A 348,401-nucleotide genomic window follows, 5' to 3' on the forward strand; every position below is an offset into this window, starting at 1 on the left:
TCCGGCTCCTGGCGGGCGACAACGACGACGGGCTGCGACGGGACCTTTCGGCCCTGATCCGGGCTTTGACGCCCTCGCCGGAGAGCGAACCGAAGAGCTAGCGGCGGCGCACAAATCAAAGTCAGCGGCCCCCAACGGCAGCGCACCCGCCGCCCCGAACGGGGCAGCGGCTGCGCCAATACTTCTTTACCCGGGCCTAATCTTCGCCCGGGCGGCTGTGCCTAAGCCACGGCTGTCGGGAAACGCTCCCAGACCCGGTGCGCTGCCAGCAGGCCCGTGAGGCTCGCTGTCACTTCGGTGGCACTGCCCACGACGACGCCGGGTGCCTGCGGGGAAACTCCGGCGGCCTCCAGCACGGCAGCTCCATCGCCCCAGGCCCCAATGGCCTTGGAGTGGCGGAATGCTTCGGTCAGGAGCAGGGTGATGCGCGGATCGAGGGCGAAATTCCCCTCGGGATTGCCGGCCTTGGCGTCAAGGCTGTCGACGGCGTCGGTCGCCGGAGCTCCGGAGGCCGCCACCACGATGGCGTCGAACTCGGTGGAGCGCGCGGTCAGGTAGGTCCGCTGAATGGTCACTTCGCCGCCCAGCTTTCCGCCGTGCGGTGCGATCACCAGCGGCACCATGCCCTCGGCGTCGACGGCGGCCAGGACCTCGGCGAGGGCGCCCAGGTCGGTGGCCTCGTCAGCTACGACACCGATGATGCGCCCGGCCACGGGCCAGGTTCCGCCCAGCTGGCTCAATGCCGGGCTCGGCTCGGTGTCCTCAACGGCAACGTTGGGTGCCGGTGCTTCCAGGCCCAGTCCGGTGGCTACTTCCGACGCCAGGCGCTCATCGATGTTGGCCAGCGCCTGCAGCTGGCGCAGCCGGATGTTCTCCTCGTAGCACTTGCCCAATTCAAATGTGTAGGCCTGGACCACGTGATCCTGCTCCACGGGCGTCAGGGAACGGAAGAACATCCGGACCTGGCTGTAGTGGTCGTCGAAGGTGGCCGGATTCTCGCGGACCTTGCGGGCCGCCGGGACCTCGGCGGGAACGTCAATGAAGGCACCCATGTCCGCGCCTGCCATGAACGGGCAGCCACCGTCGAGGGAGTTGGGCTGGTACGGAGCAACACCGGAGTGGTCGGCGTGCTGATGGAAACCCTCACGGAACATGTCGTTGACCGGCGCGTGCGGGCGGTTGATCGGAATCTGGCTGAAGTTCGGTCCGCCCAGCCGGGTCAGCTGGGTGTCGATGTAGGAGAACAGCCGGCCCTGGAGCAGCGGGTCGTTGGTGACATCGATGCCCGGCACCAGGTGTCCCGGGTGGAAGGCCACCTGCTCGGTTTCCGCGAAGAAGTTCGTGACGTTGGCGTTCAGGGTCATCGTGCCGATGAGCTGCACCGGTGCCAGTTCCTCGGGAACGAGCTTGGTCGGATCCAGCAGGTCGATCCCCTCGAACATTTCGTCCTCGGTATCCGGGAAGACCTGGATGCCCAGGTCCCACTGCGGAAAGGCGCCGGCTTCGATGGAATCGGCGAGGTCGCGCCGGTGGTAGTCAGGATCCATGCCATTGATGATCTGGGCTTCTTCCCAGACCAGGGAGTGCACGCCCTGGCGGGGCTTCCAGTGGAATTTCACCAGGGTGGTTTCACCCTTGGCGTTGACCAGGCGGAAGGTGTGGACGCCGAAGCCTTCCATGGTGCGGTAAGACCGCGGAATACCGCGGTCGGACATGTTCCACATGGTGTGGTGCTGGGCCTCGGTGTGCAGGGAGACAAAGTCCCAGAACGTGTCGTGGGCGCTCTGCGCCTGCGGGATTTCACGGTCCGGATGAGGCTTGCCGGCGTGGATCACGTCAGGGAACTTGATGGCGTCCTGAATGAAGAACACGGGAATGTTGTTGGCAACCAGGTCGTAGTTGCCCTCATCGGTGTAGAACTTGGTGCTGAAGCCGCGGGTATCCCGGACGGTGTCAGCTGAACCGCGGGATCCCAGGACCGTGGAGAAACGGACGAAGACCGGAGTTTCGGTGCCCTTGGCCAGGAAACCCGCACGCGTGACGCCCTCCGCCGCACCGTTGGCCACAAACACGCCGTGGGCAGCCGCGCCGCGGGCATGCACCACGCGCTCCGGGATGCGCTCGTGGTCGAAGTGGGTGATTTTCTCCCGAAGATGATGGTCCTGCAGGAGAATGGGACCGCGCCGGCCTGCCTTGAGGGAATGATCGGTATCCTGCAGCCGGACGCCCTGCGCGGTGGTCAGATACCGGCCGCTCTGGGCGTTGGAGACCTTGGGCGCCCCGGTGGGAACGCCGGTGGGAGAGACCGTTTCCGGTCCATCCTGATCCGGCTTGGGAGGCAGCGGCTCGCGCGGCTCGGTGGGTTCATTCAGCTCGGGCGCCAGCGGCGCCGGAGCCCCCGGGATGGGAAGGTCGGGCACGGATGAGCTGTTTTCGGACATGTAGCCTCCATCATTGTTAGGACCATGTGGCCGCCAAACCGCGGCGACAGTATCCCCACCCTACTAAATTAGTAAGCCTGCTGACACTCCGACTTTTCAGCCCTCGGAGGACCCCGTCACGGAGGCCACCAGACCGGTCCACCCGGCAATGATCCGGTCAAGGGACATTCCCGCCGTGCGGTGCAAATGCAGCAGCAGCCCGGCTTCAAGGAAGGCCTCCAGCTGATAGGCAGTCAGTTCGGGATCGCGGACGGCAGGAACGGCCGACAGCAGCATGGTGAGGTGCAGAAGTTCCAGTTGGCGCGTGGCATGCCGGTGGTGCGTAAAGCCGTCCACAGCAGCGGCGCGCCGGAGTTCGCCGGTAATTTCCAGAGCCCGGATCCGTGCCTGGCCGAAGGCATGCAGGCGCTCCAGCGGCTGCGCTCCCGGCCCAAGCGGAGCCGGTCCCCTCATATAGCTCTCCTGAAAGCCGCGCTGGGCGTGATCCAGGAGGGCCTGCATCAGCCCGGCCCGGCTGCCGAAGCGTCGGAAGACCGTGCCCTTGCCCACTCCGGCGCGGCGGGCCAGGTCATCCATGGTGAGAGCGTCGACGCCGGCTTCTGACACGATGGCCAAGGCGGTGCCCAGCAGCAGGCGCCGATTTCGGGCAGCGTCCAGGCGCTCCCATCCGCCGATGTCTTCTTCGCGCCCGCTGCCCTGCATGCGGGACAGTCTAACCCGCGCGGAATATAAGCGGACCACAGTCCGTTTATAGTATGAGAAGAGCAGACAGCGCCCGTTCCGGGCACGTCCCAAAGAGGAGTTCCCTTGAGCACCAAAGTACTAACCCTGGTCGGCAGCCTTCGCGCCGGCTCGGTCAACCGCCAGCTTGCCGACACCGCAGCCCTCACCGCCGGCGCCGACGTCGACATCGTGATCTTCGACGGGATTGGACAGGTCCCGTTCTACAACGAGGACATCGATGTCGAGGGATCCGTTCCCGAAGCTGCTGCCGCCCTGCGCGCCGCGGCAGCTTCCGCTGACGCCCTGCTGCTGGTCTGCCCGGAGTACAACGGCACCATGCCCGCCGTTCTGAAGAACGCCATCGACTGGCTTTCCCGCCCCTTCGGCACGAGCGCCATCTCCGGCACTCCTGCTGCCGTCATTGGCTCGGCCTTCGGCCAGTACGGCGGGGTCTGGGCGCACGACGACGCCCGCAAGGTCCTGGGCATCGCCGGCGCACGCGTCATTGACGACGTCCGCCTCTCCATCGGCGGCTCGGTTTCGCGTTTCGCGGAGATCCACCCGAAGGACGATTCCGAGATCGTGGAGCAGCTCCGCGGCGTCGTGTCGACGCTTGCCGGAGAAGCCGAGGCCTCCGCAGCCTAAGGCACGCAGGCAAACGGGGCCTCAGGCCTCAACGCCCGCAGCATCAGAGAGGGACGCCTTCACCCGGGTGAAGACGTCCCTCTCTTCGTCGGCGCTAGTCCCAAAATCCGCCGGCCCACGCCGCATCCCGCAGGTAGTCCCGTGCGGGGCCAACATCCCAGAGCTCTCCATGAGACTCCACCATGCCTTGGTCCCGAAGGACGTCGACAACGTCTTCGGAGCATCCCAGGACTTCAGAGAGATCCCGGGAGTTGGCCGCTACCACCAACTCATTGCGACTAGCCACTGCGGCTTCCTTCCTGATGTTGGGTCTTCGGCCGGCCTAATGCCTGTCGAGGAGTGCTGCTTCGCGTTCAACGCTCCAGCTCCGGGCATACAGTCCCAAAGCCGCTTCTTCACGGAGCGAAAGTCCCAGCCGGTTGAGAAGCATGTGTGCCTGGTAGACGGTGAGGTGCTGGGCGCTTCGGCTCAGCCGGGCTTTGTCGGCGCGGTACAGATACGTGTCTATGGTCCGAAACCAGCGTCGACGCCAGTTCTCCACTGCCGATTCAGCCGCCGTTGCCGCCATCAGCCGCTGGGTGGGCATGACCTTTGCCGCCACTTGGACCGTCATCGCCTGCCGCACGCTGGCGGCCCGCGAACCAAAGCCTGACGTGCAGCTGCGCAGATGGCTGTCCCAGTAATAGTCCCAGGAGATCCGCCGGCGGTCCGGCCAGCTGGCCGAGCGCGGGCCCTTCATCATTGCCCGTGCCGAATCAAAGAGCAGCAGGGAGCCGAGGGCCCACCTGTTCTGGACCTTGGGAAAGCGCGCCGTCGCCCATGCCCCGAGGTCGGATGAGAGCTCAAAAACTTCTTCGGCGAGGGCAAGGCCTTCGACCCCTCCGTACTTGGCCAAATCTGCTTCCATCCGCAGATTTTGCTGCTCTGTACCGCCGGGGTTCGGGCGGTCAGTTGCCGGTTCACTGTACTCGTGGGTCACCTCCAGGTGGCCGATGACTCCCGATGCCTGGTCCCGGAGCGCCGCCAGCAGGAATTTCAGCCGCTCCAAGACCTCGGGTTCCGCCAGGATCCTGAGCCGCACGTGCGCGTTTGCCGGCTCCATGCACCTCGTGTAATACCATCGGCGGGCTCCCTTGGCCTGTGCCTGGGCCGCCAGCGGGGTAACCAACTCTCCAATGATGCCGTCCGCTACATCGAAGCCCCCGGTGTAGAAGGAGAGCGTCCACCATTGTGCGGTTGAGTGAGTTCGTGAGGCGTTTCGAACTGCTGTCAGCTGACTCATGGCATGCATCCCCTCCGGGGTTGTTGCTTGGCTACCGCCGCTGGGCGGGGTCTTGCAGTTTTTCTCGTAGTGAAGGTGTTGTCGTAAAGGTGTTGATGCAGGCCCCCTAAGGGGCATCCCTTAGAGCCAGTCCCAAACCTTGCTGGTCATTTTCGTTCCCCCTCCTGTGCCTGCGGCTGATCCCCAGCCTGTGCGAGTGATTGACTCCGAAAGCTTCCCCCGCCCCGCAAGTCTTCGTCTACCCCTTCCGGTGCCCGGTTCCTGTCATGCCCCGTTTCACCCCCGGTGCCGCCGGCCCCCGCCCCCAGCCCAACGGAAACGCCCGAGATCAGCGCAGCAAACCGGCATTTTCCAGCCGTCAGCCGAGGCTCCGGGGTTAGTGGCATTAACTGGCCATGTCAGCCTTTCCATCTGTCGGACCGGAAGCCGGCCGCCACCGTGCGCGGACCGCCGATGGATAGGGTAGCCTCAGCACCACCGAAAGGAGCCGCTGCAGTGGATGATGTATGTCTGGCCGTGTACCGGTACGCCGTCAGCAGTCCCGGCTGGAGGGTTGACGAAGCCTCCGAGGCGCTGGGCTTCACCACGCGCTCCATCGAATCGGCCATCGAGCAGCTGATGGAGCGGCGCCTGCTGATGCGGGCCAACGAAGGCCCCCGGAGCAGGTTCGCGGCAGTCTCGCCGGACGTCGCACTGGCGGAACTCGTAGACCCGGACGAACGTGCGCTGCTCGATCTGCGCTCGAGGATCGCCGCGACCCGTCGGGAGCTGGCCGGCCTTGCCCATGTCTTTGCCGAAGCCAGCCGGCAGGCTTCCACCGATGCCGCCGTCGAAGTCCTGGAGGACCCGGACCAGGTGATGAGCGTCCTCATCGAGTACGGCCGCTCCGCATCCGACTGCGTCCTGATGGCGCGCCCCGGCCCGGGAGCCACTGCCGACGCGCAGGAGGAAAGCATCCAGAAGGATGTCGATCTGCTGCGGCAGGGGGTGCGGCGCCGGACGCTCTACCATTCCAGCATCCGGGACCACATGCCCACCCGCAGGGCAGTGGAGATTGTCACGGCAGCAGGCGGCGAATTCCGGACCCTCCCGCACATGCTGCTGCGGATCGTGATCTTCGACGGCAAGGTGGCCGTGGTTCCGCGCGCGCGGTGTGCTGATGACCGGGCCGGATTGGTCATCCGCGACCCCCACCTGATTCACCTCTTCGTGCGCATGTTCGATTTTGCCTGGGAACTTGGCGAGCCGTTCCTGGCAGAAGACCCGCAGCCAGGGCAGCTGAGCAGCCTGCAGCGGTCAATCCTCCGTGCCCTCGCCTCGGGGCAGTCAGATGAGGTCATCGCCCGGAGGTTGGGGATCAGCGTGCGGACCTGCCGCCGGCACATTGCCAAAATGCTGGAGGACCTTGGCGCGGAAAGCCGGTTTCAGGCCGGAGTGAAGGCGCACCGGGCAGGCTGGATTTAGACAACGAATGTTGTCTCCGCGTGAACTGAAGCGGCTAGGATATGGGGATGACTTTCGAGGAGACCTCCGCCACTGCCCTTAACGCGGAGACTCAGACTGCCCTGGAGCGGGCTGTCGCGTCGACCCACCGCCATGAAGCGCTGTTCTCGGACCGGGCGTTCCACATCAAGCAGTCGGCCGTGCGCGATGTTTTCGACATCTCCATCCGGCCCGGGCTGGTGTCCCTGGCAGGCGGCAGCCCCTACCTGCGCTCCCTGCCCCTCAAGGAGCTGGGCGAGTCGGCACGCAGCATCATTGCCGACCACGGCCTGGAATCGCTGCAGTACGGAGCCGGGCAGGGCATGGCCGAACTGCGGCGCCAGGCCTGTGAGGTGATGGCGGCCGAAGGGATCCCCGACGCCGATCCCGACGACGTCGTCATCACCACCGGATCACAGTCAGCACAGGATGTCGCCGCGAAGGTCTTTTGCAACCCCGGCGACGTGGTGCTCTGCGAGGACCCCACCTATGTGGGCGCCCTCAACGCATTCGAAGCCTATGAGGTGGATGTGCACGCCGTGCCGACGGACAGCGAGGGCCTGGTTCCCGAGGCCTTGGAGCAGAAGATCGCCGCGCTGCGCGGGCAGGGCAAGTCCATCAAGATGCTGTACACGATTCCCAGCTTCAACAACCCCAGCGGCGTCACCCTGGCGGCCGGCCGCCGGCAGCGGATCGTCGACATCTGCGCCGACGCGAACATCCTCATCCTCGAAGACAATCCGTACGGCATGCTGCGCTTTGACGGCCGGCCGCTGACGCCGCTGCGCGCCGGAAATCCGCACGACGTCCTGTATTTGGGCTCGTTCTCGAAGATCTTTGCGCCCGGCGTGCGCGTGGGTTGGGCACTGGTTCCCAAACACCTGCACCGCCGCTTTTACCTGGCCTGCGAAGCCGTGGTCCTCTGCCCGTCGCCGCTGACCCAAATGCTGGTCTCCGCTTACCTGCGGGACTATGACTGGATGCAGCACATCCGGAACTCGCGGGTACTGTATGCGGCTCGCTGCGCCGCCATGCTTTCGGCACTGTCAGAGCACCTGCCCGACGGCGTGAACTGGACGGTGCCCGACGGCGGGTTCTTCGTGTGGCTCAGCCTTCCGGAGGGCGTGGACACCTATCCCCTGCTGTACGAGGCCATCGACGCCGGCGTGGTCTTCATTCCGGGCGCTGCCTTCACCCCGTCGGATGAGCCCTCCAACAAGCTGCGCCTGGCGTTCAGCGCCGTGTCCGAGGAGGACATCCGTGAAGGAGTGCGGCGGCTGGCCCCGGTGCTGCGCCGGGCGCTGGATGCCGCTGCCGGTTAGCGGTTCCGCCGGCGCCGCTCCAGGAAGGGAAAGACGACGGCGAACAGGGCAATGATGATCAACAAGCGCCAAATCGTGCCCAGGCCCGGAAACAGGATGATGAGCAGGCTGGAGACGATAAACGCCACAGCGAGCAGCATGACCGTGCGTTTCCAGTCGATGTGCGGGGCGCCGCCTTGGCCCTGGGGGCTGCGAGGATTTGTCATGGTCCCCTGATCGTATCCGCCCGGACGCGGGACCGCAGCTCCCGGCGACCCGCGGCAGCGGCCAAACCGGCCAGTCCGCTGCCGCTGCCCGGCCAAGCGCATCCCCGGCAGCCCGCCCGGATTAGTCCAGCAGCAGCGCCGGTTCCTCGAGGATCGAGGCGACGTCGGCCATGAACCGTGCCGAAAGATCACCGTCCACCACGCGGTGGTCGAACGAGCCGCCCAGCGTGGTTATCCAGCGCGGGATGACTTCGCCGTCGAGCACCCAGGGCTTTTGCTTGATCGTGCCAAAGGCCACGATCGCGACTTCCCCGGGGTTGATGATCGGCGTTCCGGTGTCAATGCCGAGCGCGCCGATGTTGGTGATGGTCAGGGTGCCGCCCCGCATGTCGGCAGGCGGCGTCTTGCCGGCGCGTGCGGTGGTCGCCAGGGCGTTGAGCGCCACTGCCAGTTCCTTCAGGGACAGGTCCTGGGCATCCTTGATGTTCGGCACCATCAAGCCGCGCGGCGTGGCTGCAGCGATGCCGAGGTTCATGAAGTGCTTGACCAGGATCTCCTCGCCCCCCCAGGTCGCGTTGACCGAGGGGTTGCGGGCCGCCGCCCAGATGACCGCCTTGGCCAGGATCAGCAGCGGGGAAACCTTGATTCCTTCGAAATCGCGCGAGGCTTTCAGCCGCTTCACGAATTCCATGGTGCGGGAGGCATCCACGTCCACGAAAATACTCACGTGCGGAGCGGTAAACGCGCTTTCGACCATCGCCTTGGCGGTGGCCCGACGCACCCCCTTCACCGGAACGCGCTCAATCCGCTGATCCCGTGGCTGCTGGGCCCCGGCCCAGAAGGTGTCGGCCGAGTCCTGCTCGGAATCACGCTGTGCCTGATAGCTGATCAGGTCCTGCTTGGTCACTTCGCCGCTGGCACCGGTTGCCGGGACGTCGGCGAGGTTGATGCCCAGGTCCTTCGCCGCCTTGCGCACCGGCGGCTTCGCCAGCACCCGCTGGATCAGGCGGCTGAGGGTATCCTGCACGGCGGCGCCGGCAGAGGCGACGCTCTGCGGGCGGGGATCTTGGCCTGCCGGCTGCGAGGAGGGCGGCGCGGGCACGCCGGCGGTTTCACTCAAGGGAGCGGAGGGCGTGGCCTCGGCCGGGTTTGCAGTGGCCGCGGCAGGCTCAGCGGGGGTGGCGGCAGGCCGGCTGACCCGCGGCCGGCGCTTCACGGCGTCGGCCTTGGGACCGGTGCCGGTGAGCGAGGCGCTGGGCTGCTCGTCGTCGTGCGCTGCCGCCGGAACGGGCGCCGGAGTCATCGGAGCACCCGGCTGTTGGCCGCCGTCGTCCGCCGGGGAACCGGCAGTGACGCTGATGATCGGCGATCCGACGTCGACGGTCTGGCCTTCCTGCACCAACAGTGCCGAGACCGTGCCGGCGTAGGGCGAGGGCAGCTCCACCAGCGACTTGGCGGTTTCAATCTCAACGATCACATCGTTGACGGCAACCGTGTCTCCGGCCTTGACCTTCCACTCGACAATGTCAGCCTCGGTCAGGCCTTCTCCAACGTCGGGAAGGTGGAACGTTCTCTCAGTCATGGCTTCTCAATCTTCGTGTGCGGCAAGCTTCATGGATGGGCCTTCCGGCCGGCTGCCCGATCCGTCAGCGCGGGGAACGGGCTAAAAGGCGAAGGAGCGGTCCAGGGCATCCATCAGTTTGTCGATGTCCGGCAGGTAGTGCTCTTCGACCTTGGCCACGGGATAGGGCATGTGGAACCCGCCGACGCGGATGACCGGCGCCTCCAGCGACAGGAACGCGCGCTCGGTGACGCGGGCTGCAATCTCGCCGCCGATGCCGCCGAAGGTGGGGGCCTCGTGGGTCACAATCAGCCGGCCGGTCTTGCGGACCGACTCCGTTACGGTGTCGAAGTCGATGGGGGAAATCGAGCGCAGGTCCACCACTTCGACGCTCCGCCCGTCTTCCTCGGCGGCCTTCGCGGCGGCCAGGGCCACCGGCACCAGCGGTCCGTAGGTCACGATTGTGGCGTCGGTTCCCTTCCGCAGCACATGGGCAGCGAAGGGGTCTCCGGTGGGCTGTTCGGTGTCCACGTCGCCCTTGAGCCAGTAGCGCCGCTTCGGTTCGAAAACGATCACCGGATCCTGGCACGTCATGGCCTGCTGAATCATCCAGTAGGCGTCCTGCGGGTTCGACGGCGTCAGGATGCGCAGTCCCGCAGTGTGCGCAAACAGTGCTTCGGGGGATTCGGAGTGGTGTTCAATGGAACCGATTCCGCCGCCGTAGGGAATGCGGATGACCACCGGGGCACTGAGGGCGCCTTCGCTGCGCGAGTGCATCTTGGCCAACTGGGTGGTGATCTGGTTGAACCCCGGGAAGACGAACCCGTCGAACTGGATTTCACAGACCGGTCGGTAGCCGCGCAGCGCGAGTCCGATGGCGGTGCCGATGATGCCCGATTCCGCCAACGGCGTGTCCATGACCCTGCTGGCGCCGAAATCCGCCTTCAGCCCTTCGGTGACGCGGTACACGCCTCCGAGGTCGCCAATGTCTTCGCCCATGAGCAGGGACTTTGGGTTGGCCGCGAGACCGGCGCGCAGCCCGGCGTTGATGGCCTTGGCCATGGTCATGGTGCTCATGCGGTGGGCTCCTGGGAGTCGGCGAAGCCGGCCTCGTACCGGCGGTGGAAGTCCAGTTCCTCCTGGATCAGCGGGTGCGCTTCGGCATACACATCGGTGAAGGCGTCTTCGAATCCGGGTGCCTGCATGGCCAGGACGTCCTCGCGGAGCTTGTCGGCCATCGCCTGTCCGTCCTTGGCCAGCGTGTCGAAGAAGGCATCATCGGCAAGGCCCGCCGCGCGCAGGTGTTTCTCCAGCCTGGTCAGCGGATCGCGCGAAACCCAGGCTTCCTCATCGGCGCTGAGACGGTACTTGGTGGGGTCATCGGCGGTCGTGTGGGCGCTCATCCGGTAGGTGAAGGCCTCGATCAGCACCGGCCCCTTTCCGGAGCGGGCGTGTTCCAGCGCCCAGCGGGTCACCGCGTGGACAGCGACGACGTCGTTGCCGTCCACGCGGATGCCGGGGAAACCGTAGCCCTTGGCGCGGTTGGCGAGCGGAATCCTGGACTGCACTTCAGTGGGCACCGAGATGGCCCAGTGGTTGTTCTGGCAGAAGAAGACGACAGGGGCGTCATACGAGGCGGCGAAGACCATGGCCTCATGGACATCGCCCTCGGAGCTGGCGCCGTCACCGAAGTAGGCCACTGTGGCTGCCTCGGGGAGCTGCGGTTCCGCTGCCTGGTCCCGGGCCATTCCCATCGCGTAGCCGACGGCGTGCGGCACCTGTGCGGCCAGGACCAGGGTGTAGAGGTGGAAATTGGCCTCGCTGGGGTTCCAGCCGCCGTGCGAAATACCGCGGAAACGGCGCAGCAGGTGGGACAGTTCCAGGCCGCGGGTCAGCGCGACGCCGTGCTCGCGGTAGGTCGGGAACACATAGTCCTGGGGCTGCAGAGCGCGGCCCGATCCGATCTGCGCACCTTCCTGCCCGGTCATGGGCACCCACATCACGAGTTCGCCCTGCCGCTGGAGCGCCGTGGCTTCCTGGTCAAAGCGGCGAATCGTGAACATGTCCCGATACAGCCCGCGCAGCTCCTCAGCGCCCAGCTCGGCGGCATAGGCGCCGTAGCTGCTGTCGTCCAGCCACTCCCCTTCGGGGGTCAGCAGCTGCACCATGCCGGTGCCGTCGGCAGGGCCGGCGGCGGTCGGTGCAGCGGTGCCCGGGGCGGCGGTGCCGCTCTGGCCACGGCTGGTTATTGGGGCGCCGCCGGCGCTCGAGCCGGTGCCCACGGCGCCGCCGGCGCCGCCGGGCAGGCGGGAGCCATCACCGGCTGCCGTTCGGGCAGGCGAGTGTTTGAGGTCCATGCTTACTCCTCGCCGGGACAGCCACCTGGCCGACCCGTGCTAGATATATGCCCGCCGGGGAATAGATCACCCCGGGGAGCATATATGCGGAACTTACTTCCCTCAGCCTAACGAGCGCACAGGCCCGGACCGCACTTAGGACACGCTAGGAAACGCGTGGTCCCTTTGTATAGGTCGCACAGAGATCCAAGAATCGCGTATTGGCTTCCTCCTCACCGACGGTGACCCGAACCCCTTCGGTGCCGAAAGCCCGGACGGCGATGGCCCTCTGCTCCGCCAACGCTGCAAACTCGGGGGTATTGTCGCCGAGTGCCAGCCAGACAAAGTTTCCCTGCGCGTCCGGAATCCGCCACCCGAGCGCCCTGAGCCCGTTGACCACGCGTGCCCGCTCTTTCACCAGTTCTTGTATTCTTTCCACAAGTTCCCCGTGGTGCCGCAGCGACGTGACTGCTGCGGTTTCGGCGAGCTGGGAGACGGCAAACGGCACGGCAGCCACCCGCAGGTATTGCGTGATCGGCGGGTGTGAGACAGAGTACCCGACCCGAAGTCCGGCCAGTCCCGCCCCCTTCGAGAAGGTCCGCAGCACCACCACGTTGGGGTGCCGGCGGTACATGTCAATGCCGTTCACCGCCTCGGGGTCGCGGACAAAGTCTTCGTAGGCTTCATCGATCACGACAATCACGTCGGAAGGCACCTTGGACAGGAAATCCTCCACCTGGCGGGCGGTCAGTGCCGGACCGGTGGGGTTGTTGGGAGTGCAAAGCAGGACCACGCGGGTCCGCGGAGTGACGGCGGCGGCCATCGCCTCGAGATCATGCGTGCCGTCCTCCCGGAGCGGCACTTGGACGCTCTCGGCACCGGACAGCCCCACGCTGATGGGATACGCCTCAAAGGAACGCCACGGGTAGATGACCTGGTCCTGCACGCCGTTTTCGTCTTGGCCGGCGAAGGAGGCCAGCAGCTGGTTCAGTGCGCCAAGGCTTCCGCCGCCGGTGACGATGTCATCAGCCGGGACGTCCAGGAAAGAGGCCAGCTCGGTGCGCAGAGCGGTGGAGAGCGGATCCGGGTAGCGGTTAATGTCCTGCCGGCCGCTGATCGCCTCCAGGACCACCGGAAGCGGAGGAAAGGGGTTTTCGTTGGAGGAGAGCTTGTAACTTTCCAGTCCGTCGATGACGGCGGGCGGCTTTCCGGCCGTGTAGCGGGGCAATGCACCCATTACGCTGCGGGGACGGATCTCCGGGGCCGGAACGTCAGCTGCGTTGGTGTCATTCTCGGTAGTCGTCATCCCTCAACCCTAATAGCGTCCGCTTCCCGGCAGAGGCACGGCCGCGGCGTATGACACCACGACGCCACACAGGACCGCGGCCGGCCAGAACGGCAAACGCGGCGGACGGTGTGCCAGCATGTAGGCATGCGCTTTCTGATTCGGATCCTCATCAACGCCCTGGCAGTGTGGGTGGCAGGCCTGCTGCTGCCCGGCATCGCGGTCATCGAAACCGGCGGCGCCCTGACCGGCGATCCCACTGTCGATCTGGTGCTCGCCTACCTTTTCATCGGGTTGCTCTTCGGCCTCGTCAATGCCCTGATCCGTCCGGTCGTCAAGCTGCTGTCGCTGCCGCTGACCATCCTGACCCTGGGCCTCTTCACGATCGTCATCAATGCGGGGATGCTCATGCTCACCTCCTGGCTGAGCAGCTATACGCCGGTGGAACTGGCAGTGGACTCCTTCTTCTGGACGGGCATCCTGGCCTCGATCATTGTCAGCGTGGTGTCCCTGGTGGCGGGCTCACTGACCGGGACCCGCCGGTAACCAGAATCCCGGCGGCGCGGCTGGACCCACCGGCATCGGCAGCGGCGACACCGGTTTCGGCAGCGGCGGGACAGTTCCCTGCCGGGGCGGAGGCAGCGCCGGGACCGTGCCCTGCCGGGGCGGCCGCTGCGCAGGAGATTGAGAAGCCGGTTTCCTGGAGAGCTTGAACAGGCCCCGCGTGGCAATGGTTCCGGGCGCGATGACCTCGGCCAGGTGCGCCAGGGACTCCTTCAGCGACGGATCACCGCTGGCGTCCGCCTGTGCGGCAAGGTCCAGGTAAACATCAAGCTGATGCGCCGGACCCAGGCCGCCGTCGCCTCCCTCAGGCACCGGTGCAGTGCCCGTGACGGTGATGCGATCTCGCGTATCGGGGTTTGATGCCCCGTCGGCGCCGGTGGCCCAATCCTCGGCATGCTCCAAATGCAACGCCCTGACGCCCTCGGGAAGGTCCCGGCCCCCGCGCGGCGCGGCCGCAGTCAAAACCATTTCCATGGTGAACTCTCCGTCCTGCGCCAGTCGCGCAGCGATGTTGACCGCATGAATTCCGCCCTCGCTGTAGCCCGTCAGAATGACTGAATCCCCGGGTGATGCTCCGGACTGCCGCAGGGCTTGGGCAACGGCTTCGGCCACATACCGGCTGTCCCCGCCCATGCCTTCGACGTTCCCGAGACTATCGAACGGATTCGATATACCCAGTGCTGGATCGTCCTGCGTTCCGGGCAGCGTGACGATCTGCAGCCGCTGACCGCCGCGGACAACCGTGAGAATTTCGATGACGCCGGCGTCCTCCTCCTCCAGGAGGCGGACGCGTTCCAGGAGACTCCGGGCGGTGCCGCCCAGCCGGACCTTCCCGTGGTTTCCGGCCTGTTTGCTGACGGCGATCGGTCCGAGGAACCCGTGGCGGCTGAGCCTGGACTCCAGCTTTTCGGCGGCGCCCTCCGTGTCCGGAAGCATCAGTTCGCTGACTATCCGATCCGGGTATCCCCAGCCGTTGTGGCCCCATAGGTACAACGCCAGCCCCAGGGCGGGGACGCCGCGCTGAAGGGCTTTGAGCTCCTTTTCCACCCGTCCTTCAACCTCGAGATAGTTCTCGCCAGCTTTCCGAAGGCGCCGCGCCGCATCCTCCAGTTCCTCGATGCCCCGGAGGAGACCTTGAACTGCTGCATCCACCGCATCTGCAGCTCGGGCTGCCGCCTCAGGCAACGCGCTGAGCCCGCGCAATCGAAAGCAGAGATCCGTGCCGCGGAACCGCAGGTCCTGCAGCCGTTCGGAGGTGTCCTCCAGCTTTCCTCCGGTTGCTTCGAGCTCGCGGTATTCCACGGCAAGTCCCCTGGACCCGCCCTTGACTATGGGACCGCCGGGATCCTCGGTCGATGCGAGCGCCGGGGCCTTCATTTAGCTGTCCCCCGCGTTCAGCAGCCGCAGTTCGCCCGCATACCGGACGAGCACTTCCGCAGCGGCTTCAAAATCGCGCACGGTTGTGGCCATGCGGCTCACGCACCCGTGCAGAAATTCCGCGAACTCGTCGGCAGCTTCGGAGCGCCATTCCATCCTCTGCAGCTGTGGAAGGTCCCGTTCCAGCGACTCCAGCTCCTCAATCGCGGCCTGCACATATTCGGCTCCGGCTTCTGCTTCCGACATACCCGGCGGATTGTCCCCGTAGACCGGATCCATTTGTTTCCCCTATCCCGACTGCTTGCTCCGTTCCCTGCGCCTCTGTTCTCCCACGTAACCGCACGGGCCAGTGCCGTCCTCGGATCAGTTGTGGATAAAAGCGCGCAGAGGCGGCCGCAGGCGCCGCAGTGGAGGACAGGTCAGCGGACGCACAGCAGCGAAGCTTGAGCAGCTCTCATTGATGAGGAAACAGTGGGAAACACGGACGGGAGCCCGGCTGCCGCGACGCGGCCGGACTCCCGTTCCCGGTGGGGACCGGCCGCGCGGGCCGGTACTCCCGATGCTCCTCAGACCGTCGTTGCTTCTGTCTGGGCTCACCTACTGCTCGAAGGTGGCGGTGAGCACTCCCCTGCCGAGCGTGTGGCCGTACAGGTTGAACGCCAAGAAGGCCGGGGTGGCGTTCTCGGGGAGTCCGAGCGATTCCACATCCAGTGCATGAACCGCTATGTAGTACGTGTGCAGTCCGTTTCCGGGAGGAGGAGCGGCACCCAGGAACTGCTTGAGGGAGAGATCGTTGGCCAGTTGCCAGGCGCCGTCGGGCAGGCCGGCTCCCGTTGGCGAGCCGGCACCGGTCTCCAACTCGTTAACCGCGGCGGGGATGTCGGCCACGGCCCAGTGCCAAAACCCGGATCCCGTCGGCGCTTTGGGGTCGTAGACCGTGACGGCGTAGCTCTTGGTGCCCTCCGGGGCTCCGCTCCACGACAATTGGGGCGAGACATCAGCGCCTCCGGCGCCGAGGATGCCGCTGCGCTGAGGAACCGGCCATTCTCCGCCGTCGTCGACATCGGCGGACGTCACGGAGAATTCCGCAACCCCCGGGAGATCGGCAAAGGGATCACGCGGTTCGGTCATTGTTGCTGCCATGATTGCTCCTAAATGAATTGCTGGTGCATTTGGTCGACGATGTATTCCGCCTGCCGTGTCGCCAGGGCAACGATCGTCAGGGTCGGATTGGCCGCCGCGCCGGTGGTGAACACGGAACCGTCCGAGACAAAGAGATTGCTGATTTCATGGGACTGCCCGAAGGCATTGACCACGCCGTCCTCGGGGCGTGAGCTCATTCGGGCCGTGCCGAGGTTGTGGGTCGAGGGGTACGGCGGGGTGTGCGTGGTGTCATCCGAGCCGACGGCCGAGTACAGCAGGTCCGCCTGCTGGTAGGCGTGTTCCCGCATGGCCACGTCATTGGGATGGTCGTCGAAATGCACGTTGGGGACCGGCAGCCCGAGCGGATCCGTGACCGCACTGTTCAGTGTGATCCGGTTGGATTCCTGCGGCATGTCCTCCCCAACAATCCACATTCCGGCGGTGTTCAGGTACTCCGCCATCACATGGGCAAACGTCGGTCCCCAGGTACCCGGATCCACGAAGCTGGCGAGGAAGGCCGGCCCGAGGGAGAGCGTTTCCATGTAGTAGCCGCCGGAGAAACCCCGGCCGGTGTCATGCCGTGATTCATCCGCGATGATCCCGGCCATGGTCTCTCCGCGGTACATCCGGACCGGCTGGTCGAAGCGTGCGTAGACGGATCCGGTGGTGTGGCGCATGTAGTTGCGCCCGACCTGGCCGGAATAGTTGCTGAGGCCGTCCGGATGCCTGGAATCGGCGGACATGAGCAGCAGCCGCGGCGTTTCGATGGCGTTGCCGGCCACGCACACGGCCCGGGCCAGCTGGCGCTGCACCTGGCCGTCGGCGTCGATGTAGATGACCCCGTCCGCCTTTCCGAACGCATCCACGGTGATCTGCACGGCCTGCGAGTTCGGCCGCAGGTCCAGCAGCCCGGTTTTTTCCGCCTTGGGGATCTCGCTCACCAGGGTGGACCACTTGGACTTGTTTTTGTCTCCCTGGAAGTTGAAGCCGTCCTGGATGCTGGCGGGCCGGCCGTCGTAGGGTTCGGCATTGGTGGCGTAGGGGCCGGTGGCGTAATGCCGGTACCCGATCTTCTCGGCGCCGTTGGCAAAGACCTTGTAGTTGTTGTTGGCCGGAAGGGCCGGCCGCCCATGGCGGTGCGTGCTGCCCATCTTTTTCTCGGCCGCGTCATAGTACGGCTCAAGATCCGCCAGGGATATCGGCCAGTCTTCGAGGTTGGCCCCCTCGATCCGGCCGTAGGTGGAGCGTGCCGTGAACTCGTGAGCCTTGAACCGCGGTGTGGCGCCGGACCAGTGCGTGGTGCTGCCGCCCACTGCCTTGACGATCCAGGCCGGAAGGTTTGGGAAGTCGCGGGCCACCCGCCAGCTGCCGCTGGTGGTCCGGGGATCCAGCCAGGCCATCTGGTTGAAGGCCTCCCATTCATTGTTGACGTAGTCCTCGTTGAGGATGTGGCCGCCGGCCTCCAACGCCACCACCGGCACCCCGGACTTCGTCAGCTCATACAGGACCGTGCCCCCGCCCGCGCCGGTGCCGATAACCACCACTGCAGATTTGTCGTCAAACTCGATCTTGGCCACTATTCGCCCCTTGCTTCACGCCGGGCGAAGCCCGAACTGGGTCCAACACCTGACAGTTCATCCGGACCCGCCGCTGCGGCGGCAGCCGGAACGGCACCGCCGCCGGCCGCTTGGCCGGCCGCCGCGGGACGGGCTGACGCGACCGGCACCGCGGCCACACGGTAGGGCAGGGGGCCCTGGTCCGGCACCTGTTCCTCCGACTCGTCGATCCGGGGCTCCGGGAGCCAGTCCAGGTCGTTGAATCCCCGATGCAGATAGCCGCCCTGGTCAAAGGACGATCCCTCGTAGCCCAGCGCTTCCCAGACTTCGGGATCATCGTAGAAGTTCAGCACCGTGGTCCGCCGGATGAATCCGAAAAACACCGAGTCTTCGATGCGGCGCAGGACGCTCATCGCCTCCTCATCGGAGAGGTCGATGAAGCGGTGCTCGTCAGCGGCGGCGTTTAGGGTGGCCAGCCCCTGGACGAGCTCAATGCGGAACCAGGTGGAGGCGGCGGCTTCGGCAGCGATTTTCGCAGCCGTCCGGGCGTACGGCCCGTCCGGGAACCCGGGATGCGGGAACGCTACCCGGAGGATCCGGATGAGCGTGGACTGGGCCTCCTCGGACAGCTGCGTGGCGTTGAGGGATGGATACTTGGCTGGAAGTTTCATCGGATCTCCTTCGATCAAATGAGTCAAATGCGTTGAAAATCTGGGAACAGATGCCGTGCAACCTAGTAGATGTTGCTGGGGCGGACCATGCCTTCGGCCAGGTCGCCGAATCCCGGGGCGTAGATCTCCCCCGGATGGTTCAGGACCTCCTCCACCACGAGGGTCTCCGTGGTCAGCAGCAGCGCGGCAATGGACGCGGCGCTCTGCAGGGCCGAACGGGTGACCTTGAGCGGGTCAATCACGCCGGCTGCAAACATGTCCCCGTATTCGCCGGTCATGGCGTTGAAGCCGGTGCCTACGCTCGATTCCTGCACCGTCTTCACCGCCTCTTCACCGTCGTACCCGGCGTTGATGGCGATCCACCGCAGGGGTTCCTCCAGGGCGCTGTGCACAATGTCCCTGCCGATTCCGGCGTCCCCGGCCAGGTTGAGCCCGGCCAACGCGGGCTGCGCCTGCACCAGCGCGGTGCCGCCCCCGGCCACGATGCCTTCCTCCACCGCCGCCCGGGTGGCGGAGAGTGAGTCTTCGACCCGGTGCTGCTTTTCCTTCAGTTCGACGTCCGTCGCGGCACCGACCCGGATCACGGCCACGCTGCCGGAGAGCCGCGCGATCCGCAGCTGGAAATTGTCCTGGTCGTGATCGTTTTCCGCCCGGGCCAGCTCCCGTTCAATCTGCTGGATGCGGGCGGTTACCTCCTCCTCGGCCCCCGCCCCGCCGACTATCGTGGTGGAATGCTCGGTCACGGTGATCCGCCGCGCCCGGCCAAGGTGCTCAATCCGCACGTTTTCCAGCTTCACGCCGGAATCGGTGCTGACCACGGTGCCGCCCATGACGGCCGCAAGGTCCTCCAGCTCAGCGACCCGGCGGTGACCGAAGCCGGGTGCCCGCACGACAGCGGACCGGAACGTGTCATGGACGTTGTTGGTCACCAGCATGCTCAGCGCCGGTCCGTCCATGTTTTCGCAGAGAATCAGCAGCGGCTTGTTGGAGCGCTGGACCTGCTCCAGCACCGGCATCAGGGTTTGGACCGTGGTGATCTTCTGATTGGTCAGCAGGACGTAGGCGTCGTCCAGTACGGCCTCCATGCGGTTCTTGTCCGTGACGAAATACGGGGAGATGTAGCCGTGGTCAAACTCGACGCCGTCCACAAAGCTCAGCCCGAGCCCGAACTGCGGCCACTCCTCCACGGTCACCACCCCGGAGATCCCGACCTGAGCCATGGCGCTGGCCAGGACGTTGCCGATCTCCGGGTCGTTGTTGGCCGAGATGGTGGCAACCTGGCGCAGGTCCTCCTCCCCCGCCACCTTGCGGCTGCGCGCACCGAGGAGCTCGACGACGGCGGCCACCGACGTCTCGATGCCGCGCTTGATCTGCATCGGGTTGGCGCCGTCGTTCACTGCGGCCAGGCCCTCGCGGACCAGGGCCTGCGCGAGCACGGTGGCGGTGGTGGTGCCGTCCCCGGCGACGCCGTTGGTCTTGGTGGCCACCTCCTTGACCAGCTGCGCGCCCATGTTCGAGAACGGGTTGCGCAGCTGGATTTCCTTGGCGATGGTCACGCCGTCGTTGGTGATGGTGGGAGGGCCCGTCAGTTTTTCCAGCATCGCGTTGCGCCCCTTGGGGCCCAGCGTTACCTTGACCGCGTCGGCAAGGGCATTGACGCCCTCCTCCAGCAGCCGACGGGCTTCCGCATTGAATTTCAGGTCTTTTGCCATGTAGCACGCACCTTCTGTAGTTCGATGACTTCCCGTTGCTCGGTACCTTGGTTGGGCCGCTGTCGCGGCTGCGGATGAATGGGCGGGTTGGCGCTGTGGGCTTACGGGACCAGGATGGCCCTGCCGCGGACCCTCCCCTGGTCCAGGTCAGTCAGCGCCGTGTCGAATTCCGTCAGCGGATAAGTGGAGGTGTGCAGGGTGACCTTTCCGTCCGCCGCCAGGGACATCAGTTCCACGAGGTCGTTGTAGGAGCCGACCAGGTTGCCAATGAAGTTGATTTCGCTGGAAATGATGTCGATCGTGGGCACCTCCAACCGGCCGCCGTAGCCGATCACGAAATAGCTCCCCGCCTGGCGGAGCATCGCGATGCCATCCTCGATGGCACCGCCCTCCCCGACGAAGTCCAGCACCACCTCGGCGCCTTCTCCGCCGGTCAGAGCCAGCACGGCGTCGACCTGCCCGCCGTCGGCCACCACGGTGTGCCGGGCACCCAGATCCTTGGCCAGCTCCAGGGCCTCCGGGGAACGGTCCACGACGATCATTTCCGCTGCGGACAAAGCCGCCAGGACTTGAATGCCGATGTGGCCGAGCCCGCCGGCTCCGATGATGACCGCCCGATGGCCGGGCCTCAGGATCCGGGCTGCCTTGGCCACCGCGTGGTACGCGGTGAGGCCCGCGTCGGCGAGGGCTGCCACGTCCGCCGGCTGGAGGGACGGATCGAGTTTGACCACGGAACGGGCCGTCGTCTTGAGATACTCGGCGTAGCCGCCGTCGGAATCGATGCCCGGGAATTTGGAGTTGGCGCAGTGCACGTCGTCCCCGGCCCGGCAGGCCCGGCACAAGCCGCAGGTCGCCAGCGGATGCAGGATGACCGGGTCTCCGGGGGCGATGTTCGTGACGGCGCTGCCCACCTCCTCGACCCAGCCCGCGTTCTCGTGGCCGATGGTGTACGGCAGCTGCACACCGGATTTTTCCTCCCACTGGCCCTCGATGATGTGAAGGTCAGTCCGGCACACGCCCGCGCCGCCCACTCTGACAATCACGTCCATCGGCCCGTCGACCGTGGGCCGCGGCACCTCCACCAGCTCCGGCTTGGAGTTGTAGAGCCCCAGCTGCACGGCTTTCACGGCTGGACCGGCATCAGGTCAAAGCCGATGTACTCGGCTGCCTCTTCGGGGTTGGCGAAGAGCATGGTGCGGTCATCGAAATGCACCATGCGCCCGTAGTGCGTGGACATGATTTCCTCGAAATCCGTCTGGTCGAAATCCTGGCCGAGCTCTTCTCCGATCTCGGCGAAATCGAACGTCAGGGTCTCGGTGCTGTCGACCCGGATCATGGAGGGAAATTCCACCAGCTTCACCCCGGGCTTGCGGCCCATGACCTCGGCAACGACATATCCGTTCTGGTTGTTCATGAGGGTGACACCGCACATGTTCGAGGATCCGGCGACAGATCCAAATACCATTTCGTTCATCAGTTCAGCTCCTTCGGTACGTCGATTCCGAGGTCCTTCAACAACAGGGTGCGGAGGCCGTCCTTTGCCGCCTCGAACGATTCAGCGAACGGCATCACGCGTTCCAGCGGCTGGGACCAGATGGGCTGAAGGTCCTGTGCCGCCTTCAGGCTTCGGGGCACCCAGACCGCCAGCCACTCGGACAGCTTCGCTTTGTTGGCTTCACCGTGCGCTTCATCGCGCACCAGCATGGCGAACAGCGCCCTGGTGTAGGCCTGGTCGCGGCTGTAGTCGTGTTCCCCGGAGCCCACCAGGCTGGGGGTGACGTAGTCACCGTTGCGGGCAGCGATCTGCATGACCAGGTGGCTCCGGAACAGCACGCCGACGAGCTGCTCGTAAACCACGTTGGTGGCGAAGACTGCCTCGGCCCAGTCGCTGGCGGCGGTCAGGAGCTCGACGTTTTCCCGGACACCCTGCCAGACCGGATCGGTCTGCCACACCTCCCGGTGCACGTCGCCGTTGAACCCCTCGACCACCTCGCTCAGGTCAAGGTTGTACAGCGCCAGGTCCTGGGCGAAACGCAGCTTGTGAGCACTGTTGACGGCCACGGCGGTGTTGATCATGTTGGTGGGGCCCGAGCGCTGGACGGCGGTGAACACATGCAGGCCCAGACCGTGCTCTGCGTGCATCCACGCACCGAGGTTCCGTTCCACGAACCGGGTCCAGGCCGGCGTCCAGCTGTCATAGGCCTTGGCCAGCTGGGCGTTGGCCAGGTTCTGCTGCACCTGGCGGACCACATTGGCATTGTTGCGGAAAATGGTCTGTTCCCACTCGCCGTTCGGATCCCGGAACTGGTGCCAGTCACTGGATTTCAGCGCGGTCCATTCCTTGGGATAACCCCCGGGGCCGTCACGGAATCCGTAGATCCAGCCCTGATAAAGATGTCGTTCCGGATCAGGCTGCACGTCGAGAGTGACGTCTTCATACATGGTGGCCCGCAGCTTTTCGGGAGTGAAATAGCTGTACGACCGGCTGGTGGAGCTCGGGAATTCCAGCGCGCCGGCTTCGGCGTCAGTGAATTGCGGCTTGGGAAAGCTGCGCTCCGGATTTTCGGGCTTGGCCGCTGTGGGTGTGCTCATGGTGATGCTCGCTTTCCTCAGTCTTGCGGAACCGTGGTTGTGAATTTGTCGAAGAAGACCTGCTCGCGCGGGACATTTTGGCTGTCCAGGAAGGCCATGGCGGCGTCGACCATGGGAGTCGGCCCGCACAGGTACAGGTCGGTCCCGGTCAGGTCAGCTTCGCGGCGTTCGAGGACGTCGGTGACCCGGCCGACTTCGACCGCCATCCCCAGGTTGGTCCCGTCCGCCGCGCCGCCGTCGGAGAGGCAGGGAATGAACGTGAAGTCAGCGAGCCGGCTGCCCAGCTCGCTGATCTCGGCCAGATAAAAAAGATCCGCGGCGGCGCGGGCGCCAAAGTAGAAATGCACCGGCCGTGGATTCTGCGTCTTCGCCAAATGGCGCAGCAGGGACAGGATCGGCGCCAGCCCGGCGCCGCGGCCCACGCAGACGATGGGGCGCTCCGATTTGTCCCTGATGGTGAAGGATCCATAGGGGCCGGCCAGGTCGAGTTTGTCGCCGACCTTCAGCTCGGACTCCAGCAGGGCGGAGAACCTTCCGCCCGGATACCTCTTAATGATGAATTCGAGCTCCGGACCGTCGTCGGGAGTCATTGCCATGGAGAAGGAGCGGTGCTCCGGCGTGCCGGGGATCACCAGGTCCGCGTACTGGCCCGGTTTGAACTGGAACCGCGCGGATCCGGCCGGCAGCAGCTTCAGCGACACGATGTCAGCCGTCAGCGCAGTGATCGCCGTGACGGAGGTGGTCAGATTCTGCAGGGGAACCGCGTTGCGCAGCTCGTCCTCGTCAAAATTGATCAGTTCAACTTCGCAGTCACTGTAAACATGCGTCTTGCAGAGCAGGACGTACCCTTCCTCGCTTTCCGACTCGGCCAGCGCGAAAGTGGAATACCGGTCCATCTGGACATCGCCGTCGAGCAGGAAGGACTTGCAGGCGGAGCATTGGCCTTCCCGGCAACCGTGCATCAGGGAAACCCCCTGCCGGAACGCCGCATCCAGGACGGTTTCGTCCTCGTCGACGTCGATCTCAAGTTCAACCGGTTCGAAGCGGACTTTGTGGTTCCTGCCCATTCTTTCTCCTAGCAAGTGTCTTTCTCCGGCCAATGCGGACGGTGGCGGTGGCCTTGGCCGGCCGGCTGGCCCGGAAGCGGCGCCAGGCGCGTGCAATAACGCCGCTTCCGGGTGATCAAGGGGGTTCTTACCCCGTGGCCGCGAAGCGGCCTCCCGGTCCGCCTGCCTTGTAGGCCGCAATGTGGGCCTCCCGCTCCGAGTCGGACATTTCGTTCAAGGTCACGTTGGGGCTGGGGAAGGGGATGCCCTTGAAGTCGTCGAGTGTCCACAGCTTCTTGGGATCATCAAGGTCGAGGTGCGGTTGCGCGATGAGGGTCTTGCCGTCGTCGCGCACGTAGCCGAGCTTCTTGATGATGTGGGAAACCTCCTCGTTGTGGTTGAGGGTCTCCCATTCCCGGTCTCCGGTGAGCCGGCCCATGTTCGGCGTCGGCCTGCCCTCGTACTCGGGCCGGAAGGCCTTGATGTCGGTCCAGGCGCAGGTTTCGGAACAGTAGGTCCGCCACTGTCCGTCGACCTTTTCCGTCACCATGTCCTCGCGGATCAGGCACGGCACCATGCACGTCCAGCACCGGTGCGGGTACTGGTAGTCGACGTCTTCGAAGGCGATGGCCTTGTGCCCGCCCGGATAGCGCAGCCGGTTGTAGTTTTCCCACCATTTGCCGTACTTGCTGTACCAGCCGGGATACTTCTCCTCGAACCACTCGAAGTCCTGGTCAGTCATCGGATCGATCCGCCAGTAGTTCACCGGCCAGCCGGTGGCGAAGAACTGCGCCACCTCGTGGACGTATCCCTTGTTGACGATGCGGTTCCAGGCCTCTTCGACCAGGTCATGCGGGATTTTCAGGCCGTACTTTTCCAGCGGCAGCAGATAGCTGCGGTAATAGTCGTCGTAGATCCAGCGCCGCCACATTTCGGCGTAGCTGTCCCGGTCCTTCCGGCGGTCCTTGGTGCCGTACTCAATGAACGTGCCGATCGCGGCGTCGACGACGCAGTGGTTGTTCCACCAGGCGTACCGCAGGTCGCGTTCGAGCAGCACCCGGTTGTCCTCATCGGCCAGGGCCATCAGCAGGATGGAGTAGCCGTTGGAGATGTGCCGTGACTCGTCGGACTGGACCGAGTGGAAGACCGTCGGCAGCAGGTAGTCGCCGTTGGCTGCGGCCTCCGCAGGCATGGCGACGAACAAGGTGTTGGTGAACGCTGTTTCGGCCACCACCGTCAGGTAGATGTTGGCCGCGGTGATGGCATCACCGGTGATGAAGCCCTCGCCGAACTGGCGGCCGATGGTGCCGGCGTAGTTGTTGGCGAAGGCCTTCTCGCTGATGTCGAACCCTGCCGGGTCGATGTAGTGGTTCATGTACAGCTTTTTCAGGTTCATCTGGATCGTGGAGTGGCGGACCTCGTCGATCATCTGGACGGCCAGCCCGTTGTGCAGGTCCGGATTCGGAACGGCGTCAATGGCCATGGGCATGGCCCGGGCTGCCGAGATCTCCGGGAACGGAATGATGGACAGGAAGAGCTTCTGCCACTCCATCCAGCGCTCCTGCACCTGGCGGAACATGTTGCCGCGGATCGCGCCGTCCATGGCGCCGTACACGCGGTTGTCCTTCTCCTCCTCCATCGGGAAGTAGGAGCGCAGGATCTGCTTCAGCGGATCCTTCTTGGGGGATTTGGTGAAGTTGTAATCGGTGCCAAATCGGGTTGCCGGCGTGGCGAAGGTCGGTTCCCACGACAACTCGCTGATCTTCTTGTGAGCCTTGCTCAAGCTTTGCCTGCTCAACGCTGCCTCCTTGTTAGGGCTGGGGCACCCGCGGGGCCGTCATGGACCCGCGGGTCGGAGGCGGTCCGAAGTGCCGAAGCATCGGTGGCGCATCGGTTGGGTGCCGATTCGATTCGGCCGGCCCGCCTCTGTGATCCAATGACACCGGAACCGGGCTGGGGACGGCGTCTCATTTTGAGATGGGCTTCCGGAGCCGCGCCCGGTAAGCTCCAGAAACGAAGGCGGCCCTCGGCGCGCCCAAACGGACCTGGGGGAGGTCTTTCGGTAGTGCAGACTTCAATGCTGAAGGCGGTGTGGCGATGGGATCCCGGCCAACGGGCGCCAGCGAGCGCCAGCTGCATGAGGCAAGAGAACGATTCCTAACGGCTCAGGCGGCGGAGGCGGAAGCTGCGGTGCGGGAACCGATCCGGCAGTCCTGGCTTAGGTCCCGCGCACTGACGGTGCATCCCCACCGGGCGGAATCCCAATTCATCCGCGAACCCAACACCGAAGCCACGCTGATCCGGGCGGCCGCCCCGATTCTGGCGCAGCTGGCGGAAAACCTCGCCGCCGAACCCGTGGCCGTGATCCTGACAACCGCCGACGGCGTGATCACCCAGCGGATAACGGCTGACCGGACAATCAAGGCAGCCATGGACGATGTCCGGCTGGCCCGGGGGTACAGCTACTCGGAACAGTTTGTCGGCACCAACGGCATTGGCACTGCCGTGGAAATGCGAATGCCCGCCCTGGTGCTGGGCCGGGAACACTACACGGATGATCTGGCGGCCCTGTCCTGTGCCGGCGTGCCGATTCTCCATCCGGTGTCCGGGAAGCTGCTGGGCGTCCTCGACCTCACCACCTGGGCGGCCAACGGCGGCAGTCTCCTCATGACCCTGGCCAAAACCGCGGCCCGGCACATCCAGGACCGGATCCTGAGCCAGGCCCTCGAAGCGGAGACCGCCCCGTTCAACGGTTTCCTGCGAGCATCCAGGCGGACCTCGCAGGCAATCCTGGCTCTCGGCGGGGATCAGGTGCTGATGAACCGGAAGCTGCGGTCCTCCCTGGACGGACAGGACCTGGCCTCGCTGGCGGAGTACGCCCTGGAGTCCACGCATCCGGCCGGCCGGAACTTCATTGTGCCGCTGCCCAGCGGGCGGACCGTCCGACTGTCAACGGAGCCGCCGGATCACGACAGCACAAGCACCGTGTTCACCGTCCAGCTGCTGGAGCCGGCCCGCGCTGCCGCGGCAGGACATCCCGGCCGGCAGACCCTGCCCGGGCTCGTGGGCAGGAGCCCGTCCTGGCGCCGGAGCCAGCAGGAGGTTGACCGCTGCTACCGGGACGGCGGCTGGTTCCTGGTTGCCGGGGAACCCGGCAGCGGCCGCGCCGCGCTGCTCCGCTCGGTGGCTGCGCAGTTCCCTTCGGCCGCCCGCTTGGAGGTCCTGGGTCCGGGAGGGCACCGGACCAAGGAGGAATACCTCAATGCCGTGGCGGCGGCGGTGGAGGAGGAGAACTTCGAGCTGCTGCTTCGGGACGTTAATACCCTCCCGGCCGAGCTGGTGGAGCCGTTGTCCGGCCTGCTGCAGTCCGCGGAGGGCAGGGGGCGGCTGATGGCAACCGTCGACAGCACCGTGGATGATCCGGATTTCGAGGTCAGCATTCAACCGTTTTTCAAGCACACGGTGGCGGTTTCCGCGCTCCGCCACCGGATAGAGGATCTGGATGAGCTGGTGCCTCATCTGCTCGGCAAGGCGGCGCAGCAGCCCGGCAAGGGGCCCGGTGTCACGCTTTCGCCGGAGGCCATGCAGCACCTGGCCAAATTCAACTGGCCCGGCAACGTGGCGCAGCTGCGGGGAATCCTCCGCGATGTGACGCTGCGGCAGCGCTCCGGTGTGGCCGGGACTGACCAGCTGCCGGCCGAGGTGCGGGCCCTGAGCAAATACCGCCTCTCACCGTTGGAGGCGCTGCAGCGCGACGCGATTGTGCGGGCGCTGGAGGAGAACGACGGCAATATGACCCGGGCCGCGGCGGCGCTGGGCATGTCCCGCGCAACCATTTACCGGCGCAAACGCTCGTATGGCATCAGGTGACCCGCAAGTCACACAGCAGGGAGCGCGGCCGAGCCGTGAAAGAATTGCGGCATGGCTGACTCCGCTGCTTCCCGCGTCCCTCTTGCTTCCGTCACTCCCGCCATTGCGCTCGGTCCGTTGGACGGCCGCTACCGCGGCGTCACGGCCCCGCTGGTGGACTACCTGTCCGAGGCCGCGCTGAACCGCGACCGCACGCACGTCGAAGTCGAGTGGCTGATCCACCTCACGTCCAATGCTGTGCTTCCCGGCACTTCCCCGCTGAGCGCCGAGCAGCAGGCGCAGCTGCGCGAAATCGTCTCCGGTTTCGACGGCAACTCGATAGCCGAACTGGGTGAAATCGAGCAGGTCACGGTTCACGACGTCAAGGCCGTGGAGTACTACATCGGCCGCCGCCTGGCAGCCATCGGCATCGAAAACCTGACCTCGCTGGTGCACTTCGGCTGCACCTCTGAGGACATCAACAACCTCTCCTACGCCCTGGGCGTCAAGGGCGCCGTGGAGAATGTCTGGCTTCCCGCCGCGCACGACCTGGTCGACCGGATCACAGTCATGGCCGAGGAAACCCGCGCCGTGCCGATGCTCTCCCGGACGCACGGCCAGCCCGCCACCCCCACCACTCTGGGCAAGGAACTGGCCGTGACGGCCCACCGACTGTCCCGGCAGCTGCGCCGCATTGAGAAGACCGAATACCTGGGCAAAATCAACGGCGCCACCGGCACCTACGCGGCACACTACGCTTCGGTGCCCGACGCCGACTGGCAGCAGGTGGCGCGCAGCTTCGTCGAGGGCCTGGGCCTGCACTGGAATCCGCTGACCACGCAGATCGAATCCCACGACTGGCAGGCCGAGCTGTACGCCGACATGGCCCGGTTCAACCGGATCCTGCACAACTTCTGCACCGACGTGTGGAGCTACATCTCCATCGGCTACTTCAAGCAGATCCCGGTGGCCGGCGCCACGGGTTCCTCCACCATGCCGCACAAGGTCAACCCGATCCGCTTCGAAAACGCCGAAGCCAACCTGGAGATCTCCAACGGCCTGCTGGACACTCTGGCATCCACCCTGGTGACTTCCCGCTGGCAGCGCGACCTCACGGATTCCTCCTCACAGCGCAACATCGGCGTGGCGTTCGGCCACTCGGTGCTCGCCATCTCCAACGTGGCCAAGGGCCTGGAGCGCCTGGACGTGGCCGACGACGTCCTGGCCGCGGACCTGGACACCAACTGGGAGGTGCTCGGCGAAGCCATCCAGATGGTCATGCGCGCCGAGGCCATCGCCGGCGCCCCCGGCATGGAAAACCCGTACGAACGCCTCAAGGACCTGACCCGCGGGCAGCGCGTGGACGCCGAGCGGATGCGCGAATTCGTCTCCGGCCTGGGCCTGCCGGCCGACGCCGAAGCGCGCCTGCTGGACCTGACCCCGGCCAAGTACATCGGAATCGCCGACTCGCTGGTGGACCACGTCACCAAGTAGCCCTCTAAGCACGACGACGGCGGGAGGCCGGGTTTCGCAACCCGGTCCCCCGCCGTCGTCGTTTTACGGTCCGCCGCCGTTAGCGTTGGCCCATGACCGGTTTCCCGCAGCTGCCCCACACGGTTTTGGACACTACCGATTGCGCTTCGTAGCCCGAAGCGGACACGAGGCCCCGCATTTGGGCAGTGGCCCGTTCACAGGCAGACTGGCCCCATGGAATTCACGACAAAGATTCAGCGATACCTCGGCATGGAGCCGGTAAAGGTACTCGACCAGTATGAGAAAGCAACACGCGCAGCACATTTAACGTGCCTGAGGTGCGGGGCCTTTGTCGCAGCTGAGCACCAGATGTTGCACAACAACTGGCACGCGGCCCACGACGGGTAGGGGCTGATGCCCCCACCCGCTTCGGGGTACCGGGTTCCTAGTCCGCGGCAGCCAGCTGACCGCAGGCGCCGTCGATCTCCTTGCCGCGGGTATCGCGCAGCGTGGTGGGGATGCCGGCATCGATGAGGTGGTTGATGAAGTCGCGGGTCACGTGCGGCTCCGGCGAGGTCCAAATGGAACCCGGCGTGGGGTTCAGTGGAATCGGATTCACGTGCACCCAGCCGCGGCCGCGGGCGTTGAGCTTCTTCGCCAGCAGATCGGCGCGCCACGGATGGTCGTTCATGTCCTTGATCAGCGCATATTCGATGGACACGCGGCGGCCGGTGACGCGGTAGTAGTTGTACGCGGCGTCCAGAGCCTCGTCCACCTTCCAGCGGCTGTTGACCGGAATCAGTTCATCGCGCAGCTCATCATCGGGGGCGTGCAGGCTCAGCGCGAAGGTGACCGGGATGTTCTCCTCGGCCAGCTTGTTGATGGCCGGCACCAGGCCCACGGTGGACACGGTGATGTGCCGGGCGCTCATGCCCAGGCCTTCGGGAACGTCCGCTGCCATGCGGTGCACGGCGTTCATCACGCGCTTGTAGTTGGCCAGCGGCTCGCCCATGCCCATGAAGACAATGTTGGTGACGCGCTCGGCGTCGTGCCCGCCGTCGCGGCGCTTGCCGCCCAGGCCGCCCTCCTTGATCACGCGGTTGGCTTGGACAATCTGGTCCAGGATTTCCGCGGTGGACATGTTCCGGGTCAGGCCGGCCTGGCCGGTGGCGCAGAACGGGCAGTTCATGCCGCAGCCGCACTGGCTGGACACGCACAGGGTGATGCGGCCGGGGTAGCGCATCAGCACCGACTCCACGAGGGAACCGTCGAAGAGACGCCAGAGGAACTTGATGGTGTCGCCGTTGTCGGTGGTCAGGCGCTTGACCTCGGTCAGCAGCGTCGGGAACATCTCCTGCACCAGGTCATCGCGGCGCTCCTTGGGGAGGTCGCTCATGGTTTCCGGGTCCGTGGTGTAGTGCTGGAAGTAGTGCACCGAGAGCTGCTTGGCGCGGAACGCGGGCAGGCCCAGCTCCTTGAGCTTCGCCTGGCGCTCGGACAGGGTCAGGTCGGCCAGGTGCACCGGCGGCTGCGACACACGCGGGGACTTGAACTGCAGCAGCGGGCGGCCGTCCGGTTCCTTGGCCTGTTCCCAGCCCTCGGTGGCAGGGCGGACCTGCGCCTTCCGCGCCTGCAGCTGCGCCTTGGAGGTGCCGACCGGCTTGGACGGGGTTGCGGGGGAAGTATCGAGGGAAGTCATCCCTTCCATTTTTGCACGCATCCGCTATCTCTGCTTCCTGTTAGCCAACTGGCCACAGCACTGAAACACGGTTGAAACCGCCGGCGCCTAAGTTGGGGGAAAGCCCGCTCGGGTGCCCGCACAGGAGGTCCCACATGCTTGCCGACCAACCACCGCACCTCACCATCCGGGAAGTTCCCTGGACCAACCCGGTGGGTGCCGATTTGCGCGCGGCCCAGCAGTCGGAGCTGGACTTCCGGTTTGGCAGCGCGGACCGCGAGCCCTCACCTCCCACCGCGGAGGACACGGCCGTGTTCCTGGTGGCCTATGAAAAGAGCTCCGGACAGCCGCTGGGGTGCGGCGGGCTGCGAAGGATCGGCGACACCACGGCGGAGGTCAAACGGATTTACGTCCTGCCCTATGCCCGCGGCTCCGGGGTTGCCACGGCCATCCTCACCGCACTGGAGTACCGGGCCCGGGCCGCAGGCTACGACGTCATCACTGCCGAAGCAGGATCAGCACAGCCGGACGGGCGCCGGTTCTACCAGCACGGCGGATACACCGTGGTGCCCAACTTCGGTCCGTACGCCGGACGGGAGGACTCGGTCTGCTTTGCCAAGACCATCGGTCCGGTCCGCGTGAAAACGCGGGCCGGATATCAGTAGTCGGTGCGGCGTTCCGCGGCGTTCCAGGCGTCGAAGGGTGCCATGGCCGGACTGCCCTCAACAGCCAACTGTTCCACGGGGAGGGTCCGGCGCCCGGTCGGGGTCTCGAAGTACTCGTAGAAGGCGGCGTCGTCGAACCCTGCACCGGCGGCATCGTGCCGGTCGGCGGCGAACACCACCCGGCCCACGCGGGCCCAGAGCGACGCCGCAAGGCACATCGGGCAGGGTTCGCAGCTGGTGTAGAGAACCGCTCCGCTGAGGTCGAAGGTGCCCAGCGCCGCACAGGCATTGCGGATGGCACTCACTTCCGCGTGTGCGGTGGGGTCGTTGGCCGCGGTGACCCGGTTGACGCCCTCAAACGCCTGGCCGTCCGCGGTGACGATAACTGCCCCGAACGGGCCGCCGCTGTCGGCAACGTTGGCGGTGGCCAGGCTGACCGCCCGGCTGAGGAATTCGGCTTCGCTGGTAATCATGGGCGTCTCCTTGGAGCTTCGATTCCGGCGGCGCCCCGGAGGGAGCGGTTTGCCGGAACAATCGGAAGGGTCTGCCAGGTAGATAACGCACGCAGGCGCCCGCCTTCGGCAGCATGACACTAGCACCAATCCGCGGACGGCCGAAGCCGTGTTCGCCCTCCACGGCGGGGATTGCCAGTGCCTGCCGCCGAATGGCAATCTGAACAGCGTTGGACATTCTGTGTCGCAGGCCTCGAGCCGCCCCGGTGTGGAGGTGGAACAGCCGCCAGGAGGTCGACACCCTGCCGGCCAGCTGCCTGGGCACGCAACGGAGAATCAGATGCACTGACCACGGCGGACAGTGCAAGGGATGGAGACGCAGCATGGCGACAGGTACCGAGACCCCTGCAACGGCGCAGCACGCGGCGGACCAGCAGGATGCCATCCGGGTTCAGGGTGCCCGCGGCAACAACCTTAAAGACATCAGCATCGAGATCCCGAAGCGCCGCCTCACCGCCTTCACCGGCGTCTCCGGATCCGGCAAGAGTTCGCTGGTCTTCGGAACCATTGCAGCGGAATCCCAGCGGCTGATCAACGAGACCTACAGCGCCTTCGTGCAGGGCTTCATGCCGAACCTGGCCCGTCCGGACGTGGACCGGCTCGAGGGCCTGACCACGGCGATCATCGTTGACCAGGAGCGGATGGGCGCCAATCCCCGCTCCACGGTGGGCACCGCCACGGACGCCAACGCCATGCTGCGCATCGTTTTCAGCCGGCTCGGGGAGCCCCGCATCGGCTCCCCCAACGCCTACTCCTTCAACGTGCCCTCGGTAAAGGCCAGCGGCGCCATCACGGTTGAGCGCGGCGGCAAGACCAAGGCCGAAAAGGCAACGTTCAACCGGCTCGGCGGCATGTGCCCGCGCTGCGAGGGCATGGGCTCGGTCACCGACTTCGACTTGTCAGCGCTGTACGACGACGACAAGACGCTGCGTGAGGGCGCCCTCACGATCCCCGGCTACAGCATGGACGGCTGGTACGGGCGGATCTACACCGGCACCGGCTTCCTCGATCCGGACAAACCGATAGCCAAATTCACCAAGCGGGAACTGCACGACCTGCTGTACAAGGAGCCCACCAAGATCAAGGTCGAGGGCATCAACATCACCTACGAAGGCCTGATACCGAAGATCCAGAAGTCGATGCTCGCCAAGGACCCGGAGGCGATGCAGCCGCACATCCGCGCCTTCGTGGAGCGCGCCATCACCTTCACCACCTGCCCCGAGTGCGCGGGCACCCGGCTCAGCCCGGAGGCCCGCTCCTCGAAGATCAACGGCAAGAGCATTGCCGACGCCTGCTCGATGCAGATCACCGACCTGGCCGAGTGGGTCCGCGGCCTGGAGGAGCCGTCGGTGGCGCCCCTGCTGGCCGGGCTCCAGCACCTGCTGGACTCGTTTGCCGCCATCGGGCTCGGCTACCTGAGCCTGGACCGGCCCTCGGGCACCCTCTCGGGCGGTGAATCCCAGCGCACCAAGATGATCCGGCACCTCGGCTCCTCCCTCACCGACGTCACGTATGTGTTTGACGAGCCGACGATCGGCCTGCATCCGCACGACATTGAACGGATGAACGGACTGCTCCTGCAGCTGCGCGACAAGGGCAACACAGTGCTCGTCGTCGAGCACAAACCCGAGACCATCGCCATTGCCGACCACGTGATCGATCTGGGTCCCGGGGCCGGCATCGACGGCGGTGCCGTGTGCTTCCAGGGCACCGTGGAAGACCTGCGGACCAGCGGAACCATCACCGGGCGGCACCTCGACGACCGGGCGCGGCTGAAGGACACGGTCCGGTCACCCTCCGGCACGCTGGAGGTCCGCGGCGCCGCAACAAACAACCTGCAGGACGTCGACGTCGACCTGCCCCTTGGCGTGTTCTGTGTCCTCACGGGCGTGGCCGGCTCCGGAAAGAGCTCCCTCATCCATGGCTCGGTGGCGCGGCGGGACGGCGTGGTGGTGATCGACCAGGGCGCGATCAAGGGTTCCCGGCGCAGCAATCCGGCCACGTACACGGGGATGCTGGAGCCGATCCGCAAGGCGTTCGCCAAGGCCAACGGGGTCAAGCCGGCGCTGTTCAGTTCCAATTCGGAGGGCGCCTGCCCGGCCTGCAACGGAGCCGGCGTAATCTTCACGGATTTGGGTGTCATGGCCACCGTGGAGTCCACCTGCGAGGAGTGCGAGGGCCGGCGGTTCCAGGCCGCGGTGCTGGAATACACCCTGGGCGGGCGGAACATCGCCGAGGTGCTGGGAATGTCGGTGACGGAGGCCGAGGCGTTTTTCGCCGGCGCCGCCGCGGGCGCCGCCGGCAAGGGGACCGCCGAAGAGCTGACCGAAGGCTCAGCCCTGCCGGCCGCCCACAAGATCCTGGGCCGGCTGGCCGACGTCGGGCTCGGTTACCTTCACCTTGGCCAGCCGCTCACCACGCTGTCCGGCGGCGAGCGGCAGCGCCTGAAGCTGGCCACGCAAATGGCCGAAAAGGGCGGCGTCTATGTCCTGGACGAACCCACCACGGGACTGCACCTGGCCGATGTGGCGCAGCTGCTGGGGCTTCTGGACCGGCTGGTGGACTCCGGCAAGTCGGTCATTGTCATCGAGCACCATCAGGCAGTGATGGCGCACGCCGACTGGATCATCGACCTGGGTCCGGGGGCAGGGCACGACGGCGGCCGGATCGTTTTCGAGGGCACCCCGGCGGACCTGGTGGCCGGCCGCTCCACGCTGACCGGCGAGCATCTCGCCGCATACGTGGGCGCCTGACCGGCTATCCGGCGGGCTGCACGCAGATGGTGTCCATGGTCAGGGTCACCGCACCCTCGCCCGCGGCGGCGGTCAGCGTGACCTGAATGCCGCCGGCTTCCTTGAGGGATCCCACGTGGGTGCCGCCGCAGGGAATGGAAACCGTCCCGTCGGGCAGGTCCACGCTCCACCGCCGCAGGTCGGTCAGCCGATCGCCGTCGCACTCAATGCGCACGTCGGCTCCGCTGGCGGTCCAGTCGGCCAGGGTCGCGTTGATGCCCGCTTCCACGGCGGGCAGGTCCTCCAGCACCTCCGGCGAAAAACCCTTGCGGCGCAGCGACTTTCCGAGCCGGTACACGTCGGTGGAGCCGTGTTCGGTGATCGTGGAGGTTTCGATCGCCAGGGCGTCAAAGTTGGGGTTCCCGGCGGCGTCGGGCAGGACCTCCTTCTTCCAGGCACCGGCCAACTGCCGGTTCAGTGCCAGCGAGGCCAAGTGGCAGGCGGTGTGCCCGGCGGAGAGCGCGGCCCGGTACGCGGAGTCCACCTCGACCTGCACGGAGTCGCCCTCCTGCACCGAGGCATCCCCGGGCAGCACATGGGCAACGGTGAAAACCCATCCCTCGGTGCCCTTCTTCACCGGAATATCGGCGCCGAGGCAGAGCGCTGTTCCGTCGGTGGCGGCGACGACGGCGTCCAGCACGTCATGCGCGGTGCCGGCGGCGGTCCTCAGCACCGCCCGGTCGGCCCCCTGGTCGGGCCAGCCGGCATCCACCGGATGGACGGCGGTGGTGTCCAGCAGGACGGCCCGGGTGCCGTCGGCCAGATCCTGGACATGCAGGACCGTGCCGGCGGATTCCACGGCGCCGGAGGGATAAGTGACTGTTGCATCTACGGTGGGAAGGCTCACAAGGCCACCTTACCGAGGAAAATCGGGCCCGCATCGTGACGGCCGTCACTGGATTCTTCATCCGGGCTGACATGGGGGTACAGTTCTAAGTACGACGCGGGGTGGAGCAGTTCGGTAGCTCGCTGGGCTCATAACCCAGAGGTCGCAAGTTCAAATCTTGCCCCCGCAACCAAGAAGATGGTCCTGACCGGTGAAAACCGGTCGGGGCCGTTTTTGTTTAACCCCGCCCTCTTTCTCCGAAGTTACCCGGAACATGGTTGTCTCCCTGCATGGCCTCCGGTAGGTTTCAGCACCAATGGCATTAGGCAGAGGGCGGCCGGCACATGGAAGCTGAAATAACCCTGCAGGTGGACGGCGCTGAACGGACACTGAGGGTTGACACCCGCACCACAGTGTTGGACGCGCTGAGGGACAGGCTCGGGGTGACCTCCCCCAAGAAGGGCTGCGACCACGGCCAGTGCGGCGCCTGCACGGTGCTGCTCGACGGGCGGCGCACCAATTCCTGCCTCACCCTCGCGGTGGCGCACGACGGCGCTGAGGTCGTCACTGCCGAAGGCCTGGCCGGCGGCACCCCGGACGGCGGACTGCACCCCATCCAGCGTGCCTTCCTGGATCAGGACGCCTTCCAGTGCGGCTACTGCACCCCCGGACAGATCTGCTCCGCTGCAGGGGCCATCGAAGAGGCGGCCGCCGGCCACCCTTCCACGGCAACCGCCAACCTGCAGACCGACGGCGCCGTCGACCTCACCGACGCCGAAATCCGTGAGCGGCTGAGCGGCAACCTCTGCCGCTGCGGTGCCTACGTGAACATCGTTGCAGCCGTACGCCAGGCCGCCGAAGCCGCCCAGGACCGGCCATGATCCCTTTCGAATACCGGCGCGCCGACGACGCCGCGTCCGCCGTCGCGCTGGTCAGCGGCAACCCGAACGCCGCGTTCCTGGCCGGCGGCACCAACCTCGTGGACCGGATGAAGCTGGGTGTGGACAACCCGGGCATGCTGGTGGATGTCAGCAGGCTCCCGCTGGACGCCGTGGCTGTCCTCGAGGACGGCAGGGTGCGAATCGGCACGAATGTGCGCAACGCGGATCTGGCGGCCAACGCGGTGATCCGCCGCCGTTATCCGGTCCTGGCGCAGGCGTTGCTCTCCGGGGCGTCCGGCCAGCTGCGGAACATGGCCACGACCGGAGGAAACCTGCTCCAACGCACCCGCTGCGTGTATTTCCAGGATCCCACTACGCCATGCAACAAGCGCGAGCCCGGCACGGGCTGCTCCGCCGTGGGCGGCTACACCCGCTACCACGCCATCCTCGGCGCCTCGGAACACTGTGTCGCCACCCACCCCTCCGACATGGCCGTGGCGCTGGCCGCGCTCGATGCGGCGGTGGTGGTGCTGGGAAGCGACGGCGAGCGGACCATAGAGGTCAGCGAATTCCACCGACTGCCCGGCGACGAGCCGGAGAAGGACACCGTCCTTGGCCACGGGGAGCTGGTCACCGCCGTTGAGCTGCCCCCGGCGCCGCAGCGGTCCGCCTACCGCAAGGTCCGGGACCGCGCGTCGTACGCCTTTGCCCTGGTGTCGGTGGCCGTTGCGCTGGAGTTGGAAGACGACGACGCCGTCACGCCGGTGATCCGTGACCTGCGGATCGCCCTTGGCGGCGTGGCCCACAAGCCATGGCGGGCGCTGCAGGCCGAGGCCGTGCTGCGCGGAGCCCCTGCTACCGAAGAGAACTTCCGCGCCGCAGCCGATGCCGAACTGGCCGCCGCCGAACCGCTGCACGATAACGGCTTCAAACTGCCGATGACTCGAAATGCCCTGGCCGCGGTCCTGAGGGAGCTGACCGGCGCACCGGCCCCGGAGGCGGCAGCAGCGGGGACCGATCACCTCGAGGGTCCCGAGGGCCCTGTGGACGCCGGCTGGGAAGAGATGGGCTCATGAGCAGACTGCTGCCGGCTTCGGCCATCGGAGAATCCCTTGAGCGGCTTGACGGTGAGCTTAAGGTTACGGGGCGGGCCCCCTATGCCTATGAACAGCCGGTGAAAGACCCCGTTCACCTCTATCCGGTGCTTTCCACCATTGCCCGGGGCCGGGTGGAACGGGTGGAAACCGCGGCAGCCGAGGCCGTCGACGGCGTGCTGACCATCCTCACCTCGGAAACTGTGCCGCGCCTGGCGGATACATCCGACCGGGAACTGGCCGTCCTCCAGGATCCCGGCGTGGGCTATCGGGGCTGCATTGTCGCCGCAGTGCTGGCCGAAACCCCGGAGATTGCCCGGGAAGCAGCAGCAATGGTGTCAGTGAAATATGCCGAAGAGCCCTTCAACGCAGAACTGCGCAGCGACGACCCGGCACTCTATGCACCAGAGGAACTGAACGCCGGCACGCCTACGGACAGCAGCCAGGGCAATGTGGACGCCGCCTTGGAAACCGCTGTCCTTACTGTTGATGCCACGTATTCCACCCCTGCCGAGCACAACAACCCGTTGGAACCGCACACTACGGTGGCCCAGTGGGACGGACGGATCCTGACCCTGTGGGATTCCACCCAGGGCGTGCATTCGGTGAAGGACACGCTGGCACAAGTACTGGGGCTGGAGCAGGACCAGATCCGGGTCATCGCTCCGCATGTGGGCGGCGGATTCGGTTCCAAGGGAATGCCTCATGTGCACGTGGTGATGGCTGCCCTGGCCGCACAGTGCACCGACGGACGTCCGGTGAAGTTTCCGGTCAGCCGACAGCAGATGTATTCGCTCACCAGCCACCGCACCCCCACCGTTGCGCACATCCGGCTGGGCGCCGCCGACGACGGCCGCCTCACGGCGATGTCCATGGATACCCACGAGCACACCTCCAGGATCAAGGAATTCGCGGAGCAGACACCGGCACCGTTCCGGATGATGTATGCCTGTCCCAACCGCCGCACCACCACCCGCCTGGCTCCGCTGGATATCCCCGTGCCGTCCTGGATGCGCGCGCCGGGTGAGTGCCCGGGCATGTTCGGGCCGGAGGTGGCCATGGATGAACTGGCCGCCGCGGCAGGCCTGGATCCCCTCGAGCTGCGCCGGCGGAACGAGCCGGACGTCGATCCGGAAACCGGCAATCCGTTTTCCAGCCGACATCTGCTGGAATGCTTCGATCTCGGGGCCGAGCGGTTCGGCTGGGAGAACAGGGTCACCCGCCCCCGCTCGGTGGTGGAGGACGGCTGGCTGGTGGGCATGGGCACGGCCAGTGCGGTATATCCGTTTATGCGCCAGCCCGCCAACACCGCCCGAATCGGCTACGAGCAGGACGGAATCTATTCCGTGCAGATCGGTGCCGCGGATATCGGCACCGGCAGCTGGACCGCCCTGACGCAGATTGCCGCCGATGCCCTGCGGGTTCCGGTGGACCGGATCCGGCTCGGGATCGGTGACACACGGTTCCCCCCGGCCAGCGTCGCCGGCGGATCTTCGGGCACGGCGAGTTGGGGCGGCACCATCGTGGCCGCAGCACAGGTGTTCCGGGCCGACCATGGCGAGCACCCCTCGCCAGGGGCACAGACCGAGGCCGGGCCGCCCGCCGACCCCGAGGCGCAGAACCTCGCCCTCTATTCCTTCGGGGCGCACTTCGCGGAAGTGCGGATTTCGACCGATACCGGCGAAGTCCGGGTCAGCCGGATGCTGGGAGTTTTCTCTGCAGGGCGGATCATCAATCCCAGGACCGCCCGGTCCCAGCTCCTCGGGGGGATGACCATGGGCCTGGGCATGGCGCTGCACGAGCACAGCGTGCTGGATCCGCGGTTCGGTATTTTCGTCAATCACGACCTCGCCGAATACCACGTTCCCACGAATGCCGATGTGCTGGACATGGACGCGCTCTGGATCGAAGACCGGGACGAACATGCCGGTCCGCTGGGTGCGCGCGGACTCGGGGAGATAGGCATCGTGGGCAGCGCGGCGGCCATAACAAACGCCGCCTACAACGCCTCCGGCGTCCGCGTCAGGGACCTGCCGCTCACGCCGGATAAGTTTCTGGCCTAGGAGCACGGCCCCGGAGCACCTGGGGTTCAGCCTTGGGGAAAGCCGTCCCGGGGCCACCACGCCGGCAGCAGGTTCGGCAGCGACGCCAGCCAGGCTTCGACGTCGTCGTCGTCCCCCGCAACCCACTGCTCAATCCAGGAGGCGTAGGCGCCGCCCAGGAACGCCGCGGCCACCTCGCAGTCAAGGTCCGGCACCAGTCCGTAGCCCTCCCAGGCGTACACGGCCAACAGGAACCGCGGACGCAGCCCCTCGGCGAGCACCTCCTGGAAGGTGCCGGTGGAAAACAGCAGCCGATAGGTCCGCCGCTCCGACCGGGTGTGCTCCAGGATTCGCCGGAGGGCGTCGGCATACAGGACGCCGACTTCAGCTTGTGTCCGGCCGGTGCCCCGCTGGTCGACGTCCACGGCACCGAGCCGATTCACCACGTCGACGTAGACCGAGGCGGCGAAATCGAAAATATTGCGGTGATGCCCATAGAACGTGGTGCGGTGCACGCCGGCCTGCCGGCATAACCCGGCAACACTGATTTCCGCCAGGTCAGAGTCCCGCAGCAGCTCCCAGAGCCCGTTCTCAAGCGCCTCCCGGGTGCGGGCGCTCCGCGGCTCGTCCGGGACGGGTCGCCGAGGGGGAAGGGGTGTTTCCGGTCCGGGCATGGACTTATCTTCTCAGATATACGGAAGGGTCTTCTCGGATACACGGAAGGGCCCGCCGAAGCGAGGCCCTTTCATGCCGCCGCGCTGGGGGACGCGGCGAGGATGGTGTCCTAGTTATTCAACACCTGTAGAACAGACTCTAGCCGAGAGAAGGCCGTACAGCCGAACGGGCCGGGCGCGGCGTGTCGGATTGGCCGGCCGCGGTGGCCGGATTCCGGCGGTTAGCGCGGAACCGGACCGAAACCCCGTGGGCGCGGTCAGCTGGCTTCCGCGGGCCGCACCCGGTGGCGCGGCGGGAGCGGAATGACCGCAGAGGTCCGGCGCTGATACTGCACATAATCCGGATGCCGGGACCGGGAGATGCTCTCGGTGAAAAGCGCGGACCCCGTAAAGAGCAGGGTCAGCAGCGCCGCGCCCAGCACGGTCCAGTGCAGCCAGGCGCCGGTGGCCGCCACGGCGAAGCCGTAAAACAGCCACCACTGCACCTGCTCGAAGAAGAAATTGGGGTGACGCGAGAAGCGGAAGAGGCCGGTTTGCAGGAAGTCCGGCCGGGGCGTCCGGCCGGCGCGCCGTTCGGCGGCCTTCCACTGGTGAAAGTTCCACTGCTGCTGGTCGGCGACCGTCTCGCCGGCCAGCGCAGCGACAAACAGCACCGCCAGGGCCCAGTCTCCGGCGGTCAGCTGACCGGGATGCCGGTACACCGTGAGGGCCGGCAGCGTCATCGCGAAGATGATGACGTTCTGGTAGATGCTGATGAAGAGGAGGTTGAAGACGGCGAACTGCCACGGTTTCATGCGGTTTCTCAGAATGGCCCACCGGTAGTCTTCGCCGCCGGGCGCATATCCGCCCTTGCGCGCGAAGTTGAACGTCAGCCGGGCTCCCCACAGGCTCACCAGCGCAGCCATCAGCAGCAGGCGTCCCTCGAAGCCCGATGCCGCCGCGAAGACCCAGACGTAGGCGAGGGGAACCACCGACCAGATGCGGTCGGTCCAGGAATACTCCCGGGTGAGCAGGGAGAGCACCCACGTCCCGGCACAGACAGCGGTGAGGATCCACAGGTTGACCAGAACCGGATTCATCCTCGGAGCGTACGCGCGCGGCTCCCTGGGCGGAAGACGGACGACGGCGGCTGGTAGCCTCGGCGCATGACCTCGCTTTTACTGCGGCCCTGGCAGGCGGCCGACGCCGGCGCTCTGGCCAGTATTTACCGCGGCAGTCCCGACCTGGCGCGGCAGCTCGGTCCGGAGGCCGGCTCAGCCGCCGGAGCGCAGCGGATCATCCGGGAGGACCTCGGCTGGGATCCTGCGAACGCGGGCAACCTGGCCCTCGAAGCCGGCGGCACCGCCGTGGGCAACGCCGGCATCAGCAGCATCGACTTCCGCCACGGGACGGCCTGGACGTACTACTGGCTGGCCGCTCCGGTGCGCGGCAAAGGCCTGGCGGCGCGTGCGCTGGCCACGCTGAGCCGCTGGGCCCTGGAGGAACTGCACCTGCACCGGCTCGAGCTGGGCCACCGGACCAACAACCCTGCTTCCTGCCGGGTGGCGTTGGCCGCGGGCTTTGCGCCCGAGGGAATCCAGCGCGCAAAGCTGCGTTACGGCGTCGACCGCTTCGATGTGGAAACGCACGCTCGGCTGGCGACGGACCCTGCTCCGGGACTGCCGCCGATCGAGTTGCGCCTGCCCTAAGTAGACGGGGCGGGCCACAACCCCGCCAATCCGTTAGCGGCTGGTGGTGTTCCGGGCGGCTTGGGCGTTGAAGAGCGATGCCGCAGTGGCCGCGTCCTGGATTGTCACCGTGAGGCTTCGCCCGCCGGGACCATGGACACGCAGCGCTTCGCCATTGCGGAAGATCAGCCCGACCGAACCCGCTCCGCCGAACCGGATCCCCCACCCCAGGAACTCCGTGAGGCCGCGGACAGTGACCACCTCCGCTGTTGTGCCGTCGGCAGCCGGAATACGGAACCGACCCAGGCCTAACAGTGAGCTGCAGGTCAGCCCGCGGTGATCGACGGTGACGGTCCACCGTCCGGCGACAACGCCGAGCGCCAGCAGAACCGTTCCCACAATGGTGAGGAACCACAGCGGGCTAACCAGGCCGACGACGATCAGGGCCAGCCCGGCAATCCCCCCGCCGAGCAGGCAGACCCAGGCGGTGGTGACTTTGCTCCAGGCGGCGATTTCGCCCGGCGCAAGGTTCAGGCCCGGGGTAGGGACGCCGGCAGCATCGGGTGACGCGAGAGGACGACTGCCGGCGACGACGGCGGCGAGAATCCCGTACCCACCGCTCAGGAGCGCGGTTATCACCATCGAGGCACGCGGATCCGGAGCCAGCAATGGATCCGAGAGGCCAACCTGGCCGCTAAGCAGCACGGGAAGCGCTGAGGCCAGGAAGACTTCGATGCCGGCTAAGAGAGCAACGGACAGCCGGCGACCCCATCCGGTCAGTTTCCCGGACCACTTCATGAACGCCAGGACGGCCAACCCTGCGGCGGCCGGCGCCGCAAAGGACAGCACGATGAGCGACAACGGACCGACGGTGGTAACTTCTTGCGTGGACCAGCTCCATTGCTGGGCAACCTCCGCGGGAAGCCGCCCGCTCCATCCGGTGACAAGTGCGAGGGATCCCAGCAGAACCGCCGCCGCTGGAAGGAAGACCCCCAGCCAGAAGCGAGGGTCCGGATCCGACGGTGTGCGGCGGGCGGGCAGATTCGTCGTCATGAGGAAGTTTCCTTGTCGAGGCGTTGGCGGAAGAGCGCGAGGATCGATTCGGTGGACAGACCGAGCCCGGCCAGCTGCGAGGCGGCGTCGTCAAGGATGCGCAGGACGTGCTCGCGTGCGGCCGGTGCCGGAGCAATAACCACCGCTCCACGCCCGCGCCGCAACTCAATGAGTCCCTGATCGCGCAGGTCCTGATAGGCGTGCAGGACGGTGTGCAGGCTGACACCCAGAGACTGTCCCAGCACCTTCGCGGCGGGAAGGCGCTCCCCGTCGGGCAGCGAACCGTCCAGGATGCCCTGCCGAACCGCTCCTGCAATCTGTTCGTGCAGGGGCGAGTCATTGGCGGGGGCCAGGCGAATCAGCATTTGTTCATTCTATTGTTATAGGTGAAGCATAACAATAGGCCCGGACCCGACCCGTTCGTCTGCAGTTTGGGGCCGAGGGCTTGGCGGCCCGTGGGAAGGGTCGGGGCTAGGCGCTCTGCTCCGGGAGCGGATTGCTGTCCCGGTCGTGGAGAAGGTCAACACCCAGCGACGCGAGCGCCGTAGCCGCGGCCATCCAGAGACGGGGTGCTGCCACTCCGCGCCGGGACAACCAGTCTTCGGTTCCCGCATCCAGGCGAAGCGACAGCGCCTGCATGCCGGCTACCGCCGCTCCGGCGCCGGCCGCCACCGCCGCACGCACCGCCGCTGGCCGGGCCCGGCCCGGAAACAGCACCACCGCCACCCCGGCAGCAGTCAGGATCCCGGGCGCGAGGACATAGGCACGGCGGAGCGCGACTGGCCAGTCGGTCGGTCGCCGGAGCGTGAACGCTCCGGCGAGTGCGGAAACGCCCAGTGACAGGGGAAGATTCTTCATGCCCCCACGCTACCGGGCCCCGCGGCCGGGGTGATGGCGGAAGCGATCTCAACATCCCGGCACACCGCCAGCCGACCCGCTGCGGCGGCAGCCCCGATGCTGAGCGCCAGCACTCCCCCGAAAGGGTCGAATCCGAACACCGCCCACAACACCATGGAGGGCACCGCGAAGAACGCAACCACGTGAATCCACTGCCGGCGCACGGGACGCAGCAACAGTCCCAGCACCAGGCCCACCGGAACGCCCACCAGCAGGCAAAGCCCGCCGAAGATCGCCATCATAAACAGCCACATGCCGAAGGGGTTAAAATCCGATCCCGGCTGCACCGGCTCCTGAAAAAGCAGAACAACGTACAGCACCGTCCAGGCCGCCAGCCATAGTCCGGTGGCCACGGCTATCCCCTTGATCAAGCCGTAATTGCCCAGCACCACTCTGCCGTTCTGCGGTGAAAGTTTTGGTTTCCGCATGCATCCTCCCCTCGTCCTGGTGTGATCCTACCGGGACTGTTCTCCCGCGGACGGAGTCGAGGAAGCCGGATGCGAAGTCACCATGACCTGGACTGCAGCGGAACCGGCTACTCCTCGGAGCCGGTCAGGTTTACTTCCAGCTGGCCACCGCGGACCCGGGTGTGGAACACCGGCTGCGGAGCGGTCGCCGGGCCGCGCAGCACCTCGCCGCTCCTGAGTGAAAAGGTGCAGCCGTGCCAGGGGCAGACCACGCCCAACTCACCGCGGACTTCCTCCAGATGCCCCTCAAACAGCGGCCCGCCGAGGTGGGAGCAGGTGCCGGCGAGCACCGACACGCCGTCGTCGCCCGCACCGTCCCGCCGCAGCACCACCAGCGGAACGCTGCCCAGGGTCGCCGCGCGGAGCTGCCCGACGGCAAACCCTTGGATCAGACCCAGCGAGTGCCAGCCGCTGGGGACTTCCTCGGGCAGGTCCTCGTTGCGGTTCACACCCGCGCCCTGGCGGTAGGCCAGATGTGCTCCCAGGTACGCGCCGAAGCCGGAAAGGCCATACCCGCTGAACGACAGCAGCTTTCCGAGCCGATGGTTGCCGCGGATCCGGACCACCCAGGAGGCGGCATAGAGCCCGACGGCGATGCCGTTGGCGACCTCGTGCACAATACCGGTTCGCTGCTGCCGCGTTTCGAGCTGGGAAAAATCGGTCACTCCCGAGACGGCTGCGGGCACTGCCGCTAACACACCCACTCCCACCAGGATTTGGGCCGCCTGCTCGTTGCCGGGCAGCAGATCCAGCACGGCGGCGGAAGACCAGGCGCCCAGCGGCACGCTCACCAGCGCCGGATGCAGCGGATGGCCCAGCGGCACACCATGCAGGACATCCGTTACCGCCGGCCAAGGCAGGACTTTCTTGACGATGCCGGACACCGTGCCGGCAAGGGGGTCCAGCCAGGCGGCCCCTTCGAGTTTGTCGGCAGTGTCGGCCAACGGCAGACGTGGCATGTCGCTCTCCTTCGACGGTGCGGGCCGGGAATCCGGCCGCGAAACCGGTGGACGGTCAACAGGGTAGTCAGGGTGCCGTGAGCCGCACCACCCGCAACCGGCATATCCGCGCCCGAGGCGGTTATACGCCGGTTGCGGTCGTCGGCTAGTACCGGCCGCCCTCCGGCAAGGGAGCATTGTCCAGCATGGCCAGGTCCTCGCCGCTGAGCTGCAGCTCACCGGCCATCACATTGTCCCGCAGGTACTTCGGTGATTTGGTTCCGGGAATCGGGATCACCCGCCGGCCCTGGGCCACCACCCACGCCAGTGCCACCTGCGCCGGCGTAGCGCCCACCCGTTCGGCGACGTCGCGCACCCGCTGCACAATCGCCAGGTTGGCTTTCAGGTTGTCCTGCTGAAAGCGCGGGAGCCGGCGCCGCATGTCGTCGGCCGGTAAATCGTCAAACGAGGTGAAGCGGCCGGTCAGAAAACCGCGGCCCAGCGGGGAGAAGGGAAGGAAAGCCATCCCCTGTTCCTCGCAGTAGGGCACGACGTCGGACAGCCGGTCGCGGGTCCACAGCGACAGCTCGGACTGCACGGCGGTGACGGGGTGCACGGTCTGGGCCAGCCGGATCTGCTCCACGCTGGCCTCGGACAGGCCAATGGCACGGGCCTTGCCGTCCTGGACGGCCTGAGCCATCGCGCCCCAGGACTCCTCCAGCGGCACCTGCGGATCGACCCGGTGCAGCAGATACAGGTCCACGTGGTCGGTTCCCAACCGTTGAAGGCTGCCGTCGATGGACTCCCGGATGTGCCCGGGGCGGCCGTTGACCGTCAGGCCGGGCAGCGTGCCGCTTCCCCTGGACGCGGTGCTGACTTCCAGTCCCACCTTGGTGGAGAGCACCGCCCGGTCCCGGTAGCCGTCCTGCAGCGCCCGGCCCACGAGTTCCTCGTTGGTGTAGGGGCCATAGACGTCCGCCGTGTCGATCAGTGTTGCCCCGAATTCGATGGCTCCGCGGATGACCGCGACGGAGGTTGCGTCGTCGCGCTCCGCATCCATGTCATAGGCATAGCTCATACCCATGCAGCCCAGCCCTATGACACCGACGTCAGGCCCGTTGGTTCCCAGCGTGGTTGTGCGCATGTTGGCTCCTCCTGGTTGCTCTGAAGCATCTCTGCGGAAACCGGAAGCGGGCCTCCATGGGTCAAGGCTAGAAGGAGGGCCGCCCAAGCGGGAGGTGCGGCAGACTGGTGGGTATGACTTCGGGGGAAGAAAACCAAGCAGCCACCTTCCGCACAGCCATGCCGGCCCGCTACCGGGGAATCCTGGGCGGTCTGGGGTTCGCCACCGTAGCGGGAACCGTCATCGCCGCGCTGGAGGGGGGCCCCTCGCGTTAGGGGCCGGCCTGTTCATCGCGGTTATTTTTGTACCCGTGCTGCTGATGACCACCCGGATTTCGATTTCTGAGCAGGGCATCAGGATTCGGGTCGCCGCCGTCTTTGCGACGGAGATCCCCTACCGGGAGATCACGGGCGTCTCGGTGGGACCGGTTACGGGGCTGCGCGAGGGCATGGGGCTGCGCATCCTTCCGGACGGCACCGGCTACTTGGTGGGCGGTCCGTCCGTCCGGATCGAGTGCGGCAGGACGGCGGTCCTGGTGTCCTGCAGCAGCCCGGACCGGCTGCTGGATGCCCTCGCCCCGCATCTGAGCGCAGCATCCGGGAGTTAACCGACGGTGCCGCCCTCCTCCCTTGCGGGAGCAGAGCGGCACCTTTCAGTTAGCGGGACGTCAGCGCGTGGCGGCGCCGTCGTGCACGGTATCCCCGGGCGCTGTGCCCTTGGACGCGGTGCCCGCCGGGCCGGTTTCGCCGTCGACGGCCGGCTGGTCGGTGTGCGGATGGCGGCGCTCCAGGGAAGCGCCCTCGACGTCGACGTCGGGCAGGATCTTGTTCAGCCACTTCGGCAGCCACCAGGCCTTGTCGCCGGCCAGGTGCATCAGCGCCGGGATCAGCAGCATGCGCACCACGAAGGCGTCCAGGAGGACACCGAAGGCCAGCGCGAAGCCAATGGGCCGAATCATCGTGCTGTGCGAGAAGATGAATCCGCCGAACACTGCGGCCATGATGATCGCTGCCGCCGTGACCACCGAGCGGCCGGCGCGGACACCCTGCGCGACGGCGTCGCGTGCCGTCGCTCCGTGGGCATAGGCTTCGCGCATGCCGGAGCCCAGGAAGAGCATGTAGTCCATGGCCAGGCCGAACAGGATCCCCACGAGGATGGTCGGCAGGAAGCTCAGGATCGGACCAGGCGTCTCCACGCCGAAGACGCCGGAGAGCCAGCCCCACTGGTAGATGGCCACCACGCCGCCAAGGGCCGCGAAGTAGGACAGGATGAAGCCGAGGGTGGCGATGACCGGAACATAGATGGACCGGAACACCAGGATCAGGATCAGCAGCGAGAGCCCGACAACCACACTCAGGTAGATCGGCAGCGCCTCGGACAGCTTGTCCGAGATGTCGATGTTGCCGCTGGCGGAGCCGGCCACGCCGATCTCGTATTCGCCGTTCAGCGGTGACATGTCGCGCAGCGTGTGCACGAGGGTTTCAGTGGATTCACTGGTGGGGCCTTCGGTCGGAATGACCTGGAAGGCTGCCACGGTCCGGTCCTCGGAGGAGCCGATGGGGGCAACGGCCGCCACGTCCTCCTGGTCGAAGAGGGTCCGGGCGATCTCGGTCTGAGCTGTCAGGGCTTCCTCCTCGGAAGGCTCCCCGGGCAGCTCGGCGACCACCAGCAGCGAGCCGTTCTGGCCCTCGCCGAACTTTTCCGACACCGCTGAGTAAGCCTGGTACTGGCTCGAGTCGTGGGCCTCGGCTGAGCCGTCCGGCAGGTTCTGCCGCAGGTCCAGCGCCGGGATGGCGATCAGCAGCAGGCCGGCGATTGCCGCAACCACGGTGAGCACGGCACGGCCGGTGCCCATGGCCTTGACCGGCGCGGTCTCCGGGCGGCCGTTGCCGGCCGCAGCGGTGGCGGCAGCGCCGTGCGCATCAAGGGCCGCACGTTCCTTGCGGCTGAGGACGCGCCTGCCGGCGATCTTCAGCAGCGCCGGAGTCAGCGTGACAGCGATCAGCACGGCAACGGCCACGCAGGCGGCGCCCACGGTGCCCATCAGGCCCAGGAAGGGGATGCCCGTAACGTTCAGGGCCAGCAGGGCGATGAACACGGTGGCACCGGCGAACACCACGGCGTTGCCGGAGGTGCCGTTGGCCAGCGCGATGGATTCCTCGAGGGCGTAACCGGCCTTCAGCTGGCGCCGGTGCCGGTTGACGATGAACAGCGCGTAGTCAATGCCAACGGCGAGGCCCAGCATCAGTCCAAGGATGGGGGTGATCGAGGCCATTTCGACGACGCCGGAGAAGGCCAGCGCGCCCAGGGCGCCGATGCCGACGCCGATCAGCGCGGTCAGCAGGGGCAGACCGGCAGCGATCAGGCTGCCGAGCATGACGACCAGCACGACGGCGGCGACCACCAGGCCGACCACTTCACCGACACCGAAGAGGCTGGGGACGGCGGCGGAGATTTCCGCTGAGTAGTTGACCTTGACGCCGTCGACCCGGGAGTCCTCAAAGACGGCCACGACGGCGTCCTTCGTCTCCTGGGTGATTTCCATCTGCGTGTCGGAGAAGACCACGTTCAGTACAGCCGCGCTGCCGTCTTCGGAGACGGTGCGGATTCCCTCGGCCATCTCCAGCAGCTCGGCGCCCTGCTCGGCCGGCTGTGCCTGTGCTTCAAGTTCGGCGGCCTGGGTGTCCAGTTCGTCGCGGCCGGCGTCCAGTTCTGCCTGCTGCGTTTCCAGGCCGGCGAGCATTTCTGCCGGGGCTCCGGCGGCTTCAGCCTGCGCACGCGCGGCATCGAGCTGTTCCTGCCCGGCGTCGAGCTGTGCCCGGGCCTCCTCAAGCTGGGCGCGGCCGGCCTCAATCTGGGCCTGCCCCTCGGCCAGCTGCTGCCCCTGCGCCGCACGCTCGGCCTCGGTGGCAAAGGGATCAACAACGTTTTCCACGCCGTCGATCTCGGCGGCCTCGGTCACCAGCGCGGAGATCTCCTGCTGCTGCTCCGGGGTGAAGCGGGAGCCGTCCTCGGTCTGGACAATAACCGAACCCGATCCCCCGGATGCCTGCGGGAGCTTCTCCTGCAGACGCTCGGTGACCTGAGTGGTGGGGGTGTTGGGGATGGAAAATGCGGTGGCGAGCGTGCCGCCGAAGAGCGCGAACGCTATTCCGGCAACCGCAAGCACGGCAATCCAGACCGCGAGCACGGTGCGCGCCCGGCGCGCTGCCGCCCGACCTAGTCGGTAGAGGAATTCAGCCATGAGAGTCCTAACAGGGGTGGGTAAGGAAAATTTTGGAGGAAGCGGGTCTAGGCCGGAGCTCTTGCCGATGGTTCGGTGCCGTGGCCGTCCCGGACTGCTTCGATGAGGCGTTCCAGATGCCGCGCCCAGATCTGCCGCGACTCGGGGGTGTCAACAGCACCGGTTTCTGCGGCCCAGTGGTGGTAGAGCACACCAATGCCGCCGGCGAGGGACCCTACCAGCAGGTGAAGGGCGATCTTGTCCGCGTCCGGCCGGCGGCGGAGCATGGCGTCAAGGAGCCGGTCGCTCACATCGGTGAAAACGCGCAGCGTCATCAGGGCCTGATGCGGGGACGGGTCCTGATCAGGGCAGCCCAGCACCCGGGTCAGGTAAGACATGGGCCCCACGAGGTCGGCTGACCGGAACGCGGCGGCCATTTCCTCCATCATGGAGGCCTCGGGGCCGTCGCCGGCCGGCACTGCGGAAAGACTCTCGACGACGGAGCTCAGGACATTGCCGCACGCTTCGGTAACGACGTCGTCCACTGAGGCGAAATGGTTGAACACGGTGCGCCGGGACACATCGGCGCGTGCGGCGAGCTCGTCGACAGTGAAATCCGTGCCTGCACGCTCGCTCATGAGAGTTGCCGCGGCATCAACGATTGCCTGCCGGTGGCGGGATTTCAGCGCCGTGCGGCGGTCGGCGGGGTTACTGGTTAACACGTCATTACACTAAGTGCAGTGATGCACTAAGTGCAATTTGAAAGGCTGCACGCAGCCCCACCTCCCCCAGGAGGCAGCAGCTAGGTGCTGGGAACGATTAGGTACTGGGAACGATGTTGTGGTTCCGCCGGAACAGGTTCTGCGGATCGTACGCATTCTTCAGCGCCGTGAGGCGGGCCAGCTTGTCCTTCCCGTAGACGGACGGGGCGGTGCCCTGTGCCACCGGATCCTCGGCGCCCATAAAGTTCACGTACTGCGCGCCGGAGGAAAACGGTTCCACGGCCTTCGCCACCCCTCGGACAAAGGCCGTCCGGGCGGCATCGTCCGCCGGGTCCTGCCAGAAGCCGTAAATGTTCAGCCAGTAGGGGGCATCCCGGGTGGGAAAGGCGGTGGCGTCCTCCGACACACGGCCGTAGGCGCCGCCCAGATGGTGAATGTCGAAACCGGTCCCGCGCCAGGTCTGCTCACAGCCGGCGCGCACCAGGGCATCTATGGCGGCGTCATCAAGTCGGTCGATGTTGGCGTTTTTCCAGTAGGCGCGCGAGCCCGGCGGAAACGTCGAGTCCATGGCCGTCTGCCATTCGGACCAGGGCACCGCTTCCACTACCTCCATGTCAGGGGGAGCTGCCGCGGTAAGCTGCCGGATCAGCGCTGCCCCGGCCTCCTGATCCGGGTCCGCCCAGGCGAGTCCGATCACCAGCAGCGGCTGGTCCCCCATGTCCCATTCCTCGATCGGCACCAGGCAGCTGATGATGGTGGTCATCTCATCGGGCAGCCCGGCCGTCCACGCGTCATAGGCGTGCAGCGCCGAGCGCCAGTGCATGTTGCCGTACACCAGGTTCCCGGTGAGGACCTGCGCGGGCAGCGGATGTGCCGAAAACGTAAAAGAGGTCACCACGCCGAAGTTCCCGCCCCCGCCGTGCAGCCCCCAGAACAGCTCGGGGTGCTGGTCCGCGTCCGCGCGCACCTCCTCACCGTCGGAGGTGACGACGTCGGCCCCCAGCAGGTTGTCGATGCTCAGCCCGCCGGATCGGGTGAGCCAGCCGACGCCGCCGCCGAGCGTCAGCCCGGCGACTCCCGTGCCTGAGACCACACCCAGGGGAACCGCGAGCCCGTAAGGGGCGGTGGCGAGGTCCACGTCTCCGATGGTTGCCCCCGCCTGCACGGTGACCGTACCGGCGCCGGCGTCCACGCTGACGTCGTTCAGCGCACCCATGTCCAGGACCACGCCGTCGGCAACCGTGCCATTGCCGGCCACGTTGTGCCCTCCGCCGCGCACCGCCAGCGGCAGCCCCCACAGCTGGGCGAAGTCCAGCACGGGTGCAATGTCCTTCGCGGACCCGGCCCGGACAATCAGTGCCGGCCGGACATCGATCATCCCGTTCCAGACGTTGCGTGCCGTCTCGTAGGTTTCTTCATCCGGGAGAATAACGGTTCCGGCCACGGCTGTGCGCAAGTCTTCCACGGCGTCCGGAGGCAGCTCAGGCAACATCGGGTTCACCACCTTGTGGGCGGCTACCGCCGGGCCCGCGGGATGGTGCCCGAATCCATACGGCTCCTGCCGCTCTCGCTAAAAATTGTTCGCCGCGGCGCCGGGACAGTCAAGGGACGGAGGGGCGCCTCGCCCGCAGGACACGCCGCCGGAGCGGGCCCCTGCTCCACATCCGGCAGCACAGCGGTGAAGACCGTCCCTTTCCCCGGCGAACTTTTGAACGTCAGGGATCCACCGTGAAGTCTCGTCGCTGTGCCGTTCAGCGGAGGACATGGGTGGAGCGTGAGCGCACGCCCGGGCCCGGAGATAAGGAGCGGCGCTGCGGAGCTGCATCGAAATCCAGCAGGAAAAGGAAGAAGCCGACGCCGGCCGGGCCCGCCACGGTTGGCAAGCCGGCTGCGCCGCCGGCACTGCATATGCAAGGCTGGGGAAGTACCGAACGCCCATTCGCTTCCCGGAGAAGTTTCCACACCGGGCGTTACGCCAAGGACAGGAGCAGCACATGAGCGACCAGGATCAGAGCATCAACCCCGGAGCCGACGCCACGGACAACAATCTGGCCGGCACCCGGGATGAGTTCAACGACGAAGTAACTGCCCGCCTCGTCCAGGAGGCAAAGACGCAGGAGCACGAGGAGGAAGCCGGGAACGACGGCGAAGCCGAGCGGGAAGATCAGCCAGCCCTCGAAGTGGACGAGGACAGCCCCGCCTCGGAAGCAAAACCCTCGTCCTGATTTCTTCCTGATACCGAGTCCCCTTCACGGCACGCAGGCCGCCCCTGTAGGATTAGTAAGCACACTGTCTATTACGGTTCGTTCTTCAGATCCTAAATTGGTAAAGGGAGAATCCGATGAGCACGAGCGCAGGAGCGGCCGGAGAGCCGGCCCGCAAGCCAAACCCTGCGGGCACCGGCCAGCCAAGCCGGAATGCCGGCAGCACCAACCGCCGCCACGACGCCGCTGAAAGCCGCGAGCAGATTGTTGGACGGGAAAAAGATGAGTTTGGCGGCGTCAAGATCGGCTCCGCCTTCTTCGGCTGGTTGGCTGCCGCCGGAACCACAGTGCTGTTGAGCGCTATCGCCACTGCTTTCGGCGCGGCCTTGATCGCCAACAATAACGACGTCGCCGGCGAGGCCACAGCCAACCCCGAGGGCGCCGGGATCACCGGAATCATTATTCTCATGGTGATCCTGTTTGTTGCCTACTTCTGCGGCGGATACGTTGCCGGACGGATGGCACGGTTCAGCGGCATCAAGCAGGGCGTGGCGGTCTGGGCCTGGGGCATCGTCATCGCCGTCGTACTGGCCCTTATCGGAGCCATTGCCGGGAGCGAGCTGAACATCAACGCCCAGCTGAACACCTATCCGCAGCTCTCCGGAGACAATACGGGCGCCGCCATCATCTCAATCATCATTGCAGCCTTGGTTGCGCTCGCCGGAGCCATCTTGGGGGGTCTGGCCGGCATGCGCTTCCACCGCCGAGTGGACAAGGCCGGACTCGGAAACTGAGCGGCGTGCGAACCGCGTCGACCAGGCTCCGCGATTTCCCCTTAGCCCTCATCCCGTCGATCGAGTTCCTGCACCAGTTCCTCGTGCCGAAATTCGGTCTCCGGATGGATTTCACCATCCCGGAGGATCTCCACGTCCCGCTCCCGATGCACCTTGCTGTTGAGGATTTCCACGTCCGACAGTTCCAGGTCCTGCAAATCCTCGGGGTACGGATCGTCGGGGGTCAGCATGGTTTTCATGTTCACTCTCTTCATATCAGTGGAACCTCTGCCTACATATATTACGGCCGCGCACCCACAGTGCGTCCCAGTCGGGAGCATATCCGGCTGCCGCACCGAAGCGACACCGTGCCGTCCCTGGACTGGTGCCGATGAAGGCCTTACCGCGGTGGTTGCGCCGCGTGGGTATCGAGGTTGCCGGATGGGCGCTGATTGTCCTGGGACTGGCCGCCTTGGTGCTGCCCGGCCCCGGCCTCCTGGCCCTCGTGGCCGGCCTGGCCTTGCTCTCCCTGCGCTATCGGTGGGCCAACCGCTTCCTCCGCCCGGTCAAGGCCAAGGCCTTTGAAGCGGCCGAAAAGGGAGTGCAAACCTGGCCACGCATCGGCTTCAGTGCGAGCGGCGCCGTGTCAGTCATGGCAGCAGGTATTCTCTGGGGCGCCTGGGGCAAGACTCCGCCGTGGTGGCCCTACGGTGATGCCCTCTGGCTGCCCGGCGGCTGGGGCACCGGAACCGGACTCATCATCTCCGGGCTTATCGCCCTGGGGCTGATTGTTTACAGCTGCCGCAAATTCCGCGGACGGGCCACGCGCAATTCCGGCGCCGTGGAGACGGCCGATTCCCGACGGGCCCCGGGCAATCAGGCTTAGGCCGTCTGGTCGGACCGCAGCCGGGCATTGAGTGCCTGCAGCGCCTCGGCAGCAGCCGCGAGGGCTGCCGCTTCCTCGTCGCTCAGGTTGGCCAGGCCGTTTCGGATTGGTCCGGCCCATGCATCTTCGATGCCCTCATCCTCCGCCAGCGCCTGTTCAGTTGTGGCAGCCGCGTCCTACCTGACCCTGACCCGCGATTCCGGCACCGCCGCCGCCGAAGAGGGCGAGCTGCTGAACGACGACGCCGCACTGCCGGCTTCCCGGGCATAGCCGCCGCCAAACGTCGGCATAGCGGTTCAGGGGACAAAACCAGCAAGCCGCCGGTAACGGCCCGGTCTGCTTCCGGACGCTCCGGCGTCCGGAAGCAGACCTCGTTAAGGAAGCGGACGCCCCCGTGAGCCAGGCTCATGGACCGCTACGCACACAGGGTGCATCTGCACAGAAGCCCGCCCGGTTCGCGGCCACCTGCGTCCGGTTCCGCCGCATTCAATTCCGCGGCAGCAAAACTGGTGGCTTCAAACAGCATGTCCAGGAACTCCCGAACCGTGCCTTTTTCGGCGGAGTACCGCACTGAACCGAGGACGGGAGGCAGCGGATGGACCATTTCCATGTCGACCTGTCCGGCGTCCATCCCCATCTCGGAAGCCAGCACCTTCAGCAGCCTCTCCTCAACGGATGGACTCATCGTTCGCCGCTTGGAAATCCTGTCAATTCTTAACGTGCAGGGCGTGCCCCAGGAGTCCAGGTGAGCGCGCAGCACGAAGTCCAGTGCCACCTCATCCACTTCCTGCAGCGACGGCCCGTCAGTCCAGGCCACGTCCAGGGTCGTGATCTCGTACGCGGCCAGGGGGACAATTTGAAACCGCACACCGGTGAAGGCAGCGGCCAGGAGCTCACTCAGCCGCCCGGATACGTCAGTCGGCCACAGAAGTTCTGTCATTCGCCCTTCCCTGACCGCGGGCGGCCATGCGGAAACAGGAACTGCCCAAGTCGGCCTGCTCCTGCAGGGCTAAGGGTAATTGCCGTCGGCAACGAACTAGACTCTAAGGTCACGGACAACCGCTCCACCAGAGTGCACGCCCAAAGTTACGGAAACTTTTTCCGTACGCGCCCCCGAACGGCGCCGCACATCGGCTCTTTCGGGCCAGGGGACAACCCCGCCACTCCGCGAAGAATTTATACCCGATATTTCTGTGGGTGCAACTAGTAACTCGGATTCCGAGGGGTTTTTAAGATACCTCTAGAAAACGCGGCGTGTCTGCTGGAAGTATATGAGCCTGACGGCACCGCACACGCCGACAGGGAGCATCTGCACCATTATCCTCATCTGCCCCCAATCCTCCTCCGGCCTCCAGCGGCCGGACCGGCAGCAAAGGAAGCCGCGTTTCCGCGGAAGTCGAGATCCTAGGCTCCCCACCGGCCGCCAACCCAAAACTGCAGAGGGCAGCACAGCACATCAGTCCTACTTCTTTGCCTGAAATACTTGCCGGAATTTTTGCCGGTATGACATCAACGGGAGGGCTTCACATGAGCCAGTTAGCTGCGGCACAGCCAGTCAAGCCGTTATCCACAGGAGCCGAGTGGTGGTCATTGACCATCCAGCCCAATGAGAAGGATGTCTGTGACGCCGTAATCGGGGATGTCGTTACTCCGCTGGCCGCCCAAGCCCGATCATGGGGCGCACAGCGATGGTTCCACACACGCTGCATGGACCCGGCCCGTCCGTCCATCCAGGTCCGCATCCTCGGTGCACCCCGGGTTCTGGACCGCTTGGAATCCCTGATGCGCGCGCTGGTGGATCAAGCCGTTCCCAACTTGGGGGAGCTGCAGACGTCGGAGTACCGGGAGGATGCCATCCCGAGCCGCTGGGACTATGGGCCGGTGTCGCCGAGGGCCGAGTCCGACCTGGCGAAATACGGCGGAGCGGACGGGCTCTCACTGGCGGAAGAAGTTTTCGAGCTGTCGTCCGATCTGGCTGCTTGGGCCACTTCACGCTTCCCCAAGCCGAACAGCCGCTCGTCGCTGGCCGCGTTGCTCCTTTTCGATGCCAGCTACAGCATGATGCGCGGCCCGCGCTCCCCCGTCTGGGCAGACCGGCGGGCCATTTCCTGGGACTATTACTGGGACAGTCACCTGCGCAGCTGCACTGCCGGTTCGGGGCCCCAGGCCGCGCACGTGCGAAACGCGCTGACCTCGCAGCTGGCGCCGCGAATTGTGCCGGCCCACCGGCTAATGGCTGCCACAGCCTCGGAGCCGGCCGTGGATAACTGGCGCAAGCGCTGGTCCCGGGCCATTGACACCTATTTGTACCGCGCGGACAAGGTGCGGGCCAGCCGCAGCGCCCAGCAGTTGACCGTCTACCAAAGCCGGCTGATGCTGAACCGCCTCGGCATCTCCGTCCGCGACGAGGCCGGGCTTGGACTCTACGCGCGGTCCTGGAGCAAGGAACGGGAAGCCGACTTCCTCAAGATGGCCCCGTAGGCGGCCCGCGGAGGGGTCCGCTGCCAGCATCCTTTCAGGTCGATTGGTCCTGCTAATGGGGCAACGAGAGGGGCGCTTCCGGAAGTGAGACCACTGGAGGCGCCCCGCCTCATGTACCGGATTTCCGCTCAGCGTTTTTTGCCTTCCGCCGCTTCTTGACACAATATGAGCACAAGTACGACGGCGCTGCCGGACCTGCGTCGGCAGCGCAGCGCGTGCCGCGGCACACGCATTGAGCGGAATTCGGAAAGGCGGCTTCGGCGTGCAGTTTTCCTGTACCTGCATTTACCATCCCCATCCGGTTACTGCCCGGTTGGAGGTTGCGGTCCACGACCCCTTCTGCGGCCTGCGGGTACACCGCCTCACCGCGTCCACCAAATACGAGCCGAGCTACACCTTTCACCGCTAGGCCCCGAGAGGCCGCTGCCGGCCGGCTAGGCGGTGTCCGCCGACGCCTTGGCTGCAGCGGAAACGGGCTGGGGCAGTTCCTGACCATTGCTTGGCTCCGGAACGAATCCGCTGTCTGCTTCCGGCACCTTTCCGGACACGGCCGCGTTGGCCGAGGTCAGTGACTGGTCGCGCAGGTACCGCAGCACCACAATGGTGACGGCGGTTGCGGGGACCGCCAGGAACGCACCCACAATCCCGAAAAGAGTGCTGCCAACGGTAACGGATCCCAGCACCACCGCGGGGTGGAGCTTCAGTGTCTTGCCCACCAGCAGGGGCTGCAGGATGTTTGACTCGAGCTGCTGAACCACCAGCACGATGCCCAGGACAATCAGGGCCGTCACCCAGCCGTGGGCGACCAGCGTCACCATGGTGGCCAGGACTCCGGTGGCCACTGCTCCAACAATGGGAATGAAGCTGGCGAAGAAAATCAGGACCATCAGTGCCAGAGCCAGCGGAACGTCCAGCAGCAGCAGGGCCACCCCGATGAGTACGGCGTCGACCAGCGCGACGGCGGCCTGGGACAGGATGTAGGCGGACAGCGTCTGCCAGGCCTGTTCGGAGACCTTGACGGAGTGGACAAAGGCCCGGTTATTGGTCCAGCGGCTGGCCCAGGGCAGGAATTTGTCGCCGTCCTTGAGACAGAAAAAGGTGAACACCAGGGTAAGCAGGAACACCACGGTGACCGACGTGACCGTCCCGAGTCCGGCGGTGATGCCGGAGACAATGTCGCTGCTGTGTGCGCGCAGCTGGGCCACACCGGCGTCGAGCAGTTCATTGAAGTCGATTTCCGAAACAGCGAACGGCAGCCCGGCGACAAAATCGCTCAGGTCCTGCAGGTTCCGCCCGGCCATCTTGACCAGTTCCTTCGAACCGGAGGAAATGGAGGGCAGGACCAGCATGGCGACCGCGGCGATGGCGGCGAGCAGTCCCACGAGGGTGAGCAACGCGGCCAGGGCCTTGGGCAGCGCCTTGCGGAGCACCCGGTTGACCGGCCACAGGATGGACGACAGCAGCAGGGCGAGCAGGCCCGGAAGGGCGATCGACCAGAGCGACCGGATACCGAACCAGATGACCACGAGGCCCGCCAGGACTATCAGCGCCCGGGCAACCCAGACGGATGAAGCAGCCAGTCCGCGGGCGAAGGTCCCGCGCGGCTTGAGGCCGGAGGTTGTCCTTGGGCGTTTCCTGGCACCGCGGTCATCCGCGGGCGACTGGTCGCTGCGTTCGGGGGTTGCCGTCGAGGATGCGGATTCGGTCGTCTTCACCGCTCCATTTTGCCTCAAGAGCGAGGGCAGCTATTCCGCGAACTGCGGCTGCGCTTCGATGAACACCCAGTCCCGCTCCTCAAGGATGGGCTCCATCACAGGTCCGCCCGCCTCCGCGATGCGGTCCTGAACCTTTCCCGGAATCCCCTCGTCGCGGAGGTTTTCCCGAAGCCATGCCTTGGCCGAGCCGTCGAGATACGGCCACCAGCGCTCAATTTGTATGGGTTGCATAACGCCCCCTTCAAAGTGCGGTAGGTCAACGGTGCCACCGCTGTCCGGACCGCGCAAGGGGGCTCCGCCCGTACCGGCTTCGGTTATCAGGGCATCGTGGTGATGCCGTCTATGGCCGTGCGGGCCTGTTCCGCGAGGGACGCCGGGATCGGCGCGCTCTTGGCGGCATCCTCCGAGGCTGCCTGCCCCTCATCGCTGACAACATACAGCCCGAACTCCTTCACCAGTTCCACCGTCTCCGGATCCTCGTACGCGCTGCAGAAGATCTGGTACGACACCAGCACGAGGGGGTAAGCGCCGGGAGCAGTGGTCGTGCGGTCCAGATGGAGGGCAATGTCGTCGGCGCTGCGGTCCGGAACACGGCTTGCCTGTTCGACGGCGATCGAGGCGCCGTCGGCGCTGATCGGCACGTACTGGTCACCGACGCGCAGGTTTACGGTGCCCATGGAGTCGTCGATGACCGAATCGTCGGCGTACGTAACGGCTCCCTCGGTGCGTGTCACGGTGCTGACGACCCCGGAGTTGCCCTGCGCGTTTTCGCCGGCCAACCCTCCGGGCCAAGTTCCCGACGGGCCATCCGGCCAGGCCGCCGGAGCGGCATCATGCAGGTATTCGGTGAAGTTCTCCGTGGTGCCGGAATCATCGGCGCGGCTGACCGGTGTGACGGGAGTGGCCGGAAGCTGGATGCCGGGGTTCTGCGCGGCTATCGCCGGATCATTCCACGTCGTGATCTCGCCCCGGAAGACGGCGGCGATCGTTGCCGCGTCCATATTGAGGGAGTCAATGCCCGGCAGGTTGAAGGCAACAGCAATCGGCGAAATGTAGGCCGGGATATCCATGGCTCCGCCGGGACCGCACACTTCCTTGGCCTCGGCAATCTCCTCGTCCTGAAGGTAGGCGTCGGAGCCGGCAAAGTTCACGGCGCCCGCCAGCAGGGCATTGCGCCCGGCGCCGGAGCCGTCCGGGGAGTACTGGAGCTGAACGTCCGGATGCCGGATCCCGAAACCGGCAATCCACGCATCCATCGCCGGGCCCTGCGCGCTGGAGCCGGAGCCTGAGAGGATGCCGGACAGCGTGGAGGTGCTGTTTTCCGCTGCCTCGCGCTGTTCATCGCCGAGCGGATAGTCGGAGCCGCAGGCAGACAACGCCAGGGCAGCTGCGGCAACCAAGGCAAGCGTGCGGGCGGAACGGGGTTTCGGCACGGAGGCGGTCCTTCCGGGGACTGTGGCTGTGGGCATCGAGCAGCCCGTGAGGCTCCGGCAATAGACCGGACACCTCTTCAAGGCTAGCCGCCGTTCCGGGTCCATCGCCAACTCGAAAGGCCTGCCCGTCCTTGGCGGGACCACACACCAGGTGCAACGATTGTGTCCCCGGCAACGCCGCTTCCCCGGCGGCCGCCCATCTGCCGCAGACGGAGCAACTCTTTCCGCGGCGGCGGGCCCGCGGGGATTCAGGCGGAAGGAGTTCTTGTGCTCATTACCGCAGCCGTTTTTGCCGTCTTAGCGGCGGCCGTTCACCTGTACATCTTTGTCCTGGAATCCCTGCGCTGGACGGCGCCGGCCACGATGGCCATCTTTCGTGTTTCCACTCCGCAGGAAGCCGCCTCCACGCAGACGCTGGCCTACAACCAGGGTTTTTACAACCTGTTCCTGGCGGTTGGGATTGTGCTCGGGGTCGTTCTGCTCGGCGCCGGCAGCAGGGTGGCCGGGCTGACCCTGATGAGTTTTTCCTCAGCCTCAATGGTGCTTGCAGCGCTGGTCCTGGTGGTCAGCAACCGGAGCATGATCCGGCCGGCACTGATTCAGGGCGGGCCACCCGCCGTCTGCCTCGCATTCACGCTGCTCGGCGCCTGAGGGCACCGTTTCCATCCATCTGCCCTCCGGACGGGTTAGGCCAGGCCCGTCATCCGCAGAGTGATGTTGATCCGGCCGCCGGCCAGCCCGGTTTCCGGATCCGCCGTGCCGGGCAGGGTCTTCGGGACGCCGTGGTAAGCGAACCGCGACGGGCCGCCGAAGACGAACAAATCCCCGGAGTTCAGCTCAATATCGGTGTACGGCTTGGTCCTCGTGGATGTATTCCCGAAGCGGAATATGCAGGTGTCGCCGATGCTCAGGGAAACCACCGGGGCGCTGGACCGTTCATCCTTGTCCTGGTGCATGCCCATGTGGGCCCCATGCGCGTAGTAGTTGATCAGCGCGGTGTCCGGCGTGTAGTCCTCGGGCTTCCAGATGTCCGGAGCGTAGCCGGGCTGGCCGGGCTGCAGATACGCCGCGGCCAGGGCCCGCCGGCCCAGCTGCACCAGCCAGTCCGGAACGTCGGCCACCCGGCCGCCGCCGGCGTCGTCGGCCGTTCGGGTGTATTTGTACGGCTGCCAATGCCAGCCCAGGCAAACGGTCTGCACCGACATGGGATGCCCTCCGGGCAGGACCGCAGCCCGCATCGGCACCGGTCCGATGGCCCACTGTCGGCAGGCGGCGACAATGTCGCGCTGGGCCGCCGGGTCGAGCCACCCGGGAACATGGACGGCGCCGGGGCCCAGCGCGGCGCGGTTCGGAGGAAAGAGCGTGCCGGTCATGCCGCCGCCTCCAGCTTCAGGAGAAGACGCTTCGCGTCCGGACCCCCGCGGTAACCGCCGGTGGCGCCGTCCGAGCGCACCACCCGGTGGCAGGGCACGACCACGGGCAGCGGGTTCAGGGCGCAGGCGGTCCCGACGGCGCGCACTGCCCCGGGACTGCCGGCCAGCGCGGCCACGGCGGCGTAGGTTGCGGTGGATCCGTAGCCGATGCCGGAAAGGTGCTCCACGACCGAGCGGCGGAAGCCGGCGGTCAGCCGCAGGTCCAGCGGCAGGTCAAAGGAGCGGCGGATGCCGGCGAAGTACTCGGTGATCTGGGCTGCCGCGGCCTGCAGCCGGTCGGGGGCCTCGAGGATCCGGGGGCTGATGCGTTCCGCGAGGGTGGCGAGCACGGCATCGTGATCCTCGCGGGCAAAGGACACCCGGACCAGGCCGACGGGAGTCGCGGCCAGGAGCAGTTCTCCCACCGGGGTCTCGAGCACCATATACGCCACATCAAGCACGCCGGTTTCCACGGCGGCGGCGGTGAGGCGGGAATGCAGCCGCAACAGGGCGGCGTCGTCGGCGGTTTCCTGCCCGGGCGGCAGCCGCAGTTCCGGGGGCAGCTGTTCCAGCGGCTGTGTCATCGGTTGTCCTCCAGATTCAGGATGCGGAGTTTCTTCAGGCCGTCGGCGGCCGATCGGCGGCATGCGGCCGCGGTGCCGCCGAGCAGCACGGCCACCTCGGCATAGGGCAGTCCGGCGAGGTAGTGATAGGCGAGGGTTTCGCGCTGGCGCCGCGGCAGGGTTTTCAGCGCGGCCCAGAGCGGATCGGATCCGTCATCCCCGGGACGCCGCGGCGCCCCGGGTTCCGCGGCGGAGGGCGCCCCTCGGTCCGGTGTCTCGGGAAGCTCCTCGACCGGAACCGGCCGGCGGGCGGCCGCGCGGTGGGAGTCGATGGCCTTGTGCTTGGCGATGGTCACCAGCCAGGCCTCGATGTTGGCGCCGGGAGCAAGCGCAGGGTAGGCGCGCAGGGCGGCCAGGAAGGTCTCCGACCAGGCGTCCTCGGCGTCCTGCGGCCCCAGCACCGCACGGCAGACCCGCAGCACGGCCGGACCGTGTTCCCTGACGATGGCTTCGAACGGTTTCACTTCCACACCCGGTAGACGTTTCCGGGAGCGGCTTTGTGAGCTCCCGGTTTACGATCCCATGCTCTCACCCGAAGCTGCCAGCCACCCGCTCCCCGGGCCGGAGTCTTCGGCACCGGCGGCCGCCCCGAGCAGGCTGCGCGTGAGCTCTTCGCCCTGCCCCATCAGCTCCTCCACTGCCAGGAGCAGGTGGGCATCGCCGGGCTCCTCTCCTGCGGTCAAGGCACTGAGGATGGCCCGGCGCACCAGTTCACGGGCAAAGGATGCGGTGGCGCCCTCGCTCTGCTCCGCTGCCTGGCTCAGTGCCTGCGGCGAGAACATGCCGTCCGGTGAGTAGAGGGCCAGCAGCCGGGCGCGGCTGCCGGTGTCCGGCATGGGGATTTCGACGGCGAGATCCACGCGGCCGGGCCGCTGGGCCAGGGCACGCTCCAGTACATCCACCCGGTTGGTGGTCATGATGAAGGCGACGTCAGCATCGGAGTCCAGCCCGTCGAGAGCGTCAAGCACTTCAAAGAGCAGCGGCTGGGGTCCGTGGCCGAAGCTTCGGTCCTCGGCCACGAGGTCGATATCTTCGAGAATCACCAGGGATGGCGCCATGGCGCGCGCCAACTTGGCTGCCTCGGAAACGGCGGCCAGGGAGCCGCCGGAGAGGAGCACCGCCGTCGTCCCTTCGCTCGCACTGAGCAGTCGCCGGACGGTGTGCGTTTTTCCAGTGCCGGGAGGCCCGTACAGCAGCACCCCGCGTTTGAGGTGCTGGCCCCGGCTCTGCAGCTCGCTCCGGTGCCCTGCGATCCCCAGCACGTGGGCGGAGACCTTCCCCAGCACCCCCGGGGGCAGGATGACGTCCTTTTCGGCCAGCTGCGGCCGGACCAGGAACGACACACCGGCGGCCTCCTGGCCGTAGGGATTGTGCGTGAAGGACACCACCTGTCCGCGCAGAATGCTGCTGCGGCTCAGCTCCGTCTGGATTTCCGCGAGGAAGGCGGCCGCCACTGCGCGGTCGGCCGTAAGCACGGAGAGCGAGGGAGTGTTCCGGCCGGACTGGGGATCGGCGGCGCGCTGCATGACAGCCATTGGGCTGCCCCGGTAGCGGAAAAGCCGAATTCCCAGGGTCAACGCCTGACGGTAACTGTCCGGCCCGATGGGGAGATTGACATAGTCGGGCTGGCCGACCGGAATATACGAATACCCCTCATGGAAGATGTCCGCGAGGTCAACATGGTGCCGCTGCTGCCCGCCGCCCATTCCGAGCAGGGTTGCCTCAGGATCGGAGCCGGCGAGTTTTTCCAGTGCTATGTCCAGATCGGCGAAGCGGTGCGCCGGAAAATTCTCGGCCACCACGGGCAGCTCGCCGCCCGGCTGACTCATAAAGCCGGACAGGGCCGTGGCGATCCTTCGATGCTCGTCAGCGTGGCCCCTGTACTCCTGGGCAAGCGTCACTGCAGCGTTGAAGCTCGTGAGGAATTCCCCCAGTTTTTCATCCATGCGGGCAGAGCCTACCAGCGCTCTCCCGGCATCGGACCCAGGGGTCGGAACCTGCTCAGAACAGGGTTGCCTGCACCCGGCGCGGATCCTCCAGGCCGAGCAGGAACTGCTTGCGGTCCAGTCCCCCGGCGTATCCGGTGAGAGCTCCGGCCGCTCCAATCACCCGGTGGCAGGGAATGATGATGGAGGCCGGGTTGCGGCCGTTGGCCGAGGCTCCACCCGCGCACCGAGCAGCTCGGCTGCCGGAGCGCGCTTGTGGTTCTGCATGTGGACCGCGGTGAGGGCACCGCCGTCGGCCACCAGGGTCAGGGGCCCGATCGGCGGGGACACTACTGCATGCACGGCAGTCACAGACCCGAGCGTAACCCGATCAGCCGCCCAGTTGCCCGCTGAGCCGGGAGCGGATGCTTTCGGAGGAATCGTTCAGGCCGGTAATCCGCGCCGTCTTGCCGTGTGTGCGGTATTTCTCGGTGATTGAATCCAGCGCCGCCACGGTGGAGGCGTCCCAGACATGGGAGCCGCTCATGTCAATCAGCACGCGTTCGGGGTCCAGTGCGTAGTCGAACTGGGTGTAGAGGTCATTGGAGGAGGCGAAGAACAGCTCGCCCTGCACCGTATAGGTGACGGCGGCGCCGTCGTCGTCCACCGTGCGCTGAACCGTGACGAAGTGCGCCACCCGGCGGGCGAAGAGCACCATAGCCGCCAGCACGCCCGCTGCGACGCCGATCGCCAGGTTGGAGGTCAGGACCACCACGGCAATGGTGATGGCCATGACCGCGGTCTCGGATTTGGGCATCCGCTTCAGCGTGGCCGGCCGGATGCTGTGCCAGTCGAAGGTCGCCACGGACACGTAGATCATCACGGCCACCAGCGCGGCCATCGGAATCAGCGCCACCACATCGCCAAGCACCACCACCAGCAATAGCAGGAACACCCCGGCCAGGAAGGTGGAGATCCGGGTGCGGGCGCCGGAGGCCTTCACATTCATCATGGTCTGCCCGACGACGGCGCAGCCGCCCATGCCGCCGAAGAACCCGGTGATGATGTTGGCCACGCCCTGGCCCCAGGACTCGCGGACCTTTGAGGAGCGGGTATCGGTGATGTCATCCACGAGCTTGGCGGTCAGCAGGGATTCCAGCAGGCCCACAAACGCCATCGCCACCGCGTACGGGGCAATGATCTTCAGGGTGTCCAGGGTCAGCGGAATGTCGGGGAACAGCAGGGACGGCAGGGAGGCGGGCAGATCGCCCTTGTCCCCCACCGTCGGCACGTCCCAGGCCAGCAGGATGGTCGCGGCGGTGAGCACCACGATGGCCACCAGCGACGCGGGCACCGCCGTCGTCAGCTTCGGCAGGCCGAAAACGATGGCCAGGCCGACGGCGGTGATCGGATACACCAGCCAGGGCACACCCAGCAACTCCGGCACCTGGGAGGAAAAGACCAGGATGGCCAGGGCGTTCACGAAACCGACCATGACCGAGCGTGGAATGAAGCGCATCAGCTTCGCGACGCCGGCTCCCGCCAGCAGGATCTGGAAGAGGCCCGCCAGGATCACCGTCGGCACCAGGTATTGGGCGCCGTGTTCAGCCACCACCGGGGCGATGACCAGGGCGACGGCGCCGGTGGCGGCGGAGATCATCGCCGGGCGTCCGCCCACGAAGGAGATGGTGACGGCCATCGTGAAGGACGCGAAGAGTCCCACGCGCGGATCAACGCCGGCAATGACTGAGAAGGCGATGGCTTCGGGGATCAGTGCCAGCGCCACGACCAGACCGGCAAGGGCCTCGGTCTTGAGCAGGCGCGGAGACTTCAGGGTGGTCAGCACCGACTGCCGGGCGGCCGGCGTGAGGGCGGGTGCCGCGGAGGAGGGCATGGGAGTTCCTTACAAGCAACGGCTATGGGACGGACCGCGGCGCCGGCCGGAACCGGCCGAAGCTCCGTCGGATCCAATTCCAGAGTACCCGCGGCAAAAAAGTACCGCGTTCCCGCCCACAGCCGGGTTGCCGGCGCTAGACTGCCGCATACCGCGCGGTATGTGACGGGTGTCGTGTGCCGTGCCGCCGCCGGTTACCGCACTGTCTGCTTAATGTCTGCTGCCTGATCAAAGGAGATCTTCATGCAAAATCTTGCCGGCATCCTTACCGCTGCTGCGGCCCGGGTTCCGAACCGGACCGTCCTCAAGCTCGACGACGCCATCATTCCCTACGCGGCTCTCGACGCCATGAGCGCCAAGGTGGCCGGTGTTCTCGCGGACCGCGGCATCGTCCCGGGCGACCGGGTGGCGCTGATCATGCCCAACATTCCGCAGATGGCCTTCGTGTACTACGGTGTGCTGCGCTACGGCGCAGTGGTGGTGCCGATGAATCCGCTGCTGAAGGGCCGCGAGGTGGCGTATCACCTCTCCGATTCGGGGTCACGGCTGGTGTTCGCCTGGGAGGGCGTCGTGTCCGAAGCCCTGGCCGGCGCCGAGGAGGCCGGCGGCGTGCCGGTCATCCCGGTGGATTCCGGTGGATTCCTGCAGTTGCTGGCCGAAGCGGATCCGCTGACCGAGGTGCGCGAGGTCGACGGCGAGGATGTCGCCGTCATCCTCTACACCTCCGGCACCACCGGACGGCCCAAGGGCGCAGCGCTGACCCACCACAACCTGCGCAGCAACGCGGATATCTCCCGGAACCTGCTGCACACGGTGGAATCCGACGTGATCTTCGGCGGGCTGCCGTTCTTCCACGTGTTCGGCCAGACCTCGGCACTCAATTCGGCGGTGATGGCCGGCGCGTCCATCAGCCTGCTGCCGCGCTTTGACGCAGGCAAGGCCCTGGAAATCATTGAGCGCGACGGCGTGACCATCTTCGAAGGCGTGCCCACCATGTACGTGGGCATGCTGCGCCATCCGAACCTGGCGGCCACCGACGTGTCCACTCTGCGCGGCGCGATCACCGGGGGCTCGGCGATGCCGCTGGAGGTGCTGCATGAGTTTGAGCGCGTTTTCGGCACCCAACTGCTGGAGGGCTACGGCCTGTCCGAAACCTCCCCCGTGGTTTCGTTCAACCTGCCGGGCCCGGACCGCCGGGCCGGATCGATCGGCAAGCCGGTGGAGGGCATGCAGGTGCGCGTTGTGGATCCGGACGGCAAGGACGTGCCGGTGGGTGATGTAGGCGAGCTGGCCGTGCGCGGCACCGGGGTGATGAAGGAGTACTGGCACAATCCCGAAGCGACGCAGGCGGCTATTCCGGACGGCTGGTTCCGCACCGGCGACCTGGGCAGGTCCGACGACGACGGCAACCTCTACATCGTGGACCGGAAGAAGGATGTGATCCTGCGCGGCGGCTACAACGTCTATCCGCGCGAGGTCGAAGAAGTGCTGTACGAGCATCCGGCCGTTGCCGAGGCGGCGGTCATCGGGGTGGCCGATGACCTCCAGGGCCAGGAAATCGTGGCCGTGGTGGGACTGAAGGAGGACATGCAGCCCGCGGACGCCGCGGCCCGGGAGGCCCTGCTGGGCGAGATCCGGGACTTCGCCAAGGAGCGGCTGGCCGCTTACAAGTATCCGCGCCGGATCCTGCTGACCGATGCCCTGCCCAAGGGGCCGACGGGAAAGATCCTCAAGCGGGAAATCCGCGTGGATGCTGCCGCGGCGGATCCGGTAACTGCCCCTCCGGTGGAGCAGGTCGAGCCGCAGGGCTAGTCCGGGGGTCTTGGGCTAAGCGAACGGTTCGGGCTGCTCCGGGGCCTCGCCGGGCAGGCCGGCACGCTGGTCCGCGCGCACCAGCACCACACCCAGCACGATGAGCGCCCCGCCGAACAGCTGGACCGGGCGTGGCAGCTCCGCCAGGAGCAGCCACGCCCAGAGGACCGCAAAGAGCACCTCGGTCAGCGATACGAAGGAGGCGACCCGGGAGCCCAGTGTCCGGGCCGCGACGATCCCGGTGACGTAGGCCAGCACCGTGGAAAACAGCACGAGTCCGGCCAGCGGCACCCACCAGGACAGGGTCCGGCCGGCCAGGACGACGTCGTCGGTTGCAAAGCCGGTGGGCAGCACCCCGGTGAGACCGAGCAGCAGCATCGTGGCTGCCCCCACGAGCATGCCGCCGGTGGCCAGCACCAGCGGCGGCAGCGAATCATTCTGCTTGGCGGTGATAAAGAAGTAGATCGCCAGGCACACCGCCGCGGCCAACCCCCACAGGACACCGATGGGGTCAACCCGGACGTTGCCGGTGATGTCCAGGACAAGCACCAGGCCAGCGATCGCGGCCAGCGCTCCGCCGACGGTTTTCAGCCCGGGCCGGCGCCGGGTGGCGGCCCAAATCCACAGCACCATGAGCACCGGAGCCAGAAACTCCAGCAGCAGCGCCACACCAACGGACAGGCGTTCCACCGCATTAAAGAAGAAGAACTGGCATCCGGCGACTCCAATAAAGCCGAAGGCGACGATTGTTTTCCAGTTGTCGAGCACCTGATTCCAGCGGCCGCGCAGCGTGACCATGGCCGGAATCAGCAGCACCAGGGCAGCACCGCCCATCCGCACGGCGACGGCGGTGGTGGACGTCCATCCCGTTTCCAGCAGGGACTTGGCAAAGGAGCCGGACAGCCCGAAAACCGCCGAAGACAGCAGAGCCACGGCCAACGCCGCGCTGGTGTCCGGACCCGTGCGGTGAAAGCTGTTGAGGGTCCGGAAACGGGTCGGCATGAAGCGGGTCACGGGACCTCCTGGCATACAGTCTGGCTGTCCCGGCGGGACCTGTCATGACCATTATGGGCTGTAGCACCTTACACTGGGAAGACCACGCAATATATGTCAGGGGCAACATGGCTTTTACAGATGACACAGCAGTTGCACTGCAGACGGTGGCTGCACTGATCAACACGGGCGTTGACAGCCCGGACACGTTGCGAACTCCCGGGGACCTTGACGAGTTTCTTGCCGGACAGGGATTCAGCGGCTCCCGCACCCACACGGTCGGCGAGCTGAGGGCGGTCCGCCACTTGCGCAGCCGTTTGCTGCAACTCTGGACGGCTGACGAAAACACGCTGGCTTCCGGCGTCAATCAGTTGCTGCGAAACGCGCGGGCCCTGCCCCAGGTGGTGCGCCACGACAGCTGGGGCTGGCACCTGCACTGCACCTCACCGGCGGCTCCGCTGGAAGACCGGATGGCCACCGAGGCCGCCATGGCGCTGGCGGACGCCCTCCGTGCCGGCGAGCTGGACCGGCTGGGGCGGTGCGCCGCACCGGACTGTTCAGCGGTCCTGCTGGACCTGACACGGAACCGGTCCAAGCGCTACTGCGACACCGGCAACTGCGGGAACAGGGAACATGTCCGCTCTTACCGGAACCGGCAGCTGGGTTTGGCGTAACAAATCCGGAACTGACTCATGAAAACTAGTAAGGCCTCTTGTTAGATTCCTCACCTGCCGTTATGCTCTGGTTGAGCTTCGTCTGCCCTCTGGGCGGACGGCCATTCCACTCAGTCTCGACTTCGCATTTTCTCTTGGCCAGGTACTACTCCTGTGCCCGATGCGGGGATGGGGTCTGTGCCAGTACATAAATGGGGGTTTCAATGCAGGACAACTCGAGCGCGTTTTACAAACGCGTTGGCGCCTTAGGCGCCGCAACAGCACTGGCGGTGAGCGGAGCATTCATTGCTTCCCCGGCCATGGCTTCACCCACAGGAGAGCCGGATACCACGTCCACCGATGCTCCCGTCACCACCGCCACAGAGGCGCCGGCCAGTGAAACCACCGTTGACGAAACTGTCACCGAGGAAACCGCCCCGGAAGAAGCCGTCAACGCCGGGGCTGAAGTTTCCGAAGAAGCCGGAACGCTTCCTCCCGGCCTGGCCGAAGCCCTCCTCCGCGACCTGGGCATGACGGTCGAAGAGTTCGAGGCAGCCGGCGAGCTCGGCAAGAAGGCAGCGGACGCCCTTCCCGAACTCCAGGCCACCGAGGGCTTCGTCAGCGTCGCCATCGAAGACGAAAAGATTGTCATCACCGGCTCCGGTGAGGCCCTCGAGGCCCTGGCCCTCGAACTGGACGCCACCCTCGTGGCTCCCGCCGAAGAGGTCACCGACGAGGCTGAGGCCACGGAGGCCCCCGCTGAGGAAACAGCCGAAGCTCCGGCAGCCGAGGCCACCGAAGCCGCTGAAGAACCCGCCGCCGAGGAAGAAACTGCCGCTCCGGTCAGTCTTTCGGGTGACCCCCGCGAAATAATCAAGAACCTCCGCACTGAATACATTTCCAGTGTGGGCGTCGAGAGTCTGCAGTCCATCATGCTGACGGCCGACGGCTACGTCATCAGGGCGAAAAATGCTGCGCCTGCTGCGGTTGTGGATGGTTCGGTAGTCGCCGAGCGTCTGGCCGAAGCAGCTGGAACCACTCCGGCCGATGCCTTCGCCAAGAACAATCCCAGCGTTGCAGTCGTCGACGTATCCGGTCCGGCCAAGGCTCTCGAGGACGTTGTCAACGGTCAGGGTTACGCCACCTTCACCGGCAACAGCGGCGGATCATGTTCCATCGGTTTCAACGCCTTCAATGCATCCGGTGATGCTGCAGTTATCTCGGCAGGACACTGCGCCAATGACGGTGCGGCCACCGACACCATCCTGACAGTTCCCGCCAATGACACAGCCGGTGGCGGAAGCCAGCCGTCGCTCGCGTCACCATTGGGCACCTGGGGATTCTCCCAGTTCGGCGGCGAGAATAATTCACCGACCGAGTTCGGTTCCGGGGAAAACATCGGCACCGATATCGGTGTCATCAATGGCATCAACGGTGAGCTTGACCTGCTGCCCGAGGTCACTCAGTGGACCAATCCGGAGGACCTGACGGCCAACACCGTAAAGATCACCGGAACCACCGACGCTGTTGTCGGTGCTCCTATGTGCAAGTCCGGCCGCACCACCGGCTGGAGCTGCGGCGAGGTCAGCGCCCTCGGCGAGTTCTACGTCGGCGCAGCGGACGGCGACCGCGGGGTCTGGGGCTTTGAATCCACGCTCGACAAGAATGCAGCACCCGGTGACTCCGGCGGATCCGTCATTTCCGGTTCCAACGCCATGGGCCTCGTCAGTGCCGGGCCCGAGGGTGGAAACTACTTCTTCTCCACCTCCCTCTCGGACGGCATGACCCGCCTTGAGGGTTACTCCGTTGCCGTCTTCGTTGACGCTCCGCAGCTGACCTCGCACGAAAACAAGGGCACCGTCCTCACGGACGAGGCCATTAGCGGAACCACCACCGGCACTTCCGTCAAGCTCACCCGCGACGGTGAGACCGTTGACCTGGACGTTGTCGACGGCAAGTGGAGCTTCAACGCTCCGTCCACCGTTCCCGAAGGCGGAACGCTGGAATTCAAGGTTCAGGCGATCAACGGCTTCAACAAGTCCAAGACCGCCACCTACGAGCTGACCGTCAAGGAAGCTCCGCTGGCTGTCCCGGCTATCACAAACCCGGCCGATGGTGCAGCCATTGCCGATGCCGTCACGACCATCACCGGCACAGGCTTTGCCGGCGCCGAGGTCTCCCTGAACGTCACCGGCGACAACACCGTCACGGAAGACAACGCCTCTACCCTAGTGGCCGTTGAAGAATCCGGTACCGCAACGGTTGCAGCCGACGGAACCTGGGAATGGAAGCTGGACGAGGCACTCACCTACGGGAAGTACTCCGTGACCGCCAGCCAGGATGGCATCGCCGGCAAGGCAAAGTCCCCGACGGCGACCTCAACGTTCAGTGTCTTCCTTGAGACACCGGCCGTTACCTCGATCACCGAGGGGCAGGACTTCGCTGAAGGCGAGAACCCGGCAGATATCTCCGGTACCGGCACAGCCGGCGCCAAGGTGGACGTCACCATCGGCGAGAACACCCTTTCCGCAACCGTTGGCGACAACGGCGACTGGAAGGTCACGGGCTTCCCGGTCCTGGTTCCGGGCAGCTACACGGTCTCGGCCGTGCAGACCCTGGAGGGCGCGACCTCCGCACCCGCTGAGGTCACCTTCACGGTTACCGAGGTAGTCGTTGAAGAGGCGGCTCCGCCCGTTGTACCCCCGGCCCCTGCCCCGGACAACAACGGTGACGGCCTGCCCGACACCGGTGCTGCCGGCATGGGTCTGTTCGCCGGAGCAGGTCTTCTGCTCACCGCCGGTGGAATCAGCGCCCTGCTGATCAACCGCCGCCGCCAGCTGCAGGATGCATAATCTGCAACTAGCGTGACATCACCAAAGCAGGTCCCGGCCTTGTGCCGGGGCCCGCTTTGGTATTACGTGCATATTGGATCGATTCCAGGAGGCTCCATGTCCCCGCAACTCCGACCAACCGGCCGTACCGCTTCACCACACTTCTCTTTCCGGCCCCCGACCTTCGCGCACCGCGCCACGCCTCCGGTCCTTGCCCTGGCCACGGCCGCCCTGCTGGTCCTCAGCGGCTGCGGGCCGGACCCGCAGTCGAAGGACACTGCTCCCTCGGCCTCCACCGAGTCGCCAGCGCCGGCAGCGTCGAGCAGTGCCTCCGGCGACGTCATCGGACCCCCCGGCAACGAGCCCCCGGAGACCGTCGCCGCAACACCCTCGGACCCGGATCCAGCAACCTTAGCGGAGGACCGAATGACAGACCTTCTGCAGCTTCATGCCCGGCTCAAGACCGAGCTGGGCACCGCCTATTCCGATGCGTGGATCGAGGACAACCAGCTCCACGTCGCAGTCACCACACCGGAAGCAGAGGCACTCGTCTACGGTGCCGGAGCCCTTCCCTCCCGCACCGAGTTCACCGAGCAGCAGCTGCGCGAGGCCGCTGACGCCTTTAAGGCATGGCTCGCCACGGACGCCGCTCCATCCGTCCAGCTGCACTGGCTGGGGACGAGCGGGCGAACCGGCAGCATCACCGTCCGTGTTCCGGCTGAACAGGTCCAGCCGCTGGCCGATGCCGTGGCCGAGCAGAGTCCTGCCGGACCAGTCAAAATCATTGTGGAGGAGTCCAGCGGCCCGGCCACGCCGTTCGCCACAAACGCCCCCTAGAAGGGTGTCAAGCGGTCAAGGGCTGTCTGGCCGATGGACGGCTGCCTAGACTGGAGGGCGTCGAGCAAACGGCATTCCGGCCTCTTCCCAGGACCCCCACATGGAACAGAAGCTGCAGAGACTCCTGTATTCCCTTCCAACCCGGACCGCCTGGATCATCATCGGCTGCTGCGCCGCCTTCTGGCTCGTTTGCCTCACGGGGATCCTCACCCCGCCGGTGTCCATACCGCCTCATTTCACGCTCTTGTGGTTTTACGCCATGCTCATGCTGATACTGGCTTCCGGCATCGCAGTCATCGGCAGCACCGCTGTCCTGGTAGTGAAACGCGGCGGCCGGGCCCTGCCCGCCCGCCCGGTGCCCGAGTCGGCGGTGCCGTCGCCGGCAGCGGCACCGCCGCCGGCAGCGGCACCGCCGCCGGCACCACCGCCGCCGGCACCGGCAGAACCGGACGATGCCGCAGCAGACCAGCTGGCGGGATTGGGCCGGATGATGGACGATCCCGACAACCTCGATCCGCCGGACGCCGTGTCTGCCGAGGGTGCACGGCCGGAACCTGCGCAGTTGCGCAAGGCCTCAAAGCCCAAGCCCCGCAAGCCGCGGCGCTAGGATCTTCCGGGCGGCGCTAGTTCCGGGCGGTTGCTTGCCCATCGGACCGGAGAAGCGCCGTATACCTTCTGTTCCAGCGAGAAGTAAAGCCCCTTTTCACATTCCCCTATAACGCTCTTGAAAAGCAAAGGTGCTTCTGTTTTCCTGAGGTAGCGGTCCAGCAGGGGGCCAAGCAGTCACTACTGAAGAGCTGCCCATGACGCCTCCTGAGTCCGATGCCCTCATCCACTTTGCCGAAGCCCGCAGCGCGTGCGGCGACCTGCAGCAGGCCCTCCACAACGAGCTCGTCCTCCGGCACCGCAACCTGGCGGACAGCGTGGCCGGCGCCTACAGCGGACCGGGACGCGACCGGGCCGACCTCCGGCAAGTGGCCTACATCGGACTCATCAAGGCAGTGAAACGGTTCGATCCCGCCGTGGGACATCATTTTCCGGCGTTTGCCATTCCCACCATGCACGGCGAGATCAAGCGCTATCTGCGGGACCAGTCGTGGATGGTGCGCCCGCCGCGGGAAGTGCAGGACCTGCGCACCACCATCGCGAAGGTCTATCCGTCCCTGGTCCAGCGGCTGGTGCGCGAACCGTCCCTGCCGGAGTTGGCGCAGGAGCTGGGACAGGACGAAAAGATGGTGGCGGAGGCACTGAACTGCCAGAGCAGCCTCCAGCCCGACTCCCTCGATGCCCCCTTTGAAGGCGGCTATCTCGCTGACATCCACGGAAGCATCGACAGCAGGCTGGAACAGGCAGAAAACCTGGCGGTGTTGGCATTGGCTCTCCGGAAGCTGGAGGACAGCGAAAAGGACCTGCTCTTCCGCCGCTACTTTCACGAGGAGCCGCAGCACGTCATCGGCGAGCGCCTGGGCATGACCCAAATGCAGGTCTCGCGCAAGCTGGCCAAAATCCTGGTCAAACTTCAGCACGAAATCCTCGGCAGCCCGGGCGCGGGGTCGGCAGGCCGGGTGCCCGGTTCCGGCGCGGGGGCCGGTCCGGCTGCGGGGGCCGGTCCGGCTGCGGAAAGCGCAAGCGCCTAAGTCCGGGCGCCGCCCCCGGCCTGGAGGATCTCCAGTTTTTCGGCAGCCGCCAGCACATCCTGCACGGTCACCGCCAGCAGCGCCGGATCCGGCTCGGCGGCGAAGGTGTCCCCCACCCGCTGCGTCTCGTCGGTCAGGGCGATGTGCGGACCCGGGGGCGGGCCCCATTCCGCGACGGGTGCCGGACCGAAAATCACCACCGACGGCCGGGCATAGGCCGAGGCCAGATGGGCTGCCCCGGTATCGGCGGACACCACCAGCGACGCCGCGGCGACGGCTGCCGCAAACTCATCCAGTCCCAGTTCCCCGGCGACGACGGCACTTTGCCGGAGCCCGGCCAGCTCCGCTGCCGCGAGCGCCCGGGGGCGTTCACTCCGGCTCCCGGTGAACAGGATCTCCCGGCCGGTGCGGTGAAGTTCGGCGGCAACTGCGGCGAAGCGTTCCACCGGCCAAAGACGGCTGCCGTACGCCGCCCCCACATGAATGACCGCCGCACCCGGTGCCGGGCTGGCAGACCGCGGCGGCAGCAGGAGATAGTCCAGCGGATCGGCCGGAATCCCGTGCCAGTTCATCAGGCCCGCCCAGCGCTCCCGTTCATGGAGACCGTCCCGCCACTTCGGACCCGCCAGTCCCGGTCCGGCGTGCCCGAGCAGCCGGCGCGGTGCCAGAGCCTCCAGCCGTCCCGTGCTTTCCGGACCGCTGCCGTGCAGGTTCACCGCCACGTCAATGCGCCCGGGCTTCAGCGGAATGGGAACATCCAGCCCGTGCAGCGGCAGGAGCCCATCCACGCTGCCCACCAGCGCCACCACCGGAGCCAGCCATTCCTGCGCCGCATAGGAGATGCGATGGTCCGGAAACGCCCGGCGCAGAGCCCGCAGGGCCGGAACCGCCACCAGCAGGTCCCCCAGTTTCAGGGCCCGCAGGGCCAGGAGCTCAGGCTGTTCGCTGTTGCCGGTGCGTTTCATTCCACTCCCTCCGCCGCCGAGCCGTCCGCTGCGGCGGAACGAGTGGTCCTCATCCTGCCAGAGAGGCGTCTGCGGGCTAAGCAACGGAAGAAGAGCGAGAAGAAGTGGCAGCAAAACTGTTTAGGTGCGATACGGATGGGGAACAAGTTCGGTATGGGAGAACTGACCTTCGAAACGCCGCGCGCGGTGCTCTTCGACCGTGACGGCACACTGGTGCGCGATGTCCCGTACAACGGCAATCCGGACCTGGTGCAGCCCTTTCCCCAGGCCGCCGGGATCCTGCGGCAGCTGCGGCGGGAGGGCATCCGGACCGGCGTCATCAGCAATCAGTCCGGCGTGGCCCGCGGCCTGCTGACGCCCTCCCAGGTGGCGGCCGTCAACGCCCGGATCCAGTACCTGCTCGGCCGGTTCGACGTCTGGGAGGTCTGCCCGCACGGACCGGAGGACGGATGCGGGTGCCGCAAACCGCAGCCGGGCATGATCCACAGCGCCTGCGCCCGGCTGGGCCTGCGACCCGCAGAGGTGGCGGTGATCGGCGACATCGGCGCTGACATGGCGGCCGCCCAAGCCGCCGGTGCCCGGGCCGTCCTGGTGCCCACCGCCGTCACGCTGCCCGAGGAAACCGCCGCCGCCCCGCTGGTGGCCCGGGATCTGGCCGGCGCCGTCGCACTGCTGTTGGGCCGCCCGTGACGCGCCGCGTGCTGGTGGCCCGGCTGGACAGTGCCGGAGATGTGCTGCTCGCGGGGCCGGCCGTCCGTGCGGTCGCGGCCGGGCCGCAGACCCGGGTCACCCTGCTGTGCGGACCGCAGGGGGCCGACGCTGGCCGCCTCCTGCCCGGCGCCGAGAGCGTACTCACCTGGACCGCCGCCTGGATCACCGATCCTGCGCCGCCGGCAACCGCCGCCTCCCTTACCCGCCTGGAGGAGGAGGTGCGCCGCGCAGGCATCGAGGAAGCGGTGATCCTGACCTCGTTCCACCAATCCCCGCTGCCGCTGGCCCTGGTGCTGCGCCTGGCCGGCGTTGCCCGGATCACCGGGGCGTCGGTGGATTACGCCGGTTCGCTCCTGGACATCCGGCTGCGGCCCGGCGAGGACTTCCCCGAGGACCAGCCCGAAGCGGAGCGGGCGCTGCGGATCGCCGGGGCGGCCGGCTACCGGCTGCCGGCGGACGACGACGGACGCCTGCGCCTGCGCGAAACCCCCGACGTCGGGCATCTGGTGGGCAGCGGCCCCTACGTGGTGGTTCACCCGGGCGCGGCGGTTCCGGCCCGCGCCTGGCCGGCCCTGCACCACGCGGCGGTGGTGGAACTGCTGACCGCCGCCGGGCACCGGGTGGTCGTCACGGGCGGTCCCGGGGAAACCCGGCTGACCGCCACGGTGGCCGGCGTGGCAGGCCTGGATCTGGGCGGGCGCACCGACCTGCGGTCCCTGGCCGGCGTGCTGGCCGGAGCGTCGGCCGTCGTCGTCGGCAACACCGGTCCGGCCCATCTGGCCGCAGCCGTCGGAACGCCCGTGGTGAGCCTGTTCGCCCCCGTGGTGCCGGCCGTCCGGTGGGCGCCGTACCGGGTGCCCCTGGAACTGCTGGGGAACCAAAATGCTCCCTGCCGGCTGAGCCGGGCCCGGGACTGCCCGGTGCCGGGGCACCCCTGCCTTTCCGACATCATGCCGGAAGAGGTGGTGGAGGCAGTGCACCGCTTAACCGCCGGAGTGACCTCTTTGGGAACGCGCAGAGAAACGAGGACTGCATGAGGATCCTGCTGTGGCATGTGCACGGCGGCTGGATGGAAGCCTTCGTCCGCGGACCGCACGAGTACATCCTGCCGGCCACTGAGGAAGGCGGCCCGTGGGGCTTGGGCCGGGGCGGCCGGAACTGGCCGGCATCAGCGCTCGAATGCGCCCCCGGCGACCTGCGGGATGCGGAGATCGACGCCGTCGTGCTCCAGCGGCCGGAGGAGCTCGATGCCTGCGAGCGCCTGCTGGGCCGGCGCCCCGGAAGGGACCTTCCGGCCGTGTACCTGGAACACAACACCCCCCGGAACGGCGTCCCCGGCGGCAGCCATCCGCTCGCCGACCAGAGCAGCATCCCCATCATTCACGTCACGCACTTCAACAGCCTGTTCTGGGACAGCGGCCGGGCACCCACCCGGGTCATCGAACACGGCATTCCGGATCCCGGCTACCGGTACACCGGGGAGCGGGAACACCTTGGGGTGGTGATCAATGATCCGGTCCGCCGCTGGCGGGTCACCGGCACCGATCTGCTGCCGCGCTTCGCCCGCGCCGCCCGGCTGGAGGTTTTCGGCATGGGCGGCGAGGGGCTGGCCGCCGCCACCGGCCTGGGCCCGGATGACCTCAGCGTCCGCGGCGACCTGGCCATCGAAGCGCTGCATGCGGAACTGGCCGGATGCCGGGCCTACGTCCATCCCATGCGCTGGACGTCCCTGGGCCTGTCCCTGCTCGAAGCGATGCACCTGGGCCTGCCGGTGCTGGCGCTGGCTACCACCGAAGCCGTCCGCGCCGTCCCCCCGGAGGCCGGAGGGATTTCCGCCGACGTCGGGGAACTGGTCCAGCGGGCAGCGGACCTGGTCCGCGAGCCCGAGGAGGCACGGATGCGGGGCCGGGCCGCCCGGAACTTTGCCCTGCAGCACTACGGCCTGGCCGCGTTCCTGGCGGCCTGGGACACCACGCTGTCGGACGTGGCAACCCGGGGCGGCGGACGGCCGCCGGACCCGGGGTGCAGGGGAAACGCCGCGGAAACGCCGCCGAATCAGCGGCTCACGGAAGTGTCGGCAGCGGCCGGAGGGGGCAGGCAGTGAAAATCTCAATGGTGTCCGAACACGCCAGTCCGCTGGCGGCCCTGGGCGGAGTGGATGCCGGCGGGCAGAACGTGCACGTTGCAGCGCTGTCGGTGGCGCTGGCCCGCCGCGGGCATTCCGTGCGCGTCTACACCCGCCGCGACGATCCCGTCCTGCCCGCGGTGGTTCCGGTGTGCAGCGGCCTGGACGTGGTGCACGTGGACGCCGGCCCCGCACGGGTGCTGCCCAAGGATGCCCTGCTGCCCTATATGCATGAGCTGGCCGACGGCATCGCGGCGGACTGGGGCGGGACTCCGCCGGACGTGGTGCACGCGCACTTCTGGATGTCCGGAGTGGCCGCACTGGAGGCCGCCCGCCGATTCGAGGCGCCGGGCTATCCCGTTCCGGTGGTGCAGACCTTCCATGCCCTGGGCACCGTGAAAAAACGGCATCAGGGCACCGAAGACACCAGCCCGCCGGAGCGCGCCTGGCTTGAGCCCTCCGTCGGACGCAGCGCCGACCGGGTGATTGCCACCTGTTCGGACGAGGTCTTCGAACTGAAGGCGATGGGCATCCCGGGCGGCCGGATCTCCGTGGCGCCCTGCGGCGTGGATCTGGAACTCTTTGGAGCCGGCGGGCCCGCGGAGCCGCGCGGCCGGCGCCGGCGGATTGCCGCCGTCGGCCGGCTGGTTCCGCGCAAGGGCGTGGATCTGGCGGTGCAGGCACTGGCGCTGCTGGCGGAGGACGGAATCGACGACGTCGAACTTCTGATCGTGGGCGGCGCCTCCGACTCCGCCGGACTGGCATCCGATCCGGAGGCCCAGCGGCTGCTGGGCCTGGCCAGGGCCCTCGGCGTCGCGGACCGCGTACTGCTGCGCGGCCAGGTGCCGCGGGAACAAATGCCCGCGGTGCTGCGAAGTGCCGATGCCGTGGTCTGCGCCCCCTGGTACGAGCCGTTCGGTATTGTTCCGCTGGAGGCCATGGCCTGCGGGGTTCCGGTGGTGGTATCGGCCGTCGGCGGGCTGATCGACACCGTGGTGCACGGAAAAACCGGACTGCATGTGCCGCCCCGCGATGCCCCGGCCCTGGCCGCGGCGCTGGCCCAACTGCTGCGCAATCCCGAGTTGGGCCGCCGCCTCGGTGCTGCAGGCCGGCAGCGTGCCCGGGCGCGCTACTCCTGGGACCGGGTGGCCGCCGACACCGAAAAGGCCTACCAGGTAACCGCGGACGGCACGGCAGCGGCCCGGCAGGGCAGCCTGCAGCCGTTGGGGGGCAAGGCCCTGTGAAGCCCGAATCCGCAACCCCGGCCGCCGGCACACTGCTGGCCGACACCCTGCTGCCCGGCATCCAGACCGCCCACCGGGCCGTCCTGCAGCACCTGTCCGACCTGCGGCCGGCGGTCGCGTCGGTCGAAGCGCAGGCCCTGCGGCTCACCGGCTGGGGCGTGGAGCTCGCCGGCCGGCTGCTGGCCGGGCAGCGCCTGCTTGCCGCCGGCAACGGCGGGTCGGCGGCGGAGGCCCAGCACCTGACCGCGGAACTGGTGGGCAGGTTCGACGGCGAACGGCGGCCGTTCTCCGCCCTCGCCCTGCATGCCGAAACATCAGCCGTGACCGCGATCGCCAACGACTACGGCTTCGACCAGCTGTACGCCCGGCAGGTCCTGGCCCACGGCCGCCGCGGCGACGTGCTGATCCTGCTCTCCACCAGCGGCCGGAGCCCCAATCTGCTGCGCGCCGCCGAGGCTGCGCGGCACACCGGCATCACCACCTGGGCGCTGACCGGCCGCGGACCGAATCCGCTCAGCGAAGCCTGCGACGACTCAGTCAGCATCGAGGCCCGGGCCGCCAACGCGCAGGAAGCCCATCTGATTGCCCTGCACGCCCTGTGCCGGGCCTTTGACGCCGAGGTTTCCCGCCGCGGCGGAGAGGAGCAGCCGTGAGGATCGTAGTGGTTGGCGACGTCCTGCTGGACACCGACATCACCGGCAGCGCCCAGCGGTTGTCCCCCGACGCGCCGGTTCCGGTGGTGGACGTGGACAGCATCCGCAAGCGCGCCGGCGGAGCGGGCCTGGTGGCCCGGCTCCTGGCCCGCGACGGCCATGCCGTGCGCCTTGTCACTGCCCTGTCCGACGACGGCGCCGCCGCTGACCTGCGCGCCGCCCTCAGCGGCGTCGACGTCGTTGCCGGAGCTTCCGGGGCACCCACTCCGGTCAAGACCCGCATCCGCGCCGGAGCCCAGGCGGTGGTGCGTTTCGACGAGGCCTGCGGACCGCCGCCGGCGCCAGGCGTCACGGACGAGATGCTCTCGGTGCTGTTCGCCGCCGACGCGGTGGTCGTGGCTGATTACGGGCGCGGGCTGACCGCTGATCCCCGCCTGCGCGACGTCTTGGAGACCGTGGCGGCACGGGCGCCGGTGGTCTGGGACCCGCATCCGGCCGGCAGCGACCCGGTGCCCGGCGTGGCCGCCGTGACACCGAACCTGCCCGAAGCCCTGCGCAGCGCCGGCGGAACCGGCAGCGGAACCGGGGGCATTCCTGCGGCCCTGCACGCCGCCGAGCAGCTGCTGGACAGGTGGCAGAGCCGAGCCGTGGTGGTGACCCTCGGCGCCCTGGGAGCCCTGGTGCTGCCCGCCGCCGGCCTGCCGCAGGTGATTCCGGCGCCGGAGGTGTACGCCGGGGACACCTGCGGGGCAGGAGACCGGTTCTCCGCCACCCTGATCCTGGCCCTAGCCCGGGGAACGGCGCTGGAACCGGCCGCGGAACAGGCGGTGCAGGCCGCCGCCGGGTTCCTGGCCGCCGGCGGCGTGGCCGCCCTGCAGCGGGAAAAAGGGCCGGCCCAGCTGCGCAGCAGCAGCCTGGATGCCCTGGCTGCCGCCAAGGCGGTGCAGGAACGCGGCGGAACGGTGGTTGCCACCGGCGGCTGCTTCGACCTGCTCCATGCCGGTCACGCCAGGACCCTGTCAGCGGCCCGCCGACTGGGCGACTGCCTGATCGTGGTCCTGAATTCCGACAGCTCGGTCCGCCGGCTCAAAGGTGAGCAGCGCCCGATCATCGGCCAGGAGGACCGCACCGAGCTGCTGCTGTCCCTGGGCTGCGTGGACGGGGTGCTGGTGTTTGAGGAAGACACCCCGGAAGCGGCACTGGACCGGCTGCGGCCGGATATCTGGGTCAAGGGCGGAGACTACCGCGAGGACCAACTGCCCGAAGCCCGGCTGATCAAGGCGTGGGGCGGCGAAACCGTGACCGTGCCGTATCACCCGGCCCGCTCCACCACAGCCCTGGCCTCGGCCCTGGCCAGGGTCGGCTAAAGCGCATCTCATTCGGTTTGATCCCGGCACATTTGAAGCGCGGGACCCATGATGAAAGGAAAAACGCATGTCACTGCAACTCTCCAACCCCGGACGGGTGCTCGTTACCGGCGGCGGGTCAGGCCTGGGCGCCGCCGTAGTGCAGGCCGTGACCGCGGCCGGCGGAACCGCCGTCGTCCTCGACCGGGACATCAGCACGGTGGGCGCGGCAAAGGCCATCGAGGTGGACGTCGCGGACCGGGCCGCCGTTGAGGCCGCCGTCCGGGACGCTGCGGAATCCCTCGGCGGCCTGGATGCGGTGGTGACCGCCGCCGGCATCGACCGCTGCGGACGCCTCGAGGATGTTGCCGCCGAGGAATGGGAGAAGGTCATCGGCGTGAACCTGCTCGGCACCGTCTCGGTGGTCCGCGCCGCGCTTCCCTATCTGCTGGAAAGCCACGGCCGAGCCGTCACGGTGGCCTCCAGCCTGGGGATCAAAGCCGTCTCGGACGCCACGGCGTACTGCGCCTCGAAGTTCGCCGTGGTGGGTTTCAGCCGCGCGCTGGCCGCAGAAACCCGGGGCCGGATGGGTGTGACCACCATGATCCCCTCCGGCATGAAAACCTCCTTCTTCGACGACCGCACGGAGCAGTACAAGCCGCAGGACGATTCCCGGCTCAATGATCCGCTGCGCGTGGCCGAGGCGATCCTCTTCGCCCTGCACCAGCCGCGCGGATGCGAAATCCGGGAAATGGTCATCTGCCACGAGGAGGAGGACTCCTGGCCCTGACCGCCGGCCCGGCCTAGGTGCAACTCCTAGGCCGGCGGTGCCGTCCGCAGCTCGGCCACGTCGGCGTACACCGCCGCCGCGTCCACCGCGGCCACGAAGGAATCGTCGTGGGCGCAGCGTTCGGCGGTCCAGCCGACCTGGGTGACGTTGATCCCGCAGACCGGACAGGCGGACACCCAGGACATGTGCACCCGGTGCCGGGTGCGGCCCATGGCGCCGGCATTGATCACGTTTCCGAACCAGTAGATGCCCACCGTGGGGGTGCCAACGGCCTGCGCCAGGTGGCGGGGGCCGCTGTCGTTGCCGACCATCACGGTGCTGGCCTTCAGCAGGGCCGCCAGGGTGCCGATGTCCAGTTGTCCGGCCACGGAGGCGACGTCGGTTTCCGGCCCGGATTCGGCCAGGCTCAGCGCGACGATCTGCTCGGCGAGGCGCCGGTCGCCGTCGTCGTCCCCCACCACCAGGACCCGGCAGCCGTCGGCGGCCGCACGCACCGCAACCGCGGCGAAGGCCGACGCCGGCCAGCGGCGCCGCGGATCGGTCGCCCCGGGATGGAGGGTGACCAGGTCCCGGCCGGGCGCCAGGTACGCCTCGGCTTTCTCCTCCTCCACCGGAAGGACTTCCAGCTGCGGCTCCAGCGTGAGCGGAACGGCCCCCGCCAGGCCCGCCACCTCCAGCGCCCGCAGCACCTCATGCTGGTAGTAGATGTAGGGAATGGTGCGTTCCAGGGGTGCGGCGTCGGGCGTCCGGGTGCCAACCGTGTGCGCGGCGCCGAGCTGAAGCAGGAACGGATTGGAGTTGCGGCCGCCGCCGTGGACCTGCACGGCCAGATCGAAGCTGCGGGCCCGCATGGCGGCGTGGAACGCGGCCGCCGCCGCCGGATCGTCGGGGCCGGGTCGTATCCCCGATGCAAAGGGCAGCACTTCCACGCGGTGCACCGGACCGGGCCGGCCCGCCAACAGCGCCGCGTGCAGTGGCGCCCCCAGGAGGGTGATCTCGGCGTCCGGATACGCGGCGGCGAGGGCCTCGATGGCGGGCAGGGCAAACATCAGGTCCCCCAGGCCGCCGCCGCGCAGAACAGCGATCCGGGACACCCCCGGGAACGGCGCCAGGACCGGCCCCACCCCGCGCCGCAGGGCCGGCGCCGCCTCCCTTGCCTGCGCTGCCTCCCCTGCCTGCCCCGGATCGCCTGCCTGCCCGCCGATGTTCCCTGCTGCTGCCATGAACTCTTTCCTTCCGGACCGCTCCGAAGCCGCACCGCCCGGGTCGCCGCGGGGGCTGCACCGCTGCCGGCGCGGGCCGCCGCACGCGTCGGCGGATGTTTGCTGGCCCCACCCTAGGGCCTGGGGGCGCCGATCCCAACCGTTGCGGACGCAGAAAATCTTCCGCTGCCAAACCGTGTAAACCGGCGCCAAACGGGTAGGAAACCTAGACACGAGTTGCCACTCGATTCCGAGGAGTTCCATGTCAGCCAGCGCCGCTTCCGCCTCCGCCTCCGCTGCCGCCGGCTCCCCCATGGGCTCCCCCATGGGCTCCCCCGCCGGCATTCCGGGGGCGGCGTGAACACCGTGGCGGACCTGAGCGGGCTGCGCAGTTTGACCCCCTGGCTGCCCGCCCGGCTGGCAGCTGCGGCGCCGCGGATTGCCGTCATCGGGGACGTCATGCTGGACGGCTGGTGGTCAGGCACGACTGACCGGTTCTGCCGCGAAGCGCCGGCGCCCGTGGTCGACATCGCCCGCCGGGACTATTTCCCGGGCGGTGCCGCCAACACCGCAATGAATCTTCAGGCCCTGGGAGCCCGGGTCCGGCTGGCGGGGCTGGCGGGTGAGGACGACGCCGGCCGGCGGCTGCGCGTCCTGCTGGGGGCGGCAGGCGTGGACCAGCAGCAGTTGCTCGCCCATCCCGCCGCCCGGACGGCCACGAAATTCCGCGTCCTGGCCGGCGAGCAGGTGATGCTGCGGATGGACGACGGCGGCAGCCCGGTTCCGGCCGAGGCTGAGGAGCAGCTGGCCGCCTCGCTGGATGCGTGGCTCAGGGACGCGGACGCCGTGGTGGTGTGCGACTACGGCTCCGGGCTGCTGCACGGCCGGGTGCGCGACGCACTGATTGCTTCCCGCGGCAGCAGGCTCACCGTGGTTGATGCCCACGATCCGGGACTGTGGGCCGGACTGGCCGCCGACCTCGTCACCCCCAATTCGCAGGAAGCGGCACGCCTGCTGGGCGTCAGGCTGCGGCCGGGGACGGACCGCGCCGGGCAGATCGGCGGACTGGGCCCGGACCTGCTGCGCGCTTCGGGTGCCGCCTCCGCCGTCGTCACCCTGGACCGGGAAGGCACCGTACTGTTGACCGCCGACGGCGCAATGCACCGGACCTGGGCCCGCCCTGCCGCCGAGAAGCGGGCCTCCGGCGCCGGAGACACCTTCGTGGCGTGCCTGACCCTCGCCCGGGCCGCCGGGCTGCCGCTGAGCACGGCGGCGGACCTGGCGCAGAACGCCGCCGACGTCGTCGTTCAACGGGCCGGTACCTCCGTCTGCACGGCAGCGGATCTGGAGCTGCACCTGACGGCGCTGGCCGACACGGCGCTGTCGCCCGGGGACCTGGCGGCACGCGTGGCCGCCGACCGGGCCGCGGGGAAGCGGATAGTGCTCACCAACGGGTGCTTCGATGTGCTGCACCGCGGTCATACCCGCTATCTCCAGCAGGCGAAGGCGCTTGGCGACATCCTGGTGGTGGCGCTCAACGGCGATGCCTCGGTGACCCGCCTCAAGGGTCCGGGCCGGCCGATCAATCCCGTGCATGACCGCGCCGGGGTGATTGCGGCCCTGAGCTGTGTTGACTACGTGACCATCTTCGACACCGACACGCCAATACCGCTGATCGAGGCGCTGCGGCCGGACGTCTACGCGAAGGGCGGGGATTACTCCCCCGAGATGCTGCAGGAAACCCGGGTGGTTCGGGCCTGCGGCGGGCAGGTGCGGATTCTGGACTATGTCGCGGACCATTCCACCACCGCCGTCGTGGAGCGGATCCAGGCCGCATCGCTGCGGCCGGGGCCGGCGGAGGGCCGGCAGGCGGAGGGCCGGCAGGCGGAGGGCCGGCGGGAGGACGGCCGGCAGGCTGACGACCGGCAGCCGGCCGGGTCCGGGCCGGAGGATGAGGCCGGGGCGTGAAGCCGCTGCTGCTCCGCGGAGCGGGCGGCTAGGCTGTCGGGTCGGTGGGGCGGCCGCCGTCGGCCGCATCGGGGGCGGCCGCGTTCGCGGCCGGTCCGCCCGCCGCCGGCGCGGGGCCGGCACCGCCGCGGTTGGCGCCGCGGCCCTGGCCGCCGACGCTGCCTGCGCCGCCGGGAATCTTCGCCGAGCTGCGGTTGACGCCGGAGCCCTCGCTGAGGTGGTCCGGGTTGGGCTTTTCCGTCATCAGCAGCAGCGAGCAGATCAGCAGCGAGGCGATGAAGGCAATGCCGGCAGCAATGAAGGCGAGATCCAACCGCAGTTCCTTGTCAACGCCGCCGGTGGCGAAGATCATGGTGGCGACGCCCGCAACCACGGCCAGCACGGCCGAAAAAATGAGCGGGGCCTTCACGGAGTTCCGCTTCTGCGGCCCACCGGATGAGCTGTTCGCCACTGTTTTTCCTCCTGCTGTTGATGAGTGCACCGGTTCTACAGTAGGTAGAACCCGGAGTTGTTCAGTTTACGGGTTTTCCCGGCCTGCCGCTGCCGGATGTGACCGGCCCTGCGACCGGGCGTCCCAGCGGGCTCCCAGTCCGGAGGTGGCCAGGACAACCGCGAGGATGATCGCAGACCCGCCGGAAACTCCCAGCATGGCGTGCGAGCCCAGGTCCATGGCCAGAACCGCGACCAGGATGGCTGCCGTTCCTAGGCTCACCACGCCCGTGATCAGCCAGTCGCGCGCCGGCAGGAACGCTCCGCGGGCCTTGGCCCAGAGGTAGAGTTCCACGGCGCCGCCGATCAGCAGCGCTGCACCTGCCGCCGCGCAGAAGGCCTCCACGGATCGGAGCGCGAGGACGGCGAGGCCGGCCACGGCGTACACCGCTGCCTCAAGCAGCTGCAGGCTGCGGACCTGCGCCAGCCCCTGCCCGCCGGCCAGGCTGGACACCCGCCAGACTGTGACGGCGGTGAGCAGGAGGTACAGTCCGCCGGCGATCGACAGCACGTTCACTCCCGGGGACTGCCAGAAGACGGTCAGAATCCCGAAGGCAGCCGCCGTGACGGAACGCAGGAGGATGGGTACCCACGGGGTGCCGTGGTTCGAATCTCCCACTGCTGAGCCTCCGCTTTCGTCATAACGAATCATCTGGCCGGTTGGCCACCCACCAGCTTAGTCGCTTGCGGTGCCCGGTGCCGCCCCGGTGACCATCCAGGCGTCCTGCCGGATGCGCCAGGTGAGCGTGGCAGCGCGTGCACTCATGTATCCCAAGGCAAAGGCGGCCCACAGCCAGGCGATTCCGCCGGGGCCTTCCAGACCCGCGGCGTGGACCCACCACAGCAGCGGCAGGTACGCCAGCAGGTTCAGCACACCGGTGACGGCAAGGTAGCGGGCATCGCCGGCACCGATGAGGACACCGTCAAGCACGAACACCAGTCCGCAGATCGGCTGGGAGGCGGCCAGCACCCACAGTCCGGCGGTCAGCGCCGCCTGGACCCCGGCGTCGGGCGTAAAAATCCAGCCGGCGAAGGGCGCAGCGGCGGCCAGCAGCAGGCCGGTGACCACGCCGAATCCGACCCCCCAGCGGATCATCCGCCGGGTCAGTTCCCGGGCCAATGACCGGTTGCCCGCCCCCAGCTCCTTGCCGATGAGCGCCTGCGCGGCGATCGCCAGGGCGTCGAGGGCAAAGGCCAGGAAGGTGAAGACCGTCATCACCAGCTGATGGGCGGCCAGGGACTGCGGTCCCTGCGCGGTGGCCACCAACACGGCGGCCAGCACGGCCAGGCGCAGGCTCAGCGTGCGCAGCATCAGCCATGACCCCACATGCGCGGTGGCCAGGATCCCCGCGGGTGATGGCCGCAGGGAGACCCCGGCCTGCCGCGCCATCCGGCCGACCAGCACCAGGTAGACCGCCGCCATGCCCCACTGCGTGATGCTGGTGCCCAGAGCTGACCCGGCCACCGACAGGTCAAAGCCGTAGACCAGCAGGTAGTTCAGGCCAATGTTCACTCCGAAACCGATGCCGGCCACGGCGAGCGGCGTGCGGGTGTCCTGCAGTCCGCGCAGTACGCCGGTGGCGGCAAGCACCACCAGCATGGCGGTCAGCCCGGGCATTGAATACTGCAGATAGTCCACCGCGAACCGGTGCACCTCCCCGGTGGCGCCCAGTGCGGAGGCCAGCCGCGGCGCGGCCAGGATGCCGACGGTGGAAAGCACGACGCCGAGGATCAGTGCCAGCCCCATCCCGTCGCGGCCGGCGGCCACGGCGTCGCGGTGGCGGTCTCCGCCCAGATAGCGTGCCACGGTCCCCGTGGTGGAATACGCCAGGAAAACCATGAGGCCGACGGCGGTCTGCAGCACGGTGGACGCCAGGCCCACCCCGGCGAGCTCGTTGACGCCCAGGTGCCCCACGATGGCGGAATCGGCGATCAGGAACAGCGGTTCGGCGATCAGCGCGCCCAGCGCCGGCACGGCCAGGGCCAGGATGCGCCGGCCCAGGACCGGGTTGGAAGTCTGCGACGAAGAAGTGCCCACGGGAACAGCCTACGGTTTTTTCAGGGCCGGATTGGCCGGCGCCGCCAGGGGCTCGGGGGCGAGCGCCGCCGCAGCCACGGCGGCCGACACGGCCAGCAGCGTTGCCACGAAGGCACTGAGCCCGGACCAGCCCCAGGCCTGGAAGAACAAGCCGCCGGCCCAGCCGAGCACGCTGGAGCCGGCGTAGTAGAACAGGTTGTACAGGGACGAGGCCTGGGCCCGTCCGGAGGTGGCCAGGAAGGGCGTCCAGCCGGAGGCAATGGAGTGAGCGGCGAAGAAGCCGGCGGTGAACACGACCAGGCCGGCGATCACCGCGGGCAGCCAGGCGGCCAGCGTGAGCGCCAATCCGCCGGCCATGACGGCTATCGAGCCCAGCAGGACGGTTTTGCGCCCGCCGTGCCCGGCGAGCCTGCCGGCCAGGGTTCCGGCGGCACGGGAGGACCAGGTGCCGGCCAGATAGGCGAGGAACAGGAAGCTGGCAACACCCTGCGGCAACGAAAACGGTGCCTCACCCAGCCGAAAGCCCAAATAGTTGTAGACCGCGACGAATCCGCCCATCAGCAGGAACCCCTGCAGGTACAGGCTCAGCTGCCGCGGATTGCGCAGATTCAGGAGCAGCCGCCCGCCGAGGCCCGGCCCGGGATCGGTCCGCCGCAGCGGCGAGAATCCCTGCTGCTTCGGTGCGGTGAGCATAAACACCACGGCTGCCACGGCAGCCAGCAGGCTGACGGCGCCGACGCCGACCCGCCAGTTCGCGGCGTCGCTCAGCGGAGCGGCCACGATGCGGCCGGCCAGCCCGCCGATCGTGGTGCCCGACACGTAGCTGCCGGCGGCAACGGCAGCATGCACCCGGGACACCTCTTCGCTCAGGTAAGCCAGGGCGACGGCGGGAATTCCCCCCATCGCCGCACCTTCGGCGAAGCGCAGCACCAGCAGGACGGGCAGGTTGGGGCTGAAGGGCACCACCAGGCCCAGCACGACGGCGGCGAGGATGGCCAGCCGCATCACCGGCAGCCGGCCGAAGCGGTCGGCAGCGGCGGACCACGGGATCACTGCCGCGGCCAGGCCCAGGGTTGCCGCGGAAACCGTGAGGGCTGCGGAAGAGGCGGAGATGTCCAGGTCCGCCGCCAGCCCGGGCAGGACGCCCTGCACCGAATACAGCTGGGCGAAAGTGGCCACGCCTGCCGCGGTCAGGCCGATGAGCACGCCGCGGTAGCCCCGGCTGCCCTTGGCATGCCCCGCCCACGGCTTCCGGCTGCCGTTCACGCTCGTGTTTCCCTGGTCACACTAGAACTCTAGGGCTTTTTCGCCGCCCGCCCCTTCGTCAGCGCTGATCCCGGGCGCCAATTCGGACAACAGGTTCCGGCGTGCCTGCTCCGCCCAGCGGTGCCGCGCAGCGGAGGTGCGAAAGAGCGGCTCCAGGGCCAGCAGCCCGCGGACCACCCGCCCGCGGCCGGCCGCGAAGGCCGCATCGTCCAGGTGCCGATACTCACTCCGCACGTCGGCAAGGTAACGGCGGTAGGCCTCCGGCTCCCGGCCCAGCACCGAGAGGTCGGCGTCGCAGAGCACCTGCCCCGCGAGGTCTCCTGGGGCGGGATCGTGTCCGGCGGTCAGCCGGACCAGTCGTGAGGTTTCACGGATCTCCTGCGCCGGAAGGTTCGCCTCGGCCAGCAGGTCCTCGGCCAGGCGGGCGGACTGTTCCTCGTCGTCAGCGGCGCCCCGGTAGACGGCGTCATGGAACCAGGCGGCCAGGAGGACCGTCCGCGGCTGCCGGCCGCCGCAGAGCAGCTCGGCGGCTTCCAGGACTGCCAGCAGATGGCGGCGGTCGTGGTAGCGGCGGTGCGGTTCGCCCCAGCGGTTCAGCAGCTCCGCCCCCAGCTCACGGCGGCCCGGCAGCAGGGCCTCCCAGCGGGCGAGCAGCGGATGCACCAGGGAGGCGCTGCGCTCCCGGGCCTTGATCCGCAGCCCGCTGCCGATGAGCAGGCGCACCAGGGTGCCGCCGTCGACCTCCACCGCTCCCCGCGCCACCAGGTCGCGGTAGCGGCCGGCCGGCACGTCGTAGTGGTCCAGGTCGAAGGCCCGGACGGCGATGGACGCGTCAGCGGCAAAGCTGTGCAGCTCGGCCAGCGAGGTGTCGGAAACCAAATGGGAGAACAGTGTGTTGTGCGCGGGCCACAGCGGCGGGTCAATGTAAATCACCGGAACGGCCCCTCATGCAAGAAGGACATCCTTCATACCTACCGGACGGAGGGCAGTATTTCCATGCGGGCCCGGCGGCCCGCCCTTGTCCGGGGCCCCGCCGCGTGGTCGAATACTGGCATGAAAAACGGGGACACCGCCGTCCTGACCATCGGCACCAAAAAGGGCCTGTGGCTGGCCACCAGCACCGACCGGCATGCCTGGACAGTGGCCGGCCCGCACTTCCTGATGGACGAAGTCGCCTCGCTGGCGGTTGATACGCGCGGCGGAACACCCCGCATCCTCGCGGGCATCATGAACTGGCACTGGGGGCCGTGCGTCGTCCACTCCGATGACCTCGGCGCAACGTGGAGCGAACCCGAAGACGGTGCCGTCCGGTTCCCGGAGGAGACCGGCGAGGCACTGGCGCGGGTGTGGCAGCTGCAGCCGGACAGCGATGCGCGCCCGGGCGTGGTGTGGGCCGGCGCCGAGCCCATTTCCGTATGGAAGTCCACCGACGGCGGTGAGCACTTCGAGATTAACCAGCCGTTTTGGGATCATCCGCACCGCAGCGAGTGGGGCGCCGGGTTCGGCGGCGCGGCCGCGCACACAGTGCTGCCCAGCCCGGCCGATGACACCGTTCATGTGGCCATCAGCACGGCCGGGGTGTACCGGACGGACGACGGCGGTGCGTCCTGGGTTCCGCGCAACAACGGCATCAGCGCCTATTTCCTGCCGGATCCGAATCCTGAGTTCGGCCAGTGCGTGCACAAGGCGGCCCGCGACGCCGGTGATCCGCAGCGGCTCTACGTGCAGAACCACCACGGCGTGTACCGCTCCGACGACGGCGGGGACTCGTGGATCTCGATTGCCGGCGGGCTGCCGGCCGATTTCGGTTTTGTCATGCTGTCCCATCCCACCCGGCCGGGCGCCATCTGGACCGTGCCGCTGAAGGCCGACGGCGAGCGGATTCCGCCGGACGGCCACCTCGCCGTGTACCGCAGCACCGACGCCGGGGAGAGCTGGACCCGGCTCGACGACGGCTTGCCCGAAACCGACTACAACGCGGTCCTCCGCGACGCCGCAGCCGTGGACACCGCCGAACCCGCCGGAATCTACTTCGGCACGCGCGGCGGCCAGGTGTTCGGCAGCGCGGACGAGGGAGACACCTTCTCGCTCGTGGCCGGCAACCTTCCCGATGTGCTGTGCGTGCGGGCCGGCATCGTGCCGGCAGGATTCGGCGCATGATCCCGGAGCCGGTTCATCTGGTCCTGCCGGCAGGGCTGTTCGCCGCCGCCGGAGGGAACCGAGAGCTGGAGCGGGCCGCCGGGGCCGGACTGACTGCCGCTCAGCTCCTGGACGGCTTGGCGGTTGACTACCCCCGGCTGGAACGCCGGATCCGGGATGAGGCCGGCCGGCTGCGGCGCTACGTGAACGTCTATATCGACGGCGAGGAGCTGCGGGCGCTGGACGGGCTGGCCAGCCCGGTGCGTCCGGGCGCGCAGGTCCTGATCCTGCAATCCGTGGCAGGCGGTTAGCTCACGGCCGGGCCTTGGCTTAACGCAGCAGGCGCCCCGCCTTTCGGCGGAGCGCCTGCTGCTTTTGGGTCCCGCGGTTCCGCGGATCCCCAGCTGTTCTGCCCGGTTGTTAGGCCGGGAGCTGCAGCACCTGGCCGGTGAAGATCAGGTCCGCGTGGATGATGGTGTCGGCGTTGGCGTTGTACAGTGCCGGCCAGCCACCTTCGATACCCAGCTTCTCGGCAATGGCGGAGAGCGTGTCGCCGGACTGGACGGTGTAGGTTTCACCGCTCAGGGCCGGGGCCGGGGTCTGCACCGGAGCCGGTGCAGGGGCCGGAGCCTCAGGCAGGACCTGTACCGGGGTCTGCGGCACTGCGGCCTCCGGTACCACCGGGGTCTCGGGGACGGCGTAGGTCTCCACCGGAACAGTTTCCTGAACCGGCGCCTCGGCGACGTACTCAGTGGTCTGTTCGGGGGCAACATACTGCTGCGTGGTCTGCTCCGGGGCCACGTATTCCGGCGTGGCCGGGGCAACGGCCTGGCTCTCGGTGCTCACCGAACCGGTGGCACCGCCGGACAGACCGAGCTTGGCGGAGCAGGCGGGCCATGCGCCCCAGCCCTGGCCGGCAAGAACACGCTCGGCCACGGCAATCTGCTGTTCCCGGCTAGCGGAGGACGGATCACCGGTGCCGCCGAAGGCAGCCCAGGTGCTCGGCGTGAACTGAAGTCCGCCGGAGAATCCGTTGCCGGTGTTGATGCTCCAGTCACCGCCGCTTTCGCACTGTGCCAGTGCATCCCATGTGCTCGCGTCAGCAGCCTGAGACGGTACTGCGGTCAGGGCGAGGCCTGCACCTGAGATGGCTGCAACAGCGAGTCCCCGGCGCACGTTTCGGCTGATCTTAGACTTGGTCATTAGTAGTGGCTGCTCCCAAGGGCCCACCTGCGTTCCACCCTTCCCAGGGCTTCTCTACGCTGCCGCCAGCCCCATGTGAAAATAGAGGGCATGGATACGGTGCCTGACGAAGTGGCGACATCTGGTGGCTCGAGGCACCGAGCGTGCGGCTGCACCTGGAACGGTGCCAGCCTGATCGCCGGACACCATGGGTCCGACTGCGGTCCGGACCTTTGCCGAACCGTTAACTACCGTAAGACATGTTGGCTCCGAGTCCAACTGATTCCAAAATGGTATCGATCACAGCGGATCGTTATGCTTCTGATACCCGTATCAACACGCGGATCGGGTATGGGACGCCGCGTCAGCTGTGCCGAAGCTCATAGAGCGTGCACCCTTGCGCTGTGGACAGCCAAGGGTCCCGGGTCTAGGGTTTGACCACGTGCTCACCTTCCTCAATGCGTTGAAACGCATTCTTGTCGGGCGTCCCTACGGCAACGAACAGCTCTCGCGCACGCTTCTTCCCAAGCGCATTGCCCTTCCCGTGTATGCATCCGACGCCCTCTCGTCCGCGGCCTACGCCCCGGACGAAATCCTGCTGACCCTGGCCCTGGCCGGAGTAACCGCCGTCACCCTTTCGCCCTGGGTCGGGCTGGCCGTCATCGTGGTCCTCCTGACCGTCGTCGCGTCCTATCGGCAGAACGTGCACGCCTATCCTTCCGGCGGGGGAGACTACGAGATCGCCAACGCCAACCTCGGCAAACCCGCGGGGATGACGGTCGCCTCCGCCCTGCTGGTGGACTACGTGCTCACGGTCGCAGTTTCCATGTCGTCGGCCTCCCACTATCTGGTGACGGCCGCGCCGGCGCTCAACGGGCTTCAGGCTCCGATAGCCGCCGTTGGCGTGGCCACTTTGGTCCTGGTCAACCTGCGCGGCATCCGGGAAGCGGGCACCCTCTTCGCGGTTCCCACCTACCTCTTCATGGCATCGGTGCTGGGCATGTGTGCCTACGGCGCGTTCCAGGCAGCCGCGGGAAACCTGGCCGACGCTCCGTCCGCGGCGTTTGACCTGGTCCCGGAGTCGGGGCTGGACAGCGGACTGGTGGGCCTGGCCGGAGCCTTTCTGCTGCTGAGGGCCTTCTCCTCGGGGGCCGCCGCCCTGACCGGTGTGGAGGCCATCAGCAACGGGGTGCCGAACTTCCGCAAGCCCAAGAGCACCAACGCCGCCACCACCCTGCTCCTGCTGGGCGTGGTGAGTGCGTCCATGCTGGCCGGCATCATGGCGCTGGCCCGCGCCACCGGGGTCCGCGTGGTTCAGGACCCGGCCACCCAGCTGACCCTGAACGGAGCCCCCGTGGGCCCGGATTACGTGCAGCATCCGGTCATCAGCCAACTTGCGGAAAGCGTCTTCGGCGACGGCAGCCTCCCGTTCTACATTGTGGTGGCCGCAACCGGCCTGATCCTGGTGTTCGCCTCGAACACTGCGTTCAACGGCTTTCCGGTGCTGGCCTCGATCCTGGCCAAGGACGGCTTCCTGCCCCGGCAGATGCGCACGCGCGGCGACCGGCTCGCCTTCAGCAACGGCATCATCGCCTTGGGCCTCGCCGCCCTGGTGCTGATCCTCGTTTTCAACGCCGACGTTACCCGGCTGATCCAGCTGTACATTGTCGGCGTGTTCGTCTCGTTTACCGTCAGCCAGCTGGGCATGATCCGGCACTGGACGGCCAAGCTGCGCACCGAACGGAAAAGGGACGCCCGGCGCCGGATGCAGCGCTCCCGGGTGATCAACGCCGTCGGCTTCGGCATGACCGCACTGGTGCTGCTGATTGTCCTGATCACCAAGTTCACCCACGGCGCCTGGATTGCCCTGCTGGCAATGGGCGCACTGTATCTGCTGATGTTCGCCATCCGGACGCACTACGACTCCGTGGCCCGGGAACTCTCGGTGGAGGACAACGTCCAGGGCCTGGCCCTGCCCTCGCGGGTGAACGCCGTCATCCTGGTTTCCAAGGTGCACAAGCCGTCCCTGCGGGCGCTGGCCTACGCCCGGGCTTCGCGGCCGTCCAGCCTGAACGCGATCGTCGTGGACATTGACTCCGAGGACACTGAGCGCGTCCTGGAGGAGTGGGAGCGCCTGCAGATTCCGGTGCCGCTGACGGTCCTGTCCTCCCCGTACCGGGAGACCGTCTCCCCGGTGCTCGCGTACCTGCGCGAGGCGCGGCGGACCGCCCCGCGGGACCTGTTTGTGGTCTACATCCCCGAGTACGTCGTCGGGCGCTGGTGGGAGCAGCTGGTCCACAACCAAACCGCACTGCGGATCAAGGCCCGGCTGCACTTCGAGCCCGGCATCATGGTGGCCAGCGTTCCCTGGCAGCTCGCCTCCAGCCGGGACCGCAACGCCACGCCGACGCCCGGTTCCGGGCTCTAGCGGCGCACGCGCCCCGGCGCCGCCGTCGTCACCGTCCCGGGCGACGACGGCCTCCGGCTAGTCGTCCGGGTTGGTGACGGCGGGAACGGGCAGTCCGCGGCCGGCGAGGACCGACCGGTAGGCGTACTCCGTCAGCCGCCCTTCGCCGTGCGCCTGCTCCACGGCCTCAAATGACCGCGGACCCGGCTCATTGCTGTACGGGAAGTGAATCAGCTCGGCAACGAGCTCCCATTCCTCGGCGATGGTGTCAATGAGCTCGCCCGGGGTCTCGTCCTTGCCGGGCCCGCCGCCCAGGACGGTCCAGGATTCTTCCGGAACCCGGTAGGCCTCCAGCCGTTCCAGGTCCGCCTCGAGTTCCTCGAGGGAGGCATACTCGGTCTGGGCCTCGGCCGGAACCGAGCCGTCCGCCGTCGCCAGCTGGCTGACGAATCCGGTTTCCAGGGGATAGACGGAGGTGGGCACAGGCTCGCCCTCTTCCAGGTAGGCGGGCAGCTGCGACGGCATCCAGTACCAGGCGTCGCCCTGGTCTGCCCCGCCGGGCTGGCTCCGCTCGCTGATCCAGCCGCGGGCCGTGAGCAGCGCCTCGCCCTCGTCACTGACGAACGTTGGCGTGTTGCCGAAGAGCAGATTGGTTTCGTGCTCGGTGCGGCGGGCCTGCTTCTTCTTGGCGGCGGCCTTCTTGCGGGGTTTGGACTTGGGCACGGGTACTCCTTGGGAACGAACTGGTCAGGGGACGGCTGGCGAAGAACCCTCGGGCTGCAGACCGGCAGTACCGATTCTAGTCGTCGGGGCGGTCCCGGCCCGCGGAGCAGGCTCCGGGCGGCAGGCCTAGAAGCCCGAGCCGCCCTCCACCGCCATGTTGGAGAAGCGGGAGTAATGGCCTTGGAAGCCCACGGTGATGGTCTTGGTGGGACCGTTACGGTGCTTGGCCACAATCACGTCAGCTTCGCCGGCGCGCGGGGACTCCTTGTCGTAGATGTCCTCGCGGTGCAGCAGGATGACCATGTCGGCGTCCTGCTCGATGGAACCGGATTCACGCAGGTCGGAGATCATCGGCTTCTTGTCGGTGCGCTGCTCGGAACCACGGTTCAGCTGCGACAGGGCGATGACCGGGACTTCCAGCTCCTTGGCCAGCAGCTTCAGGGCACGGGAGAACTCGGAAACTTCCTGCTGGCGTGACTCCACTTTCTTGCCGGAAGACATCAGCTGCAGGTAGTCAAGGACCACGAGCTTCAGGTCGTGGCGCTGCTTCAGGCGCCGGCATTTTGCGCGGATTTCCATCAGCGACATATTGGGGCTGTCGTCGATGAACAGCGGAGCCTCATTCATCCGGCCCATGGTGGTGGCGATCTTGCCCCACTGCTCGTCCTTGATGGTTCCCTTGCGCAGGTCCTGCAGGGCGATCGTGGCCTCCGCGGAGAGCAGGCGCATGGCAATCTCGTTGCGGCCCATTTCCAGCGAGAAGAAGACGGTGGTCATGTTGTTCTTGATGGCGGCCGAGCGGGCGAAGTCCAGGGCGAAGGTTGACTTACCCACGGCGGGGCGGGCGGCGATCACGATCATCTGGCCGGGGTGCAGCCCCTGCGTCAGTTCATCAAGTTCGTAGAAACCGGTCGGCACGCCGGTCATCCCCTCGCCCTTGTGCTGGGCGGCTTCAATTTCGTCCACCGTGCCCTCGATGATGTCCTTCAGGGGCACGTAGTCCTCGGCGGTGCGCCGTTCCGCGACGGCGTAGACCTCGGCCTGGGCGGCGTTGACGATGTCGTCAACCTCCATGCCGTCGCTGGAGTAACCCAGCTGGACGATCTTGGTCCCGGCATCCACGAGGCGGCGCAGAACGGCCCGCTCACGGACAATTTCCGCGTAGAAACCGGCGTTGGCCGCGGTGGGCACCGACTGGATGAGCGTGTGGAGGTACGCCGGGCCGCCGATGCGACCAATCTCGCCGCGCTTGGTGAGCTCATCGGAGATGGTGACGGCGTCGGCCGGTTCGCCCCGGCCATACAGGTCAATGATGGCTTCAAAAATGGATTCGTGTGCCGGGCGGTAGAAGTCGATGCCGCGGAGCACCTCGACCACGTCAGCAATGGCGTCCTTGGAGAGCATCATGCCGCCCAGAACTGACTGCTCGGCAACCAGATCCTGCGGCGGTGTCCGTGCGAAGTCGGAGCTGGAGCTGGATGCCGGTGCGTCAGTATGCATGAGCGACACTGTGTAACCCTTTCCCAAGGTACTGCTGAGTTGCGATCCCTGCCCGGTGGCAGCTGATTCAGGTCTATCCCGCCGCGGTGACACTTTTGCGGGCGGCGGCCGCCGGTCAAACGGCACCGTCTTCGGTGACGGGGCAAGGAGTCGATTAGAAGGGATTCACCCGCAACCGTAGTCCCGAAAACCTCTGCTCCCAAACGAGTTATCCACAGCCCTTGTGGACAAGATGTTGATAACTGGGCGTGTCTTGTGCACAGGTTGGGCATAAGGGTGTGGATAAACTATTGATTTTGCGGCAAATAGCTCTCTGACTAGGGGAAACACTCGTCCACACCTGTGTATAGCGACTATTTTTTCTCAACATTCACCCCCTGCTTTCAGGTTGACAGATGGCCTCAAGGGGCATACGGCCCGGGTTATCCCCCGATCCGCGGCGATTGTCCACAGCTAATATCCACAGGAGCTCCCTCCGGCCCGTGAGGGGCGCGTGCGGGATGCTCCCGGTGGGTCCGCAGGGTCGTACGCCACTGCCACTCCGGGGCCCGCAGAAGGCCGTGCACGCCGGAGGGCGGTTGCGGCTGCCCCGTTTCCGTGCGTCCGGAGGTTCGCCGGACGCACGGAAACGGACACAAAAGCGCCCCCCGCCACAAGGGCGGAGGGCGCTCGGCACACGCCCGAGGGCGTGCTGGTGGACGTGCTAGCCGGCTACGACGTTGAGGTCGATGACAGCAGCGACGTCGTCGTGCAGACGAACGTTGGCCTGGAAGGAACCAACCGACTTGATGTGAGCCGGCAGTTCAACCTTGCGCTTGTCGATGGTGCCAAGACCGGCAGCTTCGACAGCAGCAGCAACATCGGCAGCCTTGACCGTGCCGAAGAGGCGTCCGGACTCGCCGGCCTTGACGGCCAGAGTGACCGGCTTGGCGGAGAGTGCAGCAGCCTGCTTCTGAGCATCTTCCAGGGAAGCGTGCTCGCGGGCGGCGCGGGCAGCCTTGATGGATTCAACCTGCTTCTCGCCACCCTTGGTCCAGGTCAGAGCGAAGCCGCGGGGCAGAAGGAAGTTACGTGCGTAACCATCCTTTACCTCGATGACGTCGCCGGCAGCGCCGAGACCGGTTACTTCGTGGGTCAGAATGAGCTTTGCCATGAGTTAGGTTCCTTTCCTTAGCCGCGGCCAGCGCCGGAGTACGGCAGGAGAGCAACTTCACGGGCATTCTTGATTGCCTGAGCGATTTTGCGCTGTTCCTGCACGGTTACGCCAGTTACGCGACGGGCGCGGATCTTTCCGCGGTCGGAAATGAACTTGCGCAGCAATGCTACGTCCTTGTAGTCGATGACAGTGATGTCAGCGGCCTTCAAGGGATTGGACTTTGGTTTGGGCTTGCGAAGTTCAGCCTTAGCCATCGTGGAGCTCCTTATGTCTAGTGGAGCCCGTGGATCATTCCACGGGATGGGCTCGACGGCGAGTGCCGTCTGAGGTTGCGCCCGAAGGCGCAGGGGTGAAGAAGGGCAGGCTTCCCGTGAGGGCAGACACCGGTCTTCGGTGGAGATTTAGAAGGGCGGGTCGTTGGAATCCGGTCCGTTGCCCCAGCCGCCGGCGTTGCCGCCGCCTGCGGGAGCACCCCAGGGATCTTCGGCCGGCGCAGCCTGTGGCTGCTGCTGGCCTCCGCCCCATGCGGGGTTGGAATTGCCGCCGAAGCCGCTGTTTCCGGAGTTTCCGCTGTTGCCGCCGAAGTTGCCGCCACCGCCGCCGGAGCGCTGGGTGCGGGTAACCTTCGCGGAAGCGTACCGAAGCGAGGGGCCGATCTCGTCGACCTCAAGCTCCATGACGGTGCGCTTTTCGCCTTCTTTGGTTTCGTACGAACGCGACTTCAGGCGGCCCTGGCAAACAACACGCGTCCCCTTGGTCAGGGATTCGGCCACGTTCTCAGCGGCTTCGCGCCAGACAGATGCCCGAAGGAACAGCGTTTCGCCGTCCTTCCAGTCATTTGACGTGCGGTCGAAGGTCCGCGGAGTCGAGGCAATGGTGAAGTTAGCCACTGCCGAACCTGACGGCGTGAACCGGAGTTCCGGATCATTCGTTAGGTTGCCGACGACGGTAATAGTTGTCTCGCCTGCCATGGTGTCTCCTGATTTCGGTTTGGTTTGCAGAAATTACTCTGCGGAAACCTTTGCAGCTTCAGCCTTTGCGGCCTTCTTGGCATCCTTTTTCGAGATCTTCTGCTCTTCCGGGCGGATGATCTTGGTGCGCATGATGGTTTCGTTCAGGCTCAGCTGGCGGTCAAGCTCAGCAGCAGCTGCAGGCGTCGCGGTGAAGTTAACCACTGCGTAGATGCCTTCAGCCTTCTTCTGGATTTCGTAGGCGAGGCGGCGACGGCCCCAGATGTCGACCTTGTCGATGGTTCCACCATCGTTGCGGACTACATTGAGGAACTTGTCGAGCGAAGGCTCGACTGTACGCTCTTCTACCTCGGGGTCGATGATAACCATCAGTTCATAAGCACGCATTTGTGAACCCACCTCCTTTGGGCTATACGGTCACGGCATTTCCGTAACAGGAGGTTCTTTTGCGTTGTCGTCCTGCCGATCCTGGGTGACCAGGCGGCGGGAAAGCAGTCGGCGTAGCCGATAGCACAGACTTAGCTAGTCTACCGGACGCCGGAAGGTGATCCGGACGGGACGGGACGCTGCACCCGCAGGGCACCCCGCCCGGGCCGCCCCTCCCGGGTCCTTCCACCGGGAGGCTGCCCCGGGTCAGCCGGCGAAAAACACTTCGGTCACCTTCGCCAGGTGGTGCGGATCCTGGACGCCGGCCATCTCGCGGGCCGAATGCATGGACAGGAGCGGAATCCCGACGTCGACGGTGCGGATGCCCAGCCTCGTGGCGGTGAGCGGCCCGATCGTGGAGCCGCAGGGCATCGAGTTGTGCGAGACGAATTCCTGATAGGGAATGCCCGCCCGCCGGCACAGTCCGGCCCAGCGGGCCGCGCCCGGCGCGTCAGTGGTGTACCGCTGGTTCGCATTGATCTTCAGCAGCGGACCGCCGTTGAGCACCGGGTGGTTGGCCGGGTCGTGGCGCTCGGCGTAGTTCGGGTGGACGGCGTGGCCGGCGTCGGCCGAGATGCAGAAGGAGGCCGCGAACGCCCGCTGCCGATCCAGCGCGGATCCGCCGAGGCCGCCGGAAATCCGGTTCAGCACGTCCTCCAGGAACGGCCCGGCAGCCCCGGAACGGCTGCCGCTGCCCACTTCCTCGTGGTCGAAGGCCGCCAGGACGGCGATGGACCCGCCAGTCTTGTTCTCCGACGCGGCGATCAGGGCGGCCAGTCCGGCGTGGACCGAGGACAGGTTGTCCAGCCGTCCGGAGGCAAAGAACTCGTGGTCGGCACCGAAGGTGCGGGGTTCCTGGGTGTCAGCGGCAACGATGTCGTACCCGCCCACCTCGGCGGCGGACAGTCCGGCACGGGCGGCCAGGAGTTCCAGCAGATCCGCGGTGGAGGGATCCCCCAGCCCCCAGACCGGGTTCATGTGCTGCTGTTTGTCCAGTTTCAGGCCCTCATTGACGGACCGGTCCAGGTGAATGGCCAGCTGCGGGAAACGCAGCAGCGGACCGGTTTTCACCAGGTGCTCCTCGCCGTCCAGGGTGACCAGGCGCCCGGCCAGCTGCAGCTCGCGGTCCAGCCAGGAGTTCAGCAGCGGTCCGCCGTAAACTTCGACCCCGGCCTGCAGCCAGCCGAGCCGGCCGGTGGTGGACCGCGGCTTGAGCTTGAAGGACGGGGAATCGGTGTGGCTGCCCAGAATCGAGAATCCGGTCGCGGCGCCGGCGCCCGGCGGAACGATCCAGGCGATCAGGGCGCCGTCGCGCACCACCGAGTATTTTCCGGGCTCCGCCGGCCATTCCAGGCTTTCATCAAGTTCGGTGAAGCCCGCCGCCGCCAGGCGGCGCGCGCCCTCGCGGGCCGCGTGGAAGCTGGAGGGTGAGGCGCTGACAAAAGCACCGAGGTCTTGGATGTGATCCATTGCATCAGACATACACCGATTCAACCAGAGCCTGCTCCCCGTGCGTAATGGCTCCGCCGAATGCGGGAAAACAGGCCGGTTAACGACGGAAACTCCCCGCTGTGGAGGAGTTTCCGGCCCTCGAAAGGGCATCCGGTGGAGACAGCGGCAGCCGTTCATCCGCCGCTGCCGGCACCAAACTTCCTGCGGCCCGCTGTTTCAGCGGGGCCTGTCCCGGACACCGTCCTTAGACGTCCCGGCGCTTGGTCACCAGCAGGGAAGCGAGCAGCAGCACCACTGCCCAGGCGGCCATCACCAGGCCGCCTTCGAGCGGAGTGAGCTGTCCTTCGGTGGTGGACAGCGCCAGCATCATGTCGCCGGCGTTGGTGGGCAGGAAGCGTGCGGCGTCGGGAATCCAGTCCGCCAGGCCCTGGATCAGGTTCACCACGATCACCGGAACCACGAAGAACAGACCGATGGCGGTCACCACGCCGCCGGCGGTGTTGCGCAGCAGGGTGCCGATGGCCATCGAAATCACCGCGATGAGCGCCAGATAGGTTCCGGTGTTCAGGATGGACCGCCACACGCCCTCGTCCGACAGGGCGAACTCCAGGTCTTCGGCGGCCAGAATGGGCTGGGCGATGAAGTAGGAGACCAGCGCTGCGCCGGCACCGAGGACAAACGCGACGACGGCAATCACCAGATTCTTCGCCAGCAGCGCCGGAATGCGCTTGGGCACGGCGACCATGGTGGAGCGGATCATTCCCGTGCCCCATTCCGAGGCGATCAGGACCACGGCCAGGGAGGCAATGAGCAGCTGTCCGAAGATGTAGCCGCTGGCGGGTGCAAGCTTGGCGTCCTCCCGCATGTCTTCCATGGTGACGCCACCCATCTGCGCCTGCATTTCGGGCGATGCGTCGGCGATGAAGCCAACGGAGACGGCCATCTGCCAGGCGTACAGGGCGCTGAGCCCCACCATGACCACCAGCGTGATGATCAAAAGGATCACGGTGGAGGGAACGGTGGTGACCTTGATCCATTCCGACCGCAGGACCCGGCCGAAGGTGAGGCCGGAGCCGTCTCGGCGGCGGGCCGGGGCAGGTGTGGGTAATGTCTGGCTGCTCATGCTGATTCTCCTCCGCGCGCGGCGTGGACGCCGGCCATGCGGGCCGGCACCGGGTCCTGCTGGATGGACTGTGACTGGTATTCGACCTGATCGCGGGTCAGCTCCATGTAGGCGTCCTCCAGCGATACCTGCCGCGGCGTGAGCTCGTAGATCAGGATCCGGCGGTCCAGCGCTGCCTCGGCAATGCTGCGCGGCTCCCGCCCGGTGACCTCCAAAAGGTCCGGTTCCAGTTGCGCGAAGGACGTTTCACGGTTTTCCAGTGCCCGGCGCAGCTCGTCGGGCTGGTCGGTCCGGACCAGGGTGCGCAGCCGGCCACCGCCGTCAATGATGTCGGCAATGGGCGCATCGGCAATGATGCGGCCGCGGCCGATGACGATCAGATGGTCGGCGGTAACTGCCATTTCACTCATCAGGTGCGAGGACAGGAAGACTGTCCGCCCTTCGGCGGCCAGTCCCTTGGCCAGGTTGCGCACCCACAGCACGCCCTCCGGATCGAGGCCGTTGACCGGTTCGTCGAAGATCAGGGTCTGCGGGTCGCCGAGGAGGGCGACGGCGATGCCCAGCCGCTGCCCCATGCCCAGCGAGAAGCCGCCCACCCGGCGCCGGGCGACCGACCCGAGTCCGGTCAGCTCAATGACATCGTTGACCCGCTTGTTGGAAATCCCGTGCGTGGCGGCCATGGCGCGCAGGTGGTTGTAGGCCGAACGCTTGGTGTGGACGGCTTTCGCGTCAAGGAGTGCCCCCACCTCGTGCAGCGGTGCCTTGTGCTGGGCATAGGGTTTGCCGTTGACCGTGACCCCGCCGGCGGAGGGCCGGTCCAGGCCGACAATCATGCGCATAGTGGTGGATTTTCCGGCGCCGTTGGGGCCCAGGAACCCGGTCACCCTGCCGGGCTTGACGGTGAAGGAAATGCCGTCGACGGCATGCTTGCTGCCGAAGGTCTTGGCGAGGCCGTGTGCCTCAATCATGGTGCGTTCCTCACTTTGGAGTGGAAGCGGACAGCCGGGACTTTTCGGTTCCGACGCCCGGTGACGGGCAACTCCGAAGCGTTCAGCTTCCCCAGCTCTCCCTTAGCCTACGGGTCAGCCCCGGCGCTGGCCCGGCACCGAGGGATGATGTTGCGCATAAAAATCTCCGCCTTAGGGATGACACCCGGCGGGAACGGCACACGCGCCGCGTCTCAGGTCCCGGGCGCCGCTGGCCCGTCCCCGGCGGTCCGGGACCGGTCGATCTCCTGCGACTGGTACTCGACCTGTCCGCGGGTCAGCTCCATGTAGGCGTCCTCGAGGGAGAGCTGCTGGGGCGTGAGCTCGGTGAGGAGAATGCCGCGGGACAGCGCCGCCTCCGCAATGCTGCGGGACGACAACCCGAGGATGTCCAGGTGGTCCGCCGCCAATCGGCGCACCTCAACCCCGGCCGAGCCGATCGCCGCCGTCAGGGCATCGGCGTCGTCGGTGCGCACCAGGATGCGTTCCTGTGCACTGCCGGCAAGGACTTCGTCCATCGGCGCGTCAGCCAGGATCCTGCCGCGGCCGATCACGAGCAGGTGGTCGGCGGTCACTGCCATCTCGCTCATCAGGTGCGAGGAGATGAACACGGTGCGGCCCTCGGCGGCGAGGCCGCGGACCAGGTGGCGGACCCACAGCACCCCCGCGGGGTCCAGGCCGTTGACCGGCTCGTCGAAGATCAGGGTCTGCGGGTCCCCCAGCATCGCCGCGGCGATGCCCAGGCGCTGCCCCATTCCCAGCGAAAAGCCGCCCACGCGCTTCCTGGCCACCGGACCGAGGCCGGTCAGCTCAATGACCTCGTTGATCCGGCCGGAGGAAATGCCGTGGGTGGCAGCCAGCGCCCGCAGGTGGTTGTACGCGGTGCGTTTGGGATGCACGGCCTTGGCCTCGAGCAGGGCGCCGACCTCGTGCAGGGGTGCCCGGTGGCTGGCATACGGGCTCCCATTGACAATGACGGTGCCGGCGGTGGGACGGTCCAGGCCCACGATCATGCGCATGGTGGTGGATTTCCCGGCACCGTTGGGACCCAGGAACCCGGTCACCTTTCCCGGCCGGACCGAAAAGGTGATGCCGTCGACGGCGGTCGTGTCACCGAAACGCTTGGCAAGCCGTTGTGCCTCAATCATGATGTGCCCTTCGCTGGAGCGGACAGGGGCTGCACGGGAAACCGGTCCGCTGCCTAGCGGGAGCTTACCGACTCAAACTTCCGCACCGCCAGAGGAACAAAGACCAGCAGCATCGCCGCCGACCCGATCAGGACCGTCGCGGTCGCATGCTGCATGGGCCAGGTGTCCGGCACCGGGGTGTCACCCAGGTTGCCGAACAGCTCCCGCGCGGCCTGCACCAGGGCCGACACCGGATTCCAGTTCGCGAAGACCTCCAGCGGCGCCGGCAGGGTGGAGCTCTGCACAAATGCGTTGGAGATGAACGTGATGGGAAACAGGATCATGAAGGACGCGTTGTTGATGGTCTCCGGTGAGCGGACGCTCATGCCGAGCAGGGCCATCACCCAGCTGAAGGCATAGGAAAAGAGCAGCAGCAGCCCCACCCCGGCCAGGAAGGAGGCGAAGGAGGTGTTGACCCGCCAGCCCACCAGCAGACCGGTCGCCATCATGATGAGCATGGAAATCGCGTTGAGCACCAGGTCCGAGTTGGTCCTCCCGATCAGCACCGCCGAGGGGCTCATCGGGAGGGTGCGGAACCGGTCGACGATTCCCTCCTTCAGGTCTTGGGCCATCGCCGCCCCGGAGAACGTGGAACCGAAAACCACTGTCTGGGCGAAGATTCCCGCCATCAGATACTGCGTGTAGTCGGTGCCGGCCACTGAAATCGAACCGCCGTAGACCTGGCTGAACAGCAGCACGAACATGATGGGCTGCAGGACGGCGAAGATGATCATGTCCGGCGAGCGCTTGATTTTGATCAGGTTGCGCCAGGTGACGGTCCAGCCGTCAGCGGCCCAGTTGGCTGTGGCCGCTTTGCCGCGGGTGGTCACGACGGGCAGTCGGGTTGCTGCGGCACTCATCGGCGGGCTCCTTCCTTGTCATCTGCATCCGCTGCAGCCCCGGCTTCCGGTTCCTCCTCGGCGGGTCGGCCGGTGAGCTGCAGGAAAACGTCGTCCAGCGTGGGCCGGCGGATGCCGGCGTCGTGCAGTCCGATGCCCTGCGCCTGCAAATCCGAGAGCACGAGCTGCAGGGAGGCCGGGCCGTTCTGGACGCTCACTTCCAGGGCGCGCCCGTCGTCGGCCGTGTGCGGCTGGCCGGAGCCGTGGCGGGCGAGAACGGCCTCGGCCGCGGCGGCGTCGTTTCCGTCCACCAGCGCCACGGCGACACTGTGTCCGCCAATCCGGGACTTCAGCTGATCCGAGGTGCCCTCGGCGATCACTGTCCCGTGGTCGATCACGGCCACCGTGTCCGCCAGCTGGTCCGCTTCTTCCAGGTACTGCGTGGTCAGCAGCAGCGTGGTGCCTCCGGCAACGAGGTCCTTGATGACTTGCCACAGCGCGAGGCGGCTGCGCGGGTCAAGGCCGCTGGTCGGTTCGTCCAGGAACAGCACCCGCGGGCTGTTCACCAGGGCTCCGGCCAGGTCCAGGCGCCGCCGCATGCCGCCGGAATAGCCCTTAACCGGGCGGTTGCCGGCCTCGGCGAGGTCGAACATGTCGATCAGTTCGGCTGCGCGGGCCCGGGCCTGCCTGTCCGGAAGGTGGTACAGCCGGCCGACCATCCGCAGGTTTTCCATGCCGGTCAGGTTTTCATCGACCGCGGCGTACTGGCCGGAAACGCCGATGATCCTCCGGACCTCCTTGGGATGGGCGAGCACGTTGATGCCGTCGATGGTGACGGTTCCGGCGTCGGGCTTGATCAGCGTGGTGAGGACCTTGACGGCGGTGGTCTTTCCCGCGCCGTTCGGTCCCAGCAGTGCCATGACGGCGCCTTCGGGCACCGCAATGTCCAGTCCGGCCAGCGCATGGACCGGCCCCGACTTGGACTTATAGGTTTTCGCGACTCCGTGCGCCTCTATCAGCGGAGAGCCAGGGGCGCTCGGTTCTTCAGACGAGGTTGGGGAAATGAACATTGGTCGAAGATAGGCCGGGCACTGCGGGTCCGGCACCCCCATTGCGGACACATGCGGTCCGCTGGTTTTGGTGCCGGTTCGGACCGGGAGCTTTACGGAGCGGCCTCGGAAATTCTGTTCCGTTCCGCCGCGGCGGGGGCGAACAGGATGGAGAGCAGCATGGCCGCGCCCACCAGCAGCAGCGCGTTGCGGATACCCCAGTGCTCGCCCAGGAATCCCAGCACCGGCGGGCCGACAAAGAACGCCAGGTAGCCGATGGTGGACACCACCGACACCCGGCTGGCCGCATGGGCCGGGTCTTCGCCGGCCGCAGACATGCCCATGGGGAAGCCCAGGGCCGCGCCGATTCCCCACAGGACGGCCCCGATCCCGGCCAGCACCAGATTGGGGGCCAGGACAAACAGCAGCAGCCCGGCCAGTGACGCGCCCATGCAGATCCGCAGCGCCGGAACCCGTCCCCACTGGTCGATCAGCTGCGCGCCGAACCAGCGGGTGGCGGTCATGGCGGCCACGAAGATGCCGAACATCACCGCGCCGGCGGTTTCACTGGTGCCGAGGCCGTCCACGGTGGCCTTGGCCACCCAGTCGTTGGCGGCGCCCTCGGTCAGCGCGGCGCCCAAAACCACCACGCCGATCAGCAGGGTGCGCCCCTCCTTCCACGCGGCGAACCGCGACCGCGGAGCAGCGGGTGCGCCGTCGTCGTCGTGCGCCGGCACCGGGTCGGGCAGGAAGTTCCGCGGCACGGCCAGCACCAGCACCGTGGCAATCGCCACGATGCCCAGCAGATGCAGGGACAGCGAAATTCCGACGGCCGAGAGCACGGCGCCGATCATAGCGCCCACAAATGCGCCGCCGCTGAACGCGGCATGGAACCTGGGCATCACCGTGCGGCCGAGGTGGCGTTCCACCTCGGTGCCCTCCAGGTTCATGGCCACGTCCCAGAGGCCGATGCCGGCGCCGAAGAGCAGCAGGCCTCCTGCGGCCAGCGGCACATTGGGCCAAAACAGGGAGGCGGCGATGATCAGGGACGCGGCCGACGTCGTCAGTCCGCCGGCGCGCACGGCACCGGCGGTGCCGATCCGCTGGGCGATGGATCCGGCCAGCGGCAGTGAACAGATCGAGCCGACGGCGGAAAACAACAGCAGCAGCCCGACCCCCGCCGCGCCGATCCCGAGGGATTCGGCGGCGGCGGGAATGCGGGCGGCCCAGCTGGCAAAAATGAGGCCGTTGAGGCCAAAGATCACGAAGACGGAAATCAGGGCACGGTCCAGAGAGCTCTTCACGCCTATATTGTGCAGCCAGTCCGCGCCGCGGCGGAAACGGACCTTGCTCACACCGGCGGCAGCCGCAGCCCTGTGAGCCCACGATCTGCACACTGGATGGGCCCTGGCCATCGAGTGTGCAGATATAGCGGGCAGGATTCCCCGAGTGCGCACGTATGGCGGGCTCGGCGGCGCGGAAGTCACCCGATCTGCACACTCGGCGAGCGTGGGCCGACGAAAGCGGCTCGAAGTCGGCAGAGCTGCACACTCGGCATCAGGGGCGGCGGTGAGGCCCCTTGCGCACTAGCCGATTGACTTGCCCGGCCGGCGGCCTGGCACACACAAAGGGGCCGGCCGGCGGTCCGGTCAGCGGGCCCGGACCACGCGTTTCTCGTCCCAGACCGGGGTCTCGGATTCGTAGACTTTGCCGTCGGAGCCGAAGACCAGGAACCGGTCGAAGCTGCGGGCGAACCAGCGGTCGTGAGTGACGGCCAGGACGGTGCCTTCGAACGCGTCGATGGCCTTTTCCAGCGCCTCGGCGGAATGCAGGTCCAGGTTGTCGGTCGGTTCATCCAGCAGCAGCAGCGTGGCGCCGGAGAGTTCCAGCAGCAGGATCTGCAGCCGGGCCTGCTGCCCGCCGGAGAGCGAATCGTATTTCTGCTCCGAGGACGCCGCCAGCCCGTAGCGGTCCAGTGCGCCGGCCGCAGCCTCGCGGCCCAGCCCGGAGCGGTGGTCGTCGCCGCGGTGCAGGATGTCCAGCAGGGTTTTGCCGAGCAGGTCCGGGCGCATCATGGTCTGCGCGAAGAAGCCGGGCCGGATCCGGGCGCCGAGCTTCACCGATCCCTCGTGCGGCACCGGAGCGATCTCCACCTCGGACACCGGTTCGTGTTCCTTTTCCGGATCGGTGCCGCCGGCGGCCAGCAGCCGCAGGAAGTGCGATTTGCCCGAGCCGTTGGCGCCAAGCACGCCCACCCGGTCGCCGAACCAGATTTCGGTGCTGAAGGGCTTCATCAGGCCGGTGAGTTCCAGCTTCTGCGCGACGACGGCGCGCTTGGCCGTCCGTCCGCCGCGCAGCCGCATCTTCACGTTCTGTTCGATGGGCAGCGCCTCGGGCGGGCCGGCCTCAAGGAATTTGGCCAGCCGGGTCTGCGCGGCCTGGTAACGGTTGGCCATGTCGGAGCGGAACGCAGCCTTGTTCTTGTACATGTTGACGAGTTCCTTGAGCTTCAGGTGCTCCTCGTCCCAGCGCCGCCGCAGTTCCTCGAACCGGGCGTTGCGGTCCTCGCGGGCAGTGACGTAGCTGCTGAACCCGCCGCCGTGGATCCAGGCGGAAGCACCGTTGATGCCGGGCTCCAGGGTGACGATGCGGGTCGCGGCGTTGTCCAGCAGCTCGCGGTCGTGGCTGACAAACAGCACTGATTTTTTCGATTCCGCGAGTTTCGCTTCCAGCCAGCGCTTGCCGGGAACGTCGAGGTAGTTGTCCGGTTCATCCAGGAGCAGCAGCTCGTCCGGGCCGGAGAACAGGGCCTCCAGGACCAGGCGCTTCTGCTCGCCGCCGGACAGCGTGGAGGCCTTGCGGTACTGCGCCCGGTCAAACGGCACACCCAGGGCGGCCATGGTGACCTCGTCCCAGACGGTTTCCTGCTCGTAGCCGCCGGCATCTCCCCAGTCGGCGATGGCTGTGGCGTACCGCATCTGGGTGGGTTCGTCGTCGCGCTCCATCATGGCCAGCTCGGCGTCGTCCACTGCCTTGGCGGCGGCGGCGAGCGCCGGCGGGGCGGCCGAGACCAGCAGGTCACGGACGGTGCTGTCGTCGCGGACCTGGCCCACGAACTGGCGCATGATGCCCATGGATCCGGACTTCGCCACGGTGCCTTCGTCGGCCTTGATGTCCTCCGCAATGATCCGCAGCAGCGTGGTCTTGCCGGTGCCGTTGGGGCCGATCAGGGCAGTCTTGTGCCCGTCCCCCACCTTGAAGCTGACGCCGTTGAGCAGCTGCCGGCCGTCGGAGAGGAAATAGTCAATGTTGGATACGTCGAGGTGAGCCACGCTCCTATCCTCCCATCCGGCGCGCTGCCGGCCGCATGGCTGCCGTGCGTGGACAGGCTGCGTGGAGCGGCTATGTGGACAGCGGCTGGCGGGATCTGTCTACGATGAAGCTCCCAACACCGGGGCCGACCAAGGAGCACACGTGATCTTCATAACCGTCAAATTCAACGTCAAGCCCGAATGGGCCGACCGCTGGCCGGAACTGACTGCCGATTTCACGGCCGCCACCCGCGCCGAGCCGGGCAATCTGTGGTTCGACTGGTCGCGCAGCCTGGAGAACCCCAACGAGTTTGTCCTGGTCGAAGCCTTCAAGGACGACGCCGCTGCCGCCCACGTCCAGAGCGATCACTTCCAGCAGGCCATGAAGGACATGGTGCAGGCGCTGGTGGAGACTCCGAAGATCATCAACACCGTGATCGACGGCGAAGACTGGTCGCGCATGGGCGAGTTGACGGTCGAGTAATTCGGGCTGGCGGCCCGGCCGGTTCCGCGACACCAAGTAGCCCCGGGCCGCCCGGGACTACTTGGTGTCGAGGGTGTATCCGGCGCGGGTCAGCATCTTTCGCAGGTCAACCACTGTCTGCTCGTCGATGTCCTTGCCCCGCGGCGGCTCCAGGAAGTCCGTCTGCCCGCCGAGGGTGACCTCGTACTTGCCGTTGTGCTCCCGGGTGGTGTCGGCCACCGCTTCGAGCAGTGACACGACGTTCTTCCACTCAATGTTTGAGCTGGTGGGATGCCGCAGGATCTGATCCAGCGTGTCCCGGTGGTGATTGTTCAGGTGTTCGGTCATCGGAAACCTCCTGTTTCCAGTTCCCCACGACCGCGCCCGGAGCGCAAGGGACGGCGGCCTCCGCACCCTCCCGGCCACTACGTCCGGCCGCTACTTGGCGGCGGTGCCTGCCAATCGTGCGGCCACCCGCGCCGGTACGAGGTGGGCCACATGGCCCGCCATGGTTCGTGAGCCTAGCTCGATCACCAGTCCCCAGGCGGCCATGACCAGGAAGGTCCACGGCGCTGGCCCCACGGTTCCGAACCCTTGTCCGCCGCCGCTGCCGCCGGCCAGGGTTTGGCCGGCAGCGACGACGCCGAGCACGGATACCGCTGCGCCGGCAAACCCGAAGACCGCCGGCAGGGTCAGCCATCCGGAGCGCCGGCCCAGCGATTCGGGGCGCCGGTCCCGGGCCAGGAACCAGGCCACGGATGCGGCTGCGGACAGCAGCAGGGTCAGCGCACCGGCTGCCGCGCTGGCCCAGACCGGCAGGTCAACAACGGAGCCCGGAAGTTGTGCCGCCGCGGGCAGTCCTTGTTCCGCCACTGCTGAGAGATGACCGGCGGCGTAGGCCCAGGCCGAGGCCGTTGGCAGCCACAACGGCGCGGCAAACATCACGGCCACACCGCCCTTGACCAGGGCGGTGACTGCCAGGGCCGCTCCGGCCACTGCCGTGTAGGCCAGGTAATGGGCTCCGGCCAGGCGAAGCGCTGCGCGGACCCCGGGGAGGGACCGCTCCGCCCGGGTCACCCAGTGCGGTGCCGTTCCGGTCTCGTGCTTTCGCCCCGCCCAGCTGGCTACCGTGCCAAGCAGCACCGCGCCGGCGACCAGGCCCGGGGAGGCTGCGGTCAGGAACATGGCTCCGGTTTCGGTGTCTTCACGCAGCGAGAACGCCAGGCTCAGCAGCACTGAAACGGCGGCCAACGCCAGTCCGGTCAGCGCCGAATACAGCCAGCGCTGGCCCTCGGACGCCGACGGTGAGCTCCTCTCGGCCCGGCGGCCCAGCCGCCACAGCGAGGCGACCGACACCACGGTCAGGAGCAGGGGAAGGGCGCCTGCCCAGAGGCTGACAAGCGGGGCGGGAAGGTCTGCGTACCCGGCGGCGGAGACGGTCAGCACCGGAGTGCCGCCCAGCGCCATCGCGGCGAGGAAAAACGGATAAATCAACAGCGCCGACGGACCGTCCAGCCGGGCGCCCATGTTCCCGGCGGAATCATTCATGCCGTTCAGGGCTCCGGTGCCGCCCACAAAAAATCCCAGGACCAGCAGCGCCATCATCACCAGCGCGGCCCCAAGGGTCAGTCCATAGGCAAACAAGGCTGACTGCAGTGCCAGCCACCACTGCGGGGGCCGGCGGTCGGATTCGGCAGGCAGAGCAAGGGTGTCCGGGTTTCCCGGAATCCCGTTGTCCTGGTTGTCCATTTATCCATTCCCCCTGCAGAGCATGAGCAGCCTTGCGTCGGATTTAAACATACAAGCTTCCGGCGGTATCGCCTGCGACGTCCCCCGCGGCCCAGCACGGCAGCAGCGGCGGCGGTCAGTTTTCCGCACCCAGGTCCGGGACGTCCATTCCGTGGTCCCGGCGCAGGGCCAGCGCCGCCGCGTGCCAGCCGCCCATCCCGTGGACTCCCGGCCCGGGCGGAGTGGAGGCTGAGCACAGGTAAACCCCGGGCAGCGGTGTCTGCCACGGATTCACTGCGGGCACCGGCCGGGCGGCCATCTGCCACAAGTTCACCGCGCCGCCGCCGAAGTCCCCGCCGACATAGTTCTCATTGTAGCGCTCCAGATCCGCCGCCGTCGTTGCCTGCGAGCGCACGACGACGTCACGGAAGCCGGGTGCGAAGCGCTCGATCTGCGCGGTGACGGCCTCCGTCATGTCCACCGTGGATCCGGCCGGGACGTGGCAGTAGGTCCAGAGGATGTGGCGGTCCGCCGGTGCCCGGGAGGAGTCAAAGCTGCTCGGTTGGGACAGCAGGACGTACGGCCGCTCCGGATGCCGGCCCGCCGCCACCTGCGCCTCGGCCCGGGCCAGCTCTTCACGGCGGCCTCCCACATGCACCGTCCCGGCCCGGCGCACGCCCTCGTTGGCCCACGGAACCGGCCCCGAAAGAATGAAGTCCACCTTGCAGGCAGCGTTGCCGTAGCGGAACCGGGCCAGGGCCCGCGCATACGGCCCCGGCAGCTCCGGGCCGGCCAGATCGAGCAGGGTCGCCGGCGACACATCGAGCAGGACGGTGGGAGAACTCCTTACCTCGTTCAGCGACGCCACCCGGTGACCGGTCACCAATTCACCGCCGTGCGCCAACAGGTCACTGACCATGGCATCGGCGATGGCCTGCGATCCTCCCTCCGGAATGGGCCAGCCCACGGTGTGCGCCAGCAGCGACAGCAGCAGCCCTCCTCCGGCCGAGGGCAGCGAAGGCATCCGCCCCACGGGATGCGCGGCGACCCCGGTGAGCAGTGCGGGGGCCTTCGCCTCGGAGAACCGCCGGTTCCACAGCGGAGTGCCCTGCTCCAGGGCCGCCCGTCCAAAGGCCAGCGCCGCCGCCGGCTCGCGGTAACCGCGGAGCAGCGGGGACATCAGCAGGCTGGTGATGTCTTCGCTGCGCCGCACCAGGGGCTGCATCAGGCGGCGGAAGGCGGCGCCGTCGGGCCCCAGGCCCTGAACCGTGCGTTCCAGGTCCCGGTAGGCCAGGCCGGCGTCCCCGCCGTCGAGCGGGTGGGCGTAGGAAATGTCCGGCACGGTGAGCTTGATCCGCTCCGCCAGCTCAAACCGGCGGAAAAAGGGCGAGGCCAAAGCCATGGGATGCACGGCGGAGCAGACGTCGTACCGGTGGCCGGGTTCCAGCAGCTCCTTGGTCCGGCTGCCGCCGCCGGCCGTGGGTCCGGCTTCAAAGACCCGGACCGACAACCCGGCGCGGGCCATGATGACCGCAGCGGCCAGCCCGTTGGGTCCTGCGCCGACCACTGAAACATCGGTCATGGGGTTCCTGCTTCCTGTGCTGCGGGCTGAACCGGGTCCGCACGCCGGGGTCCGCGCGGGAGCCGGAGCCGGTGGTCCGGCGCATGGTCAAAGGGGCCGCCCTGGGGATCGTCGACGTCGAGCCGGCGCACCGGATCACCCGCGGGGTTCAGGATGTCGGCGACAACCCGCGCCACGAGCCAGGCCGTTGCCGCGACATGGCCTCCCACGGCCCAGACGTAGTACGCGGCCTCGATGTTGTTCCGGGGGTCGCCGCCGGAGGTCTGGGCGCCCAGGTACATCCAGACGGCCCACCAGTGCAGCACCTCAAAGAACTGCCACACCAGGAAGTCCCTCCACCGCGGGCGGGCGAGGGCAACCAGCGGGATCAGCCACAGGACAAACTGGGGCGAATAGACCTTGTTGGTCAGGATGAAGGCCGCCACGATCAGGAACGCCAGCTGGGCCAGCCGGGGGCGGCGGGGCGCGGCAAGCGCGAGCAGGGCTATTCCGGCGCACGCGGCGGCGAAGAGGGCGTACGCCCAGACATTGATGAAGGCCGGCTCCGCTTCCGCCAGGCCGAGCCGCCCGGACATCAGGTTCCAGGCAAACCACACCGAGGAATATCCGGCCGGACGCTCCCCGGTGAAGCTGAGGAAGAATTTCCAGCCGGTGAAGTCGGAGACCATGAAGGGAACATTCACCGCGAGCCAGGTGGCGGCGGCCGCGCCCACGGCCGCGAAGGCCGGCCGCAGCCGCAGCGTCCGCAAGGCCAGGACCAGCACCGCGCCCAGGATCAGCACCGGATACAGCTTCAGCGCCGTGCCCAACCCCAGGAACACCCCCGCCAGGACCGGCTGGCTGCGGGCGAAGGCCAGCATGCCCAGGGCGGCCAGCAGCACGGCCCAGATGTCCCAGTTGATGAACACGGACAGGATCATCGCCGGAGCCAGGGCCACCATGGCAGCGTCCCAGGGCCGGCGGTTGGTCATGCGCAGCGTGGCCACCACGGTGGCGATCCAGGCCAGGGCGGCCAGCGCGGCGTTGATGTCGAAGTAGGCCAGCGCCCGCTCCGCCGAGACACCGTCGCCCGGCACGAGCAGGGCGACGGCCCCGGCCAGCAGGCCCAGCAGCACCGGATATTCAAAGCCGACACCGGGCGTCAGGAAGGGAAAGACGCCCTCGGCCAGCCCGCGCGAGTCAAACAGCACCGGCCAGTCCGAGTAGCAGGCCTTGTAGAAATGGTCCGGAGAGGTCCAGCCGCCGGTCCGGCAGGGCATTTTCACCAGCACGGCCAGGAGGGCGGCGGCAGTGGTGAGCAGGATCAGCACCCGTTCCACCGTGAAAAACCCCGGCGTCACGATCCCCGGCGCGGTGTGTCGGCCCAGCGGCCCGCCGATGACTTCGGTAAGCGTTTTGAGCAACGGATCGTTGCGGCTGGGGACCACTGTGCGCAGCGGCCGCCGTCGGGGCTTGGGCTCCATGCTTACCAGTATGACGCCGGCAACGGGCCGCATCGGCCTCGAATACCGGCCGCGCGGTGGCCGTCGCGGGCGGTCCGCATGTGATGCTTCACACGGAACTTACGGGCTGAGGCCGTAGACTGGGCCGATCTTGCCGCGTTTGGCGCGGCAACAGTAAAATTTTTGTCTTCAAAGGAGAACCGTGGCAAAGAACCCCATTCGGGTCGCAATCGTCGGTGTTGGAAACTGCGCAGCGTCGCTGGTCCAGGGCGTCCAGTACTACCGTGACGCTGACCCGGACCTGACCGTTCCCGGCCTGATGCACGTGAAGTTCGGCCAGTACCACGTCAACGACGTGCAGTTCGTGGCAGCCTTTGACGTGGACAGCAAGAAAGTCGGTCTGGACCTGGCCGACGCCATTGGGGCCAGCGAGAACAACACCATCAAGATTGCCGACGTCCCGCAGACCGGCATCACCGTCCAGCGCGGCCACACCCTCGACGGCTTGGGCAAGTACTACCGGGAAACGATCGTAGAGTCCGACGCCGAACTTGTGGACATTGTTGCCTCGCTTCGGGAGAACAACGTGGATGTCATGGTCTGCTACCTGCCGGTCGGCTCCGAGCAGGCTGCGAAGTTCTACGCCCAGTGCGCCATTGACGCCGGCGTCGCTTTCGTGAACGCGCTGCCCGTGTTCATTGCCGGGACCAAGGAATGGGCCGACAAGTTCACCGCCGCCGGGGTTCCGATCATCGGCGACGACATCAAGAGCCAGATCGGCGCCACCATCACCCACCGGGTCATGGCCAAGCTGTTCGAGGACCGCGGCGTCATCCTGGACCGCACCTACCAGCTCAACGTCGGCGGAAACATGGACTTCAAGAACATGCTCGAGCGCGAGCGCCTGGAGTCCAAGAAGATTTCCAAGACCCAGGCGGTCACCTCCAACACGTCGGCGGACCTGAAGGCAGACGACGTGCACATCGGCCCGTCGGACTACGTGGCCTGGCTCGATGACCGCAAGTGGGCCTTTGTCCGCTTGGAGGGCCGCAACTTCGGCGACGCTCCGGTGTCGCTGGAATACAAGCTTGAGGTCTGGGACTCCCCCAACTCCGCCGGCGTGATCATCGATGCCATCCGTGCCGCCAAGATCGCCCTGGACCGGGGCGTCGGCGGACCCATCCTCTCGGCGTCGAGCTACTTCATGAAGTCCCCGCCGGAGCAGTACAACGATGACGTTGCCAAGGAAAAGGTGGAGCAGTTCATCCGCGGCGAGGTCGAGCGCTAACCTCCCTCCCCCGCTCAGCCTCCCCGCCGTCCCGCGAGATGGCAGAAGGTGCGCTTCCCAGTGCCGGGAAGGGCATCTTCTGCCATCTCGGCACGGGCCGGGCGCCGCTTAGAACAAACCCTGCGGCGTGCCGTCAGCGGCCACGTCCATGCGCAGCGCCGCGGGGGACTTCGGCAGCCCGGGCATGGTCATCACGGCCCCGGTGAGCGCGACCACGAAGCCGGCGCCGGTCTTGAGGATCAGGTCCCGCACGTGCACGGTGAAACCGGTGGGCGCGCCAAGCAGGGCCGCGTTGTCGGAGAACGAGTACTGCGTCTTGGCCATGCACACCGGCAGCGAATCCCATCCCCCGGCCCGGATCTCCTCCAGCCGGCGCCGCGCCGAAACTGAGAATTCGACGTCGTCGGCCCCGTAAATCTCCCGGGCCACCGTGCGGATCTTCTCCTCCACCGGCAGCTCCAGCGGATACAGGTGCCGGAAAGACGCCGGCTCCGCCAGCGCCGCCCGGACACGCACCGCCAGGGCGTCGCCGCCGGTCCCGCCGCCGCCCTGCGCCCAGACGTCTGCCGCGGCAACCGGCACGCCCTCGGCTGCGCACCAGCGCAGCAGCCACTCGAGCTCCTCCGGCGTGTCGGTGCTGAACGTATTGATGGCCACCACCGGATTCAGGCCAAACTTCCGGATGTTTCCGATGTGGCGAAGCAGGTTGGGGGTTCCGGCCTCAAGCGCGGCCCGGTCCGCGCGGTCCAGTTCGCTCCGGGGCACGCCACCCTGCATCTTGAGCGCCCGGATCGTGGCCACCAGAACGACGGCGTCCGGTGCCACGTCCGCGGCCCGCGCCGTGATGTCCATGTACTTTTCGGCGCCCAGGTCCGCTCCGAATCCGGCTTCCGTGACCACCACGTCAGCGACGGTGCGCGCCAGTTCGGTGGCGATCACCGAGTTGCAGCCGTGCGCAATGTTCGCGAACGGCCCGCCGTGGACCAATGCCGGGGTGCCGGCAAGGGTCTGCACCAGGTTCGGTTTGACCGCGTCCTTCAGCAGCAGCGTCAGGGCTCCCTCCGCGCCGAGGTCCCGCACGGTCACCGGCCGCCGGTCGTAGGTGTAGCCCACGGTGATCCGCGCCAGCCGGGCCTTGAGGTCAGCCAGGTCCCGGGCGAGGCAGAACACGGCCATGATTTCGGAGGCGACGGTGATGTCGAAGCCGTCCTGGCGCGGCGTGCCCTGGACCGGTCCGCCCAGTCCGATCACGATGTCGCGCAGCGAGCGGTCATTCATGTCCATGACGCGGCGGAACGTGATGCGCCGCGGATCGATGCCCAGGGTATTGCCCTGGTAAATGGAGTTGTCCAGCAGCGCGGCGAGGGCGTTGTTGGCCGTGGTGATGGCATGGAAGTCCCCGGTGAAGTGCAGGTTGATGTCCTCCATCGGCGCCACCTGGGAGTAGCCGCCGCCGGTGGCGCCGCCCTTCATGCCCAGGACCGGTCCCAGCGAGGGCTCCCGCAGGGCGATGACAGTGCTGACTCCCGCCTTGGCCAGGGCATCCCCGAGCCCCACGGTGACGGTGGACTTTCCCTCACCGGCCGGGGTGGGGCTCATGGCGGTAACCAGCACCACCTTGCCGCGGGTGCCGCGCGGAGGCACCCGCAGCGGGTCGATCTTGGCCTTGTAGCGCCCGTACAGTTCAAGGGCGTCTTCAGGAATGCCGGCGGCGGCGGCAACCTCCGTGACGGGTTTCAGCACCGCCCGGCGGGAGATTTCCAAATCACTGGACATGTCAGCGGCAGTGCGCATCGACGCGTTCCTTCCGTTCCCGACGCCGGTGGCCACCGGCGGTGGTACGGACCAAGCTATCAGCGGACGGACTGCGCCGAGAACTGTTCCGCGGCCTGCAGATAACTCTCGGCCGTAAGCGACGCAGTGCGCTTCCAGCCGAAGGCCGACGCATGCACGGCGGCGCCGTAGCCCAGCGCCCGGCGCAGCCCGGCGTCGTCGTGCAGCCGCTCCAGCTCGGCTGACCACCGGCCGCTGTCATGCCCGTCCACCAGCAGGCCGGTGCGGCCGTGTCCGACGGCCTTGGGCAGCCCGCCGACATTGGCCGCCAGCACGGGCGTTCCGCAGGCCTGGGCTTCCAGGGCAACCAGCCCGAAGGACTCGCTGAAGGAGGGGACGGCGACGACGTCGGCGGCACGGAACCAGTCAGCCAGCGCAGCTGCGCCCACGGGCGGATGCAGGGAGACGTGGGCGTGCAGCCCCAGCGAGTCGATCAGCGGTTGCAGGTCCAGCACCTCGGAACCGCTCCCGGCGCCGAGGATGCTGATCTGCAGCGGGATGTCGGGACGGCGGGCATGCAGTTCCGCGGCGGCACGCACCAGTACCTGGGGGCCCTTCATGCGCTGGATGCGGCCGGCAAAGACAACGTGGAACACCTCCCGGGGAACGCCCAGGCGGGCACGGGCGGCGTGGGAGTTCCGGCTGGAGAAGATCTGCAGGTCCACGCCGGGAGCCACCACGTCCACCTCCAGCGGGTCGGCTCCGTACAGCGCTTCCAGCTCGGCGGCTTCGGTGCTCGTATTGGCGATCAGCCGGGTGGCGCCGTCGACGATGTCCTGCTCCCCGTCAATCCGGACCTGGGGCTCGGGCTTCTCCCCGGCCTGGAGGCGCAGGTTCTTCACCCGCGCCATGGTGTGCATGGTGTGCACCAGCGGCAGGTCCCACGCCCTGGCGACGGCCAGCCCGGCCGTGCCGGACACCCAATAGTGCGAGTGGATGACGTCGAACCGGCGGCCCGCCGGGAAGGGATGGATGTCGCTGACGCCCAGTGCCAGGGCGTCGGCCAGTCCGGGCAGTGCTTCCTTCGCGATTTTGCGGCGCGGTCCTGCAGTGATGTGGCGGACAGTGACGCCGGGAACGAGTTCCACGGCTGGCTGCTGACGCGGGTCCGAGGAACGGGTGAAAATATCCACTTCGACGCCGGATCTGGCCAGTTCCACTGCGACCGAGCGGACGTAGACGTTCATTCCGCCGGCATCGCCGGAACCTGGCTGCTCCAGGGGTGACGTATGCAACGAGAGCATGGCCACACGCTTTACCTGAAGCAACAGCACTCCCTTCTTGGCCGGCCGCAGTGCTAATCCCCTAATGACTTTATAACGCCGAGGGGCGGAGCATGGTTTCCGGGACGGTTGCCCTTGTCACTTCTGCTGCGGCGCGTCAAAGCCGGAACCCCATCCGGCGGGGAGTCCACGCGGTACAGCGCGGACTCCCCGGGATTTGTTCCCGGTGGGCAGTTCCTACTTGGCGGAACAGATGACGTGAGCCAGCAAATGGCGCTCCGGTCCGTTCCAGCACGCATCAAGCCGCGCCTGGTGGACTGCTTCGGACCGTGCGAAGGAAGCGCGAACGCGGGCAATCAGGGTTAACGCCCTCCGCCAGGCAGGAGCGGGCGCCGCCCCCGGTGTCGGAACGCCCGACGGCGGTCGGTCCGGCGGCAGGGCCGGCGCTGACGGAGGGGGGATGGTTTCCGGGTGCTCCGGGTTTTCCCGGGGGTCGCTGGAGAGGGACGAGGGCAGGTTGAAAGAACGCACAATAAACTCCGAAAGAATGGCACACCTGTTTTTGGGTGCGCGAAAGGTACGTGGGAGAAAAAGGAAAGAAATCCCTCAAGGCAGGGAGAAGAAAAGGCGGTTAAAAAGGCAGGGTATTCAGAAGGCAGGCTGCCGCAGCAAACAACAGTGCGGTCGAATTACCGGCAGGTTATTAGCCGATAAAACAATGCCGAGCCAGGGAGGAGTGCCGCAGGGCGTGCCGGGAACGGAGCTCCGCGACCGAAGAAAGGAACAGTGCCAAGAGGGAACCCTCCCGGGAGGAACCATGTCGCCGCTGGGCCGGTGGCCACCGGAGGACGGAGGCAACCGCAGGGAGGTGTCCATCCCAGGACACTGCCCACCCGAGGACGCTGCCCCTCAGGGGCAGGTCGTTCCCGGAACAGAGCCGCCGGGCGGCCGGTGCGAGGCTACCCGCGGCCCCCAAGGCCAAACGGGTAGCGTGAACGCCGTCCGGTTCCGCCCTGCCGGCCTGTTCCGCCGGCCATCCGCCGTCCGGTGGGCCGGAGAGCCGGCCACGCAGTCGAAGGGGTGGACGTGCGGGCCTGCGGGCAGGCATCCGTCGTGGCAGTGAGGAATACATGGATGGTCATTACCCCACCTCCCTTTCATGAGTGCGTGGATTGCCGGAATGGCTGGTGCGGCCCGCTTATCAGAAAGCTGGCCGCAGGAAAAACATACAACAGGTTTCAGTTCCGTGCCAAGCATTTCCTGAAACTTTTTCATTTCTTTGCTGCTAATAGTTCCAGCGCACTATTGCGGGCGTGTGTTTGTCCCAGCCCAGCAGGCAGACGGCAGCGGTTCCGAGCACGAAATGCCGGCCGTGGTCTGCCGGAAGCCCCAACCAGCGGGCGGCGAGAATCCGCAGGAAGTGGCCGTGCGCCACAAGGAGGACCTTCTCCACCGGGGTTGCTCCCGGATCCCGGTCCATCGGTGTGCCGCAGCCGGCCTGCACGAGGGAGACGATGCGGTCGGCGCGCTCCGCCACCTGGTCCAGGGTCTCCCCCTGGGGAACGCCGTCGTTCCAGATGAGGTAGCCGGGGTTCTCGGCCCGCACCTGCGTGCTCTTGCGGCCCTCGTTGGCTCCGTAGTCCCACTCGTGCGCATGGGGCAGGATCCGCGGCTCGGGGTATCCCACCAGCTCCGCGGTGCGCCGGGCGCGGATCAGCGGGGAGGACAGCACCAGGTCAAAGTCGACCTGCCCGATCTTCTCCTTCGCGGCGACCGCCTGGGCCTCCCCGGCCGCGGTCAGCGGAATGTCCGTCAGGCCGGTGTAGTTTCCCTCGCGGGACCACTCCGTCTCGCCGTGGCGCAGCAGCCACAGCCGCGGCAGCCGCGTTCCCGCCGGCGTCGTATCCGGAACCGCCGGACCGAAGTCCTCAGCGTCGCTCATTTACTTCCTTCCACTGTTGCCGACGGGTTTGTGCCCGCCTCTGTTTTGTCACCGGCGCCGGCCTCCGGGGCCGCCGCCGGCGGGCCGGGGACGTCCCGGCTTTCGGGCTGCTCGGCCCACCACCCGCGGAGCAGGGCGGCCGCTTCAGCCTCGCCGGAAGGCCCGTTTTCCATGCGCTCTTCGAGCAGGAACCGGTAGGCGCGGCCAACCACGGGGCCCGGGCGGATGCCCAGCAGCGCCATGATTGCCTCTCCGTCCAGATCCGGACGAATGGCCGCGAGCTCCTCCTGCTCGGCCAGCGCGGCGATCCGGAGCTCAAGGTCGTCGTAGGCGAAAGCCAGCCGTTCGGCCTTCCGCCGGTTGCGGGTGGTGACATCCGAGCGGGTGAGCCGGTGCAGCCGCTGCAGCAGCGGGCCGGCGTCGTTGACGTAACGGCGGACGGCGGAGTCCGTCCAGCCGGCATCACCGTAGCCGTAGAAGCGCATGTGCAGCTCCACCAGCCGCGACACCGCCTTGATGGTGTCGTTGTCGAAACGCAGCGCCTTCATCCGCTTCGCGGTCAGCTTCGACCCGACGGCGTCATGGTGCAGGAAGCTGACGGAACCATTGGGCTCGAAGCGGCGGGTGGCGGGCTTTCCGACGTCGTGCATCAGGGCCGCGAACCGCAGGACGAAGTCCGGGGCGGGAACATCGCCGTCGGCGCCGGTCTCATGCCCGCAGGCCTGGCGCAGCACCGTCAGCGAATGCTGGTAGACGTCCTTGTGCCGGTGATGCTCGTCGATTTCCAGTTTCAGGGCGGAGACCTCCGGCAGCACATGCTCGGCCAGTCCGCTTTCCACGAGCAGGTCGATGCCGGTCCACGGCGCCTTGCCGTTGATCAGTTTCACGAGCTCATCGCGGACACGCTCGGCGGAAATAATCGTGATCCGGCCGGCCATGTCCTTCATCGCCTCAAACACATCCGGGGCCACATCCACTTCCAGCTGGGACGCGAACCGGGCGGCGCGCATCATCCGCAGCGGATCGTCGGAGAACGACGTCGACGGGGCGCCCGGGGTGCGGACGAGGCCGGCCTGCAGGTCCTGCGCTCCCCCGAACGGATCCACCAACTCCATGGAGGGCAGCCGCAGCGCCATCGCATTCATGGTGAAATCACGGCGGAACAGATCATCCTCAAGCTTGTCGCCGAAGGCCACGGCCGGCTTCCGCGACTCCGGGTCATAGGCATCGGCCCGGTAAGTGGTGATTTCGATCTGGAACCCGGCCTTGCGCAAACCGATGGTGCCGAACGCCCGGCCGATCTCCCAATACGTGTCGCACCAGCGGCGGATGACGTTGATGATGTCATCCGGGCGGGCGTTGGTGGTGAAGTCCAGGTCCGGAGACACCCGCCCCAGGAAAAGATCACGCACGGGACCGCCGACGAGGGAAAGCTCGTAGCCGGCGTTCTCGAACAGCGTTCCGAGCTCACCGACAACGGAGGGCAGGGGAGTCTTCAGGGCCGAACTATCAAAAAGGTGCACCATAGTGCTTTAAGCGTGCCAGATAAAAGGTCCGAAGACGCACAGCGGGGTCCCTTCGGTGCCCGGACACGCCGAGCGTTCCCGCGTCCTCCCCGGGCCTCCCCCGGACAGTCATCATCCCCGGACAAAGATCGTTAGAGTGGTCCTATGGCCCATCCTGTACCGAGCGCACCCAAGCGAACCCCATTGACGGCGTCAATGGGCGGGGTCGGTGCGCATCCGGTGCATGCCTCACTGCCCACGGTGGAAGAGGTCTCGGCCGGCGGAATTGTGGTTGACTCCTCATCCTCGGAGCTGCCGGTGGCGATCATTGCCCGGCTGAACCGCGGCGGACGGCTGGAATGGTGCCTGCCCAAAGGCCATCCCGAGAATGATGAAGACAGCCGCGAAGCAGCCATCCGGGAGATCGCCGAGGAGACCGGAATCGACGGGCGCATCCTGACCGCCCTGGGCAGCATCGACTATTGGTTTACGGTCAGCGGCCACCGGGTGCACAAGACGGTCCACCACTTCCTGCTGGCCGCCACCGGCGGAAACCTCACGATCGAGAACGATCCGGACCACGAGGCCGTGGACGTTGCCTGGGTTCCCCTGGCCGAGCTCGGCAAACGGCTCTCCTTTCCCAACGAGCGGCGCATCGCCGACCTCGCCCGGGAAATCCTCCCCCGCTACCTCTGAGCGCCCGGCGAGCGGGTGCACCCGCTTCGCCCGCCACGCCCGGCCCGCCTCAGACCTTCAGGCGCTGCCCCCCCCGGTTTAAGCCCTGCCCGGTCGAGGTGAGAGCATAGGGACACCATGGCCGAAAAGAATATTGCTCCCAGCACGGCGCGCTCCAGCGCGGTAATGGCAGCTGGAACCCTGTTATCCCGCGTCCTTGGCCTTGTCCGGACCGCACTCCTGGCCGTGGCAATTGGCAATGCCGGCTTGGTGTCTGACATTTTCAGCAACGCCAACGTGCTGCCCAACTTCATCTATCTGCTGCTGGCCGGCGGCGTGTTCAACGCCGTCCTGGTCCCGCAGATCATCAAGGCCAGCAAACGGCCGGACCGCGGCCGGGAGTATGTCTCCTCGATCATGACCCTGAGCCTGGTCGGGCTGGGCATCCTGACCGTGGCCGCCACCGTCGCGGCACCGTGGATCCTGCCCGTGGTCACCCGGCTGGACGAGTCCCAGCTCCCCCTGGCCACCACGTTTGCCTACTGGCTGTTTCCGCAGATCTTCTTCTACGGCGCCTACGCCATCATTGGCCAGACGCTCAACGCCAACGGTCGGTTCGGTGCCTACATGTGGGCTCCGGTGGTCAACAACCTGGTGGCCATTGCCGGCGTGGTCCTGTTCATCACGCTGATGGGAACCGAGGAAGCCAACCAGTTCTCGCCCGAGAACTGGACGTCGTCCGCCACCTTGATCCTGGCCGGCAGCACGACGCTGGGCATTGTCGCGCAGGCAGCCGTGCTGCTTATTCCGCTGAAGAAGCTGGGGCTGGGCCTGCGTCCCACCTTCCGGCTGCGCGGCATCGGCCTGCGGCAGACCGGCAAGGTCGCCAAGTGGACCATCATCACCATGGTGGTGGGCAACGGCGCCTACCTGATTTACAACAACGTTGCCACGATCGCCACGGCCGCGCGTCCTGCCTATGCAGCCATGAATCCGCCGCAGATCATTGCCGGCCAGGTGAACCTGGAAACTGCTTCCATGTTCTACATGATTCCGCACTCGGTGATCACGCTTTCCCTGGCCACGGTGCTGTTCAACCAGATGTCCCATGCCTTCACCGAAGGCAACCTGGCCCAGGTCCGCGACACCATCGCCACCGGGCTGCGGACCATTGGAGTGGCCACCGTCTTCTGCTCTGCTGTGCTGGTGGTGCTCGCAGGCCCCATCAGCATGTGGCTCAGCGGCGGGTCCACTGCCTCGGCCGCCGTCCAGGGACAGGTGCTGGTGCTGCTCTCCGTCAGCGCGCCGTTCCTGAGCGCCACCTTCCTCATGAACCGCGCTTTCTACGCCGATGAAGACAGCAAAACGCCCATGGTCATGCAGATCATGCTCTCCGTCTTCGGCGTTCTGCTTGCCTTCGGCGCCTCCGTCCTGCCCCCCAACCGGGTCATCTTCGGCCTGGCCATTGCCTATTCTCTGGGGAACATTGCCGGCGTGCTGGTCAGCCACATTTTCCTCACCCGCAAACTGGGACACTACGGCGCCGGGGAGGTCTTCGACGTGCATGTCCGCCTGACCGTTGCGGCTCTGGGCTGTGCGGCACTCGGATCCGCGGCACTCGGCATGCTGGGCGGCTACTCGGCGGACGGCTTCGCCTGGCAGTCGCTGACCGGCTCCCTGGTCACCCTGCTGATCTGCGGCTCACTCATGGCCGTGTCCTACTACTTCATGCTGCGCGCCCTGAAGGTCAGGGAACTGGATGCTTTCCTCGGCCCCATCCTCGCAAAGGTCCGGCGGTAGGCGCCCGCTCCAAGCGGTGCAGGTCCCGGCACCCGCAGGGCGCGGCTTTCGCTTGACAGACAGGCGGGCGCCAACTCCGGGTTTGCCAATCCGCGCAGGTAGCATGGGGGAAGAAGCATGCTTTGGAGTCTCTTCGTTACCAGGCAGTGTTGAACCAGCAGTAGTCAAACAAGCGGCAGGCCAGTTCACAGCACTCTGATTATTTGCACTACCTTGAATATTTCGCATTACCTTGAATGCAGTAATTGCCGTTTCCATGGGAGGAACACGTGCCACAGCCGGTAGACGTAGGCTCAACACTGGGGGGCCGCTACAAAGTGACCGCCCAGGTTTTGTCCTCAGCGGAGAACGATCTGGTCCTTGACGGCGTGGACCAGGTACTTAACCGTGCCGTGAGCATCCTCCTCGCAGCTCCCGAGAACACCGCACAGGTCAGTGCCAGCGCCCGTGAGGTTGCCACCGGCGAACGGGCCAGCAACGTGCAGATCCTGGATCTCGGCGTCAGCGATGGCCGCACCTACCTGGTCACCAACAACGCCAACGCGGCCGACCTCCTGGACCTGGTGATCGAACGGGACGCTCCGTTCGTCGAACCCTTCTTCACAGACACGCTCGGCTCCGAGATCTTTGGGATGCCCCGCTCCCGTGAGCCGGAGACCACTGAGGACGACCGGTACGTCGAAGAGCCCGCGGAGCGCGCTCCCCGCAAGCCCCTGATGGCCGGCCGCCCCCTGCCGAGACTGCCCAAGTTTGGGCGTGCGGGTGCTGCCGCCGGCGCCGGCGGCGGTGTGCTCTCGGGTGCCGAGGAAGCTGCTGCTGCCCGTGATCTGGAGTTCGGCGACGCCGCGGATGCTCCTGCCGAAGCAGCCACCGGAGCGGCGAACATGCCGCCTCCCTCCGCCGCCCGGCCCACCAGCGGCGCGGCGCCGGCCACCGGCCCGACGCCCAAGGTCTCCCGCTGGACGGAAACCGATTACGCCTCGGAAGCCGACTCCGTCCCCGAGGAGCACCCGGCCGCCGATGAGCCCGCGGCTCCTTCCGCGACTGCGCGCCAGGCTCCCGGCCGCGGTTCCGAGCGGCTTCCCTCCAATTTCCCGAAGTCCGCCGTTGCAGCGACCGCTGCCGCCGAGGACGATTACGAGGCCTACGAGGACGATGACGACGACGCGGCCCCCGGCGGACGCCGCACCTGGGGTCGGGTGCTCGTGGGTGCGGTCCTGACGCTGGTCCTGGTTGTCGCCGTCGTCCTGGCTGTTGGACAGCTGGGCAAGCAGGGCAACGACGCTCCGCAGGCGGCTGATGAGCCCACCGCTGCGGCCAGCGCTCCCGCGGAAGCTCCGCCGGTAGCCGCACCGGTGCAGACCGCAGCCGCACCCGTGCCGGCAGGCATCAGCCGCCTGGTGCCCGGCAACCCCGCCCTCGATGCGGAAAACGACGGGGCGCTGCCGCAGATCCTCGACGGCAACCCGGCCACCTACTGGTCCAGCTATGTCTACGCCAACGACACCTTCGGCGGCTTGGCACCCAACCTCGCCCTCGTCGTCGAACTGGAAGAGGAATCGGCGATCAACAAGATCGACATCAGCCAGCTCAACGGAACCGGCGGCAGCTTCTCCGTGCTGCTGAATGATTCCCCGAGCCTGGAGGGTGCCTCCTCCGTGGCCGAGAGCGGCTTCACCGGTCCGACCACCAGCATCCAGGTGCCCAAGGTGGAAGGTGAAGCGGCTACGGCCAAGTATGTAATCGTGAACTTCACCCAGTTGCCGCGCCTGAGCGGTGGCCTCCAGGCCACTTATCCGTGGGGCCTGCGCATCGCGGAAATCGGCGTCTCCTAGCATTGGAGCCCGCACCGGACCCGGCATCCGCCGGGTTCGGTGCCGCATCCGCCTGGATCGGTGCAGCGGGATCGGCCCCGACGGCCCCGTACCGGGCCGCTGCCGTGTCCGGTAACGCGCAGCCCGGAATAAGCTTGAGGCTGTAACGGTTGTGCCCAGTGGTCCCGGAGTAAGCAAACGGCATCCCGGTTCACTCGGATTCACCAGCATCACTGCCGGAACGCAAGAGTTTTCAACAGGAAGAGGAACACCTAACCGTGAGCATCGAAACCCCCGCAGCCGCCGACGGCGTCCGCGACGTCATTATTGTCGGTTCCGGTCCGTCCGGTTACACAGCGGCTGTCTACACCGCCCGTGCCAACCTCAAGCCGCTGCTGATCGCCAGCTCAGTCACCGCCGGCGGCGAGCTGATGAACACCACCGACGTGGAGAACTTCCCCGGCTTCCCGGAAGGCGTCATGGGGCCGGATCTCATGGCCCAGTTCGAAAAGCAGGCTGCCCGTTTCGGCACCGAGATCCTCTTCGAGGACGTCACCAGCGTTGAGCTCGACGGCGACATCAAGAAGGTGACCATCGGCACCGGTGAAACCTTCCTGGCGCGTGCGGTCATCATCTCGACGGGCTCCGCCTACCGGGAGCTGGGCCTCGAGGACGAAAAGCGCCTCTCCGGCCGCGGCGTCAGCTGGTGCGCCACCTGCGACGGCTTCTTCTTCAAAGGCCAGGACATCGCGGTCATTGGCGGCGGCGATTCGGCCCTCGAAGAGGCCCTGTTCCTCACCAAGTTCGCTTCCACCGTCACTGTGGTTCACCGCCGCAGCACCCTGCGGGCCTCCAAGATCATGCAGGACCGTGCCCTGTCCCACGACAAGATCCGTTTCGTCTGGGACTCCGAAGTTGCGGGCATTCACGGCGAGGACAAGGTCACCGGCCTGCGCCTGCGCAACACCGTCGACGGCACCGAGTCCGACCTCCCCGTCACCGGCGTCTTTGTCGCCATCGGCAACGATCCGCGCACGGACCTCGTCAAGGACCAGCTGGAGCTGACCAGCGAAGGCACCATCGCGGTTGCCGGCCGCACCTCCAAGACCTCGCTGCCCGGCGTGTTCGCTGCCGGCGACGTCATCGACCCCACCTACCGCCAGGCGATCACAGCCTCGGGTTCCGGCTGTGTGGCCGCAATCGACGTCGAGCACTATCTTGCCGATCTGGGCGACGCCGCCCAGACCGCCGCCGAGGTTCCGACGCCGCCGGCCGAAGCCGTATCCGAACACTCCGCCCTTTAAGTTCAGAACCTGTTAGGAGCAACACATGAGCAACGCAAAAGATGTAACCGACGCTTCCTTCGGAGCCGATGTCCTCACTGCCGACAAGCCTGTCATTGTCGACTTCTGGGCGGAATGGTGCGGCCCCTGCCGCATGCTCTCCCCCATCCTCGATGACATTGCCGCGCAGTATGCCGACAAGGTCGACGTCGTGAAGGTGAACGTGGACGACAACCCCGCCATCGCGGCCAAGTACGGCATCACGTCCATTCCGGCCGTATACGTCTTCCAGGGCGGCGAGGTGGCTGCCACGTCCATCGGCGCCAAGCCCAAGCAGGTCCTGGAACAGGAATTTGCGGCGTTCCTGAAGTAAAGACACAGACCATGCACTCGGCAGGAGAATCCCTGCGGAGAATGGATGCCGGCCGGCACGTTGTGGCGCTTCGAGAAGCGTTGCTGCGTGCCGGCATCTCCATGTCCTATCTGGCTCCGGACTCCGTTAACGACCCCACCCTTTTCGATGACCACGTAGACGCTGCGGTCCGCTCCTTCCAGCAGAGCCGCGGTCTCATAGTCGACGGCGTTGCCGGCCGGGACACCCAGCGCGCACTGGCCGAAGCGCAGTTCCGGTTCGGTGACCGCACGCTGGCCTTTGTTGAAGGCGAATCTCCGGCGCGCGGCGACGACGTCGCTGAACTTCAGCGGCACCTCTCGCACCTGGGCTTTTACTACGGCCACATCGACGGCGAATTCAGTTTGCGGACACGCTACGCCGTGGCCGAACTGCAGCAGAACCTGGGCATTCCCGGCAGCGGTGTCTGCGATGAAGCCACCATGCGCGCCATGGCCCGGGTGAACCGCGCCATCACTCCGAGCCAGGCCTTCGCGCTGCGGGACTACGAGCGGCTGGACCGCTCCACCGCGGCTCTGCGCGGCCGTATGATCGCCCTCAGTACCGGAGCGTCGGAGCTGGCCTCCCCGCACGCCGTCGAACGCCTCACCTCCCAGCCGCTGACCGAGGCCCTGGTGGCGGCGGACATCGGCCGCCGCGTGGAACGGATCCTGCGGGAATTCGGTGCCGGGGTGGTGTGGCGGTCCTCCACATTTTCAGCATTGAAGGTCACCGGCACGAGCGTGCCCAGCCTCAATCTGGACCTTCACTGTGACTGGCTGGACCAGGAAGCCGCATCCGGCATCGCCGCCTTTTACTGGGGCCTGCCGGGGACCGGAGAGGCGCGCTCCCCCATCGGGCACCGCGCGGCCATTCTCCTGATGAAGGAGCTGGCGGCGCGTACCGGCATGGACAGCCTGGGCGTCCACGGCCGGACCTGGGACACCCTGAAGCTCTCCGGAATCCCCTCGGTCGGTTTGGACCTGGGCTACCTGAGCAACCGCGGCGACGCGGAACGGCTTGCCGATCCGGTGTTCCGCCAGACGGTGGCGGACTCCATCGTGATCGGCATCCAACGCCTCTACCTGCTGGAAGAAGAAGACCAGCCCACCGGAACGCTGGCCCTGGACGACGTCTTCCGGTTCAACCCCATGGAGGAGTCCGGGGAACGGCGCGTAGCCGGCCTCTAGGCATGTCACAAACAACGACGGCGGCACTCCCGGCAACGGGGGTGCCGCCGTCGCGTGGAATCCCTAGTTCAACGGACAAGGAGCCCGGTGGCCGCCACCTTTGCGGTCACAACCACCGGGGGTTGTGTGACTACCTCCTTGCACGTCGTTTGACGCGTTGAGAGCTCCGAAGATCCGTCGTGCGCGATACGTTTCACGCCGTTGGCTGCTCGCCAGGACGTGAACGCCGGTCAGTCACGCACTCCAACGGCGGCGTCGTGCAGGACGAAGGTTGCAAACCCCAGCTCGCGTCGTGCGCCGCTCAGCCAGGCGTCGCGATTCTCACGTGCAGCGGCGAATGCCTGGTCACGATCCTCGGTCGTCGAGGCCTCCCGCACGGCCCAGTCGACGAGCGACCCGGTCCAGCTGAACTGGTAGTCGTCCCACTCGGCCAACGTGCTGACGTGCCCGTACGACGGCTCGAACCCGTGCTCATGGAAGGCTCGCACCAGGCCGGCGAGGTCGGGATAGGCGTCGGCCGAAACCTCGAGCGCGGCCAGGGCAGAAGCCGACGGGGCGCCCTCCCAGATGCTGTCGCCGATCAGCGCTTGGCCACCGGGGCGCAGATGCCGCCGGACAGCGCCCAGCATGTCCTCCAGCCGGCCGAAGGCGTGGCTCGCACCGACGCACAGCACCACGTCGAAGACCCCGTCGTTCCAGGTGGCGGCATCCGTCTCGATCCAGCGCACCCGGTCGCTCAGTTTCCGCTCGTCGGCACGCCGGGCGGCAGAGGCTGGGACCATTTGGTCGATCCCTACGCCAGTGATTCCGGGGTGGGTGAGTAGCAGCTCCTGCAGCCACTCGCCCTCGCCGCACCCGAGGTCAACGGCGCGGGCGCCGTCGCTTGGGCTCAGCCAGCCGACCAGTTCGCGCAGCCGATCGGGCGCCACCGGCGCCGCGATTGGATGGCGCTGGTGGGCAATGTCGAAGATCTCGGAGCGCTCCATCGCAGCGACGCTACAGGATTCAGCCGACGCCGAGGCTGAGACACCCCGGCGTGAGGCGCGCGGTTCCGCCCTCGGCGTCGAGCTGGTCGGCGTGGGTCTGGACGGACGCCGTGGTGGCCTGCTTTTTGGGTTGTTTTGTCAACCGAGTGGTTCCCTTTCAAAGACGGGTATGTGGGTCCGGTGACACCGTCTCTGCTCGAGACCTAGGGTTTCGAGCAGCTGGAGCCTCCGGTCCAGTCTCTTGGTTCTCGGGGTTTCCATGCTGCTATCGCCGTCGTTCCGTGCCCAAAAGGCCGGCTCCCTCGCTGCCGCCGCCATGGCCGCAGCCCTGGTCCTGGGTGTGGCCACCCCAGTCCAGGCCACCCCAGGAATCACGGTGAGTATATAGGCGGATAGGAGTTCCAATGAGCACAAAATGGCCTTACCTGCTCTTGACCCTGATGACTTTGATTCTTCTGGCAGCTGGCATCTTTATCGGATGGAATCATTGGATAACCGTAGTGATAGTCGCGGTTCCCGTCGGCTTCATGATCTCCACGTACAGATCATCAAACCGCCAGCAAATCGCTCGGACCAATAACTCTGAAATTAGCTCCACGGGAGCAGTATCAGAGGGGCAAGTCCGGCTCGATACTCCGATTGGCTCTGTGCCAGCGGTTGTAGAGAGTGCCGTAGCTGGAATGCGCCGGTTCAAACTACGGAGCCTCTCCGCGGACGGAGCGGAAATCAGGGTATCAATAACCTTCAAGACTTGGGGTGAAACCATCACCCTAAAGTTCGAAGATGCAGGTTCCAACATGTCCCGCATAACTGCCACCTGCCGTCCCTTAATGAAATCAACGGCGGTTGACTACGGTCAGGGCAGGCAAGACATTCGTGAACTCTTCCAGGCATGTCAAGACCAGCGGGGATTAAGCAACACATCAAGGAGCAATCCATAGGAGGTAGTTGCACAGCCGCCTCGGCGGCGCTCACCGGCCTCAGTGGGCGCCACTTGCTTTGGGAGAGAATTCCGACATTCATGTCCGGCAGTTCCGAATAGGCTTTGGTTCCATGAGACTCGAAACTAGGGGAAAACGCATCCTGGAGATGAGGACGCGGCGTGGCCGGGTACTGGTGTTCGTTGTTCTGCCCCTGGTACTGGGGCTGCTCACGGCGGTCACCGGCTCCCTTCAACCTATTTTCACGTTGACCATGTTGTTTCTCATGGCACCCTTCCTTCTCCAGCACAGCGGCAGGAGGTTTGATCCGCGAACCGTTGTGCCAGCAACGGGTACCACCCGGCAGGACCGGGTGGCGGGATGGTGGAACCGATGCCGCAGGTTCGGGTTCTACGCATCGCTTTCCGTGCTGTTGATGTGGGCTCTCGCCTTCACCCGATCAGCACTAACCGACACCTGGGGCGGTGGTGACCTTCTGCTGGCCATCGCGCTGGTCATCCCACTCGTGGTGATCTTCCGCCGGCCGCCCCGAACTCTCTCCAGTACCGCGGAAGCGAGATGACTGGAAGCATCCACGCAATCTCCCGTCCCAACCACGGCCAGGAGGCCGAGGACGGCAATTTCCAATTGATGTTGTCAACCGGATCGGTTGAAACGGCCTGGCTCAATGGCCGCGCCAGCAGGTCATCGAGCCGGCTCACGCTTATATTCATTTGGGTGAACCCCTCACCGCCGCATTTAGCGAAAGAAGAGTCCTCTTTGGAAATCATTTACGAATCAAAGGAGACCTTCACTCTTCTTGAACCGGTTCCAGCGGCAGTGACCGCCCTCGAGTCAAACTTGAGGAATGCGGGCTACCGACCGCAATCGCGAGGCGACTCGGTAACAGTAGCTACGGGTTCCGATTTGCTGACCAGACTTTGGGGGATGCTCCTGCCGTGGGGCCGCAAGAGCGTTCCGGTCGGCATGACTGTTTCCTTCACGTCCGGACCCATGGGCACGGTTGCGTCAGTGCACGCTTATGACAGGCTTGGCTGGTACGTCGACGCTAAAACCAACTCAGTCCTCAAAGAAGAAGTAATGCAGAGAATCGATGCCCTGATAGAAGTGGCTCGAAGATCATTGCAGCGATAAGCCATCTACCGGTTGCTCAGGCGGCCAGCAGGCACCGGTGGGCCGGCACAGGCGGTGAGGGTGTGTAGGGCATTTCGTCGCGGAGCATGGCCCAGAGGACGTTGAAGCGGCGTCGTGCAAGACAGATGACGGCTGGGGTATGGGATTTACCTTCGGTGCGTTTGCGGTCATACCTCCTCGACCACACATAAGGACAGCAAAAGACGTCGTAGACACATCGGCCCGGAGTGTCCGGAACTCTGCGACAGCGCGCCCCGGGCCAAAAAGCTGGCCGCGTCACTGTTGCGAGCAGTTCGGCGCCGCAACCGCTGCGCTTGGGCAATCCGTCATTACGGCGTGAGAGCATGCCATGATGCCATGACGCACGCGTACAAACCGAACAGTTCAACAACAAAAGGAGTGACGATGATCGACAATCAGTTGAAAGGCCGGGTGGCATTAGTGACAGGCGCCGGGGACGGGCTCGGGCAAGGAATTGCCCGCCGCTTTGCGCAAGCCGGGGCGGCTGTTCTCATCGCAGAGTTTGACGATGTTAAAGGTCAAGCCGCGGCTGATTCCATTGTCGCCAACGGCGGCCAGGCGGCCTTCGTGCATTGCGACATCACGGAGAAATCACAGATGGATGCCGCAGTCCAAACTGCGGTTGATGAATTTGGATCCATCGACATCCTCGTCAATAACGCTTACCGCAGCTGGGGCATCCACCGGGTGGAAAACAAAACCGACGAAGAGTACGAAGCGAACTTCGCCATGAACGTGCTCGGACCGAATTGGGCCATGAAAAAGGCTTTTCCCGTCATGAAAGCGCAGCAATGGGGACGCATTATCAACATCAGCTCCCTCAACGGGGTCAACGCCCACATGGGCACCGCGGCATACAATGCCAGCAAAGAAGCACTTCGCGCCCTCACCCGCACAGCCGCTCGAGAGTGGGCACCATACGGCATCACCGCGAACATCATGTGCCCCGCGGTGGCCTCAGCGGCCTACCGTAACTTCGCCACGCACCAACCCGATGCGGCAGCAGCTACTGATGCCGCGATACCCATGGGCCGCATGGGAGACGCAGAAGCCGACCTCGGAGGCGTGGCAGTGTTCCTTGCCAGCGAAGACTCAAGATACCTCACTGGAAATACCCTCTTCGTAGACGGCGGCAGCCACATCAACGGTTCTCCATGGGCTCCCCACCTTCCGGAGAGCTAACCGGCTATTGGGCCGGTTCCGCGGGCCCGGGGTGTCCGGAGCTCTGCGACGGCGCACCCCGGGCCAAAGTGCCGGCTGCGCAGGGAACGCCCGTCCCCTGGTTGGAGATCCGGCGGAAGCCCAGGAAATCCCCGACAGGCGAGCTGGGCGGGTTTCCCGAGAAGCGTTAGACGTCGTTTCGTGTGATCTGTTGATCCTGCGCAGCGCCTGTGCCACCGTCGTCGCGCACGTTGTTCCCGGACAACTGCTGGTACTGACCCCCACGACGCAGGTGGGCAGCACCTGGGACCTGCTGGCGCAACTGTTGGAGAGCCGCCGGCGCCCGGGTTTCGAGATCGACGTGGCGTTCCGCCCGGTGCGCTCAACCCCGGAGTGGATGACTTCAGCCAGGAGAAGGTTCCCCGCGCGGCAGTCGGCGACACCGCCGCCTGCGGCCTCCGGGCAGAGCGGCGTTGGCCGCAGCCGTTACGGCCCGATTCAAAATGCGGGACTGTCGGCCTACGACGTCGACAGCTATGTTTTCAGCTGACGCAGGCCTTCTGTATGAAATTCGCGTCCCGCAGCCGATTGCCGCCGCCTGAACTCTTTCGGAACGCCCGGTGACGGTTTTACAGTGAGGCATGGCTGGGACGGAACCCATCTCCCGGGACCGCTTTTCTCAGACGGTAGTCAGCGGAGGGCAAAAATTGAGGAGTCGGCAGCCCGGAGCTGCTCACGTTGCGCCTGCTACGCGGTGACAACCTGTATCAGTGCCGCAGATTCCCGCTAGCCCCCGTCTGCTACCAAGGATGTGAAAACAATGACTGAAACACCAACCACCAATGATGCCGACCGAGAGCTGAAAAGCAAGCTCCGGAAGACGTGGGCGCAGGGCAACTATGCCGCCGTCGCCACTGAGGTCATCCCCACGCTCGGGGCCGTTGTTGTCCAGGCCTGCGGGGTCACAGGCCGGGACCGGGTACTGGATATAGCTGCCGGCACCGGTAACGCTGCGATTCCGGCGGCGGATGTTGGGGCCAATGTGACTGCATCGGATCTTACACCGGAGCTCCTAGACATCGGCAGGACCATCGCCGAGGCCCGTGGCAGCAACCTTGACTGGGTGGTGGCCGACGCCGAGGCCCTGCCGTTTCCGGATGCATCATTCGATGTCGTACTGTCCTGTGTCGGCGTCATGTTCGCCCCGCATCATCAGCAGGCGGCCGATGAGCTTGTGCGGGTCTGCCGTTCGGGCGGGCGGATCGGACTGATCAACTGGACGCCGGAAGGATTCATCGGCCGCATGTTTGCCACCATGAAGCCCTATGCGCCTCCACCCCCGCCGGGCATACAGCCTCCCCCGTTGTGGGGGAAAAAAGAACATGTCGAGGCGCTCTTCGCGGGACAGGTCAGCGACCTTCGAGTCGAGCGTCGCGCACTGCGCGTTGACCGATTCCGTTCACCCGAGGAATTCCTTGCCTTCTTCAAGACCAATTACGGGCCCACCATTGCCGTCTATCGATCTTTGGCAGCAGATCCCGGCCGTGCGGCAGAGCTCGACTCCGACCTGCTTTCCCTGGTGGGGCAGTTTAGCTCCGATCCGACAAAAACAGTCATGGATTGGGAGTACCTCCTGCTGACCGCCAGGCGCCTCTAAGGCAGCCGCAGAACTGCCATCCGCAACGGCCCGCCAGCGCCCGCAAAACGACCAAGAAGACTGGCGGGGTGGCACCGCGTTTCACGTGAAACACCCACTGCTGGTCAGAGACACCTATGAGCCGCCTACCGATCCAGGTGCCCGCTGACTTGTTTCACGTGAAACGGCCACCCACGGACGGGCAGGCCAGCCAGTTTGTTCTGTTTCACGTGAAACAGACTCGGCTGTACCCCGCGGCCCGGGCTGACGATCACGGGATTCCGTCTTGTGCCCGATACACGGCTGGTCCATCATGAACCGCGCCAGAAGACAGACGTTGCGTCTTCCTACAAAGCCTTTTGTCGCCGGGGAAGGATAATAGGCTTTGAATCGCGGAGCGGCCTTCAAACGCCAAGAATATTGGGTGTGAATGCTCTGCGCAGACAGGTCGTGAACCGCCCAACATCTGACCACATCCCTCTGCTGGGGACGTAAACATTTGCCAATGAAATGCGTGCGGCAAACTGCACCAGCTTCCGAAACTTTCAGGTGCACCGCAACGCGATGGTGCCCTCCGCTGCCGTGCTGGATAAGCCGTGTGCCGCTCCGGGGCGTGGCACCTCTAATCGAGACACTGCAAATCCAGATGCTCCCCGCCGGCCATGACACCGCCGTCCCGGACCTACCTACCAGAGGCTCAGTGACCCCATCGTTTCACGTGAAACCCGCCGGTGGCATACTTTCCCCGGCCTACCACTGGACACTCCACTGTGGCACAGAAAGGCAGGGCAACACGTGATTTTCCGCCAGCAGACCCGAGGCCCGAAGGTGTCACAAAGGCCAACAGGGAGGGCGCGTCAGCTACCCCACCCAACGCCTGGCGCACCCCAGGAGAACCTGATCCCTCGCCGCGGACCCATCCAACGACGCCGATACGAACAATGAAGAGCCCCACCAAAGGCACCCCACAACCAGGCCGCGCAGAAAAATTTTTTAGAATTCGCGAGCCGTGCCGTGATTCAACACCAGGGCACGGATCCGAGGGGCGTTGTTAGGTGTCCGGAGGCGGTGTTTCACGTGAAACCCTGCACGAGAGGGTCCCGTTTCCCAGCAAACACGGGTACTCATTGCCCGACGAAGTCCCTAAACCCTCTGCTGCCGGCCTGTGTGCCAGTGAATTTCCCCGTGGGCTGCCCTGGATACCTCTTGATACCTCAGCCGGCAGGGAGATGCTGCCGGGGGGCACCGGCGCAGTGCCCCCGCTCTCGGACCAGGCGAGCGTTCACCGGCCGACGTGGCGACACCACGGAGGTAATCAGCCGAACCCGAACCAGGAAGGGTTTCACGTGAAACGGAAAGCCCGTTGCGCGGTTTAGGTTGCACGGTTTGGCTTCAAGCACCCGGCGGTAGTATCAGCAGCAGGTCCCCGTCGCGGTAACTGCGTTAGCCTTCATTCCAGAATCCGAGTGGGGTTTCCCCTTCTGATGTTGGACCTACGACTGCAACCCACAACACCGGGTTTCGTATTCAGACAATGGGATCTCCGAGTCGGAGTCACACAGGCGGCGCCGGAGTGATCCGTTCAGCGGGCAGTTTCCGCTCGACGACTCAAGCGGGGTGGGGGTGACTCTAACCGGCGTTTCACGTGAAACGCTTCTGAGTCCGGCATGTCCGGGAGTGGTTCGGCTAAATCGCTACAAGTGCGGGGCCGTTTGTAGCGTTCGGCCCCGGATCCACGCGCCCACGGGGGAACAGGTGCGCCCCGGTGCTATACGGATGACTGGCCTTAACGCCCGCCAATCCCCGTCTGCTACGCCACCTGAGGCTACTGCGTGGTGGGTTCGACGTCGGTCCAACTGCTCTTATGCCGGCATCAAAAAGGCCGTCCGGGCGGTGTTTCACGTGAAACAAAGCCCGAACGACCGGAACCCAACTGCTCCCAGGACCGGACAACGGTACCCGCGACAGGGGTACACCGCCGGGGTGCCGCCCGGGGAGGGTCAGTTGGAGGGCGGCGCCAGCACTCCCATGATGCGATTCAGGTCATCAACACTGGCAAATTCAATGCTGACCTTTCCCTTGCGGGCACCCAGGGTGATTTTCACGTTGGTATCCAAGCGATCCGACAACGACGTCGCCAGGTAATCCAAACGCTCGTGCCGCGCCCCCACCTTGGGCTTGCTTTCCTTGGCCGGACGGCGCAAGCCGTCACTCATAGACACGATTTCCTCCGTCGCTCGGACGGACAACCCCTCAGCGACGATTCGCTGCGCCAGCTTCTCCATCTCGGCGGCATCCGCGAGGCCGAGCAGTGCACGTGAATGTCCTGCCGACAGAATCCCGGCCGCGAGCCTGCGCTGCACCAGCGGAGGCAGTTTCATCAACCGCAAAGTGTTGGTTACCTGGGGGCGAGACCTGCCGATGCGGTCCGCCAACTCTTCATGGGAGCAGCCGAAGTCGTCCAGAAGCTGCTGGTATGCAGCCGCCTCTTCCAAGGGATTGAGCTGGCTGCGGTGCAGGTTCTCGAGCAGGGCGTCACGCAGCAGATCAACATCCTGCGTGAACCGGATGATTGCGGGGACAGCCTGGAGTCCGGCTTCGCGGCTTGCCCGCCAGCGCCGCTCACCCATGACAAGCTCATAGGGATGTTCGGGGTCGTCTTCCGGGGACGGGCGGACAACAATCGGCTGAAGGACACCGATCTCCCGAATGGAATGCACCAGTTCGGCCATGTCATCTTCATCGAAGACCGACCGGGGCTGTTTCCGGTTCGGGTGGATGGAGTCCACCGGGATCTCGGCGAAGGACGCCCCCGGCACCTCCACGAGCGTTTCACGTGAAACAGCGGCACCGTTGTCGGCTTCTGCTGCCGCGTCAGGGCCGTTTTCGGCGGGTTCCCCCGTGCTGGCCGCGCCTGTCGCTGAAGCCGCCCTGGAGGCCGTCTGGCCCCGTTTGGGGCGGGCCTTTGCCGGCTGTGACGGACCAGTGCCGCGGTCAGCGGCACCGTCCGTGGAAGGCTCTTCGGAACCGACGGCTGATGCCGGTTCCCCAAGCCCCTCATCGAGACCCGGAACTGACATCTGCTGGCTCCGGGGTGAACCCGTGCCTGCCGCTTTCTGTCCGGAACCTCGCAGTGCATCCATGTTGATCCCCGGTCCTCGACGGGCACCTCCGGGAGCCGGACGGGTCGGTGTCACGCTGTCACCGGCGGCCGGGAAAAACACATCAACGGGTCGGCCGGCGCGAGCGGGGGCCGAGGCAGCCACTGAGGCTTCCTCTGATTCTGCGCTGCTGGGAATCAATGCCCCCAGGCCTCGTCCCAAACCACGACGCTTTTCGGTCATGGGTATGTCCTTCCCTTATGCACACAGCAAGCGGCATGGATTGATTGTGACTGTATTCTACGATTCAGGATGTCATTTACTGCGCAGGGCACGGCGGGATGTCTAGCCGCGCTGGGCAATCTCCGAGGCAGCTTCCAGATAGGACAGGGCGCCAGTGGAGGACGGATCATAGGTCATGACCGTCTGCTGATAGCTCGGAGCTTCCGAAATTCGCACGGACCGCGGCACAACGGCTCCAAGCACCTGGTCGGGGAAGTGCTCCCTGACTTCGGCGGCAACCTGAGCCGCCAGATTCGTCCGGCCGTCGTACATGGTGAGGAGAATCGTCGAAACAACCAGGTCGGCGTTGAGATGCTTTTGGATCATCTCAATGTTCTTCAACAGCTGGCTCAGGCCCTCCAACGCATAGTATTCGCACTGGATCGGAATGAGGACTTCCCGGGCAGCAACGAAGGCGTTGACGGTCAGCAGCCCCAGGCTCGGCGGGCAGTCGATAAAGATGTAGTCGAGACGTTCCTCGCCGGTGCGTTCCCGTTCCAGAGCGTAAACATCAATGGCCCGGCGCAGCCGCTGTTCCCGGGCGACCAGGGATACCAGCTCGATTTCCGCTCCCGCCAAATGAATGGTCGCGGGCGCGCAAATAAGGTTGTCAATGTCCGGGCACGGAGCCACGACGTTAGCCAGCGGCAGGTCGTCAATGAGGACATCGTAAATGCTCTCGACTTCGGCACGGTGGTCGATGCCCAGTGCCGTGGAGGCGTTGCCCTGAGGGTCAATGTCGATGACCAGCACGTTCAGCCCGGCACTGGCGAGGGCAGCGGCCAGATTGACGGTCGTGGTCGTTTTGCCGACGCCGCCTTTCTGGTTGCTCACGGTCATGATCCGGGTCTCGACCGGACGCGGGAGAACCCGGCCGCGGAGCTTTTCCCGACGGCGGCTTTCATGCGCGAGTTCCCTGGCCAGCGGGGTGCTTTCGTCCATTAGGTCCATAACGTCCACCGACGTCGACGGTACGACCGCCTCGTCAGCTACACCACCTTCGATAGCCTCGGGGGCCGCTGCAGATTCAGCCGCGGTTTGCAGGGTGACAACGCTGTGCGCTGTTTCACGTGAAACAAGGTCCATGGAAGCGGCAGGGTCAGCGGCAGCCGGTGCGGGAGAAACCGGCGCCTCCACGGGGTCGGGGGCAACGGCAGCCGAGGCTGCGAGCTCAACCGGCTGCTCCGCTGACTGCGGAGCCGGCTCACGCTCAACGGCGGGCGGCTCCTGATTGTTCACAAACGTTTGGGGTTGAATTCTAGAGAACTGTGCGGAGAGGGCAGAACCCAACGCTGCAAAGGGTGGAATCCGTTTTGCGGCGGAATCACGGCGCGCACTCACCTGGACAGGCTCACTTTCCAAACATAGGCATTAGTTCATCCAGCCTATCCGCTGCCCGGCAAATATCCCGGACCGCGGCCGGTGTGTGCACAAGATCATGCGGCCCCGCTACCCCACGCGGATGCGGACAACCGTCGTGTGTTCCTCGAGGAGGTCTTCTCCGGCGGTCAGAATTGAAGTCTCGCGGCCTCCGAGCTTGCGGATGACCTTCGATGCCTTCTGAATCTCCTCTTCAGCGCTGCGCCCCTTGATCGCCAGCACCACTCCCTTGCCCTTCAGGAGGGGGATCGTCAGGCCGGCCAGGGACCCCAGGGCGGAAACGGCGCGCGCCGTCACGACATCCGCCTCGACCTCGTCGATCACCTGCTCCGCACGGCCCCGAATAACCGTGACGTTCTCCAGGCCAAGATCCGCCACGACCTCGTTAAGCCAGATCACTCGGCGTTCCAAGGGTTCAATCAAGGTCAGCTGCAGATCAGGGCGGGCGATGGCCAGGCACAGGCCCGGCAATCCGGCGCCACTTCCGACGTCGGCCACTCGGGCGTTTTCATCGATCAGGTCAGCGACCACGGCACAGTTCAGCACATGCCGGCTCCACAAACGGGGAACCTCGCGGGGCCCCAGCAGCCCGCGTTCCATGCCCGATGTGGCCAGATGCTCGACATAGCGCTCAGCCAGTTCCAGCCGGGTGCCAAAGATTTTTTCCGCCGCCGTGCGCTCTGCGGGCGTTGTTTCAACCACGTGGTATTTCCTTGTCTGCGGTGCAGTTTTCCAGCGATAAAGCCGCCCTAGGAGGCGGGCAGTGACACCACAATGTGGCGTTCTTCCCCTTCGCCCTCGGACTCGCTGACGAGTCCAAGTTCAGCGACGGCGTCATGCACGATCTTGCGTTCGTACGCGCTCATGGGACGCAGGGCAACGTCCTGGCCGCCCTCCTTGGCCTCGCTGACCGCCTGCTCGGCGATGACCTGGAGTTCGGCGCTGCGTTCCTTGCGGTAGCCGGTAATGTCCAGGACGAGCCTGGAGCGGCTGTCCGTGGCGGTGAGGACCGAGAGGCGGGTCAACTCCTGCAGGGCCTCCAGGACCGCTCCGTCCTCTCCCACGAGGGCGCGCAGGCCGGTGACGTCGCCGTCTTCGGCCACCACTGAGATGTATGTGCGGCCGTGCCGGACCTCAATGTCGATGTCGCCGTCAATGTCGGCAATGTCGAGAAGTTCCTCGAGATAGTCGGCCGCTACGTCGCCCTCTTCTTCGAGGCGCCCGGGGCCGGCGGCTTCAACCGGTTCGCCCGCAGCAGCAGCCACAGTTCCGTCTTCGACTGCCTCGGGTTCGTCGGCTGAAGACTCCGCCACGGGCTCAGTGGTCATCGCTTCTTCCTGTTCTTCCGCTGGGGCTGCTGGCGCTGGGTCCTGGTTGTCACGGGAGCAGGTTCAGCGGCGCCGCCCTTTGCCTCACCGAGCAGCGGGGCCATCGGCAGGCCCTTCTTGGCGCGGCGCTCGGCCAGGGCCTTGGCTGCGGGGGAGCCGGGGGTGGGCATCCGGCGGATCACGAAGAACTGCTGGCCCATGGTCCACAGGTTGGTGGTGGTCCAGTAGATGAGCACGCCGATGGGGAAGTTGATGCCGCCGATACCGAAGACCAGGGGCAGGATGTACAGCATCATCTTCTGCTGGCGCATGAAGGGGCTGGCGAGGGCTTCCTCGGACATGTTCTTCGACATGATCTGCTTCTGCGTGATGAACTGCGAAGCGGTCATGGCCAGGATCATGACGATGGAGAGAACGACGACGGCGATCTGGCCGTCACCGCCTCCGCCGTGCAGCAGCGACGAGGACAGCGGAGCGCCGAGAATGGTGGCCGCATCAAACTGCTGGATGGCTTCCGCGGACAGCGCGCCGATGTGGACGCCGTCGTCGCTGGCCTTCGAGACGCCGTTCAGCACCTGGAACAGCGCAAAGAAGAACGGCATCTGGATCAGCATCGGCAGGCAGGCCGCAAACGGGTTGGTGCCGTGCTTCTTGTAGAGCGCCATCTGCTCCTGCGTCATTGCCTGACGGGAGAGCTGATCGGTCTTGCCCTTGTACTTCTGCTGGAGTTTCTTCAGATCCGGCTGCAGCGACTGCATGCCGCGCTGGGCCTTGATCTGCTTCACGAAGACCGGAATCAGTGCGGCCCGGATCACGATCACGAGGCCGATGATGGACAGGGTCCAAGTCCAGCCGGATGCCTCATCCATCCCGAGGAAAACAAAGCCCTCGTGGAAGATCCACATGATCCAGGACACTACCCACTTAAAGGGGAACAGTATCGTATCGAAGAAACCCATTTACTCTCCTAAGCCGCTTCGCGGCTGTCTTCGTCGGCTGGAATCACGGGATGATTCAGCACAATAATCCTCGGAACCTTTTCCTGGTCCCAAATCCTGTGTCCAGGCGGGACATGGTCCACACCGCCGTCGTTCCACGGGTGGCAGCGGACAAGCCGCCGCGCGGCCAGCCACGTGCCGCGAACGGCACCGTGGACAGTCACGGCTTCAAGAGCATATGCGGAACAGGAGGGGAAAAACCTGCAGACCGGTCCGTATAGAGGCGAAATGGTTTTGCGGTAGGCCATTAAAAGGCCCATCAGAACGTAGCGCGGGAGATTCCACACGCCGCGGGCAATCGACTGGACAGCCCTTACCGGATCAGTTCCGGAACGGCTCATCAGCGGATCACCCCTTCTGGCATAGCGAGCGGGCGCGGTCGAGTTTCCCGGCGCACGTACGCAGCGCGCCCAGATAGTCTGTGCGAAGCTCCTGCCAAGACGCCGTTGCCGCCGGCGGCAACGCACGGACGACAATATCGAACCCGGTGGGGTACTCACGCAGACTCTGGGCAGCTGCTTCTCTCAGTCTTCTCTTAACGAGGTTCCGTGTCACGGCGTTCCCGACGCTTTTCGCGACGATGAAGCCTACGCGGGTAGGGCTTGCCCCTGTGTCCACCGCATATAACACGACGTTCCGGCGCCCACTGCGGGCACCGGAACGTACAGTAAAAGAAAAATCCGCCGATGTCCGCACCCGATTCCCTACGGCCAGCATTCAGACCACCTGGAATCGGAGACGGGGCTGCGTTTGGGCAGCATCGACAAACTTGAGGCTATTTAGGCCGACAGTTCGGTACGGCCCTTGGCGCGGCGTGCGGAAAGGATTCCACGGCCGGCACGGGTACGCATGCGAAGGCGGAAGCCGTGCTTCTTGGCACGACGGCGGTTATTCGGCTGAAAAGTCCGCTTGCTCACGGTAGTTACTCCAAGACAATCTGAGTTGCGCTGGCTTGCTACGACAAGGGGGAAGAACAAGCGGCGCTTATTTCATGTGTCTGACTGCTCTCAACCCGGACCTGGACCCTGATTCCCAGAACCCTGATGGGCATGAATGAGTGCAGATAGCAGACACAAAGGACTACTCCACGGTAGGGGCATGACCGCCGCCAGTCAAACCGGGGAGCGCCTCAACGGCCGGCTGCCCTGTTCATACAATTTCATCCACACCTGTGGACAACTGCCTTGATGAAGCCCGAACACACACTGGTGTGAGCCCCGTCCCAGCGTCTGTCCACAGCCGGAATCCAGCTACCACGGGGGTAAATCATCCTCTAGGCTTGGCCACGGGCGTTTTATCCACCAACTGTGTATAAGTCTGTGGATGAACCGCCGGAAACCCGCTCGGGCTTCCATGTTTTCTGAGACCGCTGAGGGCGATCACGAGAGGTTTTTGTGGGCACGGACGAAATCAACGACGTCGGCAGTTCCTGGCGCAAGGTCATTCGGACACTGGAAACCGATGACCGGGTCTCTCCGCGGCAGCGCGGATTCGTGGTCCTGGCCCAGGCCCAGGGCCTGATCGGAACAACTCTGCTGGTGGCCGTTCCGAACGAGCTCACCCGCGAAGTCCTGCAGACGCAGCTCAAGCACATTCTGGACGAGGTGCTCCGCGGAGTCTTCCAGGCCGACATCCAGTGTGCCTTTGTCATTGACGCTGACATGATCCCGGCGGTGAAGGCCGATCCCGAGCCCGAACCCGAGCGGCCGGCTCCCAGCCCGGTTCCCAGCGGAGAGAGCGCGCCGTCGCCGACGCCGCCGAGCACCTCCCAGGAGTTCGGCCGGCTGAATCCCAAGTATGTTTTCGAAACCTTCGTGATCGGTTCTTCCAACCGGTTCGCCCACGCCGCAGCCGTCGCAGTAGCCGAAGCACCGGCCAAGGCCTACAACCCGCTGTTCATCTACGGCGACTCGGGGCTGGGGAAGACCCACCTGCTGCACGCCATCGGACACTACGCACGGCATCTCTACACCGGCATCCGGGTGCGCTACGTGAATTCCGAGGAGTTCACCAACGACTTCATCAACTCCATCCGCTATGACGAGGGCGCCAGCTTCAAGCAGCTCTACCGGAACGTGGACATTCTGCTGATCGATGACATCCAGTTCCTGGCCAACAAGGATGCCACGCAGGAAGAGTTTTTCCACACCTTCAACGCCCTGCACAACCACAACAAGCAGGTCGTCATCACCTCGGACCTCCCGCCGAAGCAGCTCTCCGGCTTCGAGGAGCGCATGCGCTCACGCTTTGAATGGGGCCTGTTGACCGATGTGCAGCCGCCGGAGCTGGAAACCCGGATTGCGATCCTGCGCAAAAAGGCCATCGGCGACAGCCTCAGCGCTCCGGACGATGTCCTGGAGTACATCGCATCCAAAATTTCCACCAACATCCGGGAACTTGAGGGTGCGCTGATCCGCGTGACCGCGTTCGCCAGCCTGAACCGGCAGCAGGTGGACGTCGGCCTGGCCGAAATCGTGCTCAAGGACCTGATCACCGACGACGGCGCACAGGAGATCACCGCCGCATCGATCCTCGGGCAGACGGCAGCGTACTTCCAGATCAGCCTCGAGGAACTTTGCTCGAAATCACGAACCCGCACATTGGTCACGGCCCGGCAGATCGCCATGTACCTCTGCCGGGAACTGACCGACATGTCGCTGCCCAAGATCGGCCAGGAGCTGGGCGGCCGGGACCACACCACAGTCATCCACGCGGACCGTAAAATCCGGGAGCTCATGGCCGAGCGCCGGGCCATCTACAACCAGGTCACGGAACTTACCAACCGAATCAAGCAGCAGCAGCGCGAGGCATAATCCGCGCGCTGGCGGGGATCCGGGGCCCCGCAGGGGCTCAAAATTAACAGATGTGGACAAGGGTGTGGATAACCCGGTGGATAACTCCTCGCAAGCAGCACTTCCCTGTGGATACGCGGAATTACAGAAAAGTTCCCCACAGCCCGGCGAGATCCCCGCAGCGGGGACCCACAGGTTATCCACAGGCTTAAACCGCCATGACGCCCCGATGGGCCGGGTTATCCACAGTATCCACAGGAGTTATTAACACTACGAACCTTAAGAAATTCGGTTCCTCCAAATAACATCTGACCTTTCCGGACCACCCTCGCATCCTGCACGGGACGAACATCTGATGTCTTCCATGAAGAGCCGGTGGCGGATCAGCGGAGACTTGGACACCGTGCATCAACAGCGGGTCGGAAGCTAAGCTGGCACGGAGTATTGTTGTCATTCGCGGCCCATCCTGAGATGGTGTCTCGAAATGCGGCGCAGCTGCGGCGCCGCAGGGCACGCGACGCTCCCTCACTTGTCATGAAGATTCAGTTGTACTGAAAAGTACGTTGTGAAAGGCGGCACCCTGCAGTGAAGTTCAGAGTTGAGCGGGATGTCCTGGCCGAAGCGGTTACATGGACAGCGCGTTCCCTCTCGCCGCGTCCCCCGGTTCCGGTTCTGTCGGGCCTGCTGATTCGGGCGGAGAGCGGATCACTGAGCATTGCCAGCTTCGACTACGAGATCTCGGCCCGGCTTCAGATCGCCGCCGACATCGCCGAAGAAGGCACCATCTTGGTTTCCGGCCGGCTCCTGGCCGAAATCTGCCGCAGCCTTCCGTCTGCTCCCGTCGAAGTTGAAACGGACGGATCGAAGGTCACGCTGACCTGCCGCAACAGCCGCTTCAACCTGGCGACCATGCCCGTTGCCGAGTATCCGGAGCTGCCGGCGCTTCCGGAGGTCAGCGGCGTCGTCGACGGCGAAGCCTTCGCGCAGGCCGTGTCCCAGGTCATCATCGCCGCCAGCCGCGACGACACCTTGCCGATCCTGACCGGGGTGCGGATGGAGATCGAAGATGACCTCATCACCTTCCTGGCCACCGACCGGTACCGGCTTGCCCTGCGCGAGCTGTCCTGGAAGCCGGCCACCCCCGGCATCTCCACCAGCGCACTGGTCAAGGCCAAGACCCTCAACGAAGTTGCCAAGACCCTCGGCGGCGGCGGAGACCTGAACATCGCGTTCTCGGATGACAGCGAACTCATCGGGTTTGAAAGCGGCGGACGCCGCACCACCTCGCTGCTGGTGGACGGCGACTACCCCAAAATCCGGTCGCTGTTTCCGGACAACACCCCGATCCACGCCACCGTGGAAACCAGCGCCCTGGTGGAAGCCGTGCGCCGCGTGTCGCTGGTTGCCGAGCGGAACACCCCCGTGCGGCTCGCCTTCACCGACGGCCAGGTCACGCTGGACGCCGGCACGGGAGAAGATGCCCAGGCCTCCGAGGCGCTGGAAGCATCCCTGATTGGCGACGACATCACTGTCGCCTTCAACCCGCATTACCTCAGCGAGGGCCTGGGCGCCTTCCCGAGCAAGTACGTGCGCTTTTCGTTCACCACGCCGCCGAAGCCGGCCGTGATTTCCGCTCAGGAAGAACTCACCGGCGATGACCAGGAAGACTACCGGTACCTGCTGATGCCGGTCCGGCTGCCCAACCAGTAGGGCGGGGCCCGCTCCGGCCGCGGACGCAAGGAAGAGGAACCCGAAATGCACATTGGCCTCATCGGACTCGGCAAAATGGGTTTCCACATGCGTGAGCGGCTGCGCCGCAACGGTATCGACGTCACCGGTTTCGACCGGAATCCGGTGGTCAGCGACGTGATGTCGCTGACCGAACTGGTGGCTGAGCTGCCCTCGCCGCGGGTGGTGTGGGTAATGCTTCCGGCCGGAGAAGTCACCGATGCCGTGATCGCTGATCTGGCCGAGGTCCTGGCCGGCGGAGACCTGGTCATCGAGGGCGGCAACTCCCGCTACGACGCCGATCTCGCCAACGCGCAGAAGCTGGCCGCCGCCGGCATCCGGTATGTGGACTGCGGTGTCTCCGGAGGCGTTTGGGGCCAGGAAAACGGCTACGCCCTGATGGTCGGCGGCAACGCGGAAGATGTTGCCCTGGCGATGCCCGTCTTCGACGCCCTGCGGCCAGAGGGCCCCCGGGAGCGGAGCTTCGTGCATGCGGGCAGCGTGGGTGCGGGGCACTACGCCAAGATGATTCACAACGGCATCGAGTACGGTCTCATGCAGGCCTACGCCGAGGGATACGAGCTGCTGGCCGGCAAGGACATCATCACGGATGCGCCCGCCGTCATGCACGCCTGGCAGGACGGCACCGTGATCCGCTCCTGGCTGCTTGACCTGGCGCTCAATGCCCTGGATGAAGATCCCGAGCTGAGCCGGATTGCCGGTTACGCGGAGGATTCCGGGGCCGGCAGATGGGCGGTCGAGGAGGCTGTTGCCAGCGGCATCCCGGCGCCGGCCCTTACCGCAGCCCTGTACGCCAGGTTCGCGTCCCGGCAGGACGAATCTCCGGCCATGAAGATGGTGGCGGCACTGCGGAACCAGTTCGGGGGACACCCGGCGAAGCCCGCCGGTGCACCGGCGGAGGCACTGCAGCAGCCCCCGCAACCGCTCCCGGACCTGCCGCCGGCCGCCGTCGACGGCACCGGCAGCCCGGAGTAGTCCGGCGGCAGTAGGCTGGAAGACAGGAACCTGCCGGACGGCTTTCGGTGAAACAGCAGGAACGCAGGACAGCAGGAACAGAAAAACGGCCAAGCGGAAGGCAGGACAAAGGTGGACGGGTTTGTACATTGATTACCTCTCACTGACCGGCTTCCGCAGCTACGCGCAGCTGGATCTGGAGCTCAAACCCGGAGTCACCGTTTTCGTCGGGCCCAACGGGACCGGCAAAACCAACATTGTCGAAGCGATCGGCTACCTGGCGTCCCTGTCCTCGCACCGGGTCAGCACCGATGCCCCGCTGGTCGCCTTCGATGCTGACCAGGCGCTGGTGCGGGCCAGGCTGGTGAAGGGCACCCGGCGCACCAGCGTGGAGCTGGAACTCAATCCCGGCCGGACGAACCGCGCCCGGATCAACCGCGCCAACCCGGTGCGCGCGCGGGAGATCCTGGGGCTGTGCCGGACGGTCCTGTTTGCTCCGGAAGACCTCACCCTGGTCAAGGGCGACCCGTCCAGCCGGCGCAAGTTCATCGACGACCTGATCGTCTCGCTGGTGCCGCACCATGCTGCCACCCGCAGCGACTATGAGCGCGTGCTCAAACAGCGCAACGCCCTGCTGAAATCGGCCCGCGCAGCGGGCCGCTTCACCGCCTCCCACGAAGCGACCCTGGAAGTCTGGGACCAGCACATGGCCGTTGCGGGCGCCCGCCTGCTCGCGGCCCGGCTGCAGGCACTGCGCCGGCTGCAGCCGCATCTGCAGAGCGCCTACCGGGACCTGACGGACGGCTCCAAGGCCGCCCGCGCCGTCTACCGCTCAACCCTTCAGGGCGCGGTGAACGACGACGGCGCCGTCGTCGGCGATCCCGACCCGGAGGAGCTGTACGCGCTCACCGAAGCCGAGCTGACCGAGCGTTTCCTGGCGGCCTTCCTGGCCAACCGCCGCCGGGAAATTGAGCGCGGAGTCTCGCTGGTGGGTCCGCACCGGGACGATCTTGAGCTCATTCTGGGTCAGGCACCGGCCAAGGGGTACGCCTCCCACGGTGAGACCTGGTCCTTCGCACTGGCCCTGCGGCTGGGAACGTATTACCTGCTCCTCGACGACGACGAGAGCCCGGGAGCCGGACCCATCCTGATCCTGGACGACGTCTTTGCCGAACTCGATGTCCAGCGCCGCAGCCGGCTCGCCGGCATCGTCTCCGGCGCCGAACAGGTGCTCGTCACCGCCGCCGTGGCGGGAGACATTCCCGAAGCCCTGGCCGGGGAACTGATCACAGTGGTTCCCGGAGGCATCAGTGTTCCCGCCGTCTGACGGACAAGGCGGCGAGGGAACCACACCGGATCCCGGAGCCGGGCTGCCGCCCGCAGGCGCCACGGGCCGGCCGGAAACCGACGAGGCGGAAATCCGCCAGGACGCGGCCCAGGCCCAGCTGAACCGGATGCGGCAGGCCGCCCAGGCCCGCGGCAACCAGCGGATCCCGGCCGGCCGGCGCAAGGCCGGACACCGCCGGGCCGCGCTGCCGTTCGTGCCGGGTGAATACACCGGCCGGGATCCCCAGGGCGTGGGCAAGGTTTTCAACCGGTTCGTCAGCGAACGCGGCTGGAACTCCCCCGTGGCAGTGGGGTCGGTGATTTCACGGTGGGAAGAACTGGTCGGAGCCGATGTCAGCGCGCACTGCAAGCCGGAGTCCTTCTCTGACACCACGGTTCAGGTCCGCTGCGATTCCACCGCCTGGGCCACCCAGCTGCGGCTGCTGCGCAGCGCGCTGATCAGCCGGTTCGATGCGGAACTCGGCCCCGGCGTCGTCACCAAGATCGAAGTGATCGGTCCGGCCGCGCCCAACTGGCGCAAGGGGCTGCGCACCGTCAAGGGACGCGGCCCGCGGGACACCTACGGATAGCACCGGAACCGCAGAACCGGACCCGCCGCGGCGCGGCCGACACCCCGGCGGCGGGGCTTTCACCCGGAGCCGAAAGTACTCCCCCTCACAGTTGCTCTGTGGCTTTCAGCGGCTCCGAAACCCCTCCGGCCATATCCGGACCCCGAGTCGGGGGCGATATGGGCTCATAGCCAGCTTTGGTGGCCGCTAGCAGGGTGTTTTGGGCCGTAATGGACCCTGCGGCACGGTAGAATTGGAAGTTGAGATGCCTGTCCTGGGGAGAGGCATCAATTTTTGACCAACACACTGAGGAGTCGACAGCACCTGTGGCTAACGACAATGAGATGGACAACGCTGACGTAACAGCAGAGCACACCAGCGAGCCCGAAAAGGCCACTCCGCACGAATACGGTGCCAACGAAATCACCGTGCTGGAGGGCCTCGAGGCCGTTCGGAAACGCCCGGGCATGTACATCGGTTCCACCGGGCCCCGCGGTCTGCACCACCTGGTCTATGAAGTGGTCGACAACTCGGTGGACGAGGCCCTGGCCGGCTATTGCGACCGGATCAACATCACCCTGCAGGCCGACGGCGGCGTGCGGGTCGAGGACAACGGCCGCGGCATCCCGGTGGACATGCATCCGACCGAAAACATGCCGACGGTCCAGGTTGTCATGACCATCCTGCACGCCGGCGGCAAGTTCGGCGGCGGCGGTTATGCCGTTTCCGGCGGTCTGCACGGCGTGGGCATCTCAGTTGTGAACGCTCTCTCCGCGCGGGTGGAGACCGAAATCCGCCGGCAGGGCTTTGTCTGGCACCAGTCCTTCGCCGACGGCGGCCACCCGGTGGGCGGCCTGCGCAAGGGCGAGGCGACCGACGCCACCGGAACGATTCAGACGTTCTATCCGGACGCCAGCATCTTCGAGTCCACTGAATTCGATTTCGAAACCCTCCGCGCCCGCTTCCAGCAGATGGCGTTCCTGAACAAGGGTCTGCGGATCGTGCTCACTGACGAGCGGACGCTTGAGGAAGGCCCCGAGGAAATCACCGCTGCCCCGGGCGAGGACAGCGAAGACACGGGCCCCAAGCACCGCGTGGTCGACTACATGTACAAGGACGGGCTGCTGGACTACGTCAAGCACCTGAACACGTCCAAGCGGTACGAGGCCATCCACGACGACGTCATTGCCTTCGAGACCGAAGACAATGACAAAAAGATGGCCGTGGAAATGGCCCTGCAGTGGACCACCGCCTACTCGGAGAGCGTCCACACCTACGCCAACACGATCAACACGCACGAGGGCGGCACCCACGAAGAGGGCTTCCGCGCCGCAATGACGTCGCTGATCAACCGCTACGCCCGCGAGAAGAACATCATCAAGGAAAAGGATGACAACCTCACCGGCGACGACATCCGCGAGGGCCTGACGGCCGTCATCTCGGTGAAGCTGGCGGAACCGCAGTTTGAGGGCCAGACGAAGACCAAGCTCGGCAACTCCGAGGTCAAGGGCTTCGTGCAGCGGGTCGTCACCGACCAGCTCGGCGACTGGCTGGAGCGCAACCCCGGCCCGGCCCGCGACGTGATCCGCAAGTCGATCCAGGCCTCCCAGGCCCGCCTCGCGGCCCGCAAGGCCCGCGAATCGACCCGCCGCAAGGGCCTGCTGGAATCCGGCGGCATGCCCGGCAAGCTCAAGGACTGCTCCTCCAAGGACCCGTCCAAGTCCGAAATCTACATTGTGGAGGGTGACTCGGCCGGCGGTTCCGCCGTCCGCGGCCGCAACCCCGAGACCCAGGCCATCCTGCCGCTGCGCGGCAAGATCCTGAACGTGGAGCGCGCACGCCTGGACCGGGCCCTGGGCAACGCCGAGGTCCAGTCCATGATCACCGCGTTCGGCGCGGGCATCGGCGAGGACTTCGACGTGGAGAAGGCCCGCTATCACAAGATCGTGCTGATGGCCGATGCCGACGTCGACGGCCAGCACATCACCACGCTGCTGCTGACGCTGCTCTTCCGCTACATGCGCCCGCTGATTGAGAGCGGCTTCGTGTACCTGGCGCAGCCCCCGCTGTACCGGATCAAGTGGTCCAACCACGCCCACGACTACGTCTACAGCGACCGCGAACGCGACGAGGTGGTGTCCCGCGGGCTGGCGAACAACCAGCGCCTGCCCAAGGACAACGGCATCCAGCGCTACAAGGGCCTGGGCGAGATGGACTACACCGAGCTCTGGGACACCACCATGGATCCCGACCACCGCACGCTGCTGCAGGTCACCATGGACGATGCCGCCGCCGTGGACCAAATCTTCTCCGTCCTGATGGGCGAGGACGTGGAATCACGCCGCAACTTCATCCAGCAGAACGCCAAGGATGTGCGCTTCCTGGACATCTAGGACCACGCCACCCCTCCTCAGCGTCAGCGGATTTACAGAGCTTTTGAAGAACGGAACAACCAATGAGTGAAGAGACCCTCTCAGACCGGGTTGAACAGATCGATCTGCAGACTGAAATGCAGCGGTCCTACCTGGACTACGCCATGGCGGTCATCGTGGGGCGCGCCCTCCCGGATGTTCGCGACGGCCTGAAGCCCGTGCACCGCCGTGTCCTGTACGCGATGTTCGACGGCGGCTACCGCCCGGAGCGCTCGTTCAACAAGTGCGCCCGCGTGGTCGGCGAAGTCATGGGCCAGTACCACCCGCACGGCGACTCGGCCATTTACGACGCCCTGGTCCGCCTGATCCAGGACTGGACCATGCGCTATCCGCTGGCCCTGGGGCAGGGAAACTTCGGCTCCCCCGGCAACGACGGCGCCGCGGCACCCCGGTACACCGAAACCAAGATGGCCCCGCTGGCCATGGAAATGGTCCGTGACATCGACGAGGAAACCGTCGACTTCATGGACAACTACGACGGCCGGAACCAGGAGCCGACGATCCTGCCGGCCCGCTTCCCGAACCTCCTGGTCAACGGCTCCTCCGGCATCGCCGTGGGCATGGCCACCAACATTCCGCCGCACAACCTGCGCGAAGTGGCCGACGGCGTCCAGTGGTACCTGGAAAACCCGGAAGCACCCAACGATGTGCTGCTCGAGGAACTGATCCGCCGCATCAAGGGCCCGGACTTCCCCACCGGCGCACAGATCCTGGGCCACAAGGGCATCGAGGATGCCTACCGCACCGGCCGCGGCTCCATCACCATGCGCGCCGTCGTCAGCGTCGAGGAACTCCAGGGCCGCACCTGCCTGGTGGTCACCGAACTCCCCTACCAGGCCAACCCCGACAACCTGGCGATCAAGATCGCCGAGTTGGTCAAGGACGGCAAGGTCACCGGCATCGCCGACATGCGCGATGAAACCTCGGGCCGCACCGGCCAGCGCCTGGTCATCGTGCTCAAGCGCGACGCCGTGCCCAAGGTGGTGCTGAATAACCTCTACAAGCACACCCAGCTGCAGGAAAACTTCGGCGCCAACATGCTCGCGATCGTGGACGGGGTGCCGCGCACCCTGAGCCTGGACGCCTTCATCCGGCACTGGGTCACCCACCAGCTCGAAGTGATCGTTCGGCGCACCCGCTACCGGCTGCGCAAGGCCGAAGAAGTGGCCCACATCCTGCTGGGCCTGCTCAAGGCCCTGGATGCCCTGGACGACGTCATTGCCCTGATCCGCCGCTCCACCACCGTCGAAGAGGCCCGAACCGGCCTGATGGGCCTGCTGGACATCGACGAGCTGCAGGCCCAGGCCATCCTGGACATGCAGCTGCGCCGACTGGCTGCCCTGGAACGGCAGAAGATCCAGGACCAGTACGCGAAGCTGCAGCTCGAAATCGCCGAATACAACTCGATCCTCGCTTCGGAGGCGCGCCAGCGCCAGATCGTCAGCGACGAGCTGCGCGAAATCACCGACAAGTACGGTGACGACCGCCGCACGCACATCCTCATGGGCTACGACGGCGACATGAGCATGGAAGACCTCATTCCCGAAGAGGAAATGGTGGTCACCATTACCCGCGGCGGCTACGTCAAGCGCACGCGCAGCGACAACTACCGGCAGCAGGCCCGCGGCGGCAAGGGCATCAAGGGCGCGCAGCTGCGCGGCGACGACGTCGTCGAGCACTTCTTCGTCACCACCACGCACCACTGGCTGCTGTTCTTCACCAACCTGGGCCGGGTCTACCGCGCCAAGGCCTATGAGCTGGCCGAAGCCGGCCGCGACGCCAAGGGCCAGCACGTGGCGAACCTGCTGGCCTTCCAGCCGGACGAACACATCGCCCAGGTGCTGGACCTGCCCGGCTACGACGCCGCTCCGTACCTGGTGCTCGCCACTAAGCGCGGCCTGGTGAAGAAGACCCGCCTGGAGGACTACGACACCAACCGCTCCGCCGGCGTCATCGCGATCAATCTGCGCGACGGCGACGAGCTGGTCTCCGCCCAGCTGGTGTCGGAAACCGACGACCTGATGCTGGTTTCCCGCAAGGGCCAGTCGCTGCGCTTCACGGCCACCGACGATGCCCTGCGCCCCATGGGACGCGCCACCTCGGGTGTGACCGGCATGAAGTTCCGCGAGGACGATGAACTGCTGGCCGCCGATGTCGTGACCGAAGATTCCTTCGTGTTCATCGTCACCGAGGGCGGCTACGCCAAGCGCACCGCGGTGGAGGAATACCGCGTGCAGGGCCGCGGCGGACTGGGCATCAAGGTGGCCAAGTACGCCGAGGACCGCGGACACCTGGTCGGCGCCATGATCGTGCAGGAGGAAGACGAAGTCCTGGTGGTCATGCAGGGCGGCAAGGTGGTCCGCTCCTCCGTGGCCGGAGTCCCTGCCAAGGGCCGCGACACCATGGGCGTCATCTTTGCCAAGCCCGACAAGAACGACCGCATCATCGCAGTGGCGCGCAACTCCGAACGCGATCTGGGCATTGAAGAAGCCGACGACGACGAGGGCAACCCCGCCGCCCCGGAAGCCGGAACCACGGCGCCCCAGACCGCAGCAGAGTCTGCTGGCACCGAGGCCGATGAAGTACCGTTGGCTACAGACACAACGGCCGCGCAGGATGCGCAGCCAGCAGAAGATGGAGGTAACGAGTGAGCTCGACCAACTCAAATCCGCGGTCGACGTCGGGCACCGGTCCGCGGGTAAAGACACCCGCGCGTCCGGCCCAGCGCCCCGGGGGTGGTCAGAGCGCTCCGGCCAACCGGCAACCGCTCGTCAAGCCTGCACCGAAGGCCAAGGCCCGCAAGGCACGCCTCCTGGTGAGCAAGATCGATCCCTGGTCCGTGCTGAAGATGGCGTTCCTGCTGTCGGTGGCCCTGGGCGTGGTGACAGTGGTCGCGGCCATCGTGCTGTGGACCGTCCTGGACCTGACGGGGATCTTTGACCGGGTCAACACTCTTCTGGGCGACATTGCCGGCACCGAATCCGGCGGTTTTGACCTCCGCGAGTTCGCATCGCTGGGGCAGGTGGTCTCCTTCGCGACCATCATCGCGGTCGTCAACGTGCTGCTGCTGACGGCGCTGTCCATGCTCGCCTCCGTGCTGTACAACATCGCTTCCACCCTCGTGGGCGGCATCGGTGTCACCCTGACGGACGACTAGGCGGAAAAATCCGCCAAAATTCCGATTATTTTGCCCGGCCGGCTCCGCAAAATCGCCGGCCGGGCAGAAAATCGAACCGAAATGGGATCCGGATTTGGGTTCCCGGCGGAGGTGGGGTAAAGTTTTATCTCGGCCCGAGAAGGTATCGGGGCGCATAGCTCAGGCGGTTAGAGCGCTTCGCTGATAACGAAGAGGTCCCAGGTTCAAGTCCTGGTGCGCCCACGGAACATCACCGCAAGGTGATGCGCCACTAGGCAAGGAGGCACTGTGAAGAAGTTGCTGGCAGCAGCTGCAGCGGCAGTCGCGGGAATCCTTGCGGTAAAAAAATGGCAGGAAACTGCCGTGGAGAAATCCGTCTGGAAGTCCGCAACCGACAAGGTTGATTGATCTTCAGTAAAGAATGAATCGGTTCCACCGCAGGTCCGGGTGGGGTACACTGGATGAGTTCACATTTCGGGGGCATGGCGCAATTGGTAGCGCACCTGCTTTGCAAGCAGGGGGTTCGGGGTTCGAGTCCCCGTGCCTCCACCGAAAGAAAGTCCCGGCCGCTGGCCGGGACTTTCTGCGTTTAACCCTCGAGCTGCCGCGTTCCGTAACTCTCCGCCGGGTCACCTATTGTTGCTCTTGTGACCGTTTTACTCGCCGTGATCGGCGTCCTTGGAGTATCAGCTTCCGGCCCCATCATGGCAGCCACGGCAGCCCCCGCCCTGGCCATAGCCTTTTGGCGCAACGCCCTGGGCGCGGTGGTCATGGGGGCACCGGCGGTGCTGCGCAATCCGGGAGGTTTCGCCCGCCTGACCCGCGCCGAGACCAAATGGACTGCCCTGGCATCAGTTGCCCTGGCCCTGCACTTCGCCTGCTTCATCACCGCACTGCAGCTCACCTCGGTGGCTGCGGCGACGGCCCTGGTCTGCCTGCAGGCGGGATGGATCGCGCTCTTCAACCTGTTCCGGGGCATTCCGGTCGCTCCCCGGGTGCTGGCGGGGCTGGGAGCGGCCCTTGCCGGCGTCATCGTCATCACGGGCTTTGACCTGGCGCTGTCCCGCGATGCGCTCATCGGAGACCTGCTGGCCGTGGCCGGCGGGGCGCTGGCCGGGCTGTACACCATCGCCGGAGGCAAGGCCCGGGCGACCATGAGCACCGGCACCTACACCTCGCTCTGCTATGGGCTGTGCGCAGCACTCCTGCTGGTGCTGTGCGCGGCCTTCGGGCAGCCGCTGGTGTCCTTTGAACCGGCCGCGTGGGCGGGAATCCTGGCCGTGACCGTTGTGGCCCAGCTGCTGGGCCACACCGTGTTCAACCATCTGCTGGCAGTGATCTCGCCGCTGGTGGTTTCCATGATCATCCTGTTGGAGATTCCCGGTGCCGCCATCCTGGCCGCGGTGTTCCTCGGCGAGCAGCTGCCGGCGGGAACCTACGCCGGGCTGGCGCTTATCCTGGCCGGCCTCGCCGTCGTCGTAACCGGGCAGGGGCGCCGCTCCCGGGCCCAGGCGCTTCCGCCGGCGCCGCCCGCCCTGGGCGGAGACATCGGGGACTGAACCGACGCAGCACGCAAAGGAGGGCTCCCGCGAATGCGGGAGCCCTCCTTTGGCTAAGCGAACTGCGGTGAAGCTACCGGGTTATTCGGCGGTCTTCTCCGAGGGCTTGTCGGCGTGTGCACCGGAGGTCTTGGCAGCGTCAGCAGCCTTCGAAGCGGCTTCCTTGCTGTGCTTGGCGGCCTCCGCGCCCTTTTCACCGGACCGTGCAGCGGCGCGCTCCGCGGCCTCCTTGATGCTGGCAACGGTCTCCTTGGTCTCCTTCGCGGATTCCTTGCCGTTGGAAGCAGCCTTGTCGGCATTGCTGACAGCGGGCTTGGGAGCCGGGGTCACGGGAGCCGTCGGAGCGGGAGCCGTCGGTGCGGCGGCGGGCTTGGCAGCGGCGGGCTTGGGCTCGGGAACCGCAATGGTCTCGGGCTTAGCCGGTGCCGGCGTCTTCCACGGATCCTCCACCGGGCGCGAGGCGCGCCACGCGGCGGCGCCTGCAGCCACGGCTGCTGCGATGATGCCGAAGATCAGCCAGCCCTTGCCGCCGCCCTTCTGGCTCTTGCGGGCGGCCTTGGCTGCCTGAGCGGCTGCCTTCCGGGCCTTCTTCAGCGCCTTCTTGTTGCCGGTTGCCTTGGCAACCGCCGTCTGAACCGGAATCGAAGCGGCACCCAGGCTGCGGGTTACCGTAGCCGAGGCATCACCGATGCGGGTGGAGAGGCTGGGAATGTAGTCCTCCACAACCTTGTCCCGCGCTCCGTTGATAGCCGGAGTGGCGCGGTCCAGGGTGTGCTGGATGCGGGGGGTGGCTTCGTCCACGGTTTTGCTGATCCTCGGACCGACCTTCTGGAGGCCTTCCTGGATGCGGGGGGTGACCGTTGCTACTCCAGCGGCAACACCGTCTCCGACCTTCTGGAGGCCTTCCTGGATCTTGGGTGAGGCGGTCTCGATGCCCTTTTCGATGCGGGGCACTGCCCAGTCACGAGCAGCTTCCACCTTCGGTGCAGCCCAGTCACGTGCGGTCTCTACGCCTGCAGTGACATTGGATTCAAAGTCACGGGCCATGCGGTCCTTCTTCTTCAAAACTACCTCCCGGGATAGTGACGGTTCATCCTTACCCTACGTTGACTTGGCGGATGCGTGCTATTGATGCTCCGGGCGGGGCGGACTTTTCACTGTGCGCTGAACCGGGCAATTTCCGCCCGCCGGCGCGTTCGCCGTGGAAGAATGAAATATATGACTGCTATTCCTACCGCACTTGCAACCATCCACACGTCCATGGGCGACATCAAGGTCAACCTCTTCGGCAATCACGCGCCCAAGACGGTTAAGAACTTTGTTGGCCTGGCCACCGGCGAGATCGAGTGGACCGACCCGGCAACAGGAGAGAAGACCAGCCGCCCGCTGTATGACGGCACCATCTTCCACCGCATCATCAAAGACTTCATGATCCAGGGCGGCGATCCCCTGGGCCGCGGCACCGGCGGACCGGGCTACCAGTTCGACGACGAGATCAACCCCGACCTGGATTTCTCCACCCCGTACAAGCTGGCCATGGCCAACGCCGGTGTGCAGATGGGCCGTGGAACCAACGGATCCCAGTTCTTCATCACCTCCGTCCCCACCACCTGGCTGCAGGGCAAGCACACGATCTTCGGCGAAGTAGCCGACGACGAGTCACGTGCACTGGTTGACCAGCTCAACGCCGTCGCCACCGACATGCGCGACAAGCCGGCCGAAGACGTAGTTATCAACAGCATCACTGTCGAACAGCTCTAACCCGTTCACGGATGCCCCGGTCGGATTTTTCGGCCGGGGCCTTTCGTCCATCTGGCCTCATTTCTCTTTGGGAGTACCGCAATGTCATATGGAGTGCCTGCTGAAACACCGGCCTCACAGGTTCCCGTCTGTCCGCGGCACCCGGACCGGATCAGCTACATCCGCTGCCAGCGCTGCGGCCGCCCGGCCTGCCCGGAGTGCCAGCATGCTGCGCCCGTGGGCATCCAGTGCGAGGACTGCTTCCAGGAGAGCCGCCGGCAGGCCCCCGCGTACCGGACGCCCTACGGCGGAAAGGTCGCCCAGGGCAAGCCCGTCGTCACGATCACGCTGATGGCTGTCTGCGCGGTGTTCTTCATGGTGCAGTTCCTGTATCCGCCCTTCACCTCGCTCCTTTGGTACGCGCCCGTCCTCACCGGCGTTGAACCCTGGCGGATGCTGTCCTCGGCATTCCTGCATTCCCCCGGAGGCGTCCTGCACATCGCCTTCAACCTCTACGCCCTGTGGTTCCTGGGACAGGGGCTCGAGCCGCAACTGGGCCGGCTCCGTTTTGCGCTGCTGTACCTCATCTCGGCGCTGGGAGGATCGGTGGGCGTGCTGGCGCTCAGTCCGCTCTTCCAGGCTGTGGTGGGAGCGTCCGGGGCAATCTTCGGCCTCTTCGGCGCCCTCCTGGTGGTCCTGCTGCAGCGGCGGGCCAGTGTGCGGTCGGTGCTGATCCTGCTGGCCGTCAACTTTGCGCTGGGATTCTTCGTCCCCAACATTGCGTGGCAGGCGCATCTGGGCGGGCTGCTGACCGGCGCCGCGTGCGCCGCCGTCCTGGTTTACGCACCCAAGGGCAAAAACCGGTCGCTGGTGCAGTTTGCCGGCCTCGCCGGGATTGTTGTGGTGCTGTGCGTCATTTCCGCCGTACTGGCCGGGGCCAAGGGCCTGATCTAAGGCTGGCTTAAGCCGGTGCGGCAGTGCGCCGGTTCGGGCGGTTCGGCAGTGGTGCCTGTTAGGGCCTTGGCCGGGCGCTGCCCTGATCGGTGATCCGCGCCCCTGCCCGGCGCACCCGCTTAGGAGCCTTGTTCCGCGCCCTGGCCACCCGCTTCGGTGCCCTGTTCCGCATCTCTGGCCGGTTCCCTGACCAACAGGAGCGTGCCGTTCCAGGGTCCCCGCCCCGCGGAGCTCCGGTGATCCACAGCGGGCCGGGCGTTATCCACAGAGATACCCACAGTGTTAATAACTTGTGGTGATGAGACATGGCCAAACGGGGTTGATCGCCGTCGTCTGTCGGCAAAATCCGCGCCGGTTAAGGGGCCTGGGAGGGATAGGGTACAGCCCGGACCGGATCCCGGCTTCACCGGCGAACCCGGAAGTGGTCGACTCCGGTTCCCTGAGATCACAAGTTATCCACAGGCTGTAGGGCCAATTGTAAACAGGTTATCCAGAGGCAAAACTGAGTTACACACATGTAATTCCACAGCTGTGGATAACTCCTGTGCCTATGATGCCGGTGATTTTTGCCCCAACGGGACGAAAAGTTACGCACACCTGTGGATAACTCTGTGCACAGTGTGTGCACAAAGGTTCTGCACAGGGCCCCGGGTCTTGGTGCCGCTGGGTTGCAGCGGCCTCATTTCCGGTTCCGCGGCGGCAACCCGACCCCGCGGAGGTTTCCCGCACTCGTTCCCACCCGTTGTTACCTGGTGTGGCTGGTGTGATCCCAGGACGGCTCATGTGCCCCAAAGAGTGGGAATCCGTGCTCGGCTTGTGGCCTTCGGGCCGGCCACATGAGGCTGGCGTGTGGCTTTGAGCCGGGATTTGGGACTGCCGGTGATTGTGGCTGGGACCCTAGGGCTGGGCTCGTGCCTCTGCCAGGGAAGTGGCGGTCGGGTTTGTGCTTGTGACTGGTACTGGGCGGCCGGGCTCGTGCTTCTGACTGGTACTGGGTGGCCGGGGCGCGCTTCTGGCAGGGGAGCAGCGGCAGGGCTGTGGTTTTTGGTCCCGGCTCCACCCTCGTGCAGGTTTCCCGCACTGGTTCCCAGCCTTTGTTACCTGGTGTGGCTGGTGTGACCCCACGACGGCTCATGCCCCAAAGAGTGGGAACCTGTGGCGGGGCCGGCTCGGCCTGTGGCCATGAATCTGTGGCTGGCAACGCTGCTGAATGCAAGCACTTAAAGGGACGGCGCCAAACGATGCTCGGCAAAGCTCGAGGGCCTGAGCCCGGTGTAATACCGCGCTCAGGCCCTCGTCGCTGAACTTCTATTTGGCTGGTGAGACTTCCGGTGCCCTACGCAAAGGCGTCGCCCATGCAAAGGTGTCACCCACGCGAAGGCGGACCCCCGGAAAGGGACACCCTGCAAGGTGGCCCGAACCAACGGATGACGCCGGGGATGGTGGCGGGATGTGCCGTCAGCGCCAGCGGGTGGTCATCAGGAAGCCGACAATGGCGATACCGAAGCCCACCAGGATGTTCCCTGCGCCCAGTTCGGGGATGGGGAACCGGCTCTCGGAAATGTAGAACACGATAATCCACAGGAGACCGATGATCATCAGGCCGAACATTACCGGCTTGTACCAAACCGGGTTGGGCTTGGGTGCAGAGCTTGCCTTGGCGGCGGGTGCTGCGGTGGCGGGCTTCTTGCGGGACTTTGACTCGGGCACGGATCCTCCTGGCGGAACCGGCTCTCTGAATGCCGGCGTATACGGTCATGGCGGGGCCGCTGGTGCAGTGCTGCCGCATCGGGCTGCTGCCCGGCTGTATCCTGACTGGGGGCTGCCACCGCACCTGGCTGTTTCCCTTGTACTCATCGTAGCGAATGGCGGAGCTCATCCGTGCCGCCGCACGCCAGTCCGGTCTAGAACGAAAAGGGAACCATGGCGACCTCCAGCAGGGCAACACACGCGCGAAGGAGCTCTGCCGGTTCCCGTTCCCGCGGACGCAGCCGCAGCCAGCAGGTCATCCAGGTGTTCGGAGAACTCCTGATCACTCTCGGACTGCTCCTGGTCCTCTATGTCGTGTGGGAACTCTGGTGGACCAATATCGACGCCAACAACAAGCAGGAACAGGCCGTTGGCAGCTTGTTCTCGGAATTCGATGGACCGGTTGCTCCGGTGCCGGAGGCGGCCGCGGAGGCGGCCGGCCCCGATTACGGCGACCCGGCTGTGTTGCCTGCCATTGAGGAAGAAGGACGCACCTTTGCCGTGGTCTACATTCCACGTTTCGGCGACACCTACTCCCGTCCCGTAACCAGCGGTGTGGGGACAGCGGTGCTGGATTCGCTCGGGCTTGGACACTATCCTTCGACGGCCATGCCCGGAGAAGTGGGAAACTTTGCCCTTGCGGGCCACCGCCAGACGCACGGGCAGGTTCTGGACGCCATCCATACCCTGGTGCCGGGGGACAAAATCTATGTGCAGACCAAGGACGGGTACTACAGCTACGTCTACCGCAACAACCAGATTGTCCTGCCGGACCGCGTGGATGTCATTGCGCCCGTACCAACACAGCCCGCTGCGGTGCCGACCGAGCGCTTTTTGACCCTCACCAGCTGCAACCCCCGCTTCGGGGCGGAGGAACGGATCATTGCCTACGCACTGATGGAGTCCTGGCAACCGCTGTCCGCCGGTCCGCCGGCCGAGATTGCCGCCCAGGTTGCCCACAACGCGGAAGGAGCGCGCTAAAATGTACGCTTGGATCTTTCGGAATCTGCCGGGCCCTCTCTGGGTCCGCATCCTTACCGCGCTCGTGCTGATCGCCGGCGTGGTGCTGCTCCTCATGAACTACGTGTTCCCGTGGTTCTCCGAATACAGCTTCCTTAGCCCCCTCACCGATTCCACGATTGGCGGTTCCTAGACCACATGAGCAGTATTCGAATCCTGGTCGTCGACAACTACGACAGCTTTGTGTACACGCTGGTCGGCTACCTGCAGCAGCTGGGGGCCGAGACCACGGTGGTGCGCAACGACGACGTCACCCTGGCCGAGGCGGTCGAGCTGGCTGCCGCCCGCGACGGAGTGCTGGTCTCCCCGGGGCCCGGAGCCCCGGCCGAGGCGGGTGTGTGCGTTGAGCTGATCCGCTGGTGCGGAGAAAACAACAAGCCGATGCTGGGCATCTGCCTCGGGCATCAGGCACTGGCCGAAGCCTACGGCGGGACTGTGACCCACGCTCCGGAGCTCATGCACGGCAAAACGTCGCTGGTCCGGCACGAAGGCACTGATGTGTTCCAGGGCCTGCCGAGCCCGGTCACCGCCACGCGGTACCACTCGCTGGCAGCAGTTGCCGACACCATCCCGGCGGAACTCGAGGTGACCGCCCGGACCGACAGCGGAATCATCATGGGTCTCCGCCACGCTTCGGCGCCCCTCTCCGGTGTGCAGTTCCACCCCGAATCAGTGCTCACCGAAGGCGGCTACCAGATGCTGGGGAACTGGCTCGAAGGACTGGGCCTGGCTGGAGCGGCAGCACATGCCGCCACCCTCAGCCCGCTCATGTCGACTGCTGCGGACCCCCTGCCGCGCTAGTCGTCCTTCTTCTTCTTCCCCTTCGCCGTCTCCGACGGTTCCGGGGAGGCGCTCGGGTCGGGAGTGGGCTCCTCAGTGGGCTCCGGCGGAGCCTTAGCCACTGTCAGGGCGATAGTGCTGCCCTGTTCCACATCCATGCCGCCGGTGATGCTCTGGGCGGTGACCGTTCCGGGGACAGTCACAGCGTCCTCGACCTCGTTGACTGTGACCGTCAGCCCGTAGAGCGGGTCGGCCAGGATTGCCTGCGCATCCTCCAGCGAACGGCCGAGGAGATCCGGAACCGTGACGTTGCCGGTGGACAGCACCAGATCGACGGTGGTCTCCACCGGAACAGCCTCTCCGAGCCCAGGGGTGGTGGAGAGCACCCGGCCCGCCGGAACCACAGAACTGTTCGCCTCGGCTGTGGTTCCGCCCTGCAAGCCCAGGCTGCGGAGGGCATCACGCGCCTCGGGTTCGGTCATGCCCGCCAAATTGGCGGGAATCGTAACGGTTGACGGTCCCTGCGAAATGAAGAGGGTGACGTTGGCATCCAGCGGTGCATCGGTTCCCCCCTCCGGAGAGGTGCCGATGGCAAGGCCGGACTTAACCGTGTCGCTGTATTCCGGTTCGATGGTTGGCGGCCCAAAGCCGGCATCCAGGATGATGTTCAGGGCATCGGTCTGGGTCTTGGACTGGACATCGGGCATCACCGCAGTCACCGGGGCGGTTTCCTTGGGATTAATCAGGTTGAATGCCAAAACGGAACCGGCGCCCAAAAGCAGCAAAAGTCCAATGCAGACTGTGGTGATCCAGGCGCGCCGGCGGGCCTTCTGCTCCGGATCCCGGTCCCCGGTGTTGCCGATGGACAGCGAAGCCGGAGCATCGTCGTCGTCGTTTCCGTCCGGAGCGGTGGTGAGCGGGCCGCCGGAACGGACCCGGGCCATGGCCCGGGTGCGGGGTTCGTCCTCGATGGGGCTGACGTCGACGGCGGCGCGGGCCGGAGCCGAAACGGTCAGGGCCTCGGTGGCGGAGGTGTCGGGTGCCGGTTCAACGGCTGCTGCTCCGCTGCGCACGCGGAGCAGCGCGTCGCGGAACGCATGGGCGTCCTGATAGCGGTCCGCGCGGTCCTTCGCCAACCCGTGGTCCAGCACAGCGTCAAGCTCCGCCGCAATCTCGGCGTTAAAGCTGCTGGCCTTGGGCGGAGGTTCCCGGACATGCTGGTACGCCACGGAAACGGGACTGTCGCCGATGAACGGCGGCCGGCCCGCCAGCATTTCGAAGAGCAGGCAGGCGGCTGAATACAGATCGCTGCGGGCATCCACGGTTTCGCCGCGGGCCTGTTCGGGCGAAAGATACTGCGCGGTGCCGATGACGGCCTGGGTTTGGGTCATGGTCGCGGCAGAATCGGCCATCGCCCGGGCAATGCCGAAGTCCATGACCTTCACGCCGCCGTCGGCGGTCACCATGACGTTGGCCGGCTTGATGTCGCGGTGCACAATCCCTGAACGGTGACTGTATTCCAGCGCGGCAAGGACACCGAGCATGTACTCAATGGCCTTGTCGGTGGTGATCTCCCCGGCTTTGACCAGATCGCGCAGGGTCCGCCCGCGCACAAACTCCATCACGATGAACGGCAGGCGGACATCATCCGGCGTGGACCCTGGGGATTCCTGATCGCCGGTATCGTACACGGACACAATCGCCGGGTGGTTCAGCCCCGCGACAGCCTGTGCCTCGCGCCGGAACCGGGACTGGAACAGCGGATCGCGGGCCAAATCGGGGCGCAGGACCTTGATGGCCACGGAACGGCCCAGCCGAATGTCCCGGCCGAGGTACACATCGGCCATGCCGCCGCGGCCGATCAGCTCGCCGAGTTCGTAACGGCCGTTCAACACCCGCTCGGTATTCAGGGTGGGCTGTCCTTTGAGGAAATCTGCGCTCATGGTTGCTTATCCGGCCGAAGGGTTGACGCCGGTGGGTGATGCCGGAGGAATGACGCTGTTGGGTGTTGCCGGAGTGTTGACGCTGTTGGGTGCTGCCGGAGGAGTGATGCCGTTGGGGGCGGCCGGAACGGTGGCCGCAGTCGACGGCGTCGACGGGGTCGACGGGGTCGACGGGGTCGACGGGGTCGACGGGGTCGGCTCCGGCACGTTCGTTGGGGCAGGCTCGACCGTAGCCGGGCCCTCGGACGTGAAGTAGGTGACGGTTGATCCTTCCGGAAGGGGTGCACCCTCCGACGGGTTGACGGCCACCACGGTGCCCTCCGGCTGGTTGGAGGCCTGCGTGCCGCCGTTGACCGGGATCAGGCCGGCGGCACTGATCTGCTCCGCAGCGGCGGGTCCGGTCTGGCCCAGCAGTCCGGACGGAACAGTAGTGCTAGTGCTGGTGGGCGCCGGTGCAGGGCCCGTCGAGTAGGTTACGGTCACTGTTGTTCCCCGCGCTACCTGTCCTGTCGGATCCAGTGCAATAATCCGCCCCTCGGGAGCCTCAGACTCCACCGGATTCTCTGCAACATTCATACCCAAGCTCTCCAAACGCTCTCGAGCCAAATTGAAGTCCAGATCGCTAAAATCTTCGAGGTCAATGGTGACTAGATCGGTGTCCTCCGATTGCGTGGGGCTGGGGCTGGCCTGAGTAGTGGTGGCCGACGGCGCCGGCTGGGGATCGCCGTCGTTGTCTCCGGTGAGCAGGAAAGCGGCAATAACTCCGGCGATGATCAGCGCCAGCAGCACGGCGACCGGAATGACCCATGGGTTGCGGCGTTTGGCAGGGGCGTCGTCTCCGCCGTCCCCGTCCGAGGTGTCGACGTCGTCGACGTCTTCATCGGTCCACTCACGCGATGCGGCGAGTTCGCCGGTGGCGGCGTTCTCCGCGCCCACGGCCGCGCCCGCGACGGTGGGCAGCGCCGAGGTCGACGGCGCGGTGTTCACGGCGCGCGTGGCTGAGGTGCTGGTGGTGGGAACCGGTGCTGTGACGGCGTCGTTCAGGACAGTGGCGGCGCCGCCGCCGAAGAGGAGCATGCCGGGGACGGCGGCCTCGGCAGCGGGAATGTCACCGCGGCGGATGGCGGCAACGGCCCGTGCCAGCGCTTCGGCGTCGGCCGGGCGGTCGGCCGGATCCTTGGCCAGCATGGACATGATCAGCGCGCGGACCGGCAGCGGAATGCTCTCCGGCAGTGGCGGGGGAGTGTCGTTGACCTGGGCCAGGGCAATGGCAATCTGCGACTCACCGGAGAAGGGCCGGGTTCCGGCCAGCAGTTCGTAGCCGATGACACCGAGGGCGTAAATGTCACTGGAACCGGTGGCCTGCTGGCCGGTGGCCTGCTCGGGTGCAAGATACTGGGCGGTGCCCATGACCTGGCCGGTGGCGGTCAGCGGCACCTGGTCCGCAAGCCGGGCAATGCCGAAGTCGGTGATTTTGACCCTGCCGTCGGGCAGGATCAGCAGGTTTCCGGGCTTGACGTCGCGGTGGACCAGTCCCTGCTTGTGGGCGGCGGCCAGCGCCGTGGCGGTCTGACCGATGATGGACAGCGTGCGGTCCGGCGTCAGGCTCTTGTCGCGCTCAATGATGGAGGACAGCGGCAGGCCAGGAACCAGCTCCATGACCAGGTAGGCCGAACCCTCTTCCTCGCCGTAGTCGAAGACGTTGGCAATGCCCTCGTGGTTCAGCAGCGCCGTGTGGCGAGCCTCGGCCCGGAAACGGTTCAGGAAACCAGGATCCCCGGTGTATTCCTCCTTGAGGACCTTGATGGCAACAATGCGGCCCAGGACCAGGTCCCGTGCCTTCCAGACCTCACCCATACCGCCGATGGCGATACGGTCAGTGAGCTGGAATCTGCCGCCTAAGGTGATTCCCGATGTAGGCCTCACTTATTTAACACCGCCTCTAGGAGTTTCTGCGCGCTTGGAGTGGTCAGTTGGGATCCGGTGGTCAGGTCCACGTCTTCCATGACGATGGAGATGACCACTTCGGGGTCGTCAGCCGGAGCGAAACCGGTGAACCAGGCGTTGTCGCCCTTGCCCTCCACTTCCGCTGTGCCGGTCTTGCCGGCCACTTTGAAGCCCGGAACCTGCGCCGCGGAGGCGGTGCCGTTGTCCACGACGCCCACCATCCAGTCGGTGAGCTGGCGGGCGGTTTCCGGACTTACGGAGGTGTTCAGGACTTCCGGCTCCGGCTCGTCGATGATCGACAGGTCGGCGGCACGGACATTCCGGACAAGATTGGGCGTCATCTGCACGCCGTTGTTCGCGATGGCGGACGACATCATGGCGATTTCCAGGGGGGTTGCGGTGACGCTGTACTGGCCGATGGAAGCCTGCGCCAGCTGGGCCTGGTCCATTCCCGTGGGGAAGCCGCTGGGTGCCACTTCGTACATGCCGCGCTCGGGGAGGCTCAGCGCTTCGTTGAACCCGAACTTCTCGGCCTGCGACGCAATTGCCTCTTCACCGAGGTCCCAAGCGATTTGGGCGAAAACGGTGTTGCAGGACTGCTCCAGGGCGAACCCGATGGTTGCCTCGGACCGTACGCTGCAATTGCCGTTGGTGTAGTTCGGCAGGGAGATATTGGTGCCCGGCAACGGCAGCTCGTTCGGGTTGTCGATGAGGGTATCGGCGTTGTACTTGCCGGACTCGAGGGCAGCGGCGGCATCCACCAGCTTGAACACCGAGCCGGGGGCCAGTAACGACTGGGTCGCGGCGTTGCGGTAGGGGGAGAGGCCATCGACGGTGAGCAGTTCCTGCATGTTCTGCTCCACGACCGTGGTGTCGTGCCCGGCCAGAAGGTTGGTGTCATAGCTGGGCTTGGACACCATGGCCAGAATGTTTCCGGTCTTCGGATCCATCATGACGATGGAGCCCTTCTGCCCCTCGGGGATCAGGTCGTAAGCCATTTCCTGCAGCTGGGAATCGATCGTCAGTTCAACGGAGGCGCCCTGCGGCTGGTTGCCGGAAAAGACCTGCACCAGACGGTCGAAGAACTGCTGGTCACTGGTTCCGGTCAGTTCCTCGTCCATGACGCTTTCCAGCTGCGTGACTCCGGCCGTCAGGGAGAAGTACCCGGTCAGCTGGGAATACAGCTCCGGCTGGTGATAAACGCGCTGGTAGTTGAACTCGTCGTCAGAGGGCACCGATTCGGCGATCGGAGCCCCATCAACCAAAATCGATCCCCGGTTCTGGCCGAAGTTCTGGTAGATGGTGCGGTTGTTGTTCGGATCGGCGTTGAGCTCTTCGGCAGCAAAAAACTGGACGTAGGTCAGTGACCCAAGAATGAGGACAAACATGGCCAGGGCCACGATCCAGCTGTTGCGGATGGCTTGATTCATGAGCCGCTTACCTCCTGTTCCCTCTTGGACTTGCGCTGGACTGATCCCACCGGTGATTCCTGCATGGCCGGCACCATTGGGCCGGTCAGCGGACCGGTGGCCGCCGGGCGGCGGGCCGCCTCGGAGATCAGCAGCAGCAGCGCCACGATGATCCAGTTGGCCAGCAGTGAGGAGCCGCCCGCGGACATGAACGGCGTGGTCAGGCCGGTGAGCGGAATCAGGCGGGTGACGCCTCCGATCACCACGAAGCACTGCAGGGCAATGGTGAAGGACAGGCCGCAGGCGAGCAGCTTTCCGAATCCGTCGCGGGTGCCCAATGCGGCGCGGAAGCCGCGGGACACCAGCAGGACGTAGAGCAGCACGATCGCGAAGATGCCGATCAGGCCCAGTTCCTCGCCCAGCGCGGCGATGATCATGTCGGAGTTCGCATAGGTGACCAGGTCCGGCCGGCCCTGGCCGAGCCCGGTGCCGATGAGCCCGCCGCTGGCGAGCCCGTACAGGCCCTGCACCACCTGGTAGCTTCCGCCGCCGATTCGGGTGTACACCTCCGGGTCGAAGGCATTCAGCCAGCCGTCGATCCGCAGACCGACGTGGCTGAACAGCTGCATGGCGACATAACCGCCGGCTCCGAGCAGGGCGAGGCCGATCAGCACCCAGCTGACCCGGCTGGTGGCGACATAGATCATCGCCATGAAGAGGCCGAAGAACAGGATGGAGGAGCCGAGGTCGCGCTGGAAGACAAGCACGCCGATGCTGACAATCCAGGCCGCCATCATGGGGCCGAGGTCCTTGAAGCGGGGGAGCTGCAGCGGGCCGACCTTGCGCCCGGCCAGCAGGATCAGGTCACGGTTGGTGGAAAGATACCCCGCGAAGAATATGGCCAGCGTGATCTTGGCGATTTCACCGGGCTGGAAGGTGCCGATGCCGACGTTGATCCAGATCCGGGCGCCATTGATTTCCAGGCCCAGCGGGGTCAGCGGCAGCAGCAGCAGAATGGCGCTGACGATGAGCGAAATGTACGTGTAGCGGCGCAGGATCCGGTGGTCCTTGATCAGGAACAGGACGGCGACGGCGGCGGCCACGGCCACGGCGCTCCAGAGCAGCTGCCGGTCGGCCGCGTTGTCGTCCATGGCGATGTCCAGCCGGTGAATCATGGCGAGGCCGATGCCGTTGAGCGCCGTCACGATGGGAAGTATTACCGGATCGGCATATTTGGCCCGGAACCGCAGCACGATGTGGAAGACCAGGACCAGGCCCACCAGGGTGGCGCCCTGCGTCCAGAAATCGGAGTCGAAGGCCCGGTCCTGGTCCAGGCCGACCACCATGTTGGCGCCGACACCGACGGCCAGGGCGAGCAGCAGGAGCACGGCTTCGATGTTGCGCCGTGATTTGGGAACTGTCAGTACGTCACTCATTATTTCTGCCCTCCGCAGTCATCCGGAGTGGCAGCAGGCTTCGCGGCCGCCGACGGGCTGGCGGATGCCGTGGGTGTGGAGGCCGCGCCGGCTTTGGCGGGAGTGTTCGGAGCGGGCTCGCAGGCGCTTGCCTGGGCCGTTCCCCTGAGATCCTCGACGATTTGCTCGGCATGGAGCAGGTCCTTGGCAGGAATCGTGCCTTCGACCCGGTTGCGCTGGTATTCGGGCAGGCTGTCGACGGGGATGTCGGTCCGTTCAGTGACGGTGGACAGCCGGATCGGGCCCAGCGACTGCGAGACGCCGTTGTAGATGGCGACGTTGTTGTCGCTCGCTCCAACGTAGTAGCGCGTCTGGGTCCAGGTGTAGCCGACCCAGAGGACGGCTGCCAGCAGGACCGTTATCAGGGCCAGGATGGCGGGGACCAGCCAGCGGCGCTGCTTGGGCGGGTCCTGGTCCGGTGCCGGGTCCGTTTCGGGCGCGGCTTTGTGGGTGAGCAGGCGCGCGGCGCGGCGTTCGGCCGTCCGCTTGGTGACGATGGGGATCTGCCCGGTCTCGGTGGCGAGGGAGGCCGCCCCCACCAGGATGTGCGGGCGGGAGGAAAGGTCCTGCCGGATGAGGTCGGCACGGATCGGTTGATCGCCGAGGGCGTCGTCCAAGCCGTCGTCGTCGCCGGTTCCGGCCGGGAGGTCCCGCGCGTCGCCGGCGTCGGTCGCCCGTTCGTGGACGGCCGCCTGCAGCGACGAGCCGGCGGACAGCGCGCTCCGGGCCGCTGAGGAGGACTCCAGGGGAAGAACGGAATCATCGGGAACCTCGGTGATCTCAACTACCGCCACCGTCACGTTGTCCGGTGACCCGCCCGCGAGGGTGAGTTCGACCAGAATGTCGACGCAGCGCTGGAGGTCCCTGGTCTCCCGGAGCACGGCCTCGATGTCGGAGTCCCGCAGGACGGCCGTGAGACCGTCGGAACACAGGAGCCACTTCTCTCCGGCTTCCACCTCGAAGGTTGCCAGGTCAAGTTCCGGGCTGGCATCCACATCGCCGAGGACGCGCATGAGGACGTTTTTGTGCGGATGGACTTCAGCTTCGTCGGGACGCAGCCGGCCCTCGTCAATCAGTCGTTGGACGAAGGTGTGGTCGATGCTGATCTGCTCGAAGACGCCGTTTTTCAGCCGGTAGGCCCGCGAATCCCCGATATGGGCGAAAGCGAAGCGGTTCTCGTTCAGCAGCAGGGCGGTGACGGTTGTGCCCATTCCGGACAGCTGCGGGCTCGTGGTCACCAGCTCGGAGAGGAGGGAGTTCGCGGCCTGGATTTCATCCGCGAGGACGGTGAGGGGTTCGTCGTCGTGCGTTCCGCTGTCCAGATGGACCAGGTCCAGAACTGTGGAGGCAGACGCAACATTGCCGCCGGCATGACCGCCCATGCCGTCGGCGACGACGGCAAGATAGCGGCCGACATAGGCGGAATCGTCATTCTTCAAACGAACCATGCCCACATCGGACCGTGCTGCGTAGTTGAGCACCAGGGCCACGGCTATGGCCTCAACTCAAGGACCGTCTTACCGATGCGGATGGGAACTCCCGGTTCCACCGGCAGGGCACGCGTCAGCTGGCTGCCGCCGAGGAAGGTGCCGTTGGTGGAGCCGAGGTCCTCGATGAACCAGCGGCTGCCCTGGGGGAACAAGCGGGCGTGGCGGCCGGAGGCATAGTCGTCCTCCAGCACGAGCGTGGCTTCCTGGGCGCGTCCCAGCAGAATCGGGCTGGAGGCCAGTTCCAGGGTGGTGCCGCGCAAGGGTCCCTCGGTCACGACCACCTGGCGCGCGGGGGCCTTTGCCGGAGCGGGAACCTGCTTCTCCAGGGCCGGATTTCGGCGGACCTGCCGCGCGCTGGGCGTACCGGTCCGGTTGCGGCTGCCGACCACCAGATCGCGGCGGATAGCACCGACAACACTGACGACCATCACCCACAGCAGGATCAGGAACCCGTACCGGAGCAGGGTCACAATCAATTCACCGCCCACTAACGTCCCCCGGCCCGAACCGGAAGGAGCCGGAACGTAATTCGGGTGCGACCCATGGCAATAGTGGAACCATCCGTAAGATCTGCTTCCCCTTGTACTTTTTGGCCGTTGACGAAGCTTCCGTTTGTGGAACCGAGGTCGATGGCGCGGCTGACACCATTTTCGGTGCGGATTTCCAGATGCCGGCGGGAAACGCCGGTGTCATCAACGAGGATATCCGCCTCGGAGGACCGGCCGAGAACAACCGACGGAGCATTCAGTGAATACCGTTGGCCGTCAATGTCCAAAACGGGCTGCATCCGACCCGGGCCCTGGCGCGGGCTGGGCGGGGTTACCTGGCGCGGAGCGGGTGCCCCGGCCTTTTCCGTTGAGGAATCCACCTCGAGGACGCCGGGCTTCAGTGCCGAGTCGCGCGTGAAGGACACGCGGACCGGTCCCTGGAGAGTGTAGGACTGGCTCCTGGCGTGCTTGATGACGACGTCGCACAGCTCCTCGGCCAGCGGTGCGCCCCATTCCTGGGCGCGCTTGAAATCGGCGTCGGACAGCCGGGCAGTAAAGACGTTCGGTGCCAGCGTGCGCCCCTGACCCACGGTGAAGGAGCGTTCATCGAGTTCGCGCCGCATGGCGATGGCCAGCTCCAGGGGTTCCACTCGGCCGGATGAGCCCGAGGAGAAGGCACCGCGCACCACTTTTTCGATTCCGCGTTCGACGTTGTCGAGTAAGCCCATGTTCGCCTCCTTCCCTAGGTCCTGATTCTGTCTTCGATGTCCGGCGGACACTCCGGCAAATCGTTGGGCCAACGTGCAAAGTGGCGGCCCCGGACGCATCGGAGGTGCCCCTTGGGGCGAATCCGGCGCAGCGGCAAGGCAGGCCAAAAGGTACACAGGTCCTCTTCGATAGTACTGGGGACAGCTGAGAAATGTCTTAACGCGGCTCCGGCGCCGGGAGGGTGTCGGGAGGGTGTCGGCTGGGCGGGCGCCGGCACAGGTTCGACGCCGGAACTGCTTCCCGAGGAAGTTGGGGAACCCAAAAACCGCGGAATCACAGGGTTTATGGACGGCTGTTCCGGCCGTTTAGGTGTTTGCCCAAAATATGGGTATGCTTGATTCTGCTGTTCCCGAGGAATCGAGACGCCAACGGTTGTGAGACTGAGGGCACACGCTCCACGGGAAACCATTTAGGCGCGAGTGGCGGAACGGCAGACGCGCTGGCTTCAGGTGCCAGTGTCCGAAAGGGCGTGGGGGTTCAAATCCCCCCTCGCGCACAAAACGAATCACCCCGGTTGAACAGACCGGGGTGATTTTTTTATGCCCGACGGCGGCGGCTGCCCGGCACGTCCGGCGGCGGTCGGCGGCGGATCAGCCCCATCGTCGGGCCTTAACGCCGGAAGGCCGCCGGTAAACCGGCAGCCTTCACTCCCGGCGCTGTTCCTCGGTTGCCCGTGGAACCGCGCCATCCTTCGTACAGCTAACCCCCGCTGAAGCCCTTGGTGAGGTTCTAGCGGCGCTGTTTCGGCGGCTTAGCAGCGATGTGCGCGGCGTCCCTGGCCTTGCGCTCCTTCTTGGCCTCTGCTTCCTTCACACGCTTGGCCTCGTCGCGCACAGCAGCAAAGCTGGCGCGTTCTTCAACCAGCCAGGCCGGCGGTGCGGCCAGCAGTGCAGTGATTTCAGCGGTGGTCAGGGCGTCCGTGATGCCGGAGCGGGTGAGGCCGCCAATGGAAATGTTGAGTTTCTGGGCCACGACGGGACGGGGGTGCGGGCCGTTGCGGCGCAGGTCAATGAGCCACTGCGGGGGATTGGCCTGAAGCTCATCAAACTGGGCCCGGGAAATAGGCCCGTCCTGGAACTCCTGCGGCGCGGCGGGCAGGTAGATGCCCAGTTTCTTGGCTGCCGTGGCAGGTTTCATGGATTGGGATTTCTCGGAAGTCATCTAATAAGGGTATCCGGCGCAGGAGACCTGGGTATCCCGCTGCGGGTGCTCCGCCGTGGATGCTGCCGAATGGGGGAGCACACGGGGAGCACACGGGGAGAACACGAGGGTGAACACGAGGGAGAACAGGGGCAGCACACGGCGGAGAACACTGCGGAAGGAACGGTGACTCTCCTGGGCTAACCTGAAAAGGTGCCAACAGAAACCCCCCGCCACAAGCCCCGCCCCGCCCGTCCGCTGACGCTGGCCTACGTTCCCGGCGTGACGCCCGGCAAATGGATTGGCCGGTGGAACGAACGGCAGGACCGTGAACTGCAGGCCTATCAGTGCCCGGAAGACGCGGTTCTGGATGAACTGCGGGCCGGCCGGGCCGACGTGGTGTTTGTCCGTGTTCCGGACGAGGGCTACATCCGTCCGGCCGACCTGAGCGTTGTCGCCCTCTATGACGAGCGTCCGGTTGTCGCTGCCGCGAAGGACTCCGCGGTCGCCGCGTTCGATGAACTGGATCTGGCGGATCTGGCCGGCGAGAACCTGCTGGACCTGCAGGAAATGGGCGGCGCCGACGTCGGCATGGAAGTGGTGGCCTCGGGCGCGGGCCTGCTGATCCTGCCCATGGCCGTGGCCAAGCTGTACTCGCGCCGCGACGTCGTGTCCCGGCCGGTGTCCGGTGTTCCCGGCACCCGCATCGCTGTTGCCTGGCTGGAGGACACCGAGGACGCGGGGGTCGAGGAGCTGGTGGGCATTGTGCGCGGCCGGACGGCCAACAGCTCGCGCCAGCCCTCGGTCCAGGCGGAGCAGAAGACCACGGCCCGGCAGCGGACCAAGGAACGCCAGAGCAGGAGCGGGGACAAGGCATCGCCCGCGGCGAAGTCCGGCGGCCGCTCCGGTTCGAAGGGCAGCGGCGGTGCGAAGGGCAGCGCCGGCGGCAAGGGAACTGCGGGCGGCAAGGGCAAGGGAAGCCGCAAGAGCGGCAAGCCGCGCCGCTAAACAGCCCCGAGCCGGCCGGACTAGCGCTCGCCCAGCCGCGGTTTCAGCCGGGACTCCTCCAGATCGAGCAGCCGCTGCGCGTCCGCTAGGGTCCGGGACGGGAAATATCCCTCCCTGCGGGCCAGCAGCAGGGCCTCGCGTTCGGCGTCCACAACGGCGCGCCGGAGTTCGCGGTACTGCAGCTGCGGAGTGGGGGACGTGCCGACACCCAGGGCCTTGACCCGCTCCCAGGCCAGTTCGCTGCGCAGGAAGGTGCTTTGCCGCACCCGCTCCACCACGTCCGGGTCCACATCCACGTCCTGCTGCAGACAGGCCTGGGGATCTTCCAGGACCTTCAGTCCGGCGTCGCTGATCTGATCCAGCAGGGTGGCCAGGCTGCGCTGGTCCGCCGCGGCGTTCGCGCCACGGACCCCCAGGATCCGAATCATCCACGGGAGGGTTCCGCCCTGCAGCAGCAGCGTCACCACGGCCACCGTGAACGCGATCAGCACCAGCTGCTCCCGGTACGGGGTGGTTTCCGGAAGGGACTGTGCGGCGGCCAGGGTCACCACGCCCCGCATGCCGGACCAGCCAATGACCATGCCGCCGCGCCAGTCCAGGCCTTCACTGCGCAGCTGCGTGATGTCCGCCCGCCGGCGCCGGTAGAGGTCCTCCGCGCGATCGGCGCGGCGCCGGGAGCGTTCGTTCCCCGGTTCCTGCTCCTTGAGCCGGTCCAGCGCCGCGCGGAACCGGTGGGTGCGCCGTTCCTGGTAGCCGACCTTGGCGCGCAGCAGCAGGATCAGCGGGCCCATCCACGCGAAGCGGAGAAGGATCAGCAGAGCGGTGACAGCCAGGCCGATCCCCACCGACTCGCCGACGGTCAGCAGATCCGGATTGATGTTCTCCACCAGATAGCGCAGTTCCAGGCCCATCAGCAGGAAGACGCCGTTTTCCAGCAGGAACTGGACGGTGTGCCAGTTGACGCTGTCATTGATCCGCGCCTGGGCGCTGAAGGCGGATGCGCTGCGGTGCCCGGTGTACAGCCCGGCCACCACCACGGCCAGCACGCCGGAGGCATGCATTTCCTCGGCCGGAATGAAGGCCAGGAAAGGCACCACGAAGGAAATGGCGGTGTCCAGGGTTGGATCGTTGAGTTTGGAACGGATCCAGACGGTGGCGACGCCCACCAGCAGGCCGACGACGACGGCGGCCGCCACTGCGAACCCGAAGTCCGCCACTCCGGCCCAGATGCTGGACAGGCTGCCGGCGCTGACGGCCAGCGCCGAGCGCAGCAGCACCAGCGCGGTGGCATCGTTGACCAGCCCCTCGCCTTCGAGCACCGTCACCAGCCGCGGCGGCAGGCCGAGTTTCTTGCCGATGGAGGTGGCGGCGACGGCGTCCGGCGGGCTGACCACGGCGCCCAGGGCGATGGCGGCGGCCAGGTCCAGGTCCGGCAGCAGCAGGTAGAGCAGCAGGCCGGTGGCGGCGGCGGAAAACAGGACCAGAAAGACCGACAGGCTGGAAATGGCGCCAAAGTTCCGCCGGAAATCGACCACGGGAACGTTTACCGCGGCGGCGTAGAGCAGCGGCGGCAGCACTCCCATCAGGATCACGTCATGCGGAACGGTGAACGTCGGCAGCCCCGGCAGGTAGGACAGTCCGAGTCCGACCACCACCAGGATCAGCGGCGCGGCAATGCCCAGGCGCTTGGAGAAGGCGGCGACGGTGACGATGACGGCCACGCCGATGACAGCAAAGAGAGCTAGTTCCACGGTTCCATTATCCGCCAGAGTCGTTCACAGCTGTGAACGACCCCGTTTTCCTCCGCTGAGCGCTAAACGCTATGCCACTGCCCAGGAGGTCAGCGTCAGGAAGGCGGCATGGACCACCCCGTAAATGGCGTAAACGGTGACCGGAACCATGAGGGCCCATTCGCGCCAGGACCCCGCGGCGCCGATCAGCGGCAGTGACATGCAGCCGCTGCTGCGCCACAGCTTGTTCAGCACGGGCATGCCCGCCAGGGACCGCGGACGCTTGATCCGGAGCGGCCACAGGATCATGACCCCCTGGTGCGTCAGCAGGTCGCCGACGATGTGTACGGCGACACCCAGCCCAACGGCCACGGGCAGCCAGTCGTTGTTTTCCGGTGCGTAAATGGCAATGAAGGCGGACAACCCCAGCGCCAGCAGCCAGCTGCGGCCCGGGCCGCCGGCTATCTTGAGCGCCTTCAGCGCGAACCCCATCAGGAGCACTGACAGCAGTCCGGCACCCACGGCCAAGGAGCCGAAGAAGGGGACGACGGCGGTGACCTTGCCCAGGGCCGTGGCCAGTGCGACGAACACCGCCAGTCCGAGCAGGGAGTGCGTGCCGCGGCGGTGTCCGCCGCTGATGCGCTCGGTGATCCGGGCCAGGATCTTCGTGATCGGCGGCAGGGAATGGGCAATCGTTCCGCTGTGATGGTCGAGGTCCGGAAGCAGGGCGGCCCCGGCGGTGAGGAGTGCCCCGGTGACCACGCCCAGGGGAGTGACCGGATACCAGCCAAGGGCGTGCGGTGCGGTTGAAGCGACGGCAATCCAGGCTGCGGCGCCTGATGCTGCGTGATGACCACCCATCATGGTGCGTGGGGTCCTTCCATAGGGCGGTGTGAAGCACCGAAAATTTCGTAACTTCTTATGCTTTCACGCGGCACTGACACTTCTTTCCCGGCAGTTCCTGCAGTACCTCCGGACGCAGCGACGGCGGGACACCCGTGAAGGTGCCCCGCCGTCGTCGTGCGCTGTTTAGCCCAGCGACGCCAGGCCGAAGATCACTGCCGCTATGGCAAAGCCCATGACGCCGATCAGGGTTTCCAGCACCGTCCACGTTTTCAGCGTGGTCTTCACATCCATGCCCATGAAGCGGCCCACCAGCCAGAAACCGGAGTCGTTGACGTGGCTCACCACCACCGAGCCGGCGGCCACGGCGATCACCATGGCGGCGGTCTGGATCGTGTTGTAGCCGGCCTCGAGCACGCCCGGGGCGATCAGGGCGGCCGCAGTGGTCAGGGCCACGGTGGCCGAACCCTGGGCAATGCGGAGGATGGCGGCAATCAGGAAGCCGGCCAGGATCAGCGGAACGCCCAGATCGCTGAGCACCGAGCCCAGGGCGTCACCGATGCCGGAGGTGCGCAGGACTCCGCCGAACATGCCGCCGGCGCCGGTGATCAGGATGACTGAGCAGACCGGGCCCAGGGCGGACTCCAGCACCTTTTCAATGGCGGTCTTGGACTCGCCGCGCCGGGTTCCCAGCACCACGCAGGCCACGAGGAGGGAAATCAGCAGCGCCACCGGCGTTTCCCCCAGGGTGCGCAGGAAAGCGAACCAGGGCTGTTCGGCGGCTTCGGCGGAGATTACGCTGGCCGAGGCCAGCGTGTTCAGCCCGGTGTTCAGGAAGATCAGGACCAGGGGCAGCAGCAGGACGGCCACCACGGTGCCGAACTTCGGGGGGTTCTTGATCTCGTCGCCGTCGATCTCGCCCAGGACCGCGGGCACCGGCAGGACGAACTTCTTGCCGGCCCAGAGACCGAACAGGTAGGACGTGACGTACCAGGTGGGCAGCGCTACGACGAGGCCCACAAGGAGGACGACGCCGATGTTGGCCTCGAAGAACCCGGAGGCAGTGACGGGGCCGGGGTGCGGGGGCACGAAGACGTGCATGACGGAGAAGGCGCCGGCGGCGGGAAGGCCGTAGCGCAGGACGCCGCCGCCGAGGCGGCGGGCCACGGAGAAGATCACCGGAAGCATGACCACAAGCCCGGCGTCAAAGAAGATCGGGAAGCCGAAAATCAGGGAGGCGACGCCCAGGGCGAACGGGGCGCGCTTTTCGCCAAAGGCCCGGATGAGGGTCTCGGCCAGCACCTTGGCGCCGCCGCTGGTTTCCACCAGCCGGCCCAGCATGGCGCCGAGGCCGACAAGCAGGGCAACGGTGGCCAGCGTCGAACCGAAGCCGCCGGTCAGCACCGTCACCACGCTGCTGGTCGGGATTCCGGTGGCGAAAGCCGTCAGCAGGCTCACCAGGATCAGCGAAACGAACGCGTGCAGGCGCAGCTTCAGGATCAGGAACAGCAGCAGCGCAATGGCCCCTGCCGCGATCAGGAGGAGAGGGCCCGCACCGAGGGTTTGGGACCAGCCTTCAATTGTCATGGATGTGCTCCGTTGCTAAATGAGAAACTGCTGCTGGGCGTGGGGCTGCGGCGGCGCCGGAGCCTGGGGTCAGTTGCTGGGCAGGTTCAGCCGGGTCAGGATTTCCGCGGCGATTTCCGCCGGAGGTTTGAGAATGTCGACGACGACGCCCGGCTCGTCCTCGGCCAGCGCCTCCAGGGTGCTGATCTGGGACGGAAGCAGGGAGGCGGGCATGAAATGCCCGCTGCGGGTCTTCATCCGTTCGCTCAGCACCGCGGCGTCACCGTTGAGATGGATGAAGTGGACCTCGCCGGAGGCGGTGACCAGGACATCGCGGTAGGCGCGCTTGAGCGCGGAACAGGTGACGATGGTGGATCTTCCGTTGCCGGCCTGGGTGTCCATCCAGTTCCGGATGGAGTCCAGCCACGGCCAGCGGTCGTCGTCGTTGAGGGGTGTTCCGGAGGACATCTTGGAAATGTTGGCCTCGGGGTGGAACTCGTCGGCCTCGGCGGCAATCCAGCCCAGGTGCTCTGACAGCAGCGTGGAGATGGTGGTCTTGCCGGAGCCGGAAACGCCCATGATGACGAGGTGCTGGGGGGTGGGGATCATGTTCTCTCCTTGGACGCCGTTGTCGCCGGAAGCCGGGCTGGCCCCCTCCTAAGTGATCTGAGGACAAAGGTATCACCATATATGTGATTGATAACACCAATGCGCGCTAGGCTTGGTTTTCGATCCTGCCGTACGGATCGGCAGTCATCCGGGTCAGTATTTAGGGGAACAGCATGGAGCGCAGCTTGCCGCCGCGGGCGGCGGCAGCCGTCATGAACGGCGCCATCATCGACGCCATCGGCGCAGACATCATTGCCGGCGTACTCCTGCCCGGAGCCCGGCTGACACTGGAGGGCCTGCAAGAGGAATTCGGTGTGTCGCGCACCGTGGTGCGGGACTGCATGCGGATCCTGGAAGCTCTGAATCTGGTCTACTCCAAGCGCCGGATCGGCATTGTGGTCCAGGAGCCGTCCCACTGGAACTGGTTTGATTCCCGGATCATCCGCTGGCGCCTGAACGGGCCGGGACGGGATGACCAGTACCGGACCCTGACCGAGCTGCGGGTGGCAGTGGAACCGATGGCGGCCTGCGGCGCCGCCCGGCACGCCGGCGAGGAGGACCGCAAGGCCCTGGTGGAGCTTGCCGCGCGCATGCGGCTGCTCGGTGAAGAAGGGCGGTTGGACGCCTTCCTCGCCGCGGACATCGCCTTCCATACCCTGCTGCTGCGCACCAGCGGCAACGAAATGTTTGCATCCCTTGACGCCGTGGTGGCGGAAGTGCTGACCGGACGGACCAAGCAGGGCCTGATGCCCGACCATCCCCGCGAAGTGGCGCTGCAGGGCCACGAGCGGGTGGCGCGGGCCGTGGCCGACGGGAACGGCGACGAGGCGATGTTCCAGATGACGGAGCTGCTCGAAGAAGTCCGCAACGCAGTGGCGTAGGCCAAAACCCGCCCGCCCGCCCAGACGGCAGCGGCCGGCCTTCCCGCAGGGGAAGGCCGGCCGCTGGTCCGACGCTGATGCCGGATGTGCCTATACGGTTGCCTGCGAGTTGGCGTGCTTGGGGGTGACCACCGAGGCGGTGGGCTTGACGTTTTCGGCATTCACCATCCAGGCATACTGTTCCAGCTTGCTGATGAAGCCGTGCAGGATATCCGCGGTGGTGGGATCTTCCTCATCCACCTGGTCGTGGACCTTCCGCATGGTTCCAACAGTGGCTTCCAGCAGCGCGACCGTCAGGTCCACGGTGTCCTTGGTGTCCACCAGTCCGGCGGGGAAGGGAGCAAGCGAGGTGCCCGCGGACACGGCAACGCTCCGGCCGTCCGGAACAGCCTCAAGGGCGCGCATGCGCTCGGCCAGCTCATCGGCGAACAGGCGGGCATCTTCGATGATTTCATCGAGCTGCAGGTGAAGGTCGCGGAAGTTCTTGCCCACAACGTTCCAGTGTGCCTGCTTGCCCTGCAGGTGCAGTTCGATGAGGTCCACGAGGACGGCCTGCAGATTGGTGGTCAGTTCTTTAGAAGCCTTCACGTTTCCTCCAATAGTGACGAAAAATGTTGCCGAAAGACGCCTGCGCAGTCCGCTTCCCGGGACCGGGACGAGCCGCCGCAGCCGCCAACCTAAGTAAGCTTACCTTCTGGTTGAACTCCGCGGGCCCGTTGGGTAGCGTGAGGTGCCGGGCCGCAGAATTACGTCCGCCAGGCACAAACCGGGCAACCGCTGTCCGACGTACGCACGATAGCCGAATAATGCAGGATCCGACTACCGGAGGGACCTCCATGACCACCGTAGAAGAATCAGTTGACGTTGCTGTGCCCGTATCCGCTGCGTATAACCAGTGGACGCAGTTTGAATCATTTCCGCAGTTTATGGGTGGCGTTGAATCAATAACCCAGGTTTCCGAAACACGAAACCACTGGATCACTAAAATCGGCGGGGTGGAACGTGTTTTCGACACGGAAATCACCGAACAGCATCCGGACGAGCGCGTCGCCTGGAAGAGCACCGACGGGACCTCCCACGCCGGAGTGGTGACTTTCCACCGGCTGGGGGACTCGGAAACCCGTGTCAGCGTCCAGCTGGACTGGGATCCGGAGACCTTCATCGAGAAGGTGGGGTCCGTCGTCGGGGCAGACGACCGCCAGGTGAAGTCCGACCTCAAGCGTTTCAAGGAGTTCATCGAGGGCCAGGGAGCGGCGACCGGCGCCTGGCGCGGCAACATTGACGCCCCGCCGTCGGCGACTGCGGCAGCCCCGACCTCCACCTCGACGTCCGGGCTGGCAGCGGCGCCCGAGTCTGATCCCGCCATGGATGATCCGGAATCCGGCGGTCCGCGCGCCGGGTTCTAGCCGGCGCGGGACGGATGGCGGTGCCGGACCCCGGTCCGGCCTGACGCACAGCCCGAAAGGCCGTGCATCAGGCCGGATCCAGGCCCCGGACCGCGGGGCCTTCCAGCAGTTTCCCGTCAGCGGCAAAGCGGGAGCCGTGCAGCGGACAGTCCCATGATGCCTCGGCGTCGTTCCAGGACAGCACTCCGGCCAGGTGCGGGCAGACTGCCGAAACCCGGGAGACTTCGCCGTTGACCGTGCAAACGCCCACCGGCTTCGCCTTTCGGCGCACGACTTTCCCCTGGCCTTCGGGCGGAGCGGCCTGATCCGTGCCGGCCATCGAGGAGGCCCAGCCCGCCAGCATCTCCAGCCCCACTTCAGCGTTGTCCCGCGCGGCGCTGAGCACATCCCGGGAGGAGAGCTTCGGCGAATACCAGTTCCGCGTCCGGCTGTCCTCGGCGGCGGGCGCCATTGCCTCGGCCAGGACCAAGGCGGCAGCGACGGCATTCGTCATGCCCCACTTGTTGAAGCCGGTGGCGGCAAAAATGCTGCCGTCCCCGAACGGCACCTGCCCCACATAGGGCAGGCCGGCAGCCGGTTCGTAGTCCTGGGCGGACCAGGAGTAGGCAGGGGATGAGACGGCGAAGTGGTTCCGCGTCCAGCCGGCCAGATCATCCACCAGCGCCTGCGGGTGCGGATGGCGTCCGACGGCGTGTCCGTTGCCGCCTGAAATGAGGTAATCAGTGCCTTCGACCCGCGCGGTGCGCAGCGAACGGGAGGGTGAATCGATGGACAGATACATTCCCTGCGGAACGTCTCCCGTGACCGGGTGGGCCATCGCGTAGGACCGCAGCGGCAGGAGCCGGGCAAAATATCCGCCGCGGTCCAGGACCGGGATGCCGGTGGCCAGCACCAGATGCTGGGCGGACACCGAGCCGGAGGACGTGATGACGCGGACCCGGTTTCCGGAGGCGGTGCCGGCTCCGGTGACGCGGACACCCTGGACCAGGGTTCCGCCCTGTGCGCGGAACTCCGCGGCGAGCGAAGCCAGTGCCTGGAGCGGATGAATCTGCGCCTGTCCGGCGAGCTCCAGGGCACCGGAGACGGCAAACGGCAGCTCGGTGTCCCGGGTCATCCGCACCGCAAGGCCCGCGGCGGTGGCCGCCGACAGCTCCTTGTCCAAACTTCGCCGGCCGCCGTCGCCCAGCGCATAGGTGTACGCGGTGCGGATGTCGTGGTCGACGTCGTGTTCCCGGCAGAATTCCAGCAGCCAGTCCTGCCCGGCCCGGTTGGCTTCCACGTAGTCCCGGACGCCGTCGGGCCCCTGATGGGAGGCGATGCGTGACAGCTGCAGTCCTTGGAGCAGGGACAGTTTTGCCGTGGTGTTTCCGGAGGTGACGGCTCCGGCCTGCCTGGCCTCCAGCACGGCAACTTTTTGGCCGCGGCGGGCCAGGAGCAGGGCGGTGGTGAGCCCGGTCAGGCCGGCGCCGGCCACCACGGTGTCATAGGACCCGCCGGGCACAAACGCATCGGCGGAGATGGACGGGGCGCTGGCCAGCCACAGCGATTCCATGGTCAGGCTTCCAACCAATCGGTGGAGGTGATGTGCGAGCCGCCCTGCGGTCCCATCTGCAGCATTCCGCCGTCCACAGGCCAGGAAGCGCCGGTGACGTAGCTGGCCGCGGGGGAGGCGAGAAAGGCCACGACGGCGGCGATTTCCCGGGCATCCCCGGGCCGGCCCAGCGGGATGCCGGGGCGGTCGGTCCGGTGCGGATCCTCGTTGTGCTGGCCGGTCATGGGGGTGGCGATCTCGCCGGGGGCCACGGAGTTCACGGTGATGCCGTAGCGGCCCAGTTCCAGCGCCATGACCTTCATCAGGCCGCCCAATCCGTGCTTGGAGGCCGTGTAGGCTGCCGACCCCACCCGCGGCTGTGTTTCGTGGACGCTGGTCACCGCAATCAGCCGTCCCTCCTCACCGGCCTCCACCATTGTCCGGGCGGCGTGCTGCAGGCAGACGAAAGCCCCGTTGAGGTTGGTGTCCAGGGTCTGCATCCAGGTTTTGTAGTCCAGATCCAGAAAGGGCGTCCCGTCCCCGGCGCCGGCATTGTTGACAAACACCTGCAGGGAGCCCAAATCCTGCACCAGCTGGTCGATGACCCGGCCGCAGCCGGGCAGGTCTGTGGTGTCCAGCTGGGCCGTGAAGGCCCGCCGGCCGTGCGACCGCACCTCGTCCGCGGTTTCCTTCGCCCCCTCTTCATCCGTGTGCCAGGTGATGCCGACATCGAGCCCGGCCGCCGCCAGTGCGACGGCGGTGGCCCGGCCGATCCCGGAGTCCGAGCCGGTGACGATTGCGGTGCGCGGGGTGAAAACCATGACTGCCTTCCCTTTCAACCAGTGGTACTAAGCATGCTTCCCATGTTCGGGCCATTGTGCAATGGTTGAAGAACCATTCCTCGCGGGGAATACTTCCGGGGAATCTATGTCCTGAGCGTCATCGGCCGCGGCCGCAAGGCAAAGGAGACCACCATGTCCTATCCCACCAGCGGCCGGTCACTCCGCCGCACCAACGCCCAGCGGGCGTCCTGGTATTTCGGTTTTATTTTCATCGTTATCGGTGTTTTGGGTTTTGTTCCGGGAATTACCTCCAATTATGAAGCGCTGTATTTCTCCGGGCACACATCGGAGGCGGTCCTGCTCGGCGTTTTCCAGGTTTCCATCCTGCACAACATCGTGCACCTCCTTTTTGGGTTTCTCGGGCTCATTATGGCCAGGACCAACAGCCTGGCCCGGCTCTATCTTCTTGGAGGCGGAGCGGTCTACCTGCTCCTGTTCATCTACGGACTGATCGTTCCCCATCATTCCGAGGCGAACTTCGTACCGCTGAACACGGCGGACAACTGGCTGCACCTGGTTCTGGGCGTCGTCATGGTCGGGTTGGGCCTGCTGTTCGGCACGCGTTCGGCGCCGGGCCGAACATCCCCGGCCTAACGTGGCGCGAGCACGGCGAGGAAGAGGATTCCGCCCCGGAAAACTGGCAAACTGGGGAGAAAGTTCTCTACAACGCACCTTGGGCAGGCTGTAAACCGATCCTTGGAGTAAGGAAACGGTGGACACCTTCTCTCTCCCGGAGGCTGATTTTGGCGCGCAGGAAGTGCCGGGGCTGCCGGAGCTTTCCCAACGGGCAGCTGCCGTTCGGGGATGCGCGTCCGCAGGGCTGACCCTTGCCGAGGAACTCGCTGCCGCAGCACCGTATCCCGGGCAGGGCCGAACAAAACGGCTGTGGTCCATTCTTGCCACCGTTGCCGCCGCCGACCTGACCGCCGCCCGCAGCGTGGAGCCGCATTTGGACGCCCTGGCCATCCTGGAGCAGGCGGGAACTGCCGCCGATCCCGGAATCTGGGGAGTGTTTGCCGCCGAGGGCCCGGGAACCGCACTCACCGCGACACCGGTGGCCGGCGGCTGGGAGCTCTCCGGCCGCAAGCCCTGGTGCTCCCTCGCCTCCAGCCTCGACCACGCGGTGGTCACCGCGCATACCGGAGCGGGCCGCCGCCGGGCGTTTGCCGTGGACCTGCGCCAGGCTGCCGTAACCCCGGTGCCGGGAACCTGGATCAGCCGCGGATTGGCCGATGTGGACAGCGGGCCGGTGGACTTCGCCAGCGCCGCTGCCCGTCCGGTTGGCGACGACAACTGGTATCTCAGGCGGCCGGGCTTTGCCTGGGGCGGCATCGGCGTCGCGGCCTGCTGGTACGGCGGGGCGGCGGGGGTGGCGCGCAGGATGTTCGCGGCAGCGCAGGAGCGGGAACCGGATCAGATCGCCCACCTGCTGCTGGGCCGGGCCGATGCGCGGCTGCAGGCGGCGCGGGCCGCCCTGGATTCCGCGGCCGCTGCGGTTGATGCCGGCCGGGCCGAAGGCCGGGACGGAGCCCTGCTCGCCCAGCGGGTGCGGGGCATTGTGGCCGACGCCGCCGCGGAAGTCCTGACGCTGGCCGACCACGGTCTGGGGCCGGGTCCGCTGGCCCTGGAAGAGGACCACGCCCGTCGAACCGCCGACCTGAGGATTTACCTCCGCCAGCACCACGCCGAGCGTGATTTCGCCGCGCTCGGCCGGTCCCTGCTCCAGGGCGGGGGAGCCCCCTGGTGAGCTTCAGCCATTTGGACGACTCTGTGCCCGAAGAAGAATGGGCCCGCGCGCTGGCCGGCCGCAGCAGCCTGGATCTGGACCAGCTCTGCCCGCCCGGCACCGACCGCCTGGTGGTCCTGGCGGCGCACCCCGACGATGAGACCCTGGGCGCCGGGGGACTCATCGCCGCGTTCGCTGCCCGCGGTGCCGCCGTCGACGTCGTCGTGGCCACCGCAGGGGAGGCCTCCCACCCCGAGTCGCCCACCCATACCCGTGAAGACCTGGCCCGCATCCGGCGGGTGGAGCTGCGCGCCGCCGTTGCGCAGCTGGCTCCGAAGGCGGCTGTCCATTTCCTGGACCTGCCCGACGGCGGACTGGCCGCGCACCGGCCCGCACTGGATGCGGCCCTGGCCGCCGTTGTCGGACCGGCGGCTGAGACCACCATTCTGGCGGCTCCCTGGCGGACCGACGGCCACACCGACCACGACACCGCCGGACTGGCCGCGGCGGCTCTCGCCCGCACCCTGGGGCTGCCGCTGCTGGAGTATCCGATCTGGCTGTGGCACTGGGGAAGCCCGGAGCAGGTGCCTGCCGACTTGGTCCTGCTGCCCCTCGGCGGGGCCGCCGCCGCGAAGGCCCGGGCGATGGAAACCCATGTGAGCCAGGTCCGGCCGCTCTCGGCCGCGCCGGGTGACGAAGCCCTGCTCAGCCCCGGCGTCCTGGCCCACTTCGAGCGCAGCTTTGAGTCCTTTGTCCTGACCCGCCCGCGCCCGCCCCGGGAGGTCTTCGAGGACCTGTACCAAACCTCGTCAGACCCCTGGCAGTTCGAGAGCAGCTTCTACGAACACCGCAAACGCGCCCTGAGCCTGGCCATGCTGCCGCGCCCCCGGTTCGCCTCGGTGTTTGAACCCGGCTGCTCCATCGGCGTGCTCACGCAGGAGCTGGCCGCCCGGGCGCAGGCGGTGACCGCCACGGACATCAGCGACAGCGCCCTGGATTTGGCCCGCCGGCGGCTGGCCGCGGCACCGCATGTCCGGCTTGCGCAGGGGGCGGTGCCGCAGGACTGGCCGGAGGGCAGGTTTGACCTGGTGGTCGTCTCGGAGATTGGCTACTTCCTCCAGCCCAGCGAACTGCGGGACCTGGCCGCACGCACCGAAGCATCACTGACCGACGACGGCGTGATCCTGCTGTGCCACTGGCGGCATCCCAACGACGGCTGGGAACTGACCGGAGATCAGGTCCATGAGGTCTTTCGGGCACAGGGCGGCCTGCGGGTCCTCGCCGAACACTGCGAGGAGGACTTCCGGATCGATGTGCTGGTTCGGACCGCTGCGGCTTCGGCGGGCCCCGGACCGGACCCGCGGTGATTCGTGCCGGCTCCTGAACACCTGGCCGTTGTTATTCCGGCCCGCAACGAAGAACTGCTGCTGCCTGCCGCACTGTCCTCGGTCTGCGCTGCCGTCGGGGCGCTGGAAGAGGAATGCGCGGTGCGCGCTGCCGTCACCGTGGTGCTCGACTCCTGCACGGACGGTTCCGCCGAGGTGGTGGCCGGGTTGCAGCACCTGTGGGCTCCCGAACTGGAGCTGCGCCTGATCGCCGGGTCTTTCGGCACCGTCGGGGCCGCGCGTGCCGCCGGCATCGCCGCCCAGCCGCAGCTGCCCGGGCTGTGGATTGCCAACACCGACGCCGACACGGTGGTGCCGGAGCACTGGCTGGTCCGGCAGTACGGTCTGGCCGCCGCCGGCTACGGCCTCGTGCTGGGCAGCGCGGTTCCGGACCCGGCTGATCTCACGGCGGAGGAGCTCTCCGCCTGGCAGCAGCTGCATCCGCTGGGCGAGGGCCATCCGTTCATCCACGGCGCCAATCTGGGCTTCAGTGCTGCTGACTACCGCCGTGCCGGAGGGTTTGCACCGCTGGCGGCCCACGAAGACGTTGACCTGGTGGCCCGGCTCAAGGCGGCAGGCACGCCCTGGACCGCCACCGACCGCATCCGCGTGATCACCTCCGGACGCCGGGACGGGCGGGCACCCGAGGGGTTCTCCCGCTTCCTCCGCCAGCTGCTTCCGGGCTGAGTTTCCGGGGTGATCTTCCGGGGGAAGCAGGGGGCCGCGCGGAGGCAAAAGTTCTGGTCACCGGACCGGCGGATCGCTAGCGTAGGGGGATGGACGCTACCGAGATTCAGCACCGGATTTCCGAGCTGGTGGAACAGGAACAGTCCCTGCGGGACAGCTCTGCCGCCGAACACCCCGAAGACCGGATGGAGCAGCTGCGCCGGATCGAGGAGCAGCTGGACCAATGCTGGGACCTGCTGCGGCAGCGCCGGGCGCGACTGCATGCCGGCGAAGACCCGGATGACGCGGCGGTGCGGCCGGCCTCTGAGGTGGAAGGCTACAAGCAGTAGTCAGCTGCCGGGCAAAACTTCCCGGGCCAGGGCGGCTGCGCCCATGGTCCGGCGGAACGGGCTGCGGCCCCGCGCCGTTTCCAACAATGCCCAGATAATCAGTGATCCCCTGCTCAGGTTGCCAAGGAGATCCCGGTACCGCGGAGTCAACGCCATCATGGAGGCCGCGCCGAACCCGGCCCACGCCAGAACGGGAAGATTGGGTACTTCGAAAATCCGGATCCGTCCGTTGCGGTCCCGAAAGAAGTTGGAGATGGCCATGTCCTAGGCGCCTTTCCTGGTTTTGGCGGCAGTTTTCCGTGCGGCAGGTTTTTTCTCGGCAGGTTCTTTGTCATCGCCCTTGGAACGGGACGAGGATCGGGTGCCGGAGTCCTTGGTGCCGCCGGATTTCTTGTCGCGGTTCTTTTCCACGCTGCGGCGCAGCGCTTCCATCAGGTCGAGGACCTTGCCGCCCTCCTCTTCGGCTTCGGCGCCGCCGAAGGTCTCCTCCGTGTCCAGGGCCTCGCCCTTTTCCAGCTTCGCCTCGATCAGCGTCTTCAGCTGCTCCTGATAGTCATCGGTGAACTCCGCCGGGTTGAAATCCGAGCTGAAGGAGTCCACCAGGGCGGAGGACATTTCCAGTTCCTTCGCGCTGATCCGGACCTTTTCATCCAGGGACGGAAAGGCGGCGTCCCGGACTTCGTCCTCCCACAGCAGGGTCTGCAGGGTCAGGACATCGCCCCGGACCCGCAGGGCGCCCAGCCGGCTTTTCTGGCGCAGCGAGAACTGCACGACGGCGGTGCGTTCGGTGTCCTCCAGCGTGCGGCGCAGCAGCACATAGGACTTGGTGGATTTGGAGTCCGGCTCCAGGTAGTAGGTCCGGTCAAACAGGATGGGGTCAACCTGCTCGCTGGGGACGAATTCAACCACCTCGATTTCCCGGCTTTTTTCGACCGGCAGGGAGGCGAGGTCCTCGTCGGTGAGCACCACTGTCTGCTCGCCGTCGTCGTACGCCTTGGCGATGTCCTTGTACTCCACCACCTCGCCGCAGATCTCGCAGCGGCGCTGGTAGCGGATGCGCCCGCCGTCCTTCTCGTGGACCTGGTGCAGGCTGACGTCGTGGTCCTCCGTGGCGGCATAAACCTTGACCGGCACATTGACCAGCCCAAACGCTATGGCACCCTTCCAAATGGCTCTCATGTAGTCCAGTGAACACTAAAGCCGGGTGTCCGGACCAGAGCGGGGACGGCCGGGGCGGCGGCCCGTTATCGGCTGTTTCGGGCAGAATCGACCGTTTGGGGCATTTCCTGCCGCCGCGGACCGGCAGGATTTGCCCTAAACGGCAGGAAAATCCCGGAATGGCAGCAGAATCCCAAAACGGCGGGGGAATCCGGGGCGAGAAGCGGGCCGGGAAGTGCGGATAATGGAAGGGACGGAGGAGCAAGCGTGGGCGAGCCTGTGGACAGGGACGGGGCAACGGGGGCGGAACGGCCCGAGCTGACGGTGGGCCAGGTGGCCGAGCGCAGCGGCGTGGCGGTGTCAGCCCTGCATTTCTACGAGCGCCAGGGCCTGATTTCCAGCCGGCGGACGGCGGGGAACCAGCGCCGGTTCGACCGCTCGGTGCTGCGCCGGGTTGCCGTGATCCGGGCCGCCCAGCGTGCCGGAATTCCGCTGGCGACCATCGCCCGCGCCCTTGAGGAGCTGCCGAGCGATGCGGTGCCGGACCACAACGACTGGCAGCGCCTGTCGCTGGCGTGGCGCCAGGAACTGGACGCCCGGATCCATTCGCTGGAGGCCCTGCGGGACCGGCTCGGCGGGTGCATCGGCTGCGGCTGCCTCACGCTGGCCGAATGCCGGTTTGTGAACCCCGACGACGAATCGGCCGGCCGCAGGACCGGTGCCCCGGTCCTGGACTACTGAGCACCCGAGGGCGGACCGGCGCCGGAAAAGCGCCGCCGATTTGACCTCAACCATTGTTGAGGTTCTAGCGTGGAAGCATGCTCATCGACCATTTCAAGGACGCCTTCAGATCCCACCCGGCAGGCGTCGCCGTCATAACCGCCGAGGGCAGGTCCGGTCCGGCGGGGCTCACCGCCTCCTCCGTGTCCTCCGTGTCCGTCGACCCCGCGGTCTTGGTCTTCTCGCTGGCCTCGGCCTCCGGGTCGGCCGGCGAAGTGGCAGCCGCCGACACCGTCGTCGTGCATCTGCTGGGGGCGCGGAACGCGGCGCTGGCTTCACTGTTTGCCCGTCCCTCCGCTGACCGTTTCTCCTCCGCCCTGGCCTGGGAGCGCCTGCCCACCGGCGAGCCGCTGCTCACCGAGGTCCCGCGGGCCCTGCGAGCCCGGGTCCTCAGCCGCACCGCCGTCGGCTCCTCGGTGCTGGTCACGGCCGAGGTGCTCGAGGTCCTGAGCCCGGCCGAACCGGACGAGCCGCTGGTTTACCACAACCGCACCTACCACCGGCTGGGTTCTCATTCCGCGATCTGACGGAAAATACCGGGCCGGGAGCTGCCCGGCGGAACTGGCGGTCTGCGGTTTTGCTGGCAGAATCGGGAGCACGCATCCCATCGAGAGAATCGAGAACACAGTGGTCAAGAAAAAGTCCATCAAGGACCTCACCGCCCAGCAGAAGAAGATGGTGGGTGTCGCCTCGACCGTGCAGGTGCTCCTCGCCGGCCTGGCACTCGCGGACATCTGGCGGCGTCCCGCTGCTGAAGTCCGGGGCTCCAAGGCACTCTGGTCAGCAGCCTGCGCCGTGAACTTCGTCGGCCCGCTGTCCTACTTCGTTTTCGGCCGGCGCAAGTAGGCGTGGCGGAGGCGTTCCGGCGGCCGGCCGGAGCTGCCGCAGCCGGACAAAGGGGCGCGGGAAAAACAGGAAAAACCAAGCCCCCGCGGCTGCGCCAAATAACCCTGCACGACCTGACGGACGCAGCCGCACCACAGGATCCCGGGACCTTTGACGGCCTTCGCTTCGACGGCGAATCCTTCGACGGTTTCGACCTGCAGGGCAGCACCTTTTCCGAATGCGAGTTCAGCTCCGCGTCAATGATGGACACCGGCCTGCGGGGCGGACGGTTCCTGGACTGCCGCTTCAGCGGCCTGTATGCCCCGGTGTTCCGGGCGCCGCGCACCACCTTCCGGGACATCGTCCTGGAAGGCAGCAGGCTGGGTTCGGCCGAACTCTACGACGGCGCCTGGGATTCCGTCCACGTGGACGGCGGCAAGCTGGACTTCGTGAACCTGCGCAGCTCCCGGCTCACCGACGTGCTCTTCAGCAACTGCACGATCGAGGAACTGGACCTGAACGGGGTCCAGGCCACCCGGGTGGCCTTCCGGGACTGCCGGATCGGCAGCATGGACCTGTCCGGCGCGGTGCTGCAGGACGTGGACCTGCGGTCCACGGAGTTCCGGTCCATCACGCACGTGCCGGGACTGCAGGGAGCCACCGTGGATGAGGAGCAGCTGAGGATGCTGGCCCCGCTGCTGGCTGCCACCCTGGGCCTGCGGATCGAAGGCTGACTCAGCTCTCCTCGGCCAGCCGGGCGGCGTGCTTGATGATGTTCTTGGCCATGGACGGGAAAATCAGTCCGTGGAAGGGTGCAATCAGCCACCAGTACAGCTTTCCGGCCAGCCCCTTGGGGAAGTACACGGCGCGCTGCCGGTAGAGGCTGCCGTCGCCGTCGGGATCCACCCGCAGCTCCAGCCAGGCCTTGCCCGGAACCCGCATTTCGGCGCGCAGCCGCAGCAGGCTCCCGCGCTCGATCAGCTCCACCCGCCACCAGTCCACCACGTCACCGGTGAACAGGGTGGTGGGATGGCGCCGGCCGCGGGTCAGGCCGGCGCCGCCCACGGTTTTGTCCAGCACGCCGCGGATGGCCCAGGCCATGGGCAGCGAGTACCAGCCGTTCTTGCCGCCGATCCCCTCGATCACCCGCCAGACGTGCTCCGGAGCCACACCGGAGCGGCGTTGCCGGGAGTCCACGTACACGGTCTGCCCGGCCCAGTTCGGATCACTGGGCAGCGGCGAGGAGGCCTCGTCGGCCGCCGGAGACGCGCCCGCCCACGTGGTTTCCACCTCGCCGCGCTTTTCCTTGCCCAGCGCCCGCTTGACCGCTGCCTGGTAGCCGGTGGGTCCGCCGTCGGGCTCCGGCAGGTACTGGTCGATGTCGTGTTCCTTGGACACCGCGTCGTGCTGGAGGGATTCCACCAGCGGCAAGGCCATGGACCGCGGAATGGGCGTCACCAGGGAGACCCACATTCCGGCCAGCCGGGGCGCGGGCAGCGGCAGCGCGTAGATCCGCCGCCGCGGCAGTCCGGCCTCTTCGGCGTAACCGTTCATGATGTCCGCGTAGGTCAGGACTTCGCGGGCGCCGATGTCGAAGGTGCGGTTGGTGTCGGCGGGCAGGTCGACGGCGCGGACCAGGTAGTGCAGCACGTCGCGGATGGCGATGGGCTCGATTTTCCGGCGCACCCAGCTGGGCGCCGGCATCACGGGCAGGGTTTCGGTCAGGTGGCGGATCATTTCGAACGAGGCCGAGCCGGAACCGATCACCACTCCCGCCTGGTAGACGACGGCGGGAACCTTGCCTTCAAGCAGGATCCGCCCCACCTCGGTGCGGGAGCGCATGTGCGGAGAGAGTTCGCCCTCCGGATGCAGCCCGCCCAGATAGACGATCCGCTGCACGCCTGCCTCTTCGGCCGCCCGGGCAACAAGGTGCGCAATGTCCTGCTCCTGCGCCGCGAACCCCTTGCCGGAGGCCATGGAATGGACCAGGAAATAGACGGTGTCGGTGTCCTGCATGGCGGCCGCCACGGAGTCCTTGTCCGTGAGGTCGCCCTGGACGATCTCGACGTCGTCGTGCCACGGCACGTCGTTGAGCTTTTCCGGAGAGCGCACCAGGACCCGCACCTTGTGCCCGTCCGCAATCAGCAGTGGAACCAGCCGCCCGCCGATGTAGCCGGTGGCACCCGTTACCAAAACCCGCCGTGGTTCAGTCATTTTTCCAACATACACAGTTCCGCGTGCCCTGCGGAGGCAGGGCGGAACGCCCGTGGCGTAATGTGCTCAGCAAGCTGACAAATAGTGGAAATCGGCAGGTAATCCCGGTAAGACTAGGGACCATGACGAGCAGCGGAGCGGGTCTGAAGCAGCAGGAAACCGTGAACGTTGACGGTCACCGCCTGCGGCTGACCAACCTTGACAAGGTGCTGTATCCGGAAACCGGAACCACGAAGGCCGACGTCCTGACCTACTACGCCGCCGTCGCTGAGGCGCTGCTGCCGCACTCGCACGACCGCCCCGCCACCCGGAAACGCTGGGTGCACGGCGTTGGCACCCCGGACGATCCGGGGCAGGTGTTCTTTCAGAAAAACATCGACACCTCGGCCCCCACCTGGGTGAAGCGGTTTGAGATCGAGCACAAGACCTCCACCAACATTTATCCGCTGGTCAACGACCTGGCGACGCTGACCTGGCTGGCGCAGAGCGCAGCCCTGGAGATCCACGTCCCGCAGTGGCGGTTCGGCCCGCGCGGCAAGATCAAAAACCCGGACCGGCTGGTGCTGGATCTGGACCCGGGCGAGGGCGTGGACCTGGCCCAGTGCGCCGAAGTCGCCCGGCTGGCCCGCGACATTCTCTCCGACATGGGCCTGGAGGCCCGCCCGGTCACCAGCGGATCCAAGGGCATCCACCTGTACGCCGCACTGGACGGGCGGCAGAGCTCGTCCGACGTCAGTGCCGTGGCCCACGAGCTGGCCCGCGCCCTGGAAGCGGACCATCCGGACCTGATCGTGTCCGACATGAAAAAGTCGCTGCGGACCGGCAAGGTGCTGCTCGACTGGAGCCAGAACAACGCCAACAAGACCACCATCTGCCCGTACTCCCTGCGCGGCCGGTTCACGCCCACGGTTGCCGCGCCCCGGACCTGGGAGGAACTGGAGGATCCGGACCTGGCGCAGCTGGATTACGAGCAGGTGATGCAGCGGCTGGCCGACCACGGCGATCCGCTGGCCGGCATGGACGCCGGGGAACTCGACGCTGACGCGCTGGAGGAGGCGGCGGAGCAGGCCGGCGCCGTGGCGGAGGGCGGCCCGGCGGACCGGCTGAGCAAGTACCGCAGCATGCGTGACGCCGCCAAGACCCCCGAACCGGTGCCCGAGGAACCCGCCGAAACGTCCGAGGGCAACAGCTTTGTCATCCAGGAGCACCACGCGCGGCGGCTGCACTGGGACTTCCGGCTGGAGCACGACGGCGTCCTCGTCTCCTGGGCGCTGCCCAAGGGCCCGCCGGATTCCCCGAACCAGAACCACCTGGCGGTGCAGACCGAAGACCATCCGCTGGACTACGGCAGTTTTGAAGGAACCATCCCCAAGGGGGAGTACGGTGCCGGCGAGGTGCGGATCTGGGATCACGGCACCTACGAGCGGGAAAAGTGGCGGGACGGCAAGGAAGTCATTGCCGTGCTCCACGGCCAGCCCGACGGCGGATTGGCCTCGGAAGGCAGTGCCGTCCGGCGCTTCGCGCTGATCCACACCGGCGGCCAGGGCGGAGCGAACAACTGGCTGATCCACTTGATGAAGCACCAGCCGCCGGCGGAGACCGAGGCGGCGCCGAAGACTGCGGCCCAAGCGGGAGAACCCGATGCTCCGGATTCTCCCGAGGACTCCGTTGCCGCAGCCGCGGCGGCCCCGGCATCCGGGAAGTCCCTGCCGGATGCGGCGGCCGTGGTGAAGGCGGTGGCGGCCGACGCCGCGGAGAACGGCATGCCGTCGGTGGAACCCATGCTCGCGACCCTGGGCACCCGGGCCGACGTCAACAACGAAGACGAGTGGGCGTTCGAAATGAAGTGGGACGGCGTCCGGGCCATCGTGGACGTGACCCCGGAGGGCACCCGGCTGATCAGCCGCAACGGCAACGACATGACCGCCGCCTATCCGGAACTGCAGGAGCTGGGCCGGCACCTGAACGGTGAACGGGCCGTGCTCGACGGCGAAATCGTCGCCATCAGCAAGGCCGGCCGGCCCGACTTCGGACTGCTGCAGCCCCGGATGCACCTGACGAAAAAACGCGAAATCAACGCCGCAGCCGCCCGCACCCCCGTGCACCTGATGCTCTTTGACCTGCTCTGGCTGGACGGAAACTCGCTGATGGACCTGCCCTATGCCCAGCGGCGGGAAATCCTGGCGCAGGCGGTGGAACCGGCGGGGGAGGACGGGCACGTCCAGGTTCCGCCGGCGCTGGAGCTGTCGATGGACGACGCCGTGGAGTCCAGCAGGGAACTCGGCCTGGAAGGCGTCATGGCCAAGCGCCTGAAAAGCACCTACTCGTCCGGCAGCCGGTCCAAGAGCTGGATCAAACTCAAGAATTCCTTCACCCAGGAGGTGGTGATTGTCGGCTGGCGCCCGGGCAAGGGCAACCGCGCCTCCAAGATCGGCTCCCTGCTCGTGGCCGTTCCGGACGGGCATGACCTGACCTACATTGGCCGGGTGGGGTCGGGCCTGAGCGAAAAAGACCTGGCCCTGGTGGGCGGCAAGCTCAAGAAACTGGCCCGCAAAACCGCTCCGCTGGATGATGTGCCGGCGGCCGACGCCTCCGACGCCCAATGGGTGCGCCCCGTCCTGGTGGGTGAAGTGACATTCTCCGAGCGCACCGCCGGCGGCAAGCTGCGCCACCCCGCCTGGCGGGGGCTGCGCCCCGACAAGAAACCTTCGGACGTCGTGGTGGAAGCCCCCTGACAAAGGCCAGGCCGGCTGCCGCCGTCGTCCATTCCCGAAAGAAATTATCCGCCAAGGAGGCACCGCATGACCTCTGCGCCAGTTGCACCCGAACAGCCGCTGAACGAGACCCTGCAGGACGTGGACACCTGGTGGCGCGCCGCCAACTACCTCTCCGTGGGACAGATTTACCTGCGCGACAACCCGCTGCTGCGCCGCCCGCTGGAAAAGAAGGACGTCAAGGCCCGGCTGCTGGGGCACTGGGGCACCACGCCCGGACTGAACTTTTTCTACGCGCACCTGAACCGGCTGATCCGTGAACAGCAGCGCGAGGTCCTGTTCATCACCGGTCCCGGCCACGGCGGCCCCGCCAACGTCGCCAACGCCTGGCTGGAGGGCACCTACTCCGAGATCTACAGCCACGTCGGCGAGGACGAGGACGGCCTGCGCACCCTGTTCCGGCAGTTCTCCTATCCCGGCGGCGTGCCCAGCCATGCGGCGCCGGAAACCCCCGGCTCCATCCACGAGGGCGGCGAACTGGGCTATTCGCTGGCGCATGCGTACGGCGCGGTGTTCGACAACCCGGACCTGATCGCCGCCACCGTGATCGGCGACGGCGAGGCGGAAACCGGCCCGCTCGCCGCCAGTTGGCACTCCAACAGCTTCCTTGATCCGGCAGTGGACGGCGCCGTGCTGCCGATCCTGCACCTGAACGGCTACAAGATCGCCAACCCGACCATCCTGTCCCGGATGCCCGAGGAGCAGCTGGTGAAGCTGATGGAAGGCTACGGATACCACCCGCACCTCGTCACGGTGGAGGATCCGGCGTCGACGGCGCAGGCGCACGCCGACTTCGCCGCGGCCCTGGAAGCCTGCCTGGCCGAAATTGACGCCATCCAGGCCCCCTACCGCACCGGCGAACGCACCGCCGTCCCCGCCGACGCCCCGGACGCTGCCGGGCACAACGAGCACGCGCCGCGCTGGCCGATGATCGTGTTCCGCTCGCCCAAGGGCTGGACCGGCCCGGCGGTGGTGGACGGCAAACAGGTCGAGGGCACCTGGCGGGCCCACCAGGTGCCGCTGTCCGAGATCTCCGAGAACCCCGAACACCTCGCGCAGCTGGAGCAGTGGCTGGCCTCCTACCGGCCGGAGGAACTGTTCGACGACGCGGGTCGGCTGCGGCCGGAGATCGCAGCACTGGCGCCGGCCGGGGACCTGCGGATGAGCGCCACCCCGTATGCCAACGGCGGCCGGCTGCTGCGGGACCTGGCGCTGCCCGCCTACGCGGAGCACGCCGTGGACGTGGAGAAACCGGGGGAGCAGCGGGTTTCCCCGATGATCACCGCCGGGGCCTACCTGCGCGACGTGATCACGCGGAATCCCACGAATTTCCGCATCTTCGGGCCGGACGAGACGGCGTCCAACCGGCTGCAGGCCGTCTACGAAGTCACTGACAAGGCCTGGCAGCAGCGCATCGACGAGCTCGACGAGAACCTCGCGCGCAGCGGCCGGGTCGCCGAAGTCCTCAGCGAACACCTCTGCGAGGGCTGGCTGGAGGGCTACCTGCTGACCGGCCGGCACGGGGTCTTCAACTGCTATGAGGCGTTTGTCCACATTGTGGATTCCATGTTCAACCAGCACGCCAAGTGGCTGAAGGTCAGCCGCGGCCTGTCCTGGCGGCAGCCGGTGGCGTCGCTGAACTACCTGCTCTCCAGCCACGTCTGGCAGCAGGACCACAACGGGTTCTCGCATCAGGATCCCGGCTTCATCGACCACGTGGTGAACAAGAAGGCCGACGTGATCCGGGTCTACCTGCCGCCGGACGTCAACACCATGCTGGCCGTCACCGAGCACATCCTGGGCACCCGGGACCGGGTGAACGTGGTGGTTTCCGGCAAGCAGCCCACCCCGGCCTGGCTGAATCCGGAGGAGGCGCTGCTGCACGTGGAGCGCGGGATCGGCATCTGGGACTTCGCCGGCAGCGAAACCGCCGGTCCCGGGACAAAGCCGGATCCCGACGTCGTGCTGGCCTGCGCCGGCGACGTGCCCACCCTGGAAACGGTGGCAGCGGCAGCCCTCCTGAAGGAGCAGCTGCCGGAGCTGAACATCCGGGTGGTCAACGTGGTGGACCTGATGGTGCTGCAGGACCCCGGAGAGCACCCGCACGGGCTTTCCGACAGGGATTTCGACACCCTGTTCACCAAGGACAAGCCGGTCATTTTCGCCTACCACGGCTACCCCTGGCTGATCCACCGGCTGACCTACCGGCGGACCAACCACGCCAACCTGCACGTGCGCGGCTACAAGGAGGAGGGCACCACCACCACGCCGTTCGACATGGCCATGCTCAACCAGATCGACCGTTTCCAGTTGGCCATCGACGTGCTGGACCGGGTAGCGTCGCTGGGATCAACGCAGGCCGGTTTCCGGCAGTGGCTGCAGGACGAACGGGCACGCTGCCGGCAGTACACCCGGGACGAAGGGCAGGACCCGCCGTACATCACGGGCTGGGAACTGCAGGAAGCCCAGGAACAGACCGCCGACTGAGCCGGCGTGCAAAGGTACGTACGATCCATCCATCGAAGGAGAGTTCATTGACCACTGATCAGAGCAGTGTTGTTGTCTCACGAATCATCGACGCTTCAGCAGCAGACATTTTCAACCTCCTGTCCAACCCCGAGCGCCACCCCGAGCTGGACGGCTCCGGCATGGTGGTCTCGGACGAGAAGACCGACCGCATCACCGCCTCCGGGCAGGTCTTCACCATGAACATGCACAACGAGAAAATGGGCGACTACCAGACGGAAAACACCGTCACCGGGTACGACCACAACAAGCTCCTGGCCTGGCAGACGGCTCCGGCCGGCACCGAGCCCAAGGGCTGGCAGTGGGTCTGGGAACTCAACCCGATCGCGCCGGACTCCACCGAAGTCACGCTCACCTATGACTGGTCCCACGTCACCGACAAGGAAACGCTGAAGAAGGTGTCCTTCCCGATGGTGTCCAAGGACGACCTCGAAGAGTCGCTGAACAAGCTGGCCGCCGGAGTTTCCGGAGCCTAGCGCTTCTCGCACCCCGCACGACGACGGCGGCCGGTGCCTTCCCTCGGGGGAGGTGCCGGCCGCCGTCGTTCTGCGTGCCTCAGCGGTGCGGCCAGGCCGCCAGCGCCCGCTCGATCTGCCGGCGCGTGGCCGCCGGCACCCGTTCCACGATGTCGAGGACGGGCTCTGCTGCGGCGCGGGAGGGACGCGAGGTGCGCGGCCACCGCCAGGTGCCCACGGCGACGCCGTCCACCAGCACCGCCGGCCGGAACATCCCGTTGCCCGGCACCAGCGCCGCGAGCATTTCCGGGCTCGCCACGAGCGAGCGGTCGGCATAGCCCAGGATCCATTCGTCGAAGCCCGGCACCAGCGTGACGCCGGACTTCCCGGGGACCTGCGGTTCCCCCACGATCCACGCCGGCCGACCCTCCACGCGCACCTCGACCAGATCCGGCGCGGCAGCTGCCGCACGCCGCATCGTCCGCTTGGGCAGCTTCATCCACCAGGCCAGATCAGCCTCCGTAACCGGTCCCCTGGCCAGCACGAACCCCCGAACCAGCTCCGCCAGCGCGGCCTCGGGATCGTCGGGTGGCCGGGCCGCCGAGAGGGCAAGGTACTGCTGGCTGCCGGACGGGTCGAAGGCACCCCAATGCACCAGGCCCTGAACCGACAGGTGCATCAGCAGGTGGTAGCCGCGGCCCTCGGCGGTCTTGATGCCGGCGGCTTCCCAGAGGGCCAGGGCTTCGGACCGCAGCAGGGGCTGCTCCTGCAGGGCAGTCCGCAGGGTTTCCCTGCCGCTGTCGAGCACCGCCTCATCGAGGCCAAGCTCAGCGCGGCGCCGGGCAGCCATGGTGCGGATGCGTTCCGCGGTGAAGGCCAAAAGTGCCGCCAGATGCTCCGGCGTGGTGGCGAACAGCGTGCCGCGCATCGGCCAGCCGCGGACCAGGTCGCCCCGGTCAAAGGCATCGCGGACCTCCTGCACGCCGGTTCCGGGCCGGGAGCGGATGGCGATCGCCTGCAGCACGGCGGGCAGGTCCTGGCCCTGCAGGGCGACGGCGCGGCGCACGACGTCGGCCGGTGCCAGGTCCGAGCCGCCGAGCAGCTGGGACTGCCGCCGCATCCGGCGTGCATCCCGCCCTGAAAGCTCGATCGCCACCTGGCAAAGCTAGACGACGCGGGCGACGCCGGGCAAGGCTTGCTACTGCGCTTCGCGGGCCCGGTAGAGCTGCATCTGCCGGTAGCGCCGGCCCAGCGACTCCCGGCGCGGCTTCACCGGGGCGTCCTCCGGCTCGGCGGTCAGGTCGATGTGCTTCTTGCCGTACCGCCACAGCAGCAGGTCATCGAGCAGCCGGTCCGGACCAGGGGAGTAACGGTGGTCCAGCGCCTGCCGGACCTCGGTGATGGCGTCGGCCTGCAGCAGCCCGGCCAGGTCCATGGTGGTTTTCAAACCGTGTGCGGCGAGCAGTTCCGCCGCCCAGCCCCAGTCATCCCCGGTCTTGCGGTTCACATGCGGCAGCAGGGTCATCCAGATGTCGCGGATCCGGTTCGGCGTCAGCGGTGCACTGCCCTCGCCCTCCTCGTCCCAGAAGCCGGTGACCGTCTCATAGCGTTCGTGGAGTTCGGCGAAGGCGGTTTCCACGGTTTCCAGCATGGCGGCGGTGGCCGTGAACTGGCGGTCGAAGTAGGGGCTCCAGGCCCGCGGATCGCCGGCCTTGAAGCGGATGTCGTGCTCGATCTCGGACCATGCGTGCGCCAGCACCGTGCGGATCTGCACTTCGAACTGATAGCTGCCGTTGGGCCGCTGCTCCGGGTCCAGCAGCCGGTGGTACTCCCGGACCGTCTCGTTCTGGATGGTGCGCAGGATCAGGTGCCGGCTGGAATAGCCGTAGGTGCCGGACTCGATGGAGCCGATGTCCTTTTCGCGGTCCCCGCGGCAGTCGAACTCGGCGCGCTGGCGCTTGATCAGGTTGGCTGCCTCGTCCACCTCGTGCGGCAGGGTCACGATGACGCGCAGGCCCACCAGGTCGATGAGGTTGCGCAGCGGGTCGGGGAACAGCAGGGTGGGGAGCTCCTCCGGATCCTCGGACGGGAGGGTCCGGGAGGCCTTGTCGCGGAAGGACTCAACGGTTTTGGTCCGGGACGCCACGAACAGCGGACGGACGGGGCTGTCGGTGAAGATGTGGCGGAGGCTCTCCTCCATTTCGCGCGTGAGCTTTTCCAAGGCCGGACGAACCCGGGCGTACTCGTCAATGCTCGCCTGGACCACCGGACGCAGCCGGTCATCAAGGCTGTCCCACGCGCCCATAAGAATATCTCCATTCGTTCACGAACCGGATGTGGCGCCTGCCGCCCGGCACTGCCGGACATTAGGCTCACTACCAGCTTAGGTTCACTGCGTACCAGATTAGGCCAGATGAAGGAGGGCAGCCGATGCCGCCGACCCCGCTGCGGATTCCCTACGGCCCCGGCCCCGAACAATACGCAGAACTCACGCTGGCGGCCCGCGCCGGTAACGGAAGCACGGTGGAGTTCGGCGCCGTGGACTCCGGCACGGTGGAGTTCGGCGCGGTCGAGTCCGGCGCCTGCGGTGCCGAGGCCCATCCGGGGGTGGTGGTCATCATTCACGGCGGCTACTGGCGCTCCGGGTACACGGCCGAGTTGGGCCGGCCCGGTGCCCGTGACCTTGCCGATCGGGGGTTCACCTGTTGGAACCTGGAGTACCGGCGGGTCGGCAACGGCGGCGGCTGGCCGGAAACCGCCGACGACGTCGCTGCCGGCATCGACGCGCTTCAACCTGCGGCGCAGCACCACGGCTTGGACCTGTCCCGGGTTACCGTGCTGGGGCATTCCGCCGGCGGACAGCTGGCCGTCTGGGCAGCGGCCCGCAGCAGCGCAGCCGTGCCAGTCACCGCCGTCGTGCTCCAAGCCGGTCTCCTGAACCTGGCCCAGGCGCTGGCGCTGGAGCTGAGTGACGGTGCCGTGCGCGACTTCCTGGGCAATTCCCCGGAGGGCAGCGCGCAACGGTACCGCAGCGCCGATCCGATGCAGCTGCTCCCCCTGCCCGTGCCCGCCGTCGCCCTGCACGGAGACAGTGATGCCGATGTTCCCTTGAGCTCCTCGACCGAGTTTGTGCAGGCCGCGGCCGCCTGCGGATCCCCGGCCGAGCTGCGGCTGGTTCCGGGGGACCACTTCGCCCTGATTACGCCGGGGACGCCCGCTTGGGCCGCCGTCGTCCAGGCCGTGACGGCAGCCGCGCACAAAGACGGGATCTTCGCCCCGGGAGGCGGTCTTCCGGCCCGGACGGACGCTCCGCTCGCGGAAGGAACCGGGTAAAGGAACCGGTGACGGTCCGGGGAACCGGGCAAAGGAGAGGCGAGGCGCGGGCTGCTCTGTTAGGTTGAGGTCGTGCTCACAGTAATCGGCGAAGCCCTCGTGGACGTGGTTCTCAGCGACACCGCTCCCAAACGCTTTCACCCCGGCGGCAGCCCGCTCAATGTTGCCGTGGGGGTGGCCCGGCTGGGCCGCCCGGTCCAGTTTGCGGGCCGCTACGGCACTGACGAGTACGGCCAGCTGATCGAAGCGCACCTGCGCGCCAATTCCGTCCTGACTCCCATGCCCGCGGACGAGCTGCCCACCAGTGTGGCCACGGCCGTTCTGGACCCCGCCGGCGGCGCCCGCTACACCTTTGACCTGGAGTGGCAGCTTCCCTCGCTGGCGGATGCGCTGCCGCGCCTGCTGGACGGGACCTCCGTACTGCACACCGGGTCCATCGCGGCGATGCTCCGGCCCGGTGCCGACGCCGTGCTGCAGGCGGTGGAACGCGCCCGCCCCGCCGCCACGATCAGCTACGATCCCAACTGCCGGCCCACCATCATCACCGACGTGTCCTACGCCCGGGAGCAGGCCGAGAAATTCGTCGCGCTGTCCGACGTCGTCAAGGCCTCCGACGAGGACCTCGCCTGGCTCTATCCGCAGGACTCGCCGCAGGACGCCGCCCGCCGCTGGTTGGGGATGGGGCCGGCGCTGGTAGCGGTGACCAGCGGTTCCAAGGGCGCCTGGGCCGTGACGGCCACGGGCGAAGCCCACGCCTCGGTTCCGCCGGTGACCGTGGTGGACACCGTGGGGGCGGGGGACTCGTTCATGTCCGCTCTGCTGGTGTCCCTGATGGACCGGGAACTCGACGGCGGTGCCCGCCGCGCCGAGCTGGCGCGGATCGGGCCCGGTGACCTGGAAGCAGTGCTCGGGTTCGCCGCCCGCGCCGCCGCCGTCACCGTTTCCCGCGCCGGTGCGAACCCGCCGTACCGCAACGAACTCTGACCGCTTTCCAACACCACGCAGGAGAACACATGCAGTCCTACGATCCCTATGACGCCCTGCCGCAGGTACCGGCCTTCACGGTCACCAGCGACGATGTCTCGAACATGGAGCCGATGTCCGCCGCCCAGTACAGCGGGAAAATGGGCATTCCCGGCGGGCAGGACGCATCACCGCAGCTGAGCTGGAGCGGAGCCCCGGAGGGCACCCGGAGCTTCGCCGTGACCATGTTCGACCCCGATGCCCCCACGGGCAGCGGCTTCTGGCACTGGGCGGCATTCAACATTCCGGCAACGGCAACCTCCCTGCCCGGCAACGCGGCGAACCACGGTGACCTGCCGCCGGGCACCGTGCAACTGGCGAACGACGCCGGGTTCCGCGGCTTCGTGGGCGCGGCACCGCCCGCCGGCCACGGCCCGCACCGCTACATGGTGGTGGTCCACGCCGTCGACGTCGAATCACTGGAGGTGCCGGCGGATGCCAGCCCGGCCTCCCTGGGCTTCGCCCTGTTCACCCACACCCTGGCCCGCGCCCGGATCGTCGGCCTGGCGGAGGTCCCCGCCGCCTAGCCGGGCAGCGCCGCGCTGGCCCGGCGCCGCCGCCCCAGGGAGCGGCGCCGGGCCGGTTAGGCTGGAGGCCTGCGCAGGTGCGCAGATCAACCTGCGAGGGAACGAGGTGCCCGGTGCGTCTGGTGGCAAGTGACCTGGACGGGACCATCGTCGGTCCCGACAACCGGATCAGTGACCGGACCGTCCGTGCCTTCCGCGACTGCACGGAGGCCGGCATCGAGGTTGTGTTTGTCACCGGCAGGCCGCCGCGCTGGCTGAGCCCGCTGCAGGATTTCCTCGGGCACGCGGGAACCGTCATCTGCTCCAACGGCGCCATCACCTACGACCTGGGCACCGAACGGGTGCTGAAGGCGCAGGCCCTGTCCCTGCCGGCCATTTTTGCCGCCGCCGGCATTATCCGGGGCCTCTACCCGGGCGCCCGTTTTGCCGCCGAAACCGTTGGCGGCTTTCATCTGGGCCCCGGCTTCCTCGAATCGGAATCCCGGGACCTGCCCGGTGCCGTTGCCCCCGCGCCGCTGGAAGCAACCCTCACCGACACCGACACCGTGGTGAAGTTCCTGGCCCGGGTGGACGGCGCCGCGCCGGACGAAGTCCTGCAGCGTGTCCGCCCCGCGGTGGCGCATCTGGTGTCGACCACTCATTCCGCCCCCTCCATTGCGCTGCTGGAGATGTCGCTGCACGGCTTGGACAAGTCGGTGACGCTGGCCGACTACGCTGCGTCCCGGGACATCGACCCCGCTGATGTGGTGGCCTTTGGCGACATGCCCAACGACGTGCAGATGCTGCAGTGGGCCGGATGCGGCTACGCCATGGCGTCAGGCCACGCCGACGCCCTCGCTGCCGCGGACAAAGTGGCACCGGCGTTCGTCGACGACGGCGTCGCCCAGATCCTGGAGGGGCTGCTGCGCCGGTCGTGAGCCCGGTTCGGTAAGCCCGGTTCGCCGGAGCGGGGGTTCAGTTGCCAAGCAGCGGGGTTAGGCGCCCGCTGCGGCTTCGGATCGGGACATCCGCCGGGAGTGCAGCAGCCGGTGCGCGGTGATGACCACCGCCAGCCAGGCCAGTCCCAGCGTCCAGGCCACCAGCACATCGGTGAACCAGTGGTGGCCCAGGAACACGCGGCTCAGCCCCACGGCTATTGAGAAGCCGGCCGCCAGGAGCACGGTGAGCACCTTGGCGCCGCGGCTGTGCAGGTGCAGCACGATCAGATAGGCCACCACTCCGGCAATGACCACGGCGTTCAGCGAATGGCCGCTGGGAAACGACGCCGAATGCTCAAACGGCGGCACGGCTTCCGTCAGCGGCGGCCGGACGCGGCCCACCAGGTCCTTGCCCGCCACCGTCATCAGCAGGGATCCGGCGGCAGCGGCAGCTATCAGCAGCACCGGGGTCCAGGACCGCCACTTCAGCGCCATGATCACCATGGCCGTGCTCGCCAGGATGGGCATGCCGACGGTGCCGGCCAGGTTGGTGAAGGCCGTCACCGCACTGTCGACTTCCGGGGAGCGCAGTGTCAGGGCCGCATCCAGGACCGGCTGGTCGAGTTGGGCCACGCCGTCGGAGTCACTCACCGACTCATAGACCTCGGCCGATCCCAGGGTCAGCAGGAGCGCCGGGATCAGTCCCACCGCCAGGGTGATCAGCAGAGCGGCGTGGGGCGATGTCCAGAGGACCAGTCGTTGGAAAACCGCAGCGAGCCAGCCCGGAATCCCCGGCTTCGGCTTCGTCTGCTGCATCGGCTCCCGCGGCTCCGGCTCGGGCCGGGAGTCGTGCGGGCGGGGTTCGGAACTGTTGCGGGTCATGGAACCAGTATGCCCAACCGGTGGCCGAGCCAGTCCAGATTGTCCACCAGGCCCGCCTTCCAGACATGCCAGGAATGGGCGCCGGGCACCTCCTGAAGGGTGACGTCCATGCCGGCGGCACGGGCGGCGGCAGAGACCGACCGCCCCTGCGGGGCGTACACGGAATCGTCAGCGCCCACGACCACGATCCCGGCGGAATCCGGAAAGGTCCGGTGCTGCAGCAGGTCCAGGGGATTTTGGGCGGTGAAGGCGGCGGTGTTCCCGCCGAAGTAGGTCTGGACCAGGGCGTCACGGCCCTGCGGAATGCTGGGCTCCGCTTCACCGGCAATGTCGATGAAGGTGGGGTAGGCGGCGGGAAAATTCGTCGCCAGCTGCAGGGCGCAGGTTCCGCCGTAGGAATAGCCGGCAACGGCCCACTGCGGCCCGCCCCGCAGCCCGGAGGCCAGATGCTGCTGCACCCAGGCCGGAAGATCCACGGCCAGGTAGGTGGCTGAGGAGCTGATCGTGGAATCCAGACAGAGCGGCCAGTTCTTGTTGTTGGCGTTCGATGCGTCAGGCATGATCACCACTGGGGCCAATCCGGAATGCGCTGCGGCGAAAGTGTCCATGGCCTCAAGCAGCTGTCCGCCGATCAGCCAGTCGGACGGGCCCCCGGGCTGGCCGTGGATCAGCACCAGCACGGGCAGATTCACGGCAGGAGGCGTCGCCAGATAGGCGGGAGGCAGGTAGAGGAGCGCCGGATTGGCGGCATAGTCGGAAACCGTGCCCGGTATGTCGGCCGAATAGACCCTGCCGCCGGCGGGCATGTCCTCCGGCGGCACCCAGTTGGCCTCGGTGGTATCCGGACGCCCGGCGGCGGCGTCCGGACTGCGTTCGGGCAGGTCCGAGGTCTCCACCGCCGGCGGAAACAGCAGCGAACCGAGGGTCGGATACTGTCCGTAGGCTGCATTCGTGGCGCCGGCGACCGCCGCCATGACCAGTGCTGCGGCAACGAGTGTCAGGAGCCGCATCCGGACGGCCCGGGCGTCCCTCAGCCGCGCCGCCGCAAGGATTATCGCAAGTATGCCAGCACAGGCATATACATACAGCAGGCGCGGCAGTGAGGCGTTCCACCAATGAAAAACGGTCTCGGCCAGGACATACAGGATCAAAGTCAGCAGGGCAGCGAATGCAGCGGCCGCCGGCACCACCACCAGCACCTGCCGGCGTCCGCCCCAAACCAGCCACAGCAGTGACAGCGCGCCCAGGACTCCTAGCCCAACGGGAAATGCCCCGCTGATCAGCGACAGTGAGTTCACCGTGAGCTGTCCACAATGTGCCGCACGAGGGTGAGCCCCTGGGCCACGGAAAGCCGCGGCAGATAGGCCCGTGCGACGGCGTTCCCAATGGCGGGCAGGGAGGCCGGATCACGGTACGTCAGGTACAGGGGAACGTAACGGGGCTGGAACTTGGCCTTGAACGCCAGCAGGGAGCGGAAGCCGTAGACCGGTTCCAGGGTCGTTCCGAGCAGGTCCAGGACGGAATCCAGAAGGCTTGAGTCGCCCGCCGCCGGGTCCGCCCTCTCCGCGGCTCCGCTCGCAGTTCCGTTACCGGCTCCGTTCCCGTTCCGGGGCCCGGGCCGTGCGGCGCGGGCCAGCGGTGCTCCGGAGAGGCTCAGCAGTTCATACCCTTCCGCCTGCAGCAGGCTTGCGGCGGAGGCAATGAGGAAGTCCATGGCCGGCTTGAAGCCGGCGCCGCGCCGGCGCATGAAGTCCAGGGTCCAGCCGATGACGCGGCCGTCCCGGTAGATCGGCAGCCAGGAGGTCACCGCATGGACGGTGCCGTCGCCGTCGACGGCGATCAGGCACCGGACCTCGGAATCGTCCAGCTCGTCCAGCCCGCCCAGCGTGAAGCCCATTTCCGGCATCTGTTTGTCCGCCGCCCACTCTTCGGAGATGGCGTGCAGCTGGTCCAGCACTGCCAGCGGTGCCGTCGGATAGCTGATCCAGCGCGCTTCGATGCCGGCCTTGCGGGCGTGGTTCAGGGCGGTCCGGAGGTCCTGGAACTTTTTGCCCCGAAATTTCAGGTTTCCCAGCGGCAGAATGGTTTCCTCGGCGACCTGCAGCCGGGAGAACCCCATGCCGGAGGTGATGCCTTCCACTTCCGAGGTCACGGAGTAGAAGCAGGCAGCTGTTCCGTTGGAAGTGCAGAAGGCCGAGAAATCCTCGATCGTCCGGCGCAGCTCCGGATGCGGTCCGACGGGCGGGCCAACGGTTAGTGCAACGCCGGGGGTGGACCGGAAGGCCACATACGAGTTTCCGCCGGGCGAGAACCAGTAGGTGTTCCCGGGCCACAGGGTCATCCAGGCCATGGTTCCGCCGCCGTGGGTCTTCAGCAGGGCGCGGGCCCGGACGATGTCTGCGGAGCCGCGGAGGTAGGGCGGCTCCAGGAAGGACCGCAGCAGCAGGACACACGTAAACACCCAGAACGCCAGCCCGACGCCTTCATAGAGCAGGTCCGCCGGCACCGTGAGGGGCAGCGGTCCGGGAGCCGACGCCGGGAGTTCGAGTTCCAGGACGGGCAGGAACCGTTCGGGCAAACCGGTGAGAAGTGCCCGGGCGGTGGCCTGCGGAGTGAAGGAGTTCCGGAGTGCCAGTCCGCCCAGGACGTACGCGGCGCCGAGCAGTACCGCTGCCCCGGACGCCCAGGCGGACAGCCGGCGGTACAGGCCCGGTGGCGCCGAGACAGTGAACAGGCGGCGGGTGACGCAGAGCAGGACGAAGACAGCCAGCGGCACCAGCACGGGCAGGATCAGCACCAGTGCGTTTTGCGCCGCTCCCAGCTCAATCCGGCCGGGGGTGTCTCCGCGGAGGTACCGGGCCGCGCGGACTGCGGCCAGCAGCGTCATCAGACCCTGCAGGAGAACGGCGCACCACCAGGCAAAACGGCGGCCCCGCCGCAGCCCGTCGGCAAAAACAATCAGCAGGACCTGCGGCAGCGTGGCCAGGAAGAACCCCGCCGGCCCTGCGCGCAGTTGCAGCCGCGCCTCCGTGCAGTCAGCGCTTTGCGCCGGATCGCTGCACAGCGCGGCAAGGGCCTGCGGATCGACGAGCTCAATGTCGGTATTCAGGAACCGCAGGACCGCCAGCGGCCCCACCGCCTGGGAACTGAGCGCGGAAATGACCGGTCCCGCTGCGGAAGCCGCCACCACCAGCGCCACCAGGACGCGGGCTTCGCGCCGGCTGGTGACGATCCGGTCCGGAAATGCCGGCCGGCGCCCAGCCAAAAGCGGCCCGGCCAGCGCCCCGGCGACCGCGGCTCCGAGCACCGTGATGCTGTGGAACGAGCCCCCGTACAGGGCCAGGAGCACCAGCAGCGTGAAGAGGCCCACGCGCAGGCGGCGGCGCCAGAGGGTGGAGAACCGGGCACTGGCCGCGGCGGCAACGCCGCAGACGAAGGCCACCGGGCCGACAAAGGACTCCGACTCCAGCGCCCGTGACCATTCGCCGGGCAAGGCATTGGCTGCGTGGGTGAACCCAATGGCCAGCAGTGCGCCGGCGAGCTGCGCCCAGACGGCAGCTGCGGCGAACCGTGCGGAGCCCATCAGGCGCTCGCACGGCAGGCCGACCAGCAGGATCAGAAGGGTGCCGGCAAGGTATCCGGGCAGGCCGGCGGCCCAAAGGCCCGAGAGCAGCAGTGCCGGCCAGTGTTCGGGAAGTGATTCCGCGGAGAGCACGACCCAGGCGGCGAGGGGTGCATCGGGACCGGACACCAGGCTCGAGCTTGCAGCACCCGCCATCCAAAAGACCGCCAGGAAGGCCAGCGTTGCCGGAGCCCGCCGTGCCCGGCGGGCGGTCCCGCGCAGCCAATCCGCCAGCCCGCAGGGCAGCCCGGCCGCCGGTCCGTGCGGCGTCGGGCTTCTTCCGGCCGGTCCTTCTGCTCGGGAGTCTGTCGCCAAACCGGGTACCTCCGCACCGCATCGCCCCTCCCGCGCCGCAGCAGCGGCTCCGGGTGCTGCCAGTCTAGGACCGGGCCCGCGGGATGAGGATGTCCGGTGCCGGTGCCGGGGCTCCTGCGGATAAAGTACGCAGGTGAGATATCCCTACTTTGACTCTCCGCCGCCACTGGGGCTTGCCCACCGCGGGTTCTCCCGGGAAGGCCGCGAAAACACCCTGGTGGCGTTCCGCGCCGCCGCCGCGCTGGGCTTCGGCTATTTGGAGACTGACGTGCGCACCACCCGCGACGGCGTACTCCTGGCCTTCCACGACGCGTCGCTGGACCGGGTTGCCGGCGCCGGCGGACCCGTGGGCAGGCTCAGCCTGCGCGAGGTCCGGCGTGCCCGCGTGGGGGGAACCGAGGAAATCCCCACCGTCGAGGAGCTGCTGACGCAGTTGCCCGAAGCGCGCCTGAACGTGGACGTCAAGGACGCCGCAGGAGCTGCCGAACTGGCGCGGCTGCTGGACAAGCATGCCGCCCACGACCGGGTGCTGGTGACCTCGTTTTCGGACCGCCGGCGGCTCGCCTCCCTGCGCCGGCTGGCCCGGCCGGCCGCCAGCTCCGCCGGCGCACCGTTCACGGCCCTGACCGTGCTGCTCGCGCCGCTTGGCCTGGCGGGCGTGCTGGCCAAGCTGGGACGGTACCAGTGCCTGCAGGTTCCGGAGCGGCAGGGCCCCCTGCGGATCGTCACGCGGCGGTTCGTGAGCCGGTGCCACCGGGCCGGCCTGCAGGTCCATGTCTGGACGGTCAACGACCCCGCCGACATGGAGCGGCTGCTGGACCTGGGGGTGGACGGCCTGGTGTCGGACCGGGCCGACCTGCTGGCCGATGTCCTGTCCCGCCGGGGGGTCTGGCCGCAGCGCCGCTCGGAGCAGGCAAAGCCCTGACCGGCCGGCCCAGAGCCGCCGGATCGGCCTCCGGGCTGGCAGTATTGGTGCATGCGCGTTCTCATAGCCCCGGACAAGTTCAAAGGTTCCCTTTCGGCGGTTGAAGCCGCCGCAGCGATGGCCGAAGGCGTGCTTGCCGTCTATCCGGAAGCCGACGTGATGCTCGTTCCGGTGGCCGACGGCGGTGAAGGCACCCTGGAAGCGGCGCTGGCCGCCGGCGCGCAGGAGCACACCGCGAGCGTGCGCGGGCCGCTGGGCGGCTATGTCACGGCCCTGTGGGCGATGACCGGAAGCACCGCCGTGATCGAAACTGCCCGGGCCTCCGGGCTGATGCTGGTGGATCCCTCAGTGCAGTCCTCGCTCGCGGCGTCGAGCTACGGCAGCGGTGAACTGATCCGGGAGGCCCTGGACGCGGGTGCCACTGAAATCGTGCTCGGCATCGGCGGCTCGGCCATGACCGACGGCGGCTCCGGAGCGCTCACCGCCCTGGGCCTGCGGATCCTGGATGCCGCCGGAAATCCGGTGCCGCCGGGCGGGGCCGGGCTGTCCCTGGCGGCGGCGATCGACGTGTCCGGGCTGGACGGCCGGTTGCCGGGTGTCCGGGTCCGCATCGCTGCCGACGTCACCAACCCGCTGACCGGCCCGGAGGGGGCGGCGCACGTGTTTGGGGAACAGAAGGGGGCCGACGCCTCGGCGCGCCTGCTGCTGGACGAGGCCCTGGTCCGGTGGGCCGCACTGCTGCGGGAGGTGACCGGCGTGGACGTCGATACCGCCGGCGCCGGCGCGGCCGGCGGCTTCCCGTCGGCGTTCCTGGCGTTTACCGAGGCCTCCCTGGAAAGCGGCTTCGACGTGATTTCCCGGCTCACCGGGCTGGAAGCCGCCCTCGAGAAGGCGGACCTGGTGCTGACCGGCGAAGGCTCCCTTGACGAGCAGTCCCGGTACGGCAAGGCTCCGCTGTCGGTGGCCGAGCGTGCGCGGGACGCCGGCATCCCGGTGGTGGCCCTGGCCGGGCGGATCACGCTGCCGCCGCAGGTGCTGGCGGAATACGGCGTGGTGGCGGCCGTGAGCCTGCTGGACCTGGTGTCGGACCCGCAGGACGCGATGACCTCCGCCCGGCGCTGGCTGACCCGGGCCACCGTGCAGGCCCTCGAGGGTGCTTAGGCCCCGCCCGTAACCGCGGGGCCCGCCCGTAACCGCGGGGCCGAGCCGGCGGGGCCTAGCCCAGCCGGCTCGGCCTCGCTCCCCGGTCCTCCTGCGGATCGTCGGGATCGGTGCCCCGCCAGCGCGCGATCGCCTGCATGCCGTGGAAGGCCAGCAGGGTGGCTCCGGTGCCGAGCGCGATGCCGCCGAACTCCAGCCCGGCCACCACCCAGGTGAAGTTGGCGATGGCGATGATCAGGCCCAGGCCGGCCGTGGAGAGGTTGATCGGGTTGGAGAAGTTCACCCGGTTGTCCACCCAGATGCGCACGCCCAGCATGCCGATCATGCCGTACAGGATGACGCCGGCGCCGCCCAGCACGCCTTCCGGAACGGTCGCGATCATCGCGCCGAACTTCGGAAACAGGCTCAGCAGGATGGCCACAAGTCCGGCAACCCAGTAGGCGGCCGTGGAGTACACCCGGGAGGCGGCCATGACGCCGATGTTTTCCGCGTAGGTGGTGGTCGCGGAACCGCCGCCGGATCCGGCCAGCACGGTGGCGAGGCCGTCGGCCATCAGCGCGCGGCCGGCATAGGGATCAAGATCACGCCCGGTCATGGCGGCGACTGACTTCACATGGCCGATGTTCTCGGCCACCAGGACCAGGACCACCGGCACGAAGAGGCCGATCACTGAGAAGTGGAACGTCGGGGACATGAACTCGGGCAGCCCGAACCAGGCGGCGTCGCCGATCACCGCGAAGTCCACCTCGCCCCGCAGCATCGCCGTGATGTAGCCGGCGACCACGCCGATCAGGATCGAGAGCCGGCCCAGGAAGCCCTTGAACAGGACTGAGGACAGCAGGATCACCAGCACGGTGACGACGGCGGTGACCGGGCCCGCCTCAAAGTTGGTGCGGGCGGTGCCGGCCAAGTTCAGTCCGATCAGGGCCACGATGGTGCCGGTCACCACCGGGGGCATCAGGATCTGGATCCACTTTGTGCCCGCCACCTGGACGGCCAGGCCGATGAGGAACAGCGCCGCCCCGGCCATGATGATCCCGCCGAGCGCTCCGCCGGGACCGTGCTGGCTGGTGGCCGCCGCAATGGGTGCGATGAACGCGAAGCTGGAGCCGAGGTAACTGGGCACCCGTCCGGCCGTGATGATCAGGAACAGGATGGTGCCGATGCCCGAGAACAACAGTGTGGTGGCGGGCGGAAAACCCGTCAGCAGCGGAACCAGGAAGGTGGCTCCGAACATGGCCACGACGTGCTGGGCGCCGATGCCGATGGTGCGCGGCCAGCTGAGCCGTTCGCCGGGGGCCACGTATTCGCCGGGTTTAATCGTCTTGCCGTCACCGTGAATGGTCCAGGCGGTACCGAATTTGCTCATGGATGTGCCTTTCAAAGACCAACGGAGGGTTCGTGCAGAATAGTACCGGGCATCGATGTCCAAGATGTTACGTTGCAGGCGAAGCACTTACCGGGAACAACTCGGGGGCGGACACCGGCGTCACCCGCGAATGGACGGATCAGCATGGGCATATCAGTTTCGGGCCGCACGGTACTCATCACCGGCGCGGCCATGGGCATGGGGCGGCTGTACGCCGAACGGGCCGTGCGCGACGGCGCCGCGCACGTGGTCCTGTGGGACCGCAACACCGATGCCCTGGAGGCCGCGGCGGCGGAGCTGCGGGAGCCGGGCGGCAGTGCTGTCCATTCCTTTGCCCTGGACGTCAGCTCCCAGCCGGAGGTGGCCGCGGCCGCCGAACGGGTTCTGGCAGAGGTGGGGGTTCCCGATGTCCTGATCAACAATGCCGGGATCGTGCGCGGAAAGTACTTCTGGGAGCACACGGCGGCGGACATTGACGCCGTGATGCAGGTGAATGCGGTGGCGCCGATGCAGATCACCCGGGCGTTCCTGCCGCAGATGATCGCCCGCCGCACGCCGGTGCGGATCCTGAACGTCGCTTCGGCGTCGGGCACCCTGTCAGTGCCGAAGATGAGCGTTTACGCCGCCTCCAAGTGGGCAGTGATCGGTTGGAGCGATTCGCTGCGGCTGGAACTCAATGAAGCCGGCAACGGGCACATTCAGGTCACCACCCTGATTCCGAGCTACATCAAAACCGGCATGTTTGCCGGGGCCCGCGGCCCGCTGATGACGCCGCTGATGGAACCGCAGTATGTGGTGGACCGGGCGTGGGCTGCCCTGATGGAGGGCAAGGCCCGGATCCAGCTGCCGTGGACGGTGCCGCTGGGCAGCGCCCTGCGCGGGCTGCTGCCGCAGCCGCTGTGGGACGTGGTGGCCGGACGCGTGTTCAAGGTGTACCAGTCCATGGACCACTTCACCGGCCGCCCCGAAGCTCCGCCGGCGGCGGCACCGGCAGGCGCTCCCGCCGGCGCCGGCTCTCCGGAGAGCCACCGATGAGCGCCGGAGCCCTGGCAGAGGTCAGCGAAACCCTCCCGGAGCGGCAGATCAGCTCCGCGGTGGCAGCGGTGCGCCGGACCTACGACTCGGGCCGGACCCGTCCGCTGTCCTGGCGGCGGGCCCAGCTTCAGGGCCTGATCCGGATGCTGACCGAGCGCGAGGCTGAGTTCGGCGCCGCCCTGGCCCGGGACCTCGGCAAGAACCCGCTCGAGGGCTACCTGACCGAAATCTCCATCACCCGCGCCGAGGCCGAATACACGCTGAAGCACCTGGCGCAGTGGACCCGCAGCACCCGCGTTCCGGTGCCGCTGGGCCTGCTGCCCGCCTCAGCCAAGACCGAGCCGCAGCCGCTGGGCGTGGTGCTGGTCATCGCACCGTGGAACTATCCCGTGCAGCTGCTGCTGGCTCCGCTGATCGGCGCCCTGGCGGCCGGCAACGCCGCGGTGCTGAAGCCCTCGGAGCTGGCTCCCGCCACCTCGGCGACAATGGCGGAACTGCTGCCGCAGTACCTGGACCCGGACGCCGTCGTCGTCATCCAGGGCGGGCAGGAAGCCAGCACCGCGCTGCTGGCCGAGCGCTTCGACTCCATCTTTTTCACCGGCGGGGAACGGGTGGGCCGGGTGGTGCTGCAGGCCGCCGCCAAATACCTGACTCCGGTCACGCTGGAACTGGGCGGGAAGTCGCCCGCCGTCGTGCTGGACGGCAATTTCGCCGCCATCGCCCGCCGGCTGGTGTACGGGAAGCTGCTGAATGCCGGACAGACCTGCGTGGCGCCGGATTACGTGCTCGTCACCGAGGCGGCGGCACCCAAGCTGCGCAAGCACCTGGTCCGAGCGGTCGCCGAGCTGTTCGGGAAGGATCCGGCGCGGAGCCCGGACCTGGGCCGGATCATCAACGAACAGCACTGGGACCGGCTGCACGGTCTGCTGGAGAGCGGAACCGTGCTGGCCGGAGGACGCGGCGACCGGAACTCGCTGTACCTGGAGCCGACCATCCTGACCGATGTTTCCCCGGACTCTCCGGTGATGCAGGAAGAGATTTTTGGTCCCATCCTGCCCGTGCTGACCGTGAAGGACCTCGATGAGGCCATGGCGTTCATCAACGCCCGTCCGGTGCCGCTGGCGTCCTACCTGTACACGCACTCGGCAGCGGCCCGGAAGGCCTTTGAACGCGGGGTGCGGGCCGGCAGCGTGAACCACAACGTGAGCACGGTGCAGCTGGCCGTGCCCGGCCTGCCGTTCGGCGGCGCCGGCGCCAGCGGCACCGGCGCCTATCACGGCAAGTTCTCGTTCGACACGTTCAGCCAGCTGCGTCCGGTGTTCACCAAGGGCACCGCGCTGGACACGCTGCGGGTGGCCTATCCGCCGTACAACGGGCTCAAGCGGCGTTTGCTGCGCCGCCTGCTCTAATCCGCCGCTGCCCCCCCCCGACCCCGCCTGACCCGGCGGGGACTAGGGAGAGATTGGGGCTAGGAAATGACGCCGTCCACAATGGCCTTGGCCTCGGCCTGGACGGTGCGCAGGTGTTCCACGCCCTTGAAGGATTCGGCGTAGATCTTGTACACGTCCTCGGTGCCCGAGGGGCGGGCGGCAAACCAGGCATTCTCGGTGGTGACCTTCAGGCCGCCGATGGGTGCGCCGTTGCCCGGCGCCTCGGTCAGGCGCGCCGTGATGTCCTCGCCGGCCAGGGTGGTGGCGGTGACGTCCGAGGGCGAGAGCTTCGCCAGCGCCGCCTTCTGCTCGCGGCTGGCCGGGGCGTCCACGCGGGCGTACTCGGGATCGCCGAACTTTGCGGTCAGCTCCCGGTACCGCTGTGACGGCGTCTTGCCCGTCACCGCGGTGATCTCCGAGGCCAGCAGGGCCAGCAGGATGCCGTCCTTGTCGGTGGTCCAGGCCTTGCCGTCCAGGCGCAGGAAGGACGCGCCGGCGGATTCTTCGCCGCCGAAGGCCGCTTCACCGGAGAGCAGTCCCGGAACAAACCACTTGAAGCCCACCGGGACCTCCATCAGGGTTCGGCCCAGATCGCCGGTCACGCGGTCGATCATCGAGGAGGACACCAAGGTCTTTCCCACCACCGCGTCCTTCGGCCAGCCGGAGCGGTTCCGGTAGAGGTAGTCGATGGCGACGGCGAGGTAGTGGTTGGGGTTCATCAGCCCGGCGTCGGGCGTGACAATCCCGTGGCGGTCGGCGTCGGCGTCATTGCCGGTGGCAATGTCATATTCGTTGGCGCGCGAGATCAGCGAGGCCATCGCATCGGGGGAGGAGCAGTCCATGCGGATCTTCTCGTCCCAGTCCAGGGTCATGAACGCCCACTGCGGGTCCACGTTGGGGTTGACCACGCTCAGGTTCAGCTGGTGCATCTCCGCGATGGCACCCCAGTAGTCCACGGAGGCGCCGCCCAGGGGATCGGCGCCGATGTGCAGGCCGGATTCGCGGATCGCGTCCAGGTTCAGGACCGACGGAAGGTCCTCGACGTAGTTCTGCAGGAAGTCGTAGGTGCCCACCGAGTCGGCCAGCCGCGCCTCGCCGAGCGGAATGCGCCGCACGCCGCGCAGCCCGTCCTCCAGCAGTTCATTGGCGCGGTTGGCGATCCAATTGGTGGCCTCGGAACCGGCGGGGCCGCCGGTGGGCGGGTTGTACTTGAAACCGCCGTCTGCCGGAGGATTGTGCGAGGGCGTGATGATGATGCCGTCGGCCTCCTCGGTGCGGCCGGTGTTGTGCTTCAGGATCGCGTGGCTCAGCGCCGGAGTGGGCGTGAAGCCGTTGCGGGAATCGATCAGCACGTTCACGCCGTTGCCGGCGAGAACCTCCAGGGCGGTGTTCTGCGCCGGCTCCGACAGGGCGTGGGTGTCCTTGCCCATGAACAGCGGACCGGTGATGCCCTGTCCGGTGCGGTACTCAACAATCGCCTGCGTGATGGCGGCGATGTGCGGTTCGTTGAAGGCCCCGTTCAGGGACGAGCCGCGGTGACCCGACGTGCCGAAGACGACCCGCTGCGCGGGGTCCTGCATGTCCGGCGTGACGTCGTAGTAGGCATCCAGGAGTGCCGTCAGGTTCACAAGGTCGGAGGGTTGGGCAACTGTGCCAGCTCGGGTAGACATACCCCTAAGCATGCCAAACAAAAGCCGCCGGTGGCAGATCGGCCGCCCGCGGATGTGGCAGAAGGCAGCTAAGGTGGCCGCCCGCTTAGGCCTTCCGGCCCTCCGGTTCGGAACCGGTGCGGCCGGACGTCTTGCTGTTCGAATTCGATCCTTCGGAAATACTCGCGTGGACCTCCACCCGGTGATCGGTTTTATTGGGATCCCCCGTGCCGTCGGGAATGACGTCAGCCCCGGACTCCACCAGTGCCTCCGCGGGATTTTCAGTACCCTCGTTGGGATCCTTGCCGGTGCCCTTGCTCTTGTCCTCTGCCATGGCGTGTCCTCCTTCTGCGGAAGCGGGAGTCCCGCCCTCCACCATCATCAGGCCTGCGATTTCAGTAGTACCACTCGGGGAACGGCGGATCCAGCGGTTCCGGCGGACAGCCTGCATCGCGGCTTAACCAACGACGACGACGGCGGGAAGCCGTCGTCGTCGTTGGAGAAGCCTGGAAAGGCTTGGCGTAGTGCTTAGCGCACGCCGCTCATCAGCTTCTTGATGGCGGGCGTAGCCACGACCAGGGCGGCGCCCAGGACGATGGCGGTGATGCCGCTGAACGCGAAGTAGCTGACCTCGGTGGCCGGGTCGTAGAACTGTGCCAGCCAGCCGGCCATGGTGGTGCCCAAGGAGACGGACAGGAAGAACAGGGCCACCATCTGGGTCCGGAAGACAGCCGGCGCCAGCTTGGTCGCCACTGACAGGCCGATCGGGGACAGGAACAGCTCGGCAAACGTGAACAGCAGCAGGATGCCGGCCAGGGCCAGCAGCGGCGTGCTGTTCGGGGCGCCGCCGGAGAACGGGATGAAGGCGAGGAACGCCAGGCCCATGACGGCCAGGCCCATGGCGAACTTCAGCGGGGAAGACGGCTGCTTGTCGCCCAGCTTGGTCCAGAGTGCAGCGAAGACCGCGGCGAAAATGATGATGAACACGGGGTTGATGGACTGCACGAAGCTGGGCGGCATTTCCCAGCCGAACAGGGTGCGGTCCAGCGAGGAGTCGGCGTAGATGGCCACCACGGTGAACTGCTGCTGGAACAGGGCCCAGAAGGCGGCGCTGGCCACGAACATCGGAATGAAGGAGTAGACGCGGCGGCGCTCAATCCTGTTGACCTTCTTGCTCGTCAGGATCACCACGAAGTAGCCAATGGACGCCAGGATGGCCAGGGTGGCCATGACCGGAGCCAGGTTTTCCGCGGTCAGCAGGCCGAAGAACACGGCCAGGACGATCAGCACGAGCGCGGCCACCGTTCCGGCGATCACCTTGGTGAACAGCGGGCGCGGCAGCGGGTTGCTGACCAGATGGGCGGCCTCGGGCAGGTGCTTGCGGGTCAGGGCGTACTGGGTCAGGCCGATGACCATGCCGACGGCGGCCAGGCCGAAGCCGAAGTGGAAGCCGAACTTGTTCTGGACGAGGCCGGTCAGGATGGGGCCGACGAGGGCGCCGAGGTTGATGCCCATGTAGAAGATGGAGAACCCGGCGTCGCGGCGCTCATCCGTCTCTGTGTAGAGGGTGCCAACAAGCGAGGTTGCGTTGGCCTTCAGGCCGCCGGAACCGAGGGCGATCAGGATCAGGCCGGCGGCCAGTCCCGCCGCGCCCGGAAGCACGGCCAGGGAGATGTGGCCCAGCACGATGATGATCGCCGAGTAGAACAGGACACGTTCCGAGCCCAGCAGGCGGTCCGCAACCCAGGCACCGAGAATGGTGGACAGGTAAACGCCACCGCCGTAGGCGCCGACAAGTCCGGTGGCGACGGCCATGTCGATACCCAGGCCGCCGTCGGCGACTGAGTAGTACATGTAGTACAGCAGGATGCCCTGCATGCCGTAGAAGGAGAACCGTTCCCACAGCTCGACGCTGAAGAGGTTCGCCAACATGCGGGGATGGCCAAAGAAGGACTTTCGGGCCGACGGGGCGGCTGAGGTGCTGGGATTAGAACTCACCCGAACATGTTCGCATCGGCATATGTGTGCGCGGGGCGGCCTCGGGGCGGAATTCTCCGCGCTATCGCTTCAGGAGCCTGCTGGGCAGTGAGAAACATCACCGGCAAATTGGTTCTACGGCACACTGTTACGGCATCCATGGCGACCTCAGGCGGGGTGCGGGGAACTCATGGACTAGTATACGCGTTTTAGGATTCCAACTGCGCGGCGACGGCCAACAGCTGGGCCTCTGCGCCGGGCCGTCCGATCAGTTGAATGCCCATGGACAGGCCGTCCGGCGTTCTCAGGGTCGGTACGGAGATGGCCGGGAGTCCGCACACATTGACCATCGATGTGAAGGGCGAGTAGCGGCACTGCCGGGCGTAGTCCTCCAAGCCCAGTGCCTCTTCGTCCGGAAATCCGGCTTCGGGCGGGTTTTCCCAGTACCAGCCCACCGGGCGCGGAGTTTGGCCCAGCGCCGGAGTGAGGATCATGTCATAGGCGCTGTAGGCGCGGATGGTGTCCTCTTCGAAGCGGCGCAGGACATCCAGCGCCGACGCCAGCTCCCCGGCCGAACGCTGCAGGGCCCGACGGCGGACCGCCGCCGTGAGCGGTGTCAGCCTCCGCTCGGCGCCCTCGGGCAGGACCAAGGTGGCGAGCGAGGCCGTCCACACCGTCTGGAAAGCCTCCGGATAGCGCTCGTCGTAGCTGAGTTCGGCGTCAACCACGTCATGGCCGGCTGCGGTGAGCGCGCGGATGCCGGTGGTGAGTGCCTGCACCGCCTCGGGATCCAGGACGATCTCCAGGCGCGAGGAGAACGGCGAGAGGGTGCTCACTCCGATCCGGAAACGCCCTGCGGCCCGCTGGGCCGCGGCCAGGAAGCTGCCCTCGAAGGGCGCGGCCGACGTCGCATGATGGTTGGGGCCGGCGACCATGGCGTCCAGCAGCAGCCCCGCATCCGCGGCGTTGCGCGCCAGGGGTCCGGCCACCACAAACTGGCCCAGGTCGTTCTGGCCACCTCCGGCCGGCACCCGCCCGCGGTTCGGTTTCAAGCCCACCAGTCCGGTGGCCGCGGCCGGAATGCGCACCGATCCGCCGCCGTCAGTGCCCGGCGCGAATGGAATCATGCCCGCTGCCACGGCCGCGGCGCTGCCGCCGCTGGAGCCGCCCGGGCTTCGCATCGGGTCCAGGGGGTTCCGGGCCGGAGCGCCGATGAAATTCTCGCTGTAGCTGCTGAGCCCGAACTCCGGAACCTGGGTCTTGCCCAGGCTGATGGCCCCGGCGCCGCGCAGGACGGCGGGGAGGGGGCCGTCCTCGGCCGGAACATACGGTTCCAGGGCGGCGGTGCCCAGCGTGGTGGGTATTCCGGCAACATCGGTCAGATCCTTGTGGGCCAGCGGCATGCCGTGAAGCAGCCCCAGGGGCTCGCCGCGGGCAAATCGTTCATCGGCCGCCGCCGCCTCCCGCAGGGCGGGTTCCGGAGTGGGCAGCAGGAAGGCGCCCAGTGCCGGATTTCGTTCCTCGATGCGCCGGAGGAAATAGCCGGTCACCTCGCGGGCGCTGACTTCACCCGAGGCGAGGCGGTCCCGCCACTGCAGGGCAGTGGGCTCAGTCGACGGTGAAGTCGGACCGGGAAGCGGCGGAGCGGACATGTGACCTCCGGGACGGCGGATTATTTTCCGGACTGGGCTCCCACTATAGGCTGGGAGGAAGTTGACACCCGGTCCGGTGTTCCGGCGTGCCGCCGGAGCCCGAAGAGGCCCGGGGCCGCCGCACATGCAAAGACAGGAACCGGAAAATGGAAAACGTATCAGTAGGCGAGATCAGCAGCGATGCCAAGATTCTGGACGTTCGGGAGGACTACGAATGGGAAGCGGGGCACATCGACGGCGCCCTCCACATTCCTCTCGACTCCCTGCCCGAACGCCTCAATGACCTGGACCCGGACCAGGATCTCGCCGTCATCTGCCGGTCCGGCGGCCGCAGCGCGCGAGCCACTGCCTGGCTGGAATCCCACGGCTACTCGGCTGTGAATGTCACCGGCGGCATGGGTGCGTGGCTGGAAGCCGGAAAGCCCATGGTCTCCGACAACGGGCAGGACCCCACGGTCGTATGAGTGCTTCGCCCAGCACCGGTGCCGGCAGCGAAACCGAGGGCCTGATTTACACCTATTTGGGCCCCGAGGGCACCTTCACGGAGGCCGCCCTGCTGCAGGTTCCGGGTGCGGATGCGTCGGAGCGCATTCCCGCCACCAGCGTGAACACCGCCTTGGAAATGGTCCGCAGCGGCCGCGCCGATGCTGCAGTGGTGCCCATTGAAAACTCGGTGGAGGGCGGCGTCAGTGCCACCCTGGACGCCATTTCGGCCGGCGATGCGCTGCGCATCCGGCGCGAAATCCTGGTTCCCATCACCTTCGTCCTGGCCGCACGGCCCGGACTGGACCTGGCCGGCATCACCACCGTCTCCACGCACTCCCATGCCTGGGCCCAATGCCGGAACTGGGCGGAAATAAACATTCCGCAGGCGGAATATCTCCCCGCGTCGTCGACCGCGGCCGCAGCGACGGGCCTCCTCTCCCCGGGGGCCGGGTACGACGCCGCCATCTGTTCGCCGTTGGTGGCGGAGCGGCTGGGCCTGAACGTGATCCGCACCGACATCGGCGACGTGGCCGACGCCGTGACCCGCTTCGTGCTCCTGAGCCGGCCCGCTGCCCTGCCGGCGCCCACCGGGGCCGACAAGACCACTCTCGTGGTGCCGCTGCCGGAGGACCATCCCGGTGCGCTGATGGAAATCCTGGACCAGTTTTCCGCCCGCGGGGTGAACCTGAGCCGGATTGAGTCGCGGCCCACCGGGCTGTTCCTGGGCGACTACTTCTTCAGCATTGACGCCGACGGCCACATCAATGATGCCCGGATGGCCGACGCCCTGAAGGGCCTGCACCGGATCAGCCCGAACCTGCGGTTCCTGGGCTCCTACCCCCGGGCTGACCACCGCGAGCCCGAAATTCCAAAGCACACCAGCGACGAGGCCTTCCGCTCGGCGGACCGCTGGCTTCAGGGCCTGCTCGACGGCTAATCTCTCCGCAGCGACATTTCGGTGCGACCCTGCTGTCGGACAGGCCCGGTGCACCGGAAACAGGAAAACGCGAAGGGAAAAACATGCGGCTGCGGCGGAGCAACTGTGAGCATCCGGGATATTCGCGGCTGCGCCGGGGGCGCGGTTTCAGCTACCGCGGGCTGCGCGGCGACGTACTGAAAGACCGGGAAACCCTGGAGCGGATCCGCGCCCTGGCCATTCCTCCTGCCTGGACGGACGTCTGGATAAGCCCTTATGCCAACGGTCACATCCAGGCGACCGGGACGGATGCCGCCGGTCGCCGGCAATACATCTACCACCTGCACTGGCGGGAACTGAAGGACCGGGAGAAGTTTGACCGGTCCCTGGCCTTTGCCCAGGCCCTGCCGGCGGCCAGGCGCCTGATCACCAAGCATCTGCGCACCGACGGTGCCGGTCCGCAGCGCGCTTATGCCGCGGCCCTGCGGATTGTCGACGCCGGAGCCCTGCGCATCGGCGGGGAGCGGTATGCCGAGGTCAACGGCTCCTACGGAACCACCACGCTGCGCGTGGAGCACGTCACGGTGCAGGGGGCCGAGGTGAAGTTCGATTTCCCGGGTAAGAGCGGGCAGGAGTGGCACACCTCGATTGCGGATCCGGACCTGGTGGCTGCCCTGGAGCCCATGCTCGCCCGTCCGAAGCCCGACACCGCGCTGGCCTATCAGGACGGTGACGGAGGATGGCACAGCATCACCGGCGCCTCGCTGAACGCCTTCCTGAAGGAGGTCACCGGCGGGGACTTCACGGCCAAGGATTTCCGCACCTGGCAGGCCACGGTGGTGGCCGCGATGCACCTGGCCCGGGCGTTCCCGGCGGCGTCCACGCAGAAAGCCAAGCAGCAGGCCGCGGCCGCCACGGCACGTAAAGTGGCCGAACACCTCGGCAATACCCCCGCCGTGGCCCGGAAATCCTACATCGACCCGCGGGTGGTGGACCGGTTCTTCGGCGGCGAGGTCATCGACGTGGGCGGGTTCTCCGCCTCCGAAACGGCCGTCCGGCTGATGCTCACCCCCTGACGGGTTTGCGCCGCCGGCTTTTCCCGTTTCCCCGTTCGTAAGTATGCTGATGGTAAGAGTGCGGTGTTTCCGCACACGCGGCACAGGATCCAACGGGTCCTGTCTCAACGTTCAGGAAGGTAAGCACATGTCTGAATATCCCAATGAGGAAGAACAGCTGACCGACCCCAAGCCCAGCGGACAGTCCACAGCTGACGACAACTACCGCGGTGACGCCGGAGACCAGGGCAACGACATCCGGTTCGCCGAGGAAGAGCAGCTGATCCGCGAACAGGCCTCTCCGAAGTCAGTCAACCGTGACGACGAAGGCGAGTACACGGATGCCGAGGGTGCCGAGGGCGGCAAGTCCGGCAAGGACGAAGGCGGCTACACGGACGCCGAAGGCACGCAGGACTCCTAGTCCCGCCTGCCGGTCCCGTCCGGGTTGGCCGCCGGCGGAAAGGGCGCCTGATTAAGGCTGCCCTGCTTCCGCCTTGCTGCGGCTGCCGAACGGGCGGGGCCGCTGCTGCTCCGGTGCGGGCGCGCGGACCAGCAGCGCCAGGGGATTCACTTGGACCCGAACGCTCGTGGCCGCCCCCGTGACATCACCGTCCAGCTGGGTTCGGGTTGGCTGCCCCACCCGGATTTCCACTGTCCGGGCCCGGCGGTGATCGATGACGGGGATGTCCTTCGGATACTTGGTGACCACCTTGCCCGCCAGCCAGAGCCACCCGGCCAGGCCCCGCGGACTCATGACCACCACATCCAGCAGCCCGTCGTCCATGCGGGCTTCGGGAATGAAGTCGATTCCGGCGGGAAGCCGCCCGATGTTCGCAAAGAGGATGCTGCGCACCTTGCGCACCCGCGGAGGTTCTCCGTCCACGGAGATGCTCATTTTCGTCCGGCGTCCGGGCAGCAGCCGCACGCCGGCCTCGCTGTAGGCCATCCAGCCGACGCGTTTTTTCAGGTCGTCGCGGGTCGCCGCGAGCACTTCGGCATCCAGTCCGATGCCGCCCATCACCAGGAACGCGCTGCTGCTGCCCTGCCCGGTGACGGAATTCTCCAGCGTCATGGTGCCCATGTCGATGCGGCGTTCCTGGCCGTGCAGCGCCGCGCGGACCGAGGCCGGCAGATCCGCGACCGGCAGGCCCAGGTTCCGCGCCAGCAGATTGCCGGTGCCCAGCGGCAGCAGCCCCAGCGCGGCCGGGGCGTTGGCCAGGGCGCGGGCAACTTCCCGGATGGTGCCGTCGCCGCCGGCCGCCACCACGACGTCGGCCCCCAGCTGCAGGGCATGCCGCGCCTGTTCCCAGCCGGGGCTTTCCCTGGTGGTCTCGAGGATCAGGGGAGGATCCCAACCGGCCAGCTCGCACGCCTCAGCCAGCAGCACCCGCGCCGCCGGGGCCTGGACCTTGACCGGGTTGAGCACCATGGCAACTCTCTGGTGCCCCGGGGCCAGCGGTTTGAAGACGGGGCGTTCCGCAGCCAGCCGGCGCCGCCGTCGGACTGCCGCCCAAACCACACCCGCCGTCAGGACGGTTATCAGGAGTGCAAGCAGGAGGATCTCGGGTGTGGGCATAGTGGTTCCCACCCTAACCCGGGCCGGTGCCCGGGCCCGCCAGGGTTTTGGGTACTCTTGAAGCGTGATCGATGTAAATGAGCTCCGCGAAAACCCTGAAAAATTCCGAGCCTCCCAGCGCGCCCGCCAAGCGGACGAGTCCTTGGTGGACGCGATCATTGCTGCCGACGCCGCGCGCCGGGATTCCCGAACCCGCTTCGAGAACCTGCGGGCCGAGCAGAATGCCTTCGGAAAGCGGGTGGCCAAGGCCAAGGGCGACGAAAAGCAGGCCCTCCTGGCTGAGGTCAAGGAACTTGCCGGTGCGGTCAAGGCTGCCGGCGCCGAAGCCGATGCCGCCCAGGCCGAGTCCGACGCGCTGCTGCGCCGGATTCCCAACCTGGTGCAGGACGGCGCACCCGCCGGCGGCGAGGACGACTTCGAGGTCCTCAAGACGGTCGGCACCCCCCGCGACTTCGAGGCCGAGGGCTTCGCGCCCCGCGACCACTTGGAAATCGGCGAACTCCTGGGCGCCATCGACATGGAACGCGGCGCCAAGGTCTCCGGCTCCCGCTTCTATTTCCTGCGCGGCGTTGGTGCCCGCCTGGAACTGGCGCTGCTGAACATGGCCATGGACCAGGCCGTGCAGGCCGGGTTTGTTCCGATGATCACCCCCACCCTGGTCCGCCCCGAGACCATGCAGGGCACCGGTTTCGACGTGGCGCACGACGCCGAAATCTACCGCCTCGCCGACGACGACCTCTACCTGGTCGGTACGTCCGAGGTGCCGCTGGCCGGCTACCACGCCGACGAAATCCTGGACCTCAACGGCGGGCCGGTCCGCTACGCCGGCTGGTCCTCCTGCTACCGCCGGGAAGCCGGCTCGCACGGCAAGGACACCCGCGGAATCATCCGCGTCCACCAGTTCAACAAGGTGGAAATGTTCATCTACACCAAGCCGGAGGACGCCGCCGCAGAGCACCAGCGGCTCCTGGCCTGGGAAGAGGAAATGCTCGCCAAGGTGGAGCTGCCCTACCGGGTGATTGACACCGCCGCGGGCGACCTGGGCATGTCCGCCGCCCGGAAGTTCGACTGCGAAGCCTGGGTTCCCACCCAGAATGCCTACCGCGAGCTGACCTCCACCTCAAACTGCACCACATTCCAGGCCCGCCGGCTGAACATCCGCGAACGCCAGGACGGCGAGGGCAAGGGCACCCGTGCCGTGGCCACGCTCAACGGAACCCTCGCCACCACCCGGTGGATCGTGGCCATCCTTGAGCACCACCAGAACCCGGACGGGTCCGTCACGGTCCCGGCTGCCCTGCGGCCGTACCTGGGCGGCCTGGAAGTCCTGCCGGTGCTGTAAAGCTCCGGCTGTTGCGCCGGAAATCGGCGCACATGTGAGGCACGTCCTTTCGCGATCCGCCACCTTCTGTTGAAATTGGTCGATGACTACTTTGACGAGCGCCGGCATCGAAGACCGGCAAGACCCTAATTCCACTCCCCACCTGGTAGCGCTGGATGTCGACGGCACCCTCGTGGACCACGACGGGCACATGTCCGCCGGTGTCCGCAAGGCCGCCCAGGCCGCCGTTGCTGCCGGGCACCATCTGGTGGTTGCCACCGGCCGCTCCTACGGTGCGGCCCTGCCCATCCTGGAGAACATCGGCATCACCAAGGGCTACTGCGTCTGCTCCAACGGCGGCGTGACCCTGCGCGTGGACCCCTCGCTTCCGGACGGGTTCGAGGTGCTGGACCGGGTGGTCTTCGATCCTTCGCCGGCGCTTGATGCCCTTCGGGTGAAGCTGCCCACGGCAAAATTCGCCCTGGAGGATGCCCATGGGCACTTCCTGTCCACCGAACGCTTCCAGGACGCCAGTTTTGGCGTTGAGGCGCTGGCTGTGGATTTTGAGCGGCTTCGCAGCGCCGAGGCCGTGCGCGTGGTGGTGTTCAGCACCGACTCAACGGCCGAGGAGTTCGGCGAAGCGGTGCGGGCCATCGGCCTGCACGGCGTGACCTACTCCGTGGGCTGGACCGCCTGGCTGGACATCGCCGCGGAGGGCGTCACCAAGGCCAGTGCCCTGGAAAAGGTGCGCAGCATCCTGGACATCGACCGGAAGTACACGCTGGCCATGGGCGACGGCCGAAACGACATCGAGATGCTGGGCTGGGCAGCCCGCGGCGTGGCGATGGGCCAGGCTCCGCAGGAAGTGTTGGAAGCGGCCACCGAAGTCACGGGCACCGTTTACGAAGACGGCGCCGCGACGATTCTCCGCGGCCTCTAGGCCGTCCCGGCGTCAGTACGCCAGTACGTCAGTACCCAGTGCTGCGGGCGGCAGGGACGCCGGGCCGTAGCAGAGCGACAGCAGGCGTGCTGCGGCGGGCCGGGTGGCCCACTCCTCCTGCCAGTGGGAACGCACCACTGCCTTGCTGACGGCTTGGGCGGTGATGCCCAGGATTTCCGCCACGTACTTCTGCTGGCCGCGCGCCCCCGGCGTCATCAGGTCCAGGACCTTCCACTCGGCGTCGGTCCGGCTCGCGACGATCTGGCCCAGCAGGCGCAGCACGGCCTGCGCTTCCGCCGCTACGTCCCCGTCCGGGCCGTCCACCGCCAGCGGGATGCGTTCGCCGGTTTTCCGTGCCCGGTCCACGGCGCGGCGGGCATAGACCAGGCCGAAGCCGTCGTTGTCCAGCATGTTCTGCTGCAGGGGCGGGCGCAGTTCGCCGACGCCGATCCCGACGTTCCAGCGCCGCTGCCGGATGGCTGAGAGCGCCGCTTCCACTGCCGTCGGGGCGTCGGCCAGCACCCCCTGCGCCTCGTCGCCGACCGAGCGCTGGAACGGGACAGCTGCCGGCAGGTGCCGGAGGGAGCGGATCAGATCCGGGACGAGGTCGCCGGACTCGCGGGAGTCCCGCTGGTTGATGGTCAGCACGTAATGCATGGGATCAGCATGCCAGAGTCCACGTGCAGACAACCGTTTTCGGTTGCTGCGGCGTGCCACATCCCGTCTCGGTGCGGGTCCTCCCACCGGAACCAACGACGACGGCGGCCGCCCCGGAAAGGGGACGGCCGCCGTCGGGCGCTTGCCGGGCCGGCATCCGCAGGGGCGCCGGCCGGGCAGGAAAGTGCTACTCGTTGATGGGGTTCGCGTCCACGTCGCGGCCCTGGGGCTCGTCCTCTTCGCTGCCTTCGCCGAGCGCCTCGAAGCGTTCCAGGGAGGCCTTGACCTCGGCCTCGGCATCCTCGCGGCCGGCCCAGTCAGCGGCCTCAACCCACTTGCCCGGCTCCAGGTCCTTGTACTTCGTGAAGAAGTGCTTGATCTCGTCGAGCAGGAAGTCGGAGACATCCGAGATGTCCTGGATATGGTCGAAGCGCGGGTCCACGGGAACGCAGAGAACCTTGGCGTCTCCGCCGCCGTCGTCCACCATGTTGAAAACGCCGATCGGACGGGATTCCACCAGCACGCCGGGCATCAGGTCGAAGTCCTGCAGCATGACCAGTGCGTCCAGCGGGTCGCCGTCCTCACCGAGGGTGTTTTCGAAGTACCCGTAGTGCGTGGGGTAGGCCATGGAGGTGAAGAGGATACGGTCCAGGCGCAGGCGGTGGGTTTCGTGGTCGATTTCGTACTTGACCCGGGATCCCTTGGGGATCTCGATGGTGACGTCGAGCGTGATGGACATGGATACTCCTCTGGCGTGACGCCGCGGGGGCGCCACAAAACGGGTTGACGAACGCGGCGTCGACGAAAAACACTGCCGTGAACGTAGGCTGATAAAGGCACCGGCGACGCGTAAGTGTCCGCGTCCATGCGGGCGGCGGCGCCGGTCTAGTCTTAAAGATATATGTCTTGGTCCCCAATTCCTGTTTCCGGCAGGAGAAGCGGCTAACGGAAAGCAGCGGTGAGGCGATGGCTCGGGTGTTTACCGGCCTTCTGCTGACCCTCGTCCTGACGGTTCTTGTGCTGCCGCTGGCCGTGTACGCGGGACCGCCGGTGCTTGCCGCCCTCCGGCACGAGCAGCCGGCCCGGCAGGTTGTGGTGCCGTCCTACCAGCAAAGTCCGGTCCGCCTGGCCTCCGGCGGGGATGAGTTCCCGGTCCCGGCCGGTTCGGAAGCTCCGGCGCCGGACACCCGGGTGCTGGCGGCACTGCTTGACGCCGAGCTGGCGGTCGACGGAAGCGGAAAATTCTCCGGGGCCGTCCAGGATGCACTGACGGGGGAGGTCCTCTACGACCTGGACGGCGATGTCCCCGTGACGCCGGCCTCCAGCCTGAAACTCCTGACGGCGGCTGCCGCACTCTCGGACCTGGGGGCGGACACCCGCTTCGAAACCGGCGTCCACGCCGGCACCGCTCCGGGAACGATCATCCTCAAAGGCGGCGGAGACGTTCTCCTCACTGCAGGCGAATCGGACGACGACGCGATCGTGGGCCACGCCGGGCTGCAGACCCTCGCCGATGAAACAGCCGCGGCGCTGGCGGAGCGCGGGACGTCGGGAACCGTGAGCATCCGGCTCGACGACACGCTGTTCACCGGCGCCTCCCTTTCGCCGGCGTGGAGCCGGGAGGACGTGGCGGCAGGTGAAATGGCCGCACTGTATCCGCTGGCCATTAATTCGGCGTGGGCCGCCGAAGGCGTCTCCTCCGGGCCCCGGGCCGGGGACGCCGCGCTCGCGGCTGCCAGCGCCTTCGCCGCCGCCCTGGAAACCTCCGCCGCCGGGTACGGTTTCACCGTCGACCCGGTCATTGAGCGCGGCGCCGCTGCGGAAGGCGCCGACCGGCTGGCCTCCGTGGTTTCGGCTCCCGTCGCCGACCAGGTGCAGCAGATGCTGCTCAGCTCCGACAACTACCTGGCCGAGGCACTGGCCCGGATGAGCGCGCAGGCCACCGGCCGGGAAGCCACTTTCGAGGGTGGAACAGCCGCCGTGCTGTCAGCGGTTTCCCGGCTCGGAGTGGACACCGGCGGCCTGGTGCTGGCGGACGTCTCCGGACTGGGCGGCGGAACTGAAATCTCCGCGAGGCAGCTCGCCGCAACGGTGCAGGCGGCGCTGACTTCCACGAAAAACGACGTGAGGGCACTGCCCTACTCCCTGCCGGTGGCGGGGCTGAGCGGAACCCTCTCCTCCCGGTTGACCGGCACTACAGGCACCGGCGGCACCGATGGCGCCGGTCCTTCCCCCGCCGGCGTCGTCCGGGGAAAGACCGGATCCCTGTTTGCCGTGACGTCGCTGAGCGGGTTCGTGACTGACGCCGACGGCCGGCTGCTGTCCTTTGCCTTCGTCGCCAACGGCCTGGAGGGCAACACGGCTCAGGCCCGCGCCGCCGTGGATGCGGCAGCCACCGTTCTGGCCGGGTGCGGCTGCCGCTGACGGCGTTTGGCGTACAGCGAACCCCTCACCAATTCCGGGTGCCGTGTGGTCTGATGGACGGATGGAGAGCTATCAGCAGGACCGTTCCTCAGCCGCCCCCGATCTGGTGAACTGGGATCTGGCCGCCGGAACGGCTGCCACCCTGGTGCCCGCGGGTCCCAAGATGTCTGCCCGTGAGATCCGCGAAGCGGTGGCGGACCTGCGCACCCTGGCCGACGAGGCAGTGGCGCATGTCCACCGCATCACCGGGCTGGAGGCTGCCCGGGACCTGCGGGATTCCGAGGTGCTCGTGGTGGACCGTGCCTCCTGGGCCAAGGCCAATTCGCGCAGCTTTGCCGTACTCATGACCCCGGCCCTCGACCATTTGGCCAGCACCCACCCGGAAGAGTTGAAAAACGCCAACACCGCGTTCAGCGGCACCGTCACCGGCGCCCAGCTCGGCGCGGTCCTGGCCTTCCTGTCCTCAAAGGTGCTCGGCCAGTACGATCCCTTCGCCGCGAAGACACCCGGCGGACCCTCCGGCGGCAGGCTTCTGCTGGTGGCGCCGAACATCATCACACTGGAGCGCGACCTGAACGTGGTTCCTGCGGATTTCCGGCTGTGGGTGTGCCTGCACGAGCAGACCCACCGGGTGCAGTTCGCCGCCGCTCCCTGGCTGCGCGACCACATGCTGGAACAGATCGGCCTGCTGACAAACGGCCTGATGGACAAGGCCCAGACCTTGTCCGAACGCCTGGGCCAGGCGGCCAGGACGCTCGCAACACCGGCCGGGCGCGAGGCCCTGACGGGCGGAACCGGCGACGACGGCGTTCCCAAGCGTCCGATGGACGTCATGTCCCTGCTGCAGGACCCCGAGGACAAGGAGCGGATGTCCCACCTGACCGCAGTGATGTCCCTGCTCGAGGGCCATGCCAACGTAGTGATGGACGCCGTCGACGCCCAGATCGTTCCCAGCGTCAAGACCATCCGGCAGCGCTTCAACGACCGCGGCAGGAGCCACGGCTGGCTGGACCGGTTCTTCCGCCAGATCCTGGGACTGGACGCAAAAATGCGCCAGTACAAGGACGGCTCAAAATTTGTCCGGGCCGTGGTGGACAGCGCCGGCATGGAGGGGTTCAACCGGGTCTGGGAAGGCCCGGAGAACCTTCCGACCGAAGCGGAGATCCACGCGCCTTCGCTGTGGATGACCCGGATGGGGCTGTAACCGCACGTGCCGATGCAACCTGACCTGTCAGCAACCGACCCCTCCGGCTCCGGGTTTTCCGTCCCGGCTTCCGGGAACCGCCCCCGCAAGCGGCTGAACCCGACGCTCGGCAAGGCCCGCAACATGATCCGTGACGCCCTTGACGCCGCGGGCCTGCCGCCCCGCGGCACCGCGTCCACGCCGCCGCCGCTGCTGCTGGTGGCGTGCAGCGGCGGACCGGACTCGCTGGCCCTGGCTGAAGCGGCATCCTTCTTCGCCCGGCGCGGAGACTACCGGGTGGGCGCCGTCGTCGTCGACCACGCCCTGCAGCCCGGATCCGCGGAAGTTGCCGCTTCGGCGGCGGAGAAGCTCCGCGGCATGGGCCTGGATCCGGTCCAGGTCCGGACCGTCTCGGTGCCGGCCACCGGCATGGGGCCCGAGGCCGCCGCCCGGACCGTCCGCTACGCGGCCCTTGACGCCGCCGTGGAAGAGACCGGCGCCGACGCCGTGCTGCTGGGCCACACCCTGGACGACCAGGCCGAACAGGTGCTCCTGGGCCTGGCCCGCGGTTCCGGCACCCGGTCCCTGGCAGGGATGCGCGCCGTCCGCGGCAAGTACCTGCGGCCGCTGCTTGGCCTGCGCCGCAGCGAGACGGAGGAAATCTGCGAAAGCGAGGGCCTGGACCCCTGGTTCGATCCCTCCAACTCGGATCCGGCTTTTGCCCGGTCGCGGGTGCGGGCGGAAGTCCTGCCCTTCCTGGAAGAGAAACTGGGCCCGGGAATCGCCGAGGCACTGTTCCGTTCCTCACGTATCCTGGCGAACGACGCCGACTACCTTGACGCGGTGAGCGCCGAAACCTTCGACCGGCTGCGGGTTCCGCAAGCGGCCGAAACCGATGCGCAGAAACCGGATCCCGACACGATTCTGCTGCCCGAAGCGCCGCTGCGGAAACTGGCTCCCGCCATACGCCAGCGCGTCCTGGCTCTGGCCGCGGTGGAACTGGGCGGCGCCCAGCCCAGCTACGAGCGGCTGCGTTCGGTCGAGGCGCTGCTTCGGCGCGTCGGCTCCGCCGGGCCGGTGGAACTGGTGGGCAAAGTCAGCGTCTACCGGCAGGTGCGCACTAATCCGGTTCCCCAAGGCGGCTCCGGCTATGGCAATCTTGTCTTTAGGAAAAAGAGCAGCACCTAAAATACAGCTGCAACATCTCGTACCCGGGAGCCATTCGTGGATTCACACGACGTCCAGTCAGACCTCAAGCACGTTCTCTACACGAAGGAACAGATCCAAACGCGGGTTGCCGAACTCGCAGCAGAGATTGACCGCGACTACGCAGGACGCGACGTCCTGCTGGTTGGTGTGCTGAAGGGCGCCGTGATGGTCATGGCTGACCTCTCCCGTGCCCTGCACAGCCACGTCACCATGGACTGGATGGCCGTGTCCTCTTACGGTTCCGGCACTCAGTCCTCCGGCGTCGTCCGCATCCTCAAGGACCTGGAAACGGACCTGCTGGGCAAGCACGTGCTGATCGTCGAAGACATCATCGACTCCGGGCTGACCCTGTCCTGGCTGCGCACCAACCTGCAGTCCCGCGGACCGGCCAGCGTTGAGATCTGCACCCTGCTGCGCAAGCCCACCGCCGCGAAGGTGGAAATCGACGTTAAGTACGTGGGCTACGAGATCCCCAACGAGTTTGTTGTCGGCTACGGCTTGGACTTTGCCGAGCGGTACCGCAACCTCGATTTCATTGGAACCCTGGCGCCGCACGTTTACGAGTAAACAGCACCGCTGGAGCGCACCGGACGGCGGCCCGCGGGCTGCCGTCCGGTTTTGCGTCAGCGATCAGCATCACGCCGACGTGCTACGCCCAGAGGGAACTTTCCGGGTATTCGGGACGTGTTCTTTCAGGTAACGGTGTATAGCTAGTTGAAGTATATTTCGCGCATTATCAGCGTTGTTGATCAGGAGGGACGGGGCTTGCGCCCTGACGACGAATGAAATCTAAGAACTTCTTCAAGGGGCCGGTCTTTTGGATAATCCTGGCAGTGGCCCTTCTTGTACTCATTCTTCCCAGCCTTTCCACGAGCGGGGCAACCCAGGTGGACACCAGCGTGGGCCTGCAGCTGCTCAAGGACCAGAAGGTGGAGCAGGCCAAGATTTACGACGGCGAGCAGCGGGTCGACCTGACGCTTAAAGACGAGTACAAGGACAGCAGCGGCCAGGACCAGGGCGAGAACGTGCAGTTCTACTTTGGCACCGCCCGCGGTCAGGACATTGTCGAAGCCGTGAACGAATCCGGCGCCGAAGGTTTCACCGACCAGCCGGTGCAGACCAACTGGTTCACCAGTTTCCTGGGCCTGTTCCTGCCGTTCATTATCCTCGGCGTCATCTTCTGGTTCCTGCTCTCCCGCATGCAGGGCGGCGGCTCCCAGGTCATGAAGTTCGGCAAGTCCAAGGCCAAGCTGACCAACAAGGACATGCCGCAGGTTACCTTCGCCGACGTCGCCGGAGCTGACGAGGCCGTGGAGGAACTGCACGAAATCAAGGAATTCCTGCAGGATCCGGCCAAGTTCCAGGCCGTGGGCGCCAAAATCCCCAAGGGCGTGCTGCTGTACGGCCCTCCCGGCACCGGTAAGACCCTGCTGGCCCGCGCCGTCGCCGGCGAGGCCGGAGTTCCGTTCTACTCCATCTCCGGTTCCGACTTTGTCGAGATGTTCGTGGGTGTGGGCGCGTCCCGCGTCCGCGACCTCTTCGAGCAGGCCAAGAACAATTCCCCGGCCATCATCTTCGTCGACGAGATCGACGCCGTCGGCCGTCACCGCGGTGCCGGCGTCGGCGGCGGCAACGACGAACGCGAGCAGACCCTGAACCAGCTGCTGGTGGAAATGGACGGATTCGACGGCAACACGAACGTCATCCTGATTGCCGCCACCAACCGCCCCGACGTGCTGGATCCGGCGCTGCTGCGCCCGGGCCGCTTTGACCGGCAGATCGGCGTGGACGCTCCGGACATGCAGGGCCGCCTGCACATCCTGCAGGTGCACGCCAAGGGCAAGCCGATGGCTGAGGGCGTCGACCTGGAAATCGTGGCCCGCAAGACGCCGGGCTTCACCGGTGCTGACCTCGCCAACGTCCTGAACGAGGCAGCCCTGCTGACCGCCCGCTCCAACGCCCAGCTCATTGATGACCGGGCACTGGATGAGGCCATCGACCGCGTGATCGCCGGACCGCAGAAGCGCAGCCGGGTGATGAAGGAACTCGAGCGCAAGATCACCGCCTACCACGAGGGCGGCCACGCCCTGGTGGCTGCTGCCCTGCGCAACACCGACCCCGTCACCAAAGTGACCATCCTGCCCCGCGGCCGCGCCCTGGGCTACACGATGGTGCTGCCGCAGGACGACAAGTACTCGATCACGCGCAACGAACTGCTTGACCAGCTCGCCTACGCCATGGGCGGCCGGGTGGCCGAAGAGATCGTCTTCCACGATCCGTCCACCGGCGCGTCCAACGACATCGAAAAGGCCACCGCCACGGCCCGGAAGATGGTCACGCAATACGGCATGAGCGAGCGGATCGGTTCCGTGAAGCTCGGCAGCGGCGGAGGCGAACCGTTCCTGGGCCGCGACATGGGGCAGGAACGCAACTACTCCGACCAGGTGGCGTACGTGGTGGATGAGGAAATCCGGCGCCTGCTGGACAACGCCCACGACGAGGCCTACCAGATCCTGACGGAAAACCGGGACGTCCTGGACCGGCTGGCCCTGGAGCTGCTGGAGCGCGAGACCCTGAACCAGGCCGAAATTGCCGAGGTCTTCTCGGACGTGCGCAAGCGGGACGTCCGCGAAGTGTGGCTCTCCAAGCCCACCCGCCAGGTCCACACCCTGCCTCCCGTGGTGTCCGCCAAGGAGCGGCGCGAGGCCGCGGCCAACGGCCAGCCGAATCCGGACACCGTTTCCCCGCAGGATCAGATTGCCGACGCCGATCTGCCGCAGGACTTCGATGTGTCCAGCAACGGGCTGACGCATCCCGAGGGCAGCGGATCCGGCCACGCCGGGCCGGGCGGCACCGCCAACCGGACCGACGGCACTAACGGTTCGGCGCAGAACGACCGCTGAAACAACGACCGATGAAACAAGGTGGCCCGGCATGATGCCGGGCCACCTTTGCGTCCGGCTCCCTGTGCGTCGGTCCCGGAAGGAACCGGGGATCCGCCCGGGCACCGGGGCACCGGGGCGGCCGCCGGGACAGTCACGGTAGGATCGACCAGTGACGGATTTCGACGATGAACTGACCGCGGAGGACATCTCCGATTCCCTGGCCCCGGTGGACCAGCCCAGGATTGCAAAGGCGGTCCGCGAGATCCTCCTGGCAATCGGGGAGGACCCGGACCGGGAGGGGCTGCAGGACACCCCCAAACGGGTCGCCAAATCGTACGCCGAAATCTTCGCCGGCCTGCACCAGAGTCCGGTTGACCTGCTGGCCACCACCTTCTCCCTTGAACACGAGGAGATGGTGCTGGTGAAAGACATCCCGTTCTTCTCCACCTGCGAACACCACCTGGTGCCCTTCCACGGCACCGCGCACATTGGTTACATTCCGTCCAGGGACGGCAAGGTCACCGGTTTGAGCAAGTTGGCGCGGCTGGTGGACGTGTACGCGCGGCGCCCGCAGGTTCAGGAGCGGCTGACGACGCAGATCGTGGACGCGCTGATGGACAACCTTGACCCCCGCGGTGCCATAGTTGTCATTGAATGTGAACACCTTTGCATGTCAATGCGCGGAGTGCGCAAGCCCGGAGCCAAGACCGTCACCTCGGCCGTCCGCGGCCAGCTGCGGGAAACCGCAACCCGCGCAGAAGCAATGAGCCTCATTCTCGGACGATAGGACGCCCCCACCCCATGGATTCACTAGCCGCCGCTCCCGGAACCGGGCCTGCGACGTCACCGCTGCCGCTGGTGCGTTCCGCCCGGGCCCGCCGGTTCGAAGACCTGCCGACCGACCGCACCCTGGTGATGGGGATCCTCAACGTCACCCCGGATTCCTTCAGCGACGGCGGACAGTTTGCGCAGGCCGACTCCGCCATCCAGGCCGGATTGAAAATGCACTGCGACGGCGCCGACATCATCGATGTGGGCGGGGAGTCCACCCGGCCCGACTCGGTGCGGGTGACCGCCGAGGAAGAACAGCAGCGGATCCTGCCCGTGGTGGAAGCGCTCGTGAAGGCCGGTGCGCTGGTCAGCGTCGACACGATGAACGCCTCAACGGCGGAAAAGGCCATCCAGGCCGGCGCCGCCCTGATTAATGACGTCTCCGGCCTGGAGGTGGATCCCGCAATGCCGGCGCTGATCGCGCGCACCGGGGCTCACTACGTGCTGATGCACAGCCGCGGCGCCGTCCGCAGCAGCGACCCGCACGCCGAGTACGACTCCGTCGTCGATGACGTGATCACCGAGCTGACGAAGCTCCGGGACCAGTTCTACGCCGCCGGAGCAACTCCTGAGCAGATCATCCTCGATCCCGGGCTGGGCTTCTCCAAGCACGGCAACGACAACTGGGAACTGCTGCGCAGCATCGACAAGTTGAACGGTATGGGCCACCGGGTCCTCATCGGCGCTTCCCGGAAGCGTTTCCTCGGCTCCCTGCTGGCCCGCTCCGGCAAAGCGGCCCCGCCCCTGGAACGCGACGACGCCACGGTGGCCATCACCGCACTCGCCGCCTTTTCCGGCGTCTGGTGCGTCCGGGTGCACAACGTCGGCCCGAGCCTCGACGCCGTCAAGACCACAGCAGCATGGAAGGCATAGACATGGAAGCCGGCAGCGCAGCCACCCGCACCCGCGCACGCGACACCATCACCCTGACCGGAATAACCGCACGGGGATTCCACGGAGTGTTCGACGACGAGCGGCGCAACGGCCAGCCTTTTGTGGTGGACGTGGTGCTGCACGCCGACCTGCGGCCGGCCGGCCTCAGCGACGACCTGACATTGACCGCCCACTACGGCGAACTCGCTGAGCAGGTGGCCGCCATCATCGCCGGCGAACCGCTGAACCTGATCGAGGCACTGGCCGAGCGCATCGCCGGCGCCGTCCTGGACGGCTTTGCCGGCATCAGCGCCGTCGACGTCACCGTCCACAAACCGCAGGCACCCATCACCGTTCCCTTCGGCGATGTCTCAGTGACCATCCACCGGGACCGGCTGTGACCGGCGCCGGGGCCGTGACCGCGGTCCTCGCCCTGGGCAGCAATCTCGGCGAAAGCCGGGACACGCTCTCCCTCGCCGTGGCCGAACTGGCCAACCATCCCGGCGTTCGGCTCCAGGCGGTGTCGCCGGTGGTGCGGACCCGTCCGGTGGGCGGGCCTGAACAGCCCGACTACCTGAACCTGGTGGTCTCCGTGGAAACCGACCTGCCGCCCCACGACCTGCTGGCCCACTGCCAGAGCGTGGAAAACGCGCACCACCGGGAACGCGAGGTGCGCTGGGGGCCGCGCACCCTCGACGTCGACATCATCACCTACGGCGACTTGGTGCTCGACGACGAAACCCTCACCCTTCCGCATCCGCGGGCGCACACCCGTGCCTTCGTGCTGCAGCCCTGGGCCTGGATGGATCCGGACGCCGTGCTGTCAGGCACCCCGGTCGCCGAGCTCGCCGCCAGTGCCGAGGATCTGCCGGGACTGGAAATCTTCGAGGGAGACTGATCCGGCCGTGTCGAGCATTAAATACCGCTGGCTCGCCGTCATCGCGGCGGCCGCCGGCATTGTTGGCTGGCTGGGAAACTACTGGGCCGTCCGCAATTCCCTGCCCGCGCCCGTCCTCAGCGTGTACGGGCTGCTCGCCGTCCTCCTGATCTCCGGCGCGACCCTCATCCTGGGCCTGCGCGTTCGGCGCTGGCAGCAGGGCAACCGGAACCGCGAGCTGGACCCGATCGCCGCCGCCCGGACACTGGTCCTGGCCCAGGCAACGGCCTACGCCGGGTCGCTGCTGCTGGGCTGGCACGCCGGCATCTTCCTGGAGCAGGTACCCCTGTGGTCCCTTCGTCCCGGGCACAGCGCCACGTGGTCCTCGCTGGCTATGATCGCCGGAGGAGTTCTTATGATCTCCGTCGGTCTTCTGGTGGAGCGGTTTTGCAGGCTCCCCCCACCGGACGACTCCAACGGGCACGGCGGCACCGCTGCCGGCCCGGACACCAGACGTGAACCGGGAGACGGAGAATATGCCTAGCGAAGCAATCGATCCGGACGGAATCAACTGGGAGCACATCTCGCCCCGGTACCTCACCGTCCGCCTCATCGGCTGGGCCGTCGAAGCCCTGCTGACCGTGGCTCTGGCCTGCACCCCGCTGATCCTGCGGGCTGCCGGGGTGTGGCCCTCGGCTCCGAGCTGGCTGGCCTGGGGCCTGCCGGCAGTGGTCGCAGCGGCCTATCTGTGGCGCGGAGCCCTGCTGCCGCGGCAGGTGCGCGCGGTTTGCTACGCCGAACGCAACGAGGACTTCCTGCTGCGGCGCGGCATTTTCTACCAGCGCACGCTGGTGGTTCCCTATGGCCGGATGCAGTACGTGGACGTGACGGTCGGTCCCCTGGAACGGGCCTTTGGCCTGTGCTCTCTCAAGCTGCACACCGCGGCGCCCGGCACCAACGCCGTCCTGCCGGGCCTGCCGGCGTCCGAGGGGGCCCGCCTGCGCGAGCACCTGTCCGAACGCGGCGAAACGCAGCTGGCCGGGCTGTGAGCATCCCACGCAGCGGGGAATGGGCCCGCGTCCACCCGGTGTCGCCCCTGGTGCGCGGCTGGATAGCCCTGGCCGCGATTGCCTTTGTGTTCGGCCGGAACCTGGTCGAGGACCTGATCGGCGTTGGCAGGGACGACGGCGGCGGCGGCGGGGGCAGGACCGCGCCCGCACCCGACGGCACTGTGCTGCTGATCGGCATTGGCATCCTCGCGGCGATCCTGCTGATCATCGCCGCCGTCTTCTTCCTGTCCTGGTGGTTCACGCGCTATCAAGTGACCGATGACCACGTGCGGGTCCACTCCGGCGTCGTATTCCGCCAGCAGCGCCAAGCCCGCCTGGACCGCGTTCAGGCCATCGACATTGTCCAGCCCCTGCTGGCACGGCTCTTCGGCCTGGCCGAACTGCGCTTCGAGGTGGCAGACGCCGGTGAGTCCGCCGTCCGGCTGGCGTTCCTCAAACTCGACGACGCCCAGCAGCTGCGGACCATGATCCTGGACCGGGCCTCCGGCGCAGCGGAAGCGGGCGCCGGCGGCGAGGACGCTGACGTCCCTCCGGGCGGACGGCAGGTTCCGGGACCCGTTGAGGCTCCGGAGCAGCCGATCCTGGAGCTGCGTCCCGGGCGGGTCATAGCCGCCACCCTGCTCTCCGGAACCACCCTGTTCCTGCTGGCCGGCGTCGCCGGCGTCACCATCCTCACTGCCGTCACCGGCGAGGCCGTCAGCCTGGCCATCCTGTTCCCCCTGCTCTTCGGCGCCGTCGGCGGCTACTGGACCGAGTTTTCCACCTCGTTCAATTTCCGCGCCTCGGTGTCCCGGGACGGAATCCGTGTGCGCTACGGGCTGCTGGACACCCGAACCCAGACCGTCCCGCCGGGCCGGATCCAGGCAGTGGCCGTCAAGCAGTCGCCGCTCTGGCGGCTCACCGGCTGGTACCGCGTCTCGGTCAACGTGGCCGGTTACGGCGATGCGGCCACGTCCGAAGGACAGGCCCGCACCAAGCTGCTTCCGGCCGGAACCCTGGAAGAGGTTTTCGCCATCCTCGCCCTGGTGCTGCTCGAGCCCGGCACCGACCGGCCGCTGGATGTCTTCACCGCCGGAATCGCCGGCCGGGACTCCGGCGACGGCTTCACGACCACACCCCGCCGCGCCCGCTGGATCGCACCGCTGGCCTGGCGGCGCAACGGCTTCGCCCTCACGGAAACGGCGCTGCTGGTCCGCAGCGGTGCCCTGTGGCGGGCACTCTCAGTGGTTCCGCATGAACGCACGCAGTCCATGTCGCTGGAGCAGGGTCCGCTGCGCCGGCGCTTCGGCACCGCCGACCTGGTCCTGCATTCCACCCCCGGGCCGGTGCATCCGCGGATCCGGAAAATCGATGCCGCCACGGTCCGCGGCCTGTTCCTGGAGCAGGCGGTCCGGGCCCGCGAAGCCCGGCGCCGTGACCGCAGCGGCCGCTGGAACCAGGCAACAGGTTCCGGACCGGTTGACCCCGGCAGCATCAACCCCCACGCCATCAGCAACACCGTTTCGAAGGAGCACCCCCATGAACAGCGCTGACGCCAGCACCGCCGAAAAACGACGGCGGGGCAGGCTCGGCATCGGGGTCATCGGTGCCGGGCGGGTCGGGGCAGTGCTCGGGGCTGCCCTGCGCGCAGCCGAACATGCCGTCGTCGGCGTCTCTGCGGTAAGTGAGGAAAGCCGCGAACGTGCTGCCAACCTGTTGCCCGGCGTTCCCGTCCTGGACATTCCGGAAATCGTGGAGCGCTCCGAGCTGGTGCTGCTGGCAGTGCCGGACGACGCCCTGGGGCCGCTGGTCTCCGGGCTCGCCGCCACCAACGCCTGGCAGGCCGGACAGCTGGTGGCGCACACTTCGGGCCGATTCGGCACCGATATCCTCGAACCCGCCCGCCGGGCCGGGGCCATTCCGCTGGCCCTGCACCCGGCCATGACCTTCACCGGGATGAGCCTTGACCTGACCCGGCTGGCCGATTGCTCCTTCGGCGTCACCGCCCCCACCGCCGTGCTGCCCATCGCGCAGGCCCTGGTGGTGGAAATGGGCGCCGAACCGGTGGTCATCGATGAGGCCGACCGGGTCAACTACCACCTGGCCCTGGCCCACGCCTCCAACCACCTGGTGACCATCACCGCGCAGTCCACGCAGCTGCTCAAGGACATCGGCGTCGAATTTCCGGACCGCCTGCTGGGTCCGCTGATGCGCGCCTCCCTGGAAAACGCCCTTGCCTCCGGCGAGCATGCGCTGACCGGCCCGGTGGCGCGCGGGGACGCCGGCACGGTGGCGGCGCACCTGAGCGAAATGGCCGACCAGGACAGCGCCGACCTCCGGGACACCTACCGCGCCCTGTCGCTGGCCACCGCACGCCGGGCCATCGACCGCGGGCTGCTCAGTGCGGCCCGCGGCCAGGCCGTCATCGATGCCCTGACCCTGGATGCGGAAGGACCGCGGTGAGCACGCCGCTGGTGCTGCGCACGGCAGCGGACCTGCGGGCTGCCGTTGCCGAGGCGCTGGCTGCCGCCGGCGGCACCGGCCGCGACGGTGTCCAACCTCCCGCGCTCGGACTGGTGCCGACCATGGGCGCGCTCCATCACGGCCACCGCGCCCTGGTGGAGGCCGCGCGGGCCGAGAACGACGTCGTCGTCGCCTCGGTTTTCGTCAACCCACTGCAGTTCGACGACGAGGATGACCTGCGCCGCTATCCGCGCACGCTCGAGGCGGATGTGGAACTGCTTGGCGACGCCGGCGCGGACCTGGTCTTCGCGCCGTCGGAGGCGGAGGTCTATCCGGACGGCCCGCCGCTGGTGCGGGTCAGCGCCGGCGAGCTGGGAGCCCGCTACGAGGGAGCCTCCCGGCCCGGACACTTTGACGGTGTGCTCACGGTGGTGGCCAAGCTGCTGCACTACGCCCAGCCCGCCCGGCCGGCGCGCTACCGCGCCTACTTCGGGCAAAAGGACGCCCAGCAGCTGGCGCTGATCCGCCGAATGGCCGCTGACCTGAACTTCCCGGCGGACATCGTGGGAGTGCCGGTGGTGCGCGCCGCCGACGGGCTGGCCGAGTCCAGCCGCAACGTTTTCCTGGACCCGGAGCACCGGCGGGCGGCAACGGTCCTGTCCCGCGCCCTGTTTGCACTGCAGCACCGGGTCTCTGCCGGCGCACCTCCGGACCTGGCCGCCGCCGTCGCACTCGTGAAAACCGAACCCCTGGTGGAGCTGGACTACTTCGACATCGTGGATCCGCAGACGCTGCAGCCGCTGCCCGCCGGGAGCGGGCCGCTGCGAAAGCCTGCGCTGGCGCTCCTGGCCGCGCGCATCGGATCGGTGCGGCTGATCGACAACCTGCCCCTGGCGCCCGCAGCCGGAGAGGGTCCGTAGCCCACTGATCTGTGCGCCCGCCGTGAACCGGCTGGCGGTCTGCCGTAAACCTCCGCCGCGCGGCTCTGTAAACTTAAGTATTGTGACCACATCTAACTCCGTTCCCGAAGCAGCCGACACCTCCGAGCAGATGCGCATCCGCGCCGAGAAGCGGGCCCGCCTCATCGCCCGGGGCTCGGAAGCCTACCCGGTGGGCGTGGAGCGCACCCATTCCCTGAAAGAGGTCCGGGAGAAGTTCGGACACCTGCAGGCCGACGAAACCAGCGGCGAAACCGTCGGCGTCACCGGCCGCGTGGTCTTCATCCGCAACACCGGCAAACTCTGCTTTGCCACCCTCCAGGAGGGCAACGGCACCCGGGTGCAGGCCATGCTCAGCCTGGCCGTCGTCGGCGAAGAGTCGCTGGCGGACTGGAAGGCCCTGGTCGACCTCGGGGATCACGTTTTTGTCCGCGGCGAGGTCATCTCCTCCCGCCGGGGCGAGCTTTCCGTCATGGCGGATTCCTGGTCGATGGCCTCGAAGGCCCTGCGCCCGCTGCCCGTGCTGCACGCCGGCCTGAATGAAGAAACCCGGGTCCGGCAGCGCTACGTGGACCTGATGGTCCGCGACGAAGCACGCGAGATGGTCTACAAGCGGGCCGCGATCATCCGCGGCGTCCGGGACACCCTGCACGGCCACGGCTACGTGGAAGTGGAAACTCCCATGCTGCAGCTGGTCCACGGCGGAGCGGCAGCCCGTCCCTTTGAGACGCACCTGAACGCCTTCGACCAGAAGATGACCCTGCGCATCGCCACCGAGCTGTACCTGAAGCGGGCGGTCGTCGGCGGGATCGAGCGGGTCTTCGAACTGGGGCGGATCTTCCGCAACGAGGGCGTGGACTCCACGCACAGCCCCGAATTCACCACGCTGGAATGCTACGAGGCGTATGCCGACCAGTTCGTCATGGCGGACCGGATCAAGGAAATCATCCTGCACTGTGCGGATCTGGTGGGCAGCCGGCAGATTGAGACCGAGGCCGGAACAATCGACCTCGACGGGGAATGGAAGTGGCTGTCCGTTTATCCCGCCCTGTCCGAGGCCGTGGGCGAGGAAATCACACCGGATACCGACGCCGAAACCCTTCGCCGCGTTGCCGAAAAGCACGAGGTCAAGGTGGATCCGAAATGGGACGCCGAGAAACTCGCAGTGGAACTGTTCGGCGAAATCGTGGAACCAACCCTTATCCAGCCGACGTTCGTCTACGATTATCCGCCCTCGGCCCAGCCGCTGGCCCGGCCGAACAGAAATGATCCGCGCCTGATTGAGGCCTGGGACCTGATCATCGGCGGCATGGAACGAGGCACCGCGTTCTCGGAGCTCATTGATCCGGTCATTCAGCGCGAACGCCTGACCGAGCAGTCCCTCCGGGCGGCCGACGGCGATGACGAGGCCATGGCCCTTGACGAGGACTTCCTGCGTGCCCTTGAATACGGTGCACCGCCCATGGGCGGTATCGGTCTCGGAATTGACCGCCTTGTGATGCTTTTCACGAACACGGGTATCAGGGAAACAATTTTGTTCCCCCTCCTAAAGCCGGAAATGGGTTAGACCATGGAATACGTTGAAGTTCTACTGCCCTCAATCTGTGTCGGAGGTCTCTTTTATTTTGCGATGAAGGCCCTGCTGAATGCGGACCGTTCAGAACGAAAAGCGCTGGCTGAAGCGGAACGTGAAGCTGATCTGGCGGCAGATCGGGAAGCAAGTAGTTCGGCATCTGAAAAAGAAAGTAATTAAATCGCCGACTACGCTTTGACGGGGCATTCAAAATTGCGCCATACTCTAAGTGGTCTCATTATCGTTTTTTCCCGGTTTAACTGCTTAGGAGCCTGTCGTGGCGCAAAAGGTAAAAATCATTCTGGTCGATGACCTCGATGCTGGAAGTGCGGATGAGACCGTCCGGTTCGGTCTGGACGGCTCACAGTACGAGATCGATCTGTCGACCGACAATGCAAAGAATCTTCGTGCGGCCCTGAAGCCGTACCTTGATGCCGGCCGCAAAGTGGGCGGACGCACCGGCCGCCCCCGCAGCACGGGTTCGGCACGCAACAATGAAGCGGCGCAGATCCGCGAGTGGGCCCGGAACAACGGGTACACCGTTTCGGAACGCGGACGCGTGAACAGCGAAATCATCGAAGCCTACCGGGCTGCCCAGGGCTAGAGCGGATCATGGCCCCGGGGACTTTCCGGGGCCTGTGGTCACGCCTAGGGCGAACATGCTCCTTAAGCACGCGCTGGACACGTAGCATCGAATTACGCGTTAGCTAGGAGTGTGCCTCATGTTTGAAAGATTTACCGACCGTGCCCGTCGCGTTGTCGTGCTTGCCCAAGAAGAGGCTCGCATGCTCAACCACAACTACATCGGCACCGAGCACATCCTGCTCGGGCTCATTCATGAGGGTGAAGGCGTCGCAGCTAAGGCCCTGGAATCCCTGAGTATCTCACTCGGTGCCGTGCGCGAGCAGGTGCAGGAGATTATCGGCCAGGGCCAGCAGGCCCCGTCCGGCCACATCCCCTTCACCCCCCGCGCCAAGAAGGTTCTGGAGCTCTCCCTGCGGGAGGCCCTGCAGCTTGGCCACAACTACATTGGAACCGAGCACATCCTGCTTGGCCTGATCCGTGAAGGCGAAGGCGTGGCAGCCCAGGTGCTGGTCAAGCTCGGCGCCGACCTCAACCGGGTGCGCCAGCAGGTTATCCAGCTGCTGTCCGGCTACCAGGGCAAGGAGCCCGTCAGCTCGGGCGGCCAGCAGCAGGAAGGCCAGCCCGCGGGTTCGGTCGTTCTGGACCAGTTTGGCCGCAACCTCACCCAGGCTGCACGCGAATCCAAACTGGATCCCGTCATCGGGCGCGAGCACGAAATGGAACGGGTCATGCAGGTCCTGTCCCGCCGCACCAAGAACAACCCTGTTCTGATTGGTGAGCCCGGCGTCGGCAAGACCGCAGTCGTCGAAGGGCTGGCCCAGGCCATCGTCCGCGGCGACGTGCCGGAAACCATTCGTGACAAGCAGCTCTACACCCTTGACCTCGGATCCCTCGTTGCCGGCTCCCGGTACCGCGGTGACTTTGAGGAACGCCTGAAGAAGGTGCTCAAGGAAATCCGCACCCGCGGAGACATCATCCTGTTCATCGATGAGATCCACACCCTGGTTGGTGCGGGAGCCGCGGAAGGCGCCATCGACGCGGCCTCCATCCTGAAGCCGATGCTGGCCCGCGGTGAACTGCAGACCATCGGTGCCACCACCCTGGACGAGTACCGCAAGCACATCGAGAAGGACGCCGCCCTCGAGCGCCGTTTCCAGCCGATCCAGGTCAAGGAACCTTCCGTTGCGCACTCCATCGAGATCCTGAAGGGCCTGCGGGACCGCTATGAAGCGCACCACCGCGTGTCCATCACGGATGCCGCACTGACGTCGGCCGCGACCCTGGCCGAGCGCTACATCAGTGACCGGTTCCTGCCGGACAAGGCCATTGACCTGATCGACGAAGCCGGTGCCCGGCTGCGGATCCGCCGGATGACGGCGCCGCCCGAGCTCAAGGAAATCGACGAGAAGATCTCCGCGCTCAAGCTGGAGAAGGAATCAGCCATTGATTCCCAGGACTTCGAAGGCGCCGCCTCCCTGCGGGACAAGGAGCAGAAGCTCCACGACCAGCGCGCGGAAAAGGAACGCCAGTGGAAGTCCGGCGGCCTGGATGACATCGCCGAGGTGGATGAGGAACTCATCGCCGAGGTGCTTGCCAACTCCACCGGCATTCCCGTGGTCAAGCTCAACGAAGAAGAATCCACGCGCCTGCTCAAGATGGAAGACGAGCTGCACAAGCGCGTCATCGGTCAGGATCAGGCCATCAAGTCCATCTCGCAGGCCATGCGCCGCACGCGTGCCGGACTCAAGGATCCGAAGCGTCCGGGTGGCTCCTTCATCTTCGCCGGCCCCACCGGTGTCGGTAAGACTGAGCTGGCCAAGGCACTGGCGGAATTCCTCTTCGGCGACGAAGAAGCCCTGATCACCCTGGACATGTCCGAATACTCCGAGAAGCACACGGTTTCCCGGCTCTTCGGTGCTCCTCCCGGGTACGTCGGCTACGAAGAAGGCGGGCAGCTGACCGAAAAGGTCCGCCGCCGTCCGTTCTCCGTGGTGCTGTTCGACGAGGTGGAAAAGGCCCACGCGGACCTGTTCAACTCGCTGCTGCAGATCCTCGAAGACGGCCGCCTGACGGACAGCCAGGGCCGGGTGGTGGACTTCAAGAACACCATCATCATCATGACCACCAACCTGGGAACCCGGGACATCTCCAAGAGCGTGTCCACCGGTTTCCAGTCCGGCACCGACACGAAGACCGGCTACGACCGGATGCGGGCCCGGGTCACGGAGGAGCTGCGCCAGCACTTCCGCCCCGAGTTCCTCAACCGTGTTGATGACACGGTGGTCTTCCCGCAGCTCACGCAGGACGAGATCGTCCAGATCGTTGACCTGTTCCTGGAACGCCTGGGCAAGCGCCTGGCGGACAAGGGCATGACCATCGAACTGACTCCGGCCGCCAAGGTCCTGCTGGCGACCCGGGGCTACGATCCCGCCATGGGTGCCCGGCCGCTGCGCCGGACCATCCAGCGCGAAATCGAGGACCAGCTGTCCGAGAAGATCTTGTTCGGGGATCTCAAGCCCGGCGAACTGGTTTCCGTGGACGTGGAGGGCGAAGGCGACGACGCCAAGTTCACGTTTGTGGGCCACGGCGCGCCGAAGGCCCTTGAGGAAGCGCCCTCGGCAATTGAAGCCGGCGTCGGCGACTAACAGCCGAGCTGCCGGCCAACGGCACCCGATATGAGAAGGACCCGGTGGCATCCGCCCGCCGGGTCCTTTTCATGTGCCGTGCGGGAAGCATGCGGATCCCCGGCGCCCGCTTTACGCAGTGGCCCCGGGCGGTCCTAGACTGAACCGGTGACTTCTCCCTTGACCATCACTGTCCGCCGCGCCCGCACCTCCGACGTTCCCCGCATCCGGGCCCTCGTGGCACCGCTGGCGGACGAGCGGATCCTGGTGGCCAAGGAAGCCGTGGCCTACTACGAGGGGCTGCAGGAGTTTCGGATCGCTGAAGGGCCCGACGGCGAGGTGGTCGGGTGCGGGGCGCTGCACGTGATGTGGGAAGACCTGGCGGAAGTCCGGACCCTGGCCGCTGACAGCAGCTGGCGCGGCCGCGGCGTCGGCCATATCCTGCTCGAGGCGCTGCTCGCCGAAGCCGCCGAGATCGGTGTCCGGCGCGTTTTTTGCCTGACCTTCGAGGTGGAGTTTTTCCGGCGCCACGGATTCGAGGTGATGGCCAACCAGTCGGCGGTGGATCCCGAGGTCTATTCGGAGCTGCTGCGCTCCCACGACGAAGGAGTGGCCGAGTTCCTGGATTTGGCCCGGGTCAAGCCCAATACCCTGGGCAATACCCGCATGATCCGTTCCCTGTAGCCGCATCTTTCCGGGGGCGCCGCTGTTCGCGAACAGAGTAACCGGACGATATTGCTGGCATTTCGCCGCCACAAATGGATACGCTCAGGGTACTTAGCATCACCAACGGCCCGAAGAATGAGTGACAGTTTATGCTGCCGCACCGGGCCACGATCAGAAAGCGGGATCCACTTATGGGCGCAGATGACAAGGTGCAGAATTCAGCCGAGAAGCTGGGCGGCAAGGTAAAGGAAGGCCTGGGAAAGGCCACCGGCAACGAAAGCATGGAAGCCGAAGGCCACGGTGACCAGGCCAAAGGCAGTGCCAAGCAGGCCGGCGAAAACATCAAGGACGCTTTCAAGGGCAAGTAGGTCCTGAGAGCAGGGCGCGGGAGGGGTTATCCAACCCCTCCCGCCGCTGTTTAACCAGGGGTCGGCGACGGGCTCTCCGGCGGGCTTCCCTGCCACGTCCGGCCTGTCCAGCGGGCACATGCCGGAGTAGGGTCTTGAGCAACTCAGGGTTAATTCCTGGAACCGGCAGCGGCGCCGTGCCGGCCGGGACGCCTTCGCTGAAGGAGCTGCTCGAGAATGAAGAAACTCATCAATGACCCGCGCCGGGTGGTTACGGAATCGCTGGCCGGCTTTGGGCTGGCACATCACGATCTGGTCCGGGTGCACAGCGACCCGGACTTTGTGGTGCGCAGGGAGCCGGCGAGGGACAAGGTGGCCCTGGTGTCCGGCGGAGGAAGCGGCCACGAGCCGCTGCACAGCGGGTATGTGGGCCGCGGCATGCTGGATGCGGCGGTGCCCGGGGCGGTCTTCACCTCCCCCACCCCGGACCAGATCCTTCCCGCAATCACCGGTACCGACACCGGAGCCGGGGTCCTGCTGATCGTCAAGAACTACACCGGCGACATCCTGAATTTTGAGACTGCCGCCGAGCTGGCCCAGGCGGAAGGCGTCAACGTCGCCACGGTGGTGGTCAACGACGACGTCGCCGTCGAAGACTCGCTGTACACCGCCGGACGGCGCGGGGTGGCCGGAACCGTGCTGCTGGAGCGCATTGCCGGCGGTGCTGCGGAGCGGGGGGACTCGCTGGAGCAGGTGGCGGCAGTGGCCGAACGGGTCAACGCCAACGTCCGGTCCATGGGAGTGGCCCTGGCGCCGTGCACCGTTCCCCACGCGGGAGAACCCAGCTTCACCCTGGCGGAGAACGAGATTGAGCTGGGCGTGGGCATCCACGGCGAACCTGGCCGGCACCGGCTGCCGATGGCGCCCGCCGACAGCATCACCGACCAGCTGCTGGACCCGGTCCTCAGCGATCTGGGCGCCGCGTCCGGGGACAAGGTCCTCCTGTTTGTGAACGGCATGGGCGGCACGCCGCTCAGCGAGCTGTACATTGTCTACCGCAGGGCCGCGGAAGTCCTGGCCGAGCGTGGCATCCGCATTCAACGGTCGCTGGTGGGCAACTACATCACCGCGCTGGACATGCAGGGCGCGTCAGTGACGGTGCTGCGGCTGGACGAGGAGCTGACCGAGCTGTGGGATTCCCCCGTGCACACGCCGGCGCTGCGCTGGGGGGTCTGAGGGATGGCACTGGATGCGGCATGGGCCGCCAAATGGATGCGTGCCAGCGCTGCGGCCATGGCCGAGAACCGGCAGCGGCTGATCGATCTGGACCGGGACATCGGCGACGCCGACCACGGCGAAAACATGGACCGGGGCTTTTCCGCCGTCGTGCAGAAACTGGACGCCGAAGGCACGCCGGCCACCCCCGGCGACGTCTTGAAGCTGGCAGCCATGACACTGATGTCGAAGGTCGGGGGCGCGGCAGGACCGCTGTACGGGACGGCTTTCCTGCGCGCCTCGACCGCGGCGGGCAACAGCCCGGAGCTGGACCCTGCCGCCGTCGTCGCGGTCCTCACCGCCGCCCGGGACGGCATCGTGGCGCGGGGCAAGGCGGAACCCGGAGACAAGACCATGGTGGATGCGTGGACCCCCGCAGTGGAAGCAGCGCAAACTTCAGCAGCGGCGCAGGCGAGCAGCTTGGAGGTGCTGTCCGCGGCGGCAAACGCCGCCAACGCCGGATTGGCCGGGACAGAACCGCTGATCGCCCGCAAGGGGCGGGCCAGCTACCTGGGGGAGCGCAGCGCCGGACATCTTGACCCCGGGGCGGCCTCCACGGCCCTGATCCTGCAGGCGGCGGCCAGGACAGCGGGAGAGGGCACATGAGCGTAGGTCTGGTCATCGTTTCCCACAGCGCCAAACTGGCGGAAGGTGTCCGGGAACTGGCGGCGCAGATGGCCGGCGACGTGACGATCGCGCCGGCCGGCGGTACCGACGACGGCGGCATCGGCACCAGCCTCGACAAGATCACCGCCGCCATCGCCGTCGCTGACACCGGCGAGGGCGCGGTGCTGCTGGCCGATTTGGGCTCGGCCGTCATGACCGCCGAAATGGCAGTGGAATTTTTGGACGATGAGCAGCGCGGCCGGGTGCGGCTGGCAGACGCGCCGCTGGTGGAAGGAACCGTGGCGGCCGCCGTCGCCGCGCAGGGCGGCAGGGCACTCGCCGCGGTGGTGCAGGAGGCTGAGTCCGCCGGCGGCATCCCGGCCCGGGCACCTGCTGCAGCGGCGGGCACGGCAGCGGGCACGGCGGCCGGGGGAGGTGCCGGGGAGCCGGAGGAGGAAGCGGATGGTTTCGACCCCGACGACGACGGTGTGCACACCGGATCGTGGGAGATCATCAACCGGGCCGGCCTGCATGCCCGTCCGGCAGCCGCCGTCGCCCAGGCGATGTCCGACCTGGATGCTGAGGTGCGCATCAACGGCGTGGACGCGAAATCGGTGATGATGCTGATGTCCCTGGGCCTCGGTCCGGGACAGACCCTCACCGTGGCAGCCCGCGGCCCCGATGCCGCCCGGGCAGTGGACATCATGGCGCTGGAGGTGCGGAACGGTTTCGGAGAGATCTAGCGTTCCCGGCGAGAGTCAGGCCGGCAACTGCAGGCCGCTCTCGGTCTCCTCGGCCAGCCGGTCCGTCAGGAGCCCGGCCAGCGCCCGCTCGAGCTGCTCGGCAGGAGCGTTGAGCGCGTGCAGCGCCGCCAGCGGGGCGAGCTCGGGATCAGCCTCCGGCGCCACGAGGTCCACCGGACCCAGCAGCAGCGTCCGGAGCACCGGGCCTCTTGCCTGCCGCAGCACGGCCATGACGGCGCCGCGGACCTGGCGGTCGGTGCCGGCCCAGGACTGGCCCTTGGGGATGTAGTCCGGGGCAGGTTTTCCGGCCGCCACCCACGCGCAGTGCCGGAGCACCGGACAGACCTCGCATTTGGGGCTGCGGGCGGTGCACACCAGGGCGCCGAGTTCCATGACCGAGGCGTTCCAGGCGACGGAAGCGGCGTCGTCGTCGGGCAGCAGGGTAACGGCCAGGCGCATTTCCGCGGCGTTCAGCGCCGGCGCGGGCAGGGCCTTGCCGCCGACGGCGCGGGCATGGACCCGGCGGATGTTGGTGTCCACCACCGTTTCCCGGCGGCTGAAGGCAAAGGACGCGACTGCCGCAGCGGTGTAGGTTCCCACGCCCGGCAGGGTCAGGAGCTCGGCGGAGGTTTCCGGAACGCGGCCGCCGAAATCGGCGGTCATGGCCGTGGCCGCTGCGTGCAGGCGAAGGGCGCGGCGGGGATAGCCGAGCCGCCCCCAGGCGCGCACTGCTTCCCCGCTGGGTTCGGCAGCCAACGCGGCAGGAGTGGGCCAGCGCGCCATCCACTGCTCCCACACCGGCAGCACGCGGACCACGGGGGTTTGCTGGAGCATGATTTCACTGACGAAGATTCCCCACGGGCTGCAGCCGGCCTCCCGCCACGGAAGGTCGCGCGCATTGGCGGTGAACCAACTGATGATCTCCGTATGCAGCTGCGGCGCCTGCTGCGGACCCGGTCCCATGCAATCTCCCTCGGTTATGACCAGCAATACTCTACTGACCGGCGTGGTGCGGCAGGTAATCCGGACCCGTATACCTAGCCTTAAGGCATGGTTGGTAATGGATCATCAGACTCCTCTTCGGGGAACACAGCATCAGGGCACACAGCGTCAGGGAACACCGCCCCCGGACACCCGAGCGCGGCCGTCTACCGGCGTCGGCGGATAGTCGCCGGCCTCCTCGGACTGCTGGTTCTGATCGCCCTGATCGCGGGCATCGCCGCCGTGGCGAACGCGCTTCGCGGAGACGAGCCGGCGGCCGCCGACAGCGGCACTGAAGCCACCATTCCCGGCCCGGACAACAAGCAGCCCGGCGCCGCGGACAACAAGCAGCCCGACGCCGCGGACACCACGGCAGCTCCCGGCGGAAAGCCGTCTCCAAAGCCAACCGCCTCCTCACCCGCGCCGAGCGGCGGGGCTGAACCGGCGTCGAAACTGTGCCCGGAAGAATCCGTCCAGGTCGCTGCCACCACCGACGCACTGAGCTATTCCGCAGGCACAACTCCGGTGCTGACCATGACGGTGACCAACAACGGCGCTGAGCCTTGCGACGTCAACGTGGGGACCAGCCAGATGGAATTCACCGTCACCAGCGGCGCCGACCGGATCTTCTCGTCACGGGACTGCCAGCAGGCCGGCGAGGACCTGCTCAAAACCATCAAGCCCAACAGTGTGGAAACGGCCAAGTTCACGTGGGAGCGCCAGCGTTCAGCACCCGGCTGCTCGGAGGTTTCCAGCAATCCGAATCCGGGAACCTACATGTTCACCGCCCGGCTGGGAAACATCAGCAGCGGGACCTCGGTTTTCGAACTCGAGTAGCTACATGAACCGGTCAAGCAGGCTGGTCTCGGCAATGCGGGAGAGCCCTTCGCGCACCATGCGGGCGCGCTGGTCTCCGATGCCGTCCACGGTCATCAGATCGTCAATGTTGGCGGCCATGAGGTTCTGCAGCCCGCCGAAGTGGTCCACCAGCCGGTTCGCGACGGTCGGCGGCACCGATTTGATGTTGCTCAGCAGCCGGTAACCGCGCGGCTGCACCACGGCCTCCAGGGAATCCTGTCCGGGCTGGAAGCCAACGACGGCGGCGATCTTGCCCAAATCGACCATGTCCGAGTCACTGAGGTTCTGCAGGGTGGCGACCTGGTCCTCGGCCCGGCGCTGGCCGTCATGCAGGTCGGCGTAGTCGCGGACAATCATCTCGCTGCCCGGGCCCAGGCCCGCCGTCAGTTCTTCGAGCTGCAGGGACAGCAGCCGGCCGTCCACTCCGAGTTCGAGGACGTACTGGGAGATTTCCTCGGAAATCCGGCGGACCATCTCCTGGCGCTGCAGGGTGACAGCCACATCCCGGACGGTGACCATGGCCTCGATCTCCAGCGCCGACAGCGAGTTGGTGACCTGATCCAGGCGGGCGCGGTAGCGCTCCAGGGTGGCCAGCGCTTGGTTGGCGCGGGCCAGCACCGGTTCGGAGCCCTCCAACACGTGGCGGAGGCCCCGGACATAGAGCTGGATGATTTGCATGGACTGGCTGACCGAGATGATGGGGAATCCCGTTTCGACGGCCACGCGCTCGGCTGTGCGGTGGCGGGTGCCGGATTCATGCGTCTCAATGGTGTGGTCCGGAACCAGCTGCACGGCGGCCCGCAGAATGGTCTTGGCATCATTGTCACAGACGATGGCACCGTCCATCTTGGCCAGCTCGCGCAGGCGGGTGGGGGAGAAATCGATGCCGATGTCGAAGCCGCCGGAGCAGATGGAGTCAACGGTGCGATCGAACCCCAGCACGATCAGGGCTCCCGTGCGGCCGCGCAGGATGCGTTCCAACCCGTCGCGGAGCTCGGTTCCGGGCGCTACCCGGGCCAGAGTGGCTTTCAGCGAATCTTCGGGACTGCGTGCCATGGTCACTTCCTTCCGGCCATCGGGCCCACGGGCGTTCTGGGCGGGCGCTGCACAGACACTTTCCCTATAGTAGTGGTCCGGCAGGGGACAATGGCGACTTTTGTGCCGTGCGCAGCACAGAGCCGAGCCGGCCCGGCGGCCGCCGCCGGGATCGCGCGCGGGCCGCCTAGAACAGCAGCTCGAGGGCTTCCGTGAGGGTGGACACCTCCCTCACCTTGAATCCGGCCGGAACCGCGACCGGGCCGTTGGGCGACGCCGGAACCACCGCATGCGTGAAGCCCAGGCGCTCCGCTTCGGAGATTCGCCGGGCGATGCCGGGAACGGGCCGCACCTCGCCGGCCAGGCCGACCTCCCCAAATGCGATCAGCTGCGCCGGCAGCGGCTTGTTCATTTTGGCCGACGCCACGGCCAGTGCCACGGCCAGATCGGTGGCCGGTTCGCTGAGCTTGACCCCGCCCACTGTGGCCACATAACTGTCATCCTTGGCCAGGTTCATCGACGCCCGCGCCTGCAGGACGGCCAGGAGCATGGCCACCCGCGAGGAATCCAGTCCGCTCGTGGCGCGGCGGGCCTGCGAGTTGCTGGTTTCGGCGAGCAGGGCCTGGACTTCGGCGACCAGCGGCCGTTTTCCTTCGAGCGTGACCGTGATGCAGGTGCCCGACACAGGTTCCTTGGTGCGGGAGACAAAAAGCCCGGACGGATCGGCGAGCCCGACGATTCCGTCCTCGGTCAGGTCGAAGCAGCCCACTTCGTCGGTGGGACCGTAGCGGTTCTTCACGGCCCGCAGCAGCCGCAGCCGCGAGTGGCGGTCTCCGTCGAACTGGCACACCACATCCACCAGATGCTCCAGCAGCCGAGGCCCGGCAATGGAACCGTCCTTGGTGACGTGTCCCACGAGCAGGGTGGTCATGTTCCGGGTCTTGGCGGCATTGATCAGGGAGGCAGCCACTTCGCGCACCTGGCTGACCCCGCCGGCGCTGCCGTCCACGGCCGAGCTGCTCAGGGTCTGCACCGAGTCAACGATCAGCAGCGCCGGTTTAACCTGCTCCACCTGGCCCAGGGCTTGGCCCAGGTCAGTTTCAGCACTCAGATAAAGAAAATCGGACACCGCGTTGATGCGTTCGGCGCGCAGCTTCACCTGGGCGGTGGACTCCTCGCCCGTGACGTACAGAACGTCCCGGCCAAGGTTTCCCACCTTCGCGGCAACATCCAGCAGCAGCGTAGACTTGCCCACCCCCGGCTCACCGGCCAGCAGGATGACGGCGCCCGGGACCAGCCCGCCGCCCAGGACCCGATCCAGCTCGTTCACGCCGGTGGGCTGGTAGGAAGCGGAAGTGGCATCGACGTCGGCGATCCGCAGGGCAGGCCGGGCCACGGTGGCCGCGGCCGTGGTGCGGGCCACCACCTCGCCGGCTTCCTCGACGGTTCCCCAGGCCTGGCACTCCCCGCACCGGCCCACCCACTTGGCGGTGGTCCAGCCGCATTCTGCGCAGCGGTAGTTAGCGGTTTTTGCGCGGGTAGTCTTCGTGGCCATGGAATCAGGCTATCCCGCGCCGGTGACACTTCTGTTCCGGCCGGCAGCGCTGGTCAGCAGGCCACTTCCGCAGGCCACTCACGCGGGCCTCACACGTCCGCGAGGTAGCCCACTGCCTCTTCATGGGTCAGGCCGGTGGACTCGAGCAGGTCCACCACCAGGGGCCGAAAGAGCATGACGAGGGCGTCCCCCTGGATGTCAGTGACCCCCAGTGCGCCGGGGTTCAGCTGCGCACCAACCAGGGCCAGGCCGTTGCGGGCCTGCCGCAGATGCTTCTCGCGGGTTCCGCCTGATTCCCCGCCGGCCAGTGCGCGGGCCAGGATGTCGACGGCGTCCGCCGTGTCGTTCACGACCTCGGCAACACGCTCAATGGCCTCGTCGTGCAACGCCGCATGGTTGATGACCGACGTGGTGCGCCGGGCGAAGACCCTGCTGTTGCGCACCGCCAGATCCAGATAGCCGATGGAACCGCGCAGGTCGCCCAGCTCGGCGAGATGCCGGCGATAGGCAGGGGAGATGCGGGCCACCTCCCGGGCGTCACGGACGCTGCGGGCCACGGCGTCGAGCTGGGGCTGGGTGTTGCGGGCACGCACCAGGGCATGCCAGGCGATGGTCGAGTCGCTTTTCGCCACCGCTTCAGCGCACTGGCGCAGCACGGCCGAGAGCTCATGCAGCAAATCCCGGACATTGGACTGCGGTTCCCGCCGCGGATCGCGCGGTGCCAGCATCGTCACCACCAGCGCAAACAGTCCGCCCACGATGGCATCGAGGCTGCGCGTGAACACGCCGCCGTCCGGTGCCGGAAGCAGCACCACCAGCAGCGATTGCAGGCCCAGCTGGGTCGTGAAGATAACGCCGCGGTCCAGGAAGCGCGCCAGCATCAGGGAAACAAAGAGGACGACGGCGGCCTGCCACAGGCCGGTGCCCAGAACATGCAGGAGCAGTTCTCCCACGGTGATGCCCAGGGTGCAGCCGACGCCCACTTCCAGGACCCGCCTGGTGCGCGGCTCCCGGGAGAAGCCGAGCGAGATCAGGGCTGCCGTGGCTGCGAAAAGCGGGCCTTCATGGCCCAGGACATACTGCGCAAACGCATAGGCGCCCACGGCGCACACCGTCATCTGCGCGGCGGGAAGGATGGAATTGCGGCTGCGGTGAAGCCCCACCCGTATCCGGTTTCGGAGGAATCCCCGGCTCCGGGCAAGACGGTCGTATGGGGGCATGCGAACAGTCTATGGGGCCTCCGCCCCGGCCTCCATCCGGAGGCTTTCCGTGACGGCCGGTGCAAATACTTCTCCCGGGGATTGTTCCACCGCAGGCAAACGTTCCCTGCGGCTCTGTTTGCCGTTCACCTGTCGTTAACCTTGCCCGGCCACCATCTGTGAAGGGGCGGAAATTTGTCCGTCCCGGCGAACGGTTTCCTCACTGCCCTCGCCGCTCCCGCGAAACTCGCCCTTGAAAGGGAACAGACGTGTTGGTAAATGGAAAAGTCCGCACAGCCGCCATCCTCTCGGCAGCTGCCCTCGCCCTGTCAGCCTGCGGCAGCGACAGCGCTGCCGCCCCCGGCGGCGACACCGCGCCGTCGTCGGCTTCGGACAGCACGCTCACCGGAACCCTGTCCGGGGCCGGAGCCTCCTCGCAGGACTCAGCCATGCAGGCCTGGATCGCCGGCTTCAGCGCGGAAAATCCGGGAGCCGCGGTGCAGTATTCGCCGGACGGATCAGGAGCCGGCCGCGAGGCGCTGCTGGCCGGGGGCGTGCAGTTCGCCGGATCCGATGCCTACCTGGACGAGGAAGAGGCCGCCGCAGCCGCGCAGGTCTGCGGCCCGGACGGCGCCCTGCACATCCCCGCCTACATCTCTCCGATTGCGGTGGCCTTCAACCTGCCGGGCGTTGAGGAACTGAACCTGGATGCCGACACCATTGCCAAGATCTTCCGCGGCGAGATCACCGCATGGAACGATCCCGCCGTCACGGCGACCAATCCCGGGGCCGAGCTTCCCGGCACTCCCATCACCCCGGTGCACCGCGGCGATGAATCCGGAACCACCGAGAACTTCACCGAGTACCTTGCAGCGGCGGCTCCGGAAGCCTGGACCGACGAAGCGTCAGGTGAATGGCCCGCCGGGATCGGCAACGGCGAAAACGCTTCCGGAACCGGCGGCGTGGTCTCGCTGGTTACCTCCACTGAGGGCGCCGTGACCTACGCCGACGCCTCAGCGGCGGGAGGCCTGGGTGCGGTCAACGTGCTGGTGGGCAGCGAGTACGTTCCGCTCAGTTCCGAAGCCGCGGCAAAGGCCGTCGAGGCATCCACCCCGGTTACCGGCGAGGGCCGGCCGGACGCGGACATGGCCATGAACCTGGACCGGGACACTGCGGAATCCGGTGCCTACCCGGTGGTGCTGGTTTCCTACCACGTCTACTGCACCGCCTATGAGGACGCCGCAACCGTCGACCTGGTCCAGGCCTTCGGAAACTACGTGGTGAGTGAAGAGGGACAGGCAGCCGCCGCGGACGCGGCCGGCAACGCGCCGCTCTCGGATGCCCTCCGTCAGGAAGCCGCGGCCGCCTTGGACAGCATCAGCGTTCTGCAGAAGTAACAACCGTGGGACAGTGAAAAGGCGCGGAAGCGGAAGCCCTGCGCAGGCGGGAAACCGTTGCACAGTGAAGGACAGCCGAAGATGTGGACAGTTTCACTGTGGCAAAGGGAACCTGCGCAGGGTCAGTAGAGTGTTTAAGTAGATGCCAGTGAAGAACCGAAGGGTTGTGCAGTGTCCAGCAAGTCCATAGAAGGCACCGGTGGTGCCGGCCGTGCCGGAGACAAAGTCTTTTCCGGCATAACTCTCCTGGCCGGCTGCCTCATCCTTCTTGTCCTGTTTTCCGTGGCCATGTTCCTGCTCTGGCAGGCGCTGCCCACGTTCACCGCGGACCCCGCGGACATCAGCGGCGGAAAGGGATTCCTCACCTACATCTGGCCGCTGGTCATCGGCACGGTGATCGCCGCGGCGATCGCCCTGGTCATCGCGACCCCGGTGGGAATCGGCGTCGCGCTCTTCATCTCGCATTACGCCCCCCGCCGGATCGCGCAGAGCCTTGGCTACCTCATTGACCTGCTCGCGGCCATCCCTTCGGTGGTTTACGGCGCCTGGGGCATGATGGTGCTTGCGCCGGCCCTGGTGGGTCCGTACACATGGCTGGCGGACAACGCCGGCTGGATCCCGATCTTCTCCGGCCCGGCCAGCCAGACCGGCAAGACCATGCTGACCGCCGGGATCGTGCTGTCGGTCATGGTGCTGCCGATCATCACGTCGCTGACCCGGGAGATCTTCCTGCAGACCCCGAAGCTGCATGAGGAGGCCGCCTTGGCCATGGGCGCCACCCGCTGGGAAATGATCCGGATGGCAGTGTTTCCCTTCGCCCGGGCGGGCGTGGTCAGCGCCGTCATGCTGGGCCTGGGGCGCGCGCTCGGCGAGACCATGGCCGTGGCCCTGGTGCTCTCCTCCGGCGGCCTGATCCCCAGCCTGATCCGGCCGGGAAACCAAACCATCGCAGCGGAAATTGCCCTGAACTTCCCTGAAGCCTACGGGCTGCGCCTGTCCGAGCTGATTGCCGCCGGCCTGGTGCTGTTCCTGATCACCCTGGCCGTGAACGTGATCGCGCGCTGGATCATCAGCCGCCACAAAGAATTCTCCGGAGCCAACTGATGCAGACACAAACACTGAGCCGCCGTCCGGCCACGCTCACCAAGAACCGGCTGCCGCGCTACGCGGTGTGGGCAGCCCTGGGTGCGGCCGTCATCCTCGGGGCTGCGCTCTCGGCCCTGATCGGCTTCGGCATCGCCAGTTTCGCCATCTTCACAGCGGTGATCTTCGTAGTGTCGGCCACCGCGGTGACGTGGATTGTGGAAGGCCGCCGCCGAGCCGTGGACCGCTTTGCCACCTACCTGGTCTGCGGATCCTTCCTGCTGGCGCTGGTTCCGCTGATCTCGGTGATCTTCACCGTCCTGTCCAAGGGCCTCGCCGGCCTGAGCCCTGACTTCCTGTTCACCTCCATGGGCGGCATGACGGGAGCCGTGGACAACACCAGCGTGCAGACCGGCGGACCCGTGCTGGGCGGGGCGTACCACGGCATTGTGGGCACGTTGCTGATCACGCTGTGGGCCACGATCATCTCGGTGCCGATCGGCCTCCTGACCGCCGTCTACCTGGTGGAATACAGCCACGGCGGGCCGCTGTCCCGGGCCATCACGTTCTTCGTTGACGTCATGACGGGCATCCCCTCCATCGTGGCCGGGCTCTTCGCCGCCGCCTTCTTCGGACTGCTGTTCGGCCCGGGCGTTCGCACCGGGTTCGTGGCCGCCGTCGCCCTGTCGGTCCTGATGATTCCGGTGGTGGTGCGTTCCACCGAGGAAATGCTGAAGATCGTTCCGAACGAACTGCGCGAAGCCGCCTACGCCCTGGGCGTGCGCAAGTGGCGGACCATCCTCAAGGTGGTGGTGCCGACGGCGATCTCCGGCATCGCGTCGGGCGTGACCCTGGCCATTGCCCGCGTCATCGGTGAAACGGCCCCGCTGCTGGTCACCGCCGGCTTCGTGAACACCATCAACATGAATGTGTTCGCCGGCTGGATGACCACGCTGCCCACCTTCATTTACCGGCAGCTGATGAGCCCCACGTCGCCCACCAACACCGATCCCAGCACCCAGCGGGCCTGGGCCGCGGCGCTGCTGCTGATCATCATGGTGATGCTCCTGAACCTCGGGGCCCGCCTGATCGCCCGGCTCTTTGCGCCCAAGACCGGCCGCTGACCCGGCCCAAGCCGCACTTCGGCGGCTGCCTGCACTCCACAGCAGCCCGCCGCCACCGAAAATTCCGAACAGAAGGAAACACATGTCCAAGCGAATCGACGTCAAGGACCTCAACGTCTACTACGGCGACTTCCTGGCCGTAGAAAACGTCAACATCAACATTGAGGCCCGGTCCGTCACGGCGTTCATCGGTCCCTCCGGCTGCGGCAAGTCCACGTTCCTGCGGACGCTGAACCGGATGCATGAAGTCCTCCCCGGTGCGCGGGTGGAGGGCGAAGTGCTGCTCGACGGGGAGAACCTCTACGGCCCCGGCGTGGATCCGGTAACCGTCCGCAGCCACATCGGCATGGTGTTCCAGCGCCCCAACCCGTTCCCCACCATGTCCATCCGCGACAACGTGCTGGCCGGCGTGAAGCTGAACAACAAGCGCATCTCCAAGTCCGACGCCGATGACCTGGTGGAAAAGTCCCTCACCGGCGCCAACCTGTGGAAGGAAGTCCGCGACCGGCTGGACAAGCCCGGTTCCGGGCTTTCCGGCGGCCAGCAGCAGCGCCTCTGCATCGCCCGCGCCATCGCGGTGTCGCCGGAAGTCATCCTGATGGATGAGCCGTGTTCGGCGCTGGACCCCATCTCCACGCTGGCCATCGAGGACCTGATTGAGGAACTCAAGAGCGACTACACGGTGGTGATCGTGACGCACAACATGCAGCAGGCCGCCCGGGTGTCGGACAAGACGGCGTTCTTCAACATTGCCGGCACCGGCAAGCCCGGCAAGCTGATCGAATACGCGGACACCCCGGTGATCTTCAGCAACCCGGCCCAGAAGGCCACTGAGGACTACGTCTCCGGCCGCTTCGGCTAAGGAGCACCGCTTCACCGGGGAGTCCGCCCGGAGTGCTCAGAGCAGCGCGTGAAGCCCGAGGGAGTGCTCAGAGCAGCGGGCTGAGCGCCAGGAACAGGATGCCGCCGAGCACTGCGGTTACCGGCGCCGTGGTCAGCCAGGTGACCAGGATTTCCCGCAGGGGAATGAACCGGACCGTTGAAAACCGCTGGTTGGCGCCGGCGCCCACAATGGCCGACGTCATGGTCTGCGTGCTCGACAGCGGTATCTGCAGCCACAGGGCACCCGTGAACAGCATGGAGGAGCTGACCGCCGTCGCGCTCATGCCGCGCAGCGGATCGATGCGCACCAGCCGGTTGCTCAGCGTGTGGCTGATCCGCCAGCCGCCGAAAAGGCTGCCCGCAGCGAGTGCGGAGCCGGAGAAAATCTGGACCCAGAGGGGAATGCCGGTGTCGGTGGCGGAGCCTGCTGCCACCAGCGCCAGGACAATAACCGCCATTGTCCGCTGGCCGTCCTGCATGCCGTGGCCCAGCGAGAACGCCGATGTGAAGACTGACTGGGCGATCCGGTTTCCGGCGTCGCCGCGCCGCGGCGAGCTGTAGCGCATGAGCCAGGTGGCCGGAAACACCAGCAGATAGGCGAGCCCGAAGGCGACAACGGGGGAGAGCAGCAGCGGCAGGACGATCTGCTGCAGCAGCACCTGGTAGGACTCGGCGATGTTGGGCCCGCCCACCAGCGTGGACGCTGCGCCCGAGCCGACGATGCCGCCCACCAGCGCGTGCGTGGAGGAGGAGGGCATGCGCCGCCACCAGGTCCACAGCCCCCAGCCGCACGCGGCCAGCAGCCCGGCGATCAGGATGCCCAGCCCTGACGTTCCTTCGGGCAGCTGGATAAACCGGTCAGCCAGCACCAGGGCCAGGGCGGTGCTCAGCAGGGCGCCGGTCAGGTTGAAGACGGCGGCCAGGACGACGGCGACCGTGGGAGTCAGGGCCCGGGTGCGCACCGCGGTGGCAACCGAGTTTGAGACGTCATGAAAGCCGTTGATGAAGGCGTAGCCTCCGGCGAAAAGCACGACGGCGGCCAGCAGGACCGTCTCCACCTAGGATTCCCGGACCAGGATGCCGCCCACTGCAGTGGCGCACCGGCGAAGCTGCGTGGTGGTTCCGGCCAGCTGCTCGGCCAGGTCCCGGTGGCGGGCGTAGCTGAGTGGTTTGTGGTCGCGCAGCAGTTCGGAAATCCAGATCCGGTGCGTGCGCTCCGACCGCTTGGACAGCCGCAGCATCTCAATCCAGTAGTCATCGAGGTCTTCCAGCGAGGCCAGGCGGCGCATGGCGCCGACGGTCAGTTCCGCCTGCCGGCCAATCACTTCGAGCTGTTCGGCGGCACGGCCGGAGATGCCGGTGAGGCGGTACAGGGCCACCACTTCCGCGGCTGCATCCAGGTTCTCCATCGCCGACATCAGGATGAGCGAAAGACCATAGAGATCCTCGCGCGGCAGCGGATTGATGAAACTGGACCGCATCTGCGTCATCAGGGCGAAGTGCAGGTCCGTCGATTCGGCTTCGAGCTGGTGCATTTGCTCAGCGAGGCGGTCATAGTCCGCCGCTTCGGCGCCAAGGACTTCGGAGAGCGTGCCCGCGCCGCGCACCAGCACGCTTCCCATCTTGGACAGGATCTCAAGCCCGGCATTTTCCTGAGGAAAGAGCCGCAGCCTCACTGGGTAACCCGGAAACGTCGGGTGCCGTATCGGCCCTGCAGGAAGTAGGTCACGGGGCTAAGATTATCGGCTGGTCGGGTAGACACAAAAGCGGTGCCGGACCGGGAGCGCCTCTCGGCGGAAGGCCGCTCGAAGCGGCTCTAAGTTGAAGCCCGGGGGTTCCGCAGTCCGACACCAATTTCAGTTTTCTACTCTTCGGCGACGATGTCAACACGAGCGCCGGCGGGCCCTTAATCCAGCTCTCCCCGGCGCCATGCAGCAGCGGAGTGCTCCAGGTCCTCGGCCGTCCTGACGAGCTGGCGTGCGTTGCGGGTCAGCTGGCTGGCCGTCCCGGCGCTTCCGGTCTCGGCCGAATCCGCATGATGGGTCTGCCCCAGGGCAACCACGCGGCAGAAGGCGGCAAAGCGCTCCAGCGCCACATCAAACTCCCCTTCGAAGGCTCCGGAGAGGATGGTGTCGGCCATGGCCTTGACCTCGTCGGCGCCCAGCGGCTCGGCGACGCCGGCGACGACCTTGGAGACCTGCGCGACGTCCTTGCCCGCCGCGTAGTACGAGGCGATGCGCTCGGGATTCTGCTGGGTGGCAGCACGGAGGGCATACAGGCGCCACAGGGCGCCGGGCAGGGAGCGCGGAGGGCTTTCCGCCCAGAGTTCCGCAATCGATTCGAGCCCCTGCTTGTCGGCGAGCTTCACCAGGCGGCGGGTGATCTCCGGATCGTCGCTTTCGCGACCGTGGTGGACCAGGGCCTGGGCAGCCAGATGGGCTGCTTCCGAAACCCGGGCCGGATCCGCGCCTCCGGGGAAGTTGGCGAAATCCAGGGGAGCGTACAGCTTGGGCTTGTGATGCCGTGGCGGCAGAGAATTCGACTCACTCATATTTTGAGAATACTCCGCAGCGGGAACGGGCGTCGAGGCGGCTCCGCGCCGTCCGGCCGGACCTGCCAAGCCGGGCTCCCGCGGCGAAACGGCAAGACTCCCGGGGCTGTTTTCGTGAGATGCGTCCCGCGTGCGATAAAGTGGAGAAGTCGATTCGTCGACGGCTGGAACGAACCGGGGAAACCGGAGGAGATCCGCAGGGAAACCTGCAGGAAACCCTCGGTGCCACGGGTTTGGAAAGCCGTCCCGATATGGCGGGGGGCCTTTAGCTCAGTTGGTAGAGCATCGGACTTTTAATCCGTGGGTCGTGGGTTCGAGCCCCACAGGGCCCACCATGGAATGGGCCGGTTCATTCGTTAGCGGATGAACCGGGACTTCGGCAGCACCCCGGTCTTCGGACCGGGGTGCTTTCTTTTTGCTCAGCTCCAGCGGAAAACCTTCGCGGCCAGCAGCGCGCACGAAACGGTCCAGCCGAGCATGACCAGGAAGGGAGCCGCCGTGACGGTGCCCTCGTACCAGGCCGCGGTAAGCGCCTGGGTCATGGCGCCAAGCGGGCTCAGGGCGGCGACCGTCCGGATTCCCTCGGGCATGAGCGGACCGGGCGTCCACAGCCCTGCGGTGAACATGCAGACCATGAACACCAAGAACCCGATGCCGTAGGCATTTTGGGCCGTTCCGGCGACAGCTGCGATGAGGGATCCCACGGCCATCATGGCGGCGACGCCAACGGCAATCACGGCAACAACCAGCGGGACGCTGCTTGGCGTCAGGCTGTCAAAGGCGATCCGGGCCAGCAGGATGGCTATGGCCACCGCGAGGAGGAGGGACGCGGCGCTGACAATCCACTGGGCAAACAGGATGCGGTGCGCGCCGACGGGCGTTACCCCCAGGCGGCGCAGGACGCCGCTCTCCCTGTAGCCGCCAATCGCTGACGGGTAGTTGGTAAGCGCCACGCTGGACAACGCCACGGCGATGGAGAGCGGCACAAGCAGATCGATGGGGCGAAGGGCGGCATAGGCGGGATCCGGCCCTCCGATCGGGACCCTCATGCCGGGAATGACGAACCCCTGAAGCAGCAGAATCGCAGACGGCAGCACCAGTGCCATGAAAATGCTCAGGGGGTTCCGCAGGTAAAGAGTTGCCTCAACGCGTGTCAGGGCGCCCAGTGCTCGCATGCTCCACCGTTCCTTCTCACTCGGGCGCAGTCTGCTCAATAAAGGCAAGATAAGCGTCTTCGAGGGCGGCCGGCCCTCCGGCATCCGTTCCGGACGCAGCGACCAGTTCAGCCGGCGTGCCCACGAAGCGGGTGCGGCCGGCGTCGATAACTGCCAGACGGTCGCACAGACGCTCGACGTCGTCGAGGTAGTGGGTGACGAGGAGCACCGTGATGCCGTCATCCTTCACCCGCTGGATCAGTCGCCGGATATCCCGCCTGCCCTGGGGATCGAGTCCCGTGGTCAGCTCGTCGAAGACAACGACGTCGGGATTCCCGATGAGCGCCAAGGCAATCGAGAGCCGCTGCTTCTGTCCGCCGGAGAGATTCCCGAACGGCCGCTTGCGGTGCGCATCCAGCCCGACGGTCCGCAGCAGTTCCGATACGTCGGCAGGGGCGGGGTAGAAGGCGGCAAACAGGCGCAGCGCCTCCTCCACGCGCAGCGCCGCAGGAAGCTCGGCGGCTTGAAGCTGATAGCCGACACGCTCGCGCACCGTGGTGCGGTCCTTCGCGGGATCAATTCCCAGCACCACCACCCGCCCGCCGTCGGGCGTCAGCGTCCCGGCCACACACTCAACCGTCGTCGTCTTGCCGGCGCCGTTGGGGCCGACTATTCCGAAGGCCTCGCCCGCCTCGATCGAAAACGTGACATCCTCGACCGCTACAACTGTCCCGAAGGTTTTCGAAAGCCCGGTGACGCTCACAGCCGTGCCGCTGCCCGCCTGCACCCTGATCATGCCGACAAGTGTGCGGTTGGCGTCCGGAGGGGTCAAGGGTTCTCAGGCGGGAGCGGTGCCGTTCACTGCTCTTTGCTGCCGGCTTCCTCTTCGGCGTTCAGCCGGCTAACGACGGCGGCGGGCACCGGACGGCGGCGGGTGGTGTCGAACTTCATCAGTTTGTGCGTTCCGTCGCAGTACGGCTTGATGGCAGATCCTCCGCACCGGCAGAGGGCGACAGTTTCCCGGTCCCGCGGGATGGGAACGCCATCGGGGGTGACAATCTCAAAGTTTCCACGCACCAGGAGTGGCCCGTTGGGGCAGGCAACCACTGAGGCCGGCGGGCCGGCGGATCCGGGTTCCGAATCCGCCGGAGATTCCGCCGTCGGGCAGCCGCCGCAGTCGTCCGCCCCGCCGGGGCGGCCCGCCGCGCCAAGGGCAGCAGGGTGGGCCGGGTCCGGCAGATCGGGGCGAGAGGAGGTCACGGCGTTGCTCCGGCAGCCACTGCCGCCGCAGCGAGGGCGCCGGCTGCCGCGCCCGAGGCATCCGCGGAATCCACTGATCGCAGGGAAGAGCTGCCGTCCTGCCAGGCGGTGAGCTGGTCCTCGCCCATCATTGCGTCCAGCGTCAGCACCGTGGCCGCGCCGAAAATCACATCGGCGAGCAGCTCGGGGTCCGACTCCACCAGCCCGCCCGCCAGGTCCCGGGCAGCAATCTGCTCGTGCACGGCGTCGGCTTCCACGTGTTCGTCGAAGTAGTACGTGACGTCGTCGTCGAAACCAAGCCGGCGGAAACCGCGGGCGTAGAAGGAATTGGGAATGGACGAGGTGATTTCAAACGCCGCCAGGTGGCCGGCGATGGCACCGCGCAGCCGCCGGTTCAGCCCGAACAGGGACATGGCATTGGATGAGGCCAACGTCACTGCGGGTACGAAGTCCAGGTACCACCCGTACGCCGTTTCCAGCTCGAGGCCCTTCATCGTCACGCCGAAGAGGTGGGAATGCATGCGTTCGGGGCGTCCGCCGCCGTACTCGTCGGCCTGGATTTCAATCAGCGCCGCCTTCGCCCGGCCCACGGGCAGGCGGGGAATGGCCCAGCTGTGGGGATCGGCTTCCTTCAGCTGGTACACGGAACGCAGGATCAGGAACTCCTGCAGCTGTTCCTTGGTCGCCTTGGAGGCGACGTAGCGGGAAACGCTGGGACCGTCGTCGTCGGCTGCCATCCGGAACAGTTCAGCGGCCACTGCCTCGCTGGTGGGCTCGGGCAGCCCGGGAACGGGGACGACGCGGCGCAGTGCGGCCTCGAATGCCTCCTCGAGCTCCAGGCGCAGGCCGACGAGTCCCGGATGCCATTCCAGGCTGTCCGGGACACCGTCCAGTCCGCTGTAGTGCAGTTCGTAGAGGCAGAAAAGGGCCAGCTGCAGGTCCTCGTCACGGAGGATGTCGGCGGTTTCTGCGGCGGCCTGCCGGGACGCCGCCGTCAAGGCCGCGAGCCGTTCTGCTGCCGGCGCATCCGGGGCACGCAACAGGTCAAGGAGTGCGGTGCTGACGGGTCCGCGCGGTGCGGGGATTTTCATTCTTATCCTTTGTGCTCCGTGTAAAGGTGCTCCGTTGCGGTAACGGCAGGGGCCGCGGCCGGACGGTAAATGACGGACATCAGCATACTTGGTAATTCCCTGCCGGTCCCAACCAGTCCGGTACTGCCGCGGCGGACATTGACCTTTCCGCTCATCCGGCGTGAGATGGGAGAAGCAGACTCAGCCACCCGTGGAAAGGGGACGTCAGTGCCGCACATCGATGCCGGATCCGGATTCCTCATTCCCGCGCTGATCCTGATGGTTGCGGCCCTGGCCCTGACCGCCTTCAGAGTGGATGTGGCACTCGCCCGGAACGACGGCGAGAACCTGTTCTGGGTGGGCCTCACCGGGCTGCTGACGGCTCTGCTGGCCGTGGCCTGGGCCGTTGCCGGCAATCCGGAGGCGGGGCCGTGGATTGGGCTGGCTGCGGTCGCCGGGGCAACCGGCGCTGCATCCTGGGTGCGGGTCCGCAACCGGCGGCGCGGGGAGAAGCGGAGGCGGAGCGAACGCCGGCAGCGCATTGCCGAGCTTGAACGCCGCCATGAATCGGTCCTGCTGAGCTGGAGCGCCTACGAGCTGGACGATTGGAAGGCCATGGAGAAGCCGGGGCTGCAGGATGCGGCCAAGCCGGAAACCAGGGCGTTGCTGCGGGCGATGAAGGCAGCGGCGGCGCTCCGCCCGGCCGAGGGGTCGGCCGCGGCGCTGAGCGAGGCTGAACTGGGCAACTACGGTGCCGCCGTCGCGGGGCTGGAAAAGGCCTGGGAGAGCGCTGAGGCAACAGCCGGGGGCGGGCAGGCCGCCTAGCCGGAGGAGCCGTTCGCGGGGACTTCGTCCGGCATCCGCTTAGGCCGGTCAGCGGCGCACCCGATAGCGCAGGTGAAGCACCCGGTTGCCCTGTATCACCACGTCGGGTTCCTCCAACAGGTGCTGGGCGTGGACCGACCCGAAGTAGCGCTTGCCGGACCCGAACACGACGGGTGCGACGTCCATGCGCACTTCGTCGACCATGCCCGCGGCAAGCGCCTGGCCACCGACGTCGCCGGCGGCGACCTCGACAATGCGGTCACCCGCAAGCTCCTGCGCCCTCGCCACGGCCGCCTCGACGCCGTCGACGAAATGGAACGGCGCCTCGGGGTCCCAGCCCTCGGGCTCCGGTCGGTGCGTCACGACAACCACATGATCGATTCCGCTGGGGGGCGTTCCGTCCCAGCCGTCGGTCAGGTCGAAGACATGGCGGCCGGCGATGGTCGCCCCGACCCGGTCCCAATACGGCCGGGTGTAATCGTAGGACGCTTGCGACACCTTCAACTCGCCGCTCTCGTCCAACGGCACGTCACCGCTGAGCAGCCAGTCGAACAGCGGTCCGGGCTGGTCGTTCCCGTCCGCGATGAAGCCGTCTACTGACACGGTGCCGGACAGAACTACCTTGGCCATGGGTGCTCCTCTGCTTGAGGCCTGGGCACGTACGCAAGGCCCACGGTAGCGCCGTCGCCCCGCCCCGAACATCCCCTGCATTGCGAAGAGCCGAAAAACTCTGGACGGACCGGCGGTTTGGTGTCAGGCTCATGGGCATGACCGGGCACAGCAGGGACGATGTTGACCTTTCCCGCAATTCCGAACAAAGCCGTTACGAGCTCCGAATAGGCGGTGAGCTGGTGGGCACGGCCGACTATGTCGAAGAGTCGGATTCAGTGGCCCTGACGCACACGGTGGTCGGGGTTCAGTGGCGGCATCAGGGGTATTCCTCGATGCTGGTGAAATTTGCCGTGGAAGACGTTATAGCGTCTGGGCGGCGGATCAAGCCTTATTGTTCCTACGCCGCGTCCTACCTGGGGAAACACCGGGAGTTCAGCCACCATGTGTCCTGGCCGCAGGCGGCCCGCTGAGGTTTCCGTACAGGAAATGCGGGAAGAAGGCGGATCAGCAGCGGGAAATAACTTTCCGCTGCGTTAATTGAAGCTGACTCCCCGCTCTGCATATGGGGGGAACGCAGAAGGGGGAGCCAGTAAAAATAGTATAGTTGCATCCGTCCGGAGAAACCAATCGGCGGGAGTCGCCCGTGGCAGTGTCTGCCAAAGCTTTTCAGAGCTGGCGCTCTATGATGGCTCCGCGCGAATCAACGGCGGACCTTTGCCGGATGGCGGGCATCAAACGCTCGACTTTGGCGCAGCAGCTGGTCCGCGGAAAAGTGTCGGAAACCACCGTCGTACGGGTGGCCAGGGCCTGCGACCAAGATCCGGTGGCGGCACTCTCATACTTTGAGGAGTACCGGGATCTGCTGGCCGGTTCCCGCCCTCCGACCGCCGGCGAGCTGATCAGCCAGGTGTCCTACATCTGCATCCTGCAGCTGCTTGTGGCCCGAAGCCTGGAGCCGCTTCCGTCCCCCGGCGAGCTTCCTTCCCTGTGTTCCTATCCGCATCGGAACTCGGTGCGGGCCTGGTTTGAAGCCGTCGACCCCGGGGACCTGCGGCAGCAGCTCAGTGCCCGGAGCGGTGTGGCGCCGCAAAACCTCTCCGCCCAGCTCACCGCCGGCCGGCTGGCCACCGAGCTCGCCGTTGAAGCGGCCCGTCTGGCCGGGGTCTCGCTGACCAGCGGACTGGTGGCCACCGGCCTGCTCACTCCTGACGAGTGCGGCTGGCCGTTGAATGGGCGCGAGCGGGCACTGGCTGAGTTGTCCGACGCGGACCTGGTGTTTCTGGCACGGGACCGGCTGGATACTCTTGGGAAAGCGTTGAAGAAGTTCGAAAACGACGAGAAAAACAACTCAGCACTCTTGGAGCAATTGGGATGACATTACAGTGGACCGCCTTCGGGGTCACGGCTTTCTTCGCCCTGCTTCGGGTGCCCGGCGTGATCCGGGGTGAAAACCGCGGCATATTTGCCGCCCTGGTCCTCATGGCATTGGCGGTGGCGCTTGGCATTCCCTTCTTTTACCTTTCGCTGGATGCGCTGCTGGGTGGAGTGAACATTACGAATCTAGTCATCCGGTACTCGCTGTTTGCCATCTTTCTGATCCTCGGCCTCAAACTTGCCGCCGCCTTTAACTCGCCACGCGCCCGCTGGCTGATCGGCGGACCCGTGGGGCTGAGCGTCCTGGCGGCGGCTGTGGCGGCAGCGGCCGTGCTCTTCGTCATCAGCGACCTGCCGGAATCTTCCACGGCCCTTGAGGCGTATCGGGGCCAGAACACCGTCCTGGCGTACAGCGACGTCGGAAGGGTCTACACGGCTTATGTTGCGGCGTGCCTGGCACCTGCCCTGTCCGCCTACGCGGCTGATTCCCGACGGCGATGGGATATCCGGCTCAGTGCCGGTCTCATTTCACTCGGAATGGCGGCTGTCGTCATCCACTCCCTGCTAAGCGTGGCGCTGTGGGGCCTGGAGCGGGGTGCCTGGGACTTCCTGCTGAACTATGGGGCAGTCATCGTGGTAGCGCTTGGGCTGACCATCATGTGGAACTCACGCCGGGTTGCCAAAAAGAACCCGGAGCTCGGCTCACTGGCGACGGTATTGGGTTCCAGATAAAGAATTGGTATCGGGCATTCACATTTTCATCATCCTGTGTCAGAATTATGATTATGTAACATCCGCTGCCTGTGGGGGGTCAGCGTGAGGTTACGACCGAAGCCAGCGGATTATGTCCGCTGGCTTCGTTGTATCCGTTCACTGGAATAACGGTGGACGCATCAAGCGGGAGCTGCCGGGTCACCGGGAGCTCCCGCTTTATTCATTTACCGTCGAATGCGGCGCTCTTACGCGTCGAGGTCGGTTTCCAGGATTTTAACCAGGGCGTCGAGGGCGTCGTCGGCGCCTTCGCCCTCGGCGCGCAGCACCACTACGTCACCGTTCGACGCCCCCAGGCTCATCAGCGAGAGCATGCTGGCTGCGTCCATTGCTTCCTCGGCAGGCTCCCCCTCCATCGCAATGGTGACGTCCACGGGCTGCGCCGCCGCGGCCTCGGCGAAGATCGATGCCGGGCGTGCGTGCAGGCCCACGCGGCTGGCAATTGTGGCTTTCCGTTCTGGCATTGGGATTCCTTCCGGTTGTACTCATGATGTGGTGGATGGGAGATGGCCGCACCGGGTGGCGGGGAAGCTGTCACAGGCCCAGCTCTTCCAGTCGGCTGAGCCGGCTGCGCACGGCGGTCCGCGCCTCGGCAGCTGAGGCGGCGGCCAGCGCAACAGAGGCCAGCTCCCGCGCTTCGCTGATGGTGACGGAGGCCAGGACCGCCCCCACGCCCGCCAACGCCCGCGGTGTCATGGACAGCGTATTCACGCCCAGCCCGGCCAGCACGACGGCAAGGGCAGGGTCCGCCGCTGATTCGCCGCAGACGCCCACATTCCTGGGTGCTGACCGGGCGTCCGGCCCCGCCGCGGCCTCGGCGGCGCGGGCGCCGTCGACAGTGCTCTTGATCAGCTGCAGGACTGCGGGCTGCCAGGGGTCGTTCAGGGTTGCCAGGGGTCCAAGCTGCCGGTCTGCTGCCATCGTGTACTGAGTGAGGTCGTTGGTGCCGAGCGAGGCGAAACGCACCTTGGCCAGAATCGCCGACGCCATGACGGCCGCGGCCGGGACCTCTATCATTACGCCGGGAACGGCCAGCCCTGCGGCGGTGCACTTGACCGCAAAGTCGGCGGCTTCCTCCGCCGTCGAAATCATTGGCGCCATCACCCAGACGTCGGCCTCGTGGGCGCCCCCGGCGATGGCGATCGCCTCCAGCTGCCGGCCCAGCACGCCCGGGGAGGTGCTGTCGGTGCGGTACCCCCGCACCCCCAGCGCCGGGTTGGGTTCGGTGGTGTCGGTGAGGAACGGCAGCGGTTTGTCGGCGCCGGCATCCAAGGTGCGGACCACCACCTTTCGGCCGGGAAAGGCGTCAAAGACAGCTCCGTAGGCCTCTACCTGCTCCTCCACGCTGGGCTCGGATTCCCGCCCCAAAAAACAGAATTCCGTGCGCAGCAGGCCGATGCCCTCGGCCCCCGCGACGGCGGCGGCGCGGGCATCCTTGCCGGAACCCACGTTGGCGAGCAGCGGAACGCGGTAGCCGTCCGACGTCGTGCCCGTTCCGCTGAACGGCGGCAGGGAAACCCGGGACGCGTACTTCTGCGCCGCCTCCCGCTCGGCGGTGCCGGGGTCCACGATGACGGTGCCCGAAGCCCCGTCCAGATACAGGCTGGCGCCGTCGGTTATGGATTCGGCGTCCACCGCACCGACCACTGCCGGCAGCCCCAGGGAGCGGGCCAGAATGGCGGTGTGGGACTGCGGACCGCCGCCCGAGGTGACCAGGCCGATCACCTTGGCGGGATCGAGCGTGGCCGTGTCCGCCGGAGCCAGTTCGTCGGCGGTCAGGATGAACGGAACGTCGGAATCCGGGATTCCGGGGGCAGGAAGCCCGTCCAGCCGGGCGACGATCCGGGACCGGACGTCCAGGACATCCTGGGTGCGCTCGGCCATGTAGCCGCCCAGGCTCTGCAGCATTGCCGCCACTTCCAGCCCGGCCTCCCACACCGCCCGGTCCGGAGCCATGCCGGCATTGATGTGCTTGCCGGCGGCCTTGAGCAGCATCGGGTCCGTGGCCATCATGGCCGTTGCATCCAGCACGGCTTTGGCGTCGCCGGAGGCCGTTTGGGCACGGTGCCGCAAGTCAGCGCGCACCTCTTCGGCAGCATCCTTCAGGCGGGCCTTTTCGCCATCAACCGTGCTGTCCGCCCCGAACCTGGCGTCAGTCGGCGGCTCGGGCACCGGCGGCGGCATCCGCAGTGAGGGGCCCAGCACCCGCCCGGCACTGACTCCGATTCCCTTGATGGTCCGCATCAGTGTGCCTCTCCATGGGTAAGGGGTGCGTTACGCAACGACCGGCTCCTCGGTTTTCTTGGAGGTCGTGAGCCGCTTGAGGGCCACGTACATCAACCCGCCGGCAACCATTCCGGCGAGAATGGCAACAATAAACATCAGCACGTTGCCGATCGCGAAGAAGACGAAGATCCCGCCGTGCGGTGCCTGCGACGTGACGCCGGCAGCCATGCAGATGGCCCCTGCAACGGCGCCGCCGACCATGGAGGACGGGATCACCCGGAAGGGGTCCGCTGCGGCGAACGGAATGGCGCCCTCGGAAATGAACGCCGCACCGAGCAGCCACGCGGCCTTGCCGTTCTCCCGCAGGGCCATGCTGAACTGCTGCTTGTCAACGACGGTGGCCAGGGCCATGGCCAGCGGGGGCACCATGCCCGCAGCCATCACGGCGGCCATGATCTGCCATGGGGCCTGGTTCTCGAAGCTGCCCTCGCCGAGCCCGGCAACCGCAAAGGCGTACGCCACCTTGTTGATGGGCCCGCCCAGGTCCGATCCCATCATCAGGCCCAGGACAATGCCCAGGACGATGGCGGCTGCCCCGGACAGGCCGGACAGCCAGTCGTTCAGGGCAAGAGTGAGCCCGGCGATGGGCCCGCCGAGGACCAGAATCATCAGCCCGGAGGCTATGAGGGAGGTTATCAAGGGAATAATCACCACCGGCATCAGACCGCGCAGCCAGGTTGGCACCCCCCAGCTGCCCACCCATTTGGCGACAAACCCGGCCAGCAGGCCGCCGATCAGGCCGCCGATGAACCCGGCATCCATGAACAGCGCGACGGCACCGGCAGTGAACCCGGGGGCGATGCCCGGGCGGTCGGCCAGGGCGTAGGCAATGTAGCCGGCCAGCGCCGGAACGAGGAAGCCCAGCGACAGGTTGCCGATTTTCCAGAAGACGGCGCCCAAATAGCCCAGCAGCCCTTCGGGGCCGGGGGAGAAGAGGGTGTTGCCGTCCAGGATGACGTCGCCCGTCAGGACATCGTCATCGTTGGCGAGCGAGAGCTCGTAGCCGCCGAGCAGGAACCCCAGGGCAATGAGCAGGCCGCCGCCGGCCACGAAGGGAATCATGTAGCTGACGCCGGTGAGCAGCGCACGCTTGATCTGGCTGCCGAAGCCCTCGCCCTCACCGCCCTGGGAGGCGCGTTCCTCGCCGCCGTCCCCGCCGCCGGCAACCTTGCGGGAATTGGGGTCCTGGGCCGCGGCAATGGCTTCGTCGATCATGACCCCGGGCTCATCGATGCCCCGCTTGACCGGGCCGCTGACCAGCGGCAGCCCGGCGAACCGGCCCTTGTCGCGGACGTCGACGTCGGTCGCGAAAATGACGGCGTCGGCGTTCCGGATAACCGAGGAATCCAGGGGCGTTGACCCGGCCGACCCCTGCGTCTCCACCTGCAGGTCGATTCCGCGTTCCGCTGCCGCTGCCGCCAGCGAATCCGCGGCCATGTAGGTGTGGGCGATTCCGGTGGGGCACGCCGTGACAGCGACCAGGCGCCTGATCGTGCCGCCGGCGGCCTGGCCGCCGGTTTGGTCAGCGGGTTCACTGCCGCGGCCATTCCCCCCGCCGCCGGCCGCAGCTCCGGATTCGGGGCCGCCTGCGGTGTGGGCGCCGCCAGTGCCACCTGCGGCTGCACTGGCCCCGGCTGCACTGGCGCCGGTGACGCCGGCTGCGCCCGACGACGTTCCCGCCTGCGATTCCGGCACGGGACCCAGGCCCAGGGCGCCGTCCACCAGGTTGACGATTTCCTGCGGAGACTGCGCGGTCCGCAGTGCCCCGGTGAAATTCTTCTTGATCAGGGATCGGGCCAATTTGGCCAGCAGCTGCAGGTGTTCTTGGTCAGCGCCTTCCGGTGCGGCGATGAAAAAGACGATGTCCGCCGGACCGTCCTTGGCGCCCCAGTCCACCGGAGGATTGATGCGGGCCATGGCCAGCGTGGCTTGGGTGACGGCCGAGGAGCGGCAGTGCGGAATGGCGATGCCGCCGGGAACGCCCGTGGCAGTCTTGGCTTCACGTGCCATGGCATCCGAATAAAGCTCGTCGAAGCTGGTGGCGCGGCCGCCTGACACGACATTCCTGACCAGGTGCCGGATCACTTCGGCACGCTCAGTCCCCAGGTCCTGGTCAAGTGTGACCAACTCAGGTGTGATGAGTTCAGACATTAGTCTTGCTCCTTAGTGGATGCAGCCTCTGCGGAATCATGGTGCGGCGCTGAAACCGGGCCCGCTATTTCAGTCACGGTCACGGCGCCGGGATCGGTTTGGGCGAGAGTGGGTACCGTGGTGCCCGGCAGCGCTGCGGCCGCCGCCCCGTGGGCAACAGCTTGGCGCAGACAGTCCCGCGGCGGGGCACCGGCGACGTCGGCCAACAGGAAGCCCGCCAGCGCCGAGTCCCCGGCGCCGACGGTTGAAACAGCCTCAACGGGCGGCCGGGTGGCCTGCCAAGCACCCTCGGCAGTGACCAGCAGCGCTCCCTTGGGCCCCAGGGTGGCCAGAACCGCCCCGACCCCCCGGGCGATCAGGGTTCGCGCCGCAGAGACAGCCAGCGAAGGATCCTGTTCGAGCTCATCCTCTGTGCCGATGCCCGTCACTTCCGCCAGCTCCTCCGCATTCGGCTTCAGCAGGTCCGGTGCGGCGTTATGGAGGAGCGCCCCGAGGAGCGGAGCACCGGAGGAATCAATGGCTATCCGCGGCGCCCGTTCGCCGAAGCGCTGCCGGACGGCATGGGCCACGAGGGCATAGACATCCGGTGAGGCGCCCGGCGGGAGGGAACCGGCGAGCACCAGCCAGGACGCCGGGGAGCCGTCCTCTCCGGCCGCGCACGTCGTGACCAGCAGGGAAATAAGACCTTCCTGTTCCTCGGCATTGAGGGGAGGCCCCGGCATGTTGATCTTGGTTGTGGTTCCGTCCGGTTCGGTGAGCGTGATGTTGCTCCGGAGCCTGGCCGGGATGGGGAAGTTCGCGTAGCTGACACCGGCGGTGCGGAGCCCGGTCATCACCGGGTCGTTGTCCTGGCCGGGAAGGACGGCAACGGATTGGAGGCCGGATGCCGTCAGCGCCCGGCACACGTTGACACCCTTGCCGCCGGGATCCTCGCTGATGGCAGCGGCGCGCTGAACGGCGCCGCGGACCAGCGTGCCGGGCAGCACGACTGTCCGGTCCAAACTGGGATTGACGGTGAGGGTGACGATCATTGAACCACCATTATTCGAGATCCTGGGGGTGCCGCGGATCGCCTCTGCGGTGGGCGCTCTGCGGCGCAGTTGCGGGGAGGGAACCAAGGGCAGGGGCTCGGCGGGGTCGGACGGGGCTCCGTGGTGAGGCCCCTCCAAGGGCGTGGAGGACAAAACATGAACACCTGCAATCTGTGGCCTATGCCACGTCTGGTGCACTCAATTGACTGTATTTTGGTTGATCGGTGATTGCAATGGGCTGCCATCCCAGCGCCCTCCGGGGGTCCAAACGGGCGGATTCATGAGGGTTGATGCGGGTTTACCGGGTAGGTGACACTGATCGTGCGGGCTCTCATGGCTAAGGTGGGGGCATGGAAAACGTACGCTGGTCCGCGGGCCCTGATGCCCGTGCCGGGACCCATCTCTTGGTGATGCTTCACGGATACGGCGCCGACGAAACCGGCATGGCCGAACTCTTTCCGTCCCTGCCTGCCGGGGTGATCGGAGCCGCGCTGCGGGGCACGTTCCCGGTGGGGGATACCCACGGCTGGTACCTGCTGGATCCCTCTCTCCGGGCGGACACCGCCGAGGTGCTCGAGGCTGCCACCGGGCTCCTGGCACGGGTGGACCGGATCCGCGCCGAGGGATCCTTTACCGGTGTTTCACTGCTCGGATTTTCGCAGGGCATGGCGATGGCAGTGACGCTCCTGCGGCTGCGGCCGGCGGGATTCAGCGCCGTCGTCGGGCTGTCCGGTTTCGTGGCCGAGAACGAGCTGCTGGCCATGGCCGAGCCGCTGCCCGAGCCGGTTCCGTTCTTCTGGGGGCGGGACCGCAACGACTGGGTCATCAATGAGGATGCGATTCTTCATACCCGGAATTGGCTGCAGGAGAATACGTCTTTGACGGCGCGGACCTACCCCGGGATGGGACACTCCATCGGGGCGGAGGAGGCCCGGGATGTGGGCATCTTCCTGCGGCGTTATGTAGCACCCTCAGCGCATGAGGACGCGGAATACAAAGCCTGCTAACATTGATTGGGGGAGAAATAAAATCAGATTCAACTACTACCTAAGCATGCTTATGAAGTAGAGTGGAAGAAAGCGCGGCCCACAGGTCGTTCGAATTATCACTCGTTCACACAGCAAGGAGTATTCATCATGGGTTTCATTGCTTTCCTTATTCTGGGTCTTATCGCCGGTGCAATCGCCAAGGCCATCCTTCCGGGCCGCCAGGGCGGCGGCTGGATCGCTACTCTCGTTCTCGGCGTCGTCGGCGCCCTGCTGGGTAGCTGGATTGGCGGCGCAATCTTCAACAAGGGCACCGACATCTTCTCGCTGACCTCGATTGCCACGTGGATCTTCGCGATCCTGGGTTCCCTCATCGTTCTCGCGATCTACGGCTTTGTTACTCGCAAGAGCAGCAACCGCGCGTAGTTTCTGAACTCCGCACCACGGGTGCGGGATTCATGCAGTCAAAGCGGGGCCGGCGGATTATCCGCAGGCCCCGCTTTTGCTGTACCGGCCTCGCGTAGGCTGGTTAACCGGGCGCGGTGCGTGCACCGGTTGCCCCCAGAGTTCGAGTCGAAGAGGAGCGTTGCCGTGGGTTTTGCATCCAATCGTGCCTTCAAGGTTGCCGGAGGTGCCGTCTTCGAGAAGGACGGAACACCCAAAGCCTCCCTCCTGAGGGCGATGGAGCGGGCGGTCGAGGTCCAGCGGCCCCTTGTCCTTGCCAACATCCGCAGGCTGCAGCGCAAGCATCCCGACGCGACGCCGTCGGAATTGGTGTCGATCATCGAGAAGCACTACCTGGCCACGGTGACCGGAGGGGGCGCGGCAGTCGGGGCGACCGCCGTCGTGCCCGCCATCGGCACCATGGCGGCGCTGGGGCTGTCGGCAGCCGCAACCGTGGGGTTCCTCGAGGCCACTGCGCTGTTTGCCCAGTCCGTGGCGGAGCTGCACGGGGTGCAGTTGCTGGATCCGGAACGGTCCCGCACCATGGTCATGGCCATCATGCTCGGTGAAGAGGGGACCGCCATGATGCAGTCCGTTGCCGGCCGGGGCGGCAAGCCCTGGGCGAGTTCCCTGGGCGGCATGTCCTCCGGGCTGATGGGCGGCGTGGGCTCCTCCATCCGCAAACAGTTCATGAAGCGCGTGGTGGCCCGGCAGGGAACCGCCATGCTCGGGCGCGCGCTGCCGCTGGGAATCGGCGCGGTGGTGGGCGGTGCCGGCAACCACGCGATGGGCAAGGGCGTCATCAAGACGGCTCGCAAGGCCTTCGGCCCGGCGCCGGAGACGATCAGCGGTGAACTGGCCGAGGACCTTCGCAAACTGCCGGACAGCCCGGCCTAATCCCCGGACCTATCCCCACCACGCTCCCTTCAGGACGGGCCGTCGCCTGCGGACGGCCCGTCCTGAAACTGTGTGCCGGCGTTGACGGTGCTGTTTGGCCGAATAGTGCTGCCTGACCGGATAGTGCCGCCTAGCCGAAAACGGCGTGGGCGATGGTGAAGATGACCAGCCCCGCCAGCGAGCCGACCACGGTGCCGTTGATCCGGATGAACTGCAGGTCCTTGCCCACTTGGAGCTCGATCTTTTCGGACGTTTCCTGCGCATCCCAGTGCTCAACCGTTTCGGTGATCACGGCGGCAATGTCGCTGCTGTAGGTCTTCACCAAATAGCCGGCGCCGTCGGCGATCCAGTTGTTCACCTTCGCCGCGAGCTCAGCATCGGCGGCCAGCCGGCGGCCGAAGTCCTGCACCGCTGCCTTGAAGTTGCGCGTCAGTTCACTGTCCGGGTCATCAACGGCCGTGGTCAGGGCGTTCTTGATGGTTGCCCAGGTCTGGGTGATGAGCTGCTGGACCCGGGGATCGTCGAGGACCTGCTCCTTGATCGCATCAGCCTTGGCCATGACCTCCGGATCCTCCTGAAGGTCCCGCGCCAGGCCCTTGAGGTAGTTGTCCAGGGCGCGGCGCAGTTCGTGGTTCGGATCATCCTGCACGGCGCGCAGGAAGCGTCCCACTTCCACCTGCACACGGTCTCCCACCAAGTCATCCACAAAGGACGGAACCCAGGAGGGTGAGCGCTGGGTGACCAGCTCGGAGATGACGTCAGGGTTGGCGGCCACCCAGTCGTTGATGCTGTCCACCACCAGGTTCACCAGCTGGTGGTGGTGCCCCTCCTCGAAGACGCGCTCCGCCACGCGGCCCATGGGCGGCCCCCAGGGCGGATCAACCACGTGCCGCCGGAACATGGACTCGAGGACGCTCTTGACGGCGTCGTCGTCCAGGACCCGCAGGATTCCGCGGATGGCTGCCGACCCTTCGGTGGCCACCCGGGCCGCGCTTTCCGGGCGTTCCAGCCAAGCCCCGGCCTTCTGTGCCAGTTCCATGGATCCAAGCTTCTGCCGGATGACCTCCTCGGAGAGGAAGTTGCTCTCCACGAACTGGCCCAGTGACGCACCGATCTGGTCCTTCTTGCGGGGAATGATGGCCGTGTGAGGAATTTTCACTCCCATCGGGTGCTTGAAGAGCGCGGTGACGGCAAACCAGTCCGCCAGTGCGCCCACCATGCCGCCCTCGGCCGCCGCACGAACGTACTGCAGCCAGGGATAGCGCTCCTGCAGGGCAAAGGAAAAGACGAAAACGACGGCGAGCGCCACCAGCAGGCCGGTGGCGAGCATTTTCATCCGCCGAAGGCCGGCGGCGCGCTGGACGTCGTCGAGCAGGACACTCATGCGCGGGCTCCAACGGTCCGGATGCGCCGGATGCGCCGGATGCGCCGGACGCGCCGGACGGGAGGTGTCGAAAGTACGTTCAAAACCGCTCCTCGTGCTTGTGCCGGTTCGTGTGCCCCGGGCCAGTTGGTTCCGGGACAGGAACCATCCAGACAATCTAATCAGTCTGCTGGGCAGGGTGCCATGCGGGCAAACGCAGGGCGGCCGCCGGCATCCTAGGACTGGCGGCAGCACTGTGGTTGAGTGGAATGATGGCTGCTCCCATCGAGGACTATGCGCTGGTTTCGGATCTGCACACCGGCGCCCTGATTTCCCGCCGCGGGAGCATCGACTGGCTGTGCCTGCCCCGGTTCGATTCGCCGTCGGTGTTCGGCGCCCTGCTGGGGACGGAGGAGCAGGGCCGGTGGCTGCTGGCGCCGGAAGCGGAAGCCGCCGTCGTGCACCGGAGCTATCTCCGATCCACCTTCATCCTGCAGACCCGCTGGGCCACCGACACCGGAAGCGCCCTGGTTACCGAGTTCATGCCGGTTGGCGACCGGCGGGCCTCGATCGTCCGGCGGGTGGAGGGAATCAGCGGCACCGTGGACATGCGCCAGGAGTTGGAGGTGCGCTTCAACTACGGGACGGTGCTGCCGTGGATGCGGCGCCACCCGTACCCGCACGGCAAACTGCTGCTGGCCATCGCCGGCCCCAGCGCGCTGGTGCTGCGCGGGGACAACCTGCCCGTGGCCAAGGACCACCGCCACGCGGGAAGGTTCAGCGTGGCGGCCGGGGAGCGCGTTGACCTGGAGCTGACCTGGTACCGCTCCCACACCGAGGTGCCCGATCTGATCGACGTGGACGCCGCCTTGGCGTCCACAACCGCGTACTGGGAGACGTGGGCGGCGCACTGCGAGCCCGCCCGGCAGTACCTGCCGGCGGTCCTGCGCTCGCTGCTGGTGCTGCGGGCACTCACCCACGAGTCCACCGGCGGCATCGTGGCGGCCCCCACCACCTCGCTCCCTGAAATCGCCGGCGGGGAACGGAACTGGGACTACCGCTACTGCTGGCTGCGGGATGCGGCGCTGACCCTCGAAGCGATGCTGGGGCACGGATACGCGGATGAAGCCCTGCACTGGCGGAACTGGCTGCTGCGCGCCGTGGCCGGGGATCCGGAGGACCTGCAGATCATGTATGCCGTGGACGGCGCGCGGGACCTGCCTGAGCGCGTCCTGACACAGTTCTCCGGTTACGGCGGGTCCGCGCCCGTTCGGGCGGGCAACGGGGCGGTCTCCCAGTACCAGGCCGACGTCGTCGGGGAGGTGATGGTGGCACTCGCCAGGCTGCGGGATCACGGGGTGGCGGAGGACCATTTCTCCTGGCCGTTGCAGCGCGCGCTGATGTCCTTCCTGGAGCGTCATCTCGACGATCCCGATCACGGCATCTGGGAAATGCGCGGCGAACCGCAGTACTTCACGCATTCCCGCGTCATGATGTGGGCGGCCTTTGACCGCGCGGCCACTGCGGCCAGGACCTACGGCCTGGATGGGCCCGTGGACCGGTGGGATGCGCTGCGGGACGGGCTGCGCGACGAGATCATGAACCACGGCTTCAACCGGGACCTGAACTCCTTCACGCAGTCCTACGGCAGCACCGAAGTGGATGCTGCCCTCCTGCTGCTGCCCCAGGTGGGTTTCCTGCCGCCCGACGACGACCGCATGCTCGGCACCGTGGCGCGGCTGGAGAAAGACCTGCTCACAAAATCCGGCCTGCTGCTGCGGTATGCCACCGAAGCCGGCCTGGACGGGCTGGAGCCCGGCGAAAACCCCTTCCTGGCCTGCAGCTTCTGGCTGGTGGAGCAGTACGCCGCCACCGGGCGCATGAAGGAAGCCACCGCCCTGATGGATCAACTGGTGGGATACTCCAATGAACTGGGGCTGCTGAGCGAGGAGTACGATCCGGTGAACAACACCATGGCCGGGAACTTTCCCCAAGCCTTCTCCCACCTGGCCCTGGTCCGGGCCGCTGATGCACTCAACGCCGTCGCCTCGCCGGACCGGACAGCCACGGCGCCGACCGGCGCCGTTTCCTCGAGCGAAAGAAGCACATGAACCGTCAAAGCCTTTCCGCTGCCGCCATGGCATCCCTGCTGACCGCCAGCGCCGTCAACCACTTCCGCAACCCGGGGTTCTACAACGCAGTGGTTCCCCGGAGCATCAGCACGGACGCCGGCGGACAGCTGGGCGTGCTGACGCGGCGCCAGTGGACGCACCTGAGCGGCGTTCTCGAGTTCGCCGCCGCCGCAGGACTCCTGCTGCCGGCCACCCGCCGCACCGCCGCCACCGGGACCACCCTGATGTACGTGGCGTTCATTGCAGGGCACCTCAGCGCCCTGCAGCGCGCCTTCGGCCCCCGCGGGTCCGATCAGCAGAAGGCCATCCACCTGGCCCGCCTGCCGCTGCAGCTTCCGTTGATCCGCTGGGCCTGGAGCCTGCGCCGCTAGGGGCCGGGGATGGCTGTGAACCTGCTGGTGCTTTCCGATACGCACCTGCCCAAGCGGGCGCGGGAGTTGCCGGATCCGCTCTGGCGGGACATCGAGGCGGCCGACGCGGTGGTCCACGCGGGCGACTGGGTCAGCGAAGATTCGCTCACTGAAATGCTGCAGCGGTCCCGCCGCCTCATTGCCTGCTACGGCAACAACGACGGCGGAGCGCTGCGGACCCGGTTGCCGCTGGTGGCCACGGCCACGGTGGAGGAGGTGAGGCTCGCGGTGATCCACGAAACCGGTTCCGCAGCGGGCCGGGAGAAGCGCATGGACGAGCAGTTCCCGGACACCGACCTGCTCGTGTTCGGGCACAGCCACATCCCCTGGGACACGGTGACGCCGGGCGGCCTTCGGCTGCTGAATCCGGGCTCCCCGACGGACCGGCGCCGCCAGCCTTTCTGCACCTACCTGCGGGTCACCGTGGACGGAAAAAGCGTCACCCCGGAGCTGGTCCGCCTCCCGCCCCGGCAACCGGTCAGATAAAACGAGCACCGCCCCGCCTGCCCGGGCAACCGGGCGGGCGGAGCGGCGCTCGCAGGGGGCTGGGCCGGGCCGCGGTTAGGCCGGGACGGTGTCCTTGTCGAGGGTTTTCCTGCTGACGTTCCGGCGGCTGCTGCGCAGGCAGGCAATGGCCGCGCCGCCCACCAGCATCGGAACGATGAAGAGGAAGTAGAGGTTGCCGGGCTCCCAGCCGCCGTCGATCAGCGAGCCGGCGAGGATCGGGGAGATGATGGCACCCACCCGGCCCATGCCGGTGATGAACCCGACCGCCGTGGCGCGTACGTCCGAGGAATAGTAGACGGGACCGATGGAGAACATGCCGGCGATGCCCGCGTTCACCAGGAAGCCCAGCAGGGCGGCCGCCAGCAGTGCCGTGGGAAGCGCGCCGGTGGAAACCGCGTAAACCCCGAACCCGCCCGCAGCGAGGACAAAGAACGTGACCAGGACCCACTTGACGGCGAAGCGGGCGGCGATCAGCCCGAAGACGATGGAGCCGATGATCGCGCCGAGGCTGAAGAGCACGCCGGCGTCGATGCCGTCCTGCGCCGTGAAGCCGCTGGCCGTGACCAGCTTGGGCGTCCAGGAGTTCGCGAAGTAGAAGCTGGCCATCAGCATCATGAAGGCGACGGACAGGAAGACCGTGGTCGCGCGGTATTGGCCGGAGAACAGTGCCTTCCAGCGTGAGCCGACGGTCAGCGCGGTGCCCTGGGGGATGACGGGCAGTTCGGTGATCCGCGGCTGGTCCAGGCGGGCCAGGATGCGGTTGGTCTTGTCCAGTGCGCCGTCCGGACGCTTGGTCATCAGGTAGTCCAGGGACTCGGGCAGGAATTTCAGGATGAACGGGATCATGGCGAGCGTGATGATGCCGCCGAAAATGAATGCCGCGTGCCAGCTGTAGGCCGAGATGAGGATGCCCGCGATGATGCCGCCCAGCATGCCGCCGATGGGCTGTCCGGCGCTGTACAGGCTGATGGAGGTGGAGCGCCGCTTCGCCGAGGAGTACTCGGAGACAAAGACGTTCAGGCTCGCCTGCATGGTGCCGATTGCCAGTCCGGTGATGAAGCGCAGGGTGAAGAGGATTTCGTAGCTCGGCGCGAAGGCAGAAGCGAACATGCCCGCGGAAATCACCACCGCACAGATGAGGATGGTTTTCTGCCGGCCGATGATGTCCGCCACCTGGGCCACCAGGATCGAGCCGACGGCCATGCCGAAGAGGGCAGCGGAGAGCAGCATGCCCAGCTCGGCGCCGCTGAGGTCCCAGTGCTCGCTGATCGAATTGGCGCTGAACGCCATGACCAGGACGTCAAAGCCGTCGATCATGTTCAGGGCGACGCAGATGGCGACGATGCCAAACTGCATGCGCTTCATGGGAGCCGCCTCGATGCGTTCCTTGATTTCCATGGGCTTACCTAACTCTTGCTCGTGCGGCGACTGCGAGCTGCAGTGTTCGCATAGTGAACGGATGTTCTCTGAGAGAACCGTAAATGAGTGTAGGGCCACATGGGGGTGTGGTGTTAATTACACGAGCGGGTGGCTGTGAAGTGCGGCCACGGGTCGGTTGGGCCGCGCCAGAGTCCCGGGTTAAACGACAAAAGCCAGAACCCTGGCCGGGTTCTGGCTTTTGACGGTTGTTCCGCGGAAGTTAGTTCATCCCGGGCTGGAAGACCACCTTGATGCAGCCGTCTTCCTTCTTCTGGAACTTCTCGTACAGCTCCGGAGCGGCCTCGAGGCTGGCCTGGTGGGTCACCAGGTTGGTCACGCCCAGCGGATCGGCGGAATCCTCGACCAGCGGCATCAGGTCATCGGTCCAACGCTTGACGTTGCACTGGCCCATGCGCAGGGTCAGCTGCTTGTCGAACATGGCCATCAGGTTCATCGGGTCGGCCGTGCCGCCGTAAACGCCGCTCAGGGACACGGTGCCGCCGCGGCGGACGGCGTCGAGTGCTCCGTGCAGGGCAGAAAGGCGGTCCGTGCCGGCGGTTTCCATGGCCTTTTGGGCCAGCTTGTCCGGGAGCAGGCCGACTACGGTCTGGGCGGCCTTGCCAACGGGGGAGCCATGGGCTTCCATGCCGACGGCGTCCACGACTGAGTCCGGGCCGCGGCCGTCGGTCATTTCACGCAGCTCGTCCGCGACGTCCTTGTGCAGGTCCAAGACCTCCACGCCGTACTGGCCGGCCAGGTCCCGGCGTTCGGCCACGGGATCGACACCGATCACCCGGTAGCCGAGGTGGGTGCCGATCCGGGCGGCAAACTGGCCAACCGGGCCCAGTCCGTAAACAGCCAGCGTGCCGCCGTCGGGCACGTTGGCGTACTGCACGCCCTGCCAGGCGGTGGGGAGGATGTCGGAGAGGAAGAGGTAGCGGTGGTCCGGCAGTTCCGAGCCCACCTTGATGGGGCCGTAGTCGGCGTGGGGCACGCGCAGGTACTCGGCCTGCCCTCCCGGAACGGAACCGTAGAGTTCGGAGAATCCAAAGAGCTGCGCTCCGGAGCCCTTTTCGCGGACCTGGGTAACTTCGCACTGGGTCTGCAGCCCCTGGCGGCACATGAAGCAGGTGCCGCAGGCGATCTGGAAGGGGATGACCACCCGGTCGCCCTTCTTGAGGCTGGTCACTGCGGAACCGACCTCTTCCACGATGCCCATGGACTCATGGCCGAGGATGTCCCCCTCCTTCATGTACGGCATCAACACGCCGTACAGGTGGAGGTCTGAGCCGCAGACGGCGGTGGACGTGACGCGGATGATGGCATCGGTTGGTTCCTGGATCACCGGATCCGGAACGGTCTCGACGCTGACGGACTCTTTACCCTGCCAAGTTACTGCTCTCATGTGCGAACCTCCTGCTAGTAGCCCTGAGTGCTTTGAATGTAACCTCATTGTGGCAAATAGTAAGGTTGCTGACAAAGTGCCCGGCGGCTCGGCAGGTCCGACTATCGTTTACGCGGCTGGAATCCCCGGTCCGGGAGCATCAGTGGATCCCTCTGCCGAAAGGCGCGTTCGGCAGCCTCCTCATTGGTCAGGGGGCGGCCCGGGACTGCCGGTTCCGGCACGGCAGCGCCCGGATCTGGCCGGCAGGCCGGAAGGCTCGGCGGCACCAGGATCTCGACCGGCACCACACCGCCCTGGTCGGAGCTGGGCAGTCCGGACCACCCCTGTCCCGGGCCGGCGGCGAGGGCGCCGCCGCTGACCGCGGCATCGGCGCCGTCGCGCAGCAATTCGAGGGCGTCCCGATCCACGTGCGCAGCCCGGAGCAGATTCACACTCACCGCGGCTCCCAGGGTGCCGGTGTGGGTCAGGATGTTCACCAGGGTCGGATAGGTGGCCGCGGTGAGGCACCCCCGCACTTCCAGGGAAGCCAGGCGCAGGTGGGTGTCAATCCGAACCAAGACTCGAAGCGCGTGGTCGGATGTCAGGTGTTCCCGTGAGGTTGTGCTTTCCATGAGATCCTCCCCAAGCTGGTGGCAGGCGGCCTTTGCTTGACCGGGTACCTGACGGTAACGGAAATAACGGCGAGATGTCAGCCCTGGCCGGCGGTTACCGGCTCTGCACTCGCTTTCGTCCGAGTATGTGCCCGTTACCCGCTCGGTGTGCCGGCCGGCAGGGTGGAATCCCGGGCCACCGTGTCGGCGGTGGCTTCAGCGATTGCTTCCTCTTCATCCGTCGGCACCACCAGCACCGGAATGGCCGATTCGGCGGTGCTGATCAGCCGGGCTCCGGATTCCCGTTTCCGGTTCGCAGCGCTGTCCAGCACGATGCCCAGGGCGCCCAGCCGGTTCACCGTCATTTCGCGGAACTCCCAGGCGTTCTCACCGATTCCGGCCGTGAACACCAGGGCCTGTGCTCCGCCGACCGCCACATGGTACGCACCGATGTACTTCGCCAGCCGGTACGATGCGACTTTCAGCGCGAGGGCCGCTGCCTCATCCCCGCCGGCTGCCGCCTCCGTCAGCGTCCGCATATCCGATGCTCCGCCCAGCGCCAGGAGGCCGGATTCCCGGTTCAGCAGTTTGTCGAGCGAATCGGCGTCATACCCTTCGCGCAGCAGGAACACCAGGATGGACGGATCGACGTCGCCGCTGCGGGTGCCCATGACCAGCCCCTCCAGCGGCGTGAAGCCCATCGACGTGTCGATGCTCCTGCCCTGCTGAATCGCCGCAGCCGACGCTCCGTTGCCCAGATGGGCAATGACGGCGTTGAACTCGCCGGGCTCGATGCCCAGGAAACGCGCCGCGGCCGGAGCCACAAACCCGTAGCTGGTCCCGTGAAAGCCGTAGCGGCGGATGCCGTACTTCCGGTACAGGCTGTTCGGGAGGGCGTAGCGCCAGGCATGCTCCGGCATGCTCCGGTGAAAGGCGGTGTCGAAGACCGCCACCTGGGGGATCTTGGGCCATTTGTCATGCACGGCCCGGATGCCGCGGGCGCTGGCCGGGTTATGCAGGGGCGCCAGCGGGCTGAGGCGTTCGATCGACCGGACAATCTCGTTGTTGATGAGGACGGGCGCGCTGAAGCGCTCGCCGCCGTGCACCACCCGGTGCCCGACGGCGTCGATGCTGCGGCCGCCGAGGACGTCGGGCAGGAGCCGGCTCAGCTGCTCCAGGGCCGCGCCGTGGTCCGGCACCGCCTCCTCGCCGATCCGGTCGATGATGCCCTTGGCCAGAAGTTCACCGCTGGCGGTGTCCCGCACCTGGTACTTGAGGGAAGAGGATCCGGAATTGATGACCAGTACCAGCATCAGGCGTCCTGTGCCTGGACCGCGGTGATGGCCACGGTGTTGACGATGTCCTCGACTGTGCAGCCGCGGGAGAGGTCGTTGACCGGTTTCCGCAGTCCCTGCAGGATCGGCCCCACCGCCACCGCGCCGGCGGACTGCTGCACGGCCTTGTAGGTGTTGTTGCCGGTGTTGAGGTCCGGAAAGATGAACACGGTGGCGTGTCCGGCCACATCCGAGCCCGGCATCTTCGAGGCGGCTGTTGTGGCGTCCACGGCGGCGTCGTACTGGATGGGGCCCTCCACCGGAAGGTCGGGGCGGCGGCTGCGGACGATTGCGGTGGCCTCCCGGACCATTTCCACCGATTCGCCGTGCCCCGAGGCACCCGTCGAATAGGAAAGCATGGCCACCTGCGGCTGCACTCCGAACCGTGCGGCGGTCTCGGCCGAGGCCAGGGCGATGTCCGCCAGCTGCTTGGCATCCGGATCCGGATTCACGGCACAGTCGCCGTAGACCAGCACCCGGTCCTGCAGCAGCATGAGGAAAACCGAGGAGACGATGTCCACACCCTCCTTGGTGCGGATGAATTCCAGCGCCGGACGGATGGTGTTCGCAGTGGTGTGGGCCGCACCGGAGACCATTCCGTCCACCCGTCCCAGGTGGACCATCATGGTGCCAAAGTATGCCCCGTGAAGCATACGTTCGCGGGCGTCGTCGAGGGTGACTCCCTTCTTGGCCCGCAGGACCGCGTATTCGCGCGCAAAATCGTCCCGCAGCGCACTTGTGGCCGGGTTGATGATGGAGGTGCCGCTGAGGTCGATGCCCTCGCTGGCGGCCAGGTCCCGCACTTCCCCCTCCGGTCCCAGCAGGGTCAGCGTGCAGACGTCCCGGCGGTGCAGGATTTCCGCTGCCCGCAGGACCCGGATGTCCAGGCCCTCGGGCAGGACGATGTGTTTTCGCTGCGCGCGTGCCCGGACGATCAGCTGGTTCAGGAAACGAAGCGGCGTAATCTTTTCCGGGCGGGGCAGCTCCAGCCGCTCCAGCAGCTCGTCCTCGTCGACATGCCGGGTCCACACCCCGAGGGCCGCCGCGACTTTGCGGCGCTGGCCGGACGATATTTCCCCGCGCACCCGGCTGACCTGCCGCGCGGCAGTGTAGGTGTCGACGTCGACGGCAAACACCGGAAACGGGGCCTGGGACAGCAGCGCCAGGATTCCGGGATCGATCGGCAGGCCGCCGGTGAGGACCATGCCGCTGGGTACGGGAAACTCCGGCGCGACGGCAGAGGCCAACGCGGCCACCATGACGTCCGCCCGGTCGCTGGGCGCGATCACCAGGTTGCCGTGGTCCAGCTGGGAAATGAAATTGCCGACGGTCATCGCGGCGACCTTGACGCCGACGACGTCGCGCTCCAGCGAGGCGCTGCCCGCCACCTGCCGGGCGTGCAGTGCCTTGGCGACCTCCGACATGGACGGCTGGGAAATCTCGTTCACTTCGGGCATCACGTACACCGGCCTGCCGGACGCGCCCGGGCGGACAGCCGAGCGGATCTCCTCCACCGCGTCCGGCTGCGAGCGGTTGACCATCATGGCCAGGAGGTCGCACCGTGCCGAATGCAGTTCCCGCCGGGCCACGTCCACGGCGTCGGCCGTGTCCCCCACCGTCATCTCCCGGGCGTTGACCACTGCCACCACCACCGCGCCCAGGTTGTTGGCGAGCCGGGCGTTGAGATCGAACTCGAGCGCGACGTCGTGCCCCGAAAGGTCGGTGCCCTCGATGATCACCACGTCGCAGCGGGCGGCCACTTCGTTGTAGATGGCCATGCACCGGGCATCCACTTCCCCGCGTTCCCCGGCCACCAGCAGCGAACGGAGCTCGCGGCGGGTGAGCCCGCCCCGGCTGGTTTCGGAGGTGAGGTTGAACTTGCGCTGCATCAGCCGCACCATGGGGTCCTGCGCCGGTTCGGTGCCCTCCACGATCGGCCGGAAGAAACCCACGCGGTCCGCGTGGCGCAGCAGCATGTCCGCCAGGCCGAGGGTGACAAGAGACTTGCCGGACCCCGGGGTCATGGCACTGATATAGATTCCGCGGGCCATGGTGTTGTCCGATCTGTGGGCTTGAGGAGCTGAAATTTCAGTGCCTCGTGCTTGGTTGTGGCTGCCTGCCGGGTGGCGTGTTTTTTGGCTGCAGATCCTGCCGGTGGCGGTGGTCGCGCGCCGGCACTGCGGGATACTGTGGCCAAGGACACCTTCACCTTCATATCCTCCCAAAAGGGTCGATCGGTGGCTAGCGGACAGCCGGCGCAGCGGCCGGAATCAGCAACCCTGTGGTCTCGGGTGGACTGCAACATCTCACATGGTGAGATTAAACTGGAGGGTATACCGCCTCCGCCTAGGGCTGCGGCCTAGGATTGGTCGGTTAGTTTTGACGTTTACCCGAACACAAGGACCACCGTGAGTCTCTTCCGAACAAAGCCCATTGAGGATTCCCTGGCGGACGCCGACGAGCCCGGACGCCGGCTTAAGCGGACCCTGACAACCTGGGACCTCATGATCATGGGTGTCGCCGTTGCCGTTGGCGCCGGAATCTTCTCCGTTGGCGCCAATGCCGCCGCTAATTTCTCCGGCCCCGCCGTCACCCTCTCCTTTGTCCTGGCCGCCATCACCTGCGGTCTGGCGATGATGTGTTACGCCGAGTTTGCCACCGCGATTCCGGTCGCCGGATCCGCTTACGTGTTCACCTACGCCACCATGGGCGAGCTGGTGGCCTGGATCATCGGCTGGAACCTGATCCTGGAACTGTTCACCGCTGCTGCCGTCATCGCCAAGTACTGGGGCATCTACCTCAGCGAGGTGTTCAGCCTGCTGGGCCTGGACATCCCGGCCACCGTTGACCTCGGCATCGTGGACCTGACCTGGGGGCCGCTGCTGATCGTTGCGGTCTTCACCGTCCTGCTGGTGATGGGCACCAAGCTGTCCGCGCAGGTGGGCAACGTGTTCACGCTGATCAAGATCGGCGTCGTGCTGTTCGTGATCATTGCCGGCTTCTTCTACGTCAAGGCCGAGAACTACATCCCCTTCATCCCGGACAGCGTGCCGACCGAGTCGCTGGGCAGCCAGAGTGTGCTGCAGCAGTCGCTGTTCTCCTTCATGACCGGTGCCGCGCCGGCCCAGTACGGCACGCTGGGCGTCTTTGCCGGCGCAGCGATCGTGTTCTTCGCGTTTATCGGCTTTGACGTCGTGGCCACCTCGGCCGAAGAAGTAAAGAATCCGGGCAGGACCCTGCCGCGCGGCATTTTCGCCGGCCTGGCACTGGTCACCCTGCTCTACATCGGCGTTTCCCTGGCTCTGACCGGCATGGTTCCCTACCGCGACCTGGCCGCCGTCGAATCGCCGAACCTCGCGACCGCCTTCACCCTCGTGGGCAACCCCTGGGCGGCGCAGGTGATCGCCGTCGGCTCCCTGATCGGCCTCACCACGGTCATCATGGTGCTGCTCATGGGCCTGGCCCGCGTGGTCCTGGCGATGAGCCGCGACGGCCTGCTGCCGCGCTCCCTCTCCAAGACCAGCGACAAGCATGCCACCCCGGCCCGGCTGCAGATCATCTGCGGAACCCTGGTCGCCCTGGTGGCCGGTTTCACCCAGGTCGACGTCCTGGAGGAAATGATCAACATCGGTACCCTTTCCGCCTTCGTGGTGGTCAGCGCCGGCGTCCTGGTCCTGCGCCGCAAGCGCCCGGACCTGAAGCCTGCCTTCCGCGTGCCCTTCGGCCCGGTGCTGCCCGTGCTCTCGGCCCTCCTCTGCCTGTACCTGATGACCAACCTGTCCGTGGAGACCTGGATCTACTTCGCCGGTTGGCTGCTGATCGGCTTCCTGATCTACTTTGCCTACGGGCAGCGGCATTCCCGGCTGAACGACAAGTTCAAGGATCTCCGGATTGCCCAGCGGGCCGAGCGCGCCGAGCGCCTTGAGCGGGAGCAAAGCTCGGCCCCGGAGGCCTGATTTTGCTCTAGCCTGCCTCCTGCCGCCGCTGCCTTGAGTTCTCGGGCAGCGGTGGCAGACTTGGCACTATGCTTGTTGCCTTCTCTGTAGCCCCGTCCGGCGTCGGTCCGGATACTCCCGCAGGCCCCGGCGCTGCTGATGCCTCGGTGCACGACGCCGTCGCCGCTGCCGTCCGGATTGTCCGCGAGTCCGGCCTGCCCAACCGCACCGATTCCATGTTCACCACCGTGGAGGGCGAGTGGGACGAAGTCATGGAAGTGGTTCGCCGCGCCACGGAGGCGGTGGGCCGCTACGGCAGCCGGGTGTCCCTGGTCCTCAAGGCGGACATCCGGCCCGGCCATGTCGGTGAACTCGAGGGCAAGGTGGAACGCCTGGAGGCAGCGCTTAAACTGAAAGCATGACCCCCACCATCAGCCGGACAGCGGACGCCTGCACGACCCGGATTTCCCGGCCCCTCCGGACGGTTGCCTGATGGGCCGGCAGCGGCCGGGCAAGGCCACCGCGGAGGCCGCGGAAACCGCCGGCTCACCCGAAGCCGGGCCGGTGGCCGGGACCTTCCCCATCGACACCGGAACCTGCGAACTCCTGCCCGACCAGTTCAATCCCAACGGGTGGATCCTGAAGGTCAACGGCGTGCACAGTTCGCACATCGACATCGCCGATCCCCGGCAGCTGGACTTCGAGTACATGCGCTGGATCGCCGCCCTGGTGGATACTCACTGGGACGCCGACGCAAAACTGCGCGCCCTGCATCTGGGCGGAGCGGCCTGTTCCATGGCCCGCTACTTTGCCGCCGGCTTCCCGAACGCGCGGCAGGTGGTCGTAGAACTGGACGGCCGCCTCGCTGAACTGGTGCGGGCCTGGTTCGACCTGCCCCGCGCGCCCCTCATGCGGCTGCGGGTGGGGGAGGCCCGCGAGGTTACCGAAACCCTCCACGACGACAGCCGCGACCTGGTGATCCGGGACGTGTTTGCCGGCGCCAAGACCCCGCCCGCCCTGACCACCGTTGAATTCACCGCCGAGGCGGCGCGCGTGCTCGCGCCCGGAGGGCTGTACATCATGAACTGCGGCGACACCCCGGATTTGCGGGGAGCGCGGCGGGAAGCTGCCGCGGTGTGCGCAGTTTTTGCCCACACCGCCATCGTCGCTGACCCGGCCATGCTCAAGGGCCGGCGCTACGGGAACATGATCATCGCCGGCAGCGACCAGCCCTTCGCCGGCCACCCCTCGCTGCCCCGGACGCTGCTGGGCGGCGGAGTTCCCGCCCACCTGTGGGACGACGCGCAGGTTAGGGCCTTCGCGGCCGGCACACGGCCCCTGACGGACGCCCGGTCGGCCGGCGTGAGCTGACGTCCCGGAAGCATCGCCGCCGGCGAATCACGGACCCCGTGCCACACCAAAAAGCCGCCCGAAGTGCATAGCGCACCTCGGACGGCCGTTTGCTGTCGGTTCCGGTTAGACTCCGAGAGCCGAGGAAATGGCTCCCACGGAGAAGAACACCACGAAGGCTGCGGCGACAACGTACATCAGCGGGTGGACTTCCTTGCCGCGGCCCTGGAAGAGGCGGATCAGGACGAAGGTAATGAAACCGGCACCGAGGCCGTTGGCGATGGAGTAGGTGAACGGCATCAGGACGATCGTCAGGAACGCCGGAACGGCCAGCCCAATGTCGCTCCAGTCGATCTTGCCGACCTGCGAGACCATGAGGTACCCGACAACCACCAGTGCCGGGGCGACGGCCTCAAACGGCACCAGGTAGATCAGCGGGGTCAGGAACATGGCCATGAGGAAGAGCAGGCCGGTGACCACGGAGGCCAGGCCGGTGCGGGCACCTTCAGCAATGCCGGAACCGGATTCCACGAAGATCTGGTTGGATGAAACACCGGCTGCGCCGCCGGCGATGGCGCCGGCAGCATCCACCAGGAGCACGCGGTCCACGTTCGGGATGTTGCCGTCCTTGTCGATGGAGCCGGCTTCGGTGGCCAGCCCCACCATGGTGCCCATGGCGTCAAAGAAGATGCTCAGCAGGATCACGAAGGCCAGCAGGGAGGCGGCGACGACACCGAGGGTTTCGAAGGAGCCGAAGACGCTGACCTGGCCCAGCAGGGAAAGGTCCGGTGCCGCCCATTCCGGCATGCTCGGGGTAACCAGCGACCAGCCGGTGGCCTCGCCGGCACCCTGGGACCCCGGAGAGGCCACCAGTTCCACGATCACTGCGAAGATCGTCGAGGCCACGATTCCGATCAGGATGGCGCCCTTGACGTTGCGGGCCATCAGGCCGATTGTCAGGATCAGGCCGAACACAAAGACCAGGCTGGGCCAGCCCAGCAGCTGGCCGCCGGTGCCCAGTTCCACCGGAACGGTGGTGCCGGCCGCGTCGGGAACCCGGCGCACGAAGCCCGCGTTCACAAATCCCAGGACGGCAATGAACATGCCGATGCCGACCACGATCGCGGTCTTGAGGCTTGCGGGAACGGCTTTGAAGACGGCCGTCCGGAAGCCGGTAAGCACCAGGATGAACATCGTCACACCGGACAGCAGGACCAATCCCATGACATCGGGCCAGGTGAGTCCTTCATTGGTAGCCACTGTCGCTGCGACGAAGGCATTTACGCCCAGGCCGGTGGCGAGGGCGAACGGGTGCTTGCCCCAGGCGCCCATGATGATGGTGAGCACACCGGCCACCAGCGCCGTGGCGGCTGCGACAGCCGGACCGGCCAGAGTATTGCCCGCCCCATCTTCACCGCCGAGGATCAGCGGATTCAGCACCACGATGTAGCTCATGGCGAAAAACGTGGCCAAACCACCCCGGACTTCGCGGGATACGGACGAACCCCTTTTGGAGATTTCAAAATACCGGTCCAGCTTTGAACCTTGTTTGAGCATGACGCGTCCTCTGAATGGGTGAGCTTGGTGGGGGAGTCTCGCAGGTCGATCTTATCGCGCGCTTTCTGCCGGGGGCGGCGGGCCCTGCAGCCGTCTTCTACGCGGTGCGGTAGCGAAGCACCGATGCGCCGGCGAGGGTTGCATTGCGGGCAGCAACTTCCTGCCCGGCCCGCTTGGCCTGCCGGACAAGTTCACGGGTGGGAACGGTCAGCGCCTCGCCGGCCCCGACAACGTAGAGCCCCACGCTGCGCAGGGCGTCCCCCAATTCCGCACCCGCAGCAAAGCCGAGGGTGCGGACCAGTTTCACCAGGGCCGGCTGCCCGCAGCCGGCGAGGACCACGGCATCGGCCAGCAGGACTCCGTCGCGGGTTCGGACCGTCCACTTCATGCCGTCCGCCTGTTGGGCGGGGGCTGCGGAACCGCGGAGCAGGCCCACTTCCTCGGCGGAGGTGCCGCGGCGAATGTCCAGGGAATGTCCCGCCGCGTAGCCGCGAAGGAGTCGCAGCAGGTCTGCCCGCTCCGGCAGGCTCCAGGCGTCCGGGACGGGGCAGTGCAGAGATTCGGTGTCCTGCCGGAGACCGTTCAGGACAATCGGATGGATGCCTTGCCGGCTCAGTTCGCTTGCAACCGCCAGTCCCGGCAGGCCGCACCCCACCACGACGGCGGCCGTCGCCTCGGGCCGGCGGCCAGCCGCCGGCGGTCCACCGTTTTTCGCGCTGCTCGGTTCCCTGCCGTCCGGTTTTCTGCCGTTGGCTCTGCTTCCCGTTGACTTACCCACCGAGGCAACCCCCTGACGTAGATTCAGGCTGCGGGAACGGCGCCTCTTCCGGTCCCGCAGATGCATGTCCCCCGGGGTGCCGGGGACGGTCTTTCGGTCGCAATGCCCCGAAGCTTATCTGCCTTTGCCGCCCGTGCGCAGTGCCGCAGCCGGTGTGTTTCGGCAGAAGGCGCGGCCCGGCGGCGGGCACTGTAGGCTACCGAAACAAGCACTTATCCGGGCGTTCCGAAGGAGCGCAGCAGCCGGGATAAACCGAGAGGGGTGCGGCACTGTGAGCGGTTCAATGTGGAGCGAAGACAGCGGGCTGGAGGGATCGCCCGGCATCGTCGTCGGCGTGGACGGATCCGACCAGAGCATCTGTGCCCTGGTCTGGGCCGCCAAGGAAGCGGAGCGCCGGCGGAGCCCGCTGCACGTGGTCACGGCCTACACCGTCCCCATTTTCGCGGCCTCCTCCATGGACGCCGGGTACACCACCATGGACGACGCGATCATCCGCGACGGCGCCCAATCGGTGTTGAACAAGGCCCTGGAACGCATCAGCCGGTACGACATTGAAGTATTTCCGCGGGTTGAGACCGGCGACGCTGCCGCCGTCCTCCTTGAACTCTCCGAGGAAGCGGACCTCATGGTCGTCGGCTCGCGTGGCCGCGGCGGCTTCGTCGGACGCCTGCTGGGATCGGTCTCGAGCGCCCTGCCCGCGCATGCCAAATGCCCCACCGTCGTGGTGCCGCTGCGCACTGCCGGCAGGCTGCCGGAAGCCGGTGTCCGGCCTCCGGCCGGGGCGCCGACGGAACAGACCGTCGAGGATGTGGTGGTGGTGGGCGTCGACGGGTCGGAACAGGGACGTGCCGCGTCCCTCGTCGCCGCGGAGCAGGCGGTGAACCGGGGCCTGCCCCTGCAGATCCTGTGCGCCTTGCCGCCGTTCAGCGGCTCCCTGGCATGGGTTCCGGCTCCGCTGGACCTGGAGGCGCTGCACGAAGAAGTCTCCGAGCAGCTGCAGGCCGGCCGGGCCTGGCTGCAAAGCCACTTCCCGGGCCTGCCCATGTCGGTGCAGCTGATCGATGGTCCGCCGGCTGAAATCCTGATGGACCGCACCGCGTCGGTGGAGCTCCTTGTCTTGGGCACGCGCGGCCGCGGAGGTTTTGCGGGAATGCTCATGGGGTCCACCAGCCAAAGCGTGCTGCACCATGCCAAGGGGCCGGTCATGGTGGTTCCGGACCACGAGGACCCGCGGCTGGCGGATCGCCCGGCCTTCGGGTCCCTGCCCGAGGAGTAGCCTCCGGTCGGCAGCGCCGCCCGCCCGGGGCGTGCCCGGGGATCAGGCGTGCTGGTGTCCCTCATGCACGGCGTGGCTGGCCGGTTCGAGCTGGAACGTGCAGTGCTCGGTGTCAAAGTGCCGGCTCAGGCAACCGGTCAGCCGGTCCAGGAGCTGATCCATCCGCTCCGAGGTGAGATGGTCGTCGTCGACCACCACATGCGCCGAAAACACGGGGACGCCGGAGGTGATGGTCCAAATGTGGATGTCATGGGCGTCCGAAATGCCCTCGACCCGCACAATGTGCTCACGGATCATCTCGGTGTCCACACCCTGCGGCGTCGCCTCCAGCAGGACGTCGATGACCTCCTTCAGCAGCGCCCAGGCGCGCGGCAGGATCATGAAGGCAATCAGGATCGAGGCCCAGGTGTCGGCCTGCTGATAGCCGGTGAGCATGATGACGACCGCCGAGACTACGACGGCGGCCGAGCCCAGCAGGTCGCCAAGGACCTCCAGATAGGCTCCGCGCACATTCAGGCTCTCCCGCCGGCCGCTGTGCAGCACCAGCAGGGACGCCAGGTTCGCCAGCCCGCCGACCACCGCCGCGCCGAGCATGAGGCCGGTGTGCACCTCCGGTTCTGACCCGAAGCGGCGGACGGCTTCGACAAAGATCACCGTGGCAATGACGATCAGCAGCACGGCGTTGGCCAGAGCCGCGAGGACCTCGGCGCGCTGGTAGCCGTAGGTGCGGCGCTTGGTTGCCGGGCGGGTGGCGATCCAGGCGGCCAGCAGGGCGATGGAAACTCCGGCGGCGTCGGAGAGCATGTGGCCGGCATCGGCCAGCAGCGCCAGCGACCCGGAGAGCAGGGCGCCGGCGACCTGAATGAGAACCACGCTGATGGTGATCAGGAAAACGATCAGCAGTTTGCGCCGGTGCCGTCCCGTTGCGGTGCCTGCCTGCAGTCCGTGACTGTGGCCGTGATGATCTCCCATGCCCTTAAGGCTAACCCCAGCCGAGTTCGTGCAGCCGGGCGTCGTCGATCCCGAAATGATGCGCCACTTCGTGAATGACGGTGATGCGGATTTCGTCGACCAGCTCGTCGCGGGAGGAGCACATCCGCATCAGCGGCCCGCGGAAGATCACAATCCGGTCCGGCAGCGACCCTGCGTCCCACCAGGAGTCACGTTCCGTCAGCGGCGTCCCGTCGTAGAGGCCGAGCAGTTCGGTTCCCGGATCCTCGCCGGGGCCCGGCACATACTCATCCTCGATGAAGATGGCGACATTGTTCATGGCTGCCGCCAGGTCTGCGGGGATGGAGTCGATGGCATCATCAACTGCGGTCTCGAAGTCTTCCGGAAGCATCTCTATGGGCACCTAAGCCACTCTAGTGGCGGGTCCGCCGCCGGGGGCCACCGCGCCCGTTTTGCTGTTTTCCCCAACAGGCCCTATAGTTTTATGAGTCCACCGGGGCGCAAACGAACGGAAACTTCCGCTCAAAGGCGTTCCTGTGTGTTCTGAAGGCCCCCATCGTCTAGCGGCCTAGGACACCGCCCTTTCACGGCGGCGGCACGGGTTCGAATCCCGTTGGGGGTACTCATGAGTGGTAATCGGGCCGGTGAAATGCTGGTAGAGTTTACACTCGTGAAAAGTAAGGCCCTGTAGCGCAGTTGGTTAGCGCGCCGCCCTGTCACGGCGGAGGTCGCGGGTTCGAGTCCCGTCAGGGTCGCTCAGATTTTCTGAAGCGATTTGGAAGATCTCGGTGATCATCGGTTGCGATGATGCCCGGCTCTGTAGCTCAGTTGGTAGAGCGTTCGACTGAAAATCGAAAGGTCACCGGATCGACGCCGGTCGGAGCCACCAGCTAAAACCCCGGACTTACGAGTCCGGGGTTTTTCTTTGTCCGGGCACGGTCCGGGGCTGGAGCACCGGAGCGCTTGCACGGCTGGGCGGGAAGCGCGCCTGCCCAAGAAGTGGGACGCAGGATACGCTGGGCTGCATGGATGACGCCCCGAACCAGACCTTTTCTTCAGCCCAGGAACCCCCTGCCGCCAGCGGTTCCTCCGACGCGGCGGCCGCCCCCAGGACGCCGGCGCATGCGCCCGCTCCGGCGCCCGCACCCGCATCGGCGGGGGTAGCCGCCGCGGCGCCCGCGGCGCCCGCGGCGCCCGTCCGCCCGGAGGATATCGGCGGCAAGACCGCCATTGGCGAGCAGGCCGTGGCGAAGGTTGCCGCCATTGCCGCACGCACGGTTGAGGGCGTGTACTCGCTGGGCACCGGCTCCGGCCGGGCGCTCGGGGCGGTCCGCGATGCAGTCGGGGCCTCCAACGCCACGCAGGGCGTGCACGTGGAAGTGGGGGAGACCGAAGTTGCCGTCGACATCACGCTGGTGGCCGTGTACGGCATGCCGCTCACCCGGATCGCAAACAACGTGCGGGCGGCGGTGTATTCGGCGGTGGAATCCCTGGTCGGCCTGCGCGTGGTCGAAGTGAACGTCGACGTGAACGACGTGCAGATCCCCGGCGCCCCGGAAGGCCGCCCTGACAAAGCCCGGCCCGGGACTGCTCCCGCCTAGCCGGAGCGGGCCAGGCGGGAGCAAGCGGTATAGGGTCGAGGGAGCCAGTGAACATGTCACCAGGGAACACCGTCATGAGGCAGGGACAATGAAACCAACCGTTACGGGCATGGCGATCGGAGCCGTTTTGGCCTTCACCGCCCTGATTTTTGATTTTTGGGGCTTCCTGCTGATGGCGCTGTTCATCGCCGTGGGTGCCCTGTGCGGGCGCGCCGCGGAAGGCAAAGTCGATTTCCGCACCGTCCGCGATGCGCTGACCGGACGCCGTTCATCCTCGTGAGCTCCGCAGTTTTGGCCGCTGCCCCCGCCGCTGACCGGAACTCCGGCCTCGCCGGCCACAACCGCATCAGCACCCAGGCGCTGACCTCCACAGCCAAGGCGGCGGCAGCCGAGTTCTTCGGCGTCCCTCCGGCCGCCATCCGTGTCACCTGGTCGGATGACCAGGGAATGCTGGCTCTGTCCCTGTCCCTGCCGGTTTCGCTCCCCGCGTTGAACCGGATTGCCGCGGACCCCGGCCTTGTCGACCGCGCCGGCGGTTCCGTCTGGGACCGCGCGCACGCCGCGAAGCCGCTCTTGAAGGACAAGGTCACCGCACTGACCGGATCGCTGGTGTCCCGGGTGGACATCCGCGTGACCGGCGTTCAGCTTCACGAAGGAAGCAGGGTCCGTTGAACAACGACTCCCTCACCCGGCGGATCGTGCGCCGCGAAACCCACGCCAGCCGGACCTCCGCTTCCATGATTGCCGCGTTTCTGGGTCTCCTCTTCTGCCTCTACGTCCTGCTTGAAGCAACGCTGCAGGCCCTGGGCCAGGACGCCTGGCTGACCGACCCGGCAGCGCTCGGCACCTGGCTGTCCGGCCTGCCCGCGGAAACGGACACCACTGTCCTGGGGCTCAGCGGCCTGCTGATCCTGCTGGTCGGACTGGGTTTCTTCCTGCAGGCAGTCCTGCCGGGCCGCCGCCCCCGCTATGCCCTTCCCAACCCGCGGGCCGCCGTCGTCGTGGACGCCGAGGTGCTGGCCTCCTCGCTCGCCCGCCGCGCCCGCCTGACCGCCGGCATCAGTGCCGAGCAGGTGCTGGTCACCGTCGGCCGCACCCGGGTGGACGTGCGGATCCGCCCGACGTCGGGCATTCCCGTGAACGCGGAGGAGGTTCGCAGCGCCGTGCAGGAGGAACTGCAGCTGACCGGACTCGACCCGCAGCCCGACGTCCGTGTGCAGGTTTCCACGCTCGGGGTGATCGGACAGTGAACCGGACTCCGCGGGCGCTGAACCGCATCCTGCTGGGGCTGCTGGGGCTGATCGGCATCGGCGTCGGCGGCGGACTGCTCTGGATCAGCCTCGACGGCGGGGCGGCCCGCCGCTGGCAGTCCTTTGCCCCCGACGCGATGGACCGGCTGCAGGAATTCGGGGCTGAAACAGCCCTTCCCGGCCAATCGCAGAGTTGGATCTGGGTGCTGCTGGCCCTGGTCATGGTGCTTTTGATCGTGCTGCTGATCCTCTGGGCGGCGGCGCAGGGCCGCGGGCGGACCGGCACCCTGGTGTCGGAATACAACGACGACGGCGCGCCGGGCCGGGTCGCGATCAGCGGCGGCGTGGCGGAGCAGGCGCTCCGGTCGGCGCTGCAGGAAGACCCCGACGTGGCCGCCGCCGCGGTCAGCACCTACGACGTGCGGGGCAGGTCGGCGCTGCGGATCCGCATCACGCCCCGGCAGGGGGCGGCACCGCACCTGGTTGCCGCAGATGCCACCCGCCTGGTGGAGGCCCTCGACGTCGCACTGGGGCGCGAAGCGCCGGTGCTGATCAGCATCGAGGGTGGCCGCAAGCTGCGCTTCAACCGCGAAGACCGGGTCCGCTGACCCTTCCCTCCCCCCGCCCCACCGCGGCGGTGTGGCAGGGGAGTGCGCGGGAGGGGGCGGGCGTCAGCTGGCGCGGGCCAGCTGGCGGATCGGAATCCAGCGGTTGGCCAGCCGCCGGTAGGAGGCGGCGGCTCCCGTCATGTCGCCCTCGGCCAGGGACTCGATGCCCAGCCGGACATCCGAGGGCGAGTCATCGGGAAAGACCAGGTCCGCCACCGGGCCGTAATCCAGTTCCAGGACCGCGTCCTCGGAGAAGATCTCCAGCCAGTTGATGAGTTCATCCAGCTCATCCAGCAGGTCCAGCTCGGGGGCGGCCAGGGCCAGCGCCGCCATGGCCCGCCGGGCGCGGTCCAGGCACTGGTCGACGGGCGCGGTCAGGCGCACGGTCTGCACCTTCCCGTCGTCCTCCACGACTTCGGCGTGGTCGTCTTCGTGGAGCAGCACGAACCAGCCGAACGGCACGCCCCAGGTGGCGCTGCGGGTGTGGAGGTGGGCCAGGGAATCCGCGAAGGAGTCGGGATCGATCCGTGCCGCGTGCGCCTCGCGGGCCACCTCGGGGACCAGCACGTCCACCAGCGGCCCGCGGATGCTCTCGCCGAGCGATTCCGCTGCCAGGGAGGTCCGGACGGCCAGCTGGTTGGGACAGTACAGCCGGCGGGTGCTTCCTTCATGGCCCGGGTAGTGCAGCACCCGCACCAGGTCCGTGGAGCCGTGCGGAAACGGATCCGAGACGGCGCGGACCAGCCGGCGCATGGCGTCGCTGCGGTCCAGGACCTCGGTTTCATGCCGGCCGCGCGTCCGCTGCTCCAGGATGGCCAGCTGCTGGTTGTCGTCGAACACGTCCAGCGGCTCGTAGACGCGCAGATGCGAGACATAGGGGAACGTGCGGTAAAGGGAGCGCTGGGGCCGCGCGCTCATGGTCAGTCCAGCTCCACCATCACGGGCGCATGGTCGGAGGCACCCTTGCCCTTGCGTTCCTCCCGGTCGATGGAAGCGCCGGTGACGCGGGCGGCAAGAGCCGGGGAGCCGAGGACGAAGTCGATGCGCATGCCTTCCTTCTTCGGGAAACGCAGCTGGGTGTAATCCCAGTAGGTGTACACGCCGGGTCCCGGAGTGTAGGGGCGGGCGACGTCGGTAAAGCCGGCGTCGAGGAACGCCCGGAAGGCCTGGCGTTCAGGCTCGCTGACGTGCGTGTGGTTCTCGCGGCGGAACAGCTCGATGTCCCAGACATCATCATCCTCCGGCGCGATGTTCCAGTCACCCATCAGGGCCAGCGGCAGGTCCGGGTTTTCCTTGATCCAGCCGGCGGCTTGGTCCTTCAGGACATTCAGCCACTCCAGCTTGTAGGGCATGTGCGGATCGTCCAGGGACCGGCCGTTGGGCACGTACAGGCTCCACACCCGCACGCCGTTGCAGGTCGCGCCGATCGCGCGGGCCTCCGAAGCGGTGGTTTCCGCGGTCTTGCCGAACTTCGGCTGGCCCGGGAAGGTGCGCTCGACGTCGTCAAGCCCCACCCGGGAGGCAATCGCCACGCCGTTCCACTGGTTCACGCCGAAGTGCGCCACCTCGTAGCCGTTGTTCTCAAAGACTTCCCACGGGAAATTCTCGTCCTTGGCCTTGGTTTCCTGAATGGCCAGGACATCGACGTCGGAGCGCCGCAGCCACGCTTCAACGCGGTCGGCACGGGCACGGATGGAGTTCACGTTCCAGGTAGCAATCTTCACCCTTGCTACGTTACCGAATCTGCCGCCGGATCAGGGCATGCTCAGGGCTTCCACCACGTGTCCAGGATGCTGACGGGCACGGTCCGCTTGTGCCGGGTGGCCAGGAACCGGCGCTCGATCTTCTCGGCCGCGTCCTCGGAAACGGTCCGGCCTTCGAGATAGTCGTCGATGGTGTCGTAACTGATGCCCAGTTCCGTCTCATCGGTCTGGCCGGGCACGTCATCGAGCAGATCGGCCGTGGGAGCCTTGCCGATCAGGCCCGCCGGCGCGCCCAGCTCCGCCAGCAGCTTCCGGTTCTGGCGCTTGTTCAGCCCGAAAAGGGGCAGCACGTCGGCGCCGCCGTCGCCGTACTTCGTGAAGAACCCGGTCACCGACTCCGCACCGTGGTCAGTGCCGATGACCAGCAGGTTGTGCTGTCCGGCCACCGCGTACTGGGCGGTCATCCGTGCCCGTGCCTTGATGTTGCCCTTGTTGAAATCGCTGATTTCTTCCCCGCTCATCTTCACGTATTCCTCCATATAGCCGTCCACCGCCGGAGCGACGTTGTAGACCCAGGAGAGGGCGGGGCGGATGAATTCCAGGGCGGCCTGCGCATCGGCCTCATCGTGCTGGACCTGGTAGGGCAGGCGCAGGGCGATGAACTGCGCGGTGGTGCCCTCGGCCGCGAGCTCGTCCACTGCCAGCTGGGCGAGCCGCCCCGCCAGCGTGGAGTCCACGCCGCCGCTGATGCCCAGCACGAACCCGTTGGTGTGCGACGCGGCGGCGTAGGCCTTCAGGAAGTCCACCCGCCGGCGGATTTCGGCGGCGGCATCGATGTCGGGCTGCACGCCCATTTCCGCAATGATTTCAGCTTGTAGTTGGCGCATGAGCTCCACCCTATATCTCCCGTTCCTTCAGCGCTGGGCATTGGGCTGCTCGGCTAGGATTGAGGCCATGACTGCGCCTGTCCTCCCCGCTGCCCGTGCCCGCCTCCTGGATTTGATCAGCGAACTGGCCGTGGTCCGCGGCAAAGTGACGCTCTCCTCCGGCGCCGAGGCCGACTACTACATTGACCTGCGCCGGGTCACCCTGCATCACGAGGCGTCCCAGCTGGTGGGCGACGTGATGCTGGATTTGATCGACAGCGCAGGTATTTCCTTCCAGAGCGCCGGCGGGCTGACGATGGGCGCAGACCCGGTGGCAACCGCAGTGATGCATGCCGGTGCCCGTGCCGGCCGGCCCATCGACGCGTTCGTGGTGCGCAAGGCGCAGAAGTCCTACGGCATGGGCCGGCAGGTCGAGGGGCCCGAGGTGGCGGGCCGCAACGTTGTGGTCCTGGAAGACACCTCCACAACCGGCGGGTCGGCGCTGACCGCTGTGGAAGGGGTGCGGCGGGCCGGCGGCAACGTGGTTGCCGTCGCGGTGATCGTGGACCGGGACACGGGATCGAAGGAGCGCATTGAGGCCGAGGCGGGCGTGCCGTATCTGTATGCCTATGGCAAGGACGAGCTGGGCCTGGATTAGGGCCGCGCAGGCGGCGGAGCCCGGAGCCCCGGACCCCGAAGCGCCGGGTTCGGCGAACCGGGCAGGCAGGAGCGCGGACCCGGCAGAGTTCCTGCGGTCCGCGGAGAGCCTCAAACGCTTCTCCCGCCGCCGCTTTCTCGCCGGCAGCGCCCTGGGCCTGACGCTGGCCGCGGATCTCTTCGTCACCCGCCGGATCCAGCGGCACCGGGAAGACCTGGAAATTCTGCGCGTGCGCGACGAGGCCGTGGAACGCCGCTTTCCGACTGCCTCCTGGTTCCTGTTTCCCGGCTATAAAACCAGCTGGGAGGAGACGGTCTGGATCCTCAATTCGCTGCGCCCGGCGCTGTCCTCGCGCGGCCAGCTGGCCGGCGTCGGCTACTCCAACCGGGGACTGGACGTCGATGATATCGTCGCCGCGGTGTACCGCCACATCCGTACCCACCAGCTGCGGCGCATCTATTTTTACGGCCACAGCTTCGGCGGCATGCTTGCCGTGCAGGTGGCTGCCCGGCTGCTCGAGCGCGGCATCGCCGTCGAACTCATCATTCTGGACTCCAGCCCGGCCGGCGCGCAGGACGTGCTGGACCGCGCCATGTTCGAGGGCGTGGCGGCGCTGTACGACGCCGGCTACCGGATTCCCAGCGTGCTGCGCGGCGGCTACGAGCTGGGGGAGCGGGTGCTGCACAAGGACGAGCGGACCTGGAACACAGTGGTGGACCAGACGCTGGAGCAGCTGTCGCCGCTGGCGCCGTCGAGCACCCTGATCCAGTCCGAGGCGTCCTACATCTTCCATTTCGATGCCTGGCGGTTTGCCTCGGCGCTGGGCAGCACGTCACTGGCCTTCATCGGCAACCCGGAGGACCGAACGGTCAACTATTTCGGCGCGAAGGACACCTGGGCCGCGGTGTTTCCGCGCAACCTCGTCTCCGCTTCCCTGGTGACCGAGGGTGCCGGACCGGCCCACGCCAGCCCGCAGTGGAACCCCGGCATCTACCAGAAGGTGGTGCGCGAGGTGCTGCGGCTGCACTCCCCGCCGGAACAGGGCGGCGGGCTGAAGTCCCTGTTCTAGGCCGCTGGCCCTAGACGGTGGCGATCAGATCGGCGACCGAATTGACGACCTGGGTGGGGCGGAACGGATAGAGATTGATGTCCTCGCGCTGCGTTATCCCGCTGAGCACCAGGACCGTATGCAGGCCGGCCTCAATGCCCGCGATGATGTCGGTGTCCATCCGGTCGCCGATCATGGCTGTCGTTTCGGAGTGCGCATCGATCTTGCGCATCGCCGAACGGAACATCATGGGGTTGGGCTTGCCGATGATGTACGGCTTCATGTTCGTGGCCGCGGTGATCAGGGCGGCAATGGCTCCGGTGGCCGGCAGTGGCCCCTCCTGGGACGGGCCCGTGACGTCGGGGTTGGTGGCGATGAAGCGGGCGCCGTCCAGGATCAGGCGGATCGCCTTGGTGATGGTGCCGAAGGAGTAGGTGCGGGTCTCGCCGAGGACCACGTAGTCCGGCGCCGTGTCGGTGAGGATCATGCCGGCCTCGTGCAGCGCCGTCGTCAGTCCCGCTTCGCCGACCACGAAGCAGCGTCCGGGTGCGCCGGTGTTCTTGACCTGTTCCTTGAGGAATTCCGCCGTGGCCAGCGCGGAGGTCCACAGGTTTTCCTCCGGCACTTCGAGCCCGGAGGCGCGCAGCCGGGCGGCGAGGTCCCGCGGGGTGTAAATCGAGTTGTTGGTCAGGACCAGGAACCGCTTGGACGTGGCTACCCAGCGTTCAATGAGCTCGGCGGCTCCCGGAATGGGGTGGTTTTCATGGACCAGAACGCCGTCCATGTCCGTCAGCCAGCATTCAATGTTCTCGTTTTCGCCCACGCTGTTCCGTTCCCTCACACTCAGCCCGGGTTTCCCCGGGGCCGCTGATGCCCCGCGATCCTGCGGCCCAGTCTTTCACCTTACGCTTGAAGGGTGATAGAGAGCGTTGAACAATTGCCGGACCACCCCGAGAAAACAGCCGCACCCGAGACCGGGACCGCGCCGGAAACCGCACCCACGCACCTGGTGGGAGTGGGCCCGTGGGAGGGCCCGTTGCCTGAAGGCGACCATTGGGATCCCGAACTTCTGGCCAACGGGGACACCCGCAATGTCGTCGATGAATACCGGTACTGGAACCACGACGCGATCGTCGCGGACCTGGACACGAAGCGCCATCCGTTCCATGTCGCCATCGAGAACTGGCAGCACGATTTCAACATCGGCACCGTGGTGCGCACCGCCAACGCCTTCATGGCGAAGGAAGTGCACATCATCGGACGACGCCGGTGGAACCGCCGCGGCGCCATGGTCACCGACCGCTACCAGCACGTGCGCCACCACCCCACGGTGGAGGACTTCGTGGAGTGGGCGCGCAGCGAGGGGCTGCACATCATCGGAATCGACAACTTCCCCGACTCGGTGCCGCTGGAAACCTACGAGTTGCCGGAAAACTGCGTGCTGGTCTTCGGGCAGGAGGGCCCCGGCCTGAGCCCGGAGGTCCACGCCGCCGCGGACGCCACCCTGTCCATTGCCCAGTTCGGTTCCACCCGGTCCATCAACGCCGGTTCCGCCGCGGCCATCGCCATGCACGGATGGGTGCGCCGCCACGTCTTTGGCCAGCGGGTGAACTGAGCCGCGGAACCGCGCGGCGGGACGGGTCCGGACACGGACGCAGTTATCCAAGGACATGACCTGATGCCCGATGGCTTCTTGTGGCTAGGATGTAAGGAGCCAATGAGGGCCTGGTGTGACGCGACTGGCCCTGCCGTAGATCGAACTTCCACGAGGAGTCAGCATGCCTATTGCAACCCCTGAGATTTATGCCGAGATGATCGACCGAGCCAAAGCGGGGGGCTTCGCATATCCGGCAGTGAACGTCACGTCGTCCCAGACGCTGAACGCCGCGCTGGCAGGGTTCGCCGAGGCCGGCTCCGACGGCATCGTCCAGGTGTCCACCGGAGGTGCCGCCTACTGGTCCGGCGCCAAGGTCAAGAACATGGTCACCGGGTCCCTCGCCTTTGCCGCGTATGCCCGCGAGGTGGCCAAGAGCTACAACGTGAACATCGCCCTGCACACTGACCACTGCCCCAAGGACAAGCTGGACGACTTCGTGCTGCCCCTGCTGGCCGCCTCCGAAGCAGCGGTCAAGCGCGGCGAGGATCCCATCTTCAACTCCCATATGTGGGACGGTTCGGCGGAAACCCTCGAGGACAACCTGCGCATCGCGCAGGAGCTGCTCGCCCGCACCCACGCCGCCAAGATGATCCTCGAAGTGGAAATCGGCACCGTCGGCGGCGAGGAAGACGGCGTGGAGAACGCCATCAACGACAAGCTGTACACCACGGTGGCCGACGGCACGAAGACCATTGAGGCGCTGGGCGCCGGCGACAAGGGCCGCTACATTACCGCCCTCACCTTCGGCAACGTGCACGGCGTGTACAAGCCCGGCGGCGTGAAGCTGCGCCCGGAAATCCTCAAGGACATCCAGGACGCGGTTGGCGAGTCCATCGGCCGGGAACGCCCGTTTGATCTCGTCTTCCACGGCGGTTCGGGCTCCTCCGCCCAGGAAATCGCCGACGCGGTCTCCTACGGCGTCGTGAAGATGAACATCGACACCGACACGCAGTACGCCTACACCCGCCCGGTTGCGGACCACATGTTCCGCAACTACGACGGCGTCCTGAAGGTCGACGGCGAGGTCGGCAACAAGAAGCAGTACGACCCCCGCGTGTGGGGCGCGTCGGCCGAGGCCGGCATGTCCGCGCGCGTGTTCGAAGCAGCACAAACCCTAGGATCGGCAGGCAAGTCCCTCTAATGTCAGATGAATTCCGCAAGAACCTGCTCGGCCCCGAGCCCACCTACCTGCCGGAGGAGTCCGACGTCGTCGCGCGCCTCGAGGCCGGAGATGAAGCCGTTGACCTGGCAGCAAAACACCCCACCTCCTCGCAGGTGTGGGCCATCCTCGCCGATGAGGCCTTCGAAGAAGGCCGCACCATCGAGTCCTACGCCTACGCGCGGGTTGGTTATCACCGCGGCCTGGATTCCCTGCGCCGCTCCGGCTGGCGCGGCACCGGTCCCATCCCGTGGGAGCACGTGCCGAACCAGGGCTTCCTGCGTGCCCTGTATGCGCTGGGCCGCGCGGCTGCAGCCATCGGCGAGAGCGAGGAAGTGGAGCGCATTACCAAGTTCCTGAACGAGTCGGATCCGCAGGCGAAGGTGGCCATCGAGGGTCGCGAGTCCTAGTTTCTTTTGTTCCGTGAACCGGCAGTCCCCAGCTTTGGGGGCTGCCGGTTTTCGTTGCCTGCTTTTACCAGCCGCCGGTGCCCGGGGCTCCCTTGAACGGTCCGGTGATGCGTCCCGTGATCCACCCGCCGTAAAAGTCCCCCTCCTGCGGCTGGACGTCCTCGCCGTCCACGGTGCAGCGCTCCATTTTTCTGGAATACACCGCCGCGCGGCTGGCGAGCGGTCCGTAGCCCGGCGACGGGTCCGGATAGGTCCAGGCGGCCCGCCGGGCACGAGTGGATCCCGCCGCGACGTCGAAATAGGCGGCCTTCCCCTTGTATTCGCAGAACGTGGCGCCTTCGACCGGAACGAGGGAATCCGGGGCAAAATCCTCCAGCGGAATGTAGTACACCGGCGGATGGCTGGTTTCCAGCACCCGCACGGCGGAGGTGGTGTCGGCGATCAGCCGTCCGCCAAGGAAAACCTGGACGTGTTCAGCGGTGGGTTCCAGCCGCGGCGGGCGCGGATAGTCCCAGACGGACTCCTGCGGGCTCTCCTGAGCGTGGCTCAACGGTTGATGTTCCATGGCCAGCCTTTCGAATGCCGGCCGAAGCCGGACGCCGGGCCCGGATTTTCCGGGTCAAGGGATGCTTCGGAACCGCGGTCCCTCCGGATGGCCCTGCCGGGTGCTCGCTCCGATCAGTGGACGAGGCGGGCGTAGACGACGTAATTGTCGGCGAAGGTTCCGGCTTTCGGGTCGTAGCCGTCGCAGGTGATGAGCCGCAGTTCGGGTCCTTCGGTATTGCCGTAGACCTTCTCGCTGGGAAAGGCGTCCTTGGGATACTGCTCCCCGTGCTGGACGGAAAACACTGCGGTTGAGCCGTCCTCGCGGATTATCTCAACTTCATCGCCGGGCTGCAGCTTGCGCAGGTCCGCGAAGATTCCCGGGCCTCCGCCCTCGGCGTTGACATGGCCCAGGATGACGGCTGGCCCGGGCTCTCCGGGTGTGGGGGAGTGGATGTACCAGCCGGCAGGTGATCCGGGCCTGCCCGAAGGAACCTCCAGGGATCCCTTGCTGTCCACGTCCAGGCGGATCAGGGATGAGCGGGCGCCGACGGACGGAATGTTCAGGGATTCCGGCACTGATTCGGCCATGGCCGGGACCGGGCGTTCCGGGGAGGGCGGACTCGTGACCTGGGGTGTTCCCGGAACTGGGACGGGGGCGTCGGCAGGCGCAGCGGTATCAGGGGTGACGGCAGGCGAGGATGGCGCCGTCACGGGTGCTTCCGCGGAAAGGACCGGACCGGCGGGCGGCGTATTCTCGGTATCCAGATGCCCGGCGCCTGTCTGGGCGGCGCCGCCACAGCCGGTGAGAAGCAGGAGGACGGCCGCCGCGGCTGCCCGGAGGTCCCCGCGGCGGCCGGCTGTCGGATTAGTCATTCCGGTTCATTCGAAACGCCTAATCCTGCTGTGCGCTGCGGCGGCGGACAATGAATGTGCCTCCTGCTGCGGCGGCCAGGACCAGTCCGCCGCCGAGAGCCAAGATGCCGGCATTGGAGCCCTGCGGTTCCTGGGTGATGCCGGTGTTCGCGCCGCCTACGGGCATCCGGCCGACCTGTCCTGGCATTGGAGGTTCGGGTGTGGGATCAACGGGTGGAGCGGTTTCAATCGGAGTCAGGGGTTTGCTGTCATCTTCGCAGCCGATGCCGTCCACCCCGCCCCTGTCCAGATGCTCTCCGTACCTGTAATCACCGCGCTGAATGTTGTAAATGCCGTCCGCAGCGGCGGCATCGCAGTTCTGGTATGGGCCGGTCACGGCGAAAGCCGGAGTCGCCGAAAGAACCGAGAAGCCGGTGACTGCCGCCAGAGCCAAACCTGCAGTGTGCTTTTTCATGGTGCCTCTGCTTTCCCTGAGGAGTATGCATCCGAGTGATGCATGACGGGAAACAGAGTAGTAAGGGGGTACTTTTGTCACCCGAGTAGGCGGGGTTTTTGGCCCGGCGGCCCGCAATTAAAGTCCGGCGAAACAGTAGTCAGGGAAGGATGCTGGTAGTCACGGCAACAATTTGCGGCCTGGGCGGAACCGAGCTGAATCCGAAGCGCACCGGAGGATTAATGGGGGAGAGGCCGCCCAAATCCCGCCCGTTCCACATGGCCGAGGCGCCCGCCGCGGAGCGGATGGAGCGCACCCCGTAATACTCGCGGCGCTCGCCGCCGGCGGAGCCTGCCGTGGAGACGCCCGGCACCAGCAGGCCGGCCACGGGGTTGATCGCTGCCAGCCAGCGCGGATGCACGGCCAGGGCCGGGGGAATCATCTCCAGCAGGCGCCCCAGCAGTGTCCGCGGCCCCAGCACGATGTTCAGCCGCAGCGGCCCCGCACCGACCATGAGCCGATCCGCCGAGAGCCGGGCATCGACGTCGACCACATCCACGGCATCGAAATGATAGGTACGCCCGATGTACTCAGCCACCTCCGGATCCGGCGCCAGCAGAAGCCGTGATCCGGCCGCGTTCTCCGCCATGACATCGGTGAACGCGCCGAAGGGTGACTCGAGCCAATGACCCACCACCAGCCGGGTGCCGGAGGTCGTGCCAATACCGGCGATGTAGCCGCGAAAACGGTCCATCCGGCCACGCTACGCCGGGATCTGTTCAGGGAATACCCGTTTCGGGCGCTGCGGAAAGGGCACCGGAGATACAATCGGCTAAACTTGGTAGGTAAGAGCCCCGCGACTCCGGCTTGACTCCGGCTTTCTGTTATTTCCGGTCTGGCCTGCGAGTTCAGGGGCGTTCTCATGCACGGAAGCGGATCGCGCCGTCGGCGTTCCTCCCCTTTCGTAACTAATGGGGGAGGATCCCATGCCCGCAATTGTCATCGTCGGCGCCCAGTGGGGCGACGAAGGTAAAGGTAAGGCCACTGACCTGCTCGGGGGCCGTGTCGACTATGTCGTCAAGCCCAACGGCGGCAACAACGCCGGCCACACCGTCGTCGTCGGCGGTGAAAAATACGAACTCAAGCTTCTGCCCGCCGGCATCCTGAGCCCCAACGCCATTCCGGTGATCGGCAACGGCTGCGTGGTGAACCTCGAAGCCCTCTTTGAGGAAATCGACGGCCTGGAAGCCCGCGGCGCCGACACGTCCAAGCTGCGGATCTCCGCCAACGCCCACCTGGTGGCCCCGTTCCACCAGGTCATGGACAAGGTCACCGAGCGCTTCCTGGGCAAGCGTGCCATCGGCACCACCGGCCGCGGCATCGGTCCGGCCTACATGGACAAGGTGGCCCGCCTTGGCATCCGCGTCCAGGACATCTTCGACGAGTCGATCCTCCGCCAGAAGGTCGAAGGCTCGCTGCGGCAGAAAAACCAGCTGCTGGTCAAGGTCTACAACCGCCGCGACGTCGACGTCGAAGAGGTCGTCGAGTACTTCCTGTCCTACGCGGACCGGCTGCGGCCAATGATCATCGACTCCACCTATGAGCTGAACCGGGCGCTCGATGAGGGCAAGGTTGTCCTGATGGAGGGCGGCCAGGCCACCTTCCTGGACGTGGACCACGGCACCTACCCGTTTGTGACGTCCTCCAACCCCACCGCCGGCGGCGCATCAGTGGGTTCGGGCATCGGCCCGACCCGCATCACCCGCTCGGTGGGCATCATCAAGGCCTACACCACCCGTGTGGGTGCCGGACCGTTCCCCACCGAACTGTTCGACGACATGGGCCTGTACCTGCAGAAGACCGGCGGCGAGTTCGGTGTGAACACCGGACGTCCGCGCCGCTGCGGCTGGTACGACGCCGTGCTGGCGCGCCACGCCTCGCGCGTGAACGGCTTCACTGACTACTTCGTGACGAAGCTGGACGTGCTCACGGGCATCGAGCAGATTCCGGTGTGCGTGGCGTACGACGTCGACGGCGTCCGGTTCGACGAGATGCCGATGACGCAGACCGACTTCCACCACGCGAAGCCGATCTTCGAGTACTTCGACGGCTGGACCGAGGACATCACCGGAGCCCGGACCCTGGACGACCTGCCCAAGAACGCCCGCGACTACGTGCTGGCGCTGGAGAAAATGTCCGGCACGCGCTTCTCGGCCATCGGCGTCGGTCCGGACCGCGACCAGACGATCGTGGTGCGGGACCTGATCTCCGAATAAGGACCGCCGGTCCCCGTGGCAGGATGTACGTGGCACGCAGTTCGTGCCACGTACATCGGGGAAGGAACCACGGGGGAATGAACGAGGACGTACTGGCCAGCCTGCGGCGGGCCATTGAATCCAGTCCGGAGGACGCTGCACTGCGGCTTCATGTAGCGGAAATGCTGCTGGGAGCGGGCCGTCATTCCGAGGCCATCGGCGAGACCAACGCCGTGCTGCAGCGGGACCCGGCCCATCAGGCCGCACTGGATCTGCTGAACCGCACCGCGGCCGCCATGACGTCCGGTGCCGGCGTTTCCGCGGAGCTTCCCGTTCCTGCGGCAGATCCGGGCGGAGCGGACGCCGGCACGGAGCCGGAGCCGGAGCCGGAACCGGAAGATCAGCCGGCCGCCGCCGTCGACCCCGAGCCGGAAGAACAGCCGGACGCCGCCGTTGAACCCGGCGCCGTCGAACCGGCTGCGGGTTCCGCTGAGCCGGCCGCGGCAGCCTTCGACTGGACCCGCGCTGAAACCGAGGTGGGCTCGGAGGTTCCGCCGCCGTTCGTGAAGGAGCCCCAGTTGGCTTATGGCGGGGACGGCCCCGGCGTGGCCCCCCTCGACCCCGAGGTGCCTCCGATTACCTTCGCCGATGTCGGCGGCCTGGAGGCGGTCAAGAAGCGCCTGGACGAATCCTTCCTGCAGCCGATGAAAAACGCCGAATTGGCCAAGGCCTTCGGCAAGTCGCTCCGCGGCGGACTCCTGCTGTACGGGCCCCCTGGCTGCGGCAAGACCTTCCTGGCCCGCGCGGTGGCCGGAGAACTCGGTGCGGTGTTCATGTCCGCCACCATGACGGACATCATGGCCCCCTATCACGGCGAGACCGAGCGCAACCTCAAGGCAGTGTTCGATTCTGCCCGCGCGAAAACACCCACCGTCCTGTTCCTGGACGAAGTGGACGCCATCGGCATGAGGCGCAGCAGCCTCGGGGGACATCACGTCATGACCCGGCAGATGGTCAACCAGCTGCTGATCGAAATGGACTCGATGGCCGGGGACAATGACGGCCTGTACCTGCTGGCAGCCACCAACCATCCGTGGGACCTGGATGAGGCCCTGCTGCGGCCGGGACGCCTGGACCGAACCCTGCTGGTGATTCCGCCGGACTATGAAGCCCGTCTGCAGATCCTTGAGCATCAGCTGCGGGACCGCCCGCTGGCCGGAATCAACCTGGAGCAGATTGCGGCGCGCACCGACGTGTTTTCGGGCGCAGACCTGCAGCATCTCTGCGTGACGGCGGCCGAGAAGGCGATGACGGAATCCATCCGGGCCAACCGGATCTGTCCCATCACCATGGACCACATCGAGTCGGCCTTCGCAGAAGTGGGCGCCACCACGCTGTCCTGGCTGGAGTCCTCCCGGAACGTGGTGAAATTCAGCAACGCGCATGGCCGCTACAACGATTTGGCGGACTATCTGCGCTCCCGCGGCATGCTGTGAGTGCAGGAAGGCTGGCACCGGACATGGTCCGGGCCCGGTTCAACACGCTCATCGCCGCCCGCCGCCCGGAGGAGGCGCTGCAGCTGGTCCGCGCTCAGCTGCCCCATCACCGGGACAGCGTGTTCATCTGGGCGCTGCTCTGCCACGGATACCTCTCCACCGAGAAGTATCCGGAGGCCGAGGAGGCCGGGCGGCAGGCGCTGGCCCTTGCACCTCAGGATTCCAGCGTCCGGATCAATCTGGGGCTGGCCCTTTTCCACCAGGGCAAGCAGGCGGACGCCGTGGAGTGCGCAGCTCAGGCAGTGGAGTTAAGGCCCGAGGAGGCGGAAGGGCACTTCTGGCTGGGCCACATCCTGCTCAACGGGAACGCTGACGGGAAGAAGGGCCGGGAAGCCGCTCTCAGCTCTGCCCGGACCGCGCTGGAACTGGACCGGGAAACCGGTGATTACTACTGGTTGGCGGCGCGGGCAAGTTCACAACTGGGCAACTACGACGCCGCCCGCACTTACCTTGCAGATGGCCTTGGCGCGGAACCCGGGCATCGGGCCCTGCTGAAGCTGGGCACCCAGCTGTCCGGCGGGCAGGCGGTGGTGGGCGATGAAGTGGGTGTGGTGCGCTCACTGTTGGCCGAGGATCCCATGGACGCTGATGCGCACCGGCTGCTGAGGGGACAGGTATTCGCCGGACTGCGCCTGCCAACCCTGCTTCCCTGGCTGCAGGCCGCCGCCTTCTGCTTCCTGGCGCCGTTTGTTCCGGCAGCGGGCGACGGCGGCGCCACCCCGGTTGCCGTGGCCCTTGCCGTGCTCTTCGGCTGGGTTGGACGGCGGCACTACCGGCGGCTGGACAGCCGCCTGCCGGCGGGATACCTGAAGGAACAGGTGGATGACACACCGCTCGCCAAGGCCGGTCTGATCCTGGGTGCTGCCGCCATGCTCGCCGTGACGGCCGGAACCGTCTGGTCAGGTGCTGCGGGCAGCGGTGACCAGTTGCGCTGGGCCCTGGCCTGCACGGCCGCGGCCGTCCTTCCGGCCATAGTCGGACGCCAGCTCCTGCTGGCCGGTGAGGAACGCGGCGGACAGCGCGCCGGCGGCGGACGCTATCGGCGTCCGGACAGCTCCGACTCCACCGCGCTGCTGTGGATTCTGGGCTGTCTCCTTACCGTTCTGGCACTCCTGCACTGGAACCGGTGGGTCTATGCCGGCGCCGCGCTGCTGGCCTTCGGGCTGCTGCTCCTGGTGGTCCTGCTGGGCGTAACCGTCAGGTTCTTTGCCAACGAGCCGTCGCCGGACGGGATGCGGGCGGGCCTGCGGACCATTCCCGGCTGGGAGCGCGGCCTTCTGGCCGGCTGCGCGGCCGGTTTCCTGATCGTGGGCGGGGCGCTGAGCCTGTCCGGGATGCACCTGCTGCAGCAAGGGCCCACGCCGCAGCCCCTCGATTCCTCACCTGCTGCGCCGGAACCCTCCGGGGAGCCGGTTCCGCAGCCAAGCGACTTCCGCCCGCCGGATTCCAACAGTCTCCCTCCGCTGCCGGTGTTCACGATGCAGCCGCTGCCCACCATCGGCGGCGGCTGACCCGGGAAGTGCCGGACCCACCCGCCGGTTGCCGGCGGTGCCGGGCCGCCGGACTACCAGCGGTGCCGGGCTTCCTCGATCCAGCCGCCCAGGCCGTCCAGCGAATAGCCGGTGCCGTCGGGAGTGCGGGCCGTTCCGGTCCAGGTGCCGAAGGCCTGCCAGATTTCCGACGAAATGACGACGGCTTTGGTGGCGGACTTTCTGCGGTGAAAGGGCGTGAGCACGGCATCGATCCACGGCCCGTGCACCGTCCAGGGCGAATCCGGATCCTCCAGGTCGTAGGTGAACTCCAGTTCCCCGTCGTAATGGTGCAGCCGGCCGTCCACGATCAGGGCATTTTCGGTGGCCGGCGTACCCGCGGTCCACTGCCCGCCCAGCTGCAGGCCAAGCCGGGTGCCGTTCACGGTTCCGGAGCCCGCGCCCCAGGTCCACGTCGTCCGGTAGGGCCAGCGACCCCGGCCGCGGTCCAGGACGGCAAACGCATCCGTCGACACGTCATAAGTCTTGCCGTCCACCGTCACCGTGCCGGCGACGCTGCGGGCCACGTCCTTGAGCGTGTACTGGAACCGGCGGTCCGACCAGGGCACCACCACGCCCAGCACATCGCCGTCGGCGGGTGCATACAGGTCCACGGCCACCCGCGGTGAGCGGGCGCGCAGGTGGGTGCCGCCGTCGTCGTCGTGGAAGCGCAGTGACACGTCGCCCGCCGATCCCAGCGCTGTCAGGGGCGGAAGCGTGTCCGGCAGCTGGATGTCGGCGGCGGAGGGCAGGATCTTCAGCGGCTCGATGCTGATCTCCTCGCCGGTGGACCGGTTCAGGACGTACAGCTGCAGGCTGGCGGCGTAGCCGAGATTCACGATGGTCATGCCCAGCGCCAGCTCCGGAGTCAGCACACCCCAGTATTCCCAGCGTTTGGTCCGCAGCCGGCCCGCGGGACCGTCGGGAAGCGGCGTGCGGTGCAGCGGTGAGCGGGAGTAGCCCACGGCCTGCGGATTTAGGGTGCCGCGGGCAGTGGTCAGGTTGATCGGCAGCGTGAGTTCGTCCATGCGGCCCCAGTCTAGGCGGGGCGAAGCCCCAGGGAGGGCTACGGCTCGGTGGTCGAAATGGACGGCCGGCCCGCTGCCCAGATGCAGTCTAGTTTTTTTGACCCTGTCGGGTGGCGTTGAGAACTGTCTGAAGGGTTTGCATTGCAGCTTCAAAGTTCCGATCGCCGGCATAACCTGCCCATTGCTGCTCGAGCTCCGCGACCTTTGCCGAGGCCTCCTGCAGCAGCTTTAATCCGCGGGCCGTGGGGAGGATCAGTTTTGCTCGGGCATCCACGGGGTCCGGCTTTCGCTCGAGATACCCCAGGGCTTGCAGCTCATTTACCAACTCTGATGTTGCCGCCAGGCTCAACTGGGCTCTTGCAGCCAGCGCGGTCAGGCGGATGCCCTTTGTCCCCACGTTGCCCGTGATCTGGAGGTGGGCCGGACGAAGATCGCCGTAGCCGTGCCCCTCCGCCTCGGCCAGTAACTCGCGACGAAACTCGGCGAGCAGACGGACCAGCAGCTGGCCGACGGGAAGCCGTGTTGGCTTGGAATTTCCGATAGGGGAATCTCTTGACTGGGGCTGCGGCATGGAGGACAGTCTAGCTCGTAAGCTTCGGAAACCGAAGGAATACGCCCGGCATCCTCCGGGGGCACTTTCTAGGAGACTGGCATGGATACGAGAACATCGGCCATGGTGGACACAGTTTTGGGTCCGCTGATGGTCCGCCGTACGGGGGCCGGTTCTCCGGCGCTTCTATGGCACAGCATGTTTGTTGATTCAGAGACATTCGCAGGGGTGACAGGCGATCTTGGACGCAGTCACGAACTTTTTCTTGTGGACGGTCCAGGCCACGGCGGCAGCCCTGGAGTTCGCCGGCGTTATGCCTTGCAGGACTGCGCAACCGCAGCGGCCCAAATTATGGACGCGGTCGGCATAACTGACCCCGTCGACTGGGTGGGAAACGCCTGGGGAGGACATGTCGGCATTCTTTTCGCCGACGCCTACCCCACCCGCTGCGCATCACTGACTACCATCGGGACGCCTGCGTACGCCTTGCCGAGGGGTCAGCGCCAAAAGACCTCCCTATTGGTTTACCTGTACAGGATCCTCGGCCCGGGACCGTTCACGGGAGCAGTGGTGGAAGCACTCGTGGGTCCGGATGCGGACAAGACCGCACCCGAGGCTGCTTCGCAGGTGGCTGCAGCCTTCCGCAGGGGGAACAGGCAGGGCAAGTACTGGGCCATGCGTTCCTTGATGCTCGGTCGTCCGGATTTACGCCCGGTGCTCCCGCGATTGCGCGTACCGACGCTCATGATGAGCGGACGAGAGGACGCTATGAACGACCTTCAGGAGGCAGAGCGCGCGGGGCGTTCAGTGCCGGATGGAAGTTTTCTCCCGGTTCCCGGCAACGGGCACGTCGCGCCGCTCCTCATTGCCGCGGATCAGGTCACGGCGGCGATACAAGGCTTCTGGTCCCGCGCCGGCAACCCGTAGCTGGCTCTGGGGCAGCCGCGTACTCTGCACTGGCCCTCAACGGGTGGAGGAATCCTGCGGAAGGCCGTCTCCCTGCTCTAGGCTGGGAGAAACTTCGGCTCCATAAGAAGGCGGTTTGGTTATGTTGGTGAGCGTAGGCCAGTTCAGTCCCACGGGCGACGTCGGAGAGAACCTCGAGGTGATGCGCTCGCTGGCGGAGAAAGCGAAGACCGAGGGCGCCGAGCTGATCGTGTTTCCCGAGGAATCCATGTTCAGCGTCGGCAAGGTCGAGGGCCCGCTGGCCGCGGCCGTCGACGCCGGCTGGACCACCTTCGTCCAGCAGCTGTCGATGCTCGCGGCGGAGCTGGGCATCGCCGTCGTCGCCGGCGGTTACGAATCCAGCGGCGAGGACCGCCCGTACAACACCCTCGTGCTGATCGAGGCCACCGGGCGGATCGCTGACACGTACCGCAAACTGCACCTGTATGACGCCTTCAGCTACGCCGAATCCGCCCGGATCAAGCCCGGCAACGGCGGCGTGAAGGTGGTGGATCTCGGCGGCATCAAGGTTGGCCTGATGACCTGCTACGACATCCGGTTCCCCGAGCTGGCGCGGGCACTCACCGACAAGGGGGCGGACCTGCTGGCGGTTCCGGCCGCCTGGTTCAAGGGCGAACACAAGATTGAACACTGGGAAACCCTGCTCAAGGCCCGGGCGATCGAAAACACCGTGTGGGTGGCTGCCGCAGGGACCTCCAGCCGCCACACGGTGGGCCACTCGGCCATCCTGGACCCGATGGGTGTTGCGCAGGCCTTCCTGGACGATGAAGCCGAGGCCGTAGTCACGGCCGACGTGACCCGCAAGCGGATCGACGACGTGCGCGAGTTCCTGCCGGTGCTCAGGAACCGCCGCTTTGCCGCCAATGACCAGATTATTTCCGCCGGCTAAGCCTTCCCCGTCGAGAGCGGGCCCAAGGAAAATAGTTTCGGCGCCCGCGTAACTTTTGGCAGTTCCGGGACGATTACACTTTTGGAACGGTCGCACCGAGGCTTATCCCCCCAACGAGCCCCGGTGCGGCCGTTTCGTCATGTCCGCACCTCAGGTCGTCGCGGTAGTAACATTTGGGACGCCCATCCTTCCGCTAGGGAAAGACCGAACCTTGGCCACAGCCCTGACAGAGGACATCCTCGCTGCCGCCCGTGCCGGGAAACCCAAGGCGCTGCGCGAAATATACCTGGTCCTGGCTCCGTCGATCCTGGGCTATCTCGCCGGCAAGGGATGTGAGGATCCGGAGGGCCTGACCCAGGAAGTCTTTCTGACGGTCTTCGGCAAACTGCACTCGCTCACCGGCGGCCTGTCCGGAATGCGCACCTTCGCTTTCTCGGTGGCGCACGCGCGAATGGTCGACGACGCCCGACGGCGTGAGCGGCAACCGGTGTTTGCGCAGTTCCATCCCGCGGCCGATGTCCGAATCAGCGTTTCGGCCGAGGAAACGGTGCTTGAATCCGGAGCCGGCGTTGCCGCGCTGCTTGACGGGCTCCCGCCCCGGCAACAGGAAGTGCTGCTGTTGCGGGTTGTGGCCGACCTGTCGATCGAGGAAACAGCCAGCATCATGGGCAGCAGCGAGGGAGCCGTCAAACAGCTCCAAAGCAGGGCGCTGAAAATATTGAAGGACCGGTTGGAACGGAAGGAGGAGCCAGCTCATGAACGAATCGCCTGAGACCGGCGGCGACCCGAAAGTTCACCGCCTCCTTGCCGAATCCAACATTGAGGAAAGCCCGGAGCTCCTTAAGGGCCTGCGTCTCCTGCGTTCCTTTCGCGCCTCGCCGGCTCCGGAGCCGACCGGCGAGCTGGCCACACTGCTCAAAACCGCCAACCCGCCGCGTCAGCGGACACAGACGCACCGCGGCCTCATCCTGAGTTTCGCGCTGGCCGGTGCCATGGCGGCCGGGACAACCGGAGTTGCGGCCAGCAATGCCCTGCGGCTCACCTGCGAATCATTCACTGGCGGCGCAACGGAGCCCGCTCAGCCGAAGCAGGAGGACAGCGGGGAGACGGCGCCGCTGCCCGCCGAAAGTGCCGACGCGCAGGCGCCGTCCCCCGAAGCCGCGTTGTCCCCCGAACCCGCGCCGTCTCGGGCCGCCGGCGGGCGGCATCCCTAAGCGGTCAGCTGCCGTTTCGAGGAAATGACGCCGGTATTAAAGCCGGCCAGGTTCAGTCCGCCGTGGAACCGGGCGTGCTCAATCTTGACGCAGCGGTCCATCACCACGTCCAGCCCGGCAGCCTCAGCGGCGTGGGCCACGTCCTCATGCCAGGAACCCAGCTGCAGCCACAGCGTTTTCGCCCCGACGGCGATGGTCTCCTCCAGCACGGACGGCAGGTCGTCGTGGCGGCGGAACACGTCCACAATGTCCGGGACCTCGGGCAGATCCGCCAAGGAGGCGTAGACGGGCCGGCCCAGGATTTCCTTGGCCACCGGGTTCACGAAATAGACCGTGTACGGAGACGACGAGAGCAGGTACGTCGCCACGAAGTAGGACGCCCGGGACGGCTTGTCCGAGGCGCCCACAATGGCAATGGACTTCGCGCTGCGCAGCAGCGCCAGACGCTCCGGAGCGCTCGGGCCGTCCCAGGCGCGCGGTTCGGCAATGGCTTCAGCGGACATGGGCGGACTCCTTCAGCGGGGGCACAACCGGGACATCGGACGGGACAACTGACGGGGCGGAAGCGGCATCAGCCGACGCCGCGGACGAGGCAGCGGCGTCGAGCGCCTGATCCAGGTCCCAGAGGATGTCCGCAAGGTCCTCCAGACCCACGGAAATCCGGACCAGATCCTCGGCCACGCCCGCCGCGGTGAGCTGCTCCGGGGAGAGCTGGCCGTGCGTGGTGGAGCCGGGGTGGATGACCAGGGTCCGGGAATCGCCCACGTTGGCCAGGTGCGAGGCCAGCTGCAGGGCCTCAATAAAGGCCTTGCCGGCCTCGCGGCCGCCCCGGACTCCGAAGCTGAACACCGACCCCGGTCCCTTGGGCAGGTATTTCTTCGCCCGCTCATGGTGCGGATGGGAGGGCAGCCCGGCGTAACTGACCCAGGACACGCGCTCGTCGGCCTCCAGCCATTCGGCAACCGCCTGCGCGTTTTTCAGGTGTTCGTCCAGGCGCTGCGGCAGCGTTTCCACCCCCTGCAGCAGCTGGAATGCTGACTGCGCGCTGAGCGCGGGGCCGATGTCGCGCAGCTGCTCGGAACGCAGCTTGGTGAGGAATCCGTACTCGCCGAAGTTCCCCCACCAGGAAATGTTGCCGTAGCTGGCCACCGGCTCGGTCATTGCCGGAAACTTGCCGTTGCCCCAATTGAACGTGCCGGATTCGACGACGACGCCGCCCAGCGTGGTTCCGTGCCCGCCGAGGAACTTGGTGGCCGAGTGGATGACAATGTCGGCGCCGTGCTCGAACGGCCGCACCAGGTACGGAGTGCTCAGGGTGGCATCGAGGATCAGCGGCACGCCGGCGTCGTGCGCCACCTTCGCCAGCCCGGCGATGTCGGTGATTTCGCCGCTGGGATTGGCCACGACTTCGGCGTACACGGCCTTGGTGTTCTCCCGAATGGCCGCCGCGTAGTCCGCGGGATCCGTGCCGGGAACAAACGTGGTGTCGATGCCGAAGCGCCGCAGCGTCACGTCCAGCTGCGTCACGGTGCCGCCGTAGAGCTGCGCGGCGGCCACGATGTGATCCCCCGCGCCGCACAGGGCAGCGAAGGTCACGAACTCAGCGGACATGCCCGACGCCGTCGCCACGGCACCGATGCCGCCCTCCAGCGAGGCGATGCGCTCCTCGAAGGCCGCGACCGTCGGGTTGCCGATGCGGGAGTAGATGTTGCCGTACTTCTGCAGCGAGAAGAGGTTCGCCGCGTCGTCGGTGTCCTTGAAGACAAACGACGTGGTCTGGTAAATGGGCACGGCGCGGGCGCCGTGCGTGGCATCGGGGGTGCCGCCGGCGTGCAGGGCACGGGTCCGGAAGCCGAATTGTCGATCACTCATGAAATGAGTGCTCCTTCCTGGTGGGCCGCGGTGAAGCGGCTGCTCGATCGTTGCAAGTTGCGGGTGGCGGACGAAGAATGTTCAGCAGGACTGCGAACACAGCGGACGGGCAGCGGCGGAGGACGCCGGACGGAACGACGAAGGAAATGATTCCCATGGACGAGTACGTCGTTGTCATTGAAGCCGGCTACAAGCTGGGGGCCGCCACGCACAGGATCACTGCCACGGAGCCCCTGCCCCAGGGGGAAGCCAACCGGCTCTTCCTGGAGCTGATGGACGGGCTGCACGCAGACCTGCTGCCGGCCAAGACGGACACCACGTATCTGGAGGTCTCGCCCACGGAGTTTCTGCGCATTCACCGGGCCATGGGCGGCGCGGTGGTGATGGACCGCGTGACGCTGACCCGGGTTCACTGACCGGCTCCTTGTCGCCGGGCTTCGCAGACGCGGGCGATGTCAGCGATGCACGGTTCGTTCTGCAGACTGGTGGTATCGCCCAGCCGCGTGCCCTCAAACAACTGGGTCAGCAGCCGGCGCATGATTTTCCCCGAGCGGGTCTTGGGCACATCTGGGACGACGACGACGGCGGCCGGCTTGGCGATGGGCCCGATTTCCCGCGCGATGTGGGCCCGGAGCTCGGCGGTGACCCGCTGCATGAACACCGGATCCGCGGGGCCGGATTCGGGCAGGGCAGCGGCGGCGGACAGGACCACAAAGGCGGTGATCGCGTGTCCGGTTTTTGGATCGGCCACCGGGCACACTCCGGCCTCGGTGACCCAGGGATGGGACACCAGGGCGGATTCGATTTCGATCGTGGACAGGCGGTGCCCTGACACATTGAGCACGTCGTCGGTGCGGCCGAGGATCCAGGTGTCGCCGTCGTCGTCGTACCGGGCGCCGTCGCCGGCCAGGAACCAGCCCTGCCGCGCATACTGCCGCCAGTAGGAGGCGAGGTAGCGCTGCGGGTTTCCCCACACGGTGCGGGCCATCGCCGGGCCGGTCCGGTCCACCACAATGAAGCCCTGGGTGTTCGGGGGCACCGGATTGCCGGCCTCATCCACGATTCGAGTGCTCACGCCGGGCAGGGCGCGGGAGGCGCAGCCGGGCTTGAACGCGGTGTCAGTGGGGCGCGGGGAGAGGATTGTGGCGCCGGTTTCGGACTGCCACCAGGTGTCGATCACCGGCACCTCCCCGCGGCCAAGCTGCTCGCGCAGCCAGCGCCAGGCCTCGGGGTTCACGGCTTCCCCCACGGTTCCCAGCAACCGGATGGAGGAGAGGTCATAACGCTCCGGAACGCCGTCGGGGAACCAGCCCATCAGGGACCGGACCAGGGTGGGCGCGGTGTAATAGCTGGTCACCCGGTAGCGGTCGATAATCTCCAGGTGCCGTCCCGGATGCGGGGTGTTGGGAGTGCCCTCGAAAATAACCTGGGTGGCGCCGTTGGCGAGCGGGCCGTAGATCTCGTACGTGTGGGCGGTGACCCAGGCCAGGTCGGCGGTGCACCAATGCACGTCGGTGTCCCGTTCCGCTGGATCCGAATTGGCGAAGAGGTAGTCGTAGCTCCACGACGCCTGAGTCAGGTAGCCGCCCATGGTGTGCACCAGGCCCTTGGGCTTTCCGGTGGTTCCGGAGGTGTACATGATGAACAGCGGCGTCTCGGCGTCGAAGGCTTCCGGCGTGTGGGTGTCGGCGGCGGTGTCCACGGTCTCGTGCCACCACACGTCGCGGCCCTCGGTCCAGCTGATGTCCGATCCGGTGCGGCGGACCACCAGCACATGCTCCACGGCGTTGGCCCCGGCAACCGCCGCATCGGCGTTGTCCTTCACCGGCACGGCGGTTCCGCGGCGGAACTGGCCGTCGGTGGTGACCAGCAGCTTCGCGCCGGTGTCCTCGACCCGGAACTTCAGTGCCTCGGCGGAGAAGCCGCCGAAGACCAGCGAATGGACGGCGCCGACGCGGGCGCAGGCCAGCGTGATGACGATGGTCTCCACCAGAACCGGCAGGTAGATGACCACGCGGTCGCCCCGGCCGATGCCCAGGGCGTGCAGGGCGTTGGCGGCGCGGGAAACCTCCCGCTGCAGGTCCGCGTAGGTGACGGTGCGGCGGTCGCCGGGTTCGCCCTCGAAGTGCAGGGCGACTCTGCCGCCCAGGCCGGCGGCCACATGCCGGTCCACGCAGTTCACTGCGACATTCAGGGTTCCGCCGGCGAACCATTCGATCGCGGGGACGCTGTAGTCGGCGTCGGCCTCCGGGGTGTCCGGTCCGCTCAGCCGCTGCGGGGGGATGAAGGTGTGCGCGGTGTGCCAGGGCTGTTCCCACTGGAGCCTGCGGGCAGCTGCTTCCCAGAACGCGATCCGCTCGGCCTCGGTGGCGGGCTCGGTCACGGTTGCAGGGGTGACGGCGGCCGGGGTGCCCTCCGGGGCGGTAGTTGCGTCGAGCGCTGAGGTCAGGCCCATTTTTTCACCGCCGACTTTTCGGCGAGGCCCAGCAGGGCATCGGTAATCTTGCCGATGACAGCCAGCAGGACAATGGCCAGCAGCAGCCGGTCGGTGCGCCCGTTGTTCTGCGAATCGATCAGCAGGAAGCCCAGCCCCATGGAAGAGGCGATCAGTTCAGCGGCGACCAGGAAGAGCCAGGCCTGCGCCAGTGCCAGGCGCAGCCCGGAAAACACGGAGGGAACGACGGCGGGCAGCTGCACGGTGGTCAGCAGCTTCAGGCCGTTGAGCCCGAAGGCGCGGGCGGCTTCCACCAGGTTCCGGTCCACGTGGCGCAGGGCCAGGGACACGGTGGTGAACACGGGGAAGAACGCGCCGATGGCGATCAGCGTGATCTTGGAATCCTCACCGATCTTCAGCCACAGGATCAGCAGCGGCACCCAGGCCAGCGACGGCACGGCGCGCAGCGCGCCGATCACCGGACTCAGCAGGATTTCTGCCAGCCGGGACAGGCCGAGCAGGGCGCCCAGCACCAGCCCCAGCAGTGCGCCGATGGCGAAGCCGATGAGTACCCGCTGCGTGGAGATGGCGACGTGCAGGCCCAGCTGGCCGCGGTCGATGAGGTCGGTCGCCGCGGTGTAGACGGCGGCGGGCGACGGCAGCTGGACGGCGGTGAAGATGCCGGCTGCGGTGCTGAGCTGCCAGGCCGCGAGCAGTGCTGCCGGCACCACCAGACCCAGGGCGAGCCGGATCCAGCGGCGGGAGAGCGGTCCGGACGGTGCCGGGTTGTGTTCCGGTCCGGCCGGAGGCGCCGCAGTGGCTCCGGCGGCGGCTCTCCCGGCCCGGGAGGTTGGGACGGCGCTGGTTCCGGTGAGGTAGGGGTTGTCGGTGCCTGTCATCAGGACTCCTTGACCGCGTCCGGGTCAGCGTTCTGGACGTAGGAATCATCGAGCAGGCTGTCCAGTGCCGTGTCGACGGCGTCCTGGCCGGCCACGTCACCGGTTTCCACGAGGGTGGGCCCGATCTTTTCGAGCACGCTGCGCTGGGCCTCGCCGGGCGCCGGGTCGACGTCGAGGTTGCTGCGGTCCAGCACCACCGTCTGCGCCACCGCCAGGTCCAGTCCGGCGACGTCGGCGAGGATCCGCGCGGTTTCCTCCGGGTTTTCGGCGGCCCAGGCGCGGGCCTTCTCGTAGGCGTTGACCACTGCCTGCGCCTGTTCCGGGTCCTCCGCAAGGAAGGCCTCGTTGGCAGCCAGGATGCCGTAGGTGTTGAAGTCCAGGTTGCGGTAGATCAGCTGGGCGCCGTTCTGCTCGGCGCCGGCCATGATCGGATCCAGTCCGGCCCAGGCGTCCACCGATCCGTTTTCCAGGGCGGTGCGTCCGTCGGCGTGCTGCAGCTGCTCCACGGTGACGTCGGAGAGGCTGAGTCCGGCCTCCTCGAGGGCCTGGACCAGGAAGAAGTAGGGATCGGTGCCCTTGGTGGCGGCCACCGACTTGCCCTTGAGGTCCGCCACTGAGGTGACGTCCGAGTCGGCGCCGACCACCAGTGCCGACCATTCCGGCTGGGAGAAGACGTCGATGGCCTTGATCGGGGAGCCGTTGGCCCGGTTGAGCAGCGCGGCGGAGCCCGCCGTGGATCCGATGTCGATGGCTCCGGAGCGCAGGTTCTCGTTGGCCTTGTTGGACCCGGCGGACTGCACCCACTCCACCGTGATGCCGTCCTCTTCCAGCGAGGATTCGAGCCAGCCCTTCTCCTTGATGATCAGGCTGAGCGGGTTGTAGGTGGCGAAATCAAGGGTGAGGGTTCCGCCGTCGGCCGCTTCCGCGTTGGCGGCGGGCTCGGTATCTTCACCGGCAACGCAGCCGGTCAGCAGCAGCGAGGCTGCGGCTGCGGCCGCGGCCAGGGCCTTGACCGGCCCGCGGGACAGGGCCGGTCGGCGGCGGGCCGGAGAAGAGTTGGCGGAAGGGGCGGGGGAAGGAACGACGGAACGGCTGTTCATGGGAGTTCTTTCTGCTGGAGGACGGCGAGCCGGGCGGAAAACGGCACTGAACTGCTGGGGGAGCGTCCGGACGAAGGGAACGGACGCAGGTGAGAAGGAGCTGCTGGGGAGGGGCGGTGCCGGGAGGCTAGTGGCGGTCGACGCCGAGGCTGGCCAGGAGCTCGCCGCGCATTCGCGCCAGCTCCGCCGAGGCCCGGTCCCGCGGCCGGTTGCCGGGCACGGTGATGACCTGGGTGATCGTGGCGCCGGATTTCTCCTGTTCCTTGCCCAGCACAATGATCCGGTCCGCCAGCTGGAGGGCTTCATCCACGTCGTGGGTGACCAGCAGCACGGTGGTGGGGGTGGCCGTGTGCACCGAGAGGAGCAGGTCCTGCATCTTCAGCCGGGTCAGCGCGTCCAGGGCGCCGAAGGGCTCATCGAGCAGCAGCACGCCGGGGGTCCGGGCCAGGGCACGGGCCAGGGAGGCGCGCTGGGCCATGCCGCCGGACACCGCCCGCGGGCGGTGCTCGGCGAACGGGCCCAGCTCCACCAGCTCCAACAGCTCGGCCACCTTCGCCTTGCCGTGCTTGGCGCTCATGCTTTTGGGCAGGCCCATCGCGATGTTGGCCTGGAGCGTCTGCCAGGGCAGCAGCCGCGGCTCCTGGAATGCGACGGCGCAGCGGTCGTCGATCCCGTGCACGGGGGTGCCGTTGATCAGGACTTCTCCGGTGCTGGCGGCGTCCAGGCCGGCTGCGGCACGCAGCAGCGTGGATTTTCCGCAGCCGCTGGACCCGAGGATGGCCAGGACCTCGCCCGGGCGCACCTCGAAGTTGATGTTCCGCAGCACCCGGTGTGCTTCGGGGCCGGCGCCGAAGGTGCGGCCCAGCGAGGAAAACGTGACGGGAAGAGCGGAGCCGGCGGCCTGAAGCGGTGCAGCGGGCGGCGCGGCGGCAGGGGACTGTGAAGCCAAGGCGGTCATGTTAACTCTCCATCGGTCCTGGCAGTAGCACCCTACGGAAAACGCCTTGGGCCGGTTACGGCCTCCTGCGGTGTTGTCCTCGCTATTGCCGTTCCTCAAGGAGGAGGTACGGCAACCAGGGTTGCTGCGGCTTCACTGATCCAGGTCTCTCAGCCGCTCGGGATGGTCAAGAGCCACTAAACGCTTCATTCGGACAACGGGCAAGTCCCCGGCGTAACATTTCGACGCCGCGGCGCCAGCCGGAAAACCGCCGCGCGCGCCGGCCTGGAGGCCCAGGTCCGCCGCGGGGCCGGCTCCGTGCCCGCGGTTCACACAGGGTCATTGACTTCCGTTGAGCCGCATCGCTGTGCCAATACTGGAGCCGAAGGATCATGAGTCCCAACGCGAAGCTCTGGCTGGTTGGGCGGCAACCCTCTTCTCCGTAGCGGGGTGCCCCAGATGAGGATCCGGCCGTTGCGCGTCCGCGAACGGCAAGTACGGCGTTCCCTCAGGGGCGTCCCGTTCCGAAAGGTTCCCCCGTGACCGAGCAGAACATCCAGCCGACCACACAGAGCACACCCTCCACCGAGCAGGGCACCCAGCCCACCGCACAGGGCCCCCGGCGGCAGATCCGGTTCAACGCCTTCGACATGAACTGCGTGGGCCACCAGTCCCCGGGGCTGTGGCGCCATCCGCAGGACCAGTCAGCCAATTACACCGACCTCCGCTACTGGGCCAACCTCGCCAAAACCTGCGAAAAAGGCCTGTTCGACGGCATCTTCCTCGCCGATGTCCTGGGCACATACGACGTCTACGGCGGCTCCAACGAAGCCACCCTGCGCCAGGGCACCCAGGTTCCGGTGAACGACCCGCTGCTGCTGGTCTCCGCGATGGCCCTGGTCACCGAACACCTCGGCTTCGGCGTCACTGCCGGCACCGCCTATGAACATCCCTATCCGTTTGCCCGCCGGCTTTCCACCCTGGACCACCTCACCAACGGCCGGGTCGGCTGGAATGTCGTTACCGGCTATCTGCCCTCCGCCGCGCGGAATCTGGGCGCGGAAGACCAGCTGGAGCACGACGAGCGCTACAACCACGCCGACGAATACCTCGAGGTCATCTACAAACTGCTCGAGGGCTCCTGGGAGGACGACGCCGTCGTCCGCGACAAGGAAACCGGCGTCTTCACCGACCCGGCCAAGGTCCACGACATCAACCACGAGGGGAAGTACTTCAAGGTTCCGGGCATCCACATCAGCGAGCCCTCGCCGCAGCGCACCCCGGTGATCTACCAGGCCGGCGCCTCCCCGCGCGGCATCGCCTTCGCCGCAGGCAACGCGGAGGCCGTGTTTGTGGGGGCGCCCACCAAGGAGAAGCTCAAGGCCACCGTCACGAAGATCCGCGACGCCGCCGAAGCCGCCGGCCGGGACCGGCACTCGATCCGGATCTACACGCTGATGACGGTGATTACCGCCGCCACCGCGCAGGAGGCCGCCGCGAAGCACGAGGATTACCAGCAGTACGCCAGCCACGAAGGCGCGCTGGCCCTGATGTCCGGCTGGATGGGAGTGGACCTGTCCACCTACAACTTGGACGAGCCGCTGGGCAACGTGAAATCCAATGCCATCCAGTCCGCCGCGTCGAATTTCCAGAAACCGAAGGACGACGGCGAACCCTGGACGGTGCGCGACATCGCCGACTCCGTCGGCATCGGCGGACTGGGACCGCGGATGGTCGGCTCGGGCGCGGAGATCGCCGAAGAAATGATCCGCTGGGTGGAGGAAACCGACGTCGACGGCTTTAACCTGGCCTATGCCATCACCCCCGGCACGTTTGAAGACATCGTGGAGTTTGTGGTGCCCGAACTGCAGAAGCGCGGCGCCTACCGGACCGAATATGCGCCGGGTACCCTGCGCAACAAGCTCTTCGACGCCGGCGACAAGCTCCCGGCGGAGCACCGCGGTGCATCGTTCCGGCTGCAGCCCGCCGTGCGCTGACCTTCGGGCCGGCGTCCTGTTCTGCCGGACCGGGCATTGACCGGCCGCCCGGTCCGCTCCTACGTTTGAAAGGAACGTCCACCCTTACGGGCGCCACTTTCCCAGCCAGCAGGAGCCTGCCATGGAATCCTCAGCCAATGCCTCCGGAATAGCCCTGTCCGCAGACGGAACCCGCATTGCCTGGTCCCGCCAAGGCAGTGGCCCGCCGCTCGTGATTGTCGATCCCCTTCTGGCCGACCGCAGCAGCTCCAGCACCCGGGTCCTTGCCGACCTGCTCTCGGAAAACCACACGGTCTACACCTATGACCGGCGCGGCATGGGAGAAAGCGGCATGGGGGAGGAATACACGGCAGAGTCCGACGTCGATGACCTGCTGGCAGTGGTGCAGGTGGCCGGCGGATCTGCCGCCCTCTACGGGTTTGCCTCCGGAGCTTTCCTGGCGCTGCGGGCCGCCGAGGAGTCGGCGGTGATCACCCGCGTGGTGGCGCTGGAGCCCAGCCCGGCGATCGACGACGGCGACGATGAACTCCTGGTGCTCCAGACCGAGCTGGAGGGACTGGCCGGTGTTGAAGTTCCGGTTCTCATCCTGGCCGGCAGCAGCAGTGCAGATGAGACCCGGGACCTCGCCCGCCGCGCCGCGGAGGCCCTGGACGAGGGGGAATTTCAGCTGCTGGAGGGAACAGCGGCGAGCGTCCCGGACGCGGAGCTGGCCGACACCATCGAATCTTTCCTGAGCTGACACCGGCGGGCGTAAGCTGGAGCCCGATCTTCGGGCTCCAGCAAAGGACGGCACATGGAACTTGTCAGCGGCGCACACGTCAACGACCCCGCAGTAATCGGGCGGCTCCTGCGGGAGAAGGGGCGCTGGGCCGTCGTCGGGCTCTCGAATAACCCGAGGCGCACGGCGGTGGGGGTGTCGAAGTACCTCCAGGACCACCTGGGCATGGAGATCATTCCGGTCAGCCTCAAGGGCGACGATGTCCACGGCAACAAGGGCTATCGCCGGCTCAGTGATATTCCGGGCCAGATCGACGTCGTCGACTGCTTCGTAAATTCGACGCGTGTGGGCGACATCGTGGACCAGGCGATAGCCGTTGGCGCCAAAGCGGTGTGGCTGCAGCTGGGCGTCGTCGACGAGGCGGCTGCCGCGCGCGCCGCCGCCGCAGGGCTGGACGTCGTCATGAACACCTGCCCCGTCATCGAGGCTCCGTATTACGGCCTGTAGGCATAGGGTCGGGGACTCAGAGTTTCGCGAACCACGCCTGCAGGATCCCGGTGTACAGGCCGTAGCAGATGAGGCCTGCGCCCACCACGCCCAGCGCCAACCCGCCGTACGGCTGCGCACTCAGGGCATGGAGGGCGCCGTCGAGCCCGGTGGAGCGCTGCGGATCGGCGGCCACGGCCGCAACGATCACGAAGCCTCCCAGGATGACCAGTGACAAGCCCTTGGCGATGAACCCGAGGACACCGGTGATGGTGACGGCGTGCTCCCACGTGCCCGATGGAACGGCCTGCAGATCCCTGCGGAAGCGTCGGCTGGCGCCCTTGAAAATGAAGTAGCCGCCCACGCCGACGATCACCAGCCCCACGATCCCCAGCAGGACCGCGCCGGCGGGCTGGGCCATCAGGCTGGCGCTCCAGCCGGCCGAACTCTGGCTGCTGTCCTTGCCGGCACCGAGGGCAAACGTGCCGAACGTGATGCCGGTGGCGCCGTAGGCGGCGGCCAGTGCGGCGGCGGAAGCCCGCATCTGCCACAGCTCCCGTCCGCTCAGGCCCCGGCTGTCCATCCAGATCCGTGAGAACTGGAAGACGGCCAGCGTGAGGCAGCCCAGGAAACAGACCCAGAGCAGGGCCAGCCCGCCCGGCTGCCCGGCCAGTGCACCCACCGCGCCGGAGGAATCGGCACTGCCGCTGCCGCCGGACGCAATCTGCAGGGCAATCACTCCGATGAGGAGGTGCATCAGGCCGCTGGCGGCGTAGCCGACGCGGGCGGCACGTTCAAATCCCTTCGAATCCGCAGCATTTTCCGTAGCCGCGGCAAACCTGTCACGGTGTCCTGTACGAGCCAAATAATCCTCCAAAAGTCGGGAGCGCACCGCTTGTGGCGGGCCGCCGGATACCTGCGATGTCTTCATTTTCTCACTAGTGGCGCGGCGCCTTCTCACTAGTGGTGCATCGCCGCGGCGGCGGACTAGGCTCGGGTGATGGACGCCGCACAAGTGAAACGGGTATGCCTGCAGTTTCCGGGGGCCTACGAGGACTTTCCGTTCGGCCCGGAAGCGTCCGTGTTCAAGGTTCAGGCGACGGGCGGCAAGGCCCGGATGTTTGCGCTCTGCGACCTGTCCGGGGTACCGCTGACGATCAGCCTCAAGTGCGAACCCGAGCTGGCGCTGCAACTCCGGGCCGCCCATCCCCAAATCAACGGCGCATGGCACATGAACAAGAAGCACTGGAACTCTGTCCGTCTCGATGAGGGGCTGGATGATGATCTGGTGCGGGACCTCGTGGAGGACTCCTACGACCTGGTGGTCGAGTCCCTGCCGGCCCGGGACCGCGAATCACTGAAGTGGAAAGGGCTGGCCGGCGGATGAACCGGGACCTGAGCTACCCTGACGCCGGCCATACCCGGCGGCCGTATCCCCAGCCGCTCACCCAGCGCTGGCCGGACGGATACCGGCTGGAGCTGCGCCGGGAAAGGCTCGACGTTCCGGATCCGGCGGCCGGATTCCTGCGGTTGGCCAATGGCATCCTGGACTGGGATCTGCACCGCCGGGCCGGGCTGCGGGTGGCGGCAGCCACGCCCCGCGCCGCTCCGGGGGTGGAAATGTCCTCCGGAGTGGGGGTGGGTCCGCTGCGCTACTACGCTCCCTGCCGGGTGCTGTGGTCCGAGGAACCAGAAGTCGACGACGACGGCGCCCCCATCCCGGGGCAGCGCGCCGGTTTCGGTTACGGCACCCTCAAGGGGCACCCGGAACAGGGCGAAGAGGGGTTTTACGCCGAACTGGACGGGGAAGGAAAACTGATCTTCCGGGTGGCGGCGTACAGCCGGCCGGCCAACCGGGTTCTGGCCGCCGGCGACTTCGCCAACCGCGGTGTGCAGCGGTTCTTTACCCGGCGCTATCTCGCGGCAGCCTACAAGCTCAGCTCCGGCAGCTGAGCTGCGCTGAGGGCGAAGCCAAGGCCCAAGCCCGGAGTTTCCACCGGCAGGAATCCGGCGGTGAGCAAAAGAGACTGCGAGGATTCGTTCTCCACCTCGGTGTAGGCAACCACCCTCGACACGTTTTCCTGTTCCAACGCCCTGCGGGCCATGGCGATGAGCGCTTCGGTGGCGTAGCCCTGCCCCCGCCGGGACGGGACAACGCTGTAGCTCACCTCCGCGTCCCCCTCTTCGGGCAGGAGCAGGAAGCCGATGGTCCCAATCACCTGCGCCGTCGCCTGCTCGCGGATGAGGCGGGTGGTCAGTGCGCCGGAAATGTTCAGGCCCGTTTCAAAGAACTGCTGGGCGGCGTCGTGGTCTGTGGGTTGCGGAAAGTCCGGCGCCCAGTCCGACAGCCGGGACTGGATGATCAAGGCGTCGAGCTCAGCGGGGGAGAGCGGGTCCAGTTGCAGCCGTTCGGTGCGGAATCCGGTGGCTGGGGCGGGCGGTTCGGCAGCCGGTGCTGTGTGGTCAGGGGTGATGGTCACTGAGTAATTGTCCACGCCTGGTTGCGATTTGTTCCTATTTCGTGAGCAACATCTTTTCGTGCCCCGTGCCCCGTGGCGCCCAGGTCCTCCAGCCACGCGAGATGGCAGAAGGTGCGCTTCCCCGCGCGGGGGCACGCCCCTTATGGCCACTCGCGGGGGGGGGGGGCGCCGCCCCCCCCCCCCCCCCCCCCGCCCCCCCCCCCCCCCCCCCCCCCCCGGGGGAGGGGAGGGGGAAGTGGGAGAGTTAGCCGAAGTACTTCGGCAGGGTTCCCTCGTGGGCTTCCTTCAGCTCGGAGAGGGGGAGCGAGAAGTGGCCCTGGAAATCCAGTGCCCCGATCTCGGTGTCCACCACGCCGATTCGCATGTGGGCATAACCGCGGGCCGAGCACATGTCCTTGAACCGGACCTCCTCGCTGCGCGCCACCGACACTAAGGCCCGGGACTGGGTCTCGGAGAACAGCATCGTGAACAGGTCCACGCCGTCGCGCTCGCAGGCTTCATCCAGCCCGATCCGCGCGCCGACGCCGAAGCGCAGCGCCATCTCGGACAGGGCAGCGGCCAGGCCGCCCTCGGACAGGTCATGCGCGGCGTCGATCATGCCGTCGCGGGAGGCATTGACCAGCAGTTCGCCGAGCAGCTTCTCCCGCAGCAGGTCCACTGCCGGCGGCCGGCCGCCGAGGTGGCCGTGCAGGTTGGCGAATTCCGAGCCGTCCAGCTCGTCCTTCGTGGCACCCATCAGGTAAATCGCCTGGCCGTCTTCACGCCAGCCCGACGGCGTGCGGCGGGCGACGTCGTCGAACACGCCCAGCACGCCCACCACGGGGGTCGGATGGATGGCGACGCCGCCGGTCTGGTTGTACAGCGAAACGTTGCCGCCGGTGACCGGGATGCCCAGTTCGCGGCAGCCGTCGGCCAGGCCGCGGACGGCCTCGGCGAACTGCCACATGACCTCGGGATCCTCGGGGGAGCCGAAGTTCAGGCAGTCGGAGACGGCCAGCGGGGTGGCGCCGGAGGTGGCGACGTTGCGGTAGGACTCGGCCAGGGCCAGCCGGGCGCCCTCGTACGGGTCCAGGTAGGCGTAGCGGCCGTTGGCGTCGGTGGAAATGGCCACGCCGAGGCCGGTGGTTTCATCCACGCGGATGACGCCGGCGTCGTCGGGCATGGCCAGCGCGGTGTTGCCCTGCACGTAGCGGTCAAACTGGTTGGTCACCCAGGACTTGTCGCACATGTTCGGTGAAGCCATCAGTTCCAGGATGGACTTCTTGATCGCGTCGGCGCCGAACGGGCGGGTGCCGGCGAAGGAATCCGCCTGCAGCTTGTCCTGCCACTCCGGGCGGTGGAACGGGCGGTGGTAGACCGGCCCTTCGTGCGCCACGGTCTTGGGGTCAACGTCGACGATGGTCTCGCCGGCCCAGTCGATGATCAGCCGGCCGGAGCCGGTGACTTCGCCCAGCCAGGAGTATTCCACGTTCCACTTGGCCATGATCGCCTCGAACGCCTCGACGTTCTCCGGCGTCACCACGGCCATCATGCGTTCCTGCGACTCGGACATCAGGATCTCGCCCGGGGTCAGGGTGGGATCGCGCAGCAGCACATTGGTCAGTTCCACGTGCATGCCGCCGTCGCCGTTGGAGGCGAGCTCCGACGTCGCGCAGGAAATGCCGGCCGCGCCCAGGTCCTGGATGCCCTCCACCACTGCGGACTTGAACAGTTCCAGGCAGCACTCGATGAGCACCTTTTCGGCAAACGGATCGCCCACCTGGACGGCGGGGCGCTTGGAGGGCTTGTCCGCATCGAAGGACTCCGAGGCCAGCACGGAGGCGCCGCCGATGCCGTCCCCGCCGGTGCGCGCACCGAAGAGGACCACTTTGTTGCCGGTGCCCGAGGCGTTGGCCAGGCGGATGTCCTCGTGGCGCATCACGCCCACGGCCAGGGCGTTTACCAGTGGGTTGCCCTGGTAAACGGAGTCAAAGACCAGCTCGCCGCCGATGTTGGGCAGGCCCAGCGAGTTGCCGTAACCGCCGATGCCGGAGACGATGCCGTGCACCAGGCGCGCGGTGTCCGGATGGTCGATCGCGCCGAAGCGCAGCGGATCCATGACGGCCACCGGGCGGGCGCCCATCGAGATGATGTCGCGGACAATGCCGCCGACGCCGGTCGCGGCGCCCTGGTAGGGCTCCACGAAGGAGGGGTGGTTGTGGGATTCGACCTTGAAGGTCACCGCCCAGCCTTCGCCGATGTCCACCACGCCGGCATTCTCGCCGATGCCGACCAGCAGGTGCTGCTTCATCTTCTCGGTGATCTTCTCGCTGAACTGCGACAGGTGCACCTTGGAGGACTTGTAGGAGCAGTGCTCGGACCACATGACCGAGTACATCGCCAGTTCCGCCGCGGTGGGGCGGCGGCCCAGAATCTCGACGACGCGGTTAAATTCGTCTTCCTTCAGGCCTAGTTCGGCCCACGGAAGCTGCGTGTCGGGGGTGGCGGCGGCGTGCTCGACGGTGTCGATGCGGAATTTCTTCGCCTCGGTGGAGGCTGCGGAAACGGTCATTTATTTGCCTCCGGCAACGAGCGAGGTGAGTACTGAGGTGAAGATGCCCAGGCCGTCGGTGCCGTAGCCCAGCCCGACCTCGCCGTAGGCGGAGGAATCCGGGCCGAAACCGGCCTCGACGGCGTGTTCGGGGTGCGGCATGAGCCCGACGACGTTGCCGGCGGCATTGGTAATGCCGGCAATGTTCCGGCGCGAGCCGTTGGGGTTGCCGCCGTCGTAGCGGAACACCACGCGGCCTTCGCCCTCGAGCTCGTCCAGGGTCTTTTCGTCGGCCACGTACTGGCCGTCCTGGTTCTTCAGCGGAATGACCATGCCGGCATCCTTCGCGTAGGCACCGGTCCACGCCGTCGCATTGTTCTCCACCCGCAGCAGCTGGTCAGCGCAGGAGAACTTGAGGTGGTTGTTCTTGATCATTGAACCGGGTAGAAGGTGCGCCTCGGTCAGGATCTGGAAGCCGTTGCAGATGCCGAGCACGGGCATGCCGCCCTTCGAGGCATCCACCACCTTGTCCATCAGCGGGGCAAACCGGGCAATGGCGCCCGCGCGCAGGTAGTCGCCGTAGGAGAATCCGCCGGGAATGATGACGGCGTCCACGGACTGCAGGTTGGCTTCGTTGTGCCAGAGGCCGACGGCGGTGCCGCCGGCGAGGGTGACCGCACGGGCGGCGTCGCGGTCGTCAAGGGTGCCGGGAAAGGTGATGATGCCGATCCGGACGGCCCGCAACGCGTCGTTGGCGGGCGTTACGGCGAAATCGCCGATCAGGGGCGTACTCAAAATCAGGCCTCCGGGATTACTTCAACGCGGGTGACGTCCTCAATGACGGGGTTGGACAGCAGCGTGGCAGCAGCGGTGCGGGCCTGCTCGAGGAGTTCCGGAGTGACTTCTCCGTCAACGGTCAGCTCAAAGCGCTTGCCCTGCCGGACGCCGGTGAAGCCGGTCAGGCCGAGCCGGGGGAGGGCGCCGGCGATGGCCTTGCCCTGCGGATCAAGGATTTCAGGTTTTGGCATGACGTCAACAACGATCCGGGGCATCCGGGCAACTCCTGTAAGAGAAATGGGTGGCCGCGGACCCTGCCGTCTCACGCTGATTCAGCGCTCCGCGAGCTTGCTCCCTCAGTCTAGCGGCGTTTGGCCTGGCAGTCCTTTCGTGTCGTTCGTCCGTCCGCAAACCGGTGCGTGGAGCGGCTGGCCCGCACCAAGATCAGGCGGGCAACCGGATCAGGCAGGTACGCCGATCTGGAAGCCGCACCGGCACCGCAGCACCGTGGTGTCGAGCTGGACCTCCGGAACGGCAACCGCGTCAGCCCCGGTGTAGACGGGTTCAAAAATCGACACGGACGCGGTGTCCTTCGGCTGCATCGGCTCACCGCAGTGCAGATACTGGGCGTCCGTGCTGTTGCTGTTCATTCGGCGGGCCCACAGCGGGGAGTGCCGGATCGCGTGACCGTAGAAGCGGTCACACTCGGAGCAGGTGTAGCTGATTTCCAGGAACTCAGCGGCGTCTTCGCCGATGGCAGGTTCCACTGCTTCGATAATCAGGTAGTCGTCCGTCCTGCAGTGCGTGCACCACGGGACGTAGGTTTCCGGCGCGGGTTCTGCCGCGCCTTCCGGTCTCGCTTGCGTTGACAAGATCGTTCCTCCGGTTCGCATCCGGACGGTAAACTCCGTCGCCCGGAAAGATAGTAAGTATGCTTACCTAGTTTACGGACGCGACGGAGCCGTGACAAGTCCGCAGGCAGGGCCGTCACGGGAGCCCCAGGCCTGCGGCCCTGGTCCCTACAGCGGCCCCTCGGCCGGGCCGAGCAGGCCGGCAAGGCTTTCCCAACGTCCGATCTCGCACCCGTTCGCGAGCGAGAAGCCGCGGTCCACGCTCTCGCCGTTGAGCGTGCCGCTCACCTGCGCCCGCTGCGGCCCGGCGATCATCTGGGTGCAGGCCAGGTTGGGATTGGGGGGAGCGAACAGATCGGCCCCCTGGGTCGCCAGCACCTCGCAGGCAGCTGCCGGATCGGGCGCGGCGGAGCTGCCCGCCGGCGCGGCGCCCTCGCACTCCAGCGTGTAGGTGTCCTGCACCTCGGTCCCCTTGGGGCTGAACTCGACGGTCAGCGACGTGGCCGCCGGAGAGGACGGAGCCGCGCTGGAGGACGCCGGGGAAGGTGAATCGGACGGCGCGGAGCCGGCCGAGTCGCCGCACCCGGTGAGGGCAAGGGCGGCCGCAGCCACGATCAGCAGGCTTCGATACGGGGGACGGAACATGAGTGAGACCTCCAGATAGGGTGGTCCCAGCCTAGCCAGTCCCGCCGCCAGTCCCCGGAGGATCACTGTAATCCGCGGCTGCCCGCGCCTGGGCCAGGAAATACGGACCCTGACCGGGGTAGTAATCGTCAAACTCGGGAACGGCGCCGCCGGTAAGAGTGGCGGCCAGCCGGTCCAGATAGTATTCCCAGCCCGGCCCAACGCTCTCCGCGGCCAGCGGGTCATCCAGATGGTGGATGAAGTCCAGCCGGGTGCCGCCGGAACTTTCCTGAAACCGGACTTCCAGGTCCCAGCTGCCGTATTCGTCCTCGACCAGCAGGCGCAGCAACTCCGGCGCGGAGCATTCGGCGATCTGCAGCCGGCTCCAGGGAAGTCCGTCCTCGTACAGCATCTGCAGGTCGAGGCTCCCGCCCCGGACGGGCGTGCCCTCCCAGCGCCCGAACCACTGCGCGGCCCGGACCGGGTTGGCAAAGCTGTGCCACAGCACCGGCGGCGGTGCGGTGAAGCTTCGGGTTAACGTCAGGTCGTAGGCCTGGGGTCCGGTGCGGTGGATCCGGCCGGTGGGTTCTGGTTGCACGGCTGCTCCTGAAGAGGTTCCAGCAGGCCCAGGATGCGGGCCCGCAGCTGCTGTGATTCCGCGCTGAAGTCGCGCTGGGCGCCAGCATATAGTCCGCGGCCGGCCGGTGTCTCGACCGGGATCGGGGTGTAGCCCCAGTCCTCCAGGTCATAGGGGGACGCGCGCATGTCCATCTCCCGGATGCGCCAGGACAGCTCGAAGCAATCCATCACCAGGTCGCTGGGCAGCAGCGGCACCAGTTTGTACGTCCACTTGTACAGGTCCATGTTGGCATGCAGGCACCCGGGTTGTTCCAGGTCCGGCTGGGTCTCGCGGGTGGGCGTCAGCTCGTTCAGCGGCACGGCCTGGGGCGTGTAGAACCGGAACGCGTCGATGTGGGTGCAGCGGATCCGGCTCTTCTCCACCAGTTCGTCGGTCCCTTGTGCGCCCAGGCGCAGCTGCAGGTAGTCATGCCGGATGCCGTTGGTTTCGGATTTGTAGGCCATGGCCCACTCGTGCAAACCGAAGCAGCCAAGCGAGGGCTTCCGGGCGGCGGTGCGGGAGAGCAGCATTCGGGTGAAGTCCACGGTGCTGCCCCGTGCTTCGGCGAACGCAGCCAGATCGACCGTGACGGCAGTGGTGCCGGCGTCGAGCCCCTCGCTGGCCAATTCCGCCGCGGTCAGCGTGCGGTGGAACTTCCAATCCGTGCGCTCGGCAGCCGCCGGTCCGGTCAGGACGACGCCGGCCCCGGGATGCCAGCGCAGCAGCTGCCCCGGCTTCTGTGAGTAATAGGTAAAGAGGAAATCCTCCACCGGGTGCTTCCGTCCCGCCGAACGGCGGGCGAGGAAACCGTCCACAAAGGGCTGTACGCGCTCGCGGTGCTGCCGGCTCAGCGGCAGCCACTGGTGCTCGGCCAGCACGGCGGAAAATCGGGTAGGGCTCACCAACCCATTATCCCGCGTGCCGTCGCCGCTGTCGTGCAACGGATGCGGAGGCCAGGCATGCGCAGCCTGACCAACCACTTAACCCAACCGCCTAACCCAGCCGGCCTATACCCCGGCCGGCTTGTTCCCGGGCCGGCTCGGTTCGGGGCTGGCCGCGGCGGCCTGCGCGGTAGTGATCAGCTGACGCATGGTGCCGTTCAGTTCCTGCACCTGTGCCCGGGTCAGGCCCAGCCGGCCCATCATGGTGTCCGGCACGGCAGCGGCTTTTTGGCGCAGCGCCCGGCCGGTCTCCGTCAGGTCGACGGCCAGGGACCGGTCATCTCCGGGCGCGCGGTTGCGGGCCACCAGGCCGGCTGCCTCCAACCTCTTCAGCATCGGCGACAGTGTGGCCGGGTCCATGGCGAGGGCGCCGCCGAGGCTGCGGACGCTGCGCGGACTCTGCTCCCAGAGCGCGAGCATCACGAGGTACTGCGGATGGGTGAGTCCCAGGTTTTCTAGGACCGGCTTGTAGGCGCCGACAACGCTCCGGGAAGCCACGGAGAGGGCAAAGCACAGCTGATGCTCCAACAGGAGGTCCTCGTCAGTCTGGTCCACTGTTTCCACATCCCAACTTTTCCTAATCATTAGTGCACTAATGATTAGCGTACTATGGCAGCAGGAGAAGTCGCTGTGGAAAGGTGCGGGATATGGCTGACAAAGAGAGCTTTACTTCGAAATTCATGCGGACCACCGGCAAGGTGCGGCTGATTTTCGGTCCCGCGCAGACCAGTTCCCTGGATCATCCGATGACAGAGGAGAACCAGCAGCTGCTCAAGGAGCAGCAGGCGCAGGAAAAGGCGCAGTGGCAAACCGTCAAGCGCGCCGACGGCAGCTCCTACATCCTTCCGCGCCAGCCGGACTAAGCGCGGATTGCCGCCCTCAACGAAAAAACTATTCGTCGCCCGGGTTCACGCATCTGCCGGCCGCGTACCGTTAATTCATCAGAAAAACAGTCACCCGGCCGCGCCGCTTGGTTGCGGCGCGGGCAGCCCGGTTCAACCGCACACACTCGTTCAACCGCACAGGGGGAAATCCCATGAGCGACGAAAAGCAACAACCCACTTCCGGCCCGGCCCGCCGGCGCCACTCCGTGCTGGGGGCACTGGACAGGCTGGCCTTCGGGTTCTTCGGACCTCCGGAACGTGAAGCTTCGCCTCGTCCCGTCATCCACCGGCACGACAGCCTCGAAGCTGAGATCGACAATCAGCTGCAGGCAATAAATGTGGAAACGGACGAGGAGGGGCACCACTACGGCGTCCGGAGGATCGAAGCAAAACCCGTGACGCCCAATCCGGGAGTGATCTATCCGTATTACTCGGGCCGGCCGCCGCTGAACGCGCCGGAAACCTGACCGGCCACAACCTTCCCTAGCGCCCGGTGCCGCCGTACACGGTGGCTTCGTCGTCGCCGTCGAGCCCAAAGGCAGCGTGGACGGCGCGCACCGCCGTGTCCAGCAGCTTGGCGTCGGTGACCACGGAGATGCGGATCTCGGAGGTGGAGATCATGTCGATGTTCACTCCGGCTTCGTGCAGCGCCTGGAAAAACCGGTGCGAAACGCCCGGGTTGGACCGCATGCCGGCGCCGATCAGCGAGAGCTTGCCGATCTGCTCGTCGTAGTCGATGGTGTCGAAGCCGACCGTTTCCTTGGCTGCGTTCAATGCATCGATGGCGTCCTTGCCGTCAATGATCGGCAGCGTGAAGGAGATGTCGGTCCGGCCCGACCCCTGGGTCGACACGTTCTGGACGATCATGTCGATGTTCGAGTTGGCGCCGGCCACAATGCCGAAGATCTCTGCGGCCTTGCCGGGAATGTCGGGAACGCCGACCACCGTGACCTTGGCCTCTGAGCGGTCGTGTGCAACACCGGAAATGATGGGCTGTTCCAAGGGTTCTCCCTCTTGAATCTTGATCTTGTCATCGGGGCTGGGCAGGACCCAGGTTCCCTCATGCTGGCTGAAGGAGGACCGCACGTGCAGCGGGACGCCGAAGCGGCGGGCGTACTCCACGCAGCGCAGGTGCAGGATCTTGGCGCCGGAGGCGGCCATTTCCAGCATTTCCTCGCTGGAGATCGTGTCGATCTTCTGGGCTGACGGTGCGACGCGCGGGTCGGCCGTGTAGATGCCGTCGACGTCGGTGTAGATCTCGCAGACGTCCGCGCCCAGCGCGGCGGCGAGCGCGACGGCGGTGGTGTCGGAGCCGCCGCGGCCCAGGGTGGTGATGTCGTGGCTGTCCTGGCTCATGCCCTGGAACCCGGCGACGATGGCGACGTCGCCCTTTTCGATGGCCGTCTTGATCCGGTGCGGCGAGACATCGATGATGCGGGCCTTGCCGTGGATGGCGTCGGTGATCATGCCGGCCTGGCTGCCGGTAAAGGACTGGGCGGAGCCGCCGAGTTCGTTGATGGCCATGGCCAGCAGCGCCATCGAGATGCGTTCGCCGGCGCTGAGGAGCATGTCCATTTCCCGGGCATTTCCGCCGGTGGTGATCTGTCCCGCGAGGTCCAGAAGTTCATCGGTGGAATCGCCCATGGCAGAGACCACCACGACGACCTCGTTGCCGGCGGCATGCGTGTCAACGACCCGCTTGGCGACGCGCTTGATGCCTTCGGCGTCCGACACGGAGGAACCGCCGAATTTCTGCACTATCAGGCTCATGCGTACACGCTCTCTGAATTACTTCCGGTTGCTGCCCGGCGACATCTTCGGCGCGGTGCATGTGATTTTCTTCCCCGGGGTGTGCCGGGAAGCCGGGCCACGGATACTGTGGCCGATCAGCAAAAGTCTATCGTTGGAGTCGCGGCGGGCCGAAATGTTCCGGACTTATGCACTTAACGTCACGTGCTGTGCTGCCGGTTCCGGCGGCCGGCCGGAAGGCTGCCCGTGAGCGCTAGGACATGCTGCGGCGGCCCTCGAAGGCCCGGCCGAGCGTGATTTCGTCAGCGTATTCCAGGTCTCCGCCCACGGGCAGGCCCGAGGCCAGCCGCGTGACGTTGATGCCCAGGGTCTTGAGCATCCGGGACAGGTAGGTGGCCGTTGCTTCACCCTCAAGGTTGGGGTCGGTGGCAATGATGATTTCGGAGATCTGCTCATCGGACAGCCGGCTCAGCAGTTCGCGGATGCGCAGTTGGTCCGGACCGATTCCGGCAATGGGATTAATGGCGCCGCCCAGCACGTGGTACCGGCCGCGGAAGGATCGGGTGCGCTCCACCGCAATGACGTCCTTGGACTCCTCCACCACGCAGATCATGGTCGGGTCGCGGCGCGTGTCGCGGCAGATCGTGCAGGTTTCCTGCTCCGTCACGTTGCCGCAGATGCTGCAGAACTTGACCTTGTCCTTCACCGTGACGATGGAGGACGCGAGCTTCCGCATGTCGTCCGGATCCGCCTCCAGGATGTGAAAGGCAATGCGCTGGGCAGACTTGGGCCCGATGCCCGGGAGCCTGCCGAGCTCATCAATGAGTTCCTGAACGGCACCTTCGTACACGTGACCTTCTCTGCTGGATAGATGTGCGCTGTGGCTGTGCTGGTGATCTGCGGCCGGCGGGTGGTTCCGCCGGCCGCAGATCCGGAACGAGTGGGGTTAGCGGCCGTCGAGGCTGCGTTCCTCGATCAGCCGGCCGCCCAAAATGCGCTCAATGGCTTTCCTGCCCACCAGCCCTGAATCTTCCAGCCTGATGTCATCTGCGCTGGGGACGTCTTCCACCAAGTTTACGTTGCCGCGCCCGGCGGAGCCGTTTGCCGGGACGCCGCGCTGGGCAGCTTCATTCAGCAGCTTCTGGTAGCGGCTCAGCGGTCGGCCGGTTCCGTTCGGGGCGGGGGCCGACGGCGCCGGCTGGGACGGCTGCTGGGGCCGCGACTGTGGCTGAGCTGCAGCTGGAGCAGCGGAGGCCTGCGGCGGGCCCCCCTGAGCCGCTGCCGGCCTGTCGGCTTCGGTTGGCGCCGAGGAAACGCCCGGAAGGCCTGGCCCTGCCGCGGCTTTCGGCCCTGAGGGCGCAGCGGCAGCAGTGCCTGGTGCCACCGCGTCACCGCGGGCCGAAGTTCCCTGTGCTTCGCGCGCGCCCTGGCGTGCCGGTGAAGACCCGGTTCCCGCCCAGTTCGTGGCAGCCCACTCGGTGTCCGATAAATGCCCTGCGGAGTACACGTCTGCGGGCGGCTCGGCCTGTTCCCAGGCATTGCTTTCCGGACCGCCGGCATAGGGATCCTCCGGGGGTTCCTGCTGCCAGTCCTCGGGAAGGGGGCCGCCCGGGGCGGCCTTGCGGGCACGGCCGGGCTGCGGCGCGGACTGCCGTCCGTTGCGGGGCGCCTGGCTGGCGGAATCCGGCATGTTGCTTTGGCCGCGGCGCCGGTTGAGGGCGGCGGCAGCTGCCGGGCCGGAGGCAACGGGTGCGGCACCCTGCACGTCGCGGGCCGGGGATGCAGCCGGTGCAGGGGAAGCCGATGCGGCCGGAGCCGCCTGAGCAGTGGGTGTGGGTGCGGGTGCGGATGCCGAAGGAGACGGCTGTGCCGCGGGGGCAGGAGCAGCCGGAGCCGGCCTGGATGCAGCCGCGACCGGAGCGACGGCAGCGGTCTTCTGCGCGGAATTCGCTTGTGCGGACTGCGGCTGCGCGGAGTGCTGCTCTGCGGACTGCGGTTGGACGGACTGTTGCTGGGGCGGAGCCTGGACCTGTGCGGAAGCCGGCGCCGGGGTTAGCCGGCTACCTGCTTTTGGGCCCGACTCACCCGCTGCCGCTGAGCTGTCGTGCACCACGTTGACTTGGCAGTCCACGCCGAGCACCTGGCTGACCGCTTTTCGAAGGTTTTCCAGATGATCCGGGCGGTTGAAGTTGGTGGCAGCGCCCTGGTTGCTGAAGGCCAGTTCCAGGATTCGTCCGTCGAAGGACTTGGGGCTGGCATTCTTGCTGACGTTGAGCCACGTTGCGCGCCGGATTCCGGTGAGCGCATCCATGATTTCCGGCCATGCGCGGCGGATCATTTCGATCTGCCCGCCGCTTGGAGCGGCACCCGGAGCGGCACCCGAACCTGCGGGGACCGGACCGTTGGCCGCGGGCTGGTTAGCCTGTGCGGACGGCTGCGCGGCGGACGCTGGCTGGGAAACCTGCGGGCGTTCCGGTCCGGATGCGGCCGGACGGCGGCTCTGTTCCGGAGCCGACGCCGGGGTTGAGGCCGGAGCCGACGCCGGGGCTGCCGCTGCGGGGCGTGCAGAAGCCTGCGGTTCCGGGGCGGTGGCCCAGGTTCCGCCCCAGTCCAGGGGAGAGCTGTCCTGCGCCGTGCCCGCAGGCGCACCGGCGGGAACCGCGGGGACAGGCTCTGCAGCGGCCGGAGCGGGCGAGGAAGCAGCCGGAGCTGACGGTGCGTCCGCCACCACAGCGGGAGTCTCCGGCGTCATCGTCGGGCGTCCGGCGGGGATTGACTCGACGGGCGAGGATGCGGCGGCGGCGCGGCCGACCGCCTCGGTGCTGTCGCCGGCGTAGCTCAGGCGCCGTTCGAGGCGGTCCACCCGTGCGGCGGTGCCGCGTTCGGTCTGGTCGGAGGCCGGCAGCAGGATGCGTGCGCACAGCAGTTCCAGATGCAGCCTCGGGGAGGTGGCTCCGGTCATCTCCGTCAGCGCCGTATTGGTGATGTCAGCGGCCCGGGACAGTTCGGCGCCGCCCAGCTGTGCGGCCTGGGTGCTCATCCGGTTGATCTGGTCTTCGGGCATGCCGCGCAGCACCGCGGCGGCGCTGTCCGGCATGGCGTGCACGATGATCAGGTCGCGGAACCGTTCCAGCAGGTCCTCAACGAAACGCCGGGGATCCTGGCCGGTCTGAATCACGCGGTCCACCGCCCGGAAAACGGTGGCGGAATCGCCGGCAGCAAAGGCGTCGACGACGTCGTCGAGCAGTGAGATGGGCGTGTAGCCCAGGAGGTTGACGGCCAGCTCGTAGTCGAGGCCGTCGGGTCCGGCACCGGCCATCAGCTGATCCAGGACCGACAGCGAGTCGCGGACCGAGCCGCCGCCGGCGCGGATCACCAGGGACAGCACGCCGGGAGCCACCGGAACGTTTTCCTGCTGGCAGAGCCGGTCCAGATAGGCCAGGAGCGGTTCGGGCGGAACCAGCCGGAACGGATAGTGGTGGGTGCGGGACCGGATGGTGCCGATCACCTTGTCCGGTTCCGTGGTGGCGAAGATGAACTTGATGTGTTCCGGCGGTTCTTCGACGATCTTCAGCAGCGCATTGAAGCCTGCCGGGGTGACCATGTGGGCCTCGTCGATGATGAAGATTTTGTACCGGTCGCGGACCGGCGCGAAGGTGGCGCGTTCCCGCAGATCGCGGGCATCGTCCACGCCGCCGTGGCTGGCGGCGTCGATCTCGAGGACATCGAGGCTGCCGGAGCCGTCGCGGGCCAGTTCGACGCAGCTGTCGCACTTGCCGCAGGGGACCGGCGTCGGTCCCTCGGCGCAGTTGAGGCAGCGGGCCAGAATGCGGGCGGACGTGGTTTTGCCGCAGCCGCGCGGGCCGGAGAAGAGATAGGCGTGGTTAACGCGGTTTTTCGAGAGGGCCGCCATCAGCGGCTCCGTGACGTGCTCCTGCCCGATCACATCCGCGAAGCTCTCGGGACGGTAGCGGCGGTAAAGGGCTGTACTCACAGATAGAACCCTATCGGTTGGCACTGACGGTTTGCATCCCGGCGCCAGGGGCGGGGAAAACCAGTTGGTCCTGAAAAAATTAAAGACCCCTCATGCACCTGCCAGAGCCCGCTTACCCTTGCTACCTTCCGGTCCTGGGGGAGTTCACAGGATGACACCACATGAGGGGCCGCGAACCAGTCTACCCGATTTTTGGACCGGTTTTGCGGGCACCGGTTTCAGGCGGTTCGGCGCCCTCATTTCCCGTCCTTATGTAGCGGTACATGTCCCGCCACTTGGCGCCCACTTTCTGCCAGGACGGCAGCAGCGCGTCCCTTCGATAGCCGGCCTTTTCGGCGGTCCGCCAGGAGCCCTCGTTCCACGGCTCTATATACAGGTCGATCCGCGGCATCTGCTGGACCGTCATTGCCCAGTCGGTCAGCAGCGCCAGGGCGGCGCCGGCGTATCCCCGATTCCGGTGGTCGGGGCCGATCCAGTAGCCGATCGTGTCGGGGTTCCCGGTCCGGCGCGACGACTGGCCCGGCCACAGCCCGATCTGGCCCACGCCGACGCCGGTGGCGGCATCGGCGACGGCGAAGGACCACCCGGCGCCGCTGGCAAGCCGGTGATGCTGCCGTTCGATGAAGGCCAGCGCCTCATCGCACCCGACGGTGGAGGGAACCGAAGTGATCAGGGGAATCAGCGGATCCTGCGAGGCCGACTGCACCAGTACGACGTCGGCGGCCGTGAAGGCCCGGAGTGTCACCCGGGGGCGGGTCGCCGCGATGATGGCTCCGCCGGCTGTCGCCTCGACGCCGGAAAGCAGAGGGCTGCTGAGGACGGGCAGCTCAAGGGGGCCGGATGTTCGTCGTCTGCGCGCCGCGGTCATGACCAGCCTTCCCGTCTCTCGATGCTCTCCCTCTACTTCGATGCTTCCCCTCCATAGTGCCAACGTCCGGCGCCAACAACCTCCCTGCATCTCCCTACATAAGGGCGCGTCACTGCCGTGGGGTGGGTAACCCTGCCGTGAGTAACCCTTATAGGGACACCCTGCACGGTAAGCAGGGCCAGGCAGCGTGCCCAGCAGGTAGGAACAGGCACTCTGCCCCGGGGTGCCGAAAGGTCCACGGATCGGCTTGCCGGGAGGCTCCCGGGGCGATTTGCGGCCGGGTCCAAACCTGTGTAGAGTCTTCTAAGTCGCCGCGGCCGGGAGTTGGAAAACTTCACGAGCATGGCGGCCACACCACACCAAAAACATCCTGGTGATCCATCCTGCGCTGAGAAGCCCGGGAGCGGAAAGCCGGGGATTTGGCGTGGGTTTCTCCGGACAAAATGAAGCAGTCTTCGGAATATCCCGAATTGCTAAAACAGTCCGGATGAAATAGAATAAAGAAACACTGCAGCGAAGAGAAAAGAAAGACATTCAATTGTTTTTCCGAGTATTTCGGATGCATCTGTTGTTTGAGAACTCAATAGTGTGCCAAGTTTATTGATACCAATTATTTTAATTGGTTGAACTGGTTCTTCCGCCCACCCCGTGGGTTGGGAGGACTTTTTTAGCTGGTTTCGAATTTAGTGCA

The 348,401-nt window shown here is 66.8% G+C and carries 338 protein-coding genes, 8 tRNA genes, 1 other RNA gene, 3 pseudogenes and 1 riboswitch (1 of these 351 running past the window's edge); of the genes and pseudogenes, 171 read left to right on the forward strand and 179 right to left on the reverse strand.

What is annotated here, in order from left to right; translation table 11 throughout:
- Positions 1-101 carry the end of a hypothetical protein gene (locus QNN99_RS10250; protein WP_229966351.1) on the forward strand. 322 nt of this gene lie to the left of the window's left edge, so the window shows 101 of its 423 coding nt (coding positions 323-423); its start codon lies beyond the left edge, outside the window; its stop codon occupies positions 99-101.
- Positions 102-221: 120 nt separating this feature from the next.
- Here QNN99_RS10250 and QNN99_RS10255 read toward each other — a convergent pair whose 3' ends face one another.
- Positions 222-2,441 (reverse strand): catalase, encoded by a 2,220-nt coding sequence (locus QNN99_RS10255; protein ID WP_229966352.1) that lies wholly within the window; start codon positions 2,439-2,441, stop codon positions 222-224.
- Between the two features lie 96 nt (positions 2,442-2,537).
- A complete protein-coding gene (locus QNN99_RS10260; RefSeq protein ID WP_229966353.1) occupies positions 2,538-3,143 on the reverse strand; it encodes a TetR/AcrR family transcriptional regulator in 606 nt (201 codons plus the stop codon).
- A 105-nt stretch (positions 3,144-3,248) separates the two neighbouring features.
- Here QNN99_RS10260 and QNN99_RS10265 point away from each other — a divergent pair, with 105 nt between their 5' ends.
- Positions 3,249-3,809 (forward strand): NAD(P)H-dependent oxidoreductase, encoded by a 561-nt coding sequence (locus QNN99_RS10265; RefSeq protein WP_229966354.1) that lies wholly within the window; start codon positions 3,249-3,251, stop codon positions 3,807-3,809.
- A gap of 94 nt (positions 3,810-3,903) precedes the next feature.
- On the opposite strand, the gene QNN99_RS10270 is transcribed toward QNN99_RS10265, so the two are convergent.
- Both QNN99_RS10270 and QNN99_RS10275 read right to left on the reverse strand, forming a co-directional pair.
- Positions 3,904-4,095: a hypothetical protein gene (locus tag QNN99_RS10270; protein WP_229966355.1), complete on the reverse strand. Its 192-nt coding sequence runs from the start codon at positions 4,093-4,095 to the stop codon at positions 3,904-3,906.
- Between the two features lie 36 nt (positions 4,096-4,131).
- Complete coding sequence (locus QNN99_RS10275) at positions 4,132-5,091, reverse strand: lantibiotic dehydratase C-terminal domain-containing protein (protein ID WP_229966356.1); 960 nt, start codon at positions 5,089-5,091, stop codon at positions 4,132-4,134.
- 495 nt (positions 5,092-5,586) lie between these two features.
- Here QNN99_RS10275 and QNN99_RS10280 point away from each other — a divergent pair, with 495 nt between their 5' ends.
- Both QNN99_RS10280 and QNN99_RS10285 read left to right on the forward strand, forming a co-directional pair.
- Positions 5,587-6,555, forward strand: a complete 969-nt coding sequence (locus QNN99_RS10280; protein ID WP_229966357.1) for a helix-turn-helix transcriptional regulator — start codon at positions 5,587-5,589, stop codon at positions 6,553-6,555.
- 47 nt (positions 6,556-6,602) lie between these two features.
- On the forward strand, positions 6,603-7,895 hold the full coding sequence (locus tag QNN99_RS10285; RefSeq protein WP_229966358.1) for an aminotransferase-like domain-containing protein: 1,293 nt from the start codon (positions 6,603-6,605) through the stop codon (positions 7,893-7,895).
- On the opposite strand, the gene QNN99_RS10290 is transcribed toward QNN99_RS10285, so the two are convergent.
- From QNN99_RS10290 to QNN99_RS10310, 5 genes are all read right to left on the reverse strand, one after another.
- Positions 7,892-8,101 carry a hypothetical protein gene (locus QNN99_RS10290; RefSeq protein WP_229966359.1) on the reverse strand — a complete coding sequence of 70 codons (210 nt, stop codon included), beginning with the start codon at positions 8,099-8,101 and terminating at the stop codon, positions 7,892-7,894. The two genes, QNN99_RS10285 and QNN99_RS10290, sit on opposite strands and share 4 nt — an antisense overlap.
- 121 nt (positions 8,102-8,222) lie before the next feature.
- Complete coding sequence (locus tag QNN99_RS10295) at positions 8,223-9,683, reverse strand: dihydrolipoamide acetyltransferase family protein (RefSeq protein WP_229966360.1); 1,461 nt, start codon at positions 9,681-9,683, stop codon at positions 8,223-8,225.
- A gap of 81 nt (positions 9,684-9,764) precedes the next feature.
- On the reverse strand, positions 9,765-10,739 hold the full coding sequence (locus QNN99_RS10300; RefSeq protein WP_229966361.1) for an alpha-ketoacid dehydrogenase subunit beta: 975 nt from the start codon (positions 10,737-10,739) through the stop codon (positions 9,765-9,767).
- Entirely contained in the window at positions 10,736-12,019 is a 1,284-nt protein-coding gene (gene pdhA, locus QNN99_RS10305) for a pyruvate dehydrogenase (acetyl-transferring) E1 component subunit alpha (RefSeq protein ID WP_442860511.1), read from the reverse strand. Before pdhA ends, QNN99_RS10300 begins: the two co-directional genes overlap by 4 nt.
- 145 nt (positions 12,020-12,164) lie before the next feature.
- A complete protein-coding gene (locus tag QNN99_RS10310; protein WP_229966362.1) occupies positions 12,165-13,304 on the reverse strand; it encodes a histidinol-phosphate transaminase in 1,140 nt (379 codons plus the stop codon).
- A gap of 126 nt (positions 13,305-13,430) precedes the next feature.
- On the opposite strand from QNN99_RS10310, the gene QNN99_RS10315 reads away from it, so the two are divergent.
- Positions 13,431-13,829, forward strand: coding sequence for a phage holin family protein (locus QNN99_RS10315; protein WP_229966363.1), 399 nt, complete (start codon positions 13,431-13,433; stop codon positions 13,827-13,829).
- Here the strand turns inward: QNN99_RS10315 and QNN99_RS10320 are convergent.
- The 11 genes from QNN99_RS10320 to QNN99_RS10370 all read right to left on the reverse strand — a co-directional run bounded on the left by QNN99_RS10320 (position 13,806) and on the right by QNN99_RS10370 (position 25,742).
- Complete coding sequence (locus QNN99_RS10320; protein WP_229966364.1) at positions 13,806-15,224, reverse strand: alpha/beta hydrolase; 1,419 nt, start codon at positions 15,222-15,224, stop codon at positions 13,806-13,808. The genes QNN99_RS10315 and QNN99_RS10320 overlap by 24 nt on opposite strands.
- Complete coding sequence (locus QNN99_RS10325; RefSeq protein WP_229966365.1) at positions 15,225-15,503, reverse strand: hypothetical protein; 279 nt, start codon at positions 15,501-15,503, stop codon at positions 15,225-15,227. It lies immediately after the preceding gene.
- A gap of 318 nt (positions 15,504-15,821) precedes the next feature.
- Positions 15,822-16,367, reverse strand: a complete 546-nt coding sequence (locus QNN99_RS10330) for a YbhB/YbcL family Raf kinase inhibitor-like protein (protein ID WP_229966366.1) — start codon at positions 16,365-16,367, stop codon at positions 15,822-15,824.
- Between the two features lie 8 nt (positions 16,368-16,375).
- On the reverse strand, positions 16,376-17,944 hold the full coding sequence (locus tag QNN99_RS10335) for a GMC family oxidoreductase (protein ID WP_229966367.1): 1,569 nt from the start codon (positions 17,942-17,944) through the stop codon (positions 16,376-16,378).
- The gene (locus QNN99_RS10340; RefSeq protein WP_229966368.1) at positions 17,944-18,594 is read right to left on the reverse strand and encodes a gluconate 2-dehydrogenase subunit 3 family protein; all 651 of its coding nucleotides are present in this window, start codon (positions 18,592-18,594) and stop codon (positions 17,944-17,946) included. The genes QNN99_RS10335 and QNN99_RS10340 overlap by 1 nt, the downstream gene beginning before the upstream one ends.
- Positions 18,595-18,656: 62 nt before the next feature.
- Positions 18,657-20,306, reverse strand: a complete 1,650-nt coding sequence (gene groL, locus QNN99_RS10345) for a chaperonin GroEL (RefSeq protein ID WP_229966369.1) — start codon at positions 20,304-20,306, stop codon at positions 18,657-18,659.
- Between the two features lie 101 nt (positions 20,307-20,407).
- Positions 20,408-21,433, reverse strand: a complete 1,026-nt coding sequence (locus QNN99_RS10350; protein WP_229966370.1) for an NAD(P)-dependent alcohol dehydrogenase — start codon at positions 21,431-21,433, stop codon at positions 20,408-20,410.
- A complete protein-coding gene (mimD, locus tag QNN99_RS10355) occupies positions 21,430-21,780 on the reverse strand; it encodes a propane 2-monooxygenase effector subunit MimD (RefSeq protein ID WP_229966371.1) in 351 nt (116 codons plus the stop codon). Before mimD ends, QNN99_RS10350 begins: the two co-directional genes overlap by 4 nt.
- On the reverse strand, positions 21,780-22,898 hold the full coding sequence (locus QNN99_RS10360; protein WP_229966372.1) for an aromatic/alkene monooxygenase hydroxylase subunit beta: 1,119 nt from the start codon (positions 22,896-22,898) through the stop codon (positions 21,780-21,782). The genes mimD and QNN99_RS10360 overlap by 1 nt, the downstream gene beginning before the upstream one ends.
- 17 nt (positions 22,899-22,915) lie before the next feature.
- Positions 22,916-23,965, reverse strand: coding sequence for a 2Fe-2S iron-sulfur cluster-binding protein (locus QNN99_RS10365; RefSeq protein ID WP_229966373.1), 1,050 nt, complete (start codon positions 23,963-23,965; stop codon positions 22,916-22,918).
- A 127-nt stretch (positions 23,966-24,092) separates the two neighbouring features.
- Positions 24,093-25,742, reverse strand: coding sequence for a ferritin family protein (locus QNN99_RS10370; RefSeq protein ID WP_229966374.1), 1,650 nt, complete (start codon positions 25,740-25,742; stop codon positions 24,093-24,095).
- 299 nt (positions 25,743-26,041) lie between these two features.
- On the opposite strand from QNN99_RS10370, the gene QNN99_RS10375 reads away from it, so the two are divergent.
- Positions 26,042-27,814: a sigma-54-dependent Fis family transcriptional regulator gene (locus QNN99_RS10375; RefSeq protein WP_229966375.1), complete on the forward strand. Its 1,773-nt coding sequence runs from the start codon at positions 26,042-26,044 to the stop codon at positions 27,812-27,814.
- A gap of 51 nt (positions 27,815-27,865) precedes the next feature.
- Positions 27,866-29,287, forward strand: coding sequence for an adenylosuccinate lyase (purB, locus tag QNN99_RS10380; protein ID WP_229966376.1), 1,422 nt, complete (start codon positions 27,866-27,868; stop codon positions 29,285-29,287).
- A 424-nt stretch (positions 29,288-29,711) separates the two neighbouring features.
- On the opposite strand, the gene rlmN is transcribed toward purB, so the two are convergent.
- Positions 29,712-30,965 (reverse strand): dual-specificity RNA methyltransferase RlmN, encoded by a 1,254-nt coding sequence (gene rlmN / locus QNN99_RS10385; RefSeq protein ID WP_229966377.1) that lies wholly within the window; start codon positions 30,963-30,965, stop codon positions 29,712-29,714.
- 134 nt (positions 30,966-31,099) lie between these two features.
- On the opposite strand from rlmN, the gene QNN99_RS10390 reads away from it, so the two are divergent.
- On the forward strand, positions 31,100-31,609 hold the full coding sequence (locus tag QNN99_RS10390; RefSeq protein ID WP_229966378.1) for a GNAT family N-acetyltransferase: 510 nt from the start codon (positions 31,100-31,102) through the stop codon (positions 31,607-31,609).
- Here QNN99_RS10390 and QNN99_RS10395 read toward each other — a convergent pair.
- Positions 31,603-32,082 (reverse strand): nucleoside deaminase, encoded by a 480-nt coding sequence (locus tag QNN99_RS10395; protein WP_229966379.1) that lies wholly within the window; start codon positions 32,080-32,082, stop codon positions 31,603-31,605. The two genes, QNN99_RS10390 and QNN99_RS10395, sit on opposite strands and share 7 nt — an antisense overlap.
- Before the next feature lie 362 nt (positions 32,083-32,444).
- Between QNN99_RS10395 and QNN99_RS10400 the strand changes: the two genes are divergently transcribed.
- Entirely contained in the window at positions 32,445-34,874 is a 2,430-nt protein-coding gene (locus tag QNN99_RS10400; RefSeq protein ID WP_229966380.1) for an ATP-binding cassette domain-containing protein, read from the forward strand.
- Positions 34,875-34,878: 4 nt separating this feature from the next.
- Here QNN99_RS10400 and QNN99_RS10405 read toward each other — a convergent pair whose 3' ends face one another.
- On the reverse strand, positions 34,879-35,760 hold the full coding sequence (locus QNN99_RS10405) for an alanyl-tRNA editing protein (RefSeq protein WP_229966381.1): 882 nt from the start codon (positions 35,758-35,760) through the stop codon (positions 34,879-34,881).
- Positions 35,761-35,855: 95 nt separating this feature from the next.
- On the opposite strand from QNN99_RS10405, the gene QNN99_RS10410 reads away from it, so the two are divergent.
- From QNN99_RS10410 to QNN99_RS10425, 4 genes are all read left to right on the forward strand, one after another.
- A tRNA-Met gene (locus QNN99_RS10410) sits at positions 35,856-35,932 on the forward strand.
- Positions 35,933-36,083: 151 nt separating this feature from the next.
- On the forward strand, positions 36,084-36,620 hold the full coding sequence (locus QNN99_RS10415; RefSeq protein WP_229966382.1) for a (2Fe-2S)-binding protein: 537 nt from the start codon (positions 36,084-36,086) through the stop codon (positions 36,618-36,620).
- Positions 36,617-37,696: an FAD binding domain-containing protein gene (locus tag QNN99_RS10420; protein WP_229966383.1), complete on the forward strand. Its 1,080-nt coding sequence runs from the start codon at positions 36,617-36,619 to the stop codon at positions 37,694-37,696. Before QNN99_RS10415 ends, QNN99_RS10420 begins: the two co-directional genes overlap by 4 nt.
- Positions 37,693-39,777 (forward strand): xanthine dehydrogenase family protein molybdopterin-binding subunit, encoded by a 2,085-nt coding sequence (locus QNN99_RS10425; RefSeq protein WP_229966384.1) that lies wholly within the window; start codon positions 37,693-37,695, stop codon positions 39,775-39,777. Before QNN99_RS10420 ends, QNN99_RS10425 begins: the two co-directional genes overlap by 4 nt.
- Before the next feature lie 26 nt (positions 39,778-39,803).
- Here the strand turns inward: QNN99_RS10425 and QNN99_RS10430 are convergent, their stop codons facing one another.
- Both QNN99_RS10430 and QNN99_RS10435 read right to left on the reverse strand, forming a co-directional pair.
- Complete coding sequence (locus tag QNN99_RS10430; RefSeq protein WP_229966385.1) at positions 39,804-40,430, reverse strand: TetR/AcrR family transcriptional regulator; 627 nt, start codon at positions 40,428-40,430, stop codon at positions 39,804-39,806.
- 257 nt (positions 40,431-40,687) lie between these two features.
- Positions 40,688-41,509, reverse strand: coding sequence for a DUF1295 domain-containing protein (locus QNN99_RS10435; protein WP_229966386.1), 822 nt, complete (start codon positions 41,507-41,509; stop codon positions 40,688-40,690).
- Between the two features lie 66 nt (positions 41,510-41,575).
- Between QNN99_RS10435 and QNN99_RS10440 the strand changes: the two genes are divergently transcribed.
- Complete coding sequence (locus tag QNN99_RS10440; protein WP_229966387.1) at positions 41,576-42,118, forward strand: GNAT family N-acetyltransferase; 543 nt, start codon at positions 41,576-41,578, stop codon at positions 42,116-42,118.
- A 33-nt stretch (positions 42,119-42,151) separates the two neighbouring features.
- Here QNN99_RS10440 and QNN99_RS10445 read toward each other — a convergent pair whose 3' ends face one another.
- The 6 genes from QNN99_RS10445 to QNN99_RS10470 form a co-directional block, all read right to left on the reverse strand.
- Complete coding sequence (locus QNN99_RS10445; RefSeq protein ID WP_229966388.1) at positions 42,152-43,150, reverse strand: hypothetical protein; 999 nt, start codon at positions 43,148-43,150, stop codon at positions 42,152-42,154.
- A complete protein-coding gene (locus QNN99_RS10450) occupies positions 43,147-43,515 on the reverse strand; it encodes a GntR family transcriptional regulator (RefSeq protein WP_229966389.1) in 369 nt (122 codons plus the stop codon). Before QNN99_RS10450 ends, QNN99_RS10445 begins: the two co-directional genes overlap by 4 nt.
- A gap of 106 nt (positions 43,516-43,621) precedes the next feature.
- On the reverse strand, positions 43,622-44,008 hold the full coding sequence (locus tag QNN99_RS10455) for a hypothetical protein (RefSeq protein ID WP_229966390.1): 387 nt from the start codon (positions 44,006-44,008) through the stop codon (positions 43,622-43,624).
- Positions 44,005-44,475 carry a hypothetical protein gene (locus QNN99_RS10460; protein ID WP_229966391.1) on the reverse strand — a complete coding sequence of 157 codons (471 nt, stop codon included), beginning with the start codon at positions 44,473-44,475 and terminating at the stop codon, positions 44,005-44,007. Before QNN99_RS10460 ends, QNN99_RS10455 begins: the two co-directional genes overlap by 4 nt.
- 107 nt (positions 44,476-44,582) lie before the next feature.
- Complete coding sequence (locus tag QNN99_RS10465; RefSeq protein WP_229966392.1) at positions 44,583-45,473, reverse strand: Rieske (2Fe-2S) protein; 891 nt, start codon at positions 45,471-45,473, stop codon at positions 44,583-44,585.
- A gap of 145 nt (positions 45,474-45,618) precedes the next feature.
- Positions 45,619-46,596 carry an aldo/keto reductase gene (locus QNN99_RS10470; RefSeq protein WP_229966393.1) on the reverse strand — a complete coding sequence of 326 codons (978 nt, stop codon included), beginning with the start codon at positions 46,594-46,596 and terminating at the stop codon, positions 45,619-45,621.
- 113 nt (positions 46,597-46,709) lie between these two features.
- On the opposite strand from QNN99_RS10470, the gene QNN99_RS10475 reads away from it, so the two are divergent.
- Positions 46,710-46,850, forward strand: coding sequence for a hypothetical protein (locus tag QNN99_RS10475; RefSeq protein WP_229966394.1), 141 nt, complete (start codon positions 46,710-46,712; stop codon positions 46,848-46,850).
- Positions 46,851-46,885: 35 nt separating this feature from the next.
- Positions 46,886-47,182 (forward strand): hypothetical protein, encoded by a 297-nt coding sequence (locus tag QNN99_RS10480; protein WP_229966395.1) that lies wholly within the window; start codon positions 46,886-46,888, stop codon positions 47,180-47,182.
- 60 nt (positions 47,183-47,242) lie between these two features.
- Here the strand turns inward: QNN99_RS10480 and QNN99_RS10485 are convergent, their stop codons facing one another.
- From QNN99_RS10485 to QNN99_RS10495, 3 genes are all read right to left on the reverse strand, one after another.
- The gene (locus QNN99_RS10485; protein ID WP_229966396.1) at positions 47,243-49,819 is read right to left on the reverse strand and encodes an MMPL family transporter; all 2,577 of its coding nucleotides are present in this window, start codon (positions 49,817-49,819) and stop codon (positions 47,243-47,245) included.
- Positions 49,820-49,866: 47 nt separating this feature from the next.
- Positions 49,867-50,520 (reverse strand): TetR/AcrR family transcriptional regulator, encoded by a 654-nt coding sequence (locus QNN99_RS10490; RefSeq protein WP_229966397.1) that lies wholly within the window; start codon positions 50,518-50,520, stop codon positions 49,867-49,869.
- A gap of 97 nt (positions 50,521-50,617) precedes the next feature.
- Positions 50,618-52,012 (reverse strand): FAD-binding oxidoreductase, encoded by a 1,395-nt coding sequence (locus tag QNN99_RS10495; RefSeq protein WP_229966398.1) that lies wholly within the window; start codon positions 52,010-52,012, stop codon positions 50,618-50,620.
- Between the two features lie 502 nt (positions 52,013-52,514).
- Between QNN99_RS10495 and QNN99_RS10500 the strand changes: the two genes are divergently transcribed.
- A complete protein-coding gene (locus QNN99_RS10500) occupies positions 52,515-52,745 on the forward strand; it encodes a hypothetical protein (RefSeq protein WP_229966399.1) in 231 nt (76 codons plus the stop codon).
- Between the two features lie 116 nt (positions 52,746-52,861).
- Positions 52,862-53,518, forward strand: coding sequence for a hypothetical protein (locus QNN99_RS10505; RefSeq protein ID WP_229966400.1), 657 nt, complete (start codon positions 52,862-52,864; stop codon positions 53,516-53,518).
- A 41-nt stretch (positions 53,519-53,559) separates the two neighbouring features.
- Here the strand turns inward: QNN99_RS10505 and QNN99_RS10510 are convergent, their stop codons facing one another.
- A complete protein-coding gene (locus QNN99_RS10510; RefSeq protein ID WP_229966401.1) occupies positions 53,560-53,757 on the reverse strand; it encodes a hypothetical protein in 198 nt (65 codons plus the stop codon).
- Positions 53,758-53,888: 131 nt separating this feature from the next.
- Here QNN99_RS10510 and QNN99_RS10515 point away from each other — a divergent pair, with 131 nt between their 5' ends.
- Together QNN99_RS10515 and QNN99_RS10520 are read left to right on the forward strand one after the other, a co-directional pair.
- Complete coding sequence (locus tag QNN99_RS10515; protein ID WP_229966402.1) at positions 53,889-54,383, forward strand: PGPGW domain-containing protein; 495 nt, start codon at positions 53,889-53,891, stop codon at positions 54,381-54,383.
- A gap of 129 nt (positions 54,384-54,512) precedes the next feature.
- Positions 54,513-54,653, forward strand: coding sequence for a hypothetical protein (locus QNN99_RS10520; protein WP_229966403.1), 141 nt, complete (start codon positions 54,513-54,515; stop codon positions 54,651-54,653).
- Between the two features lie 145 nt (positions 54,654-54,798).
- Here the strand turns inward: QNN99_RS10520 and QNN99_RS10525 are convergent, their stop codons facing one another.
- Complete coding sequence (locus QNN99_RS10525) at positions 54,799-55,323, reverse strand: hypothetical protein (RefSeq protein WP_229966404.1); 525 nt, start codon at positions 55,321-55,323, stop codon at positions 54,799-54,801.
- Between the two features lie 587 nt (positions 55,324-55,910).
- Here QNN99_RS10525 and QNN99_RS10530 point away from each other — a divergent pair.
- A complete protein-coding gene (locus QNN99_RS10530) occupies positions 55,911-56,864 on the forward strand; it encodes a lantibiotic dehydratase C-terminal domain-containing protein (RefSeq protein ID WP_229966405.1) in 954 nt (317 codons plus the stop codon).
- Between the two features lie 434 nt (positions 56,865-57,298).
- Here QNN99_RS10530 and QNN99_RS10535 read toward each other — a convergent pair whose 3' ends face one another.
- The 3 genes from QNN99_RS10535 to pstS (QNN99_RS10545) form a co-directional block, all read right to left on the reverse strand.
- The gene (locus QNN99_RS10535; RefSeq protein WP_229966406.1) at positions 57,299-58,579 is read right to left on the reverse strand and encodes an AI-2E family transporter; all 1,281 of its coding nucleotides are present in this window, start codon (positions 58,577-58,579) and stop codon (positions 57,299-57,301) included.
- 30 nt (positions 58,580-58,609) lie between these two features.
- Entirely contained in the window at positions 58,610-58,810 is a 201-nt protein-coding gene (locus QNN99_RS10540) for a hypothetical protein (protein ID WP_229966407.1), read from the reverse strand.
- 86 nt (positions 58,811-58,896) lie between these two features.
- Entirely contained in the window at positions 58,897-60,048 is a 1,152-nt protein-coding gene (pstS, locus tag QNN99_RS10545; protein ID WP_442860512.1) for a phosphate ABC transporter substrate-binding protein PstS, read from the reverse strand.
- A 231-nt stretch (positions 60,049-60,279) separates the two neighbouring features.
- Between pstS (QNN99_RS10545) and QNN99_RS10550 the strand changes: the two genes are divergently transcribed.
- On the forward strand, positions 60,280-60,663 hold the full coding sequence (locus QNN99_RS10550; protein ID WP_229966409.1) for a DUF1304 domain-containing protein: 384 nt from the start codon (positions 60,280-60,282) through the stop codon (positions 60,661-60,663).
- Positions 60,664-60,698: 35 nt separating this feature from the next.
- Here the strand turns inward: QNN99_RS10550 and QNN99_RS10555 are convergent, their stop codons facing one another.
- From QNN99_RS10555 to QNN99_RS10585, 7 genes and pseudogenes are all read right to left on the reverse strand, one after another.
- Complete coding sequence (locus QNN99_RS10555) at positions 60,699-61,385, reverse strand: alpha-ketoglutarate-dependent dioxygenase AlkB family protein (RefSeq protein WP_229966410.1); 687 nt, start codon at positions 61,383-61,385, stop codon at positions 60,699-60,701.
- Positions 61,382-62,008, reverse strand: coding sequence for a methylated-DNA--[protein]-cysteine S-methyltransferase (locus tag QNN99_RS10560; protein WP_229966411.1), 627 nt, complete (start codon positions 62,006-62,008; stop codon positions 61,382-61,384). The genes QNN99_RS10555 and QNN99_RS10560 overlap by 4 nt, the downstream gene beginning before the upstream one ends.
- Entirely contained in the window at positions 62,005-62,511 is a 507-nt protein-coding gene (locus tag QNN99_RS10565) for an RNA polymerase sigma factor (RefSeq protein ID WP_229966412.1), read from the reverse strand. The genes QNN99_RS10560 and QNN99_RS10565 overlap by 4 nt, the downstream gene beginning before the upstream one ends.
- A 48-nt stretch (positions 62,512-62,559) precedes the next feature.
- Complete coding sequence (locus QNN99_RS10570) at positions 62,560-63,993, reverse strand: AAA family ATPase (RefSeq protein ID WP_229966413.1); 1,434 nt, start codon at positions 63,991-63,993, stop codon at positions 62,560-62,562.
- 55 nt (positions 63,994-64,048) lie between these two features.
- Positions 64,049-64,201 (reverse strand): annotated as a pseudogene (locus QNN99_RS10575) (methylated-DNA--[protein]-cysteine S-methyltransferase); the annotation flags it as partial.
- Positions 64,153-64,344, reverse strand: coding sequence for a hypothetical protein (locus tag QNN99_RS10580; protein ID WP_229966414.1), 192 nt, complete (start codon positions 64,342-64,344; stop codon positions 64,153-64,155). The gene QNN99_RS10580 and the pseudogene QNN99_RS10575, both read right to left, overlap by 49 nt.
- Positions 64,345-64,363: 19 nt before the next feature.
- Positions 64,364-65,866 carry a SulP family inorganic anion transporter gene (locus QNN99_RS10585; protein WP_229966415.1) on the reverse strand — a complete coding sequence of 501 codons (1,503 nt, stop codon included), beginning with the start codon at positions 65,864-65,866 and terminating at the stop codon, positions 64,364-64,366.
- 243 nt (positions 65,867-66,109) lie between these two features.
- On the opposite strand from QNN99_RS10585, the gene QNN99_RS10590 reads away from it, so the two are divergent.
- Entirely contained in the window at positions 66,110-67,678 is a 1,569-nt protein-coding gene (locus QNN99_RS10590; protein ID WP_229966416.1) for a long-chain-fatty-acid--CoA ligase, read from the forward strand.
- Positions 67,679-67,693: 15 nt separating this feature from the next.
- On the opposite strand, the gene QNN99_RS10595 is transcribed toward QNN99_RS10590, so the two are convergent.
- A complete protein-coding gene (locus QNN99_RS10595; RefSeq protein ID WP_229966417.1) occupies positions 67,694-68,692 on the reverse strand; it encodes an EamA family transporter in 999 nt (332 codons plus the stop codon).
- Positions 68,693-68,799: 107 nt separating this feature from the next.
- Between QNN99_RS10595 and QNN99_RS10600 the strand changes: the two genes are divergently transcribed.
- The 5 genes from QNN99_RS10600 (at position 68,800) to QNN99_RS10620 (ending at position 74,629) form a co-directional block, all read left to right on the forward strand.
- A complete protein-coding gene (locus QNN99_RS10600; protein WP_229966418.1) occupies positions 68,800-69,345 on the forward strand; it encodes a CGNR zinc finger domain-containing protein in 546 nt (181 codons plus the stop codon).
- A gap of 191 nt (positions 69,346-69,536) precedes the next feature.
- Positions 69,537-72,176 carry an LPXTG cell wall anchor domain-containing protein gene (locus QNN99_RS10605; RefSeq protein WP_229966419.1) on the forward strand — a complete coding sequence of 880 codons (2,640 nt, stop codon included), beginning with the start codon at positions 69,537-69,539 and terminating at the stop codon, positions 72,174-72,176.
- Between the two features lie 96 nt (positions 72,177-72,272).
- Positions 72,273-72,992 carry a hypothetical protein gene (locus QNN99_RS10610; RefSeq protein ID WP_229966420.1) on the forward strand — a complete coding sequence of 240 codons (720 nt, stop codon included), beginning with the start codon at positions 72,273-72,275 and terminating at the stop codon, positions 72,990-72,992.
- A 100-nt stretch (positions 72,993-73,092) separates the two neighbouring features.
- Entirely contained in the window at positions 73,093-73,599 is a 507-nt protein-coding gene (locus QNN99_RS10615) for a hypothetical protein (protein WP_229966421.1), read from the forward strand.
- A gap of 196 nt (positions 73,600-73,795) precedes the next feature.
- Positions 73,796-74,629 carry a sigma-70 family RNA polymerase sigma factor gene (locus QNN99_RS10620; protein WP_229966422.1) on the forward strand — a complete coding sequence of 278 codons (834 nt, stop codon included), beginning with the start codon at positions 73,796-73,798 and terminating at the stop codon, positions 74,627-74,629.
- Here QNN99_RS10620 and QNN99_RS10625 read toward each other — a convergent pair.
- A complete protein-coding gene (locus QNN99_RS10625; protein ID WP_229966423.1) occupies positions 74,626-75,594 on the reverse strand; it encodes a glycosyltransferase family 9 protein in 969 nt (322 codons plus the stop codon). The two genes, QNN99_RS10620 and QNN99_RS10625, sit on opposite strands and share 4 nt — an antisense overlap.
- Positions 75,595-75,729: 135 nt before the next feature.
- Here QNN99_RS10625 and QNN99_RS10630 point away from each other — a divergent pair, with 135 nt between their 5' ends.
- The 7 genes from QNN99_RS10630 (at position 75,730) to QNN99_RS10660 (ending at position 82,463) form a co-directional block, all read left to right on the forward strand.
- The gene (locus QNN99_RS10630) at positions 75,730-76,284 is read left to right on the forward strand and encodes a D-glycero-alpha-D-manno-heptose-1,7-bisphosphate 7-phosphatase (protein ID WP_229966424.1); all 555 of its coding nucleotides are present in this window, start codon (positions 75,730-75,732) and stop codon (positions 76,282-76,284) included.
- Positions 76,281-77,342, forward strand: coding sequence for a glycosyltransferase family 9 protein (locus QNN99_RS10635; RefSeq protein WP_229966425.1), 1,062 nt, complete (start codon positions 76,281-76,283; stop codon positions 77,340-77,342). Before QNN99_RS10630 ends, QNN99_RS10635 begins: the two co-directional genes overlap by 4 nt.
- Positions 77,339-78,409 (forward strand): glycosyltransferase, encoded by a 1,071-nt coding sequence (locus QNN99_RS10640; protein WP_229966426.1) that lies wholly within the window; start codon positions 77,339-77,341, stop codon positions 78,407-78,409. The genes QNN99_RS10635 and QNN99_RS10640 overlap by 4 nt, the downstream gene beginning before the upstream one ends.
- Entirely contained in the window at positions 78,406-79,674 is a 1,269-nt protein-coding gene (locus QNN99_RS10645; protein WP_229966427.1) for a glycosyltransferase, read from the forward strand. The genes QNN99_RS10640 and QNN99_RS10645 overlap by 4 nt, the downstream gene beginning before the upstream one ends.
- A gap of 32 nt (positions 79,675-79,706) precedes the next feature.
- Positions 79,707-80,327 (forward strand): D-sedoheptulose-7-phosphate isomerase, encoded by a 621-nt coding sequence (locus tag QNN99_RS10650; protein ID WP_229966679.1) that lies wholly within the window; start codon positions 79,707-79,709, stop codon positions 80,325-80,327.
- Positions 80,324-81,694, forward strand: a complete 1,371-nt coding sequence (locus QNN99_RS10655) for a PfkB family carbohydrate kinase (protein ID WP_229966428.1) — start codon at positions 80,324-80,326, stop codon at positions 81,692-81,694. Before QNN99_RS10650 ends, QNN99_RS10655 begins: the two co-directional genes overlap by 4 nt.
- A gap of 67 nt (positions 81,695-81,761) precedes the next feature.
- Positions 81,762-82,463 carry an SDR family oxidoreductase gene (locus QNN99_RS10660; protein ID WP_229966429.1) on the forward strand — a complete coding sequence of 234 codons (702 nt, stop codon included), beginning with the start codon at positions 81,762-81,764 and terminating at the stop codon, positions 82,461-82,463.
- 26 nt (positions 82,464-82,489) lie between these two features.
- Here the strand turns inward: QNN99_RS10660 and QNN99_RS10665 are convergent, their stop codons facing one another.
- Positions 82,490-83,686, reverse strand: coding sequence for a glycosyltransferase family 9 protein (locus QNN99_RS10665; RefSeq protein WP_229966430.1), 1,197 nt, complete (start codon positions 83,684-83,686; stop codon positions 82,490-82,492).
- Positions 83,687-84,031: 345 nt separating this feature from the next.
- Here QNN99_RS10665 and rfaE2 point away from each other — a divergent pair, with 345 nt between their 5' ends.
- Entirely contained in the window at positions 84,032-85,633 is a 1,602-nt protein-coding gene (gene rfaE2, locus QNN99_RS10670; RefSeq protein ID WP_442860522.1) for a D-glycero-beta-D-manno-heptose 1-phosphate adenylyltransferase, read from the forward strand.
- A 28-nt stretch (positions 85,634-85,661) separates the two neighbouring features.
- On the opposite strand, the gene QNN99_RS10675 is transcribed toward rfaE2, so the two are convergent.
- From QNN99_RS10675 to QNN99_RS10695, 5 genes are all read right to left on the reverse strand, one after another.
- Positions 85,662-86,084: a hypothetical protein gene (locus tag QNN99_RS10675; protein ID WP_229966432.1), complete on the reverse strand. Its 423-nt coding sequence runs from the start codon at positions 86,082-86,084 to the stop codon at positions 85,662-85,664.
- A gap of 66 nt (positions 86,085-86,150) precedes the next feature.
- Positions 86,151-86,741, reverse strand: a complete 591-nt coding sequence (locus QNN99_RS10680; protein WP_229966433.1) for a hypothetical protein — start codon at positions 86,739-86,741, stop codon at positions 86,151-86,153.
- 57 nt (positions 86,742-86,798) lie between these two features.
- Positions 86,799-88,160 (reverse strand): MATE family efflux transporter, encoded by a 1,362-nt coding sequence (locus QNN99_RS10685; protein WP_229966434.1) that lies wholly within the window; start codon positions 88,158-88,160, stop codon positions 86,799-86,801.
- Between the two features lie 9 nt (positions 88,161-88,169).
- A complete protein-coding gene (locus QNN99_RS10690; RefSeq protein ID WP_229966435.1) occupies positions 88,170-89,426 on the reverse strand; it encodes an MFS transporter in 1,257 nt (418 codons plus the stop codon).
- A 21-nt stretch (positions 89,427-89,447) separates the two neighbouring features.
- Positions 89,448-90,359: a DUF4031 domain-containing protein gene (locus QNN99_RS10695; protein ID WP_229966436.1), complete on the reverse strand. Its 912-nt coding sequence runs from the start codon at positions 90,357-90,359 to the stop codon at positions 89,448-89,450.
- A gap of 120 nt (positions 90,360-90,479) precedes the next feature.
- Here QNN99_RS10695 and QNN99_RS10700 point away from each other — a divergent pair, with 120 nt between their 5' ends.
- On the forward strand, positions 90,480-91,586 hold the full coding sequence (locus QNN99_RS10700; RefSeq protein ID WP_229966437.1) for a WD40/YVTN/BNR-like repeat-containing protein: 1,107 nt from the start codon (positions 90,480-90,482) through the stop codon (positions 91,584-91,586).
- Positions 91,583-91,876, forward strand: coding sequence for a MoaD/ThiS family protein (locus tag QNN99_RS10705; protein WP_229966438.1), 294 nt, complete (start codon positions 91,583-91,585; stop codon positions 91,874-91,876). The genes QNN99_RS10700 and QNN99_RS10705 overlap by 4 nt, the downstream gene beginning before the upstream one ends.
- 109 nt (positions 91,877-91,985) lie before the next feature.
- On the opposite strand, the gene QNN99_RS10710 is transcribed toward QNN99_RS10705, so the two are convergent.
- On the reverse strand, positions 91,986-92,768 hold the full coding sequence (locus QNN99_RS10710; RefSeq protein WP_229966439.1) for a transglycosylase family protein: 783 nt from the start codon (positions 92,766-92,768) through the stop codon (positions 91,986-91,988).
- 421 nt (positions 92,769-93,189) lie between these two features.
- On the opposite strand from QNN99_RS10710, the gene QNN99_RS10715 reads away from it, so the two are divergent.
- Complete coding sequence (locus QNN99_RS10715; RefSeq protein WP_229966440.1) at positions 93,190-95,175, forward strand: APC family permease; 1,986 nt, start codon at positions 93,190-93,192, stop codon at positions 95,173-95,175.
- Positions 95,176-95,232: 57 nt separating this feature from the next.
- Here QNN99_RS10715 and QNN99_RS10720 read toward each other — a convergent pair whose 3' ends face one another.
- The 14 genes from QNN99_RS10720 to QNN99_RS10785 form a co-directional block, all read right to left on the reverse strand.
- Positions 95,233-95,877, reverse strand: a complete 645-nt coding sequence (locus QNN99_RS10720) for a hypothetical protein (protein ID WP_229966441.1) — start codon at positions 95,875-95,877, stop codon at positions 95,233-95,235.
- Between the two features lie 126 nt (positions 95,878-96,003).
- Positions 96,004-97,377 carry a replicative DNA helicase gene (dnaB, locus tag QNN99_RS10725; protein WP_229966442.1) on the reverse strand — a complete coding sequence of 458 codons (1,374 nt, stop codon included), beginning with the start codon at positions 97,375-97,377 and terminating at the stop codon, positions 96,004-96,006.
- 703 nt (positions 97,378-98,080) lie between these two features.
- On the reverse strand, positions 98,081-98,530 hold the full coding sequence (gene rplI, locus QNN99_RS10730) for a 50S ribosomal protein L9 (protein ID WP_229966443.1): 450 nt from the start codon (positions 98,528-98,530) through the stop codon (positions 98,081-98,083).
- Between the two features lie 17 nt (positions 98,531-98,547).
- Positions 98,548-98,787: a 30S ribosomal protein S18 gene (gene rpsR, locus QNN99_RS10735; RefSeq protein ID WP_003800144.1), complete on the reverse strand. Its 240-nt coding sequence runs from the start codon at positions 98,785-98,787 to the stop codon at positions 98,548-98,550.
- Between the two features lie 147 nt (positions 98,788-98,934).
- Entirely contained in the window at positions 98,935-99,504 is a 570-nt protein-coding gene (locus QNN99_RS10740; protein WP_229966444.1) for a single-stranded DNA-binding protein, read from the reverse strand.
- 33 nt (positions 99,505-99,537) lie between these two features.
- Complete coding sequence (gene rpsF, locus QNN99_RS10745) at positions 99,538-99,891, reverse strand: 30S ribosomal protein S6 (protein ID WP_152220935.1); 354 nt, start codon at positions 99,889-99,891, stop codon at positions 99,538-99,540.
- Positions 99,892-100,137: 246 nt separating this feature from the next.
- Positions 100,138-101,412, reverse strand: coding sequence for a M18 family aminopeptidase (locus tag QNN99_RS10750; protein WP_229966445.1), 1,275 nt, complete (start codon positions 101,410-101,412; stop codon positions 100,138-100,140).
- Between the two features lie 214 nt (positions 101,413-101,626).
- Positions 101,627-102,505: an ABC transporter permease gene (locus tag QNN99_RS10755; RefSeq protein WP_229966446.1), complete on the reverse strand. Its 879-nt coding sequence runs from the start codon at positions 102,503-102,505 to the stop codon at positions 101,627-101,629.
- On the reverse strand, positions 102,502-103,473 hold the full coding sequence (locus tag QNN99_RS10760) for an ABC transporter ATP-binding protein (RefSeq protein ID WP_229966447.1): 972 nt from the start codon (positions 103,471-103,473) through the stop codon (positions 102,502-102,504). Before QNN99_RS10760 ends, QNN99_RS10755 begins: the two co-directional genes overlap by 4 nt.
- A gap of 212 nt (positions 103,474-103,685) precedes the next feature.
- The gene (locus tag QNN99_RS10765; protein ID WP_229966448.1) at positions 103,686-104,639 is read right to left on the reverse strand and encodes an ABC transporter ATP-binding protein; all 954 of its coding nucleotides are present in this window, start codon (positions 104,637-104,639) and stop codon (positions 103,686-103,688) included.
- A 53-nt stretch (positions 104,640-104,692) separates the two neighbouring features.
- A complete protein-coding gene (locus QNN99_RS10770; RefSeq protein WP_229966449.1) occupies positions 104,693-105,538 on the reverse strand; it encodes an ABC transporter permease in 846 nt (281 codons plus the stop codon).
- The gene (locus tag QNN99_RS10775; protein WP_229966450.1) at positions 105,535-106,587 is read right to left on the reverse strand and encodes an ATP-binding cassette domain-containing protein; all 1,053 of its coding nucleotides are present in this window, start codon (positions 106,585-106,587) and stop codon (positions 105,535-105,537) included. Before QNN99_RS10775 ends, QNN99_RS10770 begins: the two co-directional genes overlap by 4 nt.
- A 92-nt stretch (positions 106,588-106,679) precedes the next feature.
- The gene (locus QNN99_RS10780) at positions 106,680-107,870 is read right to left on the reverse strand and encodes an MFS transporter (protein WP_229966451.1); all 1,191 of its coding nucleotides are present in this window, start codon (positions 107,868-107,870) and stop codon (positions 106,680-106,682) included.
- Positions 107,871-108,215: 345 nt separating this feature from the next.
- Positions 108,216-109,898 carry an ABC-F family ATP-binding cassette domain-containing protein gene (locus QNN99_RS10785; RefSeq protein ID WP_229966452.1) on the reverse strand — a complete coding sequence of 561 codons (1,683 nt, stop codon included), beginning with the start codon at positions 109,896-109,898 and terminating at the stop codon, positions 108,216-108,218.
- Between the two features lie 142 nt (positions 109,899-110,040).
- Here QNN99_RS10785 and QNN99_RS10790 point away from each other — a divergent pair, with 142 nt between their 5' ends.
- Positions 110,041-110,361, forward strand: coding sequence for a putative quinol monooxygenase (locus tag QNN99_RS10790; protein WP_229966453.1), 321 nt, complete (start codon positions 110,041-110,043; stop codon positions 110,359-110,361).
- Positions 110,362-110,418: 57 nt separating this feature from the next.
- Here QNN99_RS10790 and QNN99_RS10795 read toward each other — a convergent pair whose 3' ends face one another.
- The 4 genes from QNN99_RS10795 to QNN99_RS10810 all read right to left on the reverse strand — a co-directional run bounded on the left by QNN99_RS10795 (position 110,419) and on the right by QNN99_RS10810 (position 115,113).
- The gene (locus QNN99_RS10795) at positions 110,419-110,688 is read right to left on the reverse strand and encodes a hypothetical protein (RefSeq protein ID WP_229966454.1); all 270 of its coding nucleotides are present in this window, start codon (positions 110,686-110,688) and stop codon (positions 110,419-110,421) included.
- 90 nt (positions 110,689-110,778) lie between these two features.
- Positions 110,779-112,089 (reverse strand): hypothetical protein, encoded by a 1,311-nt coding sequence (locus QNN99_RS10800; RefSeq protein ID WP_229966455.1) that lies wholly within the window; start codon positions 112,087-112,089, stop codon positions 110,779-110,781.
- 115 nt (positions 112,090-112,204) lie between these two features.
- Positions 112,205-113,650, reverse strand: coding sequence for a phytoene desaturase family protein (locus QNN99_RS10805; RefSeq protein WP_229966456.1), 1,446 nt, complete (start codon positions 113,648-113,650; stop codon positions 112,205-112,207).
- Entirely contained in the window at positions 113,647-115,113 is a 1,467-nt protein-coding gene (locus QNN99_RS10810) for a glycosyltransferase family 87 protein (RefSeq protein WP_229966457.1), read from the reverse strand. The genes QNN99_RS10805 and QNN99_RS10810 overlap by 4 nt, the downstream gene beginning before the upstream one ends.
- Positions 115,114-115,294: 181 nt before the next feature.
- On the opposite strand from QNN99_RS10810, the gene QNN99_RS10815 reads away from it, so the two are divergent.
- Positions 115,295-116,380: an inositol-3-phosphate synthase gene (locus tag QNN99_RS10815; RefSeq protein ID WP_229966458.1), complete on the forward strand. Its 1,086-nt coding sequence runs from the start codon at positions 115,295-115,297 to the stop codon at positions 116,378-116,380.
- A gap of 108 nt (positions 116,381-116,488) precedes the next feature.
- Here QNN99_RS10815 and QNN99_RS10820 read toward each other — a convergent pair whose 3' ends face one another.
- The 5 genes from QNN99_RS10820 to QNN99_RS10840 form a co-directional block, all read right to left on the reverse strand.
- Positions 116,489-118,174 (reverse strand): formate--tetrahydrofolate ligase, encoded by a 1,686-nt coding sequence (locus QNN99_RS10820; RefSeq protein WP_229966459.1) that lies wholly within the window; start codon positions 118,172-118,174, stop codon positions 116,489-116,491.
- Between the two features lie 59 nt (positions 118,175-118,233).
- Positions 118,234-119,481: a D-inositol-3-phosphate glycosyltransferase gene (gene mshA / locus QNN99_RS10825; protein WP_229966460.1), complete on the reverse strand. Its 1,248-nt coding sequence runs from the start codon at positions 119,479-119,481 to the stop codon at positions 118,234-118,236.
- Between the two features lie 914 nt (positions 119,482-120,395).
- Entirely contained in the window at positions 120,396-120,578 is a 183-nt protein-coding gene (locus tag QNN99_RS10830) for a hypothetical protein (protein WP_229966461.1), read from the reverse strand.
- Between the two features lie 143 nt (positions 120,579-120,721).
- Positions 120,722-121,378 carry a histidine phosphatase family protein gene (locus QNN99_RS10835; protein ID WP_229966462.1) on the reverse strand — a complete coding sequence of 219 codons (657 nt, stop codon included), beginning with the start codon at positions 121,376-121,378 and terminating at the stop codon, positions 120,722-120,724.
- Positions 121,375-122,904: a CCA tRNA nucleotidyltransferase gene (locus tag QNN99_RS10840; RefSeq protein WP_229966463.1), complete on the reverse strand. Its 1,530-nt coding sequence runs from the start codon at positions 122,902-122,904 to the stop codon at positions 121,375-121,377. Before QNN99_RS10840 ends, QNN99_RS10835 begins: the two co-directional genes overlap by 4 nt.
- Positions 122,905-123,048: 144 nt before the next feature.
- Between QNN99_RS10840 and QNN99_RS10845 the strand changes: the two genes are divergently transcribed.
- The 6 genes from QNN99_RS10845 (at position 123,049) to QNN99_RS10870 (ending at position 130,036) form a co-directional block, all read left to right on the forward strand.
- On the forward strand, positions 123,049-123,579 hold the full coding sequence (locus tag QNN99_RS10845; RefSeq protein ID WP_229966464.1) for an NUDIX hydrolase: 531 nt from the start codon (positions 123,049-123,051) through the stop codon (positions 123,577-123,579).
- Positions 123,580-123,696: 117 nt separating this feature from the next.
- A complete protein-coding gene (murJ, locus tag QNN99_RS10850) occupies positions 123,697-125,358 on the forward strand; it encodes a murein biosynthesis integral membrane protein MurJ (protein WP_269439196.1) in 1,662 nt (553 codons plus the stop codon).
- Positions 125,359-125,627: 269 nt separating this feature from the next.
- A complete protein-coding gene (locus QNN99_RS10855) occupies positions 125,628-127,193 on the forward strand; it encodes an ABC transporter substrate-binding protein (protein WP_229966465.1) in 1,566 nt (521 codons plus the stop codon).
- 263 nt (positions 127,194-127,456) lie between these two features.
- A complete protein-coding gene (trxB, locus tag QNN99_RS10860; RefSeq protein ID WP_442860523.1) occupies positions 127,457-128,476 on the forward strand; it encodes a thioredoxin-disulfide reductase in 1,020 nt (339 codons plus the stop codon).
- A 25-nt stretch (positions 128,477-128,501) separates the two neighbouring features.
- On the forward strand, positions 128,502-128,828 hold the full coding sequence (gene trxA / locus QNN99_RS10865) for a thioredoxin (protein ID WP_104053463.1): 327 nt from the start codon (positions 128,502-128,504) through the stop codon (positions 128,826-128,828).
- 11 nt (positions 128,829-128,839) lie between these two features.
- Positions 128,840-130,036: a peptidoglycan-binding protein gene (locus QNN99_RS10870; RefSeq protein ID WP_229966467.1), complete on the forward strand. Its 1,197-nt coding sequence runs from the start codon at positions 128,840-128,842 to the stop codon at positions 130,034-130,036.
- Between the two features lie 230 nt (positions 130,037-130,266).
- Here QNN99_RS10870 and QNN99_RS10875 read toward each other — a convergent pair whose 3' ends face one another.
- Both QNN99_RS10875 and QNN99_RS10880 read right to left on the reverse strand, forming a co-directional pair.
- Entirely contained in the window at positions 130,267-131,022 is a 756-nt protein-coding gene (locus QNN99_RS10875) for an SAM-dependent methyltransferase (protein ID WP_229966468.1), read from the reverse strand.
- 19 nt (positions 131,023-131,041) lie between these two features.
- Entirely contained in the window at positions 131,042-131,164 is a 123-nt protein-coding gene (locus tag QNN99_RS10880) for a hypothetical protein (protein ID WP_269439197.1), read from the reverse strand.
- A 262-nt stretch (positions 131,165-131,426) separates the two neighbouring features.
- Here QNN99_RS10880 and QNN99_RS10885 point away from each other — a divergent pair, with 262 nt between their 5' ends.
- The 3 genes from QNN99_RS10885 to QNN99_RS10895 all read left to right on the forward strand — a co-directional run bounded on the left by QNN99_RS10885 (position 131,427) and on the right by QNN99_RS10895 (position 133,097).
- Positions 131,427-131,963 carry a hypothetical protein gene (locus QNN99_RS10885; RefSeq protein ID WP_229966469.1) on the forward strand — a complete coding sequence of 179 codons (537 nt, stop codon included), beginning with the start codon at positions 131,427-131,429 and terminating at the stop codon, positions 131,961-131,963.
- A 112-nt stretch (positions 131,964-132,075) separates the two neighbouring features.
- Positions 132,076-132,525 carry a hypothetical protein gene (locus QNN99_RS10890; RefSeq protein WP_229966470.1) on the forward strand — a complete coding sequence of 150 codons (450 nt, stop codon included), beginning with the start codon at positions 132,076-132,078 and terminating at the stop codon, positions 132,523-132,525.
- Positions 132,522-133,097 carry a hypothetical protein gene (locus QNN99_RS10895; protein WP_229966471.1) on the forward strand — a complete coding sequence of 192 codons (576 nt, stop codon included), beginning with the start codon at positions 132,522-132,524 and terminating at the stop codon, positions 133,095-133,097. Before QNN99_RS10890 ends, QNN99_RS10895 begins: the two co-directional genes overlap by 4 nt.
- Before the next feature lie 16 nt (positions 133,098-133,113).
- On the opposite strand, the pseudogene QNN99_RS10900 reads toward QNN99_RS10895, so the two are convergent.
- Positions 133,114-133,269, reverse strand: a pseudogene (locus tag QNN99_RS10900) (IS110 family transposase); the annotation flags it as partial.
- 233 nt (positions 133,270-133,502) lie between these two features.
- Here QNN99_RS10900 and QNN99_RS10905 point away from each other — a divergent pair.
- From QNN99_RS10905 to QNN99_RS10915, 3 genes are all read left to right on the forward strand, one after another.
- On the forward strand, positions 133,503-134,300 hold the full coding sequence (locus QNN99_RS10905) for an SDR family NAD(P)-dependent oxidoreductase (RefSeq protein WP_229966472.1): 798 nt from the start codon (positions 133,503-133,505) through the stop codon (positions 134,298-134,300).
- 190 nt (positions 134,301-134,490) lie between these two features.
- Positions 134,491-134,829, forward strand: coding sequence for a hypothetical protein (locus QNN99_RS10910; protein ID WP_229966473.1), 339 nt, complete (start codon positions 134,491-134,493; stop codon positions 134,827-134,829).
- 270 nt (positions 134,830-135,099) lie between these two features.
- Positions 135,100-135,936, forward strand: coding sequence for a class I SAM-dependent methyltransferase (locus tag QNN99_RS10915; RefSeq protein ID WP_229966474.1), 837 nt, complete (start codon positions 135,100-135,102; stop codon positions 135,934-135,936).
- A gap of 1,979 nt (positions 135,937-137,915) precedes the next feature.
- On the opposite strand, the gene QNN99_RS10920 is transcribed toward QNN99_RS10915, so the two are convergent.
- The 8 genes from QNN99_RS10920 to rpmH form a co-directional block, all read right to left on the reverse strand.
- Entirely contained in the window at positions 137,916-139,259 is a 1,344-nt protein-coding gene (locus QNN99_RS10920; RefSeq protein WP_229966475.1) for a ParB/RepB/Spo0J family partition protein, read from the reverse strand.
- A gap of 102 nt (positions 139,260-139,361) precedes the next feature.
- The gene (locus tag QNN99_RS10925; RefSeq protein ID WP_284015825.1) at positions 139,362-140,537 is read right to left on the reverse strand and encodes a ParA family protein; all 1,176 of its coding nucleotides are present in this window, start codon (positions 140,535-140,537) and stop codon (positions 139,362-139,364) included.
- Positions 140,538-140,747: 210 nt separating this feature from the next.
- Positions 140,748-141,380 carry a 16S rRNA (guanine(527)-N(7))-methyltransferase RsmG gene (gene rsmG, locus QNN99_RS10930; protein ID WP_229966476.1) on the reverse strand — a complete coding sequence of 211 codons (633 nt, stop codon included), beginning with the start codon at positions 141,378-141,380 and terminating at the stop codon, positions 140,748-140,750.
- Positions 141,381-141,427: 47 nt separating this feature from the next.
- Positions 141,428-142,006, reverse strand: a complete 579-nt coding sequence (locus tag QNN99_RS10935; protein WP_229966477.1) for a Jag family protein — start codon at positions 142,004-142,006, stop codon at positions 141,428-141,430.
- A complete protein-coding gene (yidC, locus tag QNN99_RS10940) occupies positions 142,003-142,965 on the reverse strand; it encodes a membrane protein insertase YidC (RefSeq protein WP_229966478.1) in 963 nt (320 codons plus the stop codon). Before yidC ends, QNN99_RS10935 begins: the two co-directional genes overlap by 4 nt.
- A gap of 8 nt (positions 142,966-142,973) precedes the next feature.
- Positions 142,974-143,345, reverse strand: a complete 372-nt coding sequence (gene yidD, locus QNN99_RS10945; RefSeq protein ID WP_229966479.1) for a membrane protein insertion efficiency factor YidD — start codon at positions 143,343-143,345, stop codon at positions 142,974-142,976.
- A 7-nt stretch (positions 143,346-143,352) separates the two neighbouring features.
- Positions 143,353-143,721: a ribonuclease P protein component gene (gene rnpA, locus QNN99_RS10950; RefSeq protein WP_229966480.1), complete on the reverse strand. Its 369-nt coding sequence runs from the start codon at positions 143,719-143,721 to the stop codon at positions 143,353-143,355.
- Between the two features lie 62 nt (positions 143,722-143,783).
- Positions 143,784-143,921, reverse strand: a complete 138-nt coding sequence (gene rpmH, locus QNN99_RS10955) for a 50S ribosomal protein L34 (protein ID WP_056010217.1) — start codon at positions 143,919-143,921, stop codon at positions 143,784-143,786.
- A gap of 477 nt (positions 143,922-144,398) precedes the next feature.
- Between rpmH and dnaA the strand changes: the two genes are divergently transcribed.
- The 12 genes from dnaA to QNN99_RS11015 all read left to right on the forward strand — a co-directional run bounded on the left by dnaA (position 144,399) and on the right by QNN99_RS11015 (position 157,521).
- The gene (dnaA, locus tag QNN99_RS10960; RefSeq protein ID WP_229966481.1) at positions 144,399-145,817 is read left to right on the forward strand and encodes a chromosomal replication initiator protein DnaA; all 1,419 of its coding nucleotides are present in this window, start codon (positions 144,399-144,401) and stop codon (positions 145,815-145,817) included.
- Between the two features lie 564 nt (positions 145,818-146,381).
- Positions 146,382-147,506 carry a DNA polymerase III subunit beta gene (gene dnaN, locus QNN99_RS10965; protein WP_229966482.1) on the forward strand — a complete coding sequence of 375 codons (1,125 nt, stop codon included), beginning with the start codon at positions 146,382-146,384 and terminating at the stop codon, positions 147,504-147,506.
- Between the two features lie 45 nt (positions 147,507-147,551).
- Entirely contained in the window at positions 147,552-148,520 is a 969-nt protein-coding gene (gene gnd / locus QNN99_RS10970) for a phosphogluconate dehydrogenase (NAD(+)-dependent, decarboxylating) (RefSeq protein WP_229966483.1), read from the forward strand.
- A gap of 121 nt (positions 148,521-148,641) precedes the next feature.
- A complete protein-coding gene (recF, locus tag QNN99_RS10975; protein ID WP_229966484.1) occupies positions 148,642-149,826 on the forward strand; it encodes a DNA replication/repair protein RecF in 1,185 nt (394 codons plus the stop codon).
- The gene (locus QNN99_RS10980) at positions 149,810-150,415 is read left to right on the forward strand and encodes a DciA family protein (RefSeq protein WP_442860513.1); all 606 of its coding nucleotides are present in this window, start codon (positions 149,810-149,812) and stop codon (positions 150,413-150,415) included. Before recF ends, QNN99_RS10980 begins: the two co-directional genes overlap by 17 nt.
- A gap of 305 nt (positions 150,416-150,720) precedes the next feature.
- Entirely contained in the window at positions 150,721-152,787 is a 2,067-nt protein-coding gene (gene gyrB / locus QNN99_RS10985) for a DNA topoisomerase (ATP-hydrolyzing) subunit B (RefSeq protein WP_442860514.1), read from the forward strand.
- A 62-nt stretch (positions 152,788-152,849) separates the two neighbouring features.
- Entirely contained in the window at positions 152,850-155,477 is a 2,628-nt protein-coding gene (gene gyrA, locus QNN99_RS10990) for a DNA gyrase subunit A (protein WP_229966485.1), read from the forward strand.
- Positions 155,474-155,983: a DUF3566 domain-containing protein gene (locus QNN99_RS10995; RefSeq protein ID WP_229966486.1), complete on the forward strand. Its 510-nt coding sequence runs from the start codon at positions 155,474-155,476 to the stop codon at positions 155,981-155,983. The genes gyrA and QNN99_RS10995 overlap by 4 nt, the downstream gene beginning before the upstream one ends.
- 148 nt (positions 155,984-156,131) lie before the next feature.
- Positions 156,132-156,205 (forward strand) — tRNA-Ile (locus tag QNN99_RS11000).
- 45 nt (positions 156,206-156,250) lie between these two features.
- Positions 156,251-156,370: a DLW-39 family protein gene (locus tag QNN99_RS11005; RefSeq protein WP_229966487.1), complete on the forward strand. Its 120-nt coding sequence runs from the start codon at positions 156,251-156,253 to the stop codon at positions 156,368-156,370.
- A gap of 68 nt (positions 156,371-156,438) precedes the next feature.
- Positions 156,439-156,511, forward strand: a tRNA-Ala gene (locus QNN99_RS11010).
- A gap of 98 nt (positions 156,512-156,609) precedes the next feature.
- Positions 156,610-157,521 (forward strand): DMT family transporter, encoded by a 912-nt coding sequence (locus QNN99_RS11015; protein WP_229966488.1) that lies wholly within the window; start codon positions 156,610-156,612, stop codon positions 157,519-157,521.
- 81 nt (positions 157,522-157,602) lie between these two features.
- On the opposite strand, the gene QNN99_RS11020 is transcribed toward QNN99_RS11015, so the two are convergent.
- The gene (locus tag QNN99_RS11020; RefSeq protein ID WP_229966489.1) at positions 157,603-158,568 is read right to left on the reverse strand and encodes a hypothetical protein; all 966 of its coding nucleotides are present in this window, start codon (positions 158,566-158,568) and stop codon (positions 157,603-157,605) included.
- A 171-nt stretch (positions 158,569-158,739) separates the two neighbouring features.
- Between QNN99_RS11020 and QNN99_RS11025 the strand changes: the two genes are divergently transcribed.
- Complete coding sequence (locus tag QNN99_RS11025) at positions 158,740-159,282, forward strand: peptidylprolyl isomerase (RefSeq protein WP_229966490.1); 543 nt, start codon at positions 158,740-158,742, stop codon at positions 159,280-159,282.
- Between the two features lie 216 nt (positions 159,283-159,498).
- The gene (locus QNN99_RS11030; RefSeq protein WP_331461782.1) at positions 159,499-160,215 is read left to right on the forward strand and encodes a rhomboid family intramembrane serine protease; all 717 of its coding nucleotides are present in this window, start codon (positions 159,499-159,501) and stop codon (positions 160,213-160,215) included.
- A gap of 1,458 nt (positions 160,216-161,673) precedes the next feature.
- Here the strand turns inward: QNN99_RS11030 and QNN99_RS11035 are convergent.
- Entirely contained in the window at positions 161,674-161,925 is a 252-nt protein-coding gene (locus QNN99_RS11035) for a cell division protein CrgA (RefSeq protein ID WP_229966492.1), read from the reverse strand.
- A gap of 213 nt (positions 161,926-162,138) precedes the next feature.
- Between QNN99_RS11035 and QNN99_RS11040 the strand changes: the two genes are divergently transcribed.
- The 3 genes from QNN99_RS11040 to QNN99_RS11050 are packed head-to-tail and all read left to right on the forward strand — an operon-like array spanning position 162,139 to position 163,785.
- A complete protein-coding gene (locus QNN99_RS11040) occupies positions 162,139-162,945 on the forward strand; it encodes a class E sortase (protein ID WP_229966493.1) in 807 nt (268 codons plus the stop codon).
- Position 162,946: 1 nt separating this feature from the next.
- Positions 162,947-163,117 (forward strand): hypothetical protein, encoded by a 171-nt coding sequence (locus QNN99_RS11045; RefSeq protein ID WP_229966494.1) that lies wholly within the window; start codon positions 162,947-162,949, stop codon positions 163,115-163,117.
- A 5-nt stretch (positions 163,118-163,122) separates the two neighbouring features.
- The gene (locus tag QNN99_RS11050; RefSeq protein WP_229966495.1) at positions 163,123-163,785 is read left to right on the forward strand and encodes an aminodeoxychorismate/anthranilate synthase component II; all 663 of its coding nucleotides are present in this window, start codon (positions 163,123-163,125) and stop codon (positions 163,783-163,785) included.
- Here the strand turns inward: QNN99_RS11050 and pknB are convergent.
- Genes pknB through QNN99_RS11085 form a run of 7 tightly spaced genes read right to left on the reverse strand, consistent with a single transcriptional unit; the run spans position 163,782 to position 173,244 of the window.
- Complete coding sequence (gene pknB / locus QNN99_RS11055; protein ID WP_229966496.1) at positions 163,782-165,707, reverse strand: Stk1 family PASTA domain-containing Ser/Thr kinase; 1,926 nt, start codon at positions 165,705-165,707, stop codon at positions 163,782-163,784. The genes QNN99_RS11050 and pknB overlap by 4 nt on opposite strands.
- A gap of 6 nt (positions 165,708-165,713) precedes the next feature.
- Positions 165,714-167,633 carry a protein kinase domain-containing protein gene (locus QNN99_RS11060; RefSeq protein ID WP_229966497.1) on the reverse strand — a complete coding sequence of 640 codons (1,920 nt, stop codon included), beginning with the start codon at positions 167,631-167,633 and terminating at the stop codon, positions 165,714-165,716.
- Positions 167,630-169,084, reverse strand: a complete 1,455-nt coding sequence (locus QNN99_RS11065) for a peptidoglycan D,D-transpeptidase FtsI family protein (RefSeq protein WP_229966498.1) — start codon at positions 169,082-169,084, stop codon at positions 167,630-167,632. Before QNN99_RS11065 ends, QNN99_RS11060 begins: the two co-directional genes overlap by 4 nt.
- The gene (locus QNN99_RS11070) at positions 169,081-170,499 is read right to left on the reverse strand and encodes an FtsW/RodA/SpoVE family cell cycle protein (protein WP_229966499.1); all 1,419 of its coding nucleotides are present in this window, start codon (positions 170,497-170,499) and stop codon (positions 169,081-169,083) included. The genes QNN99_RS11065 and QNN99_RS11070 overlap by 4 nt, the downstream gene beginning before the upstream one ends.
- On the reverse strand, positions 170,499-171,986 hold the full coding sequence (locus QNN99_RS11075; RefSeq protein ID WP_229966684.1) for a PP2C family protein-serine/threonine phosphatase: 1,488 nt from the start codon (positions 171,984-171,986) through the stop codon (positions 170,499-170,501). The genes QNN99_RS11070 and QNN99_RS11075 overlap by 1 nt, the downstream gene beginning before the upstream one ends.
- Positions 171,987-172,030: 44 nt before the next feature.
- Positions 172,031-172,516, reverse strand: a complete 486-nt coding sequence (locus tag QNN99_RS11080; RefSeq protein WP_442860515.1) for an FHA domain-containing protein FhaB/FipA — start codon at positions 172,514-172,516, stop codon at positions 172,031-172,033.
- Positions 172,516-173,244 (reverse strand): FHA domain-containing protein, encoded by a 729-nt coding sequence (locus QNN99_RS11085; RefSeq protein ID WP_229966500.1) that lies wholly within the window; start codon positions 173,242-173,244, stop codon positions 172,516-172,518. Before QNN99_RS11085 ends, QNN99_RS11080 begins: the two co-directional genes overlap by 1 nt.
- Before the next feature lie 453 nt (positions 173,245-173,697).
- On the opposite strand from QNN99_RS11085, the gene QNN99_RS11090 reads away from it, so the two are divergent.
- A tRNA-Leu gene (locus QNN99_RS11090) sits at positions 173,698-173,780 on the forward strand.
- 233 nt (positions 173,781-174,013) lie between these two features.
- Here the strand turns inward: QNN99_RS11090 and QNN99_RS11095 are convergent.
- Positions 174,014-174,445 (reverse strand): DUF5997 family protein, encoded by a 432-nt coding sequence (locus tag QNN99_RS11095; protein ID WP_229966501.1) that lies wholly within the window; start codon positions 174,443-174,445, stop codon positions 174,014-174,016.
- Positions 174,446-174,637: 192 nt separating this feature from the next.
- Between QNN99_RS11095 and QNN99_RS11100 the strand changes: the two genes are divergently transcribed.
- Positions 174,638-175,432 carry a LysR substrate-binding domain-containing protein gene (locus tag QNN99_RS11100; protein ID WP_229966502.1) on the forward strand — a complete coding sequence of 265 codons (795 nt, stop codon included), beginning with the start codon at positions 174,638-174,640 and terminating at the stop codon, positions 175,430-175,432.
- Between the two features lie 20 nt (positions 175,433-175,452).
- Here QNN99_RS11100 and QNN99_RS11105 read toward each other — a convergent pair whose 3' ends face one another.
- The 4 genes from QNN99_RS11105 to QNN99_RS11120 form a co-directional block, all read right to left on the reverse strand.
- Complete coding sequence (locus QNN99_RS11105; protein ID WP_229966503.1) at positions 175,453-177,183, reverse strand: cation:proton antiporter; 1,731 nt, start codon at positions 177,181-177,183, stop codon at positions 175,453-175,455.
- A 69-nt stretch (positions 177,184-177,252) separates the two neighbouring features.
- On the reverse strand, positions 177,253-178,026 hold the full coding sequence (locus QNN99_RS11110) for a metal-dependent hydrolase (protein WP_229966504.1): 774 nt from the start codon (positions 178,024-178,026) through the stop codon (positions 177,253-177,255).
- 165 nt (positions 178,027-178,191) lie between these two features.
- The gene (locus tag QNN99_RS11115; protein ID WP_229966505.1) at positions 178,192-179,592 is read right to left on the reverse strand and encodes a GntP family permease; all 1,401 of its coding nucleotides are present in this window, start codon (positions 179,590-179,592) and stop codon (positions 178,192-178,194) included.
- 69 nt (positions 179,593-179,661) lie between these two features.
- A complete protein-coding gene (locus tag QNN99_RS11120; RefSeq protein ID WP_229966506.1) occupies positions 179,662-180,180 on the reverse strand; it encodes a gluconokinase in 519 nt (172 codons plus the stop codon).
- A gap of 173 nt (positions 180,181-180,353) precedes the next feature.
- On the opposite strand from QNN99_RS11120, the gene QNN99_RS11125 reads away from it, so the two are divergent.
- A complete protein-coding gene (locus tag QNN99_RS11125) occupies positions 180,354-181,061 on the forward strand; it encodes a FadR/GntR family transcriptional regulator (RefSeq protein ID WP_229966507.1) in 708 nt (235 codons plus the stop codon).
- Between the two features lie 90 nt (positions 181,062-181,151).
- Here QNN99_RS11125 and QNN99_RS11130 read toward each other — a convergent pair whose 3' ends face one another.
- Positions 181,152-181,649 carry a Dps family protein gene (locus QNN99_RS11130; RefSeq protein ID WP_229966508.1) on the reverse strand — a complete coding sequence of 166 codons (498 nt, stop codon included), beginning with the start codon at positions 181,647-181,649 and terminating at the stop codon, positions 181,152-181,154.
- A 248-nt stretch (positions 181,650-181,897) separates the two neighbouring features.
- On the opposite strand from QNN99_RS11130, the pseudogene QNN99_RS11135 reads away from it, so the two are divergent.
- A pseudogene (locus tag QNN99_RS11135) lies at positions 181,898-182,341 on the forward strand (SRPBCC family protein); the annotation flags it as partial.
- Positions 182,342-182,534: 193 nt separating this feature from the next.
- Here the strand turns inward: QNN99_RS11135 and QNN99_RS11140 are convergent.
- Together QNN99_RS11140 and QNN99_RS11145 are read right to left on the reverse strand one after the other, a co-directional pair.
- Complete coding sequence (locus QNN99_RS11140; RefSeq protein ID WP_229966509.1) at positions 182,535-184,019, reverse strand: FAD-dependent oxidoreductase; 1,485 nt, start codon at positions 184,017-184,019, stop codon at positions 182,535-182,537.
- A 2-nt stretch (positions 184,020-184,021) separates the two neighbouring features.
- Positions 184,022-184,819: an SDR family oxidoreductase gene (locus QNN99_RS11145; protein WP_229966510.1), complete on the reverse strand. Its 798-nt coding sequence runs from the start codon at positions 184,817-184,819 to the stop codon at positions 184,022-184,024.
- 153 nt (positions 184,820-184,972) lie between these two features.
- On the opposite strand from QNN99_RS11145, the gene QNN99_RS11150 reads away from it, so the two are divergent.
- The 5 genes from QNN99_RS11150 to QNN99_RS11170 all read left to right on the forward strand — a co-directional run bounded on the left by QNN99_RS11150 (position 184,973) and on the right by QNN99_RS11170 (position 188,967).
- A complete protein-coding gene (locus QNN99_RS11150) occupies positions 184,973-185,434 on the forward strand; it encodes a DUF4383 domain-containing protein (protein ID WP_229966511.1) in 462 nt (153 codons plus the stop codon).
- 118 nt (positions 185,435-185,552) lie between these two features.
- The gene (locus QNN99_RS11155; protein WP_229966512.1) at positions 185,553-186,587 is read left to right on the forward strand and encodes an acyl-CoA dehydrogenase family protein; all 1,035 of its coding nucleotides are present in this window, start codon (positions 185,553-185,555) and stop codon (positions 186,585-186,587) included.
- Positions 186,584-187,933 (forward strand): bifunctional PIG-L family deacetylase/class I SAM-dependent methyltransferase, encoded by a 1,350-nt coding sequence (locus QNN99_RS11160; RefSeq protein WP_229966513.1) that lies wholly within the window; start codon positions 186,584-186,586, stop codon positions 187,931-187,933. The genes QNN99_RS11155 and QNN99_RS11160 overlap by 4 nt, the downstream gene beginning before the upstream one ends.
- A 3-nt stretch (positions 187,934-187,936) precedes the next feature.
- Positions 187,937-188,638, forward strand: coding sequence for a glycosyltransferase family 2 protein (locus QNN99_RS11165; RefSeq protein WP_229966514.1), 702 nt, complete (start codon positions 187,937-187,939; stop codon positions 188,636-188,638).
- An 89-nt stretch (positions 188,639-188,727) separates the two neighbouring features.
- Positions 188,728-188,967, forward strand: a complete 240-nt coding sequence (locus tag QNN99_RS11170) for a DUF2630 family protein (protein WP_229966515.1) — start codon at positions 188,728-188,730, stop codon at positions 188,965-188,967.
- Here the strand turns inward: QNN99_RS11170 and QNN99_RS11175 are convergent, their stop codons facing one another.
- Positions 188,968-189,228, reverse strand: a complete 261-nt coding sequence (locus QNN99_RS11175) for a hypothetical protein (protein WP_229966516.1) — start codon at positions 189,226-189,228, stop codon at positions 188,968-188,970.
- Positions 189,229-189,231: 3 nt separating this feature from the next.
- Complete coding sequence (gene ku, locus QNN99_RS11180) at positions 189,232-190,146, reverse strand: non-homologous end joining protein Ku (RefSeq protein ID WP_229966517.1); 915 nt, start codon at positions 190,144-190,146, stop codon at positions 189,232-189,234.
- 246 nt (positions 190,147-190,392) lie between these two features.
- Here ku and soxR point away from each other — a divergent pair, with 246 nt between their 5' ends.
- The 4 genes from soxR to QNN99_RS11200 all read left to right on the forward strand — a co-directional run bounded on the left by soxR (position 190,393) and on the right by QNN99_RS11200 (position 192,464).
- Complete coding sequence (gene soxR, locus QNN99_RS11185) at positions 190,393-190,866, forward strand: redox-sensitive transcriptional activator SoxR (protein WP_284015838.1); 474 nt, start codon at positions 190,393-190,395, stop codon at positions 190,864-190,866.
- A gap of 77 nt (positions 190,867-190,943) precedes the next feature.
- The gene (locus QNN99_RS11190) at positions 190,944-191,432 is read left to right on the forward strand and encodes a flavin reductase family protein (RefSeq protein ID WP_229966518.1); all 489 of its coding nucleotides are present in this window, start codon (positions 190,944-190,946) and stop codon (positions 191,430-191,432) included.
- A gap of 100 nt (positions 191,433-191,532) precedes the next feature.
- A complete protein-coding gene (locus QNN99_RS11195) occupies positions 191,533-191,751 on the forward strand; it encodes a PLDc N-terminal domain-containing protein (protein WP_229966519.1) in 219 nt (72 codons plus the stop codon).
- A gap of 2 nt (positions 191,752-191,753) precedes the next feature.
- A complete protein-coding gene (locus QNN99_RS11200; protein WP_229966520.1) occupies positions 191,754-192,464 on the forward strand; it encodes a pentapeptide repeat-containing protein in 711 nt (236 codons plus the stop codon).
- A 1-nt stretch (position 192,465) separates the two neighbouring features.
- Here the strand turns inward: QNN99_RS11200 and QNN99_RS11205 are convergent, their stop codons facing one another.
- A complete protein-coding gene (locus tag QNN99_RS11205; RefSeq protein WP_229966521.1) occupies positions 192,466-193,944 on the reverse strand; it encodes an SDR family oxidoreductase in 1,479 nt (492 codons plus the stop codon).
- 122 nt (positions 193,945-194,066) lie between these two features.
- Here QNN99_RS11205 and QNN99_RS11210 point away from each other — a divergent pair, with 122 nt between their 5' ends.
- From QNN99_RS11210 to QNN99_RS11220, 3 genes are all read left to right on the forward strand, one after another.
- A complete protein-coding gene (locus tag QNN99_RS11210) occupies positions 194,067-196,679 on the forward strand; it encodes an ATP-dependent DNA ligase (RefSeq protein WP_229966522.1) in 2,613 nt (870 codons plus the stop codon).
- A 66-nt stretch (positions 196,680-196,745) separates the two neighbouring features.
- Positions 196,746-199,205 carry a phosphoketolase family protein gene (locus tag QNN99_RS11215; RefSeq protein WP_229966523.1) on the forward strand — a complete coding sequence of 820 codons (2,460 nt, stop codon included), beginning with the start codon at positions 196,746-196,748 and terminating at the stop codon, positions 199,203-199,205.
- A gap of 47 nt (positions 199,206-199,252) precedes the next feature.
- Complete coding sequence (locus tag QNN99_RS11220; protein ID WP_229966524.1) at positions 199,253-199,720, forward strand: SRPBCC family protein; 468 nt, start codon at positions 199,253-199,255, stop codon at positions 199,718-199,720.
- A 79-nt stretch (positions 199,721-199,799) separates the two neighbouring features.
- Here QNN99_RS11220 and QNN99_RS11225 read toward each other — a convergent pair whose 3' ends face one another.
- The gene (locus QNN99_RS11225; protein WP_229966525.1) at positions 199,800-200,855 is read right to left on the reverse strand and encodes a winged helix DNA-binding domain-containing protein; all 1,056 of its coding nucleotides are present in this window, start codon (positions 200,853-200,855) and stop codon (positions 199,800-199,802) included.
- A gap of 42 nt (positions 200,856-200,897) precedes the next feature.
- Positions 200,898-202,004 (reverse strand): GTP pyrophosphokinase, encoded by a 1,107-nt coding sequence (locus QNN99_RS11230; RefSeq protein WP_229966526.1) that lies wholly within the window; start codon positions 202,002-202,004, stop codon positions 200,898-200,900.
- Positions 202,005-202,129: 125 nt separating this feature from the next.
- Between QNN99_RS11230 and QNN99_RS11235 the strand changes: the two genes are divergently transcribed.
- From QNN99_RS11235 to QNN99_RS11250, 4 genes are all read left to right on the forward strand, one after another.
- Entirely contained in the window at positions 202,130-203,032 is a 903-nt protein-coding gene (locus QNN99_RS11235) for an alpha/beta hydrolase (protein ID WP_229966527.1), read from the forward strand.
- Positions 203,033-203,104: 72 nt separating this feature from the next.
- A complete protein-coding gene (locus QNN99_RS11240; RefSeq protein WP_229966528.1) occupies positions 203,105-204,016 on the forward strand; it encodes a carbohydrate kinase family protein in 912 nt (303 codons plus the stop codon).
- A 29-nt stretch (positions 204,017-204,045) separates the two neighbouring features.
- Positions 204,046-204,582: a YbhB/YbcL family Raf kinase inhibitor-like protein gene (locus QNN99_RS11245; RefSeq protein ID WP_229966529.1), complete on the forward strand. Its 537-nt coding sequence runs from the start codon at positions 204,046-204,048 to the stop codon at positions 204,580-204,582.
- Between the two features lie 113 nt (positions 204,583-204,695).
- The gene (locus QNN99_RS11250) at positions 204,696-205,499 is read left to right on the forward strand and encodes an HAD family hydrolase (RefSeq protein WP_229966530.1); all 804 of its coding nucleotides are present in this window, start codon (positions 204,696-204,698) and stop codon (positions 205,497-205,499) included.
- A gap of 57 nt (positions 205,500-205,556) precedes the next feature.
- On the opposite strand, the gene QNN99_RS11255 is transcribed toward QNN99_RS11250, so the two are convergent.
- The 3 genes from QNN99_RS11255 to QNN99_RS11265 are packed head-to-tail and all read right to left on the reverse strand — an operon-like array spanning position 205,557 to position 210,318.
- A complete protein-coding gene (locus QNN99_RS11255; protein ID WP_229966531.1) occupies positions 205,557-206,381 on the reverse strand; it encodes a phosphatase PAP2 family protein in 825 nt (274 codons plus the stop codon).
- On the reverse strand, positions 206,378-207,679 hold the full coding sequence (locus QNN99_RS11260; RefSeq protein ID WP_229966532.1) for an alpha/beta hydrolase: 1,302 nt from the start codon (positions 207,677-207,679) through the stop codon (positions 206,378-206,380). Before QNN99_RS11260 ends, QNN99_RS11255 begins: the two co-directional genes overlap by 4 nt.
- Positions 207,676-210,318 (reverse strand): bifunctional lysylphosphatidylglycerol flippase/synthetase MprF, encoded by a 2,643-nt coding sequence (locus QNN99_RS11265; RefSeq protein ID WP_229966533.1) that lies wholly within the window; start codon positions 210,316-210,318, stop codon positions 207,676-207,678. Before QNN99_RS11265 ends, QNN99_RS11260 begins: the two co-directional genes overlap by 4 nt.
- A 133-nt stretch (positions 210,319-210,451) precedes the next feature.
- On the opposite strand from QNN99_RS11265, the gene QNN99_RS11270 reads away from it, so the two are divergent.
- The gene (locus tag QNN99_RS11270) at positions 210,452-211,243 is read left to right on the forward strand and encodes a glycerophosphodiester phosphodiesterase family protein (RefSeq protein ID WP_229966534.1); all 792 of its coding nucleotides are present in this window, start codon (positions 210,452-210,454) and stop codon (positions 211,241-211,243) included.
- Between the two features lie 51 nt (positions 211,244-211,294).
- A complete protein-coding gene (locus QNN99_RS11275) occupies positions 211,295-212,404 on the forward strand; it encodes a glycerate kinase (RefSeq protein ID WP_229966535.1) in 1,110 nt (369 codons plus the stop codon).
- Positions 212,405-212,459: 55 nt separating this feature from the next.
- Here the strand turns inward: QNN99_RS11275 and QNN99_RS11280 are convergent, their stop codons facing one another.
- Entirely contained in the window at positions 212,460-213,773 is a 1,314-nt protein-coding gene (locus QNN99_RS11280) for a uracil-xanthine permease family protein (protein ID WP_229966536.1), read from the reverse strand.
- A gap of 144 nt (positions 213,774-213,917) precedes the next feature.
- Between QNN99_RS11280 and QNN99_RS11285 the strand changes: the two genes are divergently transcribed.
- Together QNN99_RS11285 and QNN99_RS11290 are read left to right on the forward strand one after the other, a co-directional pair.
- Entirely contained in the window at positions 213,918-214,808 is an 891-nt protein-coding gene (locus tag QNN99_RS11285; RefSeq protein WP_229966537.1) for an SDR family NAD(P)-dependent oxidoreductase, read from the forward strand.
- On the forward strand, positions 214,805-216,217 hold the full coding sequence (locus QNN99_RS11290; RefSeq protein ID WP_229966538.1) for an aldehyde dehydrogenase family protein: 1,413 nt from the start codon (positions 214,805-214,807) through the stop codon (positions 216,215-216,217). The genes QNN99_RS11285 and QNN99_RS11290 overlap by 4 nt, the downstream gene beginning before the upstream one ends.
- A 59-nt stretch (positions 216,218-216,276) precedes the next feature.
- Here the strand turns inward: QNN99_RS11290 and pgm are convergent, their stop codons facing one another.
- The 4 genes from pgm to QNN99_RS11310 form a co-directional block, all read right to left on the reverse strand.
- On the reverse strand, positions 216,277-217,908 hold the full coding sequence (gene pgm / locus QNN99_RS11295; protein WP_229966539.1) for a phosphoglucomutase (alpha-D-glucose-1,6-bisphosphate-dependent): 1,632 nt from the start codon (positions 217,906-217,908) through the stop codon (positions 216,277-216,279).
- Between the two features lie 85 nt (positions 217,909-217,993).
- Entirely contained in the window at positions 217,994-218,221 is a 228-nt protein-coding gene (locus QNN99_RS11300; protein ID WP_229966540.1) for a hypothetical protein, read from the reverse strand.
- Between the two features lie 194 nt (positions 218,222-218,415).
- Positions 218,416-219,885 (reverse strand): peptide MFS transporter, encoded by a 1,470-nt coding sequence (locus QNN99_RS11305; RefSeq protein WP_284015847.1) that lies wholly within the window; start codon positions 219,883-219,885, stop codon positions 218,416-218,418.
- A gap of 188 nt (positions 219,886-220,073) precedes the next feature.
- Positions 220,074-221,516 (reverse strand): amidase, encoded by a 1,443-nt coding sequence (locus QNN99_RS11310; RefSeq protein ID WP_229966541.1) that lies wholly within the window; start codon positions 221,514-221,516, stop codon positions 220,074-220,076.
- 146 nt (positions 221,517-221,662) lie between these two features.
- On the opposite strand from QNN99_RS11310, the gene QNN99_RS11315 reads away from it, so the two are divergent.
- From QNN99_RS11315 to QNN99_RS11330, 4 genes are all read left to right on the forward strand, one after another.
- Entirely contained in the window at positions 221,663-221,980 is a 318-nt protein-coding gene (locus QNN99_RS11315) for a rhodanese-like domain-containing protein (RefSeq protein WP_229966542.1), read from the forward strand.
- On the forward strand, positions 221,977-222,939 hold the full coding sequence (pheA, locus tag QNN99_RS11320; protein WP_229966543.1) for a prephenate dehydratase: 963 nt from the start codon (positions 221,977-221,979) through the stop codon (positions 222,937-222,939). Before QNN99_RS11315 ends, pheA begins: the two co-directional genes overlap by 4 nt.
- An 83-nt stretch (positions 222,940-223,022) precedes the next feature.
- Complete coding sequence (locus tag QNN99_RS11325) at positions 223,023-223,994, forward strand: DNA topoisomerase IB (RefSeq protein WP_229966544.1); 972 nt, start codon at positions 223,023-223,025, stop codon at positions 223,992-223,994.
- 127 nt (positions 223,995-224,121) lie between these two features.
- Positions 224,122-224,394 (forward strand): hypothetical protein, encoded by a 273-nt coding sequence (locus QNN99_RS11330; protein WP_229966545.1) that lies wholly within the window; start codon positions 224,122-224,124, stop codon positions 224,392-224,394.
- 51 nt (positions 224,395-224,445) lie between these two features.
- Here QNN99_RS11330 and QNN99_RS11335 read toward each other — a convergent pair whose 3' ends face one another.
- Complete coding sequence (locus QNN99_RS11335; protein WP_229966546.1) at positions 224,446-225,549, reverse strand: diacylglycerol/lipid kinase family protein; 1,104 nt, start codon at positions 225,547-225,549, stop codon at positions 224,446-224,448.
- 64 nt (positions 225,550-225,613) lie between these two features.
- On the opposite strand from QNN99_RS11335, the gene serS reads away from it, so the two are divergent.
- Both serS and QNN99_RS11345 read left to right on the forward strand, forming a co-directional pair.
- Positions 225,614-226,891, forward strand: a complete 1,278-nt coding sequence (serS, locus tag QNN99_RS11340; RefSeq protein WP_229966547.1) for a serine--tRNA ligase — start codon at positions 225,614-225,616, stop codon at positions 226,889-226,891.
- An 82-nt stretch (positions 226,892-226,973) separates the two neighbouring features.
- Positions 226,974-227,810 carry an HAD family hydrolase gene (locus QNN99_RS11345; RefSeq protein ID WP_229966548.1) on the forward strand — a complete coding sequence of 279 codons (837 nt, stop codon included), beginning with the start codon at positions 226,974-226,976 and terminating at the stop codon, positions 227,808-227,810.
- Positions 227,811-227,822: 12 nt separating this feature from the next.
- On the opposite strand, the gene QNN99_RS11350 is transcribed toward QNN99_RS11345, so the two are convergent.
- Both QNN99_RS11350 and QNN99_RS11355 read right to left on the reverse strand, forming a co-directional pair.
- Positions 227,823-228,467, reverse strand: coding sequence for a SatD family protein (locus tag QNN99_RS11350; RefSeq protein ID WP_229966549.1), 645 nt, complete (start codon positions 228,465-228,467; stop codon positions 227,823-227,825).
- 187 nt (positions 228,468-228,654) lie between these two features.
- Positions 228,655-229,206: an inorganic diphosphatase gene (locus QNN99_RS11355; RefSeq protein ID WP_231712770.1), complete on the reverse strand. Its 552-nt coding sequence runs from the start codon at positions 229,204-229,206 to the stop codon at positions 228,655-228,657.
- A gap of 236 nt (positions 229,207-229,442) precedes the next feature.
- Between QNN99_RS11355 and dacB the strand changes: the two genes are divergently transcribed.
- The 23 genes from dacB to dhaM all read left to right on the forward strand — a co-directional run bounded on the left by dacB (position 229,443) and on the right by dhaM (position 251,618).
- Positions 229,443-230,891, forward strand: a complete 1,449-nt coding sequence (dacB, locus tag QNN99_RS11360; RefSeq protein ID WP_229966550.1) for a D-alanyl-D-alanine carboxypeptidase/D-alanyl-D-alanine endopeptidase — start codon at positions 229,443-229,445, stop codon at positions 230,889-230,891.
- Positions 230,892-230,952: 61 nt separating this feature from the next.
- A complete protein-coding gene (locus QNN99_RS11365; protein WP_229966551.1) occupies positions 230,953-232,095 on the forward strand; it encodes an Rv3626c family coenzyme F420 biosynthesis-associated protein in 1,143 nt (380 codons plus the stop codon).
- A gap of 12 nt (positions 232,096-232,107) precedes the next feature.
- Positions 232,108-233,262, forward strand: a complete 1,155-nt coding sequence (tilS, locus tag QNN99_RS11370; protein ID WP_229966688.1) for a tRNA lysidine(34) synthetase TilS — start codon at positions 232,108-232,110, stop codon at positions 233,260-233,262.
- 36 nt (positions 233,263-233,298) lie between these two features.
- Positions 233,299-233,850: a hypoxanthine phosphoribosyltransferase gene (gene hpt, locus QNN99_RS11375; protein ID WP_229966552.1), complete on the forward strand. Its 552-nt coding sequence runs from the start codon at positions 233,299-233,301 to the stop codon at positions 233,848-233,850.
- Positions 233,851-234,065: 215 nt separating this feature from the next.
- Positions 234,066-236,186, forward strand: a complete 2,121-nt coding sequence (gene ftsH / locus QNN99_RS11380; RefSeq protein ID WP_229966553.1) for an ATP-dependent zinc metalloprotease FtsH — start codon at positions 234,066-234,068, stop codon at positions 236,184-236,186.
- A 151-nt stretch (positions 236,187-236,337) separates the two neighbouring features.
- The gene (gene folE / locus QNN99_RS11385) at positions 236,338-236,955 is read left to right on the forward strand and encodes a GTP cyclohydrolase I FolE (protein ID WP_229966554.1); all 618 of its coding nucleotides are present in this window, start codon (positions 236,338-236,340) and stop codon (positions 236,953-236,955) included.
- A 14-nt stretch (positions 236,956-236,969) separates the two neighbouring features.
- Complete coding sequence (gene folP / locus QNN99_RS11390; protein ID WP_229966555.1) at positions 236,970-237,872, forward strand: dihydropteroate synthase; 903 nt, start codon at positions 236,970-236,972, stop codon at positions 237,870-237,872.
- A 2-nt stretch (positions 237,873-237,874) separates the two neighbouring features.
- Positions 237,875-238,273, forward strand: a complete 399-nt coding sequence (gene folB / locus QNN99_RS11395; protein ID WP_229966556.1) for a dihydroneopterin aldolase — start codon at positions 237,875-237,877, stop codon at positions 238,271-238,273.
- A complete protein-coding gene (gene folK, locus QNN99_RS11400) occupies positions 238,270-238,770 on the forward strand; it encodes a 2-amino-4-hydroxy-6-hydroxymethyldihydropteridine diphosphokinase (RefSeq protein ID WP_229966557.1) in 501 nt (166 codons plus the stop codon). The genes folB and folK overlap by 4 nt, the downstream gene beginning before the upstream one ends.
- Positions 238,771-238,777: 7 nt before the next feature.
- Entirely contained in the window at positions 238,778-239,293 is a 516-nt protein-coding gene (locus tag QNN99_RS11405) for a DUF3180 domain-containing protein (RefSeq protein WP_229966558.1), read from the forward strand.
- The gene (locus QNN99_RS11410; RefSeq protein ID WP_229966559.1) at positions 239,286-239,798 is read left to right on the forward strand and encodes a PH domain-containing protein; all 513 of its coding nucleotides are present in this window, start codon (positions 239,286-239,288) and stop codon (positions 239,796-239,798) included. The genes QNN99_RS11405 and QNN99_RS11410 overlap by 8 nt, the downstream gene beginning before the upstream one ends.
- Positions 239,795-241,351 (forward strand): PH domain-containing protein, encoded by a 1,557-nt coding sequence (locus tag QNN99_RS11415; protein WP_229966560.1) that lies wholly within the window; start codon positions 239,795-239,797, stop codon positions 241,349-241,351. Before QNN99_RS11410 ends, QNN99_RS11415 begins: the two co-directional genes overlap by 4 nt.
- On the forward strand, positions 241,338-242,261 hold the full coding sequence (locus tag QNN99_RS11420; RefSeq protein ID WP_229966561.1) for a Rossmann-like and DUF2520 domain-containing protein: 924 nt from the start codon (positions 241,338-241,340) through the stop codon (positions 242,259-242,261). The genes QNN99_RS11415 and QNN99_RS11420 overlap by 14 nt, the downstream gene beginning before the upstream one ends.
- Positions 242,258-243,181, forward strand: coding sequence for a pantoate--beta-alanine ligase (panC, locus tag QNN99_RS11425; protein WP_229966562.1), 924 nt, complete (start codon positions 242,258-242,260; stop codon positions 243,179-243,181). The genes QNN99_RS11420 and panC overlap by 4 nt, the downstream gene beginning before the upstream one ends.
- Positions 243,182-243,311: 130 nt before the next feature.
- Positions 243,312-244,766 (forward strand): lysine--tRNA ligase, encoded by a 1,455-nt coding sequence (gene lysS / locus QNN99_RS11430; protein WP_229966689.1) that lies wholly within the window; start codon positions 243,312-243,314, stop codon positions 244,764-244,766.
- Positions 244,767-244,769: 3 nt separating this feature from the next.
- Positions 244,770-244,952, forward strand: a complete 183-nt coding sequence (locus QNN99_RS11435; RefSeq protein WP_229966563.1) for a hypothetical protein — start codon at positions 244,770-244,772, stop codon at positions 244,950-244,952.
- Between the two features lie 97 nt (positions 244,953-245,049).
- The gene (locus tag QNN99_RS11440) at positions 245,050-245,376 is read left to right on the forward strand and encodes a histone-like nucleoid-structuring protein Lsr2 (RefSeq protein WP_229966564.1); all 327 of its coding nucleotides are present in this window, start codon (positions 245,050-245,052) and stop codon (positions 245,374-245,376) included.
- 118 nt (positions 245,377-245,494) lie between these two features.
- On the forward strand, positions 245,495-248,002 hold the full coding sequence (locus QNN99_RS11445; RefSeq protein ID WP_229966565.1) for an ATP-dependent Clp protease ATP-binding subunit: 2,508 nt from the start codon (positions 245,495-245,497) through the stop codon (positions 248,000-248,002).
- A gap of 147 nt (positions 248,003-248,149) precedes the next feature.
- Complete coding sequence (locus QNN99_RS11450; RefSeq protein ID WP_229966566.1) at positions 248,150-248,665, forward strand: amino-acid N-acetyltransferase; 516 nt, start codon at positions 248,150-248,152, stop codon at positions 248,663-248,665.
- A 173-nt stretch (positions 248,666-248,838) separates the two neighbouring features.
- Complete coding sequence (locus tag QNN99_RS11455) at positions 248,839-249,015, forward strand: CsbD family protein (protein ID WP_104159952.1); 177 nt, start codon at positions 248,839-248,841, stop codon at positions 249,013-249,015.
- A gap of 216 nt (positions 249,016-249,231) precedes the next feature.
- Positions 249,232-250,230: a dihydroxyacetone kinase subunit DhaK gene (gene dhaK, locus QNN99_RS11460; protein ID WP_229966567.1), complete on the forward strand. Its 999-nt coding sequence runs from the start codon at positions 249,232-249,234 to the stop codon at positions 250,228-250,230.
- Positions 250,231-250,233: 3 nt separating this feature from the next.
- The gene (gene dhaL / locus QNN99_RS11465; protein ID WP_229966568.1) at positions 250,234-250,875 is read left to right on the forward strand and encodes a dihydroxyacetone kinase subunit DhaL; all 642 of its coding nucleotides are present in this window, start codon (positions 250,234-250,236) and stop codon (positions 250,873-250,875) included.
- Positions 250,872-251,618 carry a dihydroxyacetone kinase phosphoryl donor subunit DhaM gene (gene dhaM, locus QNN99_RS11470; RefSeq protein ID WP_229966569.1) on the forward strand — a complete coding sequence of 249 codons (747 nt, stop codon included), beginning with the start codon at positions 250,872-250,874 and terminating at the stop codon, positions 251,616-251,618. The genes dhaL and dhaM overlap by 4 nt, the downstream gene beginning before the upstream one ends.
- Positions 251,619-251,633: 15 nt before the next feature.
- Here the strand turns inward: dhaM and QNN99_RS11475 are convergent, their stop codons facing one another.
- The gene (locus QNN99_RS11475; protein ID WP_229966570.1) at positions 251,634-252,581 is read right to left on the reverse strand and encodes an iron-sulfur binding domain-containing protein; all 948 of its coding nucleotides are present in this window, start codon (positions 252,579-252,581) and stop codon (positions 251,634-251,636) included.
- 87 nt (positions 252,582-252,668) lie between these two features.
- Here QNN99_RS11475 and QNN99_RS11480 point away from each other — a divergent pair, with 87 nt between their 5' ends.
- Positions 252,669-253,436 carry a hypothetical protein gene (locus QNN99_RS11480; protein ID WP_229966571.1) on the forward strand — a complete coding sequence of 256 codons (768 nt, stop codon included), beginning with the start codon at positions 252,669-252,671 and terminating at the stop codon, positions 253,434-253,436.
- Here QNN99_RS11480 and disA read toward each other — a convergent pair whose 3' ends face one another.
- The 3 genes from disA to QNN99_RS11495 all read right to left on the reverse strand — a co-directional run bounded on the left by disA (position 253,437) and on the right by QNN99_RS11495 (position 257,267).
- Entirely contained in the window at positions 253,437-254,513 is a 1,077-nt protein-coding gene (gene disA, locus QNN99_RS11485) for a DNA integrity scanning diadenylate cyclase DisA (RefSeq protein ID WP_229966572.1), read from the reverse strand. It abuts the gene before it with no gap.
- Positions 254,514-254,679: 166 nt separating this feature from the next.
- The gene (radA, locus tag QNN99_RS11490) at positions 254,680-256,047 is read right to left on the reverse strand and encodes a DNA repair protein RadA (RefSeq protein ID WP_229966573.1); all 1,368 of its coding nucleotides are present in this window, start codon (positions 256,045-256,047) and stop codon (positions 254,680-254,682) included.
- Positions 256,048-256,136: 89 nt separating this feature from the next.
- On the reverse strand, positions 256,137-257,267 hold the full coding sequence (locus tag QNN99_RS11495; protein ID WP_229966574.1) for an FUSC family protein: 1,131 nt from the start codon (positions 257,265-257,267) through the stop codon (positions 256,137-256,139).
- A 248-nt stretch (positions 257,268-257,515) separates the two neighbouring features.
- Between QNN99_RS11495 and pstS (QNN99_RS11500) the strand changes: the two genes are divergently transcribed.
- From pstS (QNN99_RS11500) to pstB, 4 genes are all read left to right on the forward strand, one after another.
- Positions 257,516-258,643 (forward strand): phosphate ABC transporter substrate-binding protein PstS, encoded by a 1,128-nt coding sequence (gene pstS / locus QNN99_RS11500; protein WP_442860516.1) that lies wholly within the window; start codon positions 257,516-257,518, stop codon positions 258,641-258,643.
- A 171-nt stretch (positions 258,644-258,814) separates the two neighbouring features.
- On the forward strand, positions 258,815-259,747 hold the full coding sequence (gene pstC, locus QNN99_RS11505) for a phosphate ABC transporter permease subunit PstC (protein WP_229966575.1): 933 nt from the start codon (positions 258,815-258,817) through the stop codon (positions 259,745-259,747).
- A complete protein-coding gene (pstA, locus tag QNN99_RS11510; protein WP_229966576.1) occupies positions 259,747-260,850 on the forward strand; it encodes a phosphate ABC transporter permease PstA in 1,104 nt (367 codons plus the stop codon). The genes pstC and pstA overlap by 1 nt, the downstream gene beginning before the upstream one ends.
- An 82-nt stretch (positions 260,851-260,932) precedes the next feature.
- Positions 260,933-261,712, forward strand: a complete 780-nt coding sequence (gene pstB, locus QNN99_RS11515) for a phosphate ABC transporter ATP-binding protein PstB (RefSeq protein ID WP_229966577.1) — start codon at positions 260,933-260,935, stop codon at positions 261,710-261,712.
- A 67-nt stretch (positions 261,713-261,779) separates the two neighbouring features.
- On the opposite strand, the gene QNN99_RS11520 is transcribed toward pstB, so the two are convergent.
- The 3 genes from QNN99_RS11520 to QNN99_RS11530 all read right to left on the reverse strand — a co-directional run bounded on the left by QNN99_RS11520 (position 261,780) and on the right by QNN99_RS11530 (position 264,283).
- A complete protein-coding gene (locus tag QNN99_RS11520; RefSeq protein WP_229966578.1) occupies positions 261,780-262,790 on the reverse strand; it encodes an inorganic phosphate transporter in 1,011 nt (336 codons plus the stop codon).
- Positions 262,791-263,408: a DUF47 domain-containing protein gene (locus tag QNN99_RS11525; RefSeq protein ID WP_229966579.1), complete on the reverse strand. Its 618-nt coding sequence runs from the start codon at positions 263,406-263,408 to the stop codon at positions 262,791-262,793.
- A gap of 230 nt (positions 263,409-263,638) precedes the next feature.
- On the reverse strand, positions 263,639-264,283 hold the full coding sequence (locus tag QNN99_RS11530; protein WP_229966580.1) for a hypothetical protein: 645 nt from the start codon (positions 264,281-264,283) through the stop codon (positions 263,639-263,641).
- 259 nt (positions 264,284-264,542) lie between these two features.
- Between QNN99_RS11530 and QNN99_RS11535 the strand changes: the two genes are divergently transcribed.
- Positions 264,543-264,618, forward strand: a tRNA-Lys gene (locus QNN99_RS11535).
- An 84-nt stretch (positions 264,619-264,702) separates the two neighbouring features.
- Here the strand turns inward: QNN99_RS11535 and QNN99_RS11540 are convergent.
- From QNN99_RS11540 to QNN99_RS11555, 4 genes are all read right to left on the reverse strand, one after another.
- A complete protein-coding gene (locus QNN99_RS11540) occupies positions 264,703-265,458 on the reverse strand; it encodes an ABC transporter permease (RefSeq protein ID WP_229966581.1) in 756 nt (251 codons plus the stop codon).
- Positions 265,459-265,474: 16 nt separating this feature from the next.
- Positions 265,475-266,233, reverse strand: a complete 759-nt coding sequence (locus QNN99_RS11545) for an ABC transporter ATP-binding protein (RefSeq protein WP_229966582.1) — start codon at positions 266,231-266,233, stop codon at positions 265,475-265,477.
- A 62-nt stretch (positions 266,234-266,295) separates the two neighbouring features.
- Entirely contained in the window at positions 266,296-266,697 is a 402-nt protein-coding gene (locus tag QNN99_RS17520) for a CDGSH iron-sulfur domain-containing protein (protein ID WP_442860517.1), read from the reverse strand.
- Positions 266,694-267,788 carry an iron-containing redox enzyme family protein gene (locus QNN99_RS11555; RefSeq protein WP_229966583.1) on the reverse strand — a complete coding sequence of 365 codons (1,095 nt, stop codon included), beginning with the start codon at positions 267,786-267,788 and terminating at the stop codon, positions 266,694-266,696. The genes QNN99_RS17520 and QNN99_RS11555 overlap by 4 nt, the downstream gene beginning before the upstream one ends.
- Positions 267,789-267,995: 207 nt before the next feature.
- On the opposite strand from QNN99_RS11555, the gene QNN99_RS11560 reads away from it, so the two are divergent.
- A complete protein-coding gene (locus tag QNN99_RS11560) occupies positions 267,996-268,592 on the forward strand; it encodes a hypothetical protein (protein ID WP_229966584.1) in 597 nt (198 codons plus the stop codon).
- A gap of 48 nt (positions 268,593-268,640) precedes the next feature.
- Here the strand turns inward: QNN99_RS11560 and QNN99_RS11565 are convergent, their stop codons facing one another.
- Positions 268,641-269,222 carry a dihydrofolate reductase family protein gene (locus tag QNN99_RS11565; RefSeq protein ID WP_229966585.1) on the reverse strand — a complete coding sequence of 194 codons (582 nt, stop codon included), beginning with the start codon at positions 269,220-269,222 and terminating at the stop codon, positions 268,641-268,643.
- Between the two features lie 137 nt (positions 269,223-269,359).
- Here QNN99_RS11565 and QNN99_RS11570 point away from each other — a divergent pair, with 137 nt between their 5' ends.
- The 3 genes from QNN99_RS11570 to QNN99_RS11580 all read left to right on the forward strand — a co-directional run bounded on the left by QNN99_RS11570 (position 269,360) and on the right by QNN99_RS11580 (position 271,310).
- Positions 269,360-269,674 carry a GNAT family N-acetyltransferase gene (locus QNN99_RS11570; protein WP_229966586.1) on the forward strand — a complete coding sequence of 105 codons (315 nt, stop codon included), beginning with the start codon at positions 269,360-269,362 and terminating at the stop codon, positions 269,672-269,674.
- 251 nt (positions 269,675-269,925) lie between these two features.
- Positions 269,926-270,579, forward strand: a complete 654-nt coding sequence (locus QNN99_RS11575; RefSeq protein WP_231712771.1) for a hypothetical protein — start codon at positions 269,926-269,928, stop codon at positions 270,577-270,579.
- Positions 270,576-271,310, forward strand: coding sequence for a hypothetical protein (locus QNN99_RS11580; RefSeq protein ID WP_229966588.1), 735 nt, complete (start codon positions 270,576-270,578; stop codon positions 271,308-271,310). The genes QNN99_RS11575 and QNN99_RS11580 overlap by 4 nt, the downstream gene beginning before the upstream one ends.
- A 227-nt stretch (positions 271,311-271,537) precedes the next feature.
- Here QNN99_RS11580 and QNN99_RS11585 read toward each other — a convergent pair whose 3' ends face one another.
- From QNN99_RS11585 to QNN99_RS11600, 4 genes are all read right to left on the reverse strand, one after another.
- On the reverse strand, positions 271,538-271,813 hold the full coding sequence (locus QNN99_RS11585; protein ID WP_229966589.1) for an HPr family phosphocarrier protein: 276 nt from the start codon (positions 271,811-271,813) through the stop codon (positions 271,538-271,540).
- A 70-nt stretch (positions 271,814-271,883) separates the two neighbouring features.
- Complete coding sequence (gene ptsP / locus QNN99_RS11590; protein ID WP_229966590.1) at positions 271,884-273,593, reverse strand: phosphoenolpyruvate--protein phosphotransferase; 1,710 nt, start codon at positions 273,591-273,593, stop codon at positions 271,884-271,886.
- A gap of 30 nt (positions 273,594-273,623) precedes the next feature.
- A complete protein-coding gene (locus QNN99_RS11595; RefSeq protein ID WP_229966591.1) occupies positions 273,624-275,786 on the reverse strand; it encodes a PTS fructose transporter subunit IIABC in 2,163 nt (720 codons plus the stop codon).
- Positions 275,786-276,817 carry a 1-phosphofructokinase family hexose kinase gene (locus QNN99_RS11600; RefSeq protein WP_229966592.1) on the reverse strand — a complete coding sequence of 344 codons (1,032 nt, stop codon included), beginning with the start codon at positions 276,815-276,817 and terminating at the stop codon, positions 275,786-275,788. Before QNN99_RS11600 ends, QNN99_RS11595 begins: the two co-directional genes overlap by 1 nt.
- A gap of 350 nt (positions 276,818-277,167) precedes the next feature.
- Here QNN99_RS11600 and QNN99_RS11605 point away from each other — a divergent pair, with 350 nt between their 5' ends.
- From QNN99_RS11605 to QNN99_RS11615, 3 genes are all read left to right on the forward strand, one after another.
- Positions 277,168-277,824: an alpha/beta hydrolase gene (locus QNN99_RS11605; RefSeq protein ID WP_229966593.1), complete on the forward strand. Its 657-nt coding sequence runs from the start codon at positions 277,168-277,170 to the stop codon at positions 277,822-277,824.
- Between the two features lie 129 nt (positions 277,825-277,953).
- Positions 277,954-278,229: a GlsB/YeaQ/YmgE family stress response membrane protein gene (locus QNN99_RS11610; RefSeq protein ID WP_229966594.1), complete on the forward strand. Its 276-nt coding sequence runs from the start codon at positions 277,954-277,956 to the stop codon at positions 278,227-278,229.
- Between the two features lie 165 nt (positions 278,230-278,394).
- Positions 278,395-279,144 carry a hypothetical protein gene (locus QNN99_RS11615; RefSeq protein ID WP_229966595.1) on the forward strand — a complete coding sequence of 250 codons (750 nt, stop codon included), beginning with the start codon at positions 278,395-278,397 and terminating at the stop codon, positions 279,142-279,144.
- 130 nt (positions 279,145-279,274) lie between these two features.
- On the opposite strand, the gene QNN99_RS11620 is transcribed toward QNN99_RS11615, so the two are convergent.
- Positions 279,275-280,528, reverse strand: coding sequence for a DUF445 domain-containing protein (locus tag QNN99_RS11620; protein ID WP_229966596.1), 1,254 nt, complete (start codon positions 280,526-280,528; stop codon positions 279,275-279,277).
- A gap of 248 nt (positions 280,529-280,776) precedes the next feature.
- Here QNN99_RS11620 and QNN99_RS11625 point away from each other — a divergent pair, with 248 nt between their 5' ends.
- Genes QNN99_RS11625 through QNN99_RS11635 form a run of 3 tightly spaced genes read left to right on the forward strand, consistent with a single transcriptional unit; the run spans position 280,777 to position 283,535 of the window.
- Entirely contained in the window at positions 280,777-282,618 is a 1,842-nt protein-coding gene (locus QNN99_RS11625; protein ID WP_269439199.1) for a glycoside hydrolase family 15 protein, read from the forward strand.
- A complete protein-coding gene (locus QNN99_RS11630; protein ID WP_229966598.1) occupies positions 282,615-283,010 on the forward strand; it encodes a DoxX-related protein in 396 nt (131 codons plus the stop codon). The genes QNN99_RS11625 and QNN99_RS11630 overlap by 4 nt, the downstream gene beginning before the upstream one ends.
- A 9-nt stretch (positions 283,011-283,019) precedes the next feature.
- Positions 283,020-283,535, forward strand: coding sequence for a metallophosphoesterase family protein (locus tag QNN99_RS11635; RefSeq protein WP_229966599.1), 516 nt, complete (start codon positions 283,020-283,022; stop codon positions 283,533-283,535).
- 75 nt (positions 283,536-283,610) lie between these two features.
- On the opposite strand, the gene QNN99_RS11640 is transcribed toward QNN99_RS11635, so the two are convergent.
- From QNN99_RS11640 to pta, 5 genes are all read right to left on the reverse strand, one after another.
- Positions 283,611-284,954 carry an MFS transporter gene (locus QNN99_RS11640; protein ID WP_229966600.1) on the reverse strand — a complete coding sequence of 448 codons (1,344 nt, stop codon included), beginning with the start codon at positions 284,952-284,954 and terminating at the stop codon, positions 283,611-283,613.
- Positions 284,955-285,195: 241 nt separating this feature from the next.
- Entirely contained in the window at positions 285,196-286,380 is a 1,185-nt protein-coding gene (locus QNN99_RS11645; RefSeq protein ID WP_229966601.1) for a zinc-dependent alcohol dehydrogenase, read from the reverse strand.
- 101 nt (positions 286,381-286,481) lie between these two features.
- Positions 286,482-286,991, reverse strand: a complete 510-nt coding sequence (locus QNN99_RS11650) for a hypothetical protein (RefSeq protein ID WP_229966602.1) — start codon at positions 286,989-286,991, stop codon at positions 286,482-286,484.
- A gap of 134 nt (positions 286,992-287,125) precedes the next feature.
- Positions 287,126-288,283: an acetate/propionate family kinase gene (locus QNN99_RS11655; protein WP_229966603.1), complete on the reverse strand. Its 1,158-nt coding sequence runs from the start codon at positions 288,281-288,283 to the stop codon at positions 287,126-287,128.
- The gene (pta, locus tag QNN99_RS11660) at positions 288,283-290,355 is read right to left on the reverse strand and encodes a phosphate acetyltransferase (protein ID WP_229966604.1); all 2,073 of its coding nucleotides are present in this window, start codon (positions 290,353-290,355) and stop codon (positions 288,283-288,285) included. Before pta ends, QNN99_RS11655 begins: the two co-directional genes overlap by 1 nt.
- A gap of 357 nt (positions 290,356-290,712) precedes the next feature.
- Here pta and QNN99_RS11665 point away from each other — a divergent pair, with 357 nt between their 5' ends.
- The 3 genes from QNN99_RS11665 to QNN99_RS11675 all read left to right on the forward strand — a co-directional run bounded on the left by QNN99_RS11665 (position 290,713) and on the right by QNN99_RS11675 (position 293,610).
- A complete protein-coding gene (locus QNN99_RS11665) occupies positions 290,713-292,260 on the forward strand; it encodes an APC family permease (protein WP_229966605.1) in 1,548 nt (515 codons plus the stop codon).
- 68 nt (positions 292,261-292,328) lie between these two features.
- A complete protein-coding gene (locus tag QNN99_RS11670; RefSeq protein ID WP_229966606.1) occupies positions 292,329-292,661 on the forward strand; it encodes a thiamine-binding protein in 333 nt (110 codons plus the stop codon).
- A gap of 70 nt (positions 292,662-292,731) precedes the next feature.
- Complete coding sequence (locus QNN99_RS11675; protein ID WP_229966607.1) at positions 292,732-293,610, forward strand: spermidine synthase; 879 nt, start codon at positions 292,732-292,734, stop codon at positions 293,608-293,610.
- A 105-nt stretch (positions 293,611-293,715) separates the two neighbouring features.
- Here the strand turns inward: QNN99_RS11675 and QNN99_RS11680 are convergent, their stop codons facing one another.
- Both QNN99_RS11680 and QNN99_RS11685 read right to left on the reverse strand, forming a co-directional pair.
- The gene (locus QNN99_RS11680; RefSeq protein ID WP_229966608.1) at positions 293,716-295,146 is read right to left on the reverse strand and encodes an NCS2 family permease; all 1,431 of its coding nucleotides are present in this window, start codon (positions 295,144-295,146) and stop codon (positions 293,716-293,718) included.
- Positions 295,147-295,243: 97 nt separating this feature from the next.
- Complete coding sequence (locus QNN99_RS11685) at positions 295,244-295,924, reverse strand: NAD(P)/FAD-dependent oxidoreductase (protein WP_229966609.1); 681 nt, start codon at positions 295,922-295,924, stop codon at positions 295,244-295,246.
- A 283-nt stretch (positions 295,925-296,207) separates the two neighbouring features.
- On the opposite strand from QNN99_RS11685, the gene QNN99_RS11690 reads away from it, so the two are divergent.
- Positions 296,208-297,200 (forward strand): universal stress protein, encoded by a 993-nt coding sequence (locus QNN99_RS11690; RefSeq protein WP_229966692.1) that lies wholly within the window; start codon positions 296,208-296,210, stop codon positions 297,198-297,200.
- A gap of 42 nt (positions 297,201-297,242) precedes the next feature.
- On the opposite strand, the gene QNN99_RS11695 is transcribed toward QNN99_RS11690, so the two are convergent.
- Together QNN99_RS11695 and QNN99_RS11700 are read right to left on the reverse strand one after the other, a co-directional pair.
- Positions 297,243-298,172, reverse strand: a complete 930-nt coding sequence (locus QNN99_RS11695; protein ID WP_229966610.1) for a cation diffusion facilitator family transporter — start codon at positions 298,170-298,172, stop codon at positions 297,243-297,245.
- 10 nt (positions 298,173-298,182) lie between these two features.
- Complete coding sequence (locus QNN99_RS11700; protein ID WP_229966693.1) at positions 298,183-298,542, reverse strand: metallopeptidase family protein; 360 nt, start codon at positions 298,540-298,542, stop codon at positions 298,183-298,185.
- A 158-nt stretch (positions 298,543-298,700) separates the two neighbouring features.
- On the opposite strand from QNN99_RS11700, the gene QNN99_RS11705 reads away from it, so the two are divergent.
- The 8 genes from QNN99_RS11705 to QNN99_RS11740 all read left to right on the forward strand — a co-directional run bounded on the left by QNN99_RS11705 (position 298,701) and on the right by QNN99_RS11740 (position 301,610).
- A tRNA-Glu gene (locus QNN99_RS11705) sits at positions 298,701-298,773 on the forward strand.
- 59 nt (positions 298,774-298,832) lie between these two features.
- Positions 298,833-298,906: transfer RNA gene (locus tag QNN99_RS11710), tRNA-Asp, on the forward strand.
- Between the two features lie 58 nt (positions 298,907-298,964).
- A tRNA-Phe gene (locus tag QNN99_RS11715) sits at positions 298,965-299,040 on the forward strand.
- A 322-nt stretch (positions 299,041-299,362) separates the two neighbouring features.
- Positions 299,363-299,752, forward strand: a complete 390-nt coding sequence (locus QNN99_RS11720; RefSeq protein WP_284024585.1) for an Asp23/Gls24 family envelope stress response protein — start codon at positions 299,363-299,365, stop codon at positions 299,750-299,752.
- An 88-nt stretch (positions 299,753-299,840) separates the two neighbouring features.
- Entirely contained in the window at positions 299,841-300,032 is a 192-nt protein-coding gene (locus tag QNN99_RS11725; RefSeq protein WP_152220571.1) for a DUF2273 domain-containing protein, read from the forward strand.
- The gene (locus tag QNN99_RS11730) at positions 300,029-300,424 is read left to right on the forward strand and encodes a hypothetical protein (protein ID WP_229966612.1); all 396 of its coding nucleotides are present in this window, start codon (positions 300,029-300,031) and stop codon (positions 300,422-300,424) included. The genes QNN99_RS11725 and QNN99_RS11730 overlap by 4 nt, the downstream gene beginning before the upstream one ends.
- Positions 300,421-301,002: a DUF6286 domain-containing protein gene (locus tag QNN99_RS11735; RefSeq protein ID WP_229966613.1), complete on the forward strand. Its 582-nt coding sequence runs from the start codon at positions 300,421-300,423 to the stop codon at positions 301,000-301,002. Before QNN99_RS11730 ends, QNN99_RS11735 begins: the two co-directional genes overlap by 4 nt.
- A complete protein-coding gene (locus tag QNN99_RS11740; protein ID WP_229966614.1) occupies positions 300,999-301,610 on the forward strand; it encodes a hypothetical protein in 612 nt (203 codons plus the stop codon). Before QNN99_RS11735 ends, QNN99_RS11740 begins: the two co-directional genes overlap by 4 nt.
- A gap of 63 nt (positions 301,611-301,673) precedes the next feature.
- On the opposite strand, the gene QNN99_RS11745 is transcribed toward QNN99_RS11740, so the two are convergent.
- Genes QNN99_RS11745 through nadE form a run of 3 tightly spaced genes read right to left on the reverse strand, consistent with a single transcriptional unit; the run spans position 301,674 to position 304,200 of the window.
- Positions 301,674-302,528 (reverse strand): DUF8083 family protein, encoded by an 855-nt coding sequence (locus QNN99_RS11745; protein WP_229966615.1) that lies wholly within the window; start codon positions 302,526-302,528, stop codon positions 301,674-301,676.
- A gap of 2 nt (positions 302,529-302,530) precedes the next feature.
- Entirely contained in the window at positions 302,531-303,334 is an 804-nt protein-coding gene (locus tag QNN99_RS11750; protein ID WP_229966616.1) for an exodeoxyribonuclease III, read from the reverse strand.
- A gap of 41 nt (positions 303,335-303,375) precedes the next feature.
- The gene (gene nadE, locus QNN99_RS11755) at positions 303,376-304,200 is read right to left on the reverse strand and encodes an NAD(+) synthase (protein ID WP_229966617.1); all 825 of its coding nucleotides are present in this window, start codon (positions 304,198-304,200) and stop codon (positions 303,376-303,378) included.
- 67 nt (positions 304,201-304,267) lie between these two features.
- Between nadE and pyrE the strand changes: the two genes are divergently transcribed.
- Together pyrE and QNN99_RS11765 are read left to right on the forward strand one after the other, a co-directional pair.
- A complete protein-coding gene (gene pyrE, locus QNN99_RS11760) occupies positions 304,268-304,837 on the forward strand; it encodes an orotate phosphoribosyltransferase (RefSeq protein ID WP_229966618.1) in 570 nt (189 codons plus the stop codon).
- Positions 304,803-305,906: an alpha/beta hydrolase gene (locus tag QNN99_RS11765; protein WP_229966619.1), complete on the forward strand. Its 1,104-nt coding sequence runs from the start codon at positions 304,803-304,805 to the stop codon at positions 305,904-305,906. The genes pyrE and QNN99_RS11765 overlap by 35 nt, the downstream gene beginning before the upstream one ends.
- 10 nt (positions 305,907-305,916) lie before the next feature.
- Here QNN99_RS11765 and QNN99_RS11770 read toward each other — a convergent pair whose 3' ends face one another.
- Complete coding sequence (locus QNN99_RS11770) at positions 305,917-306,669, reverse strand: HAD-IIA family hydrolase (RefSeq protein WP_229966694.1); 753 nt, start codon at positions 306,667-306,669, stop codon at positions 305,917-305,919.
- A gap of 153 nt (positions 306,670-306,822) precedes the next feature.
- On the opposite strand from QNN99_RS11770, the gene QNN99_RS11775 reads away from it, so the two are divergent.
- The 3 genes from QNN99_RS11775 to QNN99_RS11785 all read left to right on the forward strand — a co-directional run bounded on the left by QNN99_RS11775 (position 306,823) and on the right by QNN99_RS11785 (position 309,111).
- Positions 306,823-307,500, forward strand: a complete 678-nt coding sequence (locus tag QNN99_RS11775; protein WP_442860524.1) for a TrmH family RNA methyltransferase — start codon at positions 306,823-306,825, stop codon at positions 307,498-307,500.
- A 163-nt stretch (positions 307,501-307,663) separates the two neighbouring features.
- Positions 307,664-308,683 carry a class II fructose-bisphosphate aldolase gene (fbaA, locus tag QNN99_RS11780; RefSeq protein WP_229966620.1) on the forward strand — a complete coding sequence of 340 codons (1,020 nt, stop codon included), beginning with the start codon at positions 307,664-307,666 and terminating at the stop codon, positions 308,681-308,683.
- On the forward strand, positions 308,683-309,111 hold the full coding sequence (locus tag QNN99_RS11785) for a DUF3151 domain-containing protein (RefSeq protein ID WP_229966621.1): 429 nt from the start codon (positions 308,683-308,685) through the stop codon (positions 309,109-309,111). The genes fbaA and QNN99_RS11785 overlap by 1 nt, the downstream gene beginning before the upstream one ends.
- Positions 309,112-309,175: 64 nt before the next feature.
- On the opposite strand, the gene QNN99_RS11790 is transcribed toward QNN99_RS11785, so the two are convergent.
- The 4 genes from QNN99_RS11790 to QNN99_RS11805 form a co-directional block, all read right to left on the reverse strand.
- Positions 309,176-309,676: a DUF427 domain-containing protein gene (locus QNN99_RS11790; RefSeq protein WP_284155628.1), complete on the reverse strand. Its 501-nt coding sequence runs from the start codon at positions 309,674-309,676 to the stop codon at positions 309,176-309,178.
- A 113-nt stretch (positions 309,677-309,789) separates the two neighbouring features.
- The gene (locus tag QNN99_RS11795; protein ID WP_229966623.1) at positions 309,790-310,530 is read right to left on the reverse strand and encodes a class F sortase; all 741 of its coding nucleotides are present in this window, start codon (positions 310,528-310,530) and stop codon (positions 309,790-309,792) included.
- Between the two features lie 19 nt (positions 310,531-310,549).
- The gene (locus QNN99_RS11800) at positions 310,550-310,984 is read right to left on the reverse strand and encodes an excalibur calcium-binding domain-containing protein (RefSeq protein ID WP_229966624.1); all 435 of its coding nucleotides are present in this window, start codon (positions 310,982-310,984) and stop codon (positions 310,550-310,552) included.
- A gap of 139 nt (positions 310,985-311,123) precedes the next feature.
- On the reverse strand, positions 311,124-311,717 hold the full coding sequence (locus QNN99_RS11805; protein WP_229966625.1) for a hypothetical protein: 594 nt from the start codon (positions 311,715-311,717) through the stop codon (positions 311,124-311,126).
- 232 nt (positions 311,718-311,949) lie between these two features.
- On the opposite strand from QNN99_RS11805, the gene QNN99_RS11810 reads away from it, so the two are divergent.
- The 3 genes from QNN99_RS11810 to QNN99_RS11820 all read left to right on the forward strand — a co-directional run bounded on the left by QNN99_RS11810 (position 311,950) and on the right by QNN99_RS11820 (position 316,285).
- Positions 311,950-313,239 (forward strand): adenylosuccinate synthase, encoded by a 1,290-nt coding sequence (locus QNN99_RS11810; RefSeq protein ID WP_229966626.1) that lies wholly within the window; start codon positions 311,950-311,952, stop codon positions 313,237-313,239.
- 77 nt (positions 313,240-313,316) lie between these two features.
- On the forward strand, positions 313,317-314,714 hold the full coding sequence (locus QNN99_RS11815) for an AAA family ATPase (RefSeq protein WP_229966627.1): 1,398 nt from the start codon (positions 313,317-313,319) through the stop codon (positions 314,712-314,714).
- Complete coding sequence (locus QNN99_RS11820) at positions 314,711-316,285, forward strand: tetratricopeptide repeat protein (RefSeq protein ID WP_229966628.1); 1,575 nt, start codon at positions 314,711-314,713, stop codon at positions 316,283-316,285. Before QNN99_RS11815 ends, QNN99_RS11820 begins: the two co-directional genes overlap by 4 nt.
- Positions 316,286-316,338: 53 nt before the next feature.
- On the opposite strand, the gene QNN99_RS11825 is transcribed toward QNN99_RS11820, so the two are convergent.
- Together QNN99_RS11825 and QNN99_RS11830 are read right to left on the reverse strand one after the other, a co-directional pair.
- Positions 316,339-317,331, reverse strand: a complete 993-nt coding sequence (locus tag QNN99_RS11825; protein WP_229966629.1) for a DUF2804 domain-containing protein — start codon at positions 317,329-317,331, stop codon at positions 316,339-316,341.
- An 88-nt stretch (positions 317,332-317,419) separates the two neighbouring features.
- On the reverse strand, positions 317,420-317,902 hold the full coding sequence (locus QNN99_RS11830) for a MarR family winged helix-turn-helix transcriptional regulator (RefSeq protein ID WP_229966630.1): 483 nt from the start codon (positions 317,900-317,902) through the stop codon (positions 317,420-317,422).
- Between the two features lie 81 nt (positions 317,903-317,983).
- On the opposite strand from QNN99_RS11830, the gene QNN99_RS11835 reads away from it, so the two are divergent.
- From QNN99_RS11835 to QNN99_RS11850, 4 genes are all read left to right on the forward strand, one after another.
- On the forward strand, positions 317,984-318,808 hold the full coding sequence (locus tag QNN99_RS11835; RefSeq protein ID WP_229966631.1) for an alpha/beta fold hydrolase: 825 nt from the start codon (positions 317,984-317,986) through the stop codon (positions 318,806-318,808).
- A gap of 121 nt (positions 318,809-318,929) precedes the next feature.
- Positions 318,930-319,736: a carbon-nitrogen hydrolase family protein gene (locus QNN99_RS11840; RefSeq protein WP_229966632.1), complete on the forward strand. Its 807-nt coding sequence runs from the start codon at positions 318,930-318,932 to the stop codon at positions 319,734-319,736.
- A 211-nt stretch (positions 319,737-319,947) separates the two neighbouring features.
- Complete coding sequence (locus QNN99_RS11845) at positions 319,948-320,508, forward strand: RNA polymerase sigma factor (RefSeq protein ID WP_229966633.1); 561 nt, start codon at positions 319,948-319,950, stop codon at positions 320,506-320,508.
- Positions 320,492-320,950 carry a hypothetical protein gene (locus QNN99_RS11850; protein ID WP_229966634.1) on the forward strand — a complete coding sequence of 153 codons (459 nt, stop codon included), beginning with the start codon at positions 320,492-320,494 and terminating at the stop codon, positions 320,948-320,950. Before QNN99_RS11845 ends, QNN99_RS11850 begins: the two co-directional genes overlap by 17 nt.
- Here the strand turns inward: QNN99_RS11850 and QNN99_RS11855 are convergent.
- Positions 320,947-321,453 (reverse strand): CoA-binding protein, encoded by a 507-nt coding sequence (locus QNN99_RS11855; protein WP_229966635.1) that lies wholly within the window; start codon positions 321,451-321,453, stop codon positions 320,947-320,949. The genes QNN99_RS11850 and QNN99_RS11855 overlap by 4 nt on opposite strands.
- On the reverse strand, positions 321,443-322,822 hold the full coding sequence (locus QNN99_RS11860) for an O-acetylhomoserine aminocarboxypropyltransferase/cysteine synthase family protein (RefSeq protein ID WP_229966636.1): 1,380 nt from the start codon (positions 322,820-322,822) through the stop codon (positions 321,443-321,445). The genes QNN99_RS11855 and QNN99_RS11860 overlap by 11 nt, the downstream gene beginning before the upstream one ends.
- Before the next feature lie 77 nt (positions 322,823-322,899).
- Between QNN99_RS11860 and QNN99_RS11865 the strand changes: the two genes are divergently transcribed.
- On the forward strand, positions 322,900-323,238 hold the full coding sequence (locus QNN99_RS11865) for a hypothetical protein (protein WP_229966637.1): 339 nt from the start codon (positions 322,900-322,902) through the stop codon (positions 323,236-323,238).
- On the opposite strand, the gene acs is transcribed toward QNN99_RS11865, so the two are convergent.
- From acs to QNN99_RS11885, 4 genes are all read right to left on the reverse strand, one after another.
- Positions 323,232-325,277 carry an acetate--CoA ligase gene (acs, locus tag QNN99_RS11870; protein WP_229966638.1) on the reverse strand — a complete coding sequence of 682 codons (2,046 nt, stop codon included), beginning with the start codon at positions 325,275-325,277 and terminating at the stop codon, positions 323,232-323,234. The two genes, QNN99_RS11865 and acs, sit on opposite strands and share 7 nt — an antisense overlap.
- On the reverse strand, positions 325,268-326,155 hold the full coding sequence (locus tag QNN99_RS11875; protein WP_229966639.1) for an ABC transporter permease: 888 nt from the start codon (positions 326,153-326,155) through the stop codon (positions 325,268-325,270). The genes acs and QNN99_RS11875 overlap by 10 nt, the downstream gene beginning before the upstream one ends.
- Positions 326,155-327,255 carry an aliphatic sulfonate ABC transporter substrate-binding protein gene (locus QNN99_RS11880; protein WP_229966640.1) on the reverse strand — a complete coding sequence of 367 codons (1,101 nt, stop codon included), beginning with the start codon at positions 327,253-327,255 and terminating at the stop codon, positions 326,155-326,157. Before QNN99_RS11880 ends, QNN99_RS11875 begins: the two co-directional genes overlap by 1 nt.
- A gap of 127 nt (positions 327,256-327,382) precedes the next feature.
- Positions 327,383-328,213: an ABC transporter ATP-binding protein gene (locus tag QNN99_RS11885; protein WP_229966641.1), complete on the reverse strand. Its 831-nt coding sequence runs from the start codon at positions 328,211-328,213 to the stop codon at positions 327,383-327,385.
- Positions 328,214-328,580: 367 nt separating this feature from the next.
- Positions 328,581-328,696: riboswitch (SAM riboswitch) on the forward strand.
- 125 nt (positions 328,697-328,821) lie between these two features.
- Here QNN99_RS11885 and QNN99_RS11890 point away from each other — a divergent pair.
- The 3 genes from QNN99_RS11890 to QNN99_RS11900 all read left to right on the forward strand — a co-directional run bounded on the left by QNN99_RS11890 (position 328,822) and on the right by QNN99_RS11900 (position 331,414).
- Positions 328,822-330,189, forward strand: a complete 1,368-nt coding sequence (locus QNN99_RS11890; protein WP_284015892.1) for an LLM class flavin-dependent oxidoreductase — start codon at positions 328,822-328,824, stop codon at positions 330,187-330,189.
- A gap of 121 nt (positions 330,190-330,310) precedes the next feature.
- The gene (locus QNN99_RS11895) at positions 330,311-330,928 is read left to right on the forward strand and encodes an alpha/beta fold hydrolase (RefSeq protein ID WP_229966642.1); all 618 of its coding nucleotides are present in this window, start codon (positions 330,311-330,313) and stop codon (positions 330,926-330,928) included.
- Positions 330,929-330,982: 54 nt separating this feature from the next.
- Positions 330,983-331,414 (forward strand): CoA-binding protein, encoded by a 432-nt coding sequence (locus QNN99_RS11900; RefSeq protein WP_229966643.1) that lies wholly within the window; start codon positions 330,983-330,985, stop codon positions 331,412-331,414.
- A gap of 16 nt (positions 331,415-331,430) precedes the next feature.
- Here the strand turns inward: QNN99_RS11900 and QNN99_RS11905 are convergent, their stop codons facing one another.
- Positions 331,431-332,258 carry a DUF1206 domain-containing protein gene (locus QNN99_RS11905; protein WP_229966644.1) on the reverse strand — a complete coding sequence of 276 codons (828 nt, stop codon included), beginning with the start codon at positions 332,256-332,258 and terminating at the stop codon, positions 331,431-331,433.
- A gap of 135 nt (positions 332,259-332,393) precedes the next feature.
- Between QNN99_RS11905 and QNN99_RS11910 the strand changes: the two genes are divergently transcribed.
- Entirely contained in the window at positions 332,394-332,780 is a 387-nt protein-coding gene (locus tag QNN99_RS11910) for an MmcQ/YjbR family DNA-binding protein (RefSeq protein ID WP_229966645.1), read from the forward strand.
- Positions 332,777-333,346, forward strand: coding sequence for a DUF1990 domain-containing protein (locus QNN99_RS11915; RefSeq protein ID WP_229966646.1), 570 nt, complete (start codon positions 332,777-332,779; stop codon positions 333,344-333,346). The genes QNN99_RS11910 and QNN99_RS11915 overlap by 4 nt, the downstream gene beginning before the upstream one ends.
- Here the strand turns inward: QNN99_RS11915 and QNN99_RS11920 are convergent.
- The 9 genes from QNN99_RS11920 to QNN99_RS11960 all read right to left on the reverse strand — a co-directional run bounded on the left by QNN99_RS11920 (position 333,322) and on the right by QNN99_RS11960 (position 340,779).
- Entirely contained in the window at positions 333,322-333,873 is a 552-nt protein-coding gene (locus QNN99_RS11920) for a GNAT family N-acetyltransferase (protein WP_229966647.1), read from the reverse strand. The two genes, QNN99_RS11915 and QNN99_RS11920, sit on opposite strands and share 25 nt — an antisense overlap.
- Before the next feature lie 244 nt (positions 333,874-334,117).
- Entirely contained in the window at positions 334,118-336,424 is a 2,307-nt protein-coding gene (gene purL, locus QNN99_RS11925; RefSeq protein WP_229966648.1) for a phosphoribosylformylglycinamidine synthase subunit PurL, read from the reverse strand.
- On the reverse strand, positions 336,425-337,201 hold the full coding sequence (gene purQ, locus QNN99_RS11930; RefSeq protein WP_442860525.1) for a phosphoribosylformylglycinamidine synthase subunit PurQ: 777 nt from the start codon (positions 337,199-337,201) through the stop codon (positions 336,425-336,427). It abuts the gene before it with no gap.
- Positions 337,201-337,455 (reverse strand): phosphoribosylformylglycinamidine synthase subunit PurS, encoded by a 255-nt coding sequence (gene purS / locus QNN99_RS11935; protein ID WP_229966649.1) that lies wholly within the window; start codon positions 337,453-337,455, stop codon positions 337,201-337,203. The genes purQ and purS overlap by 1 nt, the downstream gene beginning before the upstream one ends.
- 186 nt (positions 337,456-337,641) lie before the next feature.
- A complete protein-coding gene (locus QNN99_RS11940) occupies positions 337,642-338,052 on the reverse strand; it encodes a hypothetical protein (protein ID WP_229966650.1) in 411 nt (136 codons plus the stop codon).
- A 147-nt stretch (positions 338,053-338,199) separates the two neighbouring features.
- Positions 338,200-338,676 (reverse strand): hypothetical protein, encoded by a 477-nt coding sequence (locus QNN99_RS11945; RefSeq protein WP_229966651.1) that lies wholly within the window; start codon positions 338,674-338,676, stop codon positions 338,200-338,202.
- 31 nt (positions 338,677-338,707) lie between these two features.
- Positions 338,708-339,253 (reverse strand): SRPBCC domain-containing protein, encoded by a 546-nt coding sequence (locus QNN99_RS11950; RefSeq protein WP_229966652.1) that lies wholly within the window; start codon positions 339,251-339,253, stop codon positions 338,708-338,710.
- Entirely contained in the window at positions 339,196-340,176 is a 981-nt protein-coding gene (locus tag QNN99_RS11955; RefSeq protein ID WP_442860518.1) for a 3-methyladenine DNA glycosylase, read from the reverse strand. The genes QNN99_RS11950 and QNN99_RS11955 overlap by 58 nt, the downstream gene beginning before the upstream one ends.
- Positions 340,177-340,281: 105 nt before the next feature.
- Positions 340,282-340,779, reverse strand: a complete 498-nt coding sequence (locus QNN99_RS11960; RefSeq protein ID WP_229966653.1) for a MarR family winged helix-turn-helix transcriptional regulator — start codon at positions 340,777-340,779, stop codon at positions 340,282-340,284.
- An 83-nt stretch (positions 340,780-340,862) separates the two neighbouring features.
- Here QNN99_RS11960 and QNN99_RS11965 point away from each other — a divergent pair, with 83 nt between their 5' ends.
- Both QNN99_RS11965 and QNN99_RS11970 read left to right on the forward strand, forming a co-directional pair.
- Positions 340,863-341,078, forward strand: a complete 216-nt coding sequence (locus tag QNN99_RS11965; protein WP_229966654.1) for a hypothetical protein — start codon at positions 340,863-340,865, stop codon at positions 341,076-341,078.
- A gap of 173 nt (positions 341,079-341,251) precedes the next feature.
- A complete protein-coding gene (locus tag QNN99_RS11970; protein ID WP_229966655.1) occupies positions 341,252-341,566 on the forward strand; it encodes a hypothetical protein in 315 nt (104 codons plus the stop codon).
- A 16-nt stretch (positions 341,567-341,582) separates the two neighbouring features.
- On the opposite strand, the gene QNN99_RS11975 is transcribed toward QNN99_RS11970, so the two are convergent.
- From QNN99_RS11975 to QNN99_RS11995, 5 genes are all read right to left on the reverse strand, one after another.
- Positions 341,583-342,869: an aspartate kinase gene (locus tag QNN99_RS11975; protein WP_229966656.1), complete on the reverse strand. Its 1,287-nt coding sequence runs from the start codon at positions 342,867-342,869 to the stop codon at positions 341,583-341,585.
- A gap of 232 nt (positions 342,870-343,101) precedes the next feature.
- Positions 343,102-343,698, reverse strand: a complete 597-nt coding sequence (recR, locus tag QNN99_RS11980) for a recombination mediator RecR (RefSeq protein ID WP_229966657.1) — start codon at positions 343,696-343,698, stop codon at positions 343,102-343,104.
- A 96-nt stretch (positions 343,699-343,794) separates the two neighbouring features.
- On the reverse strand, positions 343,795-346,842 hold the full coding sequence (locus QNN99_RS11985) for a DNA polymerase III subunit gamma and tau (protein WP_229966658.1): 3,048 nt from the start codon (positions 346,840-346,842) through the stop codon (positions 343,795-343,797).
- A gap of 78 nt (positions 346,843-346,920) precedes the next feature.
- An RNA gene (ffs, locus tag QNN99_RS11990) (signal recognition particle sRNA small type) lies at positions 346,921-347,016 on the reverse strand.
- Between the two features lie 7 nt (positions 347,017-347,023).
- On the reverse strand, positions 347,024-347,710 hold the full coding sequence (locus QNN99_RS11995; protein WP_229966659.1) for a GNAT family N-acetyltransferase: 687 nt from the start codon (positions 347,708-347,710) through the stop codon (positions 347,024-347,026).
- Positions 347,711-348,401 lie beyond the last annotated feature (691 nt).

It is taken from the genome of Arthrobacter sp. zg.Y820, from assembly GCF_030125555.1.
Taxonomy (GTDB): domain Bacteria; phylum Actinomycetota; class Actinomycetes; order Actinomycetales; family Micrococcaceae; genus Arthrobacter_B.

Excerpts from the sequence above, each read along its gene's own strand:
- QNN99_RS11025 (WP_229966490.1), top strand. The coding sequence starts at position 158,740 with ATGACTGCTATTCCTACCGCACTTGCAACCATCCACACGTCCATGGGC.
- QNN99_RS11410 (WP_229966559.1), top strand. The coding sequence starts at position 239,286 with ATGCCTAGCGAAGCAATCGATCCGGACGGAATCAACTGGGAGCACATC.
- ku (WP_229966517.1), bottom strand. The coding sequence starts at position 190,146 with ATGAGAGCCATTTGGAAGGGTGCCATAGCGTTTGGGCTGGTCAATGTG.
- rlmN (WP_229966377.1), bottom strand. The coding sequence starts at position 30,965 with ATGACTTCCCTCGATACTTCCCCCGCAACCCCGTCCAAGCCGGTCGGC.
- QNN99_RS10905 (WP_229966472.1), top strand. The coding sequence starts at position 133,503 with ATGATCGACAATCAGTTGAAAGGCCGGGTGGCATTAGTGACAGGCGCC.
- QNN99_RS11595 (WP_229966591.1), bottom strand. The coding sequence starts at position 275,786 with ATGTCTGAACTCATCACACCTGAGTTGGTCACACTTGACCAGGACCTG.
- rpsR (WP_003800144.1), bottom strand. The coding sequence starts at position 98,787 with ATGGCTAAGGCTGAACTTCGCAAGCCCAAACCAAAGTCCAATCCCTTG.
- QNN99_RS11215 (WP_229966523.1), top strand. The coding sequence starts at position 196,746 with ATGACCTCTGCGCCAGTTGCACCCGAACAGCCGCTGAACGAGACCCTG.
- QNN99_RS10505 (WP_229966400.1), top strand. The coding sequence starts at position 52,862 with ATGAGCACGAGCGCAGGAGCGGCCGGAGAGCCGGCCCGCAAGCCAAAC.
- QNN99_RS10475 (WP_229966394.1), top strand. The coding sequence starts at position 46,710 with ATGACTTCGGGGGAAGAAAACCAAGCAGCCACCTTCCGCACAGCCATG.
- QNN99_RS11140 (WP_229966509.1), bottom strand. The coding sequence starts at position 184,019 with ATGGAATCGCTGTGGCTGGCCAGCGCCCCGTCCATCTCCGCCGATGCG.
- rplI (WP_229966443.1), bottom strand. The coding sequence starts at position 98,530 with ATGGCAAAGCTCATTCTGACCCACGAAGTAACCGGTCTCGGCGCTGCC.
- QNN99_RS10570 (WP_229966413.1), bottom strand. The coding sequence starts at position 63,993 with ATGGATGAAAAACTGGGGGAATTCCTCACGAGCTTCAACGCTGCAGTG.
- QNN99_RS10470 (WP_229966393.1), bottom strand. The coding sequence starts at position 46,596 with ATGCGCACAACCACGCTGGGAACCAACGGGCCTGACGTCGGTGTCATA.
- QNN99_RS11115 (WP_229966505.1), bottom strand. The coding sequence starts at position 179,592 with ATGACAATTGAAGGCTGGTCCCAAACCCTCGGTGCGGGCCCTCTCCTC.
- QNN99_RS11610 (WP_229966594.1), top strand. The coding sequence starts at position 277,954 with ATGGGTTTCATTGCTTTCCTTATTCTGGGTCTTATCGCCGGTGCAATC.
- ftsH (WP_229966553.1), top strand. The coding sequence starts at position 234,066 with ATGAAATCTAAGAACTTCTTCAAGGGGCCGGTCTTTTGGATAATCCTG.
- QNN99_RS11805 (WP_229966625.1), bottom strand. The coding sequence starts at position 311,717 with ATGGACCGTTTTCGCGGCTACATCGCCGGTATTGGCACGACCTCCGGC.
- QNN99_RS11745 (WP_229966615.1), bottom strand. The coding sequence starts at position 302,528 with ATGAGCGCGCGGCCCCAGCGCTCCCTTTACCGCACGTTCCCCTATGTC.
- QNN99_RS11635 (WP_229966599.1), top strand. The coding sequence starts at position 283,020 with ATGGCTGTGAACCTGCTGGTGCTTTCCGATACGCACCTGCCCAAGCGG.
- QNN99_RS10845 (WP_229966464.1), top strand. The coding sequence starts at position 123,049 with ATGGCCCATCCTGTACCGAGCGCACCCAAGCGAACCCCATTGACGGCG.
- QNN99_RS10835 (WP_229966462.1), bottom strand. The coding sequence starts at position 121,378 with ATGAGCGACGCTGAGGACTTCGGTCCGGCGGTTCCGGATACGACGCCG.
- QNN99_RS11210 (WP_229966522.1), top strand. The coding sequence starts at position 194,067 with ATGACGAGCAGCGGAGCGGGTCTGAAGCAGCAGGAAACCGTGAACGTT.
- radA (WP_229966573.1), bottom strand. The coding sequence starts at position 256,047 with ATGGCCACGAAGACTACCCGCGCAAAAACCGCTAACTACCGCTGCGCA.
- lysS (WP_229966689.1), top strand. The coding sequence starts at position 243,312 with ATGCGCATCCGCGCCGAGAAGCGGGCCCGCCTCATCGCCCGGGGCTCG.
- QNN99_RS10560 (WP_229966411.1), bottom strand. The coding sequence starts at position 62,008 with ATGACACAGCCGCTGGAACAGCTGCCCCCGGAACTGCGGCTGCCGCCC.
- QNN99_RS10360 (WP_229966372.1), bottom strand. The coding sequence starts at position 22,898 with ATGAGCACACCCACAGCGGCCAAGCCCGAAAATCCGGAGCGCAGCTTT.
- QNN99_RS10775 (WP_229966450.1), bottom strand. The coding sequence starts at position 106,587 with ATGTTCATTTCCCCAACCTCGTCTGAAGAACCGAGCGCCCCTGGCTCT.
- QNN99_RS10935 (WP_229966477.1), bottom strand. The coding sequence starts at position 142,006 with ATGACCACTGAGCCCGTGGCGGAGTCTTCAGCCGACGAACCCGAGGCA.
- QNN99_RS11330 (WP_229966545.1), top strand. The coding sequence starts at position 224,122 with ATGTCTGAATATCCCAATGAGGAAGAACAGCTGACCGACCCCAAGCCC.
- QNN99_RS10285 (WP_229966358.1), top strand. The coding sequence starts at position 6,603 with ATGACTTTCGAGGAGACCTCCGCCACTGCCCTTAACGCGGAGACTCAG.
- pstA (WP_229966576.1), top strand. The coding sequence starts at position 259,747 with ATGCAGACACAAACACTGAGCCGCCGTCCGGCCACGCTCACCAAGAAC.
- QNN99_RS10555 (WP_229966410.1), bottom strand. The coding sequence starts at position 61,385 with ATGACCGGCACGCTCTTTCCTCCGAACCGCGCCGCGCTGGGCCCCGGC.
- QNN99_RS10920 (WP_229966475.1), bottom strand. The coding sequence starts at position 139,259 with ATGACCGAAAAGCGTCGTGGTTTGGGACGAGGCCTGGGGGCATTGATT.
- QNN99_RS11420 (WP_229966561.1), top strand. The coding sequence starts at position 241,338 with ATGAACAGCGCTGACGCCAGCACCGCCGAAAAACGACGGCGGGGCAGG.
- QNN99_RS10615 (WP_229966421.1), top strand. The coding sequence starts at position 73,093 with ATGGAACAGAAGCTGCAGAGACTCCTGTATTCCCTTCCAACCCGGACC.
- QNN99_RS11475 (WP_229966570.1), bottom strand. The coding sequence starts at position 252,581 with ATGGGACCGGGTCCGCAGCAGGCGCCGCAGCTGCATACGGAGATCATC.
- QNN99_RS11970 (WP_229966655.1), top strand. The coding sequence starts at position 341,252 with ATGAGCGACGAAAAGCAACAACCCACTTCCGGCCCGGCCCGCCGGCGC.
- QNN99_RS10750 (WP_229966445.1), bottom strand. The coding sequence starts at position 101,412 with ATGTCTGATGCAATGGATCACATCCAAGACCTCGGTGCTTTTGTCAGC.
- QNN99_RS11125 (WP_229966507.1), top strand. The coding sequence starts at position 180,354 with ATGGAGCGCAGCTTGCCGCCGCGGGCGGCGGCAGCCGTCATGAACGGC.
- QNN99_RS11620 (WP_229966596.1), bottom strand. The coding sequence starts at position 280,528 with ATGAGTGTCCTGCTCGACGACGTCCAGCGCGCCGCCGGCCTTCGGCGG.
- QNN99_RS10540 (WP_229966407.1), bottom strand. The coding sequence starts at position 58,810 with ATGCAACCCATACAAATTGAGCGCTGGTGGCCGTATCTCGACGGCTCG.
- QNN99_RS10805 (WP_229966456.1), bottom strand. The coding sequence starts at position 113,650 with ATGACCGATGTTTCAGTGGTCGGCGCAGGACCCAACGGGCTGGCCGCT.
- QNN99_RS11085 (WP_229966500.1), bottom strand. The coding sequence starts at position 173,244 with ATGGGCTTACTCGACAACGTCGAACGCGGAATCGAAAAAGTGGTGCGC.
- QNN99_RS11830 (WP_229966630.1), bottom strand. The coding sequence starts at position 317,902 with ATGCCGCAGCCCCAGTCAAGAGATTCCCCTATCGGAAATTCCAAGCCA.
- QNN99_RS11875 (WP_229966639.1), bottom strand. The coding sequence starts at position 326,155 with ATGACAGGCACCGACAACCCCTACCTCACCGGAACCAGCGCCGTCCCA.
- QNN99_RS11695 (WP_229966610.1), bottom strand. The coding sequence starts at position 298,172 with ATGGGAGATCATCACGGCCACAGTCACGGACTGCAGGCAGGCACCGCA.
- QNN99_RS10495 (WP_229966398.1), bottom strand. The coding sequence starts at position 52,012 with ATGTTGCCTGAGCTGCCTCCGGACGCCGTGGAAGACTTGCGCACAGCC.
- QNN99_RS11965 (WP_229966654.1), top strand. The coding sequence starts at position 340,863 with ATGGCTGACAAAGAGAGCTTTACTTCGAAATTCATGCGGACCACCGGC.
- QNN99_RS10660 (WP_229966429.1), top strand. The coding sequence starts at position 81,762 with ATGTCACTGCAACTCTCCAACCCCGGACGGGTGCTCGTTACCGGCGGC.
- murJ (WP_269439196.1), top strand. The coding sequence starts at position 123,697 with ATGGCCGAAAAGAATATTGCTCCCAGCACGGCGCGCTCCAGCGCGGTA.
- QNN99_RS10500 (WP_229966399.1), top strand. The coding sequence starts at position 52,515 with ATGAGCGACCAGGATCAGAGCATCAACCCCGGAGCCGACGCCACGGAC.
- QNN99_RS11310 (WP_229966541.1), bottom strand. The coding sequence starts at position 221,516 with ATGTCCGCTCCGCCGCTTCCCGGTCCGACTTCACCGTCGACTGAGCCC.
- QNN99_RS11540 (WP_229966581.1), bottom strand. The coding sequence starts at position 265,458 with ATGCGAGCACTGGGCGCCCTGACACGCGTTGAGGCAACTCTTTACCTG.
- purL (WP_229966648.1), bottom strand. The coding sequence starts at position 336,424 with ATGACCGTTTCCGCAGCCTCCACCGAGGCGAAGAAATTCCGCATCGAC.
- QNN99_RS10300 (WP_229966361.1), bottom strand. The coding sequence starts at position 10,739 with ATGAGCACCATGACCATGGCCAAGGCCATCAACGCCGGGCTGCGCGCC.
- QNN99_RS10325 (WP_229966365.1), bottom strand. The coding sequence starts at position 15,503 with ATGGATCCGGTCTACGGGGACAATCCGCCGGGTATGTCGGAAGCAGAA.
- QNN99_RS10400 (WP_229966380.1), top strand. The coding sequence starts at position 32,445 with ATGGCGACAGGTACCGAGACCCCTGCAACGGCGCAGCACGCGGCGGAC.
- QNN99_RS11345 (WP_229966548.1), top strand. The coding sequence starts at position 226,974 with ATGACTACTTTGACGAGCGCCGGCATCGAAGACCGGCAAGACCCTAAT.
- QNN99_RS11600 (WP_229966592.1), bottom strand. The coding sequence starts at position 276,817 with ATGATCGTCACCCTCACCGTCAATCCCAGTTTGGACCGGACAGTCGTG.
- QNN99_RS11910 (WP_229966645.1), top strand. The coding sequence starts at position 332,394 with ATGGACGCCGCACAAGTGAAACGGGTATGCCTGCAGTTTCCGGGGGCC.
- QNN99_RS11110 (WP_229966504.1), bottom strand. The coding sequence starts at position 178,026 with ATGATGGGTGGTCATCACGCAGCATCAGGCGCCGCAGCCTGGATTGCC.
- QNN99_RS11800 (WP_229966624.1), bottom strand. The coding sequence starts at position 310,984 with ATGAAAAAGCACACTGCAGGTTTGGCTCTGGCGGCAGTCACCGGCTTC.
- QNN99_RS10510 (WP_229966401.1), bottom strand. The coding sequence starts at position 53,757 with ATGAAAACCATGCTGACCCCCGACGATCCGTACCCCGAGGATTTGCAG.
- QNN99_RS10800 (WP_229966455.1), bottom strand. The coding sequence starts at position 112,089 with ATGGACAACCAGGACAACGGGATTCCGGGAAACCCGGACACCCTTGCT.
- QNN99_RS11020 (WP_229966489.1), bottom strand. The coding sequence starts at position 158,568 with ATGGCCCGTGACTTTGAATCCAATGTCACTGCAGGCGTAGAGACCGCA.
- QNN99_RS10310 (WP_229966362.1), bottom strand. The coding sequence starts at position 13,304 with ATGACGACTACCGAGAATGACACCAACGCAGCTGACGTTCCGGCCCCG.
- QNN99_RS10755 (WP_229966446.1), bottom strand. The coding sequence starts at position 102,505 with ATGAGCAGCCAGACATTACCCACACCTGCCCCGGCCCGCCGCCGAGAC.
- QNN99_RS10425 (WP_229966384.1), top strand. The coding sequence starts at position 37,693 with ATGAGCAGACTGCTGCCGGCTTCGGCCATCGGAGAATCCCTTGAGCGG.
- QNN99_RS10445 (WP_229966388.1), bottom strand. The coding sequence starts at position 43,150 with ATGACGACGAATCTGCCCGCCCGCCGCACACCGTCGGATCCGGACCCT.
- QNN99_RS10375 (WP_229966375.1), top strand. The coding sequence starts at position 26,042 with ATGGGATCCCGGCCAACGGGCGCCAGCGAGCGCCAGCTGCATGAGGCA.
- QNN99_RS10455 (WP_229966390.1), bottom strand. The coding sequence starts at position 44,008 with ATGAAGAATCTTCCCCTGTCACTGGGCGTTTCCGCACTCGCCGGAGCG.
- folP (WP_229966555.1), top strand. The coding sequence starts at position 236,970 with ATGGATTCACTAGCCGCCGCTCCCGGAACCGGGCCTGCGACGTCACCG.
- QNN99_RS10440 (WP_229966387.1), top strand. The coding sequence starts at position 41,576 with ATGACCTCGCTTTTACTGCGGCCCTGGCAGGCGGCCGACGCCGGCGCT.
- QNN99_RS11840 (WP_229966632.1), top strand. The coding sequence starts at position 318,930 with ATGTTGGTGAGCGTAGGCCAGTTCAGTCCCACGGGCGACGTCGGAGAG.
- tilS (WP_229966688.1), top strand. The coding sequence starts at position 232,108 with ATGCAACCTGACCTGTCAGCAACCGACCCCTCCGGCTCCGGGTTTTCC.
- QNN99_RS11435 (WP_229966563.1), top strand. The coding sequence starts at position 244,770 with ATGGAATACGTTGAAGTTCTACTGCCCTCAATCTGTGTCGGAGGTCTC.
- QNN99_RS10710 (WP_229966439.1), bottom strand. The coding sequence starts at position 92,768 with ATGACCAAGTCTAAGATCAGCCGAAACGTGCGCCGGGGACTCGCTGTT.
- QNN99_RS11995 (WP_229966659.1), bottom strand. The coding sequence starts at position 347,710 with ATGACCGCGGCGCGCAGACGACGAACATCCGGCCCCCTTGAGCTGCCC.
- QNN99_RS11895 (WP_229966642.1), top strand. The coding sequence starts at position 330,311 with ATGGAATCCTCAGCCAATGCCTCCGGAATAGCCCTGTCCGCAGACGGA.
- QNN99_RS11855 (WP_229966635.1), bottom strand. The coding sequence starts at position 321,453 with ATGTCCGCTGAAGCCATTGCCGAACCGCGCGCCTGGGACGGCCCGAGC.
- QNN99_RS11570 (WP_229966586.1), top strand. The coding sequence starts at position 269,360 with ATGACCGGGCACAGCAGGGACGATGTTGACCTTTCCCGCAATTCCGAA.
- QNN99_RS11300 (WP_229966540.1), bottom strand. The coding sequence starts at position 218,221 with ATGGCAGAGGACAAGAGCAAGGGCACCGGCAAGGATCCCAACGAGGGT.
- fbaA (WP_229966620.1), top strand. The coding sequence starts at position 307,664 with ATGCCTATTGCAACCCCTGAGATTTATGCCGAGATGATCGACCGAGCC.
- yidC (WP_229966478.1), bottom strand. The coding sequence starts at position 142,965 with ATGGGTTTCTTCGATACGATACTGTTCCCCTTTAAGTGGGTAGTGTCC.
- QNN99_RS10760 (WP_229966447.1), bottom strand. The coding sequence starts at position 103,473 with ATGATTGAGGCACACGGCCTCGCCAAGACCTTCGGCAGCAAGCATGCC.
- gnd (WP_229966483.1), top strand. The coding sequence starts at position 147,552 with ATGCACATTGGCCTCATCGGACTCGGCAAAATGGGTTTCCACATGCGT.
- QNN99_RS11280 (WP_229966536.1), bottom strand. The coding sequence starts at position 213,773 with ATGAGCAAATTCGGTACCGCCTGGACCATTCACGGTGACGGCAAGACG.
- QNN99_RS11190 (WP_229966518.1), top strand. The coding sequence starts at position 190,944 with ATGCTCATCGACCATTTCAAGGACGCCTTCAGATCCCACCCGGCAGGC.
- QNN99_RS11835 (WP_229966631.1), top strand. The coding sequence starts at position 317,984 with ATGGATACGAGAACATCGGCCATGGTGGACACAGTTTTGGGTCCGCTG.
- QNN99_RS11255 (WP_229966531.1), bottom strand. The coding sequence starts at position 206,381 with ATGACCCGCAACAGTTCCGAACCCCGCCCGCACGACTCCCGGCCCGAG.
- QNN99_RS10875 (WP_229966468.1), bottom strand. The coding sequence starts at position 131,022 with ATGGAGCGCTCCGAGATCTTCGACATTGCCCACCAGCGCCATCCAATC.
- QNN99_RS11150 (WP_229966511.1), top strand. The coding sequence starts at position 184,973 with ATGTCCTATCCCACCAGCGGCCGGTCACTCCGCCGCACCAACGCCCAG.
- QNN99_RS10765 (WP_229966448.1), bottom strand. The coding sequence starts at position 104,639 with ATGATTGAGGCACAACGGCTTGCCAAGCGTTTCGGTGACACGACCGCC.
- QNN99_RS10610 (WP_229966420.1), top strand. The coding sequence starts at position 72,273 with ATGTCCCCGCAACTCCGACCAACCGGCCGTACCGCTTCACCACACTTC.
- QNN99_RS11350 (WP_229966549.1), bottom strand. The coding sequence starts at position 228,467 with ATGCATTACGTGCTGACCATCAACCAGCGGGACTCCCGCGAGTCCGGC.
- QNN99_RS10320 (WP_229966364.1), bottom strand. The coding sequence starts at position 15,224 with ATGAAGGCCCCGGCGCTCGCATCGACCGAGGATCCCGGCGGTCCCATA.
- QNN99_RS11445 (WP_229966565.1), top strand. The coding sequence starts at position 245,495 with ATGTTTGAAAGATTTACCGACCGTGCCCGTCGCGTTGTCGTGCTTGCC.
- QNN99_RS11975 (WP_229966656.1), bottom strand. The coding sequence starts at position 342,869 with ATGAGCCTGATAGTGCAGAAATTCGGCGGTTCCTCCGTGTCGGACGCC.
- QNN99_RS11690 (WP_229966692.1), top strand. The coding sequence starts at position 296,208 with ATGTGGAGCGAAGACAGCGGGCTGGAGGGATCGCCCGGCATCGTCGTC.
- QNN99_RS10255 (WP_229966352.1), bottom strand. The coding sequence starts at position 2,441 with ATGTCCGAAAACAGCTCATCCGTGCCCGACCTTCCCATCCCGGGGGCT.
- QNN99_RS11495 (WP_229966574.1), bottom strand. The coding sequence starts at position 257,267 with ATGCCCCCATACGACCGTCTTGCCCGGAGCCGGGGATTCCTCCGAAAC.
- QNN99_RS11325 (WP_229966544.1), top strand. The coding sequence starts at position 223,023 with ATGCGGCTGCGGCGGAGCAACTGTGAGCATCCGGGATATTCGCGGCTG.
- mimD (WP_229966371.1), bottom strand. The coding sequence starts at position 21,780 with ATGAACGAAATGGTATTTGGATCTGTCGCCGGATCCTCGAACATGTGC.
- nadE (WP_229966617.1), bottom strand. The coding sequence starts at position 304,200 with ATGCGCCAACTACAAGCTGAAATCATTGCGGAAATGGGCGTGCAGCCC.
- QNN99_RS10415 (WP_229966382.1), top strand. The coding sequence starts at position 36,084 with ATGGAAGCTGAAATAACCCTGCAGGTGGACGGCGCTGAACGGACACTG.
- QNN99_RS11120 (WP_229966506.1), bottom strand. The coding sequence starts at position 180,180 with ATGATCCCCACCCCCCAGCACCTCGTCATCATGGGCGTTTCCGGCTCC.
- QNN99_RS11285 (WP_229966537.1), top strand. The coding sequence starts at position 213,918 with ATGGGCATATCAGTTTCGGGCCGCACGGTACTCATCACCGGCGCGGCC.
- QNN99_RS10290 (WP_229966359.1), bottom strand. The coding sequence starts at position 8,101 with ATGACAAATCCTCGCAGCCCCCAGGGCCAAGGCGGCGCCCCGCACATC.
- QNN99_RS11790 (WP_284155628.1), bottom strand. The coding sequence starts at position 309,676 with ATGGAACATCAACCGTTGAGCCACGCTCAGGAGAGCCCGCAGGAGTCC.
- QNN99_RS11900 (WP_229966643.1), top strand. The coding sequence starts at position 330,983 with ATGGAACTTGTCAGCGGCGCACACGTCAACGACCCCGCAGTAATCGGG.
- QNN99_RS10295 (WP_229966360.1), bottom strand. The coding sequence starts at position 9,683 with ATGACTGAGAGAACGTTCCACCTTCCCGACGTTGGAGAAGGCCTGACC.
- QNN99_RS11290 (WP_229966538.1), top strand. The coding sequence starts at position 214,805 with ATGAGCGCCGGAGCCCTGGCAGAGGTCAGCGAAACCCTCCCGGAGCGG.
- QNN99_RS11235 (WP_229966527.1), top strand. The coding sequence starts at position 202,130 with ATGCCGCCGACCCCGCTGCGGATTCCCTACGGCCCCGGCCCCGAACAA.
- QNN99_RS11230 (WP_229966526.1), bottom strand. The coding sequence starts at position 202,004 with ATGGGCGCGTGGGACAGCCTTGATGACCGGCTGCGTCCGGTGGTCCAG.
- QNN99_RS11825 (WP_229966629.1), bottom strand. The coding sequence starts at position 317,331 with ATGGACGAACTCACGCTGCCGATCAACCTGACCACTGCCCGCGGCACC.
- QNN99_RS10600 (WP_229966418.1), top strand. The coding sequence starts at position 68,800 with ATGGCTTTTACAGATGACACAGCAGTTGCACTGCAGACGGTGGCTGCA.
- QNN99_RS11860 (WP_229966636.1), bottom strand. The coding sequence starts at position 322,822 with ATGAGTGATCGACAATTCGGCTTCCGGACCCGTGCCCTGCACGCCGGC.
- QNN99_RS11700 (WP_229966693.1), bottom strand. The coding sequence starts at position 298,542 with ATGCTTCCGGAAGACTTCGAGACCGCAGTTGATGATGCCATCGACTCC.
- QNN99_RS10605 (WP_229966419.1), top strand. The coding sequence starts at position 69,537 with ATGGGGGTTTCAATGCAGGACAACTCGAGCGCGTTTTACAAACGCGTT.
- QNN99_RS11480 (WP_229966571.1), top strand. The coding sequence starts at position 252,669 with ATGGTTGGTAATGGATCATCAGACTCCTCTTCGGGGAACACAGCATCA.
- dnaB (WP_229966442.1), bottom strand. The coding sequence starts at position 97,377 with ATGCATACTGACGCACCGGCATCCAGCTCCAGCTCCGACTTCGCACGG.
- QNN99_RS11605 (WP_229966593.1), top strand. The coding sequence starts at position 277,168 with ATGGAAAACGTACGCTGGTCCGCGGGCCCTGATGCCCGTGCCGGGACC.
- QNN99_RS11355 (WP_231712770.1), bottom strand. The coding sequence starts at position 229,206 with ATGTCCATCACGCTCGACGTCACCATCGAGATCCCCAAGGGATCCCGG.
- QNN99_RS11680 (WP_229966608.1), bottom strand. The coding sequence starts at position 295,146 with ATGCTCAAACAAGGTTCAAAGCTGGACCGGTATTTTGAAATCTCCAAA.
- QNN99_RS10590 (WP_229966416.1), top strand. The coding sequence starts at position 66,110 with ATGCAAAATCTTGCCGGCATCCTTACCGCTGCTGCGGCCCGGGTTCCG.
- QNN99_RS10340 (WP_229966368.1), bottom strand. The coding sequence starts at position 18,594 with ATGAAACTTCCAGCCAAGTATCCATCCCTCAACGCCACGCAGCTGTCC.
- QNN99_RS10795 (WP_229966454.1), bottom strand. The coding sequence starts at position 110,688 with ATGACCGAACACCTGAACAATCACCACCGGGACACGCTGGATCAGATC.
- yidD (WP_229966479.1), bottom strand. The coding sequence starts at position 143,345 with ATGAGCCGTTCCGGAACTGATCCGGTAAGGGCTGTCCAGTCGATTGCC.
- QNN99_RS10895 (WP_229966471.1), top strand. The coding sequence starts at position 132,522 with ATGACTGGAAGCATCCACGCAATCTCCCGTCCCAACCACGGCCAGGAG.
- QNN99_RS11655 (WP_229966603.1), bottom strand. The coding sequence starts at position 288,283 with ATGCTGGTACTGGTCATCAATTCCGGATCCTCTTCCCTCAAGTACCAG.
- QNN99_RS10465 (WP_229966392.1), bottom strand. The coding sequence starts at position 45,473 with ATGCCACGTCTGCCGTTGGCCGACACTGCCGACAAACTCGAAGGGGCC.
- QNN99_RS11585 (WP_229966589.1), bottom strand. The coding sequence starts at position 271,813 with ATGCCAGAACGGAAAGCCACAATTGCCAGCCGCGTGGGCCTGCACGCA.
- QNN99_RS10705 (WP_229966438.1), top strand. The coding sequence starts at position 91,583 with ATGATCCCGGAGCCGGTTCATCTGGTCCTGCCGGCAGGGCTGTTCGCC.
- QNN99_RS11915 (WP_229966646.1), top strand. The coding sequence starts at position 332,777 with ATGAACCGGGACCTGAGCTACCCTGACGCCGGCCATACCCGGCGGCCG.
- dhaL (WP_229966568.1), top strand. The coding sequence starts at position 250,234 with ATGGCACTGGATGCGGCATGGGCCGCCAAATGGATGCGTGCCAGCGCT.
- ptsP (WP_229966590.1), bottom strand. The coding sequence starts at position 273,593 with ATGCGGACCATCAAGGGAATCGGAGTCAGTGCCGGGCGGGTGCTGGGC.
- pstS (WP_442860512.1), bottom strand. The coding sequence starts at position 60,048 with ATGCCCACAGCCACAGTCCCCGGAAGGACCGCCTCCGTGCCGAAACCC.
- QNN99_RS11580 (WP_229966588.1), top strand. The coding sequence starts at position 270,576 with ATGACATTACAGTGGACCGCCTTCGGGGTCACGGCTTTCTTCGCCCTG.
- QNN99_RS11795 (WP_229966623.1), bottom strand. The coding sequence starts at position 310,530 with ATGACTAATCCGACAGCCGGCCGCCGCGGGGACCTCCGGGCAGCCGCG.
- QNN99_RS11095 (WP_229966501.1), bottom strand. The coding sequence starts at position 174,445 with ATGACTTCCGAGAAATCCCAATCCATGAAACCTGCCACGGCAGCCAAG.
- QNN99_RS10625 (WP_229966423.1), bottom strand. The coding sequence starts at position 75,594 with ATGAAACGCACCGGCAACAGCGAACAGCCTGAGCTCCTGGCCCTGCGG.
- QNN99_RS11365 (WP_229966551.1), top strand. The coding sequence starts at position 230,953 with ATGGAGAGCTATCAGCAGGACCGTTCCTCAGCCGCCCCCGATCTGGTG.
- disA (WP_229966572.1), bottom strand. The coding sequence starts at position 254,513 with ATGGCACGCAGTCCCGAAGATTCGCTGAAAGCCACTCTGGCCCGGGTA.
- pknB (WP_229966496.1), bottom strand. The coding sequence starts at position 165,707 with ATGAGCGCAGATTTCCTCAAAGGACAGCCCACCCTGAATACCGAGCGG.
- QNN99_RS11175 (WP_229966516.1), bottom strand. The coding sequence starts at position 189,228 with ATGGCCATCTCCAACTTCTTTCGGGACCGCAACGGACGGATCCGGATT.
- QNN99_RS11455 (WP_104159952.1), top strand. The coding sequence starts at position 248,839 with ATGGGCGCAGATGACAAGGTGCAGAATTCAGCCGAGAAGCTGGGCGGC.
- QNN99_RS11640 (WP_229966600.1), bottom strand. The coding sequence starts at position 284,954 with ATGGAAATCAAGGAACGCATCGAGGCGGCTCCCATGAAGCGCATGCAG.
- QNN99_RS10275 (WP_229966356.1), bottom strand. The coding sequence starts at position 5,091 with ATGAGTCAGCTGACAGCAGTTCGAAACGCCTCACGAACTCACTCAACC.
- QNN99_RS10770 (WP_229966449.1), bottom strand. The coding sequence starts at position 105,538 with ATGAGTGCCGCAGCAACCCGACTGCCCGTCGTGACCACCCGCGGCAAA.
- QNN99_RS11545 (WP_229966582.1), bottom strand. The coding sequence starts at position 266,233 with ATGATCAGGGTGCAGGCGGGCAGCGGCACGGCTGTGAGCGTCACCGGG.
- QNN99_RS10330 (WP_229966366.1), bottom strand. The coding sequence starts at position 16,367 with ATGGCAGCAACAATGACCGAACCGCGTGATCCCTTTGCCGATCTCCCG.
- QNN99_RS11885 (WP_229966641.1), bottom strand. The coding sequence starts at position 328,213 with ATGACCGCCTTGGCTTCACAGTCCCCTGCCGCCGCGCCGCCCGCTGCA.
- rpsF (WP_152220935.1), bottom strand. The coding sequence starts at position 99,891 with ATGCGTGCTTATGAACTGATGGTTATCATCGACCCCGAGGTAGAAGAG.
- dhaM (WP_229966569.1), top strand. The coding sequence starts at position 250,872 with ATGAGCGTAGGTCTGGTCATCGTTTCCCACAGCGCCAAACTGGCGGAA.
- QNN99_RS11045 (WP_229966494.1), top strand. The coding sequence starts at position 162,947 with ATGTACGCTTGGATCTTTCGGAATCTGCCGGGCCCTCTCTGGGTCCGC.
- QNN99_RS10890 (WP_229966470.1), top strand. The coding sequence starts at position 132,076 with ATGAGACTCGAAACTAGGGGAAAACGCATCCTGGAGATGAGGACGCGG.
- folB (WP_229966556.1), top strand. The coding sequence starts at position 237,875 with ATGGAAGCCGGCAGCGCAGCCACCCGCACCCGCGCACGCGACACCATC.
- QNN99_RS10365 (WP_229966373.1), bottom strand. The coding sequence starts at position 23,965 with ATGGGCAGGAACCACAAAGTCCGCTTCGAACCGGTTGAACTTGAGATC.
- pta (WP_229966604.1), bottom strand. The coding sequence starts at position 290,355 with ATGGCCCGCGGAATCTATATCAGTGCCATGACCCCGGGGTCCGGCAAG.
- QNN99_RS10530 (WP_229966405.1), top strand. The coding sequence starts at position 55,911 with ATGAGCCAGTTAGCTGCGGCACAGCCAGTCAAGCCGTTATCCACAGGA.
- QNN99_RS11555 (WP_229966583.1), bottom strand. The coding sequence starts at position 267,788 with ATGAAAATCCCCGCACCGCGCGGACCCGTCAGCACCGCACTCCTTGAC.
- QNN99_RS10450 (WP_229966389.1), bottom strand. The coding sequence starts at position 43,515 with ATGCTGATTCGCCTGGCCCCCGCCAATGACTCGCCCCTGCACGAACAG.
- QNN99_RS11040 (WP_229966493.1), top strand. The coding sequence starts at position 162,139 with ATGGCGACCTCCAGCAGGGCAACACACGCGCGAAGGAGCTCTGCCGGT.
- QNN99_RS10420 (WP_229966383.1), top strand. The coding sequence starts at position 36,617 with ATGATCCCTTTCGAATACCGGCGCGCCGACGACGCCGCGTCCGCCGTC.
- QNN99_RS11670 (WP_229966606.1), top strand. The coding sequence starts at position 292,329 with ATGCTTGTTGCCTTCTCTGTAGCCCCGTCCGGCGTCGGTCCGGATACT.
- pgm (WP_229966539.1), bottom strand. The coding sequence starts at position 217,908 with ATGTCTACCCGAGCTGGCACAGTTGCCCAACCCTCCGACCTTGTGAAC.
- QNN99_RS11245 (WP_229966529.1), top strand. The coding sequence starts at position 204,046 with ATGCAGTCCTACGATCCCTATGACGCCCTGCCGCAGGTACCGGCCTTC.
- QNN99_RS10700 (WP_229966437.1), top strand. The coding sequence starts at position 90,480 with ATGAAAAACGGGGACACCGCCGTCCTGACCATCGGCACCAAAAAGGGC.
- QNN99_RS10820 (WP_229966459.1), bottom strand. The coding sequence starts at position 118,174 with ATGCGCACTGCCGCTGACATGTCCAGTGATTTGGAAATCTCCCGCCGG.
- QNN99_RS10390 (WP_229966378.1), top strand. The coding sequence starts at position 31,100 with ATGCTTGCCGACCAACCACCGCACCTCACCATCCGGGAAGTTCCCTGG.
- QNN99_RS10885 (WP_229966469.1), top strand. The coding sequence starts at position 131,427 with ATGAGCACAAAATGGCCTTACCTGCTCTTGACCCTGATGACTTTGATT.
- QNN99_RS10840 (WP_229966463.1), bottom strand. The coding sequence starts at position 122,904 with ATGGTGCACCTTTTTGATAGTTCGGCCCTGAAGACTCCCCTGCCCTCC.
- QNN99_RS11810 (WP_229966626.1), top strand. The coding sequence starts at position 311,950 with ATGCCCGCAATTGTCATCGTCGGCGCCCAGTGGGGCGACGAAGGTAAA.
- QNN99_RS10870 (WP_229966467.1), top strand. The coding sequence starts at position 128,840 with ATGCACTCGGCAGGAGAATCCCTGCGGAGAATGGATGCCGGCCGGCAC.
- QNN99_RS10830 (WP_229966461.1), bottom strand. The coding sequence starts at position 120,578 with ATGACCATCCATGTATTCCTCACTGCCACGACGGATGCCTGCCCGCAG.
- acs (WP_229966638.1), bottom strand. The coding sequence starts at position 325,277 with ATGGGCCTGACCTCAGCGCTCGACGCAACTACCGCCCCGGAGGGCACC.
- QNN99_RS11145 (WP_229966510.1), bottom strand. The coding sequence starts at position 184,819 with ATGGTTTTCACCCCGCGCACCGCAATCGTCACCGGCTCGGACTCCGGG.
- QNN99_RS10740 (WP_229966444.1), bottom strand. The coding sequence starts at position 99,504 with ATGGCAGGCGAGACAACTATTACCGTCGTCGGCAACCTAACGAATGAT.
- QNN99_RS10260 (WP_229966353.1), bottom strand. The coding sequence starts at position 3,143 with ATGCAGGGCAGCGGGCGCGAAGAAGACATCGGCGGATGGGAGCGCCTG.
- pdhA (WP_442860511.1), bottom strand. The coding sequence starts at position 12,019 with ATGGACCTCAAACACTCGCCTGCCCGAACGGCAGCCGGTGATGGCTCC.
- QNN99_RS10520 (WP_229966403.1), top strand. The coding sequence starts at position 54,513 with ATGCCCTCATCCTCCGCCAGCGCCTGTTCAGTTGTGGCAGCCGCGTCC.
- QNN99_RS10525 (WP_229966404.1), bottom strand. The coding sequence starts at position 55,323 with ATGACAGAACTTCTGTGGCCGACTGACGTATCCGGGCGGCTGAGTGAG.
- QNN99_RS11335 (WP_229966546.1), bottom strand. The coding sequence starts at position 225,549 with ATGCCCACACCCGAGATCCTCCTGCTTGCACTCCTGATAACCGTCCTG.
- QNN99_RS11315 (WP_229966542.1), top strand. The coding sequence starts at position 221,663 with ATGGAAAACGTATCAGTAGGCGAGATCAGCAGCGATGCCAAGATTCTG.
- QNN99_RS11865 (WP_229966637.1), top strand. The coding sequence starts at position 322,900 with ATGTTCAGCAGGACTGCGAACACAGCGGACGGGCAGCGGCGGAGGACG.
- QNN99_RS11565 (WP_229966585.1), bottom strand. The coding sequence starts at position 269,222 with ATGGCCAAGGTAGTTCTGTCCGGCACCGTGTCAGTAGACGGCTTCATC.
- QNN99_RS10460 (WP_229966391.1), bottom strand. The coding sequence starts at position 44,475 with ATGCGGAAACCAAAACTTTCACCGCAGAACGGCAGAGTGGTGCTGGGC.
- purS (WP_229966649.1), bottom strand. The coding sequence starts at position 337,455 with ATGCCCCGGATCGTTGTTGACGTCATGCCAAAACCTGAAATCCTTGAT.
- QNN99_RS10665 (WP_229966430.1), bottom strand. The coding sequence starts at position 83,686 with ATGGCAGCAGCAGGGAACATCGGCGGGCAGGCAGGCGATCCGGGGCAG.
- QNN99_RS11945 (WP_229966651.1), bottom strand. The coding sequence starts at position 338,676 with ATGTTCCGTCCCCCGTATCGAAGCCTGCTGATCGTGGCTGCGGCCGCC.
- QNN99_RS11050 (WP_229966495.1), top strand. The coding sequence starts at position 163,123 with ATGAGCAGTATTCGAATCCTGGTCGTCGACAACTACGACAGCTTTGTG.
- QNN99_RS10915 (WP_229966474.1), top strand. The coding sequence starts at position 135,100 with ATGACTGAAACACCAACCACCAATGATGCCGACCGAGAGCTGAAAAGC.
- pyrE (WP_229966618.1), top strand. The coding sequence starts at position 304,268 with ATGACTGCGCCTGTCCTCCCCGCTGCCCGTGCCCGCCTCCTGGATTTG.
- purB (WP_229966376.1), top strand. The coding sequence starts at position 27,866 with ATGGCTGACTCCGCTGCTTCCCGCGTCCCTCTTGCTTCCGTCACTCCC.
- gyrA (WP_229966485.1), top strand. The coding sequence starts at position 152,850 with ATGAGTGAAGAGACCCTCTCAGACCGGGTTGAACAGATCGATCTGCAG.
- QNN99_RS11725 (WP_152220571.1), top strand. The coding sequence starts at position 299,841 with ATGAAACCAACCGTTACGGGCATGGCGATCGGAGCCGTTTTGGCCTTC.
- dhaK (WP_229966567.1), top strand. The coding sequence starts at position 249,232 with ATGAAGAAACTCATCAATGACCCGCGCCGGGTGGTTACGGAATCGCTG.
- QNN99_RS11765 (WP_229966619.1), top strand. The coding sequence starts at position 304,803 with ATGCCTATGGCAAGGACGAGCTGGGCCTGGATTAGGGCCGCGCAGGCG.
- pheA (WP_229966543.1), top strand. The coding sequence starts at position 221,977 with ATGAGTGCTTCGCCCAGCACCGGTGCCGGCAGCGAAACCGAGGGCCTG.
- QNN99_RS10515 (WP_229966402.1), top strand. The coding sequence starts at position 53,889 with ATGAAGGCCTTACCGCGGTGGTTGCGCCGCGTGGGTATCGAGGTTGCC.
- QNN99_RS11625 (WP_269439199.1), top strand. The coding sequence starts at position 280,777 with ATGATGGCTGCTCCCATCGAGGACTATGCGCTGGTTTCGGATCTGCAC.
- QNN99_RS10485 (WP_229966396.1), bottom strand. The coding sequence starts at position 49,819 with ATGGCTGAATTCCTCTACCGACTAGGTCGGGCGGCAGCGCGCCGGGCG.
- QNN99_RS11650 (WP_229966602.1), bottom strand. The coding sequence starts at position 286,991 with ATGGAAAGCACAACCTCACGGGAACACCTGACATCCGACCACGCGCTT.
- trxA (WP_104053463.1), top strand. The coding sequence starts at position 128,502 with ATGAGCAACGCAAAAGATGTAACCGACGCTTCCTTCGGAGCCGATGTC.
- QNN99_RS11075 (WP_229966684.1), bottom strand. The coding sequence starts at position 171,986 with ATGGTTCGTTTGAAGAATGACGATTCCGCCTATGTCGGCCGCTATCTT.
- QNN99_RS11275 (WP_229966535.1), top strand. The coding sequence starts at position 211,295 with ATGCGCGTTCTCATAGCCCCGGACAAGTTCAAAGGTTCCCTTTCGGCG.
- QNN99_RS11170 (WP_229966515.1), top strand. The coding sequence starts at position 188,728 with ATGGACGCTACCGAGATTCAGCACCGGATTTCCGAGCTGGTGGAACAG.
- QNN99_RS10630 (WP_229966424.1), top strand. The coding sequence starts at position 75,730 with ATGGGGAACAAGTTCGGTATGGGAGAACTGACCTTCGAAACGCCGCGC.
- QNN99_RS10640 (WP_229966426.1), top strand. The coding sequence starts at position 77,339 with ATGAGGATCCTGCTGTGGCATGTGCACGGCGGCTGGATGGAAGCCTTC.
- QNN99_RS11850 (WP_229966634.1), top strand. The coding sequence starts at position 320,492 with ATGAACGAATCGCCTGAGACCGGCGGCGACCCGAAAGTTCACCGCCTC.
- groL (WP_229966369.1), bottom strand. The coding sequence starts at position 20,306 with ATGGCAAAAGACCTGAAATTCAATGCGGAAGCCCGTCGGCTGCTGGAG.
- QNN99_RS11205 (WP_229966521.1), bottom strand. The coding sequence starts at position 193,944 with ATGACTGAACCACGGCGGGTTTTGGTAACGGGTGCCACCGGCTACATC.
- QNN99_RS10395 (WP_229966379.1), bottom strand. The coding sequence starts at position 32,082 with ATGATTACCAGCGAAGCCGAATTCCTCAGCCGGGCGGTCAGCCTGGCC.
- pstB (WP_229966577.1), top strand. The coding sequence starts at position 260,933 with ATGTCCAAGCGAATCGACGTCAAGGACCTCAACGTCTACTACGGCGAC.
- QNN99_RS10430 (WP_229966385.1), bottom strand. The coding sequence starts at position 40,430 with ATGCCCGGACCGGAAACACCCCTTCCCCCTCGGCGACCCGTCCCGGAC.
- QNN99_RS11675 (WP_229966607.1), top strand. The coding sequence starts at position 292,732 with ATGGGCCGGCAGCGGCCGGGCAAGGCCACCGCGGAGGCCGCGGAAACC.
- QNN99_RS10435 (WP_229966386.1), bottom strand. The coding sequence starts at position 41,509 with ATGAATCCGGTTCTGGTCAACCTGTGGATCCTCACCGCTGTCTGTGCC.
- QNN99_RS11070 (WP_229966499.1), bottom strand. The coding sequence starts at position 170,499 with ATGAGTGACGTACTGACAGTTCCCAAATCACGGCGCAACATCGAAGCC.
- QNN99_RS11880 (WP_229966640.1), bottom strand. The coding sequence starts at position 327,255 with ATGAACAGCCGTTCCGTCGTTCCTTCCCCCGCCCCTTCCGCCAACTCT.
- QNN99_RS10585 (WP_229966415.1), bottom strand. The coding sequence starts at position 65,866 with ATGCCCTCCTCCGCGGCACCCGCCCTCACGCCGGCCGCCCGGCAGTCG.
- QNN99_RS10315 (WP_229966363.1), top strand. The coding sequence starts at position 13,431 with ATGCGCTTTCTGATTCGGATCCTCATCAACGCCCTGGCAGTGTGGGTG.
- rnpA (WP_229966480.1), bottom strand. The coding sequence starts at position 143,721 with ATGCTGGCCGTAGGGAATCGGGTGCGGACATCGGCGGATTTTTCTTTT.
- QNN99_RS11785 (WP_229966621.1), top strand. The coding sequence starts at position 308,683 with ATGTCAGATGAATTCCGCAAGAACCTGCTCGGCCCCGAGCCCACCTAC.
- QNN99_RS11815 (WP_229966627.1), top strand. The coding sequence starts at position 313,317 with ATGAACGAGGACGTACTGGCCAGCCTGCGGCGGGCCATTGAATCCAGT.
- QNN99_RS11065 (WP_229966498.1), bottom strand. The coding sequence starts at position 169,084 with ATGAATCAAGCCATCCGCAACAGCTGGATCGTGGCCCTGGCCATGTTT.
- QNN99_RS10620 (WP_229966422.1), top strand. The coding sequence starts at position 73,796 with ATGACGCCTCCTGAGTCCGATGCCCTCATCCACTTTGCCGAAGCCCGC.
- QNN99_RS11645 (WP_229966601.1), bottom strand. The coding sequence starts at position 286,380 with ATGAGAGCAGTAACTTGGCAGGGTAAAGAGTCCGTCAGCGTCGAGACC.
- QNN99_RS11630 (WP_229966598.1), top strand. The coding sequence starts at position 282,615 with ATGAACCGTCAAAGCCTTTCCGCTGCCGCCATGGCATCCCTGCTGACC.
- QNN99_RS11530 (WP_229966580.1), bottom strand. The coding sequence starts at position 264,283 with ATGAGTGAGTCGAATTCTCTGCCGCCACGGCATCACAAGCCCAAGCTG.
- QNN99_RS11575 (WP_231712771.1), top strand. The coding sequence starts at position 269,926 with ATGGCGGGCATCAAACGCTCGACTTTGGCGCAGCAGCTGGTCCGCGGA.
- QNN99_RS10810 (WP_229966457.1), bottom strand. The coding sequence starts at position 115,113 with ATGGAGCCCAAGCCCCGACGGCGGCCGCTGCGCACAGTGGTCCCCAGC.
- QNN99_RS11770 (WP_229966694.1), bottom strand. The coding sequence starts at position 306,669 with ATGGACGGCGTTCTGGTCCATGAAAACCACCCCATTCCGGGAGCCGCC.